The following is a 461373-nucleotide window of genomic DNA, read 5'->3' as shown; positions in this document are numbered from 1 at the left end:
TTAATAACTTGCACAGCGCTGAAAATTTGCCAGACTAGAGAGGTCATACCAGTTATGACCTCTCTACCCTAAAGTATGTTCTTATAAAAACAACGTAAGGTTTCTGCGCTATGCAAACACAAATCAAAGTCCGTGGTTTTCATCTTGATGTCTATCAGCACGTTAACAATGCCCGCTATCTGGAGTTTCTGGAAGAAGCCCGCTGGGATGGTCTGGAAAACAGCGACAGCTTTCAATGGATGACTGCACACCATATCGCGTTTGTGGTTGTTAACATCAATATCAACTACCGCCGTCCTGCCGTGCTGAGCGACCTGCTGACCATTACCAGCCAGGTGCAACAGCTAAATGGTAAAAGCGGGGTGTTAAACCAGACAATTACCCTGGAGCCGGAAGGGCAGGTGGTGGCCGACGCGTTGATTACCTTCGTCTGTATTGATTTGAAAACGCAAAAAGCGCTGCCGCTGGAAGGGGAGTTACGCGAAAAACTGGAGCAGATGGTGCAGTAGCTCAACGTTGCCTGATGGCGCTTCGCTTATCAGGCCTACGGGCGATATTGTGTACGATGAATGCTGTCGGTAGGCCGGATAAGGCGTTTACGCCGCCATCCGGCACTATTCGCACTATTATTTCAGGCCGGTTTTCTGCTTCATTGCCGCCATCACTGCCGGTTTATCCGCCAGATAATGGTTCAGGCCGTTGGCACGCAGATTACACGCCGCACAGTGACCGCAACCGTCACCTTTGATGCCGTTATAGCAGGTTAGTGTTTCTTCGCGTACAAGGTCCAGCTTGCCCCAGTAATCAGCCAGCGCCCAGGTTTCGGCTTTATCGATCCACATCAGTGGGGTTTCAAAGCGAATATCTTTCGCCATTCCCAGACTGACGGCATGGTTCAGGGCTTTGACAAACTCATCGCGACAGTCCGGGTATCCAGAGAAATCCGTTTCACAAACGCCGGTAATGACTGCCTCTGCCTGCACCTGGTACGCGTAAATTGCTGCCAGCGTTAAGAACAGAATATTGCGTCCTGGCACAAAGGTATTGGGAATGCCGTTCGCATCCGGTTCGTAATCGGGTACCGGAATGTTATCGCGGGTCAGGCTGCTGACAGCCAGTTCGCTGAGCAGCGTGACATCAAGCACTTTGTGCGCACGTGCGCCAAGTTTTAAGGCCAGGTCACGTGCGACATCAATCTCAGCGCGATGGCGCTGACCATAATCAAAGGTCACGCAGTGCACTTCATCATACTGATGCAGCGCTTGCGCCAGACAAGTCGTGGAGTCCTGACCTCCACTGAATACAACAACGGCACGTTTCATGGCTTTTCCTGACAAATAACGAAACCCATATGGTAGCGCCTGGGCCTGGTGTCGACCAGCTTCTTCACGCTGAAGGGGGCGGTAGCCAGGCTTCGGTGAACTCAAACCAGCCGCGAGGGTTCAGGCGTACGCCGTTCACCCCTGGTGGCGCGCTGATGCGATAGTGATAATTGAACAGCGGCGTCAGGGTTGCGTCATGCATTAACGTGGCGAAAACCTGCTGTAAAGCCGCATGACGATCGTCCTCATCGGCCTGAATTTGCAAGGCATCCAGCGTGGTCTGCAGATGAGTATATGCGGGTGCATTCAGAACGTGTGACCAGAGTTGATCGCAGCGCAACCACTGTTCGAGAGTATATTCAGGTGCTTCACCAATCAGTCTGTCGCCCATCATCAGGTCGGCCTGGGCCAGGGGATGATTGCCATCCCAGTTTTTAGCATTATGAAAAATAAGCGTTAATTCACAGCCGAGCTGCGCCAGCGCCTGGCGAAGCTGTTCCGCCATAGCATGCAGTTCTACCGGCAGGTGATAAGCCAGCGTCAATTTTTCCGGCAACGCTACTACGTCCAGTTCATCCCATTGTGGGATCGTCCATCCTGGCAGCAGCGCATTGCTTGGCGTGATCAGATTTTCATCCACCTCAAGCGTTTGTAGCAGGGAAGAACGGTGAATGATATTGACCAGCCGACGGGCTTGCTGCGTATTCAGGCGTGCGCTTTTTCTGAGCGTGAGATAACAAAAACCGAGGCTAATCCCGCTGCTCACCTGGCTTAGCATGGGAAGTTCCTCTGGTTTACCTATCGCAATTTGTACCGGATGGCGACAGCTGGTGCCCAAATCCTGGGAGAAAAGCTGCGGGGTTATCCAGTATTCAATGGCTTTCAATAGCGGGTGACTCAGGTGGTAGTGATCGTGACTCTCGATGCGCACCAGCTCAGGGGTAAACAGCGTCAACCGGAACGGGCCGGTACCCACAAACGGATGGTCTGGATGCGCCAGGTGACTGCTGTAGCTTGCCAGACGATGCGCCAGCCAGAAGTCGGGGCGATGCAGAATAAAGGTCAGGCACTGGGGATGCGTCACTTCAATGCGCTTTACGCTGATAAACAGCTTATTTAATGCGGGTAGCGCTAACAGCTTCAGCAACTGTTGATGTAGCTGCGTGCTGCTGACCGCATCGCCGTTATGCCAGTACAGGGTGGAACGAATATAGAAATCCCAGCGCAGACCGTCGGTGGAGATATTCCAGTGGTGGGCCAAATCACCACAAGGGTGTTGCGTGTGACTGTCAAAACGTGTCAGACCAGAGAAAATTTGTCCGGCGAGGTGTTGTTCCGCGCGACCGGGCAGGAATCCAGGATGCAAAGGGTCAAGCTGGCGATAATAGGGGATACGCAGGGTTGGCGTGTCGTTTTGCCATTGACCGCCCATAAACGGCTGTAGCAGGGTTCTTAATTCTCCCGGTGCCAGCTGAGCCAGCTCCAGCACGCTGAGCTGTTCACCCTTTTGTAGCGCCTGTTCCATCATGGTGTTGCGCAGGGAATCCGGCGTCACCAAAAAGCGTAACAGCCCGCGTTTCCCGCGCCCCGACCGGGCATGCCATTCCAGCCAGCCAGCATCCTGCGCTTGCTTTAGCAGGGTGCGCACGTGGCGCTCGCTGCAAAAACAGCGTTCAGCCAGTTCCCCGACGGTCACCGACTGCGGTTCGCCGTTCGAAGGCTGCCACAGGCGTTGGTACTGGTTCAGACGATTAAGCAGACGCATTGATACTTTATCCTTCTGGATGCCCGTTAACGGTTTTTGCGCAGATAAACCCGGAACAATTCATTTTATCTATTCACTATTACTTCCGTATATCTCAGGTGATACTGAATCACAAGTTAACCGCGTCACAGTGTGGAGAAAGAAATGGCTCGTCTGGCTGCATTTGATATGGATGGCACCCTTTTGATGCCGAATCACCACTTAGGTGATGAAACCCTTTCGACGCTGGCACGTCTGCGTGAACGTGATATCACCCTGACATTTGCCACCGGCCGCCATGTGCTGGAAATGCGCCATATTTTGGGTTCTATCTCGCTGGACGCCTTTTTAATCACCGGTAACGGGACGCGAATTCACTCGCTGGAAGGCGATGTATTGCATCGTCAGGATCTGGATCCCTCAGTCGCCGATATCGTATTGCACCAGCGGTGGGAAACGCAGGCCAGCATGCATGTCTTTAATGACAACGGCTGGTTCACCGGGCAAGAGATTCCGTCACTGTTGCAGGCGCATGTGTACAGCGGATTTCGTTACCAGATTGTGGATGTGAAGCGTATTCCTGCCCATCAGGTCACGAAAATCTGCTTCTGTGGCGATCATGACGATTTGGTTCGCCTGCGCATTCAGTTGAATGACGCGCTGGGCGAACAGGCGAATCTCTGTTTTTCTGCGATTGATTGCCTCGAAGTACTGCCGCTGGGCTGTAATAAAGGCTCTGCGCTGGCGGTACTGAGCGAGCACTTGGGTTATTCCATGGCTGACTGCATGGCGTTTGGCGATGCCATGAACGATCGCGAAATGTTAGGCAGCGTTGGGCGCGGCCTGATTATGGGTAACGCAATGCCGCAACTGATGGCTGAACTGCCGCATTTATCGGTGATTGGGCATTGCCGTAATCAGGCGGTGTCACACTTTTTGACGCATTGGCTGGACAATCCACATCTACCTTATTCCCCCGAATGAGAGATCCCTTCCAGCAAGCCAGACTTCACGTCTGGCTTTTTTTTGTCTGATCAGTGTGTATTCAGCAACAGGGATAGTTCCGCTTTCCACGGCGTTAAATCACCGATGTGCGCGTCAACCCACTGCGGGTTGTAGTAGGTTTCCAGGTAGCGTTCGCCGCTGTCGCACAGCAGCGTCACCAGCGACCCCGTTTCTCCGGCGTCGCGCATACGGGCGGCAAGTTGTAACGCTCCCCACATGTTGGTTCCGGTTGAGGCGCCCACTTTACGGCCTAGCTGCGTCTCCAGCCAGTGTGCGGTGGCAACGCTTGCGGCATCCGGAACGCGCAACATTTCATCGACCACATCAGGAATGAAAGAAGGCTCTACGCGTGGACGGCCAATGCCTTCAATTTTGCTGCCGACCGGACTGCGTAACGACGCATCGCGATCCTGCCAGTAAGGCAGAAAGACCGAGTTCTCTGGGTCTACCACCATCAGACGAGTGTCGTAGCCCTGACAGCGAATATAGCGACCAATGGTTGCGGAGGTACCACCGGTTCCTGCGCTCATCACGATATGGCGAGGCACGGGATTGGGCTCGCACTGCATCTGGCGGAAGATACTGTCGGCAATATTGTTGTTACCACGCCAGTCAGTAGCGCGTTCAGCATAGGTGAACTGGTCCATATAATGCCCGTTCAGTTCACGTGCCAGCTGTTCAGAAGCCGCATAGATTTCGCAGGCGCTTTCCACGAAGTGGCAGCGACCGCCATAAAATTCAATCTGTTCAACTTTACGTTTCGCCGTACAGGAAGGCATGACGGCAATAAACGGCAGTCCAAGCAGGCGGGCGAAATAGGCTTCAGAAACCGCTGTTGAACCCGATGACGATTCAATAATCGTGGTGCCTTCTTTGATCCAGCCATTACACAGTCCGTACAGAAACAGTGAGCGCGCCAGACGATGCTTCAGGCTACCGGTTGGATGCGTGCTCTCATCTTTCAAATAGAGCTGAATACCCGGAAACGCCGGAAGCGACAGGCGAATAAGATGCGTATCGGCAGAACGCTGGTAATCCGCATTAATTTCATTGATGGCGTTTTTAACCCAGGAGCTATTCATCATTAATAGATATCCGTTTGTCATTTTGTGCCCAGAATAGCGAAAAGCACGGAAAAAATTGTTGCCATTTAGCCTTTAAAATAGAATGTAAGGAGAAAATTCTTCTCTGTGGAGTGGATATGTTAGACAAAATTGACCGTAAGCTGCTTGGCCTACTGCAACAAGACTGCACCCTTTCTTTGCAGGCGTTAGCCGATGCCGTTAATCTGACGACCACCCCCTGCTGGAAACGGCTCAAGCGGCTTGAGGATGACGGCATTCTGCTGGGCAAGGTTGCTCTGCTGGATCCGGAAAAATTGGGGCTGGGTTTAACCGCGTTTGTGCTGATTAAAACCCAGCATCACAGCAGCGAGTGGTACTGCCGCTTTGTCACCGAAGTGACAGGGATGCCGGAGGTGTTGGGTTTCTGGCGAATGGCTGGGGAGTACGACTACCTGATGCGGGTACAGGTTGCTGATATGAAACGCTATGATGATTTCTATAAGCGTCTGGTGAATAGCGTACCGGGCCTGTCTGATGTTACCTCCAGTTTTGCGATGGAACAGATTAAATACACGACTGCTCTACCTATTGAATAACTCTCCCGGTGGTTATTGCCGGAAATCTTGTCAGGACATAACGCGTGCGATTATTTGCTCAATTAAGCTGGTACTTCCGCCGGGAGTGGCGTCGCTACCTCGGGGCGGTGGCCTTGCTTATCATCATCGCTATTCTTCAGCTTATCCCGCCAAAAGTGGTCGGTATCATCGTGGACGGTGTGACGACACAGAGTTTCACCACCGAGCGGCTGCTGATGTGGGTGGGAACCATTGCTCTGATCGCCGTGGTGGTTTATTTACTGCGCTATGTCTGGCGCGTGCTGCTGTTTGGCGCATCCTACCAACTGGCGGTTGAGCTGCGGGAAGATTATTACCGTCAGTTGAGTCGTCAGCATCCAGAGTTTTATCTGCGTCACCGCACGGGCGATCTGATGGCGCGTGCAACTAACGATGTTGACCGCGTGGTATTCGCCGCCGGGGAAGGCGTACTGACGCTGGTAGATTCGCTGGTCATGGGATGTGCGGTGTTGATCGTGATGTCTACGCAAATCAGTTGGGAGCTGACGCTGATCGCGCTACTGCCGATGCCGGTGATGGCGATAATGATCAAACGTTACGGCGATCGACTTCATAACCGCTTTAAGGTTGCGCAAGCAGCGTTCTCCAGCCTTAACGATCGTACTCAGGAAAGCCTGACCAGTATCCGTATGATTAAGGCTTTTGGTCTGGAAGACCGACAGTCGGCGCTATTTGCCGCAGATGCTAAAGATACCGGCAAGAAAAACTTGCGGGTCGCCCGCATTGACGCCCGTTTTGATCCCACGATTTATATCGCCATTGGTATGGCTAACCTGCTGGCTATCGCCGGGGGAAGCTGGATGGTGGTTCATGGTTCTCTGACCCTTGGTCAGTTAACCAGCTTTATGATGTATCTCGGGCTGATGATTTGGCCGATGCTGGCGCTGGCATGGATGTTTAACATCGTCGAGCGCGGCAGCGCCGCCTACAGCCGTATTCGCGCGATGCTGGCTGAAGCTCCCGTAGTGGATGATGGGACAGAACCCGTACCAGAAGGACGTGGTGAGTTAGCGGTGGCCATTCGCGAATTTCGCTACCCGCAAACGGCTCATCCGGTGCTGGAGAATGTGAATTTCCAGCTCAAACCCGGGCAAATGCTGGGCATTTGTGGCCCGACTGGGGCAGGGAAAAGTACCGTACTATCGCTGCTCCAGCGTCATTTTGATATCACCGAGGGCGATGTGCGCTTTCATGATATCCCGTTAACGCGCTTGCAGCTGGATAGCTGGCGTAGCCGTCTGGCAGTGGTCAGCCAGACACCTTTCTTGTTCTCGGATACGGTCGCCAACAACATAGCGCTTGGACGTCCACAGGCCACACAGGAAGAGATCGAACATGTGGCGCGCCTCGCCAGCGTGCATGAGGATATTTTACGTCTTCCTCAGGGCTATGACACCGAAGTGGGTGAACGCGGGGTGATGCTGTCCGGTGGACAAAAACAGCGTATTTCTATCGCTCGTGCGCTGCTGCTGAATGCTGAAATCCTGATTCTTGACGATGCGCTGTCGGCGGTAGATGGTCGTACCGAGCATCAGATTCTGCATAACCTGCGTCAGTGGGGCGAAGGCAGAACCGTGATTATCAGCGCCCACCGTTTATCGGCTCTGACGGAAGCCAATGAAATTATCGTGATGCAGCACGGACATATTGCTCAGCGTGGCGAACACGATGCGCTGGTGCAGCAACCTGGCTGGTATCGTGATATGTACCGCTATCAGCAACTGGAAGCGGCATTGTCTGATGCGCCAGAAATAAACGAGGAGGCGGCTAATGCGTAGTTTTGGGCAACTATGGCCGACCCTGAAAAGGCTGCTGGCGTACGGCTCGCCGTGGCGAAAACAGCTGTCTATTGCTGTTGTCATGCTGTGGGTGGCGGCAGCGGCGGAAGTCAGCGGTCCGCTGCTGATTAGCTATTTTATCGATAACATGGTGGCGAAGAACAATCTGCCGCTGGCAATGGTCGCCGGGCTGGTGGCGGCATATGTCGGTCTGCAACTGTTGGCGGCGGGCCTGCATTACGCGCAGTCATTACTCTTTAACCAGGCTGCGGTTGGCGTAGTACAACAGTTACGCACCGACGTAATGGATGCCGCGCTGCGTCAGCCGCTCAGTGCTTTTGATACGCAACCTGTCGGGCAGCTTATTTCCCGGGTGACCAATGACACTGAAGTGATCCGCGATCTGTACGTGACGGTGGTTGCGACGGTACTGCGCAGTGCAGCCTTAATCGGCGCCATGCTGGTGGCGATGTTCAGCCTTGAGTGGCGGATGGCGCTGGTGGCGATGGCCATTTTCCCGGCGGTGCTGGTGGTGATGGTCATTTATCAGCGCTACAGCACCCCGATTGTGCGCCGGGTTCGCGCCTATCTGGCGGATATTAATGATGGCTTTAACGAAGTTATCAACGGCATGAGCGTTATCCAACAGTTCCGCCAGCAGGCGCGCTTTGGTGAGCGAATGGGCGAAGCCAGCCGTTCTCACTATATGGCGCGTATGCAGACTCTGCGCCTGGATGGATTTCTGCTGCGTCCGCTGCTGAGCCTGTTCTCGGCGCTGATCCTCTGCGGTTTGCTGATGTTGTTTAGCTTTACTTCTGGCAGCGCCATCGAGGTTGGCGTGCTGTACGCGTTTATCAGCTATCTTGGCCGTTTGAACGAGCCGCTGATTGAGTTGACGACTCAGCAATCGATGTTGCAGCAGGCAGTTGTCGCCGGTGAGCGAGTGTTCGAGCTGATGGACGGACCCCGTCAGCGCTATGGTGACGATGATCGACCGCTGAAGAGCGGGGACATTGAGGTAGATTACGTTTCATTTGCCTATCGTGACGACAATCTGGTGCTGCAAAATATCAGCCTGTCCGTGCCATCGCGCAGTTTTGTGGCTTTGGTCGGACACACCGGTAGCGGCAAGAGTACGCTCGCCAGCCTGCTGATGGGGTACTACCCGCTGACGCAGGGTGAAATCCGTCTTGATGGACGGCCGTTGTCTTCACTGAGCCACGGTGCGTTGCGTCAGGGCATCGCGATGGTGCAGCAGGATCCGGTGGTGATGGCGGATACCTTCCTGGCAAACGTGACACTGGGTCGTGATATCTCCGAAGAACGGGTGTGGCGGGCGCTGGAGACGGTGCAACTGGCGGAACTGGCGCGCGGGCTGAGTGACGGTATTCATACCCGACTGGGCGAGCAGGGCAATAATTTATCCGTCGGGCAGAAACAGCTGCTGGCGCTGGCGCGTGTGCTGGTTGAAACGCCGCAGGTGCTGATTTTGGACGAAGCGACGGCCAGCATTGACTCCGGTACTGAACAAGCTATTCAGCAGGCGTTGGCAGCGGTGCGTGAGCACACCACGCTGGTGGTGATTGCGCATCGGTTATCCACTATTGTCGATGCTGACACCATTCTGGTACTGCACCGGGGGCAGGCTGTTGAACGCGGCACGCACCAGCAACTGCTTGCCGCACAGGGCCGCTACTGGCAAATGTATCAACTGCAGTTGGCGGGCGAAGAGCTGGCGGCTAGCGTAAACGAAGATTCGGCAATCGCCTGATGGCGCTGCGTTTCTCAGGCCTGCAGCCAGTGTGGTTTCGTAGGCCAGAGAAAGCGGTTTTGCCGCCATCCTGCAATCAACAATCTGGTGCAAAAATGTAACGCACTATGCACCGTTATAGTGCGTTTTTTCTTTTTCTATCCTCGCCGTACCCCGTGCGGCTAAATCATCCCGCGTTTTCCATTCCTGGCACACCCCTTGCATAGTTCAGCATGTGTATCTGCAGCCACTACTGAATTCTGACTGGAGGGGATCTATGAAGCTGGTTACCGTGGTAATCAAACCGTTCAAACTGGAAGACGTCCGTGAAGCATTGTCGTCTATTGGTATTCAGGGGCTGACCGTCACCGAAGTGAAGGGGTTTGGCCGACAAAAAGGTCATGCCGAGTTGTACCGGGGAGCTGAATACAGCGTCAACTTCCTACCCAAAGTGAAGATTGATGTGGCAATTGCTGATGACCAACTGGATGGCGTAATTGATGTCATCAGTAAGGCTGCCTACACCGGAAAAATTGGCGACGGCAAAATCTTCGTCGCCGAGCTACAACGCGTGATTCGTATTCGTACCGGCGAAGCCGACGAAGCCGCACTGTAACGTCTGGCACACAGTGATAGGAAACCAAAAAATGAAGATAGCAACGATGAAAACGGGTATTGCATCACTGGCGCTGCTGCCGGGACTGGCGATGGCGGCACCAGCGGTCGCGGATAAAGCCGATAACGCTTTTATGATGATCTGTACCGCGCTGGTGCTGTTTATGACCATCCCTGGCATTGCGCTGTTCTACGGCGGTTTAATTCGCGGTAAGAACGTGTTGTCGATGCTGACCCAGGTTACGGTGACATTTGCCCTGGTTTGTATTTTATGGGTGGTTTATGGCTACTCACTGGCCTTTGGCGAGGGGAATAATTTCTTCGGCAACTTCAACTGGGTATTGCTGAAGAATATCGCGCTGACGGCGGTCACGGGGAGCTTCTACCAGTACATTCACGTTGCTTTTCAGGGCTCGTTCGCCTGCATCACCGTGGGACTCATCGTCGGGGCACTGGCTGAACGTATTCGCTTCTCTGCGGTGCTGATTTTTGTGGTGGTGTGGTTAACGCTATCCTATATCCCTATTGCCCATATGGTCTGGGGCGGCGGCTTGCTGGCTTCCCATGGCGCACTGGATTTTGCAGGCGGCACGGTAGTACATATCAACGCCGCGATTGCCGGCCTGGTGGGTGCGTATCTGATTGGCAAACGCGTCGGTTTTGGTAAAGAAGCCTTTAAACCGCACAATCTGCCGATGGTCTTCACCGGTACCGCTATCCTTTACATTGGTTGGTTTGGCTTTAACGCTGGTTCTGCGGGTATGGCGAATGAAATCGCTGCACTGGCCTTCGTCAATACCGTGGTTGCTACTGCGGCCGCTATTCTCGGCTGGATCTTCGGCGAATGGGCGCTGCGTGGCAAACCGTCTCTGCTGGGCGCGTGTTCTGGCGCCATTGCCGGTCTGGTAGGCGTGACACCTGCCTGTGGCTATATCGGTGTCGGCGGTGCGCTGATTATCGGTGTCGTTGCGGGACTGGCTGGCCTGTGGGGCGTAACCATGCTGAAACGTTTTCTGCGCGTGGACGATCCGTGTGACGTGTTTGGCGTTCACGGCGTGTGCGGTATTGTCGGCTGTATCCTGACCGGCGTTTTCGCTGCCAGCTCTCTGGGTGGCGTGGGCTTTGCCGAGGGTGTGACCATGGGGCATCAGTTGCTGGTGCAACTGGAAAGCGTGGCGATCACCATTGTCTGGTCCGGTGTCGTGGCATTTATCGGCTATAAGCTGGCGGACATGACGGTAGGCCTGCGCGTACCGGAAGAGCAGGAGCGCGAAGGTCTGGATGTGAACAGCCACGGCGAGAACGCTTACAACGCCTGATGTTTCAATCCGCCGGATGGCGCTAAACGCTTATCCGGCCTACGATGATGTAGTCTGTAGGCCGGATAAGACATCAATTGCGATTACGCATGACTCCTTCCTGCACGGTAGAGGCGACCAGCACGCCGTCCTGGGTATAAAACTCCCCGCGAACAAAGCCCCGGGCACCGGAGGCCGAAGTACTCTCGACGTTATACAGCAGCCACTCATTGATATTGAACGGACGGTGGAACCACATGGAATGGTCAATGGTGGCGATCTGAATCCCTTTTTCCAGAAAACCAATGCCATACGGTTGTAAAGCAACAGGCAGGAAGTTCAGATCAGAGGCGTAACCAAGCAGATACTGATGAACACGCAGATCGTCCTGCAGCGTGCCGTTAGCGCGGATCCACACCTGGCGAGTCGGGTTGGCAACGTGACCTTTTAACGGATTATGAAATTCCACTGGACGGACTTCCAGCGGGCGGTCGTTGATAAATTTTTCTTTCAACAGCGGCGGCAGCAGGTGAGCGACCGAACGGGCAATTTCCGTTTCTGATTTTAGCTCTTCAGGACCAGGTGCTGCCGGCATCTCTTTTTGATGCTCAAACCCATCTTCTGGTGCCTGGAAAGAGGCGGTCATATAAAAAATGGGTTTGCCATTCTGGATCGCGGCAACGCGGCGGGCGCTGAAGCTGTTACCATCGCGCAGCACCTCGACATCATAGATGATGGGCTTTTGGCTATCGCCCGGACGTAAAAAATAGCTGTGGAAGGAGTGCACCAGACGCTCTTCCGGCACGGTCTCTTTCGCGGCGTACAACGCCTGACCGACAACCTGACCCCCAAAAACCTGACGTAACCCTAAGTCTTCACTTTGGCCCCGAAAGAGTCCTTCTTCAATTTTTTCCAGATTTAACAATGCCAGCAAATTTTTCAGTGCCAGACTCATACGTGCTCTCCAGGTAATAGCCTTCTCGCAGCGAGGTAGGCAGAGTATAACGCAATTTTGAAAGTGGTCCGATGGGTGCAATTGTCTGAATTACAGGCCTATTACAAGCAGAAATTGCTAATTTGTGCCACACTTAGTCATGTTATGTTTTTGTTAACCACTCTTCTGGCGAGGAAAGTTCTCGCTGGTGCATAGATGAGAAGGAGAATTTAATGAAACTCGTGCACATGGTAAGTGGTTTAGCGGTTGCGGTTGCTCTGGCGGCCTGTGCTGGTAAAAGTGCGGATATTCAAACACCTGCACCAAGCCCTAATACGTCAATTGCTGACACACAGTCAAAAATTCAACAGCCGAATGTGTCTGGTACGGTGTGGATCCGCCAGAAAGTTGCCTTACCGCCGGATGCCGTGCTGACCGTCACACTGTCAGATGCATCGCTTGCCGATGCACCGTCAAAAGTGCTGTCGCAAAAAGTTGTGCGTACCGAGGGTAAACAAGCGCCATTCAGCTTCGTGCTCCCGTTTAACCCGGCAGATATTCAGCCGAACGCCCGTATTCTGCTGAGTGCGGCGATTACGGTGAATGATAAACTGGTCTTTATTACTGATACCGTGCAGACGGTCATTAATCAGGGGGGGACAAAAGCTGACCTGACGCTGGTTCCTGTACAGCAAACGGCCGTTCCAGTACAGGCGAACGGTGGTGCCGCGACAACGGTACCGTCAACGTCACCCACGCAGGTGAATCCGTCTTCCGCAGTTCCTGCCCCGACACAGTACTAAGGGCATTCTAACCCTCTCCATCCGGAGGGGGTTAGTACACCCAGCGATAGCGCTGTAAATCGATTTGTCCACTCCCTGAAACCACAATACCTTCCGCCAGCAACGCCTGACGCTGTCGTTGCAGGTCTGGCCCCGTCAGCGAAATGGTACCATGGCGATTGACCACTCGATGCCAGGGTAGAGTGCTGCCTTCGGGTAGTCGCTTGAGTACACCGCCCACCTGACGTGCAGCGCGCGGTGAGCCAGCAAGCCTGGCGACATCGCCATAGGTGGTGACGAATCCTTCGGGGATTGAGGCAACGATTTGCCAGACGCGTTGAGGGAAAGAGTCTTGTATATCCATCGTTTATTCCTGCGCTAATCCTCCAGCATAATCCCGAATGACGAGGTAGTGAAGCTTCATTGCACAAGAAAACAGCATCCGATGCGTGATGGGTTGCAATTACAGGGTGCAGAAGTGATAATGCGCCTGCGCGTTGGTTAACAATGCTCTCAATGGGGGCTCTGTTGGTTCTCCCGCAACGCTACTCTGTTCACCAGGTCAGGTCCGGAAGGAAGCAGCCAGGGCAGATGACGTGTGTGCCGGGATGTAGCTGGCAGGGCCCCCACCCAATTCTGCCGTCCGGCAATCTCAGTTCTTCTCATCTTCTTTTCTTTGTCATCGTATTGTCATTTTATTGTCATCAAATGCTGTCAATGTGTTTCAGGGATGTTATTTGATGCTTTTGCCGCTGCCATCGCGCTGTAACGACATGGTCTTACATCCGGTGTGTTTTGGCTGACCACAAGGATTTTCTACGATGTCGACCGCAGTATTGAATGTCAAAATTGATGAGGCGCTAAAAGAAAAGCTGCGTCATTACGCTGAAGTGAATAATGAGAACCTAAGTATCTCGACGGAAAAATTGCTGCTTATCGCGTTTTCCGCCATTGAAGAGGCGGGAGTCTCCGCTGAGGATATTGATAGCCAGCATACGGAAGAATCCGTGGTTGAAGCACTGACTCCTAAAGAAATCAAAGCGCTGCGCAGATTACTGAAGAAGAAAAAATGAAACAACAACCGCTCTCAACCGCCTGTAATTATGGCGAAGCCTGTGAATTGCTACGTTCCGGTTATGTTAAACATGTTCGTTTGAGCTGGAATGTCGGCAGCGATGAGTTCTTTCGTATCGCTTCTGACTGGTGCGATGCCGGGGCGAAAATTAAGAAAGACGGCGAGAATTTTGTGATTTCCCTGAAGGGGTTCCCGGTTCCTCCTCAGCGGTAATATTGCCGGGACATCCTCGTCCATCACGCTATTCAAGGACGAGTCCTTTGACTCGTCGCTTAGATTATTTTGCGCATTTTCCCGTGACTTGCCTGTAAACGTAGGTTGTCCCAAATGGGTTGCAACGTCCGGAAAGCCGAGCGCATTGTGTCATCGGGCAGTGCGAAGGGCATACGCAAAAAGCGATCGAATGCGCCATCCAGGCCAAAACGCGTCCCGGTACCCATCTGAATACCTGCACTTTCGGCGCGGGTGGCAAACAACGTCGCCAGCGTATCGGGTAATTCAACCCAGAAAGAGAGCCCCCCCTGCGGTTGAGTAAACTGCCAATCCGGGAAATGTGTCTTCATCAGGTCATGGCACAGATCGCGCCGGGTGGTGAGCAATTGCCGTCTGTTGGGAAGAAAATCGGCCGCATTGTCCAGCAACCAACCCGTGGCAAGCTGTTCAAGTACTGGTGATCCTAAATCAAATGTGTCGCGAGTCTGTACCAGCGCAGCGATGGTACGCGACGAGGCCCGAATCCAGCCCAGACGTAACCCGCCCCAAAAACTTTTCCCCGCCGATCCCAGTAGGATTACCGGCGCATCGCGATTGAATGCAGCAAGTGGAGGCGGAGGCGGGGCGTCATACCACAGGTTTACCATGGTCTCATCGACCACCAGCGTGGTACGGGTTCTTTCCGCAATGTCCGCCACGACCTGGCGAGTTGCGGCGTCCATACAGCGCCCGGTCGGGTTGTGAAAGTCCGGCATCAGATAGGCCATTCTCGGGGCTGTTTGCGCGAGGGTGGCAACCAGACCCGCTGTATCCCAACCGTGCTCAGGCAGCGAAACGCCGACGGGGCGACATGACGCCCCTTGTATTGCTGCAATCGCCAGCGGATACGTGGGGTGATCGACCACTACGCGATCGCCGGGGCCGGTGAGTAAACGCAGGATCAGCGCCAGACCGCTGACTGCGCCGTTCACCACCATAATCTCATCGGGCTGCGTTGGGAGCCCGCGCTCGCAATAATGCCGGGCGATGGATTCACGCAAAACCGCCAGTCCCTGCGGCAGATACCCGGAGCTTAGCAAATGCTGCGGCATCGCAAACAGCGCTTGTTGGTAAGCCTGGTGAATTTCGGGACCGGCACTCAGCGCCGCCGTGGACAAATCCAGCGCTGTGCCGGTACTGGTTCGCGTCGGCACATGACGAATGTGTTCCGGCAGGATCACCCGTGAGCCGCTCCCATGACGGCTTTCCAGATATCCCTCCTCACGCAGTTGCGCCATGGCGCTGGCGATGGTAGTTCGGCTCACTTCCAGAACGGCAGCGAGCTCGCGTTCGCCGGGTAAGCGGGTATCCAGCGCCAATCGACCATCCAGGATCAGCAGGCGCAGTGCCTCTGCCAACTGTCGCCAGATAGGTGTACGCGAGGGGGTCTCCTGCCAGTGCCCAAGCAGGCGCTGCAGGGACTGGCTTCCATAACGGCGAGATGACATAGCAGTCCACTTTTTGAAAACTGGACATTAATCATAGTGCCAATTGCGGTGAAGATGAAAGCTATCTGAGAGGTGAGGAGAAAATTATGCTGCGTCGTTTACTTCAGCTGTTTATTGGGCTGACTCTGTACGGTGTGTCGACGGCGATGTTTGTACGTGCAGATTTAGGGGCTGACCCATGGAACGTATTTCACCTGGGCGTGGCAAATCTATTATCGATGAATATCGGCCTGGTGATCATCGCCGTGGGGGGACTGGTTCTGCTGGCATGGATACCACTGCGCCAGCGCCCCGGATTTGGCACTCTCAGCAATGTCATTATGATTGGTTTGGCGGCAGATGCCGCGCTGGCGGTGATCCCTGGATTTGAATCGCTACTGACGCGCAGTGGACTGCTGGTTGCGGCGGTGATCCTGAACGCGTTAGCCACCAGTCTGTACATTGGCGCCGGTTTTGGTGCGGGCCCACGTGACGGCTTGATGACCGGCATTCATGCGCGTACCGGCTGGCCAGTACGACGAATTCGCACCGCAATTGAAGTGTCAGTGCTGCTGATCGGCTGGCTGCTGGGGGGAACCGTCGGGGTTGGGACGGTGCTGTATGCGCTGGCTATCGGGCCGCTCATTCAGATTTGCCTGCCGTGGTTTCGCCATCAGCCACAGTCGCGTATCCGCCCCAGGAATGCGCCTGGGGCACGATCGTCTGCTGGCGACTAAACTTAACCTCGACTGACGCGGCCGGAATCGGCTTGCCGCGCAGTACACTTCGGAGGTTTATCTGATGAAGTATGTTGATGGTTTTGTTGTTGCCGTTCCTGCCGAAAACAAGGAGGCATATATCGCGATGGCGGCAAAGGCTGCGCCGCTTTTCAAGGAATTCGGTGCACTGCGCGTTGTGGAGTGTTGGGCTGATGATGTTCCCGACGGTAAGTTGACCGATTTTCGTCTGGCGGTAAAAGCGCAGGATCATGAAGAAGTGGTATTCAGCTGGATTGAATACCCTTCCAAAGAAGTCCGCGATGCGGCGAACCAGAAGATGATGTCCGATCCCCGTATGAAGGAGTTTGGTGAATCTATGCCATTTGATGGCAAGCGAATGATCTACGGTGGATTCTCGCCCATTATGGAAGAGTGACGTGACTGGCTGTGCGGCGTGCCGCCAGCCATCTCAATACATGCCAGCGTCAGGCTAAAGTCGTTTTTCCGCCCACAGAATAAATTCCGCCTTTGGCAGTGCTTTGCTGTACAGCCAGCCCTGACCATACTGTACGCCATGTTGACGTAGCCAGCTTTCCTGATTCTTGGTCTCGATGCCTTCTGCCACCATTTCCAGCTTCAGCGTTTTGGCTATCTCGATAATATGTGGCGTGACGTTATTGTATTCCAGCGCATCAACAAACGATTTGTCTATCTTCAGGACGTCGACATCCAGATCCTGCAAATAGCTCAGGCTGGAATAGCCTGTACCAAAATCATCAATATAAATAGGGTGGCCAGCCTGGCGGTATTTGGCGATAAACGGTGCACTGTTTTTCGGGTCAGCAAATTCACGCTCAGTCAGTTCCAGGGCAATTTGTGCGGGTTTTAGTTGCCAGTGGTTAACCATGCGACTTAGCAGCGCCGGAAGCGTTTCGGACTTCAAATCGGCCGACTCAAGGTTGAGTGATATATGCTGTTGAGGGTGTTGATGTAGCCATTTCCCTAGATCCTCGAAGACGTTTTCAATAATCAAACGTGTGAGTGGTTCTGTCAGGCCGGTTTCTTCGGCCAGGGGGATAAAAATATCGGGTGAGAGATAGCTACCGTCAGCTTGTCGCCAGCGGGCCAGTGCTTCTGCACCCACAACCTTTCCTGTTTTGAGCGAAATAATGGGCTGGTAATGGACCTTGATAGCCCGGTTTTGAATGGCGTCTTGCAATTGGTGATGGGGGGACTGCAAGCGGCGCAAAATACGCAGAATAAAGAGGGCGGTGAGCAGGCCAATAATGAGCCCTGCCGGGAGCCAGATCAACGCCTGTCGGTGCCAGAATTTTTGCAAAGGTAATGCCGACGCCCAGCTTACGATAGTGATGCCCAGCTCGGGGAAAGGGCGAGAATTATAAATACTGCCCTCTTTTTGAAAATGGCTGATAGAACGGTCTTTTTGCAGATGATGTAACACGTTTAAAGGGAGATCTGCACTACTGGCCACCACGACGTTGCTTACTGTACCCACAATGGCGACTTCGATTGGCCATGAACCAAATGGGATGACATCAATGAACGATCCCGGATCGATCATCACGACATAATGTTCGCTGCCGAGCGCCGCCATAAAACGCTGTATTCCGAGGTCGTTTTGCGAAGTTAGCCAGGCGCGATAGCCATCGGGCGTGACTTTCATTGCCGGAGGAAATGCGACTGCCTGGCTTCTTTTTTCCAGGGATGAGCATTGCGGAACGTTATCTTTAAGGTACAGCACTTCCTGAATATTACGGTAACTGTATGACAAACGGCGCATTTCCAGCAAATGTTCGTCGCTGCATGGCACGCCCTGAAAGGTCTCGATACTGCGTAAGGCTTTTTTAGCTTGTTCGCCAACGCGTTCTGTACGCAATGCGACGCGTGTGGAGAACATATCGAGTTCATCGATAAATTTCGTTTCAACCTGACGATGCGCCAGCCACAGGCTTAAACCTACGGGGGCGAGGATGGAAAGAAACAGTACCCCTGTCACCAGGCTTATCAGATGTCGTGTTGTCACAGTGATATCCTTATTTACACAGCATAGGGAAAGTATATCTGAAAGCCGAAAAAGCTATTCGATTGGCATCATATATTTACGGCCACTAATCATCCCGTTTAATAACCCACAACGTAAATCGGGTTGTGATTCGTACAAGAGTGGTGTATTTTGTTGAGTATGTTATAACGTAACAAATTGAGGTTACCATGAAACCGGATATCCACCCTTTTTATCGCCCGGTAGTGTTTCACGATACTAGCGCCAATGAATACTTTAAGGTCGGTTCGACGATCAAAACCGAACGCGAGATTGAGTTCGAGGGGCAAATGTACCCGTACGTAACGCTTGATATCTCGTCTAAGTCACATCCGTACTACACCGGTAAACAGAAAACCTTCGATAACGAAGGCAGCGCGGCTCGTTTCCAGAAACGTTTCGGCCACTTCATTGGCACTAAGCGAGGTTAAGATGCAGGTACTCAATTCACTTCGCAGCGCAAAGCAGCGGCACCCTGACTGCCAGATAGTCAAACGCAAAGGGCGTTTGTACGTTATCTGCAAAACGAATCCGCGTTTTAAAGCGGTACAGGGTCGTAAAAAAAGACGTTAGTCACTTTGCCAGCATTACAGGGACTGAAGTGCGTTCCCCTCGGGGGACGCACTTTTTTTGTGTGTGACAGGGCGTGATTACTGACTGGCCTGCGCGCGGGTTAGTGTGAAGACATCATAAAATGACAGTTCGCCTTTCCGCGTTATCATTTTTTGCAGTTGGGCCTTATGCTCACTGTCGACTTGGGGAGAGTGCAGGATAGTGTCGATGAGCGAAGGTGGCACAAAGCGCGTGTTGTACCATTCACCGTTATAGCAGACTCTGAAATCCAGTACGTCAATGTCTTCAAAGCGGTAACGTGGCGCAACGTCAAAAAAGAAAAAGGCGTTGAGTAAGGCGAACAGTACAACCAACAGCCATACCGAATCGACCAGCGTTTCTGATTGCAGCATAACCGCCAGCGTGGCAAAAAACGCAACATACATGCCGATAAATAGCCCAGGATGTTTACGAATAAAGCTGATGCTAAAGCGCGGTTTGTTGTCGCGCTTTTCACGAATATTTAAGTCGTCGATGGTTTCGGTAAGCAGGCGTTGTATTTCTGTCATCTCTTGCCTTCGTGAAGTCTGCAATAGTCAGGAGGGATCAGCTTATTTTAAAAGGGGATACCGTCTGAGAAAAGTAACAGATTAACCACAATTTAGCATAACAGTTACATATCAGATCACAGTGTTTTGATGATCCGTGCCGGATTGCCTCCGACGACGGTGTTTGCCGGAACGCTTTTAGTCACCACCGCCCCTGACGCCACAACCACGTTGTCGCCCAGTGTTACACCCGGATTTATTACTGCGCGACCACCGATCCAGACATTATTCCCGATGGTTACAGGTTTCCCTAGTTCAACCCCGCTGTTGCGTTCGTTAGCGTCCAGTGGATGAGTTGCCGTATAGATATGGACTCCCGGTGCCAACATACAGTTATCACCGATGTGGATTGGGCAGACATCAAGCATGACGCAGTCGAAGTTGGCGTAAAACGCTTTGCCGAGATAAATGTTATACCCGTAGTCGCAACGAAAAGAGGGCTCAATGTAAGCGCCTTCGCTTTGCCCCAACAGATCGCGCAAGATAGCCTGACGTTCACTCTGCGCATCGGGTGCGGTGGCATTGTATCGGTGGATGAGTTGGCGTGCGCGGAGACGGTCGTTGCGCAACGTTTCATCTGCCGGGCGATACAATTCGCCGGCGATCATCTTTTTCTTATCTTCACTCATTACGAACTTTCCCGTTTGCTGATAGGCCGTCACAGTACAGTAAAACGCAATGCAGGAAAGGGGAACGTTCCCGTTTTCTCACTGTGATTGTAATCACGTGATTTGAATTAAATAATGGTTGTTGGTACGGGAAATGGTCAGTCAGACAAACAAATGTTTCGCGATACCTGACTTAACCTCATGAGCAATTAACGAATAAATTTCCAAACAGATGTTGGGATCTTGTCGTAGAGCTTATTCATTGTCAATTCAGCAAGACGATGATCGGCGGCTGAGTAAAATACAGCCAGTTCATTGTCAGACAATTCATATTTATTTTTCTCAATAACACGTTCAAGCGTGTCAATTGTTTGACAGCGTCGCAGGCGCATCAAATAATCTGTTTTAGTTAATGGTTTATCGGACATAACTCTTACCTATGATTGTAATAATTTTTAACAAGACAAACTGACAGGATTAGCCCTGGTGGCATTGACAAAACAGCGAAACAGTCGATTACCTGACTTCCGCCATTTCTGCAGATCCTGCGTATTAATACCATAACTACTGAACAACATAAAAGTGTCATCCAGGTATTCATCAATCTGCGCGATCAGCTTATTGTCCTCATTGTACTTAATTTTATAATTAAGTGCGAAGGTTGCAATATGCTCTATCAGTTCATTGAGCTGCAAGCTGGTTGCGGAGGTAGGGTCATTTACCCAACCATGGTTGCTTTGTTCAAGGTTTGCAAGACAGTCATGATACAGGGTTTCGCAGAGAAATTTAAGCTGCGCGATATCATGTCTTTTCGGTGAGTATTCATCCATAACGCATCCCCTTCTTAGTGGTTTAGACTAACCGAACACCTTTCGGGATGGATACAACAAACGACCTGGAACTTGCCCGCGACTCCTGATGATTTAACTATAATCTACTCTAAAAAAGATTTCATCGTCATATCACGAAAAATTACAATTATGTAAAATTATGATGCAGTCCATTTTTACATTTTAACAGATAAATGCCGGTATTCGAAATGGAACAACTTCTTTATTCCCGGCCAATCATCACGTTATCTTGTTTAGGTTTAGCAACGAAAGGCGACAACCGACTCCGTGAACGAAAACTAGGAATAGTCTTAATATTTATTTAAGTAAATAATGGTTAGTGACGTTTTTTAAGAATGGCCTTTAAACTCACAAGGATTATATCGCTTATTTAAACAAGAGAAAATAAACGAAATCGCAATAAGCGTTTTTTATGATTTTTTTCCAGAAAAAAGGCCGCTTGCGCGGCCTTATCTTTAGGAATGTATCAATGATGCTCAACTGAGTGGCTATGTTCAACATCTTCGTTCTTGCGGCTAAAGCGGCGGCGGACCACCACAAAGAACACCGGAACAAAGAAGATAGCCAATACGGTTGCGGTGACCATCCCGCCCATTACGCCAGTACCGACGGCGTTCTGTGCGCCACTACCTGCGCCGGAGCTGATAACCAGCGGCATTACGCCGAGGATAAAGGCTAACGATGTCATCAGAATCGGACGTAAACGCATACGAACTGCATCCAACGTCGCTTCTACCAGGCCTTTACCTTCTTTATCCATCAAGTCTTTGGCGAATTCGACGATCAATATCGCGTTCTTCGCCGACAACCCAATGGTTGTGAGCAGGCCCACCTGGAAGTAAACGTCGTTGGTCAAACCACGGAACGTTGCCGCCAGCAGCGCACCGATAACCCCCAGCGGAACGACCAGCATAACGGAGAACGGAATTGACCAGCTCTCGTACAATGCCGCCAGACACAGGAAGACGACGATCAGTGAAATCGCATACAAGGCAGGTGCCTGGTTACCGGACAGCCGTTCCTGGTAGGACATGCCCGTCCAGTCATAGCCGATACCGGATGGCAGTTTGCTGGCCAGTTGCTCCATCATTGCCATCGCTTCACCGGTACTTTTACCCGGTGCGGCCTGGCCCAGGATTTCCATGGAAGGCAGACCGTTATAGCGTTCCAGACGCGGTGAACCATATTCCCAACGCGAGGAAGAGAATGCAGAGAACGGCACCATTTGTCCATCGCTACCACGGACATACCAGTTTCCAATATCTTCCGGCAACATACGGTATTTGGCTTCAGACATGACGTAAACTTTCTTCACACGACCACGGTCGATGAAGTCGTTCACGTAGCTTCCGCCCCATGCAGCGCCCAGCGTTGTATTAATGTCGCTAATGGAAACACCCAGAGCCTGCGCTTTTTCCTGATCGATATCGATCTTGAATTGCGGAGTATCTTCCAGACCGTTAGGACGTACGCCGACTAACAGGTCAGGATGCTTCGCGACTTCACCAAACAGCTGGTTACGCGCCTGGGTCAGCTTCTCATGACCTAAACCTGCCTGGTCAATCAGCTGGAAGTCGAAACCGGTAGCAGTACCCAATTCCACAATGGCCGGCAGGTTAAAGGCAAAGACCATGGCGTCTTTAATCTGCGAGAATGCACCCATCGCACGTTGAGTAATGGCCTCAACTTTGTTCTCTTCGCCCGGGCGTTCACTCCAGTCTTTCAGAGAGACGAATGCGATACCGGTGTTCTGACCACGACCCGCAAAACCGAAACCGTTAACGGCAAACACCGATTCAACGTTCGCTTTTTCTTTAGTCAGGTAGTAATCCGTCATTTCATCCAGCACCTTCTGGGTACGCTCTTGCGTTGCACCCGCTGGCAGCTGAGCCATTGACAGGAATACCCCCTGGTCTTCATCCGGCAGGAACGAACTTGGCAGACGAACGAACAGATAAGCCATGCCGACGACGATGATCAGATACAGCGCCAGGTAGCGACCGGTGCTGCGCAGAATACCGCCTACGCTATCGGTATAGTGATGCGTGCTCTTATCGAACATGCGGTTGAACCAACCGAAGAAGCCCGTTTTGCCTTCACCGTGATCGCCTTTAGCAATCGGTTTAAGCATTGTTGCACACAGGGCAGGGGTCAGAATCAACGCCACCAGTACAGACAACGCCATTGCGGAAACAATGGTGATGGAGAACTGACGGTAAATCGCACCGGTAGAACCCCCGAAGAAGGCCATTGGGATAAATACCGCTGACAGTACCATCGCGATACCCACCAATGCGCCCTGAATCTGGCCCATTGATTTACGCGTAGCTTCTTTCGGTGGTAGCCCTTCTTCGGCCATGACACGTTCAACGTTCTCGACCACCACGATGGCGTCATCCACCAACAGGCCGATGGCGAGCACCATCCCGAACATCGTTAGCGTGTTTATCGAGAAGCCGAAAATTGCCAGCACAGCAAAAGTACCCAACAAGACGACCGGGACGGCGATGGTCGGAATCAACGTCGCGCGGAAGTTCTGCAGGAACAGATACATAACCAGGAACACGAGGATGATTGCTTCTGCCAGTGTCTTCACAACTTCGTGAATAGAGATTTTCACGAACGGTGTTGTGTCATACGGATAAACAATTTTCAGGCCTGACGGGAAGAACGGTTCCATCTTCACCAGTTCGGCGCGGATAGCCGCTGCAGTATCCAGGGCGTTCGCACCGGTAGCCAATTTGATACCCAGACCAGACGCCGGTTTGCCGTTGAATTTCGCAATGATGTCGTAGTTTTCACCACCCAGTTCAATCTTCGCTACATCGCGCAGACGAACCTGGGAGCCATCCTGGTTCACTTTCAGCAGAATTTTGCCGAATTCGTCGGTGGAGGTCAGACGCGTCTGAGCAATGATAGAGGCGTTCAGTTGCTGGCCTTTCACGGGTGGCGTACCACCAAGCTGACCGGCTGCAACCTGGGCGTTCTGCGCTTTAATCGCGGAAATCACATCTACCGGCGTAAGCTGGTATTTGTTCAGTTCGGTTGGGTCCATCCAGATACGCATCGCGTACTGTGAACCGAACAGCTGAACGTCACCGACGCCTGAAGTACGGCTGATGCTGTCTTTCATGTTAGCGGCGACGTAATCCGAGATATCTTCCTGCGTCATGGTGCCATCGGTGTTGATAACACCAACAACCATCAGGAAGCTGCTGGATGACTTCTCAACGCTAACCCCTTGCTGCTGTACTTCCTGAGGCAGCAACGGCATGGCCAGCTGCAGTTTGTTCTGCACCTGTACCTGCGCGATATCCGCATCAGTACCGGACTGGAAGGTTAAGGTGATCTGCACGGTACCCGTGGAGTCACTGTTTGAGGACATGTACATCAGGTTATCGATACCGTTCATATTCTGTTCGATAACCTGCGTAACAGTATCCTGTACTGTTTTGGCATCAGCGCCAGGGTAGGTCGCGGAGATCGTCACTGCCGGAGGTGCAATAGTAGGATATTGCGCTACCGGCAATTTGAGGATCGCGAGCCCCCCTGCCAACATGATGATAATGGCGATCACCCACGCAAATATGGGGCGATCGATAAAGAAATTAGGCATGTCTTAACGGCTCCTGTTTAAGTTAAGACTTGGACTGTTCAGGCTGGCTACCGCTTGCGGCTGGCTGGTTATTATCCGCGGTGACTTCCTGCGCTTTAACCTGAGCGCCAGGACGAACTTTCTGCAGCCCACTTACAATCACGCGGTCGCCCGGCTTAAGTCCTTCAGTGACTAACCATTTGTCGCCAATTGCTTGTGCTGCCACAATTTGACGCGTTTCAACTTTGTCATCAGCACCGATAACTAATGCACTGGCATCGCCACGCGGTGTACGGGTAACGCCTTGCTGTGGAACCAGTATCGCCGTTGGGTTTGTCCCTTCTTCCAGACGCGCACGGACGAACATGCCCGGCAGTAGGGTGTGATCCGGATTCGGGAAGATTGCGCGTAACGTAATTGACCCAGTGGTTTGATCAACCGTCACATCCGAAAACTCCAGCGTACCGGACTGCGGGAATTTAATACCGTCGCTGGTGACCAGTTCGACTTTTGCTTTACCGTTCTCTTGCTTCAGCGTGCCATTGGCCAACTCTTGTTTCAGGCGCAGGAAATCGTTACTGGACTGCGTCACATCAACATAGATGGGATCCAACTGCTGAACGGTCGCCAGTGCGGTCGCCTGACCGTTTTGCACCAGTGCACCTTCAGTAACAGATGACTTACCAATGCGGCCGCTGATTGGTGACGTGACTTTGGTATAGGCCAGATTAATACGTGCGGTTTCTACCGCGGCTTTCGCAGCGACAACAGCAGCGTTCGCCTGTTGTGCATCTGCCTGCGCGCTATCGTAGTCCTGTTGACTGATGTACTTCGTACCTAACAGTTTCTGATAACGTTTAACCGTCAGTTGAGCGATATTTGCCGCTGCTTGTGCTTTGGCCAGATCGCCTTTCGCACTTTCGTACGCGGCCTGGTAAGTAGCAGGATCAATCTGATAGAGAGACACACCTGCTTCAATGTCGCCGCCTTCGGTAAAGTTACGTTTCAGGATAATACCGCTGACCTGAGGGCGAACTTCCGCAATGCGAAAAGCACTGGTGCGACCTGGGAGTTCAGTTGTGATCTGTAGAGGTTCAGTTTTGAGCGTCACAACTCCAACTTCTGGCATCTGCTGGCCCCCTTGTTGGGCCTGTTTGTCGTCACATCCTGTTAGCGCTAAGCTGCCTGAGAGCATCAGAACGACTGCCAGAGGCGTTAACCCTCTGTTTTTGTTCATATGTAAACCTCGAGTGTCCGATTTCAAATTGATCAATGGCTTAAAGCCCATAAACCCATTGCTGCGTTTATATTATCGTCGTGCTATGGTACATACATTCACAAATGTATGTAAATCTAACACCTGTAAATTCACTGACATATGGCACGAAAAACCAAACAACAAGCACAGGAAACACGGCAGCACATTCTGGATGTTGCTCTGCGTTTGTTTTCGCAGCAAGGGGTATCATCCACCTCGCTTGCGGAGATCGCAAAAGCCGCTGGTGTAACGCGCGGTGCAATCTATTGGCATTTCAAAAACAAATCGGATTTATTCAGTGAAATCTGGGAGCTAGCAAAACCTAACATTGATGAGTTAGAGACTGAGTATCAGGCAAAATTCCCTGACGATCCACTATCAGTATTAAGAGAAATTTTAATTTACGTTCTTGAAACTACCGTGACAGAAGAACGCCGACGTTTATTGATGGAGATTATATTCCACAAATGCGAATTTGTCGGGGAAATAGCATCAGTTCAGTTAGTCGAACGTAGCCTGTGTCTGGAAAACTATGACCGTATAGAAAAAACGTTACGCCACTGTATGGATGTCAACATGCTGCCGGAAAATCTGAACACACGTCGGGTAGCGGTGATAATGCGTAGCTATATTTCCGGAATCATGGAGAACTGGTTATTTGCCCCTGAATCATTTGATCTGAAGAATGAGGCTCGCCACTACGTGGCGGTGTTGCTGGAGATGTGCCTGCTTTGTCCAACCTTGCGCCTGCAGACAGGGGAAATACGCTAACCTACCATTTCTGCACCAGGAATTCTCCTGGTCATTTTGCCTCCTGCTATTCTGCCGGTCACAGCCGTGATATTCTTGCCGCTTGACTATTTCCGGTCACTTTCCCGGTTCAGAAACATTCATTCTCATGACTATGTTGCAGCTCTATAAACGTTCACAGCATGTAATTGCTATTAGCATTCTTTTCTTCATTCTATTGCTATCCTGCCAGTCATCTGCATTTGCGCGGGCGCAACAGGGTGGTGAACTGCCGACGAAAGCGGATATCCAGAGCCAGTTAGACACGCTGAGTAAACAAAAAGATCTCTCCGCGCAGGATAAGCTGGTCCAACAGGATCTCATCGATACCGTCGCCACGCTGGATAAAATCGATCGCGTAAAAGATGAGACCGTACAGCTTCGTCAGAAAGTGGCTCAGGCGCCGGAAAAAATGCGCCAGGCAACGGATGCGTTGAATTCACTCAGCGATGTCGATAATGACGATGAAACGCGGAAAACGCTGAGCACGCTCTCTCTGCGCCAGCTTGAATCTCGTGTCGCCCAGGTGTTGGACGATCTGCAAAGTGCGCAAAACGACCTTGCAGCCTACAACAGTCAGTTGGTCTCGCTGCAAACGCAGCCAGAGCGCGTGCAAAATGCGATGTACACCGCATCACAGCAAATGCAGCAAATCCGCAATCGCCTGGATGGGACTAATGTGGGTGAGGCGGCATTACGCCCCAGTCAACAGGTGTTGCTGCAGGCGCAGCAAGCGTTGCTGAGCGCGCAGATCGATCAACAGCGTAAGAGTCTGGAAGGCAACACTGTTTTGCAGGATACCTTGCAGAAACAGCGTGATTATGTGACGGCGAATACGAATCGTCTCGAACATCAGCTTCAGTTGCTGCAGGAAGCGGTGAACAGCAAACGTCTGACGCTAACCGAAAAGACGGCGCAGGAAGCAGTCACGCCTGACGAAGCGGCTCGTATCCAGACCAACCCGCTAGTTAAGCAAGAACTTGATATTAACCATCAGCTCAGCCAGCGTCTGATTGCCGCGACCGAAAACGGCAACAGCCTGATGCAGCAAAATATTAAAGTCAAAAACTGGCTTGACCGCGCGCTGCAATCCGAACGCAACATTAAAGAACAGATTGCCGTTCTGAAAGGCAGTCTGCTGCTGTCGCGTATTCTGTATCAGCAACAACAAACGCTGCCGTCGGCGGATGAACTTGCCGATATGACCAACCGGATCGCCGACTTGCGTCTGGAGCAGTTCGAGGTCAACCAACAACGCGACGCCCTGTTCCAGAATGATGCGTTTGTCGCCAAGCTGGAAGAAGGGCACAGCAGCGAAGTTAACGGCGAAGTCCATGATGCCTTACTGCAGGTCGTGGATATGCGTCGTGAACTGTTGGATCAGCTGAATAAGCAACTGGGTAACCAGCTGATGATGGCGATTAATCTGCAAATTAACCAGCAGCAGTTAATGAGCGTGTCGAAAAACCTGAAAGGGATCCTCACGCAGCAGATCTTCTGGGTTAACAGTAACCGTCCGATGGACTGGGACTGGATCAAAGCGTTCCCGCAAACGCTTAAAGACCAGTTTAAGTCGATGAAAATCACGGTGAACTGGGAAAAAGCGTGGCCCGCAGTGTTTATTGCGTTCCTGGCGGGATTACCGCTGCTGCTCATTGCCGGGTTAATCCGCTGGCGCCTGAAATGGTTGAAAGAGTATCAGGCGAAACTAGCCGCCGCGGTGGGTAACCTGCGTAATGACAGTCAGCTCAACACGCCAAAATCGATTCTGATCGATCTCATCAGAGCCTTGCCGGCGTGCCTGATTATCCTCGCGATAGGTCTGATTTTGTTGACTATGCAGTTGAATATCAGCGACCTGCTGTGGGCGTTCAGCAAGAAGATGACCGTCTTCTGGCTGGTGTTTGGTTTGTGCTGGAAGGTGCTGGAAAAAGATGGCGTGGCGATTCGTCATTTTGGCATGCCTGCGAAACAGACCAGCCACTGGCGTCGCCAGATTGTGCGTATTAGTCTTGCGCTGTTGCCGCTTAACTTCTGGTCGGTTATTGCTGAGCTGTCGCCGCTCAACCTGATGGACGATGTGCTGGGTCAGGTGGTCATTTTCCTCAACCTGCTGCTGATCGCCTTCCTGGTATGGCCAATGTGCCGCGAAAGCTGGCGTGATAAAGAGTCGCATGGTCTGCGTCTGGTGACGATTACCGTGCTGTCTATTATCCCGATAGCATTAATGGTGCTGACGGCGACCGGCTATTTCTACACCACGCTGCGCCTGGCGGGACGCTGGATTGAAACGGTTTATCTGGTCATTCTCTGGAACCTGCTGTACCAGACTGTGCTGCGTGGATTGAGCGTCGCGGCGCGTCGTATCGCCTGGCGTCGTGCGCTGGCGCGTCGTCAGAACCTGGTGAAAGAAGGGGCGGAGGGCGCAGAGCCGCAGGAAGAGCCGACCATCGCGCTGGAGCAGGTTAACCAGCAAACGCTGCGTATCACCATGCTGGTGATGATTGCCCTGTTTGGGGTCCTGTTCTGGGCCATTTGGTCTGATTTGATCACCGTGTTCAGCTATCTCGACAGCATTACGCTCTGGCATTACAACGGCACCGAAGCGGGTGCGGCGGTGGTGAAAGACGTCACCATGGGCAGCCTGTTGTTTGCCATTATTGCCTCAATGGTCGCGTGGGCGCTGATCCGTAACTTACCCGGCCTGTTGGAAGTGCTGGTGCTCTCGCGACTGAAGATGCGTCAGGGCGCTTCGTATGCGATCACCACGATCCTCAATTACGCGATCATCGCCATCGGCGCAATGACGGTCTTCGGATCGCTCGGCGTATCGTGGGACAAACTCCAGTGGCTGGCAGCGGCCCTGTCGGTTGGTCTGGGTTTTGGCTTACAGGAAATCTTCGGTAACTTTGTTTCCGGCCTGATTATTCTGTTTGAACGCCCGGTCCGCATCGGCGATACGGTTACTATCGGTACGTTCTCAGGAACGGTCAGCAAGATCCGAATTCGTGCTACCACCATTACCGACTTCGATCGCAAAGAGGTGATCATCCCGAACAAAGCATTCGTGACGGAACGTTTGATCAACTGGTCGCTCTCTGATACCACCACGCGTCTGGTGATCCGCATTGGCGTGGCCTATGGTTCTGATCTGGACAAAGTGAAGAAAGTGCTGCTGCAGGCGGCGATGGAGCACCCGAAAGTGATGCACGATCCGGAGCCGGCAGTGTTCTTTACGGCTTTCGGTGCCAGCACGCTGGATCATGAACTGCGTTTATACGTGCGTGAACTGCGCGATCGTAGCCACACGGTTGATGAACTTAACCGTGCGGTCGATCGTTTGTGCCGTGAAAACGACATTGATATTGCCTTTAACCAACTCGAAGTGCATCTGCATAATGCCAAAGGTGACACAGTGACAGAGGTTAAGCGTGACATCATCAAAGGCGACGACCCGACGCCTTCGGTAGGTTAATAGAAAAAATCATCAGGCCTGCGAGCTTCGATTCATTCGTAGGCCTGATAAGTGCAACGCCATCAGGCATTTCAGCTATCACGCTTTTGTAGAAGAAGAGAGCTGTTTCTTTTCGTAATCCCGTTTAACAATCTCCAGCGCCTTCAGTACGGTCTCAGGCGCAACCTGATTTTCTTCTAGTAAAACAATCAAATCGACGGCCAGTTTGACCTCGTCCGGGGCGTTCTCTAATGACATAAATTCTCCGGGATTAACGGGTTAAACGCGCCAGCACGTTTTCTATTCTCGCCAGTGCATGGCGACAGCGAGCCAGTCGCGCCTCGAATGCTTCTACTTCACGATGCAGTTTTTGCTGTTCTTCAAAACCCGTTGACTGAGCCAGACGCTCTTTGCGTTCACGCGTCATTTCCACCAGTCGGCGTTCAAACTCCTGGTGTTGAACCCGCTTGCGCTGCCAGCGCGCCAGGCCTGGAGATGCGTTGTCCCACTCGCGGAGCGACCAGCTGGCAGTTTCACGCGAAATCGCCTCTAACTGTGAGGCAAGGTGTTCCGCCAGCCAGCTAATTTGTGGCAGTTGTTGCTGTTCGACTGCACGGCGCAAGGCGACGAGATTATCTTCAGCTTCATCCAGACAGACCTGCAGCAACGTGCTGCGAGTGTGAAACAGATGCCTGTCAAAGCGGGCGCTCAGCGTGGCGTGATGTGCCAACGGGGCACAACGCTGCCGCAGGCGGTTAAGCTGGTTTTCAAGCGTCTGTAGCAGCATGACGGTTTTCACGACAACACTCCGATGAAAATGAGAACTGTTATGCTAAAGTAGCGATTCTCTGTGTTAAGTATTGATATTATGCAACGCATTATTCTAATCATCATTGGCTGGATAGCGGTAGTGTTAGGCACGCTGGGCGTTGTATTGCCGTTGCTGCCCACGACGCCATTTATCCTGCTGGCCGCCTGGTGTTTTGCCCGCTCATCGCCGCGCTTTCACGACTGGCTGCTGTACCGTTCGTGGTTCGGCGGGTATCTGCGTCACTGGCAAAAACACCGCGCGATGCCGCCTGGAGCGAAGCCGCGCGCGATTTTGTTGATCCTGGTGACATTTGCTATTTCACTCTGGCTGGTCAATATGATGTGGGTGCGCGGTCTGCTGCTGGTTATTCTCGCCTGTTTACTGATTTTTATGTGGCGGATCCCGGTGATTGATGAAAAACAACAAAAGCAGTAAAGCGCAATAATCGCTGTTGCAATTGTCTCTCGCAGCCAGTAAATTCGACCGTTTTCGAGCACAGGCGCAGATGGTCAAAGGTTAAGCAAGTGTAACCCTGACCCTTAATATAGACACAAAATCATTCAAGATACGTCGAGGATGAAGTGTATAGTGCGCCGTGAAGTAATACTGTATCAATCAGGCACAAACTTATGACCGCGACTGCACAGCAGCTTGAGTTTCTCAAAAATAGCATCAAAAGCATCCACGATTACCCAAAACCGGGCATTCTTTTCCGTGATGTCACCAGTTTACTGGAAGATCCGAAAGCCTACGCCCTCAGCATTGAATTGCTGGTTGAACGCTATAAAGATGCGGGTATCACTAAAGTGGTTGGCACCGAAGCGCGTGGCTTCCTGTTTGGCGCGCCGGTAGCGTTGGGTCTGGGCGTCGGATTTGTTCCGGTACGTAAACCCCGTAAGCTTCCGCGTGAAGTGATTGCTGAGAGCTATGAGCTGGAATACGGCACCGATCAGCTGGAAATTCACGTTGATGCCATCAAACCGGGCGATAAAGTCCTGGTTGTAGACGACCTGCTGGCAACTGGAGGCACGATTGAGGCGACCGTGAAGTTGATCCGCCGTCTGGGTGGCGAAGTGACCGATGCTGCCTTTATTATTAACCTGTTTGATCTGGGCGGCGAACAGCGTCTGGAAAAGCAGGGGCTGACTTGTTACAGCCTGGTTCCATTCCCGGGCCACTAATTTCGGGCTATCTTATCCCGGCTGAAGTAATACCGAGACACACAACCTCGCCGTTGCTGCGAGGTTGTGTTAGCATTACCCTCCTGTGAATCCACCCTCCAGCCTTTCAGAGCCTGCCAATGAGTTATCAGGTCTTAGCCCGAAAATGGCGCCCACAAACCTTTGCTGACGTCGTCGGCCAGGAACATGTGCTGACGGCACTGGCGAACGGCTTGTCGTTAGGGCGTATTCATCATGCTTATTTGTTTTCCGGCACCCGTGGCGTCGGAAAAACCTCTATCGCCCGCTTACTGGCGAAGGGATTAAACTGTGAAACCGGCATCACCGCTACGCCGTGCGGCGTATGCGATAACTGCCGGGAAATTGAGCAGGGGCGTTTTGTCGATTTGATTGAAATCGATGCCGCCTCACGCACCAAAGTCGAAGACACTCGCGATCTGCTGGATAACGTTCAGTATGCGCCTGCGCGCGGTCGCTTTAAGGTCTATTTGATCGACGAAGTGCACATGCTGTCGCGCCACAGTTTTAACGCCTTGCTGAAAACGCTCGAAGAGCCGCCCGCGCACGTCAAATTCCTGCTGGCGACCACCGATCCGCAGAAGCTGCCGGTGACCATCCTGTCGCGCTGTCTGCAATTCCATCTTAAAGCGCTGGATGTCGAACAGATTCGCCATCAGCTTGAGCATATTCTCAAAGAAGAGCATATCGCCCATGAACCGCGTGCGCTGCAACTGCTGGCTCGCGCCGCGGACGGCAGCCTGCGCGATGCGCTGAGTTTGACCGATCAGGCGATCGCCAGCGGTGATGGCCAGGTCTCGACCGACGCGGTCAGCACCATGCTCGGCACGCTGGACGACGACCAGGCGCTCTCACTTGTTGAAGCGGTTGTGGCCGCCGACGGCGAACGCGTGATGACGTTGGTGAACGACGCCGCCGCGCGCGGTATTGAATGGGAAGCGCTGCTGGTTGAGATGTCGGCTTTGCTGCATCGTATCGCCATGGTTCAGCTTTCACCTGCCGCGCTCGGCAGCGATATGGCCGCCATTGAACAGCGTATGCGTGAACTGGCGCGAATCGTCCCGCCAACCGATGTGCAGCTTTATTATCAGACCCTGTTAATTGGGCGCAAAGAACTGCCGTATGCACCGGACAGGCGAATGGGCGTCGAAATGACGCTGCTGCGTGCGCTGGCTTTTCATCCGCGCATGCCGCTCCCGGAACCTGAAGTCCCGCGCCAGTCGTTTGCCCCGGTCGCACCCACAGCGGTGATGACCCCGACGCAGGTGCCGCAGCAGCCACCTGCGCCAGCGCAACAGAATGTGCCGCTCTCCGATGCCACCAGCCAGGTGCTGGCGGCACGCAGCCAGCTGCAACGCGCTCAGGGAGCAACCAAACCAAAAAAGAGTGAACCGGCAGCCGCTTCCCGCGCGCGGCCGGTGAATAATGCTGCGCTGGAAAGACTGGCTTCGGTGTCGGAACGTGTTCAGGCGCGTCCGGCGGTCTCTGCGTTGGAAAAGGCGCCGGCGAAGAAAGAAGCGTATCGCTGGAAAGCGACCAATCCTGTTGCAGAAGTTAAAGAAGTCGTTGCCACGCCGAAAGCGCTGAAAAAAGCGCTTGAGCATGAAAAAACGCCGGAACTGGCGGCAAAGCTTGCGGCTGAAGCGATTGAACGCGACCCGTGGGCCGCCCAGGTGAGCCAGCTCTCGCTACCTAAACTGGTGGAGCAGGTGGCGCTTAATGCCTGGAAAGAAGAGAATGGCAACGTGGTGTGCCTGCACCTGCGTTCCACGCAGCGGCACCTTAATTCCAGCGGCGCGCAGCAAAAACTGGCCGAAGCATTGAGTACCTTAACGGGGTCAACGGTTGAATTGACCATCGTTGAAGATGATAATCCTGCGGTGCGCACGCCGCTGGAGTGGCGTCAGGCCATTTATGAAGAGAAGCTCGCGCAGGCGCGTGAGTCGATTATTGCGGATAATAACATCCAGACGCTGCGTCGTTTTTTCGATGCGGACCTGGACGAAGAGAGTATTCGCCCCATTTGATCGTCAGCCTAATGGTTTGATGGTCGTCATCCCTTAACGTGATTGAGAGAGAAGCCTATGTTTGGTAAAGGCGGTCTGGGTAACCTGATGAAACAGGCCCAGCAGATGCAAGAAAAAATGCAGCAGATGCAGGAAGAAGTCGCCAAGCTGGAAGTGACCGGCGAATCTGGCGCGGGTCTGGTAAAAGTGACCATCAACGGCGCGCATAACTGCCGTCGCGTGGAGATCGATCCAAGCCTGCTGGAAGACGACAAAGAGATGCTGGAAGACCTGGTTGCTGCGGCATTCAACGACGCGGCGCGTCGTATTGAAGAGACGCAGAAAGAGAAGATGGCTTCTGTTTCCTCCGGAATGCAGCTGCCGCCTGGCTTTAAGATGCCGTTCTGATGCAAACCAGCCCGCTGTTAACTCAGCTTATGGAAGCACTGCGCTGTCTGCCGGGCGTTGGCCCGAAGTCTGCGCAGCGCATGGCGTTCACGCTGCTTCAGCGCGATCGCAGCGGCGGGATGCGTCTGGCGCAGGCGTTAACGAAGGCGATGTCGGAAATCGGCCACTGTGCCGATTGCCGCACTTTCACCGAGCAGGACGTCTGCAACATCTGCTCGAACCCGCGTCGCCAGGAAAACGGTCAGATTTGCGTGGTGGAGAGTCCGGCGGACATCTACGCCATTGAGCAAACCGGGCAATTTTCCGGACGTTACTTCGTGCTGATGGGACACCTGTCGCCGCTGGACGGTATCGGGCCAGATGACATCGGGCTGGATCGTCTTGAACAGCGACTGGCGTCTGAGCAAATTAACGAACTGATCCTCGCGACCAATCCTACGGTCGAAGGAGAGGCGACCGCCAACTATATTGCTGAGCTTTGCATGCAATATGGCGTTGAAGCCAGCCGTATCGCCCATGGCGTTCCGGTAGGCGGCGAGCTGGAAATGGTCGATGGCACCACGCTGTCGCACTCTCTGGCAGGACGACACAAGATTAAATTCTGAACAAACGGAGGCCGCGACGGCGGCTTCCGCTTGAAATCCTTCCCGCTTGTCCCCATTTCACCCTCAACGTGTTTTTACCATTGAATATGGCATTGTTGAGGTAGATCTACATGAAAGGACAAGAAACTCGTGGTTTTCAGTCAGAAGTAAAACAGCTTCTGCACCTGATGATCCATTCTCTGTATTCCAATAAAGAAATCTTCCTGCGTGAGCTTATCTCTAACGCCTCGGATGCAGCAGACAAGCTGCGTTTCCGCGCACTGTCTAACCCGGACCTGTATGAAGGTGACGGTGAGCTGCGTGTGCGTGTTTCCTTCGATAAAGATAAGCGTACGTTGACCATTGCCGATAATGGCGTGGGGATGAACCGTGATGACGTTATCGATCATTTGGGGACCATTGCGAAATCCGGCACCAAATCTTTCCTCGAATCCATGGGCTCCGATCAGGCGAAAGACAGCCAGTTGATTGGTCAGTTCGGGGTTGGTTTCTACTCTGCCTTCATCGTGGCGGACAAAGTCACCGTGCGTACCCGTGCTGCGGGTGATAAACCGGAAAACGGCGTGTTCTGGGAGTCTGCGGGCGAGGGTGAGTACACCGTTGCTGATATTACCAAAGAAGACCGCGGTACCGAAATTACTCTGCATCTGCGCGAAGGCGAAGACGAGTTCCTCGATGACTGGCGCGTACGTTCCATCATCAGCAAATATTCCGACCATATCGCGCTGCCGGTAGAGATCGAAAAATCCGAAGAGAAAGACGGCGAGACCGTGGTTTCCTGGGAAAAGATCAACAAGGCGCAGGCGCTGTGGACGCGTAACAAGTCGGAAATCAAAGACGACGAGTACAACGAATTCTATAAGCATATCGCCCACGATTTCACCGATCCGCTGACCTGGAGCCACAACCGTGTGGAAGGTAAGCAGGAATACACCAGCCTGCTGTATATCCCGTCGCAGGCGCCGTGGGATATGTGGAATCGCGATCACAAGCATGGTCTGAAACTGTACGTCCAGCGTGTATTCATCATGGACGATGCCGAGCAGTTCATGCCGAACTACCTGCGCTTTGTGCGTGGTCTGATAGATTCCAACGATCTGCCGCTGAACGTTTCTCGCGAGATCCTGCAGGACAGCACCGTCACCCGTAACCTGCGCAGCGCGCTGACCAAACGCGTACTGCAGATGCTGGAAAAACTGGCGAAAGACGACGCGGAAAAATACCAGACCTTCTGGAAACAGTTCGGTCTGGTGCTGAAAGAAGGCCCGGCGGAAGATCATGCCAACCAGGAAACTATCGCTAAACTGATGCGCTTCGCGTCTACGCACACTGACTCCTCCGCGCAAACCGTGTCGCTGGAAGACTATATCTCCCGTATGAAAGAAGGGCAGGAGAAGATCTACTACATCACCGCAGACAGCTACGCGGCGGCGAAGAGCAGCCCGCATCTGGAACTGCTGCGTAAGAAAGGCATCGAAGTCCTGCTGCTTTCTGACCGCATCGATGAGTGGATGATGAACTACCTGACCGAGTTCGATGGCAAACCGTTCCAGTCCGTGGCGAAAGCCGACGAGTCTATCGACAAACTGGCGGATGAAGTTGACGAGTCGGCAAAAGAAGCGGAAAAAGCGCTGACGCCGTTTGTTGAGCGCGTGAAAACCCTGCTGGGCGATCGCGTAAAAGAAGTGCGTCTGACTCACCGTCTGACCGACACCCCGGCTATCGTCACCACCGATGCGGACGAAATGAGTACCCAGATGGCGAAACTGTTCGCCGCTGCGGGCCAGGCTGTGCCGGAAGTGAAATATATCTTTGAACTGAACCCGGACCACGTGCTGGTTAAACGCACGGCGGATACCCAGGACGAAGCGCAGTTCAAAGAGTGGGTTGAACTGCTGCTGGATCAGGCGCTGTTCGCCGAGCGCGGCACGCTGGAAGATCCGAACCAGTTCATCCGTCGTATGAACCAGTTGCTGGTGTCCTGATAACCATCATCTAATGCCGGATGGCGCTAACGCTTATCCGGCCTACAACATCTTTTTGATCGTAGGCCGGATAAGGTGTTTACACCGCCATCCGGCAATTTCTTTCCTTATTTTCAATTTTCCCTCCGTTAACCGTTTCAGCGTCGGGCGTCTTCCTTGAGCCAATTGCGTGATGGTGGTATCGTTTAGCGCTTTTTAAAAAATATCGACAACCTTTAAGGGGATTTTCGTAATGCGTATCATTCTGCTTGGCGCTCCGGGCGCGGGTAAAGGAACTCAGGCTCAGTTCATCATGGAGAAGTATGGTATTCCGCAAATCTCCACCGGTGATATGCTGCGTGCCGCCGTGAAATTTGGCTCCGAGCTGGGCAAACAAGCGAAAGACATCATGGACGCCGGTAAGCTGGTGACTGATGAGCTGGTGATCGCGCTGGTAAAAGAGCGTATTGCTCAGGAAGACTGCCGTAATGGTTTCCTGCTCGATGGCTTCCCGCGTACTATTCCGCAGGCAGATGCCATGAAAGAAGCGGGTATCAACGTGGACTACGTTCTGGAATTCGACGTACCTGACGAGCTGATCGTTGACCGTATTGTAGGTCGCCGCGTACACGCAGCTTCTGGCCGCGTTTACCACATCAAATTCAACCCGCCTAAGGTTGAAGGTAAAGACGACGTGACCGGCGAAGAGCTGACCACCCGTAAAGACGATCAGGAAGAGACCGTACGCAAGCGCCTGGTGGAATACCATCAGATGACCGCACCGCTGATCGGCTACTACTCTAAAGAAGCGCAGGCGGGTAACACCAAATACGCGAAAGTTGACGGCACTCAGGCCGTGGCTGACGTTCGCGCAGCGCTGGAAAAAATCCTCGGTTAATTTTTAACGCGGTTAATGCCGGATGGCGGTGTATACACCTTATCCGGCCTACGATGTTTTGTAGGCTTGATAAGCGCCATCAGGCAAATTCTCGTCTTACCTCTCACAGCAATTAGTTCTTCTTAACCGCTTTTCCGCTACAATTATCAACAATTTGAATCGATAAGAGGCGGTAATGCGTCAGACGAAAACCGGTATCCTGCTGGCAAACCTCGGCACTCCCGATGCCCCAACCCCCGAAGCCGTTAAGCGCTACCTGCGCCAGTTTTTAAGCGATCAACGCGTAGTCGATACGTCCCCTGCACTGTGGTGGCCGTTGCTGCGTGGTGTGATTTTGCCGCTGCGAGCGCCGCGTGTGGCAAAACTGTACCAGTCAATCTGGATGGAAGACGGTTCTCCGCTGATGGTCTACAGCAAGGCGCAACAGCAGGCGCTGGCACAACGTCTGCCGGATACGCCTGTCGCACTGGGGATGAGCTACGGTTCGCCGTCGCTCGAAAGCGCGGTCGATGAACTGCTGGCAAGCGGGGTTGAACACATGGTGGTGTTACCGCTGTACCCGCAATATTCCTGTTCGACAGTGGCGGCAGTCTGGGACGAGCTGGCGCGCATCTTAGCGCGTAAACGCGGTATTCCAGGCGTCTCATTTATTCGTGATTACGCCGATGACAGCAGCTACATTGATGCGCTGGCCAGGAGTGCCCGGGATTCATTTGCTCAACATGGCGAACCTGATTTACTGCTGCTCTCCTATCACGGCATTCCGCAGCGCTACGCCGATGAAGGCGATGACTACCCGCAGCGCTGTCGCGATACGACGCGTGAGTTGGTTTCAGCGCTGGGTCTGCCGCCGGAAAAAGTCATGATGACCTTCCAGTCTCGCTTTGGCCGCGAACCCTGGCTGACGCCGTATACCGACGAAACGTTAAAAATGCTGGCGGAGAAAGGGACCCGACATATCCAGGTTATGTGTCCGGGCTTCGCAGCTGATTGTCTCGAAACGCTGGAAGAGATAGCGGTGCAGAACCGGGAGATTTTCCTTGAGGCTGGCGGTAAGCAATATGAATATATTCCGGCGTTGAATGCCACACCGGAACATATCGAAATGATGGTTAAACTGACCGCCGCCTATCGTTAAAGCTGCGCCCTGAAGTAACGCGCGCCGTCCTGCAGGGCATCGTCGGCGGTTTTCATCATCCGGGAATAGTGCAGGAAGGCGTGCAGCGTGCCGGGATACATTTTGTACTGGCAGGGCTGCTGATGCGCCTGTAACGTCTGGAATAATAAGCGGCTATCGTCAATCAGCGGATCGAACTCCGCACCGGCGATAAAACACGGCGGTACGTCGCGCGTCAGATCGTTGTTAAACAGGCAATAGTACGGTGACTCGCGATCGTCAGCGCTACGTAGGTACGCGTTTTCGTACATCTGCAAGTCCTCGCGGGTTAAACCATCCCACGCGCCGCCCATCAGCCGTCGGCTCAGTGAATCCTGCAGCCCGTAAAGCCCATACCACAACAGCACGCCAGCCACCTTGCCGCAGGTAATGTTGTTGTCTCGCAGCCACAGAGTGCTGGCTAGCGCCAGCATCGCGCCGGCGGAATCGCCCGCAAAACCAATCGTATTGATATTGAGGGGATAGTCGCCAGCATGTTGATGATAGTACTGGCAAACGGCGACGATCTCTTCGATAGCTTGTGGGTAACGGGCTTCTGGCGCCAGCGAATAGTCGATGCCGATCACCGTGCACTGGGTGTAGTGCGCCAGTAAGCGCATAATACGGTCGTGGGTATCCAGATTACCGAGAATAAAACCGCCGCCGTGCAGGTAATACAGCGTCGCCTGGCTTTGGGGCTGCGGAGCGTAGATGCGTGTGGCAACGGGGCCGCAGGCGGTAGAAATCACGCATTCGCGGGTAGGTATCTGCGGGGCATCGGCATTCCACAGTCGCCGTTCATGAATGTAGTGTTGGCGCTGGGCCACGAAGTCATCGGCAGCGGGCCACGGCGGCAAATCGTCGCGATGAAAATTCACCACGCTTTTCATTTCATCCGAAATTTTGTCGAGTACGGGGATTTTGTTTTCCGGCTTCATAAAACGCTCCTTGTGGACGATGATTTATTGTAGAAACTGAGAGCGGATAAACTGCGATCCCGCCGTCCGATATTGAAACTTAGCGCCGCATCGCATGCATATCAGGTAATGTGCTACCATGCATCGCTCAGTTAACCACCCATATAATCGACCATGAAATTTCCCGGTAAACGTAAATCCAAACACTATTTTCCCGTCAGCGCGCGCGATCCGTTGCTGCAACAAATTCAGCCAGAAAATGAAACCAGCGCGGCCTGGGTTGTCGGTATCGACCAAACGCTGGTCGATATTGAAGCCAAAGTGGATGATGATTTTGTAAAACGTTATGGATTAAGCGCCGGGCACTCTCTGGTGATTGAAGATGATGTTGCGGAAGCGCTCTACCAGGAACTGGTACGCGAAAACCTGATCACCCATCAGTTTGCAGGCGGCACCATCGGTAACACTATGCACAACTACTCCGTGCTGGCGGATGATCGCTCGGTGCTGCTGGGCGTGATGTGCAGCAATATCGAGATTGGCAGCTATGCGTACCGCTATTTATGCAATACCTCCAGCCGTACCGATCTGAACTACCTGCAAGGCGTTAATGGACCGATTGGCCGCTGCTTTACGCTGATTGGCGAATCCGGAGAGCGTACCTTCGCCATCAGCCCCGGACATATGAACAAACTGCGGGCGGATAGCATCCCTGAATCGGTCATTGCCGGTGCATCCGCGCTGGTGCTGACGTCCTATCTGGTGCGCTGCGAGCCGGGCGAGCCGATGCCGGAAGCGACCATGAAGGCGATTGAATATGCCAAAAAACACAATGTGCCGGTGGTACTGACGCTGGGAACTAAATTCGTTATTGCGGATAACCCACAGTGGTGGCAGGAATTTCTGAAAGAGAATGTCTCTATTCTGGCGATGAACGAAGAAGAAGCTGAAGCGCTGACCGGTGAAAACGATCCGCTGCTGGCGTCTGACAAGGCGCTGGACTGGGTGGATCTGGTGCTATGCACTGCGGGCCCGGCAGGTCTGTATATGGCGGGCTTTACGGAAGAAGAAGTCAAACGTAAAACCCAGCATCCACTGCTGCCTGGAGCGATTGCCGAATTCAACCAGTACGAGTTTAGCCGCGCCATGCGTCATAAAGACTGTACTCATCCGCTGCGTGTATATTCGCACATCGCGCCGTATATGGGCGGGCCAGAAAAGATCATGAATACCAACGGTGCTGGCGACGGCGCACTGGCGGCATTGCTGCATGATATTACCGCTAACAGCTATCACCGCAGCAACGTGCCTAACTCCAGCAAGCACAAGTTCACCTGGCTGACCTATTCGTCATTAGCGCAGGTGTGTAAATATGCTAACCGCGTGAGTTATCAGGTGCTGAACCAGCATTCCCCACGTCTGACGCGCGGTTTGCCGGAACGTGAAGACAGTCTCGAAGAGTCGTACTGGGATCGCTGAGTTCTTGCCTGATGGCGCTACGCTTATCGGGCCTACGCGTAGCAATATGTAGGCCGGATAAGGCGTTTTACGCCGCCATCCGGCACGTAACATTAACTGGCAGTAGCAACTTCACCGGCAGGCGGCGTTTCAATCATCTCCAGCATGGTGCGGGCGATTTCACGCTCCCCCATGACCACCTGATTGGCGCCACGCTCGGTAATGTATTCCACCTCATCGTCATAATGCGCGCGGGCGATAATCTCAATCGACGGGCACTTCTCACGAGCTGAAGCAACAATCTCACCTGCTTCGTAACCATTTGGAATGGTCAGCAGCAGCCAGCGTGCGCAATCCAGGTGCGCCAGATTCATAATTTCCTCGTTGGCGGCGTTGCCCAGCACCGCCCGGATCCCACGCTCGCGCAGTTCATCCACCCGGGTTCGTGAGGTTTCGATAACCACCAACGGGATCCCTGCTGCCATCAGTTTCTCACCCAGCAGGCTGCCGACACGACCAAAACCGACCAGCAGTGCATGATTACAAATATCAACCGGGATCTGCTTCTCTTCTTCGATAGCCTCTTCCAGCGTCTGCTCTTCCAGCGTTTCGGTTTTGGCGAGATATTTCTCTAATACAGCAAACAGTACCGGGTTGAGCATAATGGACAGGATAGCCCCCGCCAGCACCAGATTCTGTCCTGCCTGTGGCAGCAGGTTTAACGCCATTCCCAGACCCGCCAGGATAAAGGCAAACTCACCAATTTGCGCCAGGCTGGTGGCAATGGTGAGCGCTGTGCGTTGGGAGTGGCCAAACAGGCGCACCAGGAAATAGGCGGCAAGGGATTTACCAAAGATGATAATCGCCAGCGTGCCCAGCACTGCCAGCGGCTGTTGGATCAGGACTAACGGATCGAACAGCATCCCGACGGAAACGAAGAACAGTACGGCGAACGCATCGCGCAGCGGTAGGGTATCGTGCGCCGCGCGGTGACTCAGTTCTGATTCATTCAGCACCATACCGGCGAAGAATGCGCCCAGCGCAAAGGAGACATCGAACAGTTCCACTGCGCCAAAGGCGATACCTAAGGCGAGGGCGAGAACTGACAGGGTAAACAGCTCGCGTGACCCGGTAGCGGCGCTGCGTGCCATAATCCACGGTACCAGGCGACGACCCACCAGCATCATAATGGCGATAAATGCCACTACCTTGCCGATGGTAATGCCCATATCGACGGCCAGCGAAGTAAAGCCGACGTTTCCTTTTTCCAGCATTCCGGCGACAGCAGGCAGGAGAACCAGCGTCAGCACCATCATCAGGTCTTCGACAATCAGCCAGCCAATGGCAATTTGCCCGCGCTGGCTGTCAATGAGCTGCCGTTCTTCAAGCGCACGTAACAGTACCACGGTACTGGCGGTTGAAAGACACAGCCCAAAGACGATACCGACCATCAGCGACCAGCCCATCACCGCTGAAAGCGCCATGCCCAGCAGCGTTGCTACCGCTATCTGGGCAATCGCGCCGGGAATGGCGATAGCCTTTACCGCCATCAAATCCTTCAGGGAAAAGTGCAGCCCGACGCCGAACATTAACAGGATCACGCCAAGCTCAGCCAGTTCAGGTGCGAGTTTGGTATCAGCAACAAAACCAGGAGTAAATGGACCGGCCAGAACGCCCGCTAACAGATATCCCACCAGAGGAGAAATACGTAGTTTATTGGCAATCATGCCTAATATAAAAGCGAGCACAAGGCCGCCGACAATGGTGGTGATAAGCGGGGTGGCGTGATGCATTCCGTCTCCTTTGGTTGCTGTGTTGATCCTGAAAACCCAAATTCCGAGTAATAGTTTATGACAATTTTGAAGTTTATGTTTATGAATAATTATTGAATTTTGATGAAAACAGGATTTTAAAGGAAAAAAAGCACGGATCGGAAAACTACGGGGGGATGTTTGAGGCAAACGCTGATGGTCACTGTAAGTGATGACGACCAAAGTTTACCTTTGGCCGTCAGAAAATCAGGCTTTATGTCGGTTATCAGGTAAGAATATGGTCAGTATCCCCAGAAGTGGCAGGAAAGCACATATTTTGTAGACCAAATCGATACTGGTATGGTCGGCAATCAGCCCTAACACCGCGGCTCCCAAGCCACCCATGCCGAAGGCAAAACCGAAAAATAGCCCAGAAACCATGCCGATACGCCCAGGAAGCAGCTCCTGTGCATAGACCAGAATGGCAGAAAACGCTGATGCGAGGATAAAACCAATGATCACGATTAAAATCCCGGTCCATTCCAGCGTTGCGTAGGGTAAAACGAGGGTAAATGGTGCTACACCGAGGATAGAGCCCCAAATAACATATTTTCTACCAATTTTATCACCCAATGGTCCACCAATTACCGTTCCGGCTGCGACGGCAAACAGGAAGGCAAACAGATGAAACTGGGCATTTTGTACCGATAATCCGAATTTTTGCATCAGATAAAAGGTGTAGTAGCTGCTAATGCTCGCCATATAGAAGTATTTGGAGAAAATCAGCACCAGCAGAATGCTTACCGCCAGAACCACTTTATTACGCGGCAACGGATTAACGATGGCGACCTTCGGCTTTCCTTTACTCATCCGATGCTGCGCGGCATACCAACGGCTGATTTGCGCCAGGACGACAATCGCTAATAATGCTGCCAGTACGAACCAGGCCACATTACCCTTACCATATGGCGCGATGATGACAGCCGCCAGCAACGGTCCCAAAGAGCTACCGAAGTTACCACCAACCTGGAAAATCGACTGGGCAAGGCCGTGGCGACCGCCGGAGGCCATACGCGCCACGCGGGACGATTCCGGGTGAAATACCGATGAACCAGTACCGACCAGCGCCGCAGCGAGCAGTACCATATGGAAGCTGCCGGCCATGGCCAGCAAAACAAGCCCGCTCAGTGTGAAGCACATCCCAATGGGCAGCGACCACGGCATCGGATATTTGTCCGTCCAGTAACCCACGACCGGTTGTAGCAGCGAGGAAGCAAGCTGGAAGGTCAGGGTAATCATCCCTATCTGCATAAACGTCAGCGAGAACTCTGACTGCAAAAGCGGATAAATCGCCAGAATCAGCGACTGGATCATATCGTTTAGCAGATGGGAGAGGCTGATTGCCCCTAAAATGCCAAATGAGGTGCGTGCTTTAGCAACCGACGCTGACGCGCCAGCCGCTGGCTGGGTTGGTTCACTTATTGCCATAGAAAGTCACTTCTGTTTGGTTGCGATTATGAGGGTAATCTAATTTGTTATTATTACCTGACTAACATACCTGCGGAAGGTGTTTGAAGGAAGTCTCATTTCTGAAAACATTTTCGACTATTATTTCATATCATTGTAATTTCAGTCGTTGATTTTGGCTCAGGGAGAGAAATATGAAGTTTTTAAAACGGGGCGTGGCGCTGGCGCTATTAGCCGCATTTGCGCTGGCAGGTCAGCCTGCTCAGGCGTACGAAAAAGATAAAACCTATAAAATCACCATTCTGCATACCAACGATCATCACGGTCACTTCTGGCGTAGCGAATATGGGGAATACGGGCTGGCGGCGCAAAAAACGCTGGTGGACGGTATTCGTAAAGAGGTGGCTGAGGACGGAGGCAGCGTACTGCTGCTTTCCGGCGGTGACATTAATACCGGCGTACCGGAGTCCGATCTGCAGGATGCGGAACCTGATTTTCGCGGCATGAACCTGATTGGCTATGACGCGATGGCGGTCGGTAACCACGAGTTTGATAATCCGCTGACCGTATTGCGCCAGCAGGAAAAATGGTCCAAATTTCCGTTTCTCTCAGCCAATATTTATCAGAAAAGCACCGGCGAGCGTTTATTTAAGCCGTGGGCCATCTTTAAGCGCCAGGATTTAAAAATTGCCGTACTCGGTTTAACCACTGACGATACGGCGAAAATTGGCAACCCCGAGTTCTTTACCGATATCGAATTCCGTAAACCTGCCGATGAAGCCAAACTGGTTATTCAGGAACTGAATATGGGGGAAAAGCCTGACATCATTATTGCCACCACCCATATGGGACATTATGACAATGGCAATCACGGCTCGAACGCCCCTGGCGATGTGGAAATGGCGCGCAGCCTGCCAGCAGGTTCGCTGGCAATGATTGTGGGTGGTCACTCACAGGATCCGGTGTGTATGGCTGCGGAAAACAAAAAGCAGGTGGATTACGTCCCGGGGACACCGTGTGCGCCGGATAAGCAAAACGGTATCTGGATTGTGCAGGCGCATGAGTGGGGTAAATATGTCGGCCGGGCGGACTTTGAGTTCCGCAATGGCGAAATGAAAATGGTCAACTATCAACTCATTCCGGTAAACCTGAAGAAAAAAGTGACCTGGGATAACGGTAAAAGTGAGCGCGTACTCTACACCCCGGAGATTGCTGAAAATCAGCAAATGCTTTCGCTGCTGACGCCGTTCCAGAATAAAGGTAAAGCGCAGTTGGATGTCAAAATTGGCAGCGTCAATGCGCGCCTCGAAGGCGACCGTAGCAAAGTGCGTTTCGTGCAGACTAACATGGGGCACTTGCTGCTCGCTGCGCAAATGGCACGCACTGGCGCTGATTTTGGCGTGATGAGCGGTGGGGGGATTCGTGATTCCATTGAAGGCGGTGATATCACCTACAAGAGTGTGCTGAAGGTACAACCGTTTGGCAACATTGTGGTGTATGCCGATATGAGCGGGAAAGAAGTGATTGACTATCTGACCGCGGTGGCGCAAATGAAGCCGGACTCCGGGGCCTATCCGCAGTTTGCCAACGTCAGCTTTGTAGCGAAAGACGGCAAGTTTAACGATTTGAAAATCAAAGGCGAACCTGTTGACCCAGCCAAAACCTATCGTATGGCAACGCTGAGCTTCAACGCCACCGGCGGTGATGGCTATCCGCGTATTGATAACAAACCAGGCTATGTGAATACCGGGTTTATCGATGCGGAAGTGCTGAAGGAGTACGTGCAGAAGAACTCACCGCTGGATGCCAGTGCGTATGAGCCTAAGGGTGAGGTGAGCTGGCAGTAACAGGGCGGAGTGCCGGATGGCGGTGCTGGCACCTTATCCGGCCTACAGGTCAGTGCGATTTGTAGGCCTTAAAGCTGCGCGCCATCAGGCATTCATTCTATAACCGCTTAATCCCGGCGGGCGATATCGGCGAATTTCGCATCCAGAATTTTCGCCAGATCGCTCGCTGCCAGTTCGATATCCAGCCCGCGTTTGCCGCCGGAAACATAAATGGTGTCAAACGTTTGGGCAGGCGCATCGATAAGCGTCGGCAATCTTTTTTTCTGCCCCAGCGGGCTAATACCGCCTACCAGATAGCCGGTAGTGCGTTGCGCGACCATGGGATCGGCCATATCGACCTTTTTGGCGCCCAATGCTTTGGCGACCTTTTTGAGATCCAGTTGACCGGCTACCGGTGTGACGGCGACTGCCAGATGTTTCATATCGCCATTCACGGCAACCAGCAGCGTTTTGTAGACCTGATCCGCATTCAGCCCTAATTTACGAACCACTTCGTCGCCAAAGTTGGTCTCGGATGGATCGTGATCGTAGGTGTGGATCTGAAAAGAAATTTTGTTTTTTTCGAGTAGTTTAACGGCGGGTGTCATAGCAATTTTTCCTGGCCCAGACAAAATACGTCATAAGCATACGCCTGATGGCGGTGGAAAAAATAGTACCATCTTGCGCAATAGTATTGGCAGGATGATGACTTTGAGCGACAATCGACCTACACCGATGCTTTAAGCGTCGGCATAATAATAATGATGAAATTCCTCTTTGACGGGCCAATAGAAATATTGGCCATTTTTTTATCGCATCATCTCCGGTAAGTTTCCCTCTCCATACAGATGCAGTGCGCCCACTGCGACCACATAGTGGCCTGCCGGCATTGCCTTGAGTTTGTCCCGCCAGGCCTCATTACGCTGGTGCATTAATACGTCATATAATGACTGGCTGAATGTGTTGGGTAACGTGAGTGCGCCATTTTGTGGTGGTGATTCAAGCCACCAGCCCATCATTTGTTGCAGCAGCCTGGCGTTGGTGTGCCAGTGCGTCAGGGTATCGTCGAGCAAAGCCAAACCGTTATCAGGCAATTGGCATAACAGGTCGATTTGGCTGGAGGCGCCTTCCAGTTCAATAATGGGTTTTTGCGCCTGTTTAGCCGCTTTGAGCAGTTGGTAGTCAATGCCATATTCCGCCCGTAATCCCAGCTGTTGCGCCTGCGTGGCTTGTAAGATCATGGCTATTTGCCACAGGGGTTGAGTCGAAAACAGGGAAGGGGAAATACCAAGATCGGCAGAAACTTTTTGCAGATTGCGCAACTGCTCTTCGCTGATGCGTTCTTCCAGCGCGGCAAAAACCGGAAGATTGGCAAACGGAGCATCGTCGCCGGAAACATCGGCTTCGACAATTAGCGCATCGGCATGCTTGAGCTTTTTGAGTAATTTGGCAGGCAGAGGCGCCATACCCCGGCTACCCATATGAATACTGCCAATCAGATGGAAATGGCGGTTGCCAGGCAAAGAGATATCGATGGCCGGCCAGGTATAATGGTTACCGCGCAGTGCAGACCATAATGCTTTTACCCGGTATAACAAATCCATACGACCTCCCTAAGTGGACTTCCATGCTAGCGCGTGGTCCAGGAAGGTGCAATGCGTGATTGCCGGATAGCGCAGTTGACAGCGCCATCCGGCAAAGGGTTACTCTTTAGGTTTGAAGCGCAGCAGTCGGTTGGCGTTGCTCACCACGGTAATAGAAGAGAGCGCCATCGCCGCTCCGGCAACGACCGGGTTGAGCAGCGTGCCGGTGAACGGCCACAAGATCCCGGCGGCAACGGGGATACCGATGCTGTTATAGATAAACGCGCCGAGCAGGTTCTGCTTCATATTGCGCAGCGTTGCCCGCGAGATAGACAGGGCATCGGCAACGCCCATCAGGCTATGACGCATCAGCGTAATCGCAGCGGTTTCAATCGCCACATCGCTGCCGCCACCCATGGCAATACCCACATCGGCCTGGGCCAGGGCTGGGGCATCGTTAATGCCATCACCGACCATGGCGACCTGACGTCCCTGGCTCTGCAGACGTTTAATCGCTTCCGCTTTACCGTCCGGCAGTACGCCCGCTATCACCTCGTCAATACCCACCTCTTTGGCAATGGCGTTGGCGGTCGTTGGGTTGTCGCCTGTGAGCATCACCAGACGATACCCGGCGCGGTGCAGGCGCTGGAGCGCTGCCACGCTGTCGCTGCGCAGTGGATCACGCACCGCTAACAGAGCCGCGGCTTTACCGTCAATGGCTAACAGCACCGGGGTTGAGCCCTGGGAAGCCTGAGCGGTGATTTCAGCCTCCATTTCTGTGGTGTCGACCTGCTGCTCATTGAGCAGCGCCTGGTTGCCTAACAGAAGCGTATGACCTTCGGTCTCGCCGCTGACGCCTAACCCGCGCAGCGTACGGAAACCGTTGACCTGCGGCAGCGTAACATCGCCCGCTTTGTCCAGAATCGCCCGGGCCAGCGGATGGCTGGAACCCTGTTCAAGGGCGGCTGCCAGGCGAACAGCCATCGCTTCGTCGGTATTGCCAAACGTTTTGATGGCGACAACCTGCGGTTTGCCTTCAGTCAGCGTCCCTGTCTTATCAAAGACGAGAGTATCGAGCGTGCTGGCGCGTTGCAGCGCATCGGCATCGCGTACCAGTACCCCAAACTCAGCGGCACGACCAACCCCGGAGATAATCGACATGGGGGTGGCCAGACCCAGCGCACAAGGACAGGCAATAATCAGGACGGTGGTGGCAATCACCAGCGTATAAACAATTTGTGGCGCCGGGCCAAAGAAGTACCAAATTGCTGCACTCACCAGCGCAATCACCACCACCACCGGAACGAACACCGAGGAGATACGGTCGGCCAGTTTGCCAATCTCGGGCTTACTGCTTTGCGCCTGACGCACCATGCGAATAATGCGCGACAGCGTGGTGTGGCTACCAACAGCGCTGGCGCGAAACAGTACGCTGCCATCCTGGACGACCGTACCGGCGTGGACGCTATCGCCTTCACCTTTTTGCTGCGGGATAGGCTCACCGGTCAGCATTGCTTCATCCAGCCAGGCCTCGCCCTGGGTGATTTCGCCATCTACCGGAACGCGATCGCCGGTAGTCAGACGTAGCAACATGCCTGCCTGCACATCGGCCAGCGGCACGTTTTTTTCACCGTCATCGGTCACGACACGTGCGGTTGGCGGTGTTAAATCGAGTAGTTTTTCCAGCGCTTTGGAAGAGCGTTGGCGGGCGCGCGCTTCCAGCATATGGCCAAGGTTAATCAGACCGATAATCATGGCACTGGCTTCATAATAGAGATGCCGTGCTTCCATTGGGAACCATTGCGGCCAGAGGTTTACGCTCATGGAATAGAGCCAGGCGACTCCCGTGCCCAGCGCGACCAGTGTATCCATGGTTGCGGTGCCGTTCATCAGGCTTTTCCACGCGCTGCGGTAGAAGTGACCGCCTGCGAAGACCATCACGGCGAGTGTTGCCAGACCAATTGCCAGCCACAGGCTACGGTTGTCGGCACTCACCATCATGTTATCGCCAATCATTCCCCATACCATGACCGGGACACCCAGCAACAGCGCAACCGCCGCCTGCCAGCGAAAACGTTTCATGGTCGCAACGGCGGTTTCCTGCTGGCGTTCGCGACGCTTAGCGTCGTCTTCGATCGCTTCCGCACCGTAGCCGGCTTTTTCCACCGCCTGCACTAAATCTGCAGCGGATGCACTGCCCATTACCAGCGCAGTGCGCTCCGCCAGGTTTACCCGTGCCTGCGTGACACCCGGTACGCTTTGCAATGCATTTTGTACACGGGTCACACAACTGGCGCAGCTCATGCCGTTTAACAGCAACTGTTGGCTGTCATCATCAGCCGTAGCTGCCGGAAGCTCGGAAGGGACCGCTGCCAGTGCTTCCGACGGGATTGTTGACTCCGTCAGCGGTTTAGCCTTTGGGTGGCTTAACTCCGCCCCGTAACCGGCTTGTTTGATGGTTTCAATCAGCGCTTCTGCGCTGGCGCTCCCGGTAACATGCGCCTCTGTCACGGTGACATCCGCTTGCTCAACATCCGGACGTTGTTCGAGACTTTCTTTAACGCGTTTTACGCAGTGACCACAGGACAAACCGTCCAGGGTTAGATCGATTGTTTGAGACATAACCAACTCCTTCATTGCAGGATTAACTGACTGTGATAAAGGTTAAACCTTCCAGCAAGGGGAAGGTCAAGGGCGTTTTTAGAAAAGATGAAAAAAGGGGGCGAAGGGGGAAAAAACGGGAACGTCAGAGCGTTCCCGGTCTGTTATTGATTGAGGACGATAAGCGGCGTTCGATGCTCCGGTTCATTTATGACCGTGAGATCGGCACCATACAGCGCGTTCAGCGCCCGTTGCTTCAGGACATCCTGTGGATACCCGTTATCAACTATCCTGCCGCGTTCCATCAGTACCACGCGGTCGGCATAACGCGCCGCGAGGTTGAGATCGTGCAGGACGCAGCAGACGCTAAACTGCCGTTCGCGCACCAGACGACGCAGCAGACGAAAAAGGTGCTGCTGGTGGTGAATATCCAGGGCGGAGGTGGGTTCATCGAGAAACAACCATTTGGGTCGAGGCTCGGGTTCCCAAAGCTGAACCAGCAGACGTGCCAACTGTACCCGCTGTTGCTCTCCTCCCGACAGGTGCCGATAATCGCGCGCGGCCAACGCCTGGCAATCACACAACGCCATGATGTGTTCCGTTTCATCGCCGGTGTTGCACGTACGATACGGATGCCTGCCCATGCGAATGACCTCCTGCACGCTAAACGGGAAAGCCATATGACTGTTCTGGCGCATCACCGCACGGGTTTTTGCCAGCTCGGTGATTGACCACTCGTCCAGCGGCTTGCCGAATAAGCTACAGCGCCCACTGTGAGGTTGCAGATAACCCGTGAGCTGGCGTAGCAGCGTCGATTTCCCGGCGCCATTCGGGCCCAGAATCGCGATAATCTCTCCTTCAGGTAGCGTCAGGGAAACATCATCGGTCAATCGTCTGCCCTGAATGTGGTAAACCAGATTTTCAGCAACGATCATGACACCCTCCGGCTACGCAGTATTAACCACAGAAAATACGGTCCTCCGATCAGGCTGGTTAACAGGCCAACGGGCATTTCGGCAGGCTGCACCAGAGTACGGGCCAGCGTATCGGCAATCAGGAGTAGACAGGCGCCCGCCAGCGTAGAACAGGGAATCAACCAGCGATGATCGGCGCCGGTAGTCATTCTGATCAGATGCGGGATCACCAGGCCAATAAAGCCAATTACGCCGCTGACGGCAACGGCAGCGCCAACCAGTAGCGAGCTGAGTAACAGTAATTTCTGACGCTTACGTTTGACGTTTACGCCGAGGTAATGCGCCTCTTCATCGCCCAGTTGCAGCAAATTAAGGGTTCCCGCCATACAAACGGTGACAGCAATGGCTGGAAGAACAAACGTGCTGGCGACCAGCAGCGTTGGCCACTGGGCCTGGCCGAGATTGCCCATCATCCACAGCGTAAGTTGACGTAGTTGCTGCTCGTCGCCCACATAGCTCAGTACGCCAATAGCCGAACCGCACAGAGCATTGATAGCGATACCGGCTAACAGCAGTTGCATCATTCCGCCGTGGCTATGACGCTGGCTTATCAGGAAAATAATCGTGCAGACCACCATGCTGCCCGCGACGGCAAAAATCATCTGCTCATACAGCACTAGCACCACGGGAAACGAAAAGGGGATAACGATCGCGATGCCGACCATCAGCGCGGAGCCGCTACTGACGCCAAGCAGGCCAGGATCGGCCATCGGATTGCGAAAAAGCCCCTGCATGATAACCCCTGCCGTCGCCAGCGCCGCGCCTACCAGCACGGCCAGCAACACGCGGGGCAAGCGGATGTTCAACCAAATGTCACGGTATTCGTCGTTGAACAGCGCGCTGAAGCTAATGTTCAGCGCCCCCTGGCTGGCTCCGAAGAGCATCAGAGCGACCAACAACAGAGAAAGACCCGTCAGAATGCTGACGGAAGAAAGCGAGTCCTTAAGCACGCAACGCTCCATAACGTCTTTGCGGCGCGAAGTTCCCGCGCCGCGAGGGGTTTACGCGGGTTTGAGTCCTGGCTCAACCAAACTGTAAATCTGGTTATTGAGTGACGGGGCTGTAGCCAGCTCGTGAATGTGCTTTGCAACATCTGCACGCATCACAAAACCATGGCACTCCTCGGCCTGTATCCGTTGCGCCTGACCTGTGGCTGCACCGTTCAGCAAACCGCCGGGGCGGAGAATGGCGTAGTCCAGTTGACTGGTTTGTAGCCAGCTTTCAGCCAACGATTTTTCCCGTACCGCCTGACCAAATGCGGCCCTGGCGCGTGGGGACAAAAAGGGCCAACTGTCGCCACAGCCAAGCGAAGTCACCAGAATCATGCGTTTGATCTCCGCTTTTTCTGCTTCATCAATGACGGTTCTGTGCGCCAGATAATCCTGGGCACCGCCCATGGAGGAGATCACCGTGGCATGTTGACCCGCTGCGCGACAGGCACAGGCGGTGACCTGGCTGTCGCAGGCGTCGCCAATGAAGACCTGCACACCTTTTTCCTGCAACCCGGCAGCGATCTGCGCGTTGCGAACGACGGCAATCACCGGACGTTGTTCCGCCAGTGCGAGTGCCAGCGTTTTCGCGCCGACGCCGCTACCACCCGCACCAAAAATGAGCCATGGAGCCATCAGGCATGTTCCTTTAAGGATGAAGACAGCGCGTGAAAGGCGCTGACCTGCTCGGCCAGTAGCTGGCGATGCTCATCCCGACCGAGGAAAATTTTGAACATAGCGCTACCCGCCTGGTTAAAGAAGAGAATGGACGCGGTGTCCATGCCCATAAATTTGCGTTCAATCAGGGCGATATGCGTGCAGTTTTCTGCCTTGATATGACCGGTCATGCCTTTTTTGCCGCGCAGGTTGAAGTAACCGTGGCGGTGGAATCCTGAAGGTAATTCACCCGTGAATTCCAGAATGACATCAGCAGTATGGACCAGGGTGGTGACTTTGCCCCATTCGCTGACGGTTTCCCAGACGGTATCAAATTGACTGCCGGAAACCAGCGTCGGGGAGGGGAGATTTTTCACCACCTCCAGCAGCGTGGTGTTGTACTGGGCTGCGATAGCTTCCAGCGTACCGTCCGGCTCAGTTTTCAAAAAATCCTGTAAAGAGACATGGCTCATACTTCACTCCTTTTATGGTTGCTCTACCGCAATACGCGGCGCGTTAAGTGCCTGAATCAGTTCATCAAGAGACTGCAAAATATTGCTCGCCCAAAAACGCCCTTCATTGGTCAGGCGCAAACAGGTGCTGGCATCTCGCGTCAGTCCTGCGTGATGCCACTGGGTCAGTAGCGGGATCAGTTTTTGTGCATGAGGCGTCAGTTCATCCAGCGGGACGCGGGCCGTTTCAATGCCGGCCTGGAGGGTGTGTCGCCACTGGAAACCCCGCTCGGCGGTTCGCATCATCATCATGAGCGGTTTTTTTCCGGCGGCGATGGATTCATGCCATGTGGTCAGATTGCGCTCGACCATCCAGGAATAGCCATTGACCGACCCCCCTGCGCCAGAGCCGAATGCCAGACAGTCTGCTCCCTGTTTAATCAGCAGGTTGTACAGATTGCGTTCCCGCGTGGTGCGCGCCCAGTGGCTGTTGCTGATGCAGCGCCAGCCCGCGCTGTCCATAAAATCGCAGCCCTGAAGATAGAGATCGCGACGTTCGGCAGGGGAGGGAACCGTTGTGCGCCCGGTTTCAACCGCTTTGCCAAGCGGCGTATTGGGGATCAGGTTCAACGCATAAAGATCTACGCCGTCGAGGCCGATGTCGCGGGCAATCGCCAGATCGTCGCCCCACAGTTTGGCGTCCTGTCCTGGCAGACCAAACAGCAGATCGCAGACCACGGCGGCTCGATCCCGTTTTACCAGCCCCTGCATAAAGGCAATTGCGGTCGGGCCGTCCGAGGTGCGCGCCATTTTCTTGCGGATCCGGCTGTTGAAAGACTGAATACCGATCGAAAACCGATTGGCGCCCGCGTCAAGGCAGGCATCGATTCGGGCGTCGTCAAAATTGAGCACCCGTCCCTCAATGGTGATTTCGCAGTCCGGTGCCAGCGGTAACTTTTCTCGTAGCGCAGTGATGATTCTGGCCAGATCCCGTGCCGACAGCGCAGACGGTGTACCGCCGCCAAAATAGACGGCGTGAATCGGGGCCGACTGATGTAATGCGCTATCGGCTTCCATCTCAATTTCGCGTAATAGCGCGTTGGTGTAGCGGGCGCAGTGATCCTCTTCAAAGCGGTTTTGATAAAACCCACAGAAAGTACAATGGGTTGCACAAAAAGGGATATGCAAATACACCAACCGTTTACGCGGCGGGGTGGGCTGGCTGATGACATCCTGCCAGGTTTGTGACAATAGCTCTTTGGCAACCGGGATCGCGCCGCGCCAGGGCATGGTGGCGCGCCTGTCCTTAAAGGGCTGACTTCCCTCGAGCGCAAAATGCGCGGTGAGATCCAGCGAGTGTTCAGTTTTCATTGTTCTTTATAAATCCAGTTAGTGAGGCCAGAATTGCTGGTGCAGGGCTTCAACCGCATCGGCGACGCGCGGCCCCATTCCCAGAATCAGCGCCTGGTCTACCGCCACAATGCGCTGATTTTTCCAGGCTGCAGTGTGGGTAATACCGGCGATTGCGCTCAGACGATTCAGATCGCCATCCACCATTTGCGACGTCACCACGATGACCTCCGGGTTGGCCGCGATCAGCGATTCCGCGCTGTAGCTTTTGTACTGCGCGTGAGTGGCGACATTTTGTGCGCCCGCGAGGGTCATAATGGCATCGGCAACGCTACCCTTGCCGGCGACCTGTGGCGCGCTGCCGCCAGCGGAGAGAATGAACATGGCTTTGACCGGCGCGTTTTTCGCTGCCACGCTGTGCTGAACGCGATCCAGACGTTGACGTATGCGATCGATCAACGTCTCACCTTGTTCAGGAATGCGCAGGGTTTGAGCCAGTTCCCGAATGTTGGCGTACATCTGCTCAACGGTGGCCGGGACGCGCGGCAACGTCACGACGTTAACTTTTTGCGCCCTAAGTTGATCCAAAACGATTTGAGGGCCTGCATCCTGCCAGGTGATAAAGCTGTCCGGATGCAGTGATAAAATGCCCTCGCTGCTTAACTGCTTCCAGTAGCCGATATGCGGGAGTGCGGCAGTTTCGGGCGGGTACGAGGTGGTTTCATCGACGCCGACCACCCGGTTGCCGACGCCCATGGCGTAAATCAGTTCGCTAAGCGATCCGCCCGCTACTACCAGGCGGTCGGCGGAGTGGGCGCTGAAAACACAGGCGAGGCTCAGTAAGCCAATCATGAGTTTTTTCATCGTCAGAAATTCCACGCAAAGCCAACGGCGGCGTTGAAACCCGCGGCTGGAATAGATTCATGCGCGGTTCTGTAACGCTTGTCGGTCAGGTTGTTAAGCGCGAGGTTGACCTGATACTGGTCTTGCGGACCAAACTCGGTGTTGAATGCGAGGTTAAGCGTGGCCCAGCCCGGGTAATTAATTTCCGTAGTACCTGTATTATCTTTGGCGCTGGACGCCGCGCGGATAAAGACATCGGACGTTACGTTAGCGACATTCATCAACCAGGTATGTTTCAGACCCACGCGCCCGGTCAGCGTAGGTTCGCCGGTATCCCAGGTTTTAATCGTGTCGCCCTCGTACTGACGGCGAATGAGATTACCGCTCAGGTAAGGTGAAACCGCCCAGCCGTTGTATTCTGCGGTGAGTTCCATGCCCCAGGTTTTGGCCCGATCGATGTTGTCGTAGTAGTTGTAGCCGCCACGTGAAGAGGTGCTGTTACCGTAGCAAACGGGTTGGCCTGCACAGGCCAGACTGGCGATATAGTCTTTAGCTTCGGAGTAATAAATGGCGCCGTCTATCAGCCACATATTCCCTTTATACCGCGCGCCTAACTCATAGTTATTCGAGTGTTCCGCCTTCAGATTTGGGTTGCCGTAGGTCACGCTGCCGCCTGCGGACGTCTGCGTGAACAGCTGAGTCAGCGTAGGGAAGACATAGCCCTGGGCGTATGCTGCCCGGAGTTCAAGATCTTCAAAACCGGAATAACGCAGGCTGGTTGAGGTCACCAGTTCATCATCGTGAACGGAATTTCCCCCGGTAGATTGCCAGGTCGTACCGCTGCTTTGGATAGTTTGCGTATCGTTGCGATTGAGTTTCGAGGACAGCCAGTACTGGCGTGCGCCGACGGTCCACGTCCAGTCATCGGCAAAGCGCCAGTCGTTTTGCGCGAATAACGAGGTGTTGCTTTGCTCCGCTTCGTTGTATGACAGCGTGCGGGTTTGCGTATCGAAGAAGCCGGTAGCCGCGGTCTGGCGCGTGTTGCCGTCCGTGTCCTGTTTTATTTTGTCATGCTGGTACTGAGTGCCAATCACCAGTTCGTTGTTAGCAGGCAGGGAGAAGTTGCTTTGTAGCGTTACCCCTTGGGTATACTGTTTGTCGTTGGTATTGGTCTGATTGCTGACTGTCAGCGCTTTAATCATCGGGCTGGGGATAACCTGGGTCGTTTTGACCCGGTTTTCAAATTTGCGCTCTATTGTCTGGGTGTATGCGTCAACATGGATGTTCTTCAGGTAATCCCCATCGGCCGCGTAGTCGTAGAAAAGACCGATTTTCTCGCGTTCCAGCTTAGGAATTTTGACGCTAAAGTCGTCGAACTGACCTTCCGGGTCGTCAAACCAGGTTTGAGTGGACAGCTTATAACGGTCAAGGGAGAGCCCAATTTTGTGGCGATCGAAGTTGTAGCCAAGCCACACGCCCTGGCCGTTATTACGGAAGTTGGTGTCGGGTAATCTTCCGTCAGGTGTGTCGCGGTCGCCCTGGTCGGAATAGCTGCCATTGATGCGGTAGTCAAAGTTACCGATGCTGCCCCAGGCCGCTGCCGACTCTTCCCATCCTGCCGTTGCGGAGTTATAAACAGCCTTAACGCTACCGCCGAGGGGCTTATCGCCGCCTTTTTTGGTAATAAAGTTCACGACGCCGCCAATCGCCTGCGAACCGTAGAGGACAGAATAGGGGCCTTTGACCACTTCAATACGTTCCAGCGCGGATTCATCAATCAGCAAACCGGCTCCGTAGTTTTGTCCGGCACGTTGGTAACTGACGACCTGGCCGTCGATCAAAATCAGCACCCGCGAAGACGCTTCGCCACGGATACGAATTTGTTTCCGCCCTGCGAGGGCGTTATCGGTGACTTCGACGCCGGGAATATCTTGTAAATCATCAGCAATAGAAACGCTGGTGGAATTTTGCAGCGTCTGGCGATCGATAACCTGGATGGTTGCCGGGCTATCCCAAAGACTACTTTCTGTGCGGTTAGCCGTGACGATAACCGTGTCTTCTTCGGACGTAGAAGCGTGAGTTGGAGAGGTGGCTGCAAAAGCGGCGCCGGACATGCATAATGTCAGGGCTGAAAGAATAAATGGCCTTTGGTTATTCCGTGGCAACATAAGAGAACCTTTATTGAATGTAAATGATCATCATTATCATTCGCATTTATATATAAAATTGTTTCCCTCTGTTCAAGATGAAAGATGTAGAACCAATATATCTTTTGATTTGAGTCAATTTCGTACAGTCATTAAATGTAGAAATGTGATCTGAATCGAATATAACAATGTGAATTAAAAGGATTTATGCATCGCGGTGATGGTGGGAAATGTGCAGGGTTCTCGGGTAAATCATTAGGACAATCTGGGCTATAATGGGGCTCAGTACCAACAAGATCCGCGGGGGAAATGTGAATATTAGCGATGTTGCGAAAAGAACCGGTTTAACCAGCAAAGCGATACGCTTTTATGAAGAAAAAGGCTTAGTGACGCCGCCGCTGCGTAGCGAAAATGGCTATCGCACATACAACCAACAGCATCTGAATGAACTTACGCTGCTGCGCCAGGCGCGGCAGGTTGGCTTTAACCTGGAAGAGTGCGGTGAGCTGGTAAATTTGTTTAACGATCCGGCGCGTCACAGCGCGGATGTCAAAAAGCGCACGTTAGAAAAAGTGGCGGACATCGAGCGGCATATCAGCGAGCTGCAGGCCATGCGCTTGCATTTGCTGGCATTGGCGGAGAGTTGCCCTGGCGATGACAGCGCCGAATGCCCGATCATGGATAACCTCTCCGGCTGCTGCCACCATAAAGCGAAGGCCTAGCCGCGAGGTGGTTGCAGCATAAAGACCACCGTACCGCGATACCACGCTGACTTTTCCAGTTGCGCTTCAGCCTGCACATCCCGGCTCCCGTGTTGTACCAGCCCGAGCTTAAACGGAATGCGTAACCGGGTGAGTGCGGGCAGATACGCCTGATAGTTGGCTACCGTGTGACGTCCCTGATAGCTCTGCACCACCAGTTCATCAACCGGTAACGCGTTCAGCGTGGCGACATCGCCGGTCTTGGCCCAGTCCAGCAGTCCGGTCACCCCAAGAGCGAACTCCGACGGCAGCTGCTGGCGCAGCTGTTGCAGAAAATGGGCGTAATCGGCAAGCTGATGGGTCGCCGCGTCAAAATCAACCTGCAGGCCAGCGACATGATTGCCAGCACTCTGCCAGCGTTGCATCAATCTGATGATGCGAGCCGGGATCTCCTCCGGTACGTCGAGCGTGGTAAAGCGCACGGTCAGCCAGATAGAGGGAAAGGACAGGCGGCTGACCGGCAGTCCGAGACGCTGGAAAACCACGTTACCTGAACGAATCAGCACCTCACCCTGATGCAGATAGACCGTTTGCGCGTCTTTAAGCTCATCACTGGCCTTCACGCCGGACCACAGCCAGAAGGCCGGATGTTCACGGGCGGCGACGATATCCGCCGCCTGCGGCTGGCCTGTCAGCAGCGCGGTTACCAGTAGTATTTGAGTTTTTGCGCCCACGGAGTTCCCGGATACTGCGTTTTCAGTTGGGTGAACCAGCCTTTACGCTGCAGTTTATCCACTTCCTCACCGCCGCACTCGTTAGAGCCTGACGGCGCATAGCACATGATGGCGCGATACAGCGCGAAGCTCTTGTCTTCAACCTCTGCTTTCGGCGAAGTGATTACCTGCTGATAGTAGCTTTGCCTGTCGAACTGGCCGAACGGCTCCTTGCGCGATATTGCTGATTCAAGCACATCGTTGCCGGCACTGTTTTTCCACAAATCAACGTGGGTTTGCGTGGTGCGGAAGAATTCGCCTAAGCAGTTCAGCGCGTGGGCATCATCCGCTTTTTTGTTTAATACCGTTACCGTTTCATTGAGGCTGCGACAGGTGTAACCGGCTTGAGCTGCATCGCCATTCCAGTCGAAAATACTCAGATTAACGTCATCAAACACGTCGCCAATAACCGGTGGAGTAATGGCGCTGGCCAGTTTTCTGTCATTCAACCAGTCGCCAAAGCGGTTTTCGGTAAGATCGCGTACCAGCAGCGTATGCAGGGCGATGGTACGCTCTTCATTGTTAGGTCCATGGACGGCCTGTTGGCGCAGCAGCTCAGGCGAGGCCTGTGTTTTCAGTATCTGCGAGCGAAAACGCAGGTTGGTTACTGCGCTTTCTGGGGCAAAAACCGCCGCCACGTCGCCGCTATAAACCAGCGTTGCGGCGAGCTTAGCCTGTACATACTGCTGCTGTTCGTTGTCCTGGCTGAGTTTTAGCAATTGCTGCCAGAAATCACGCGCCGCGCTCCAGTTCTTCTGGCCCATCAGCGCTTCGCCGTACAGCACTTGTTCGCTGAAGGCGAGGGTATCGTGAGCGGCAAGTTTCTGCGCTGGCGTAACTGCCTGAATAATTGCCGCATAGTCCCCTGTCGCCAGCCACAGATTCAGTTGCAGATCGCGCCATAGCGGCAATTTTTGGCTCTGCTCAAACACCGGTTTGCTGGCATCGAGCTGCGACTGCGTCAGCGTGGGGTTACTGTTGTTATCCAGACGCAGCGCCCGCAGCAGTTCGATATAGCTGACAAGCGGCGCATCGGGGAAGGCTTCTACCACAGACTGTTCGTAGAACGCCATACCGTAGACATTATCGTATTCGATGACAATTTCACGCAGTTGCCGAGCGTCAGCAGACTGCTGGAGCGTCTTCTCATACAACCCGGCCAGCTGCGGCCACGCCTGTAAATACCAGTTAATGCGACGCAGCATGCCGCGCGCGGAGTCGGCGTAAAGCCCCTGCGGGAAGCGTTGCAGATAGGCTTGCGCCTGCGTCTGAGCCTGAGTCGCGTCCTCGCGGTTAATTTTTGCAATATCAAAATCGCCGTACTCGCCCACGCTGTTCTGGCTGCTCTTGTTCAGGGCCGCACGCATCAGCATGTATTGCGCGGTCTCTGCCAGCCACGGACGCTCACTGTTGGCAAGCTGAGTGAAATCCCGTTCGGCACTGGCATAATCCCCGGCATAAAAACTGGCGGCCGCGGCCAGATAATTTTTATAGGACTGAGCCGACGAATCAGCCGGGAGGGGGACAAGCGAAGACTCAATTTGCTCGCGGGTTGCCCCGGATAGCAGCCCTGTACGTGCCTGGGCTAAGGCCTGGCGCTGTTCCGCCGTTAACGTCGAGTCGGCCAACAGTGCGGCAAAAAACGCGCTGACGCTCCCGGTGTTATTTGAAACATGACGGTTCTCAAGCTCAGCGTCGTTGACGTTTATTTCGTCTGCGCTAATGTTCAGTTCGGCCATCTGTCGGGAGAGTGGGCTGCCTTCGCCGGATACTGGAGCCGTGGCTGGCGGCGGGGCAACGTCATCCCACTGCGGATGATACGCAAAATAGAAATCGCGGGAGCGGGTGATGTCCGCTGGCATTGATTGCACCGGCAGAGCAAATGATTTTTCCTGGCTCAGCAGTCGCAGCAGGTTATCGCGGCTGTCGTTTTCCGGATTAAAGGTCGGCGTGCCTTTCAGCAGGCAGCTGTCGTCGCTCCATTTACAGTCTTCCATATCGAAAGAGGCGAATGCCTGCGGGGCGGCGGTCAGCAATGTGCAAAGGGCAAAGGCAAGGGGTGTCTTCCTGACCATAGTCTTATTTCCTGTCTTTTTATTGTGATACCGCTTTAATAATCAGGGTTATCCCTTCAACGGCAATGACTTCAACCTGAGTTCCGGCGCTCAAATCGTCGCGGGCGCTGACGGGCCATGAGCTATCGCCGACGCGCATATGTCCACGGCCATTGACCAGGCCAGTTTCCAGAATAAATCGACGGCCAACCAGCTGCTGCCCGCGCTGGTTAAGATGGCTGTCGGCCGGTTTCTGCTCTTGCACGCGCCTTGCCAGCCATTTCCACCACAGCCAGGCCGCCAGCAGGGTGAGGGCGGCGAACATCGCCCCCTGCCACGCCCAGTCAAGCGGAACGAGCCAGACGACCAGACCGGTAATCACCGCTGCCACGCCGCTCCACAGCAGATAGCCGTTGCCACCCAGCATCTCGGCGGCGAGTAGCAAACCGCCGAGGCTGAGCCAGAAGATGTGCGGGTGCACCAGAATCATCGCTATCATGATTTTTTCCGCTCGCTGGCGCTGTCTTTCACCAGTTCGGCGATCCCGGCAATGGAGCCCATCAGGCTGCTGGCATCCAGCGGCATCATCACCACTTTGCTGTTATTCGACGAGCCGATGTGTTGCAGCGCTTCGGTGTATTTCTGCGCCACGAAGTAGTTCACGGCCTGAATATCCCCAGCGGCAATAGCCTCAGAAACCATCTGCGTTGCGCGAGCTTCGGCTTCTGCGGAACGTTCACGCGCTTCAGCCTGTAAAAACGCGGACTGGCGTTCACCTTCTGCTTTCAGGATTTTCGACTGCTTCTCACCTTCGGCCTTGACGATTTCTGCCTGACGGATCCCTTCGGCTTCAAGAATGTAGGCACGCTTGGTACGTTCGGCTTTCATCTGCGCGTTCATCGCGTCGATAAGTTCGGCTGGTGGGCGCACATCGCGGATCTCGATACGGGTGATTTTGATGCCCCAGGGATTCGTGGCTTCATCAACAATATGCAGCAGGCGCGTGTTGATGTTGTCGCGTTGGGAGAGCATTTCGTCGAGTTCCATCGAGCCGAGAACGGTACGAATGTTGGTCATGGTCAGGTTGATGATCGCCAGTTCCAGGTTGCTGACTTCATAGGCCGCCTTCGGCGCGTCGATTACCTGAATAAAGCAGACGGCATCAATGGCGACGTTGGCGTTATCTTTGGAGATGACTTCCTGAGAAGGGATATCAAGCACCTGTTCCATCATGTTGATCTTACGACCGATGCGGTCCATGAACGGCACCACAAGGCTTAAACCTGGTTGCAGGGTCTTGGTGTAACGGCCGAAACGTTCCACCGTCCATTGGTATCCCTGCGGGACGATTTTGACGCCCGCACCGACGATGACCAGCGCGACAAAAATAAGAATAGGAATAAAAATGAGCATTGATGAAACCTCCTGTTGTGCTGTCCTTTACTGCCTCATTAATCAAATTATACCCGATTTATCAAGGGGGGCTCCCTTATAATAAATTACAGGCATAGACTGTCTGCACGAAAGATGTAAAAAAGGGATGGGTAATGGAAGAAAGCAGCATTCTGCTTCAGTTAAAAAATGTCGCATGGCAGGCAGGGGCGACGCAGGTTCTCAATAACATCTGTTTTGATCTCCGCGCCGGAGAATTTAAGCTGATCACCGGCCAGTCCGGCTGTGGGAAAAGTACGTTACTCAAGATTGTGGCGTCATTAATGAGTCCGACTGCCGGTGAAATTCTCTTTGAAGGCAAGGAGATCAATACCCTCAAGCCGGAAACGTATCGCCAGCAGGTCTCCTATTGTGCGCAAACGCCCGCTTTGTTTGGTGACACCGTTTACGACAACCTCATTTTCCCCTGGCAAATCCGTAACAAACGTCCGGATTCGGATGTGTTTCTGGCCGATCTGGCTCGTTTTGAGCTCCCCGAGACGATCCTCAAAAAAAGCATAAATGAGCTGTCCGGTGGCGAGAAGCAGCGCGTCTCGCTAATTCGTAATTTACAGTTTCTGCCGAAAATCCTGCTGCTCGATGAAATCACCAGCGCGCTGGATGAAGCTAATAAACGTAATGTGAACGAGCTAATTCACCACTATGTGCGCGATAAGAATATTGCTGTGCTGTGGGTGACGCACGACAAAGATGAAATTAATCATGCGGATAATGTCATTATCCTTCAGCCGCATGCCGGAGAAATGCAGGAAGCACGCAATGAACGAGCATAATATTACCAATGAGTCCCTGGCATTAGCGATGATGCTGGTGGTGGTGGCGATCCTGATTAGCCACAAAGAAAAACTGGCGCTGGAGAAAGATATTCTCTGGAGCGTTTGCCGGGCGGTGGTTCAGCTGATTATCGTCGGCTATGTGCTGAAATATATTTTTGGCGTTAACCACAGCATTCTGACCTTACTGATGGTGCTGTTTATCTGCTTTAACGCGGCTTATAACGCGCAAAAGCGCAGTAAATATATTGATAAAGCTTTCCTCTCGTCGTTTATCGCTATCACGGTGGGGGCGGGTTTAACGCTGGCGGTGCTGGTTTTGTCTGGCTCTATCGAGTTCACGCCGATGCAGGTCATCCCGATCTCCGGCATGATTGCAGGCAATGCGATGGTGGCAGTGGGGCTGTGTTACAACAATCTGGGGCAGCGGTTTAACAGCGAACAGCAGCAAATTCAGGAAAAACTCAGCCTCGGCGCGACGCCGAAAGTGGCCTCCGCGCCGCTGATTCGCGACAGCATTCGCGCCTCGCTGATCCCAACGATCGACTCTGCGAAAACGGTAGGGCTGGTGAGTTTACCAGGGATGATGTCCGGGTTGATCTTCGCGGGTATTGATCCGGTAAAAGCGATTAAGTATCAGATTATGGTGACGTTTATGCTGCTTTCTACCGCCAGCCTGTCAACCATTATCGCCTGCTATTTAACCTATCGGAAGTTCTATAATTCGCGCCACCAATTAGTCGTAACGCATTTGAAGAAGACGTGATGTGATGCCGGAGGGATCGGTATTGGCAGAATTTCCAGGCCCGATAAGCGCAAGCGCCATCGGGCAAAATCAAACGGATTAGTACAACAGCGCGTACAGCTGGCGGCGGTATTTTGAGGCCAGCGCATCGCCGGTTCCGAGTGCGGCAAGGATCTCCTGGAAGGTCTTACGTGCCTGACCGTCGGCGGCAGTGAGATCTTTCTTCAGGTGGCTGAACAGCAGTTCCAGCGCTTCTTCGTTACGTCCAACCTGGTGCAATTGAATAGCCAGCTGCGTTGCCAGTGCTGCATCCTGCGGGTTATTCGTAACCTGTTGCTGTAACTGCTGAATTTCTGGCGTATCTGCCGCCTGCTTCAGCAGTTCAATTTGCGCGACCAGCCCCTGATAACGGGTATCCTGATCCTGCAAAGGGATAGTTTTGAGTACAGCTTCGGCATCTTCAGAACGATTCAGCGCGATTTGCGTTTCCGCCAGCAGCAGGCCAATTTCGCTGCTCTGGTTGGAGATCTGCCAGGCTTCTTTCAGCAGCGGCAGCGCGTCGGCGTGATTACCTGCTTCGATGAACTCAATCGCCTGGCGTGCTTTCAGCTCTTCTTCGCTCGGCAACACTTTCTCCAGCAGCGCGCGGATAACTTCTTCCGGCTGCGGGCCCTGGAATCCGTCCACTGGCTGACCGTTCTGGAACAGATAAACCGTAGGGATGGCGCGCAGGCCAAACTGAGAGGCGATCATCTGCTCGGCATCGCAGTCCAGCTTGGCAAGAATAAACTGGCCGTTGTACTGGGCGGCAAGGCTCTCCAGTACCGGCGTCAATTGCAGGCAGTGCTGGCTGCGTTCAGACCAGAAATAGAACAGGACCGGCGTGGTCATCGACTGTTCAAGGGTCTGCTGCAGGTTTGATTCGTTAATGTTAACAATATTCTGTGTGGACATGGAGTTACTCTCTTTTGTCGATTTCTTGTTACATGGGGGCTGACGCGCGTGCTTCAACTCAACCCTGTAAAATTTTGTCCATTATGCGGCCTGGCAACAGGCGTTTAAGTAGCATCACTGCCCAGGTCACCAATGTAACCGGATAACGTAGCTTCGGTTTGTCGTTCTCAAACGCATGACGCACTTTGGCGACGACTGCTTCTGGTCCTAGCGTAAAACGTGCGGCAATTCCGGGGTTTTCCACGGGAGCATCACGTTGAGTCTGGTTGACGTTTTCAGTAAAGCGGGTGCGAATGGGGCCGGGTTCAATCAGGCTGACCTTAATTCCGCTATGGCGCAGTTCCATGCGCAGCGCGTCGGACCAGGCTTCCAGCGCATATTTGCTGGCGGCATAGGCGCCGCGTCCTGGCGTTGAGATTAATCCCATCACCGACGAGGTCATCACGATACGTCCTTCGCCGTGAGGGAGCATAGCGGGCAACAGGCGCATGGTCAGTTGATGCGCGCCAAAGAAGTTGGCGGAAAACTGCTGCTCCATTTGCTCGCGGCTAATGGTGGGCAGCGGGCCATAGACGCCGTATCCGGCGTTGTTAAAGATCCCATACAAACGATTATCGGTCAGGGCGATCACTTCATCGGCGGCGCGATCCACGCTTTCGGGTGAGTCCAGATCCAGCAATACGCCGGTGAATCCCATGCCGTTCATGCGTGCGACATCGTCAGATTTGCGACAACCAGCCAGAATTCGAAAACCCTGGCGTTTAAGCTCAAGCGCACTTTCCAGGCCAATACCACTGGAACATCCTGTTATTAAGACCGATTTTTGCATAACTTTACCTGTCAGGATCTCCGTTGATTTACGAGTCGTGATTTACTAAAGGGGTCAATTGTTTCGCCATCCAGTCGGCAATAAACGGCTGGGCGTCACGATTAGGATGGATACCATCATCCTGCATCCACTGGGGTTTCAGATAAACCTCTTCCATAAAAAAGGGCAGCAGAGGAATATCAAACTCTTTGGCAAGCTTGGGATAAATCGCGCTAAAGGTTTCATTATAACGGCGACCGTAGTTAGCTGGCAGACGAATTTGCATCAGCAGCGGTTCGGCATTTGCCGCTTTCACATCCTGCAGGATTGTGCGCAGGGTTTGTTCGGTTTGCGCAGGCGCGAAGCCGCGCAGACCATCGTTACCGCCCAGTTCGACCAGCACCCAGCGCGGTTGATGTTGTTTCAGTAATGCGGGCAGACGGGCCAGACCCTGTTGCGAGGTATCGCCGCTAATACTGGCATTTACCACCGGTGTTTTGCTGTGCCATTTATCATTAAGCAGTGCAGGCCACGCCGCACTGGCGGACATACGGTATCCGGCGCTCAGGCTGTCGCCCAGAATAAGTAACGTGTCCGCCGCGGCGGCGCGGAAAGTTAACAGAACCAGGAACAGGAAAGGCCAATGCCAGCGGAAAACATTGTTGAAGTTCATCATCTTAAGAAATCCGTCGGTCAGGGTGATCACGAGCTATCCATCCTTACCGGAGTTGAACTGGTTGTCAAACGCGCCGAGACCATTGCGCTGATTGGCGAATCAGGATCGGGGAAATCCACGCTGCTGGCGATCCTCGCCGGGCTTGACGATGGCTCCAGCGGTGAAGTGAGTCTGGTGGGGCAGGCGCTGCATACCATGGACGAAGAAGCAAGGGCGCAACTGCGGGCGGGACACGTAGGTTTTGTCTTCCAGTCATTCATGTTAATTCCAACCCTGAACGCACTGGAAAACGTTGAGCTGCCCGCGTTGTTGCGCGGCGAAAACAGCGGGAAAAGCCGCGACGGGGCGAAAACGCTGCTTGAACAATTGGGGCTGGGAAAACGTCTCAACCATCTCCCGGCCCAGCTTTCCGGCGGGGAGCAGCAGCGCGTAGCGCTGGCACGGGCGTTTAACGGACGCCCTGACGTGCTGTTTGCCGATGAACCAACGGGCAATCTGGACAGGCAGACCGGAGACAAAATCGCCGACCTGCTGTTTTCTCTGAACCGGGAACATGGCACCACCCTGATTCTGGTGACCCATGACCCGCAACTGGCGGCGCGCTGCGATCGTCGTTTACGTCTGGTGAACGGACTGTTGCAGGAGGAGGCATGATAGCACGCTGGTTCTGGCGCGAATGGCGCTCGCCTTCATTACTGATAGTCTGGCTGGCGCTGAGCCTGGCGGTGGCCTGCGTGTTGGCGCTGGGTAACATCAGTGACCGGATGGAAAAAGGTCTGAGCCAGCAAAGCCGCGAATTTATGGCGGGTGACCGATCGCTGCAAAGTTCGCGCGCCGTGCCGAAAGCGTGGATTGACGCGGCGCGACAGCGTGGCCTGAAAGTCGGCGAGCAACTGACCTTTGCCACCATGACCTTTGCCCAGGATACGCCGCAACTGGCGAACGTCAAAGCGGTGGATGATGTGTATCCGATGTACGGCACGTTGCAAACCAATCCGCCGGGGCTGAAACCGCAGCCGGGCTCAGTGCTGCTGGCCCCGCGTCTGATGGCGCTGCTCAACTTAAAAATCGGTGATTCCATTGATGTTGGCGATGCCACCCTGCGCATCGCCGGGGAGGTGGTGCAGGAACCGGATTCCGGTTTTAATCCGTTCCAGATAGCGCCGCGCCTGATGATGAACATGGCGGATGTTGAAAAAACGGCGGCGGTCCAGCCGGGAAGCCGTGTGACCTGGCGCTATAAATTTGGCGGTACGCCACAGCAACTGGAAGCCTATGAAAAATGGCTGCTGCCGCAGCTAAAGCCGGAACAGCGTTGGTATGGGCTGGAGCAGGATGAAGGGGCGTTGGGGAAATCACTGGAGCGTTCGCAACAGTTCCTGCTGCTGTCGGCACTGTTAACGCTACTGCTGGCGGTTGCTGCCGTTGCCGTGGCGATGAATCATTACTGCCGCAGCCGTTACGATTTGGTGGCGATATTAAAAACGCTCGGCGCGGGCAGGGCGCAGCTGCGCAAGCTGATTATCGGCCAGTGGCTGATGGTGCTGGCGCTGTCTGGCGTGACCGGCGGGCTGTTCGGGCTGTTATTTGAGCGGGTGCTGGTGGTATTACTGAAGCCAGTTCTGCCAGGTGAGCTGCCGCCCGCCAGCCTGTGGCCGTGGCTGTGGGCACTCGGTACGATGACCGTTATTTCTCTGCTGGTGGGGCTACGCCCTTATCGCTTGCTGCTGGCGACGCAGCCGCTGCGGGTACTGCGTCGCGACGTGGTGGCAAACGTCTGGCCGCTTAAGGTCTATCTGCCCGTAGCAACGATAGTTGTGGTTGCGCTGCTGGCCGGATTGATGGGCGGAAGTATGCTGCTGTGGGCGGTACTGGCCGGGGCTGTGGTGCTGGCGCTGCTGTGCGGTGTGCTCGGCTGGATGCTGCTTAACCTGCTGCGTGGTCTGACGCTGACCTCGCTGCCGCTGCGTTTGGCGGTCAGCCGGCTGTTGCGCCAGCCGTGGTCAACGCTGAGCCAACTGTCGGCATTTTCGCTGTCCTTTATGCTGCTGGCGTTGTTACTGGTGCTGCGCGGCGATCTTCTCGACCGCTGGCAGCAGCAAATGCCGCCAGAAAGCCCCAACTACTTCCTTATTAACATCGCCAGCGAGCAGGTGGTGCCGCTGAAAGCGTTCCTTGCTGAGCATCAGGTGATCCCGGAGTCGTTCTACCCGATCGTGCGGGCGCGTCTGACGGCAATCAATGACAAAGCGACCGAAGGTAATCAGGACGAGGCGCTTAATCGTGAATTGAATCTGACCTGGCAGGATACCCGCCCGGATCATAACCCGATCGTTGCCGGGAGCTGGCCGCCAAAAGCGGGTGAAGTGTCGATGGAAGAGGGGCTGGCGAAGCGGTTAAACGTAAAGCTTGGCGATCGGGTCACCTTTATGGGCGATACCCAGGATTTCAGCGCCACGGTCAGCAGCCTGCGCAAAGTGGACTGGGAAAGCCTGCGACCAAACTTTTTCTTTATCTTCCCTTCCGGTGCGCTCGACGGGCAGCCGCAAAGTTGGCTGACCAGCTTTCGCTGGGAGAACGGCAACGGCATGCTGACGCAGCTTAACCGCGAATTCCCGACTATCAGCCTGCTGGATATTGGCGCTATTCTTAAACAGGTAAGCCAGGTACTGGAGCAGGTGAGTCGCGCGCTGGAGGTGATGGTGGTACTGGTCACCGCCTGCGGTATGTTGCTGCTATTGGCGCAGGTGCAGGTGGGGATGCGTCAGCGTCATCAGGAACTGGTGGTCTGGCGCACGCTGGGCGCGGGCAAGAAGCTGCTGCGTACCACGCTGTGGTGCGAGTTCGCGATGCTCGGGATGGTCGCCGGACTGGTGGCGGCCATCGGGGCGGAAACTGCGCTGGCGGTGCTGCAAACCCGCGTGTTTGATTTCCCCTGGGAGCCAGACTGGCGGCTGTGGGTTGTGTTGCCGCTTTGTGGGGCATTGCTGCTCTCTCTCTGCGGCGGATGGCTCGGTTCACGTCTTCTTAAAGGCAAAGCGCTGTTCCGTCAGTTCAGCAGTTAATTCATATTCGTGATGATTACGCACCGGTTTTTTTAAATCGGTGCGTTTTTTTATCTATGTAGCACAAATTGATAACTCCTTGATATTTAACAGCACAGAACAATAAAAACCCGACAACACGAGTGTATTAATAAACGTTAATATTTGTATGCTGAATAATTGGCAGGCTATCTATCAAGGTACAAATAATGACTATAAAAAAAACGGCGCTGGCGGTATCGATCGGCGCAGCAGTGGCATTAACGACTTTCGCCTCCCAGGCGGAAATCACGGTCCTGAAACAAGATCCGCAGGCGGGCAACCCGCTGAGCCGTCTTAACTTCACCGTCGGCGGGAGTATTCGTCCGCAGTTCCAGAATATGGCCGGTGACGATGGTAAGAATGGCTACAAACGTAATGGTTTCGACGGCGGAACGCGTTTCCGCTTCGCCGCTGACTACTATCTGTTTGATGACATCAGTTGGGTGAGCTATTACGAGCTGGGCGTTAACTTCCCGGCGATGTTCAACTGGGACAATCACTATGCTAACGGCGCCAACGATACTACGCGTCGTATGCTGTACACCGGTCTGAAGAGCGCGACCTGGGGTACGCTGACCTTCGGTCAACAGAACAGCATTTACTATGATGTGGTGGGTGCGAAAACGGATATCTGGGACTACGACATGATCGGCCAGGCACCGGGTAACGGTATCAATGGCGACTACGACGGTTCCTATCGTACACGTAAGTCACTGAAGTATAAAAATACGGTAGGCGATGTTGATCTTTACGCGTCTTATCTGTTTAGCGATGACTACAACCCGAACAACGGTTTGCGCTACAAACGTAAAGGCGGCGGCTCGCTGGGTGTGGATTATCACATCACCGATGACCTGACCTGGGGTACGGCGTGGAACTACACCCGCGCGGAAATGCGTGGCAACACCAGCAAAACCTACGATCAAAACATCGTCGGTACTGCGCTGAGCTGGAAACCGGACAACTGGACTTTCTCGCTGGGCGGTGGTTGGTATCAAAACTTCATGACTACCAAAAAAGTCTCTGTTAATGACTATTTTGCCGGTGACGCCTGGGGTCTGGAATACTTTGCGGGATACACCTTCCCGGTTGGCCAGTATGCGCTGAAATCCGTGCAGCCATACTTTATGGGTGACCGTATTGAATACGTGAATGGTCGTAACTACCTGCGTACCGACAACGGTGTGGGGATCAGCTTCCAGCTGGATTACGGTTTCCGTGTGGATTACGAACACGTCTTCACCTCCAGCACCGACAATCTGGGCGACATGAACCTGGTGCGTCTGCGTTACGACTTCTAATCGAACGCCTGCCGCCCGATGCGCTTATCGGGCCTACGAGAGCAGGGGGATCGCGTTATTTGTAGGCCGGATAAAGCACTTGTGCCGACATCCGGCTTTTTCATGCCTTCTCACATTTAAAAACACACTCTGCAACATCATGAAATAATTTCAAGGACAGCAGGTTGTGATCTGTGTCATGTTAACAATCAGCCTGTTAACAGGCCAACAAGAACAACGCCGCAAGAACGGCGTGAGACATGACACCACAACGTTAAAATGGAGAGATTATGGGATTGCGTCAGAGTTTACGCGTCGCGACCGGAGCGCTGTTACTGGCCTGCGGATTACAATTTGCTCATGCGAACAGTGACCCGCATACCATCGTATTTGGCGTCGCGCCCGGGCCGTACGGCGATATGGTAAAACAAGCCATTGCTCCTACGTTAAAAGAGAAAGGCTATAAGGTGGTGGTGCGCGAATTCAGCGACTACGTGCAGCCGAACATGGCGCTCTCCAACGGCAGCATTGATGCCAACCTGTTCCAGCACTCGCTCTACTTTGACAAATTCACCGCCGATAAAGGCCTGAAGCTGAGCAAGCTGATCGTGGTCCCAACGGCCGGGATGGGTTTTTACTCACATAAAATCAAAAGCCTGGATGAGTTGAAAAAAGGGGATGTGATCACGCTTTCCAACGATCCCACCAACCTGGCTCGCGGTCTGCGTTTCCTGCAGTCTATTGGCCTTATCACCATCAAAGATAATATCGATCCAACTAAAGCCTCCGAGCGCGATATTGCCAGCAACCCGAAAGGGCTGGTGTTTAAACCGCTGGAAGCCGCACAGCTGCCGCGCACGCTGGACGGCGTGACCGGCGCGCTGGTCAACGGTAACTTTGCCGTGGCGGCAAAACTGGATCTCGCCAGCGCCATCAAGCAGGAACACCTGGATGAAAATCTGAAAAATATCATCGCGGTACGCAGTGAAGATGCGGATAAACCGTTCGCTAAAGATATTGTTGAGGCGGTGAAATCTCCGGCATATCGCGCGGTGATAGACGATCCGAAAAATATCTACAGCGCCTTCCAAAAACCGGAATGGATGTCGGCAGCCCAATAATCGCTGCGCTAACGGTTTAACAGGGCAGCGATGACTGCCCTTTTCGCATTTCTGAGGTGGCTATGATTGAGATAGAAAAGGTTTGCGTGGACTTCGCCGCAGGCCGTGGACCATCAACCCGGGCGGTTGATGATGTCAGCTTGCGCATTGGCGCAGGTGAAATATTTGGTATTGTTGGGACCAGCGGCGCGGGGAAAAGTACGCTTCTACGTACCCTGAATGCCTTAACGCGTCCGAGCCAGGGAAGCGTAAAAGTGAACGGCGTGGAGATCTCTGCGCTCGAGGGGAGTCATTTACGCAAAGCGCGTCAGCGTATCGGGATGATTTTTCAACATTTTAATCTGATGCATACCCGTACCGTGGCGCAAAACGTTGCGTTCAGCCTGAAGGCTGCGGGTTGGGAGCGTAGTAAAATTGGCCCGCGCGTCAGCGAAATCCTGGCGCTGGTGGGACTGTCTGATAAGGCGAGTCGCTTTCCTGTCCAGCTCAGCGGCGGGCAAAAGCAGCGCGTGGGTATTGCCCGTGCGATTGCCAATCACCCGGATGTGTTGCTGTGTGATGAACCGACTTCCGCGTTAGATCTGGAAACATCGGCCACCATTCTGGCTCTGCTCAAACAGATCAACCAACAACTGGGGATCACGATCGTGCTGATCACTCACGAGATGAATGTGATCAAATCCATTTGCGATCGCGTGGCGGTAATGTCCGGCGGCAAGGTGGTGGAGTCAGGTGAGGTGTTTGATGTCTTTGCCCACCCGCAGCACGCTTTTACTCAGCAACTGGTGTCGCATACCCTCAATCTGACGCTACCCGAGCGCCTGCGCCAGCATCTGCCCGGCCAGTTGCTAAAAATTCTGTTCATCGGTGATTCGGCGGAACAGCCGGTGCTGTCAGAAGTGGCGGTTAAATTTGGCGTGGCGGTGAACATTCTGCACGGCAAAATTGAATATATCGGCGAACGTGCGCTGGGGATTCTGGTGGTGCAACTGACCGCGCCGCATAACCCTTCTGCGGTGGATGTCGCCGTGGAACATATTCGTCAACGTACTGCACAGGTGGAGGTGATTCGTGGATGATTTATTGCCGGATTTGACGCTGGCGTTTAATGAAACCTTCCAGATGCTGAGCATCTCTACGCTGTTGGCGATTGTTGGCGGCCTACCGTTAGGGTTTCTTATTTTCGTCACCGACCGCCATTTATTCTGGCAGAACCGTTTTGTGTATCTGCTCAGTTCCGTACTGGTGAATATTATTCGTTCGGTACCGTTTGTGATCCTGCTGGTGCTGTTGCTGCCGCTCACCCAGTTTTTGCTCGGCAATACCATTGGACCGATTGCGGCGTCTGTTCCTCTGTCGGTAGCGGCGATTGCGTTTTATGCCCGACTGGTCGACAGCGCGCTGCGCGAAGTCGATAAAGGCATTATTGAAGCGGCGGAAGCCTTTGGCGCCAGCCCGATGCGTATCATCTGCACCGTGCTGTTACCGGAAGCCAGTGCGGGTCTGCTGCGTGGGCTGACGATAACGCTGGTGAGTCTGATCGGTTACTCCGCAATGGCCGGGATCGTTGGCGGTGGCGGGGTAGGCGACCTGGCGATTCGCTTTGGCTATTACCGCTACGAAACCCAGGTCATGATCGTCACCGTGGTAGCGCTGATTATTCTGGTGCAGGTCGTGCAGGTGCTGGGCGACTGGCTGGCGAAACGCGCGGATAAGCGCGATCGGCATTAATGCGCCTGGACCCAGTCAGCCACGTCCTGCCATGAGCCGCGGAAGACAATTTTCGCGGCTTTCTTTTCCAGTTGATAGCGATACATCGGGTCGTAATATTCATTGAGCAACGGCACCAGCCAGCCCATATGCGCGTCAGTACTGCCGTTGGCTTGTTGCTCTTGCAGGGCGACGTCGAGCAGTGCTGTCAGCTCTGCGAAGCGCTGTAATCCCAGACGGCGGCGGATGGCGAACAGACCGTGATGCAGATAGTCACAGTATTCCTGCCAGCCCTGAGTTTCCCCGTAAACGTGGGTGAAATCGTGGTGCATACGGACGAAATACTCTTCGCGCAGTCGCTCCAGGCGTAGCTCAAAAGGATCGTCCACCACCGCAATAGATGCCTGGGTCATGCGCTCGCGCAGGCATTCGGGCAGATGGTTAGCGCCGATCATGCGGCCTTCGTCCTCAAGTACCCACAGACGCAGATCCTGCCGGCTGTCGGTTTTCAGCATTTCGACCGCCAGCAGGTTTTCGAAGCTCGCCTGGCTGAGCTGTGGTTCAACGGTTCGACCAAAAGAAGAGCCGCGATGGTGCGCCAGGCCTTCGAGATCCACACCGTTCGGCTGCTGTTGCACCAACTGCGTTTTACCGTTCCCGGTACAGCCGCCAATTAAGACGATCGGTTTTTGCACCAGTTCTTCAGTGAGTTGAATCGCCGCCTGACGCAATGCTTTATAACCGCCGTGTATTAGCGGGTAGTCAGTACCGGACTCGTGCAGCCACTGCTGCACGATGTGCGAGCGCTGGCCGCCGCGGGCACAGCACAAGTATCCCTCAGGATGCTGGCGACAGGCTTCCAGCCAGGCATTCATCCGCTGCTGGCGAGTCTCGCCACAGACCAGTTGATGGCCAAGCGCGAGGGCGGCCTCAGACCCCTGACGTTTATAGCAGGTCCCGACTGCGGCGCGTTCGTCATCGTTCATCAGGGGACGGTTGATTGCGCCCGGCATTGCGCCTTGTTGAAATTCAATGGGGGCGCGTACATCGATTAAAGGCGTACCGGCGAGCAGAATTGCGCGATAGTCCGTTCCATCGTTCATGTTCAGTCCTGAAAGTACAAAACAGCAATGGAGGGGATTTTACGCGCCAGAAGAGGGGCCGGGGAAGGATAAAATCAACTCCCCGACATTAATGGCTTATTTCAGCTTTGACTGCGCCCAGATAATACCGCTGGCATATTCCGGCGGCAGCAGGGGGATAAGCGCTTCCAGTGTCGCGCTAAGGCGCGCGGTATCGCTGTCGCTCAGGTTCAGGTGGCCGACCTTTCGTCCTTCACGCACTTCTTTGTCGTACCAGTGCAGATGGACCAGCGGCAGTTTCAGCCAGTCGTAGTTCAGGTCGCTACCAATCAGGTTCACCATCACCGAAGGTGTGTTCACCACCGGTGTTGGTAGCGGTAGCTGGGTAATGGCTCGCAGGTGCAACTCGAACTGGCTGATGCTGGCACCGTTTTGTGTCCAGTGCCCGCTGTTGTGCACGCGAGGTGCCAGTTCGTTAATCAGCAGACCTTCCGGGGTAATGAAACATTCCATCGCCATCACGCCGACATAACCCAGCTCCTGCATGATGGCGGAAAGCATCGCTTCGGCCTGTGCCTGCTGTCTGGCGTTAGCCTGTGGGAAGACCACGCTGGTACGCAGAATGCCGTCCTGATGCAGGTTGTGGGTCAGCGGATAGAAAACCGTGCTGCCGTCGTGTGCGCGAGCGCCTACCAGCGACACTTCACCCGAGAAGTTAATGCCCTGCTCGACGATGCACTCGCCGTAGCAATCATCCGGCAATTGTTCAGTTTCATTCGCGCGCAAACGCCACTGACCGCGACCGTCATAGCCGCCGACGCGACGTTTAACAATCGCCAGTTCACCCAGTTTGTCAAATACTGCAGACCATTCGCTTTTATCCGCCAACAGTTGCCACGGCGCGGTTGCCAGGCCGAGCTTGTCAAAAAGCTGCTTTTGCGTCAGGCGGTCGGCAATAATCGGGAAGACATCACGATTCACGAATGCCGGATGGCGCGCCAGCTCGCGGGTTAACGCGGTTTCCGGCCAGCGCTCGATCTCAGCGGTAATGACGCTTTGCTGAAAGGGGACTGCGGCGGGTTCGGCATCCAGCCCGACTGGCCAGACCGCAATGCCCAGCGGCTCGCCAGCCTGACGCAGCATGCGCCCTAACTGACCGTTACCGAGTACGCAGACCTGCTTCATGCCGCACCTCGCGGGTCCGGGTTCTCCAGTACCTCATCGGTCTGTGCTTTGCGCCAGTCGCTCAGACGCTGATGTAATGCTTTGTCGTGTGTTGCCAGAATTTGTGCTGCCAGCAGGGCCGCATTTGCCGCACCCGCTTTCCCAATCGCCAGCGTACCCACGGGGATGCCGCGTGGCATCTGCACGATTGAGTAGAGGCTATCTACGCCGCTCAACGCTGCGCTTTGTACCGGAACGCCTAACACGGGGACCAGCGTTTTCGCTGCAATCATGCCCGGCAGATGCGCTGCACCGCCAGCACCCGCAATAATAACCTGATAACCGTTTTCTTCAGCGCTTTCGGCGAAGCTGAACAGTTTATCAGGGGTACGGTGGGCTGAGACGACTTCAACATGGTGCGGAACGTCCAGCATTTCGAAGATTTCGGCGGCGAACTGCATGGTAGCCCAGTCGCTTTTGGACCCCATCACGATGGCGACACGCGCCGGATTATTGCGGGAAGACATGCGTCTAAAAACTCCTGTGGGTGTGCTTCACACTGCTTTAGAGGCGAGAGAGAATAGCACGTTTTAAAAACAAGGAAAACGATTGCGTTGCTTGTGTGCAGACGTTTTCAGCTGTGATTAAAACGGAAAAGCGATCAGTTCAACGTCGTCAGGTGTGACTTTAATCATCGAACCTTCAGTGTGCCAGGCACCTAACACCACGCGGAAAGCGGGTTGTGCATTGGCCGTGAGTTCGTGGACTGCCGGGCGATGGGTATGACCGTGAATTAACCACTGGACCTGATGTTTTTCCATCTCGTTAATCACGGCCTGCGGATTCACATCCATGATCTCCAGCGATTTACTGCTATTGGCGGCTTTGCTTCCGGCGCGCATCTTTGCGGCGATGCGTTGGCGAATGAATAACGGCAGGGAGAGAAACAGTTTTTGTAGCCAGGGCTGATGAACCTTAGCGCGAAACGCCTGATAGCCTGTATCGTCGGTGCACAATGTGTCGCCATGCATGATCAGTACGTTGCGGCCATACAGGTTGAGCACTTTTTCCTGAGGTAACAGGGTCATGCCGCTCTCACGGGCAAAACGCTTGCCGATCAGAAAATCACGATTGCCATGAATGAAAAAGCAGGGAACACCGGAATCCGTCAGCGCTTTTATCGCTGCGGCCATTTCACGATGTAGGGGATTGGGATCGTCATCGCCTATCCAGGCCTCAAACAGATCGCCAAGAATGTACAACGCATCGGCCTTTCGTGCATCGTCGGCTAAAAAGCGCAGAAAACCGGCGGTGATTGCCGGTTCTTCCGTGCAGAGATGAAGATCTGCAATAAACAGTGTCGTCACGATTACTCGCTGACGGTCACGTTTTCGATGATAACGTCTTCTTTTGGTACGTCCTGATGCATGCCGCTGCGACCGGTGGAAACGCCTTTGATTTTATCAACGACATCCATACCTTCGACAACTTCAGCGAACACACAGTAACCCCAGCCCTGCATGCTTTCGCCGGAGAAGTTCAGGAAGTCGTTGTCAGCAACGTTGATGAAGAACTGAGCTGTCGCGGAGTGCGGAGCCTGAGTACGCGCCATTGCCAGCGTGCCACGGGTGTTTTTCAGACCATTGTTGGCTTCGTTTTTGATCGCCTCTTTCGTGGCTTTTTGCTTCATGCCCGGCTCAAAACCGCCGCCCTGGATCATGAAACCGTTAATAACACGGTGGAAAATGGTGTTGTTGTAAAAACCTTCGCGGCAGTAGTCCAGGAAGTTTTTAACTGTTTCAGGCGCTTTATCATCAAACGTTTTGATTACGATATCGCCGTGATTAGTGTGGAAAGTAACCATTTTTGCATCCTGTTCCGATAGATTGGTGCTTCGACCCCGTCAAGGGTCAGAGTTAGGGGTGTGTTATAGCATAACCGCAAGGTTCGATCACCTTGCAAAGTGTGCTGCTTCGGGGCCAATTTATAGGTATTATAGGGCTTTGTTATCCACACACGTCTACACGGAATCTTCGATGTTAAAAATCTTTAATACACTGACGCGCCAAAAAGAGGAATTCAAACCAATTCATGCAGGGGAAGTCGGCATGTACGTGTGTGGCATCACCGTTTACGATCTCTGTCATATTGGACACGGGCGTACCTTTGTTTCTTTCGACGTTGTTGCCCGTTATCTGCGCTTCCTCGGCTATAAGCTGAAGTATGTGCGCAACATTACCGATATCGACGACAAAATCATTAAGCGCGCGAATGAAAATGGCGAGAGCTTTGTAGCGCTGGTTGATCGCATGATTGCGGAAATGCACAACGATTTCGATGCGCTGAATATTCTGCGCCCGGATCTTGAACCGCGTGCTACGCATCATATCCCTGAGATTATTGAAATCACCGAACAGCTGATTGCCAAAGGTCACGCTTACGTTGCCGATAACGGCGATGTCATGTTCGATGTACCGACCGACCCGAATTACGGTCAGTTGTCACGTCAGGACCTGGATCAGCTGCAGGCGGGGGCGCGTGTTGATGTGGTTGATGTGAAGCGTAACCCGATGGACTTCGTGCTGTGGAAGATGTCCAAAGAGGGGGAGCCGAGCTGGCCATCTCCGTGGGGCGCAGGTCGTCCGGGCTGGCACATTGAGTGTTCGGCGATGAACTGCAAACAGTTGGGTAACCATTTCGATATTCACGGCGGCGGCTCCGACCTGATGTTCCCGCACCATGAAAACGAAATCGCGCAGTCCACCTGTGCGCATGACGGAGAATACGTCAATTACTGGATGCACTCCGGAATGGTGATGGTTGACCGTGAGAAAATGTCCAAATCGCTGGGCAACTTCTTCACCGTGCGCGACGTGCTGAAATACTACGATGCCGAAACCATTCGCTACTTCCTGATGTCCGGTCACTATCGTAGCCAACTGAACTACAGCGAAGAGAACCTGAAACAGGCGCGTTCTGCACTGGAGCGTCTGTATACTGCGCTGCGCGGCACCGACAAGTCCGTGGCACCAGCCGGTGGCGAAGCCTTTGAAGCGCGCTTCATTGAAGCGATGGATGACGACTTCAACACGCCGGAAGCCTACTCCGTGCTGTTTGATATGGCGCGTGAAGTTAACCGTCTGAAGGGCGAAGATATGGCGGCAGCTAACGCTATGGCTGCCCATCTGCGTAAGCTGTCCGGCGTGCTGGGTCTGCTCGAGCAGGAGCCAGAAACGTTCCTGCAAAGCGGTGCGCAGGCGGATGACGGTGAAGTTGCGGAGATTGAAGCGCTTATCCAGCAGCGTCTGGATGCCCGTAAAGCGAAAGACTGGGCGGCGGCGGATGCGGCACGTGACCGTCTCAACGAGATGGGCATCGTGCTGGAAGATGGTCCGCAGGGCACCACCTGGCGTCGTAAGTAAGGGTAATGATTGCGGGATGGTGGCTCACGCCTTATCCGGCCTACGATGGAATGATCGGTAGGCCTGATAAGCGTAGCGCCATCAGGCACTATTAATAACGTCTATACCACCACAACATCCCCATCATGACGGCTCCCGGCAGCCATACCCACATTAGTTCCGAAAGAATAACCTGATGCCCATACGGTGTGGCGTAGCGTGATAGCGCAAATGGGGCGACTTTAATCACCTGCCACGGTGCAAAGAAGCGTTCATCCGACCATGGCCACAGCCAGCCGACGCCTTTGCCGCCGGTCGTCACCGAATCCAGCAGGCTGTGCGACAGCAGTGAAACCGTCAGGAATAACCAGCAGCGAACCAGCCCGGCTTTAAACCATCGTCGGCCAATGATTACGCACAGCAGCGGCACCACAAAGGCGAACAGCAGCGAGTGGGTAAAACCACGGTGGCCAAACACATTACCGTAGGCGACGCCAAACTTAAACGACAGCACGTCGGCGTCAGGCAGCATTGCCAGCACAACCCCTGCAAACAACAAGCGTGATGGAATGGCTTTGAGTCCCAGACCCAATCCTAAGCAAAGAGGTACGGCTGCGTGGGTAACGATGGTTGGCATGATAGTCGCTTCGAATGAGAAAACAGCATGCTAACAGCCTGAATTGCGATCATACAGGGAACACATTCTGAAAACTGGCAGCGAGTGCTGCCAGATTCAGTTCTCGTATCACTTAAAAGTCAGAAAGCTTGCTTCTCGCATACTGAATACAGCGAATGATTTCTGGCAGCAAATCGATCAGATATTCATCGTAGTCATCAGATTCAGCAAGGGGATACTGTATTTTATAGGTATAGGTAAAAGCGTTGTTTTCTACGGACAGGCCGATGATCCCGCCTTCTGTGGCATCCCACAGATGATTCATTTTCAGCAGGGCGATAAGCGCCTCCGTGGTTTCCGTGGCGGTGTATTCCGCTACGTCAGCCTGGATATAAAGCTCTGATTGCTCCGGCTCGTCAAAGAAATAGAACAAGATATTATCAGTTTCCAGAATATACTGGTTCTCTGCGGATTCGGTAAATCCAGGGGAACCGTAGGCGCTGAACAGGCGTTCAAGTAAAAGAGTTGAGTGAGTACTTGAGTCCATGGTATTTCCTTTAATAATGTGTGACAGCAGTGCTATTTTCTACGGCTAATCTTGATTTGTACTCAGATGCTATTTGATAGAGACGAGCAATCTTCGCGGAAAAAATCTCTGTAGTCTGTTGTAAAGGATTCAGGCGTAGGCTTAAACAGATAAAACCGGTCTGATCATCAAACCCTAAAATACCGCCTCCGGTATTAGACCAGGCATGATTACCCTGGAGTAACTGAATGAGTAGATTACGCGATATCTCATCATTTCGCTTAGGTAAAGGAGCGATGTGAATGATACAAATGAGTTCACGTTGATAATTTTCATCTTCATCACTAAGGATAAAAGAAAATAACATATCTGACAAAAATACAAAAGTACTGCCATTGTTGTTGAGGGTGAGGTCTTTGCAATCAATATATTTGCCGAGATCGCTTAGTAACATATTGATGCTATTTATATATTTCATATACTATATCTCTTAGTCCGGCATTGAGAATCTTAAATCATCTTCAAATGTATATTGAGCACCAACAGATGCAGTAATTTCTCCATTTTTATTGTTCATTGCAAACCGGATTGTCAATTTTATTGAGACGTTATTTGGGCCAGTCTTTTCAAAGGCAAATTTCGAATCACTACGATATAAAGCTAATGCATTAAGGTTAAATGAACCTGTAAGATCAACTACAGTCGTTCCTTTCTCTGATGATATGGGTGTAATTGTATAACCCCAATCCCCTTCGTTATTATTAGTCAAACCCATAAAAGTCCCAACTTTTGACATTTCTATATCACCGTTTGCAGCAAGAATACTTTCTCCACCGAATGCCAATGACCCCAGACTACCTCCTACGCTGTTCGCGATTGATTGCTCGCAGAAAGAAGTAATTACTTTAGAGAGTTTAGTTGTGTGCTCAGTAGCAATGTTTGTTGCTCCTGGAAGTTGAGATGTTATAGTTTCCGATATGAACTTTATGATTTTTTCGTTAACAAATTGTATTGCTTTATCTTCTTGATCTTCTTGTTTTGCTTTAGTTTTAGATATAATTTTTAATTCTTCTTCATCTTCTTTCGTTAACGCCGCTCCCTTTCCCTGAGAGTTTTTAATAAACATACTTCTTCGAAAGTCAAGAGCCATACAACTTTCTGACATGAGTAAATCAGCATTATTCACTAATGATGTATTGAGACGACTCATTAATTGTTTTTCCATATACGCATTGAATAATGCTTTGAGTTTGGGATTGTTATTTAATGCGTCTTTTGGAAGTGTGTTGTTTGAATAATCAATAACTGGTTCATCATTTGTAATAATTATTTCGTTGCCAATTCTAAGGTCGCTATAATTGCGTGATTGCAATTTTTGTTGCATCTTCCATGTGACATTTTTCAGCCTTTGTATTTCCGGAACATCTATTGTTTCGTTTCCGGTGTTTGTACTATGCGCCATCTCTATCTTTTTATCAAGGCTGTTGCACATTGTTCTTAAATCTTCGAGCATTGTCTTGACGCCACCGGTGGTGGTGAGTGCATTGGAAGAAGGTAATGCTTCTCCTGTTGCTTGTTCATATTTGTTGCGGATGTTGGTATATTCTTCTTTTAATTCAGAAGGGACTCTTTCTCTATTATCGATACCACCGTCACTTTTAGTTACCCCGAATTTCTGCTCTAAGAAGGTAGGGATATAATTAAAAGCATGACGTATGATATCTTTGACTCTATGACATCCATGTTCTTCCATTTTAATGAACAACATGTCTTTATCTGGGATACCGGTAGGGTTGTCCTCGCTTTTTTTGGGCATCCTGGCAAAGAGAACGGTTTTACGATTATTAGGTAAGAATGCATTTTTGCTATCAATATCTAAACCTCGTGATTGATAGTCTGCTCCGGCATTTTTATATTCTTGGAGATGGCTTGATTTCCTTGAATAACTGCCAGCTTGATTCAAGAAACTCTCTATATTATGGCCTTTATCTTCAATGCTGAAAGCGCCCATTTTGAAATTTTGTGGCCCACGTTCTGTTAACCCTGCAGAAACGGAAATTTTGTTTGAGGCCCGAGCCTGTAAATACCACATCAATTGAGCAACATTATCTTTCGTCCCCTCCACACGATTTCCTTTGATCAGGTTTTCATAAATCTTCTCACCGTTTTCACACATCAAAATGATATTTTTAGCCTCTATTTTGGCATGTTCAGGTAATTTAACATTTCTGCCATGCAGGTTGAAATCAACGGTTTTGGGGGCATCTTTCTTGTTAGCTATCTGATGAGTATCCAGAGCTTCTGGCTGAACCGCGTTGGGTAAGATGTTTGGATCAGCGATGACAGGCCCCTGTTGTTCCGGAAGGCGAATATAACCAGCAAAAGGGGCACGATGTTCAGCATGAATGGGATGCTGTATACGCTGAAGGGCGTTGTGGGCAAGACGGGAAACAGTCATATAATGTCCTTATCAAGGTTATTGTTGAAAAACGGTACTGATAAGGAAATGCTAAAATGGATGCTGAATAAAAACTTTCAAAAAGTGCTCTACTTTAGTGAAAATAACGGGCAGGGGCAGGTTGTGGGCTGAGAGAGCGGCAAGGGGGATAAAATGATCCCGGCAGCTTGCGCTGCCGGTGAAGTTATTAAGCGATGACGTTAATGCTGTGGCCTTCAAAGCTGACGGTCTGTCCGGCAGCAATTTTGCAGCGCTTGCGCGTTTCAACAACGCCGTCGACCTTCACTAACCCTTCGCCAATAGCAATTTTTGCCTGGGCGCCGCTTTCGCTCCAGCCTTCCAGCTTCAGCAAATCGCAGAGTTCAACGTGAGGGTGTTTACCCAGTGAAAATGTGGCCATCTTAAACGTCCTTTACATCATGATATTCAACACACGCCTGCAACGTGTTTTCGATAAGCGTGGCGACAGTCATTGGGCCAACGCCACCCGGCACCGGCGTAATATATGACGCACGTGCGGCAGCATCCTCAAATACCACATCGCCAACAACCTTACCATTCTCCAGACGGTTGATGCCGACATCAATCACAATTGCACCTTCTTTGATCCACTCACCCGGAATAAAACCCGGTTTGCCAACGGCAACAATAAGTAAGTCGGCGTGCTCAACGTGGCGACGCAGATCCTTCGTGAATCGGTGGGTGACCGTGGTGGTGCAACCCGCCAGCAGCAACTCCATGCTCATCGGGCGACCGACAATATTGGAGGCGCCAATCACCACGGCGTTCAAACCATAGGTGTCGATGTTGTAGCGTTCAAGCAGGGTTACTATACCGCGTGGGGTACATGGACGCAGGCGCGGTGCGCGTTGACACAGACGGCCAACGTTATACGGATGGAAACCGTCAACGTCTTTGTCCGGGGCAATGCGCTCCAGAACTTTGACGTTGTCGATACCCGCCGGCAACGGCAGTTGTACCAGGATACCATCGATGGTGGCATCTGCATTGAGCGTATCGATCAGCTCAAGAAGCTCCGCCTCGCTGGTGGTTTCAGGCAGGTCCCAGGAGCGGGAGACAAACCCCACTTCGTCGCAGGCTTTGCGTTTACTTGCCACGTAAATTTGCGAAGCCGGGTTGCTACCTACCAGCACAACAGCCAGTCCTGGGGCGCGTAATCCAGCCGCTAAACGCGCCTGAACTTTTTGAGCAACCTCAGAGCGCACCTGCTGCGCAATCGTTTTACCGTCAATAATCTTTGCTGCCATCAGAGAGAGGATTCCGTCTGTTACGTTAAGTCGAAGGGGATGTCACTATTTTGTCAGAAGCGGGGCGTGCTGTCAGTTTTCGTTTGCGTTTTTACGTGCGGTGGAGTGTTTCGCGTAGCCCGTGAGCGCGGCCACAGGTGTTGGACGTTGGTACGTAATTCATAAGCATGCTAACGAAACTTAACCTAAATGAAACAACTCATCACCCTGGTATTTTCATGGGTAATATCTCAGAAACCAGACTGTTACGTCTTGTTATGGCCGTTTTTGCCTCATTTTCACCTGGAATTTTCTTAGAGTCCAATAAGAATAAGCCAGGGGCATTAAAAGGAATTACAGGTATTTTTCATTAATTGAAATGTTTAATTTATCCCGGTGACGAATTGTCATATTCGTGAAGATTAATTAGTGAATCAAATACTCAGGAGAGTGGGGGTACACGTTTCGCTAATTCTCTCTCGATATATATCTTTACAGGATGCAGAGATAATTTGCCTGACATTTAATGTCGATAATGATTCAAACGGATCCCGCAGGACGCTGGAGCCGGATGTGTGTAATTCAAGGGAAATCCATGAAACGTAAATTAATGACCTCTTCTGTTTTTGCCAGCATGATGTTAATGGCGGGCGCAGCGGTGGCGGCAGATCCGGTAAGCGTGAGCGGCGGTACGGTTCACTTTGAAGGTGAACTGGTCAATGCAGCCTGTGCCGTGAGCACTCAGTCAGCCGACCAGGTTGTCACATTAGGCCAATATCGTACCGCCAGCTTCACCGCAGTCGGTGACACCACTGCGCAAATTCCGTTTTCCATCGTGCTGAACGACTGTGACCCGAAAGTTGCTGCGACTGCTGCTGTTGCTTTCTCGGGCCAGACGGACCTCACCAACAACAGCCTGTTGGCTCTCTCCTCCTCGGATAACAGCACCACAGCGGGCGGCGTAGGGATCGAAATTCTGGACAACACCTCCACCGCACTGAAGCCAGATGGCGCGACCTTCTCAACCGCTCAGGCGCTGGTGGAAGGCACCAACACCCTGCGTTTCTCCGCGCGTTATAAAGCCACAGCAACCAGCGCCACGCCGGGTCAGGCAAATGCGGATGCGACCTTCATCATGAAGTACGAATAAACCGTTTGATTCTTGCAGGGAAGACTACCGCCTCATGGGATGAGGCGCTATCCGGGGATGATGAAGGATGTGGCAGATGATAGGGAAAGGTGTAGCGCTGGCGGGAATGGTCTGCGTAATGCCGGCGTTTGCCCACACCGTGATACTGGAAAGTGGCCATCTTCATTTACGTGGGCAGCTGGTTAATGGTGCCTGTACGGTTGCCACAGACAGCCAGAGCTTACGGGTGCAGATGGGGCAGTACCGCACTAACGCGTTTTCCGGGACGGGAAGTTTTGCTTCTACCAGCATACCGTTTTCGCTGCGGCTAACGTCGTGCAGTGCTGATGTTTATGACCATGTGGGGATTGCCTTTGCGGGCGTTACGCCAGCCGAAGATCCACAGGTCTTTCTTGCCAGCGGCGATGCGTCTGCGGTTTCGGGTATTGGTCTGGCGTTGTTTGATGAGCGACAGCGACAAATAATTCCGAATGCGCTGCCGCTTCATTATGCCCCGATTTTAACGCAAGAGATGACGTTTCATTTCACTGCTCGCTATCGGGCTGTCTCGGAATATATAACGCCGGGAACGCTTCGTTCAGATGTGTGGTTTACGTTGGTGTATCCCTGATTTATTTCCTAACGATAATCACGCCAAAGGTATTTGTAGCTATGTTTAATTATCTAAAATCAGGCTTTATCATTTTACTGGCCTTATTTTCTGCCACCAGTGTGCAGGCATCTGGTGGAATTGCATTAGGTGCAACTCGCGTTATTTATCCTGCCGAGGCTAAACAAACGTCCCTCGCCATTAGTAATAGTGATACCAAAGAACGTTTCCTGATTAATTCATGGATAGAGAACAGCGCAGGCGTCAAAGATAAATCGTTTGTGGTCACACCGCCGCTGTTTGTCAGTGAACCTAAAAGCGAAAACACGCTGCGTATCATCTACGCGGGCGAGCCTCTGCCCAAAGACCGTGAATCGCTGTTCTGGATGAATGTGAAGGCTATTCCGTCGGTCAATAAAAACAGCCTTGAGGGGAAAAACGTTCTGCAACTGGCGATTTTGTCGCGCATCAAACTCTTTGTCCGCCCAAATAATCTGCCACAAATCGCGGAAGATGCGCCAGGCATGCTGCAGTTTTCCCGTACCGGCAACCACCTGAAAATTACCAACCCGTCAGCGTATTACGTCACGCTGGTCAATCTCAATGTCGGAAATACGAAGATTGATAACGTTATGGTTGCGCCGAAAAATGACACGCAGGTCCTGTTGCCGACTGGCGTTCAGGGAAACGTTACGTTCCAGACGGTGAACGATTATGGCGCAGTCACCACCGCTAAAACGGTTAGCGTGCGTTGAGAAAACGATGAATAAGACAACGTATTTTCCTGGCCTGTTACCGGGGGTTACGCCACCGCTGGCGGGGGTGGCGTTGTCCACGCTGGCCGCGCTCTTTCCCTCCTTCAGCCAGGGTGAAAGCTATTTCAATCCGGCGTTTTTATCTGCCGATACCGCTACTGTGGCGGATTTGTCTCGTTTCGAAAAAGGGAATCACCAGCCTGAAGGCGTTTATCGTGTGGATATTTGGCGCAATGATGAGTTTGTGGCTACCCAGGATATTCGTTTCGCCACCAGTGCGGGGAAAGCCGGAGAAAAATCCGGCGGGCTGATGCCGTGCTTTGATCTCGACTGGGTTAAACGCCTTGGCGTCAATATCACTGCGTTTCCGGCACTCAGTCAGGATGCGAACAATACCTGTATTAATTTGCCAGAGGCGATTCCTGGTAGCGAAATTGCCTTCGATTTTTCTACACTGCGTTTAAATGTCAGCCTGCCGCAAGCCTCAATGTTGAACAGTGCGCGTGGCTATATTCCGCCAGAGGAGTGGGATGAAGGTATTCCGGCGGCGCTGGTTAACTACAGCTTTACCGGCAGTCGCGGCAGCGATACCGACAGCTATTTCTTAAGCATGTTAAGCGGCCTGAACTATGGCCCATGGCGGCTGAGGAATAACGGTGCATGGAACTACTCGAAAGGTGAGGGCTACCATTCGCAAAGCTGGAAAAATATTGGCACATGGCTTCAGCGTGCGGTTATTCCGCTGAAGGGTGAGCTGGTGATGGGGGACAGCAACACCGGCAACGACGTTTTTGACAGCATCGGTTTTCGTGGTGCTCGTCTCTATTCGTCCGACAGCATGTATCCTGACAGCTTACAGGGCTACGCGCCAACCGTCCGTGGGATTGCGCGTACCGCAGCGAAACTGACTATTCGCCAGAATGGCTACGTGATTTATCAAAGCTATGTTTCGCCAGGCGCTTTTTCGATAACCGATCTCAACCCCACTTCGTCGAGTGGTGACCTGGACGTAATGGTTGATGAGAAGGACGGCAGTCAACAGCGCTATACGGTGCCGTATTCCACGGTACCTCTGCTCCAGCGTGAAGGACGTTTCAAATATGACGTTGTCGCCGGGGATTTTCGTAGCGGTAATAGCCAGCAGTCTTCGCCATTCTTTTTCCAGGGAACGTTAATCGCCGGGCTACCAGAAGGTTACACCGCGTATGGCGGCACGCAGTTAGCTTCACGCTACACCGCACTGGTGTTAGGTACCGGGCGCAACCTGGGTGACTGGGGAGCCGTCTCTGTCGATTTAACGCATGCCCGCAGCCAACTGGCGGATGACAGTACGCATCAGGGGCAATCGCTGCGTTTTCTGTATGCAAAATCACTGAACAACTTCGGTACCAACTTCCAGTTGTTGGGGTATCGCTATTCGACGCGTGGGTTTTATACCCTCGATGATGTGGCGTATCGCAGTATGGAAGGTTACGAGTACGAATATGACAGCGAAGGGAATCGCCACGATGTTCCACAGGTGAAGAGCTACCACAATCTGAGCTACAGCAAAAAGGGCCGTTTTCAGATCAACATTTCGCAGAACCTTGGCGATTACGGGTCACTGTATGTTTCGGGTAGCCAGCAAACGTACTGGAACACCTCAGATACCAATACCTGGTACCAGCTGGGGTATGCCAGCGGTTGGCAGGGGATTAGCTATTCACTCTCCTGGTCATGGAATGAATCGGTCGGGATCTCTGATACCGACCGCATCCTGGCCTTCAATGTGTCCGTACCGTTCAGTCTGCTGACCGGGCGGCGCTACTCGCGTGATAACGCACTCGATCGCACCTACGCCACTTTCAATGCGAACCGTAACAGCAATGGACAAAACAGCTGGCAAAGCGGTATTGGCGGCACGCTGTTAGATGGACGCAATCTCAGCTACAGCGTTAATCAGGGACACAGCAGCTCCAACGGGTATAGCGGGAGCGCCAACGCGAACTGGCAGGCGGCCTATGGCACGCTGGGCGTGGGTTACAACTATGACCGTGACCAGCATGACTATAACTGGCAACTCTCCGGTGGCGTCATCGGACATGCGGACGGCATTACGCTCAGCCAACCACTGGGCGACACCAACGTACTGATAAAAGCACCAGGAGCCCAGGGGGTGCGGATAGAAAACCAGACCGGCGTGCAGACCGACTGGCGTGGCTACGCGGTCATGCCGTATGCCACCGTTTATCGCTACAACCGCGTCGCGCTGGATACCAATTCAATGAATAACAACACCGATGTGGAAAATAACGTTAGCAGCGTCGTGCCCACGCAGGGGGCACTGGTACGTGCGGCGTTTGATACACGCATTGGCGTGCGGGCGCTTATCACGGTTAACCGGGATGGAAAACCAGTGCCATTTGGGTCGGTGGTTCGCGAAACCACGAGCGGCGTCACCAGCATGGTCGGTGAGGATGGACAAATTTATCTGAGTGGTCTGCCGCTCAAAGGCAACTTGTTGATCCAATGGGGTGAAGGCGCAAACGCACGCTGTGAAGCGCACTACACCTTGCCTGAAGAGAGCCTGAAACAGGCTGTAACGCTCACCAACGTGACGTGCCAACGACCGTCGGCACGACAGGGATAATATGATGAAACGACAAACAGGTTTGCTACTGGGAAGCGCTTTACTGCTTATAGCTAATACGTCATGGGCGACGGTCTGCCATAACTCGAACGGAACGCCAACGGATGTTTATTACGATCTGTCGAATGTTTTTAACAGCAGCAATAACCAACCGGGCCAGGTAGTGACATTGCCTGAAAAGTCAGGCTGGGTTGGGGTGAATGCAACCTGCCCGGCAGGGACGACGGTGAATTACACCTACCGAAGTTATGTGACCGAACTCCCCGTGCAAAGTACGGAAAATAACTTTCAGTATCTGAAACTCAATGATTACCTGTTGGGGGCCATGAGTATTACCGATAGCTACGCGGGGTTGTTTTATCCTCCACGTAATTATATCCGCATGGGGAATCACCCAAACGTTTCCAAACAGCAGCCTTTTGGCGTGATGGATTCGAAGCTGGTGTTTAAATTAAAAGTGATTCGTTCATTTATCAACATGGTGCCGATCCCGCGACAGACGATGTTCAGCGTCTATGTCACTACCAGCACGGGAGATGCGCTGAGTACGCCGGTTTACACCATAAGCTACAGCGGCAAGGTGGAAGTTCCACAAAACTGCGAGGTGAATGCCGGGCAAATCGTGGAGTTTGATTTTGGCGATATTGGTGCCTCGCTGTTCAGCAAGGCGGGAGCCGGTAACCGGCCCGAAGGTATCAATACGCAAACGAAAACGGTCGCCATAAAATGTACAAATGTTGCCGCGCAAGCTTATCTGACCATGCGGGTCGAGGCCGAAAAAGCGTCCGGGCAAATGATGATATCGGACAACCCGGATTTAGGTTTTATCGTGGCCGACAGCAGCGGTAAACCGCTGACACCCAACAATCTGTCCAGCACCATTCCCTTTCAGTTGGATGATAACGCTGCCGCGCGGGTTGGCATTAGAGCATGGCCAGTCAGCGTGACGGGCAATAAACCAGCGGAAGGGCCTTTCACCGCCCGTGGCTATCTGCGAGTTGATTATGAATAAGCAGAGAACAATGAGACGTCGTGCACTTTTCGTATTGATATCCGCAGTGTCAGCCAGTTCACTATGCCAGGCGGATAGCTCGCTGGGTGAGATTAATATTGAACTGCACGGTAATATCGTGGACTTCACCTGTGCGGTTATTGCCAGTGACAATAATAAGTTGGTTGAACTAGGCACCTGGCCGACAAAACAATTAAAGACCACCGGGGATACGACCCAACCGGTTCCCTTTACGTTGAAACTTGAAGGCTGCCCGCCGGGGTCGGCCTCGATAACCTTTTCCGGCACGCTGGCAGCGGGTACCACGTTGTTGGCGCTGGACGATGCCGTGATGGCACAAAAGGTCGCGATTGAATTGCACGATAGCGACCGTACGCGATTACCGCTTGAACAAGCCAGCCAGGCAGTAAACATTGATGAAAATGGCAATGCTATGCTGACTTTTTTTGCCAACTATATTGCGCTGGCAGATGGCGTTCAACCGGGGATCGCGAAAGCAGATGCTACGTTTATGATTAACTACAATTGACATCATGCGCTGATAACGCACTCCCGAACGACGCCTCGCCGGGAGTGCGATCACATTAATTCATGCATCTTTGCATAATCGATTAGCTCAACAATGGTATGTAGTCCGAGCTTGGAATAGATGTTAGCTTTGTGAGCACTGATTGTTTTATTACTCAATAAAAGTTGCTCAGCAATTTCTTTATTAGATAACCCATTCGCCAGATAACGTAAAACTGTAACCTCGCGATTCGATAACGGCATGTCATTCAGCACACCTTTACGTATATTAATATTATTAATAAAGTTAAGCGTGTCTGAAGGGAAAAATGAATATCCTGATAAAATCATTTTCACCGCGTTATAGATATCATTGAGATCCTTTCGTTTGCTGACGAAGCCATTGGCACCGGCACGGATCGCCCGTCCGGCATAAAATGATTCAGACTTTGAGGATAGAAACAGCACCCGGGTTTTTTCCTGCAGAGATTTTATTCTCTTGAGTAATGTAAACCCATCGGAGCCAGGTAGTTCAATATCCAGAATGACCAGATCGACTGGATAGGTACGTAGATGATCTATTGCTGCGCGGCTGTCATCGGTTTCCAGAACAACCTGAATATTACTATTCTTTTCGAGCAGTACTTCGATCGACATTCTGACAATAGGGTGTTCGTCCATAATGATAACGGATGCTGGTTTCATTGTTGTATGCCTCAAACTGTTTGTGTATCTTGCGATTTTGATAAAACATCAGGCGTTATAATATTGTCAAATAGCCAAGGATTGCTCTGGAAGAAGAACCGAATAAATATTATGTCATCCTTGTTTATTCGGTTGTTCTACGTCAGAACAATGAGTTTGTGGAATATCCATTTCACACCAGGGAAAACTTACAATTAATCAGAAAACAGTGAGGATTATACCTGCTCTGCACTTTCGGAAAAGGCTTACAGCACGTAAGTTCATAATGTCTGTTAGGATATCCTGAAAGATCAGGGCATGGTAATGGCTATTGATATTAATCTCCTGCTGTTTGAATTATGGCAGATTGAAAAATTTTTTTAAATAGTAAAAACGACACAATGGGCTAATTGTTTAGGTTTTGTTAAGGCGGCGAGGCAATTCTTTTTTGTCGAGATGTACTGAATCTGTCAGCTAAAGCAGGATACCTGCGCGACATATAATACCAGGAATAGTTGTAAATATTAAATGTTTGTAAAAATCACATTCGTTTTCTCAGTTGAAAATAAGTAATTTCCTATAAATTCTTATATCACAGAGGGTTAGTGTGTTAAATTAAATGGGGATAGGTAACGCTGAGGCGATGTATCAGATGCAAAAAACGCTGACGATGTGGCAACCCCAGCTGCGTGATCAGCTGGTTCAGGCGATAGATAACGCGGTGATAGGGTTGAGCCTGCAGCAGAGCAATCTTCTTTAATGATTTACCTTGTGACAGTAATGAGATCATCTCCCAGTCAGCCTGATTTATGTGCCCGGAGTGAATATGATCCGGCACCATAGATAATAAAGCATGGCGCATCTCCGGGAGGCGCTGACGGCGCGGCAGGATATAGAATGGCCCAGCCATCGCAATAAAGCGCCTGAGCGCTTCGTGGCGACTGGGAAGTAATATGAAAATTTGAATATTATCCTGTTCTTTAATGAGTCGGCGAAGATATTCCAGAACATCGAAATATGAGCTTGATGCGCCATCCATATCAACCACTAACTGACTCGCTTCAGACTCTTTCAACAGTGGCAGAGCCGATTCAATCGTCTGGAAGATGGCCGTGTGTGTACCAGAAAATAAATAGCGATTTAACGTATAGCCGAGATAGTTGTCTGTTGTGATAATCGCTTGAGATATTGTGTCGCCCGGTAATGTGTAATCAAGTTTTTGAGCCAGATACTCAATTCTGTCAAATTCCTGGGGGGCACAGTGATCATATTGCCAGGTACAGTGGGCGTTTCGTAAACGGCGATGCCGTTCCCGGCGTTTTACACTGCGCATCCTTTCTTTTTCCCTGTTCGTATCTATTGCGCCTGCCCTGGATAAATGGCTGGCCACAAATACCCCTGACCCAAATTTGCGCCAGCGCGCAGGGCAATTTCCTGCTGTTTTTGCGTTTCAATTCCTTCAACTACCACCAGGCTGGCGATTGCGCGCCCCATCTGAATAACCTGGCGGAGTTTTTCTGGCACATGGCTGAGAGTCCAGAACGTATTTTTATCTAACTTTACCCCTGACAAATGCCAGTTGGCTGCGGTAAATGTGCCAAGCAGTTCCTCATTGACGTCATCCAGCCATATTGGGATACCATGGTCTTCAAGGTGTTGAATTACGTCGTAGACGATCGCCCGCTGGGGGGTACTTAAAGAATAAAACGTATTTGGATCTTGTATTTCGATAATCAAGCTGGACGGAGAGGGCGTAATCAGGGAATGGAATAGCGGCCAACTCAGAAAGGCTTGCATCGGTAAATTCAGTGAGTAGCGCAGCCCCTGTTGGTAGCACTTAATTTTGTCAATTTGCTGATAAAACAGATGCTGTCGATGCTGAACCGACAGTTGGTGAAAATATTTTTCACTGTTTATATTTGCGGGAAGATGTGTGAGGACCTCACAACCGTATCTCAACGCGGTAGACAAATCGACAATCGGCTCGAATTTAAGTGCGAATTGCAGGGGTTCTGCATCGCTGTTTTTGACGGTAAAGGCAGAGTACTCAGATTTATCATTCCATAATAACAGGCTCGGTGCCACGATATCCCCCCTGGCGTCAGAGCAAATATTACCGAGTGTGTCTATTTGTTTCCCCGGAAATAATATACATAGGGTATTCTGGCAGTATGCGGTTAGGTACAGTAGGTGCCGATACTTAATTGATGATGAGACATTTCTCAATAAAATGCCCGACAGCAAGACTCACTCTACTGTTGCAGAAAACTCAGGTGTGCCCTGATATACCTTAAAAATTGCTGATCATTTTTCACACCCAGCTTTTTCATAATACGGCGGCGAGTTGCTCTGGCCTGGGTATCGCTGATGGAGAGAAGATGTGCTGTTTCAGCGAGCGTGTTACCGCTGGCAAGTAGCATTAAGAACTGGCGTTCCTCCACCGAAAAGTTGCGGGTGGTACAGTAATGGCAGATGGTTGCAGGCACACTGTGGCGGAGCGCGCGTTTTTGCAGAATCAGGATTAATTTTTGGGTTATCGCTTCAACATTATCTTCGCGATAGATCAGCGGCAGCATATACAGGCACGGGCGAAACATCAGCTTATCTTTATCGTCTCCGTTGCAGATGATAACCCGATGCTGGCGTCTGGTGTGGACGGGAACCTGATAACATCCTGCACTGAGCCAATCGTCATCCAGTGAAATAAAGGCGATGTCTGCGCGATCGATATCTTCGGTAGGTAAAAAGCAGATGTCCTGATGCCACTGATTTGCCAGGCGGGAGATGATGATTTTCAACCCATGTTCGAAATGACTATTTTCTTCCTTGATAGCGATACTTAACATTGACGAGGTCCTGAACAGCAGGGGAGTGGTTGGGGAATGTTAAGCAAAATCATTAATTTTCTAAATACTTGTAACCTTAAATCCCGCATTATGCTGGCTGAGTTGTTACCAGGTGATTTCCTGGAACCCCATGAACGACCAGAAAAAAACAACATTCGTACACTTCGTCAGCAACCGGAACAAAAGGCATTGACTCAGCAGGCGCTGACCGTATAATTCACGCGTTTCATCTGCATGAAGTCATCACTTCTCTATGCGCCCTTAGCTCAGTTGGATAGAGCAACGGCCTTCTAAGCCGTAGGTCGTAGGTTCGAATCCTACAGGGCGTACCATCTCGATAAAATATCCTCCCGGCACAGTTTTATTCCAGTAGGCATAACGCCTACATCAGCGGCTCTGAATTTCACTTTTTCTGCAGCGTTTTGGGGATATAAAAACGGGCGCCTGATCGCTCCCGTTTTCCTGCTTTTCTAACCAATATCACCGCACAACAAGTACGGGGCATTTGGCATGACGTACTACGGCAGCGGCGGTTGACCCCAACAGATAGGTGCTGAAACCCGGTTTATGGGATGCAATGACGATCAATTCGGCGTCCACGGCATCTGCCAGTTTAAGGATCTGATCTTTCGGTGGGCCATAAACCACATGGGTCTGAGTTCTGCCGGCGGGGATATTGAATTGCTTAACAATGTTGTCGAGCTTTTCGGTGGCTTTCGCCTGTATACCACTTCTGTCCGGGAACTCGTTGGAGTAGGCAAGCCCGAGTGATGCGTAGAACGGAACGGTAGGAATGACCGCTAAAAAATGGACCTTAGCGGTTTTTGCATGCGCTTCAACCTGCGGAATAACATGGCGAGTTAAATCGGCTTCAGAGATATCAATGGGCACCAGAATAGAGCGATACATATTCACTACCTCCTGTTTGTTTACCTCTGTCCTGAGTGTAGCGAACTTTATTTTGTATAATAAGCGACCAGATCAAGGTTGTGCGCGCATTTTGATATTCATGAATGTTATGTGATGAAGATACAATAAGCACAATGGTGATTATTATTCGGCCAGCACAATAACATCTCCTGTCGCGGGGGCTTCTTGTCCTGGCAACCACAAACGTCCCCACGCGCCGGTGCAGTGGCAGCCGAGAAGTTTTTCTGGCTGCTGTTGTTTAATAAATCGTCGGGTTTGCCATAACGTATAGGGCGATGCGCAGCGTAAATGGAAGCCACCGACCAGGGCATGAATTTTGCTGATGCCCGTTATTTGCTGGCAGTGAGCGACGATATTGGCAATACCCCGGTGTCCGCAGCCGGTAATGATGACTAATCCACGGTCTGACTTGTAGATCAATACCCCTTCGTCAGTGATGTAGTCCCGTTGGGGAGGATTCTCATTGATGACACCGTAGGCCTGCGGTGCGGATACGGATATTTCTCCTGACCACAGAAAGCGTTCGCTAAGGGGCAAAGGTTCACGGGAGTACGCCATCTGCAGACGAGAGTAATCATTATCGCGCGATAATTTCTTGATTTTACGGGTATATCCTGCAAGCGTGAACGCTGCGTAACGTTCGCAGGCAATGTGTGGATGACAGATGATGCGGCTGTTATCGGGAAGCCACGGGACGCCGCCACAGTGATCATAGTGACCATGTGAGAGCACGACAGCGGTTAACTGAGACAAGTCTACGCCCATCAGTGCGGCATTATGCCTAAAACTGTCATCAGGCCCGGTATCGAATAATATCGTGGTGGTTTCATCCTGAACTAACAGACTTAATCCAGGTTTTGCCCGTAGGGCTTTTTCTGCACCGCTGGCGCGCCTGTTTTCAAGCAACACCGTAAGGGTTAAAGCCATGCCTGACTCCAGCGTTAAAGCGACATACTGTAACGCACGGAATGTAAGAGCGCTGTGATCTCAGCGCTCTTTGGGATGGCTCAATGTTCCCTTTGCTCGCGCTCCTGGCGTTCATGCTCTTTATCACGGTTCTACTGATAAGAATTATTGACATTAACCACGGGAAAGCGCGCAGGCTGTGTTGCTATCCAGGCCCGCGCGCATGTCCGGGTGAAGACGATGGACTATCCTTGCGTTGCTGCCTGTTCGCGATGTTTTTTCGCCTGCAGCTCATGTGAATATGAATGACTGTTATTCATTGACTGATGAACGACCATCGCTTTTTCATGTTCATTCATTTGCGAAAAAGACAGTGCACTAGCCCGCGTGGATTGGCTATTCTGCACCTGTACTTCATGTGTTTGTGCCATTTTCTGATGAGCATGTGCATCGCTATTATTCATCATCTCGTGAGCCACAGTTGCCTGCTGATGCGTTGTGGATGTTTCTGCCGCATTAACGCCAGCTGAGATAAAAAAAGCGATAGCTAAAAAGGAAGATATCTTATTCATCATATTTCTCCTGTGCCGGTTTACAGGAAAATTATAATAATCAGGGGCTGTCAGTGAGGTGACAGGATTATGACGATGATGTCAGAGAATAATAATATTAATATGAGGTTTAATCGATGGCGCATTAGCGCCACCAATAATAATTAAGCGGCATACTTGGGTAATGTCAGAATAAAGCGGGTAGCGCGAGCGTCGGATGTCACGGAGACCTTGCCCTGGTGGGCAGTCACAATCGATTTCACTATCGCCAGGCCAATGCCGCTACCTTCGCCTTTACGCTGTCGTGAGGGGTCGACGCGATAAAACCGGTCAAAGAGTCGTGGCAGATGTTCCGCGGCTATTGGCGTACCGGGATTTTCCACAATAATATGCACGAGATCATCAGCCTCTTTCACTTGCACGGTGACAGACTCGCCTTTTGGCGTATAGCGCATCGCGTTAGAGAGCAGGTTGCTCATTGCCCGGCGTAACATTAACGGGTCGCCAGAAACCCAGCATGCCCGACCTTCAAAGCGCAGGCTGATTTCGCGTTCTTCCGCCCAGGCTTCGAAAAAGTCGAACACTTTACTGACCTCATCCGCAAGATTCAGCGCTGTTTTTTCCGGGATCAACTGATTATTGTCTGCCTGTGCCAGAAACAACATATCACTCACCATCTTCGACATGCGGCCAAACTCCTCGAGATTTGAGTAGAGCACATCTTCCAGCTCTTTCGTGCTGCGGGGATGGCTGAGGGCAATTTCTGTTTGCGTGACCAGGTTGGTGATTGGCGTGCGGATCTCGTGAGCAATATCTGCAGAGAAATTGGACTGACGTTTAAACACATCTTCGATTCGTTCGATCATGTGATTAAATGACTCAACCAGTTGTTCAAGCTCAATCGGCACGGCCTGCGGGTCCAGGCGAACATCGAGATCTTTAGAGGTGATATTTTGGATGCGCCGACTGACATTACGGATCGGTTCATGACCTTTATAGACGGCGAACAGCACGATAAAAACAATCATCATGCTAATTAACGATGCTGTCATGATCAGCTTGTTTTTCAGATCGTTAATGTAGTGCAGATGAAAATCGATCGATAACGCCATAAACAACGTATAGGCCGGTTTTCCGTCTGGCAACTGTCCAATGGGTAAACGAATCATTCGCCAGTTGGAGGACGCGTTTTTCCCGTGCGCATGTTCTGATGTTTGCAGCGTTGGGCCGGAAATTAAAAAGACATTACGGGTATGGGCATTTTTATCCGGCGTTGCCGTGGCGATAAACTGACGAAGATCCGGCGCATTAGGCGAATGAAAAATGGCCCTCTGATTGGCATCTTCCAGAGAAATAATGACGTTAGAATAACCCGAAACTACGTTTTTTAGTGTTTCCAGCCGACGCGATTCCGGTTCGTTCGGGTGGTTAATAATACGCTCCAGCGTCGCGCTGATCTCTTTTAAATCATTGATATCCTGCTCTGCGAAATGGACTTTCACCGAGTGGATCATTATCCATGCGAAAGCGAAAAATGAGGCGATAGTCGCCAGACTGATAAAAAAGGTTAACCGTGTTGCCAGCGAAAAAGGGCGCTGTAATCGTTTAGTGGCCATCCGGCACCTCAAGCATGTACCCCACGCCACGCACGGTCTGAATCAATTTCGGCTCAAAGTCATTATCGATTTTGGCCCGCAGACGCTTCACGGCGACGTCAATCGCATTGGTGTCGCTGTCAAAATTCATATCCCAGACCTGAGAGGCAATCAGCGAACGCGGTAACACTTCTCCCTGATGACGCAGGAAAAATTCAAGCAGCGTAAACTCTTTACTGGTCAGGGTGATGCGTGTGCCGTTGCGGGTGACCTTTCTGCTGACCAGATCGACCATTAAATCCGCGACCTGAAACTGACTTTCGACAATGACCGCGGCTCCCCGTCGCAGCAGCGTTCTGACCCGCGCCAGCAATTCCGCAAAGGCAAACGGTTTAACCAAATAATCATCAGCCCCCAGCTCCAGACCTTTGACCCGATGCTCAATGGTACCCAGTGCGGTGAGCAGCAGAATGGGCATGCCTTTGTTGGCGGTGCGCAGCATCCGCACGATATCCCAGCCGTTTACATCGGGCAGCATGATGTCGAGAATGAGCAGGTCATAATCACCGGTCATTGCCAGGTGATATCCGTTCAGACCGTTGTCCGCCAAATCCACAACAAAACCCGCTTCCGTCAGGCCTTTCGTCAGGTATTCGCCGGTTTTTTTTTCATCTTCGACAATCAAAATCTTCATGACATTCTCCATCACGCACTGGCTGTGCGGATTTTCAATTCTAGAGAAGGCGGATCGGATAGCAATCGGTTATTGGCAAAATGACAGTTTTGTCATTTTCCTGTCACCGGTTAAACAGAGTCATTCAGGTATAAATTCACACATCTTTTATGGTTATCAGTCCGGTCTGGACGAGAAGAACTATGTACAAATTTAAGCTTCTTACCCTCAGCGCTATTTTTGTTCTGGCTGGCTGCTCGTTGGCTCCGGACTATCAGCGTCCGGCATTGCCGGTTCCGCAGCAATTCTCCTTAAGTCAGAACACGCTGGTTTCGGCCCCGATGGGATATCAGGATACGGGCTGGTGTACCTTTTTTGTTGACTCCCAGGTGAAGGCGTTGATTGGTGAGGCGCTGGTCAATAACCGGGATTTACGCATGGCGGTGCTGAAGGTTCAGGAAGCGAAAGCGCAATATGGTGTGACGGATGCCGATCGTTACCCGCAGCTTAACGCCGGTTCCAGCGGTACCTATAGCGGGAAATTAAAAGGTGATAGCAGCACCAATCGGGAATTTGAAGCGGGACTGAATCTCAGTTTCGATCTGGATTTCTTTGGGCGACTGAAAAATATGAGTGAAGCCGATCGGCAGAATTTTTTCGCCAGTGAAGAAGCGCGTCGAATGGTGCATATCTCATTAATTTCTAACGTGGCGCAAAGTTATTTCAACCAACGTCTGGCTTATGCGCAACTGCAAATTGCCGAAGAAACGTTGCAAAACTACCAGCGCTCTTATGCGTTTGTCGAGAAACAGTTGATGACCGGCAGTACGAACGTGCTGGCACTGGAACAGGCTCGCGGCGTGATTGAAAGCACACGCAGCGATATTGCCAAACGTCAAGGCGAACTGGCTCAGGCGAACAATGCACTGCAACTATTGCTGGGGACGTACGGGAAATTACCGGACGACCGCGTGCGCAGTCGCGGTGATATAAAACCCGTGACACTGCCCCCCGCACTCCCATCGCAAATATTATTGCAGCGCCCGGATATTATGGAAGCCGAACATGGATTGCTGGCGGCGAACGCCAATATTGGCGCTGCGCGTGCCGCATTTTTTCCATCGATTACGTTGACCAGCTCAGTATCCAGCAGCAGTGGCGATCTTTCCAGCCTCTTTAATGCGGCCAGCGGCATGTGGAATTTTGTCCCGAAAATAGACATTCCGATCTTTAACGCTGGACGTAATCAGTCAAATCTCGATTTAGCAGAAATCCGCCAGCAGCAATCGGTGGTGAATTACGAGCAGAAAATTCAGAACGCATTTAAAGAAGTTGCGGATGCGCTGGTGTTGCGTCAAAGCCTTGCCGATCAAATTACCGGACAACAGCGTTATCTGGACTCATTACACATCACGCTGCAACGCGCTCGTGCACTCTATCAACATGGTGCGGTTAGTTATATCGAAGTACTGGACGCCGAGCGTTCTTTATTCACTACACAGCAATCGTTGCTTGACCTTAATTATGCCCAACAGGTTAATGAAATTAAGCTGTTTGCTGCCTTAGGCGGTGGCTGGGTTGAATGATCTTTAATCTTAAATTCTCAGGAGTATATTGCATGAAAACTACCGCTAAAGCTGCTTTGTTTACTGTGTTATCTGTAGCCATGTTTAACGCTCAGGCCAATGAACATCAGCATGGCGAGATGATGAATATGGCGCCTGCGGCCCAGCAGGAGCAAGTGATTAGTGCGACAGGCGTGATTGAATCTATTGATATGGATAGCAAAAAAGTCACGATTAAACATGAACCTATTCCCGCAGTGAACTGGCCGGCAATGACGATGCGTTTCACGCTGGTATCTGATACCAGGGCCGATGATATCCAGCCTGGTGATAAAGTTGCATTTACGTTTGTTCAGCAGGGAAATCTCTCTGTCTTACGCGATATTCACATCAGTAAATAACGGATCTCGCTGCTCTCTTTTATTCTTGCCCGGGTTTTCCTGGACACGGGCGAGACTATCGCGCAATGGAAATCACTATGGCGTCTTTAAATATTAAAAATACCGCGCTTATTCTCGGCAGCATGATTGTCGGCGGAATTATTTCTGTCGGTGTGTACACCTATTATTCATCCGCAAAAGTATCGGCCGATACCGGCGCTGCTCCACAAAAAGAAGAGCGTAAAGTTTTATTCTGGTACGACCCCATGTATCCCAACACGCGGTTTGATAAACCGGGTAAATCTCCGTTTATGGATATGGATTTGATCCCGAAATATGCCGATGAAGAGACGGCGAATACATCCGCACCGGGTGTGCGTATTGACCCGACACAGACCCAGAATCTGGGGCTAAAAACCGAACCCGTGCGCCGTGGGCCATTGCAATATGCACAAACTTTCCCGGCGAACGTCAGTTATAACGAATATCAATTTGTCATTGTTCAGGCGCGTTCGGCAGGCTTTATCGAGAAAGTCTATCCGCTGACCGTGGGCGACAAAATTAAGCAGGGCTCGCCGCTTATCGATCTGACAATTCCTGACTGGGTAGAAGCGCAAAGTGAATATTTACTGCTGCGGGAAACGGGCGGCAGCGCGACGCAGGTTGAAGGCATTCTGGAGAGATTACGCCTGGCGGGAATGCCGGAGGCGGACATTCAACGCTTGAAAGCGACGCGGAAAATTCAGACCCGCTTTACCCTCAAGGCTCCTATTGATGGGGTGATTACCGCGTTTGATTTACGTACTGGTATGAACATCTCAAAAGATAATGTGGTCGCGAAAATTCAGGGAATGGATCCGGTATGGGTCAGTGCTTCAGTCCCGGAATCTATCGCCTGGCTGATTAAAGACGCCTCACAATTCACCATTACCGTACCTGCCTGGCCGGGAAAACCCTTCACCATTAGCAAATGGAGTATTTTGCCGAGTGTGGATGCCACGACGCGCACGCTCCAGCTTCGTCTACAGGTTGATAACCCGGATGAGGCCCTTAAGCCGGGAATGAATGCCTATCTGCAACTAAAAACGCAAAGCGAACCGATGCTGCTGATCCCGTCTAAAGCGCTGATTAATACTGGTACCGAACAGCGGGTTATCACCGTCGATAATGAAGGACGATTTGTACCTAAGCAGGTTGCCGTATTTCATGAGTCTCAGGGGTTAACGGCCATCCGCTCTGGTCTGAGCGAAGGTGAAAACGTGGTGTCCAGCGGTCTGTTTCTGATCGATTCCGAAGCGAATATTTCTGGCGCTCTGGATCGTATGCGCACCCAGGAAAATGGGACACACGCTGTACCCGCGATGCCTGCCCAGGCGACCCATTCACACTGAGGACATGATAAATGATTGAATGGATTATTCGCCGCTCGGTGGCAAACCGTTTCCTGGTGATGATGGGGGCGCTGTTTCTCAGCATCTGGGGCACCTGGACCATTGTGAATACGCCGGTTGATGCGCTGCCCGATCTTTCTGATGTGCAGGTGATCATCAAAACCAGTTATCCGGGGCAAGCGCCGCAAATTGTTGAAAATCAGGTGACCTATCCGCTGACCACCACCATGCTGTCGGTGCCGGGAGCGAAAACGGTGCGTGGTTTCTCGCAATTTGGCGACTCTTACGTGTATGTCATTTTTGAAGACGGTACCGATCCTTATTGGGCGCGCTCCCGTGTCCTGGAATATCTCAACCAGGTGCAGGGGAAATTACCCGCAGGCGTCAGTGCTGAAATGGGACCGGATGCGACAGGGGTCGGCTGGATATTTGAATATGCGCTGGTGGATCGCCGCGGCAAACATGATCTTGCCCAATTACGTTCGCTGCAGGACTGGTTCTTAAAATATGAATTGAAAACCATCCCTAACGTAGCGGAAGTTGCCTCGGTGGGCGGGGTGGTCAAAGAGTACCAGGTTGTCATCGATCCGATGAAGCTGACGCAATATAGCATCAGCCTGGGTGAGGTGAAATCGGCGCTGGATGCCTCAAACCAGGAAGCCGGTGGTTCATCTGTCGAAATGGCAGAAGCGGAATATATGGTCCGTGCCAGTGGGTATCTGCAGTCCCTTGATGACTTCAATAATATCGTGCTGAAAACCGGCGCTGATGGTGTTCCGGTCTATCTACGTGATGTTGCCCGCGTACAAATTGGGCCAGAAATGCGCCGCGGGATCGCCGAGCTGAATGGCGAAGGCGAAGTGGCAGGCGGCGTAGTGATCCTGCGTTCCGGTAAAAATGCGCGCGAGGTGATCTCCGCGGTTAAGGCTAAACTTGAAACGCTGAAGAGCAGTCTGCCGGAAGGCGTTGAAGTAGTTACAACATACGATCGCAGTCAACTGATCGATCGCGCGATTGATAACCTGAGCTACAAGCTGCTGGAAGAGTTTATCGTTGTGGCGCTGGTGTGTGCGCTGTTCCTGTGGCATATCCGCTCGGCGCTGGTGGCCATTATTTCTCTGCCGCTGGGACTGTGTATCGCGTTTATCGTGATGCATTTCCAGGGACTGAACGCCAACATTATGTCGCTTGGGGGGATAGCCATCGCGGTCGGCGCGATGGTTGACGCCGCAATCGTTATGATTGAGAACGCGCATAAGCGGCTGGAAGAGTGGGGGCATCAGCATCCGGGTGAAAAGCTGGATAACGATACGCGCTGGAAAGTCATCACCAACGCCTCGGTGGAAGTCGGCCCGGCGCTGTTCATTAGCTTACTGATTATCACGCTATCGTTTATCCCTATCTTCACCCTTGAAGGGCAGGAAGGGCGGTTGTTTGGTCCGCTGGCGTTTACCAAAACCTACGCGATGGCAGGTGCTGCGTTTCTGGCCATTGTGGTGATCCCGATCCTGATGGGATTTTGGATCCGTGGCAAGATCCCGGCGGAAAGCAGCAACCCGCTTAACCGTTTCCTGATTCGTATTTATCATCCGTTATTGTTGAAAGTGCTGCACTGGCCGAAAACGACCTTGCTGGTGGCGGTTCTGTCGATCCTGACCGTCATCTTCCCGCTGAATAAGGTTGGGGGCGAATTTTTACCACAGATTAACGAAGGCGATCTGTTGTATATGCCTTCAACCTTGCCGGGGATTTCCGCAGCGCAGGCGGCAGATATGCTGCAAAAAACCGATAAGCTCATCATGACGGTTCCTGAAGTGGCGCGCGTGTTTGGTAAAACCGGTAAAGCTGAAACGGCGACCGACTCCGCGCCGTTAGAAATGGTGGAAACCACCATCCAATTGAAGCCGCAGGATCAGTGGCGCCCGGGAATGACGATGGACAAAATCATTGAGGAACTGGACAAAACCGTTCGTTTACCGGGGCTGGCGAATCTGTGGGTCCCGCCAATTCGTAACCGTATCGATATGCTCTCTACGGGGATTAAAAGTCCTATCGGCATTAAGGTATCGGGTACCGTGTTGTCGGATATTGACGCCACGGCAGAGCAAATCGAAGAAGTCGCAAGAACGGTGCCTGGCGTGGCGTCCGCACTGGCTGAACGTCTGGTCGGCGGACGTTATCTTAGCGTAGATATTCATCGTGAAAAGGCCGCCCGTTATGGGATGACCGTCGGCGATGTGCAACTGTTTATCACCTCAGCGGTAGGCGGCGCCATGGTAAGTGAAACGGTTGAAGGTATCGCCCGCTACCCGATCAATCTGCGTTATCCACAAAGCTATCGCGATAGCCCGGAAACGCTACGGCATCTGCCGATACTGACGCCAATGAAACAGCAAATCACGCTCGCGGATGTGGCGGATGTGCAGGTGGTTTCGGGGCCGTCGATGTTGAAAACCGAGAATGCGCGGCCAACCAGTTGGATCTACATTGATGCCCGCGATCGTGACATGGTGTCGGTGGTGAACGATCTGAAAAAAGCGATTGCTGAAAACGTCCAGCTAAAACCGGGGACCAGCGTGGCATTCTCCGGGCAGTTTGAGCTGCTTGAGCGCGCCAGCCACAAGCTTAAACTGATGGTGCCGATGACGCTGATGATTATCTTCGTACTACTGTATCTGGCATTCCGTCGTTTTGGCGAAGCACTGTTGATTATCACCAGTGTGCCCTTTGCGCTGGTAGGCGGAATTTGGTTTCTCTACTGGATGGGATTCCATATGTCGGTCGCGACCGGGACCGGATTCATCGCACTGGCAGGCGTGGCTGCCGAATTTGGTGTGGTGATGCTGATGTACCTGCGCCACGCCATTGAAGCTGAGCCTGCGCTGGAAAATCCGCAAACCTTTACCGTGGATAAACTGGATGAGGCGTTGTACCACGGAGCGGTACTGCGTGTGCGTCCTAAAGCAATGACTGTCGCGGTCATCATTGCGGGTCTGCTGCCGATTTTATGGGGAACGGGAGCCGGGTCTGAAGTCATGAGCCGTATCGCTGCACCGATGATTGGCGGCATGATCACGGCACCTTTGCTGTCACTGTTTATCATTCCGGCAGCGTATAAGCTGATGTGGCTGCACAGGCATCGCACCCAGAAATAGCCCCCGATAGCGCTCGCCTTCAATCCTTTGACGGTGGGCGCTATGATTCCAGCGCTTTCACCCGTTTACGGTACTCGCCAGGCGTGCAGCCGAATTCACGCAGAAAAACTTTGTGAAAAGATGACTCGCTGGCATATCCCACCGATTCGGCAATCACGACCAATGGCTGGGCGCCGCGCGACAGCATCTGGGCGGCGAATTGCAGACGCAATGTGGTGAGTACGGCGAGCGGCGTGGAGTTTGAAACCTCGCGAAACAGTTGGGCAAAACTGGCCCGGGACATATGCGCGCGCTGCGCCAGTTCTTCAACACTCCAGGGATGTGCGGGTGATTCCAGCATCTGGAACACCACCGCTCCCAGTCGGGGATGTAATAGCAGATTCAGCACATTTTTGGCAGGGGGGGCCTGAGATAACCATTCGCGAACGGCAAGCGTGAACAGCGTGGCGCATTGCTGGCTGCACACAACGTTGGAACCGGGCAGCATGCTTAATGATTCCTGCTGCATCAGCCCAATCATCGCCTTAAGCCAGTGGTAAACGGGGCTATTTTCGCCAGGTGCCAGCAGCAAAACTTCCGGCAACGCGGTTAAAAAATAGCGGGAGGATGTCTGTAGTTGCAGACTTCCGCAGACAATATGCGTTTGCTCTTCACCTGACTGGCACAACCGATGCGCGGAGTTTTGCGGCAAGATGACTACCGTACCAGGACGCAGTGTATAAGTGTTGCCGTCAGGCATCTCCAGTAAAGCGCTACCTAGGGTTACCGTATGCCAGCGGATCACGGATAACTTACCAGCTGCATGAGGGAGTTGCCAGTCTCTGCTCAATAAGCAGTTTTGATCAATAGAACCCTGCGGATCGTTAAGCATTAGCAAGCGGCTAAGTGCATCCATAAAGACTCCTGAACAATTTTTGTTGTTGTTGATAGCACCGTAATTATCATCATATTTTTGCATTAAATTAATACCATCAAATAGTTAATTTGCATTTCGTTTTGCATATCTTTAGTTTTTATTATTTGGGATTAGACGATTGAACAGAAAATTGCGCGTTATGGATATGCTGACCTGACAGGGCACTGCCTATAATCCAGAGTAACAAATGAACAATGACTTTGCGGAGAGGCAGCATGAAACAATATCAGGCGATCATTATTGGATTTGGCAAAGCAGGTAAGACGCTGGCGGCTACGCTGGCAAAGACGGGCTGGCGGGTAGCGATTATTGAGCAATCCAACACCATGTATGGCGGAACATGCATTAATATCGGCTGTATTCCAACCAAAACCCTGGTACATGATGCTGAGCTGCAGCATGACTTTGCGGCTGCGATGCAACGTAAGACTTCCGTGGTCAGCTTTCTGCGCGATAAAAACTTCCATAATCTGGCCGATCTGGAAAATGTGGATGTGATTGAAGGGCGTGCTGAATTTGTCGACAACTATACCGTGCGGGTAATGCAGTCGACAGGGACGCTTGAGCTAAGCGGTGAGAAGATTTTTATTAATACCGGTGCACAGTCGACGATTCCGGATATTGCGGGATTATCCAGTACGCCAGGCGTCTTTGACAGCACCGGGTTGCTGAATTTGACCCAACGCCCACAGCGCCTGGGTATCCTGGGGGGGGGCTATATCGGCGTTGAGTTCGCGTCGATGTTTGCCAACTTCGGCAGTCAGGTCACTATTTTTGAGGCTGCACCGCTGTTTTTGCCCCGTGAGGACCGGGATATCGCCGATGCGATCGCTGATATTTTACGCGATAAAGGCGTCAAACTGATCCTCAATGCTAAGGTGCAGTCGGTTTCGTCTCATGATGGCGCGGTGCAGCTACAGATGCCGGAAGGGGAACCGGTGGTTGATGCACTGCTGGTGGCATCAGGCCGCAAGCCGGCGACGGAACAGCTGCAACTGAAAAAAGCCGGTGTCGATGTGAACGATCGTGGCGGCATTATTGTGAATAAATATTTGCGGACGTCGGCGGATAACATCTGGGCTATGGGAGATGTAACAGGGGGGCTGCAATTTACCTATATCTCACTGGACGACTTCCGTATTGTGCGTGATGGCCTGTTAGGCGAAGGGCTAAGAAACACCGGCGATCGGCAAAATGTGCCATATTCCGTCTTTATGACACCGCCACTTTCCCGCGTGGGGATGACTGAAGAGCAGGCTCGTGCCAGCGGTGCGGCGGTACAGGTGGTGACGCTTCCCGTCGCTGCGATTCCACGGGCGCGAGTCATGGATGATACGCGTGGTGTACTTAAAGCTGTGGTGGACACGGATACGCAGCAGATATTAGGTGTCTCACTGCTGTGTGTGGATTCGCATGAGATGATTAATATCATTAAAACTGTGATGGATGCCGGGTTACCTTATACCGTGTTGCGTGACCAAATATTTACCCATCCAAGTATGAGTGAGTCATTAAACGATCTTTTTTCTCTCGTTCAATAATAAATATAGAGTCTGCATCTTTGCCCCACCTGTGTGGGGGTTTTTTGGCCCACGTCAGTGTATCTGCTGTTTCAGCAGCACCTTCTGTTGTCGAAGAGGCCATTGCTAAACTGGCGCAAGAAAAGCAGGCATCATCATGGAAAATTACCTCGATGAGAATTGATAGCAGTACTTATGCCACTGTAATTTTGTACAAGTAGGATTGCCGTCATGGAAAAATATCTTCGTTTACTGGGGCAGTGATGATAATTGCCGATTCTGCCCGAGCAATCGTTAAACAACGGTATTGAATTTTTAACGCTGTACCCTCTGTAAGAGAGTTTGCCACTCTAATTTAATTCGGTATTTACCGGGGCCAACATCATGCTGGTCTTTTTATTACTTAAGTTAAATTACGATTAATATACCTGAATGATACATTCATCCCTGTGAAATGAGGCGTCATTGTATTGGTATTAGTTGGCTAATGACCACCTGCTGGATATCGTGCCTATAGGTTCAGCAACCCCCTGTCCACGCTCTGTATTGTCAACCTATTATTTTTACAGCATTTTTTCTATTTTATTTCTATGCGATTATTGCTATTTATTATCTCAAAATCGAATTTTTAAAAGTGTTGTTATTCACTTTTGTTATAATCATTGCGTAGGTTTGCATGGTTTTAGGCATGGCTTAAGCTAAAATTAATTCTGATTAAATGTTTTTACGTATCAATAAATGATGAAAGATAGTTAAAAACTTAAGTTTTAATCAACTGTTCGACATGGAATCCACTATGGTAATTAGGCGCCAGGGGTGGATGCTGATCTCGCGTTTTTGTCTGTCATCAGACCGGGGCCGAGACATATCTTAAATATGGAAATAAGGGTTTTAGAATGAACTTTGGATTAGCAAAGGACAACAAGTTTGAGATCATCGCTATCCTTCGTGAAGAACTGCATAAGAAGACGAAGCTGGAAGTTTTATGTGAAAACACCAGCGTCATCACGCAGTTAGAAAGGATCGATTTTGAACGCTTTGTAGTCACCGGTCATGAAGACATCATTCCTGAAAAGATCCAATACTTTATCCTGCATAGTGACAGCGGGATTATAAAATTTAGCGCCAGATTTGAAGCAACCTCATCAACAGGTGCTGAGGCAGGATTATCCTACCTCATCCCGGATATGATTTTCTTTGCCCAACAGCGACAGAATCAGCGGTTTTCTTTTCTGAAGGGGTTCGATTTTTTCTGTTTTGGTCGTTACAAAAACGGAGAGAACTACTCACTTAAGATTAAAAACATCTCTCAAGGTGGCTGTGCGTTAATCGCTAAAGATGTTAATGCCCGTTTTCTTTACAAGGATGCAGTGATTAAAAATGCTGCTCTGGATTTTGATACGTTCGGCAGTTTTCAGCTTGATCTAAAAGTCATTGATGTCGTCGCGATCAACGAATTTGATGAGGATAATCAATTGTATGCCTGTCATCAGGTTTCTTGCGAGTTCGATTTTAAGAACCGTCGTGAAGAGGCTGAAGTTGAGAAAACCATTATTAAATTTTTAATGAGTAATAAAATTAGAAGCTTATAAGGAGCGGTGAACAGGATGTTGATGTGTGGCAGTGATAATTTTGTAGGCAACGGTATGTTTGCCTACCTGACAAGCAAACATGTGCCGATAAAAACATTCCAGTTTGAGGATATGTTGCAGCAGCCGTCATTATGCCAGCATCAGACAATGGTTTTTAATATCATTAACAATGAACAGCCTTGTTCCGCCATTGTGCAGTTTTTGAATAAAAACCGGTTCAAGTTTTATAATAGCGTCGTCGTTATCGTTGCTGATAGTTTGGTGGCGAAATTATGTGTTGAATTATTATACGTTGAAAAAACCATAGTATTGACTGAGAAATCCTCATTGCGTGATTTTGCTCAGTTGGCTACGTTGTCAGTCGGGAAATGGAATCCCCGACTGTATCGTTCGCAGAAAAGATTGACGGAAAGAGAGCAACAAATCCTCAATCTATTGGTAAGTGGTTATTCTGCCAAGGAAATCTCTGAATTGGTTAGCCTGAACTATAAGACTATTCAGGCGCATAAGATGAGAGTTGTCGCCAAGCTGGGACTGACCAATACCTCTGATCTGAATAAACTGATTGTCAGATTTACCCACAGCATGTCTTTTTTACCCTAACCTGGCTATTCTTTTCTGATGTAACGCACTTAACAGCACGTACAACTCGGGAGTGATTTTGACTGGTTTTTAATTTATATGATTTGTAGAGGGAGAGGGGGAATGTTTAATTCCGATGAGGTGCTCACCGCGCTTGAAAAGGCATTGAATACCAGTCAGCTTTATATGGTTTATCAGCCTATTTTTAATTTACATACCGAGTGTATTAGCGGGTTTGAAGCATTAATGCGGTGGAACAGCCCTCAGATGGGTATGATTTCTCCTGATGTATTTATTACGTTACTGGAAGACAGAGGCAATATATTTTCAATTGAAGATATGGTTGCCAGTCCGCCGTGGAATGTTGCGAGTACCTGGTCCGAACCTCTTGTATTATCAGTAAATATTTCTGCGCTTGAATTCTGCGATCCTCTTTTACCTCAACGAATCAGACAAAACCTGGCCGCTTCCGGCCTTCCGGTTCATCGATGCCAGATTGAAATAACGGAAACATCGCCGCTGTGTGACAGCCAAATAGCGGCGAAAAATATGACGGAACTGAAGGCAATAGGAGTCAAGTTAGCGCTTGATGATTTTGGTACCGGGCACGCTAATCTTAATTATCTGTTGAAATACCCTTTTGATACCTTAAAAATTGATAAAGAGTTTGTCACCGAAATAGAGCCCGACACTAAATCGACAAGGATTATTGAGGGCATCATTTCTTTAGCGCACAATTTTGGCATTGAAGTCCTGGCCGAAGGGGTCGAAACCCAGTCTCAACTTGATCGCCTGACGCAGATTGGCTGTGACAAAATTCAAGGCTTCTTCATTTCTCCCCCGGTGTTGGCAGAACAGATTCCTTCACTCTTAGCGCAATATAACCGTTAATCTCATCCCTCTTTGTTGTTCCCCTGATCGTTGATTCTTCCGCGTTACCGGGTGGTGTCGCCTGTGCCTTATCCGGCCTACAGGAACGAACACAAGTCCGTAGGCGTGATAAGCGCGGCATATCAGGCAGTGCTGTATTCTGGACCGACAAAAAAAAGCCCCCTGTGAACAGGGGGCTTGCGAGTTTATACCTGCTTAAAACGATTTCTTAAAGCCAATAGACGCATTGACCGGGGCTTCAACCTGCGATTTATTGCTGCCGTTGCTGAACTGTGTCCCCAGTTCGCCGTAGACCTGCAGATTTCGGTCGATAGACCACGACAGACCCGCTGCAACCTCGGTGCTGGAGTACTGCTGTGAAGATTCCAGCGTGGTGGTGGCGACCGCATTGCTGAAGTGCGTTTTATCTTTGGAACCCAGACCCTGCCAGACGTTTACCCGGCCGTACGGCTGGAATTTACCATGGTTGGTGTCGTAGTCCGCGACCAGACGCACGCCCAGACGCGCGGTAAAGGAATCGGCGGTGTCCATATTCACTCTCGTTTGGGTTACACCATCCAGCGTGCTGTTATCAAAGTCGCTGTACTGATAGATCAACTGGGCCTGCGGTTCCAGGCTCCAGGCGCTGGCACCTAAACGGAATGCTTTACCCACTTCAGTTGAGGCCGTCAACGTATTGCCTTTGACGGTGTAAGAGCCGTTGTTACCCGATGCCGACAGGCGGGATTTATGGTTCCCGTATTGCAGCACGTTATCGACATACATACCGTCACCAGAGAACCAGGTGGCATAACCGCCAACGTAAAATGCGTTGTCGTCGATGTTGCCGCCTTTGCCGTTGCTGCCCGTTTTACTGCCTTTCACATTGCTGTCGATATCAAGGATGCTGGTATACATCCCGGCTTTCCAGCTTTCATTGGCGTACATATCGACGCCGACCTGAATACCCATGGTATGGGAGTTGGTTTGCGTCCCGGCCGCATCATCCAGTTTGGTTTTACCGGAATAACCAATCATTCTTGCCCAGGCGCGATTGTCTTCATCAAGTCCCGGTTTAACCTCGTCACCCATACGCTGGTGCATGTTGCCTAACAGGCTGATGTCACCCTGGCGAACCACGCTGGCGAGACCAGAATACAGCATGGTTTCTGGACGGTATTCACTCCTCAGGTACCAGTTTTCGCCCTGACCCTGCGCATTCCCGGCATGCAGTTGGTACTCAAATGCGCCCGCAGCCATACGCTCGGCGGCAAGATGGAAGGCATCCCGTGAGGTTTGCGCCGTGGTGGTTGCACCGTTGAGCGCCGTAACCACTTCGATGCCGTCACCCACGGTCGGTGCGCCAAGGCCGGAGCCATCGACATCCAGCAGCGTACTGCCGCTGGCTTTACCGCCATCAATAATCAGACGGTCAGCAATACCTGCGCCGCTACCGTTCTGGATAGCCGCCATGTTGATAGTGCCTTTTTCGCCGGCGTAATCCCCTTTGACGGTTAAGGTTGTGCCAGGTTGCTGGCCGATGAGCGACACATCGCCACCGTTGCTCAGCCCTGCGACTGTCTGGTTATAACCCTGGGTATTCAGGGTGGTGCCCGCGACAACATAGTGGTGCGAGGCGGCGCTCAGGGTATTGGTATCACCGGCTTGCAATACCCCGCTGGTGATGAGCGTTGCACCGCTGTAGCTGTTTTGGCCTTGCAGCTCCGTCGTACCGCTACCGGTCTGATGCAACTGACCTTCTCCGCTGATATTACCGCTTAACGCCAGAGTATCGGCGCGATTAACGTTGAGCACGCCGTTATCAACGATATCCCCTTCAATACTACCTATCGTACCGCCAGTGCCGAGCTGCAATACACCTTGTTCGATGGTGGTGCCGCCGGTATAGGTGTTATCCAGCGTCAACGTCAGTGAACCTTTACCGGTTTTGGTCAGTTGACCGTTACCTTCGACTTCCGTCAGCAGGGACACATCATGTCCGTTGGTGTCGAATGTCCCACCACCAGATTCCAGCGTAACCTGACGTGCGGTATCAAACGCTTCACCATATTTCAGCGTACCGCCGTTAAAGGTGATTCCGGTCTCTGCCGCGCCGAGGTTGGTATCGCCTGCAACCTGAAGCGTCCCTGACGTGATAGTCGTACCGCCGCTGTAGGTGTTGTTGCCCGTCAGGATCAACGTACCGAGATCGCCTTTATTCAGACCACCGGTACCGCGGATCACGCTGTCAATGGTTGCGGTGTAGTTGACGCCATCGATCGTACCATCACCGACGCGAATCAACGTATTGGCGGTATCGGTAGTAATGGCTTCACCGCCTACACGATAACCGTCGGTGGCGAATTGTGCGCCACTGATGATGACATCGCCTTTACTGTTATCGACGGTCACATTACCGGCTTCCCCCTGGAAGACGGCAAATGCGGCATCGGTAAACGGAGCATTCAGCGCGCCCTCTGGCGTCGATTCATCCGTGGTCCAGTTGTCGTTACCCTGGCTGGATTGCCAGATACCGTCGCCGCCGTTGATGACGCCGTTGTTTTTCAGCTCGCCATTTTCACCGCCGGTGCCGTCCCAGAAGCGCAGCGTTAGTCCGGCATGGTTAACCAGGTTAACCTGATTTTTCACCGAAGTTTGTACGTATAAACTGTCTGCGGCTTCCGGTGCGTTAGCAATGTCCATCACATTGTTGGTTAATGTGCCGGTATAGTTGATGACGCGATAAACGCCAACGTCAAAGCTTCCGCCCGGAGAAGTCTCGATATTGAGCTTACCGTCGAGCGTCAGGGAGCCATTCACGTCGATCAGGTCGTTGAATGCGCCGCCTGGGGTATAAGCCTGGCCAAACTGGTAATCCAACTGGGCGTTATCGCTTAGCGTCAGTGAACCGGTAGTCAGTTTACCCACGCTATTGATGGCGGCACCGGCGGTAATATGGCCGTTATCCTGCACATCAACCGCACCGCCGATAATGCCGTTACCGCCGAGGGTGGCACCCGATTTCACTGTGACCTGACCGGTAGAAGCAGACTGATTGCCGTTGACCAGCAGCACACCTTCGTTGACGTCCGTGGTGCCGGTGTAGGTGTTGTCGCCGGTCAGGATCAGTGTACCGTTACCGATTTTCACCAGGCTGCCGTCGTTGCCGCTGATAATGCCGCTGATGGTGTCAGGCTCCGGAAGCACCAGATTCCCCAGCGACAATTCTTTATTGCCCAGTTCGACATTACCCGCACCGGACAATGAACCGATGGAAGTCGCGCTGTTGACTGCGCTGACATCTACCAGACCGCCTGCAAGGTTTTTGACGACGGTATTCTCTGCCATTGCCTGGTCAGCAAAGGTCATCAGCCCGCTGTTAGTTACATCGGCATTGCCGCCGTTGGCGTTTTCTTCCAGCGCCAGTGTGCTGTCTTTTGCCACGCTGACCGTCGCGTTGCCCGCAGTGGCGTTATTGGTTAACAGCGCTTTCGCTGTGCCCGTCAGGTTCAGTTTGGCGCGGGCGGCTGTGACGGTATCCGCCAGCGTTAACAGGCTGTCGGCAATGTTCATGGTCAGTGATTGTAGACGGGTGTCTGCGCCGCTGATGTTGAGCGTTGCCCCATTATTAACGGTGATGGTGCTGCTCTCGTTGCTGCCGAACGCGCCGGTTTTGCTGGCATTGACCGTCACATTGTTGGCATTGCCGGTGCCGGCAATTTCGGTGTCGCCTTTGTAGCTGTTCGCGCGGTCGAGCGTTAAGGTACTGCCCGCATCGCTTGAGCTGCTGGTGACTTTCAGTTTACCGTCGCCGGTAATCTCGCCGGTCGGCGTGAAGTGGTGAGAATTGAGATCGAATACGGCCGCATTAGCATTGGCGCCCAGCTCGATGGTGCGATTGCTGGTCAAATCCGCACCTAATTGCAATGTCGAGGCGTTGTTAATCGCCAAATCGGTTCCGCTCTGTCCGAGGTTATTATCGGAGGAGATCTGCAACGTGCCGCTATCAATGCGCGTACCGCCACGATACTCGTTATTGCCACTGAGGATCAGGCGACCGAGGTCGGTTTTCACCAGTGTCAGTTTGTCGTTGGTGCTGGCTTCACGGATGACGGACTCAATGGTCGCGGTATAGTTTTGCCCCGCGCCACCGGCTCCGACGCGCAGCATCAGCTCACCGGTTCCCGGCGTCTGGCCTGCGTGGGTCGCGCTTTCCGTGGTGGCATATGCGTTAAGTGCATTACCTTTTACGACATAGCCATCGGCATCAAACTGTGCCCCGGAGAAGTTAACCTCACCTGCAGCGTTATCCACGGTAACGGTACCGCCCTTGGTGGTGAAGACAGCAAAGGATTTCTGCGCCCACGGGGCGTTGCCCTCGCCGGTAGCTGTCGTCCAGTTGTTGTCACCCTGAGCACCGATCGCCATCCATTTACCATCGCCACCGTCAATCTTGCTGTTGCCTTCGATGCCGGATGCACCATGGCTCTGATTGACAGTTGCACCGTCCCAGAACTGCAGGGTAACGCCGTTGGCGTTCACCAGGTTGACCTGTTTGTCGATAGAGGTCTGGACAAAGATGTTGCTCTTATTCTGAGTGTCCGGTACAGCACCTAACTCCAGCGTCTGGTTATTCAGCGTACCGCCGTAGTTATAAATACGGTACACCCCAGGACCGAAATTCCCGCCCGATGACGTGGTGACATCCAGAGTCCCGTCCAGTTGCAGATCGCCTGTGACGTTGATCAGGTCATTCAGCTTACCGCCCGGTGTATAGGCCTGGCCCAGTTCGAAGGCGGAAGTCGTTTTGCTGCCAAGCTGCAGATTACCGTTAATGGATAACGTACCCGCACCGCCGTCACCAGCGCTAATTGTTGTGGCATCGTTCATCAACACGTTGCCGCCGATAATGCCATTACCACCCAGTGTGGATGTGCCGCTGACGGTGGTTGCGCCACGTGCCGCGCTTTGATCGCCATTCACCAACAGCGTGCCGTTGGTGACGGTGGTATCACCGGTATAGGTATTGTTGCCGGTCAGACGGGTAATGCCGCCACCTATTTGCTGCAGTGCACCGATACCGGATATAACGCCATTCAGCAGGACGTCGTTGGCGCGATTAATCGCCAGTATGCCGTTATCGATGATGTCAGATTCGGTGCTGACTTCGCCCGTGTTTCCGCCGGAACCTAACTGCAACGTACCTGTTTGCGCAATGGTGGTAGAGCCGGTGTAGCTGTTGTTGGCGGTAAAGACCGTGGTGCCGCCTGCCGCACGTTCAAACTTCCCGTCGCCGCTGATAGTACCGTTATAGATTTGCGCCGCGGTGTTATCACCCCGGGTATCAAAGACGACCCGGCTGTCTGGGCCATCGGTTGTGACATTGTAGTCGCCAATACTGGCGGCAGTACTGGTTGGCTCGACGTGGTCACCGGTGCGCAGTGTTGCACCATTGTTTACAGCAATAGTTTTGCTTGCCAGACTCAGGTTTTCAACGATGCGGACATCCGCGTTTGACCCGCTGAGGGTCAGCGAATCCCAGCCGGTGCCAATATTCGTGCCGGTAGTCAGGTTGTCGCTGACCAGCGTTCCAATCTTCGCATCTTTTGTATCGGTGAAGGTGAGGGCGTTGCCCGTACCTGCAGCGGTAGTGATGTGCCGCGTTTTCTCCAGCGTCACATTGCCGATGTTGGCTTTATTGTTACCGCCAGTACCGGCGAAATTCACTTCACCGGCATAGGTGCCGCTACGCCAGTTGAAGGTGTCCGTACCTTCACCGGTATTGATTACGCCGCTGGTGACACCGCCGCTGATATCAATGGTGTCATTGCCTTTACCAGACTGAATGGCCACCGCAGTGTCGGTGATGGCCTGCAGGGTGCCGGTGTTGGTAATGGCTTTACTGCTGTCACCGCTGGCGTCGATTACCGGGGAGGTGGTGCTGGCAGAGATAATCTTGCCACGGTTGGTTAACGCGCTGACGTTTTTCGCGATGATGGCAGAGCCACCGGCGGCGTTGTGCACATTGATATCGGCACTGGTAGTGACTTTACCGTTTGTGTTGGCGCGGATACCGCTGCCTTCGCTGTTCAGTACCTCAATGGTATAGCCTTTGTCGATGGTCAGATTGCCCGTCACCGCGTCACCATTGCGCTGTTCAAAGGCGAATCCGGTACCTTTGCCGTTAACGTTGAGAATGTTGTTTAGTCCATCTTTCATGTTCAGCGCGACGCTGGTACGGATCCCCGCGCCGTCGTTGGCATTGATGGTGACGTCGTTGAGCGTGATATCGGTATTGTTGGCATCGTTTTGAATGCCCGCGCCAGTCCCTTTAGCGCTAATCGTTACCCCTTTTGCAGCCAGCTTACCGGCTCCGGTATCGAGACGAATACCATCCGCCGAACCATTGGTCGTGATTGCATCACCGGCATTACCGGTAATACTCAGGCTGGCACCATTGGTCAGCAGCACGCCTGCGGTTCCGTCGTCAACGGTTACCTGACCCAGTTTTTTAATCTGTGCGCTGGCGCCCGAAGCGCGAACGCCAATACCGTTGCTGACATGCAAGGCGCTGGAGGAGTTGTTGGTTAAGCTCCCGTCTTTTTGAATATCAACGCCGATACTGTTGATGCTGGCCAGATTGATACTTGATTCGCTATCGAGGATCAGGTTACCCAGATTTCTCGCTATATAGGCGATCACTTCATTGCCACTGGCTTCAGAGGTGATCTTCGCGTTTGAAGTAAGCGTAGTGCTGGTGGCATTACCCTCTGCGCTGCCATTCAACCGATGCGCCTGGCCATCAACCACCCCGGCAACGGTACGTTCACCGGTTAAATTAATGGTGGTTTTGTCGCTGATATTACCGCTGGCGCCGCCTTCGATGACCAGTGCTGCGGAATCGCTACCCTGCACGGTAAATGTGGCTTCACCAGTATCGACTTGACTGCCTGCACCGGTAGCGAGAACGCCAACAGAGTTCTTACCGCTGAGGGTAAGGTCAAGGTTGGAGCTGGCCTGGCTGCCAGGAGGGGTGGTGTTACCGGCCAGTAATGCGCCATTGGCGATACGGAAAATGGTGGTGCGATCCTGACCGTTGTCATTCATCACCGCCTGACCAATATTGGCGGCCGCGTCTTTCCCATACAGATAATAGCCAATCTGATCGGTGTTGTTGAACACCGGGCTACTCAGGCTATCAACGTTAGCAATGGCGTTATCACGCACGTGTACGCCGATATTCCCGGCCTTGTCCAGCGTAATGTTGGAGTAGACGTTGACCACGGCCTGACCTTTGGCGCCTCCTTCAGCCCAGATGGCGTAGTTACGATCGTTGATGCCACCCGTACCGCCCACGATAATAGAGCCTGTGGCACTGGTGGTTACTTCGGCATTTTTGTTATTGGCGCTGACGTGGATCCCCACGTTATTCGTGCCGTTGACGTTAATCTTGCCGTCGTTGCGGATTTCCTGATTATTTTCCGTGCCGCTGTCACGCACGGAGATACCGTAGTTCTTGTTGTTTCCCGCATCCCCATTACCATTGATGACGATGTTGCCCGTATTCAGTACGTTGCCGGTTGCGTTGCCGATCAAAATTCCTGCCGCGTTACGGACACCGGTACCCAACGTGATGAGACCGTTGTTAATAACCTCTTTGGCGCTTTTGGTCATAATTCCGGCGCTCAGGCTGGCACCACCTGGCATGATGACATCCTGGGTCAGGTTACTTGCGTCACGACCAAGGTAAATAGCGGCATCAGCACTGTTGGTAAAGGTCGCATTTCCCGCGACTTCCACGCCAAAGGCGGTGCCTTCACCGTAAGACTCACCGTTTTTACGTCCGTCGACGACGTTAATATTGCCGTTATTGACACCTTTTGCCTCGCCGGACAACTGCATACCAATGGCCAGCGTCAGCGACGTATCAGGTTTATCCTTGCTCCAGGGATCGGCGGCAGATGCGGTGCCGAAGTTATCGGTAGTGATCGCCTGGTTGATGGTGCCTTCGTTGGTGATAACGCTGGTACCTTGCCCCTGCATACCGAATGCGCCGTAGCTGTTAACGTTCTGATTACCATCTTTATCAATGAACAGACCTGAGTTGATAGTTCCGCGGTTGGTTGCCTCGGCGTTTTGCGCCAACATGCCAATCGCCAGGCTTTGCCCGCCAGAACTGCGTAGCGCGTTCAGCTCGCCGAGGTTGTTGATAACCCCACCATCAATGGCTTTCATGACGCCATTGATACTGCCGTCAACGGCGATTATCGCCTCTTTGTTCAGGGTACCGGTGGTGCCAGCGCCGTTGGCATAAATGGCATGCAACTCACCGCGGGCGGCAGTGGCGTTGTTGATATGTGACTCTCCATCGGTCCAGACTTTGTAGTCCCATGTGAGTTCATCAGACGACTTACTGGAATTAATTAAGCTATCGATATACCCGGCATACTTTGCTTGTGCTGCTGTGACGGTTGTGACCTCTTCAGCCTCCAGCCACAATTGGATTTGGCTGACCTTATCGCCATTGGCATTTTCTGCGGCGTCGGCACTTCTGCCTAACAGGAAGTCGTTAAAATCAGCCAACTCCTGCGTACTGGTAATGGTGAATGTGCGCACCCCGGTTTCGATAACCTTGCCATCTGCATCATAGCCATAAGTCATCAGCGTCACATCATCGCCAAAGACAGAGGTTTGCGCTGAGCCGGCGAATGTTTTTTCAGGGATAACCGGAGCGGCGTTAAATTTTATATAGTTATCGGACTGCCAGTTCACCTGGCTGTTGGCGCCTTGCGCTTCCAGTAAGGAGGAGTCTTTGGCCAGTAACTCGATGGTATTGGCTTTGTCGCGTACATTGAGCGTGTCATTACCTATGTTCAGGTTGGCCGTAGCACCATCGGTTGCCAGCGCGATACCAAACTGCTTATAGATTTCAGACCTGGTTGCATCATAAGTATTTAATACGGAATCGCCGATTTGCGATTTAGTAAGAAAGCGACTTAACACATCGGTATCATAGACCTTAATGGTTTCTGTGCCGTCCGGGAATGCCGGGTCAACCACCTTGAAGTTTTCGCTTTGAGAAGGCGTAGCCGATTGGTTATACGTCACGTATTCCGCCAGCTCTTCAGCTGTGGTGATTTTTTTTGCATCCTGGCCTGGGCTGGTGGCCTGCAGGGTGATTTTTCCTGTTCGCAGTAACTCACTGATGGTGGTTGATTCTACAACGCCGCTTTGACCCGGATTAATCGTCGGGATTGCGCCGCTGATATTGAGTGTCTGACTGGCAGTATTATTTTCATATAAGAAGCCGTAGTCGTGGGGAGCCTGATAAACGCCCGCAGAAATACCGTTCTGGAAATCGTCAGAAATATTTCGCTCGCCCGTAGCGGTAATCTGCGCAGCTGAGGCCATCATCGTAGCGCCACTTAATGCACTGGCGGCCAGTACCGCAACAGTTTTACGTGAACTGCTTTTTTTCTTACCTCTGGTTAATTCAGAGACGACAACCCAGATGCCGAGTGCCGCGTTCCAAATAATGCTGTAAACCTTATTCATATATAACCCTCGTTTACATTCCTGTTATGTATGTGTTAATACGTTGAGTTGTTGGCGATGGTTGGCACGCGGATGTGCTACCCGGTATGTCGATTTTCGAAAATAGTGATCCCTTCCGGGCCAGGCGGAATTAAAAATGAGCCGAAAGGAAATCTGTTAATAATTAACTGTGATTACTATCCTTAAATAAGTCAGTTACGGCTGGCTATAGTGAGAAATGGTGTACTTGAGCCGGGTATTACTTTTACCCAGCTTTCTGGCAATGTTGCTTTTGTACGCCCCGATTGTTTTTTCACTTTTTTGTGATACTCCGGCGATTTGTGCCAGTGACCACCCGCGGGCCAGCATCATCATCACATTGAATTCGTTGGTCGTTATTTTTGTTTGTATTTCTTTGATATTGCGTTGATTTTTGTTTTCGGTGATACGAGTGATTGTTTGCAATAGCTGATCAAGACAGGTGTCCTGATCGAGGAACTGCAGAGCCATTCCGCACACTGTTTGAAAAATAGAAAAAGTGGCTTCATCGGCTAATACGATGATCGTTGTGGATGGTCGTATAGCCATGTTGCGGATAATCCTGGCATATTTTAAAAAATCTGACTTGTCAGGATTAATAATGATGCAATCCGTTTCATAAGATAGCGTTTGGACGGCAGAAAGCGTCTGGGAGGAATGGTACGCGATATCAATATATAATGATGAGCCACGTAGGATTTCTCGCATGCCAAGCCAGGGGTAAATTGAGTCACCCAAAAAAATAGCTTTAGACATAACGATCTCCTTGAAATTTTGGTGCAAGCAGTCGCCTCTTTTTTTGGTTAAAAAAGAGTTTCTCGCGATGCATGAAATGTTAATTAATTCTCGTATGCCCTAAATAATTCAAGTTACAGGAAGTCCGGGGGAAAATTCCCAGGCGTACAGATACTATGTGGCTGAGGTGAACTAACGCAGCCAACGCATATGTAACTTGAATTATGACGGGTATATTCGCTCTTTGCTTTGAACGTATCCTTTTTTATTCGGATATCAACAGATAATATCTGTCTTTATTTAAATCATTAACTATTCTTAAAGTGGATATTACACTTTGTTAAAATTTAAGATAAATCGTTTATATCACCTCTGTGAAGATGATTGATAGATTTCGCTTATTGATCGGCGAGGTTTTGTGTCCCTCGATTCGACAATGACAGGGAATTCCTATAGGTTTAGAAGGGAAATATTGTTAATTGTTATTAATTTCAAACAGATATGTGATTTTCTTAACGGGGAAGGAAACTACCAGGAGAATTCTTAATCAAAGGCCGGGCAGTGAAGGAGCTAAATGTTTGGAAGGAGAAAATAGTGTTTGATTTGAATTAATGCGCTGTAAATGAATATAATTTAGATTTATATTCTTTATTTATTAATATTTTAAGATGTTTAATCTAAAGTAAGCTTTTCGTGCTTAATCTAAAAATCAGGCTTGCAGCCGCTTTTTTGTCTGCTTTTTGTACGCACGTTTTCTCAGCCAGCCAATAGCTCTTGTTCCACTTGTTGTACCTGCATTTCCAGCGTAGTGCGGATTTCTGTCAGTGCCCGTTGCTGATCGGAAAAGTAGGCTTCTTTGTCTGTTACTGAAGTGGCAAGACGCCAGGCGTTTTCCGCTTCCAGATCGCTAATCTCTTTGAGCAGCGCATTAATTTGCTCCCTGAGCTGCTGAATCTTGCTACGTAAATGTTGTAGATCGTTTAATCGGTCACTTGCCATCATCGGTTCGAGCCCGGTTTGTAACTGGGTCAGTAATGCCCTAACCGCGGCCAGATCGGCATTTTGTCGTGCCTGATTAAGCTGCACCATCATCTGATGGGCTTTCTCTTTCAGGTCATCCGCTACCACGTCCGGGTGGCAAAGGCGGCTGGCCTGACGCCACAGGCGTTTTAACTCATTACGTTCATCTGCTGAAAGCCGCTGGTCGCGGGTGTAACGGTGCTGAGCATCCTGCTGTTGTTCCTGATATTCATCATATTCGTGGCTGGCTTCCTCCTGTGCCTGACGGGTCGCGCTGTCGTCCTGGCGAGAAAAGTCGTTTTCCAGTTCACGAATTTCCGCCAGCAGGGCGGTGATAAGCTCAGTCTGTTGCTGAATGCGCTGGCGAGTTTCCACGGATTCGCGGGAGTCCGAACTCAGATTTACCCAGTGCTGCTTGAGTTTCGCCAGTTGATCAACGGCCTGTGAAATATAGTGCAGGCAGGACTGATAATCTTTTTCGCGACGTTTTCGTTCTGCTTCCTGCTTACGTTGTGCGCTGGCGGCCAGTTGTTTACGCAGTTCGAGAATTCGGCTCATCAACGGTCCGAGGCGAAGATGGTACAGGTCATTGAAATCATCGAGGATTTGAATACGCGTGTTGCGCTTATCAATCAGATCACGCAGTTGGGTTTCAAGCGCTTTCAGTTCGAGCTTACTGGCGGCAATGCCGGGGTCCTGCCACGTTGATACTGCGCGCTGGGATTGTAGCCAGTGTGTAATTTCACGCAGGGCATCGCCGAAACGCCGTTCTTCAATCGCCTGCACGATGACGCCGGGAATGACTGGCAAAGGTTCATTTTTCAGATGCGCCAACTGCTGGAAAATAATCTCTTCATCTTCCAGTTCGATGGCGCTTTTGACGATCTCAAGTCGTTTAATGATCTTATTCATGACAGTCGTTGCCTGGCGTAGTTCAAAAACGAGTGACTGAACCACGCCAGGTTCACCCGTTTGAAAATGTTGGAAAAACAGTAAAGTGCATTCTGTGGCCTGCGATGCCTTCTCGTCCAGAATAATTCACTGTAATGATGAAAAAGCGGTATTAGCGCGCACTTCTTCGCGTCTTTAAACCCTCGTTTCATCTTTTTTATTCACCGGCTAATTATTCTTGATATGATAAAGATAATGCGTATAGTTCTCATTCACTTTTTTGTTATTAGCAATCTGCATGAATTCTGGTAAGGATCCCGACAATGAAAAAAACAACATCCGCTCTGGCATTGTTGGCTGCCATTGCATTAAGCGGCTGTACAGCTGACGCTACGCCAGCCAGTAACCCGCTGGCACAGGAAAAAGCAATCGCACCGGCAGCAACGGATATTCAGCAGCGCGCACTGGCTGACGGCTTGTATGAAATGGCGCTGAGTCCAGCAGGTGATGCGCTGTACGTCGCCAGTGCGGAAGGGTTCAAAGATGTTCAGGGTGGGGTGATTTACAAGCTGGATCCGCAAACGCTGAAGACCATCGGTCTGAGCCACACCGATCTGAAAAACTTTGGTATGGCTATCTCGCCAGACGGTAAAACGGTGTATGTCACCAACTCCCTGGATGGTGGCCTAAGCGCGCTGAATGCCGCAGACGGCAAAGTGAAGAATCGCGTGCTGTTCCCGGAACGTAACCCGCAGGGTTTCCCATACGGTGCGCGCCAGGTACTGCTGCATAACGGTCTGCTCTATATTGGCGCCGTTGCCGATCCGGCGGTGATCTGGGTGGTTGATGCCGAAACGCTGAAACTAAAAACCCGGATTAAAAATACCGGTAAATGGATGACCGGACTGCATTACTCAGAAATGACGCAGCGTATTTATGCGGCAAATGGCGGCGGTGAAATCCTGGTTATCAACCCGCGTACTCAGCGCATTGAAAAACGCTGGCAGCCGCTGGGCGATAAACCCGCGTTGCTGTTGAATATGGCGGAAGACCCGCAAACTGGTCGCCTGTTTGTCACCGACAATTCCAAAGCGAAAACGACATTGGTGTTGGATATTCATACGGGCAAGCTGCTCAAACAGCTGGATATCGGGGATTCGCTGGCGGTGAAATTCAATGCGAAGCGTAATGAAATCTATATTACTCAGCGTGATTCCGGAAAATTGCTTAGCCTGAATGCAACGGATTACAGCGTGAAGAAAAGCTGGGATCTCCTCCCCAATCCAAACAGCCTGTTGCTCTCTGCTGATGGTCAAACCTTGTTTGTCACCGTGAAACAGAAATTCAATAAAGACCACTCCACCTCCGCGCCAGATAACGTGGTGCGTATTGATCTGAATAAATAATAACAACATGTTGCCGGGGCGCTCTCCGGCAACGTCGTCAGACTTTTAATGGCATGGCTATGGACAACACTAAAACATACGCACACTTAATGAGAAAAACTGTGCTGGCCGCTACTGTTGGCGCGCTTTCCGGCACGGTGAATGCAACTGAGGCCCCCACAGAAGCGGAAGAGACCATTGTGGTACAGGCTGCAGAGGGACGTGATTTTAAGCCCGGTGGCGATACGTTACTGCCTGCTTTTCTCGACGGTCAGGTCGCCAATGGCGGCAGGCTGGGGATGCTTGGTCAGCAAAATGCCATGGATGTGCCATTTAACGTTATAAGCTACACCTCAAAACTGGTCGAAGATCAGCAAGCTAAGACCGTAGCCGATGTTGTCGCCAATGACGCGAGCGTGCAGGCGGTACAAGGCTATGGTAACTACGCAGAGACATACCGTATTCGCGGTCTGAAACTTGACGGCGATGATATGACCTTTGGTGGATTATCCGGTGTGCTGCCGCGCCAGGTGGTGGATACGCAGATGATCGATCGCATTGAAATCTTTAAAGGCGCGAATGGATTGCTCAATGGCGCGGCCGGTAGCGGCGTTGGCGGGATGATTAATCTTGAACCCAAGCATGCAGACGATACGCCGATCACACGCCTTGGTATGGATTACACCAGTGACTCACAGGTGGGAACGTCGCTCGATGCCGGACGCCGTTTTGGTGACAATAACCAGGTTGGCGCCCGTGTGAATCTGTTGCATCGTGAAGGGGAGGGGGCGGTTGACGATGATAAACGTCGTACCACGCTGGCAGCGCTGGGACTGGATTACCGTGGCGACCGTTTCCGCAGTTCATTAGACGTCGGGTATCAAAAAAAGACGTTTCACGGCGGCAACATGGGGATCAATGTCTACTATGTGCCATTTGTCCCCGATCTGCCGAAAAATACGCACAACTATAGCCAGAGATGGGGTTATAGCGATATTGAAAATGAGTTCGGAATGGCGCGCACGGAATATGATCTGACCGATAACTGGATCGCTTATGCCGGTTTAGGTGCGCAGCACGCGCATGAAATTGGTTTGTACAGTGCCCCGGAAATATACAACCAGGCCGGTGACGCCAAAGCCGGACGCCTTGATACCAATCGTATTATTGATGCGTTCAGCGGGATGGCAGGGCTGCGCGGGAATTTTGATACGGGTTTTGTGTCGCATAAGGTTAATGTAGGTTATTCCGCCGTCACTAAAGAAGACAAAATCGCCTGGCGTATGGGATCACGTGCCGCACGTCCGGACGTCAATATCTACGATACGCAAGATGTAGCAAAACCAGCGGTGACGGCGACGGGAGGCAACTATAGCGATCCGTTAACCAGTGGACGTACGCGTAGTCAGGGGTGGTTACTCAGCGATACGTTGGGCGTGCTTGATGATCAGCTTCTGTTTACCGTCGGCGCCCGTCACCAAAAGGTTGTGGTTCGTGATTACAACAAAGAAACAGGCGCTGAAAACGTTAAGAACAGTTTTGATGACAGCCGCTGGATGCCGACGTACGGTGTCGTATATAAGCCGTGGCAGGAACTTTCTCTTTATGCGAATCATACCGAATCGCTACAGCCAGGCAGCACCGCGCCAAGCAGTGCGGTGAACTACGGTCAAAGCACCGGAATCATCCATGCAAAACAGAATGAGGTTGGGGTCAAAACAGACTTTGGCCGTGTAGGCGGTTCACTGGCGTTGTTTGAAATCAAAATGCCGGTTGCGCAGTTGGATAGCCAGACCCGGTATTACGCCATCAACGGTGAGCAGCGTAATCGTGGCGTGGAGCTGAATGTTTTTGGTGAGCCGGTGTTAGGACTGCGGCTGAACGCCAGTGCAACGTGGCTGGATGCGACGCTCAGTAAAAATCAAAACGGTGTCAACAACGGTAAGACGGCAATCGGCGTACCGGACTTCTATGCGGTGCTGGGGGCTGAATATGATATTAAACCTGTTGAAGGACTCACCGCGACGGCACGGCTGAACCATTCTGGCGCTCAGTATGCCAACGCGGCAAATACCAAGAAACTCGACAGTTTTACCACACTGGATTTAGGTGTGCGTTACCGTATGTCACTCAATCAAAACCAGAACCAGATGATTTTGCGTGCAGGGGTCGATAACGTCACCAACGAGAATTACTGGTCAGGTATTGATGATACCGGGACTTATCTGTTCCAGGGCGAGCCACGCACGCTGAAGGTTTCCGTCAGTTACGACTTCTGATTTTTTTCCTGGGCCTCGGTGCGTTGGGCAAGGATGCCCGGCGTATCCAAACGATTGCGCCTTGCGACAACCAGGTTGAAATGTTAAAAGAAGCCCCTTCAATAAAAACCACACAGGGGTAGGGCGTGAAAAACGCGTCAACTGCATCTGACACCAGCGTGTCTGATGCCGCGTCGACGAATGAACCGACGCTTCAGCGGGGGTTGCAAAACCGCCATATTCAGTTAATTGCGCTGGGCGGCGCAATTGGTACAGGCTTGTTTCTGGGAATCGGCCCCGCTATTCAGATGGCGGGACCTGCTGTATTACTCGGTTACGGTGTTGCCGGGATCATCGCGTTTCTGATCATGCGTCAGTTGGGCGAAATGGTGGTTGAAGAACCCGTTTCAGGATCGTTTGCCCACTTTGCCTATAAATACTGGGGTCCGTTCGCGGGTTTCTTGTCTGGCTGGAACTACTGGGTAATGTTTGTGCTGGTTGGCATGGCAGAACTCACCGCAGCCGGAATTTATATGCAGTACTGGCTGCCTGATGTCCCAACCTGGATTTGGGCAGCGGCTTTCTTCGTGATTATCAATGCGGTCAACCTGGTCAACGTGCGTCTGTATGGCGAAACGGAGTTTTGGTTTGCGCTGATCAAAGTCCTGGCGATTATCGGCATGATTGGCTTTGGTATCTGGATGCTGGTTTCCGGCAACGGCGGCGAACATGCAAGCATTGATAACCTCTGGCGCTATAACGGCTTTTTAGCGACTGGCTGGAACGGACTGATCCTGTCGTTGGCGGTGATTATGTTCTCGTTTGGTGGTCTGGAACTGATCGGAATTACCGCTGCCGAAGCGCAGGATCCGCAAAAAAGTATCCCGAAAGCGGTAAACCAGGTGGTGTATCGTATTTTGCTGTTTTACATCGGCTCATTGGTGGTGCTGTTGGCGCTGTATCCGTGGGTGGAAGTGAAATCCAACAGCAGCCCGTTTGTGATGATTTTCCATAATCTTGACAGTAACGTGGTGGCTTCTGCGCTGAATTTTGTCATTCTGGTTGCTTCGCTGTCGGTGTATAACAGTGGCGTCTACTCTAACAGCCGTATGCTGTTTGGTCTGTCGGTACAGGGAAATGCACCGAAGTTCTTAACCCGAGTCAGCCGTCGTGGCGTACCGGTAAACTCATTGATTCTCTCCGGCGCGATTACGTCGCTGGTGGTGCTGATCAACTATGTGTTGCCGCAAAAAGCCTTCAGCCTGTTGATGGCGCTGGTGGTTGCGACGCTGCTATTGAACTGGATTATGATCTGTCTGGCGCACCTGCGTTTCCGGGCGGCAATGCGTCGTAAGGGGCGTGATACTCAGTTTAAAGCGTTGCTGTATCCGGCGGGTAACTACGTGTGTATCGCCTTCCTCGGCATGATTCTGGTGCTGATGTGCACCATGGATGATATGCGCCTGTCCGCTATCCTGCTGCCCGTGTGGATCCTGTTCCTGTTCGTGGCATTCAAACTGCTGCGTCGCAAGTCCCGTTAATATCTAACCGATCTCATCCTGGTGATGAGATCGGTGATTTATCTATTCTGCAGATTAACGCTGAAATACGCCTGACAGCGCACGAATATCATTTCCGGTAGGGGATTGATGAATGCGTAAACCAAATTCTTCGACGACGGCAAAAATATGGTCGAAGATATCAGCCTGAATACTTTCATATTCCAGCCACACCACCGTATTGGTAAACGCATAAATTTCAATCGGTAAACCGTGGTCATCTGGTGCAAGTTGGCGCACCATTAATGTCATATCTTTGCGAATACGCGGGTGGTGACGCAAATACTCGTTCAGATAAGCGCGGAAGGTGCCGATATTGGTCATCTGGCGATGATTCAATACAGACTCAGGCGCATCTAATTGCTGGTTCCACTCGCTGATTTCCTGGTGACGCGTGGTTAAATAGGGTTTCAGCAGATGCGCTTTATGCAATCGCTGGCGTTCATCCTCATCAAGAAAATGGATGCTGGTGGCATCAATGCTGATGCTGCGTTTAATTCTCCGACCACCGGAAGCCGACATCCCGCTCCAGTTTTTAAACGAGTCTGATACCAATGACCAGGTGGGGATAGTGGTGATGGTATTATCCCAGTTGCGTACTTTTACCGTGGTTAATCCAATATCAATAACCGCGCCATCGGCACCGTATTTCGGCATTTCCAGCCAGTCGCCCAGCTTGAGCATATCGTTGGCTGAAAGCTGAATACCGGCGACCAGTCCGAGGATCGGATCTTTAAATACCAGCATTAAGACGGCGGCCATCGCGCCCAGACCGCTAATCAGTATTGCCGGGGACTGGCCAATCAGCAGAGAGATCATCAGGATCCCGACGATAATTGCGCCGATTAACTTAATGCCCTGAAATATTCCTTTCAACGGCAGTTGTGATGCGGCAGGGAGCTTTTGTGACAGATTGAGAATCACGTCCAGCAGGGAGAATAAAGACAGCAGGGCGTACATCATGATCCACAGCTGTGCGCAGGTTACTAATATTTCTGCGGCTTCACTGCCTTTCTGTAGCCAGAGTGCGGCCTGTATATTGACAATGATACCTTGCAGCGTGAATGCCAGTCGGTGAAATAATTTGTTCTGCGTGATGATTTGTAGCCACAGACGGGAGCTGGCGTTGGCGCGCTTTTCAAATGCGCGTAATACCACCCAGTGCAAAATAACGTGAACAATAATGGCGGTGATAAAAATAATGCCAAAAATCATCACCAGCGAGGTGGTGTGATTTATTTCAATGCCGAGTTCTTCTACCTGAGATATCAATTCCTGCATAATGTCTCCTTAATAAACAGCGGTCTATGATGACCGCTGTGTGGAGCTTATGCAAATGTGGGGATCAGACTTCTGTCAGCGTCGTTTCTTGCGGCAGACGTGATTTTGGCAGGGCGGCGTTGAAGTCTTCTACGCTGTGATGACCCACCGGGACCACAACAACGCTGGTGTAACCTTTTTCTTTCAGACCAAACTCTGCATCCATGATGGCCGCATCAAAGCCTTCAATCGGTACAGCATCCAGACCCATTGCCGCCACACCCAGCAGGAAGTTACCGACGTTCAGGTACACCTGTTTCGCCATCCAGTGGTTGTCGTCTTTAAGTTCCTTGCGGTGCAGGTCGGCAAAGAATGTACGACCTTTGTGGTTTGCGGCTTTGGCTTCCGGGGTAGCAAAGCGTCCATCGCGCTCTTCTTGATCCACCACGCGTTCCAGCCACGCATCGTCCATCGTCGTTTTGGCGCAGAACACCACGACGTGGGAAGCATCCAGCATTTTACGTTCGTTGAACACAAAGCCGCCGGCTGCGGATTTAGCCACCCGCGCTTTTCCTTCGTCAGTGCTGGCAACGATAAAGTGCCACGGCTGAGAGTTGGTACTGGACGGACTAAACTGCAGCAGTGTTTTTAATTTTTCTGCTTGCTCAGCGGTCAGTTTTTTATTCGGATCGAATGCCTTAGTGGAGTAACGTTTTAAGGCGACAGAAACAATATCCATAACTACTCCTGGTGGTTTTTCGTACCCTGCGGGTGCGTTTTGTTTCAGCAGGGTACAGGGTTAGCGGGAAAAAGATAAGACAGAAAAAAGCAAAAACACTTATTGGAGTTAACGATAAATCAGTCTGGACGCAGGCGTTTTTGATCCCGCTTAGGCAGGCCGTCTACCACCCGGTGCCATGAGTCGTTCACCAGGTCAGTCAGTAATGACTCGCTAATATCATCGCCGGGGTAGACGGATATCCAGTGCTTTTTATTCATGTGATAGCCCGGTTCGATACTGCGGTAAATCTGCTGATTCAGCAGTGATTTTTGTGGATCAGACTTCAAATTAACCAACGGACGACCGCGCTGCTCTGAGACAATCATAAAAATCTTACCGCCGACTTTGAAGACATCGTATTCCGGGCCGAACGGCCAGCATTGCTCAGTAAAAGGCAGTTCGAGCGCAATACGTTTAGCACAAGCATGCAGCGTTTGGCCGTCCATTATTTTTCCTCGCGGGTCAGTGCGCGCCACATGGCCTCAAACCCCATCGAAATATATTCATTCGCGCGGGCAGGATCGCGGGCGGCAAATTCCATGGTTGTTTCTGCCAGTGAAAGAAAAAGCCCATCACCGAAGGCACGATATTCGTCAGACATAAATTCAGGGCGAACGGAACGATGACATAAATCGCGCAGTTCCGGGAACATATCGTCAGCCTGCTGTTCGGTTTCTTTGCTGATTTTCTCGCTGACGGCCAGTTGGCGGATAGTGCGATGTCCACAAGTATGGTCCAGACCCCAACTGATGTAGCTGTTCCAGATGGAGTGAGTCATGGTTTTGGCATCGGTCACTGAGCGATCCAGATTTGCCATCATTGACTGGCAGAGGTCTTGTTTTAAATGGAGGTAAAGCTCGTTGATCAGATCATCTTTTGTGGCGAAATAGCGAAACAACGTTCCCTCTGCGACACCTGCATTGCGGGCAATAACGGCGGTAGAGGCCGCAATGCCTGATTGTGCAAATGCTGCGGTTGCAGCTTCCAGTAATGCCTGTTTTTTGTCTTCACTCTTCGGACGAGCCACTACACTTTACCCCTAAGTCTGTAAAAAAATAGGATTGAATCACGGCCTTTGCCGCACCGCAACGGCGAATGTCAAAGATTGAAAATCATCTTGACGACAAACTTTCGATTTCTATAATGAGTGCTTACTCACTCATAATCAAGAGTCAGTCGCGCAACCCAGCGGAAAGGGGGCGCGTTTAAGGTCAGGATATGAAGCGTCTCACAGTTTGTGTGGTTGTTATTATGCTCATTGCCGCAGCAGCAAGTTTACCGTTTGTACTCAATGCCGGATTTGGTCAGGCGCCGCAAGGAGCACAACTGAGTCAGGTTGAACAGTCGCCACACTATCGTGATGGACAGTTTCATAATCAGGTCCCGACCCCGGGCTATACCGGCAACAAAGGTATGCTGGCGGCCTGGTGGGAGTTTCTGATCGCGAAGCGAGAAAACGCGCGACCCGCGCAGCCGTTGCCACTGGTTGCGACCGATCTCGCCAGTTTATCGCCACAGCAGGATACCCTTGTCTGGCTGGGACATTCCTCGTGGTATTTACAGTTGGCGGGCCAGCGTATTCTTATTGATCCGGTGTTGAGCAATTATGCCGCACCGTTTTCATTCCTGAATAAAGCTTTTGCTGGTGAGTATCCGTGGACTGCGCAGACGATGCCGGAGATCGAGCTTCTTATTATCTCGCATGATCATTATGACCATCTGGATCTCGCCACCATCAAGGCCCTGATGCCGAAGATTAAGCGCGTGATTACGCCACTTGGCGTGGGATCGCACCTGCGTTACTGGGGAATGAACAGCGAGATTATTGAGGAATGTGACTGGAATCAATCCGTCAAAGTGACAGATTCGCTGATCGTCCATGTCCTGCCTGCCCGCCATTTTTCTGGCCGGGGGATTAAACGTAACCAAACGCTGTGGGCCAGTTTCATGTTTGAAACGCCGGAACAGAACGTTTACTACAGCGGCGACTCCGGCTACGGGCCGCATTTTAAAGCGATTGGCGAGCAGTTTGGCAAGGTCGATTTGGCAATCATGGAAAATGGTCAGTATGACCAGGACTGGAAGTTCATTCATATGATGCCGGAAGAAACCGCCCAGGCCGCGGCCGATCTGCACGCGAAAGCGGTATTACCCGGACATGCGGGTCGCTTCGTTCTGGCAAAACACACCTGGGATGATCCCTACAAAAGACTGGCACTTGCCAGTCGCCGCCAACATTACCGATTGCTGACGCCGATGCTGGGTGAGCCGGTAGCACTGTCCGAACCGGACCAACAGTTTACGGCCTGGTGGCAGCAGGCAACGCAATGAACAGAGGGGAGAGCATGATGACGATTTCTGCTCAGGTAATTGATACGATTGTTGAATGGATTGATGATAATTTGAACCAACCCTTGCGCATTGATGATATTGCGCGCCATGCGGGGTATTCAAAATGGCATCTGCAGCGCCTTTTTCTGCAGTACAAAGGCGAGAGCCTCGGGCGTTATATCCGTGAACGTAAGCTATTATTAGCGGCACGCGATCTGCGTGATACCGACCAAAAAGTTTACGATATCTGCCTGAAGTATGGCTTCGATTCGCAGCAGACTTTCACGCGTATTTTTACCCGTACGTTTAGCCAGCCGCCTGGGGCGTATCGTAAAGAAAATCACAGCCGCACACATTAACGGTATACGGGTTCTCGCGGGTCTATTCTGCCAGCGAGAACCAACGCCGCCAGATGAAGCGCAGTACAAAATACTCAATCACCCCGAGAAGCAAGAACCACAGACAAAACAACAAAGTATAAAACTGATTAAGATCCATTAAATGAAAGGTTGTGACTAACTTTTGCGCCAACACCAGGCCAAGCGAAGGGGCGGGCAGCAGCAGGCAGGAAAGCAGAGCCAACAGCAGTATCCCGGCGGCGGTCATCAGTGATTCAAGCGGGTGTTTCATGGCATTGTTAAACTTGAGTTAAAAAGCCATTGTCCGGGATATCGTTGGTTAACGCAAACGTCGCGCTTAATGCCCCGCCCAGATCTCACAGTGTTTTTTCACCAGTCCACTCAGCGAGCCACCGTTTGCCACAAAATCACGCATGTGCCGCACCTCATTGTGACCCTTTTTCACCTGCTGATGTAAGGTGTGAACGGCACTCGCTGCCCCCACTTTTTCCGCCGACGCTGCGACAGTGTCCAGTAAGCGTAGCGTGTCATCAGCCAGGCGATGGTGATCCCCGGTATTCACGTCGGTGAGTATTCCTTCCATCCCAAAACGACAGGCCTGAAAACGGTTGAACTTGTACAACAGATAATCATTTTCCTGATGCCTGAATGGCCGTTCGGTGAGTAACCAGTGGGCGGTAGCCTGAATAAGCCCGGCTATGTTGAGTGCGTGCTCAAGGGTCAGCGGGGTGTCCATCACCCGTACCTCTACTGTGCCAAAATGCGGACTGGGGCGGATGTCCCAGTGCAAATCTTTAATGCTGTCAATCATGCTGGTATACGCCAGTTGGCGAAAGAGCCTGGTAAATTCCTGCCAGTTGCTCACCCACGGCATCGGGCCATTATCGGGAAATCCGGAGAAAATGTTCAGCCGTGCACAGGCAAAGCGTGTATCAGCAGCCTGCATATAGGGCGAGGCCGCAGAGAGCGCAATAAAGTGGGGGACAAATCGCGACAGGCCGTGCAGCAGGTAAATCGCATCGTCACCGTTGGCACAGCCGATATGAACATGCTGACCGAAAACCGTGGCCTGCTGAATAAGGTAGCCGAAGTTCTCCAGATTCCGCCGATAGCGTTCGTCATCACACACTTCCTGACGCTGCCATGTTTGAAACGGGTGCGTACCACCGCCGCAGATGTCGAGGTGAAGCGTTTGGGCTGCGCGCAAAACAAGGTGCTGCATGGTGGAAAACTGCGCGGCCGCCTGGTCAACATCGCGACACACCCCGGTCGCCATTTCCAGCATACTTTCGGTGATATCGTGCTTCACCTCGCCGACGGTGAGTTCTGACTTCACGGCGTCAATCAACCTGGACGCGTCTTGGCTCAGATCGTAGCCCGGAGGATTGATTACCTGCATTTCCAGTTCAATGCCTAACGTAAAGGGGTCAGAGACATGAAAATCGGGTAGTGACATCGTGTTCTCCTGAGCGTTGATTTCTAATCAGTATAGAAGGGGCGGCGATTTTCTGTTCTGCGTGAAAAATCCCTGACCAGCGCTTTGAAGGTGAAATGGCGGGTGCTATAACGTGGTTTTTACTTGCATAACAGGGGGTGAACAGTGCCAGAGATAAATCTGTATGGGCAGACGGTGGGTGATGCCCTGCCGGACTGGAATGGCGCAACCGCGCTGCCACGGAGTGTGCTTATTGGTCAATATTGCCGTCTGGAGCCCCTGGACGCTGACAGCCATGCCGCCGATCTGTTTGACGCCTACGCGCAGGCACCTGACGAACGTGACTGGACCTGGCTTGCCAGCACGCGTCCTGCGAGCGTAGAGGAGGCCGTGCGTTGGGTCACGGGCAAATCAACGGATGCCTCTTTGGTTCCCTATGCGGTGATTGATTTACAATCCGGGCGCGCCGTAGGGTTAGTCTCATTTATGGCGATCGACCTTGTAAATGGCTCGGTCGAGATAGGCCATGTGACCTGGTCGCCACGAATGAAGAATACGGTACTGGGTACAGAAACCGTCTGGCTGTTGCTACGCCAGGCGTTTGCGCTGGGCTATCGTCGCGTGGAGTGGAAATGCGATTCCCTGAACATCGCATCCCGACGTGCGGCGGAGCGTTTAGGGTTTATCCATGAAGGTCGCTTTCGCCAAAAGATGGTGCGTAAGGGGCGCAACCGCGACAGCGACTGGCTATCAATGATTGACGATGAGTGGCCACAGCGTGACGCTGTTTTGCAGCGTTGGCTGGCTGTCGACAACTTTGATGAAAACGGGCGACAACGCCGATCGCTGGCGGCGTTTCAACCGGCATAGTACGTTTGCCTTGATCACTCAGACTGAAAAGGCCGGGGCCGGGCATAGGGTAATGATGTTTTCTTCACGCCGAAACCAGCTAACGTTAACGCTCAGCCCGGCGAGGCTTTGCGAAAATGACGGCGTAATTTGCAAGGTGATCTGCGTCGTGGTGAGAGCGATAACGTTGGCGCTGGAGAAGCCCGGAAGGTGCGTCAAATGCGCTGAAAACGCCTTATACAGACTCTCTTTGGCGCTGAAGACCAGGGTTAAGGCAAGTGGAAAGGGGAGTGATGCGTGAAGCAAAACCTGTCGCTCAGTGTTGTCGATAATGCTGTCAGTCAGCTCAACTGCGACCTGCGGCGAAAAAATAGCTTCAATATCCAGTCCGACGGGGTGGCATGAGACGACAGCCAGTGCCGTTGTTGCGCTATGGCTGATACTGCCAAAGAGGCCATGTGGCCACAGCGGTTGTCGCTGTTCGCCGATGCCGGGCACCGTTTTGATACCGTATTCACGTAAAGCATGTATTGCGGCGATACGTCCTGCCAGATGTTCTGCTTTACGTTTACGTGCGCCAGCGGTTAGCTGGGCATGGTGAGGGAGCCAGAGCAGATCGTGTTCGTGAAAGCTGTTGGGATCGAACTCGACAATGTGCAGCGTCTGGTCTGCGAAAGTGAGTGGTGTGTGCGTTGTGTGCATCATAGTTATGATTTCCCTCTCCCCGCAGCGAGGAGAGGGAAAGCGTTATCAGAAGTGCGTGTTAACGCTCATGAACCACGTACGACCCGGTTCGTTATAGGTGTACGCGCCAGCGCCCGCCATATAATTACCGGTAACGATATCACCAGTGGTCTGGGCATTGCCTTCACGCCACAGACGTTTGTCAAAGACGTTATCCACGCCGCCGGTCAGGCTGACGTTTTTGGTCACGTCCCAGGTCGCGCTCAGGCCGACTATGCTGTACGGACTCACTTCTTGTGCCGAGCTGCCGGTCACCGGTTTACCCTGGTAATCGTATTTCTTCGGCTGCTGTTTGCCGTACCAGGTAAAGGTGGATTGCAGTGACAGATCTTCACGCGCCTGCCAGCTCAATGTTGAGTTCAGCGTGTACTCAGGAATAATCGACAGACGTTCGCCAGTCTCTTTATTCTTGCTTTGCAGCATGTAGGTGATGTTGTTGGTCCAGGTAACGGTTTCGCTAACCGGCACGTTCAACGTTCCTTCCAGGCCTTCTACCACCGCTTTAGGAATGTTTCCCCACTGATAGATATCGGTGTAGGTTGTTGTGGTCTTGCCCGTTGTTGCGTTTTTCTTGCTGATCGAGGTTCTGTCAAACGGTACCGTACCTGCTTCAATCTTGTTACGGTAATCGTTGCGGAACCAGGTGATGCCGGCCAGCCAGCCGTCACGTTTGAACTCGAGACCAATCTCTTTGTTGATGCTGGTTTCAGCTTTCAGGTCATCGTTACCCATCATGTAGCAGCCAATACCGCTGGCAGAACCGGTGGCATAACAGCCCTGGCCTTTACTGTACAGAATGTAATTTGGGTTGAGTTGGTACAGGCTTGGTGCTTTATAGGCGCGCGCGATGCCCATTTTCAGCGTAAAGTCGTCGCCCAAACCTTGAGACAGGTTCAGCGACGGGCTCCAGTTGTCGCCCACAATGCTGTGGTGATCGAAACGCAGACCCGGTGTCAGCATGGTGCTGTCGGTCAGCTCCATGTTGTTTTCGGCAAACAGAGAGAAGATCTCGGCTTTCGAATATGGGCTGCGATCGGTGCTGCTGTAGCCTGGAATATTACCGCCCATAAAGGACTGCGAGTTAGACAGCATGTCCTTCATGCGCTGCTGGTTCCATTCAGTACCCAGCGTCAGGTTTTGATTGACCAGCAGATCCAACGGAATGCTGATCTCACTGTGCAGCATGACGTCATTCAGGTCGGCATCGACATATTTTTGTGAAGCCGTCGGGTCGAAGATCCCCTCGGTTCCACCGGCCAGACCTTCCGGGGTGCGAGAGTTCCGCGTGTGTTCGTACTGCACCCAGTTGCTGGTGGTGACACCATTATCCCAGCCGCCGTTCCAGGTCAGCGAGTAGTTCTGACGGTACAGACGGTTAGTTTCTTTACCGTAGTTATCTTTCACCAACTGGTTAGTGTTGGTATTTTGCGTGTCACCCGCGTACAGGTTGCCCTGGCGGCTGTAACCCGCTTCCAGTTCCAGTGACTGAAGTGGGGCGAAATCCCAACGCACAATACCGTTGATGTCTTTGTTGATCACCCCTTCGCGACCGGCCGGTAAGGTATTGGAATACGTACCTGTACGTTCTGACTGATGGCCCTGGTTGATATCCCAGGCATCGGCCTGTGTTTTATCGAGGTTACCGTACAGACGGAAGCTGAAATCTCCGCCCATTGGACCATTCAGGCTAAAGTTGGTGCGTTTGGTCGAACCTTCGTCTTTGTGCTCCGGCGCGTTGAAATAGGTATCCCATGAACCGTGCCATTCACTGCTGCCTTTTTTGGTGATGATATTCACCACACCACCTGCCGCGCCGTTGCCGTAGCGTGCTGCTGCCGGGCCGCGCAGGACTTCAATGCGTTCTATCATTTCAGGTGGTACCCAGGCGGTATCACCGCGGGTATCACGCTCACCACGCCACCCCTGACGCACAGAGTTGCGGCTGGTGACCGGTTTGCCGTCGATCAGAATCAGGGTGTTTTCTGGGCCCATACCGCGAATATCAATCTGACGGTTGTTACCGCGCTGGCCGCTGGTTGAGTTACCGGTCAGGTTAACGCCTGGCATGGTACGGATGATTTCCGAGACGTCGCGAGCCGGAGGGTTCTTGCGGATTTCATCTGCGGTGATGGTTGAAACGCCCGGCGCCTGCAGGTTCTGCTGAGCGGCGGTGACGACGATGGTGTCTTCATGAGAGACGGCGGCGCTATCGGTTTTATCTTCTGCCATCGCAGGCAGTGCTACCCCGTAAATCCCTAAATTGACCAATAAGGCCAGTGAATGAATCTTGTTGTTCATTGTATGTCCTGCTTTCTTTTAGCCACGAGTACCCGTGTGCCGTTTTGGGCACCAGGCCTGATGTCGCCCGCATCTGCGTAAACCCTCCGTTCCAGAAAAAAGTACGCAGCGCCAGGTCGGTTTATAAGTGGTGAAAAACTGTGCGCGCTTCCCACAGCGCGTCAATACGCTATTGCAAATGCAAATAGTTATCAATAATATTATCAATATATTTCACGCTCATATATAAAATTTCAAAATAAACATGGGGTTATGACAGTGACGGCGTTAATGATGGGAAGCGAGGCGTGGTGGCAGTCAAAAAATGGCCCGGAATGGGAGCGAGAAGACAACGGTGATTACCGCGTAACGTTCTGGTGGCGCGACCCACAGGGAAGCGAAAAAGAGTCAGCCATTCGCCGGGTGTGGGTCTACATCACGGGTGTTACCGATCATCATCAAAATGCCGTACCCCAGTCGATGCAACGTATTGATGGTACGAATGTTTGGTGCTGGAATATTTCCCTGAGCGCTAACTGGCGCGGCAGTTACTGTTTTATCCCCTCCGATCGAAACGATATTTTTGCCTCACTGGCACCGGGTGAAACGCCCGATCGCACTGTGCTACGCGAAGGCTGGCGACAACTGCTGCCACAGGCTATTGCGGATCCTCTCAATACTCAAAGCTGGAAAGGGGGTCGGGGGCATGCGGTGTCCGCGCTGGAGATGCCAGATGCTCCCGTACAGCCGGGATGGGATCGCCCTGAAAATCCCGACTCGCCCGCAGTATGCCTGCAATGGCACAGTGACCGGTTGGGTAATACGCGCCGGGTGTGGGTTTTCACCACCGGTGAAGCCAACCCGCAAGAACGTCCCCTGGCTATTCTGCTGGACGGACAATTTTGGGCACACAGTATGCCGGTCTGGCCGGCACTGACCTCACTCACTCATCGTGGCCAGCTTCCTCCCGCGGTATATCTCCTGATTGATGCCATTGATACGCCGCATCGCAGCCATGAGTTGCCGTGTAACGCTGATTTTTGGCTGGCAGTTCAGCAGGAATTATTGCCGCTGGTGAAAACCACGACGCCATTCAGCGACGACCCGCAGCGCACGGTGGTTGCCGGGCAAAGTTTTGGCGGTTTGGCTTCGCTGTATGCCGGACTGAACTGGCCAGATCGGTTTGGCTGCGTACTCAGTCAGTCCGGATCTTATTGGTGGCCGCATCGCGATGGTCATCAGGATGGCGTGATTATTGAACAACTGAAGGCCGGAACGGTAAGCGTTCAGGGTCTACGTATTGTGCTGGAAGCCGGGACCCGCGAGCCGATTATTTTTCGTGCTAATCAGGCGCTATTCACCCAATTTCCCTCTGCACCACAGTCTATTTTCTGGCGTCAGGTTGAGGGTGGACATGATGCGCTTTGCTGGCGCGGCGGCTTAATGCAAGGGCTGATGACGCTCTGGCAACCGCTCACCGACACGCTTTAACCGGATGATGTTCCACGACAGGAGTTGAGTATGGAATTCAGTAACCCCTTCGATAACCCGCAGGGACAGTTTTACATTCTGCAAAACCCACAACGTCAATTCAGCCTCTGGCCTCAGCAGTGCTCACTTCCTGCTGGCTGGACGGTTGCGTGCGAACCGCAGTCGCAGGACGCCTGCCAGCAATGGCTGGATGCGAACTGGACCACGCTGACGCCAGCAAACTATGTCGATGTACAGGAGGCGCAATGACTCAGCGCTTACCCTTAGTTGCGGCCCAGCCAGGGATCTGGATGGCAGAAAAGCTCTCCACATTGCCCTCGGCGTGGAGCGTTGCACACTATGTCGAATTAACCGGTGAACTGAATGCACCACTGCTGGCAAAGGCGGTCGTGGCCGGTCTGGAGCATGCGGATACCCTGCGGATGCAGTTCACTGAGGATAACGGTGACATCTGGCAATGGGTTGATCCTACGCTCACCTTTGCTGAACCTGACATTCTCGATTTACGCAATGAATCCAGTCCGCACGAGGCGGCACGCGCGTTGATGCGGGCGGATCTGCAACAGGATCTTCGCGCTGACGGCGGCAAGCCGCTGGTCTTCCATCTGCTCATTCAGGTGGGAGATAAACGCTGGTACTGGTATCAGCGCTATCATCACTTACTGGTTGATGGCTTTAGTTTCCCGGCTATTACCCGCCAGATTGCTGCAATTTACACAGCGTGGCTGCGCGGTGAATCCACGCCAGCCTCGCCATTTACGCCGTTTGCCGAGGTCGTGGAAGAGTATCAACAGTATCGTCAAAGCGATGCCTGGCAACGTGATAGCGCATTCTGGGCTGAACAACGCCAACAACTGCCGCCGCCGGCTTCATTGTCGAGCAAACCGCTGCCAGGTCGCTCAGCCAGCGCGGATATTATTCGTATGAAGTTAACTGCGCCTGAAGGTTCATTCCGCCAGCTTGCGTCACGCATGCCAGATGTTCAGCGTGCGGATCTGGCGCTGGCGCTGGTTGCATTGTGGCTCGGTCGTTTATGCAGCCGAATGGATTATGCCGCCGGGTTTATCTTTATGCGCCGCATGGGGTCAGCGGCGCTTACCGCTACCGGGCCGGTGTTAAATGTCCTGCCCTTTGGCGTGAGACTTGATGCAGCAGAAAGTCTCCCTGCGCTTGCGCAACGGCTGGCTGGACAGCTGAAGAAAATGCGCCGACACCAGCGCTATGATGCCGAACAAATTGTCCGTGACAGCGGGCGTGCGGCCGGGGCTGAACCACTTTTTGGCCCGGTGCTGAACGTGAAGATCTTTGACTATCAGTTGAATATTCCTGGCGTGCAGGCACAAACCCATACGCTGGCGACGGGGCCGGTGAACGATCTGGAACTGGCGCTGTTCCCGGATGAAAACGGTGGGCTGAGCATTGAAATTCTGGCGAATAAGCAGCGATATGACGCCGCTACGTTGGCACAGCATGCTTCGCGTTTAACGGCGCTTATCGCGCAATTTGCCGCAAATCCGTCGCTACGCTGCGGGGATGTGGAGATGCTGCTGGCGTCTGAGCACGAACAGTTGGCGACAATTAACAATACGGCAGTGACGATCCCTTCCACCACATTGAGTGCGCTGGTGGCCGGGCAAGCCAGCAAAACACCGGATGCGCCGGCGCTGGCCGATGCTCGCTATCAGTTTAGCTATCGCGAAATGCGTCAGCAGGTGGTGGCACTGGCAAAACTGCTGCGCGAACGCGGTGTGCGCCCAGGGGACAGCGTGGCGGTTGCCTTACCGCGCTCCGTGTTCCTGACGCTGGCGCTGCACGGTATCGTCGAAGCGGGAGCCGCCTGGTTACCGCTGGATACCGGATATCCGGACGATCGCCTGCGGATGATGCTGGAAGATGCTAAACCTACGTTGCTTATCACCACTGATGAACAACGGGTTCGTTTTAGCGGTATCCCTGGGCTGGAAAGCCTGTGCTACACCGCGCCGTTGCCAGAGCAAGATGACACACCATTCGCTTTATCACGACCAAATCATACGGCCTATATCATCTTCACCTCCGGATCGACGGGCAGACCAAAAGGGGTGATGGTGGGACAAACCGCCATCGTTAACCGTCTGCTATGGATGCAGAATCACTATCCGCTGACGGCCGACGATGTGGTGGCGCAAAAAACGCCATGCAGTTTTGATGTTTCGGTCTGGGAGTTTTTCTGGCCCTTCATTGCCGGCGCAAAACTGGTGATGGCTGAACCAGAGGCACATCGTGACCCGCTGGCGATGCAACAGTTCTTCGCGACGTTTGGGGTGACGACAACGCACTTTGTACCGTCGATGCTGGCGGCGTTTGTGGCCTCACTGACGCCAGAAACGGCGCGGGAAAGCTGCTCCACGTTGAAACAGGTGTTTTGTAGCGGTGAAGCGCTGCCGGCAGCGTTGTGCCGCGAATGGGAGCAACTGACTCACGCGCCGCTGCACAATCTGTATGGGCCAACCGAGGCGGCGGTAGATGTAAGCTGGTATCCAGCCTGGGGTGAGGAGCTTGCTGCCGTAGCCGGGAACAGCGTACCAATCGGCTATCCGGTCTGGAATACCGGTTTGCGGATCCTTGATGCCATGATGCGTCCAGTGCCCATTGGTGTCGCCGGTGACCTGTACCTGACGGGGATCCAACTGGCGCAGGGATATCTCGGCCGACCAGATCTGACGGCGAGCCGTTTTATTGCCGATCCCTTTAACCCTGGCGAACGTATGTACCGTACCGGAGACGTGGCGTGCTGGCTGGAAAATGGCGCGGTGGAATATCTTGGGCGCAGTGATGACCAGTTAAAAATCCGTGGGCAGCGTATTGAACTGGGTGAGATTGATCGGGTGATGCAGCAGCTGCCAGATGTTGAGCATGCTGTTGCCCATGCCTGCGTATTCAATCAGGCGGTAGCGACAGGCGGCGATGCGCGCCAGTTAGTGGGCTATCTGGTGTCACAATCGGGTTTACCGCTGGATATTCCGGCATTGCGCGAGAGTCTGCGCGCAACCCTGCCTGCACATATGGTACCGACAGTGCTGCTGCAACTGGCGGAGCTCCCGCTCAGCGCCAACGGCAAGCTGGATCGTAAAGCGTTACCAATGCCACAACTGACGTCACGTCAGGAAGGGCGGGCGCCGCGAGCAGGGACTGAAACTACGATTGCTCAGGCGTTCACGGCCTTGCTGGGCTGCGAGGTCAATGATGTTGAAGCGGATTTCTTTGCGCTTGGCGGGCATTCTCTGCTGGCGATGAAGCTGGCGGCGCAATTGAGCCGCATTTTTGAGCGCCAGGTAACGCCTGGGCAGATTATGGTGGCCTCGACCGTCGAACAGCTCAGCGCATTGCTGGATGGCAATGATGACGAGCAGTCGCAACGGTTGGGATTTGAAACGCTGCTGCCGCTGCGTGAAAGCGATGGTCCTGTGCTGTTCTGCTTCCATCCGGCATCGGGTTTCGCCTGGCAGTTTAGCGTGTTGTCACGCTACCTTCCTCCACAGTGGTCGATTATGGGTATCCAGTCACCGCGACCGGATGGCCCGATGCAGACAGCAGAAAACCTGGATGCGGTGTGCGAACAGCACCTGGCAACGTTACTTCGTCAGCAACCTCATGGACCTTATTATCTGATTGGGTACTCGTTGGGCGGTACACTGGCGCAGGGCATTGCTGCCCGATTACACGCGCGCGGAGAAACGGTCGCATTTCTTGGCCTGCTGGATACCTGGCCGCCGGAAACGCAAAATTGGTCGGAAAAAGAGGCCAATGGACTCGACCCGGAAGTGTTAGCGGAAATTGATCGTGAGCGGGAGGCGTTTCTGACTGCTCAGCAGGGCAAGGCATCCGACGCATTGTTTAGCGCCATCGAAGGTAACTACGCCGATGCGGTTCGCCTGCTGAGTACGGCACATAGCGTACCTTTTGCGGGACACGCGACGCTGTTTGTTGCTGAACGCACGTTACCGCCGGGAGTCAGCCCGGAACGCAGTTGGTCGCCGTGGATTTCCAGTCTGGATGTTTATCGCCAGGACTGCGCGCACGTTGATATCATTACGCCAATGGCTTTCGAGAAGATTGGGCCAGTCATGCGTGACTTGCTCAACGATATCCAATAAATGGACTCGCCACCTCTGCGGAGGTGGCGCGATTTACCTGTTTGCTGTGCGTCCTAACGGGACCACTAACGGCGTTCCGGCTACCGGATCGTCGATAATCATACACCGCAGCCCATAGATTTTTTCAATGAGCTCTGCCGTGACAATCTCTTTCGGCGCACCCTCGGCAACGATCTTTCCATCACGAAGTGCAATCAGATGGGTGGCATAGCGGCATGCCTGATTCAGGTCGTGCAGAACGGCGGCCAGCGTGTAACCTTTCTCCCGGTTTAGCTCACTCAGCAGCTCCAGCAGATCAATCTGATGGCTGATATCCAGCCAGGTGGTGGGTTCGTCGAGCAGCATAATCGACGTTTCTTGTGCCAGCACCATCGCTATCCACGCGCGTTGGCGTTGACCGCCGGAGAGAGTATCCACACTTTGCGCCGCCAGATGCGTGATCCCCGTGGCCTGCATCGCGTGGGTTACCGCGATTTCATCTTCTTTACGCCAGCGGGTAAATAAAGGCTGATGTGGATAACGCCCACGAGCAACCAGCTCCTGCACGGTAATATCGCCCGGCGTGGTGGCATTTTGCGCCAGCAGACCAATTCTGCGTGCGACCTCTTTACTGGGGTAATGTTGAATATGTTCGCCATCGAGCCAGACTTTGCCGTGCGCGGGCGTCATCAGACGACTCAATGTACGCAGCAGCGTGGACTTTCCACAACCGTTGGGGCCAATAATGGCAGTGAAGTGACCATCGGGGATCGAGACATTAAGGTTTTCCGCCACGGTAAATTTGCCATAACCCAGCGTTAACTGGTCGCCACGCAAACGGGCTACTGATTCGGTCATTTTTTGCGGGACTCCTGAATTAACAAGACGATAAGGTAAATACCGCCGAGGCTTACGGTGACAACGCCAACCGGAAGCTGATAAGGCATAAATAGCTGCTGAGCGCATAAATCGGCCATCAGCAGCAACAGGGCGCCGCACAGCGCCGACTGCGTTAATCCCCAACGTGCCGTGCCGCTAAGCCGACGCGCGATGTGTGGGGCAACCAGGGCAATAAACGAGATAGGGCCTGCCAGCGCGGTGGCCGCAGCGGTCAACACCACGGCGACCAGCATCATCATCAGACGTGAGCGTTCAACGCTGACACCGAGCGCACAGGCGCTGTCATCACCCATTTCCAGTAAACGCAGGCGGCGTACCAACAGCGCGGCGCACCCCAGCATCACGATAATCAGCGGCGCAGAAGGCCAGGTCTTCGCCCAGGTCAAACCGTTGAGCGATCCGGCGTTCCACAGCCCGGCGGTCAGCGCGGTTTCTAAGGACGCCTTCAGCAGCAGCCAGGTGTTGAAGGCCACCAGCATAGCGCGAATGCCGATCCCGATGATGATCAGTCGGAAGGTGTCGATGCCGTTGCGCCAGGCCAGCGCCCAGACCACCAGCGAAGTCAGGATCCCGCCGAGCATTGCCGCCAGCGCGATGGCGGTAAGATGCTGACCAAACAGCACCATTGCCACCAGTACGCCGCTCCAGGCACCGGTATTGAAGCCCATCACGTCCGGGCTACCCAGCGGGTTGCGCATCAATGACTGGAATATCGCGCCGCTAACGCCCAGCGCCGCGCCAATCAGCAGCGCCATCAACACGCGTGGTAATCGCCACTCGGTCACCACCAGCGTAATGCTACGCGGTGCATCACCGAGCAGGGCGGCAATAATTTGCGGGGTCTCGAGCATAACGGCACCGCTGCGCAGGCTCCACAATCCAACGGCCAGGCAACCAACGACCAGCAGCAGACAACTGACAATCAGGCGACGGGAGAGATGCATCATGCACCACCTCCGCGCTGTTTGCGGCGTACCAGGAAGATGAGAACCGGCGCACCGATAAACGCGCTGACGACCGAGACGCGCAACTCGCCAGGCACAATCAGACGACCGATGATATCGGCAATCAGCAGCAGAGAAGGGGTGGCCAGCAGAGTGACGGGCAGCGACCAGCGATGATCTGCACCCACCAGCCAGCGTGCCATATGCGGCATCATCAGGCCGATAAAGGCGATAGGGCCGACGATGGCGGTCGCACTTCCGCACAGTACGGTAATCACCAACAGGCCGATAAACTGGGTACGCGCAACTTTGCTGCCCAGCGCCGTTGCGGTGTCGCTTCCCAGACTGAGGCTATTCAGAGCACGGCTAAGAAACAGCGCGACAGCACCGGCAATCAGGACCGGGATCAGCACGACTTTCAGCGTCTGCAGGCTGCGGATATCCAGTGAACCGGCTTGCCAGAAACGCAACTGGTCGTAGACGTCCGGGTTGAGAAGGGCGATGCCAGTAGATAATCCTTCCAGAACAGCACCCAGCGCAACACCGGCCAATGTCAGGCGTACCGGGCTGAGCTGTCCACCGCCCTGACTACCGGTAAAAGCCACAATCAGTGAGGCTGCGAGAGCCCCGGAAAAAGCCATTAGCAGCTGTTCTTGCGGGGAGGAAAAGCCAAACAGCGACGCGCCTAAAACAATCGCGAAGCTGGCCCCGGAATTGACGCCAAGAATCCCCGGATCGGCCAGCGGGTTACGGGTGAGCGTCTGCATCAGCGCACCCGCCAGGCCCAGCGCACCACCTGCGAGGAGCCCTGCCAGCGTACGCGGAAGTCGCGCGTCCAGCACGATGGTGCAATCGGCGCTTTGACAACTGCCGGTGAGCGCATCAAATACCACGGAGGCGGGCAGCGACTTTGCGCCAATAACCAGACTTAATGCCGTGGTGAGAACAAGTAGTAACAACAGTCCGGGCACGGCAAAGGCGCGTGTCGCGGAAACAGAGCATGACATATCAACTTCCCTGATAATGATAGTAATTATCGTTATCGATCTTATTTGGATATGTTAGCATGTGCAGCCATTGAATGGATATTGAAAAAGTACCTGGTAAGGCTCTGTAATGAATCGACAATCCTGGCTGCTTAATCTCAGCCTGTTAAAGACCCATCCTGCATTTCGCGCCGTCTTCCTCGCCCGTTTTATTTCCATTGTCTCTCTGGGGCTATTGGGGGTTGCGGTTCCGGTACAGATCCAGATGATGACCCAGTCGACCTGGCAGGTGGGTTTGTCGGTGACGCTGACCGGGAGCGCAATGTTTATTGGTCTGATGGTGGGTGGCGTACTGGCCGATCGCTATGAACGCAAAAAGGTGATCCTGCTGGCCCGCGGAACCTGTGGTATCGGTTTTATTGGCCTGTGCCTGAACGCGCTGCTGCCCGAGCCGTCGTTGCTGGCTATTTATGTTCTTGGTTTATGGGATGGCTTTTTTGCCTCGCTGGGTGTCACTGCGCTGCTGGCGGCGACGCCTGCGCTGGTCGGGCGTGAAAATCTGATGCAGGCCGGGGCGATTACCATGCTGACGGTACGTCTGGGCTCGGTTATTTCGCCAATGCTTGGCGGGGTGCTGCTGGCGACCGGGGGCGTGGTCTGGAACTACGGCCTGGCGGCCGCGGGTACATTTATTACCTTGCTGCCGTTGCTGAGTCTTCCCGCGTTGCCGCCTCCGCCGCAACCGCGTGAACATCCGTTGACATCGCTGGTGGCGGCGTTCCGTTTTCTGTTCGCCAGCCCGCTGATTGGCGGTATTGCACTGCTCGGCGGCCTGTTGACCATGGCGAGCGCCGTGCGCGTGCTGTATCCGGCACTGGCGATTAACTGGCAGATGTCGAGCGCTCAGATTGGCTTACTGTATGCGGCTATTCCCCTGGGCGCGGCCATCGGGGCTTTAACCAGCGGGCAACTGGCACACAGCGTGCGTCCGGGTCTGGTTATGCTGGCATCAACCGTGGCCTCTTTCCTGGCTATCGGCCTGTTTGGTTTGATGCCGGTCTGGGAGCTGGGGGTTGTTTGTCTGGCGCTGTTCGGTTGGCTGAGTGCGGTCAGTTCTTTGTTGCAGTACACCCTGTTACAGACGCAGACGCCGGAAGCGATGCTCGGGCGAATTAACGGTTTGTGGACCGCGCAGAACGTAACCGGCGATGCGATTGGTGCGGCGCTGTTAGGGGGGCTGGGGGCGATGATGACGCCTGCGGCCTCGGCAAGCGTCAGTGGGTTTGGGTTGGTGATTGTCGGTCTTTTACTGCTGCTGTTGTTGGGAGAAGTGCGCCGATTCCGGCAGGTTCCCGTGAATGTCTGATCGCGTTATGCTCTACGGATTGTAGGCCGGATAAGGCGTTAGCCGCATCCGGCACTGACCATTAAAACAGAGCCGACAGACGTTGCAGCAGTAGCGTCGCGCTGTAGTAATCCAGACGGAAGGTTTCCGTGCCCAGCGCATAAACGCGTTTGTTTTGCACAGCAGTCAGATGCGCCAGCAGTGGATTAGCATAAATCGCGTCGGCATCTTTGCTGTCGCCTGCAAACAGGAACAGCGCTTCACCGTTCAGGCCGGCCGCCAGATTCTCACCACCAAGCTGGATAATGTCGTGACGTTTACCCTGGCTCTGGCTGGTATGTAGCCCGGCAGGTAGCGGTGCCAGCGTGAAACCGAGCTGTTCCATCAGCTTGCCTTGCGCGGACTCCGGCGTCCACAGGTTGGCGCTGTGCGCGGCTGCGGTATACACCAGCGCACTGACCGGCTGTGGCGGCAGGGTGATACGTTGCTTTACCGCGAGCAGTTGCTTATCAAACTCAGCAATACGCGCCGCTGCCTGTTGCTCCTGCCCGGTGATTTCACCTAATTGTGTCAGCAGTGACTGCCAGCTTTTGTCGTCGTAATTAATGATAAGCGTAGGGGCTATGGTGGACAGTTGGTCGTACAGCGCAAGCGCGGAATCTCCCCCGGTGGCGCTGACCAGAATCAGGTCCGGCATTTGTGCTGCAACGGCTTCGGCGCTCGGCTCGCCAATATACAGGCGGCTCAGTTTGCGTTCTTTGGCGACGTCGCTCCACTGGCGTAAAAAGCCCTGAGCATCACCAATACGGTTATTCGGTGTCGTGGCACCGCTGGCGACGACCGGGGCATCAATCGCCAGCAGAGAACCGGTGAGGGTCACGCTGGTGGAGACAATTCGCTGCGGTTTATGCTCCAGCGTATGCGTGCCGCGGCTGTCAGTAACCTGGCGTGGCCAGTCAGCGGCATGACTTAAAGAAACTCCTGAAATAGCGAGTCCAACCAGTAACAGCGCAGTGCGGTAAAACGCGGGAAATCTCACAAATAAGCTTCCTGTTATCAATGTAGTTAATGCTTCTCATTTTCATTGTTACGCGTCAGGGATGCAAGCCTAAGTCGCACATTGTGTTACCACAAGAGTTGACATACCGACGCTTTGCTTTTAGGTTAGCGACCGAAAATATAAATGATAATCATTATTAAAGCCTTTATCATTTTATGGAGGATGATATGGACATGTCACTGGCCGAGGAAAAAACGCAGACTATGGCAACTCTCGCTCCCGACAGTTTTTTCTTTATGTCGCCGTATCGTAGTTTTACGACGTCAGGATGCTTCGCCCGCTATGCGGAACCGGCAATTGATGGTGATTCACCAGACAGCCCTTTCCAACTGAAAATGCACACACTGTTTGCGCAGGCCAAATCGCAGGGCATCGCAAACCCCATTATGGTAGGAGCCATTCCCTTTGACACCCGCCAGCCTTCGTCGCTGTTTATTCCCCAATCATGGCAAAGCTTCTCACGTACGGCAAAGCAGCAATCAGCGCGTTACTTTACTGCCCATCAGTCGCTGAATGTTGTTGAGCGTAAATCGATTCCTGAGCAGGATTTTTTCGAAGATATGGTCGCCAGAGCAGCGGCGCTGACGGCAACCCCGGAAGTCGACAAAGTGGTGCTGTCTCGCCTGATTGATGTGACAGCCGACGCCAATATCGACAGTGGTGCGCTACTGGAGCGACTGGTAGCGCAAAACCCGGCAAGCTACAACTTCCATGTACCTATCGACGATGGTGGTGTACTGATCGGCGCCAGCCCGGAATTGCTGCTACGCAAAGAAGGCGACCATTTCAGTTCGCTGCCGCTGGCGGGATCTGCGCGTCGCCAACCGGACGATGTTCTGGACCGGGAGGCTGGGATCCGTCTGTTAGCTTCCGAGAAAGATCGCCATGAACACGAGCTGGTCACCCAGGCGATGAAAGCGGTTCTGCGCGATCGCAGCAGTGAGTTGCAACTTCCGTCGTCTCCGCAACTGGTCACCACGCCCACGCTCTGGCATCTCGGTACCCCGTTTGAAGGTAAAGCCAATGCCCAGGAAAACGCACTGACGCTGGCTTGTCTGCTGCATCCAACACCGGCGCTAAGTGGCTTCCCGCATCAGGTTGCTCAGAAACTGATTGCCGAACTGGAGCCGTTTGATCGCGAACTTTTCGGCGGCATTGTTGGCTGGTGTGATTCGCAGGGCAACGGCGAATGGGTCGTGACGATCCGCTGTGCGAAATTGCTGCGTAATCAGGTACGTTTTTTCGCCGGAGCCGGCATTGTGCCAGCCTCGTCACCGATTGCGGAGTGGCGTGAAACAGGTGCCAAGTTATCCACCATGTTGAATGTTTTTGGACTGCATTAAGCGCCTGGTCTACCAGGCTATTCAGGCCTTATCGACAGGCTCTAAGGAGCAATAATGAGTATTCCTTTCACCCGTTGGCCGGAAGAGTTTGCCCGCCGCTACCGTGAAAAAGGCTACTGGCAGGATTTGCCGCTGACCGACATTCTGACCCGCCATGCTGATAGCGACCAGACGGCGGTGATTGACGGGGAACGCCATCTTAGCTACCGCCAGTTAAACCAGGCGACGGATAATCTTGCCTGTAGCCTGCGCCGTCAGGGGATCAAATCCGGCGAGACTGCACTGGTGCAGTTAGGCAACGTGGCTGAGCTTTATATCACTTTCTTCGCACTGCTCAAACTGGGCGTGGCGCCCGTATTGGCACTGTTTAGCCATCAGCGTAACGAACTCAACGCCTACGCAGCGCAAATTAAACCGGTGTTACTGATTGCCGATCGCCAGCATGCGTTATTCAGTGGCGACGATTTTCTGAATACCTTTGTTGCCGAACACAATTCAGTGCGCGTGGTTCAGTTGCTCAATGATGACGGCGAACACAATCTGCAAACGGCTATAAGCCAACCCGCAACGGCGTTTACCGCGACACCATCACCAGCTGATGAAGTGGCGTATTTCCAGCTTTCCGGCGGCACGACCGGGACGCCAAAGCTGATCCCGCGTACCCACAATGATTACTACTACAGCGTGCGCCGTAGTAACGAGATTTGCCATTTCACCGCTGAGACCCGCTATTTATGCGCGATCCCGGCAGCGCACAACTACGCCATGAGTTCGCCAGGTGCGCTGGGTGTTTTCCTCGCGGGTGGAACTGTGGTGCTGGCGGCAGACCCGAGCGCGACGTTGTGCTTTCCGTTAATTGAACAGCATCAGGTAAACGTTACGGCGTTGGTACCGCCAGCGGTGAGTCTGTGGCTGCAGGCAATTCAGGAGTGGGGCAGTAACGCACAACTGGCTTCGCTGAAACTGTTGCAGGTGGGAGGCGCGCGGCTTTCGGCTTCGCTTGCCGCTCGCATTCCGGCAGAGATTGGCTGCCAGCTGCAGCAGGTCTTCGGTATGGCGGAAGGGCTGGTGAACTATACCCGTCTGGATGACAGCCCGGAGCGCATTATCAATACCCAGGGCCGTCCGATGTGCCCTGACGATGAGGTCTGGGTGGCAGACGCTGACGGTAATCCTTTGCCACAGGGCGAGACTGGACGCCTGATGACGCGTGGCCCGTACACCTTCCGGGGTTACTTCAATAGCCCTGAGCATAATGCCAGCGCGTTTGATGCTAACGGATTCTATTGCTCTGGTGATCTGATCGCCATCGATCGGGATGGTTACATCACGGTGCAGGGACGAGAGAAAGATCAGATCAACCGTGGCGGGGAGAAGATCGCTGCAGAAGAGATTGAAAACCTGCTGTTGCGGCATCCGGCGGTGATCCATGCCGCATTGGTCAGTATGGACGATGAGCTGATGGGCGAGAAAAGTTGCGCCTGCCTGGTGGTTAAAGCGCCGCTGCGTGCAGTACAGATCCGTCGTTTTCTGCGCGAACAGGGCGTGGCGGAATTCAAATTGCCGGACCGTGTCGAGTGCGTTGAGTCATTGCCGCTGACCCCGGTCGGCAAAGTGGATAAAAAACAATTACGTCAGTGGCTGGCATCACGTTCACCGGCCTGAAGGAGAAGAAGAAATGGCAATTCCTAAACTGCAGGCTTATGCGCTGCCAACGGCGCTTGATGTCCCGGCAAATAAAGTTGACTGGGCATTTGAACCAGAACGCGCCGCGCTGCTAATCCACGACATGCAGGACTATTTTATCGGTTTTTGGGGCGAGAACTGCCCGATGATGGAACAGGTGGTGGCCAACATCGCCGCGCTGCGTCAGTACTGTAAAGCACATAATATTCCGGTCTATTACACTGCGCAGCCGAAAGAACAAAGTGATGAAGACCGCGCGTTGTTGAACGATATGTGGGGACCCGGCCTGACGCGCTCGCCTGAACAGCAAAAAATCGTCGATGCGCTGGCGCCGGACGAAGCGGATACCATTCTGGTTAAATGGCGTTACAGCGCGTTTCATCGTTCACCGCTGGAGCAGATGCTAAGAGACACTGGACGTAACCAACTGATCATCACCGGCGTGTACGCGCATATTGGCTGCATGACCACTGCGACTGATGCCTTCATGCGTGATATTAAGCCGTTTATGGTCGCAGATGCGTTGGCAGATTTTAGCCGTGATGAACACCTGATGTCGCTGAAATACGTGGCGGGGCGTTCCGGTCGCGTGGTGATGACCCAGGAGTTACTGCCGACGCCTGTTCCGGACAGTAAAGATGCGCTGCGCGGCGTGATTCTGCCGCTGCTCGATGAGTCTGAAGAGCCAATGGATGACGAGAACTTAATCGATTACGGTCTGGACTCAGTACGTATGATGGCGCTGGCGGCTCGTTGGCGGAAAGTGCATGGCGATATCGACTTTGTGATGCTGGCGAAGAACCCAACGATTGAGGCCTGGTGGAAACTGCTCTCCCGTGAGGTGAAGTCATGACCGGCTTTGATTTCACCGGTAAAACGGTCTGGGTTACTGGGGCGGGAAAAGGGATTGGTTACACCACGGCACTGGCGTTTGTTGATGCCGGGGCGAAGGTCACCGGATTCGATCGCGAATTTTCTCAGCAGGTGTATCCGTTTACCACCGAAGTGCTGGACGTGGCGGACGGTGGGCAGGTGGCTGAGGTATGCCAGCGCGTGCTGTCGCAGAGCGAGCGGTTAGACGTACTCGTCAATGCTGCCGGGATCCTGCGCATGGGGGCTACCGATGCGTTAAGCGCTGAGGAGTGGCATCAGACGTTTGCCGTCAACGTTGGCGGGGCGTTTAATGTGTTTCAGCAGACGATGGCGCAGTTTCGTCGTCAGCAGGGGGGGGCGATTGTCACTGTCGCCTCCGATGCTGCGCACACGCCGCGAATCGGCATGAGTGCATATGGGGCATCAAAAGCCGCATTGAAAAGTCTTGCTCTGACGGTCGGACTGGAGCTGGCGGGTAGCGGAGTACGCTGTAATGTGGTTTCGCCGGGATCGACCGACACTGACATGCAACGCACGCTGTGGGTGAGTGATGACGCGGAACAACAGCGTATTCGCGGGTTTGGCGAGCAGTATAAGCTCGGTATACCGCTGGGGAAAATCGCGCGTCCCCAGGAAATTGCCAACACCATCTTATTCCTTGCCTCCGATCTGGCCAGCCATATTACGTTGCAGGACATTGTGGTCGATGGCGGTTCGACACTGGGAGCATGACGGTGATCTGGAAACGACATTTAACGCTTGATGAACTGAATGCCACCAGCCAGAACACGCTGGTGGCGCATTTAGACATTGTCTATACCCGACTGGGAGACGATGTGCTGGAAGCCGAAATGCCGGTGGATGAGCGTACGCATCAGCCGTTTGGTCTGTTGCACGGTGGGGCGTCAGCGGCGCTGGCGGAAACGTTGGGGTCAATGGCGGGTTATCTGATGACTCGCGACGGGCAGTGTGTGGTGGGAACTGAGTTGAACGCCACGCATCACCGCGCGGTATCGCAGGGGAAAGTGCGCGGTGTGTGCCAGCCGTTGCATCTTGGGCGACAGAATCAAAGCTGGGAAATCGTCATCTTCGATGAGCAGGGGCGGCGCTGCTGCACCTGTCGTTTAGGCACGGCGGTGATGGGGTGAAGTCACCCGGCAAAGTAAAATGAAATTGCAGGGTTAACAGGTAAATGAAGTGATCTAGTTAACAATGCAATGTAAATACTCAGTGATACTTCGGGTTTGCATGGTTGTCAGGTTGTTAAATCCAGAAAAGATGTTATAGAAACAAAATGTAACATCTCTCTGGATCGGACAACGGATAACAACTATGAACAAATCAGGGAAGTACCTCGTCTGGACAGTGCTCTCCGTAATGGGAGCATTTGCCCTCGGCTATATCGCATTAAACCGTGGTGAACAGATCAACGCCTTGTGGATAGTTGTGGCGTCGGTCTGTGTCTACCTTATCGCTTACCGTTTCTACGGCTTGTACATTGCGAAAAATGTACTGGCGCTGGACCCGACGCGTATGACGCCAGCCGTGCGCCATAACGACGGGCTCGATTATGTTCCTACCGATAAAAAAGTACTGTTTGGCCACCATTTTGCGGCAATTGCCGGAGCGGGTCCGTTAGTTGGACCGGTGCTGGCGGCGCAAATGGGCTATCTGCCAGGGATGATCTGGCTGCTCGCCGGGGTAGTGTTGGCCGGCGCGGTGCAGGACTTTATGGTGCTGTTTGTTTCTACCCGTCGCGATGGTCGTTCCCTTGGCGAACTGGTGAAAGAAGAGATGGGTCCTACAGCCGGTGTAATTGCGCTGGTGGCCTGTTTTATGATCATGGTGATTATCCTTGCCGTGTTGGCAATGATCGTCGTGAAAGCACTGACGCACAGCCCGTGGGGAACCTATACCGTCGCATTCACCATCCCGCTGGCGATCTTTATGGGGATTTACCTACGCTATCTGCGTCCGGGGCGTATTGGCGAAGTGTCAGTCATCGGTCTGGTGTTCCTGGTATTTGCCATTATTTCCGGCGGCTGGGTTGCGGAAAGCCCGACCTGGGCACCGTATTTTGACTTTACCGGTGTACAGCTGACGTGGATGCTGGTGGGCTACGGTTTCGTGGCTGCCGTGTTGCCGGTATGGTTGCTGCTGGCACCGCGAGATTACCTCTCGACCTTCCTGAAGATTGGTACCATTGTGGGTCTGGCCGTGGGTATTCTGATCATGCGTCCCACGCTGACGATGCCTGCATTGACCAAGTTTGTTGATGGTACCGGCCCGGTCTGGAGCGGTAACCTGTTCCCGTTCCTGTTTATTACCATCGCCTGCGGTGCGGTCTCTGGTTTCCACGCGCTGATTGCCTCCGGCACTACGCCGAAGATGCTGGCGAATGAAGGTCAGGCCTGTTTTATCGGCTACGGCGGGATGCTGATGGAATCCTTTGTCGCCATTATGGCGCTGGTGGCGGCATGCGTTATCGACCCGGGCGTCTACTTTGCGATGAACAGCCCGATGGCAGTATTGGCACCTGCCGGAACCACCGATGTGGTTGCGTCAGCGGCACAGGTCGTGAGCAGTTGGGGCTTTGTTATCACGCCTGATACGCTGCATCAGATTGCGAACGATGTCGGCGAACAATCCATTATTTCCCGCGCAGGCGGAGCGCCGACGCTGGCCGTGGGGATGGCTTACATTCTGCACGGCGCGCTGGGCGGCATGATGGATGTGGCGTTCTGGTATCACTTCGCCATTCTGTTTGAAGCCCTGTTCATCCTGACGGCGGTTGATGCGGGTACCCGTGCCGCGCGCTTTATGCTGCAGGATCTGCTGGGTGTCGTTTCACCAGGGCTGAAACGGACCGACTCGCTACCGGCGAACCTGCTGGCAACCGCGTTGTGTGTACTGGCCTGGGGTTACTTCCTGCACCAGGGCGTGGTCGATCCGTTAGGCGGTATTAATACCCTGTGGCCGCTGTTCGGTATCGCCAACCAGATGCTGGCTGGTATGGCGTTGATGCTGTGTGCGGTCGTCCTGTTCAAGATGAAACGCCAGCGCTACGCATGGGTCGCGCTGGTGCCAACCGCCTGGCTGCTGATTTGTACGCTGACCGCGGGCTGGCAGAAAGCGTTTAGCCCGGATGCGAAAATCGGCTTCCTGGCTATCGCTAACAAGTTCCAGGCGATGATCGACAGCGGTAATATTCCGGCACAGTACACTCAGTCGCAGCTGACGCAACTGGTATTTAACAACCGTCTTGATGCTGGCTTGACCATCTTCTTCATGGTGGTCGTGGTGGTACTGGGTCTGTTCTCCATTAAAACTGCGCTGGCCGCGTTGAAAGAGGACAAACCAACGTCGAAAGAAACACCGTACGAACCGATGCCCGAGAATGTTGAAGAGATTGTGGCGCAGGCGAAAGGCGCGCACTAATATTCTCTTAACGAAAAAGCCCTCTCCTTAACGGGGAGGGCGTTTGTACGACAGGAAACTACTATGTTTGAAACGCTCTCTAAAGCCGGGAAATATTTAGGGCAAACCGCCCGATTGATGATTGGTGTGCCGGATTATGACAACTATGTCGAGCATATGCGTGTTACGCATCCGGACCAGGTGCCAATGACTTATGAAGAATTTTTCCGCGAGCGCCAGGATGCGCGCTATGGGGGGAAAGGTGGCGCGAAGTGCTGTTGATTTTTTGCCGGATGGCGCTGACGCTTATCCGGCCTACAACATTGCATTGGCTGTAGGCCTGATAAGGCGACGCCGCCATCAGGCAACCTGCACCATAGTCACACCGTAAACGTCTCTACCTTCTCAAATGCCGCACGCAGTGTTTCCGGTGTTAACTTCACCGGCAGCGCATGAATGGACTCCACCGGGCGCAGGGTATGCGCAATCATCTTATCGATTTCGGTGTGGTTATTGATGTCCACTTCCAGTTGAGCCAACCGTGTTGGTAAATTGAAGCGCTGATAAGCGGTAATTAACTGCGTTAGCACATCATCTTGTCCCAACAGCGCGCTCTGTACCAGTATGCCGTAAGCTACTTTGGTGCCATGTAAAAACTTCTCTGTTTGCGGGAGGACGGTCAGGCCATTATGCACCGAGTGTGCCGCCGCCACGCGGGTGTAGCGCTCACCCAGACCGCCGACCATACCACCGCCAGCAATGATCGCATCCACCACGTCGCAAAATGCACGGGTCAGTTCACCACGCTGCTTATCTGCCAGCGCCTGCTCGCTGCTCTGAAGGAGAACGTCGCGGATCGCCAGTGCGCCGTTGATGCCCAGACGTACAGTCAGCGGCAAGGTTTCAGGCTGTGGGGCGAGCACAACCGCTTCGTACCATTTCGCCAACGTGTCCCCGATACCGGCCAGCAAATATGCGTCTGGCGCATTAAGCACGATCTCTGGCTCCACCAGCACCAAAAAATTAGCATCATCGAAAATTTCGAAATGCAGTGCCTGACCTGCATCGTTGTACCACACGGAGAGCGGCGTCCAGGCAGCACAGGTGGCGGCAATGGTTGGGATTGCCACAAAGGGTAAACCAAGGCGGCGCGCCAGCGCTTTGGCGGCGTCGAGCAATGTCCCGCCGCCCACGCCAATCACCACGCTGCGATTCTCTCCTGACTCTGTTGCCAGTTGCCCAACATCTTTTTCGCTGCAATGACCCGTAAACAGCAGGCGTTTAGCATCGGCAAGATGAAAGGCCTCAGGCAGATAAGGTCGGGCTGCATCGATGGCGCGCTCACCATATACCCAGACGGCGCGTGAGAGTTGATCCTTTGTGAAAAAATCGTTGAGTCTCGACAGGCTGCCGGGATGGGAAAAATAGTTGGCCGGGCCGGTGACGACGCGAATCTCGGTATTACTCATGTTGTGTTGTCCTTTTGGCTGTCCTGTCCAGGCAGGTTATTTTTATATAGACGTCTGAACGTCTTGATTGCCAAATACTAGCATCGTGCTATAGTGGCTTCAACCACAACATCACACGCTGGGATAACAATAATGAGTAATAACCCGCTGATTCCGCAAAGCAAACTGCCTAATCTGGGCACCACTATTTTCACGCAAATGAGCGCGCTGGCGCAGCAGCACCAGGCCATTAACCTCTCGCAGGGATTTCCTGATTTTGATGGTCCACTCTTCTTACAAGAACGTCTGGCGTATCACGTCGCGCATGGCGCAAACCAGTATGCGCCGATGACGGGCGTACAGCCGCTGCGCGACGCCATTGCCGATAAAACCGCCGAACTGTATGGCTACAAGCCGGATGCAAACAGTGACGTGACGGTAACGGCAGGGGCGACAGAAGCGCTGTATGCCGCCATTACGGCACTGGTACGGCCTGGCGATGAGGTGATATGTTTTGACCCGAGCTACGACAGCTATGCGCCCGCGATCGAATTATCCGGCGGCGTGGTTAAACGCATCGCGCTGCAACCGCCGTCTTTTCGCGTCGACTGGCAGGAATTTGCTGCGCTAATCAGTGACCGCACCCGGCTGGTGATCCTAAATACGCCGCACAACCCTTCGGCTACAGTATGGCAGAAGGCGGACTTTGAGGCGTTATGGCAGGCCATTAACGGGCATGAGATTTATGTTGTCAGTGACGAAGTCTACGAGCATATCTGTTTTGCCACGCATGGACATGCCAGCGTGCTGGCGCATCCGCAACTAAGGGAGCGCGCAGTTGCCGTTTCATCATTTGGCAAAACCTATCATATGACGGGCTGGAAAGTGGGGTACTGCGTTGCGCCACCGGCTATCAGCGCGGAGTTACGTAAGGTCCATCAGTATTTAACCTTCTCGGTCAACACGCCGGCACAACTGGCGCTGGCGGATATGCTGCGCGAAGATCCGACGCACTACCGTGAGCTGCCCGCGTTTTATCAGAGAAAACGTGATGTGCTGGTGAATGCGCTGCGTGACAGTCGGCTGGAAATACTACCCTGCGAAGGGACGTACTTTTTGCTGATTGATTACAGTGCTGTTTCTGATCTCAACGATGTGGAATTTTGCCAATGGCTGACTAAAGAGGTCGGCGTGGCGGCGATCCCACTGTCGGTTTTCTGCGCCGATCCTTTCCCACATAAGCTGATTCGCCTGTGTTTTGCTAAGCAAGAATCGACGCTGCTGGCAGCGGCAGAACGCCTGGTTGCGCTGTAGTAACGTGATTTCGCTACTTCACCGTCCAGGCTTTGGAGAATCGACGGTCGGCAAATAACTCTTGCAGACCGTTGATTTGCTTCAGACGTAAGACTTCGTCGCTATCCATTCCCAGCTCTTGACCGATTTTCTCTTCGCTCCAGCCTAATTGTGATAATTCACGAACGATTTCCGACATGGCATGGATTTGATGCCGCCCACGGGCACGATTGTGGCGGATTGTCGCCGCCATGCGCTCATGACGCCCGCGTTGCAGGCAGGTAACGGGCAGATAACCTTTCAGGCGTGATTTTAGCGATGATTTGTTTTTGCCTATTTCATGTCGATGGAATCCGTCGACGATTTCATATTCTTCCGGGGTTGATTGAACCACGACGATCGGCTGTGTGAAGCCATCGGCTTCAATGGATTTCAGCAGTAGCTTTTTCTCCGGCGGCGCAACGTTATTTGGGTTGTAATCATTTGGCGAAATAGCGTTGTTTTTGATCCACAGAACGCAGTCTACCGGTTCTTCACGGAAAGGACTGACGCTATGGATTGCGATCCTGAATTCATTGATTGCTTCAATTCGTTCTTCTTCTGAAAGGCCAGAAAGAAAACCAGTGAGTTCCTGAGTTAGTCGTCGTTGCATAAGATCCCCCATTCCTGGCGTTTGGTTTTCATACGTTCGTTATAACGCTGATAGTTTTTCATTTTTGTGGGACTGAATGAGAGTGCCCGACACCAGTAGTCATTATTCAGCAGTACTTTGCAGATCCGTCTCCATGAGGGGATATCTTTAGAACCAATATCGTTTTCCTGGGTTTGAGGAATATCATCGATCCCCTTTTTCTTGTACCACTGTAAATAGACGGCGATTTTGTTGCGGTAGTGCTCTGCGGTTTGTTGCGGCATGCTGTCTAATAGCAGCATAGCGTACGCTTGCCAGCTTAAATGCTCCGGTTTTAATATTTTCCGGTGGCCGTAAAAATGGTTGTCATGACCGGCGTATATTCCGCCGCTTTTAACGCCGCTAACCCGGGTGCACATGGCTGCCCATCGCTGTGGCTCAATAACATGATACAGCCACAGTCCCTGGCGTTGTTCCGGACCAAAGGGTTCGCAAATGCGCATATATCGTGTTGGTACGCCGGCCTGGTACATCAGGTTATACAGGGGGTTGCATGGCATTTTTGTTTTTGCAAACCATGTCCAGATATCGGCTGTTTTCCAGTCATACATCGGATAGATATACCAGGCGTGTCCTCCCGGTGCGGCGGTAGTCCACGGTTTGTCATCGGCAAAACGTTGCTTACGCGAATGGGCAATGGCGACAAAACGGTTATATGACTCGTCGGCACGGATGCCCACCATCATTGCCGCAGGACGTTTTTCTGAAAACCAGTCAGCGAACTCACGAACGAAGTGTTCAAAGGTCATGCCAGGTTGGTAGAAATGAAAGAAACTGGGATCGGTAATCGCATCTGCTGGTGGTTGCCGCACCCATTGTGTATTGGGTTCCCAACACTGCCATTCCGGTTGAAATTGTGAGAGAGAATTTTGGGTGGTGAGCGGTATTGCTACCCAATAAAAATGTTCTATAACGTCAGAATAGCGTTCTCGTAGCGCTTCAACGTAGTCGATAGTGCAAGAGAACTGGGCTTCCCAGTCAATAAACAATACGCTTATTTTTTTATGTAACTGGCGCGCAAGAGTGGCGGTGAGATGCATCATGAGCCCGGAGTCTTTCCCTCCAGACAGTGAAACGCACACGCGGGGCAGTGTTTCCAAAGTCCAGGTAATGCGTTCCTGAGCGGCTGCCAGTACGCTCTGACTCAGAGGAATTTTGTAAACAGACATAGCAAGTCCATACTGAAAGAATAAAAGAATAACATCTCTAATGTATACTCTGAATAAGATATGCCAATTTACGAAGCGTGCAACCTTTAAATACATTCACCTAATGTATTTAAAATTTTTTTTATTTAATATATTTATGATTCTTTAATGTGTCACTTTCCTTATTTTTTTTGTCTATTTTTGTTATGAAATTCTCAAAATTTTTGTTGTTAAGTGATGCCCGATTGTACATTAAAAATAGATTCATTGATGGCGGCTTAATATCTGTTTTGATTTTCTTTAAATTGAGTGATGACGAATATGATTCAAAGGTTGATTGAGGGATGAAACCAATAATATCTGTAATAGATATAACGTTGATAATTGACATTAGTGAATCACTAGAGAACCCGGATTTACGATTGGCGAGAAAATAATTTGTTTCCGACTGGTACTCTTTTATACCAGCATCGTCAGAGAGATACCGCGTAAACTGTTCTTCCAGTATTTCATTTAACGTTGTTTTTTCATTTATTCTGGGGTGGTTTTTGCAACAGACCAATACGGTCTCAATTGTCCTGAATGGGGTACATATAATCGAGCGGTTAACGATCGGTGATGTCGTAATGACAACATCCGCTTTACGGTAGGCGAGTAAGTCTTCAGCGGTTTCCGATGTTATCAGAATATCACGATGTTCAATTTCAACATATTTGTCTTCTCTGATAAATTTAATTAACTCACTTATGTAGGCATTATTGATAATTTGCGGGCTGTAAATGACAAATTTTTTCTTCAGACTGGAGCTGTGCATAATATTTATTGTTTCTTCCAGACTGTTAAGATTGTTCTCAAGGTGATGGTGTAGATTGACCGCTGTTATGGTAGGCGTAATGCCTTTCCCTGCCCGAGTAAACAAAGGATCATTGAATTGGGTGCGAAGCCTTTGTAGCGACTGGCTAACGGCTGAGGGGGTAATAAAAAGCGTTTCGGCGGCTTTGCTTATGCTCAGATTTTGATAGATACACTCGAAAATAACCAGCAGGTTGAGATCGAATTTTTTGAGGTCGTAAAGGTTAGCCATACGCTAATTCCTGTTTTAGTTTTGTTATTAAACATTCTGTTTTGTTATGTGTAAGTTGCAACGCATTTCCATCTCATATGCATGTTAAACTTAATGAATAGTTTACTACTACTTAAAATAGCACAGGCAGGGTTATTTTTTCGGTAAAAAGTGCTAACGGGTTGATTGATGTGAAAAAGAAGAATGATTGATATGAAAATAATATCAATCATTCGTTGCGTATATTTATTTGGCTCCCATGATAATATCCAGCTTCTCTTTATCGGGCAAACCTATTGCCTGTTGCAGGGTATTATCTTTGCTCATGTAATAAATGGCTGGCGTGACATTGGCGCCTAAATCGTCCATTAGTTTTTGGTTGATATTCAACGCCTTCATTTGCCTGGCAGGCGGGGTTGCTGGCAGTGTCAGCGTCATTTTGCCGCCGGAGGCTTCATAGTCGTGCCAGGTTTTAGCGGGGTTCTTGCTTGCCAGAATGGCCGCAGCGGTTGCGGGACTTTCGGGCTTAATCACGCCGACCAACAACGTGCGTAATTGAACGTTGCCGGACTCAACCCACGGGCGCGCCTGTTGCCAGAATTGTTTGCAATACGGGCAGAATGGATCGGCAAACACATACACAATAACCGGCGCGTCTTTTTTGCCGTCCAGAATCCACGACGCTTTTTCCATTCGTTGCCACATCTCGCGCCCGGCAGGTGCATAGATTTCTTTTTCTATCAGCGCATTACTCAGGTTTTCACCTTTCTCGTTATACATATAGCCGGAGATCGCCTGTTTTCCATCAGGCGTCACATAGATAGTGACCCCCATGTCCTGATATTTTCCCAGATAACCTTTCATGCCTCCCGGAGCGTCGAACGACTTCAAAATCGTAATGCCCTGTTTCTCAATCGCTTTAACGGGGGCAGGAAGCTCTTCAGCGTGGACGACAGCAGGGAGCAGAGCTAAGAGTAATGTACGTTTAAACATTGATTTTCCTTATAAAATTAGAAGGAAAGGGAGTTAAGTTGCAAAACCTATCGCAGCCATAGGTAAGATCGACAGTCTGTCGATTGCCCTTTCGGTAGTTGGGTGATGTAATCCCAATCGCTGTTACGACCTTGGTTAAGGTAATGTAGAGCGCAACACATAGCCAGTTCTGCTGGCACTGAAGTTACTTGCGGGTAACTCGGGTAATGAGGCTCCCTGCAAAGGGAGCCTTTTTTACTTTTAGAATAGGGTTTACAACATGCGGTTGAGTCGGTTGTTAGTTAACGCTTATTGATTTGATAAAGGAAACGCATTAGCCCTTATCAATGATTTTCGTTAACTTATCCCTCAACGAAAACACGGAGGAAGTACAGATGTCTTTGATTAATACCAAAATTAAACCTTTCAAAAACCAGGCGTTCAAAAACGGTGAGTTCATCGAAGTAACCGAGAAAGATACCGAAGGTCGTTGGAGTGTCTTCTTCTTCTACCCGGCTGATTTTACGTTCGTATGTCCGACCGAGCTGGGCGACGTTGCTGACCATTACGAAGAACTGCAGAAACTGGGTGTGGACGTTTACTCTGTTTCTACCGACACTCACTTTACTCACAAAGCATGGCACAGCAGCTCTGAAACCATCGCGAAAATCAAATATGCGATGATCGGCGACCCGACTGGCGCCCTGACCCGTAACTTCGACAACATGCGTGAAGATGAAGGTCTGGCTGACCGCGCAACCTTCGTTGTTGACCCGCAGGGCATCATCCAGGCAATCGAAGTTACCGCTGAAGGTATCGGCCGTGATGCGTCTGACCTGCTGCGCAAAATTAAAGCTGCACAGTATGTCGCTTCCCACCCTGGCGAAGTTTGCCCGGCTAAGTGGAAAGAAGGTGAAGCCACTCTGGCTCCGTCCCTGGACCTGGTTGGTAAAATCTAAATTTCCGTCGTCTTTCACGTCATAGCCGTGTTGGCGTCGCCTGCTCACCCCGGTCACTTACTTCTGTAAGCTCCCGGGGATTCTCAGGCTAGCCGCCTTGCTCTGACGCGAAATACTTAGGAAATTACGTCAGATTACGTCAGTCATGGGCGCAGGCGCGCCCATTTTATTCCAGCACCATGACGCAAGTTGCATTGATGCGGCTCCGCGAATCCGGCTTGCATGATGATGTTTTCAGAGAGGGAAGAATAATGCTCGACACAAATATGAAAACCCAGCTCAAGGCTTATCTTGAGAAACTGACCAAACCTGTTGAGCTGATTGCTACGCTGGATGACAGCGCTAAATCGGCAGAAATTAAGGAACTGCTGACTGAAATTGCTGAACTGTCAGAGAAAGTCACCTTTAAAGAAGATAATACTCTGGCTGTACGTAAGCCATCGTTCCTGATAACCAACCCGGGTTCTCACCAGGGGCCACGTTTTGCCGGCTCTCCATTGGGTCATGAGTTTACCTCTCTGGTTCTGGCGCTATTGTGGACAGGCGGTCATCCGTCGAAAGAGGCACAGTCACTGCTGGAGCAGATCCGCGACCTCGACGGGGATTTTGAGTTTGAAACCTATTATTCACTGTCCTGCCATAATTGTCCGGATGTGGTGCAAGCGCTGAACCTGATGTCCGTGCTGAATCCGCGTATCAAGCATACGGCGATTGATGGCGGTACATTCCAGAACGAAATTACTGACCGTAACGTCATGGGCGTTCCGGCGGTCTATATGAACGGTAAAGAGTTTGGTCAGGGCCGCATGACGCTGACTGAAATCGTAGCGAAAGTTGATACGGGCGCAGAAAAACGCGCAGCGGAAGAGTTGAACAAGCGTGATGCTTACGATGTGCTGATCGTCGGTTCGGGTCCAGCCGGGGCAGCGGCTGCGGTGTACTCTGCACGTAAAGGTATTCGCACCGGTCTGATGGGCGAACGCTTTGGCGGTCAGGTTCTTGATACTGTTGATATCGAAAACTACATCTCCGTACCGAAAACCGAAGGCCAGAAGCTGGCCGGCGCGCTGAAAGCGCACGTTGATGATTACGATGTTGATGTGATCGACAGTCAGAGCGCGAGCAAACTGGTTCCGGCAGCTCAGGAAGGTGGTTTGCATCAGATTGAAACGGCTTCCGGTGCGGTGCTGAAAGCACGCAGCATCATCATTGCTACTGGCGCAAAATGGCGCAACATGAATGTTCCGGGTGAAGATCAGTATCGCACCAAGGGCGTAACCTACTGCCCGCACTGTGATGGCCCGCTGTTTAAAGGTAAGCGTGTCGCGGTGATAGGTGGCGGTAACTCGGGTGTTGAAGCGGCTATCGATCTGGCGGGTATCGTCGAGCACGTGACGTTGCTGGAATTTGCCCCGGAAATGAAGGCCGATCAGGTTCTGCAGAATAAAGTACGCAGTCTGAAAAACGTCGACATTATTCTGAATGCGCAAACCACAGAAGTGAAAGGCGACGGCAGTAAAGTCACCGGTCTGGAGTATCGTGACCGCGTCAGCGGTGATATCCACAATGTGGAACTGGCGGGTATTTTTGTGCAGATTGGCCTGTTACCGAATACGAACTGGCTGGAAGGCGCCGTTGAGCGTAATCGCATGGGTGAAATCATCATTGATGCCAAGTGCGAAACCAGCGTGAAGGGTGTTTTTGCTGCGGGGGATTGTACAACCGTACCGTACAAGCAGATCATCATCGCCACTGGCGAGGGCGCGAAAGCATCGCTGAGTTCCTTTGATTATTTGATCCGCACGACGACAGCATAAAAAAGTAAGACTCACCTGCAATACTCAAACCGCTAGCTATCTGCTGGCGGTTTTTTTATTTCCGCCTCTCGCAAATTGTCAATTCTTGAAACAATAAACCGCATAAATCATTATTTTAGTTAGCCTGATCATTTCTTTGGTCAAAGAAAGTGTTAGCGTTTTCTTTATTATATTAACCTGCATTATTTTTTATTTGTTGTATGAATAAATGGTTGGTTAATTCATGGGTGAAATTTATGAAACCCTGACGAGCTTTGAATCGACAGGGTTATTGTTGCGTGATTTTTTTATCTCTTATGATGGCTCTACGTTGAAAGAGGCTTATTCAGCCCTGGATAAAAATGCCTCAACGTTAACAGAGCAGGAGTGGCGGGAAGCGGAGTATGACTTCAATGCGCTATTTGTCGGGCCGCAGACGCTAAAGGCCGCACCGTTCGCGTCAGTTTATCTCGAAGAAGATGCCCTTGTGATGGGTAAATCAACCCTGAACATTCGGGAGTTTATGGTAAGCATAGGCCTATCCATAAATAACGCGAATAATATTCCTGATGATCATATTTCTTATGTATTGGAATTGACGGTTTTATTATCGGCTAACGCCAGGGTGTCTTCTGAGTATCAAGTCGCACTTAATTGCTATACAAAAGAGTATATAGCGAGTTGGGTTCCCGAGTATATCGAAAAAATAAATAGAAATGCACAAACCGCCACATTGAAAAGCGTAGCGGAAAAATTGTCTTTTTGGCTTGATGAATTAAACACGAGAGTATCACTATGAGCAATGATCCGGGACTTCTGAACAGACGTTCTTTTTTAAAGGGATTGGTTGTACTGGGCACGGTAGCGGCTTTACCGGGCGGGCTGTTGTCATCCCGCTGTGCTTATGCGCAGCCGCCGGTTCCGTTTAACCCTAAGACGTATAAAATTTTCCGCAATGCGTGTCCGCGTAACTGCTATGACACCTGTAGCATGAAAACCTGGGTGAAGGATGACGTTATCACCTTTGTAGAAGGTGCGTCGGAGTCTACCTTCACGCACGGAACGCCTTGCGTTAAAGGACTGACGTATCCGCGTCGGGTATACAGCCCCGACCGCATTAAGTATCCGATGGTTCAGGATGGCCGTGGCAGCGGTAAATGGCGTCGGGTTTCCTGGGATGAGGCGATGCAGCGCATTGCCAGCAAGATGCTGGAGATCAAAAAGAAAGACGGCTCAATGTTGGGGCTGGCACTATCAAAATACTCAGGCAATCTTGGCGTGATGGGGTATGCCGTTGAAGGGATGATGTCTTCTCTGGGTTACACCACCCGTTTTGCCGGTACGCCATGTTGGCCTGCGGGTATTGATGCGCAGAACTACGACATGGGCGATATGTGGTGCAACGACCCGGAAGATTTTGTTAAAGCCAAATACATTATTATTTGGGGAGCAAACCCGGCGTGGTGCTCGATGCACACCATGAAGTACATCTATCAGGCTCGTGAGAAAGGGGCGAAGGTCGTGGTGATTGACCCACTGCTGACGCAAACCGCAGCCAAAGCCGATCTGTACCTGCGCGTTCGTCCGGGTTCTGATGGTGCGCTGGCGCTCGGTATGGCGCGTCACCTGGTAGACAAAGACCTGGTTGATCAGGATTTCGTCAACAACTATTCCCATGGCTATGCCGAATTTGAAGCCTATCTGCGCAACAGTGTTACCGTAGAGTGGGCATCTGAAATTTGTGGCCTGCCGGCTGATGTCATCCGCCAGTTAGCGGAAGAGTTTACGGCGGTAAATCCCGCCACGGTGTGGATTGGCTACGGGATGCAGCGCCATGTCAACGGCGGGGCTAACGTCCGAGCGATCGACGCATTTGTCGCGATGACCGGCAACATCGGCATTGAGGGCGGTGGTGCTCGCTACGGTCATCTGCAGACCTGGGGTTACAACTACCATGGCATGATGCAGAAACCTCCGGTGGGATCTGTCGGGATGAAAGGCGCTGGTGGCCCGGTGGGTGAGTTTGTCAGCGATAGCGGTGAAAAGAGCGAATACTCCGACCGTGCGTTGAACATCAACCAGACGGCGCAGGGGATCCTCGACGCCAGCGAACCGCCAGTAAGAATGCTGTGGGTCGCGTCTAAAAACCCGTTTGCTCAGGATTTCGACCGCAACAAGATGGTGAAAGCGTTCGATAAACTGGAGATGGTGGTTTGTGTCGATCAATTCTTCAACGAAACCGTGCAGCACGCCGATATCGTCTTGCCTGTTACCACCACGTTTGAGCAGTGGGATGTTTCCTCGTCTTATTGGCACTACTGGTTGTCCGTCAACGAACCAGCCATTAAACCGCTGTATGAGTGCAAAAGCGATCCGGAAATCGCCGCGTTGTTATCTAAGACCATCAATAAGCTGGAGCCGGGTTCGTGTACTTTCCCGCAGGAGTTTAATGCCAAACGCTGGTTGGATCAGGAGTTCAACGAGGCGATGGGTAAACAGTTTGGTATTGCGGGCTGGGACGATCTGCTTGAAGGGCCGCGCAAAGCGAAAATGGTCAGCACAGCGGCCTGGTACGATCGCAAATTTAAAACACCATCGGGCAAGTACGAATTCAAATCAGAACGCTGTGCGGAAAATGGTCACACAGCCTTGCCGGAATATAAGGCCGGTGCTAAAGGCGCACTACCGTTCCATTTATTTACGCCTCATCTCCAGTACGGACTGCACTCGCAGTTTGTGAATCTGGACTGGATGCAGGTTTTCTGGCCTGAACCGTTTGTGTATATCCATCCGTTTGCCGCACAGAAAAAAGGCATCACCGAGGGCGCTCGCGTTAAAGTTTTCAACGAAGCGGGTCATGTTGAATTGCGCGCCAAAATCACCACCAACGTGCCGGAAGATTTCCTTGTGATGTATGAGTCCTGGTTCAACAAGCTTAGTTACAACGTACAAAACGTGGTTAAGGACACGCCGGCCGATATGGGCAAAATGGCGACCGGCGCACCCGGCGCGGCCATTCATAGTCAATTTGTTGATATTACCCTGTTAGGAAGTGAAGGAGCTGCGGCATGAGACGCGCGTTTTTAGTCAATAGCGATAAGTGCATCGGCTGCCGTGGCTGCGCGATGGCGTGTAAGAGTTTTAACCAACTGGAGCCTGAACGCTACTGGCGCTATGTTTACCCGCTGGATAAAGAAATTTATCCGCATGAAGAGCGGGCATTCTACTCGCTGGCCTGTAACCATTGCGAAAATCCGGCCTGCCTGGCGGCTTGTCCGGTTGAGGCTTACACCAAACGTGAGGACGGTGTGGTGGTGCATAACCCGGAGCGCTGTATTGGATGCAAAAACTGTATCCGCAACTGCCCATACGGTGCGCCGCGCTTTAATGAGGAGACGAAGAAAGCGGAAAAATGCAGCATGTGCTACGAGCGCCTTGATGTTGGTATGCAGCCGGCGTGCGTGAATGCCTGTCCGGTAGGTGCACTTACACTTATTGATCTGGATGCTGATTCCATCCCGAACAATGCCGTGCAGTATCCGCCGGGATTCCCGCGCATGCCGCAGCTTAATCCGGGCACGCGTTTTATCCTCGCGCGTCAACCCAAGCAACCGGAGGGCAAGTAATGGAAAAGTATGAACTTCCTCTGGTGATTTTTACGGTTTTAAGCCAGATGTCGGTCGGGATCACCCTCATTCTGACGCTGCGCACGTTGCGCGGAAAACTGGAAAGCAAACGTCTTTACTGGCTGGTTAGCGGACTGATCCTGGCGGCGGCGTCCGTGGCGGCGGTATTACATCTCGCACACCCGGATCGCGCCTACAACGCCCTGATTAACCTGCAGCATGCCTGGTTGAGCCGCGAAATTCTTGGCGCAACCTTGTACGGAGCGGCAGTCGGTGTGGTGTTCCTGGCGAAAGGGCACAAAGTTCCGGCTGTTCTGGCATCTTTTCTCGGGATCGCGCTGGTAGCGGTACAAGGCATGACCTATGCCGCACCGGCAATGGTCGCTATCGCCAACGGTCTGACGATGCTGCTGTTCTTTGCTACGGTATGGGTCATGGGCTGTGCGGCGATTCCACTGCTTAACCTTGCACCTGCCGTTGCCGCATTGCGCCAGGGGATTGTTGTATGTATGGCGGTCATGATCGCCGCGCCGATTATCTGGTTAAGCGGCGGCACCATCATGCAGATGACGGCACATGCCTGGCTTTCGTCACCGCTTTATCTGACGAGTCTGGTGTGCCTGGCGCTGGCATTCGTGCTGAGCCGTCACGGTGAGCGTAGAGCTAAGGTGCTCTTTATCCTGCTGTTTGTTGGCGTCTTTCTGAGTCGTCTGACATTCTTTGGCGATACGGTCAGCACCATCGTCAATATCGGTCACTTGTATTGATTGTGAGGTAATAAAAACCCCTGTCAGGGCTTCACCTGGCAGGGGTTTTCTATAGCAAATCAGTTGCTGTTAACGTACAACCAGCACCGGCAGGGTCGCGTGACGAACAACGCTGGAGGCGTTAGATCCGAGCAGATGGGTGCTGATTGATGGGTTACGTGATCCGATGACCACCACATCTGCATTCAACTCTTCACCCAATTCGTTGACCACATCACGCACGCTACCAAAGCGAACGTGCTGCTTAATGCGGGAAGGATCGATACTGAAGTGACCGACCATCGTTTGCAGACGGGTTTCCGCTTCGTGTTGCAGATGCTCTTCAAAACGGCGAACGTCAGCGGCAAAACGGTGCAAACTCAGACTGGCAGAACCTGGGAGCACATGCAGCAGATGGATCACCCCTTTGTCTTGTGCCAGAAATTCTGCATGGCGAACAGCCTTGTCGCTCAGCTCCATTTCGAATACATCAACAGGCATTATGATTGTGTTGTACATAAACATTCTCCTTGTCATTACATGAACACATAACAGCATAGTATTAAAAATGATTCTGTCAGTCACGACACAGATTTATGTTTTGCGAACAGGAGAAAAGGAAGTGCAGTAAATGAAAGAAAGCAGGGGGTGAAGCGGAAAGAGGATGCGGATGCATCCCCTGTAAGATAAAGCGAGTCGCTTTGATAAGACAGAGTTAGCGCAGGTAGTCGCCTGCAGCTTCAGGCTGGTACTCAAGCTCGATGACTTCGAGGTGGGTCGATGTACCGCCCGGTAATTCCCAATGGATCGTATCGCCAACGCGCAGACCCAGAAGCGCTGCACCGACTGGCGCCATTACCGAAAGCTGTGTACTGCTGTCAGTCATATTGGCCGGATATACCAGGGTACGTACACGTACTTCGCCATCGCTCAGATTGCGGAATTTCACGCGGCTGTTCATGGTCACCACGTCGTGCGGCATGGTTTCCGGGGAACACATTTGGGCGCGATCCAGTTCAGCGTTTAATGCGTCCGCTATCGGTAAACCAGCAAACGCAGGTTGCTCCAACAGGCGGTCAATGCGTTCCGCATCGAGGTCGTTAATGATAATAGTTGGTCTGGACATTTATTACTCCATGTCGTCGATACTGCGGATGCGCAGGTAAATAATCCCAAAAGAAAACCCTCACCGTCAGGCGGCAAGGGTTTAGCTTTTATGATGATACTGAGACTTACCCCTGGTTTGAAGTGATTTAGTTCACATTCAGGCAAATCATCAATATTGCTGCAGATGAAGGGGGAGGTAAAAAACGTGATCGTTCTCAAATTTGCATTATGCTTTTTAAGCGCTCGCTGCGGGCGCGCCACGACAACTCAGTGTTCCTCGACAGGAGATCTCATGAGCCAGTACGACAAACTTACCTTAAAAGATGGCAGCTATTTGCATTTCAAAGACTGGGGAAGTGGACAGCCCATTGTCTTCAGTCATGGTTGGCCGCTGACGGCAGATGCGTTTGAGGATCAGATGTTGTTCCTCGGGTCGAAAGGATTTCGTGTGATCGCCCATGACAGGCGTGGACATGGGCGTTCGGCCCAACCCTGGGATGATCACAATATGGATCAGTATGCTGACGATCTGGCTGAACTTACCGCGCATCTCAATCTTAAAGATGCCGTCCATGTCGGGCACTCTACCGGCGGTGGCGAAGTTGCCCGGTATATTGGCCGCCATGGGACGCAGAGGGTAGCAAAAGCGGTACTCATTGGTGCGGTAACCCCCATCATGATTAAAACCGACTTTAACCCGAATGGTGTACCAAGGGAGGTGTTCGATAGCATTCGTGAAGGCGTTGTGAACGATCGTGCCGCCTTTTTCTATGAGTTGACGGCTGCATTTTATGGCTACAATCGACCTGGCGCAAAGGAGTCGAAGGCGATCCGCGAAAGTTTTGTCGAACAGGGCTTACAAGGATCAATCAAAGCACTGTACGACTGTATCCATGCTTTCTCGGAAACAGACTTGCGTGAAGATCTCAAAAAAATGACCATCCCGACGCTGGTGATTCATGGTGACGACGATCAGATTGTCCCGTTTGAAACCTGCGGCAAGGTTGCAGCAGAAATCCTACCAGATGCACAGTTGAAGGTGTATGCCGGAGGGTCTCACGGTATTTGCACCACCCATAAACAGCAGATCAACGCCGATCTACTCGACTTTATTCAGTCGTAATCTTTTGAGAAGTACTACGCTGTTCCGCCCGACAGGGGAGCAGCGTAGCGTTCGGTCGGGCTGTTCAGTATCCTGTTTTGTCGATAATAAACTGTTTACCGCAGTTACCTGGATGCGGTTGCGGCAGGAATGAACGGGATGATAAAGGTTGGTTGATGGCATCGGCTTTTAATGAAAACTGGATCTCCGTCAGATAAGCGGGGTTGCCGTGACAACTTAGCTTCACTGCTTTGATATTCTCTTTGCCCCAGTTTTTAGCGAATGCGGCGTCAAATGCGCTACGGCTGACGGTTTTACCGTAGTTATCCGCCAGAAACTTGCCCGTCTCGCTACTCTTAATCTCATTGTTCAACCGCACCATGGTGCCGAAGTACGCGTCGGGATCAAAACCGAAACAGGCGCCATGTTTGGCATACTCGTAACGTTCCAGACAGGATCTCCCACCGGCGCCGGGCATGACGGCGCTGAGTTTTGCCGCGCTTTCCAGCGACAGCCCGGTTTCGGGAGCGGCGCATTTCCGGCTGGCGCGAGCTTCAGGCAGGTTGGGTATGGGGCGAGTCGCGCAGCCAAAACGCATCCAACGACGATTATCGACACCGCGGGCGGCAATGGATTTTGGCAGGCTGGGCCACAGGCCATGAACCGTCAGAAAATCTGCTTTATTGTCGGTCTCCTTTTGCAAACGGCATTCGTCAGGCTCCTGACGATTACGCTCATGCTGACTCTGACAAAAACCGGTTTGCCAGGAGAGGGCCAGCACGTAGCGGTCAAAATCACCGTACTGTCTGGCCTGAAGTTCATCGGCCTGAGCCGCAGAAACCGGCAGCAGAAGCGCTGCCAGTAAAGAAAAAGAACGCCATGTTGATGTCATGATGAATTCGGACACTTATATAAATTCTGAATATCATCTATTTAATCATAAAAAATGCCAGTCAGGTTTAGCTGACTGGCATCATTTTAGCTATGCGTTTTGACTATGTGTAAAGTGCGCGGATTAACTCCACATTGCCAGAATCGGCCAGCCAACCAGCAGAAGCATTGAGATGTAGATGACACCGAAGATAGCACCCAAACGCCAATAGTCTTTGGATTTCACATATCCACAGCCATAGATGATAACACCAGGGCCCGTGGCATACGGAGTCAGACAGCCCATGATACCGATGGACAACACCAGCAGGATACACAGATGTTCCATCGGAACGCCCGGGATACCTTTACCTACCGCCAGAATAACTGGCAGCATGGTGGCGGTGTGTGCAGAAAGGCTGGCAAACAGGTAGTGAGCAAAGTAGAACACCAGTACCAGAACGATTACTGTCGCATTAGGCGAGAACCCTTCCAGGTGCGTGCTCATGGTGTTGGCAAACCAGTCGATGAAACCGGAACGGGTCAAACCGTTGGCCATTACCACCAGAGTGGCAAGGTTGACCAGGGTGTTCCATGCGCTGTTATAGCGAGTAATGTCTTTCCACGGTACAACATGCAGAGCCAGCATCAGGGAGACTGCCAGCAGACCCACTGCGGTAGCGTCAATCAGCTTGCCGCCAAATACCCACAGGCCCAGGCTGAGCAGTACCAGGCCGATCAGCGTTATCTCTTTACGGGTCAGTTTACCCATAGTTTTCAGTTCATCGCCGGCCCATGCTGCAACTTCAGCACTGTGGGTGACTTCCGGTTTGTACAGTACGTAAGACAGCCACGGGGCAACGATCAGCAAAAGAATACCGACCGGCAGGAAGCTGAGGAACCACTGCAACCAGCTGATTTGAATGCCAGCGATTTTGTTAACGAATTCCAGACCCAGTACGTTTGGCGCAGCGCCGGTAACGAACATAGAGGAACTCAGGCTGGTACTGATAACCATCATCCACATCAGATATCCGCCGATACGGCGTGCGGAAGGATCGTTAGGGAAGGATTTGAACAGTGGCGGCAGGTTTTTGATAACCGGGAACACTGTACCACCGGTACGCGCGGTGTTGGACGGCGTAAACGGCGCCAGCAGGATGTCGATAATAACAATCGCATAGCCCAGCGTCAGGGTACGTTTACCCATGAATTTCACCAGAAACAGCGCGATACGACGACCCAGACCGGTGACTTCATAACCCAGCGCGAATATAAACGCACCGAACACCAACCACACGGTGGTGCTGGAGAAGCCTGCCAGACCCCACTTCAGCGCTTGTTTACCTGCTTTAAACGCCGGGTCGGCCAGTTCGGAAGCATCAAACAGCAGGTAGTTGCTGCCAATAACGCAGATCGTGACGGCGATAAAGCTGATCGCTGTTGCCGGGATCGGCTCGAGGATCATACCGACGATCATTGCCACAAATACGGCAAAGTAGTGCCAGGCCTGTGGAGGCATTCCATCAGGGACGGGGATAAGAAACATGACACCCATCACGACCAATGGGGCCAGTAACTTCCAAATTTTATCTTTTGCTAAAGACATGTGTGTGATTCTCCGGAAAGGATCTTTAATTGTGATAATGATGAACTTGCGAAATCTGAGCTAAGAACCAGGTAACGATCAGCAGATCGGCGCAGCCTCCAGGACTGAGGTTGCGTTCGATGCACTGTTGGTCGAACTGGTGTAGGTAATGGAGATCGGCAGGGGTACGAATTCCCCCTTGCTGCAATAATGTGGTGGCCTGCTGTTGTATCCACCGCAGACCCTCCGCGCCACCACGTGAAGCCACGTTGGTGTCGCCATTGATAGACATCAGCAGCAATAATGTGTCGAGTAACGCCAGTTCAGGGTCGCGGCCCTGAGTCAGCAGTGCGCGGTAGTGCGGCAGGGCATGCTGGATGACGAGCGGATATCCCGCTTCGGCTTCGCCCCGTGCGCCGGTTAATCCCAGTTGCTGATAAAGACGTTGGCCAGCCGTGAGTTGTTGATTGTTCTGGCGCAGTTCGCGCTCGGTCAGGCCACGGCAAAATGTTGCTGCCGTAGAGCAAATGGTTTCAGCGGTAACAGTCAGTTGGAGTTGGTGCAGGCGGCCAATGGCGGCACACAGCAGTCCCAGAGAAAAGACGCTGCCTTTATGGGTATTCACCCCGGCGGTGGCGCGAAACATATCGGCTTCGCAGGCCATACCCAGCGGACGCAGTCCTTTCAGTACCTCTTCAGGTGCCAACTGCGCGCTGAATGCGCCGTATTCGATAAAACGTGGCAGCCAGGCCTGGATAGCCTCTGCGCTGCGATAAAAATCTTCCAGCGCCATATCTTTATGTGCGCCGTTATTAATGCGATCCACCAGGCCCGGTTTGGGCGATAAGTTGACTTCAGTCAGCATGGCGCGCCAGGCAAGCGTTGCGTAGGCGTCGGGCAGATCCAGTGGAAGGACTGCGTTATTCGTCGATGTTGCGGGAATCGGCATCATGCAGCAGTGCCTCCATTTGAATGAGTAAGTCGGAAAGCGCGTGGGTTTTACCCCGCGCACAGTCGGCAGCGCTTTGCTCGCACAACAGACAGCGGCGGGCAGGAAGCGCGAAATGACGGCGGGACAGGATTTCTCCTTCAGGGGTCAGGACATCGATGTCCCATAACCGTCCCAGCGGATGTGAATGTTCAAGCTCGATGGTGGCGAGCTTGAGGTCGTGGGCTGGCGCCTCAATGGACAACAGTCCTTCCGGACCGCTGGCAGAGACCAGCGCAGTTTGCTCCCTGACAATCCAGGATGATTGTTTCGCCAGCGTAAGCAGGGCGATGACGCCGTGATTAAAGATGCGACGGGTTAATTCGCTGTCTTTGATCGGACCTGGCGCTACCACGGTAAAAGAGACCAATGGCGCGTGATGACGCGTGAGCCAGGCATGTTGCCTCGCTTGTCTCTCATCACGGCTGGCAAGCAGCTCGGGAATGGAAACCGCGTGGCAGGTGGCGTGTTCAGGGAGCAGGTGCATGGCTTATTCCTTCACCTGATGCACAACGTCAATTACTGAGCCATCGCGATAACGCACAACGGCAATCACGCGGTCAGTAAATTCGATAGCGCGGGGCTGACCGGTAAGCTGCTGGGCACGTTCGCGCAACCATTCAATGGACACGACTTTCATGCCCGCTTCTTGCAGACGTTCTGCCAGCTCAGGGCGTGCAGGGTTGACGGCGATACCGTGGTCAGTGACCAGGATATCAACGCTGGAACCCGGGGTTACGCAGGTCAGGACGTTATCAACCAGCGTCGGGATGCGCCCGCGAACCAGCGGTGCGACGATGATGGAAAGCGCTGCGGCAACAGCTGTATCACAGTGGCCACCGGATGCGCCGCGCAGTACGCCGTCAGAACCGGTCAGTACGTTAACGTTGAAGTTGGTATCCACTTCAAGCGCGCTCAGCACCACGACATCCAGACGATCGACAGAGGCGCCTTTCGAGCCCCAGTTGGCATACTGATTGGCACTGATCTCAATGTGGTTTGGGTTGCGGGCCAGCGACTCAGCCGCATTACGGTCGAAGCTCTGTACATCCAGCAGTTTGCGGATTAAGCCTTTCTCATGCAGGTCAACGATGGTGGCAGTGATGCCGCCCAGCGCAAAGTCAGCACGGATGTCGCGGCTGCGCATTTTGTCTTCCAGGAAACGGGTAACGGCCAGAGACGCGCCGCCGGTACCGGTCTGCAATGAGAAACCTTCTTTGAAGTAGCCGGAGTTAGCAATAACATCTGCTGCGCTGCGGGCGATCAGCAATTCGCGCGGGTTGGTGGTCATGCGAGTGGCATCAGCACCAATTTTGTCAGCATCACCGACCTGGTCGATTTGTACAATTAGATCCACCTGATCCTGGGTAATGCTGGCTGGATTATGCGGGTAGGTCAGCAGCTGTTCGGTCAGCAGAACAACCTGTTTTGCGTTTTCAGCATCGACACGAGCGTAGCCCAGCGAGCCACAGCAGGCTTTACCGGTGTAACCGTTGGCGTTACCAAACGGGTCACAGGACGGCACGCCGAGGAAGGCGACATCAATGTTGAGCTCGCCGCTTTGTACCAGATGTACACGACCACCGTGAGAGTGGACCTGAACAGGTTCAGCCAGCAGACCGCGAGAGATCTCTTCTGCCAGCGGGCCACGCAGACCAGAAGTATAAATACGGCTGACGACACCCTGGCGAATGTGTTCAACCAGCGGCGCATGGCAGTCGCTCAGGGAGCTGGAAGCCAGCGTCAGGTTTTTAAAGCCCATTGCAGCGATGGTATCCATCACCAGGTTGATCGTCAGATCGCCACCACGGAAAGCGTGGTGGAAGGAGATGGTCATACCATCCTGTAAGCCTGAACGGCGAATGGCCTCTTCCAGGTTAGCGCACAGCTTTTTGTTGCGCGGTTTTTGCGCCTGTAATTCAACTTTTGCGGTGCTCTGATAAGCGGAAAGCTCGCTTTCTGCATGACGGCTCCAGGTCGCCACGCGATCCTGTCGTTGAGACTGTTCGATTTTCTGCGTCATTTTTTTGCCTTATTCTTCGCGAATGCCGGAAAGTTCTGCACGGGAGATAACCAGAAGGGCGCGCTCGATAACCGGGCTGTCGACCATCTTGCCGTTCAGGGAAACTACGCCACGGCCTTCACGGGCGGCGGCTTCAGCGGCTTCTACCACCAGACGTGCGTGAGCCAGCTCTTTACGCGTCGGGGCATACAGGTTGTGCAGGAGTTCAATCTGACGCGGGTTGATGAGCGACTTACCATCAAAACCCAGTTGCTTGATGTGTGCGGCTTCGTGCAGGAAACCCGCTTCGTTATTGGCATCGGAATAGACGGTATCGAACGCCTGAATGCCGGCGGAACGCGCAGCCTGCAGAATTGAGCAACGTGCAAACAGCAGTTCGGTACCTTCCGGCGAGCGTTCGGTGCGCAGGTTACGCACGTAGTCTTCTGCGCCGAGAGCAATACCGATCAGACGCTCGGAAGCGTGGGCAATTTCTACCGCGCGGGTAATACCTAATGGTGATTCGATAGCGGCCAACAGACCGGTGCTACCGGGTTCACGACCACAGGCGTTTTCAATACGCAGGATTTCGCTTTCGATATCGGTGACATCCTGGGCGGTATCCGTTTTGGGTAAACGCACGATGTCAGCACCACCACGTACGACGGCTTCGAGGTCATTGATGCCCCATTCGGAGTCGAGGGCATTAACGCGCACGATAGTTTCAATGTCGTGATACAGCGGATGCTGTAGCGCGTGATAAACCATGCGGCGCGCGGTATCTTTCTCACGCAGTGCGACGGAGTCTTCCAGGTCGAACATCAGCGCATCTGCCGGGTAGATGAATGAGTTGCTGACCATCGCGGCGTTAGCGCCTGGTACGAACAACATGCTGCGGCGTGTGCGGGATTTACGTTGTTGTAAAGAATCGGAAATCATTGGCAATCCTCCCATGGCAGTGCCGGAATGCCGCTGGCGCGGGCCAGTAATGCTTCCAGTCGCGCACGTAAAATGCAGTCCAGTGCGCCTTTATCATCAACATTTAATTGCACGCCGCGGACGTTATAGCGGGACAGAACGTCCAGAATGGTGGCCCTGATGGCATCACCGAACTGCTTTTCGACGCTACTGTTAACCTGCAGGTCAATATCCTGCGTATCGAGCGGGGCGATGCGGATCATCACATCACCGGACTCGAGAGTGCCTGCGACGGCTGCCTGGTTTATTTTCATTTTTCACCTGTTGCTAATGCGGGGGTATTTTGGCGGACTGCCGCAGCCGATGAGGTTCGCTCAACCATGCTTTGCAAGTAGTGCAGCGTGGCTTCGGGAACCAGGGATGCGATAGCCGTGAGATCTTTTTTAACCAGCAGCTTGCGCACCCAGGAGGCGGAAATCGGCATCTCCTGGAAACACAGCCGCTCAATTTCCACCAGTTCAATCGGCGGGGCGGGAAGTGTTGGGGTCTCCAGCCAGTAGCGCATATCGTTGTTGTACTGGGAGGTGACGGTGCAATACGGCTCAGTCCCGACGAAGCGGTGCGTAACGCCGAGTGCTGGGGCCAGGTACTGACGGAAAATTTTCAGGTCTATTTCGGTGTAGCAGTGGTTAATAACGCTCTGCTCTTTAATGAAGTAGCACGGGAACGTGGCGCGAGAGATGATGTATTCCGAACCGCGGTGTACGGTTAAACGTGGAATATCTTTTGTCCCTTTGAGAACCAGGTTCAGTCGGTCTTCATACGGGAAACGCGAAGTATCTTCTTTCACCAAAAACAGATGCAGCCAGTCGCACTGTGCGGCGGCTTGTTGGATCAGAAAACGGTGCCCGTTGGTGAAGGGGTTGGCGTTCATCACGATACAGCCAATTTTTTTCCCTTCACGACGCTGTTTTGCCAATGATTCAGCGTAACGTTTGAGGCGAGTGGTGCTGTTTTCCATTAATACCATAATGCCGGGCACGCTGGTCAGCGTCGAAAAGCCGCACTGCTTAAACAGTGACTCATACTCGGTTTTGGTATAGATGAAGAGATGGGTGCAATGCCGCTCGTAGGCGAGGTTGATTAACTCAGTCGCCAGCGTCAGTGCTAAGCCTTCACCGCGTACGGATTCACAGATCGCGACGCATTTAATGATATTGCCGGCGATGCCGCCACAAGCGATCAGGCGGTCGTTACGGGTGACGGTGATAAATACTTCGACGGTGGTATCAACGCTCAAATCGTTTTCTTTCAGAAATTGAGCGATAACCGCCATCTTTTTATTTTCTGAGCGTTTAACTTGCGTGAATATATTATTACCGAACATAGTAAATAGAGCCCCGATGGTATATTTGTTACTGGGTTTCTGTTTTTGTTGCTCTGTTTAGCAACTTGATAACGTTTTGTTTGCAATTGAAGGGAATGTTTTTTTATTACGGAGTATTTCTTTTTTTCCCTGTTGCATACATCGTAAGGAGTATTTTGGCGGCAAATTTTGATTTATTTCACAATAAGTTAGATGGTTTTAATGTGTTTTATGGTTTTAAGTTTTTTAATTAATTTAACCCGGAAATAGCGTGTGGTTTTTATTTGTTTAATTGATTTAAGGTGGGGAATCTGTAACGATCCTATTTTAGTCCGTGACTTGTAAATAAAACATTTTTATTACATATACAACGAAAAATAAGTTTCGGTTAACGTCGGTGAGGAAAACATATGTCGAAAAAGAAAAATAAAACACGGTTTCCTTTTTTTCGCAGTCTGGCGTTTCCGTTGCGTATCTTTCTACTCATTCTGGTCGTTTCTGTTTTTATCATCGCGGCGTTAGCACAATACTTTACCGCCAGCTTTGAAGATTATCTGGCAACGCATGTCCGCGATATGGCAATGAATCAGGCGAAAATTATCGCCTCGAACGACAGCATTATTGCTGCCGTAAAGCACCGTGATTACGAGCGTCTGGCAACGATAGCGGATAAGTTGCAGAGCGGGACTGATTTTGACTATGTGGTTATCGGTGATACCCACTCGATCCGTCTTTATCACCCTAATCCGGATAAAATCGGCTACCCCATGCAGTTCACCAAACCCGGTGCGCTGGAGAAAGGGGAAAGCTACTTTATTACCGGTAAAGGGTCTATCGGGATGGCGATGCGCGCCAAAACCCCTATCTTTGATGATGATGGTAAAATCATCGGTGTTGTCTCAATTGGCTACCTGATCAGTAAAATCGACAGCTGGCGCTCGGATTTCTTACTTCCGATGGCTGGGGTGTTCATTCTGTTGTTGCTGGTGCTTATGTTACTTTCCTGGTTTTTTGCCGCCCATATTCGGCGTCAGATGTTGGGTATGGAGCCTAAACAAATCGCGCGGGTGGTACGTCAGCAGGAGGCGCTGTTTAGCTCAGTCTACGAAGGCTTAATTGCTGTTGATCCTGACGGGTGCATTACGGCGATAAACCGCAGTGCGAGAAAAATGCTGGGGCTCTCGTCGCCCGGACGTAAGTGGTTGGGTAAGCCGATTGCGGACGTCGTTCAGCCAGCAGACTTTTTTACCCAGCAGATTGCGGAAAAGCGTCAGGATGTGATGGTTAACTTTAATGGATTGAGTGTTATTGCCAACCGTGAGGCGATTCGCTCTGGCGATGAACTGCTCGGAGCTATCATCAGCTTTCGTAGCAAAGATGAAATTGCGACCCTGAATGCCCAGCTAACACAAATCAAACAGTATGTAGAAAGTCTGAGAACGCTACGTCATGAACACCTGAACTGGATGTCCACTATCAATGGTCTGCTACAAATGAAAGAGTATGACCGGGTGCTGGCCATGGTTCAGGGAGAGTCGCAGGCGCAGCAGCAACTCATTGATAGTCTGCGCGGCGCTTTCGCCGATCGTCAGGTTGCAGGCCTGCTGTTTGGCAAGGTACAGCGTGCGCGGGAACTGGGCCTCACTATGATCATTGTGCCTGGCAGTCAACTGCATAAACTTCCTGAGGGGTTGGATAGCACAGAGTTTGCAGCAATTGTTGGCAATCTGCTTGATAATGCTTTTGAAGCCAGTTTGCGTACCCAGCAGGGTAACAAGGTCGTTGAACTCTATCTGAGCGATGAGGGCGATGAGGTGATCATCGAAGTCGCCGATCAAGGTTGTGGCGTACCGGAAGCATTGCGCGAAAAAATATTTGAACAGGGTGTGAGCACTCGTACCGATGAACCAGGCGAGCATGGCATCGGTTTGTATCTGATTGCAAGTTATGTGAGGCGCTGTAATGGGGTTATTACGCTCGAAGATAACTCCCCCTGCGGTACCTTATTTTCTTTATTTCTTCCGAAAGTGAAAAAAAACAATGACGGAACCATTAACGCTGTTGATCGTTGAGGATGAAACGCTACTGGCGGAAATGCATGCTGAATATATCCGCCATATACCCGGTTTCAGCCAGATATGGCTGGCGGGTAATCTTGCGCAGGCAAGAATGATGATTGAGCGTTTTAAGCCCGGTTTGATTCTTCTTGATAACTACTTGCCGGATGGTAAGGGCATCACTTTGTTACACGAGCTGACTCAGGCGCGTTATCCGGGCGGCGTGGTGTTTACCACGGCAGCCAGTGATATGGATACGGTCTCTGAAGCCGTACGCAGCGGGGCGTTTGATTATCTGGTTAAACCTATAGCCTACGAGCGACTGGGGCAGACGCTTACCCGCTATCAGCAACGCAGAAGAATGCTGGCCGGTAATGACAGTGCCAGCCAAAAACAGATTGATGAAATGTTTAATGCCTATGCGCGCGGTGAGCCGAAAGGGGATTTGCCGACGGGGATCGACGCGCTAACGCTGAATGCGGTACTTAAGTTATTTGCTGACCCGACGGTGCATCATACTGCGGAAACGATCGCCCAGGCGCTTACTATCAGCCGTACCACCTCCAGACGCTACCTGGAGTACTGTGCCAGCCGCCATTTGATCATTGCGGAGATTATTCACGGTAAGGTAGGCAGGCCGCAGCGTATTTATCATGGCGGCTAAATGCTGATTTCTGACGTAGGCCGGATAAGATGCTTTAGCATCGACATCCGGCAACGGTGCGGTTTAAATGCCGGATGCGGCGTAGATGCTTTATCCGGCCTACATTTCACTGAGTATCAGCCGCCAACCACGGCTGAAGAAGAACCAGGTACCATCACTTCAGTAGCAATAATCACAATCAGCAGTCCGACCAGAACCGGAACAGAAGTCCGTTTTACGACTTCAAACGGTGAAATCTTCGCCATCCCCGCGACAGCCACAACCACACCGGATACCGGGGAGATTGTGCGTCCGAGGTTTGATGCCTGCAGCATTGGGATCGAAAGGTAGGCAGGGTTGATACCGGAAGAGTGCGCCAGTTTTGGGATCATCTCAACGAAGGCGTAGAAAGGCGCGTTACCGGAGCCCGTGGTCATTGCGGCCAGCATGGTCAGGATAACCAGCACCAGCATCAGAATAATGCTCGCAGAACCAAATGAGGTGGCGATAGAGATCAGACTCTGAATAAAGCCAATGGTGCTCAGACCCTGAGCAAATACACCGGCTGCAACTAACAGCATGACGACGTTAGCAAAGGCATCTGCCATTCCGCGGTAGGCGACTTCCAGACCTGAGAAAACCTTCTGGGTGTTGAATCCGCGGATGAACTCCAGCACTGCGGCAATAAGCATGCACAGCACCAGAATCGTGATAATGTGCAGTTGCGGGCCCCATTTACCATCAAAAATCAGTACACCGACGATCGGGGTAAACGGCAGAATGGCGTAAAACGAGGGAGCTGTAGTGGTGATTTCTGCCACATCTAACATTTCGTGAGAGATGTTCTCTTTTTTATCCAGATAGCGCTGCCAGAAGTAATGAGCAATCGCCATACCAATAATGGCCGCAATGGAAATCGGCAGCGTGGTTTTAAACGCGAAGTCAATCAGTGGCATTTCCGCTGCTTTTGCAGCCAACACGACATCCCCGGAAGTTGGAGAAAGAATGATTGCGGCAGGGGAGGCGCAAATGGCCGCCGCAGCACCACGACTGATCCCAACGTTAACCATGACCGGAAAGAGTGTCGCCATCAACAGCACGCCCAGCCCGGTTGCCGAAGAGACTGCCAGTGACATCAGACAGGCAACAAAATAGGCGGCAATCATTAGCATGTAAGGCGAGTTGATATATTGCAGGGGTTTGGAGGCCAGCTTAACGACCATATCGTTCGCGCCGATATGCGTCATGTAGGCGGCAAAACCACACAGCATCATAATCATCATGCCGAGATCGCCGCCGCGGCTCATTAGCAAAATCTTAATATATTCAACAATATCTGTCGCGGTGTAGCCAGTACTTTCGGCACTGCCGGGCAGAATTTTATGTCCCATCAGGGCGCTGATAATCAATAAAGCCAGGCCCCCGACAAACAATACGCCGGTCGCGGAATAACCTTTAATGATGTAGCGAGCTACACCCACAATAACAACGACTCCAATAAGGAGTTCTATAAATGTCAACATTGTTTCCCCTGTCATATTGACGCCCAGAAAGTTAAAAAACTAAAAAAAGCATAAAGCGGTGTGAGAATGTGCCTAATAAACACCTGCCTCTTGCTGATTAAAATCAATAAAAATACGGATTCAACCGATGGCGCAGGCGTTTTTTCAACATAGCGGATGAGAAGGGAGTACTGCAATCAAAAGTTGTAAAGCGCTCTGGTTTTATGTGTTATTTTGCTTTGTAATGATGCATTTATGTTAATTTATTGTAATATATTTTGGCGTTTTTGCATAAAAAAGCTGGTTAATAAAAATAAGAGAGCGTGTCATAAATAAAAACCACAATAAACATAATGATAATAATCTAAAATTTATATGTGGAGAATATTCTGATTTTTTATTAGCGCATCTTTGTTAAGTTAACGTTAAGGTTCCGTTTGCTACAATTAATACTAACTCCCAGGATGGTAATTAAGTCGTGATTGTCGCTAAACGTTATTTTCTCATTTTTTTCATTTCTTTTTATTCAGTTAGCCTTTATTCCCCAGGGGATTGCTGAGGATAAAGGGTGGTTTGATACTTTTAAAGATAATGTCAGTGAAACCTGGCAGCAGCCCGAACATTATGATCTGTATGTGCCGGCCATTACCTGGCATGCGCGTTTTGCCTACGATAAAGAGAAAACCGATCGCTACAACGAACGTCCCTGGGGGGCAGGATTTGGCCAGTCCCGTTGGGATGATAAGGGTAATTGGCACGGGCTCTATATTATGGCCTTCAAGGATTCCTTCAATAAATGGGAGCCGATTGGCGGCTATGGCTGGGAAAAAACCTGGCGACCGCTGGCCGATGATAATTTCCGTCTGGGGCTGGGCTATACAGCTGGTTTCACCGCGCGCGATAACTGGAACTATATTCCCGTGCCATTGATCCTGCCGTTGGCATCGATAGGCTATGGCCCGGCAACGTTCCAGATGACCTACATTCCGGGTACGTATAACAACGGAAATGTCTACTTTGCCTGGATGCGTTTCCAGTTTTGACAGACTACCTGTATTGTCAGGTGGATTATTATAAACTTGTTTAAAAACAAATGGATATATTGTTTGTCTGAAAAATAACGCGACATTTATCACTTTTTGACAAAGTTCGACTGGACAAAGTGCATCACAATTGTTGTACTGATACCCGACACAGCATTTGTGTCTATTTTTCATGTAAAGGTAATTTTGATGTCTAAGATTAAAGGTAACGTTAAGTGGTTTAATGAGTCCAAAGGATTCGGTTTCATTACTCCGGAAGATGGCAGCAAAGACGTGTTCGTACACTTCTCTGCAATCCAGACCAATGGTTTTAAAACTCTGGCTGAAGGTCAGCGCGTAGAGTTCGAAATCACTAACGGTGCCAAAGGCCCTTCAGCTGCAAACGTAATCGCTCTGTAAGCATACGACAGCAAGCATTCAAAACCCGCTTAATTGCGGGTTTTTTTCGCCTAGTGTGCAGGAGAAGCTGAAACCAGCCAGAATGCCAGGGCGGTCATCGCAAATGAACCCAACAGATTAACCAGCACATTCACCATTGCCCAACCAAAGCGTCCTTCCTGCAGCAAAAACACCACTTCTGCCGAGAAGGTTGAAAACGTCGTCAGTCCCCCGCAGAAACCGGTGGTAATGAACACTTTCCACATTGGATCAATGTTTGTCATGCGGTTAAACCACGCCAGCCCCATGCCAATAATAAACGCGCCAATCAGATTTGCTGCCAGCGTACCGAATGGGATGGCCTGATGCAGCGGATTGAAGCGCATGCTTAACATCCATCTTGCTACGCTTCCTGTACCGCCACCGATAAAAACTGCTAAAAGGAGTTGTAACACTGCGTAATCCTGCTATTTGATTGTATATAGCGTGAGTGTAACGCTGAATAATCGTTGTTGGCGAGCTTAACCCATTTTTCTGGAGGGAATATGTTTGTTGCAGCAGGGCAATTTGCCGTGAGCCCCTCGTGGGAAAAAAATGCGGAAACGTGTGTCCAGTTGATGTCTCAGGCCGCAGGAGAGGGAGCATCTCTGTTGGTGTTGCCGGAAGCGCTGTTAGCCCGTGACGATCTCGACCCCGATTTATCGGTGAAGTCAGCTCAGCTACTGGAGGGCGGTTTTTTGACGCGGCTACAGCAAGAGAGCGCGCAAAACGAGATGACGACGATTCTGACGATTCATGTTCCCTCTGTGCCTGGCCGGGCGTTGAATATGCTGGTGGCACTTCGGGCAGGTCGAGTCGTGGCCCATTACGCGAAATTACATCTCTACGATGCTTTTTCGATTCAGGAGTCGCGGAATGTCGATGCAGGTGAGGCTGTAGCGCCGCTGCTGGACGTTGGCGGATTAAAAGTAGGGTTAATGACCTGCTATGACCTGCGCTTCCCTGAGCTGGCATTGGCGCTCGCGTTACAGGGGGCTGAAATCCTGGTCTTACCGGCTGCCTGGGTGCGAGGATCGCTGAAAGAGTATCACTGGGCTACGCTTTTGGCGGCAAGAGCCCTGGATGCAACCTGTTATGTGATTGCTGCAGGGGAGTGCGGTAACAAGAATATTGGCCAAAGCCGGGTTATCGATCCGTTTGGTGTGACCATTGCCGCTGCGGCGGAAACGCCCGCGCTGATAATGACGGAGGTTTCTGCCGAGCGGGTGAGGCAGGTCAGGGCGCAACTTCCTGTGTTACGTAACCGCCGCTTTGCGCCACCGCAATTATTATGACGTTTTTTTAAACAAGGCTTGATTCACCTTGTTACAGATTGCTATTGTGTGCGCGCGTCGAAAGGCCGTTAATATTCTCAGGTTAATATGGCGCTTTATGCAGCCTGGTTTAAGTTAAGAAGGTATCTATGGGTGAGATTAGTATTACCAAACTGCTGGTGGTTGCCGCACTGGTCGTTCTGCTGTTTGGTACCAAGAAGTTACGTACACTGGGTGGAGACCTGGGAACGGCAATTAAAGGCTTCAAGAAGGCGATGAACGATGATAATGCCGATGCCAGGAAAGAGGCTGACGGTAGCGTTCAGACTGAGAAGCTTTCCCATAAAGAGTAATGTCAGGAGCACGATGCTCATACTGCATACTCTGCATGAAAAAAAACCGGCAATTGCCGGTTTTTTTATTGCTGAAATGTAAGTGAGTATTACACGATTACTTCACTTCCAGCCCTTTGGCCTGCATGTCAGCATGGTATGAAGAACGAACAAATGGGCCGCAGGCTGCATGGGTAAAGCCCATGGACATCGCTTCAGCCTTCATCTCATCAAACTCGTCCGGGCTTACATAGCGCTGAACCGGCAGGTGGTGACGGCTTGGCTGTAAATACTGCCCCAGCGTCAGCATTGTCACGCCGTGACTGCGCAGATCGCGCATAACCTCAATGATTTCAGCATTGGTTTCACCCAGACCCACCATCAGACCGGATTTGGTTGGGATCTCAGGGTGTGCTTCCTTGAAACGTTCCAGAAGCTTCAGTGACCAGTTGTAATCAGCCCCAGGGCGTACGTTGCGGTAAATACGCGGAACGTTCTCGAGGTTGTGGTTAAACACGTCCGGCGGCGTGGCTGTGAGGATATCCAGCGCGCGATCCATACGACCACGGAAGTCAGGCACCAGCGTTTCGATTTTAATCGACGGGCTCTTCTCACGAATAGCGGTGATACAATCCGCGAAATGCTGAGCGCCACCATCGCGTAGATCGTCGCGGTCAACGGAGGTAATGACGACATAGCGCAGCGCCATGTCAGCAATCGTCTGAGCCAGTTTTAACGGTTCGTTAGCATCAGGGGCAACCGGGCGACCATGGGCAACGTCACAGAATGGGCAACGGCGGGTACAGATTGCGCCGAGGATCATAAAGGTCGCGGTCCCGTGGTTGAAACATTCTGCCAGGTTAGGGCAGGACGCTTCTTCGCATACAGAGTGCAGGCCATTTTTGCGCATCGCTGCTTTGATACCCTGGATGCGAGTGGAGTCCGCTGGCAGTTTTATTTTCATCCATTCCGGCTTACGCAGCAGGGCTTCGCGCTCTGTTGCTACATTTTTTACCGGGATAAGAGCCATCTTATCGGCATCGCGGTATTTAACACCGCGTTCCATCACAATGGGTTTACTCATAGCTTGCGTGTTCCAGTTGCGAATTACGAAGGAAAGCGTTTCAATTCAAGGGAATGTTGCATTTATCAACTATTTTTGAATTAGTGATACGCAGTATATCATTGAAACGGGCCAGAAAGCAGCCTGACAGGCTGGCAAAATGTAAAATAGTTGTTGTTTTGTGCCATTTGCCACAACATTTGCTGCGGCAAACGATAACCTGTTTTTCAGTCTGCGATGTACTCGTGGGGGGGATTGCCCAACAGCGCTAAGATGTTCGCCAGCAGGCGTGGGCGAATGTTCTCGGTCGTGGCTGAGCTATCCCACTGCGATACTTTCGCCATCTCCATTCCGGCGTAACCACAAGGATTGATACGCAGGAAAGGCGACAAATCCATATCCACGTTGAGCGCTAAGCCGTGAAACGAGCAGCCTCTACGGATACGTAACCCTAACGAGCAGATTTTCTTCTCCCCGACGTATACGCCAGGCGCATCGGCTCGCGGGTGGGCATCAATACCGATTTCCGCAAGCGTATTCACAACGGTTTGCTCCAGCAGCGTAACCAGTTCGCGAACGCCAAGTTTACGACGCTTCAGGTTCAACAGCACATACATGACCTGCTGGCCTGGCCCGTGGTAGGTCACCTGACCGCCACGATCGCTCTGGATAACAGGAATATCACCGGGCATCAGTACGTGCTCTGCTTTACCGGCCTGACCCTGGGTGAAGACAGGATAATGCTCTACCAGCCAGATTTCGTCATGACTGTTTTCATCGCGGGTATCGGTGAATTCGTGCATGGCCAGAGAGACTGGCTCGTAGGATTGCAGACCGAGCTGGCGGACAAGAATTTTATCCTGATACAAAACGGCATCTCCGTAGATACTCACATAGAGTAGAGAATGTTAAAGAGGGGAAAAGTATATCACAGAGGGGAGAGGTTACCCGAGCGGGGATGCCGCGGGTAACCGACAGGTTTTTACAGCACCATACGTACGATATCGATATTACCTAATTCTTCGTACAGTGTTTCAACCTGCTCAATGTGTGTAGCGGTAATAGTGATTGAGACCGAGTGGTAATTGCCTTTGCTGCTCGGTTTTACCGTTGGGGAGTAATCACCTGGCGCATGGCGCTGTACCACTTCAACCACCTGATCAACCAGCTCAGGCAACGCCTGCCCCATTACTTTGTAAGTAAATGGAGTAGGGAATTCAAGCAGTTCGTTAAGTTTGGTTTTCATGTCAGCTCCGGCGTTACATCAAAAAATAATAACTCCCACGGCGCGTGGGAGTTATCTGGATACCTAGTATATGGGGACGTAAATCACACTTTCAAGTGTTCGATTTTTAGCCAAACCAGTGATGGAACATTAATTTAATGTAATCAATGATTTTACCAAAGAAGTTGCCTTCCGGGATTTCCTGCAGAACCACCAGCGGACGCTGTTCAATGGTTTTGCCATCAAGCTGGAAGTTGATGGTGCCGACAACCTGGTTTTTCTGCAGCGGTGCATGCAGTTCCGTGGTGTTCAGAACATAGCTGGCTTTCAGATCTTTCATGCGGCCGCGTGGAATAGTCAGGTACACGTCTTTATCGACACCTAATGACGCACGATCGGTATTACCAAACCAGGCCGGTTCTGAAGCAAACTCTTTGCCGACTTTCAGCGGGTTCACGGTTTCAAAGAAACGGAAGCCCCAGGTCAGCAGTTTTTTACTTTCAGTTTCGCGGCCTTTATAGGTGCGACCACCCATCACGGCGGAGATCAAACGCATCTGGCCTTCGGTTGCGGATGCAACGAGGTTGTAGCCAGCTTTGTCAGTGTGGCCGGTTTTGATACCGTCAACATTCAGGCTGTTATCCCACAGCAGACCGTTACGGTTGAGCTGGCGGATACCGTTAAAGGTGAACTCTTTTTCTTTATAGATAGAGTATTCGTTAGGCACGTCGCGGATCAGCGCCTGACCAATCATCGCCATGTCGCGGGCCGAGCTGTACTGACCCTCTGCATCGAGACCATGTACGGTCTGGAAGTGGGTGTTTTTCAGCCCCAGCGCATTAACATAGCTGTTCATCAGACCGACGAAAGCATCCTGACTACCGGCCGCGAAGTCCGCCATCGCCACGCAAGCATCGTTACCGGATTGCAGGTTGATGCCACGGATCAGCTGAGAAACAGGAACCTGCATGCCAGGTTTGAGGAACATCAGCGATGAACCTTTAAAGACAGGGTTGCCTGTTGCCCAAGCGTCATTGCCGACGGTGACCAGATCGGTTTCTTTAAATTTCCCGGCTTTCATCGCCTGGCCGATGACGTAGCTGGTCATCATTTTGGTCAGGCTGGCGGGGTCACGGCGAGAGTCCGCATTCTGTTCAGCGAGAACTTTACCTGAATTGTAATCAATCAGGATATACGACTCCGCATCGATCTGCGGAACACCCGGGATCATGGTTTTAATATTCAGGTCATCTGCATGGGCAGCAGAAAGAGAGGCTGCGCAGAGAGCCGCGGTGAGCGCCATGCGCTGCACGAAACGAGCGGAAAAAGTGGTCTTCATGGTCTGAACTACGACGTCCGTGGTGAAATTAAAAAAAGTGCCCTACTATAGCAAATGCATAACTGGCAGGCATCTGACTTTCCGCGTGACTTTGTTAATGTCATTTACAGAAATTGACAACTCAGATGCCTGGCTTACGTTATTACACGCCGGTGATGAAGGACTGTAATTGCGCCTCGGATTGGAGACGCTGCTGCAGTGTGGAGGCTTCAGCCTTGCTGGCGAATGGCCCCATCTGAATACGCCAAACGGCGCCGTTTTGCACAACCCGGCCCGGAACGCCAAACTGCTGACTTAAACGCTTTTGATACTGCTGTGCACGCGCCTGCTCGCTTACCGCGCCAACCTGAACGACGTAACGACCGTTGGCTGCGGCTGCCGGAGTGGCAACGGCGGCGGCTGGTGCTGCTGCGACAGTCGGTGTTGTGGCTGGCGCAGTCACAGGGGCGGCAGGTTGTGGCGCTGGCGTCGGTTCGCTACCTTCAAGCACACCGGAAGCGAGCGTGGTCGGTGCGCCGAGGAAACCACCGCTGTTTACTGGTGCTCCGGTAGGGTCATCGCTTTTCAGGGTGGAATTGCTGATCGGGCGGATATCACCTTGCGGCTGACCCGCATCCGGTGTAGCAGGCATGCTGCCGCCGCCGCTTAAATCAGGGCGAGAGGGCAGGGCATACGTTTGTTTAGCGACTGTGGTACAGGCCATACCTGGGCCGGACAGAGAACCATCCTGTGCGACAATGATAGGATCGATACGCACTTTCGTGTTGTTAGATGTGTTCAGACGATCGGCGGCGGCACGTGAAAGTGAGATTACGCGATCGTTGCCATAAGGACCGCGATCGTTAATGCGCACGACGATCATCCTGCCGTTTGCCAGGTTGGTAATTCTGGCATAGCTTGGAACAGGCAGCGTCGGGTGCGCAGCGGTCAGCTGCATCGGGTCAAACGCTTCACCTGAGGCGGTTAAATTACTTCCTGGCTCCGCATCGTAAATGGCGGCCAGTCCAGCCTGGCTAAAGCGAGAGGGATCCTGGACTATCTTGTAGCTCTTACCGTCACGCTGATAGTCCTGATTCGCCGTTGGGTTCAGGGGTTCAAAGCGCGGATCGGCTCCGCTGATTTCAACAATCGGACCATTACACACCGCAGGCTGCGGCGCGACGGCAGCCTGTTGCTGACCATCATCACTTGAACACGCCGCGAGCATTCCTGCTGCGATGCAGATTCCAATCCACTGCTTACGCATTGCGTACCCCTTACACGCTTTTTGACAACATTTTTCTATGGGTGTGGATCGACATGACAATCCCGAACCCGGCCATCAGCACGATCAGTGCAGAGCCTCCGTAACTGACCAGTGGGAGTGGAACCCCAACTACAGGCAGAATACCGCTCACCATACCAATATTTACGAAGACATAAACGAATAATATCAACATTAAACCACCGGCCATGACGCGACCAAAGGTCGTTTGTGCGTGGGCGGCGATCCACAATCCGCGCATAATCAGCAAAATGTACAGGGCAAGCAGGATTAAAATCCCTACCAGACCCAGCTCTTCCGCCAGTACTGCAAAGATAAAGTCAGTATGACGTTCGGGCAAAAACTCCAACTGCGACTGCGTACCATGCAACCAGCCTTTGCCGCGTAGCCCACCTGAACCAATAGCAATTTTAGACTGAATAATGTGATAGCCCGCGCCCAGCGGATCGGTTTCCGGGTCGAGAAGCATCATCACGCGTTGTCGCTGGTAATCATGCATCAGGAAGAACCACAGTATTGGAATAAATGCGGCCACCAGAACCACGGCAACGCCGATTAAACGCCAGCTCAACCCGGAGAGGAACAAGACAAACAGGCCGGAAAGCGCAACCAGGATTGAGGTTCCAAGGTCAGGCTGCGCGGCAACCAGCAGCGTTGGCATAAAAATGAGCACCAGCGCAATAGCCGTATTCTTCAGCGAAGGTGGGCAGACATCGCGGTTGATAAAGCGCGCCACCATCAGCGGGACGGCTATCTTGGCGATTTCCGAGGGCTGAAAACGCACGATTCCCAAATCCAGCCAACGTTGTGCGCCTTTGGAAATGGCGCCGAAGGCATCGACAGCAACCAACAGGATGATACAGAAGATATAGAGGTACGGCGCCCAACCTTCATAGACTCTGGGCGGAATTTGCGCCATCACCACCATGATGACCAGCCCCATAGCGATCTGGCCGACCTTACGTTCCATCATGCCAATATCCTGGCCGCTGGCGCTCCAGATGACCAGCGAGCTGTATACCAGCAGGGCCAGCAAGATAAGCAACATTGTGGGATCGATATGAATTTTGTCCCAGAATGTTTTTTTGTTCGGATTATCCGTCACGATTATTGGTCCTCACCTGCTGCAACCGCCGGGTTTTCAGCAGGCAGATTGGTGTTGTTGTCGCCCAACATAATGTGGTCAAGGATCTGGCGCATGAGTGTACCTACCGCCGGACCGGCCCCACCGTTTTCGAGGATCATCGCGACAGCGACCTCGGGTTTGTCATAGGGCGCGAATGCAGTCATCAGTTTGTGGTCGCGTAAACGTTCGGCGATCTTATGTGCGTTATAGGTTTCATTGGCTTTCAGGCCAAATACCTGCGCGGTACCGGATTTCGCCGCAATTTTGTAGGGTGCGCCAGCAAAATACTTGTGCGCAGTCCCATTAGGGCGATTCGCTACACCGTACATACCGTCTTTGGCGATTTCCCAGTAGCCAGAATGAATGTCACCGACAGGAGGCTCATGTGGCTGTACCCACGGCACTTGCTTGCCATTTTCTGCCGTGCTCATCAGCAGATGCGGGACTTTCACCATGCCGTCGTTGATGAGGATCATCAGCGCCTTACTCATCTGGATAGGCGTTGCTGTCCAGTAGCCCTGACCGATACCGACGGGGATTGTATCACCCTGGTACCAGGGCTTTTTAAACCGTTTTTGCTTCCACTCACGGGTTGGCATGTTTCCTGCTCGCTCTTCAGCGAGATCGATGCCCGTATAATGACCGTAACCAAACTTGCTCATCCACTCAGAAAGACGGTCAATCCCCATATCATAGGCGATTTGATAGAAAAACGTATCAGCGGACTCTTCCAGAGAACGGGTGATGTTCAGATGACCGTGCCCCCATTTTTTCCAGTCACGGTAACGTTTCTCTGAGCCGGGTAATTGCCACCAGCCGGGATCGAATAGCCCGGTATTGCGGGTAATAACGCCTGCGCTTAACGCAGAGACCGCAACATAAGGTTTAACCGTGGATGCCGGAGGGTAAACGCCTTGCGTGGCGCGGTTAACCAGTGGGGTATTGGGGTCATTGAGTAACCCAGAATAATCTTTGCTGGAGATGCCGTCCACGAACAGGTTCGGATCGTAACTCGGCATAGAGACCAGTGCCAGGACACCGCCGGTACGCGGGTCTGTGACCACGACGGCGGCACGGCTTCCCGCCAGCAGCGTTTCAATGTATTGCTGGAGTTTTAAATCAAGCGTCAGATAGATATCGTGCCCGGCCTGCGGCGCCACTTCTTTCAACTGACGAATGACGCGGCCACGGTTATTGACTTCAACCTCTTCATAACCGGTTTGGCCATGAAGTACGTCTTCGTAATAGCGCTCGATACCCAGCTTGCCGATGTCATGCGTGGCTGCGTAGTTGGCCAACTTGCCGTCTTTATCCAGGCGTTCAACGTCTTTATCGTTGATCTTCGATACGTAGCCAATCACGTGGGTCAGTGCAGAGCCGTACGGATAATAGCGGCGTTTATAGCCTTTGACCTCGACGCCGGGGAAACGGTACTGATTCACGGCAAAGCGAGCGACCTGAACTTCAGTCAGGTTGGTTTTTACCGGGATCGAGGTGAATCGGTGCGAGCGGGCTCGCTCTTTTTTAAAGGCTGCGATATCGTCATCGGTCAGATCCACGACGTTGCGTAGCGCCTCGAGGGTATCCTGAATATTGTCGACCTTCTCCGGCATCATCTCTATCTGATAAATGGTGCGGTTAAGGGCGAGGGGAATTCCGTTGCGGTCATAAATGATGCCGCGGCTGGGGGCAATAGGCACCAGTTTGATGCGGTTCTCGTTCGAACGGGTCTGATAATCAGTAAAGCGAACGATTTGCAGATTATAAAGATTGGCGATTAGCACGCCAGTGAGCAGCAAAATCCCCAAAAAAGCGACCAGCGCCCTGCGCACAAACAGCGCGGACTCAGCCGTATAGTCGCGAAAAGAATTCTGTAGTTTCATCCGCTGCTTAATCTACTCAAGAATCAATGATCACTCACGGTGATAAGGATGGTTGGTGGTAATGCTCCACGCCCTGTACAGACTCTCTGCGACCAGCACCCGAACAAGAGGGTGGGGAAGAGTTAACGCAGAGAGTGACCAGCTTTGCTCCGCTGCCGCTTTACAGGCAGGGGACAGTCCTTCCGGCCCGCCAATCAACAGACTGACGTCACGACCATCCAGTTTCCAGCGTTCCAGCTCGGTCGCCAGCTGTGGCGTGTCCCAGGGTTTTCCTGGGATATCAAGGGTGACGATGCGGTTTTTGCCTGCGGCGGCCAGCATCTGTTCACCCTCTTTGTCGAGAATGCGCTTAATGTCCGCGTTCTTGCCGCGTTTTCCTGCCGGGATTTCAATCAGCTCAAAGGGCATGTCTTTTGGAAACCGCCGCAGGTACTCCGTAAAACCGGTTTGCACCCAGTCAGGCATTTTCGTACCCACAGCGACAAGTTGCAGCTTCACGCATTAACTCCAGAGTTTTTCCAGTTCATACAGGCGACGACTCTCTTCCTGCATAACGTGGACAATCACATCGCCAAGATCGACGACGATCCAGTCAGCTACGTTTTCACCTTCTACGCCAAGCGGCAGCAGACCGGCAGTGCGAGATTCCTGAACAACGTGATCGGCGATAGACATGACATGGCGGCTGGACGTGCCAGTGCAGATAATCATGCAATCGGTGATACTGGATTTGCCCTGAACATCTAAGGCGATGATGTCTTGACCTTTCAGGTCATCAATTTTGTCGATTACAAAATCCTGGAGTGCTTTACCCTGCAAGTGTTCCCCCTGGGTGAAAAAGAGTTAAAAACGTCTGTTAGTATACCTGAACCAGAGGCGATATCGGGACAAATGTCTCCGAAAGCGCTTTTGAGGTGCGCTATCATCCCACCCCACGCAACAGAATGCATCGCCATTTTTGTAAAACAATTTCTGCAAAGCTCTGAAAGGCGGGAAAAGTCAGGTTGCGGAGAATAGCAGCCTGTCATAGGGTGTCAATGGGAGAGAGGCCCTTCGGCAGAAAAAACAGTGCATTCACTCCCCCTCGTGCCATACGGCGCGACTATTGAGAACTTTCAGAACTGCAAAATCGTCACAAAAATCAATGGCACTCCAGCATCCCTGTTCGATGCGAAAGTGCCACATGGCGGCCGCGGGCATGGACAGCAGCCGGGCCACCAGCACGCTCAGCACGCCCTGATGACTTACCACCAACAGATTTTGACTGTCTTTGTAATCAGCAAGCTGAGCAATGAAACGTTCAACACGCTGTGAAAATGCCTGGAATCCTTCACCGTTGGTTGGGGTCGCATTCTGCCAGTCGTTACACCATATGGCATAATTTTCAGCGTCTTCACGCGCAAGATCGCGATGATGGCGCATTTCCCAGTCGCCAAAGCACATCTCATTAAGTTCAGGCATGATACGCACAGGAATCTCGCGATCGCCTAAGATCAACTGCGTTGTATGGCGGGCACGCTCCAGCTCGCTGCACAGAACGTTGTCGAAAGAGACATTGTGTAGCAGTCCACTCAGTGATTGCGCCTGAGCAATCCCCCGTTCCGTTAGCGGTGTTGGGGCATGACCGCTGTATAACCCAGCGACATTGGCTTCGGTTTCTCCGTGACGTACTAACCAGAGTCTCATTTTTTCCTCTTGGGCCTATTCGCACAAAATATGATGCTTGCCCTGATTGCGCAGAGATTTTTTCAATAAAATACCCTTTTTTGACTGGAGCGGCACGATGTCTTTATTGAAGAGCGCGCACGGCGGTAATACCCGAGAAGCCGCCGCATTGTTGGGCATCCCGCCTGAGCAATTGCTGGATTTTAGCGCGAATATTAACCCGCTGGGTATGCCCGCAACCTTAAAATGCGCGCTTATCGACAATCTGGACAGGGCTGAATGCTACCCGGACGTTGACTACACCCAGTTGCATGCGGCGCTGGCGCAGCATCATCAGGTACCTGTTTCGTGGATTGTCGCGGGGAATGGCGAAACAGAATCTATTTTCACTCTGGTTAATGGGCTCAAGCCGCGTCATGCGATGATTGTTGCCCCCGGGTTTGCTGAATACCGCCGGGCGCTGGAATGGGGCGAATGTGCAATCCATGAGTTTGCGCTGCGCGAGGAGGATGGTTGGCAGCTCACCTCCACGATCCTTGAAGCGTTAACGCCGCAGCTGGACTGCCTTTTTCTCTGTACGCCCAACAACCCTACAGGGCTATTGCCCGATGGTAATCTGCTTGCTGCGATAGCAACGCGCTGCGCCGAATTGGGGATTACCTTGATTCTGGATGAAGCCTTTATCGATTTTATTGCCGGGGAGGAGGGTTTTATTCCGCGGCTACAAGAGAATCCGCACATTTGGGTTCTTCGCTCGCTGACCAAGTTCTATGCGATACCGGGATTGCGACTGGGTTATCTGGTCAATAGTGACGAACAGGCCGTGGCACGGATGCGCAGCCGACAAATGCCGTGGTCAATTAACGCATTTGCCGCGCTGGCGGGAGAGATGATTCTTAGCGATAGCGCCTACCAGCAGGCGACGTGGAAATGGCTGGCGCAGGAAGGACAGCGATTTGATCAACAATTGCAAACACTGCCCGGCCTGACAGTCTATCCCGGTCGGGCTAACTATCGGCTGTTACGCTGCGATCGACCGGATATCGATTTGCAAAAATCACTGCTGGAACAACATGTTTTGATCCGCAGTTGTGCCAATTACCCTGGCCTGGACGCGCGTTATTACCGGGTTGCTGTTCGCAGTCAGGAAGAAAACGACCGCCTGCTGGCGGCATTAAACAACACGCTTAGCGGTACAAACCCTGCTGGTTGATATAGTCGAGCACGGCGCGTGGCAGTAAGTCGTCGCACGGCTCGCCTTTTTCCAGGCGTTCGCGGATAAGCGTGGCGGAGATATTGAACCACGGCGTTTCGGCCAGGTAAATTTTCCCGCAAGGCAGGTTGTGCAGGTCATCCGGCGAATGCGTCAGATGATTTTCCAGCCATTGCTGGTGCTGTTCCTGTGCCATCTCAAGCGGATAACCCGGTCGTCGACACACGATAAGATGGGTGTTGTCCAGAATTGTGTGGTAGTCGTGCCAGGAAGGGAAGGTCAGCAGCGAATCCTGACCAATGATAAATGCTAACGGCACGTTCGGGCCTTGCTCCTCGCGCCACTCTTTTAGCGTTTGCGCGGTGTACGAGGCGGTATCGCGTTTTAGCTCGCGTTCATCCAGTGAAAACAAAGGCTTGTCGGCAATGGCCAGTTCAAGCATATGTTTACGCTGGGCGCTGGAGGCTTCCGGTTGCGCACGATGTGGTGGCACGTTATTGGGCATGACAATGACCCGAGACAGGCCAATCAGATTAGCCAGAATTTCAACGGGTTTCAGATGACCATAATGCACCGGATCAAAGGTGCCACCGAACAGAGCCTGCAATGATTTCATATCAACCATCAATAAAAACATCTGCCAGTGATTTATGGCAAAGCAACAGGGAAAGTCCCTCAAGCTCCGCCCACACTGACTGACCATAGTCTTGTTTAAGCGTAATTTCCGTACGTGTTAACAGCGTGACCGCCTGACGTAACTGCGTGGGGGTCAGTCGGTTTAACGCCTCTCCCATCATGCCACGGCGATTTTGCCATACCCGATGTTTGTCAAACAATGCCCGTAATGGGGTATGAACCGACTGCCGTTTCAGGTTTGCCAGCAGCAATAATTCCCGCTGCAGAGTACGTAACAAAATAACAGGTTCACTGCCTTCAAGACGGAGCTGTTGCAGAATATGCAGCGCGCGCTTGCTTTTGCCCATCAGTAGCGCATCCACCCAGTGGAAGGGGGTAAAGTGCGCGGCATCGTTAACGGCTTGCTCCACACGAGGCAATGTTAATTTACCGTCAGGCCAAAGTAGCGACAACCGCTCCAGCGCCTGCGCTAACGCTAACAGATTGCCTTCGTAGCAATAGCATAAGAGCTGGTTGGCGGCGTCATCCAGCTGCAGATTATGGTGCTTCGCCCTTGCGGCTACCCAACGCGGAAGCTGTGCCTGTTCAGGTGTCTGGCAACTGACCAGCACCGCGTTATTCGCCAGCCCGGTATACCATGCCGCGTTTTCCTGGGCTTTGGTCAGCTTGTTACCACGGACAATAAGCAGCAGATCGTCATGTAGCAGCGTGACGAGCGAGGCAAGTTGTTCGTTAATGGCGGCATTGGGGCCATTTTCTGGCAGTTGCAGGAGTAACGTTTGACGGCTGGCAAACAGGCTCATCGCCTGGCAAAGGGAAAAGATTGCGCCCCAGTCGGTGCTGGTATCGAGGGTGAACGTATGGTGTTCTTCGAACCCTTGCGCGGCGGCAGCCATACGGACGATGTCCTGGCTCTCCTGCAACAACAGGGGGTCATTGCCCAGTAGTAAATACGCCGCGCGCAGCCCTTCATTGAGCTGTGCGCGGAGTTGTTCAGGGTACAACTTGAGCATCAGTTACCCAGCGTGGTGGAAACACGCGCCGGAGAGGAGGACGCTGGCGCTGCAGTTTTCACTGCAGGCTCGACGTCATCACTGGATGACTGAACATCAGCGATATGTACGCTTGGCAGTTTACGAATCAACTGCTCGGCCGCCTTGTCGTACATCTCTTTAACGATCATCTCCTGCTCGTTATCCTTCGCCAGTGCCGCTTGTGGGTTGTCGAAGAATGAACGATAGACTTTAGCGCTGATCGGGTAAATATCATGGCCCGGGATCAGGACTGAAGCACTCACGGACATCACCATCTGGTATTCAGCGGTTTGACCGTTCTGGAACACGGACGCGGTATCCTGCGAAATGCTGACTGCACCAAGGCGTAAGGACGGAACGTCTTTGCGCGTTGAGCTGTCTTCCAGCAGTGTAACGTCATTCAAACGCAACTGATTACGTACCGCCCGGCTTAACGGGCCGTTCGGATCACCCGTGACCAGAATCATGGTTTTCATCGTGGGGGGAACCTGCGTAGTACTACGCAGATGCCAGCCACACCCGGCGGTGACCAGCACCACCAGGGATAACAACAATGTTGTCAGATGTCGCACGCTTCCTCCCGCGCTTAGCCAACGACCAGATTGAGGAGTTTACCCGGTACATAAATCACTTTACGTACGGTAACGCCATCAAGATATTTTGCCACCAGAGGCTCCTGGCCAGCACGTTCACGAACCTGCTCTTCAGTGGCGTTTACCGGGACGGTAATTTTACCACGGACTTTGCCGTTGACCTGAACCACGACCAGCGTAGAGTCTTCGACCATGGCGCTTTCGTCAGCAACTGGCCACGGTGCATTGTCGATATCGCCTTCGCCTTTCAGCGCTTGCCACAAGGTGAAGCAAACGTGTGGGGTGAACGGGTTAAGCATACGCACAACGGCCAGCAGCGCTTCCTGCATCAGGGCTCTGTCCTGTTCGTCTTCCTGCGGTGCTTTTGCCAGCTTGTTCATCAGTTCCATAATCGCCGCAATCGCGGTGTTAAAGGTCTGACGGCGACCGATATCATCAGTCACTTTCGCGATGGTTTTGTGTACGTCACGACGCAGCGCTTTTTGATCTTCCGTCAGTGCAGCAACGTTCAGCGCCGGTGCATCACCCTGTGAGGTGTGTTCGTAAACCAGTTTCCAGACACGCTTCAGGAAGCGGTTTGCCCCTTCTACGCCGGATTCTTGCCATTCCAGCGTCATATCAGCCGGAGAGGCGAACATCATGAACAGACGCACGGTATCCGCACCGTAGCGTTCAACCATAACCTGCGGGTCGATACCGTTGTTTTTCGACTTAGACATTTTGCTCATGCCGGTATACACCAGTTCATGGCCTTCTGCGTCCTTCGCCTTAACGATACGGCCTTTTTCGTCACGCTCAACGATGGCATCAACCGGGGAAACCCAATTACGCTCGCCGTTTGCGCCAACGTAGTAGAAGGCATCTGCCAGCACCATACCCTGGCACAGCAGTTGTTTAGCCGGTTCGTCGGAGTTCACCATGCCTGCGTCGCGCATCAGTTTGTGGAAGAAGCGGAAGTAGAGCAGGTGCATGATGGCGTGTTCAATGCCGCCAATGTAGATATCAACCGGCAGCCAGTAGTTAGCCGCTTCTGGGTCCAGCATCCCTTCGTTGTACTGCGGGCAGGTATAGCGCGCGTAGTACCAGGAAGATTCCATAAAGGTATCGAAGGTGTCGGTTTCACGCAGGGCAGGCATACCGTTAACGGTGGTTTTCGCCCACTCCGGATCGGCTTTGATCGGGCTGGTGATACCGTCCATGACGACATCCTCTGGCAGAATTACCGGCAATTGATCTTCTGGTGTCGGCAGTACGGTACCGTCTTCCAGCGTGACCATCGGGATTGGTGCACCCCAGTAACGCTGACGGGAAACACCCCAGTCGCGCAGACGGTAGTTAACTTTACGCTCACCGACACCAAGAGCTACCAGCTTGTCAGCAATGGCGTTGAAAGCGTCTTCGAAGGCCAGGCCGTCAAACTCACCGGAGTTAAACAGCACGCCTTTTTCGGTCAGCGCCTGTTCAGACAGATCCGGCTCTGCGCCTTCAGAAGTCAGAATTACCGGCTTGATGGTCAGGCCGTATTTGGTGGCAAATTCGTAGTCGCGCTGATCGTGACCCGGAACAGCCATCACCGCACCGGTGCCGTATTCCATCAGCACGAAGTTTGCCGCCCAAACCGGGATCTCTTCGCCGGTCAGCGGATGAACGGCTTTAAAACCAGTGTCGACGCCTTTTTTCTCCATGGTCGCCATTTCGGCTTCAGCAACCTTGGTGTTGCGGCATTCGTCAATGAAGGCAGCCAGTTCCGGGTTATTTGCCGCCGCTTTCTGCGCCAGTGGATGACCTGCCGCAACAGCCAGGTAGGTCGCACCCATAAAGGTATCCGGGCGGGTAGTGTAGACGGTCAGCGTGTTGTCATAACCGTTAACGTCGAAGGTGATTTCCACGCCTTCAGAACGGCCAATCCAGTTGCGCTGCATGGTTTTAACGGTGTCAGGCCAGTGATCCAGGTTATCCAGATCGCGCAGCAGTTCGTCAGCGTAAGCGGTAATTTTGATGAACCACTGTGGGATCTCTTTACGCTCAACTTTGGTATCGCAGCGCCAGCAGCAGCCGTCAATAACCTGTTCGTTTGCCAGTACGGTCTGGTCGTTAGGGCACCAGTTCACCGCAGAGGTTTTCTTGTATACCAGACCTTTTTTGTACAGTTCGGTGAAGAACTTCTGTTCCCAGCGGTAATATTCCGGGGTGCAGGTCGCCAGCTCACGGCTCCAGTCGTAACCGAATCCCAGCATTTTGAGCTGGTTTTTCATGTACGCGATGTTGTCGTATGTCCACGGTGCTGGCGCGGTATTATTTTTTACCGCCGCACCTTCCGCAGGCAGGCCGAACGCATCCCAGCCAATTGGCTGCAGGACGTTTTTGCCCAGCATGCGCTGGTAGCGGGCGATCACATCACCGATGGTGTAGTTACGTACGTGGCCCATGTGTAGTCGACCAGAAGGATAGGGAAGCATAGACAGGCAGTAATACTTCTCTTTGCTCTCGTCTTCGGTAACTTCAAATGTGCGCTTCTCATCCCAGTGAAGCTGTACTTTGGATTCTATCTCTTCCGGGCGGTATTGCTCTTGCATGGCAGCCAGTGGTCCTGTTTTCAATACAGCTACAAACGTAGCTTTAGATGTGGTGTTTCAGATCCGCATAGCATAGCCCAAACGTCCGCGTCAAAACAGCCTTTCGCGCATTCAGCATTGAATTCCCGCAAGGATAAATATTGCACGAATTTACATACTCTGTGGACAGTCTTGCAAAGCGTAGCGTAAATAACGTCTATTATTATAGACAGTTAACGACCCAGGAGGCGAAGCGATGAACAAGGTTGCTCAATATTACCGTGAACTGGTGACGTCACTTAGTGAACGTCTGCGCAATGGTGAACGCGATATCGATGCGCTGGTGGAGCAGGCACGTCAGCGAGTTATGCAGACCGGGGAGTTAACGCGAACCGAGGTGGAAGAACTCACAAGGGCCGTCAGACGCGACCTCGAAGAGTTTGCGCTCAGTTATGAAGAGAGCCTTGATGAGGAGACTGACAGCGTCTTTATGCGGGTCATCAAGGAGAGTATCTGGCAGGAACTGGCCGATATTACCGATAAAACGCAGCTCGAATGGCGCGAAGTGTTCCAGGATCTCAGCCATCACGGGGTTTATCACAGCGGTGAAGTGGTTGGGCTGGGCAATCTGGTTTGCGAGAAATGTCACTTCCACTTAGCTGTTTACACACCGGATGTGCTGCCGCTGTGCCCGAAATGCGGTCACGATCAGTTCCAAAGACGGCCGTTTGAGCCGTAATCGCTTATTGCCGGATGGCGACGCGAAGCGTCTTATCCGGCCTACAAATTGCACGATTTTGTAGGCCGGATCAGCGTTAGCGCCGTCCGGCGTGTATCAGGCGTAAAACTTCAGACGTTCTGCCAGCAGATCGACAAACCCCTGGCGATTAACGTCCACCATCACGGTGGCGTTTGGCTTATTGCCGCTCAGGAAGTAGTAATCCACCACGGTCATACCCTGCGTGTATTTACCCTGGGTTTCCACACCAACCCAACGATCAACGGTGGTAAACAGTTCCGGTTTCAGCAGCCAGGCAATGGTACAGGGGTCGTGCAGCGGCGCGCCGATGAATCCCCATTTTTCGTCTTTGTGATATTCAAAGAAGAAGTCGAGTAGTTCAGCTACGATCGTTGAAACAGGATTGCCGATAGCGCGGAACCGCTCGGTATCTTCGCGGTGTATTTGCGCTTTATGCGTCACGTCCAGTCCCGCCATCACCACCGGAATGCCCGACTGGAAGACGATTTCAGCGGCTTCAGGATCAACGAAAATGTTGAACTCGGCGGCGGGCGTCCAGTTTCCGAGCCCCATTGCTCCACCCATTATCACGATACGGGCGATGTTGGCGTGCAGTTCAGGATGGCTATTCAGTAGCAATGCCACGTTGGTTTGCGGCCCGGTGGAGACAATGGTTACTGGTTCCGGGCTGTCTCGCAGGGTTTTCGCCATCAGTTCCACAGCGGTACAGGCCTGCGGTGCAAAGGCTGGTTCCGGGAGCGACGGGCCATCTAACCCACTCTCGCCGTGGACGTTATCGGCAATAATCAGATCGCGCATCAGCGGTTTCACAGCGCCACCGGCGACGGGAATATCACTACGATTGAGCAGCGTTAGCATGCGTAATACGTTACGCAGCGTTTTGTCGGGCGTCTGGTTACCGGCTGACGAGGTTATCGCTTTCACATCCAGTTCAGGTGAGGCGAGGGCGAGAACAATTGCGATAGCGTCGTCATGGCCAGGATCGCAATCAAACAGGATAGGAAGTGCCATTGTTGCTCCTTGTAAGTGGGACTCTGTGACAAGGTTAACGCTGGGCTGTATCGGTTTCGAGAAATGAAGAGGTAAATCGTGAGGTGGCGCGCACATGGCAGTGCGCGCCAGCCAGATTAGTGCAGGATTTTCGCGAGGAAGTCTTTGGCTCGGTCTGATTTCGGATTAGCGAAGAACTCTTCTTTCGGCGAGTCTTCAACAATTTTTCCTTCGTCCATAAAGATCACCCGGTTCGCCACTTTACGCGCAAAGCCCATTTCGTGGGTTACCACCATCATGGTCATCCCTTCATTGGCCAGTTCAACCATGACGTCCAGTACTTCGTTGATCATTTCAGGATCGAGCGCCGACGTTGGTTCGTCAAACAGCATAGCGATAGGATCCATACACAGCGCCCGGGCAATGGCGACACGCTGTTGCTGACCCCCGGATAGCTGGGCCGGGAACTTCTCGGCATGCGCCGACAGGCCAACGCGTTCCAGTAACTTTTGCGCTTTGTCGCGGGCCGGCTTTTTATCGCGCTTAAGCACTTTTACCTGCGCCAGAGTCAGGTTCTCAATGATCGACAGATGCGGGAACAGTTCGAAGTGCTGGAACACCATGCCAACGCGGGAGCGCAGTTTGGCCAGATCGGTTTTTTTATCATTTACCACGGTGCCATCAACGGTGATGACGCCCTGTTGCACCGGCTCCAGGCCGTTCACCGTTTTGATAAGAGTGGACTTACCGGAGCCTGACGGGCCACAGACCACCACCACTTCTCCTTTTTTCACTTCCGTGGAGCAGTCGGTCAGCACCTGAAAGTGACCATACCATTTAGAAACATTTTTCAGGGTAATCATTAAACTGTCCTTTTCTTCAAATAGCTGACCAACAACGATGCGCTCAGACTGAATACAAAATAAACGGCGCCAGCGAACAGGATCATTTCGACCTGTGTACCGTCACGCTCGCCAATAGTGGAGGCGGTGCGGAAGAAATCTGCCAGACTCAATACGTAGACCAGCGAGGTATCCTGGAACAGTACGATGCCCTGGGTAAGCAGCAGCGGAACCATGGCGCGGAATGCCTGCGGCAGAATGATCAGCTTCATTGATTGCCAGTGCGTCATCCCCAGCGCCAGCGCAGCGCTGGACTGTCCGCGAGAGATACTCTGGATCCCTGCACGGATAATTTCCGAGTAGTAGGCGGCTTCGAACATCGAAAACGCGACCATTGCTGAGATCAGGCGAATATCGGTTTTTGGCGACAGTCCCAGCACGTTTTGCAGGAAGCCGGGCACAATCAGGTAGAACCACAGCAGTACCATCACCAGTGGAATGGAGCGGAATACGTTGACGTAGCCCTTCGCAAACCAGGCAATCGGCGCGAAGCTGGACAGACGCATGACGGCAAGGATGGTCCCCCAGACGATACCAATGATTATCGCTGTAACGGTGATTTTCAGGGTGATGACCAACCCGTCCAGCAGATACGGCAGGGAAGGGACGATAGAACTCCAGTCAAATTCGTACATTATTTGCCTCCCAAATTGCCAGGCAGGCGGATTTTGCGTTCGACGAGATTCATCACCAGCATGATGACGGCGTTAATCAGGACGTAGGCCAGCGTGATGGCGGTAAATGATTCCCATGCGTGGGCGGAGTAATCCAGTAGTTTTCCCGCCTGCGCCGCCATATCCACCAGACCGATGGTGGAGGCGATCGCGGAGTTCTTTACCAGGTTCATCATCTCTGAGGTCATTGGCGGCACAATCACGCGGTAAGCGTTTGGCAACAGCACATAGCGGTAGGCTTGCGGCAGCGTTAGGCCCATCGCCAGCGCGGCGTTTTTCTGCCCGCGAGGCAGGGACTGAATCGCGGCGCGAACTTGCTCACAGACGCGCGCGGCGGTAAACAGCCCCAGACAAAGCATGGATGAGAGGAAGAACTGAATGTTGGGATCCAGCTCTGACTTGAACCACATGCCAATGTTTTCCGGCAGCAGTTCAGGAATGACCAGATACCAGGTAAAGAACTGGACGATGAGTGGAACGTTACGAAACAACTCAACGTACAGCGTGCCGATCCCGGAAAGGAAACGATTTGGTACGGTACGTAAGATGCCAAATAGAGAGCCTATGAGGAAAGCGATAATCCAGGCGGTGATAGATAACGCGACCGTGACCTGGAAACCACTCCAGAGCCAGCCGAGATAGGTGGTGTTGCCGAACGGGGCCTGTTGTAAAAAAATACCCCAGTTCCAGTCTATAGACATAAATCTACTCCAGAAAAAAAAGGGTAGCAGCGCTACCCTCGAAGATTGCTATTCGGCGTTTTGCGGTTTTCAGGCCTGATGGGGAACGACCATCAGGCTTATAGTCTGTCCGTGCCGAGTAACAATCGAGAGGGAGGGGAAGCCTCCCATTTATTTTAGTTAGTTAAGCGCTTTATCATTCGGTTCTTTGAACAGGGCTTTCATCTCGTCTGACAGTTCGAAATTCATGTTCAGGTTCTTCGGTGGAATTGGATTTTTAAACCACTTATCAAACCATTTCTCAGCTTCGCCTGAGGTCTGCGCCTTGGCGATAGTGTCGTCCATCAGCTTTTTGAACTCAGGGTCATCTTTGCGCAACATACAGCCGTAGGCTTCCTGAGACTGCGGCTTGCCGACGATCTCCCAGTTGTCCGGTTTCTTCGCCTTCGCGCGCTCGCCAGCCAGCAGGGCGTCATCCATCATAAAGGCAACGGCGCGGCCACTTTCCAGAGTACGGAAAGAGTCACCGTGGTCTTTCGCGCTGATGATGCGCATATCCATTTTTTGTTCTTCGTTCAGTTTGTGCAGCAGGACTTCTGAGGTCGTACCCGACGTCACGACCACGGCTTTGCCTTTCAGGTCAGAGAAATCTTTGACGTCGCCGCCTTTTTTCGCCAGCAGACGGGTACCGACAACGAAAATAGTGTCTGAGAAAGCCGCTTGTTTTTGACGTTCGACGTTGTTGGTGGTGGAACCACATTCAAAGTCGAAGGTGCCGTTTTGCAGCAGCGGAATACGGTTCTGTGATGTAATCGGGATCAGTTTCACCTGTAGATCGGGCTTGTTCAGCTTTTTCTTCACCGCTTCAACGATCGCGTTGGAGTAATCCTGTGAATAACCGACCACTTTTTGCTGATTATCGTAGTAAGAAAACGGCACTGATGATTCACGGTGTCCGACGACGATTACGCCATTTTTAGCGATTTTATCCAGCGTGCTGCCTGCCGCTGGTGCTGCGTCTTCTGCGTGCGCCAGACCGGCGGACATTCCCATGACCAGCATGGCAGTGGCGAGCTTACGTAATTGCATATCCAACTCCTTTATCGTCTGCGCCAGGGACGCATTGATACCCATTGTGATGTTGTTATTGTTTGCTACTAAAACGTGCAGTCTTGTATGTGTTTGTTAACATTTAGTTTGGATGAATGTAAAGAATTTGCTGTGTTATTGTTTATTTTTGCGAAGTGCGCCGCACCATTTGGGGGCAAAAATATCTTGTTGCACTTTTCAGGTGCTACCGGTGCTCAACTTTGGTGCGACCAGGTTGCACATTCAGCCAAAACAGCGTTTGCCTTGTAGAACAAAGCAATAGACGTGCCAGAATGGGATGTGGGAAATGTTTTTGAGCCGGATAAGCGAGATGTTATCCGGCCAGGGGAAGGAGGGTTACTTACGACGTTGACGCAGGCTCATGACCACCGCACCAAAGCCAAACAGTGCGGTCAGCAGCCACAGCGGCCAGTTACCGGTACGGGCATAAGGGGTTAAGCCCGTCGTTGGCGTCACGCTGGTGGTCAGTACCTGACGGGTAAACTGCGGGATCATCGCCTGAATTTCACCCTGCGGGCCAATCACCGCGGTAATACCGTTATTGGTGCTACGCAGCAGCGGGCGTGCCAGCTCCAGGGAACGCATCCGCGCCATCTGGAAGTGCTGCCACGGGCCAATGGATTTACCAAACCAGGCATCGTTGGAGATAGTCAGCAGGTAGTCCGTATCCGGACGGAAGTTATCCCGAACCTGTTCGCCAAGAATGATTTCGTAGCAGATGGCAGCCGTCAGCTTAAAGCCGTGCGCACGCAGCTGTGGCTGTACATAAGGCCCACGGCTGAACGAAGACATTGGCAGGTCAAAGAACGGCGCTAACGGGCGTAGGATCGATTCCAGCGGGACAAATTCGCCAAACGGGACCAAATGGTTTTTATTGTAGCGGTTGCTGGAATCGTAGCTGTACGGACTGTCTTTACCCAACGTGATGATGGTGTTGTAGGTGTCGTAACGATTCTGTTTGTTCAGACGCGCGTCTACGATCCCGGTAATTAGCGTGCTGTTTTTCGATTTCAACAGGTCATCCATCATGCTCAGAAAGCGCTGTTGGTTAATTTCCAGGTCCGGAATAGCCGATTCTGGCCAGATGATGAGCTGTGATTTACCCATCTCGGGCTGGGTGGCGTCGAGATAAATCTTCAGGGTGTTGAGTAACTGACTTTCATCCCATTTAAGCGACTGTGGAATGTCACCCTGCACCATCGACACCTGCGTGTTTTTTTCCGGCACAAGCGTGTACCACTGGATATAGCGCAGTGGAAAAGGCAGAGCAAAGAGCACGAATGCGGCAACCAGCGGCTTCCAGTTACGCGTCACCAGCGCCAGCGCCAACAGACCGCTAACCATCATCAGCAGGAAGTTAATCGCCTCAACGCCCATCACCGGTGCCAGCCCCTTCAACGGGCCGTCGATCTGGCTATAACCGAACTGCAGCCACGGGAAGCCGGTCAGTACCCAGCCTCGCAGGAATTCCGTGATTTGCCAGGCTACCGGCGCGGCAATCGCCACCCGCAGCCAGGTGGTTTTCGGCCACAAGCGCGCCAACACGCCGGCAAACAGACCGGTATAGAGGGAAAGGTATGCGGCTAGCAGAACCACGAGGAAAACGTTAACCGGGCCGGGCATACCGCCAAACTGCGCGATGCTAACGTAAACCCAGTTGATACCTGAGCCAAACAGCCCCAGTCCCCAGAAGTAGCCGATAGCGGCAGACTGGAGCGGGCGACGGTTGAAGGTAAGAGCCTGCAGGCCCATCAGCGAAACAATCGCGGCGGGCCAGATATCATACGGAGAGAAAGCCAGCGTCCCGCAGGCACCGAATAATAACGCCAGCAGCAGGCGAATGCGCTGGCGTTCAATTAATGGGGCAAATGCCATGTAGTCTTAGATCCAGTTTCGGGTTTATTCGTCCAGTTTGGGCTGGGGTGAGTCGTCCGGAATTCTGACATGAACCTGAATAATACGGCGGCTGTCGGCCATTGCCACTTTAAACTGGTAACCATCAATGTCGATAGTTTCCCCGCGCGCGGGCAGATGACCAAAGGCCTGCATGACCAGCCCGCCAATGGTATCGACTTCTTCGTCGCTAAAGTGGGTTCCGAAAGCGTCGTTGAAGTCTTCAATCGGCGCCAGCGCGCGAATGGTCCAGGTGTGGCGGCTGAGCTGACGGAAGTCAATATCGTCTTCTTCGTCGTACTCATCTTCAATTTCACCAACGATCAGTTCAAGGATGTCCTCAATGGTCACCAGACCTGAGACACCGCCAAATTCGTCGATGACGATAGCCATATGATAACGCTGGGAGCGGAACTCTTTCAGCATGCGGTCAACCCGCTTGCTTTCAGGTACGACAACCGCCTGGCGTAACACTTTCTCCATGCTGAAGGCCTCGGCATCGCTGCGCATAAACGGCAGCAAATCTTTGGCCATCAGAATCCCTTCGATGTGATCTTTGTCTTCGCTAATCACCGGGAAACGCGAGTGGGCAGACTCGATAATGACATCGAGACATTCGTCCAGGGTCTGGTTGCGTTTCAGGGTAATCATCTGAGAGCGGGGGATCATGATGTCGCGCACGCGTTGGTCCGCAATATCCATCACCCCTTCGAGCATATCGCGCGTATCTTCATCGATAAGGTCGTTTTGCCCGGAATCACGGATCAGCTCCAACAGTTCGTCGCGGTTTTTGGGTTCACCGTGGAAAAGTTGGCTCAGTAACAGGGAAAAAAATCCCTTTTTGCTGTTTAAGGTGTCACTACTGTGTGAATTGTCGTCGCTCATGGCGTCGTATGGGTTCTCATGTTAGTTAATACAAAGCGCGTCATGCGTATACTCAGCTGTTGACGGCATGTTTTGCCTGATGGCGCTACGCTTATCAGGCCTACGAAAGGCATGAATGTAGGCCGGATAAGGCGCAAGCGCCGCCATCCGGCAAGCTACTATTCTGCAATCTTCTCGGCAATGTACGGATCCTCATAGCCCAGAGCAAGCATAATCTCTGTTTCGAGGGATTCCATCTCTTCCGCGTCATCGTCTTCAATATGGTCGTAGCCGAGTAAATGCAGGCTACCGTGCACCACCATGTGCGCCCAGTGGGCCTCAAGCGGTTTACCTTGTTCCTGCGCTTCTTTCTCGACAACCTGACGACAGATGATCAAATCGCCCAGCAGCGGCATCTCAATGCCCGGTGGAGCTTCAAACGGGAAAGAGAGCACGTTGGTGGATTTATCTTTCCCGCGATAGGTCAGGTTGAGCTCATGGCTTTCCGCGTCATCGACCAGACGAATGGTTACTTCAGACTCTTCCTGAAACTGCGGGATCACCGCATCCAGCCACCCCTGAAACTGACTTTCTGTGGGTAAACCGGATTCGTCTTCACATGCCAGCTGTAAATCGAGAATAACCTGACTCATTTTTGTTCCTGCTCCTGAGCTTCGCGCTTGCGTTCTGCAGCCTGCTCGGCTTTGCGTTTCTGTTCTGCTTCTTCCCAGGCTTCATACGCCGTGACGATACGGGCAACCACCGGATGGCGAACCACGTCTTCGCTATGGAAGAAATTAAAACTAATTTCGTCGACTTCAGCCAGCACTTCAATGGCATGACGCAGACCGGACTTGGTGCTGCGCGGCAGGTCAATCTGGGTGATATCGCCAGTGATAACCGCTTTGGAGTTAAAGCCGATACGGGTCAGGAACATTTTCATCTGTTCGATGGTAGTGTTCTGGCTCTCATCAAGAATGATGAACGCATCGTTTAACGTACGACCGCGCATATAGGCCAGCGGCGCAACTTCAATGACGTTACGTTCAATCAGCTTTTCAACCTTCTCAAAACCGAGCATTTCGAACAGCGCGTCATACAGCGGTCGTAAATAGGGATCGACTTTCTGGCTCAGGTCGCCCGGCAGGAAACCGAGTTTTTCACCCGCTTCTACTGCCGGACGGGTCAGCAGAATACGGCGGATCTCCTGACGCTCTAGCGCATCGACCGCAGCGGCAACCGCCAGATACGTTTTACCGGTACCTGCCGGGCCAACGCCGAAGGTGATGTCATGGTCAAGAATATTAGCGATATACTGCGCCTGGTTCGGCGTTCGCGGCTTAATGACCCCGCGCTTGGTTTTGATATTCACCGCTTTGCCAAATTCCGGCACGCTGTCTGCGCTCTGTTCAAGCACACGCGCTTCTTTAATCGCAAGGTGAATTTGTTCTGGCTCGATGTCCTGTGTCTGACCGCGCATTGGGGCCGTATCGACATACAGGCTGCGTAAAATATCTGCCGCCGCGGTGACACAAATTGGACGACCAGTCAGTTTGAAGTGGTTATCGCGGCGGTTAATTTCGATGCCGAGACGACGCTCCAGTTGTTTTATGTTGTCATCAAATGGACCGCAAAGGCTCAACAGACGGGCATTGTCTGCGGGTTCAAGGGTGATTTCGCGAGTGTCTATGTTCAAACTGTTCCTCTTATGCATGTCTCGCCGGACGCTGAACATTTACCGGCATCTAAGGAAATTATTCACGCCATGGGGGAAAGGCGCAAGCATTGCAATGAATATGGGGGTGATAGGGAAGATTACAAGGCCCGCCGGAGCAGTGAGCCTGGAAGTGTAGGCCCGATAAGCGTAGCGCCATCGGGCATTGTTTGCGTTTTTCAGCAGGATTAAGGCTGATAAATACCCACGCCCAGATCGTTTTCTTTGCGGGTACGCGCAATAACCGACTCAGGGGATTCTGCGATGCGCAGGCCCATTTCGTCTTCGGTACGCACCACTTTACCGCGCAGGGAGTTGGTCCAGACGTCGGTAATCTCAACATCAACAAACTTACCGACCATATCCGGGGTACCTTCAAAGTTCACCACGCGGTTATTTTCGGTACGACCAGACAGTTCCATCACGCTTTTACGTGACGTACCTTCGACCAGAATGCGTTGGGTCGTGCCGACCATACGACGGCTCCAGGCCATGGCTTGCTGGTTAATACGCTCCTGCAGAATATACAGGCGCTGTTTTTTCTCTTCTTCCGGTACGTCATCAACCATATCGGCGGCAGGAGTGCCAGGCCGCGCAGAGAAGATAAAGCTGTAACTCATGTCGAAATTGACATCAGCGATCAGCTTCATGGTCTGCTCGAAGTCCTGGGTGGTTTCACCCGGGAAGCCGACGATGAAGTCGGAGCTAATCTGGATATCCGGACGCGCTGCGCGCAGTTTACGGATGATTGCTTTGTATTCCAGCGCGGTATGAGTACGCCCCATCAGGTTCAGTACACGATCCGAACCGCTCTGTACCGGCAGGTGCAGGAAGCTCACCAGCTCCGGCGTATCGCGGTAAACTTCAACGATATCATCGGTGAACTCAATCGGATGACTGGTGGTGAAGCGGATACGGTCGATGCCGTCGATCGCCGCCACCAGACGCAGCAAGTCTGCGAATGAGCCGGTTGTGCCGTCGTAATTTTCACCGCGCCAGGCGTTAACGTTTTGTCCCAACAGATTGACTTCACGTACACCCTGCGCTGCAAGTTGGGCGATTTCAAACAGGATGTCGTCAGCCGGACGGCTGACTTCTTCACCACGGGTGTAGGGCACCACACAGTAAGTACAGTATTTATTACAGCCTTCCATGATGGATACAAACGCACTTGGCCCTTCAGCACGCGGCTCCGGCAGACGGTCGAATTTTTCGATTTCCGGGAAACTGATATCAACCACCGCGCTACGCTTAACGCTTCCGCGAACCTTGTTGATCATCTCCGGCAGACGGTGCAGGGTTTGCGGCCCAAAAATAATATCGACGTAATGTGCGCGTTGACGAATGTGATCGCCTTCCTGAGAGGCAACACAGCCACCCACGCCGATAATCAGATCCGGATTCTTCTCTTTTAACAGCTTCCAGCGACCTAATTGATGGAAGACTTTTTCCTGAGCCTTCTCGCGGATTGAGCAGGTATTCAGCAGCAGCACATCCGCTTCTTCCGCCACGTCGGTCAGTTGATACCCGTGAGTGGCATCCAGCAGATCGGCCATCTTCGATGAATCGTATTCGTTCATCTGACAGCCCCAGGTTTTAATATGGAGTTTTTTGGTCATCGACTTGCTCTTGCGAAATTGTGGCTGAAATGCAGGGCGCATAGTGTACTGCTTTGGCGCGGTTGTGACCAGTATGACGGATGTCAGCCTCAAGGGGTAAAAAATCCTGTAAACTTACACAATACATGTAACAGGATGATTGACCATGACAAATCAACCAACGGAAATTGCCATTGTCGGCGGGGGGATGGTCGGCGGCGCGCTGGCGCTGGGACTGGCGCAGCACGGATTTACGGTAACGGTTATCGAGCATGCCGTGCCCGCGCCGTTTGTGGCTGACGGACAGCCGGATGTCAGAATTTCGGCCATCAGTTCCGCCTCGGTATCGCTGCTTAAAGGGCTGGGCGTCTGGGATACGGTGCAGGGGATGCGCAGCCATCCTTATCGTCGGCTGGAGACGTGGGAATGGGAAAATGCCCATGTGGTGTTTGATGCTGCGGAGCTTAAGCTGCCGTTGTTGGGTTACATGGTGGAGAATACCGTCCTGCAACAAGCGCTCTGGCAGGCGCTGGAAGCTCATCCTAAAGTGACGTTGCGCGTGCCCACCTCGCTGATTTCTTTACATCGACATAATGACCGGCATGAGCTTGAGCTGGCTGGTGGTGAAAAAATCAATGCGAAGCTGGTGATCGGTGCTGATGGTGCCAACTCTCAGGTACGCAAAATGGCCGGGATTGGCATCCATGCCTGGCAATACGCGCAATCTTGTATGTTGATAACTGTCCAGTGTGAAAACGCACCTGGAGACAGCACCTGGCAGCAGTTTACCCCTGACGGTCCGCGCGCGTTTTTACCGCTGTTCGATAACTGGGCCTCGCTGGTGTGGTACGACTCACCGGCACGCATCCGCCAGCTGCAAGGTCTGAACATGCCCCAACTACAGATGGAGATCGCCAAACATTTCCCATCGCGACTGGGTAACGTGCTGCCTGTGGCTGCAGGCGCATTTCCGCTTACACGTCGTCATGCGTTGCAGTATGTCCAGCCGGGGCTGGCGCTGGTCGGTGATGCCGCACATACCATTCATCCATTGGCGGGGCAGGGCGTAAATCTGGGATTTCGCGATGTGGATGCGCTGATTGACGTGCTGGTGAATGCCCGCAGCTACGGTGAGTCCTGGACCAGTCAACCAGTGCTGAAACGTTATCAGAATCGTCGTATGACTGACAATTTCATCATGCAGAGTGGCATGGATTTGTTCTACGCCGGGTTCAGTAATAATCTGCAACCGCTGCGCATCATACGTAACTTAGGACTTATGGCCGCGGAGCGCGCCGGTGTGCTGAAGCGTCAGGCGCTGAAGTATGCGTTAGGGTTGTAGCCCGGGTGGGGCCTGATGGCGTGACGCTTATCAGGCCTGCAAGTCATGTAGGCCGGGTAAAGCTTGCCGTCTCCCGGTGTTAGAAAAGCAAAAAGCTCGCCGAAGCGAGCTTTTTTAATATGGCTGGGGTACGAGGATTCGAACCTCGGAATGCTGGTATCAGAAACCAGAGCCTTACCGCTTGGCGATACCCCAACGGGTGCACCCACAGAGTGGACGACTTTTTGAAATTGGCTGGGGTACGAGGATTCGAACCTCGGAATGCTGGTATCAGAAACCAGAGCCTTACCGCTTGGCGATACCCCAACAATTTTTTGGATTTACCGAACGAGTCGATACGTCCTTAATATGGTGGCTACGACGGGATTCGAACCTGTGACCCCATCATTATGAGTGATGTGCTCTAACCAACTGAGCTACGTAGCCTGATACTATCATATTCTTCGATGGCTGGGGTACCTGGATTCGAACCAGGGAATGCCGGTATCAAAAACCGGTGCCTTACCGCTTGGCGATACCCCAATGACCGTCGCGGTGAACCGCTATATCGAAGAAAAGTGGCTGGGGTACCTGGATTCGAACCAGGGAATGCCGGTATCAAAAACCGGTGCCTTACCGCTTGGCGATACCCCATCCGTGCAACGCTTACGGGTGAATGGTGCGGGAGGCGAGACTTGAACTCGCACACCTTGCGGCGCCAGAACCTAAATCTGGTGCGTCTACCAATTTCGCCACTCCCGCAAAAAAGATGGTGGCTACGACGGGATTCGAACCTGTGACCCCATCATTATGAGTGATGTGCTCTAACCAGCTGAGCTACGTAGCCATCTTTTTTTCGCGTAACCTTATCGGCGTTGCGGGGCGCATTATGCGTATTGAGCCTTGAAGCGTCAACCCCTTTTTCATTGAAAATAGCTGGAATGTGACTGTTTGGTTAGGTTGCGAACAGCATGACGCAATATTCGGCAATTATTAGTTATTAATTGTTTTTTTGCACAGAAAACGGACATAAAAAAAGAGCCCCGCAGGGCCCTTTTCTAAGGATTAACTTATTTATAAGCGGACTGGTGTACGCCAACCGCACGACCAGATGGATCGTTCATGGTTTTGAACGCTTCATCCCATTCAATGGCTTTTGCTGAAGAACAGGCAACAGAAGGGCCACCTGGAACACATTCCGCCGCGCTGGCAACCGGGAACAACTCTTCGAAAATTTCGCGATACAAATACGCTTCTTTAGATGATGGCGTGTTGTACGGGAAACGGAAGCTGGCGGTTTCCAGTTGTTGGTCAGAAACTTGTTCAGCAGCGACTTCTTTCAGCGTGTCAATCCAGCTGTAACCGACACCGTCAGAGAACTGCTCTTTCTGACGCCATGCGACGCTCGCTGGCAGGTAGGATTCAAAACATTCGCGCAGAACATGTTTTTCCATTTTGCCGTTGCCACACATTTTATCCTGCGGGTTGATGCGCATTGCCACATCAAGGAATTTCTTATCCAGGAAGGGCACGCGAGCCTCCACGCCCCAGGCTGACATGGCTTTGTTGGCGCGAGCGCAGTCGAACATATGCAGCGCCTGTAGCTTGCGCACGGTCTCTTCATGCAGCTCTTTTGCATCTGGCGCTTTGTGGAAATAAAGATAGCCGCCAAACACTTCGTCCGAACCTTCGCCCGACAGCACCATTTTAATGCCCATCGCTTTAATTTTGCGCGACATTAAGTACATTGGCGTCGAGGCGCGAATGGTTGTGACATCGTAAGTTTCGATGTGATAAATCACGTCGCGGATAGCATCCAGACCTTCCTGAACGGTGAAGTGGATCTCGTGGTGCACGGTACCCAAATGGTTTGCCACTTCTTGTGCGGCTTTCAGATCCGGTGCGCCTTCGAGGCCAACCGCGAAAGAGTGCAGTTGCGGCCACCAGGCTTCGCTACGTTCCTGATCTTCAACACGACGCGCGGCGTATTTTTTGGTGATTGCGGAAATGACCGAAGAATCCAGACCGCCGGACAGCAATACACCGTAAGGAACATCTGACATCAGGTGGCTTTTCACCGCATCTTCCAGCGCCTGACGCAGCTCGTTTTTATCGGTAACGTTGTCTTTTACCGCATCGTATTCAAACCAGTCGCGCTGGTAGTACTGACGAATTTCGCCGTCTTTACTCCACAAATAGCTACCGGCCGGGAATTCTTTGATCGTGCGGCATACAGGAACCAGCGCTTTCATTTCAGACGCGACGTAGAAGTTACCGTGCTCGTCGTAACCCATATACAGCGGGATGATCCCGATATGGTCGCGGCCGATCAGATAAGCGTCCTGCTCGCTGTCGTACAGGGCAAAAGCGAACATGCCTTGCAGGTCATCCAGGAACTCTGGGCCTTTTTCCTGATACAGCGCGAGGATAACTTCACAGTCGGAACCGGTCTGGAACTGATAGCGATCGCCGTATTCAGCGCGCAGCGCCTGGTGGTTATAAATTTCACCGTTAACCGCCAGGATATGCGTTTTCTTCACGTTGTACAGCGGCTGAGCACCGGCGTTGACGTCGACGATGGACAGACGTTCGTGTGCCAGAATGGCGTTATCACTGGCGTAAATACCCGACCAGTCCGGGCCGCGATGGCGCATCAGACGGGACAATTCCAGAGCCTTTTTACGCAGTTCAACTGCGTCTGTTTTAATATCGAATACGCCAAAAATAGAACACATAACCTTCTCCGTTAACCTGTTGCGTGATGCTTTTTATGTTTGCTTGATAAAGAAAATGCCGCAAAGCGGGAGAGGGCGCAAGCGAATTACGGGGCAGAAAATAAAAAACGCAATGGTCATTGTGGATTGGTGAAAAAAGATTATGTAATGAACGTTGTTATTGATGAATCAGCAATGAAATGGTGATTTTATTGAATGGATAAGATTCTGTAGGCTGGATAAGGCGTTTAGGCCGCCATCCGGCAATAACGCTGTAGAATTGCCGGATGGTGACGCGAGTGCGTCTTATCCGGCCTGGGGATTAAATCACATCAATCTCTGCAACGGAGGGGTAGATCCAGCTTGGTCTGAATGGCATGTTGTCAATATCGTCAAGCTTGGATACGCCAGACAGTACCAGGATAGTTTCCAGACCCGCCTGGAAGCCCGCCAGAATATCGGTGCGCAGGTTGTCGCCAACGATAACCGTCTCTTCCGAGTGTGCCTGCATTTTGTTGAGCGCTGCGCGAATAATCCACGGGCTGGGTTTCCCCACATAAAACGGCTTACGGCCAGAGATTTTTTCGATACCGGCGCACAGCGCGCCGCAGGCAGGATAAAAGCCGCGACCGTGCGTATCCGGATTTGTGGCGATGAAACGCGCGCCGTTAGCCACAAAATAGGCTGCTTTATGCATCATGTCCCAGTTATAGGAACGCGTTTCGCCAACAATCACAAAATCCGGGTTCACGTCGGTAATGGTAAATCCGGCTTTATACAGTTCGTGAATTAACGCCCCTTCACCTACCACATAGGCCTTTTTTCCTTCCTGGCGACGAAGAAAATCAGCGGTAGCCATCGCAGAAGTATAAAAGACGCTATCAGGGACATTCACTCCCGCGGTGGCGAAGCGGTTGGCCAGATCTTGCCCGGTCTGTGAAGGGTAGTTAGTCAGCAAAACGAGCGGCAGACCTTTTTCCAGGATCCCAGTCAGAAATTCTGCCGCACCCGGAACGGCAACATTGTCGTGCATCAGCACGCCGTCGATATCACAAATTACATTCTTAATGGCCATGGACAATCCGACATTAAAAAAAGAAGGCATTACTATACACAAAATACACTACATCATTCGAGTTGCATCAAGGCGGCAAGTCTGCGAACCCCTGGCGCTTACTGAAGTAAGTGACCGGGGGGAGCAGATGCAGCTAACGCAGAGGCAGCCTGAAGGATGACGTGTATTAGCTTTCCAGCAAACGTTGCAGCAAAGTCCCGTTGAGCATCGCGCGCTTCACCAGCGCAAAGGCGCCAATGGCGGAACGATGATCCAGCGTGGAACGAACCACAGGTAAATTGTGGCGAAACGCCTTCAACGCCTGGGTGTTGATACAGCTTTCTATGGCAGGCAGCAGCACTTTATCCGCCTCGGTAATTTCGCCCGCAATGACGATTTTTTGCGGATTAAACAGGTTGATGGCGATAGCAATGGTTTTACCCAGATGGCGACCAACGTGCTCGATGACTTCTGCTGCCAGATTATCGCCCTTATTCGCTGCCCTGCAGATGGCTTTGATACTGCAGTCATCCAGCGTGAGCCGGCTTGGATAGCCCTGTTTTAGCAAGTTTTGTACGCGGTGTTCGATAGAGGCATTGGCCGCAATGGTTTCCAGACAGCCGAAATTACCGCAGTGACAGCGCTCACCCAGCGGTTCTACCTGAATATGACCAATCTCACCCACGTTGCCATTGCGGCCGATAAAAATGCGGCCATTGGAAATAATTCCCGCGCCGGTTCCGCGGTGAACACGCACCAAAATGGAGTCTTCGCAATCCTGACTTGCCCCGAAATAGTGCTCGGCAAGCGCCAGGCTGCGAATATCATGACCGACAAAGCAGGTGACCTTAAAGCGTTTTTCAAGTGCTTCGACCAGACCCCAGTTTTCAACCTGAATGTGTGGCATATAGCGGATAACGCCGCTTTCAGGATCGACCAGGCCAGGCAGGATGACGGAAATCGCAATCAGCTCGCGGATTTTCCGCTGGCAGCTCTCAATAAAGGTGGCAATCGTGTTGAGCAGCGCATATTCCAGCGTTTCCTGGGTGCGCTCCGGGAGAGGGTAATGCTCTTCGGCGACCACTTTACTGCTCATATCATAGAGCGTCAGCGTCGTGTCGTGGCGACCCAGGCGTACGCCAATGGCGTGGAAATTACGGGTTTCGGTGACGATAGAGATGGCGCGGCGGCCCCCGGTGGAGGCCTGCTGATCGACTTCTTTGATCAGCCCGCGTTCAATCAACTGACGCGTAATTTTGGTTACGCTGGCGGGGGCAAGCTGGCTTTGTTCGGCAATTTGAATTCGCGAGATTGGCCCATGCTGGTCAATCAGGCGATAAACTGCCGCGCTGTTAAGCTGTTTTACGAGATCAACATTACCTATTTGAGCTTGTCCGCCTGGTGTCATTCTTTCTCTTACTCAGTAACGACCTCGTTGCCATTAACGATGGTCTTGATAATTTTAAAGTCGTGCGTGAACGCGGTCAGGTTGGCTACTTTGCCTGGCGCGATACTGCCGAGTTGTTTGTCGACGCCAATGGCGCGAGCAGGGTAGAGCGTTGCCATACGCAGGACTTCGTCCAGTGCGATACCGCAATGTTCAACCAGATTACGTACACCTTCGATCATGGTTAATGATGAACCGCTCAGCGTGCCGTTCTCATCAACACACAGTCCATTGCGGTAGTATATTGTTTTACCAGCGAAAATGAACTGCTCAATGTTTGCCCCCGCCGGCGCGGTTGCGTCGGTGACCAGGCACAGCTTGTCGCCTTTCAGGCGTTTGGCATTGCGGATGTTGGCATAGTCAACATGCATGCCATCGGCGATGATACCGCAATAAATATCGGCCTCATCCAGAATCGCGCCTGCCAGACCTGGTTCGCGACCGGTAATATAAGGCATCGCGTTGAACAGATGTGTTGCAAAGGAAATGCCTGCACGGAAACCGATTTTTGCTTCCTTCAGCGTCGCGTTAGAGTGGCCCGCAGACACCACGATACCTGCATTCACCAGTTGGGTGATCACTTCGACAGGAACCATTTCAGGCGCCAGCGTCACTTTGGTGATTACATCCGCATTATCGCACAGGAAATTGACCAGCGCAGCGTCTGGCTGGCGGACAAAGCCTGGATTATGCGTACCTTTTTTCACCAGATTCAGCCACGGACCTTCAAGATGTAGTCCTAATGCCTGATTTGGATGCTTAGCGAGGTATTCACGCATAACGCGAATGCCCTGCTTCATCAGGTCATCGCTGGTGGTGATTAGCGTTGGCAGATAGTTGGTGCAGCCCGATTTTTCATTGGCTTTCTGCATGATTTCCAGCGTCTCAACGGTAACGGCCTCAGCCGTATCGTTAAACTGTACACCGCCACAGCCGTTTAACTGCACATCAATAAAACCGGGGGAGACAATGGCCCCATTCAGCGAGCGCTGTTCAATCCCTGACGGCAATTCAGACAGTGGGCAAACGCTATCGATTAGGCCATTGGCGACAACAATCGCATGGTCATCAAGAATTTCGTGACCGGTAAAAATCCGGCCCTGGGTTAAAGCATACATTCCGACCCCCGATTTCAAAAAAATGCCGCCCTGCACGTTTTCGGCTGGGCGGAGACATCATTACAGACCTTTAATATTTTCCGCTTCTAACTCGTTAAAGTATTTCAGCGTCTTCACTTTCAGTTCCATAGTGGAAGGCTCATCGCAGACCACAACCGCTTTCGGATGCAGTTGCAGACAGCTGATAGTCCACATGTGGTTAACGTTACCTTCAACAGCCGCCTGCAGCGCCTGGGCTTTCTGGTGACCCAGCACCAGGATCATTACTTCTTCAGCATCCAACAGGGTGCCCACGCCTACGGTCAGTGCATATTTAGGCACCTGGCTTACGTCGCCGTCAAAGAAGCGTGAGTTTGCTACGCGGGTGTCGTGGGTCAGCGTTTTGATACGAGTACGGGAAGCTAAAGAAGAAGCGGGTTCGTTGAACGCAATGTGTCCATCGTTACCAACGCCGCCCATAAACAGATGGATTTTACCGTAAGAACGGATTTTCTCTTCATACTGACGGCATTCTGCATCAATATCCGGCGCGTTACCATTGAGCAGGTTGATGTTTTCTGCTGGAATATCAACATGATCAAAGAAGTTACGGTGCATAAAGCTGTGATAGCTTTCCGGATGCTCTTTCGGCAGACCAACATATTCGTCCATGTTGAAAGTGACAACATGTTTGAAGCTCACCTGGCCCGCTTTGTGCATTTCGACTAATGCTTTATAGGCAGTCAGCGGAGTGCCGCCAGTCGGCAGGCCCAGAACGAACGGACGATCTGCCGTTGGTTTGAACGCGTTAATACGGTTAACGATATGGCGAGCAGCCCATTTGCCGACTTGTTCAGCGGTATTCAGGGGGATCAGTCTCATTCTTCACCTCAAAAGTAAATGTAAGCAGTTGGCGGATTGAGTCTCTGTGCAGTATTAAGCGTAACCTGGTTTTGCATCGGTAAGGATCAATCCGTTTCGATTTTTTGAATGATAAAATAAGTTTTCGTAGTTAGCCAGTGCAAGGGAGGGTTAATAACGATATTTGGTGATTGTAATCACAAAAAACACGCTTTTAATTTGCGATACGAATTAATTTTTCACACACTCTGAATGTAGATGAATGGTTAATGTTGTTGTTCCAAAATCTCTTGCTGTTGCAGTCAGGAATGGTCGCACAATAAAAATATGGCTTCAAAGGAGCCTAATCGGGGTCTCGTAGGGGGAATAAAATGAATATTTTAGGTTTTTTCCAGCGGCTGGGTAGGGCGTTACAGCTCCCCATCGCGGTGCTGCCAGTCGCGGCACTGTTGCTGCGATTTGGCCAACCAGATTTACTGAATGTACCCTTCATCGCGCAAGCGGGTGGGGCTATCTTTGATAACCTCGCGTTAATATTTGCGATCGGTGTTGCTTCCAGCTGGTCAAAAGACAGCGCAGGTGCAGCAGCGCTGGCAGGTGCGGTCGGTTATTTCATATTGACCAAAGCAATGGTTACCATTAACCCTGCAATCAATATGGGCGTGCTGGCTGGTATCATCACCGGTCTGGTCGGCGGTGCCGTGTATAACCGCTGGTCTGGCATCAAACTGCCTGATTTCCTGAGCTTCTTCGGCGGCAAACGTTTTGTACCCATCGCCACGGGCTTCTTCTGTTTGATACTGGCTGCTATCTTCGGCTACGTGTGGCCGCCGGTGCAGAACGCCATCCATGCGGGTGGTGAGTGGATCGTGGGCGCTGGCGCGCTGGGCTCTGGTATTTTTGGCTTCATCAACCGTCTGCTGATCCCAACCGGCCTGCATCAGGTGCTGAACACTATCGCCTGGTTCCAGATTGGCGAATTCACTAACGCTGCAGGTACCGTATTCCACGGTGATATTAACCGCTTCTACGCGGGTGACGGCACTGCGGGTATGTTCATGTCTGGCTTCTTCCCGATCATGATGTTTGGTCTGCCGGGTGCGGCACTGGCGATGTACTTCGCCGCGCCGAAAGCGCGTCGTCCGATGGTCGGCGGCATGCTGCTGTCCGTTGCTATCACCGCATTCCTGACCGGTGTTACCGAGCCGCTGGAATTCCTGTTTATGTTCCTGGCTCCGTTGCTGTACCTCCTGCACGCCGTTCTGACGGGTATCAGTCTGTTCGTTGCGACGCTGTTGGGGATCCATGCGGGCTTCTCCTTCTCCGCAGGTGCTATCGACTACGTGTTGATGTACAACCTGCCGGCTGCAAGTAAGAACGTCTGGATGCTGGTCGCCATGGGTCTGGTGTTCTTCGTTATCTACTTCATCCTGTTCAGCGCGGTTATTCGTATGTTTAACCTGAAAACGCCGGGCCGCGAAGATAAAGAAGACGAGATTGTTACTGACGAAGCGAACAGCAATACCGAAGAAGGTTTAGCTCAACTGGCAACCAACTACATTGCAGCGGTTGGCGGTACGGATAACCTGAAAGCGATTGATGCCTGTATCACCCGTCTGCGTTTGACCGTTGGCGATTCTGCCCGCGTCAATGATGCGATGTGCAAACGCTTAGGCGCGTCGGGTGTGGTTAAGCTGAACAAACAAACTATTCAGGTCATCGTGGGTGCGAAAGCTGAATCTATCGGCGACGAAATGAAGAAAGTTGTCGCACGCGGCCCGGTTGCGGCAGCGTCTACTGACAAAGCCCCGACAGCGGCTGCCCCGGTTGCAAAACCGCAGGCGGTAGCGAATGCAGCCACCATTGAAGCGCTGGTTTCTCCGATTACCGGTGATGTGGTTGCACTGGAGCAGGTGCCTGATGAAGCATTCGCCAGCAAAGCTGTAGGTGACGGCGTGGCGGTAAAACCAACGGATAAAATCGTGGTTTCTCCGGCAGCGGGTACTATTGTGAAAATCTTCAACACCAACCATGCGTTCTGTCTGGAAACGGAAAAAGGCGCGGAAATCGTGGTCCATATGGGTATCGATACCGTGGCGCTGGAAGGTAAAGGCTTTAAACGTCTGGTTGAAGAAGGTGCGGTTGTTGCAGCAGGTCAGCCGATTCTGGAAATGGATCTGGAATACCTGAACGCCAACGCACGTTCCATGATTAGTCCGGTTGTTTGCAGCAATAGCGATGATTTCGGTGGTCTGGTTGTTAAAGCCGAAGGTCATGTGGTTGCCGGTCAAACACCACTGTACGAGATTAAAGGTAAATAACTGCTCCTGAGTAAAGTGAGTTAAGTGCCTTAAGCGGCGGGGGATAGTCCTCCGCCGCTTTTTTTTGCAGCAAATGCCCTCATATATCCTGTTGAAACACCTTTTTTGTGCAACTAATAGTTGTCTCCTGACGTCGCTTATAAGATCATGTTCCGTTATACGTTGTTTACGCTTTGAGGAATCCACGATGAGTGAGGCTGAAGCCCGCCCGAGTAACTTTATTCGTCAGATCATCGATGAAGATCTGGCCAGTGGTAAGCACACCACTATCCATACACGTTTTCCGCCGGAGCCAAATGGCTATCTGCACATTGGCCACGCGAAATCCATTTGTCTGAACTTTGGCATTGCGCAAGATTACCAGGGCCAGTGCAACCTGCGTTTTGATGACACCAACCCGGTAAAAGAAGATATCGAGTACGTTGAGTCGATTAAAAACGACGTTGAATGGTTAGGTTTCCACTGGACTGGCGACATTCGCTACTCTTCGGATTACTTCGATCAGCTTCACGCCTATGCGGTAGAGCTTATTAATAAAGGCCTGGCGTACGTTGACGAACTGTCAGCGGAAGAAATTCGCGAATACCGTGGCACGTTGACTCAGCCGGGTAAAAACAGCCCGTTCCGCGATCGCAGCGTTGAAGAAAACCTCGTGCTGTTTGAAAAAATGCGTACCGGTGGTTTTGAAGAAGGTAAAGCCTGCCTGCGTGCGAAAATCGATATGGCTTCGCCGTTTATCGTGATGCGCGATCCGGTGCTGTACCGTATTAAGTTCGCTGAACACCACCAGACAGGCAACAAGTGGTGCATCTACCCGATGTACGACTTTACCCACTGCATCAGCGATGCGCTGGAAGGCATCACGCATTCCCTGTGTACGCTGGAGTTCCAGGATAACCGTCGTCTGTATGACTGGGTGCTGGACAACATCACCATTCCGGTTCACCCGCGCCAGTACGAGTTCTCGCGCCTGAATCTGGAATACACCGTGATGTCCAAGCGTAAGCTGAACCTGCTGGTAACCGACAAGCACGTTGAAGGCTGGGACGATCCGCGCATGCCGACTATCTCGGGTCTGCGCCGTCGCGGTTACACGGCTGCTGCAATTCGTGAGTTCTGCAAACGTATTGGCGTGACCAAGCAGGACAACACCATTGAGATCGCTTCTCTGGAATCCTGCATCCGTGAAGATCTGAACGAAAACGCCCCGCGCGCGATGGCAGTTATCGATCCGGTGAAACTGATTATCGAAAACTACCCGCAGGGCGAAAGCGAACTGGTCACCATGCCTAACCATCCGAACAAACCGGAAATGGGCAGCCGTGAAGTGCCGTTTAGCGGTGAAATCTGGATCGACAGGGCAGACTTCCGCGAAGAAGCGAACAAGCAGTACAAGCGTCTGGTGATGGGCAAAGAAGTGCGTCTGCGTAATGCTTACGTGATCAAAGCTGAACGTGTCGAGAAAGATGCACAAGGGAATATCACCACCATTTTCTGCACCTATGATGCCGATACCCTGAGCAAAGATCCGGCCGATGGTCGTAAAGTTAAAGGCGTTATTCACTGGGTGAGCGCGTCCCATGCGCTGCCGATTGAAATCCGTCTTTACGATCGCCTGTTTAGCGTACCAAACCCTGGCGCGGCGGAAGACTTCCTGTCCGTCATTAACCCAGAGTCGCTGGTGATTAAGCACGGTTACGGTGAGCCGTCGCTGCAGGCTGCGGTTGCAGGCAAAGCGTTCCAGTTCGAGCGTGAAGGGTACTTCTGCCTCGACAGCCGCTATGCAACAGCAGACAAGCTGGTGTTTAACCGCACCGTTGGTCTGCGCGACACGTGGGCTAAAGTCGGCGAATAAGTCGCTACGCATCCAGTCTAAACGCCGCATTCATGCGGCGTTTTTTTCGCAAAAAAACCGTACGCCAGGCTCCGTTTGCGGAGCGAATTAATTACATGTCTGTAATAATGGAATGGCTGAATATTTTTACGTTTAAATAACCTACCTCAATATGAAATAGGCTGAAACCGATTTCATCCTCATGGAAAACAAGCAATTTTTTCAATTTTTCAACGCTTTTTTATCTGTCGATGAAAATGTAACAGAAAGCAATCAAATATGTGCGGTTGCTCATACTATTACATACTCGTTACAGAAAGAGATTGATAATTCGCGTCGCGAAAAATAGTCTATTCATTGTAGTCAATGAGGTTTTCTCAGTGCTACTTTTTTTAATTTTTGCTTTTTCGCTGTCCGCTTTTATCGGCAGCATTTTATACGTCAAAGAGGATTAACATATGCGTACGTTTAGTGGCAAACGTAGTACGCTGGCGCTGGCTATCGCCGGTATCACAGCAATGTCGGGTTTTGTTGTCGCTCCCCAGGTTCACGCCGAAGGTTTTATTGATGACTCGACCTTAACCGGCGGCATCTATTACTGGCAGCGTGAGCGTGACCGTAAAGATGTGACCGATCACGACAAATACAAAACCAACCTTTCTCACTCCACCTGGAACGCTAACCTCGACTTCCAGTCCGGTTATGCGGCCGATATGTTTGGTATTGATATCGCAGCATTCACTGCTATTGAAATGAACGAAAGTAGCGAAAGCGGCCATCCAAACGAAATCGCATTCTCTTCAAAAAATAAAGGCTATGACGAAGATTACTCCGGCGATAAGAGCGGGATTAGCCTGTATAAAGCGGCAGCCAAATTCAAATTTGGCCCAACCTGGGCACGCGCGGGTTATATTCAGCCGACCGGACAAACTCTGCTGGCACCACACTGGAGCTTTATGCCTGGTACCTATCAGGGTGCTGAAGCCGGTGCCAACTTCGATTATGGCGATGCGGGTGCGCTGAGCTTCTCCTATATGTGGGCTAACGAATATAAAGCGCCGTGGCACACCGAAGTCGATAAATTCTATCAGGCTGATAAAAAGACCAGCGTTGATTACCTGCATTCAATCGGCGCGAAATATGACTTCAAAAATAACCTGTTGCTGGAAGCGGCATTTGGTCAGTCTGAAGGCTACGTCGATCAGTACTTCGCCAAAGCCAGCTACAAATTCGATTTAGGCGGTAACCCGTTTACTACCAGCTATCAATTCTACGGCGCACGTGACAAAGTTGACGATCGCACCGTGAACGATATTTATGACGGCACGGCCTGGCTGCAGGCGCTGACCTTCGGTTATAAAGTAGCGGAAGTGGTTGATCTGCGACTGGAAGGGACCTGGGTTAAAGCTGACGGGCAGCAGGGCTACTTCCTGCAGCGTATGACCCCGACCTATGCGTCTTCAAACGGTCGTCTGGACGTTTGGTGGGATAACCGCTCTGACTTCAACGCCAACGGCGAAAAGGCCGTGTTCTTCGGCGCGATGTATGACCTGAAGAACTGGAACCTGCCTGGCTGGGCTGTGGGGGCATCATACGTTTACGCGTGGGATGCTAAACCGGCTACCTGGCAGCTCAACCCGGATGCGTACTACGACAAAAATCGTACTATCGAAGAGTCGTCTTACAGCCTGGATGCGGTCTATACCCTGCAGGACGGCCGTGCGAAGGGCACTATGTTTAAACTGCACTTCACCCAGTACGACAACCATTCAGATATTCCGAGCTGGGGCGGTGGTTACGGCAACATCTTCCAGGATGAGCGCGACGTGAAATTCATCGTTATTGCGCCGTTCACCATCTTCTAATGCCGACAGCGGCAGGCCGCAAGCCTGCCGTTTTGTTGAGGAGCGTGTTATGAAAAAGCTGATACTCATCGCCGTCATGGCATCAGGGCTGGTTGCTTGCGCGCAATCACCCGCGCCGAAAGAAGATAGCCGTCTTAAAGAAGCCTATAGCGCGTGTATCAATACCGCGCAGGGCTCGCCGGAGAAAATCGAAGCCTGCCAAAGCGTGTTGAATGTGCTGAAGAAAGAAAAACAGCACCAGCAGTTTGCGAATGAAGAAAGCGTGCGCGTACTGGATTACCAACAGTGTATCCAGGCAACGCGTACGGGTAACGATCAATCCGTTAAGGCCGATTGTGATAAGGTCTGGCAGGAAATTCGCAGTAATAATACGGCGAAATAAAACGTGGTATGAACAACAACGGGCGGAGAGATTTCTTCGCCCGTTTGCATTTTAGCGTCGTTTTTCAATTGCCCACTTGAGTAATGCCGCACAACGGTAAAATCCATGGGCAAATTTTCCGTAAGGAATGGTCAGAAAGAGCGCCATGACCACGCCGAGGTGAATGGCGAGCAAAATAGCCATCCATGACGTGTCTCTTCCCGCCAGCAGCGCTAAACCGGTCAGACTGGTCAGCAGCAGCAGTAAAATAAAACCGCGATCCATTGGCTTTTGCCGTGCGTCGCCATGTAGCGGTGAGCGCTTAATGTTCAGCCATAACAAACCAGCCGGGCCGACAACCAGGCCAATGCCACCCAACGTGCCCAGCATGACCGGAGCGCTGAAGAACGGATAGGGTGCTTCTATACCTGCGAAATAGTGATAGCCCGTCGCCACCACGGTGGCGGCAAAGCAGAGCATAAAACCGTAGAAGGTGAAGTGATGGAAGCGGCGGCGCATCAGGGTGAAGGCATCATCCGCTTCGTTACACCCTTTACCGTGCCCACCATCGAGATACTTTAGTGTCAGCGCATTGTGTGAGGCTTCAGCAATTTCGACGGAACGCGGCATCCCCGGAGAAATCTCGCGCCAGAAGCGGATAACGCCCGCCATCAGCAGACCTATCGCCAGAATAAATACCGAACCAAACATCCAGGCCAGCAGGTTATGCGGGAAAATTTGGTAGAAATCTCCGGCCAGCGGAGGATGGAGTAACGAGCCTTTTAACCCCATGGCGAGCAGTAAAAACAGGAGCAGACCGAAAACCAGCGACAGCGTTACGGTCATGCCAGCCCGGCGATAAAGCGCGCCAAAGGCGGCGGGTTGCGTATAGTGTTGATAGGTTTCCAGCCGGACTTCCGCCATCGCCTTCGGCACGTTGATGGCAAACTCATGGGGCGGTGCGTATTGACACGCGTGCAGGCAGGCGCCGCAGTTATGGCACAGGTTCGCCAGATAGTTGATATCCGCTTTACCGAATTCCAGACGCTGAGTCATCGCCGGGAACACGGCGCAAAAACCCTCGCAATAGCGACAGGCGTTGCAGACTTGCATCACACGCTCAACTTCTGCTTCCGGCTCGGTAAGCATTTTCGCTTCAATAATTAATTGCTCAAGCTGTTTCATGATGAGCCTCCTCACGCGCTGCCAGTGCGGCTTCTTTTCCGGCAATGCGGCCAAAAGTGGTGCCGATCGACATGCCTACGCCTGCGGTGTAGCCTTTTCCCAGCACGTTGCCCGCCATCATCTCTCCGGCGACGAACAGATTGCGACTTGGAAGCCCGGCAAAATGCACCGCGGCGTGTTCATTCACCTTTAACCCCAGGTAGGTGAAGGTGATCCCCGGACGTAAGGCATAGCCATAGTAAGGTGGCGTATCCAGCGGTCGCGCCCAATGTGTTTTTGCCGGTGTCAGATTTTGTGTTGCACAGTTATCCAGAGTGGTGTGGTCAAAGCGGCCTGGCCGGCAGGCGCTGTTGTACTGCATGACAGTATGGGTAAAGCGCTCAGTATCCAGCCCCAACTGGCGTGCCAGCTCTGCTAACGTCTTGGCCTGTGCACCAGGAAAAACCGGGGGCATGAAGTGACCGATCGCTTTACTGTCGATAATGGAGTAACCAATTTGTCCGGGCTGGTGGGCGACCAGACGTCCCCAGATGGCGTAGCGTTTGGGCCAGAAATCCTCTCCTTCATCATAAAATCGTTCTGCATCGCGGTTCACTACGATGCCCAGAGAGACACAGTCCACGCGGGTGCAAATTCCGCCGTCATATAATGGTGCTCTGGCGTCAATGGCTACACAGTGTGACTGGGAGGGGGCGCCGATGATGTCTGCCCCTGCGTCGATCATAAATTTGAGCAATACCCCCTGATTAAAGCGCGTGCCGCGAATCAGGAAGTTATCCGCAGGCCACTCGCCGCGGTCATTTTCCCCCCAGGCTTCACGCAGCCATTCGCGGTTTGATTCAAACCCGCCAGCGGCAAGCACGCAGGATTTCGCTGTAATACGCTCTTTGCCCGCCAGCGCCGCCACGAACTCGCCGTTATGCAGTTCAAGTGCCTGTACCGGGGTGTTATAGCGGATTTGCACGCCTAACTTTTCTGCGCTGCGATAATAGGCATTCACGAGGGCTTTCCCGCCGCCCATAAAAAAGGCGTTGGTTCGCGCGACATGCAAAGCGCCAGAGAGAGGAGGTTGAAAATTCACGCCGTGCTGGCGCATCCAGTCGCGGCATTGGGAAGAGGTACGGATCACCAGCCGTGCCAGTGCTTCGTTGGTATTACCTTCTGTTACACGCCAGAGATCCTGCCAATACTCCTCTTCAGGATAGCTTTCCACCAGGACATCCTGTGGCGCATCATGCATACAGCGTAAATTACGCGTGTGTTGGGAATTTCCTCCGCGCCATTCACGCGGAGCCGCCTCAAGCAGCAGTACCGAAGCGCCTTGCTCCCGGGCGGTTAAGGCGGCACATAGTGCAGCATTGCCGCCGCCAATCACCAGAACATCAACCATCGCATACTCCATTACCACTATTACCACTTAACCAATTGTTAAGTTTGTAATTAAAATGTATACGAGTAAGTTGTGGGGACGCTATGACGTGATGCTAAACAGCCCTTTAATTATTGTAAAGAATCGCACCTGGCCAGTGTCCAGATTCCACCAGTTGATGCATTACTTTGGTTAGTACCACACGGGCAGCGAGACCTGCTGGGGTGAGTTCATCGTCAGAAAGGCTGACCAAAAAGTTGGGGCGACTCAGTATTGGATTATGGATGCCGATCACTCTTAGCGTCTCTTTATCGAGATGGGAAATTGCCGCACCGGGCTGAAGTGTTGCTCCAATTCCGCTGCGAACGGCGTGCATCAGTAGCGTCAGGCCGTCAATTTCTGTGGCGATCTCAATGCGTAGCGCGTGTTCCTGACAAATCGCTTCCAGCCTGCCGCGCAGACCGTGGCCAGGGCTGGGCATGATCAATGGCATACGTGCCAATTGGGCTGGGGCAATATTGTCATCGGTAATATCAGCCAGTAGGGCATGAGTACCAATTAAAAATAGCCGTTCTTCGAGAATCGGTCTGGCGCTCCAGCGTAGGATCTTTTCTTTTTGAAATACCACCGCCAGATCAATCTGGCGGGTATTAATCATTCGCTCCAGGTTGCCAGAGAGGCTTTCCACTACATGCAGGCGGACATCACTATAGGTTTCTCGCATGGCGTTGATGAAAGGCATGCCGAGAACGGAAGCGGTACTGGGGGCCATGCCAACGCTGACGTGCCCGGAAAGTCTGGCCTCCCGTGCGGCGAGGATCGCATCGTCTGCGTGACGGAGCGCCAGCTGCGCCTGGGCGTAAAATGCCAGCCCGGCGCTGGTGGGCGTCACGCCGCGCGAGGTGCGTTGCAGCAGGCGAATAGCAAGTTCGTTTTCCAGACGCGACATCTGCTGGCTGAGTGCCGAAACCCCAATATTGAGATCGAGCGCCGCGCTACCCATGCTGCCGGTTTCGACAATGCGCACAAAATAACGTAGCTGGCGAAGTTCCATTTCGACTCTCCGGAAGGGACAATTGATTTTTACATTAAAGCAACACAAGAGTGGAGGGAAGGGGAAACGTACTGATAACGCGCATAAAAAAGCCAACCGGATGGTTGGCTTTTCAGAAAGCATTACATTACTTGCCGTCGTGCGCGTGCTCATCTTCGCGGCAATCACCTTCGGCGCAGTGACCGTAAAGATACAGGCTATGGTTGGTTAAACGAATACCATGTTTAGCCGCAATCTCACGCTGGCGCGCTTCGATGGAATCATCGCTGAACTCGACCACTTTGCCGCAGTCGAGGCAAATGAGGTGATCGTGATGATGCTGTTGAGTCAGTTCGAAGACGGATTTACCACCTTCAAAATTATGGCGGGTCACGATACCGGCATCATCAAACTGGTTCAGCACGCGATACACGGTCGCCAGACCAATTTCTTCACCCATATCGATCAGGCGTTTGTATAAGTCTTCCGCACTGACGTGATGGTTATCCGGTTCCTGAAGAACTTCCAGAATTTTTAAACGAGGAAGCGTTACTTTCAGGCCAGCTTTCTTTAATGCGGTATTGTTGTCAGTCATGCGGAATCTGTCCTGTAGCTAAACGATTCACTTCATTAACAGAAGTGACAGAAATTGCACTTGAGATAATGCGATTCATTATAGAACTGCCATGGCTAAATGAAAACTGCAAGTCTCTGGCATAAATTGTTAATCAAAACGTGGTATCGCCGACAAACACACTGTGCAACACCCGATTGGCATCCAGCCATTGTACAGGGTCAGACGAAAAAGTTACAAATTTGTAGCAATTATTTTGATTGGTTTTATCTATTGATGCGGCGCAGATGAATATCTACGCCGCACGAAATCAGGCATTGATGATTTCGTCGAGGTGCAGCTCTTCAGCGATCTGCTTAACCCATTTTTCTACGCGTTCAGCGGTCAGTTCCGGCTGGCGATCTTCATCGATAGCCAGACCGACAAAGTGGTCGTCATCTGCCAGACCTTTGGACGCTTCGAAATGGTAACCCGCCGTTGGCCAGTGGCCGACGATGGTGGCGCCGCGCGGCTCGATGATGTCGCGGATGGTGCCTAACGCATCACAGAAATATTCTGCGTAATCTTCCTGGTCGCCACAGCCGAACAATGCCACCAGTTTACCGTTAAAATCAATGTCTTCGAGAGTAGGGAAGAAGTCGTCCCAGTCGCACTGCGCTTCACCGTAGTACCAGGTTGGGATGCCGAGCAACAGAATGTCATACCCTTCCAGGTCTTCTTTGCTGCTTTTTGCAATGTCATGAACATCGGCTACGTCTTTACCAAGCTGTTTTTGAATCATTTTTGCGATATTTTCGGTATTACCGGTGTCGCTGCCGAAAAAGATGCCAGTGATTGCCATGAGTAAAATAACCTCTTGAAACTTATTGAAATGGTGGTGGCGCATTGCCCACGGATAAGGGCAATCATAGCAGAACAGTCCGGCATGCGGAAACAGCAAACACGCAGGACTGCACTCTGTGCTACACGATTTATGATTTATACCCGTCATACTTCAAGTTTCAGGTGCGTTGGCTTTCCTCGCTCACCCCAGTCACGTACTTATGTACGCTCCTGGAGATTCGCTGCGTCACCGCCTTCCTGCAACTCGAATTATTTAGGGTATGGAGCAGAAATTCAGACTAAGCCTGACCGCGCAACGCGGTGAGTTGGTTCATCAGCATCTCTTCGATGAGTTCACTGCGACTCATGTTGCGCGCCTCGGCCAGCTCGTTCAGAGCGTCAACGGCATCGGCGTTCAGTTTCAGTTCGACACGCTTAAGCCCGCGAACTTTGTCGCGTTTAAGCTGATTACGTTTATTAATACGTAACTGTTCATCACGCGAAAGCGGATTGGTTTTGGGTCGTCCCGGGCGACGCTCCTGCGCGAACAGATCTAATGTCGTACGGTCCGTTTGTTCTTTGGCCATGATCTTGGTGACTTCGGGGAAACAATCAGCCAGGCGTCCGCCCGGATGGATAGCGCGCCATAATACATCAGCAGGAGAGGCGCGCCAACGCCCACGCGCGTAATCACGCGCGGACGCTGAGTTTTTAATCAGTTAACCTGCTCGCTCAGATAACGACGGATGGCGCGCAGCACCGCCTCCGGTTTTTCTGCATGCACCCAATGCCCCGCGCCGGCTATAACGTGCGCCCGGGCCTGCGGGAATTGCGCCAGCAGTTGGTCACGATACGCTTCGGTAACATAGGGTGAATTGCCACCCGGGATAAACAGCGCCGGGTGTTCCCACGCCGGAATGGTCTCCCAACCGACGATATGAGGATATTGATCCCACAGCACGGGAACATTAAAGCGCCACTCGCCGTCAACAAAGGATTTCAGCAGAAACTGGATCACGCCTTCTTCTTGCAGGTGCTGACGCATAACGCTCGCCGCCTGCTGGCGCGAAGAGGATTGCGCGTCGGTGACTGCGTTAATGGCAGCAAAAATCTCATCGTGGCGGCGAACATGGTAGTCAACGGGAGCAATGTCGATGGCGACCAGCCGTGCGACACGTTCAGGAGCCAGCGCAGTCAGCGCCATAACGGCTTTACCGCCCATCGAGTGTCCAATAAAGATCGCTTTTTCAATCTGCCGATCGTCCAGCGTATCCAGCAGATCTTGCGCCATGGCCGGATAATTCATCTCCGGTGAACGAGGGGAGAGGCCATGATTTCGCATATCAACCTGGATGATGTCGTGATCGGCCACCAGATCGCGTGCCAGGATCCCGAGGTTATCCAGACTGCCAAACAGGCCGTGAACCAGGACGATGGGAGAATTATTGTGCGGGTTTTGCGCAGATTGCGCTCGGATATTCAATTTCATGGCAAAGTTCTTTTTTTCACACTGACGGGTTAGGGTATCATGTTGACCATTCTGCCACATGGCTGCAATAACTACGGTTACTCCGAGTTTTGCTGGTCACCAGGCTTGACGCTATCCGCTGTTAGGATTTGCCTTTACACTACAGCGTGTAAAGTCCTGACAACTTGTATTCAGCCAAACATTGCACTGGATTAAGATGAAAACGATTGAAGTTGATGATGAACTCTATAGCTATATTGCCAGCCACACCAAGCATATTGGCGAGAGCGCATCCGACATTTTACGGCGTATGTTGAAGTTTTCCGCCGCATCACAGCCTGTCTCTCCGGTAGTAAAAGAGGTCCGCGCCGTGCAACCTGTCGTGGAAGCCAAGCCGGTCAACCCCGCGAAAGACAAAGTGCGCGCCATGCGTGAACTGCTGCTTTCCGATGAATATGCGGAACAGAAAAAAGCAGTGAATCGCTTTATGCTGGTGCTGTCTACACTCTATTCACTGGATCACAACGCGTTCGCCGAAGCAACGGAATCGTTGCACGGACGTACGCGCGTTTATTTTGCAGCGGATGAACAGACGCTGTTGAAAAATGGTAATCAAACCAAACCGAAGCACGTGCCAGGCACGCCATATTGGGTGATCACCAATACCAATACCGGCCGTAAATGCAGCATGGTTGAACACATCATGCAGTCAATGCAATTCCCCGCGGAGTTGATTGAAAAGGTTTGCGGAACAATTTAATCCTTGCATTAGAGGGACCAGGCAATGGCAATCCACAACCGTGCAGGTCAACCTGCACAACAGAGTGATTTGATTAATGTCGCCCAGTTAACGGCGCAATACTATGTACTAAAACCGACGGCAGGGAATGCGGAGCACGCGGTGAAGTTCGGTACATCCGGGCATCGCGGTAGTGCGGGTCGTCATAGTTTTAATGAGCCGCATATTCTGGCTATCGCTCAGGCGATTGCCGAAGAACGTGCGAAAAACGGGATTACTGGCCCGTGCTATGTGGGCAAGGATACCCACGCGTTGTCTGAACCGGCATTTATCTCTGTGTTGGAAGTGCTGGCAGCGAACGGTGTTGATGTCATCGTGCAGGAAAATAACGGCTTTACACCAACCCCTGCCGTGTCGAATGCTATCCTGGTCCACAATAAAAAAGGCGGTTCGCTGGCTGATGGCATTGTGATCACGCCGTCCCACAACCCGCCGGAAGACGGCGGCATTAAATACAATCCGCCAAACGGTGGCCCGGCAGATACCAACGTCACCAAAGTCGTAGAAGACAGGGCTAATGCACTGTTGGCTGACGGTCTGCAAGGCGTGAAGCGTATTCCGCTGGATGCCGCGCTGGCGTCCGGTCATGTTAAAGAACAAGACCTGGTTCAACCCTTCGTGGAAGGGCTGGCAGATATCGTTGATATGGCGGCAATCCAGAAAGCGGGTCTGACGCTGGGCGTTGATCCACTGGGTGGTTCTGGTATTGAATACTGGAAACGTATCGCTCAGCACTACAACCTGAATCTGACCCTCGTTAACGATCAGGTCGATCAGACTTTCCGCTTTATGCATCTTGATAAAGACGGCGCCATTCGTATGGACTGCTCCTCCGAGTGCGCGATGGCCGGTCTGCTGGCGCTGCGTGACAAGTTTGATTTGGCATTTGCCAATGACCCGGACTATGACCGTCACGGTATCGTAACGCCGGCTGGACTGATGAATCCGAACCACTATCTGGCGGTCGCGATCAACTACCTGTTCCAGCATCGCCCACAGTGGGGCAAAGATGTCGCTGTGGGTAAAACACTGGTGTCCTCCGCGATGATCGATCGTGTGGTGAACGACCTGGGACGTAAACTGGTCGAAGTGCCGGTGGGTTTCAAATGGTTCGTTGACGGTCTGTTTGACGGCAGCTTTGGCTTCGGCGGCGAAGAGAGCGCGGGCGCGTCCTTCCTGCGTTTCGACGGTACACCGTGGTCAACTGACAAAGATGGTATCATCATGTGTCTGCTGGCGGCTGAAATTACCGCAGTGACCGGTAAAAACCCGCAAGAGCACTACAACGAGCTGGCTGCTCGCTTTGGCGCACCGAGCTATAACCGAATTCAGGCTGGAGCCACTTCCGCGCAGAAAGCGGCGTTGTCTAAGCTCTCTCCGGAAATGGTGAGCGCCAGCACGCTGGCGGGCGACCCGATCACTGCGCGTCTGACGGCAGCGCCAGGCAACGGCGCATCGATTGGCGGCCTGAAGGTCATGACTGATAACGGTTGGTTTGCCGCACGTCCGTCCGGCACCGAAGACGCTTACAAGATCTACTGCGAAAGCTTCCTCGGTGAAGAACATCGCAAGCAGATTGAGAAAGAAGCGGTTGAGATTGTCAGCGAAGTATTGAAAAACGCATAAATCACCCGCCGGATAAGACGCTAGCGTCGTCATCCGGTATGAATGATGAAAAAGCCGGATAGCGTATCAGCTGATCCGGCTTTTTTATTCAGTGCATATTCACGGCATAAACCGATAACCAATCCCGGTTTCGGTGAGAAAATGACGCGGACGGGCCGGGTCCAGTTCCAGCTTCTGGCGCAGGTGCCCCATATAAATACGCAGATAGTGACTGTGTTCGACGGCGTTTGGTCCCCAAACCTGATTCAATAACTGACGTTGCGTCAGCACCTTCCCGGCATTATTCAGCAGTACCGCTAACAAGCGAAACTCAATCGGCGTCAAATGAATCTCTTCGTCACCTCGGTGTACGAGGCGGGCGGCGATATCCACTTTAACATTAGAAAAATGCACCACCGGTTCGGGAGAAGTCCCGCTGGCGTGGCGACGTAATGCCACACGCAATCGCGCCTGTAGCTCGCCAATACCAAAAGGTTTACTGAGATAGTCATCGGCTCCGGCATCCAGCGCGGCGATTTTATCGCTTTCCTCACTGCGGGCTGAAAGCACAATCACCGGAATCGCGCTCCATTGACGCAGGTCGCGAATAAAATCAATGCCGTCGCCATCCGGCAGGCCAAGATCGAGAATGATGAGATCGGGTTTTCGCGTGGCGGCTTCCAGCAGACCACGTTGCAGCGTTTCCGCTTCAAATACACGTAGCCCATCGGCCTCCAGCGCGGTGCGCAGAAAACGGCGGATGGCCTGTTCATCTTCAACAATCAGTACGTTCGTCACATATCCTCATGAAAATCTTCAAGTTCAGGGGGAATTTCCTGGGGCAGTGTAACACGAAAACATGCCCCTCCCTGCGCGCGATTGTGGACAGAAATAGTCCCGCCATGCACGTCCACAATGGCCTGACAAATTGCCAGCCCCAGCCCAACGCCCGGCACCGATGACTCTTTATTTCCCCGAGAAAATTTGTCAAAAACGCGCTGTTCCATACCCGATGGAACACCCGGCCCATTATCCCAGACGTCCAGTTGCAGGTGTTCGCCATCGACGCTGGCATTAATACCGATCTGCGCCTGTGGACCCGCGTATTTGACGGCGTTCTCCAGCAGGTTAATCAACACCCGTTCAAAGAGCGGGCCATCGACGTGAATCAATGTCAACGGTTCTGGTAACGACAGATTTATCGGGGCAGAGAGACCTGGCTCCAGCATCTGCAGAGCGCTGCCGACCACCTCTTCCAGCGTTAACCACTCCTTCTTAAGATTAAAGCCGCCAGACTGAATTCGCGCCATATCCAGCAGGTTATTCACCAGTCGGGTCGTGTTCAGGACGTGCTGGCGAATTTCGCTGGCCTGGCGCGCGTGCGGCGATCCTTCGCTTGCCAGATCCAGCGTTAAGATTTCTGCCTGGCCGAACAACACCGTCAATGGCGTGCGCAAATCGTGGGACAGGGCAGCGAGCAGGGCGTTGCGAATACTTTCGCGCTCGCTGGCAAAGCGGGCCTGCTCTTCGCTGGCGGTTAGCGTCAGGCGCTCCAGCGCACTGGCGACCAGTAAAGTGAAGGTTTCCAGCAGGCGTTGCTGTTCGGGGATCATCAACTGGCGTAAATTTCCCGGTTCCACTACCAGCAGCCCATGCGTTTTGTCGGCGCTTTTTAATGGTAAAATTTGATACGGCACGCCCGGTAATGTGTCGGTGCCGGCACCTGCCATCTGCCCCTTGTCAAAACTCCACTGGGCAATGGCATCATCCCACGGTGTCATACCCTGCTGATGCGTCAGGGGAACCAACTTACCGTTTTCGTCAGGCAATAACACCCGGCTGCGTGCCTGAAACGTCGAGGCAATAAACTGTTCGCTGGTGGCGGCGATATCCGTCTGACTGCGTCCGACGGCCAGCGCTTTCGACATCTCATACAAATGACGCGTACGCTGTTCACGATAACGCGCGACCCGCGCCTGATACCGCACCCCGGCGGTCAGATTACCGATAACCAGACCGACCGTTAGCATCACGGCGAAGGTAAGCAGGTACTGGACGTCAGACACGGCCAGCGTGCCGCGTGGCGCAATAAAAAAGAGATCAAAGCTGGCGACGTTGATAAACGTTGCCAGAACGGACGGCCAGCGTCCGTAAAAGAGGGCGATAACCACCACGCCCAGTAGATAGAGCATCACCAGGTTGGCGGCGTCAAATGCAACCAACCACTGCATGGCAATCACTGTAATGATGGCGCACAGCGCGACGGCAACCACGCAACCCTGAATTTGTACCCGCCATTTATCCTTAAAAGTGCGGCTATCTGCAGTTTGCGGCACAGGGCGAACAGGGGGCTCATCGAGCGCAACAATCATCAGGTCGAGATCCGGTGCGCGATGGGCGAGTTTGTCGGCAAAGGAATCGCTGCGCCACCAGCGACGCGTCGTTGGACGCCCGAGGACAATTTTTCCCAGATTATGCTCACGGGCATAGCGGATCACCGCTTTGTCTTCGGCGGGATCGGAAAGAGTGGCGGTTTCTGCGCCTAACTCCTGGGCCAGCCGCAGAGCGCTTAAAATAGCGCGGCGCTGTTTTTCGGGCAGTCGGTGTAGCGCAGGTGTTTCAACATACACTGCATGCCAGACGCTGCCGAGACGCGCCGCCAGGCGTGCAGCAGCTCGCACCAGTTTTTCGCTGCCGGTGTTGTGTCCAATACACAGTAAAATGGCATCGCGGGTATGCCAGACTTTTTCTTCTCCCGGACGCCCCCGCCAGGCACGCATCTGATCGTCTACCCGATCGGCGGTGCGTCGCAGAGCCAGTTCGCGCAGCGCTATCAAATTACCTTTGCGAAAGAAATGCTCGATTGCACGCTCTGCCTGACCGGCGATATAGACCTTGCCTTCGTTCAGGCGCTGACGCAAATCGTCAGGTGGGAGATCGACCAGTACCACATCGTCAGCGGCATCGAAAAATGGGTCAGGAACGGTTTCGCGCACCTGAATACCGGTGACGCCGCTGACCACATCATTCAGGCTTTCCAGATGTTGGACGTTAACGGTAGTAAAAACGTCAATGCCAGCTTCCAGCAGCTCTTCAATGTCCTGCCAGCGCTTAGGATGCCGTGAGCCTGGCGCATTACTGTGCGCCAGTTCATCCATCAAAATGAGCGCTGGACGGCGGGCCAGCGCAGCGTCGAGATCGAACTCGCTGATATGACGACCATGGCGCGCCTGTCGCTTTAGCGGCAGGAAGCTGAGACCGTCCAGCAGCGCGGCGGTCTCTTTGCGTCCGTGGGTTTCCACCACGCCAATCAGCACATCTAACCCTTGCGCCCGTAGCCGCTGGGCTTCCGTCAGCATGGCCCAGGTTTTGCCGACGCCCGCACAGGCACCGAAGAAAATTTTCAGTTTTCCCCGGTGCGGCGCTGTGGTCTGCTCCAGCAGGCGATCGGGGTTGGGACGTAGGGGTTCGCTATGCATGTCCTTTTTCTCAGTGCTTATCCAGCGCTAAATTAAGTTCCACCAGGTTCACCACCGGCTGGCCGATAAAACTGACCAGCGGCTTTTGCGTGTATTGTGCAACCAGGCGCGTAACCTCTTCAACGCTGAGGTTGCGAGCCTGCGCCACGCGGGGAATTTGCCATGCGACCGCATCGGGTGTCAGATTATTGTCCAGACCGCTGGCGGACGCTGTGACCAGTTCCACGGGCACAGCAGGGTTAGCTTGTGGATTAGCAGCTCGCAGCGCGGCAATCCGGCTTTGTAGCTGTTTATCCAGTTCCGGGTTGCTGGCTGCCAGATTACTGCCGCCTGAAGCCATTGGATTATAGGGCATTTCCGCTGTGGCTGAGGGGCGTCCCTGAAAATAACCGGCAGCGGTAAAGTGTTGCCCAATAAGCTCAGAGCCGCGAACGATCTGACCTTCGCGCAGAAGCGAACCGTTAGCCTGGTGGGGGAACCACCACTGCCCCAGCGCAGTGGTCAGCAGCGGATAAACACCGCCGGTGATAAGCATCAGGAAAAGCAATGTTGATAATGCAGGACGTAATCCACTCATCAGAAACCTCACACCAGACCCAGCAGAGTCAGCAGTAAATCAATTACTTTGATACCGATAAACGGCACAACCAAACCGCCCAGACCATAGATCCACAGATTGCGGCGCAGCATCGCGGAAGCGGATAATGGCTTATAGCTCACCCCCTTCAGCGCCAGTGGGATCAGGAAGACAATCACCAACGCATTGAAGATGACGGCGCTGAGGATCGCCGAATCCGGCGAATGCAGTCGCATGACGTTCAGCGCATTGAGCTGCGGGTAGGTGGCGGCGAATGCCGCCGGGATAATGGCAAAATACTTCGCTACGTCGTTGGCGATACTAAAGGTGGTCAGCGACCCGCGCGTCATCAGCATCTGTTTACCAATGTGCACCACTTCAATCAGCTTAGTGGGGTTAGAGTCGAGATCCACCATGTTGCCCGCTTCCTTCGCGGCCTGAGTCCCGGAGTTCATGGCGACCGCAACGTCGGCCTGCGCAAGGGCAGGAGCGTCGTTAGTTCCGTCTCCGGTCATCGCCACCAGACGGCCTTCCGCTTGATACTGACGAATCAGCGCCAGCTTGGCTTCCGGTGTCGCTTCGGCTAAAAAGTCATCCACTCCGGCTTCCGCGGCGATTGCGGCGGCGGTCAAACGGTTGTCGCCGGTGATCATCACCGTTTTGATCCCCATTTTACGCAGTTGGGCAAAACGTTCTTTAATCCCGCCTTTGACGATATCTTTCAGGGCAATCACGCCCAGTACGTGCGAGCCTTCGGCCACCACCAGCGGCGTTGCGCCAAGGCGAGCGATGTTTTCGACCTTCTGCTCCACATCGGCAGGAAAGTGGCCGCCGTTGGCTTCGACGTGACGACGAATAGCATCAACCGAACCTTTGCGGATCATCCGATTGTCGATGTTGATACCGCTCATCCGACTCTGCGCGGTAAACGGTACAAAGGTGGCATGCAGCGATTGCACATCGCGAATACGCAGGTTAAAGCGCTGTTTGGCCAGGATTACAATGCTGCGGCCTTCCGGTGTTTCATCGGCCAGGGATGAAAGCTGTGCAGCGTCGGCCAGCGTTTTTTCGTCCACGCCCTGGGCGGGCAGAAAATCAGAAGCCTGACGGTTACCCAGCGTGATGGTGCCGGTTTTATCCAGCAGCAGTACGTCCACATCACCTGCCGCCTCTACGGCACGTCCGCTGGTGGCGATAACGTTCGCACCCAACATGCGGCTCATCCCGGCGACGCCAATCGCGGAGAGCAGCCCGCCTATCGTCGTAGGGATTAAACACACCAGCAGCGCAACCAATACCGTGACGCTGACAGCGCTACCGCCCCAGGCGGAAAACGGCCACAGCGTGGCGGTTGCCAGCAGAAAGACGATAGTCAGGGCAATCAGCAGGATCGTCAGGGCGATTTCATTTGGCGTTTTACGTCGCTGTGCGCCTTCGACCATGGCAATCATTCGGTCGAGGAATGTTTCTCCGGGGTTGACGCTACACGCGATCACCAGCCAGTCCGAGAGAATGCGTGTCCCGCCAGTGACGGAGGCAAAATCGCCGCCGGATTCACGAATTACAGGCGCGGATTCACCGGTAATGGCGCTTTCATCCACCGAGGCACCGCCTTCGATCACCTCGCCGTCACAAGGGATAATATCGCCCGCTTCCACCAGCACGATATCCCCTTTGCGTAACTCTTCGGCTGGCACGTGATCCATTTGCGCGCCATATTTCGGTTCACGAAGTTTGCGGGCAAAGGCGGTTTTTTTGACCCTTTTCAGGCTGTTGGCCTGCGCTTTACTACGCCCTTCAGCCAGCGCTTCCGCAAAGTTAGCGAACAGAACGGTCACCCACAGCCAGAGGCTTATCGCGCCGGTAAACAGTGGATTACCTGACATATGGCCGGTCGCCATCGCTACCGTTAACAGGGTGGTCAGCAGGCTGCCCAGCCAGACGATAAACATCACCGGGTTACGCCACTGAGTATGTGGACTTAATTTTTTCACTGCGTCCATTAGCGCTTGTGCGACCAGAGAAGGTTCGAACAGCGCCAGTTGCTTGCGACTCATAGTCATGTGCTCCGCATCACTCAACGTAAAGAGAGGTATTCTGCTACCGGGCCAAGCGCCAGCGCAGGAACAAAGGTGAGGGCGCCAACCAGCAACACCGTACCGATCAACAATCCAACAAATAGCGCGCCGTGGGTAGGTAGCGTGCCGGGACTTGCTGGTTGACTCTTTTTACCGACCAGTGAACCGGCAATCGCCATCACCGGGATAATGACGCCGAAGCGGCCGAAGAACATGCACGCGGCCAGCAGACTGTTCCAGAATGGGCTGTTGGCACTTAATCCGGCAAAAGCGCTCCCGTTGTTATTGGCGGCAGACGAGACCGCGTATAGTACCTCGCTAAAACCATGCGGCCCGGGATTGAGTATGGCGCTACGCCCGGCATCGCTCATCATGGCGATCGCTGTCCCAAGCAGAACCAGCGCAGGGGTAACCAGAATCGCCAGCGCGGTCATTTTCATTTCGCGGACATCGATTTTTTTACCCAGATATTCCGGCGTGCGGCCAATCATCAGCCCGGCGATAAAGACCGCCAGCAGCACGAACAGCAGCATGCCGTACAACCCTGACCCCACACCGCCGAACACCACTTCGCCAATCTGCATCAACCACATCGGTACCATGCCGCCCAGCGCAGTGAAGGAGTCGTGCATAGCAATGACTGCGCCACAGGATGCGGCTGTCGTGACGACCGCAAACAGACTACTGACCAGCACGCCAAAGCGGCTCTCTTTACCTTCCATATTGATATTGCTGTCTGCGCCAAACGCCATCAGATGCGGATTACCCTGCACTTCGGCCCACATTACAACCGCCACGCAAACGACAAAAATAAGCGACATAGCCCACAGCAGGGTGCGCCCCTGTCGGCGATCGCCCACGACGTCACCGAAGGCGAAACACAGCGCCGTGGGAATTAAGAAGATTGCCAGCATCTGGACCATGTTGGTCAGCGCGGTTGGGTTTTCAAACGGATGTGAGGAGTTGGCATTAAAAAAGCCGCCGCCGTTGGTACCGAGCATCTTAATGGCCTCTTGTGAGGCGACAGGTCCCATCGGCAGCAGTTGTTTTGTCCCTTCAAGCGTGGTGATCGCCTGATAAGGCAGCAGGTTTTGCAACGCACCTTGTTGGATGAAAAACAGCGCGATGAGCAGAGAAATCGGCAGCAATATCCACAGCGTAATGCGGACCAGATCCACCCAGGCGTTGCCCAGCGTGTTCATACTCTGGCGCGTGAAGGCGCGAGCCAGGGCAAAGATCACCGCAATACCAGTCGCCGCAGACAGAAAATTCTGCACGGTCAGGCCGGCCATCTGGCTGAAGTAGCTTAAAGTGGTTTCACCCGCATAGGACTGCCAGTTGGTGTTGGTCACAAAACTCACCGCGGTATTGAGCGCGAGATCCCACGATAGCCCTGGTAACTGTTGTGGATTCAGCGGCAGCAGGTTTTGCGCCATTAACATCGCAAACAGTATCAGCAGGCCGAGGATATTAAGTGCGAGGATCGCCAGCAAATAGTGCAGCCAGGTCATTTCCTGCTGCGAAATACCCAGCCCACGCCACAGCACACGCTCAACGCCTGCAAGGCCGGGTAAGGATGTGTTGTTGATAAGACGCGCCAGCCCAAAGCCCAACTGCCTGGCGAGAACAAACAGCACCAGCAGGAAACTGGCGATGAGTAAAAATCCTTGCGCTGCCATCAGAACGCCTCCGCATTAATCAAGGCATACACCAGATAACCCAGTAACAAAAAGACCAGCACAATGCCGGTTATCACGCCTGCACTCACAGTGCACCTCCAGTGGCATAAATGTGATAACCAGAGCGTAGGTTTTTGGTTGCAAAGATTTCGCAAAAATCTGCGGGCGGGGTGTAAAAAAAGTATAAAAATGGCAAAGACCATCATTTAACTAATGATTAGTATTAATTTAACCTTTGTGTAACTTAATTACGGGTTTACGTTAAACGGAGCATCAATAGATAAAAATAAGTGGTCGGATGAGTAGCAAAATTACACACAAGGCGGTATTATTTTCATCAGTTAACCAAGTTTATTTTCCGGTGCGATTCACCGAACAGATATATGGGAGAGGATTATGGACTTTTATAAAGAGTATCCAGCACACATTGTTTTCTTGCGCCGTACCTTTGCCGTACTGGCTGGTGTGCTGGCGCTGCCGGTCATGCTGTTCTGGAAAGACCGTGCCCGTTTTTACAGCTACCTACATCGCGTCTGGTCGAAAACCAGTGATAAGCCGGTGTGGATGGAGCAGGCTGAAAAAGCCACCTGCGATTTCTACTAAGTTACCGTTCAGGCTCAAAAAACCGCCAACAGCAATGTGGCGGTTTTTTTATACGTCGCAGTCTACACTTACCTGTGTAACGGATAAGGAGTAGCAATGAGCAAGAGAATTTCTGTTGGTATCCGCGCCTGTCTGACCACAGAAGCGAACGATAAATTTCTGTTTGACGAGAATACGCTGGTACGTATTTATGCCTTGCATGAATTGCACCGACTGCGCCAGAGCGGATTATCACGTGGTGCATTGATTGATTTTCACACCCGTTACAAGCTGGTGTTACTGGCACACTCCCAACCGGAGTATCGTGAGCTCGGCCCTTTTGTTGCCGCAATCCACGAATGGGCAAGCCTCGATGCTTTTTATACGGAGTACCGTTTGCGGTTGATTCATCTGCTGTTTAATAACGCGACCCGACGCAACCATACTAATGTCCTGATGCATGTGCAGGGCTATTTCCGTAACCAGCTCAATCTTCGTCAACGTCAGGAACTGACCTCAATAATCGATAACTATCGACGTGAGATGCAGCCGCTGCTTGCGCCATTGATGCTCCTCCAACACTATATGACGGAGCACCCGAACAGCTGGTTGTCCGGGCAACGTTACTTTGAACTCTGGCCTGCGATTCTGCGTTTACACGGCAAAGCTTAATTTTTATTCGGGAGTTTTATGACCACTCATCTGGTCTGGTTTCGGCGAGATTTACGTCTGCATGACAATCTTGCGCTGGCAGCGGCATGTCGGGATCGTGCGGCACGGGTATTGGCGCTATATATTGCCACGCCCGCACAGTGGAAAGCGCATGATATGTCACCGCGTCAGGCGGCGTTTGTCGACAAGCAGTTGAATGCGCTGCAAACGGCGCTGGCAGAAAAAGGCATCCCGCTGCTGGTTTATGACGGCGGGGATTTCACAGCCAGCGTAGAGATAGTCAAAAATGTCTGCGCACAGCATGACGTTAACCGACTGTTTTATAACTATCAGTACGAAATCAACGAACGCCAGCGCGATGCTCAGGTTGAAAAATCATTATCGCAGGTGGTGTGTGAGGGTTTTGACGATAGCGTAATCCTGGCGCCGGGCACGGTAATGACCGGGAATCATGAGATGTATAAAGTCTTTACACCGTTTAAAAATGCCTGGCTGAAGCGGTTAAAAGACAGTATCCCGGAGTGTGTTGCGGCACCAAAAGCCCGCGAAAGCGGCGCAATTTCCCCCCCATCAACGCCAATTACGCTCAATTATCCACAGCAGGATTTTGATGTGGCGCTTTTCCCGGTAGAAGAAAAATCGGTTATCGCGCAATTACGTCAGTTTTGTCAGCACGGCGCGGCAGAATACGAGCAACAACGCGATTTCCCGGTAAATGAAGGTACCAGTCGGTTGTCGGCAAGCCTTGCCACCGGCGGGTTATCACCGCGTCAGTGTCTGCACCGTTTGTTAGTCGAGCAACCGCAGGCGCTAGAGGGAGGCGCCGGGAGTGTTTGGCTAAACGAGCTCATCTGGCGCGAATTTTATCGCCATCTACTGACGTACTATCCCGCACTGTGTCGGCATCAGCCCTTTATTCGCTGGACCGATCGTGTGCAATGGCAAAATAACGTGACGCATTTTCAGGCATGGCAGACGGGAAATACAGGGTATCCAATCGTAGATGCGGCGATGCGCCAGCTTAACGGCACAGGGTGGATGCATAATCGTTTACGCATGATCGCGGCGAGCTTTTTGGTGAAAGACCTGCTGATCGACTGGCGAAAAGGTGAGCAGTATTTCATGTCACAACTGATCGACGGTGATCTGGCGGCGAATAATGGTGGCTGGCAGTGGGCTGCTTCTACCGGAACGGATGCTGCGCCGTATTTCCGTATTTTTAATCCCACCACACAGGGGGAGAAATTTGACCGTGACGGTGATTTTATCCGCCAATGGGTACCGGAATTACGCGATGTACCGGGAAAAGCCATTCACGAACCGTGGACGTGGGCGGAAAAAATGCAGGTGACACTCAATTATCCTCGTCCGATTGTCGATCATAAGCAGGCAAGGTTAGCCACGCTGGCAGCATATGAAGCAGCGCGTCATTCGTAATCGCCGGATCAAAACAGGCCCGAGGCATATGACATCGTCGGGCCCGTAAACTCAGGACTCTATCGCGAGCGGACGGTTTTTGAATTTGAGCGATTGATATAACCAAATCATCAGCACCAACGCCACACAGGCCAGCGCGCCCCAGGTAATTTCGCTAAAGACATCAATATAGGCGTTGATGGAGTAGTTGATGGCACCAGAAGCATCAAATGCGCCCTGTGATGTCTGGTCAGCAATCACACCCGCCAGGTAGTTGGCAATGGCCCCGGAAAGCAACATATAGATGCCGGTTAATACGCCGGTTACCCCTGGGATCTCAATGCGTGTAATTTGTGACATGGCGACAGGGTCGATAAACAGCTCGGCGAATCCCATAACTGCCAGCCCTAAAACCATCAACGGCATGGAGGAGTGCTCATATGTGGCGGACCAACGGGCGCTTAAGGTCAGAATACAGAAACCAGCACTCATTAAGCCGAGGCCGAGAGCAAACTTACCCCAGATACGAACAGTACGATTGCCACTCACGCTTTCTTTGACCACCCAGGCCAGCACGATGCCGCACAACATAACGGCGAAGGCGTTTACCGACTGGAACATGGCAGTAGGGACTGAATATCCCATCACGTCGCGATTGACAAAGCGGTCGATATACAGGCTGATGGAGCTACCACCCTGCTGTGCAAAGGCCCAGAACAACAAGCTGAAGAAGGTCAGCGTGACGATAAGCCCCAGTTCTTTACGCTGTTTCTGCGTTTGCGCCTGACGGTAAATTTTTGCCAGAACAGCCAAACCAATGACGGTGGCGACAATCAGCGCGTACACGGACCACTCTTTCCAGAACAGGACGGTAATTAAAAGCGGTGCGGCGACCAGCAGAACCAGCAGCCAGGCCCAGTTCGGCAGAATGAACGATTTGGCACACAGCACGGCTTTGTTGACGCCGGTAGTGTGAGCGAAATGACGATTCCCGCATAAGAAAATGACCAGTCCGGCCAGCATACCGATAGCGGCCAGCGCAAAGCCCATTGCCCAACTGTACTCTTCCTGCACATAGCCGCAGGCGATAGGGGCAATAATTGAACCAATGTTACCGGCGGCATAGAGCAGAGAAAATCCGCCGTCACGGCGCGGATCTTCTGGTTTATACAATTCACCCAGCAGACAACTGATGTTGGATTTAAACAAACCGTAACCACAGACAATAATGGCCAGAGATAAATAGAGAAACGCCGGAGCCATTTCACTGGCGCCCAGCACCAGATGTCCCACTGCCATCAAAAATGCGCCAATCATTACCGCCATGCGGTTACCGAGCACTTTATCCGCCAGGTATCCCCCGAGAATAGGCGTGACATACACCAACGAACAGTAAGCGCTGAACAGTTCATACGCGTGATTATCGTTGTACTTAAGCTGGTTAGTGAGATACAGGATCAGCAGTGCACGCATGCCATAAAAACTGAAGTATTCCCAAATTTGCAGCGCGACGACGTAATAAATCGCGCGCGGCTGAGATGCTTGTTTATTCATTATTTTCTCGAAGTAAATGCCTCACGATGGGAGGAACGTGCCGTGTGAGGGTGTTTCCTTAAAGTTGTAACTTTGATACAGATCTGATTGTTTTTGCAATATGCTGTCTGATTGCATAAATATACATGAATACAATCTCATGGTGGTAAGCAATTTACGTTTACAGGCCGCGTGATTGTTTCTTGATGTGTCAGCGAAATGGCTATCGACGAACGGAGGTGAGGACGCTATTTTAACTGAAGCTGTGTTGCTGATTGAGCGGGCAGAATTTATGACAACGAGGACGATGATGAAAAACACCGAGCTGGAACAACTGATTAATGACAAGCTGAACAGCGCAGCCATAAGCGACTATGCACCGAATGGTTTGCAGGTTGAGGGCAAAGAAACGGTGCAAAAAATCGTGACCGGCGTAACCGCAAGCCAGGCATTACTGGATGAGGCTGTTCGCCTTGGGGCCGATACGGTCATCGTTCATCATGGTTATTTCTGGAAGGGAGAATCTCCGGTTATTCGTGGCATGAAGCGCCGGCGTCTGAAAACGCTGCTGGAAAATGACATCAACCTGTATGGCTGGCATCTGCCGTTGGATGCCCACCCCGAACTGGGGAATAACGCACAGCTGGCCGCGCTGTTGGGTATTACCGTGATGGGTGAAATCGAGCCTCTGGTACCGTGGGGGGAACTCTCCATGCCGGTTCCTGGGCTGGAACTGGCATCCTGGATTGAAGCGCGTCTGGGACGTAAACCGTTATGGTGCGGTGATACCGGGCCGGAAACCGTTCAGCGTGTTGCCTGGTGTACGGGGGGCGGTCAAAGTTTCATTGATAGCGCAGCCCGCTTTGGTGTTGATGCCTTTATTACCGGGGAAGTTTCTGAACAAACCATTCACTCTGCCCGCGAGCAGGGACTGCATTTCTATGCTGCCGGCCACCATGCTACCGAACGCGGCGGTATTCGTGCATTGAGCGAATGGCTGAATGAAAATACCGATCTGGATGTGACGTTCGTCGACATCCCTAACCCAGCCTAATTAAAGAGGGACGAAAGTGCAGCGAGCGCGTTGTTATCTGTTAGGTGAAACCGCGGTGGTTCTGGAGCTGGAACCGCCGATTACGCTGGCAACTCAGAAACGCATCTGGCGTCTGGCCCAGCGTCTGGTTGATGCTCCGAATGTACTTGAAGCCATTCCGGGAATGAACAATATCACGGTGATTCTGAATTCCCCGCAAACGCTGGCGCTGGATGCGATTGAACGACTGCAGCGCTGGTGGGAAGAGAGCGAGGCGCTGGAGCCGGATTCGCGCTTTGTCGAAATCCCCGTTATCTATGGCGGCGAATATGGGCCCGATCTGGCCGAAGTCGCCCGGCACAGTGGTTTGAGCAACAAGCAGGTCGTTGAATTGCATGCGTCAGTTGATTATGTCGTCTGGTTTTTAGGGTTTCAGCCTGGGTTTCCCTATCTTGGGAGCTTACCGGAACCATTGCATACGCCAAGACGAGCCGAACCGCGCTTACTTGTTCCGGCAGGGGCGGTGGGGATCGGCGGCTCACAAACCGGTATCTACCCGATTGCAACGCCCGGCGGGTGGCAACTGATAGGACGTACCACCGTTAAGCTTTTTGATCCGCAGCGCGAGGAGCCGATCCTGTTACGGGCTGGAGATACTGTACGTTTTGTCCCGCAGAAGGAGGGCGTATGTTAAACATCATTCGTGCTGGCATGTACACCTCTGTACAGGATGGGGGTCGTCATGGCTTTCGTCAGTCAGGGATAAGTCACTGCGGCGCGTTGGACAAACCGGCATTGAACGTCGCTAATCTGCTGGTAGGAAATGATGCGAATGCTGCCGCGCTGGAAGTCACGTTGGGTCAGCTGGTGGTGGAGTTTGACGCGGATGGTTGGTTTGCCTTGACCGGCGCGGGATGCGAAGCGCATTTGGATCGTACTCCGGTATGGAGCGGTTGGCGGTTGCCGGTTAAAGCCGGACAACGCCTGTCATTAAAACACCCGCATCATGGTATGCGCAGTTACCTGGCGGTGGCGGGCGGTATTGATGTTCCCGACGTTATGGGATCGCGCAGTACCGATTTGAAAGTCGGTATTGGCGGGTTTGAAGGCCGTTTGTTACGCGATGGCGATAAGTTGGCGATTGGCGTTTCAACACGACAATTCAATGGCCCACAAGGGGTAAAACAGTTGATGTGGGGCAACCACATTCGTGCGTTACCTGGACCTGAATATCAGGAATTTGACGAGGCATCGCAGGCATCGTTCTGGCGCTCGCCGTGGCGACTGAGTCCACAGAGTAACCGTATGGGGTATCGCTTGCAGGGGCAGCCACTGACACGCGCGACAGACCGCGAGATGTTGTCACACGGTTTGCTCCCCGGCGTGGTACAGGTTCCGCATAACGGGCAGCCAATTGTACTGATGAACGATGCCCAGACCACGGGCGGATATCCGCGTATCGCCTGTATCATCGAGGCGGATATGTATCACCTTGCGCAGATCCCTCTTGGACAACCGATTCACTTTGTTCAGTGCTCGCTGGAAGAGGCGTTGAAGGCGCGTCACGATCAGCAGCGCTATCTGGAACAGCTAACATGGCGACTTAACGATGAAAATTGATTTGAATGCAGACCTCGGAGAAGGCTGTGCGAACGACGCGACGTTGCTCCAGTTGGTGTCATCGGCCAATATCGCCTGTGGATTTCATGCCGGAGACGCACAAACCATGCTGGCAAGTGTACGGGAAGCATTGAAAAACGGCGTGGCTGTGGGGGCACACCCTGGCTTTCCGGACCGGGAAAATTTTGGTCGTAGTGCTATGAATCTGCCTGCCGAAACGGTTTATGCTCAGACGCTGTATCAAATTGGTGCACTGTCAGTCATCACCCGGGCTGAAGGGGGCGTGATGCGTCATGTGAAACCGCACGGCATGCTCTATAACCAGGCGGCGAAAGATCCTCAACTGGCCGATGCGATTGCGAAAGCGGTTCATGCCTGCGATCCGTCATTGATCCTGGTAGGGCTGGCGGGAAGTGAGCTGATCCGTGCCGGAGAACATTATGGCCTGGTGACGCGTCAGGAGGTGTTTGCCGATCGGGGTTATCAGGCTGATGGCAGTCTGGTTCCGCGCAGCCAGCCAGGCGCACTGATTGAGGATGAAGAGCAGGCGCTGGCGCAAACGTTAGAAATGGTGCAATCCGGCAGAGTAAAAAGCCAAAGTGGAACATGGGCGAGCGTGACAGCCCAGACGGTATGCATTCACGGGGATGGCGAGCACGCACTCGCTTTTGCCCGTCGTTTGCGCAGCGCCTTTAATGCATGCAATATTCAAATTAGCGCGTAAGTTTATTCATACAAAACAATAATATATTACACAACAACATAAGGGATTTAATTATGGGAGAGGCTATTTCTCTCTGGCCATTGACGGGGATCGCCGTCATCGTGGTCGGATTTCTTTTACGTTTTAACCCGGTATTGGTGGTTATCGTTGCCGGGATCGTCACCGGGCTGGCGGCGCATATGCCAATCGCCACTATTCTCGAAAAGCTGGGTGAAGGCTTTCTCAACACCCGCAACCTGCCGTTTATCCTGCTGATTCCGCTGGCAGTCATTGGTCTGCTGGAACGTCACGGGCTGAAAGAGCGTGCCCAGGCGTGGATCGCGAAAATCCGCAGCGCCACCAGCGGTCGTCTGCTCATTGTCTATCTGTTTATTCGTGAAGCGACCGCCGCGCTGGGCTTGACCAGCCTGGGTGGGCATCCTCAGATGGTACGTCCGTTATTAGCCCCGATGGCTGAAGGGGCAGCGGAGAAAAATCATGGCGAATTGCCGGGGGCCGTGCGTTATCGCCTGCGTGCAATGTCTGCGGCGACTGACAACGTTGGTCTGTTTTTCGGTGAAGACATCTTCGTTGCCTTTGGGGCGATCATTTTCATGCACAACTTTATGCTGGAGTCCGGTGGGATCCAGACTGAGCCACTGCATATTGCTTTATGGGGGATCCCAACGGCAATTTGCGCCTTCTTGATCCACGGTACGCGCTTGTGGCGTCTGGACAACTATCTGCAGCGTGAGGTGGCGAAAGCCAATGCGGCAGCGAAAGGAGCAGCGCAATGAATTTTCAGCAAAGCTATCTCTACTGGCTGGCGGGGGCGGTACTGTTGATTGTGGCGGTGATGTCCTGGCAGGACAAAGCGAACCCACGCCGTCTGAGCACGGGGCTGTTTTGGGGACTGTATGGGGTGCTGTTCCTGCTTGGCGACTGGACGTACTCACTGTTTGGCGACAAACGTACGGTACATATCGCGGTCGGCATTGCGGTGGTCATACTGGCGCTGATTGCCGGGTTTGGCGGTGTGAAACTGGGAAGTTACCATCAACGCACCCAGCAGCAGCGTGAAGAGAGCGCCAGCCGCCTGGGTAATCGTCTGTTTTTCCCGGCGCTGGCTATTCCGGTGGTGACCGTTATCGGTGTACTGATGTTTAACCATATTCCGGGCTTGCAGGATGCGCTGTTTGGGCCAGGGAATCACGCCACGCTGGTGACGCTCTTTTCTATGACTGCGGGTTCGCTGATTGGTCTGGCCATGGCGGTTAAAATGACCCATGAGCGCGTCCATCAGCCCATTCAGGAAGCCCGTCGTCTGCTGGATTCCATCGGCTGGGCGTTCATCCTGCCGCAGATTCTGGCGACGCTCGGGCTGCTGTTTACGGCAGCGGGCGTAGGCAGCGGCATTTCATATCTGACCCAGGAATACCTCGCGGTAGATAGCCGCTTCATCGCCGTGGCGGTGTACACCATCGGCATGGCATTGCTGACCATGGTGATGGGCAATGCGTTTGCTGCTTTCCCGATTGTGACCGCCGGGATCGGTATTCCAATTCTTGTGTTGCAGCATGGTGGTAACCCCGCGGTGATGGCGGCTATTGGCATGTTCTCCGGTTATTGCGGAACCTTAATGACGCCGATGGCAGCGAACTTTAACATCGTGCCTGCAGCCCTGCTGGAGTTACCGGATAAAAATGCCGTGATTAAAGCGCAGGTGCCAACCGGCATACTGCTGTTGCTGGTTAACGTGTTCCTGATGTATTTCCTGATGTTCCTGTAAGGAGGAAGGATGAAAACGGTCTTAATCACCGGATTTGAACCCTTTGGCGGAGAGTCAGTTAACCCTTCCTGGGAAGTGGTCTCCGGGCTCGACAATGCTATCATCGCTGGATGCCGCGTCGTTGCGCGTCAGCTACCGTGTGTGTTTGGCGAGTCTCTGGCCGTACTTAATGCCGCGATTGACGCGCTGTCACCGTCGTTGGTGCTGGCGGTGGGGCAGGCAGGGGGGCGCACGGATATCACCGTGGAGCGCGTGGCAATCAACGTTGACGATGCGCGTATCGCGGATAACCACGATCAGCAGCCTGTTGATGTGCCGATTGTCGCCGAGGGACCGGCAGCATGGTTTAGCACGCTGCCAATCAAAGCGATGGTGATGGCCATGCGTAATGCGGGTATTCCAGCCTCGGTTTCCCAAACCGCGGGTACCTTTGTTTGCAATCATGTGATGTATGGCCTGCTGCATACGTTACGCGACACACCGGCAGTGAAGGGCGGTTTTATCCATATTCCTTATCTGCCACAACAGGCCGCCGCGCACCCCGGAGCGCCAAGTATGGCGAGCGAAACGGTGCGCCGGGCGCTGGAAATTGCCATTGACACCGCATTGCAGGTGGACAGCGATATTGCGGTGACGGGCGGTGCAACACACTAACAAAGGACAGTATTATGCCTGAAGGCCCGGAGATCCGCCGCGCGGCGGATAACCTGGAGGCGGCAGTCAAAGGCAAACCCCTGACGGATGTCTGGTTTGCCTTTGAGCAGTTAAAACCGTATCAATCCCAACTCATCGGGCAGCGTGTTACCCGGCTTGAAACGCGGGGTAAAGCCTTGCTGACCCATTTTTCCAATGGTCTGACGCTGTATAGTCACAATCAGCTTTACGGCGTGTGGCGTGTGGTCGATACCGGCAACATTCCGCAAACCACGCGGGTGCTACGCGTCAGGCTGCAAACAGAAGATAAAACTATCCTGCTGTATAGCGCGTCTGACATCGAAATGCTGACGCCAGAGCAGCTTACCACCCATCCGTTCCTGCAGCGGGTTGGGCCGGACGTACTGGATGTACGTTTAACGCCCGATGACGTTAAAGCGCGTCTGTTATCCCCGCGTTTTCGCAACCGCCAGTTTTCTGGTCTGCTGCTCGATCAGGCATTTCTCGCGGGATTAGGTAACTATCTGCGGGTAGAGATTCTCTGGCAGGTAGGGTTGACCGGGCAGCATAAAGCGTCGCAGCTTAGCGATGAACAGCTGGATGTGCTGGCGCATGCGCTGCTTGATATTCCTCGTCTGTCCTACAACACCCGTGGGCTGGCGGATGAGAACAAACATCACGGGGCGCTGTTTCGCTTTAAGGTTTTTCACCGGGACGGCGAAACCTGTGAGCGCTGTGGTGGAATCATCGAGAAAACGACACTTTCCTCGCGACCGTTTTACTGGTGTCCGGGCTGCCAGCATTAGGTGGGCTGTTTTGGCGCATGCGCGGAGATAAACCGCGCCACCGCCGGACCGGTCAATAAGATACTGAACAGCCGCAGGGTTTGCATCGCCATGATGAGCGCCATATCGGTGTGGCTGCCTGCGGCAATTACCGCGACGGAATCCACGCCACCTGGACTGGTCGCCAGATAGGCGGTGAGAAAATCGATTTGCATGTAATGCGCCAGACCCCAGGCCATAGCGGCACAAATCGTCATCAGTGAAAAAATGGACAACAGGATCTGCGGCAAGGGGCGCAACGCCATTAAAAAGATCTGCTTGTCAAAACCCAGGCCGATTTGCCAGCCGATGGCCATATACGCTATCGCCAGTAGCCATTCCGGCAGTTCAATTACCATGACACCACCGGCATTCAGCAATGCGCCCGCCAGCATCGGCAGCAACATGACACCAGAGGGGATGCGCAGTAAGCGCCCGACCGTTCCGGCAACGGCGGCCAGCAGTATGGTGCTCAATAGATTGCTGCTCAGCGGCGGAAACCAGACGATTTGCTCACTTACAGTTTGCGCCTGGTCGCCCATTACCAGTCGGGTTACCAGCGCGGCAGCGCCAACCACCAACAGTACCCGCAGATACTGCATAAACGCCACCAGGCGGATGTCGGCGCCATAATCCTGCGCCATCGCCACCATCGCGGCTGCCCCGCCCGGTGATGAACCCCACGCGCCGGTGTTCCCCGGTAGAGTACTGTAGCGAACCAGCAGCCAGCCGATTACCGCGCTGCTAATAAGGGTTACCAGCAGGATAACCATCACCATCTGCCAGTGTGCCGCAAGTGTCGTTAAAATAGATCCTGTCAGGTTTTGCGCAATCATACAGCCGAGAACGGCCTGCGCGGCAAGAAATGTGCAGCGGGGAGGGTGCAGGGAGATCCCGCGCAGACTGAAAATGATACCGACGATCATCGAACCGAGCAGCAATGCGCCTGGAAGATGTATCAACAGAAAGAACAGGGAGAGAAGGAGCGATAGCAGAAACAACAGGCTCCACTGTAAAACAGGCATCCCATGCTCCTGAGTTAAATGACGGAATTCTCAGTAAATCATAGAGAAAGCGTGATGAGAATAAAATAATGTGGATCAATAAAAACAGGCCGGACTCTGGCTTCAACGCCTTGTCCGGCCTGGGAGAGTTGATTGCTGTAAGCCGGACAGGCGCTAATGCTATCCGGCAGACAATTAACGCTTAATATCAGACTTAAAACCGCGTTTGTCGTAGCCGGTGTACAGTTGACGCGGACGGGCGATTTTCATGCCGTCGGTGTGCATTTCGTTCCAGTGTGCAATCCAGCCAACGGTACGCGCCATGGCGAAGATAACGGTGAACATAGAAGACGGAATGCCCATTGCTTTCAGAATGATGCCGGAGTAGAAGTCTACGTTCGGGTAGAGTTTCTTCTCGATGAAGTACGGGTCGTTGAGCGCAATGTGCTCAAGTTCCATCGCCACTTCCAGCAGATCATCTTTGGTACCCAGCTCTTTCAGCACTTCGTGACAGGTTTCACGCATCACGGTGGCGCGTGGGTCATAGTTTTTATAAACACGGTGACCAAAGCCCATCAGGCGGAAGGAGTCATTCTTGTCTTTCGCGCGGCGAACAAATTCCGGAATGTGTTTAACTGAGCTGATTTCTTCCAGCATTTTTAGCGCAGCTTCGTTTGCGCCGCCGTGTGCCGGTCCCCACAGGGAAGCAATACCGGCCGCGATGCAGGCAAACGGGTTAGCGCCAGAAGAGCCCGCGGTACGTACGGTAGACGTTGAGGCGTTCTGTTCGTGGTCAGCGTGCAGGATCAAGATACGGTCCATGGCGCGTTCCAGAATCGGATTCACCTCGTATTTTTCGCACGGCGTAGAGAACATCATGTTCAGGAAGTTACCAGCGTAGGAGAGGTCGTTACGCGGGTACACGAACGGCTGGCCGATGGAGTATTTGTAGCACATTGCGGCCATGGTCGGCATTTTGGACAGCAGACGGAAAGCGGCGATTTCGCGGTGACGCGGATTATTCACATCCAGCGAATCGTGGTAGAACGCAGCCAGCGCCCCGGTTACACCGCACATAACGGCCATCGGGTGAGAGTCGCGGCGGAAACCGTGGAACAGACGGGTGATCTGCTCGTGGATCATGGTATGGCGAGTGACCGTGGTTTTGAACTCGTCGTACTCTTCCTGCGTCGGTTTTTCGCCGTACAGCAGGATATAACACACTTCCAGATAGTTGGACTCGGTCGCCAACTGGTCAATCGGGAAGCCGCGATGCAGCAAAATACCTTCGTCACCATCGATGAACGTAATTTTGGATTCGCAGGATGCGGTAGAGGTGAAACCTGGGTCAAAAGTGAATATCCCTTTTGAACCGAGACTACGAATATCAATAACATCTTGACCGAGCGTACCTTTCAGCACATCCAGTTCAATAGCAGCGTCACCATTTAGAGTGATTTTTGCTTTAGTATCAGCCATTTACGGTCTCCTTAGCGCCTTATTGCTTAAGACTGCCGGAACTCACATTTGCCTTCGTACATCAATGAACCGTTACCAGTTTGTTATTTGGCTCGCCGCTCTGCGAAAGAGGGGATGACCTGGGTACAGAGCTATGGGCGCTTGCAGGTAAAACGGTCTTTTCATGGCGAATAAACTGCAAATCAAGAACTTAGCAATCCGAATTATTAAACCTGTCTATCACTAATAACTGTCCTGACGGTATTGGTCAATACTTCCACACTGTTGCATAACTAAATCTCCGGTGAAAGAGTGACCCCATAACTTTTACGCATTATATGCTTTTTCTGGTGTCGTTTGTAACAACTTTGTTTAATGATTGTCAAATCAGATGATTAAAAATTAAAATAATGTTGTTATCGTGACCTATGTCACTGTTCGGGATAAAACCCGACAAACTATATGTAGGTTAATTGTAATGATTTTGTGAACGTCCTATACTGCCGCCAGGTCTCCGGAATACCCTGCAATCCCGAGCCAACCAGCGTTGTAACGTGTCGTTTTAGCATCTGGAAGCGGTGTTTTATATGACGCGTAGTTATAGTAAGGACGCTGTCTGACCCGCACGCAGACCGGAGGAAGGAAATCCCGTCGTCTTTCAGGCTACAGGTGTCTTCATCTTCTGTACCCGAAGTCCAAAGGGAATAATAAGAACAGCATGTGGGCGTTATTCATGATAAGAAATGTGAAAAAACAAAGACCTGTCAATCTGGATCTACAAACGATCCGGTTCCCAATCACGGCGATAGCGTCCATTCTCCATCGCGTATCCGGAGTGATCACCTTCGTGGCGGTCGGGATTCTGTTGTGGTTATTGGGTACCAGCCTTTCCTCCCCTGAAGGTTTCCTCACCGCGTCATCCATTATGAATAACTTCTTTGTGGAGTTAATTCTGTGGGGGATCCTGATTGCGCTGGCCTATCACGCCGTAATGGGCATTCGCCATCTGTTGATGGATTTTGGCTATATCGAAGAAACCCTCGAAGCAGGGACACGCTCCGCCAAAATTTGTTTCGTTATCATTGTCGTGCTTTCACTTCTCGCAGGAGTCCTCGTATGGTAAGCAACGCCTCCGCATTAGGACGCAACGGCGTACATGACTTCATTCTGGTCCGTGCTACCGCTATCGTTCTGACGTTATACATCATCTATATGGTCGGCTTCTTCGCCACCAGCGGCGAGCTGACGTTTGAAGTCTGGACCGGTTTCTTCTCATCGGCATTCACCAAAGTCTTCACCCTGCTGGCACTTTTCTCCATCTTGATTCATGCCTGGATCGGCATGTGGCAGGTGTTGACCGACTACGTTAAACCTCTGGCTGTGCGCCTGATTCTGCAACTGGCTATCGTCGTTGCGCTGGTGGTTTACGTCATTTATGGATTTGTTGTGGTGTGGGGTGTGTAATGAAACTGCCAGTCAGAGAATTTGATGCTGTTGTGATTGGTGCCGGCGGCGCAGGTATGCGCGCGGCGCTGCAAATTTCCCAGAGCGGTCAGACCTGTGCGCTGCTCTCCAAAGTGTTCCCAACCCGTTCCCATACCGTATCTGCGCAAGGTGGTATCACCGTTGCGCTCGGTAATACCCATGAAGATAACTGGGAATGGCACATGTACGACACTGTCAAAGGGTCGGACTACATTGGTGACCAGGACGCTATTGAATATATGTGTAAGACCGGCCCGGAAGCGATTCTGGAGCTGGATCACATGGGGCTGCCGTTCTCTCGCCTCGATAATGGCACAATTTATCAACGTCCGTTTGGCGGCCAGTCGAAGAACTTCGGCGGTGAGCAAGCGGCACGTACTGCGGCAGCGGCAGACCGTACCGGTCATGCGCTGTTGCACACGCTGTATCAGCAGAACCTGAAAAACCATACCACCATCTTCTCAGAATGGTATGCCCTGGATCTGGTAAAAAATGCCGATGGCGCGATTGTCGGCTGTACCGCGCTGTGTATTGAAACCGGTGAGGTAGTTTACTTCAAAGCCCGTGCGACCGTGCTGGCGACCGGCGGTGCTGGCCGTATTTATCAGTCCACCACCAATGCCCACATCAACACCGGTGACGGTGTTGGTATGGCTATCCGCGCGGGTGTTCCGGTGCAGGATATGGAAATGTGGCAGTTCCACCCAACCGGTATCGCCGGTGCGGGCGTTCTGGTGACAGAAGGCTGCCGTGGTGAAGGTGGCTACCTGCTGAACAAACACGGCGAGCGCTTCATGGAGCGTTATGCCCCGAACGCGAAAGACCTGGCGGGTCGTGACGTGGTGGCGCGTTCCATCATGATCGAAATCCGTGAAGGTCGCGGCTGTGACGGCCCGTGGGGTCCGCACGCTAAGCTGAAACTCGACCACCTGGGTAAAGAAGTGCTGGAATCCCGTCTGCCGGGCATTCTCGAACTGTCTCGCACCTTCGCTCACGTTGACCCAGTGAAAGAGCCCATCCCGGTTATCCCTACCTGCCACTATATGATGGGCGGTATTCCGACCAAAGTCACCGGCCAGGCGCTGACTGTGAATGAGCAGGGCGAAGATGTGGTGATCCCAGGGCTGTTTGCCGTCGGCGAAATCGCCTGCGTGTCGGTTCACGGCGCCAACCGTCTGGGCGGCAACTCGCTGCTGGACCTGGTGGTGTTTGGGCGTGCGGTGGGCTTGCATCTGCAGGAATCTATCGCCGAGCAGGGTGACCTGCTGGATGCGACCGAAGATGAAATCGATGCTTCTCTGGCGCGTCTGAACCGCTGGAACGGTAATCGCAACGGTGAAGACCCGGTGTCCATTCGCAAAGCGCTGCAGGAATGTATGCAGCACAACTTCTCGGTATTCCGCGAAGGCGATGCGATGGCGAAAGGTCTGGAAGAGCTGAAAGCGATTCGCGAGCGGCTGAAAAATGCCCGTCTGGATGATACCTCCAGCGAGTTCAACACCCAGCGCGTTGAGTGCCTGGAGCTGGATAACCTGATGGAGACCGCGTACGCCACCGCCGTATCTGCAAACTTCCGTACCGAAAGCCGTGGCGCGCATAGCCGCTTCGACTTCCCGGAACGTGATGATGAAAACTGGCTGTGCCATTCCCTGTACCTGCCAGAATCGGAATCCATGACACGACGTCAGGTCAATATGGAACCGAAACTGCGCCCGGCATTCCCGCCGAAGATTCGTACTTATTAATGCGGAGACAGGACAATGAAACTCGAGTTTTCAGTTTATCGCTATAACCCGGATGTTGACGACGCTCCGCACATGCAGGATTACACCCTGGAGGCGGAAGAAGGGCGCGACATGATGCTGCTGGATGCGTTGATGCAGCTGAAAGAAAAAGACCCTACGCTGTCGTTTCGTCGTTCCTGCCGGGAAGGGGTCTGCGGCTCCGACGGTCTGAACATGAACGGCAAAAATGGACTGGCCTGTATCACACCTATTTCTGCGCTGAATCAGCCGGGCAAGAAAATTGTCATTCGCCCGCTGCCGGGCTTACCGGTTGTGCGCGATTTGGTGGTAGACATGGGGCAATTCTACGCACAGTATGAGAAGATTAAACCTTACTTGTTGAATAATGGGAAAAATCCTCCGGCTCGTGAGCATTTACAAATGCCTGAGCAGCGTGAGAAGCTCGATGGGCTGTATGAATGTATTTTGTGTGCATGCTGCTCAACGTCCTGCCCATCATTCTGGTGGAACCCGGACAAGTTTATTGGCCCGGCAGGCCTGCTGGCCGCGTATCGCTTCTTAATTGATAGCCGCGATACCGAGACCGACAGCCGCCTGGAAGGTTTGAGTGACGCTTTCAGCGTATTCCGCTGCCATAGCATCATGAACTGCGTCAGCGTATGTCCGAAAGGGCTGAACCCGACGCGCGCCATCGGCCATATTAAGTCGATGTTGCTCAAACGTAGTGCATAAGTTGTAGTGATTGCCGGATGGCGACGTAAACGTCTTATCCGGCCTACAAGGGACATAACCCGTAGGCCTGATAAGCTACGCGCCATCAGGCAATATAAGTGCAGGAAACCTCTAAAAACTGCCACATTGATAGCAATAATCGCAGCCTGAACAGCGACGATTATTAGACAGTTTTTAAAGGTTCCTTAGCGGACGCAGAAAACACGACAGTCCGCAACAAGTGAACCCCGGCACGCACATCGGTGTGCGTGGTAGTATCCACGGCGAAATACTCGTCATAGATCACGTTGCATGTGCGTTGGCTGCACTTGCTCACCCCGGTCACTTACTGGATGTAAGCTCCCAGGGATTCGCAAGCTTGCCGCCTTCCTGATACGTGATCTATTTAGAGTATTAAATAAGCAGAAAAGATGCTTAAGGGATCACGATGCAGAACAGCGCTTTGAAAGCCTGGTTGGACTCTTCTTACCTCTCTGGTTCTAACCAGAGCTGGATAGAACAGCTCTATGAAGACTTCTTAACCGACCCTGACTCGGTAGATGCTAACTGGCGTTCGACGTTCCAGCAGTTACCTGGTACCGGAGTCAAACCGGATCAACTCCACTCAAAAACACGTGATTATTTCCGTCGGCAGGCGTTGATTACCCCACGTTACTCTTCTTCTATTTCCGACCCTGATGCCAATGTGAAGCAGGTTAAAGTCCTGCAGCTCATTAACGCCTACCGTTTCCGCGGTCATCAGCATGCGAATCTCGATCCGCTGGGACTGTGGCAGCAAGAAAATGTGGCCGATCTGGATCCGTCCTTCCACGATCTGACCGATGCGGACTTCCAGGAAAGCTTTAACGTAGGTTCTTTTGCCGGCGGCAAAGACACGATGAAGCTGAGCGACCTGGTTGTCGCGCTGAAACAAACCTACTGCGGCCCGATTGGCGCCGAGTATATGCACATCACCAGCACCGAAGAAAAACGCTGGCTTCAACAGCGTATTGAGTCTGGCCGCGCCGCCTTCAGTAGTGAAGAGAAGAAACGCTTCCTCAGCGAACTGACCGCAGCGGAAGGTCTGGAACGCTACCTGGGTGCGAAGTTCCCGGGCGCGAAACGCTTCTCGCTGGAAGGCGGGGATGCGTTAATCCCAATGCTCAAAGAGATGATCCGCCACGCCGGTAACAGCGGTACCCGTGAAGTGGTGCTGGGTATGGCGCACCGTGGTCGTTTGAACGTTTTGGTTAACGTACTGGGCAAACGCCCGCAGGAACTGTTCGACGAATTTGCGGGCAAACATAAAGAACACCTCGGCACCGGTGACGTGAAGTACCACATGGGCTTCTCGTCTGATATCGAAACCGAAGGCGGTCTGGTGCACCTGGCGCTGGCGTTTAACCCGTCGCACCTGGAAATCGTTAGCCCGGTGGTTATCGGTTCCGTACGCGCACGTTTGGATCGTCTGGATGAGCCGAGCAGCAATAAAGTGCTGCCAATTACCATTCATGGTGATGCGGCAGTAACCGGGCAGGGCGTGGTTCAGGAAACCCTGAACATGTCGAAAGCGCGTGGTTATGAAGTGGGCGGTACCGTGCGTATCGTCATCAACAACCAGGTGGGCTTCACCACCTCTAACCCGCTGGATGCGCGTTCTACACCGTACTGCACCGACATCGGTAAGATGGTTCAGGCGCCGATTTTCCACGTTAACGCGGATGACCCGGAAGCGGTCGCTTTCGTGACGCGTCTGGCGCTGGATTTCCGTAACACCTTCAAACGCGATGTCTTCATCGATCTGGTGTGCTACCGCCGTCACGGTCACAACGAAGCCGACGAGCCGAGCGCAACTCAGCCGTTGATGTATCAGAAAATCAAAAAGCATCCGACCCCGCGTAAAATCTACGCTGACAAGCTGGAAGCGGACAAAGTCGCCACGCTGGAAGATGCGACCGAAATGGTCAATCTGTATCGTGACGCACTGGATGCTGGCGAATGCGTGGTGAAAGAGTGGCGTCCAATGAACATGCACTCCTTCACCTGGTCGCCGTACCTCAACCACGAGTGGGACGAAAACTACCCGAACAAGGTTGAGATGAAGCGTTTGCAGGAACTGGCAAAACGCATCAGCACCGTGCCTGAAGCCGTTGAAATGCAGTCGCGCGTCGCCAAAATTTACGGTGACCGTCAGGCCATGGCCGCAGGCGATAAGCTGTTCGACTGGGGTGGGGCAGAGAATCTGGCTTACGCCACGCTGGTTGATGAAGGCATTCCGGTTCGTCTGTCGGGTGAAGACTCTGGCCGCGGAACCTTCTTCCACCGTCACGCAGTGATTCATAACCAGGCGAACGGTTCAACCTACACGCCGTTGCAGCATGTGCATAACGGCCAGGGCACGTTCCGCGTATGGGACTCCGTGCTGTCTGAAGAAGCCGTGCTGGCGTTCGAGTATGGTTATGCCACGGCAGAACCACGCACGCTGACCATCTGGGAAGCGCAGTTCGGCGACTTTGCCAACGGTGCGCAGGTGGTGATTGACCAGTTCATCTCTTCCGGCGAGCAGAAATGGGGCCGTATGTGCGGTCTGGTGATGCTGCTGCCGCACGGCTATGAAGGTCAGGGGCCGGAGCACTCCTCCGCACGTCTGGAACGTTATCTGCAACTTTGCGCTGAGCAAAACATGCAGGTTTGCGTCCCGTCCACCCCGGCACAGGTTTACCACATGCTGCGTCGTCAGGCGCTGCGCGGGATGCGTCGTCCGCTGGTGGTGATGTCACCGAAGTCGCTGCTGCGTCATCCGCTGGCGGTGTCTACGCTGGACGAACTGGCAAATGGCACCTTCCTGCCAGCCATTGGCGAAGTCGATGAACTTGATCCGAAAGGCGTGAAGCGCGTCGTGATGTGTTCTGGTAAGGTTTATTACGACCTGCTGGAGCAACGCCGCAAGAATGGCCAAAAAGATGTTGCCATTGTGCGCATCGAACAGCTCTATCCGTTCCCGCATAAAGCGGTGCAGGAAGCGCTGAAACCGTTTGCTCATGTACATGATTTTGTCTGGTGCCAGGAAGAGCCGCTCAACCAGGGCGCATGGTACTGCAGCCAGCATCATTTCCGTGAAGTCATTCCATTTGGGTCAGCTCTGCGTTATGCAGGTCGCCCGGCCTCTGCCTCTCCGGCAGTAGGATATATGTCCGTTCACCAGAAGCAGCAACAAGATCTGGTTAATGACGCGCTGAACGTCGATTAAATAAAGGATAAATAATGAGTAGCGTAGATATTCTTGTTCCCGACCTGCCTGAATCCGTAGCGGATGCAACGGTTGCAACCTGGCACAAAAAACCGGGCGATGCAGTACGTCGTGATGAAGTACTGGTAGAAATCGAAACTGACAAAGTGGTACTGGAAGTACCGGCATCAGCGGACGGTATTCTTGATGCGGTTCTGGAAGATGAAGGGACAACCGTCACTTCTCGCCAGATCCTTGGTCGCCTGCGTGAAGGCAACAGCGCCGGTAAAGAAACCAGCGCTAAGTCTGAAGAGAAAGATTCTACTCCGGCACAGCGCCAGCAGGCGTCTCTTGCTGAGCAGAACAACGATGCCCTGAGCCCGGCGATCCGTCGCCTGCTGGGTGAGCATAACCTCGAAGCCAGCGCCATTAACGGTACCGGCGTCGGCGGTCGTATTACGCGTGAAGATGTTGAAAAGCATCTGGCGAAAGCCCCGGCGGCGAAAGCTGAAGCCAAAGCACTGGCCGCTGCGCCTGCGCCACAGGCTCAACTGGGCGCACGTGGCGAAAAACGTGTTCCGATGACCCGTCTGCGCAAACGCGTAGCCGAGCGTCTGCTGGAAGCGAAAAATTCCACTGCGATGCTGACCACGTTTAACGAAGTCAACATGAAGCCAATCATGGATCTGCGTAAGCAGTACGGTGACGCGTTCGAGAAACGCCACGGTATCCGTCTGGGCTTTATGTCTTTCTACGTGAAAGCGGTGGTTGAAGCGCTGAAACGCTATCCGGAAGTGAACGCGTCTATCGACGGCGACGATGTGGTTTATCACAACTACTTTGATGTCAGCATGGCGGTCTCCACGCCGCGTGGTCTGGTAACGCCGGTTCTGCGTGATGTGGATCTGCTGGGTATGGCTGACATCGAGAAGAACATTAAAGAACTGGCAGTTAAAGGTCGCGACGGCAAGTTGACGGTTGAAGATCTGACGGGCGGTAACTTCACCATCACTAACGGTGGTGTGTTCGGTTCCCTGATGTCTACGCCGATCATCAACCCACCGCAGAGCGCCATCCTGGGTATGCATGCCATCAAAGACAGGCCGATGGCGGTAGACGGTAAGGTTGAAATCCTGCCGATGATGTATCTGGCGCTGTCTTATGACCACCGTCTGATCGATGGTCGTGAGTCAGTGGGCTTCCTGGTAACCATTAAAGAGTTGCTGGAAGATCCAACGCGTCTGCTGCTGGACGTGTAGTCAATAAAAGTATCACCTGCCCCGTAGGCCGGATAAGGCATTTATGCCGCCATCCGGCGAGGCTGTAATGCCTGATGGCGCTTCGCTTATCAGGCCTACGGGTTATAAGATAATGATTACCTGAAGGATGGATAGAACACATGAACTTACATGAATATCAGGCAAAACAACTTTTTGCCCGCTATGGCTTACCGGCACCGGTGGGTTATGCCTGTACTACTCCGCGTGAAGCAGAAGAAGCCGCATCTAAAATCGGCGCTGGCCCGTGGGTAGTAAAATGTCAGGTTCACGCTGGTGGCCGTGGTAAAGCGGGCGGTGTGAAGGTTGTTAACAGCAAAGAAGACATTCGCGCTTTTGCTGAACACTGGCTGGGTAAACGTCTGGTCACTTACCAGACAGACGCTCATGGCCAACCGGTAAATCAGATTCTGGTTGAAGCCGCGACCGACATTGGTAAAGAACTTTACCTCGGCGCAGTGGTTGACCGTAGCTCCCGTCGCGTGGTCTTCATGGCCTCTACCGAAGGCGGCGTGGAAATCGAAAAAGTAGCGGAAGAAACCCCGCACCTGATCCACAAAGTGGCGCTCGATCCGCTGGCAGGCCCGATGCCTTACCAGGGACGCGAGCTGGCGTTCAAACTGGGTCTGGAAGGTAAACAGGTTCAGCAGTTCACCAAGATCTTCATGGGTCTGGCGACTATCTTCCTGGAGCGCGACCTGGCGCTGATCGAAATCAACCCGCTGGTCGTGACCAAGCAGGGTGACCTGATCTGCCTCGACGGCAAACTGGGCGCTGACGGCAACGCGCTGTTCCGCCAGGCTGACCTGCGCGAAATGCGCGACCAGTCTCAGGAAGATCCGCGTGAAGCACAGGCTGCGCAGTGGGAACTGAACTACGTTGCACTGGACGGTAACATCGGTTGTATGGTTAACGGTGCGGGCCTGGCAATGGGCACCATGGACATCGTTAAGCTGCACGGCGGCGAACCGGCTAACTTCCTTGACGTTGGCGGCGGTGCGACCAAAGAGCGTGTAACCGAAGCGTTCAAAATTATCCTCTCTGATGACAATGTTAAAGCCGTACTGGTTAACATCTTCGGCGGTATTGTACGTTGCGACCTGATCGCTGACGGTATCATCGGCGCGGTAGCAGAAGTAGGTGTAAACGTTCCGGTCGTGGTACGTCTGGAAGGTAACAACGCTGAACTCGGCGCGAAAAAACTGGCTGATAGCGGCCTGAATATTATTGCAGCGAAAAGTCTGACGGATGCAGCTCAGCAGGTTGTTGCCGCAGTGGAGGGGAAATAATGTCAGTTTTAATTAATAAAGATACCAAGGTTATCTGCCAGGGCTTCACCGGTAGCCAGGGGACATTCCACTCCGAACAAGCGATTGCTTACGGTACTCAGATGGTTGGCGGTGTAACGCCAGGTAAAGGCGGCACCACGCACCTGGGCCTGCCGGTGTTCAACACCGTACGTGAAGCTGTAGAAGCGACTGGCGCGACCGCTACCGTGATCTACGTTCCGGCGCCGTTCTGCAAAGACTCCATCCTGGAAGCAATCGATGCAGGCATCAAGCTTATCATCACCATCACCGAAGGTATCCCAACCCTGGATATGCTGACCGTGAAAGTGAAGCTGGATGAAGCTGGTGTACGCATGATCGGCCCGAACTGCCCAGGCGTTATCACTCCGGGTGAGTGTAAAATCGGTATCATGCCGGGCCACATTCACAAGCCGGGTAAAGTGGGGATCGTTTCCCGTTCAGGTACCCTGACCTATGAAGCGGTTAAGCAGACCACCGACTACGGTTTCGGCCAGTCTACCTGTGTGGGCATCGGTGGCGACCCGATCCCAGGCTCTAACTTCATCGACATCCTGAAGCTGTTCCAGGAAGATCCGCAGACTGAAGCGATCGTGATGATCGGTGAGATTGGCGGTAGCGCGGAAGAAGAAGCGGCTGCGTACATTAAAGATCATGTGACCAAGCCGGTTGTCGGCTACATTGCTGGCGTCACCGCGCCGAAAGGTAAGCGTATGGGGCACGCAGGCGCCATCATCGCCGGCGGTAAAGGGACAGCGGATGAGAAATTCGCGGCTCTTGAAGCAGCAGGCGTGAAAACTGTGCGCAGCCTGGCCGATATCGGCGAAGCGCTGAAAGCGGTAATTAAGTAATTCTCAAAAAGCAGTATAAAGTCCGACCTCTTCGCGTAGCAGAAAACAGCTGTTACGCGAAGGAAGCAAGACTGATTCGTTTTCGACATGGTTGGCCATCTATTGATGGCCTTTTTTATTTTCTGTCATCCCGCATCATGCAATTTGATCACAATCATCTTCACAAATGAGATTATTTTTTGCGGCGAGCATCATTCTTTCTTGTGCCTAGATTTTGCATATTACCGCCTTTAGTCATAATAAAGTTGGAGGATGGCGTGTCGCTGAAAATTCAGGATGATTACTTACTATGTTTTTTCTCTATAGCAGAAGTTTTCTCCAATGCGACGGGGTTAGCAACGGTAGTCGTTGATGTTACAGGCAGAGCACTCTCTGATTGCTATAATTTTAATTCATTCTGTAAGCTGATGAGAGCGAATAAACGCTACAGTGTTGGTTGCCAAACGTGCGATAAACAGTGCTTTTTTGAGGCTCTGAAACAATGTAAGCCCAGAATATTCAGCTGCCATGCAGGGCTAAGTCTGTTCTCCATACCATTAATTTATGAGGAGAATCTGCATGGTTTTATTATCTGTGGTCAGGTTCGGGCTAAGTACCCGGAATATAAAACTATCATTGTTGACGATGAATTACGATGGATGAGCGATCCTCAAATAAAAGCCGAGTGGGATCAGCTTGTTGCAGTTGATAATAATACGTTGGTGGCATCGGCTAATTTATTGCATTTTATTGTCAACAATTTTGATGTACAAGAAAAACAATCTGAAGTGGTGTTCGATAAACCGGCAAGTAACGTCCGGCACTATTTAACGGAGCTGTCTCGTCATGAGAAAAAACTACTGGCGGCACTGCGTTATATTGATGATAACCTGTATAGTGACTTATCCCTGGAGTCTGTGGCAGCACATGTCTGTTTAAGTGCGAATTATTTCAGCCGATTTTTTAAGAAACGCCAGGGCGTTAATTTTAAAACCTGGGTAAATCAGAAAAAAATGCAAAAGGCGGGGGAACTATTACATGATCCTGTTCATTCTATAGACAGTATTGCCCGGAAACTTCAGTACGCACAAACCAGCTATTTTTGTCGCGTTTTCCGGGCGGCGCATCAAACATCACCCCAGTCTTTTCGTCACGCAAGACTCTCGCAGTAAAGATGTTCAGGGAGGTTGATAGCGGCAGGAATGAAAGACAGACGATCGCTCAGCGTGACGACATCGCCAATGACGATCAGTGCAGGCGGCGTAATGTTGGCTTCCTGCGCTTTGCCCAGTAATGAACCGAGCGTACAGGTCAGGCGGCGTTGATTCTCCCGGGTCGCGGACATAATTAGCGCGGCGGGTGTGTCTGCTGCTTTCCCGCCCATCAACAGTTCTTCACAAATAAACGCCAGATTAGCGATACCCATGACGATAACCAATGTACCGTTCAGTTTGGCCAGCTGGCGCCAGTTCTGTTGCTGGTTACCTTCGCGTGTATGACCGGTCACCACGTGAAAACCAGAGGCGTAATCGCGATGTGTTACCGGGATCCCGGCACAGGTTAATCCCCCAATGGTTGAACTGATACCGGGGACGACTTCAAAAGGGATCCCCGGCTCAATAAGCCCTTCAGCTTCTTCGGCTCCACGGCCAAATACGTAGGGATCGCCACCTTTCAAGCGCACGATATTGTGATGCGTCTGAGCATACTGAACGAGAAGCGCATTGATTTCATCCTGTGGCACGCAATGAAATCCCGGATTCTTACCGACATTGATAAGCTCACAGTCAGCGGATGCCCATTCCAGAATCTTAGGATTGACCAACCTGTCGTAAATAATGACATCTGCTTGTTTAATGCACATCACTGCTTTGAGGGTGAGTAATGAAATATCACCGGGACCTGCGCCAACGAGCCAGACCTTTCCGAAAGTTTTCACATTGTGTCCTTTATCACGTCTAACAAAAAAAGGCAGAACCACTCCGGAGAATGATTAAAAGCAGTCGTTTGCCTGTAAGTTATAACGCTGAATTTTCCTAAATTATCACAATGATAATATTGATTAATCTCGCAAAGTTTTTTCCACAATAAACAAGATGACTTGAAAAATTATTAAGAACTTATTGGCGCTATGTGTCTGAATTCAACCTTAATTAAATTGTGTTTATTGTTGTGCTTGAGTATTATTGGTTAATATTTATCCGCCATCAGTATGAACAAATCATGGATTGGATCAATGACATCAATGCCTGAAATAAAATATAACACTCGATGTTTGTTCGGGTGATATGAATTATTTTTTATAAATTAAACTATTTTTGTACGCTGCATATGGAAGAGGTTATGAGAGGAAAAATACCCAAAACGGAGTTGCTGGTAACTTTTGAAGTGGTTGCGCGTCACGAAAGTTATACCCGGGCAGCTGAAGAGCTGGCTTTAACACAAAGTGCTGTTTTCCGCCAGGTGAATGCGCTAGAGGATTTTCTTAATACAGCGCTATTTAATCATGCCAAAAAGCGCATTTTTTTAAATGCGGCAGGCAAACACTATTTAGCTATCGTTAAAGAAACACTGAACAAGCTTGAACGAGATACAACGACGATCATGACATGGCAGCCGACCGTACAAGTGATCGAACTGGCGGTTAACCCAACGTTCAGTACGCACTGGCTGATCCCAAACCTGCGTGAGTTCAATAAACTCAATCCTGATATTATCGTTAATATTCATTCTCTGGCGAATATTGGTGATTTTCTTAACCGGGAATATGACGCAGCGATCATGCGGGAAGATTTTTACTCGCCGTGGTCGGGGGTCGAGTACCTGTTCGAAGAGGAAATTCTGCCAGTGTGCAGCCGTTGCCTGCTTGCCGAACCGGACCGGAAGCTGTCCGTCGATGAACTGCTGAACGAATACCCGCTGTTGCATCAAAGTACCCGCATCAAAGGCTGGCAGGAATGGTTTGCGCTGTCCGATGTCAGCAGTCCGCTGGTGAATAAAGGTCCGAGATTTGATCTCTTGTCGATGCTGATTGCGGCGGTACGTTCCAACCTTGGCGTCGCATTGCTCCCCCGTTTTGCCATTCAACACGATCTGGATAGTGGGGATATGGTGATTCCTTGCGATGTTCCAATGCGCACCGGGAATCGATTTATCATGACGTGGCGGGAGGAGAAATCAGAATCCCTGCATTTGGAGATCTTCCGCAACTGGTTGCTAAATAAATCCGTGATGTCGGCTGCCTGATGGCGGCTTGCGCCTTATCAGGCCTACAGGTTTCGGTGTTCACCATAGGCCCGATAAGCGTATCGGTTTCGGGCAAAACGCCGGATGCGGCGTAAACGTCTTATCCGGCAAAAGAACGATTACCAGTCGATTCCTGGCTGTGCCTGAATGCCGCTATCAAAAGCGTGTTTAACCGGGCGAAGCTCGCTGACCGTATCGGCAAGTTCAAGTAACAGCGCATGGCAACCGCGCCCGGTGACAATCACACTTTGGTCGGCAGGGCGATTTTCGATGGCGCTGATAACCTCCTGCGTATCCAGATAGTGATAAGCCAACATATAGGTGAGTTCGTCCAGCACGACCAGATCGTAATGCGCATCGGCCAGCATGCGCTTACTTTCCTGCCACACTGCGGTGGCCGCCTCGATATCGGCTTCCCGGTTCTGGGTTTCCCAGGTAAAACCGGTACCCATAATATGAAACTCCACGCCGAGAGGGTGCAGTGTGTTGTACTCGCCATTATCCCACTGGCCTTTAATAAACTGCGCGACGCCAACGGTTTTTCCGTGACCAACCGCGCGCGTCGCTGTGCCGAAGGCTGCGGTAGATTTTCCTTTACCGTTGCCGGTAAAGACCATCAGAATCCCTTTCTTCTCCGTTGCCGCCGCCACGCGGGTATCAACCTGCGCTTTCAGTTTCTGCTGACGCTGGCGATGTCGGTCATTATTGGCTCGCGCTTCCATGGTGACTCCTTAATGTCCTGCCGGACAGGTTGCGCAGCGATGTTGCTGCTCAAACTGGCTAAAGAAGTTATTGCCTTTGTCATCGACTAATACGAACGCAGGCATATTTTTAACTTCCATCATCCACACCGCTTCCATTCCCAGCTCAGGATATTCAAGGCACTGCAGGCTCTTCACATACTGCTGGGCCAGCAGAGCCGCCGCGCCGCCAATGCTGCCGAGGCTAAATCCACCGTGTTTGTGACAGGCATCAGTGACCTGCTGACTGCGATTACCCTTGGTGAGCATAATGAGACTTCCGCCTTGTGCCTGGAAAGCATCGACATACCCATCCATGCGTCCGCCGGTTGTTGGACCCATTGAGCCGCAGGCCTGGTTTTCGGGGGTTTTGGCGGGGCCGGCGTAATAAACGATATGTTTTTTCATGTATTCCGGCATCGGTTCGCCGTTATCCAGGCGCGCTTTGATGTTTGCGTGGGCGATATCTCGGGCAACAACAATTGGGCCGCTTAACGACAAACGAGTCCCGATGGGCAGGGCGGAAAGGTCATGCAGGATTTCGCGCAGCGGGCGATTCAGATCCAGTTGAACGGTCTGGGCGCCGTTTTCCACTCGCTGTGAATCAGGGATAAATTTGCCCGGGTTATGCTCAAGTTTCTCCAGCCAGATACCGTGTTTGTTAATTTTAGCCTTGATATTGCGGTCGGCAGAACAGGAGAGGGCCATGGCGATAGGGCAGGAGCCGCCGTGGCGTGGCAGGCGGATCACCCGGATATCGTGGGCAAAGTATTTCCCGCCAAACTGCGCGCCGATGCCAAACTCGCGGCTGGCATTGAGCAGCTCGGCTTCCAGCGCCGTATCGCGGAACGCCTGACCTAGCTCGTTCCCGCTGGTGGGCAGGTTATCGTAATATTTGGTTGATGCCAGTTTGGCTGTCTTCAGCGCCTGATCGGCAGATAATCCGCCAACCACGAAAGCGATGTGGTACGGCGGGCAAGCGGCGGTACCCAGCGATTTCATTTTTTCGATCAGGAAAGCCGTCAATTTCTCCGGCTGCAGAATAGATTTGGTTTCCTGAAATAGCGCCGCCTTATTAGCAGAACCGCCGCCTTTGTTGACGAACAGGAATTTATACTCATTACCCGGCGTGGCGCTGATGTCGATTTGCGCCGGCAGGTTAGTCTGGGTATTGACCTCGGTATACATGTCCAGCGGGGCATTTTGCGAGTAACGCAGATTGTTTTCGGTGAAGGTGGTATACACGCCTTTGCTTAAGGCTTCGGCGTCATCGCCGCCTGTCCAGACATGCTGTCCTTTGCAGGCCACAATAGTTGCCGTCCCGGTGTCCTGACAGTTAGGCAGGACGCCTTTGGCCGAAACCTCAGCGTTGCGCAGCAGTTGTAAAGCGACGTACTTATCGTTACCGCTGGCCTGCGAGTCGTGCAAAATGCTGGCTATCTGTTTCAAATGTCCGGCGCGCAGAAAAAATGAAGCCTCATAAAATGCCTGCTGTGCTAATAAGGTTAACGCTTCTGGCGCTACCTTAATCACTTCCTCTCCGTCTAACTCCGTTACCGTTACGTGCTGGTTACTCAGTAATTCATACTCGGTACTATCTTTACTCTGAACAAAGAGTTCCTGCCAGACAAATGGTTTAGACATGTTTACTTCTCACCTCTTCGTGTAGTTTGCCGGATGGCGCTTCGCTTATCCGACCTACATTGATGCGTTAGTCGTAGGCCGGATAAGCGAAGCGCCATCCGGCGTAAAGTTATTTGGTTAAAAAGACATTGGCTTTTGTCGCTTCGGCGACATATTCGATAGTTTGCTGGGCGCGAACGCTGTTACCGGCTTCGTCCAACGGCGGAGAATAGACGGCAATCGCATATTTGCCGGGTACCACCGCAACCATTCCGCCGCCAACACCGCTTTTCGCCGGAATGCCAACGGTATACAGCCATTTACCGCTGCCGTCGTACAGTCCGGCAATTGCCATTTCCGCCAACACCTGCGGAACATATTTTTCATTCAGCAACTGCTTACCGTTGAACGGTGATTTGCCTTTGTTCGCCAATACGGCACCCATTTTGGCCAGTTGCTCAACGGTGATATCCACCGAGCACTGACGGGTATAAATTTCGACGGCGTCGTCGGTATTGCCATAGAAGCTGTTATAGGATTCCATCAGTTTCGCCAGCGCCTGATTGTGCTGGTTGGTCTCCATCTCAGATTTGTAAACCGGCTCATTAACCGTGAGCGTGGCATCGGCCCAGACGTTCAGGTTGTCGAGGATTTTATTCCAGCGATCGGTTTTGTCTTTGGCTTCAATCAGACTAACGGTGCTCATGGCTCCGGCGTTTACCAGCGGGTTTTCCGGCGCGCCTTTGGTCAGTTCAACCGCTAAACCGGAGTTAAAAGGCATGCCAGTGGCATTGGCCCCGAGTTTATCCAGCACCACCTGAGGACCGTGCTGTTCCATGGCGAGCGCCATGGTGAAGACTTTACTCAGGGATTCCATGGGAAAGGGTTTGTTAACATCGCCAACCTGGTAGATCTTGCCGTCCACCGTAGCAATAGTGATGGCAAAATTATTTGGGCTGTAGGTCGCCAGGGCAGGGATGTAGTCGGCGACTTTTCCATCGTTATTACTTTTGTACTTTTGATGCGCCTGTTCTATCAGTCTGGCGTAGTCCGGCGCGGTTTGCGCGAATGAGGTAGCGCTAAACAAGACGCTGAAAGAAAAGAGACTCACGCCGAGCAGAGTTTTAGTCATGGTGCTTTCCTGTTGGGGTACTTATCATGCGCCGGATGGCGGCGTACCGCCTGATCCGGCCTACGGATAATTAAACGTTATGTAGGCCGGATAAGCGCAAGCGCCATCCGGCAATAACGAGGTATCAGGACATCGCAACTTCTGACGGTTCGGTAACCGGACGTTCCTGTTCCGGTGACTTCACTGGCGCAGTTCCACGGCAACCCTGGCCGAAGTGTTCGCCTTCCCAACGGCCCACAATGGCAGCGCCCATGGCGTTACTCATGACGTTGGTGGCTGAACGACCCATATCGAGGAACGGATCGACGCCCATCAGCAGGATCAAACCGGCTTCCGGAATGTTGAATTGGTTCAGGGTAGCGGCGATAACGACCATCGAGGCACGCGGTACACCCGCCATCCCTTTAGAGGTCAGCATCAGAATTAACAACATGGTAATTTGCTCGCCCATGCTCAGTTCGATATTGCACGCCTGAGCAATAAAGACGGTGGCAAAGGAGCAATAGGCCATGGAACCTACGAGGTTAAAGGAGTAACCGATCGGCAGAACGAAGCTGGCAATTTTTGACGATACGCCGAATTTTTCCAGCTTATCCAGCGTGCCCGGGAAGGCGGCTTCAGAACTGGACGTGGTAAAGGCCAGCAGCGCCGGTTCGAAGATTGATTTAGTGAGACGGCTGATGCAAGGACCAACAATGAGTGTCGACAGGCCAATCAGAATTGCCCACAGCATGCCCAGTGTCAGGTAAAACTCGCCCATAAAGATACCGGCGCTGACCATGACACCCAGACCACGTTCGGCAATCAAACCTGAAATAGCGGCAAAAACGGTCAGTGGCGCAAACAGCATGACGTAGCCTGTCAGCTTCAGCATCACGTGCACCAGGGAATCCAGAACCTTCACGATAGGCTCGGCTTTTTCACCGATTGCGGCCAGGCTGCAACCAAGGAAAATGGAGAACACCACGATCTGCAGGATTTCGTTCCGCGCCATCGCGTCAACGATACTGGTTGGTACGGCATGTGAGATAAAGACTTTCAGCGTGAAGGGTTCAGACTTAACGGCGGCAACAGCGCCTGCGTCATGAGCAACAAAGTTGATGCCTGCGCCCGGTTGGAAGATATTAACGATAACCAGACCCAATGCGATCGACAGCAGTGAGGCACAAATAAACAGGAAAAAGGTTTTAGAAAATATACGACCCAGCGTTTTGGCATCACCCATCTTGGCAATACCGACAACCAGCGTTGAAATAACCAATGGCGCAATAATCATCTTCACCATACGTAAGAATATAGTGGTGAAAATGGAAATATCCTGTGCATATGATTTTGCTGTTTCAGCCGCGGCCATATTATTAATGGCCACCCCGGCAATCATGCCGAGTATCAGGCCTAATATGATCATCTTCGTTAAACTAATTTTCTTCATGTGTACTCCATCGGATAAAGGTTGGTAATTGGAATTGTGTAGGGTGGCGTGCGCCTGAGCCTGGACAGCAGCTCAGACGCACGCCTGTTGTGACCAACCGCATGAATATTCGAAGCACTGTGATACAGCTGAACTCTGTGCTCCAATGGCTGTTATTGTGTTTTTTTGTTACAGATCGAATTCAATACTTAATAATGGTGCGTGTTGCTGCGCGCCATAAACATCATTGTCACCGACATTGCCGGAAATAATATCGCGCGGCATGACAATTTTTACTGCATTAGCGGGATCAAACCACACAATATTGTGAATAAAGTCAGGTTCGACATTATATAACCCAGCAATAAGTTGCGGAGTTAATTGCTCCGAACGCTTTACTCGCTGATAGTCTTCCCGGGTTTTAAATAAAATATCTAAAACCAGTTCGTACGGTCCGGCGTTTTTCGAGCGAATAACTTGCGCCAGTGAACAAATTGACTGTTTCATGCCTGAACTCCTTCTGGCGTCACCTGTTCAATGTGGAAATCAAAACGCAGCGCATCGCTTGCTTCAATCAGGTGATAGATCGAGAACTCATACACCGGTCCACTTTGAATATCAGATGGCGAGAACGGGAAGGCGAGGTTGCCCGCCGTCGCAATGCGATTCTCATAGCCGTAGTGCAGCAGGGTAGAGCGCACCAGCGAGCAAACGCTGTTGGCGATATCCTGCGTCGGTGCGACGACATCCAGTAAAATCCCCAGTTCGTGACCGGCGGTTTTCATCGGTTCATGGTTGCCCATCACGCCGTTCTTCCCGTACAGGTGGAACGTCATGCGGATGCTGTCGTCATTCAGGGAGAGGTTACGTGCTACGCTTGCCTGGACCTCTTCGAGAATGGTGTCAATTCCGGCAATCATAATCGGGTCGCGCGTTCCGGCGATGGTCAGGCAGCGGAAGCCAACCTGACGCGCACCTTCCAGTTTCAACGCATACGGTGTTTCTTCATGACGTGAACCGCTGACATACACTTCGCCCTCGTTAACCTGGGTAAAGGTGCACGCTTTCAGGTTCAGCACACCGCCGGGTCCCGGCAGGAAGTACGGATCGGACTTCTCATACAGGGTGTGCGCCGCAGCAGAAGTTTCAGTGAACTTACGCTTGGGATTGAACGCCTTCAGCGTAAAGCCGTTGTCGTCGATAATGCCCATCGCACAATCGGAGCCGGAGCCGGGGGTGGCAGCAATGGCAGCACACTCAAGGATCTTACCGCAATGCAGCGCCAGACCTTCATCAAAGCCCTGCATAATCGGCAGCGCGGCGAAGCAGGCCGGATCGTAGGCACGTCCGCCCAGCACCACTTGCGCACCGGCTTTCAGTGCGCGCTGGAAAGGCTCGATACCCATCTGCGCGACGATGTAGGTACTCTCTTCAATCGCCTCGTGAGTCAGTTCAGGCACAAAATCGAGCGCGGTGATTTTGCCGTTATCCAGCGCCTGATGAACGATTTCTTTGTCGACATCAGACGGGATCAGCGCCATTGAGAAGGACAGTTTTTCTTCCTGTGCGATCTCATGGATAATCTGGCGACACCACTCCAGATGCGGAGCTGCGCCAGAACCACCGGCGGTGCCGATCACGACCGGGATGTTATTCTTAACGCCCGCCACGATCATATAGCGCAGATCGCGTTTTACCCCAGCCCTGTCGGTAAAGGGTTTACCTGCCCCCAGGTAGTGGGGGCCAGGATCGGAGGAACCTGCGTCAACAGCAATAAGATCCGGTGACTCTTCCATGGCTTTACGAAAACTCTCTTCCGGGAAGCCATAACCCAGGATAGCCGTCGGCGATAAGATCTTAAATGTGCGAGCCATCTCTTAATCCTTAGTTTGCAACAACGCGATGGTGCGATTCATCTCGTTAAACACGATGTTGAGACCTTCATCGAATCCCATGCCAGGTTTGACCAGCATACGCATCGGACGCGCGGCAAGCGCCACGTGTACGCAGGTGCGGGCGCTGATCTCGGTTTCGTTACAGGTACCGCCCTGGTAGGCTTCCATGGCATGTTTGTTGCAGTACAACACTGCATCAACAATGTTATGAATGCCGCCAAGATCAGGGGTTTTGATCTGTACCATGTGGCAGCTGCCCGCATCGGTAAAGTCCACGATATCCTGATAGGTGTTACACCATTCGTCGGCGACAATTTTCACGCCGGAACCCAGACGGGTCAGCTCTTTGGTGATAGCGGTCAACATGCGGATCTGATCCGGCTTGTTACCGGCATCTATCGGCCCTTCGATATACAGCGGCAGGCCCTGAGCTTCGGCTTCCAGGCTGGCGATGTATTCGGCGCAGCGCACGGGATCCATATCGAAGATCAGACCGATCGTGCCGTACACATCAATATGCAGCGTTGGGTGATAACGTTCGCTGGTGCGCAGGCTTAAGATGCGGTCGGACAACCAACGTACATACTCACGCAGTTTTTCGCCTTTAAAGCCCAGCTTCTCTTCCACGTTGTTGATCAGCGCATGCGGCAGAACGTCCACACCTTTGAGGATCATCTTGTCAACGGCGATATAACGGTCATCGCCGCTCTGGCCAAATAATGGAATGGCTTCCGGCACGCACGGCAGTTGCCATTCATCGCAAACCACTTCAGTTTTCAGACGACCGGTGGCCAGCGCCGCCGCGTCAAGCAGTGCCTGAGACAGACCATAACGAACGGCGGTATGCAGCAGATGGCCGTCAATACGCAGTTGGTCAAAGAAACGGGCGTTCGGCAGGAACGCATCAACGTCACGGCCTTCCAGCAGCGGTTTGATGTGATCGTTGAGGAACGGAATGAAATTTTCTGCCAGGAATAGCGGATCACGGCCACCTGCACCTGAGTATTGCACTGCTGCACAATCGCCCACCGCTACCGCGCCATTTTCCAGAATCAGTTGCACGGAAACGCATTCACCCGCTTGACGAACAGAGGTAAATCCAGGTGTTACCGGATCGCCGGTATAGATAAACCCGTCATGACCGGCGCCATTTTTGATGGCCTGCTGATCGTCAAAATAAAATGAGGAGTAGCCAGCGGTGAAAAGGGCCTTTTTGATTTTCATTATGGTCTTCCTATTAATTTACTGTGGGATACGGCGTTGATGTCATCAATGACCATCTGGAAAGAAGGCTTGCGGCCTTCAAAATGTGCGCGCTCTGCGACATAGTCGTGGTGCAGGGCGAGAATATCTTTCGGCAGCGGAACCGCACCGGCTTCGAGAATACGGATAGCACCTGTGTTATCGCGCACCGGCAGAATTTTGCCTGCGTTGCAAGCGGCAGGTGCGAACGGTACATCCAGTACGCCAGCTTCAAAGGCCAGCACCGTGCCGCGCGCAATGTCGCCATTGCCCAGTTCGAAGACTTTTTTCAGCACTGCGCGGACTTCGCTCTTAATCAGATCAACTTCCTGTTCGACGGCAGCGCATTGCGGGAATTTCTGGTCGCTGACCATGTTGAGCATCTGGCGTGACGCTTTCAGTCCCTGGGCGTTGGCTGCAGCCGTTGGGATACCGAACGCTTCGTGCGGGCTTTTGGTGATCACTTTTGTGGCACCGGACATACCGGCAACCGCCGCACCCCAGGCGATAACGGAGAAGGCTTTCGCTTCATCTTCCGGGAATCCGCCCATCCACTGGTGGAAAACGGTACTCAGTTCGTAATCGTCGAAGCCATGGTTATGGAAGTATTCGTGGGACAGTTCACGCAGCGCCTGAATGGCGGCGATATCCTGAGTCAAACTACCGACCTGGCCGTAGCCGACGGTAATGGACTTCACGCCTTGTTCCAGTGCCAGCAGACCTTCGATAATCGCTACCGAGTGGGACATAAACGGGGGGATCAGGGTGCCAGTCAATGGGCCAAACGGTTCACGGTTGATGCGAATACCATTTTCTTCGTACAGTCCCATCAGGCGATCACAGTACTGCCAGTCACGAATGGATTTTTCCAGGGTGACGCGTTTGGCGTAAGGGATGTTGTAGGAGATACCGCCGCCTTCGTAGCTGGTGAAGCCACTGGCCATGGCGATTTCTGCCAGCAGACGTGCATCTGGCGTACCGTGGCGGACCTGGATTGGTTTTTCCAGCGACTCAGTCATACGGCGGCAGGCAGCAACCCCATGATTGACGACGGGTAAACCATTCAGTTTGGAGGTGCCCGCCTCGATAGATTTTTGGATCCCGACAGCTGCTTCTTCATAGCGGTTCAGACGGGTGTAGGCATCGATGGTACTTGGCAGGAGGTCACATTCTTCCTGCAATGTTTTAAGCAGCTCGATATGCTCATCCATGAGTGCGACGCCTGCACGCGGCTGGCTCAGTGTTTTACCTTCTTGATCGGCCTTCAACAGCGCGAGGGAGAAGCGTTTTGAATCTGGAATTGATTGCTGGTACTTCACGCCATCTTCGAAGTTCTCAACGTCTTTGCCGGTTTCCCAGGTTTGCAATACCTGGTGCCTTTCGGTCATGAATTCGTCGTGGGTCAATTTTTTATTTCGAAGTTCCATTCGTAGCTGCCTTTAGTTTTGTAGGGTTAAACACTGAATGCTGGTGCGAGCAGCGGCTTGCGGGTACAGCCTGGCGACATTTGCCAGTAGCGGGAGCAGGCCATATGAATCGCGGTAATACTCAAACTGATTCGGTAACAGAATTCTTTTACCCTGGTCGTCCAGCTCCCGGTATTTAAGCCAGTTATGGATATCGAACTGGCTGGCACGAGAGAGCCATCCACCTGAACCGACGACTTTGCGTACGGTGGTGAGATCGCGACCCATCTGTAAATCCACGTTACCGACGCAGGTGCAAACCTGCTTCTTAGTGCCCGCGTGGCGCTCAGTGGCATAGCCCACGCACAAACCGGCTAACAGAGTGTCGAAATATTTCTCTTCCGCGTTGACCGGCAGGTAGTCCGGCTGCCCAACCAGATGACGCAGGTAGCGATAAAACGCCTCCTCACGTTGTGGCTGTTGGGCGAAAACAACTTTCACCATATCCTGCGTGCTTTCTCCCACCACGACGGCGGAAACGCGCATGCCCAGGTCACCTTCAACGGTACGTTTGACGAACGGTTCAGGAACACCATGCAGGACAGTGTCGGGGGAGAGGGTATTCGCGCTGGCCGAATAGACATCCGTGGTGGCTCCGCCCATATCAATCAGCATGAACTCCTTCCATGCGTTGTCGTAATCGCTAATGGCTTTGACTAACTCATAGACCGTCCATGGCGTCGGCATTGGCTCTTCGCCTGTTTCGCCGACAATGACGTCCAGACCTTTACCTTTGACAATGCGTGACAAGAACACATCGCAAATCGCCTGGCGCGCGGCAAACGGATTCGGGTGATCGAGGTCAGGAAGAATGTTGTCTACCGTGGTCAGATCTTTGTGTCCCAGAATCGTTTGTATTTCGTCCTGAATGTCCCGGTTTCCGGCGTAGATAATGGCGCAATCAAGCTTTGAACCTGCCAGCGCGTGCGCATTCGCCAGGCCGTAGCTTTCTTCACCGCCGTCTGTACCGCCGGTAAACAACAGAATATCTGGTGGTGATGATTCCAGCTCCTGGATGTCATGACGGTTCAGCTTGTACGAATAATATTGCGCGATTTTCGCTCCCGCCGAATGGGCGGTAACTTTTGCCGATTCCAGCGTAATGGAAGGCACCAGCCCCATTGCTGCTACGGCAAGTCCACCTTTGGCCGAGGAGGAGTATTTCAACTGCACTTCACCACTTTTCAGTAACGGGCGAGCATCGGCAACGTTCAGCACCTGATTCAGGCTGGCAAAAAAACCGTCTGCCAGATGATGTGTGGTGGTTGGGGTCAGGACATGGTTTACCAGGGTTAATTCCTCACCTTCATGGGCGAAGAGGGCTGCCTTGGTCCATGTCGAGCCGATATCGACAGAAACTGTTTGCATCAGATGGCCTCTTCCAGGCAACGCTGCTCGAGGCCTTTGTGTTGGTGAATATCATTAGTGATAAGCGCGCAGACATCTTCCAGGTCGTGGCTCGGTGCGAAGACGCGGTTAAATCCCATCTCTTTAAACTTCACTTCCACATCGGCGAAGTCATGTTTACCTACGACCAGGTTGCCGCCGACGTACAACAGGATGTCGCCGAGGCCACGTTCGATGCAGCGCTCACGCAGTCCGAGGCAGTCAATGTCGCCGTGGCCGTAGATGGAGGACACCACGATGGCATCGGCGCCTGTTTCAATTGCGGCATCAATATATTCATCCTGGCTCACCATCACCCCGAGGTTGATTACGTGAAAATCATGAGCAGTAAAAACGCGATCCAGAACTTTATTGCCTACTGCATGGCAGTCAGCACCGATGACGCCAATAACAAGTGTAGATTTCTTCATGGGTAATCCTCTGTAGGGCTGATGGTCAATAAGTAAAAAATATTTCTAATATTTAGAACATGGATTGTGACAACCTCTTAATAGGTTTGGAGTTTCAGTGGAAGCGGAAAAGGAAGCAATTGATCTATTTTCAAAATATCCTGCATAAAACGATTGTTATATTTTATTTTCATAAAAATTCATTTAAATCAGTATGTTATAAATTTATTTGCATTGGTTATTTTATTTATTAGCGAATTACCTAATAAACCACTTGCGATGTTTGTGATCGAAATCTTATTTTGTGGTGCAGGCTTTATCAGGGGCGTTTTTAATAATTTTCGAAAATGATATTCGCTAAATAACTTGTGAACGACATAACGGTTTTTTATTTATTAATCTTATATGTCGTAAATATTTTTTGTTAAATTTAAGATAAAAATGATAATGAATTGTTTGGAATATATTCATTCTTTGTCGTAGAAGCGATGTTGTGGTTGGAGTGATAACTTACAGTGATGATTTAAGCGAAACGGCGGGTCTCTGCAGGGAGATCGCCAAACCTCAGGGCGTCGGTCAATGCTTGCCGCTTCGCTTCCAGTTGAGATAGTTACATTGTGGTGTTAATTATAAGTGAAATTAAAATTAATGATTTGTATTAAATAATGGCTACGGAGCTTGCTAAACAAAAAACTGTGAGCTACCCAGCAATAGTGACTCTTTATCTGTCCATAATTTTGTCCCCCCACTGGTTAAAAGATCGTGTAGATTTAAATAAATATTCTATCATTTGTAGTAACGGCAATTACTCATTGAAAAACATATTGTTAACATGATGTTCACTAGTTGCACTAGTGATAAACACTATTAACATTAAAATTGAAAATTGATTTAAATCAATGTTTAAAACTTGGTAAACATCATCAAATGAGGTTAAATTGCTGCAGATCAAATTGGTCTGAAGGTGATAAATTAGCTATAAATTGATCACTATCGAAAAATGCAAATTTACCTCGATAAAAACCTGTTTATTGTAAGGATTTTACGGCGTAATATAATTGCGGGATCAATTTGAGTGTTTTATTAACATGTTTGTAACTTTTCCATCATTGTCCTTTCTTCAAATGAGAAGAAAGAGCAGCGGCGGAAGGAAGCAAATAAATTTGTATTGGGGCATGCGTGTGACCCTTTCTAACGGGGTTCACTCTCGGAGTCTTCATGCGATGAGCAAGGAGTCATGATGTTAGATATAGTCGAACTGTCGCGCTTACAGTTTGCCTTGACCGCGATGTACCACTTCCTGTTTGTGCCACTGACGCTCGGTATGGCGTTCTTGTTGGCCATCATGGAAACGGTCTACGTCCTTTCCGGCAAACAGATTTATAAAGATATGACCAAGTTCTGGGGCAAGTTGTTTGGTATCAACTTCGCTCTGGGTGTGGCAACCGGTCTGACCATGGAGTTCCAGTTCGGGACTAACTGGTCTTACTATTCCCACTATGTAGGGGATATTTTCGGTGCGCCGCTGGCGATTGAAGGTTTGATGGCCTTCTTCCTCGAATCCACCTTTGTAGGTCTGTTCTTCTTCGGCTGGGACCGTTTGGGTAAAGTCCAGCATATGTGCGTCACCTGGCTGGTGGCCTTAGGTTCAAACCTGTCCGCACTGTGGATTCTGGTTGCGAACGGCTGGATGCAAAACCCAATCGCTGCGGATTTCAACTTTGAAACCATGCGTATGGAGATGCTGAGCTTCTCTGAACTGGTGCTCAACCCGGTTGCTCAGGTGAAATTTGTTCACACTGTGGCTTCTGGTTATGTTTGTGGCGCGATGTTCGTTCTGGGTATCAGCTCCTACTATATGCTGCGCGGCCGTGACTTCGCGTTTGCTAAACGTTCTTTTGCTATCGCCGCCAGCTTTGGTATGGCTGCCATTTTGTCTGTTATCGTTCTCGGTGATGAATCTGGTTACGAAATGGGCGACGTGCAGAAAACCAAACTTGCTGCTATTGAAGCCGAGTGGGAAACCCAACCTGCACCGGCATCCTTTACGCTGTTCGGTATTCCGGACCAGGATGCGCAGGAAAACCATTTTGCGATTCAAATTCCTTATGCGCTGGGCATCATTGCCACCCGCTCTGTTGATACACCGGTCATTGGTCTGAAAGATCTGATGGTGCAGCACGAAGAGCGCATCCGTAACGGGATGAAAGCGTATCAACTGCTGGAAGAACTGCGTGCTGGTAGTACCGATCAGGCCGTTCGTGACCAGTTCAACAGCATGAAGAAAGATCTGGGTTATGGTCTGCTGCTGAAACGCTACACGGACAACGTCACCGACGCGACCGAAGCGCAAATTCAGCAAGCCACGAAAGACTCTATCCCTCGTGTTGCACCGCTGTACTTCGCATTCCGTATTATGGTGGCGTGCGGCATCCTGATGCTGGCTATCATTGCTGTGTCCTTCTGGACCGTGATTCGTAATCGTATCGGCGAGAAAAAATGGCTGCTGCGCACCGCGCTGTATGCGATTCCGCTGCCGTGGATTGCCATTGAATCCGGTTGGTTTGTCGCAGAGTACGGTCGTCAACCGTGGGCGATTGGTGAAGTGTTACCAACAGCCGTAGCGAACTCTTCGCTGACCGCTGGCGACCTCATCTTCTCGATGCTGTTGATTTGCGGCCTGTATACCCTGTTCCTGGTGGCTGAACTGTATCTGATGTTCAAGTTCGCACGCCTTGGGCCGAGTAGCCTGAAAACCGGTCGTTATCACTACGAGCAGTCCACTGTGACTTCTCAGCCGGCACGCTAAGACAGGAGTCGTCAAATGATCGATTATGAAGTATTGCGTTTTATCTGGTGGCTGCTGGTTGGCATTCTGCTGATTGGTTTTGCGGTCACTGATGGCTTCGACATGGGGGTGGGCATGCTCACCCGTTTCCTCGGTCGTAATGATACCGAGCGTCGAATTATGATTAACTCCATCGCCCCGCACTGGGACGGTAACCAGGTTTGGCTCATCACCGCGGGTGGCGCACTGTTCGCTGCCTGGCCGATGGTGTATGCCGCTGCGTTCTCCGGTTTCTATGTGGCGATGATCCTGGTACTGGCGTCTTTGTTCTTCCGTCCGGTCGGTTTCGATTACCGCTCCAAGATTGAAGATATGCGCTGGCGCAACATGTGGGACTGGGGCATCTTCATTGGTAGCTTCGTTCCGCCGCTGGTTATCGGTGTTGCGTTTGGCAACCTGCTGCAAGGTGTTCCGTTCCACATGGATGAGTACATGCGCTTGTACTACACCGGTAACTTCTTCCAGTTGCTGAATCCGTTTGGTCTGCTGGCAGGGGTTGTGAGCGTAGGGATGATCATCACTCAGGGCGCCACCTATCTTCAGATGCGTACCGTGGGCGAGCTACACCTGCGTGCACGTACCACCTCACAGGTTGCGGCGCTGGTGACTCTGGTTTGCTTCGCACTGGCCGGCGTTTGGGTTATTTACGGTATTGATGGTTATGTTGTGACTTCCGCTCTGGATCACCACGCCGCCTCTAACCCGATGACCAAAGAAGTGGCACGTGAAGCGGGCGCATGGATGGTGAACTTTAACAATGCACCTATTCTGTGGCTGGTTCCTGCTCTGGGCGTGGTTCTGCCGCTGCTGACCATTCTGACTTCTCGTATGGAGAAAGGGGCCTGGGCGTTCATCTTCTCCTCACTGACGTTAGCCTGCATCATCCTGACTGCCGGTATCGCAATGTTCCCGTTTGTGATGCCATCCAGCACCATGATGAATGCGAGTCTGACCATGTGGGATGCAACGTCCAGCCAGCTGACGCTGAATCTGATGACGTATGTAGCTTGTGTGTTCGTACCGATCATTCTGCTGTACACCGGCTGGTGTTACTGGAAGATGTTTGGTCGCATCACCAAAGAAGATATTGAAAGCAACACCCACTCTCTGTACTAAGTAAGGAGCTTAAAATGTGGTATTTCGCATGGATTTTGGGAACGCTTCTTGCCTGTGCATTTGGGATAATCACAGCGCTGGCGCTTGAGCACGTTGAATCAGGCAAGGCCGGACAAGAAGATAGTTGATGATCAACATTATCGCGATGGTATACAACGCGATGGACAAGCGCCCCTTGCGGGCGCTTTCCTTTGTGCTGGCAATCGTGTTGGCCGGCTGCATATTCTGGGATCCGTCACGCTTCGCAGCCAAAACCAGTGAGCTTGAAATCTGGCATGGTTTCATGCTGATGTGGGCGGTCTGCGCAGGCATCATTCACGGCGTTGGCTTCCGTCCTCGCGCCGTACATTGGCAGGGCATCTTCTGCCCGCTGATCGCAGATATCGTCCTCGTTGTTGGTCTGATTTTCTTCTTCTTTTGAATAAGAAACATCCTTAAATATTTATGGGCTTGCATAAGCCCATAATTTTTTACTCTCCGTTTACTTTCCCCCATTCCAAAGCACCATTCCCGCGCGTATAGTAGCGAAGTTTGAAAGCACTAACCTAATTGCATTACCGGGATGTAAAGTGAAGACAGCGCGATATACAACGACATTCTTGATGCATCGCGGCGGCAAGAACGCGAGTCACCAGGAGCTTACAAAGTTAAGCGACCGGTGTGAGTGGGCAAAGCCAACAAAGAGGCAGTAAGAATGAATAAGTATATTTTTCGATGGCCGGTTCGTGTCTATTATGAAGACACTGATGCCGGTGGGGTGGTTTATCACGCCAGCTACGTCGCTTTTTATGAAAGAGCACGCACAGAGATGCTGCGTCATCATCACTTCAGTCAGCAGGTTCTGTTGGCCGAACGTGTAGCCTTTGTGGTGCGCAAGATGACCCTGGAGTATTTTGCGCCTGCCCGGCTTGACGATATGCTCGAAGTCCAAACCGAAATTACGTCAATGCGTGGCACCTCATTGGTTTTCACGCAACGCATTGTCAACGCAGAGAACGTCGTGCTGAATGAAGCCGAAGTTCTGATTGTTTGCGTTGATCCACTCAAAATGAAGCCTCGTGCGCTTCCCAAGTCTATTGTCGCGGAGTTTAAGCAGTGACTGACATGAATATCCTTGATTTGTTCCTGAAGGCAAGCCTTCTGGTTAAACTTATCATGTTGATTTTGATTGGCTTCTCAATCGCATCCTGGGCCATTATTATCCAGCGGACCCGTATTCTTAATGCTGCTTCACGTGAAGCCGAAGCGTTTGAAGACAAGTTCTGGTCCGGCATTGAATTGTCGCGTCTGTATCAGGAAAGCCAGGGGCGTCGTGATAACCTGGCGGGTTCAGAGCAAATTTTCTACAGCGGGTTCAAAGAGTTTGCTCGTTTGCATCGGGCAAATAGCCACGCGCCGGAAGCGGTCGTTGAGGGGGCTTCCCGTGCGATGCGTATCTCGATGAACCGTGAGCTGGAAACGCTGGAAACGCATATTCCATTCCTCGGCACTGTCGGCTCCATCAGCCCGTATATCGGTCTGTTCGGTACCGTTTGGGGGATCATGCACGCATTTATCGCGCTGGGCGCGGTAAAACAGGCAACCCTGCAAATGGTTGCACCGGGTATCGCGGAAGCGTTGATTGCAACGGCCATCGGTCTGTTTGCGGCAATCCCGGCGGTTATGGCTTACAACCGACTGAATCAGCGCGTGAACAAGCTGGAACTGAATTACGACAACTTTATGGAAGAGTTCACCGCGATTCTGCACCGCCAGGCGTTTACCGTTAGCGAGAGCAACAAGGGGTAAACCATGGCCAGAACGCGTGGACGAGGTCGTCGCGAACTTAAGTCCGAAATCAATATTGTACCGTTGCTCGACGTACTGCTGGTGCTGCTGCTGATCTTTATGGCAACCGCGCCGATCATTACGCAGAGTGTGGAAGTCGACCTGCCGGATGCGACCGAATCGCAAGCCGTCAGCAGTAACGATGAACCGCCGGTCATTATTGAAGTTTCCGGTGTTGGGCAATACAGCGTGGTGGTTGAGAAAGACAGGATGGATCAACTGCCGCCGGAGCAGGTTATCGCGGAAGCGAAAAGCCGCCTGCAGACCAATCCGAAAACGGTATTTTTAATCGGTGGTGCGAAAGACGTGCCTTATGATGAAATAATTAAAGCGCTGAACTTGTTACACAGTGCAGGCGTAAAATCGGTTGGCTTGATGACGCAGCCAATCTGATGACGGCGTTTTGCTGGCTTGAAAGATAGCGCGTAACAGGCGAACAGTTTTTTGGGAACCGAGAGTGTCAAAGGCAACCGAACAAAACGACAAGCTCAAAAGGGCGATAATTATTTCAGCGGTGCTGCATGTTATTTTATTTGCAGCGCTGATCTGGAGTTCGTTCGATGAGCACATTGATGCTTCAGCCGGCGGCGGTGGCGGTTCGTCCATCGACGCCGTTATGGTCGATCCTGGTGCTGTTGTTCAACAGTACGACAGGCAGCAGCAACAGCAGGCAAGTGCGAAACGTGCAGAAGAACAGCGTGAGAAACAGGCGCAGCAGCAGGCCGAGGAGCTTCGTGAGAAGCAGGCGGCAGAGCAAGAGCGTCTGAAACAGCTGGAGAAAGAACGTTTAGCGGCGCAGGAAAAAGTGCGCGAGCAGGCGGAACAGCAGAAACAGGCTGAAGCCGCTGCGGCGAAAGCGCAGGAGCAACAAAAGCAGGCTGAAGAGGCTGCGGCGAAGGCTGCTGCAGACGCGAAAGCCAAAGCAGATGCTCAGGCGAAACAAGCGGCAGATGCCGCGAAGAAAGCCGCTGCTGATGCCCAGAAGAAAGCTGAAGCTGAAGCTGAAGCTGCAAAAGCGGCTGCCGATGCTAAGAAGGTAGCTGAGGCGCAGGCTGCCAAGGCCGCCGCAGACGCAGCGAAGAAAGCGCAGGCTGAAGCCGCTAAACAAGCTGCGGCTGAAAAAGCTGCCGCTGAGAAAGCAGAAAAAGCCGCCGCCGCGAAAGCCGCTGCGGCTGAAAAAGCCGCCGCTGACAAGAAAGCTGCTGCTGAAAAAGCTGCGGCAGATAAAAAGGCTGCAGCCGAGAAAGCCGCTGCCGATAAGAAAGCTGCGGCAGATAAAGCCGCTGCTGCGAAAAAGGCTGCGGCCGAAAAAGCTGCAGCAGCCTCTGGCGTTGACGACTTGTTGGGCGACCTAAGCTCCGGTAAGAATGCACCGAAATCGGGTGGTGGAGCGAAAGGAAACGGCCAACCGGCGAAAGATAGTGGTACAAGTGGTGCAAATGGCGGTGCATCTGGTGCTGATATCAGTGCTTACGCATCTCAAATTCGTAATGCGATTCAGAACCGTCTGTATGGCGCCGATTTGTATGCAGGGAAATCCTGCGTATTACATATCAAGTTAGCGCCTGATGGTCTGCTACTGGATGTGACTGAAGAGGGCGGGGATCCGGCATTGTGCCAGGCTGCGCTAACGGCTGCGAAAACAGCCAGAATTCCTAAACCGCCTAGCCAGGCTGTTTATGAAAAAGTAAAAGATGCCAAACTGGACTTTAAACTGTAATAACGGCCCCTGAGAAATCGGGGGAAACGGTCTAAGGTTGAGACAGAGTTCTGGTAGTTTTGTGTATTTGAGTTTGTTAACATTCTGCTAAATTATCGTGGGCGTTCCGTCCAGATAAGGGAGATATGATGAAGCAGGCATTACGAGTAGCATTTGGTTTTCTGATGCTGTGGGCAGCGGTGCTGCATGCAGAAGTACGTATCGAGATCACCCAAGGGGTGGACTCGGCACGCCCGATTGGTGTTGTCCCCTTCCAGTGGGCAGGGCCGGGTGCTGCACCTGAAGATATCGGTGGTATCGTGGGCGCTGACCTGCGTAACAGCGGTAAATTTAACCCATTAGACCGTTCTCGCCTGCCGCAGCAGCCGGGTACCGCGCAGGAAGTTCAACCTGCCGCATGGTCTGCCCTGGGTATTGATGCCGTGGTGGTAGGCCAGGTCACACCGAATCCAGATGGCTCCTACAGTGTTGCTTATCAACTGGTTGATACCGGTGGTGCACCGGGTACCGTACTGGCACAGAACACGTATAAAGTGAACAAGCAGTGGCTGCGTTATGCGGGCCATACCGCAAGTGACGAAGTGTTTGAAAAACTGACTGGTATTAAAGGTGCATTCCGTACCCGTATCGCTTATGTTGTTCAGACAAACGGTGGTCAGTTCCCGTACGAATTACGTGTGTCGGACTACGATGGTTACAACCAGTTTGTCGTTCACCGCTCTCCGCAGCCGTTGATGTCTCCGGCGTGGTCTCCGGACGGTTCAAAACTGGCCTACGTTACCTTCGAAAGTGGTCGTTCGGCGCTGGTTATTCAGACGTTGTCCAACGGCGCAGTGCGTCAGGTTGCTTCGTTCCCGCGTCACAACGGTGCACCTGCGTTTTCTCCGGATGGCAGCAAACTGGCGTTTGCCCTGTCTAAAACCGGTAGCCTGAACCTGTACGTTATGGACATCGGTTCCGGTCAGATCCGTCAGGTCACTGATGGTCGCAGCAACAACACGGAACCAACCTGGTTCCCGGACAGCCAAAACCTGGCCTTTACGTCTGACCAGGCCGGTCGTCCGCAGGTGTATAAAGTTAACGTCAACGGCGGTGCTCCGCAGCGTATTACCTGGGAAGGTTCGCAAAACCAGGATGCTGATGTCAGCAGCGACGGTAAGTTTATGGTAATGGTAAGCTCGGCTAATGGTCAGCAGCACATTGCCAAACAAGATCTGGTAGCGGGTGGCGTACAAGTTCTGTCGTCAACGTTCCTGGACGAAACGCCAAGTCTGGCACCTAACGGCACTATGGTAATCTACAGCTCTTCTCAGGGGATGGGATCCGTGCTGAATTTGGTTTCTACAGATGGGCGTTTCAAAGCGCGTCTTCCGGCAACTGATGGACAGGTTAAATTCCCTGCCTGGTCGCCGTATCTGTGATAATAAATAATTGATTAATAAAGGAATCATTGAAATGCAACTGAACAAAGTGCTGAAAGGGCTGATGATTGCTCTGCCTGTTATGGCTATTGCGGCATGTTCTTCTAACAAGAACGCCAGCAATGACGGCAGCGAAGGCATGCTGGGTGCCGGCACTGGTATGGATGCAAACGGTAGCGGCAACATGTCTTCCGAAGAGCAAGCGCGTCTGCAGATGCAACAGCTGCAGCAGAACAACATCGTTTACTTCGATCTGGATAAGTACGATATCCGTTCTGACTTCGCCGCAATGCTGGATGCGCACGCTAACTTCCTGCGTAGCAACCCGTCTTACAAAGTCACCGTAGAAGGTCATGCGGACGAACGTGGTACTCCTGAGTACAACATCTCCCTGGGTGAGCGTCGTGCAAACGCCGTTAAGATGTACCTGCAGGGTAAAGGCGTTTCTGCGGACCAGATCTCCATCGTTTCTTACGGTAAAGAAAAACCTGCAGTACTGGGTCATGACGAAGCGGCTTACGCCAAAAACCGTCGCGCCGTACTGGTTTACTAAGAGAATTGCATGAGCAGTAACTTCAGACATCACCTGTTGAGTCTGTCGTTACTGGTTGGCATAGCGGCCCCCTGGGCCGCTTTTGCTCAGGCGCCAATCAGTAGTGTCGGCTCAGGCTCGGTCGAAGACCGTGTCACTCAACTCGAGCGTATTTCTAACGCTCACAGTCAGCTTTTAACCCAACTCCAGCAACAACTCTCCGATAATCAGTCCGATATTGATTCCCTGCGTGGTCAAATTCAGGAAAATCAGTACCAGCTGAATCAGGTTGTTGAACGCCAAAAACAGATATTGCTGCAGATGAATAATCTTGGCAGCGGTAGTGCGCCTGCGGCGCAGTCTGCGGCTGGCGATCAGAGTGGGGCGGCAACCCCGGCACCCGATGCCGGTGCTGCAGCTTCGTCAGGCACTCCGGCGCAAACTGGCGATGCGAATACCGATTACAATGCGGCAATTGCCCTGGTGCAGGATAAATCTCGCCAGGATGACGCGATTGAAGCATTTCAGAACTTCATCAAAAAGTACCCGGATTCGACTTACCTGCCAAATGCGAATTACTGGCTCGGTCAGTTGAATTACAACAAGGGTAAAAAAGATGATGCAGCGTTCTATTTTGCATCCGTAGTTAAAAACTTCCCAAAATCACCAAAGGCTGCAGACGCGATGTATAAAGTCGGCGTCATCATGCAGGACAAAGGTGACGCAGCAAAAGCGAAAGCCGTTTATCAGCAGGTTATCACTAAATACCCTGGTACTGATGGCGCGAAACAAGCGCAAAAACGTCTTGGCGCGATGTAATGACCACCATGCGACCAGAAATCGTGTTATTTCTGGTCGTGTCGTGTGATTCCTAAGCAGTTGAGTAATTTACATCGAAATTTTTGTTGCGCTAAAATCTGAAATCAGTAATATATGCCGCCGTTGCCAAGGGATATCAAACAAACCAAAAGCAGCGCAAAAGTGGGTCGTTAGCTCAGTTGGTAGAGCAGTTGACTTTTAATCAATTGGTCGCAGGTTCGAATCCTGCACGACCCACCACTAACTCAGTTAGTAAGTAGTATCCAGCGTAGTATCGGGTGATTAGCTCAGCTGGGAGAGCACCTCCCTTACAAGGAGGGGGTCGGCGGTTCGATCCCGTCATCACCCACCACTCGGGGCGTTAGCTCAGTTGGTAGAGCAGTTGACTTTTAATCAATTGGTCGCAGGTTCGAATCCTGCACGCCCCACCACTATTTTGGTGGTTCCGAGTAAAAATTTTCAGGTGACATCCGAGCGGGTCGTTAGCTCAGTTGGTAGAGCAGTTGACTTTTAATCAATTGGTCGCAGGTTCGAATCCTGCACGACCCACCATCTCTGAAAGAATAAAGAAGTAAACCCCATATGGGGGCGTTAGCTCAGTTGGTAGAGCAGTTGACTTTTAATCAATTGGTCGCAGGTTCGAATCCTGCACGCCCCACCAGTGTAAAAAAGCGCCCTAAAGGCGCTTTTTTGCTATCTGCGATTTATAAGATTCGAACCTGCTTGCCTGATGCGCTTCGCTTATCAGTCCTACAGACGACACTATTCACGTAGGCCGGATAAGACGTCAGTCGCCATCCGGCATTCATCACACGCAATTATTGTGACTTTCTTACGCCAATCCGCTATCTTGTTTAGCATATAAAACAAATCTAACCGAATACGGCGTGAGTCACGCTTTTAATCGGTTATTTCGTTAAGCCAGTAAAACGAGAAAGCAAGATGAGCGTGATGTTTGATCCAGAAGCAGCAATTTATCCGTTTCCGCCGAAGCCAGCGCCGCTGAGTGCGGATGAAAAGCAATTTTATCGTGAAAAAATCAAGCGCCTGCTGAAAGAGCGTGATGCCGTTATGGTCGCGCACTATTACACCGATCCTGAAATTCAGCAGTTGGCTGAAGAGACCGGTGGCTGCATCTCTGATTCTCTGGAGATGGCTCGGTTTGGCTCAAAGCATTCAGCCTCTACGCTGCTGGTGGCGGGGGTCAGATTTATGGGCGAAACGGCCAAAATCCTGAGCCCGGAAAAAACCATCCTGATGCCGACGCTGCAGGCGGAATGTTCATTAGATCTGGGCTGCCCAATCGACGCGTTCAGCGCATTTTGCGACGCGCATCCGGATCGCACCGTGGTGGTTTACGCCAATACCTCAGCCGCAGTTAAAGCCCGTGCTGACTGGGTGGTGACGTCCAGCATTGCGGTTGAACTTATTGAGCATCTTGATAGTTTAGGTGAAAAAATAATCTGGGCCCCGGACAGACATCTGGGCAACTACGTGCAAAAACAGACCGGCGCAGACGTGCTCTGTTGGCAGGGAGCCTGTATTGTCCATGACGAATTTAAAACCCAGGCTTTAACACGCATGAAAGCGCTGTACCCTGATGCAGCGGTGCTGGTGCACCCTGAATCACCTCAATCAATAGTCGATATGGCCGATGCCGTTGGCTCAACCAGCCAGCTTATCAACGCGGCAAAAACGTTACCGCATAAGCAGCTCATCGTGGCGACAGACCGGGGCATTTTTTACAAAATGCAGCAGGCTGTGCCGGACAAAGAGTTGCTTGAAGCGCCGACGGCCGGCGAGGGGGCAACCTGCCGCAGCTGCGCGCATTGCCCGTGGATGGCGATGAACGGCCTCAAGGCGATTGCTGAGGGGCTGGAACATGGCGGCATGACGCATGAGATACATGTTGATCACGCGCTGCGAGAAAGAGCGTTGTTGCCGTTAAACCGCATGTTGGAATTTGCGGCTACACTACGAGCGTAATGAATTTTTTTGCTCTGGGGGAAAAGATGGACTTTTTTAGCACGCAGAACATTCTGGTACATATTCCGATTGGCACGGGTGGTTACGATCTGTCGTGGATCGAAGCCGTGGGGACGATTGCCGGGTTGTTGTGTATTGGCCTGGCGAGTCTTGAGAAAATCAGCAATTACGTCTTCGGTCTGATAAACGTCACGCTGTTTGCGATTATCTTCTTTCAGATCCAGCTTTATGCCAGCCTGTTGCTGCAAGTTTTTTTCTTTGCCGCCAACATCTACGGCTGGTATGCCTGGTCCCGGCAAACCAACCAGCATGAAGCGGAACTGAAAATTCGCTGGCTGCCGTTGCCAAAAGCGATCGGCTGGCTGGCGGCCTGCGTGGTAGCGATCGGCCTGATGTCGGTCTATATCGATCCGGTTTTTGCGTTCCTGACCCGCATTGCGGTCAACATAATGCAGGCATTGGGATTACAGGTTGCTGTGCCTGAACTGCAACCCGATGCCTTCCCGTTCTGGGACTCCTGCATGATGGTGTTGTCGATTGTGGCGATGATCCTGATGACACGTAAATACGTTGAAAACTGGCTGCTGTGGGTAATCATCAACGTCATCAGCGTGGTGATCTTTGCTCTGCAAGGCGTATATGCCATGTCGCTGGAATATATGATCCTGACGGTTATCGCCCTCAACGGGAGCAGGATGTGGATCAACAGCGCGCGTGAGCGAGGTTCCCACGCGCTGTCTCATTAATGGTGATGATGTGAGTGGCCGGACACGCCCTGATACAGGTGGCAGTCCGGTCCATTGCACGGCTGATATTCCATCTGGATCGTTGCGTGTTCAATCTGGTAGTGATGGATAAGGAAATGCTGAATACGCTCCAGCAACGCATCGTGATCGTGCGGTGGGATCACCTGCACATGCAGTGTCATTACCGGCTTTTCACCCACCATCCAGACGTGGACATGGTGCACATTGCGAACTTCGGGAATGTCCCGGCTGAGATGGCGCTGCAGTGCGGCGATATCCAGCGCCAGCGGAGCGCCTTCCAGCAATTCATTGACGCTATCTTTTAACAATCTCCAGGCACTGCGCAGCACCAGTACGGAAACCAAAATTGAGAGGATCGGATCCGCAGGTGTCCAGCCCGTCCAGATAATAATCAGCGCAGCGATGATCGCCCCGACCGAGCCGAGTAAATCCCCCATCACATGCAGCGCTGCAGCGCGGACGTTCAGGTTTTTCTCTTCACTACCGCGATGTAAAACCCAGAAAGCAAGCACATTGGCCAGTAAACCCGAAACAGCAATAACCATCATCATGCCGCCCGCCACGGGACGAGGTGTCTGGAAGCGCTCAATCGCCTCCCAGACGATTAAAATGGTGATAACGACCAATGCGATGGCATTAACGAATGCAGCCAGCGTCGTGAGCCTCAGCCAGCCGAAGGTGTGGCGTATTGTGGGCGGGCGACGGGAAAACTGGACGGCCAGCAGCGCGAAAAGCAGCGCTGCCGCATCCGTAAGCATATGCCCGGCGTCGGCCAGCAGCGCCAGTGAGCCTGAAAGTATTCCGCCCACCACTTCGACCAACATAAATCCCGCTGTAATGCAGAAGGCGAACATCAGTCGGCGGGCGTTATTGTCTTTGGGTTGCTCAGAGGAAGTATGAGTATGTGTGTGCGCCATTGTGCCATCCCTTTGTTATTCTCACCTTTACTGTATGACATCATACCGTTTTTGGGGGGATAAAATTAAAAAGGAGAGCTTCTATTCTCTCGTTATCAGCCACGTAAATATTGGGCGTTGCCTTACAGTACAGTGGGTAAAAATCCACGATATGTATCGATAGCCAGCACAGAATTTTGAAAATAATAATGAAATAAGCAATTACAGTTGTGATTTGCTGTTTTGATCTCATTATTCGCTATATTCTTGCGTTTTTTTGCATAACCCTGGGATAACACGGTTCGTACTGTAAAACCCCGTTTACACTTTATGACTGAAGATATAGATTGGAGGGATTGCATTCATTTATATAAGTATGGCAACGCTGGAATAATCATGAATTATCAGAACGACGATTTACGCATCAAAGAGATCAACGAGTTATTACCGCCAGTCGCACTGCTGGAAAAATTCCCCGCTACTGAAAATGCCGCAAACACGGTGGCTCATGCCCGTAAGGCGATTCATAAAATTCTGAAAGGGAGCGACGATCGCCTGTTAGTGGTGATTGGGCCGTGCTCTATTCATGATCCGGCAGCCGCTAAAGAGTACGCCGCTCGCCTGCTGGCGCTGCGCGAAGAGTTAAAAGGCGAACTTGAAATCGTCATGCGCGTCTATTTTGAAAAACCGCGTACCACCGTCGGCTGGAAGGGGCTGATCAACGATCCGCACATGGACAACAGCTTCCAGATCAACGATGGCCTGCGCATTGCACGTAAATTGCTACTGGATATCAACGACAGCGGATTGCCGGCTGCGGGCGAATTCCTCGACATGATCACGCCGCAATACCTCGCCGACCTGATGAGTTGGGGAGCGATTGGTGCGCGTACCACTGAGTCCCAGGTACACCGCGAGCTGGCATCGGGTCTGTCTTGCCCGGTTGGTTTTAAAAACGGTACCGATGGCACGATCAAAGTCGCGATTGATGCGATCAACGCCGCAGGAGCGCCACACTGCTTCCTGTCCGTGACCAAATGGGGTCATTCGGCGATCGTGAATACCAGCGGTAATGGCGATTGCCATATTATTCTGCGCGGCGGCAAAGAGCCGAACTACAGCGCTCAGCACGTTGCCGACGTGAAAGAAGGTCTGATTAAAGCAGGGCTCTCTGCGCAAGTGATGATCGACTTTAGCCATGCCAACTCCAGCAAGCAGTTCAAAAAGCAGATGGATGTTGCGAAAGACGTTTGCGGACAAGTCGCTGGCGGCGAAAAAGCGATTATTGGCGTGATGATCGAAAGCCATCTGGTCGAGGGTAATCAGAACCCGGATAGCGGTGAGCCGCTGACCTACGGCAAAAGCATCACTGATGCCTGCATTGGCTGGGAAGATACCGATGCGGTGCTGCGCCAGCTGGCGGATGCGGTCAACGCGCGTCGCGGTTAAAGTTACTTTCCTCCCTTATTAAAACCGGCGAATCAGGCCGGTTTTTTAATTAATATTAATAAATTTATTTATATCGCCAATATATTGTTAGGGTGAATATAAATATATTCTTAATTTTGTCATTCCTGTAATAAATATATTAAATCCAGGGTTATCATTCCATGAGGAATTTAATATTAATTAAAGGGATGACTATGAATAAAAATTTTAACATCGTCTGGAATACCGCGCGTAATATGTATGTCGTGGCTTCTGAACATGCACAGGGTGACAGTCAGATAAAAAACCAGGCCAGGGCGGCAGGCATCGCCACGCTGCTGGGGTTACTCTCTGGTCCGGCGATGGCGGATTATACCCCGACTGTTGCGGCCGGTGAGTCCGTTAGTGGAGAGACAATAGATGCCGGGGATCAGTTTGTTTACGGCAGCGCCTTCAATACGACGATAGAAGGCGGGTGGCAGTATGTCATGGACGGTGGTCTGTCCCAGGATGCGCAGGTAACGGGAGGCTATCTTGAGGTTGAAGAGAATGGCACCTCCGTGAATGCCGTGCTGAGCGAAAAAGGCCTACAGGTTGTCTATGGTACAGCAGAACACACTACCATCAATTCGGGAGCAAAAAACGATGTGTTCGGAACCGCAACGGATTCCGTCATCAATGCTGGTGGAACGGAAACCGTTTTTGGGTTGTCCACCGGCGCGACCATCAACAACAAGGGTATTCAGTCCGTTTATGGTCGCGCTAAAGAATCGACTGTAAATCAGGGGGGGACGCTGGTACTTAGAACAGAGGAGGACGGCAAAAAAATAGCCAGTTTCGCCAGCAACACCACCGTCAACAGCGGCGGCTCACTCTGGCTGGAATCAGATTATGCCATCCTTGAAGGCACCACTCTGATTAAAACCGGCGCCACCGTTAATGCCTTAACCGGTGTTATCACCAACAGTGGGATCCTGGATTATGACCTCGACGCGGGAGCCTCCCGTACCGAGAGCAACAGTATTCAGGGCATTGGGTCCCTGCAAAAAACCGGGCAGGGTACGTTGCTGCTTACCGGTAACAGCACCTACGCCGGTGACACGCTTGTCGATGAAGGCACCCTCTGGCTCGCTGATTCTGCCGTTATTGGCACACCCGGTGTCTCCGGCTCATCTTCGCAGTTAATGGTCACTACGTCTAACGGCTCCGTCAGCGTCGCAGCCGGGGCAACCCTCGGCGGTACCGGCGTTATCAATGATGATGTCTCGAATGCCGGCAACATTGCCATCAGCCAGAGCAATGAGACTGGTCACACCCTCACCATTAACGGCAATTACACCGGTAATAATGGCACGCTCTCCCTTAATACACAGCTGGGGGATGATGCCTCCCCGACGGATAAGCTCCTGATTTCCGGCGATACTGCAGGCACGACCACCGTCTTTGTTACTAATACTGGTGGGGACGGAGCCCTCACCACGCAAGGGATCGAGGTGATAGATGTCGGCGGTCAGTCTGACGGCGTCTTCACCCAGGGCAACCAGGTTCAGGTCGGAGTGTATGAGTACCGCTTGTATCAGGACGGTGGTGACTGGTATTTGCGCTCGCAGACCGTTACCCCGGTTAATCCAGATGACGGTGGTAATGTCACCCCTGTGGACCCTCAGTATCGCGCCGATATCGGCGCCTATCTCGGCAACCAGTGGATGGCGCGTAGTCTGCAAATGCAGACCCTTTATGACCGCGAAGGCAGCCAGTTACGCACCGATGACGGCAGTATGTGGATGCGTTTTAAAGCGGGTGATGCGTCGTCAACAGCAGCAAACGATCATGTGGATATTGACAACAACTATTCTCAGTTCCAGATCGGCGGCGATATACTGAGCTGGGATGATAGCGTGCAGAGCCTGAAAGCAGGGCTGATGGTGAGTTATATCAATGCCGATACGGATAGCACCGGTAACCGAGGGGCGGATGGGAGCCAGTTCTCTGCCAGTGGTAACGTAGCCGGTTACAATCTTGGGGCTTATGCCACCTGGTTTGCGGATGCGAAGGACCATAGCGGACTGTATGTGGATAGCTGGTACCAGTATGGTCTCTACAATAACAGCGTAAATAACGGTGACGTGGGGTCAAAGGATTATGATTCGACAGCCAGCGCTGTTTCTCTGGAAACGGGCTATCGGTACGACATCGGGCTTGAGAACCTGAATACTGTTAGCCTGACGCCACAGGCTCAGGTGACATGGCAGCAATATAAAGCGGACGCGGTTGTGCAGAATGGAACGCGTATTGACGGACAAAACGGTGACAGTTGGACCACGCGTCTCGGACTGCGGGTAGATGGCAAGTTGCACAAGAATACCACGTCGGTGATCCAGCCGTTTGCGGAGGTGAACTGGTTACACACCAGCGATGATGTTGCCGTTTCGTTTGATGGCGCGCAGGTGAAGCAGGATCTTCCGGCAGATCGCGCCGAGGTGAAAGTAGGTATTCAGGCGAATCTGAATAGCCAGTGGAGCATCACTGGTCAGGTTGCAGGGCAAAAGGGACGTAATGATTATGGCGATCTCAACGGTAGCCTGGATGTCCGTTACAGCTGGTAAAGTGGAATAAGAAATAGAGTAATCAGGCCTACAAGCAATCTTGTAGGCCTGATGAAATTACTTCGCTTTACCCTGGTTGGCTACCGCTGCAGCTTTTGCTGCGATCTCGTCAGCGTTACCCAGATAGTAATGTTTGATCGGCTTGAAGTTTTCGTCGAACTCATACACCAGCGGGACACCCGTCGGGATGTTCAGTTCCAGGATCTCATCTTCGCCCATGTTATCCAGGTATTTCACCAGCGCACGCAGGGAGTTACCGTGAGCGGCGATAATCACACGCTCACCGCTTTTCATGCGCGGCAGAATGGTTTCATTCCAGTAAGGAATAACGCGATCGATGGTCAGCGCCAGGCTTTCGGTAACCGGTAACTCTTTGTCGGTCAGCTTCGCATAGCGTGGATCGTGACCCGGATAGCGCTCGTCATCTTTAGTCAGTTCCGGTGGGGTTACCGCAAAGCCACGACGCCATTGCTTAACCTGCTCGTCACCGTATTTCTCAGCGGTTTCGGCTTTGTTCAACCCCTGCAGTGCGCCGTAATGACGTTCGTTCAGTTTCCAGGATTTCTCAACCGGCAGCCAGGCCTGATCCAGTTCGTCCAGGACATTCCACAGGGTGTGGATGGCACGTTTCAGCACAGAGGTATAAGCAAAATCGAAGCTGTAGCCTTCCTCTTTCAGCAGTTTACCTGCCGCTTTTGCTTCGCCCACACCTTTTTCAGACAGGTCAACATCATACCAACCGGTAAAGCGGTTTTCGTTGTTCCACTGACTTTCACCGTGACGTACCAGAACCAGCTTAGTTACAGCCATACACTCACTCCTATAAATCATGTTGAATGATAATAATTATCATTATATTGCCGTAATGCACCAGCGGCAATGCTTACGCATAACCATAGCGAAAATAGCGGCGCAGTGTAAGGTTCTTGTGAATTCAAGGTTGCGATTTTGTCTTTGAGTGGTGGGGTTTTGAACGGATCTGGCGTGGGAATAAATGACGAGCCGGGTATCGGCTCGTCACGGTTAACTATCAGGCAGGAATAAACCGGTATTCGGTCAGGCTGGAATACTCTTCACCCGGTCGCAGGAAGCAGTCTGGCTGCGGCCATTCCGGATGATTTGGGCTGTCAGGCAGAAACTCACTTTCCAGCGCCAGTCCTTGCCAGTCGGCGTAGGCTTCAGGTCCACGGGATGGTGTGCCGCCGAGGAAATTCCCGGAATAAAACTGCAATGCCGGGGCAGAGGTGTAGACCTCCATTTGCAGTTTTTCATCCTGGGACCAGACCATGGCGACCGGTTTGCGGGCATCGCCTTGCGTCTGCAACAAGAAAGCGTGATCGTAACCTTTCACCTTGCGCTGATCGTCATCGGCCAGAAATTCGCTGTCGATGCGTTTAGGTGCCCGGAAATCGAACGAGGTGCCCGCCACGGGTTTCAGTCCGTCATGCGGGATACCCATTTCATCAACCGGCAGGTACGTATCGGCCAGAATCTGCAGCTTGTGCTGGCGCACATCCGTTTTGTCGCCGTCGAGGTTGAAATAAACGTGATTCGTCAGATTCACCGGGCAGGGCATATCCACTGTCGCACGGTAGGTAATCGAAATACGGTTATCATCGGTCAGGCGATATTGCGCGGTGGCGCAGAGGTGACCCGGAAAGCCCTGGTCGCCATCGTCAGAGGTTAAGGCAAACAGCACCTGACGGTCATTCTGATTGACTATCTGCCAGCGACGTTTGTCGAAACCGTCCGGCCCACCGTGCAGCTGGTTGTCGCCCTGACTGGGTATTAATTCGACGGTTTCGCCGGCAAAGGTATAACGGCTGTTGGCGATACGGTTAGCGTAGCGACCAATCGAGGCTCCCAAAAATGCAGCTTGTTGTGGGTATTGCTCCGGGCTTGCGCAGCCGAGTAATGCTTCGCGCACGCTACCATCGCTGAGCGGAATACGCGCAGACAGCAGCGTCGCGCCCCAGTCCATCAGCGTGACTACCATCCCCGCGTCATTACGCAGGGTGAGCAGGCGAAACGGTTGGCCGTCGGGCGCCATTACGGGAATTTCGTTTAGCACTGTCCGGCTCCTTGTGAAGGTTTGCAGACATAAAAGGTTTCCTTGATACCGGTTTTCGCTTCGTACTGTTCAGCGACAGCCTGCTGTACGGCAGGCACCAAATCTTGTGGGATCAGCGCCACGATGCAGCCGCCGAAGCCGCCGCCGGTCATACGTACACCGCCTTTATCGCCGATGGTCGCTTTGACAATCTCTACCAGCGTATCAATTTGCGGCACGGTGATTTCAAAGTCATCGCGCATTGAGGCGTGAGATTCTGCCATCAATTGGCCCATACGCAGCAGATCGCCTTTCTCCAGCGCCTGCGCGGCTTCAACGGTACGCGTATTTTCTGTGATGACGTGGCGGACGCGTTTGGCGACAATCGGATCCAGTTCGAGGGCGACAGCGTTAAACGCTTCAAGGCTGACATCACGCAGCGCTGGCTGCTGGAAGAAACGCGCGCCGGTTTCACATTGTTCGCGGCGGGTGTTGTACTCGCTGCCAACCAGCGTGCGTTTAAAGTTGCTGTTGATGATCACCACCGCCACGCCCTCAGGCATAGAAACGGCTTTGGTGCCCAGCGTACGGCAGTCGATCAGCAGCGCATGATCTTTCTTGCCGAGCGCAGAGATGAGCTGATCCATAATGCCGCAGTTACAGCCGACAAACTGGTTTTCCGCTTCCTGGCCGTTCAGGGCAATCTGCGCGCCGTCGAGCGGCAGGTGATAGAGCTGCTGGAATACTGTACCCACAGCGACTTCCAGTGAGGCGGAAGAGCTTAGACCCGCGCCCTGCGGGACGTTACCGCTGATCACCAGATCCGCACCGCCAAAGGCGTTATTGCGCTTTTGCAGGTGCTTCACCACGCCGCGCACGTAGTTTGACCACTGCTGGGTTTCGTGGGCGATAATCGGCGCATCAAGAGAGAACTCATCAATCTGATTGTCGTAATCAGCGGCGATCACACGAACTTTTCGATCGTCGCGGGGGGCACAGCTAATGACGGTTTGATAGTCGATGGCGCAGGGCAGAACGAAGCCGTCGTTATAATCGGTGTGTTCGCCGATCAGGTTTACGCGACCCGGTGCCTGAATAGTATGGGGGGCAGGGTAGCCAAACGTTTCTGCAAACAGAGATTGTGTTTTTTCTTTCAGACTCATTATTTAAACTCCGGATTCGCGAAAATGGATGTCGCTGACCGCACGCAGTCGCTCAGCCGCTTGTTCTGCCGTCAGGTCACGCTGGGTTTCCGCCAGCATTTCATAACCGACCATAAATTTACGCACGGTCGCGGAACGCAGCAGCGGCGGGTAAAAGTGCGCGTGCAACTGCCAGTGTTCGTTTTCTTCACCGTTGAACGGCGCGCCGTGCCAGCCCATAGAGTAGGGGAATGAGCACTGGAACAGGTTGTCGTAGCGACTGGTCAGTTTTTTCAACGCCAGCGCCAGGTCGGCACGCTGTTCGTCAGTCAAATCGGTAATACGCAGCACATGCGTTTTCGGCAGCAGTAGCGTTTCGAACGGCCATGCGGCCCAGTAAGGCACAACCGCCAGCCAGTGCTCGGTTTCTACGACCGTACGGCTGCCGTCCGCCAGTTCGCGCTGGACGTAATCAACGAGCATTGGCGTGCCCTGCTCGGCAAAGTACGCTTTTTGCAGACGGTCTTCACGTTCGGCTTCGTTAGGCAGGAAACTGTTGGCCCAAATTTGTCCGTGTGGGTGCGGGTTTGAACATCCCATCGCCGCACCTTTATTCTCAAATACCTGCACCCAGGGATAGGTTTTTCCTAACTCTGCGGTCTGTTCCTGCCACGTCTGTACAATTTCTGTCAGCGCAGGGACGCTGAGTTCTGGCAGCGTTTTACTGTGATCGGGCGAGAAGCAGATCACGCGGCTGGTACCGCGTGCGCTCTGGCAACGCATTAGTGGGTCGTGGCTGTCGGGAGCATCCGGGGTATCAGACATCAGTGCGGCAAAGTCATTGGTGAAGACATAGGTCCCGGTGTAATCCGGGTTTTTGTCGCCGGTAACGCGCGTATTGCCAGCGCAGAGGAAGCAGTCCGGATCATGCGCGGGCAGTACCTGTTTAGATGGCGTTTCCTGCGCCCCCTGCCAGGGGCGTTTGGCACGATGTGGCGAAACGAGGATCCACTGTCCGGTGAGCGGATTAAAACGGCGGTGTGGATGATCGACAGGGTTGAATTGCGTCATAACGTGTCCTTAATCCGAATATCCCTGTGGATGGCGTGATTGCCAGTGCCAGGTATCTTGTGCCATTTCATCCAGTGTACGCGTCACGCGCCAGTTGAGCTCGCGATCGGCTTTGCTGGCATCAGCCCAGTAGGCAGGCAGATCGCCGTCGCGGCGCGGAGCAAAATGGTAGTTCACTGGCTTACCGCAGGCTTTGCTGAAGGCGTTGACCACATCCAGTACGCTGCTACCAACGCCAGCGCCAAGGTTGTAAATATGTACCCCTTGCTTGCCTGCCAGTTTTTCCATAGCGACAACGTGGCCGTCGGCAAGATCCATCACGTGGATGTAATCGCGAACGCCGGTACCGTCTTCGGTCGGGTAGTCATTACCAAATATGGCCAGAGACTCACGGCGGCCCACGGCAACCTGCGCGATGTATGGCATCAGATTGTTAGGGATGCCTTGCGGATCTTCGCCCATGTCTCCTGACGGATGTGCGCCAACCGGATTGAAATAGCGTAGCAACGCGATGCTCCACTCAGGTTGTGCTTTTTGCAGATCGGTCAGGATCTGCTCGACCATCAGCTTACTTTTGCCGTACGGACTTTGTGGGGTGCCGGTCGGGAAGCTTTCAACGTAAGGAATTTGTGGCTGATCGCCATAGACGGTGGCGGAGGAGCTGAATATGAAGTTTTTCACGTTGGCGGCGCGCATCGCATTGACCAGACGCAGAGTGCCGTTGACGTTGTTGTCATAGTACTCCAGCGGTTTAGCAACGGATTCGCCGACGGCCTTCAGACCGGCGAAGTGGATGACCGTATCGATGGCGTGATCGTGCAGGATTTCGGTGATCAGCGCTTCGTTACGGATATCACCTTCGACGAAGGTCGGATGTTTTCCACCTAAACGCTCAATAACAGGCAGTACGCTGCGCTTACTGTTGCAGAGGTTATCAAGGATCACGACGTCGTGGCCATTCTTAAGCAACTGCACACAAGTGTGGCTTCCAATGTAACCGCTACCACCTGTAACCAATACTCTCATAATTCGCTCCGTTATGCCTATATCATGTAATGAAGATAGCATAACAAAGTTGTGAAAAGTGTGACATGGAATAAATTAGTGGAATCGTTTACACATACTGATTCTCAACGCCTGAATTGTATTTTTTGATTTTAAATCATTATGTTATTTAATGATTGCAGCTTTTGTCTGAAAAATCAGGTTTAAAAAAGGGCGCATTAGCGCGCCCCGGTATGAAAACTAACGCAGGGATGATTGCCGATAGGTGTAGATATCGCCTTCGGGCACAAACTCCAGTCGGTGGGTAATGCAGGCGGGTGCATCTTCAGCATGGTGAGAAACAAACAGCAGCTGGGTTTCACCTTCACCGATCAGAACATCCACAAAACGGCGGATCAACTGGCGGTTTAGCGGGTCCAGACCCTGCAAAGGTTCATCAAGGATCAATAGCGTAGGGTGTTTCACTAACGCGCGGACGATCAGCGCCAGGCGCTGCTGTCCCCAGGAAAGGCTGTGGAAAGGGGCGTCTGCAGTGCGTTTATCCATTCCCAGAATATCCAGCCACTGTTGTACCAGCTTGTGTTGTCTGTCTGATACGGCCTGATAAATACCGATGGAATCGAAGTAGCCTGAGAGAATGACGTTACGCACCGTGGTGCTTACCCGGTAATCCAGATGCAGGCTGCTGCTGACGTAGCCAATGTGCTTTTTAATATCCCAGATAGTTTCGCCGCTACCCCGACGACGGCCAAACAGCGTCAAATCATTGCTATAGCCCTGCGGATGATCGCCGGTGATTAAACTGAGCAGCGTTGATTTTCCCGCCCCGTTTGGACCGACAATCTGCCAGTGTTCACCTGGATTTACCCGCCAGCTCAGATGATGAAGAATCGGGCGATCGTTATAGGAAACGACCCCGTCGTTGAGCATAATCCGCGGTTCGTTCTCAGACAACATGCGGCGTACGGAAGGTTCATCCGGTTCAGGGAGGGTAATACCATCAAGCCGTTCACTGTGGGCAAGTTGGGCGATTAACGCTTGTTGCAGAAGAGCTGTTTTTTCACCGGTTTCTGTCAATGTGCAATCGGCGAGTACGCCAGCAAATTGCACAAAATCGGGGATCTCATCAAAGCGGTTTAACACCAGCACTAACGTAAAACCGGCCTGATGTAACGCCGCGAGCACCTCTGCCAACTGGCAACGTGAAGCCACATCCAGTCCGTCAAACGGTTCATCAAGGATCAGCAAATCGGGTTCAGACATCAGTGCCTGACAGAGCAGAGTTTTCCGCGTTTCGCCGGTGGAAAGGTATTTGAAACGCCTGCTAAGCAGGGCGGAGATACCAAACTGCTGTGCCAGCGCAGCGCAGCGGGCGGGGTCGTGAACCTCATCCTGAATGATTTCTGCGGTGGTGCGCCCGGTGTCGTCCTCACCGGGACTGAGAAGATCGGTGTTGTTTCGCTGCCACTCGTCGCTGACCAGTTTTTGGAGCTGCTCAAAGGAGAGTCGGGTTATACGCGCGAACTGACAGCGGCGCTCGCCTTTCAGGAGCGGTAATTCTCCCGCCAGCGCACGAGCCAGCGCGGATTTCCCGCTACCGTTCGAGCCAACAAACGCCCAGCAGTCACCCGCGTTTAACGTCAACGCATCTAACTGGAGCGTTTTTGTGTCGCTAAGACGAAACGTGCCTTGCGAAATTTGCAACGATGACATTTTGTATCCCATTATTTGCAGCGATTAATAATAGGGATACGTGTTCTTCAGGCCGATGTCAATCACTCAGCATAGTGTGGCGATAATCACTCTGTCCGCGTTGAAATAGGCAGTGACATTCGCGCCTTCTTGCAGCGATAGGGCATCGTCAGTCGGAACGGTGGCGCACAGCGTCTGTCCATCCGGCAAGGTCATTAACACTTCACACTGCTCGCTACTGCGTTCAATATGACTGATGGTGCCTTGCAATTGGTTGTCGGCGGCCTGAGCGATAGCATCATCCTGGGTGATCCCCACCCACGGCGCTTTCAACAGGATCAAGACTTCTTTGCCTTCATCAAGCCCCAGACGTTCACCGCTCTGCGCGGTAATCGCGACTTTCAGCCGGGTTGCGCCATCAGCCAGCAGGACGTCGACATGCTGCTGAACCTGGTCGTGGTCGCGCGCGGTGATAGTGCCAAACCATTGGTTACGCGCACTGGTTTGCAGTGAAAAACGAGAGATAGCCGCCAGCAGGCTATTAAGTGGAACCGCATCGTCATCGCTGAGAACATCGAAGGCTTTTTGCTGAATTTGCGCCAGCAGGTCGTACAGCTGAATCAGGCGCTGGCCGTAGCGGGTTAACACTGCACCGCCGCCGCCTTTGCCACCGGTGGCGCGCTCTACCAGCGTCTGCTCACTAAGCTGGTTCATTTCGTTAATCGCGTCCCAGGCGCTTTTATAACTGATACCTGCATCCTTCGCGCCCTGACTGATGGAGCCGGAAAGCGCAATGTGCTTAAGCAGAGAAATGCGGCGGGGATCGGCAAACAGTTTTTGCTGAAGTTTCAGTGTAAGTAGGATTTCGGCCTGCATAACAAGCTCCTGGCAAAAAAGGGTATTGTGACGGAAAACCGCGCCTGAGCAAAGCCGACCGCACAAAAGGGGAGTGCTTTTCTGTGTTATGTGGTTAGAATATAACTAAGGACTATATCTGGAGTTGACCATGTTAGAGTTATTGAAAAGTCTGGTATTCGCCGTAATCATGGTACCTGTGGTAATGGCCATCATTCTGGGACTGATTTACGGACTGGGTGAAGTGTTCAACATTTTTTCCGGTATCGGTCAGAAAGACCAATCCAGACAGAACCATTGATTCCCCGAACGCCCGCTTAGCCGGGCGTTTTTTATTGCTCATTATCCAACTGCGTTAGTTCCTCAAGATCCTGCTTTCCCTGCCGATATTTTCTTTGTGTAACCTCTAATTGGTAGTAATAACCACTGGGAAAATCCTGATTTAATCGTTATATTTGCGCCTACATAACGAAACGCAAAGGAGTTACAGATGGCACGTACATGGTTACGCTTGTTTGCAGGGGCAACACTTTCTCTTACCGTTGCCGGACATGCACTGGCGGATGAAGGTAAAATCACAGTGTTTGCAGCGGCGTCGTTAACGAACGCGATGCAGGACATTGCCGCAGAATATAAAAAAGAGAAGAACGTTGATGTCGTCTCTTCTTTTGCTTCTTCTTCCACGCTGGCGCGCCAGATTGAAGCAGGCGCACCCGCCGATCTGTTTATTTCAGCCGATCAGAAATGGATGGATTACGCGGTAGACAAAAAGTCTATCGATACCGCAACGCGCAAAACGCTGCTCGGTAACAGCCTGGTCGTTGTCGCGCCGAAAGCCAGTGCACAGAAAGACTTCACCATCGACAGCAAAACCAACTGGACCAGCCTGTTGAACGGCGGGCGTCTGGCCGTGGGCGATCCGGAGCATGTTCCGGCGGGCATTTACGCGAAAGAAGCGCTGCAAAAACTGGGAGCATGGGATACCCTGGCGCCGAAACTGGCTCCGGCTGAAGATGTTCGTGGCGCATTGGCGCTGGTTGAACGTAACGAAGCCCCGCTGGGCATTGTCTATGGTTCTGATGCCGTCGCCAGCAAAGGCGTAAAAGTTGTGGCGACCTTCCCGGAAGATTCGCACAAAAAAGTGGAATACCCGATCGCGGTTGTTGATGGGCACTCCAACGCAACGGTCAGCGCGTTCTATGATTACCTGAAAGGACCGCAGGCTTCTGAAATCTTCAAACGTTATGGATTTACGACCAAGTAATGATACTGACCGATCCTGAATGGCAGGCCGTCTTACTGAGCCTGAAAGTTTCTTCCCTGGCCGTGTTGTTTAGCCTGCCGTTTGGGATCTTCTTTGCCTGGCTACTGGTACGCTGTAAGTTCCCGGGCAAAGCGTTGCTCGACAGCGTACTGCACTTGCCGCTGGTACTGCCGCCGGTGGTGGTGGGGTACCTGCTGCTGGTGGCTATGGGGCGGCGCGGATTTATTGGCGAGTGGTTGTACGACTGGTTTGGCATCACCTTTGCCTTTAGCTGGCGTGGGGCGGTGCTGGCCGCGGCGGTGATGTCCTTCCCTCTGATGGTAAGGGCTATTCGTCTGGCGCTGGAAGGCGTTGACGTCAAGCTGGAGCAGGCGGCCCGCACGCTGGGAGCCGGGCGCTGGCGCGTATTCATGACCATTACCTTACCGCTGATGCTGCCCGGTATTATTGTCGGTACGGTGCTGGCGTTTGCGCGTTCACTCGGTGAATTCGGCGCAACCATTACTTTTGTTTCTAATATCCCTGGCGAAACGCGCACCATTCCTTCGGCAATGTACACCCTCATCCAGACGCCTGGCGGCGAAAGCGCGGCGGCAAGGTTATGCATTATTTCTATTGTGCTGGCGCTGATTTCGCTGCTCATTTCTGAATGGCTGGCGCGCATTAGCCGTGAGCGGACGGGGCGATAATCATGCTGGAACTTAATTTCTCCCAGACGCTGGGAACCCACTGTCTGACGCTCAACGAAACGCTGCCCGCCAGCGGCATCACCGCGATTTTTGGTGTTTCCGGCGCGGGCAAAACGTCGCTGATTAATGCTATCAGTGGTCTGACCCAACCACAGTCCGGGCGCATTGTGCTCAACGGTCGGGTACTGAATGACGTTGAAAACGGTATCTGCTTAACTCCTGAAAAACGCCGGGTGGGCTATGTTTTTCAGGATGCGCGTCTGTTCCCGCATTATAAAGTGCGCGGCAATCTGCGTTACGGTATGGCGAAAAGCATGGCCGGACAGTTTGATAAGCTGGTGGCGCTGTTGGGTATTGAACCGCTGCTTGACCGTCTGCCCGGCGGTCTTTCCGGCGGCGAAAAACAGCGTGTCGCCATCGGTCGGGCGCTGCTTACCGCGCCGGAACTGTTGTTGCTTGATGAGCCGCTCGCCTCGCTGGATATTCCGCGTAAGCGCGAACTGCTGCCTTACCTGCAACGCCTGGCGCGTGAAATTAATATTCCGATGCTGTATGTCAGTCACTCGCTGGATGAGATTTTGCACCTGGCGGACAAAGTGATGGTGCTGGAAAACGGGCAGGTGAAAGCGTTTGGTTCGCTGGAGGACGTCTGGGGCAGCAGCGTGATGCACCCTTGGCTGCCGAAGGAACAGCAAAGCAGCATTCTGAAAGTCAGCGTACTGGAACATCATCCACACTACGCGATGACCGCGCTGGCGCTTGGCGATCAGCATCTGTGGGTCAATAAGCTGGATCAACCGCTGCAAACCGCGCTGCGTATTCGTATTCAGGCATCAGATGTTTCACTGGTGCTGCAACCACCGCAGCAGACCAGTATTCGTAACGTGCTGCGGGCGAAAGTCGCGCAGTGCTATGACGATAACGGTCAGGTGGAAGTTCAGCTTGAGGTCGGCGGGAAAACGCTGTGGGCGAGAATTAGCCCATGGGCCAGGGATGAACTTGGGATCAAACCTGGCCTGTGGCTGTACGCACAAATTAAGAGTGTGTCGATTACTGCCTGATTACAGTAGGTGGGAATAGATAAATTTCGCGATGCTGTCGGTGGTGTTATCACCAATCACGATATTGGCGCGGGCTTTGACCGCGTCGTCCGCATTGCCCATCGCTACGCCGGTGCCTGCGGCTTCCAGCATGCTGATATCGTTAAAGTTATCGCCAAAGGCAATCACGTTTTTCATTGACCCGCCCTGGGCTTCAATCCACTGGGTCAGGCGTCGTCCTTTACTGTTGCCTTTACGGGCGATGTCGACCTGATCGTGCCACGACCATTCACACTCCAGCCCCAGCTGCTGTTCAACATGCTTACCAAACTGCTGCAGTTTCGGAATATCTTCATCGGTCAGGGCAAATTTCCACACGGCGTTGACGTCATGCGCCGCCTGCGCCAGCGAAGGTACCTGAGTGAAAGTAGGACGCTGTTCCGGCGGCAGAGTTTGCGCCCAGTTAGCGGTACGCACCACATGCCCGGTCGGGCGTTCATACAGCATGGCCTCATCCACATACATCAGTCCGTGGATCTGATGTTCATTCAGCATATCGATCAGCTGCAACGCCTGGTTAACCGGAAGGGGATCGGATTCCAGCACCTTTTTCGCCTGATAATCATACAAGTAGGTGCCATTGCAGCAAATTGCAGGTGTATCCAGCGCCAGTGCCTGATAAAAAGGATGGATGGCAACGTGATGGCGACCTGTGACAATGATAAGTTGGTAGCCTGCTTCTCTGGCGCGCGCGAGCGCCTCGAGAGAGGATGGCAGCAAGGTTTTTTTCGGGGTCAACAGGGTACCGTCTAAATCCAGGGCAATCACGCGTGCGGTCATAGTTTTTTCCAGATGAAGGTTGAGAATTTTGTCTGCTGGAATGGTACACCGAGACGGGAGCCGGACAAAATTCTGAGCCTTAATTAAGCATTCACCGTTAAAAGCGTCTACCTTAGGCGTGTGTCAGGCAATTGCAGCCACCTGCCAAAAAGCAAAGGAGTATTCATGAAGCAAACCGTTTATACCGCCAGTCCTGAGAGTCAGCAAATTCACGTCTGGAGCCTGAATCACGAGGGTTCTCTGACGCTGACGCAGGTGGTTGATGTGCCGGGTCAGGTACAGCCGATGGTCGTCAGCCCGGATAAGCGCTATCTCTATGTTGGCGTGCGTCCGGAGTTTCGCGTACTGGCTTATCGTATTGCGCCTGATGACGGTGCGCTGACCTTCGCGGCAGAGTCTGCGCTGCCGGGTAGCCCAACCCATATTTCTACCGATCATCAAGGGCGTTTCGTGTTCGTTGGCTCTTATAACGCGGGCAGCGTGAGCGTTACCCGTCTGGATGATGGCCTGCCGGTAGAGCTGGTTGACGTGGTTGAAGGTCTGGACGGCTGCCACTCGGCCAACATCTCACCGGATAACCGTACCCTGTGGGTTCCGGCGTTGAAACAGGATCGTATCTGCCTGTTCACCGTCAGCGATGATGGTCATCTGGTCGCCCAGGAACCCGCGGAAGTGACCACCGTTGAAGGTGCAGGTCCGCGTCATATGGTGTTCCATCCGAATCAGCAATATACCTACTGCGTGAATGAGCTGAACAGTTCAGTCGATGTTTGGGAACTGAAAGATCCGTACGGCAAGATTGAGTGCGTACAGACGCTGGATATGATGCCTGCTGATTTCTCCGACACCCGCTGGGCGGCAGATATCCATATTACGCCAGATGGTCGTCATCTGTACGCCTGTGACCGTACCGCCAGCCTGATTACGGTATTCAGCGTCTCAGAAGACGGAAGTGTGCTGACGAAAGAAGGCTTCCAGCCGACCGAAACCCAGCCGCGCGGTTTTAATATCGACCACAGTGGGAAATACCTGATCGCCGCCGGGCAAAAATCGCACCATATCGCGGTGTATGAGATTGCAGACGAACAAGGGCTGCTGATGGAGAAAGGCCGTTACGCGGTAGGGCAGGGTCCGATGTGGGTGGTGATTAACGCGTACTAACAACAGCGACGCCCGTCAACGGGCGTCGCTATCTGTAAGATTGATTGCGAATACTTTTGCTGTTTCTGCCTGTTTAATTCCCTTCTACAGTTAGCCGTACTCGCGTTTCTGCTGACGGTTTACGTTTCTTCCTTTTTCTGCATTAAACATCACTGAATTTTTGTGTAAAAAAATTTCCGGAAAATGGAGCATTTTTTGAAATTTCCCATTCAAAACATATTGTATCTTACAGAGTGATAAGAATCAATGCTGCATATATATGCTGTGATTCATTCAAAGTAGTGATAATTAAATGGATTATATTCTGGAGTAATAATATGAGTACAATTGATGTATTGAATACCGGAAGTCAATGGAGCACTGCGCCTGAAGTACAAAACTCAATTCCGAAGCAATTATGCAGAAACAAAACGGTAGGCAACTTTAGGGATAACATTAAATCTGTATCTAATTCTTCAGACAAAAAACTTTCCAGAGCTGCAACATTTCACACCATTCAACGTATTTCTGATTGTCGACCTAATAGTGAAACTACGGCCACTGTTAACGTGCCTCTAAAAGCGCAGGTTAGTGTCATGGGAACCCTGACCCTTGTTTCTGGCAGCGGTGATGACGAGAAGACCCTTAACTTACATGTGCCTGCTAAACATGTTGGTAACCCTCTGGTTAAATATCTGTTGGTAGAGAAGGATGGGGGGACTACATTTGCCAGAACGTTGGACAGAAAAGAAAGGATGACACTCATCGCTGATAGTGCCATCGATGATAGTACAGGAAAGGAATCAATCAATATTGACGGGGTTAAACATGGCGATAATATTATTCCATGGGATAATATAATTGCCTGGCAGGAACCTGAAGCAGAATATAGCACCTTTGACAAACCCAATGATGTTGTGAAGTTAAAATTATTTATCCGTGAAAAAGACCAGGACCAGGGAATCATTCTTAACGAAAATAATGCACTCCCTCCTGGCGTATTATGTGGTAAAGAATCGTTAGAGACACACTTCCCCACACTTCTGGATACATCAAAATTATTTCAAGAGAATAAAGTCAGTGTAGAATATGTAAATTCTCTTGTTCATGAATTTGGTAGTGGTGTTCCTGCCAGGGTTATAGATATAGGAATAGATGCTGATATCAAGGAGTCTTTTGGAAAGGATAAATTGTATCATTTGCAGAAAAATATCTATTTAATGTTCCGTAACTCTAATGGAAAGAATTGGGAAGCGCTACAACAAAGTAAACGCAGTGCAGGTTCAACGCGGTCTATAGCTAAAAAACACTACGCGAAAGGGATAGATGCACTGTGTGCGGACTGGCCTGCAAAATCCATGGAAGGCTGGACAGACAAAGATAAACTGCGTTGTGCAGTTATTGAGAATCTTGTTAAAGAGGGTCATCTTAAATTTATATCTAAAGCTGATGCGGAGAAATATCTTCCTACGATTTATCATGGTAAGAAATTCAATCAGTATATTAATACTGTTTACGCTGCTGACTCTGGCTATCGAACAGCTCTGAGTCGCATGGTGAACGATAATAATTTTAGCGGAATACAAGATGTTAAAACGGTATCTTCGAGAGCGGATAATATCAGGGGTGCTATTTCCAGTCTGGAGAAGTTGGGAGATCTAACCCCTAAACAAATCAAGCGCGAACTGAAACAAAAGGAAAAAGAACAGTCCGATTATCAAGTGAATCATATCATTCCGGATCGTGATGCCAAATCGGCAGAGTACGGACAAGAGATTGGTGAACTAAAAAGACAGTTGGCATTGTTAAAAAATAAAGCATATCGTAAAGAAATTACCTCACTTAAAATGGAGTTAAAAAAAATCATCGAAGCAGAACCCGGTAGTAAAGCAGAACCTGGTAGTGTGGAGCGTATGGTTGCAGATTGCCTTCAAGAGAAACATGTAGAAAATGCGTTTTCTCAGAAAGGTATTGATGCGCTCAGGGAATTGAGAGATAGCAAGATATCTGGGCTTCACAATCTTGAAGACAAGCATAAGCGAGAAATTTCAAGGCATGAAATCGCATGGCTGGACAACCATATTGAGACCTTGACAGTTAAGGAAGCTGCAAAAGCCTCTTCGGTAGTGAAGTCCTATTACAATCAATTATCTCTGAAAGATAAAGTCCTGTTTTTACAGCAAGAATCCACTCATGCATGGGATAAGTATGCCTCGTATTCAGGTAAAGAGCATACATCGGGCAACAGGGAATTGGCCAGAAAATATCATCATCTGGCAATCACCAGAGAAAGCCAGTTGAAGTATTTGCTTTCTTCAATAGAAAAAATGGTCGATATAAAAGGTGCCGATTTTACATTTTCATCTCATGCGCTTGAAGAGATCCGCTCGCTTAATGACGAAAAATTAAAATCTGTAAACGGAACGGATCATCAGAATAAAGAACAATGTCGCGCAACTGAGAAACAGGCAAAAAGGATTAATGAGTTTCTAAAATGGGCTAGTGATTTACCGCAAAATGCAAAAACTAACGCTACAGTAGGGCAACCCAGTCAGCCTGAAGCGAGTGAGCATATTGTTGATACGCAGGCAACTGAAGCTGCAGTGAGTCAATCCAGTGAGCCAGACCCGTTTATCGATATGTTGTCAAGCGAAGAGGAACTGGTAAATGAAGCTGCAGTGAGTCAATCCAGTGAGCCAGACCCGTTTATCGATATGTTGTCAAGCGAAGAGGAACTGGTAAACGAAGCTGCAGTGAATCAATCCAGTGAGCAAGAGCAGTTTATCGATATGTCGCCAAGCGAAGAGGAACTGGTAAACGAAGCTGCAGTGAATCAATCCAGTGAGCAAGAGCAGTTTATCGATATGTCGCCAAGCGAAGAGGAACTGGCAACTGAAGCTGCAGTGAATCAATCCAGTGAGCAAGAGCAGTTTATCGATATGTCGCCAAGCGAAGAGGAACTGGCAACTGAAGCTGCAGTGAATCAATCCAGTGAGCAAGAGCAGTTTATCGATATGTCGTCAAGCGAAGAGGAACTGGCAACTGAAGCTGCAGTGAATCAATCCAGTGAGCAAGAGCAGTTTATCGATATGTCGTCAAGCGAAGAGAAACTGGTAAATGAAGCTGCGGTGAGTCAGGATAAACCGATTGTTGGGGGTAATGAAACCCTTGCATCAAATGTATCGACTGATTCAACTGTTCCTGTGGGGGGGAGTTCTCCTGCGTTTACAATCAAATCTAATAATAATAAATATAAGTTAAAAGATATAAATGCTCTTGAGGAAAAGGCCAGGAAAACCTCTGATAGAGCAGAAAAAAAACGGTTGCTTGAAGAAATTAAAGAGCAAAAGTCAATATTAAGAAAAATGAATGTCTCATTTGAAAATATTGAGTTTACTGAAAACGGTATGGTCGTCACGGAATTGCAGATGCAGAAGCATTTGCTTGTGCAGATTAAATATTTTTATGATTCAAATGGTAAGTATGATGAAGATTCGACAGAATATAAACCAATATCGGGAAAGGGGAATCTTAAAATACCAGGGGTTGAGGGGACAATTGATACCATTCTAGGTTGTAGTTATAAAAGATCGCCTATTTTACTGGGTTTACCTGAGATTTTTCCAGATGGATATAGTAAAGAGGATATTATCGCTGTAAAGAAATTGGTTCCTAAAGATAAAAAATATGAAATCATCAGGACGATGAATAAATCAGAAAAAAAACATTTTCTTACTGCCGTTAAAAACAAGGAAGCAGATCATGCTGCTTTCATAAAGCGTGTTGTTGGTGATTTCAATAATTGTTTTCAGCAATCTGGTGTTAGATTAAGCATTGATACTAAAAATGCCATAGCTGAGTTGGAAGAAAAGTACGGCAAACAGTACATTCAGCGAATTATAAAACTCGCATCAAGTTGGGAAAAAAAGGTACAAGAGAAATCCACCGAAATAAAAAAATTGGAGCCCTTTGAACTTTCTAAGCCTGAATATTATAAACGTGAGTATCTAAAAAAAAATGAAGAGATGGCAAAAATAAAAAAAGAACGTGATGTCCTGTTTGATAAAATTCTTTTAGAAAAAGGATTGAAATTAACAGCTGGAAAGTATGATACTTTTGTTATGTTAATGCGTCCAGGTTCTATGCCGCATTCACTTTTGCATCTAATGAATGATACCACAGTGGGTCTTAACTACATTAGAAGTCGTTATGGTAAGGATAACAAAGTTGATTTTTTTTCTTTGACTTTTGATACTCCACTTGAGATCCCAATAGACTCTATTTTTTTACGAGCTGATAATCCGGGTGAGGAGATTACAGACGTTAAAGGTGTAGTTAAAAAATCTAGCCGCGCTAATGAAACTGAGATGCTGCTCCCCTCTGAGTACTTGATAAAGAAATTTGAAAATGTAAGGAATGGCAATGACACAATGCGGTATATGACCGACGGCAATGGTTCCATCACTATCGGGAGTGACAATAAAGAGTCTATGGACTTTGTTTTTGAACAGATAGAGTTATCGAAATTTAGAACTAAGCTCCTGACATCAGGACGAAAAGCATTTCCGTCTGGATATCCAGTATTTAACGATTGTCACCCATATACTATAAAACCGTTAGATAACGGAGGTTACTATTGCTTTGATGATGAGAAATATGATCTACTACTAGCAGCTGAAGCTGCTAAATCAGCGTCGTCATCAGTAAACGAAAACGTGGCGCAGGCGTTACCGCTGCAAACCCAGACGCCATCTCAATCATTGCAAGAAAATAATGTAATTGGCAAAACGATGAGTAGCCGGGAAATCCGCCGTCTACAGGAGTCCTCTCGTTTGCCTGTCAGCAACAGCAATGAAACTTCTATTCAAAAAAATGAACAGCTAGTGGAAAATAGTCAGAATACCGGCAACATTAAACGCCAGGAGCCCTCCACTGAGGATAAGGGCACGCTTAAGGCGTTCATACGTAATACTGTGCAAAATTCATCAATGGATGTGAAAGCTGAATTTGAGATTTCTGCACTTACTGAATTTGTAAAATTTGTATATAAAAAAGAAATAAACATCATTGAAGTCCCAGAAAGTTACTCGGAGAAAGAACGAGAAAAAATGTTTCACGATATTAAAGTAAGTAATAAAGACCATAAGAAGATTTCCATACTGGATTACGGCAATGGCTCATTCCAGCTAGTGGCCAAGAATTCTGAAAAAGAAAGTATTTTTGAGGCAGTGAGTCGAGCATTACCTAAAGAAAAAAATAGCCCTCCGCTGAAACATCAGTCTTATGCGCGCCTCGCAACAAAAAGAGCTGGAGATTTAGCTTCTTATTCTACCCGTGATCATATTCCACTGGACGACCTCCTGAACGAAAATTACGATTTGAATACAGTTCTCAATATGAGAACTCCAACACTAACAAATGGTGGGAAAAATGATACAAAGATAAAAGAAATAAAAGAAATGAAGGCTATTTTTTCAACTATAAAATCTGGAGATGTCATGAGTGTAATAAAGCCTCTCGGGGATACGTATCTTCCAGGCGGGCTATCTGAATGGCCGAGTGAACCTAAATGGCCGCAAACTGTCAAAATTTCTAATCCTGAAGAGCCGCAAACTGTCAAAATTTCTAATCCTGAAGAGCCGCAAACTGCCAAAATTTCTAATCCTGAAGTGCCACAAACTGGCAGAATTTCTAATTCTGAAGTGCCGCAAACTGGCAGAGTTTCTAATTCTGAAGTTGCGTTAACTAAACAAGAAGAATTGCGGAATAAAATTCTCAGTAAAATTGATTTTAAGAAGTTTCATTCGCAAATTGATGGCGAAATAGCTGTTTTAGCTCTTTACTCATATTTGGCAAGTGAAGGCATTCGTCTTAATGTTCTTAACTCAGTTGGTAATAACCTTGTAAATCGAGTTAATTTTAACTCGGCATCAGTATCTAGACAATTAGATATAGGGACGAAGTGGAAAACTGAAAAGGATATTTACGTTGTTTTAAAAAACGGACATTATAATGGCTTTAACCTATCTGTTCCGGTACCCCGTGATGGTAACTGTCTTTTTCATTCTGCGGCGGCGATGTTAAATGCAACTGCAAAGGAGCATGAGTCTGTAATGGATGGTGTCACGCTCAATTCCATGACAAAAGCATATCTGAAAGACAATTTCAATAAGTTTATTACGGCATTCTTTAATCCTGATGATGAATCCGAAATTGAATCGGAGATAGATGAAGAACTTAAAACGCATTCTGAAGAACTGTTCAGTCTTGTGAAAGAATATAAACAATTCATAACTAAAACAACAGAACCTGCCGCTCTACAGCCTGCAGTTAGCAAGACTCTGAAACACAGTCTCAGCAAAAGAGACATCGCCCGCAAGAGCCTTTCTTCCGGGCAATCAGTCTAAGTTGATAGACATGTTCAGGGATGGCGGTAAGCCATCCCTTTTTGCTATTACTGCTTCGGCTCAGCAACCACTTTGCTACCAATACCGCGGTTGTTGTATTCCCACATGCGGTTGAAGTTGGTGTCGTTCAGGTTGCGCTGAATTTCACCTTTGTCATCTTCCGCACCGGTGTTCCCGGCAAACGGACGTTTTGCGATAACGCTGTCAGCCCAGGGTTTCGCCATGTTAAAGCCTTCGTTAATCACGCTGTCGCGAATAACCACCTGACCGTTAGTGTTAGCATCGACATCCAGCGAGCGGCCTAGTTGCGCGACGCCATCGCCTGCTGCAGTAAAGCGGCTGTTGGTGGCGAGGAAACCGTAGTAAATGTTTGACAGGGTAGCCGGTGCAAACACGTAGGCTTCCTGCTGGGTGCGGGAGTTCACTACGCGGAAATCGGTGTTATCGAACACCACTGCGCCGCGACCAGAAACAATATCCACATCGCCTTCAATGTAGCTGTTAGTCACCAGCGTACGCGGTTGACGATCGTTCTCCAGACGGTTTTGTACGCCGCTGTTAGTCACGAAGAAGGTGTTCTGACGACCCAGAATATTGACGTTGTTGATCTGCACTTTATCGCCATCGGTACGCAGGGCAACGGCCGGGTGATTACCCGCATCCACGCTGTCACCGAGGTTATTTTCGATGGTCAGGTTCTGTAATTGCAGGCCGTTGTTTTGCGACCAGACGACCGCAGAACACAGCACGCCAATGTTGGTACCGCGTTTGTTCTGGCAATTATCAAACATGTACCACGCAGGTTTGCCCGGCATGTATTTACCGCCAGGGTTTACCGTGCGACGCCAGTCCGCGGTGCTCATTTCACCGTCAATAGCCTGGCCAATCTTCACATCAAGCGGTTTTTCGCCCATACCGTACAGCGTCAGGCTTCCCGTTGCTGCCGGAATGTAGACCGTGCCCTGATACTCGCCTGGCATAATCGCGATGTACTGACGTTTGTTGGTACGTTTAATGATTGCCGCATCAACCGCGGCCTGAATGCTGGTATGCGTCACACCCTGGGTGCCTGCCGGGCCAACGACAAAGTCAGGCTGCGCGGGCAAAGTAATAGAAGAGGGGCTCCACGGCGCAGAGTTTGGCGTCAGCGCGGAAAAATAGTGCGCAGCGACGAAATTTTTCGCTTCATTGGCCGACAGAATCGGGCGCATAGACGTTCCTGGCGCGGTCTGATCGGAAGGAATTTGATCGGGCGGTGTAGAGCTACAGGCGGTCAGCGTCACGCCAAAAGCCATAGCCAGCGCCAGACGGGAAACTGATGAAATGTTCACAGGTTGCTCCGGGCTTTGAAAGTTATCCATTGAAGCCTGCTTTTTTATACTAAGTTGAGCGAAACGGGAAGGTGAAAAGGTAAAAAGTTGTTTTTTATAGCAGCAATCTCGGGTGTAGAGAGTCTTTATATCACAATTAGATAACAATTTTGGTTCTTCAGGTTGACAACATCCACAGGATGCAAAATAAATGTCTATACAACCTATGACAAGTGGTGAGTCGAATGCAGCAATTTTTCCCTGATGATGCTATCTGGCGTAATGTCCGCCTGGCGACCATGGATCCTGAACGTGATACCCCGTATGGGCTGGTGGATGGTCATGCGCTGATCGTCCGCCAGGGTAAGATTCGCGATATCGTCCCAGAGTCATCGTTATACCTCACGCATGACAATACCCTGGATATGCAAGGACGATTGATTACGCCGGGTCTGATTGACTGCCATACGCACCTGGTGTTTGGCGGCAATCGCGCAGGTGAATGGGAACAGCGGTTAAACGGTGTTTCATACCAACAGATCAGTGCTCAGGGGGGAGGGATCAATGCCACCGTGTCGGCGACGCGCAGCGCCTCCGATGAGCAGCTCTTACAGCTCGCACAGGGGCGAATGGAACGGTTGATCAAAGAAGGCGTTACGTTGCTGGAAATCAAATCGGGCTACGGCCTGGATTTGCAGACAGAAGAGAAGATTCTACGCGTGGCGGCGGCACTGGCTGCGGAGAATATCGTAGAAATAAGTCCGACGCTGTTGGCTGCGCACGCGACTCCAGCGGAATTCAGGGATGATCCTGACGGCTATATTACGCTGGTGTGCGAGACCATTTTGCCGCAGCTGTGGGAACAGGGTCTGTTCGAGACCGTCGATCTGTTCTGTGAAAGCGTCGGATTTAACCTCGCGCAGAGCGAACGGGTATTTAAGGCCGCCCAGACGTTGGGCATTCCGGTTAAGGGTCACGTTGAACAGTTGTCGCTGCTGGGGGGGGCGCAGTTGGTAAGCCGCTATCACGGATTATCCGCCGACCATATTGAATACCTCGATGAAGAGGGCGTGGCGGCGATGAGTCAAAGCGGTACGGTCGGCGTGCTGCTGCCCGGCGCGTTTTATTTCCTCAAAGAGCAGCAGCGCCCCCCGGTAGAGCTGCTGCGTCAATATCAGGTCCCGATGGCAGTGGCGACGGATTTCAACCCCGGCACCAGTCCGTTTATCAGCCTGCACTGGGCGATGAATATGGTCTGCGTTCAGTTTGGCTTAACGCCGGAAGAGGCATGGGCAGGGGTAACGCGTCATGCTGCCCGTGCGCTGGGGCGTCATGCCACTCACGGTCAACTGAAAGCCGGATTTGTGGCCGACTTTGTGGTGTGGGACGCACAATTACCGGTCGAAATTCTCTATGAGCCCGGTCGTAACCCGATCTACCAGCGCGTATTCCGAGGACAACCATCATGACCAACTGGCAACCCGCTTCTTCTGCGCTCTGGCAAGGTCGCGATGACCGCGCTGAATCGCCAACTGCGCTGCGCCTGTTTCAGACCATCACGCTCAGTACAGCGTTTAGCCCTGAAAACTATCGCGAGCAGATAGCGCTACTGGGATTCGCCTGCGATGAAGGCGTGAAGCGAAATCAGGGACGCACGGGTGCCGCCGGAGCACCCGATGCGCTACGCAAAGCGCTTGCAAATTTAGCCAGTCACCACGGTCATGATCGGCTGGTGGATCTGGGTAATATTGTGGCGCAGGCTCCCGATCTCGAAGGCGCGCAGCAGGCGTTACGCCATGCGGTGCAACGCTGCCAGCAGGCTGAAATGCGTACCTTCGTGCTGGGTGGGGGGCACGAAACCGCCTTCGCGCACGGTGCAGGCGTACTGGATGCGTTCCCGCGTTCAACCGTAGGTATCGTCAACCTCGATGCTCACCTGGATTTACGCCATGCTGACCAGGCGACCTCTGGTACGCCTTTTCGCCAGTTGGCGCAGCTCTGCGATGCGCAACAGCGAGAATTTCGTTACGCCTGCTTTGGCGTTAACCGGGCGGCCAACACCCAGGCATTGTGGGATGAAGCGCAGCGACTCGGTGTGACCGTAGTGGAGGATCTGCACTGTCATAATGCGCAGGCGCAGATGGCGCAGTTCATATCAAGCGTCGACGTTATCTATCTGACTATCGATCTCGATGTTTTGCCGGTATGGGAAATGCCCGCCGTATCCGCGCCTGCTGCGTTGGGTGTCCCGCTGGCGACATTGCTGGGGCTGATTGAACCCCTTTGTCGCAGCGGTAAACTCCAGGCGGTGGATATGGTTGAATTTAATCCCCGTTTTGACGATGATGGCAACGCGGCGCGCGTTGCGGCGCGGCTTGGCTGGCAAATCGCACACTGGTGGCACTGACGTGCCTGATAACGTTACGCCGCCATTTGGCAACTCTTATTCTCAGCTTAAGGAAGGCTAACGCATGCACCCATCCCGTTCTGCTCCGGCTCCTTTTTACGAAAAGGTCAAAATGGAGATCAGTGAGAAGATTTCCAGCGGTATCTGGCAACCTCACGATCGTATCCCATCTGAGGCGGAACTGGTGGCGCAGTATGGTTTTAGCCGCATGACCATCAACCGGGCGCTGCGTGAGCTAACGGATGAAGGATTACTGGTGCGTTTGCAAGGGGTGGGGACGTTTGTCGCTGAGCCAAAAGGCCAATCCGCGCTGTTCGAAATTCGCAGCATCGCGGATGAAATTAATGCGCGCCAGCATCAGCACCGATGCGAGGTGCTGACCCTGGAAAGAACTCAGGCAAACGCGCAGCAGGCTTTGGAGTTAAACGTCAAAGAAGGCACCTCCATTTTTCACTCTGTCATGGTGCACTACGAGAACGCCCTACCCGTGCAGATTGAAGATCGCTGTGTGAATGCCGAAATTGTGCCCGAGTATCTGTTGCAGGATTACAGCCAGACCACGCCGCATGCTTACCTGTCACTCATCGCCCCTTTGACGGAAGGGGAACATATTGTCGAAGCGGTACGCGCCAGCGCGGAAGAGTGTGCGCTGTTGCATATCAAAGAGCACGATCCCTGCCTGTTGATCCGCCGTAAGACCTGGTCGGCGTCTTCTATTGTCTCTCATGCCCGTTTGCTCTTCCCGGGTTCCCGCTATCGCCTGCAAGGACGGTTTATGTCCTGATACAGGAGATGAAAACCGTGATTGCTGACGCAATATAATAAAAATGTATCTTAATTGTTAAAATCGACCTTGCGATAGCTTGTATAGACAAGTATATACTCCAGATGTGCGTAACCATTCAACGTAGGCCTGATAAGACGCGTTAGCGTCGCCATCAGGCACTTGCCGGATGGCGGCGTAAACGCCTGATCCGGCCTACATTCTGTCCGAGGAGTGCTCTACCATGTCTCATAGCAAGTATCGTCAGCAGGATATTCGTGCCCCACGCGGCACTACCTTAACGGCCAAAAGCTGGCTGACCGAAGCGCCGCTGCGCATGTTAATGAACAATCTGGATCCTGATGTGGCGGAAAATCCGCATGAGCTGGTGGTTTACGGCGGGATTGGCCGTGCAGCGCGGGACTGGGAGTGCTATGACGCCATCGTCAAGGCGCTGACCGAACTTGAATCCGATGAAACCCTGCTGGTTCAGTCCGGCAAACCGGTCGGCGTGTTCAAAACCCATGACAATGCGCCGCGCGTGCTGATTGCCAACTCCAACCTGGTGCCGCATTGGGCTACCTGGGAACACTTTAATGAACTGGACGCCAAAGGGCTGGCGATGTACGGCCAGATGACCGCCGGGAGCTGGATCTACATCGGCAGTCAGGGCATCGTGCAGGGGACTTATGAAACCTTCGTTGAGGCCGGGCGTCAGCATTATCAGGGTAACCTGAGCGGACGCTGGGTTCTGACCGCCGGGCTGGGCGGCATGGGCGGCGCGCAACCGCTCGCTGCAACGCTGGCGGGTGCGTGTTCGCTGAATATTGAATGCCAGCAAAGCCGGATCGATTTCCGTCTGCGTACCCGCTACGTGGACGAGCAGGCGACATCGCTTGACGATGCGCTGGCGCGTATTGATAAGTACACCCGCGAGGGTAAAGCGGTCTCTATTGCGCTGTGCGCGAACGCCGCCGACGTTGTGCCGGAACTGGTGAAGCGCGGCGTGCGCCCGGATATGGTCACCGACCAGACCAGCGCCCACGATCCGCTGCATGGCTATCTGCCGTCCGGCTGGAGTTGGGAAGAATACCAGGCGAAAGCGGTGTCCGATCCGCAGGGCACGGTGCAGGCGGCGAAACGCTCCATGGCAACGCACGTCGAGGCGATGCTGGCGTTTAGCAAAATGGGCGTGCCGACGTTTGATTACGGTAATAATATTCGCCAGATGGCCAAAGAGATGGGGGTGGAAAACGCCTTTGATTTCCCAGGATTTGTGCCTGCTTATATTCGTCCGTTGTTCTGCCGCGGCATTGGCCCGTTCCGCTGGGTGGCGCTTTCCGGCGATCCGCAGGATATTTATAAAACCGATGCCAAAGTGAAAGAGATCGTGGCTGACGATAAACATCTACACCACTGGCTGGATATGGCGCGTGAGCGGATTAATTTCCAGGGTTTACCGGCGCGTATCTGCTGGGTCGGGCTGGAATGGCGGCAAAAGCTGGGGCTGGCGTTTAACGAGATGGTACGTAGCGGTGAAGTGTCCGCGCCGATTGTTATTGGCCGTGACCATCTGGATTCAGGCTCTGTTGCCAGCCCGAACCGCGAAACCGAGGCCATGCGCGACGGTTCTGACGCCGTATCCGACTGGCCGCTGTTGAATGCGCTGCTTAACACTGCCAGCGGCGCGACCTGGGTGTCACTGCACCACGGTGGCGGGGTAGGAATGGGCTTCTCCCAGCATGCCGGGATGGTGATTGTGTGTGATGGCACCGATGAAGCCGCTGCGCGTATTGCCAGGGTTTTACACAACGATCCGGCGACCGGGGTGATGCGTCACGCCGACGCCGGGTATGACATTGCGGTGGAATGCGCCGTCGAAGAAGGGCTGAATTTGCCGATGATTGCTGCGACGCAGGAGAAACGCTGATATGAACACCATGACATTAACACCCGGCCATCTGAGCTTTGCGCAACTACGCGACATCTGGCAGCAGCCGGTCAAATTGAGTCTGGATGCCGCCGCGATTGATGCTATCAACGCCAGCGTCGCCTGCGTCAATAATATTGTCACTGAAGGCCGCACGGCATATGGCATTAATACGGGGTTTGGCTTGCTGGCCCAGACCCGTATCGCCACGGAAGACTTGCAGAATTTGCAGCGCTCGTTGGTGCTTTCCCATGCGGCAGGCGTCGGCGAGGCGCTCGATGACGACATGGTTCGCCTGATTATGGTGCTGAAAATTAACAGCCTGGCGCGTGGTTTTTCCGGTATTCGCCTGAGTGTCATTGAAGCGCTGATTGCGCTGGTGAATGCCGAAGTGTATCCGCTGATCCCGGCGAAAGGCTCGGTGGGCGCATCGGGCGATCTGGCTCCGCTGGCGCATATGTCCCTGACGCTGTTGGGAGAAGGCAAGGCGCGCTGGCAGGGAGAATGGCTCCCGGCGACAGACGCGCTGAAGAAGGCCGGACTGGAGCCGATTACTCTGGAGGCGAAAGAAGGGCTGGCACTGCTGAACGGCACCCAGGCTTCCACCGCCTTTGCATTACGTGGGTTGATTGAGGCGCAGGAGCTGTTTGCTTCCGCGACGGTGTGCGGGGCGCTGACCACCGAAGCGGTTTTAGGCTCGCGTCGTCCGTTTGATGCCCGTATTCATGCGGCGCGAGGACAGCGTGGACAAATTGATGCCGCGACGTTGTATCGCCATGTGTTGACTGATTCCAGCGCACTTTCACAGTCGCATCATAACTGTGAAAAAGTGCAGGATCCCTATTCTCTGCGCTGTCAGCCGCAGGTGATGGGGGCGTGTCTGACGCAAATGCGCCAGGCAATGGATGTTCTGCTGGTGGAAGCCAACGCGGTTTCCGACAACCCGCTGGTGTTTGCCGAAGAAGGTGATGTGATTTCTGGTGGTAACTTCCATGCTGAACCGGTGGCGATGGCGGCAGATAATCTGGCGCTGGCGATCGCGGAAATCGGCTCGTTATCAGAACGACGTATTGCGCTGATGATGGACAAACATATGTCGCAGTTGCCGCCGTTCCTGGTGAAAAATGGCGGGGTTAACTCCGGTTTTATGATTGCCCAGGTGACCGCCGCTGCGCTGGCGAGCGAGAATAAAGCCCTCGCGCATCCGCACAGCGTAGACAGCCTGCCAACCTCCGCCAACCAGGAAGATCATGTGTCGATGGCGCCCGCGGCGGGACGCAGACTGTGGGAGATGGCGGCGAATACGCGCGGCGTGATTGCCGTGGAGTGGCTGGCGGCGTGTCAGGGAATTGACCTGCGTGAAGGGTTAACCTCAAGCCCGCTGCTGGAGCAGGCGCGTCAGACGCTACGTGAGCAGGTTGCCCACTATACGCAGGATCGCTTTTTCGCCCCGGATATCGAGTGCGCGACCGAACTGTTAGCGCAGGGCGCGCTGCTGCATTTAGTTCCGGAGTTTCTGTAAAAATGCCGGATGGCGCTGACGCTTATCCGGCCTACAAACCAGCTCGTAGGCCGGATAAAACGCGTCAGCGTTGCCATCCGGCACAGAGATTAACTAAACATCGCTGTAATCGAGGCGCTGGCGAGCGAGTGGAAATGGACATTAAATCCGACCATCGCGCCGCTGGCACCTTCATCGACATCAAGACGCTCCACATCCAGCGCATGGACCGTAAAGATATAGCGATGGGTTTCCCCTTTCGGCGGCGCTGCGCCGCCATAGCCCGCTTTACCAAAATCCGTACGGGTTTGAATCACCCCATCCGGCAGTGCAACCAGTCCGGAGCCAGACCCTTGTGGTAAAACCCGGGTATCTGCAGGCAGGTTAACCACCACCCAGTGCCACCAGCCGGAGCCGGTTGGCGCATCAGGATCGTAGCAGGTCACGACAAAGCTTTTGGTCCCAGCGGGTACGTCATCCCATGCCAGATGTGGCGAAAGATTATCCCCGTCATACCCCATGCCGTTAAAGACGTGGCGATGTGGTAGCTTTTCCCCATCGCGCAGATCGTTGCTGATTAGTTTCATACTGACTCCTCTCGTTAGCCAAAAAGTGTAGCCAGAAACCGTAGAGCTTACCGCTGATTAATCGCTAAAAAATGTTGCATGGCGCACAGCCTCATTGACGGCCTGCGTCAGGCGGCGCAACTGCTCAGGCTGAATAATGTACGGCGGCATCAGATAGATGAGCTTACCAAACGGTCTTATCCACACGCCCTGATCGACAAAGAACTTCTGTAGTGCTGCCATATTTACCGGCTGGGTGGTTTCGATTACGCCGATGGCGCCAAGCACGCGGACATCGGCGACCCAACGGGAGTCCGCCGCTGGGGCGAGCTCTGCCCACAGCTGCGCTTCAATGGCCGCGACCTGCGAGCGCCATTCATTGGTTTCGAGCAGCGACAGGCTGGCGGAGGCGACGGCGCAGGCCAGTGGATTACCCATGAAAGTTGGGCCGTGCATAAAGCAGCCAGCATCACCGTTGCTGATGGTTTCTGCGACCAGGCGGGTGGTCAGGGTCGCGGAAAGGGTCATTGTCCCGCCGGTTAACGCTTTGCCGAGGCACAAAATATCTGGCGTAATATCGGCGTGTTCACAGGCAAACAGCTTGCCGGTGCGACCAAACCCGGTGGCGATTTCATCGGCAATCAACAGGATACCTTCACGGTCACACATCTTACGAATACGTTTCAGCCATTCGGGGTGATACATACGCATACCGCCAGCGCCTTGTACGATTGGCTCAAGGATCACCGCCGCTATCTCGTGGCGATGCGCGGCCATCAGGCGGGCGAACGGTACCATATCCAGTTCATCCCACTCACCGTTCATACGGCTCTGTGGGGCTGGGGCGAACAGGTTTTCTGGCAGGTAACCCTTCCACAGGCTATGCATTGAGTTGTCGGGATCGCAGACCGACATTGCGCCGAAGGTGTCACCGTGATAGCCGTTACGAAACGTCAGGAAACGCTGACGCGCTTCGCCTTTGGCCTGCCAGTATTGCAGCGCCATTTTCATTGCCACTTCGACGGCAACCGAACCTGAATCCGCGAGAAAAACGCACTCCAGCGCCTCGGGCGTCATCGCCACCAACTGGCGACACAATGTAATGGCCGGGGCATGGGTAATACCACCAAACATCACGTGTGACATGGCATCAATCTGCGTTTTCATCGCGGCGTTCAGTTGCGGGTGATTGTAACCGTGGATTGCCGCCCACCAGGATGACATGCCGTCAATCAGTCTTTCACCGTTGGCTAAAATCAGTTCGCAACCTTCGGCGCGTGCTACCGGATAAACCGGCAAAGGGGAGGTCATGGAGGTATATGGATGCCAGATATGGCGTTGGTCAAAAGCAATATCGTCCGTTGTCATAATCGACTTGTAAACCAAATTAAAAAGATTTAGGTTTACGAGTCTACACAAAACTCACAACGAAACGTATATCAATATGGCTCACACTTCTCGCTGGACAATGTCGCAAGTCACCAAATTATTTGAAAAACCCCTGCTGGATCTGCTGTTTGAAGCGCAACAAGTGCACCGTCAGCATTTTGATCCGCGGCAGGTACAGGTGAGTACGCTGCTGTCGATTAAAACCGGTGCCTGTCCGGAAGACTGCAAATACTGCCCGCAAAGTTCCCGCTATAAAACCGGTCTGGAAACCGAGCGTCTGATGGAAGTTGAGCAGGTTCTGGATTCCGCGCGTAAGGCGAAGCAGGCAGGTTCAACGCGGTTTTGCATGGGCGCGGCGTGGAAGAATCCTCACGAACGCGATATGCCTTACCTGGAACAGATGGTTCAGGGCGTAAAAGCGCTGGGGCTGGAAGCGTGTATGACGCTGGGCACGTTGGACGAAACCCAGGCTCAGCGTCTGGCCAATGCGGGTCTGGACTACTACAACCACAACCTCGACACCTCGCCGGAATTTTACGGCAATATCATCACCACCCGTTCGTATCAGGAGCGCCTGGATACGCTGGATAAAGTGCGTGAGGCGGGCATTAAAGTGTGCTCCGGCGGGATTGTGGGGCTGGGGGAAACGGTCACCGATCGCGCGGGTCTGCTGCTGCAACTGGCGAATCTGCCAACCCCGCCGGAAAGCGTCCCCATCAACATGCTGGTGAAAGTAAAAGGCACGCCGCTGGCTGATAACGACGATGTCGATGCGTTTGATTTTATTCGCACTATCGCCGTCGCGCGCATCATGATGCCGACCTCGTATGTGCGTCTTTCCGCCGGGCGCGAGCAGATGAACGAACAAACCCAGGCAATGTGTTTTATGGCTGGGGCCAACTCGATTTTCTATGGTTGCAAACTGCTCACTACACCCAACCCGAACGAAGACAAAGATCTGCTTTTATTCCGCAAACTCGGTCTGAATCCGCAACAAACGGCGGTACTGGCGGGCGATAACGAACAGCAGCAACGCCTGGAGCAGGCGCTGCGTACTCCGGATACCGACGATTACTACAACGCGGCAACCGTATGACCTGGCAACAAAAAATCGACGATGCGCTGGCAGCGCGTTGTGCTGCCGATGCCCTGCGTCGTCGCTATGCAGTGACGCAGGGCGCCGGTCGTTGGCTGCAGGCTGATGGTCGCCAGTATCTGAATTTCTCCAGCAACGACTACCTTGGCTTAAGCCACCACCCGCATATTGTGTGTGCGTGGCAGCAGGGGGCAGAACGGTTTGGCGTCGGCAGCGGCGGCTCGGGTCATGTCAGCGGTTATTCGGTTGCGCATCAGGCGCTGGAAGAAGAACTGGCCCACTGGCTGGGCTATTCCCGGGCACTGTTGTTCATCTCCGGTTTTGCCGCTAATCAGGCGGTGATCACCGCGCTGATGGGCAAAGAGGATCGGATTGTTGCCGACCGACTCAGCCATGCGTCGTTGCTGGAAGCGGCCAGTCTGAGTCCCGCCGTGTTACGCCGTTTTACCCATAACGACCCGCAACATTTGGCTCGTCTGCTGTCAGCCCCTTGTCCGGGGCAGCAGCTCGTGGTGACTGAAGGCGTATTCAGCATGGATGGCGATAGCGCACCGCTGGCGGATATCCATGCCGCAGCGCAACGCCAGGGGGCCTGGTTGCTGGTGGATGATGCGCACGGTATCGGTGTCACTGGTGAAGAAGGTCGCGGATCATGCTGGCACTCGCAGGTCAAACCTGAACTGCTGGTGGTGACATTTGGTAAGGGATTTGGCGTCAGCGGCGCGGCAATCCTGTGTTCAGACAGCGTGGCTGATTATCTGCTGCAATTTGCCCGTCATCTGATTTACAGCACCAGCATGCCGCCTGCTCAGGCGCAGGCATTGCGTGCCGCGCTGGCAGTGATCCGCAGTCGTGAGGGCGATGAACGCCGGGAAAAACTGGCTATGTTAATCCAACGTTTTCGTGCTGGCCTGGATATTGCGGATTTCACGCTGGCAAACTCAGACAGTGCCATCCAGCCATTGATCGTGGGCGATAACCATAAAGCGCTGCAACTGGCGGAGGCTTTACGCGCTCAAGGTTGTTGGGTGACCGCCATCCGGCCTCCTACGGTACCGGTCGGCACAGCCAGATTGCGGCTGACGCTGACGCAGGCGCATGAATGCCAAGATATCGACTGTTTACTGGAGGTGCTGCATGGCGCAGGTTAATAAACAGGCCATTGCTGCCGCATTTGGACGCGCTGCTTCCCGCTATGAGCAACATGCCGGGCTACAGTGTCAAAGCGCCGACGCCTTGCTGGCGCTACTTGGTGAACGGGATTATGCACGGGTACTGGATGCGGGGTGCGGCCCTGGGCGCATGAGTCGCTACTGGCGTGAGCAGGGAAGCGAAGTCAGCGCACTGGATCTTTCTGAACAAATGCTGGCAGAGGCACAGCGGAAAAATGCTGCCCACCACTATCTGCTGGCGGATATTGAAGCCATCCCACAAAACGCCGCCACCTTTGACCTGGCCTGGAGCAATCTGGCGGTTCAGTGGTGCGATAATTTACGCGGGGCGCTAAACGAGCTTTGCCGGGTTGTGCGCCCCGGAGGCACGGTGGCGTTTAGTACGTTGGCACATGGTTCGATGCCTGAATTACGCCGGGCGTGGCAAGCGGTAGATGACCGGGAGCACACCAACCGTTTCTTGCCCGTGGAGCAACTTGAAAAGGCTCTGCATGGCTGGGACGTTGAGTATCAGCTTCATACGGTGACACTGTGGTTTGATGACGCGTTGAGCGCCATGCGCTCGCTCAAAGGGATCGGTGCGACGCATCTCCATGATGGACGCGAACAGCGCGTACTGACCCGTTCACAACTGCAGCAGTTACAGTTAGCCTGGCCCTCTGTGCAGGGAAAATACCCGCTGACGTATCAACTTTTTTTAGGAGTAATTCAACGTGACCAGAACGTATTTTGTCACCGGGACGGACACTGAGGTTGGTAAAACAATTGCCAGCTGTGCGCTCCTGCAGGCAGCGGGGCAATTGGGTTATCGAACGGTCGGCTATAAGCCTGTAGCCTCTGGGAGTGAAATGACGGCAGATGGTCTGCGAAACTCTGACGCCCTTGCCCTGCAGCGCAACAGCGCTGTGGCAGTGAATTATACGGCAATCAATCCCTATACCTTTGCCGAACCCACGTCACCGCATATCATCAGCGCTGATGAAGGGCGACCGATTCTGGCCTCAGTGATGTCTGCTGGTTTACAGGCGCTGCGAATGCAGGCTGACTGGGTGCTGGTGGAGGGCGCTGGCGGTTGGTTTACGCCGCTTTCACCCACGCTGAGTTTTTCTGACTGGGTACAAACAGAACAACTGCCGGTGATTCTGGTGGTTGGCGTCAAGCTTGGCTGCATCAACCATGCCATTCTGACTGCGCAAGCGGTACAACAGGTTGGGTTGACGCTGGCGGGGTGGGTCGCCAATGATGTGGCTCCGCCAGGGAAACGCCATTCTGAATATATGGCAACGCTGAAACGCGCGATTCCGGCCCCGCTGCTGGGGGAGATCCCATGGCTGGAAGACGAGCCAGAACGCGCAACGACAGGGCATTACCTCGACCTTAGCGTTTTGCCTCTGGCGCCATCCAGCCGTTAAGAAACGGGTCGTTGAGCTGCCCCAGTTGTCCCTGGGCCACATTGCGTCCGCGATGTAACAGGCAATAGCAATCAGCGACCCGACGAATAAACGGCAGGCTTTGCTCTGCGAGCATAATGGCGATGCCCAACTCCTGGCTTAGCCTCACAATCAGGTTCCCCAGCTTGTGGATATACGCCTGACCCGTTCCTCGCGTAGGCTCATCGAGGATCAGCAGGCGTGGGCGTGTAACCAGCGCGCTGGCGAGCGCGAGCTGGTGCTGATTATCCTCTGATAAGGCAACCCCTTTGGTCTGACGCAGACTGTATAACTGTGGGAAGAGGCGGTATATATCGCTGCTGTTCATCGTTTCGCTTTCCTCAACCGCCTGGCGCGCAATATGCAGATTTTCCTCGACCGTCAGCTGCGAAAAAATCCGTCTCTGTTGTGAAACGGAGTTAATACCCAGCGCAATGCGATTTGCCGCTGGGATCGGGCTCAGATCGCACGGTGGTGCGCCTGCCTGATGCCAGACCATCGTACCGCTTTCAATAGGCAAATTGCCGATGATGCAATTGGCCAGCGTCGTTTTCCCCATCCCCGGAAGTCCCAGCACACCGGTACACTTGCCGGGCTGCAGGTCGAGATCCACATCCCATAGCGTGTGCTGGTTACCGTAATAGTGATTCACTGCGCGAAGACTCAACATAGATTTTCTCCATCATGAAGTTATCCGCCCGACAGGCCGGGGAGCAGAAGAAAATTGCAAATCTCTTGCCACAAATGGGAAATGCGCGAAAAACAGCGGGATAGCGTGATCCACCGGCAGCGATATCTGGTTTTTAACGATACGGGTTAATTTTGCGCACATTGCCAGTGCCTGGTCGCGTCGGGATGGTGCAGGCAGGTAAATGGTGAAAATGCGAGCAAGATCTCGACCACCTCCAGGGCTTCGTTAGCTGATAAATATAAAAAAATGGCGATAATTTTTTTTTATCCCACTCGAAAAGAGCAAGTCGGTGTTTTTGCCAGGCGGCAGTCAGCACGGGCTGGAGGCAGTTATCCACTATTCCTGTGGATAACCTTGTGTATTAGAGTTAGAAAACACAATGTAAGCGAGAGAAGACGCGGCCTGCGACTAAATTGATGCGAAAGACGGCTCGAGAGAATAGTTATTGAAATACAGAATGTTAGATAAAAGCAATGGCTGTCGCGGAAGTGTCATGCGTTGCCATAAAACTTTCATCTGCCGTCTTGACAAATGTTAAAAAAGTCATTGGTTTGGGGATAACACATTTTTACTGGTGTTTTATCCCGCCAGTGCCAAAATTTTAGCCTGCTCTGACGGGCATTCTGATGGCGTAACAGAAATATTCTGGTGTGTTACTGTTTTTTCATCCAGTATATTTTACTGGCAAAATATACTGCTGCGGGTAAAATTACACACCTGCCCGCCCATTGCTTCAGGTAGCTGCTCATGAGTAAACCGTTCAAACTGAATTCCGCTTTTAAACCCTCTGGCGATCAGCCTGAGGCGATTCGTCGCCTGGAAGAAGGGCTGGAGGATGGTCTGGCGCATCAGACGCTGCTCGGGGTGACGGGGTCGGGGAAGACATTCACTATCGCCAACGTGATTGCGGACTTGCAGCGTCCTACCATGGTGCTGGCTCCCAATAAGACGCTTGCTGCTCAGCTGTACGGTGAGATGAAAGAGTTCTTCCCGGATAACGCAGTGGAATATTTCGTCTCCTACTACGACTATTATCAGCCGGAAGCTTATGTCCCGAGCTCGGATACTTTTATCGAGAAAGATGCGTCGGTAAACGAACACATTGAACAGATGCGCCTGTCGGCGACCAAAGCCCTGCTTGAACGGCGGGATGTGGTGGTGGTGGCCTCGGTTTCCGCGATCTATGGTCTGGGCGATCCGGATCTGTATCTGAAGATGATGTTGCACCTGACGGTGGGGATGATTATCGATCAGCGTGCGATCCTGCGCCGGCTTGCTGAACTGCAATACACGCGTAACGATCAGGCATTCCAGCGCGGGACGTTCCGCGTGCGTGGTGAGGTGATCGATATCTTTCCGGCCGAATCTGACGATATCGCGCTACGCGTCGAGTTGTTTGATGAAGAAGTTGAGCGCTTGTCGCTGTTTGACCCGCTGACCGGGCAGGTTGAATCCGCTATTTCGCGCTTCACCATTTACCCGAAAACCCATTACGTGACGCCGCGCGAACGTATTGTGCAGGCAATGGAAGAAATTAAAGTCGAGCTGGCGGAGCGCCGCAAAATCCTGCTGGCGAACAACAAGCTGGTGGAAGAACAGCGTTTAAGCCAGCGTACGCAGTTCGATCTGGAAATGATGAACGAGCTGGGTTACTGCTCGGGGATTGAAAACTATTCACGCTATCTGTCCGGACGCGGTCCGGGCGAGCCGCCGCCGACGCTGTTTGATTACCTGCCCGCCGATGGCCTGTTGGTGGTGGATGAATCCCACGTTACGATTCCGCAAATTGGTGGGATGTACCGTGGCGACCGGGCACGAAAAGAGACGCTGGTTGAGTATGGATTCCGTCTGCCGTCGGCGCTGGATAACCGTCCGCTGAAGTTTGAAGAGTTTGAGGCGCTGGCACCGCAAACCATTTATGTCTCAGCGACACCGGGCAATTATGAGCTGGAGAAATCCGGTGAGGATGTGGTCGATCAGGTGGTGCGGCCGACCGGGCTGCTGGACCCGGTCATTGAAGTTCGTCCGGTGGCGACACAGGTTGATGACCTGCTGTCTGAGATCCGCACCCGTGCGGCGATTAACGAACGCGTGCTGGTGACGACACTTACCAAACGCATGGCGGAAGACCTCACCGAATACCTTGAAGAGCACGGCGAGCGGGTGCGCTATCTGCACTCCGACATTGATACCGTGGAACGCATGGAAATCATTCGTGATTTGCGCCTGGGCGAGTTTGACGTGCTGGTGGGTATCAACCTGTTGCGAGAAGGCCTGGACATGCCTGAGGTCTCTCTGGTGGCGATTCTGGATGCAGACAAAGAAGGGTTCCTGCGTTCGGAACGATCGCTTATCCAGACCATCGGTCGAGCGGCGCGTAACATCAACGGTAAAGCGATTCTCTACGGCGATAAAATTACCGCCTCAATGGCCAAAGCGATTGGTGAAACCGAACGCCGTCGTGAGAAACAGCAGCTCTACAACGAAGAGCACGGTATTACGCCACAGGGGCTGAACAAGAAAGTCGTTGATATTCTGGCGTTGGGTCAGAATATTGCGAAGACCAAAGCGAAAGGTAAAGGGAAGTCGCGTGCCGGGGCGAAATCCGAGGTTGTTGAGCTGGACATGACGCCGAAAGCGCTGCAGCAGAAGATTCACGAGTTAGAAGGTCAGATGATGCTGCATGCGCAGAACCTTGAGTTCGAAGAGGCCGCGCAGATCCGTGACCAGTTGCATCAGTTGCGCGAGCTGTTTATCGCGGCATCGTAGGTGGGTGCCGGATGCGGGGTAAACCCCTTATCCGGCCTACAAGCGCACCTGTAGGCCTGATAAGCGCAGCGCACCAGGCCGTGTTTGGTGCCGGATGGCGGCGCAGCGCGTTTTTGTAGGCTTGATAAGCGCAGCGCATCAGGCAAATACGTTCAACCTAACGCCTGCACCGCTTTCTCCAGCGCGCTATGCAGCAGTTGACGGTCATGACGGTAGGGAATATCGCTGGCCTCCAGTTCATCCTGAATCACAATGCGGTCGGTCACGGCGGAAACATCGACTTTTGGTCCGACAATCACCGCATCAATCACCTTCTTACCAACATATTGCTCAATGATGGCCAGCTTATCGGCAAGCGTCAGGCTGGCGGCAGGCAGGCTGAGTTCGCGTCCCAGATTGCCGATATAAACCATTGGAGCCGGTGTGCGACGTAACGCCTGCGCCAGCTCGTCTAGCAGCAGGATCGGCATCAGGCTGGTGTAAAAACTGCCTGGTCCTATCAGAATCAAATCCGCTTCGGCGATGGTTTCAATCGCCTCTCGCGTGGCGGGAACTTTAGGTGAGAGCATTAATTCTTGCGGCAGGGTAGTGAGCTGGTCGATATTTACTTCGCCATACACTTCATGTCCCTGATCGTCGAGCGCCATCAGGTCCACCGGTAGTTCTGACATGGGAATTAAATGTGCGTCCACTTTCAGTAGGCTACGAATTAAATTTATCGCCTCCAAAGGCCTCACGCTCAGGTGATCCAACGCCTTTAACATCAGATTTCCGAGGTTATGGCCGGAAAGTTCGCCATTACCGCCAAAACGATACTCAAACATCGCCGATGCGACGCTTGGTTGGGTAATTAACTGGTTGAGGCAGTTCCGCATGTCTCCCCAGGCAATGCCGCCTTCTGAACGGCGAATTCGCCCCGTGGAACCGCCGTTATCGGTGGTCGTGACGATGCCCGTCAGGCGTGAACCTAAAGAGGAAAGTGATGACAGAACGCGTCCTAATCCATGCCCTCCGCCGAGAGCGACAACGCGATCCAGATCTGCCAGCGTACGAGTGCGCATAGTTATTCCTGATATCAATTGATCGGCGTTACAGTAACGTAAATAGCGTGTTTTCAGCAATTATCCAGTCGTCATCTGCAGAAAATAATTTTCTGCGATCTACCCCTTTCTGACGATATCGACCTGACAGCAAGATGATGTATATCAATGCAAAACTGTGGTTTTTGCTTATTCTGTAGCGAAAATGCACGATCATGCCGCTATATACATATTTATACAGCGAAAGTGTACATGGCAAAAGCGTCATTTACACGCTAGTATCGGCATAACCACAATGTACTCGAAGTATGACGAGTATAAACACTCTAGCCTCTGCACCTGGGTCAAATGATACGGTGCTTTGGCCGTGACGATACGTGAATACGATTGTCACCAGGGCGCAGGAAGAAATGACTTCGCCTCCCGTATTTGGAAAGGTGTACATGGGCTCTCAACTTACCGATGCATTCGCGCGTAAGTTTTACTACTTACGTTTGTCGATTACCGATGTGTGTAACTTCCGTTGCACCTACTGCCTGCTGGATGGCTATAAGCCCGGCGGGGTCACCAATAACGGCTTTTTAACCGTTGATGAAATTCGTCGCGTCACGCGCGCGTTCGCCAGTCTGGGAACGGAGAAAGTGCGCCTGACGGGGGGCGAACCGTCACTGCGTCGCGATTTTACCGACATTATCGCCGCCGTACGTGAAAACGACGCCATCCGTCAGATTGCGGTGACCACCAATGGTTATCGTCTGGCGCGCGATGCCGCCGCCTGGCGCGATGCCGGGCTGACCGCGCTCAACGTGAGCGTCGACAGCCTGGATGCTCGTCAGTTTCACGCCATTACCGGACAGGACAAGTTTCAACAGGTGATGGCAGGCATTGACGCCGCCTTCGATGCCGGTTTTGAAAAAGTGAAAGTCAACACCGTGCTGATGCGCGACGTAAACCATCATCAACTGGACACCTTCCTCGCCTGGGTTCAACCACGGCCGATTCAGCTACGTTTTATTGAACTGATGGAAACGGGTGAGGGCAGCTCGCTCTTCCGCAAACACCATATCTCCGGGCAGGTACTGCGCGATGAACTGCTTAAACGCGGCTGGATCCACCAGTTACGCCAGCGCAGCGACGGCCCGGCTCAGGTTTTCTGTCATCCTGACTATGCCGGCGAAATTGGTCTGATCATGCCTTATGAGAAAGACTTCTGCGCCACCTGCAATCGCCTGCGTATTTCATCCGTCGGCAAACTTCATCTGTGTTTATTTGGTGAAGGCGGGGTGAACTTGCGTGATTTGCTGACCGACGACGCCCAGCAGGCTGCGCTTGAAGAACGTATCTCTGCCGCGTTGCTGGAGAAAAAGCAGACCCATTTCTTACATCAGAACAATACCGGTATTACGCAAAACTTATCTTACATTGGCGGCTGATCGCTAAAAGGAGTTTCTCATGAGTCAGGTAAGCGCTGAATTTATCCCGACACGCATTGCTATTCTTACTGTTTCCAACCGTCGTGGCGAAGAAGATGACACCTCCGGCCATTATCTGCGTGACTCGGCGCAAGAAGCGGGTCATCAGATTGTTGATAAGGCGATTGTCAAAGAGAACCGCTATGCGATTCGCGCTCAGGTTTCAGCCTGGATTGCCAGTGACGATGTGCAGGTGGTGCTCATCACCGGCGGCACTGGGTTAACCGAAGGCGATCAGGCGCCGGAAGCGCTGCTGCCGCTGTTTGACAGAGAAGTCGAAGGCTTCGGCGAAGTGTTCCGTATGCTCTCCTTTGAGGAGATTGGTACCGCGACGCTGCAATCCCGGGCGATTGCCGGAGTCGCCAATAAAACGCTGATTTTCGCCATGCCGGGGTCGACCAAAGCGTGTCGTACCGCCTGGGAAAATATCATTGCGCCGCAGCTTGATGCCCGTACGCGTCCGTGTAATTTCCACCCACATTTGAAGAAATAAGTATGTCGCAACTGACTCATATTAACGCCGCTGGCGAAGCGCATATGGTGGATGTCTCCGCCAAGGCGGAAACCGTACGCGAGGCGCGTGCAGAAGCATTCGTGACCATGCGTAGCGAAACGCTGGCGATGATTATCGACGGCAGCCACCATAAGGGCGACGTTTTCGCCACGGCGCGTATTGCGGGTATTCAGGCCGCCAAACGTACCTGGGATCTTATCCCGCTGTGTCATCCGCTGATGCTGAGCAAGGTGGAAGTCAATCTGCACGCCGAGCCGGAGCATAGCCGCGTACGCATTGAAACGCTGTGTCGCCTGACCGGGAAAACCGGCGTTGAAATGGAAGCGTTAACGGCGGCCTCCGTTGCGGCGTTGACCATCTACGATATGTGTAAAGCGGTGCAAAAGGATATGGTGATTGGTCCGGTGCGCCTGCTGGCAAAAAGCGGCGGCAAGTCGGGAGATTTTAAGGTGGATGCGCATGATTAAGGTTCTTTTCTTTGCTCAGGTGCGAGAACTGGTCAACACCGATATGCTAGAGGTGACGGCTGAATTTCCAACGGTAGAAGCACTGCGCCAGCATCTTGCGGCAAAAAGCGATCGTTGGGCGTTGGCGCTGGAAGACGGCAAGCTGCTGGCGGCGGTAAACCAGACGCTGGTCGATTTTGACCATCCCCTTAACGCCGGGGACGAAGTGGCCTTCTTCCCACCGGTAACCGGAGGCTAAGATGGCTGAAACGCGAATTGTTGTTGGCCCTGCGCCGTTTCGCGTCGGGGATGAGTATCCCTGGCTTGCCGAGCGTGATGAAGACGGCGCGGTGGTCACTTTCACCGGTAAAGTCCGCAACCACAATCTCGGTGACAGCGTGCAGGCGTTAACGCTGGAACACTATCCAGGGATGACCGAAAAAGCGCTGGCGGAGATTGTCGACGAAGCGCGTTCGCGCTGGCCGTTGGGTCGTGTGACGGTGATTCATCGCATTGGCGAACTGTGGCCGGGTGACGAAATTGTTTTTGTTGGCGTGACCAGCGCGCATCGCAGCAGCGCGTTTGATGCCGGGCAGTTCATTATGGATTACCTGAAAACTCGCGCGCCATTCTGGAAGCGCGAGGCTACGCCGGAAGGTGAGCGCTGGGTTGATGCCCGCGACAGTGATAAGCTAGCAGCAAAACGCTGGTAGAGTAGTACACTTGTGTTAGGCTCAAACTGATTCAGGAGATTGTCATGGACCGATTCCCACGATCCGATTCTATTGTGCAGGCCCGTTCCGGCCTGCAAACCTACATGGCGCAGGTCTATGGCTGGATGACCTGCGGGCTGTTGCTGACGGCGTTTATCGCCTGGTATGCGGCGAATACGCCTGCGGTGATGATGTTTGTTTTCTCCAGCAAGATCACCTTCTTTGGGCTGATCATTGCGCAACTGGCGCTGGTATTTGTCCTGTCGGGAATGGTGCAAAAGCTCAGTGCTGGAATGGCAACGACGCTGTTCATGCTCTATTCGGCGTTAACCGGGTTGACGCTATCGAGTATTTTTATCGTTTATACCTACTCGTCTATCGCCAGCACCTTCGTGGTTACCGGCGGGATGTTCGGTATCATGAGCCTGTACGGATACACCACTAAACGCGATCTCAGCGGCTTTGGCAACATGCTGTTTATGGCGCTGATCGGTATTGTGCTGGCCTCGTTGGTTAACTTCTGGCTGAAGAGCGAAGCGCTGATGTGGGCGGTGACCTACATTGGGGTGATCGTATTTGTCGGTCTGACCGCCTATGACACGCAAAAGCTGAAAAATATCGGTGAGCAAATTGACCTGCGCGACAGTTCCAACCTGAGGAAATACGCCATTCTTGGGGCGTTAACGCTGTATCTGGATTTCATCAACCTGTTCCTGATGCTACTGCGTATCTTCGGCAATCGTCGTTAATTGTCTGTTGCCGGATGGCGCTGCGCTTATCCGACCTACCGCTTGGTATCGAAAGTAGGCCGGATAAGGCGTTACGCCGCATCCGGCACTATATACACCATCATTTCGCCATCGCCTTCTCGTTTTTACCCGCAGCTTTTTCGTCCGACTTCGCCATCAGGTTTTTCCTCCTGCATCTTCGGTTTGAATGCGATCTTGTGTTTCGATCGCAGGTTGTGCTGGCGGCTCCACTTCAGTCAGGCGCGGAGTGTGTGCCGGTAGCCAGCCGACCAGCGCCGGGAAGTGGCGTAAAAAGTGGAAGGCCAGCACGCTTTTGGTCAGGTTCCACCAGGTGCGTCTGGGTAACATTGATTCATCAACCCGCTGGCAGTCATCTGCAATAATTGGATTCAGGTTGTCGCGCAGGATCTGATTGAAAGCACGGTCATGAATAATGAGATTGGCTTCCAGATTCAGCGACAGGCTCAGTGGGTCGAGATTGCTGGAACCGACCGTTGCCCAGTGGTCATCCATCAGCGCCACTTTGCCGTGCAGAGGCCTACGGCGGTATTCATAAACATGGACGCCGCCTTTAACCAGATAGTTGTACAGCAGGCGGGCACCCACTTTTACAATCGGCATATCCGGTTCACCCTGGACGATGAGTTTTACCCGCACGCCGCGTCGTGCCGCTTTACGCAGGGCATGCAGCAGGCGATAGCCAGGAAAGAAATAGGCATTGGCGATGATCACTTCCCGCCGTGCCTGGGTCAGCATTTTCAGATAGTGGCGTTCAATATCATTACGATGTTCTTCGTTATCGCGCCAGACAAACAGTGCCTGTGCTTCGCCGGGGCGATGATTGTCGATGGCCCGATGATGACGTCGCCACCAGCGTCGTACCGCGCTTTGCCCCGGTAGATTCTCCAGCACGAATGTCAGGATATCGGTCACGACAGGGCCCTCAACGCGGACGGCGTAATCCTGCTTGGCCTCCGGGCCGTAATCAGACATATGTTCAGCGGAATAATTGATGCCGCCGACAAAAGCAACGCGATCGTCAATGACCACTATTTTGCGATGCATCCGGCGAAAGAGATTGGTGCGCATACCGAACAGGCGCGGACGTGGATCGTAGTAGCGGAAGACAACGCCGGCTGCGGTCAGCTCCTCAACAAAACGGTCGCTAAGATCCGGTGAACCGTAGCCATCCAGCAGTACCTCAGCTTTTATTCCCCGCCGGGCGGCACCGAGCAACGCGGTATGCAGCTGTTTTCCGACCGCATCTTCAAACCAGATAAAGGTCTCGAGGATAATTTTTTGTTGTGCCTGTTCAATGGCGTCAAAAACGGCGGGATAGTATTGATCGCCGTTTTCCAGCAGTTGAATTTGATTGCCTTCACGCCAGCCATTTTTCATAACTGAATCTCCGCACTCAGGGGAGCATGATCGGACAAATGTCGCCAGTGATGCAGCGCCAGCGTTGTTGGGGTACTGGCATTCGCGTTTTTCACATAGATCCTGTCCAGACGCAGCAGGGGAAACTGCACCGGAAACGTGCGCGCCGGGCTACCGTGGGCGCGGGTAAAAATCTCGTCAAGTCCGGCTCTGGTTTTCAACGGGTGATTGGCCGTTTGCCGCCAGTCGTTGAAATCTCCAGCGATCACCACCGGCTCCGCGTCGGGCAGGGCATTGACCCAGTCAGCCAGCATCGCGAGCTGGGCCTGGCGGTGAGCTTCGCGTAAACCGAGATGTACGCACATGACATGAATGGGGTGAGAGAGCATTGGCGGCGCGATACGGCAGTAAAGCACCCCGCGCTTTTCACTCGCGTCGATCGACACATCGCGATTCTCATCATGCTCAATGGGATACCGCGACAGCACCGCATTACCGTGATGCCCCTGCGGGTACACAGCGTTACGCCCGTAGGCGAAGTCGCTCCACATTGTGTCCGCCAGAAATTCGTAATGGGGAGTATCCGGCCAGTTCTCAATGCGCAATGAGTGAGCTTCGTGCGCACCCATCACTTCTTGCAGGCACACAATATCTGCGCCAACTGCCCTGACGGCATCCCGCAGCTCGGGCAAAATAAAGCGTCTGTTAAAGGCGGTGAACCCTTTGTGAGTATTAATGGTGAGCACATTGAATGAAAATTGAACTCCCGATCCGCTCATGAGCCTCCCATTGGCGTCACTTCCTAAATAAAATAGTGTAGTCATCGTCACAAAAAGATGCAGTGTTGCGGAATTTTCCGTAAAGTCCGGTACTCTGAACAATTAGTTGAAAATCCTTCAGGAGAAAAGCCATGAGGTGGCAACAACGTGTTCGTGTCGCAACGGGTCTAAGTTGCTGGCAGATTGTGTTGCATTTACTGGTAGTGGCGTTGCTGGTAATGGGCTGGATGAGCGGCACGTTGGTGCGCGTCGGCCTGGGATTATGCGTCGTTTACGGCGTAACGGTTATCTTAATGCTGGCCTTGCAACGTCACCATGAACAACGCTGGCGCGACGTAGCGGATGTGCTGGAAGAACTCACCACCACGTGGTATTTCGGTGCTGCGATGATCGTGCTGTGGTTACTGTCGCGCGTGCTGCAAAACAACGTCTTGCTGGCACTGGCGGGGCTGGTGATCCTGGCCGGACCCGCCGTGGTCTCGCTGCTGGCGAAAGATAAAAAGCTACATCACCTTACGTCTAAACATCGCATACGCCGCTGAGCCGGTTGTGGCCGCTATCACCAACAGCGGCCACAAACTTTCCCAGACAATCTGCAGACTCGCATCCTTCAGGTAAATCTGTTTCGTAATGTCCGTAAAATGGCGGATTGGGTTTATCCACGTCAGATTCTGCAACCACACCGGCATATTTTCGACCGGCGAGACGTAACCTGAGAGCAAAATCGCCGGCATCATAAACACAAACACGCCGATAAACGCTTGCTGCTGAGTGGCGCACAGCGATGAAATCAGCAGACCAAACCCGACCAACGACAGTCCGTAAATCACCATCGTGAAATAGAACAGCCCCAGTGAACCGGCAAATGGAATGTCATAAGCCCAGATGCCGATCGCCAGCACAATGGTGGCCTGAAAGGTGGCTACAATCAGCGCGGGAACTGCTTTGCCGATGAAAATCTGCCAGGTGGTAAGCGGGGAGACCAGTAGCTGATCCAGCGTGCCTTGTTCGCGCTCACGGGCAACCGACAGCGAGGTGACGATCATTACGCCGATAGTGGTGATCATGGCGATCAGCGACGGCACCACGAACCATTTATAATCCAGATTCGGGTTATACCAGTTACGCACGACCAGCTCGCTGTTGTTCGGTTTCGGCTTGCCGTCCATCAGCTCCAACTGATACGTCTTAACGATCTGCTGCAGGTAATTGGCGGCAATTTGCGCGCTGTTGGAGTTACGCCCGTCGAGGATAATCTGCATGGGAGCCTGCTGGAAGGTGTCCAGGTTGCGCGAAAAATTGGCCGGGAAGCGCACCAGCAGCAAGGCTTTTTGTGTGTCGATAGTCGGCTTAATCTCCTCTGGGCTTTTCAGCAGCAGAACATGCGTAAAGGCACTGGCGCGGGCGAAGCGTTGGGTTAACTCCACCGAATGTTTACCGTTGTCTTCGTTATAGATAGCGATCGTGGCGTTGGTCACTTCCAGCGTCGCCGCGAACGGGAACAGGATCACCTGAATCAGCACCGGTAAAATCAGAATGGCTCGCGTCTGCGGTTCGCGTAACAGCGATTGCAGCTCTTTGCGAATTAACGTCCATAAGCGATGAAACATGCCCGTCCTCTCAGTCCAGTTTGTAGGCCTGATAAGCCAAGCGCATCAGGCATAATGCCGGATGGCGGCGCGAACGCCTTATCCGGCCTACGGCTACAATTATCCATACACATATTTAATCCAGCCGACGTTTGGTTTTAAGCCACGTCAGGCCAATAAACATTACCGCCGAAGCGATTAAAAACAGCACGTTGACAATTAGCACCACAGGAATATTTCCCGCCAGAAACAGGCTTTGCAGGGTGCTGACAAAATAACGCGCCGGAATAATGTAGGTTACCGCCCGGATAATCGCGGGCATGCTGTCTATCTGGAAGATAAAACCTGACAGCATAATCGAGGGCAGGAAAGCGGCGTTCAGCGCGACCTGCGCGGCGTTAAACTGGTTGCGGGTGATAGTCGAAATCAACAGACCCATGCCGAGCGTACTCAGCAGAAACAGACTGGTAATGAAAAACAGGATCAGCAACGAACCGCGATAGGGCACGCCAAGAATAAACACCGACACCAGCATACACAGCAGCATCGCCAGCATGCCCAGAAAGTAATACGGGATCAGTTTGCATAGCAGCAGTTCGACGCGGGTGACTTCCGTAGACAGCAGCGCTTCCATGGTTCCGCGTTCCCATTCACGCGCCACCACTAATGAGGTGAGGATCGCGCCAATGACCGTCATTATGATGGTTACCGCTCCGGGAATAATAAAATGCTGGCTGATGGCCGCCGGGTTAAACCAGTAACGGGTCTGTACGTCGATCAAGGGCTCGAACGATTCCCCACGATCTTCCGCCCGCTGTTGCTGCCAAATCTGCCAGATGCCTTCGACATAACCCTGCACAAAGTTGGCGGTATTGGGTTCACTACCGTCGGTGATCACCTGGAACGGTGCCACGTCGTTTGGTCGCGCCATCTGCTGGGCAAAATCCACCGGGATCACCACTAGCCCGCGAATGCGCCCGGCCTGCATTTTCTCAATCAATTCCTGACGGTTATCGCTGATGGTGGCGTCAATATACGGCGAGCCGGTCATTGTATGGGTAAAATCCAGTGCCTCTTCGCTTTGCTGTTCGAGCAAAATCCCTACCCGTAACTTGCTGGAGTCGAGGTTGATCCCGTAGCCGAAGATAAACAGCAGCAGCAGCGGGATCACCACTGCAATCAGCCAACTGCTGGGATCGCGGACGATCTGGCGGGTCTCTTTCACGCACAGCGCGCGTACGCGACGCCAGGAGAGAGCGGAATTACTCATGTGCGTGCTCCTTATCCCAGTCATTGATTAGCGTGATAAACGCCTGTTCCATCGTCGGATCCGGCGTGTCGTTGTCGGCAGCCTGAGCTTTCAGGTCGTCCGGCGTACCGCTGGCAATTAGTTTGCCGCGATACACCAGCCCGATGCGATCGCAGTACTCCGCCTCATCCATAAAGTGGGTGGTCACCATCACCGTGACGCCTTTTTCCACCATGCTGTTGATATGCAGCCAGAACTCCCGACGGGTGAGGGGATCGACCCCGGAAGTGGGTTCATCGAGGAACAGGATATCGGGTTCATGCATCAGCGAGCAGGCCAGCGCGAGGCGCTGCTTAAAGCCCAGCGGCAGTTCGTCGGTGGCGTGAGACGCGATGCTCTTCAGACCGAATGCCTCGCTCATACGATCGATTTTCTCCTTCTGTGCCCGACCGCGCAGGCCATAGACGCCGGAGAAAAAGCGCAGATTCTGTTCAACGGTCAGGTTGCCGTACAGCGAGAATTTCTGCGCCATATAGCCCAGATGCTGGCGCGCTTTGCCGGAGCTGACTTTCAGATCCATATCCAGCACCAGCGCTTTGCCGGAGGTGGGAACCAGCAGGCCGCACATCATTTTAAAGGTCGTAGATTTACCCGCGCCGTTAGGCCCTAGCAGGCCAAAAATCTCGCCGCGCTGAACGGCAAAGTCTACGTGGTCAGTCGCGGCAAAATCGCCAAATTTCTTGGTTAGTGCTTTGGCTTCGATCACCGTTTCACCTGGCGTTCCTTCCACGGTATGCAGGATCGCGCCCAGCGGGGACTCCGATGTTCCGGCACCACCCAGTAAATCAATGAAGGCATCCTCGAAGCGGGGAGTCGTTTCGCTGATGTTAATCTCTGGCATGCCGTCTGCCCGACGAATATCGTCCGCAGTGGCTGCTTTTTTCAGGATTAAACGGACAGATTTCCCCTGAATCATCCCATCGCTCACCTGCGGCAGTTTTAAGGCGCGTTGCAGCAGCCGGCGGTTATTTTCCTGCGGACTGCTCATCAGGAAGCTGCGACCCGCCATGGTTTGCGTCAGTTGAGTGGGATCGCCCTGGTACAACAGTTCCCCTTCGTTCATCAGCAACACATCGCGGCACTGCTCTGCCTCATCCAGATACGAAGTGCTCCAGAGGATCAACATGCCATCCCCCGCCAGTTCGTGCACCATTTGCCACAGTTCGCGACGGGAGATGGGGTCGACACCGACACCCGGTTCATCCAGCAGCAACACTTTGGGTTCGCCGACCAGCGTACAGGCCAGCCCGAGCTTCTGTTTCATGCCGCCGGAAAGTTTGCCGGCCAGTCGTCCGGTAAATGGCCCCAGCGAGGTAAACTCCAGTAACCGGGCAAAGGTTTTTTCTCGCGCTTCACCGGTGACGCTGCGTAAATCAGCATAGAGATTGAGGTTCTCCATGACGGTCAAATCTTCATACAGACCAAATTTCTGCGGCATATAGCCCAGCACCGCATGCAGCGCGCTGTCGTCCTTGATGGGATCGAAGCCAATTACTGCAGCACTTCCGGCATCGGGTTTTAACAATCCCGCCAGCATGCGCATCAACGTGGTTTTCCCCGCGCCGTCCGGCCCGACAAGTCCGGTCACGTAGCCTGCATGTACGGTGCAGTCGAGCGGGGCAACGGCCGGTTTTTCCATTCCGGTAAAGTTTTTTGTCAGCCCTTTGAGCGTAATGACGGCATCATTCATGCCGTGCCTCGTCACTGAATTTGATCGTTACCGGCATTCCCTGGCGCAGCGCATCGTCCGCGTCGGTCACCACAATACGCAGGCGATACACCAGATCGGTGCGCAGGTCAGGAGTCTCAACCGTTTTCGGCGTAAACTCGGCAGTAGGCGACACGAAGCCGATTTTGCCGTGATACGGTTTGTCCGGACGGCCATCGGTGTAGAGCAGGATTTCACGTCCCGGCTGCGCCTGGCTCAGATTCCGCTCATCTACGTAGGCGCGAACCCAAACCGGACGCGTAAGCGACAGCGTCAACACCGTGCCGCCTTCGTTCAGCATGCTGCCTGGCTCTACCGCACGGGTGAGTAGCGTGCCGTCAGACGGGGAGATTAGCGTGGTGTCATGTAAATTGAGTTCTGCCTGCGCAAGCTGGGCCTGAGCTTGTTCGAGCGTGGCTTTCGCCTGTTCGATGTCCTGCACACGATTACCGCTGCGATATTGGGTGAGTTTGTCCTGTGCGGATTTCAACGAGGCTTGCGCCTGATCGCGTGATGAACGGGCGTTTTCCAGGTCGTTAGCGGAGATAGTGCGGCTTTTCCACAATCCTACCTGTCGATTATAAAAGTTCTGTGCGTAATCATAGGCGGCCTGCGCCTGTTTGACGGCCGCTGCCGCCTGGGCGATCTCTTCAGCGCGATACCCGGCCAGCATCAGATCGTATTGCGCCTGCGCGGCGGCAACATTGGCTTTCGCCTGCATTAACGCGTTTTCATACGGGGCGTGATCCAGTTCACCCAGCACCTGACCGGCTGTAATAGCATCGCCTTCGTCAACCGCCAGTGAGGCCAGCCTGCCGCCAACGCGAAAACTCAGGTTGACGCTACGGATATCGACATTGCCGTACAACGTCAGGCCGTTATCTTGTCGACTTTGGTACCACCACGTTCCACCGGCAATCACGGCAACGAGGGCCGCGATAACCAGCCCGAGCACGACAGGTTTTTTCATGACTCCAGACTCCTTTGCGTTAAGCCTTGTAGGATAAGATCGATGTGACAGGTGATCGTTTGGTCAATCAGCGCGGTTTTATCTTCATCAAATTGTGACCAACCCGTACGCAACAGAATGGTTTCTTTCCCCAGACGAAAGGCCAGCACCTCGCCGAGTATGGCGTGGGTATGCAGAATCATTTGGGTATCATTGGCATCGCCGCCGGTATAAGCAGCAATCAGGCGCGTTAAGTGTGTATGCAGCGGATTGATAACCTGGTCGTGCACCAGTTGATAAGCCGCGGTGGGTGAAAGCTGTTCACGCGAGATAAATTTGCTCAGGTTTACGGTGTCGTCCTGGGTGAGCAACATGATCATATTTTTGCAGGCGCGCAGGATTAATTCGCGCATCGCGCCACGATCCGGCTCTGGCTGGGCAAACAGACGCTCGGCTTCTTCAGCGTGTGGGCGAAACTTTGAGCCGATAAAATCCGCAATCCACTGGGCGCAGGCGAGATATAAATCCTCTTTTGAGCCAAAATAGTAGGTGATAGCCGCGATATTTTGCCCGGCCTGTGCGGCGATATCGCGCGTTGTGGCGTGCAGACCATACTCGCCAAACTGCGCCAGCGCGGCGGCAATGAGCTGATTTTTCGCCTGTTCACCTTTGGTTGTCATGGTGGGTGTATTCATGGCACGACTCTGATCTTAATCAATCGATTGATTAAGATTATGACTGATGTGCAACCTTGTCCAGTCCGGACCGTTATTTTCCTTCGCAGGGATAATTTATGCGGCACATCACAAAAACTGCTACACTCCGCCCCTTCATGACATTGTGGTTTTTGTCATCTCTATTGTATGTATCTCCCTGAAAACGACACCGGTAACGGTCAGGGCGGTTCGGAGTTGTTATGTCTTTTGATTCCCTTGGTTTAAACCCTGATATTTTACGTGCCGTTGCCGAACAGGGTTACCGTGAACCTACCCCTATTCAGCAGCAGGCGATCCCTGCCGTGCTGGAAGGCCGCGATCTGATGGCCAGCGCCCAGACCGGTACGGGGAAAACGGCAGGTTTTACCCTGCCGCTGTTGCAGCACCTGATTACCCATCAGCCGCATGGTAAAAGCCGTCGCCCGGTGCGTGCGCTGATCCTCACGCCAACCCGCGAACTGGCGGCTCAGATTGGCGAAAACGTACGCGATTACAGTAAGTATCTGAACATCCGCTCGCTGGTGGTCTTCGGCGGCGTCAGTATCAACCCGCAGATGATGAAACTGCGCGGCGGCGTGGATGTGCTGATTGCCACGCCTGGTCGTTTGCTCGATCTGGAACACCAGAATGCGGTGAAACTGGATCAGGTTGAGATCCTGGTACTGGATGAAGCTGACCGCATGCTGGATATGGGTTTTATTCACGACATTCGTCGCGTTCTGGCGAAGCTGCCGGCAAAACGCCAGAACCTGTTGTTCTCAGCAACGTTCTCTGACGATATTAAGTCGCTGGCCGAAAAGCTGCTGCACAATCCGCTGGAAATCGAAGTGGCGCGTCGTAATACCGCGTCAGAGCAGGTGACTCAGCACGTTCATTTCGTGGATAAAAAACGTAAACGTGAGCTGTTGTCGCAGATGATAGGTCAAGGCAACTGGCAGCAGGTGCTGGTGTTTACCCGTACCAAACACGGTGCGAATCATCTGGCTGAACAGCTGAATAAAGACGGTATCCGCAGCGCGGCGATCCACGGTAACAAATCTCAGGGAGCGCGTACCCGCGCGCTGGCCGATTTTAAATCCGGTGATATTCGCGTGCTGGTGGCGACGGATATTGCCGCGCGTGGCCTGGACATTGAAGAGTTGCCGCACGTGGTGAACTACGAGCTGCCAAACGTCCCGGAAGATTATGTGCACCGTATTGGTCGTACCGGGCGTGCCGCCGCTACCGGCGAAGCGTTGTCTCTGGTGTGCGTCGATGAACACAAGTTGTTGCGTGACATCGAGAAGCTGCTGAAAAAAGAGATCCCGCGTATTACAACGCCAGGCTACGAGCCGGACCCCTCCATCAAAGCTGAGCCGATCCAGAACGGTCGCCAGCAGCGTGGTGGTGGCGGTCGCGGTCAGGGTGGCGCAGGGCGTGGTCAGCAGCCGCGTCGTCAGGATGGCGGTGCGCCAAAAGCGAAACCGCGTAGCGGCGAAGGCAAACCGGCAGGCGATAAGCCTCGTCCACCGCGCCGTCCGCGCAAACCGTCTTCCGCCCAGTAATTCACCTTGCTGTCTGGCAGTATAAACACGCTATCCGGTCTACACAGGGTGTGGGCCGGATAGCTCAATCACTCCCCCGAACTTTGCGATTTCAGCACGATCGAGCAGGTATATCGTCCTGCCGGGTGAATCGAAATCGTTGTCTCAAATACTTTCCCGTCCCTGTCCAGATAACGACGCACAATTCTCATTGCTGGCGAATCAGGCGCTACGTTAAGGATCTTTGCCACCTTTTTGGGCACACCGACAGCCGTAATAGTCTGATGCACCTCATGGCTTTTGATGCCGTAATGCGTTTCGATCAAATCGCTGATTAATGAGTGTGGATCGTCACGGATGTAGGTGCGCAGCTTGGCGTAATCCGTGCTGGCATAGCTGTCCGTCCAGCAGATTGGCGCGTCGGGGTTTTGCGCATCTTCGCGAGTGCTGGCAATGTGCAGCCAGCGGGAACCTGGCGGGCAGCCAATCATCTGGGACAACTCGATGTCTGCCACAATCTCATCGATTTTCTTGATGACGCGCAGATTGTTTTTGGCCAGCAGCAACAGATCCTCAAGATGCGATAGCGGGTGATTGACACCGTTAGTCTTAGGTTCGCAAACGCGAGTTCCCGCGCCTTTACGCCGTGAAATCAGCCCCTGTTCTGTTAATTCCCTTAACGCCTCACGCATGGTGTGGCGGCTGACCTGCCATGTTTCGCACAGTTCCATTTCCGTTGGAAACAGCGAGCCGGGGGCAAAGGTCCCCACCGAAATTTGCTGCGCCAGTTCACGTGCTATTCGCTTGTACAGAGATTCTTTCATCGCGGTTTCATCAAAATATTAGTGATCTTTATCACGAAAATTTGTACGGACTATTCCCTACATTTCTTATGAATACTATAAATGTCCGTACATTCAAATGTACGGACATTTTATTATGTCTGGACATTGTGGCGGCGTTTGAATATCTAACAAACCACCGTAAACACGCATCTTATCACTATCAGATTTTCCAGGGGGATTTATGGCTTCGAATGTACTTGATTCTGTTCTGTTCAGGGATTCTTTCGGCACACCAGCAATGCGCGCGGTGTTTGACGATCGCGAGCTGGTACGCAAATACGTGGAAGTGGAAGTGGCATTAGCCAAAGCCCAGGCACGCTGCGGTGTGATACCCGAGGCTGCGGCGCAGGAAATTGCTGAAAAATGTAATGCCGATACGCTCGATTTTGATTTATTACGCCATGAAACCGAAATCGTGGGTTATCCGATCCTACCGCTGGTGCACCAGATTTCTAAACAGGCTGGCGAGTCCGGCGGCTATGTGCACTGGGGCGCAACCACGCAGGACATCATGGACACCGCGGTAGTTCTGCAAATTCGTGATGCATTCGCGTTAATTGAAACCGATATGGACAAGCTTCGTGCGACGCTGGCCGATCTCTCACGCCGTTACCGTGATACGCCGATGGCCGGGAGAACCCATTTGCAGCAGGCTCTGCCCGTAACCTTTGGTTATAAAACAGCCATCTGGCTGGATATGTTTGAACGTCACGCGGAACGTCTGACTCAGGCGCGTCCTCGTGTATTGGTCGGCGAATTTGCGGGTGCAGCCGGTACGCTGGCATCGCTGGGGGATAAAGGGCTGGCGGTACAAAAAGCGATGATGGAAGAACTTGGGCTGAATGTCCCTACGTCCACATGGCATGTTGCGCGTGATGGTTTTGCCGAAGCGGTGAATCTGTTAGCGGTGATTACCGGGTCGCTGGGCAAGATTGCCTACGACGTAATGCTGCTGGCAGCAAACGAGTTTGGTGAGTTGTATGAGCCGTTTGTTAAAGGGCGCGGCGCCAGCAGTACTATGCCGCAGAAACGCAACCCTATTTCCAGCGAGTTAATGCTGGCCTGTGCCAAAGGCGTTCGCCAACAGGCAGGGCTGATGCTTGATGCAATGGTGCAGGATCTGGAGCGTGCAACCGGGCCGTGGCATGCCGAATGGATTGCTATCCCGGAAAGTTTCGTCCTCAGCGCCGGGGCATTGCATCAGGCTAACTTTATGCTGGCGGGGCTGGTGGTTGATGAAGCGGCGATGAAACGTAACCTCGGCATGACCAACGGACTGATTGTGGCTGAAGCGGTCATGATGGGACTGGCGCCGTATATCGGTCGTCAGGATGCGCATGACGTCGTGTACGACGCCTGTCGTATCGTCAATGAACAAGGGGGACGACTGGCGGATGTGCTGAATGCGATGCCATCTGTCTCGGAACGACTTGACCCGCAGTTGATTGAAGAACTGACCGACCCGGCAAATTACCTTGGAATGGCGCCAGCAATGGTGGATCAGGTATTAGCGAGATATATGTCGCGGAAATGAACGCTCTTGGGCTAACGGAATAAGGATATTTTTATGTCAACAAATTCTGTCGCGGGAAAATCCATTCTGTCGTTCCTGATACCGCTGGCGATAGGCGCGATCGTTTGGTTTTATCCCGTACCTGATGGTCTGACGCCTCAGGCCTGGCATATGTTCGCGATATTTGCCGCGACCATTGCCGCGATCCTTACCCAGCCGCTCCCTTCGGGGGCGGTGATGTTGATTGCACTTTGCGTGGTCATTTTTACCAAAACCTTGCCAGAGGCAAAAGCATTGTCAGGTTTTGCATCCGGTACGGTATGGCTCATTTTCTGTGCCTACGTCTTGTCTCTTGGTTTTGTAACCTCGGGATTGGGGAAACGTATTGCGTATAAAATGTTATCGCTCTTTGGTGGCAGTAGCCTGGGTATCGCTTACTCACTGGGGGTTTCCGATCTGATTATGGCCCCGGCGATGCCATCCGTAACCGCGCGTTCCGGGGGGATTATTTTCCCTATCACTCGTTCCATCAATGATGTATTGGGTTCCGCACCAGGGGCAACGGGCAAGCGTATCGGCGATTTCTTAACCATGGTGTGCTTCCAGTTTACGCCGATTACCGGGGCAATATTTCTCACCGGGATGGCGGCGAATCCGCTGGTAGCGAGTCTGGCGAAATCGTCATTAGGAATAGAGATAACCTGGGGTGGATGGTTTATTTCCGCAGTGGTCCCTGCGATGGTCTGTTTCTGCCTGATGCCGCTACTGGTCTATAAATTATTGGATCCCGAGCTTAAGCGTACGCCGGAGGCGAAAGCGATGGGCAAACAGGCCCTCGGTGAGCTCGGTTCGATGAGCAGCAACGAGAAAAAGGTCGCGTTTGGTTTTGTGCTGGCGCTGGTTGGCTGGGGTACCAGCTTGATTACGGGATTGTCTGCCACATCTGTCGGGCTGGGATTAGCTGCGTATCTGTTTGCCTCGGGCGCTGTTAGCTGGAAAAGTTTGCTTAATGACCATGCGGCCTGGGATACGGTGATCTGGTTTAGCGTCATTATTAGTCTGGCGACAGGGCTTGCCGATCTGGGCTTTATTAAATGGATGACCATAAAATTAGGCAGCGGTATTCAGGGTTTTGGCGCGATCGAATCGTTTATTGTGTTGGGGATCCTTTACATTTACGTCCATTATCTCTTCGCTACGGCGACCGGGCATGTCGCTGCACTGTATGCCCCTTTCGCGGCCACGGCGATCGCAGCAGGCGCGCCGCCGATGATGGTGGCTATTTGCTTCGGTATCTTTAGTAACCTGATGTGGGGGAATACCGAGTACGGTGGTGGACCTGGCCCCATTTATTTTGCCCAGGGTTATTTTGAACGTCCGCGCTTTTACAAAATCAACCTCTGCGTGGTGACGGCGAATGTGATTATCATTTTTGTCGTGGGCATGCTGTGGTGGAAGCTGTTGGGATACTATTAAGCGTTAGCGAATTATTGGCCGGACAGGACCCGAACAGCCGTCCGGCCAGGAAAAATGAATTGCGAAGCGCTTTCCAGAATGGGGGAAAAAGGTACATCCAGGGACTGAAATGTGCCACAATAGTGGCTGTTTATACAGTATTTCAGGTTTTCTCATGGCACTAACGGCCGCGTTAAAAGCGCAAATCGCCGCCTGGTATAAGGCGCTTCAGGAACAGATCCCCGACTTTATCCCCCGTGCGCCGCAGCGGCAGATGATTGCTGACGTTGCGAAAACGCTGGCAGGTGAAGAAGGGCGGCATCTGGCGATTGAAGCGCCGACCGGGGTGGGGAAAACCCTGTCGTACCTGATCCCCGGTATTGCCATTGCGCGTGAAGAACAAAAAACGCTGGTGGTCAGTACCGCCAACGTTGCTTTGCAGGATCAGATCTACAGCAAAGACCTGCCGTTGCTGCGTAAAATTATCCCCGATCTGCGTTTTACCGCCGCGTTTGGTCGTGGTCGCTATGTCTGCCCGCGTAATTTAGCGGCGCTGGCCAGTACCGAACCCAATCAGCAGGATCTGCTGGCCTTTCTCGACGATGACCTGACGCCCAACAACCAGGAAGAACAAAAGCGCTGCGCCAGGCTAAAAGGCGATCTCGATAGCTACAAGTGGGACGGGCTGCGCGATCACACGGGTATCGCCATTGATGACGGACTCTGGCAGCGTCTGAGCACCGATAAAGCGAGCTGTCTGAACCGCAACTGCCACTACTATCGTGAATGTCCTTTTTTTGTCGCCCGCCGCGAGATTCAGGAAGCCGAAGTGGTGGTAGCCAATCACGCGTTGGTGATGGCGGCTATGGAAAGCGAAGCCGTTTTGCCAGAGCCGAAAAACCTGCTGCTGGTCCTTGATGAAGGCCATCATTTGCCGGATGTTGCCCGCGATGCGCTGGAGATGAGTGCAGAAATCAGCGCCCCCTGGTATCGGCTCCAACTGGATCTGTTTTGCAAATTAGTCGCGACCTGCATGGAGCAGTTCCGCCCGAAAACCACGCCGCCACTGGCGAACGCCGAGCGGTTGAACGGTCACTGTGAAGAGCTATATGAGCTGATTGCCTCACTTAATAACATCCTCAATCTCTATATGCCCGCTACCCAGGAAGCGGAACACCGCTTTGCAATGGGAGAACTGCCTGGTGAAGTGATGGAGATCTGCCAGCGACTGGCGAAACTGACGGAAATGCTGCGCGGTCTGGCTGAATTGTTTCTCAACGATCTCAGCGAAAAAACCGGCACCCACGATATTGTGCGTCTGCATCGGGTTATTTTACAGATGAACCGGGCGCTGGGCATGTTTGAGGCGCAAAGCAAATTGTGGCGTTTGGCATCGCTCGCGCAGTCATCAGGCGCGCCGGTGAGTAAATGGGCGACGCGTGAGGTGCGTGACGGACAGATCCACGTCTGGTTTCACTGCGTGGGGATCCGCGTGAGCGATCAGCTCGAACGCCTGCTGTGGCGCAGCGTGCCGCATATTATTGTCACTTCTGCCACGCTGCGTTCTCTCAATAGCTTCTCGCGTCTTCAGGAAATGAGCGGGCTGAAAGAAAAGGCCGGAGACCGCTTTGTCGCGCTGGATTCACCGTTTAACCACGTTGAGCAGGGCAAAATCGTTATTCCGCAGATGCGCTACGAACCGTTAATTGAGCACGAAGAGCAGCATATCGCGGAAATGGCCGCCTATTTCCGCGAACAACTGGAAAGTAAAAAGCATCAGGGCATGCTGGTACTGTTTGCCAGCGGTCGGGCGATGCAGCGTTTTCTTGAGCACGTTACCGATCTGCGCCTGCTGTTGCTGGTACAGGGCGACCAGCCGCGCTATCGTCTGGTGGAGTTACACCGAAAACGGGTAGAAAACGGCGAACGCAGCGTGCTGGTTGGGCTGCAGTCTTTTGCTGAAGGTCTGGATTTGAAAGGCGAGCTGCTGAGCCAGGTGCATATTCACAAAATTGCGTTTCCGCCTATCGACAGTCCGGTAGTGGTCACTGAGGGGGAGTGGCTGAAAAGCCTGAACCGCTACCCTTTTGAGGTGCAAAGCTTACCGGCAGCATCGTTCAATTTGATCCAGCAGGTTGGGCGACTCATTCGTAGCCATGGCTGCTGGGGTGAAGTCGTGATCTACGATAAGCGGTTGTTGACCAAAAACTATGGCAAGCGTTTACTGAATGCGTTACCCATTTTTCCGATAGAGCAACCTGCTGTGCCAGACGTTATAGTAAAACCAAAAGAAAAAACGAAACCTACGCGCCGCCGTCGGCGTTAACGATGCGAGCAACAGGAAAGGAGTTATCGATGGATTACCGCAAAATCATCAAAGAGATTGGGCGAGGTAAAAATCACGCGCGTGACCTGGACCAGGATACTGCTCGCGGACTGTATACCCATATGCTGAATGGCGATGTCCCTGACCTTGAGATGGGCGGCGTGCTGATTGCGTTGCGCATTAAAGGAGAGGGAGAAGCGGAGATGCTGGGCTTTTATGAAGCGATGCAAAACCACACCATTCGCCTGACGCCGCCAGTTGCCAAACCCATGCCCATTGTTATCCCCAGTTACAATGGCGCGCGCAAGCAGGCGAATTTGACGCCGCTATTGGCGATTTTACTGCATAAGCTGGGATTCCCGGTGGTGGTGCATGGCGTCAGCGAGGATCCTACCCGCGTGCTGACAGAAACCATTTTTGAACTGATGGGGATTGCGCCGACGCTGCATGCCGGGCAGGCACAGGCAAAACTGGATGGTCATCAGCCGGTGTTTATCCCGGTAAGCGCGCTGTGCCCTCCGCTGGAAAAACAGTTGGCGATGCGCTGGAGAATGGGGGTGCGCAACAGTGCGCACACGCTGGCTAAATTAGCCACGCCGTTTGCCGAAGACGCCGCGCTGCGTCTTTCCAGCGTGTCACACCCGGAATACGTCTCACGTGTGGCAAAATTCTTCGGCGATATCGGTGGACGTGGCCTGTTGATGCACGGTACCGAAGGCGAGGTGTACGCCAACCCGCAGCGCTGTCCGCAGATAAGCCTGATAGATTCGTCCGGCGTGCGAGTGCTACAGGACCGACAGAGCGAGATGCCTGACGAGCCGGTACCGCTGCCGGTGGCAAAAGACCCGGAAACCACCGCACGCTGGATTGAGCGTTGTCTGGCTGGCAGTGAGCCGGTTCCGGCATCGCTGAAAATCCAGATGGCCTGCTGCCTGGTGGCAACCGGTGAATCCGCGATGCTGGATGAAGGACTTGCTCGCGTCGAGCAAAGTTTCTAATCCATTTGTTGTTCCGGCGGGCCATTTACCAGGCCTGTCGGTTCTCTCTTTTCATCAACGTGAAATTTCTGCACGTTTATTGACCTCCTGAGCGCCGTGGCGCAGCATAGTTTGTTGAATAATAAGAAACACAATCAACACGCGACACAACAGGAGATAACAATGAACAGTGGACATCGCTTCCATGTGCCAACGCTGCACGCCTTTATCCAGGCCGTGTTTCACCAGATGGGAAGCAATAAACAGGAAGCGCAGTTGGTGGCCGATCATCTGATTGCCTCTAACCTCGCCGGTCATGACTCCCACGGCATCGGCATGATCCCAAGCTATATTCGCTCATTCTCGCAGGGACATCTGCAGATCAATCGTCATGCCAAAGTGGTTAAAGATGCGGGGGCGGTGATTACGCTTGATGGCGATAGTGCCTTTGGCCAAGTGGCGGCGCACGAAGCAATCACGCTGGGGATTGAAAAAGCGCGCCAGCACGGTATCGCCGCCGTGGCATTACATAATTCGCATCATATCGGACGTATTGGCTACTGGGCGGAGCAATGTGCGGCGGCAGGTTTTGTCTCAGTGCATTTTGTGAGTGTGGTCGGGATCCCGATGGTCGCACCGTTTCTTGGCCGCGATAGTCGTTTTGGCACCAACCCCTTCTGCGTTGTTTTTCCGCGTAAAAATACCTTCCCGCTATTGCTCGACTATGCAACCAGTGCCATCGCGTTTGGCAAAACCCGGGTGGCATGGCACAAGGGGGAGCCGGTGGCTCCGGGATGCCTGATTGATACAAACGGGATGCCCACAACCGATCCTGCCGTGATGCAGGTCTCTCCGCTGGGGTCGTTGCTCACGTTTGCCCAACACAAAGGTTATGCGCTGGCCGCGATGTGCGAAATTATGGGTGGTGCGCTTTCAGGGGGTAAAACCACGCATGAAGAGAGCCTGCAGACCAGCCCGGACGCCATCATTAACTGTATGACCACAATTATTATGAATCCGGAACTGTTTGGCGCGCCGGACTGTGACAACCAGGTTGCGGCATTTGCTGAATGGGTGAAAGCGTCCCCGCATGCTGAAGATGCCCCGATCCTGTTGCCAGGGGAGTGGGAAGTGAATACTCGCGAGGAACGGCTGGAAAAAGGTATTCCGCTGGATACCGGAAGCTGGCAGGCGATTTGCGAGGCGGCCCTGCAAATAGGCATGCCGGACGCCGTGTTGCAGGAATTCCGTCAACGGCTGGAATACTAAGCAAAAAAAGCCCGTCCAGTGGCGGACGGGCAAACAAAGGGTAACAAACAGGGTCAATGAGGGTTGGAGCATTGGGTCGTACAGGTAATCTTTCGGTTATTTATAGATAACCGCGGTGCCGCTCATTTTGTCTTTACCGACAGCGGAAGTGATGCTGTAACCAGATGCACCAGCAGCAGCCGCTTTCTCAGCCAGTTTGGCTTCCAGGCCATCCAGCGTGGTGGCGCCATCAGCAGAAACTACACCAATCTTATTCATGCTTTGTGCCTGAGTGGAGGAAACCGGCTCGGCAGCGAAAACGCCAAATGACAGGGTAGACAGGGCGATAGCAGCAACAGCAAATTTAATGTTTTTCATGATTTTTCTCTCGCAGGTTTATTCGGTTAGTCGATGTTCTGTTAAGAAGACGTTGTTCCGTCGATGTGATAAGTATCACGTTTTTTTGGGTGAGAGAAAATCGAATAGAATTGACGACATCAATCAAAAAAATTGAATGACAAATAACTTATTGAATATTAATAAATTCAGACGAGGGATTTACAGTTCTTGTCACTACGCTTTACAGAGAAACCAACAACGGCACATTTTGCCACACAGAGTGCGAAAAAGCGTGCTCGTAAAGGAAATCGTATGCGCTGAAACTTTTGGTAAAGATGAGTCAACGTAGCTGGCTATCTTTCGAACCTCTGCGATTATATCCTGAAAATGTAGCACTATGTGAATCTTTATCCTGCTGGCATGCGACACACAAGCGTACGCCAGGTACTGCCTCACGCCTGGCCTGTGGGATAGGATTGCCGCATTCTTCACATTCATACAGACTTTCCCCCGTCGGTAACTCACCGCGGGCGCGGGCAACAGCATCTTCAATAGTATTGTTGATCTGTTCGTTAACTGCGTCGTCATTTGCCCATCCGGATGCCATATGTACCTCCTGCTGATGTCTACAGAATAAGTATAGCGAATGTGATGGGCGAAAAACGACCACGCATCAGCGGTATCAGATTTCAGACCATTCGCGCAGCAGGTTATGGTAGAGATTGAGTAATGACAGGATCTCGCTACTTTCCCCATGACGTGCCTTCAGGGACTGAATGTTTTTATCCAGTTCAAAAAGCATGGCGCGATTTTTATCGTCACGGATCATCGACTGGATCCACATAAAGGATGCCACACGAACCCCACCGGTTACCGGCGTAACGCAGTGCAAGCTGCTGGAAGGGTAAAGCACCAGATCGCCTGCCGGAAGTTTCACCGCATGCTGGCCGTAGGTGTCATTGACCAGCAGCTCTCCTCCCGCATAATCGTCGGGATTACTGAGGAATAAGGTGGCGGAAAGGTCTGTGCGCATCCAGCCGTTTTCCGGATGACTACGTACCGCGCCGTCAACGTGAAAACCGTAGGTTTCGTGGTCCTGGTAGCGATTAAACAGCGGTGTGGAGAGCGTTTTCGGTAATGCTGCGGCGAAGAAAAGCGGGCTGTTATTCACCGCGGTTTGTACCGCCTGTTGCAAAATGCCGTAACGCTCACTTTGCGTATCCACCTGCTGGTTGTTTTTTACCTGTGCGCCCTGAGCGCCGGTGGTTGCGCGGCCATCAACCCAGTCGGCAGCGTCCAGTTGTTCGCGAAACCAGGCAACATCCTGCGCCGACAGAACGCCGGGAATGTGGTACATCATCAGTGTTTCTCCTGAAAGTGGGGCTTACGCCCCACGAGATGGATCAGAAATGCATATTGGCGGTGAGCAGGAAGGTTCTTGGCTCGCCCGGATGGTAACGGTATCCGCTCTTGTTAATGGAGGATACATAATCGGTGTCGAACAGGTTATAGACGTTCAGCTGGAAATCGAGATTGCGATTCACACGATAACCCAGCTTGGCGTCGGCGACCCAGTAACCTTCAGTATAAGATGGCGTACCCACGGCGCCGTCCGAACCGCGATGCATACTGCCCACGTAGCGTGCGCCCGCACCAACGGAAATATCATCGGTAGCCTGATACTGGCTCCACAGCGTGAACGCATGTTCCGGCGTATAGGGCAGGGAAGAAGAACCATCCTGAGCAACGTTTTTGCCGCTGTGGATCGTGGCGCGTTGCTGGGTGTATCCCCCAATAACCTGCCATGCGGGGGTAATGTTGCCTGCTACAGAGAGTTCGTAGCCTTCAACGCGTTTCTCCCCGTACTGAGAATATGTTCCGTCGTCGTTCTGCTCTACTTCATTTTCAATATCCGTACGGAAAATCGCGGCGGTTAACAGCAGGCGCTTATCCAGCACCTCCCATTTGGTGCCGATCTCGCTGGTTTTCGCTTTTTGCGGTTTGAAGTCGGTACGGTTTGCGCTGTTACCGGTTCCGCCCTGCGCAAGGGCAAAGTTACTGCCGCCCGGCGGTTGCTGAGAAACGGCATAGTTAATGTAGACATTGCCGTTATCGGTCAGGTGATACAGCGCGCCTGCTTTCCAGTTCACCAGATTGCCTGATTTGGCAGTATCCACGGTCGTAACCGGAGAACCTTTGGCGACGCCTGTCGGACATGCAACTGCACCACGGCCAGAAGCGCCGCAAGCGGTGGCGCTGTCATATTCAGTGCGGTAATTGTCGAGGCGAATACCACCGTTCAGCTCAAACTCACGGGTAATTTGTAACGTATCAAAAGCGTATACGCCAAACGTGTCGGTTTGCCCGTTAGCGTTGGCGCCGTTACGCGATAATCCGCCGATATTCACGTCGCTGTTGGGGTGATAAATATTAACCGGCGGCGGGGTGATCGGGGCTACGCCATAGTTGGTTTGTGTTTCGCGCGTCAGCTCCACACCGGTACTGATGTCGTGACCGATGGACCCGGTATAAAATTTTGAGGTCAGGTTGGTCTGGTTGGTCAGGATTTTGTTACTGACGTCTTTGGTATTTGCCAGGCGTGACCATGTCCAGGTGTCGACGCTGCTGGTGGGTTGCGTAATGTTAGACGCACCGCCCATCACCGCCGTCATCAGATAATCCTGTTTAATACGAGACCAGCGGGTGGTGTTGCGAATCGTGGTGCTGTCGTTCAGATCATGTTCAAAACGCATTGTCGCGGTATCGGTCGTCGAATCGTCGTAATCCGAGTTGGTGCCGTAGAAGTTATGCGTATCCACTTTTCCTGAATGATTCAGTGCAGACGTCCCTGCGGAAGGCGCGGAATATCCCGGCAGGCCGATGGTGGGAATGCCCCCGTCCGGTGTGTTGTGTTGAGTCACGTGCAGATAGTTCAGATACAGTCGGTTCTCAGTGCCTAAGCCAAAAGCGAGAGAGGGGGCCACGCCGTAACGTTCATTCTTCACGTTGTCGCGACCGGCATCATGTGTTTTTTCGCCCATCAGATTTAAGCGTGCGGCGGCGGTGTCGCCGATAGCCTGGTTAATGTCCAGCGTGCCGCGGCGGAACCAGGCGCTGCCGACGCTGGCCGACGCATCGATCCCGGAGTCGGTGCGCGGCTGTTTACTGATCATATTGATGGAACCCGTCGGTGCGCTACGCCCATAATCTGTGCCGGAAGGTCCTTTGATCACTTCGACCTGTTCGGTATTAAAGGTATCGCGCGTGACGCTGCCGATATCACGAACACCGTCTATATAAATACTGTTCGAGGTATCCGCTCCACGCATATAAACCGCATCACCGGTGGTGGAGTTGCCGTTTTCCCCGGCGAAAAACGCGCCAACGCCCGGTACGTTTTTCAGCGCATCGGTCAGATTTGTTGCGCCTTGATCCTTAATCACCTGCTCAGATATCACCGTCATGGTGCGGGTGGTATCCGCCACCGGGCGAGAGAATTTAGGATCGGCAGACTGTGTTGGGGCGTACAACGAAGGTTTGGCCGCTTCAACGACCAACGTATCTTCTTGTTTTTTATCCTGATCGCCTGCGGCGACAGCCTGGGCTACCGGAGACAGGCCAATGCACAGACCGGCAAAAAAAGTCAGTGAATGAAAACTACTGGACGGCAAGTTGCGATTTTTATCCATGTTAATGAGTGGCTTATTATTTTTTAGTAGACGGTTTCACTCACGCGAAGGGACATCTCTGTGGATGTTGTACCCTGCAGGTCTCGCGAAAATGAATGTGTAATTGATAATGATTTTGATAATCATTGCTAATCAGTGAGACGTTTTAGCATTCATTACTTCAAAAATAAATACATTTATTTACATTGGATTCAAAATTCCAACATGGCGGTTACAGTTCACGCAGGGGATATCAGAAAGAAAGGACAGCAAACTGCATTCAGGGCGAATGCAGTTGAGCTGAGGGAGAGTTACTTATAGATAGTTGCTGTACCGTACATCTGATTTTTACCGCCAGCGGAATTAACCACAAAACCTTTCGCGCCTTGCTCTTTTGCTTTTTCTGCCAGCTTACCTTCGAGGTCATCCAGGCTTGATGCTCCGCCCACGGAAATCGTACCGGAGGCTTGTAGTGGACCGGTGGCAGGACTGGTATTGGGCTGTGCAGCAAAAGTCGCAAATGTCATGCCGGTAAGTACGGTAGCGGCAAGGAATGTGAGGCATTTCTTCATGATGATATCCTCTGAGAAACAACAGATCGTGCCTGATAAGTTTAGGTCGTCATTGCAGGGCATTTGCCGCAAAAAATCGACCAACAACAGGCTGTTTTTTGAACGATAGAATTCGCATAAAAAATGAAATTTCCCTGCTGTGTATGTTTACCCCGTGGCGTTATGCGGGTATCTTACGCCGCTGTTAAAAGGAGAATGCTATGCCCCCCCAGAAACCGGGATTACATCCACGCAACCGCCACAATGGCCGTTATGATCTTGCGACGTTATGCCAGGTTACCCCAGAGCTGACGCAATTTCTCACCCTCACGCCAGGCGGCGAGCAGAGTGTTGATTTCGCGAATCCGCAGGCAGTTAAGGCGCTCAATAAAGCACTGCTGGCGCATTATTATGCGGTGGCAAACTGGGATATCCCGGAAGGTTTCCTGTGTCCGCCGGTTCCGGGTCGTGCGGACTACATTCACCATCTGGCCGACCTGTTGGGTGAAACTACCGGAACCATTCCGGCAAATGCGAGCATCCTGGACATAGGCGTAGGGGCAAACTGTATTTACCCGCTGATTGGCGTGCATGAATATGGCTGGCGTTTTACCGGCAGCGAAACCAGTAGCGAAGCGTTTAGCAGCGCTCAGGCAATTATCAATGGCAACCCTGGCTTAACCCGGGCGATTCGTTTGCGTCGTCAGAAAGATGCTTCGGCTATCTTCAATGGCATCATTCACAAAAATGAGCAGTATGAAGCTACATTGTGTAATCCGCCATTCCATGATTCTGCTGCCTCTGCCCGTGCCGGAAGCGAGCGCAAACGCCGCAATCTGGGGCAAGACAAAGATGATGCGCTGAACTTTGGCGGCCAGCAGCAGGAGCTGTGGTGTGAAGGTGGTGAAGTGGCGTTCATCAAAAAAATGATCGCCGAAAGCCAGGCCTTTGGTCGCCAGGTAATGTGGTTCACCACGCTGGTTTCGCGTGGCGAGAATTTGCCTCCGCTGTATCACGCGTTAACGGACGCGGGCGCGGTGAAAGTGGTGAAGAAAGAGATGGCCCAGGGACAAAAGCAGAGCCGCTTTATTGCCTGGACCTTTATGGATAACGATCAGCGTCGCCGTTTTATGGCGCGTCAACGCTAAAGCGTGGGCTCGGTTGGCGGCAGCGGTTCGCTTGCCGCAGGCGTTGGGCCATTCACCGGTGCAGGCAAGACCTGATATGTCTGTACCGGCGCGCGTATGTTCGCCAGATCGAAATATTTCTTCACCTGACTGTCGAGCGCAAAACGTACCGTCCACTGCTTCAGCGGCAGGGTGGTAAATGAGACCCGCAAGGTGAATGCCGTATTGGTTAATCCCACAATCCCGGCGAATGACGGCTCGCCAATGATAAGCCCACGAATATCATCCTTTTCCATCACCGCAGCGACTGCATCCTTCAGCGCCTGATTGGCTTTATCCGCATCTTCATGACGGTCTACATCGTAATTGGCGACGACCGATCCAATTCCACGCACAAAGTTGGCGAAGGTCGTTATCGAGGACCACGGGATGATGTGGTATGCCCCGGTGTCCTGACGCACGCCCACAGAGCGGATGGACATGCGTTCTACCGTGCCGGTTAACGGACCGATAGTGACCAGATCCCCGGTGTTCATCCCATTTTCGAACTGAATAAAGATCCCGGTAATAATATCTTTTACCAGCGTTTGCGAGCCGAAAGAGATCGCCAGCCCCAGCGCCCCGGCACCAGCCAGTAAAGGGGCGATATTGACGCCAATCTCTGACAGCACAATCATAATGGTGATCGTGCTGATGATCACCGCCAGCGCGTTGCGAAATAGCGTCAACAGCGTACGAGTCCGTGCACTGGGCAGCGGGCGACCATGAATATCGGAAGCCAGACGATTTTCAATCAGGCTGGCGAGAATCGTCCAGCCGATGGCGGAGAAGAATAAAATTAGCGCAATACGGATCAGGATATCGACCGTTTTTTCGCCTGCGCCGTAATGCAGCCAGTTCCAGAAGTCGAACAGCCCCCAGGCGTTGAGTAGCAACATAACGGCGACACACACGGTCAGGATCCTGGCCACGCTTAACGCCGTCGACAGCCAGCCATTCAACCTCTTTTGTAGTTCCGGATAGTTGCGCTGGGTATGCGGTGAAAGGGTGATGGTTTTGGCTATCCAGCGGGAAAGCATGCCCGAAACAAAGGCGGCGATCCCGACGATCACCAGGCTGCGCAGCGTAGCGCCCATCATGAATTTCAGGCTGTTGCCGGGATCAAACAGCGAGAAGAAAAACAGCACAATGAAGTAGGCGCTGGCCAGCCAATGCCATACCAACGCAAAAGCGCGAATAAACAGACTGAAAAAAGCGTGGGACCTTTCCGCCAGATTCAGCAAATGCTGCGTTATCTCTTTCTTGTTTCTGAAAATCAGGTACAGCGCCCATAGCGTGATACACAGCATGATGATGACGTTTGCCATCGCGCCGACCTGCACATTGACCTGATTCGAAATAATCGGCACGGCAACGATAAGCCCGTAGCCAATCAGGCTGCTCAATGAACTCAAACGCCGGTTCCAGTAGCGCGCGCCAGCATCCTGAATATTAAATGGCCGCAGCTCTGTCACTGCCGGGCAAAAAATCAGGCGCAAAATGGCCTTAAAAAATTCAATCAGTGCGAAGGCATTGAGAAACAAGCTTTGCTGAAAGGCAATCGTGCGGCTGCCGGCATTCATTTTATCGCTCAGTATTTGCCCGACAAACAATGTCAGCGCCAGCAGCAGTAAATCGATAACGAATGCGCCAACGATCATCGCCGGAAGCTGGAGCCAGTTGCTGCGCTCGCGGTTTTTGCGTCGTGCCCATTGTCCCATTTTGCGATACAGCGGCAGTGCGCACAGGCGAACCAGCCAGAAAAAACCGAACACTGATACCGCCAGCATTAAAAAATGCGCCAGGGCATTGGTGAACGTTTGCGAGTTAAAGGTCTTGTGCGGGGCATCGGTAATATTGCGATAAAGCTGGGCAAAACGGCTGGAGAGGGCTTCACCGTAGTGGCGGGTGACATCCGTGACGTTTTCCAGTACCGTTTTTTCTTCCATTAACGTGGGCGGGACAATGGTCGGCACCGGCTCGGCAGGAGGGGCAGTGGCCACTTTGCGTAACTGACCGATTAGCTCCTGACGCGAGGCGTCATTTTCCAGCACATCAGCCAATGCGCCGTAAGCCGCTTTTTTCTGTTCAATATCCGGTTCTTTCGCCGGTGTGGTTTGCGCATTGGTAGACGTTGGCGTGGTGACGCCAGGAATCGTCACCGCCTGGGTCGGAAGACTCAACAGACAAACAATGATGAACAGGATCCCGCGCATGACTCCTCCCATGAGAAAATAAATTCAAAAGGATAAGTATAGATGTCAGGGCGGGAGAGAATTGAAATGAGAGGATTCTGGTGAAAAACCTCCCTTCGGGAGAAGGGAGGCAGAGCTATCAGGAAACGTGCTGCAAGAATTCCTGTAAGCGTTGGCTGGGCGGATTTTCAATCAGGGCCTGCGGATTACCGTCCTCGGCAATACGACCCTTATCAATGAAAATCAGGCGTGAAGCCACTTTTTCGGCAAAACCGATTTCGTGGGTCACAATCACCATGGTCATCCCTTCTTCCGCCAGATCCTGCATAACTTTCAGCACTTCGTGGCGCAGTTCCGGATCCAGCGCAGAGGTTGGCTCGTCAAACAGCATCATTTTCGGCTTCACCGCCAGCGCACGGGCGATAGCCACACGCTGTTGTTGACCGCCGGACAGCTCAGAAGGGTAGTGATGGGCGCGCTCGGCCAGACCCACTTTCGCCAGCAGTTCTTTGGCCAGTTTTTCCGCCTGTTCTTTATTCGCCCCGCGTACGCGTAGCGGGCCAAACATGACGTTTTCCAGCGCAGTCAGATGCGGGAACAGGTAGAACTGCTGAAACACCATTCCGGCTTCCTGGCGGATTAACCGTTCGTCTACCTTCGGATCGTTCACTTTCAGACCGTCGACGATCAGATCGCCAGAGGTTATCTCTTCCAGTTTGTTAATGCAGCGCAGCAGGGTAGATTTACCGGAGCCAGATGGCCCGATAATGACCACCACTTCACCTTGCTCAATGTTCAGATCAATATTGTGCAGCACCTGGGTTGGACCAAAGTGCTTAGAAACGTTTTTAAATTCAATCACAGGATTTTCATCCTTCTTTCCAGACGACGCAGAATGAAGCTCAGCACCAGCGTAATGATCAGATAGAACACCGCAACGGCGCTCCAGATTTCCAGTGCGCGGAAGTTACCGGCAATGATTTCCTGGCCCTGACGGGTCAGTTCGGCGACGCCAATGACAATAAACAGCGAGGTATCTTTAATGCTGATGATCCACTGGTTGCCCAGCGGCGGCAGCATACGACGCAGCGCGAGAGGTAAAATTACGTGACGGATAGTCTCCGTGCGTGAAAGCCCAAGCGCCAGCCCAGCCTCGCTGAATCCTTTATGGATTGAGAGCACCGCGCCGCGGGTGATTTCCGCAATATAGGCTCCGGAGTTAATCATGATGGTGACAACAGCGGCGCTGAAGGGGTCAATACGCAAATCGTTAAACGCCATTGGCAGGGCGAAGTAAATAAACATCACCTGTACAACAATTGGCGTACCGCGGATGACTTCGATAAAGACCAGCGCTACGTGGTTGGCTATCCAACCGCCGAAGGTACGCGCAAAACCTGCTGCAAGCCCGATAATCAGACCGCCAGCCAGACCGAGGATTGAAATCCACAAGGTCATTTTGGCGCCTTCTATCAAAAGCGGGATGGCGGGCCAGATGGCACTCCAGTCAAACTGCATATGTCGTTCCTGTTACCGTGGTGTAAATATTCAATTGCCCATTTCGCCGGATGCGCTGTGCTTATCCGGCCTACAGGTCTCAAAAATCCAGGCGTAGGCCCGGTAAGCATCGCGCCACCGGGCAACGTTACCGGTTATTATTTAGGTTCAGTACCGAACCATTTTTTGTAGATTTCGTTGTAAGTACCGTTCTCTTTCAGCGTTTTCAGCGCGCCGTTCACTTTCTCACGCAGTGCATCGCTGCCTTTCGGGAAGGCGATACCGTATTGCTGGGCTTCCAGGGAATCACCTACAGCTTTGAACTGACCGTTGCCCGCAGTCTTGATGAAATACAGAATGTTTGGTGTATCGTGCAGTACCGCGTCTGCGCGGTTGGTACCCAGTTCCATATACGCGTTATCAATGTTCGGGAACTGACGCAGGTCTTTGGTTTTGATGTTCGCTTTTGCGTAATCCACTGAGCCGGTACCGCCCTTCACAGCGACGACTTTACCGTCCAGATCTTTTACGCTTTTCACATCGTTATTGTTCGCTTTGACCATCACTAACAGGCCGCTTTTGTAGTAGCCGTCAGAGAAGTCGATGGCTTTTTTACGCTCTTCGGTAATAGTGATACCTGCCAGCGCCAAATCGACGTTTTTAGTTTGCAGAGCCGGGATGATGCCGCTGAAATCCATTGGTTTCAGTTCATAATCCAGCTTTAGTTCTTTGGCGACGGCAGCCCACAGATCCACATCAAAACCAACGTATTTGTCGCCCTGTTTGAATTCAAAGGGAACAAAGGCGGTGTCGGTTGCGACAACGAGTTTCTTATCTGCGGCATGGGAGGACACCGCAAAAGCCAGGGTAAGTGCAGCCAGTGAAACTTTTAATACAGACTTCATAGGATTTCCTTTTATATCCACGGGGCGATCCCCTGCGAGAACATATGGCTTAATGAAAAAATCGTGCCAATTTTGCAACTCATTGTTTTAAAAAGAGGGTGTCTCATTTTGTTGCACAATAAGTAGGGCAAAGCGGGCTGTTTGCACCGTTTCAGGGCACTAATTTGGTGCATGACGGGCGCGGTGCAAACGGTATGACTATTTAGCGTAAAAATTGTTGATAAAACAATCTTTCGTTAACGATTGTGTGAGGTGATTATTACAAATAATTTACTTTGGAGTGACGAATGATCAATGTTATGCACCATAGAGGTGCAAAACCCCCGCAAATGCGAGGGTAATATAGGTATTTCTTATATGTCTGTTATTCGATGTTCGCTTCGATAAACCACAAGAATTTGTCGAGGTCACGGGAAGCCGCAGTGAAGATATCTGCTGTATCCTCATCTTTTGCTTCACTTATCGCTTTACGTACGCTGTTAGCAACCACGGCATAACGTTCGGCCAGCTCTTTTAAGTGGTCCTGTACGTTATGGATATCCAGCGGGTAACTTTTCAGTGGCGTTTTGCTGTTAATAACCTGCGTTGTCCCCAGTGCCACACCGCCTAACTGTACGGCACGCTCAGCCATGGTATCGAGGTGATCGGTCAGTGCAGTCCGGAAACCATCCAGCATTTCATGTACGGCAATGAAGTTTGCGCCGCGCATATTCCAGTGTGCCTGTTTGGTGATCAGTGACAGGTCGATGAATTGGATCACCTGCTGATTCAACAGTTCAACGGTCGCTTTTTTATCGCTGTCTGTTACATCGTTACGGGTATAAAGGAGGGCAGATGCTTTTGTTTTTACCAGTTTTGCGGTACTCATAATCTCATATCCTCTTGATGTTTATGTCCCAAATCTTCAACGAGAATAAGTATAGCGCTAATTTCAGTTTTATTTTTCCGGTGTTACCTATCAGTTTAATAGCGAGGCGAATAAAAATATAAAATACCGATATAAATCAATCTTCTAAGTTATTTTAGTGCGGTGTATTGTTATTATTATGTTAATGCTATGCCTCAGCATAAATAGCGTGCTTCAACGGGAGGTAAAGGGCAATAATAATAGTGGGGATAGATAACAAGATATTCTGCATGATTATGCAAACCATGCAGAATATTGGCAGGTTAATTCACGTCAACTTGCTTAATTTGCGGGTCTTTACGGATGGTGAGCGTAGAGCCCATTGACGCAGCAATAATCGCGCCCAGAGCCAGCGTCTGAATAAACGTCAGCGTTTCCCCGAGGAAAATCATCCCAGACACCGCCGCCAGTGCAGGCTCCATACTCATCAGTGTCCCAAAGGTACGTGTAGGCAGTCGCGTTAATGCGATCATTTCCAGCGAATAGGGGAGCGCAGTAGAGAGGACTGCTACCGCTAAGCCCAACGGGAGAATAGACCAGTGCCACAGCGCATCGCCTGCCTGAATGACGCCAATCGGCACGAAAATTAGCGCTGCGATTAATGAGCCAACTGCGACCGTTGCCGGGCCATGCTCTTCCCCTGCGCGTTGCCCGGTAAGAATATAGATAGCCCAACAGGCGCCAGCACCCAATGCCAGCGCGGCACCGGTTAAATCAACGTGAGAAACGTCCTGACCTAACGGCAGCAGGAACCACAGTCCGAGCACGGCCAGCGCAACCCAAATGAAATCCACCGGACGTCGGGATGAAAACAGCGCTACCGCGAGTGGCCCGGTGAACTCCAGCGCCACGGCAATGCCCAGCGGGACGGTCTGAATTGACAGGTAAAAGAGGTAGTTCATTCCACCCAGAGACAAACCGTAAAACAGCAGGGGAAGACGTTGCTCTTTGGCAAAACGTAAACGCCAGGGTTTAAAGAATGCGATAAGGATGAGCGTTCCCAGCGCGAGGCGCAGGGCGGTAACGCCTGGCGCGCCGACGAGAGGGAACAGCGATTTCGCCAGCGATGCGCCGCTTTGAATAGAGGACATAGCTATCAGCAAAACCAAAATAGGCAACCAGACTGGCGCTTTACGTGACGACCCCGGCATCCTTTCTCCTGTCAAATGATGGTTACACACCTTTCCCCGCGGGACGCCGCAGATTTGCTGCGATGCGCGTGAGTTTGTGTATAGAAAAGTAAAACAGCGAGTGTAATGGAAATACGCTCGGCTGGTTGAGTATTCGTTGAAAAAAAAATTACTGAGATCCGTACAATGGCATGAAAACGATGGATTAATAATCTGCGCGATTAGGAATCATCTGGATGAATATGCCGTGTTGTGCGCGCAATAATGGCATAAATCATTAGAAAAGTGATGTTAATTGAAAGAGATAGCGGGTTTCTGAAACGTTCTGTTACATGAAAAGTTTCGTTAGACATCGCGAATCGCAAAGAGTTTCCCATCAGTTTTTGGTATATTTAAAACTTAAGATTTACTTGAAGCACATTTGAGGTGGTTATGAAAAAAATTGCATGTCTTTCAGCACTGGCCGCTGTTCTGGCTTTCTCCGCAGGTACCGCTGTAGCTGCTACTTCTACCGTTACTGGTGGTTACGCTCAGAGCGATGCTCAGGGCGCAGCGAACAAAATGAACGGTTTCAACCTGAAGTATCGTTACGAGCAGGACAACAGCCCGCTGGGTGTGATCGGTTCCTTCACTTACACTGAAAAAGATCGTACCGACTCGTTTGGCGATTACAACAAAACCCAATACTACGGCATCACTGCAGGTCCAGCTTACCGTCTGAATGACTGGGCAAGCGTCTACGGTGTTGTAGGTGTTGGCTACGGTAAATTCCAGGATGCAGCCTCTCCGGCTGACAAACACGACACCAGTGATTACGGTTTCTCTTATGGTGCCGGTGTGCAGTTCAACCCGATCGAAAACGTTGCTCTGGACTTCTCTTACGAGCAGAGCCGTATTCGTAGCGTTGATGTAGGTACCTGGATCGCGGGTGTTGGTTACCGCTTCTAATCACTTCGGTGATATAAAAAATCCGCCTCCTGAGGCGGATTTTTTTTGCCTGCAATTTGAGCTGTTAACGAGATTTGGTCTCAAAGATGTCGGTACCAAGGTGGTTGTAGTCCACCTTCTGCAGCTTAAAGTTAGTGATATACACAGGTCCGGCTTTTTTCTCAGAGATAAAGCGGTAGCTGTTGGTAATTTCCTCCGCGCTGATCCCCGTCCACTGTGAGAAAAAACTCAGGAAATCATTCGCCGAGCGGCGGGCTTTAATCACCCGATGCGCTTTGTCATCGCTGGACAGTACCATAAAGGGCACCTGGAAGTTCTGCTGGAACTGATCGTCATGCGCCAGGTACTGTACCTCTTTTCCGCGCTCTTTAAAGGCGAGGCCATGATCGGAGAAATAGACCATCGAGAAGCTACTGCCGCTGTTACGTAACTGTTCGTAAAGCTGGCGCAGCAGGTCATCCGTCTGCGTCATGGTGTACAGATAACAGGAGGTCTCTTTCGACTGGACGAATGTGTCGTATTTTCCTTGCGTACGATCGCAGGCCTGCGGATGCGAGCCCATTAAATGCAGTACGATGAGCTGCGGCTGAGTGCGTTCGGTGGCCAGTACCTGGGCGGTCATCTTCAACAGCGCCTCGTCACGGGTGTTTTTGTCCGCTTCGAAATCACCGTTTTTGAGGAACTGAACTTCATCTGCTCGCTTCGCAATGCTGGCGATTGCCGTATCGTATTCACCAATCTGTCCCTGATTGGAAAACCACCACGTCTGGAATCCTGCGCGGTTGGCCAGCGTGACAAAGTTATCCTGGAACTGAGGCTTATTATCGACGACCCGGTTTAGCGTTAAGCCGAGCGATTTTTGCGTAGAACCGCTGGCGGCAATGTAATCCGCGAAGATATAGCCGTTAACCGAGCTGGCAAACGGGGTGTTATCCCAGTGGCCGCCAAATGCCCCTAACGCATCGCGGCGGGCGCTTTCGCCGATCACCACCATGTAGGTGTGATACTTCGGCTTCACGGCGGTTACCGTCCAGCTGTCTTTCACGCTCGACAGCTTAGCCATGCGCTCTTGCTCGTCTAGCACTTCGTTATTGTTGACGATAACGTCCTTGGCAAAGCGGAAAACCGGGTAACCGGTATCTTTTAACTTGAAAACGCCGCCCCATGCCAGGTTTTGTACCGGAGTAACAAAGAATGCAACGATGCTGAACAGCAAGCACAGGCTGTCGTACTTGTTCCAGCGACGTTTCTGCTCGTCTTTTTTACGCCGTACGGCGATAACGCCGAGCGCAAAAATAAACACGCCAACCAGATAATTGTACCAGGGGAAGATAGTCAGGATTTCGGTCGACTCTTCCATGTTGGTCGAATGCAGCGCCAACAACGTATTAAAGTTTGGCGAGCCGTAAGCCTGGCCGAACGGAAAGTACATTGCCGCAATCAGCGAGCAAATGCCAATCAGCACTTTCTGCGCGCGCGGCGCACTGCGCCACATCAGCATTAATATACAGGTGAAAGCAATGCTATAGAGCAGGCTAAGCGGATAGCCCAGCGCAAGGTTGATCAGCAGAGACTGTAAGAAATAGAGGCCAGTCCACGGACTAATCGCCCGGCTACGAGCAATGATTGAATCTTTGAGGGTTAAATTCATATGCCACTGTTACAAAAACGCCATGTGCTTACCCTGGCGCTAAGGGTCATTGCCTGCCTGAGAGAGCGAGAAGAGGGAATGGGTCCGCATCCGCGAGCCGCAATATATGCAGGGCTGCGAAAAGATAGAGTGTGTACAAGAGAAGGTCAACTACTACAAAGAAATTGTTTTGCGAGGGACGTGGCAAAACTGACAAAAAGAAGGGTTATTGGTACGAAAACGATCGCCCTATTCGGGTGACGGCAGGAAAAAGCAGCGGCGTACCGCGACGCCGCATTATTTTGCTGAGGATTTATCCTGCTCTGGTTTGCTGTTAATCATGTCACACAGCATAGAGATCAGCATCAACCGTACTTTAAAGGGAGAGTGGCTAAACACGCGTATACACCTCTTAAATTCATTCATATAAACCTCCTGACTTCACGATCCCATCAGTCCTTGAGGGATGTCTTTATTATATACAGATATAGCACAGGCTATATTATATAGCTATTGCTAAAACGTTAATTTTTTGTGCCCGCGCAACTCTGGTTTACAATGAACGCTCTCTAATCAGATGCCGTTAACGCGTCACAGTAACGAGGAAGCAGAATGAGTCGTCGCGCAGGTACGCCAACAACAAAAAAAGTGACGCAATTGGTGAATGTCGAAGAACACGTTGAAGGATTTCGTCAGGTTCGGGAGGCGCATCGCCGCGAGCTGATTGATGACTACGTAGAGCTGATTTCCGATCTCATTATTGAGGTGGGGGAGGCGCGCCAGGTTGATATGGCCGCGCGGCTTGGGGTTTCCCAGCCGACGGTTGCCAAAATGCTTAAGCGCCTTGCTTCAGTCGGGTTGATTGAAATGATTCCCTGGCGGGGTGTGTTTTTAACCGCTGAAGGTGAACGACTGGCTCAGGAGAGTCGGGAGCGTCATCAGATCGTGGAAAATTTCCTGTTGATGTTAGGTATCAGCCCGGAAATTGCCCGTCGCGACGCGGAGGGAATGGAGCATCACGTCAGTAAGGAAACGCTGGAGGCTTTTAGCCGGTTTACGCAACAGCAAGGAACAGGCTCTGAATGAGTTTCCCTTTACTACGCGCTTTGCAGCGCGATCGCTTTTTCCAGCTGTTAATCATCGTCGGGGTTGCACTGAGTCTGTTCACGCCATTTGCGCCCCGTCTGTGGCCGGGGGCCATTGACTGGCACACGATTATTACGCTTAGCGGCCTGATGTTACTGACCAAAGGCGTGGAGCTCAGCGGCTATTTTGATGTGTTAGGGCGCAAGATGACCCGCAGCTTCAATACTGAACGCCAGTTGGCGATATTTATGGTGCTGGCGGCGGCGCTGCTGTCGACGTTTCTGACCAATGATGTGGCGCTATTTATTGTTGTTCCGCTGACGATCACCCTGAAAAAATTGTGCGCTATTCCGGTGAATCGCCTGATTATCTTTGAGGCGCTGGCGGTTAACGCCGGATCGTTGCTGACGCCAATAGGTAACCCGCAAAACATTCTGATGTGGGGGCGTTCTGGCTTGTCATTTGCCGCGTTTACCTGGCAAATGGCGCCGCTTGCGGGAGCCATGATGCTAACGCTGGTGGTGCTGTGCTGGTTCAGTTTCCCGAATAAAGCATTGCATTATCACACCGGTACGTCCGCGCCTGACTGGCAACCGCGTCTGGTGTGGAGCTGTCTGGCGCTGTATATCATCTTCCTGGCGGCACTGGAGTTAAAACAAGAGCTGTGGGGTCTGGCGATCGTCGCCGCAGGGTTCATGGTGCTGGCTCGCCGCGTGATCCTCAGCGTTGACTGGACGTTGCTATTAGTGTTTATGGCGATGTTTATTGATGTGCACTTACTGACGCAACTCCCGGCCTTGCAGGGGATTACCCACCAGATTGACACGCTTTCAGCGCCGGGGCTGTGGTTGACGGCCATTGGCCTGTCGCAGTTTATCAGTAATGTTCCCAGTACGATTTTGCTGCTGAACTACGTCCCGCCGACGCTGCTGCTGGCCTGGGCGGTCAATGTGGGTGGCTTTGGGCTGTTGCCGGGATCGCTGGCGAATCTTATTGCTTTACGCATGGCAAACGACCGCCGGATCTGGTGGCGTTTCCATTGGTATTCGGTGCCGATGCTGATATGGGCGGCGCTGGTGGGGTATGGTTTGTTACTGATGATGTAATTGATGTGGTGTGCCGGATGGCGGCTGGCGCCTAATCGGGCCTACAGTGTTGGTAGGCCCGATAAGCGTAGCGCCATCGGGCATGTATAGCAGATTAGTTCAGACGAACCGGCATACCAGAACGGTTCTGTACCGCCTGCTCAACGACGGCCTGATCGACGTCAGACTGACCGGTGATGCTGGTAATGCTCTTATTCAGCGTAATTGGTACGATTTCCCCGCCTTCAAACTGTGCTTCAGTAGTAGACAGTGGGTTATGTACCTCGATGTAACGGCTGCCGTCTGGTTCGGTAGTGGCTTTTACCGGCTCATCGATAAACTGTACGCGGGTGCCGACCGGCACATTTTCAAACAGGAACTTGATGTCGTCGTTACGCAGACGCACGCAACCGTGGCTGACGCGTAAGCCGACGCCGAAGTTAGCATTGGTACCGTGGATGGCGTACAGACGACCGATATACAGTGCGTACAGACCCATCGGGTTATCCGGACCTGCCGGAACAACGGCTGGCAGTGGTTCACCCGCAGCGCGGTATTCCGCATGCATTTTCGCCGTAGGCGTCCAGGTTGGGCCCGCTTTTTTACGTTCTACTTTGGTGGTCCAGTTGATTGGCGTGTCTTTGCCCAACTGGCCGATACCGATCGGCAGAACAATGACGGTGTTAGTGCCTTTCGGGTAGTAGTACAGACGCATTTCGGCGCTGTTAATCACAATACCTTCATGCACGGTATCCGGCAGGATCAACTGCTGAGGAATGTTCAGCACGGTGCCGCCTTTCGGCAGGAAGGTATCCACGCCTGGGTTAGCTTCCAGCATGTTAGACAGACCCATCTGATACTCTGCCGCAAAATATTCCAGCGGTTGGGTGTTGCCTTCAGGAATCGTGATGACCTGGTTTTGGCCAATCAAACGGCTGCCATCGGTAGGCAGCGGGTACGTGACGGCAGAAGCGGTGTTACAAAAACCAACTATTGCGAGTGCCGCCGCGAAAAGCGTTGTTAATTTCATATTCATGTTCATGTATGCGAGATTCAGTGCCAGGCAGGCTAGTGGGTTGAGATTTATGTAGTGTTGGGCACGCATTATATGTGCATTCTGAGCAACAAGGAATTCGGATGTGTACTAAATCACATTTTTTTCCTTTTGCTTTCACTTTATCTGTGCAGCATGAACGGCGCGATCTTATTGCAGAATTATGGCATAATAAGCGGTTTGTCACATATTTCTTTCTCTTTCAGGATACGCCAGTGTTAGTTTCCAGCAACGTCACCATGCAGTTCGGCAGTAAGCCGCTGTTTGAAAATATTTCCGTCAAATTTGGCGGCGGCAACCGTTACGGCCTGATTGGCGCGAACGGTAGCGGTAAATCCACTTTTATGAAAATTCTCGGCGGCGACCTCGAACCGACGCTGGGCAACGTTTCCCTCGATCCGAATGAGCGCATCGGTAAGTTGCGTCAGGATCAATTCGCCTTTGAAGAATTCACCGTGCTTGACACTGTCATCATGGGTCACGGTGAACTGTGGGAAGTGAAGCAGGAGCGCGATCGCATTTATGCGCTGGCCGAGATGAGCGAAGAAGACGGCTATAAAGTGGCTGACCTCGAAGTTCAGTATGGCGAAATGGACGGCTATTCTGCGGAAGCGCGTGCGGGTGAACTGCTGCTGGGCGTCGGTATTCCGGTAGAGCAGCATTACGGCCCGATGAGTGAAGTCGCCCCCGGCTGGAAACTGCGTGTGCTTCTGGCACAGGCGCTGTTCTCTAACCCGGACATTCTGCTGCTCGACGAACCAACCAACAACCTGGATATCGACACCATCCGCTGGCTCGAGCAGACGCTCAATGAGCGTGACAGCACCATGATCATCATTTCGCACGACCGTCACTTCCTGAACATGGTCTGTACGCACATGGCGGATCTGGACTACGGCGAACTGCGTGTTTATCCGGGCAACTACGACGAATACATGACGGCGGCAACTCAGGCGCGTGAACGTCTGCTGGCCGATAACGCCAAGAAGAAAGCACAGATTGCCGATCTGCAATCCTTCGTCAGCCGCTTTAGCGCCAACGCGTCTAAATCTCGTCAGGCGACCTCTCGTGCGCGCCAGATTGATAAGATCAAGCTCGACGAAGTGAAAGCGTCCAGCCGTCAGAACCCGTTCATCCGCTTCGAACAGGATAAGAAACTGTTCCGTAACGCGCTGGAAGTGGAAGCGCTGGCGAAAGGTTTTGATGAAGGCCCGCTGTTTAAAAACTTCAACCTGCTGCTGGAAGTGGGGGAGAAGGTTGCCATCATTGGTGCCAACGGTGTGGGTAAATCCACTATGCTGAAAACGTTGGTTGGCGATTTGCGGCCGGACAACGGTACCGTGAAGTGGTCTGAAAACGCCCAGGTCGGTTACTACGCGCAGGATCATGAATACGAGTTTGAAAACGATCTGACCGTTTTCGAATGGATGAGCCAGTGGAAACAAGAAGGCGATGATGAGCAGGTTGTGCGCAGTTTCCTTGGCCGTCTGCTGTTCAGCCAGGACGATATCAAGAAACCTGCAAAAGTGCTCTCCGGTGGTGAAAAAGGACGCATGCTGTTCGGTAAGCTGATGATGCAGAAACCGAATATCCTGGTGATGGATGAACCGACCAACCACCTGGATATGGAATCTATCGAGTCGCTGAACATGGCGCTGGAAATGTATCAGGGCACGCTGATCTTTGTTTCTCACGACCGTGAGTTCGTTAGTTCCCTGGCGACCCGCGTGATTGAGATTACGCCGGAACGCGTGATCGACTTCACCGGCAACTACGAAGATTACCTGCGTAGTAAAGGTATTGACGGTTAATTTACCCGTCGTCTTTCGTGTTACAGGTGTGTTGGCTGCACCTGTTCACCCCGGTCACTTACTTATGTAAGCTCCCGGGGATTTACAGGCTGGCCGCCTTCCTGTAACGCGAAATACTTTGGGAAAATTGTGTAAGCTACATATTAAATAATCCCCAGTGCGCGTTTACCGTGGATATTCAAATCCTCCAGCGTAAAGCGTCCTTCCCAGTTACTTTCATAATCTTCACGCGGGAAATCACCCGGCGAGGCGCCTTTTTCCAGCGCAGCTTTCACTTTGTGAGCGTAGGCCAGATTCTTTTCGCACATCGGTGCGGCAGGGATATACATCACGTTGCCCCAACCCTGTTGATTCTCAACCGGCGCAACGGAATGGATCACATCACAATGCCACCACACTGAGTCTCCGGCTTCCAGTTGTGGAATGCTGGTTAGCGCTTCAATCAGCAGCGGATGCCATTGCGCGGAAATCGGCAGCACTCTGCCGGGCGCTACGCCGCAAAGCTCATCTTCCGGCACATCGTCAAGCAATGGGCGTAACAACACATACGCCATCGCTTCAGGAATAGGAACCACGTGCAACAATCCCTGACCTGGCAGCATATCGGACAGCGCAGTCCAGCCCTGGAAGGTACGGAAGACTGAACATTTGGTGGTGTTATCCACCGTGTACTCTTCTACTTCGGTGCGATGCGCAGCCTGCCATGGATCGTAATCGTCCAGCTTACCATTGAAAACATGAGCAAAGACCTGCTGATACGCAGGCAGCAGCCAGCGTTCCAGCGCGCCGGAATCCGTATGCGCCCCGAGACCTTTGGACGTCGTTCCCGGCGGGCGACGGCGGATACGGTCAGGATAGATTACGCTGACATCCGGGTTAAACCACTGTTTACCTTGACTTTCAAAGGTCCACAGGCGATTGAGGAACGACTGCGCGTTAGCCATCTCTTCACTCTGGCGGGCCTGCATTTGCGCCTGTGACCAGTAGATTGGGTAAATTTCAGGCCGTGATGCGCTCAGGGTGCCGAAGAAGTTATCGCCGGGCCCTTTGTAGACGTCATCAAAATGGTTGCGATCCAGGTAATCGAGCATCGACTGATCCCATGCCAGCGCCTGTTCGCGGGGGAAATGCCCTTTAATGACCACGCATCCGCGACGCTTAATTTCTTCACGCTGCTCTGCGCTCACGCGACCCGCTTTGATATCTGCATAGGACAACACAGGCCATACCGGGGAGCCTTGTGCTTTGAGGGCGTTGATTTCCGCCACGCGGGTGGCAATGGCATCGCTCAGTTGATTGAAGATCAACTGAACATCTCCAAGCTGTGCCCGCAGTTGCTGCTTCATCTGACGGATTGCCGCTTTGTGATCGGCGGGCAACGTGTCGCTGGTAAAAGTAAAAGCCATAACCACCTCGCATTAACTTTCATTCGAAACTAAATTTGATTTCAAATGACAATATAAGTTAAAAATAAGTTAATGCAAGTTTAAAAACCTGCTGGTGTGCGCAAAATGGAAAAAGAGTGAAAACCGGGATAAGGGATACCCCGGCTGGCAGGATTAGACGTTAAAAGGCGAAGTGTTATCCAGTACCGCCTGAATCACGTTCAGCGCGCCCTGATGGTTATTATCGTCGGTCTGATAGCGGGCAATAAATTTGATGTTCTCGGCTGCATTAGCCATGGCGAAAGAGTAGTGCGCCATCTTCAGCATTTCCGCGTCGTTGCCGCTATCGCCGATGGCGACGACGTTTTGTGGCGACAGGTTCCAGCGTTTTAGCAGGCGGCTGATCCCGTTGGCCTTATGTAAGCCGGGAATAATCAGGTCGATAAATCCAAAGCCGCTGGTGACGGGCTTCATAATGCCGTCGAGAGCAGTATGCAGATGATCGATAACCAGCGGGATTTGCTGATCAGGCAGATTCAGCGAGAACTTGAACAGCACATCATCAATGTCCTGATAATCCTTTACGGGTTTCAGGCGATGATAATGTTTTGCCATCAACGCGACAAAGGACTCTGGGGCATTTTCGCTGACATAGGCGCTTTGCAGTCCACAGGCCACAAAGTTGAGCTGCTTATCTTTGAGCAATTCGCCAATGACAATGCGTGATTCGTGGCGCGTAAGCTCACCGTGAAACAGTTGTTTGCCATGTTCAAACACCAGCGCCCCGTTCTCGGCGACAAAAGAGATCTCATCTTTGAGTTGCGGGAAAAAGGAGATTAGCTGGTAATACTGGTTGCCGCTGGCCACGACAAATTCAATATCTCGTTTTTTCAGTTCCTGATACTGCGCCATAAAGCGTGCACGATCGTATTGCTTGGCGTCGTCGAGAAAAGTTCCGTCCATATCAGTGACGATAACTTTGATGGTCATACTTGCTCCTGGCTCATAACTGCGACCAGAAACATTCTAATAACAATGTGACCTGTAGCACAAATTTAATTTCGAATGAAAGTAAAAAGCCGGGTGGCAGCTTCGCCTTACCCGGCTAAAGGGAGAGTATGTAGGCCCGGTAAGCGCAGCGTCACCGGGCGGGGGTTACAGCATATGTTCAGTGCGCGCGATGATATCGTCCTGCGCATCCGGAGACAGAGCGGTGAAGAAGGCGGAATAACCTGCGACACGCACCACCAGGTCACGGTACTGATCCGGGTGTTTTTTGGCTTCCAGCAGCGTTTCACGAGAAACGATGTTGTACTGAATATGCCAACCTTTGTGCTCTTCAAAGAAGGTACGCAGCAGAATCATCAGCTTTTGTTTATCAGACTCATTTTCCAGCGTGGCCGGGTTCAGCTTCTGGTTTAACAGCACGCCGCCGAGGATCGAACCGGTAGGCAGTTTACCCACCGAGCCAATGACCGCCGTTGGGCCGAGATGGTCCGTACCGGAGGCCGGGCTGGCGCCTTCTGCCAGTGGAGTATGCGCTTTACGGCCGTCCGGCGTTGCCATGGTTGCCGCGCCGAATGGTACGTTTGCGGAGATAGACGAGGTCCCGGCGTAGTAGTTGCCGCCAACCGGACCACGGCCGTAACGCGGGTTGTGATACTGTTTCAGCTCGTTGATATAGGTCTGATAAGCGCGAGCCAGCAGCGCATCAACGCTATCGTCATCGTTGCCGTATTTTGGCGCGCCGTTGATCAGGCGTTGACGCAACTGCTCGTGGGTCAGACCATCAAAATCATCAGCCAGCGCGGCGGCCAGCTGTTGTTGGCCGATAACCCCCTGCTCGAAGACCAGTTTTTTCACTGCTGCCAGGCTGTTGCCGAGGTTGGCGATACCCACCTGCAGACCAGATACCCAGTCATACTTCGCACCGCCTTGTTTAATGCTTTTCGCTCGTTCAATACAGTCATCTACCAGCGCGGAGCACAGAATATCGTGTACGTTTTCTTCCAGCATGGTGTCGACGACATACTCTATTTCGATAGATTTGCGCGTGTAGTAGCGGATCTGTGTATCCCAGGCGTCCATCACTTCATCGAAATTATTGAAGTTGCCGGCTGAGAGCGCTTTCTCCTGCGGCAGGAATACCTTGCCGCTGGTGGCATCGCGTCCGCCTTCCAGCGCCGCCAGCATCACGCGGGCAAAGTTAATAAAGCTCATGCCGGTGCAGCGGTAGCCCCATTTGCCGCCGACGGCGGTTTCGATGCAACCAATAGCCGCGTAGTCATAGGCGTCCTGCGGTTCAATGCCCAGCTTAATGAATTCAGGTATGACGATTTCGTCGTTGTTAAAGGCTGGCATCCCGAAGCCGCAGCGGATCACCTGCACGCAGGCATCCAGGAAGTCATTACTCATCCCCGCGTGATAACGCACGCTGAGGTTTGGTTGGGTAGAGCGCAGTCGGCCACAGGACTCCAGAATGGCGTAGGAAAGTGGATTGACGGCATCCATCGCCTGACCGTTGACCAGATTCTGACCACCAATGGTGACGTTCTGATACAGCGGGCTGCCCGCCGAGGCTTTCGAGTGGGAGCCGGAGCGAATTTTGTTCACTTCCAGCAATTTCAGCCAGCAGCTATGCAACAGCTCAATGGCGTGCTCGCGGTCGAGACTCTGGTTCAGTTCTACGTCACGACGGTAGAAAGGATAGAGGTACTGATCCATACGGCCAAACGATACTGAGTGACCGTTCGATTCAATTTGCAGGATCAACTGAATGAAATAGCACAGCTGCAACGCCTGCCAGAAGGTTTTTGGCGGCTCATGGGCAATCACATCGCAGTTTTCCGCCATGGTCAGCAGTTCATCACGGCGGCTGGCGCGCGTTTCTGCGGATGCCATTGTACGCGCCAGCGCGGCAAAGCGCTCAATGTGCAGACTGACGGCCTCCAGCACAATATCAATCGCTTTCAGGAACTGATCGCCATGGAGGTCTTCCAGACAAGTCAGATCGATGCGGGAACGACGTTCATCGACTTTGTGGCGCAGGCCGTCGAGACCTTTTTCCAGCAACAGCGGGAAGTTCACCGCCAGGTGTGCGTCGCCGGAGGTCATATTACCTTCAGCTTTGATAATGCCGGTTTCCAGTAGGCCTTTTTGTTCGTCGGTAAACATACCGTAACAGCGATCCTGTACGGTCTGACCGCGCCACCATGGGCATACTTCGTGCAATACGCGCTTGTTCTCTTCGCTAACCGCGAAACCTGCGCCAGGCCTGTCGGCGAGATCGTCGATCTCTTTTTCAATCCAGGAGACGGTGTATTCCGGGAAGATTGGCGCGGCGCGTACTTCGCTTGCCTGGTTACCGATGATCAGCTCGTCATGTTTGATCCAGATAGTGCGTTCCGCCAGGTGATGAGCCAGCGCCAGCGCACGGCGTACCGGGATGGGTTTATCCAGATGCTGCTGGTACATCTCGGTATAGTGCTGGGCGCGCTCGGTACAAACCGGCGGTTTCACGATGTGGATCAGGGCCGTTTTATGCGCGTTGATACGGTCGCTGAGTGTGTCCAGTTTCAGAGTGGTCATGGCGATTATCCTCGTAGGGTCGCGGTTAAACCTTTAAGGCTGGCGTACTGCTGGGCAAATTCGAGCAGCGCAGGAGCTTCAAGCGGTTTATCCGGGGCGTTGTAGGGTTGATTGAGTAAGTGGTATTTGTTGATGCCCAGCGTGTGGTAGGGCAAAAAATGGATCTCTCCGACGTGGAGTTCGTCGGCGGCAAAATCGGTAATGGCCTGAATAGCCGCTTCGTCAGCGTTGAATCCCTGAATCAGCGGGACGCGGATAATTATTTTTTTACCGGCGGCGGCCAGTTTTTTCAGGTTTTCCAGCACGCGAGAGGCGCTGCCATCGGTCCATTGTTTAAACGGCGCGTCGGCGACATGTTTTAAATCGGCCAGGAACAGATCAACGTAGGGTAATGACGGCTCAATATACTTCCACGGAACATGCAGACAGGTCTCTACTGCCGTATGAATGCCCGCCTCGTGGCTGGCCTGGAACAATTCAGCCGCCAGCTCTGGCTGCATAAACGGTTCGCCGCCGGAAAGAGTGAGGCCCCCTCCGCTGCGGTCGTAAAACGGTTTGTCACGCAGGACGGTCGCCATGATGTCATCCACGCTTTTTATCTCCCCACAGACGGTCAGTGCCTGGGTCGGACAGCAGTGGGTCAGCGCCGTAATGGCCTCATCCGTCAGTTTTTCACGGTGAATAAGCAGACCATTCAACGCACGTTCAACCACTGCCGGTGCAGCCTGCGCGCACAGTTCGCAACCATCAAGGCACAGACGTGCGTCATAGAGCAGATCCTGCGTCCGGGCGCGGCTCTCCGGATTCTGGCACCACCGACAGCCCAGGGAACATCCCTTAAGGAACACCACGGTGCGGATACCGGGACCATCATGAGTGGAATAGCGCTGGATATTGAAAATCATAAGCGGCCTCATTTCTTTCGTATAAAGATTAAATTACTTTCGAATGAAAGTTATATTGACGTGTGTCAACTAACCGCGAGGTTTTGCCGTGCTACCTTTTATTCATGCTAATTATTCGTTTGAGGAAAGGTTATGGAACTCTATTTAGATACGTCTGATGTTGCCGCGGTAAAAGCGTTGGCGCGTGTTTTTCCGTTGGCAGGGGTGACCACTAACCCAAGCATTGTGGCGGCAGGTAAGCAGACGCTGGACGTATTACTGCCGCAACTGCAGGACGCAATGGGCGGGCAAGGGCGTCTGTTTGCTCAGGTAATGGCGACCACCGCCGAAGGGATGGTCAGCGATGCGCGTAAACTGCGGGCAATCATCACGGATATCGTGGTCAAAGTGCCGGTGACGGCAGAAGGTCTGGCGGCGATTAAATTGCTGAAAGAAGAGGGTATCCCGACGCTGGGGACTGCGGTTTACGGTGCTGCTCAGGGGCTTTTAGCTGCGCTGGCGGGGGCTGAATACGTAGCGCCATACGTTAACCGCGTGGATGCTCAGGGGGGAGACGGCATTCAGACGGTGACCGATCTACAGGCCTTATTGAAAATGCATGCCCCGCACGCCAAAGTGCTGGCAGCCAGTTTCAAAACGCCGCGTCAGGCGCTGGATTGCCTGCTGGTCGGCTGTGAGTCCATCACGCTGCCGCTGGATGTCGCTCAGCAGATGATTAGCTCTCCAGCTGTTGATGCTGCCGTGGCGAAGTTCGAGCACGACTGGCAGAGCGCATTTGGTCGTACGTCGATCTGATGTTGTTGCCGGGTGGCGCTAACGCTTACCCGGCCTACGTTCGAGCCGTTGTAGGTCGGGTAAGGCAAAGCCGTCACCCGACTTTTTTACCGACTACAGACCTCACACCCCGGATTACGCATCAGCTTCATTTCGCGAAACTGGCAGGTCATGGCATCGTACATGACGATTTTTCCAGACGCCGGTTTACCGTAGTTTGCCAGCAGCTTAATGGCTTCCATCGCCTGTAACGATCCGATCACACCGATCAGCGGAGCCATCACGCCAGCCTCTACGCAGGTCAGGGCGTTTTCACCGAACAGACGGCTCAGGCAACTGTAGCAGGGCTCGCCTTCCTGATACGTAAAGACGGTAATTTGTCCTTCCATGCGAATTGCCGCACCGGAAACCAGCGGAATCCTGGCGGCAAAGCATCCTGCATTCAGCTGATTGCGGATGCTGACGTTATCCGTACAGTCCAGCACCAAATCGTGTTCGGCGATAAGTGAGTGAATCTCACTATCGCCCAGCAGCGCATTCACTGGCGTAATGGCGATATAGGGGTTAATCCGCGCCAGGGCGTCGCGGGCGGAGAGCACTTTCGGCTGTCCAACGGTCGCATCGCTGTGCAGCGTCTGGCGCTGGAGATTCGACACGGAGACCGTGTCAAAGTCGAGCAGGGTTAAATGTCCGATGCCCGCGCCCGCCAGATACTGAGTTGCCGCGCATCCCAGCCCTCCCAGACCAACGATCAGTACCCGCGCCTCCTTGAGCGCTTCCTGACCTTCGAAATCGAAGCCGCGCAGAATGATTTGCCGGTTATAGCGCATCATCTCCTGGTCGCTGAGTTCTGCCATTACAGGCCTCCAAACAGGGCGTTAAACGGCTCGACCTCAACCCATTCTCCGGCTTCGACGTTACCACGGTCGCGTTCCAGCACGATAAAACAGTTGCCCAGGCTAAAGGAGCTAAAAATATGCGAGCCCTGATGTCCGGTAGTGGTGACTTCCAGTTCGCCTTCTGCGGTACGCTGTAATACACCGCGCTGAAAATCCAGACGGCCAGGCGTTTTCTTCAGGCGTGATGCGGTGCGCACGCGCTGGCGTGGCGGCAGTCCGCAGGCGGTGTTACCGCTGAGTTTCGCCAATAGCGGTTGGACCAGTTGATAAAAGGTGAGAGCCGCAGACACCGGATTACCCGGCAGGCCGCAAAACCAGCTGTTGCTCAGTTTGCCAAAGGCGAACGGTTTGCCCGGTTTGATGGCCAACTTCCAGAAGGCGATTTCTCCCAGCTCTTCCAGAATGGTTTTGGTGTAATCCGCTTCACCAACGGAAACACCACCAGAGCTGATAACGACGTCAGCCTGGCTGTCGGCTTCGATAAACGCGGCGCGCAGCGCGTTGGGATCGTCACGAATAATCCCTAAGTTGATCACCTCGCAGCCCAACTGCTGCAGCATCAGATGAACGGTCAGACGGTTAGTGTCATAAATCTGTCCGTCCCCCAGCGGCTGACCAGGTAATTGCAGTTCATCACCGGTAGAAAACAGCGCCACGCGGACTTTGCGCACAACGGGGACATCGGCAATACCGAGCGAAGCCAGCACGGGAAGCTCTGCGGTTGTCAGGCGAGTCCCGGCGGGAAATACCACCGCACCGTTTGCAATATCTTCACCGCGCAGACGAATATTTTGCCCGCTGCGGACGTCGGCGGTAAAACGCACACCATCGTCAGTTTGTTCCGTTTGTTCCTGCATCACTACCGCTTCGCAACCGGCAGGAACCGGGGCGCCGGTCATAATGCGGATGCAGGTCCCCGCAGGCCATTCACCATGGAAAGGCTGACCGGCAAAGGCTTTACCTGCAACGGAGAGCGGCTGGCCGGATTGCAGATCTGCTAATCGCACCGCATAGCCATCCATTGCCGAGTTATCGAATCCAGGGACATCAATGGGAGAGACGATATCGGTGGCCAGAATGCGGCCAAAGCATTGAACCAGCGGTAGCGTTTCGACGGCGGTGAGCGGGGTGATACGCGAAAGCATCTGAGAGAGAGCCGTTTCAAGCGGCATCAGTCCGGCGGTAAATTCCATGAGAAGACTCCTGCGAGGCAAAATCGAATCCGGTCATTATGTCAGAAAATGGACGCAGACAGTATGCCACCTCAGACTTAGGCGCGGGCCTTTACCTTTACATGACGTCTGCATCTTTCTATATTCAAAAATCGAATCAATAACTCACAGAAATTCTGATATTTATAACCCCGTTACCTGCCACCTTAATGGATGAAAAAAATGGGTAAAGCAGTCATTGCAATTCACGGCGGCGCTGGGGCAATAACCCGCGCAGAGCTAAGCCAGGAGCAGGAGTTGCGTTATATACAGGCGCTGTCAGATATTGTTGAAACCGGTCAACGAATGCTGGAAGCAGGCCGAAGCGCGCTGGATGTTGTCACTGAGGCCGTGCGCCTACTGGAAGAGTGCCCTCTGTTTAACGCCGGAATTGGCGCGGTGTATACCCGTGATGAAACCCATGAGCTGGACGCCTGCGTGATGGACGGTAATACGCTGAACGCAGGCGCCGTCGCCGGGGTAAGCCATCTGCGAAACCCGATTCTTGCGGCGCGCCTGGTGATGGAACACAGTCCCCACGTCATGATGATTGGCGAAGGGGCAGAAAATTTTGCCATTGCGCAGGGTATGGCGCGCGTTTCGGCGGATATTTTCTCGACGCCAGAACGCTATGCACAACTGCTGGCGGCGCAAGCGGTGGGTGAAACGGTGCTGGATCACAGCGCGACTCCGCTGGATGAAAACAACAAAATGGGTACCGTGGGTGCGGTTGCGCTGGATATGTTTGGCAATCTGGCGGCGGCAACATCGACCGGCGGAATGACCAACAAATTACCGGGGCGGGTGGGCGACAGTCCTTTGGTTGGCGCGGGTTGCTATGCCAACAATGCCAACGTTGCGGTTTCATGTACCGGAACCGGAGAAGTATTCATTCGCGCGCTGGCGGCCTATGACATTGCGGCGCTGATGGATTATGGCGGCCTGAGTCTGTCAGAGGCGTGCGAGCGCGTGGTGATGGAAAAGTTGCCGGCGCTGGGCGGCAGCGGTGGATTAATTGCTATCGATCATGAAGGGAATGTGGCTTTGCCGTTTAACAGCGAAGGTATGTACCGCGCATGGGGATACGCTGGTGATACGCCCACCACCGGTATTTATCGGGAAAAAGGAGATAGCGTTGCCACACAGTGATGAGCTTGATGTTAGTGACGTACTGGCCGTCAGCAACCTGAATATCGCCTTCGAACAAGAGCAGCAGCGTATCAGCGCCGTACGGAATCTGTCTTTTCGTCTGAAACGTGGAGAAACGCTGGCGATTGTTGGCGAATCCGGTTCCGGAAAATCGGTAACGGCCTTGTCGCTGATGCGTCTGATTGAACAGGCGGGCGGCGAGGTGAGCTGCGATGAAATGCTCCTTCGACGCCGCAATCGACAGGTTATTGAACTGGGTGAACAGAGCGCATCGCAGATGCGTCACGTACGCGGCGCGGATATCGCGATGATCTTCCAGGAGCCTATGACATCGCTTAATCCGGTGTTTACCGTGGGCGAGCAAATTGCCGAGTCTATCCGCTTGCACCAGGGGGCCAGTCACGAAGAGGCGATGGTAGAAGCGAAGCGAATGCTCGATCAGGTGCGCATCCCCGAGGCGAAGGCGATTTTATCGCGTTATCCACACCAGCTTTCCGGCGGTATGCGCCAGCGGGTGATGATCGCCATGGCACTGTCGTGTCGCCCTGCGGTTTTAATTGCTGATGAGCCGACAACCGCGCTGGATGTCACCATTCAGGCGCAGATCCTGCAACTGATAAAAGTGCTGCAGCAAGAGATGTCGATGGGCGTCATTTTTATCACCCACGATATGGGCGTGGTGGCAGATATCGCTGACCGGGTGCTGGTGATGTACCAGGGCGAAGCGGTCGAGACGGGCAGCGTTGAGCACATTTTTCATGCTCCGCAGCACCCTTACACTCAAGCGCTGTTGGCAGCCGTGCCGCAACTTGGGGAGATGCGCGGGCATGACCTTCCGCGACGCTTCCCGCTTATTTCTCTGCACGATCCTCATCATGTTGAACCTCAAACCGAGCAGGACACGGTGGTTGAGGGAGAGCCGATTCTGCGGGTTCGCAACCTGGTGACACGTTTCCCCCTGCGTAGCGGCATCCTTAATCGCGTGACCCGCGAGGTGCATGCGGTGGAAAACGTCAGTTTTGATCTCTGGCCTGGCGAAACGCTTTCACTGGTAGGCGAGTCGGGGTGCGGTAAATCAACGACCGGGCGGGCATTGTTGCGCCTGGTGGAGTCCCAGCGTGGGGAGATTTTCTTCAAGGGACAACGCATTGATACTCTGTCAGCCAGCAAGTTGCAGCCGCTGCGTCGGGATATCCAGTTTATCTTCCAGGACCCTTATGCGTCGCTCGATCCGCGCCAGACGGTGGGATATTCCATCTTAGAGCCACTGCGGGTGCACGGTTTGTTGCAAGGCGATGCAGCGACAAAACGGGTTGCATGGCTGCTGGAACGCGTAGGATTGCTCCCTGAGCATGCCTGGCGCTATCCGCATGAGTTTTCCGGTGGTCAGCGCCAGCGTATCTGCATTGCCCGGGCGTTGGCGCTCAATCCAAAAGTAATCATTGCCGATGAGTCCGTCTCGGCGCTGGATGTCTCGATTCGCGGGCAAATTATTAATCTGTTGCTCGACCTGCAGCGGGAAATGGGTATTGCGTACCTGTTTATTTCCCACGATATGGCGGTGGTGGAGCGGATCAGTCACCGTGTGGCGGTGATGTATCTTGGGCAAATCGTTGAGATTGGCACCCGACGGGCGGTGTTTGAAAATCCACAGCATCCCTACACCCGCAAACTGATGGCGGCAGTCCCGGTCGCTGATCCATCGCATCAAAGGCCACAGCGCGTGCTGTTGTCGGATGATATCCCCAGCAATATCCGCAAACGCGGTGAAGAAATTTCCCCCGTTTCACTACAGTTAGTTGGCCCGGGGCATTATGTTGCGCGTGGGCAACCAGAAAATGCGCTTTCGCGTTTATGACAGGCAGGCAGGGTTTAAGGAGAATAATATGACAAAAATTGTTGCTCGGAAATGGCTGGTTGCTCTGGGGGTCGCCTCTGCGCTGGCTGCATCCCCGTCCTGGGCTGCCAAAGATGTGGTGGTTGCGGTAGGGTCTAATTTCACCACGCTCGACCCTTATGATGCCAACGACACGTTGTCGCAGGCGGTAGCCAAGTCGTTTTACCAAGGGCTGTTCGGCCTTGATAAAGAGATGAAGCTGAAAAATGTGTTGGCGGAAAGCTATACCGTTTCTGATGATGGCCTGACGTACACCGTTAAACTACGACAGGGCGTGAAGTTTCAGGATGGGACTGATTTCAATGCGGCTGCGGTAAAAGCCAACCTTGATCGCGCCAGCAATCCGGAAAATCACCTTAAACGCTATAACCTGTATAAGAATATCGATAAAACCGAGGTTGTTGATCCCGCTACGGTGAAGATTACGCTGAAGCAGCCATTCTCTGCTTTTATCAATATTCTGGCGCATCCGGCTACGGCGATGATATCCCCGGCTGCGCTGGAGAAATACGGGAAAGAGATAGGTTTCCATCCGGTAGGGACGGGGCCGTATCAGCTTGAAACCTGGAATCAGACCGACTTTGTCAAAGTTAAGAAGTTCGCGGGCTACTGGCAGCAAGGGTTGCCAAAGCTTGATACGATTACCTGGCGTCCGGTAACGGACAACAACACGCGTGCGGCCATGCTACAGACCGGGGAAGCCCAGTTTGCCTTCCCGATCCCTTACGAGCAGGCGGCGTTACTGGCGAAGAACAAAAACCTGGAACTGGTCGCCAGCCCGTCTATTATGCAGCGTTATATCAGCATGAACGTCACGCAAAAACCGTTCGATAATCCGAAGGTGCGCGAGGCGTTAAATTATGCCATCAACCGTCAGGCGCTGGTGAAAGTGGCTTTTGCCGGTTACGCGACGCCGGCAACGGGCGTTCTTCCGCCATCGATAGCCTATGCGCAAAGCTACACGCCGTGGCCTTACGATCCGGCAAAGGCTCGCGAATTGCTGAAAGAAGCGGGTTATCCCAACGGCTTTACCACCACGCTGTGGTCATCCCATAACCACAGCACCGCGCAGAAAGTGCTGCAATTTACCCAGCAGCAGCTGGCGCAGGTGGGCGTGAAGGCTCAGGTTACGGCGATGGATGCCGGGCAGCGAGCCGCAGAAGTCGAGGGCAAGGCGCAGAAAGATAGCGGGGTACGGATGTTCTACACCGGCTGGTCGGCGTCTACGGGAGAAGCGGACTGGGCGCTGTCGCCGCTGTTTGCGTCACAGAACTGGCCGCCAACCTTGTTTAATACCGCGTTCTACAGTAACAAGCAGGTGGACAATGATTTAACGGCGGCATTGCAAACCAACGATCCGGCGCAAAAAGCGCAGTTGTACAAAGACGCGCAGGATATTATCTGGAAAGAGTCGCCGTGGATCCCGCTGGTGGTGGAGAAACTGATCTCGGCGCACAGTACGAATTTGACCGGATTCTGGATCATGCCCGACACCGGGTTTAGTTTTGATGACGCGGATTTGAAATAAGCTATTCATTCGGCCCTGCGTGGGTGGGGCCGGCGAAGGGAGTCTGATGCTCAACTATGTTTTTAAGCGCCTGCTGGGGTTGATTCCAACGCTGTTAATTGTGGCGGTGCTGGTGTTTTTATTTGTTCACTTGCTACCCGGCGATCCGGCGCGGCTTATTGCCGGGCCGGAGGCCGATGCAGAGGTGATTGAACTGGTGCGTACGCAGTTGGGCCTGGATCAGCCGCTGCACGTTCAGTTCTGGCATTACATGACCAACGTGTTGCAAGGCGACTTCGGGACCTCGATGGTTTCTCGTCGTCCGGTTGCCGACGAGATTGCCAGCCGTTTTATGCCGTCGCTGTGGCTGACCATTGCCAGCATGGCGTGGGCGGTGTTATTTGGCATGACGGCAGGGATCATTGCCGCCGTTTGGCGCAATCGCTGGCCGGACAGATTGAGTATGACGCTGGCAGTCACCGGGATCTCTTTCCCGGCCTTTGCGCTTGGCATGCTGTTAATGCAGATCTTTTCCGTTGAGTTGGGTTGGCTACCGACCGTAGGTGCAGATACCTGGTTACACTACATTCTCCCTTCAATTACGCTAGGGGCGGCGGTGGCCGCGGTACTCGCCCGTTTTACCCGAGCCTCGTTTGTCGATGTGCTTAGCGAGGACTATATGCGTACCGCGCGGGCCAAAGGAGTGAGTGAAACCTGGGTGGTATTAAAACATGGTTTGCGTAACGCGATGATCCCGGTGGTCACCATGATGGGGCTGCAGTTTGGCTTTTTGCTGGGTGGCTCGATTGTGGTTGAGAAGGTGTTCAACTGGCCTGGACTTGGGCGATTGTTGGTCGACTCAGTTGAAATGCGCGACTACCCGGTGATTCAGGCCGAAGTGCTGCTGTTTTCCCTGGAATTTATTCTTATCAACTTAGTGGTGGATGTGCTCTATGCCGCCATTAATCCGGCTATCAGGTACAAGTAAGGATGCGATTTTTTAACTGGCGCCGACAGGCGATTTTAAATGCGATGCCCCTCGTTAAGCCAGAGCAAATACGTACGCCGTGGCATGAGTTCTGGCGTCGTTTTCGTCGTCAACATGTTGCGATGATCGCGGGGTTATTTGTGCTGGCCCTGATCCTGGTGGCCATCTTTGCCCGTTGGCTGACGCCGTTTGATGCTGAAAATTACTTCGATTACGACCGGCTGAATGACGGGCCGTCGATGCTGCACTGGTTTGGCGTTGACTCGCTTGGGCGGGATATTTTTAGCCGCGTGCTGGTTGGTGCACAAATTTCGCTGGCGGCCGGAGTCTTTGCCGTCTTTATAGGCGCGGCGATTGGCACGGTACTGGGTCTGCTGGCTGGATATTACGAAGGCTGGTGGGATCGGCTGATTATGCGTATCTGTGACGTACTGTTCGCCTTTCCCGGCATTCTGCTGGCAATAGCCGTGGTCGCCGTGTTGGGCAGTGGGATTGCGAATGTGATTATTGCGGTTGCGGTGTTTTCCATTCCGGCTTTTGCGCGACTGGTTCGTGGCAATACGTTGGTTCTCAAGCAACAAACATTTATTGAGTCAGCACGCAGCATTGGTGCCAGTGACGCGACCATTATCTTTAACCATATTTTGCCGGGTACGGTCTCTTCAATCGTGGTTTTTTTCACCATGCGTATCGGGACGTCAATCATTTCTGCCGCCAGTCTGTCCTTCCTCGGTTTAGGCGCGCAGCCGCCGACGCCGGAATGGGGGGCCATGCTCAATGAAGCGCGGGCTGATATGGTGATCGCGCCGCACGTGGCGATTTTCCCGGCGGTGGCGATATTCCTGACGGTGCTGGCGTTTAACCTGCTGGGGGATGGGTTGCGCGACGCGCTGGATCCAAAAATTAAAGGGTGAACCGTAGGCCTGATAAGACGCTTCAGCGTCGCCATCAGGCATTGCCGGATGCGGCGTAAAGCCTTATCCGGCCTACGGTTGAGTTACGCTTATTAAACGCGCGTGCCCCACAGATCGTATTCATCTGCGTTTTCGACTTTCACGCGGAGGATATCGCCAGGCTTCACGTTGGTTTCGCCATTGAGGTACACCGCACCGTCGATTTCAGGGGCATCAGCCATACTGCGACCAATCGCGCCTTCTTCGTCAACTTCATCAACAATGACCAGAATCTCGCGGCCGACTTTCTCCTGCAAACGTTCAGCAGAGATCTGCTGCTGCAGCTGCATAAAGCGGTTCCAGCGTTCTTCTTTTACCTCTTCCGGGATTTGATCCGGCAGCTCATTGGCTCCCGCACCTTCTACCGGGCTGTATTTAAAGCAGCCGACGCGGTCCAGACGTGCTTCTTTCAGGAAGTCGAGCAGCATCTGGAAGTCTTCTTCGGTTTCGCCCGGGAAGCCAACAATAAACGTTGAACGCAGGGTCAGTTCAGGACAGATTTCACGCCACTGTTTAATACGTGCCAGCTGTCGGTCCACAGAACCCGGGCGTTTCATTAGTTTCAGAATACGTGGGCTGGCATGCTGCAGTGGGATATCCAGATACGGCAGGATTTTCCCTTCCGCCATCAGCGGGATCACATCATCTACGTGCGGATACGGGTAGACGTAGTGCAGGCGGGTCCAGATCCCCAGTTTTGACAACTGTTCGCACAGATCAACCATGCTGGTTTTGACCGGCTCACCGTTATGGAAACCGGTACGATGCTTCACATCCACACCGTAAGCAGAAGTATCCTGGGAGATCACCAGAATCTCTTTCACGCCCGCATCGACCAGACGTTTAGCCTCGCTGAGAACATCGCCAATCGGACGGCTCACCAGATCGCCACGCATCGACGGAATAATACAGAACGTGCAGCGGTGGTTACAGCCTTCAGATATCTTCAGATAGGCATAATGGCGCGGCGTCAGTTTGACGCCCTGCTCAGGAACCAGACTCAGGAACGGGTTGTGCTTTGGTTTGGGAACGTAGTGGTGAACGTGTTCCAGAACCTGCTCATAGCTATGCGGCCCGGTGATTTCCAGCACTTTCGGGTGGACTTCACGGATCTGATCGACTTTCGCGCCCAGACAACCGGTGACGATCACTTTGCCGTTTTCGTTCAGCGCTTCGCCAATTGCTTCCAGAGACTCCTGGACCGCGCTGTCGATAAAACCGCAGGTGTTAACGATGACCATATCCGCGTCGTCGTAGCTTGGCACGACATCATAGCCTTCGGTACGAAGTTCGGTCAGGATGCGTTCAGAATCGACAAGGTTTTTCGGGCAGCCGAGGGAGACAAAGCCGATTTTCGGCTGGTGGGTTACATTGCTCATAGCGTAAAAAGTGTTCAGTTATTGGAATATTCAGGGCAGGGATTCTACAGAGTTCTGAACAAAAATTGTATCGCAATCTCATACCATCAGCGGCCTGCCCGGCGCGGAATTAAAGATTATTTGTAAATTATGTTAATTTTAGGTGATGGATTGATCCTGAACACGACTTTGTTCAAAAATTAACCATACTATTAAGTTGCACCATAGTTGGAAAGAGGAGGAACAAAGTATGGTTGTTGACAGACTGAGAACCGATCTTCTCAACAAATTGATAAACGCCCGTATCGAACTTGCCGCTTATCTGCTGTTGAGAAAGGCGAAAGGCTACATGTCAGTCAGCGAGAGCGATCGTCTGCGTGATAATTTTTTTGCACTGAATCGCGAATTGCACGAGCAATCACAGCTTCACGGTATGCATCTTGATCAGGAAGAGTGGAATGCCTTTCATCGTGCTGAAGGGGCGTTAGCCGCCGCCGCTGTTTGTCTTATGAGTGGACACCATGATTGTCCAACGTTTATCGCCGTTAACGCAGAGAAACTGGAAAACTGCCTGACAACGCTGACGCTGAGTATCCAGAGCCTGGAATCTTACCCAACGCTGGAACACGTCTGAATCAGGGGGAGGGCGCTCCCCCTTTTCGTTAAGATTATGTAAATATGACGAGATAATTCCCCTTGCTGGCTACGCTTTATGCAGAGCCATTAAGGAGGTGTTATGCGTCGACTCTTGCTCTGTGCTATCCCCCTTGCGCTATTTTCCACTTATGCCGCCGCGGTAAAGGTGGAAGTGCTGCAAACCAAACTCGATCACCCGTGGTCACTGGCTTTTTTACCCGATAATCGCGGTATGCTCATTACGCTTAAAGGCGGCCAGCTTCGACTCTGGCAGCCTGGGAAGGGGCTTTCCGACCCGCTGACCGGCGTACCCAAAGTCTGGGCGAATGGTCAGGGGGGACTGCTTGATGTGGCGTTGGCACCGGATTTTGCTCAATCCCGCCGGGTGTGGCTAAGCTTCGCGGAAGCCGACCGCGAAGGCAAAGCGGGCACCGCGGTAGGCTACGGGCGATTGAGTGACGATCTCAAACACCTGCAAGGATTTCAGACCGTTTTTCGCCAACAGCCGAAGCTCTCTACCGGAAACCATTTTGGTGGACGTATGGTGTTTGATGGCAACGGCTATCTGTTTATTGGCCTTGGTGAGAATAACCAACGTTCAACAGCTCAGGATCTGGATAAGTTGCAGGGGAAGGTCGTACGGCTGACCGACGAGGGAAAAATTCCGCCGGATAATCCGTTTGTGAGTAAGACGGGAGCGCGGGCAGAGATTTGGTCGTATGGCATCCGCAACCCGCAGGGGATGGCGATGAACCCCTGGAGCGATACGCTGTGGCTCAATGAGCATGGCCCACGCGGTGGCGATGAAATCAATATCCCGGAGAAAGGGAAAAACTACGGCTGGCCGCTCGCGACCTGGGGCGTTAACTACAGTGGGCTTAAAATTCCTGAAGCAAAAGGCCAAATTGTTGCGGGTACGGAGCAGCCTGTCTTTTACTGGGAAAAATCACCTGCTGTCAGTGGGATGGCCTTTTATAACCACGATACGTTCCCACAGTGGCGACACAAGCTGTTTATTGGAGCGCTGAAAGAACAGGGGGTGATTGTGTTAAGCGTGAAAGGTAATACAGTGACGGAAGACGGGCGTATTTTGCATGACAGAGGGCAGCGAATCCGCGATGTGCGCGTCGGACCAGACGGTTATTTGTATGTATTAACCGACGAGTCCGACGGGGAATTGCTGAAAGTGAGTCCCTGACAGGATTAGCTGACCGGGATCATCACGACTTTCTGGAATGCCGGGCGCTCGGTGAGCTGTTGGTACCAACGTTCCAGGTGAGGGCGCGGCGTCCAGCTCAGGCCGACATTAAACAGGTTATAGATGAACGGTGCGACGGCGATATCGGCAGTGCCAAATTCAGCTCCGGAGAACCATGGCTGATCCGCCAGCGCGTTGTCCAGTATGGCAAACAGGTTATCGCAGACCTTAGCACCGGCCTCAATGGCCGCCATGTCGCGTTTCTCCGCCGGGGTTCTGACCAGACCAAATAAGATAACCCGATGTGCAGGGCTCAGCGTCTGGTTAGCCCAGTCCATCCATTTTTCGCCCTCGGCGCGTTTCGCCGGGGCGTCAACCCACAGTCGTTTTTGCCCGTACTGGGCCGCGAGGTAGCGGACAATGGTATTGGATTCCCACAGCAATACGTCTGTTTCGTCATCGCGTAGCAGTGGAACCAGCCCGTTAGGATTCATCGCCAGATAGTCTGCATCATGATTTACGCCATGCTGTCCGCCAGCCAGAATTTGGCTGTATGGCAGTTCCAGTTCTTCGAGTGTCCACAATACTTTTTTTACGTTGGTCGAATTATTGCGACCCCATAGTGTAATCATAGTAACCCCGCAAATTAATTGAGCAGCTTTATGGCTGCATTCTCTATTTGACTCGCTCACATGGTGGGGTAAACCTAATATTTACGCAACAAGGCGCAAAAAAATCGTGATGAGAGCAGCGCAGCGCTGCGTTATTGCATAAACTTTAAAAACTTTACCAACTTACGGTTTCTTTAAGCTCGTTAGTGCGTTATTACTCACCGCACTTATTTTACACGTCATCCATCAGAACTTTCTGTATGGTTGGCTGAGGCAACTTAGCCGGTTTTGTGTAAACACGGTGTGGTATGACGTGGTTTTTGGAATGGATACTCGGGTGGCATTTATGACGCAATACTTCTCTTCCCTACGCAGCCTTGCTGCAGGTTCAGCACTCTTAATCCTTTTTGCGCCGACCGTACAGGCGGCGGAACAACCAACGGCTCCGCCGAGCGTTGACGCACGTGCGTGGATCTTAATGGATTACGCCAGCGGCAAAGTGCTGGCGGAAGGTAATGCCGATGAGAAACTGGATCCCGCCAGTCTGACCAAGATTATGACCAGCTATGTGGTCGGTCAGGCGCTAAAAGCCGGGAAAATTAATCTGAATGACATGGTTACCGTCGGGAAAGATGCCTGGGCGACCGGGAATCCGGCTCTGCGCGGCTCTTCGGTCATGTTCCTCAAACCTGGCGATCAGGTTGCGGTGTCCGATCTAAACAAAGGCGTTATCATTCAGTCTGGTAACGATGCCTGTATCGCGCTGGCTGATTATGTTGCTGGCAGCCAGGAATCCTTTATCGGTCTGATGAACGGCTACGCGAAAAAACTGGGGCTGACCAACACCACTTTCCAGACGGTGCATGGCCTGGATGCGGCAGGACAGTTCAGTACCGCGCGTGATATGGCGCTGCTCGGGAAGGCATTAATCCACGATGTACCGGAAGAGTATGCTATCCACAAAGAGAAAGAATTCACCTTTAATAAAATCCGTCAGCCGAACCGTAACCGTCTGTTGTGGAGTACCAATCTGAACGTGGACGGTATGAAAACGGGTACTACCGCCGGTGCGGGGTACAACCTGGTGGCTTCCGCGACCCAGGGCGATATGCGCCTGATCTCCGTGGTGTTGGGGGCGAAAACTGACCGCATCCGTTTTAATGAGTCAGAAAAGCTGCTGACCTGGGGCTTCCGTTTCTTTGAAACCGTCACGCCAATCAAGCCGGATGCCACTTTCGTGACCCAGCGCGTCTGGTTTGGTGATAAGAGCGAAGTGAATTTGGGCGCAGGGGAAGGCGGCTCAGTGACCATCCCGCGTGGTCAGCTCAAAAACCTGAAGGCCAGCTTTACCCTGACCGAACCCCAGTTAACTGCGCCGCTGAAGAAAGGCCAGGTTGTGGGGACTATCGACTTCCAGTTGAACGGGAAATCCATCGAGCAGCGCCCGTTGATGGTGATGGAAGATGTGGAAGAGGGCGGTTTCTTTAGCCGCATGTGGGATTTTGTGATGATGAAATTCCACCAGTGGTTTGGCGGCTGGTTCTCTTAATCACACCGATTGCCGGATGACGCTATCGCCATCCGGCATTATCTCTTAATACATCAGCTTTATACGTTGCGCTTTAGCGTACTCAACAAACTCATCATCAGGGCGGCTGTCGCTGATGATGGTATCAAAGCGTTTTACTTCCCCCATCCTCGCCGGACGCACCTTACCAAATTTGCTGTGATCGACCACCAGAACGTGATGCTGCGCCATCGACATCGCCCAATGTTTCACCGGCAGCTCTTCCAGGTTAAAACAAGTCGCGCCTTTCTCAATATGAACGCCTGCCGCGGAATAAAAAGCGATATCCGGGCACAGGTTGTTTAGCGTTTCCTGGAAATCAAGCGGTTTAAAAATGGCGTTGCTGGCATGGAATTCGCCACCACACAGAATGACGCGGCACTGCGGTTTTTCCTGCAGCACCAGAAATGTATTTAGTGAGTAGCAGATTGCGGTAAAAGGCAATTCATTGTCGATAGCTTCAATGATCCACGGCGTTGTTGTTCCGCAGTCGAAGAAAACGGTCTGATGCGCCTGGACGAGGCTGGCTGCCTGCTGCGCTGCCCGGCGTTTTTCATCAACCAGGCGGGATTTTTGATCGCTGATTAAATAGTGGCTGGCGCTACGGGGTTCCAGAACAATATAGCCCCCAAGCAATACGACCGGGGCCGTGTTATTATTCAGATCGCGACGAATGGTCATTTCTGATACACCCAGCAGTGTCGCGGCTTCTTTAAGGTGTAATTTATCGCAGCGTTTTAGCGCCTGCAGTAATTGACCAATACGCTCGTCGCGTCGAGTTTCCATAGTTCCCCTGGAGAGTAGAATACGTGCTCAGTTTCGCGCTTAATACTACTCTCTTTACCGTGGGTTAGTCACGTACCCAGCCTTTACGAATAGGCAGGGCGAAGCAAGTGCGATAGCAGGTCTGCAAACCGTGGTACAGGGTTGTGCCGAATCGTTGCCAGATCATCTGGGCGCTTAGGCAGCCGATCAGACCTGCCAGTAACCCCCCCAGCATATCCAGCGGCCAGTGTACGCCAAGGTAAACCCGCGACCAGGCAATCGCCACGGCAACGACCATCAGCAGCGCTCCGGACCACAGGCGGTGCCAGAACAGGAAGGCCAACGCAAAGGTAAAGATAACCGTACCGTGGTCGCTCGGGAAAGAGTCATCTGCAGCATGGTGCAGGAAGTTGTAGCCGATATGATTGACGAATGGCCGGTCGTGAGGGAATAAATGTCCCATGAGCCATGAAATGGTCAGGCCGACTGCCAGCGCAATCGCCATTTTTATGACCAACTGGCGCTGGATGGTCACATGGTTTTTCGGCCCCCAAAGCCAGAGAATGATCGCCAGTAGCGGTACGATGCTAATCAGATCTTTGGCAATAAAAATGGCGAGCGAGATCGTCCATTGCGCAGAGTCCGGCGTGGCGTTGATCAGGTAAAAAAGCGAGTTGTTCAGATTTTCCAGCATAACATCCAGACTCAATGTAATCGTTAAAAAGGCCCATATTGGGGATCATAAAATTGCTTTCAGGCGATAAAAAGCGGTCTTGTCCTATTTGTCTGTTAACTGACTCTTTTTAAGACAATTAATGAGGCTTATTGAGCATGATAGCGGTCTCAACTTAAATTAACCTTAAAACAAAAAGCTATCGTGCAATTGAGTGTAAAAATGTGCGCATTTTGCTTTCAAATCACATAATTCACTATCACCACTACCGCGCATTTATTACACTTTGCGCGTTTTTTCATTTGTTAAGAGATTGCATGCAGAACCGTTTATCTTCAGGCGCCCGCTTGGGGCGTCAGGCATTACTTTTCCCTCTCTGTCTGGTGCTTTACGAATTCTCTACATATATCGGTAACGATATGATCCAACCCGGAATGTTGGCGGTGGTGGAGCAATATCAGGCCGGTTTAGATTGGGTTCCAACCTCCATGACCGCCTATTTGGCTGGCGGCATGTTTTTACAGTGGTTGTTAGGGCCGCTGTCGGACCGTGTTGGTCGTCGTCCGGTGATGTTAACCGGCGTGCTCTGGTTCATTGTGACCTGTCTTGCGACCCTGCTTGCGCAGAATATTGAGCAGTTTACATTCTTGCGTTTTTTACAGGGGATTAGCCTGTGCTTTATTGGTGCGGTAGGTTACGCCGCAATTCAGGAGTCCTTTGAAGAAGCGGTGTGCATTAAAATCACTGCGCTAATGGCAAACGTAGCATTGATTGCACCGCTTTTGGGGCCGTTGGTTGGGGCCGCCTGGGTACATGTTCTGCCGTGGGAAGGCATGTTTGTTCTGTTTGCCGCGCTGGCTGCAATCGCCTTTTTTGGCCTGCAGCGCGCGATGCCGGAAACGGCTACCCGACTGGGCGAGAAGCTTTCCATCAAAGAGTTGGGCAAAGATTATAAGCTGGTGCTAAAGAATGTGCGTTTTGTCGCAGGCGCACTGGCATTGGGCTTTGTCAGTCTGCCATTGCTGGCGTGGATTGCGCAGTCCCCGATCATTATTATCAGTGGCGAACATCTCAGCAGCTACGAATATGGCCTGCTGCAGGTGCCGATTTTTGGCGCACTGATTGCCGGTAACCTGGTGCTGGCGCGTCTGACATCACGTCGCACGGTGCGCTCGCTGATTATCATGGGGGGCTGGCCAATCTCTGTGGGATTGATCATTGCCGCCGCAGCCACGGTTTTTTCTTCTCATGCGTATCTGTGGATGACGGCAGGTTTAAGTCTTTATGCGTTTGGCATTGGTGTGGCGAATGCCGGGTTGGTGCGCCTGACGCTGTTTGCCAGTGAAATGAGCAAAGGGACAGTTTCAGCAGCAATGGGTATGCTGCAAATGTTGATATTTACCGTCGGTATTGAGCTGAGCAAACATGCTTATCTGCTGGGTGGCAACGGCTTGTTCAGTCTGTTTAATCTGGCCAGCGGTGTGCTGTGGCTGATTCTGATGGTTATCTTCCTGAAAGATAAACGGGTTGGGGATTCCCGGGAAGGCTAAAGCCCGGTTGCCCGGGCCTGGTAGAAACTTAGTGGTGATCGTCAATCTGATGTTCGATGATCATGCCTTCACCGACGCTGGCAACATGACGCGCATACGGATGTGCGCGGTAAACAGGGGCTGGAGTGGCTGCCGGAGCAACATACACCGTTTGTGGCGCGGTAGTCACACTGACAGCCTGCGGAACGCTGACGGAAGAGGGCACGATCACCACTTTATAACCGCTTGGTACATCAACGGTAACGCTTTGTGCAAATACTGACCCTGCAAACCCCAGCAACACTGTTGCCATCAGTACACTTTTTTTCATAATTTGCTCACCTGAAATATTCACTGGAAGTAATAATCCAGCGGGTTAATTTGAGGCGGATTATGAATATATCATGCTGTCCTTTTGTTGCCGTCTGTGCTGATGCGTTAACGGGTAAAGGGCGCCTCATTTTTTAGTACGCGATCTATAACATTCAGCACGCCTTCTTCGTTATTCGAACCCGCACGATATTTTGCTGCCAGAACAACAGGTTCGTGAGCGTTGGCCATTGCGAAGCTAAATCCAGCCTGGCGTAGCATCTCAATATCATTTCCGCCATCGCCAAACACGACAACCTCATCGTCGGTAATATTCCAGCGTTGTTGCAGCAGGCGTAGACCGTTGGCTTTATGAACACCAGGAATAATTAAATCGATACTGCCGTATCCGGTATGCACCGGTACCATAATGCCGCCAATCGCCTCATGAAGATCTGCCTGTACCTGGGGAATGCGATCGTCGGAGATATTCAGGCCAAATTTGAAGAATACATCGTTGATGTTGTCGAAGTTATCGACAAACTCAAGACGGTGATAATACATGGCAGAGATGGATTTATGCTCATCGCTGTACTGCTTCAGGGTGTAGGCGCTGCTTTTACCGCAGGCGATAATATCAATGTCCGTGCGGGTCAGCAGATGCTCCACGATGGTCTGGAAATCGTCTTTTGCCAGTTCACCGTTAAAAATATCTTCCCCTTCGCTGACCACCCAGCCACCGTTTTCCGCCACAAATGAGATTTCGTCGGCCAGTTCGGGGAAAAAAGAGATCAACTGGTAATACTGATTGCCGCTGGCGACCACAAAACGGATCCCTTGTGCTTTCATTTGACGGTACTGCGCCATAAACCGCTCACGATTATAGGTTTTTTGGTCGCTTAAAAATGTGCCGTCCATGTCGACCGCAATTAACTTAATAGCCATTAGCCGTTCTCCATCACAGTGGTATTTTTGACATCCGGTTTAGCCACAGCCTTCGCTACGGTGGCTGCGACAAGCACCAGCGCCAGCACAACCAACATGGCGCTGCGTAGGCCGTAGTGTTCACCAAGGTACCCCAGCAGCGGCGGTCCAACCAGGAACGCCAGATAGCCGGTGGTTGCGACAACGCTGACGCGCGTTGGCGCATCGGGGCCGGTGTCGCTGGCAGCCGAAATGGTCAGTGGGAAGCCGAGCGACGCGCCGAGTCCCCACAGAATAACGGAAACTCCGGCTACCCATGTGCTGTCGACAAAAATGATCAGGCTGATACCGAGTGCGCCCATCAGCGCACTGGCGCGTACCACTGTCACACGGCTGTAGCGGTCGATGAACCAGCCGCCGGTGAAGCGCCCGACGGTCATACCGAGCGTAAAGCCGGCATAAATCAGCGATCCAGATGTCGGGCTAAATCCATGCCCATCAACCATCAGTAATGGAAGCCAGTCGTTGGCAGAACCTTCAGCAAATGCCATTGCGAGCACCACGACGCCAATCAGCAATAACTGGATATCGCGATAGAATGGCAAGCCTTTTTCGCTGGAGTGAGAGCCGTCAGCGGCATTTTTACCCGTGCCGTCAGGAATCGCCTTGATGGCGATGAAGATAGGGGTGAGAGCTACCAGCGCCGCCAGCAGAATATGCGCGGTTGCCGGGACGCTGAAGGCGGTAAGCATCATCCCGACGCCTGCGCCCGCCAGCGTTCCCAGGCTGTAAAAACCATGCATCATCGGCAGCACGGTTTTATTCATTTCGCGCTCAACCGCTGCGCCTTCGACGTTGATGGCCACTTCAGCCGCGCCAAAACTGGCGCCAAACACGCACAGACCAAACGCAAACAGCCAGGCGGAATGCAGCCATAATGCGAGGCTGAGAATTGTCATTCCCAGAACCGCGCATGACATGGTGGCGCGGATGACGTTTCGCGTGCCAAATCGTTTCACCAGCCAGGCCGAACAAAGAATGCCACTCATCGAGCCAATTGAGAGTCCAAACAGCACCGCGCCCATTTCAGCGGTGGAAATAGAGAGGATATCTCGGATGGCAGGGGTACGCGTCGCCCAGGAAGCCATTAATAATCCTGGTAAAAAGAAGAACGTGAAAAGCGCCCACATACGGCGTCTTAAGGCTTTGCGTGATGAGATGCCAGTCATGAATTCGAGCCAAAGAAAAGAGGGAAGAAGACAACATTAGCAAGGTTGTGTACATTTGTACACAAATGCAAGAAGAGGTAATGCAGTGCGACGCGCGAACGACCCACAACGACGGGATAAAATAGTCCAGGCCACGCTGGATGCGGTTAAAATCCATGGTATTCATGGGGTTACACACCGGAAAATCGCCATGATTGCCGAGGTGCCGCTGGGCTCAATGACCTATTACTTTTCGGGAATAGATGAGCTTTTAATGGAGGCATTCGAGCGTTTTACTGACACCATGTCTGTGCAATATCAGGCATTTTTTGCCGGTGTTGAAAATGCGCCACAGGCCTGCCATGCCATTACCGATATGATCTATAGCTCCCAGGTCACGACGCCTGGCAATATGGAACTCATGTACCAATTGTATGCGTTTGCCAGTCGTAAACCGGCGTTAAAGACGGTTATGCAAAACTGGATGTTACGCAGTCAGCAGACGCTGGAGCAGTGGTTCGAACCGATTACCGCGCGGGCGCTGGATGCGTTTATCGAGGGGATGACGCTGCATTTTGTCACGGACAAAAAACCGCTGCAGCGAGAAGATATCTTGCTGATGGTGGCGCGTATTGCCGGGCTGCCACGTTCTTGAGCTGTATCAATAAGGTTTGTCGAGGCGGGTAATCACCTGACGTAAAAAATCGATGACTTTTCCAGCCTCGGTGGTCAGCGGTTGGTGTGTTGCTTTAACGGTGCCGACATCCATGTAAGTAATAAAATCATCAATCGTTCTGCGCATAACGCGCAGTCCGTCCAGTGACCACGGGCGATATACCAGATCGGATAAAATGGTGATCCCTCGGCCTTTGGCAACCAGGCTGCGTACCGCCTCAAAAGAGTTGCTGCGAAAGCAGATGTTGGGTACGTAGCCACGCTGTTGCCAGTACTCTGTGATGACGTCAGGATACTTGTCGGTTTCCAGCAGTAAAAACGGCAACTTGCCAACATCTTTCAACCGGATAGCGGACTGGCTCTGTAGCGGATGTCCGATCGACGTCCACAGACGTCGCTGGGAGCGAATAAAGGTTTCGATATCCAGATCGGCGTCGTGGCTGATGTTTGAGGTAAGCAGCAGACAAAAATCGACCTGTTTGTCCCGCAGTGCCTGTATTAATTCTGGCGCTGTGGCTTCATGAAAAACGATCTCAAGAAGAGGAAAACGGCGTTCAATGTCGCCAAGAATATCAGGTATCAGATAAGCGGAGAGCGTTTCTGCGACGCCGATACGCACCATTCCGGTAAGGATATCACTTGTATCTTGCAGGGAATCAATCGCAACGCGACTGCTGTTGATAATGTTACAGGCATGATTCAGAAAGCGCTCACCCTCGACGGTAAGCTTGACCCCTTTGGGATAGCGCACAAAAAGCTGTACGTTTAGCGCTTCTTCCAGGTTGCGCATGGCAATGGTCATTGATGACTGGGAGATATGACAACGCGCTGCAGCTTTGGAAATTTGTAACGTTTCTGTAAGTGCAATGTAAAATTCCAGTTGCCTGAGCGTAAATTTCATAGTTTTAATCTATCCACCTGGATAAAAAGGTTATATTAGCATTCATTCTGACGCCGCCGTAGCCTTGTTGTAATACAGAGAATGTGACAACAAGGCGGATAACATGCCCTATATTTTACTCAGTCTGGCAGCCTGTTTTTGGGGCGGGAACTATGTGGTTGGCCATATATTGGTCGCTGATGTTAATCCTATCGTTTTATCAGCAGCACGCTGGATTTTTACTGCTCTGGTGTTAATGACGCTTTATTTTCGCCAGGTCGCAGAACAGTGGCCAATGATGAAAAAATCCTTTGGCACTATCGCATTCCTGGCGCTTTGTGGTCAGGTTCTTTTTCCGTTGACCTTGTACATTGGCCTGCAATACACGTCATCATTGAATGCCGCAATTTATATGTCGACGACGCCCGCGATAGTATTACTTATTAATAAGCTCTTTTTTAAAGAGCTTATTTCCACGCGCAATATTGCCGGAGTGATCCTCAGTACCCTTGGTGTTATCTGGCTGGTGTCACAGGGAGATCTGAAACATGCGCAGGTGCTTAATCATCTGAATCAGGGCGATCTCTGGACTATGGGTTCAGCGCTCAGTTGGGCGGTCTATTGTGCTTTTCTGCGGATTAAACCGCGAGCGGTGAAGGGAAACGCATTTGTTGCCGTCAGTGCACTATTGGGTGCTATCGCGCTTATTCCTGTTCTGGGCTTTGAACTGATGCGCAATGGCATGCCTGACTGGCATCATTATGCAAATTATGAGGTCATAACCGGATTAGCCTATCTGATTATTTTCCCTTCCTGGTTTTCATACTTACTGTGGAACAAAGGCATTAGCGCCATTGGTGCCACGCGCGGTGAAATCTATTCGCATTTGATTCCACTGAGTGGAGGGTTCTTCAGCGTAGTATTTTTAAACGTCACGCTGCATTCATATCATTTGGTAAGCGCGCTGGTTATCGTCTGCGGTATTACGCTGTGTTCTCGCTCGACAAAATACAATGCGGCGCAGCAGCCTTCGGTGTGAAAAGGTCGAAATCAGCCGACGATGTGTCCGAGGTGTTCTGGTATTGCCATAGGCGCTGCGGGAGCGACAACGGTAAGAATAAAGCCCGCACGATTGCCGCTCATGTGTGGCGTTACGGCTTTTGCGATATTGAACTGTGTCGAGAGGAAAGGGGTGATACCGCTCATAAAACCGGAGAGGGATAATGCCTCGATGCGCTTGCCCTGCTCATGCATAAAACCGGTCGCGTTGACCACCACATCTATTCCACCGGTTTGCTGGATAAGGCGAGTAACTTGTTTTGATGCGTCGTGTTCGTCGAGAACATCGGTAATAAAAGTTTCGACTGCGCCACCCGCCGTTCTGATGCTGCTGGCGGTCCAATCCAGCTTTTCCTGACGGCGCGCGCCCAGATACACATGGGCACCTTCGCGCGCCATAGTATGCGCAACTGCACTACCAATAGCGCCGCTGCCACCGAAGATCACCGTGACTTTGCCTGCGAGTAACATAGCAACCCCCCATCACCATTTAGCACCGAGTAAAAGTATGTGCCATAACCGGCATGCTGCAAATTTGGGGAGGAATTTCGGGGGGGGAGCTAAAATCCAGGCAACAAAAAACCCATTTATGTAAATGGGTTAATTAAAACAACGAGTTACATAATAATCAATAAGTTAGTTTAGTGGTGAGAAGTGACGACTACGGGGCATTGCCAACTGCTGCCGCCACTTTGTCGCCACTTGGCAGCGTAGCCAACGGGTTGAAACGCAGGGCAGTTTCAAGATGATCTGGTGCCAGATGAGCATAGCGCATAGTCATTTTAATGTCGTGATGACCTAGGATTTTCTGCAAGGCGAGGATGTTTCCACCTGACATCATAAAGTGAGCAGCGAACGTGTGGCGCAGAACGTGTGTCAGCTGACCGCGTGGAAGCACGATAGAAGTCTTATCCATCACAGATAAAAACTGGAAGTAGCAGTCAGTAAAGAACTTGAAACCGTCGAGGGCAATGATCTCCTCGTACAGCTCTGTGCTGATCGGGATACTGCGGTTCTTTTTGCCTTTAGTCCTGACGAATGTGATCCGGTATTTCGTAACCTGAGAACGGGTTAGGTTCACAGCTTCGCGCCAGCGTGCTCCGGTGCTCAGACAGATTTTAACGACCAGACCGAGCAGGGGGGTTTGGCGGTTGCAGTCGTACAAAAGCTCTGTAATTTGTTCATGCGTCAGCCATGCCATCTCCTTTTCTGCGATGGTGAATTTGCGTATGTTCTCCAGCGGGTTCGGCGCTGTCCACTCACCTAGACGGGCCAGTTCGCTAAAAACGCCGCTAAGGTAACTTTGCTCAAGGTTGATAGTTACCGGGCTGGCACCTTTCTTCCACTTGTCGCTGAAGTAAATTTCACCCGTTAGGCGTTTATCACGGTAATGCGCGAACAATTTGGAACTGAGATCTGTAGCGAGGGGGTTTTCGAGTGCATCGACCATCAAGAGCAGCTTGTCGTAAACATGCTCGCCAGCGGTAAGGGACTTGCCGTGAAGTTTGAACCAGAGTTCAACGACATCTTTCAACGTCCGACGGTCTACCGTTTCACCCAGCCAGGGTTTCGCCTCCGTTTCATCCATAGTGTGGCGTTCAAAAGCCAATGCTTCACCTTTGGTGGTGAACTGCTTACGTACACGCCGCCCGCTGCGCCCAGCAGGGTAGCATTCGCAAATCCATTTTCCTGTGTCGAGTTTTCGTACTGCCATAAAAAAGCCCTCATGTCTGAGGGTTAAATTTAACTGTATGCTTGAACAGTGGTCAATGTTTGTTAAACACAAAACCAACATGTCTTGGGTAGCAACATTCTAAAATTTGGGATCTTTTAGATGATTTTGATGATTAACATATAATTATTTTTGTCAGCTCTAGCTTTCAAAGTGTAGAATCCATAGCAAGAGAAAGTCTTGAACATCGCCTTCTCTAAAATCCAAATTATATATAAAGTTAAGTTTAATAATACCTGTTTATAATTGTTAATGATTAATTACCTGAGAGTTATAAATGAAATATGAACAAAGAGTTGTTGCATTTATTGATATTTTAGGTTTTAAAACATTGCTTGATGGCACTCTTGGAAAAGATGGTAATGATAATGAAGATGCTATAGATGCGGTAGTCTCAGCATATGAAGAAATATATGATATATGGAATTTAGATGAAAGTTTAAATATTTATAATTCTAAACCATCTCAAGGTAAAAAGGTTTCAATATTTTCAGATTGTGTTGTGGTCTCTTTTGAAATAGACCGACCAAGTGAAGTGTTTTATACGTTGCTTGAAATAAAATGGTTAATAATGCGACTTATAGATAGAGGGATGCTTTGTAGGGGCGCTGTCTCAATGGGAAAATTTATTCATACAGATAGATATCTCTTTGGCCCAGCTCTTGTTGAGGCATATATGCTTGAATCAAAGGCCGCAATGTACCCTAGAGTTATATTAGATCATGCAGTTATAGAGGCAGGTATTAATAATCGAGGCTCAGAGCACACTATAAGCCAAGAAGAAGCCTATGTGCATTCTCTTCTTGAACAGGACTCTGATGGTATGTATTACATTGATTATTTCTTTAAGGCTCAGTCTGAGTTAGATGATCCTGAGAATGATTTTCCACGTTACATTGATAATTTAGCAAATATAATACGTAAAGGTCTAATGGGTTCAAGCCATCACAGTAAAGCAGATCTTAGAGTGAAATTTTCTTGGATGAGAGAGCGCTATAATAGAATGGTGGAAATTGTCACGAGTAAAGAAGCTTTAAACCAAATTAGTAAGTCAGGCAGTAGTGATGTTACTGAATTTTATACGAATCTTAGAAAAATAAGCCCTAAAAAATATAAAAGTCAAATGAGTAGAAAGTGATGGGTGTTTTTTTATTATAATTAAATAATGCGTTATAGTAGTTGTATTATTAAAATTATTTTTATTGTGCCCAGTATTGGGCACAATTTAATTGATATGTCTTATTAAATATTAAGCAACTACCAATTCTTTGTTTTTCACCACATTAGCTAAGCGTTCATTCTCAATGGCTAAAGATTCTCTGTACTCTTTAGCTTCTGCAAACATCGTCCAGTGCGCATCAATACTCATTTCTTGAATAGTAGATTTGATGTCTTTTATTCCAACATTGAAGAACTCTTTGCGTGAGTTAACTTTGTTCACTTGCTTATCGTTAAACACTTTGTGGAGATGATTTTCGAGTGATGGGGCATCATCACTGTAGATCATTGCATGCACATCGAATGAGAAAGGCACGCTGGCATCACCCAACTCGCGAACACGATCAAGCGGTTCAAGTCTTCGCGTCATCCCAATCTTATAAACGTTTTCTCCAAAGGAGCCGATGTTACTGATCACATATACGTGACCTGAGCGTGTTTGCTGCGCCATCGAAATTGCTCGTTGGTTTTTAGCTTCAGCTTCTTCGTATTTAATTTGCAGCTCAGCCAGTTTCTGTTCGAGGGCTATACGTTGCTCTTCGCCTGCGAGCATTAGTTCTTTAGTTGCTTTATCAATGGCCTGTTGAATTGCTTTTTCTTCTTTTTCAGCTTCTTTTATCGCTTTTTCATACTCGCGACGCGCTTTTTCTTCTTCACGTAACTGCTCTTTAATTCGTCTTTGTTCCTCTTTTTCTTCGAGCATAATTTCATTTACAGCTACTCCCCATTTAAGCTCGTTGAGACGGGCCTGTAAGTAGATATCAGTGATCTTTGCGGACCTAAAGGCAGAACCGTTAAAATTCACAAGTTCAAAAGCATCTTTTATTTCTTGGGATAGTTTACCGTAATTGTTATGTTTAATTTTCGAAAGGGTGCTATCAACCTTCCCATTAAAAGCATCTAGTACAAAATTGATTGCGGTGTTTCGTCTGTTCGGTTCGACATACTCACAGCTTGCAGCTTTGCTTGTTTTGATAAGAGACTTGGTTAACTCCCTGGCTTTTTGCAGTTCTTTCCCGGCATCCGTAAATTCATAATTATCTGCCAGTTCGTCCAAAACACTTCGGTTTGGAACTATCCATTCATCACCGTACCCTTCAATTTTATTTTTCATTGACTTAGCTACAGCCTGGTAGGTCTCTGCGAACTCTTTTGCTTCATATGCGGACCCCGCAATTTCTTTTGCACGTGTCTCAGCATCTGCGATTATTTTCATCGCATTATCATTTGCATTAGAGATCAGTTCATCCGCTTTACTATTCGCGTTATCGAGTCGTTCTTTGGCTTTCAAGCGGGCATCACGAGCATCTTGGGTGATAGCGACAGCTTCGCTATTGGCGTTGCTTATTGTTAATTCAGCCTGGTGGTGGGCTTCGTTCACTGCTCTTGCAGCCTTTTTTTGGGCTTCTTCTATCTTTTCTTTGGCTATGGCGTCAGCGGTTTTTATCTTCTTTTCAGCATTTAGGACTGCATCATGTAATTCTTGATACTGCCATAAGGGGGCCGCTTTCCCTTCAAGTTCTGCGTGTTCACGTATAGCCTGGGCTAATTTTTCCTGTGTTTCACCTAATTCACCTCCAAGAGTTTTATTACTGGAGGCTAAAATATTCATTTCCTCTCGATATTTTTTACTTTTCTTGAAAAGTACGACGGATAAAATGGGAGAGAGCAATGCTAATAAGAGTACTACTATAATAAATAAATCCATTTCAAAATCCTTTTACCATATCAATTTGAAACAGTTGTGCTTCTTACATATGCGATCACTTCTATATCTGCAAAAGCACATTCAAAACTATTTTCTGTAGTGGAAATTTTAATCATGCCCTTAGGCAACCTGGTGATGAGTCTAATAGAATAAGTTCCATCAATGTTGATCAACCAGTGCCCATCAAGCACTTCTGTAAATTTTTGCTCACAGATGTATGTAGTAGGTCCGTCGAGAACAACAATCGGGGCAGAAAGCTTCGCGGGAAGAAATGACGCGTCAAAAACATATGAGCCATCTTCAACCATTTTTCCCGCAACCAGACGAAACTTCACGAGCTCTTCGGTGGTTGCTGTTTGAGAACTTAGTTTAAGGCCTTGCCCGGTGGTTAACCAATTGAGTGAAGTGCCTGTTTCCAGGGCACACTGAATTATCCAATCTGCGGGGAAGGTATCTCGCATGTATCTATTAGCCAAAGTGCTTTTTGACACTTCTAAGTGGTCAGCAAGGGCCTGCCGTGTTGTAAACCCATATGCCTCGACCAATCGCTCAATCGCAGCCTTGCCACCCTGATTGGGATTTATTTTGATCTCATTTGGGTACTTTGATGTTGACATATCTCTTATGCGATCCTAGTATCAATTTCGTTCCCATTTGGGGACTTGTCACGATTACTACCGGCTCACCACAAGCCAATAGGAGATGTTGCATCATGACCCCTAACATTTCAATCACTCTGAATACACCGCACGTCACAATTGAACGCTACAGCGAGCTAACAGGACTGCCTGTAGACACCATTAACGACATGCTCGCTGATGGTCGTTTGCCTCGCCACCGTCTGCGTAAGGACAAGAAGCGCGAGAAAGTGATGATTAACATCGTCGCGCTGACAGTTGATGCGCTTTCTGATTGCAATGTCGCTATTAGTTAGTTCCATTTTGAGATACATCGGAGTCTCTTGCTATGTTTGACTATCGAGTTTCCAAACACCCGCATTTCGATGATGCCTGCCGTGCCTTTGCCTTACGTCATAACATGGCGAGGTTGGCAGAACGCGCTGGCATGAATGTCCAAACCCTGCGCAACAAGCTAAACCCGGAACAGCCGCATCAGCTCACCGCGCCGGAGATCTGGCTGCTGACTGATATCACAGAGGACTCAACGCTGGTTGACGGTTTTCTGGCTCAAATCCATTGCCTGCCGTGCGTGCCATTGAATGAAGTAGCAAAAGAGAACCTGCCGCATTACGTCATGAGTGCAACTGCGGAGATTGGGCGAGTAGCTGCTGGCGCAGTATCCGGCGATGTAAAAACCAGCGCAGGTCGCCGCGATGTTATCAACAGCATCAATTCTGTTACGCGCTTGATGGCACTCACTGCAGTTTCATTGCATGCGCGTTTGCAGGCGAATCCGGCGATGGCAAGCGCGGTAGATACCGTGACGGGCCTGGGCGCTTCGTTCGGTCTGATCTGAGGTGGTTATGCTGACTAAAGAACCATCTTTTGCATCACTGCTCGTTAAGCAAAGTCCTGCAATGCACTGCGGTCATGGCTGGATTATGGGGAAGGATGGCAAGCGCTGGCATCCATGCCGCTCTCAGGATGCGCTGCTGGATGAATTGTCCACTAAAAATCAGGGGAAACCATGGCTATTGAAGGCGATGCTGCGACTGTTCCGCTAAGCGCTGGCCTCCGCCTTAATGGGTTAAACCACATCGCGGAATTAAGGGCGAAAGTGTTTGGCTTAAATATTGATTCAGAACTGGAGCGCTTTATTAGCGATATGCGGGACCAACGGGATATTAACCATGAGCAGAATAAACGCGCATTAGCTGCAATATTCTTTATGGCAAAGATTCCGGCGGAACGTCATAGCGTCAATGTTAGTGAGCTGACGACTGACGAAAAGCGGGAGCTGATTAAAGCAATGAACCATTTCCGTACAGTGGTGAGTTTATTTCCAAATCGGCTAGCCATGCCGAATTAACCCATAACCGAAATTAAAGGCGTAAACCCGCCGGGCTTCTTATTGCCCAAATTCAGGAGAAACAACAATGCGAAATATTGAAACCCGTATCACCAAAACAGGACCAGATGATGCTGGCCTTAACCAGATGCTGACTGATGCAAGGATGGAAGAACGTCGGGCACGGACTGCGGCAATGGCAGCCCGTCTTGATAGCCTGGCTTGCCATATCACGTCACGCCAGCTTAACCACGTTGAAGCGGCGGAACTGCTTCGTATTGCGGCTGAAAACATTCAGAACGAAGCGCAGGAGATCCACTGATGGCTGATTCAATGGACCTTGTACAGCAGCGCGTTGAAGAAGAACGTCAGCGCCACATCCACACCGCCCGCAACAGAACGCCGGGCGTTTCTCGTGTTCTCTGCATTGATTGCGATGCGCCGATCCCGCCAGCACGCCGCCGCGCCATTCCAGGTGTGCAGTGCTGTGTCACTTGTCAGGAGATTGCGGAGCTGAAAGGCAAACATTACGTAGGCGGTGCTGTATGAGCGTCATTCATAACTTAAAAATTGCACCGGGACATTTTGCATCAGTTATTGCTGGAGAGAAAAAAGCAGAGTTGCGAATGAACGATCGCAATTTTAAATGTGGTGATTTTATTCTTTTGCGTGAATGGAGGGATGAGTTTACGGGCAATGTTTCGCTTGCCAAAGTGACTCACTTATTACCCGTGGGGGATTTCATTATCACGGGTGGTAATTGGGTAGTTATGTCTATTTCTTTGGTCGATGAGAAAGATGTTCTTCCAATCCTTGCGGAAATCATGGGGGAAGGGAAATCTGCAGACGAAATCATAGCTGTTTCTGAATTTGTACCTCCAGTGCCTTTGTATGGGCATGCAATAACTTTTTATCAACGCTTTAAAAGACATGGGATTCAGCCAAAAAGAAATAAAAATAATACTGGGGGTGAGTTGTGAATCATATCGATCCGCGTTGCTTTGCCGCCAACACAATAAACATCATTAGTATTTCAGGTGGCAAAGATAGTCTTGCGCAGTGGCTAAGGGCCATTGAAAACGATGTTCCACATATTTCTGTCTTTGCTGATACGGGCCATGAGCACCCGCAGACGATGGAGTATCTGGATTATCTGGAATCAAAACTGGGCAAGGTTATCCGCGTAAAAGCTGATTTCACGCGCCAGATAGAAGGGAAACGTAAATTCATTGCGGAAAAGTGGCCCGGTTCTCTGGTTCAGGAATGCGGTATGTCGCCAGGTGAGGCCGCAGAACGTATCCATCGGGCACTGGAAATCCTTAAACCAACCGGCAATCCGTTTCTTGATTTGTGCATGTGGAAAGGCCGTTTTCCTTCAACAAAGGTCCGTTTCTGCACGTTTGAGCTGAAACATGAGCCGGTGCGAACGCAGGTGATCGTCCCGGCTCTGGACGAATACGACGAAGTAATCAGCTGGCAGGGTGTCCGGGGACAAGAATCACCGGCGCGTGCTTTGCTGCCTGAGTGGGAGGAAGACGCTGACGATACACCGGGCCTTCATGTGTATCGTCCGATCCTCAACTGGCTGCATAAAGATGTGTTCGCCCTTGCCAGACGCCATGGCATCAAACCTAACCCACTTTATCTGCAGGGCTGCAGCCGTGTCGGTTGTATGCCATGTATTCATGCCCGTAAGTCCGAGCTTGCAGAGATTTTCCAGCGTTGGCCCGAAGAAATCCGTCGAGTGGCTGAATGGGAAAGGATGGTTGCGGAATGTTCGCGCCGTGGCAATTCAACATTCTTTCCGTCCACACATGACCCGCGCCGGGCTGAAAAACGTATTGAGGTCATCACCGTTGATGCTTATGGCATTGAGTCTTACCGCGACTGGGCTTTAACCACTCGCGGTGGTGCGCAGTTCGATCTGTTGGCTGGAATGAACGATAAGGCGGTGTGCAGCAGTGTTTATGCCGGAGTCTGCGAGTGACGGATATCAGTTCAGGCCGGCTCACCGCTTCATTTGTAACTGAACCTCCCGGTAGTGTTGAGAATACTACCGGGCTTTATTCGTGGAATACCCCAAAAAGAGCGGTTAACCCGTATCTGGAACCGGCGGAAGTTGCGCCGGAGTCTGCGCTTTCAAACCTCATCACTCTGTACGCTGCGGATAACGAGCAGGAGCATCTGCGGCGTGAGGCGCTGAGTGATAAGGTTTGGGAACGTTATTTCTTCAATGAATCCCGTGATCCTGTCCAGCGTGAAATAGAGCAGGATCGGCTGATTAGCCATGCAAAAATGGCCCGCGAACAGCAGCGCGTTAATCCCGATTTGGTGATTATTGCCGATGTAAGCGCCATGCCTGCCCATATCAGCAAGCCTCTGCTGGAGCGAATTAAATACTTCCATAGCCTGGGCAGGGCTAAAGCTTATTCCCGCTATCTGCGCGAAACAATCAGACCGTGTCTTGAGCGGCTGGAGCGCGTGCGTGACAGCCAGGTGTCTGCGTCTTTCCGGTTCATGGCGAGCCAGGACGGGCTGGAGGGGCTGCTGGTACTGCCTGAAATGAATCAGGATCAGGTCAAACGCCTTTCCACGCTGGTTGCGGCACATATGAGCATGTGTCTTGATGCGGCCTGCGGTGATCTGTTTGTCAGTGACGATGTTAAACCAGAAGAAATCCGCCAGGCATGGGAAAGGGTTGCTGCAGAAGCCATGCGCCTTGAGGTCATCCCGCCTGCCTTTGAGAAGTTGCGCCGCAAAAAGCGTCGCCGCAAGCCGGTGCCTTATGAATTGATCCCACCGTCGCTGGCGCGCATGCTGTGTGCGGACTGGTGGTATCGCAAATTGTGGCAGATGCGCTGCGAGTGGCGGGAGGAGCAGCTGCGTGCCGTCTGCCTGGTCAACAAGAAAGCGTCCCCGTATGTCAGCTATGAAGCGGTGATCCATAAACGCGAGCAGCGCCGCAAATCGCTGGAGTTCGTCCGCTCGCATGAGCTGGTCAACGAAGACGGCGACACGCTGGACATGGAAGACGTGGTGAACGCCAGCAACAGCAACCCGGCACACCGCCGTAATGAAATGATGGCCTGTGTTAAGGGGCTGGAGCTGATCGCGGAAATGCGCGGAGACTGCGCGGTGTTTTATACCATCACCTGCCCGTCACGCTTCCACGCAACCCTCAACAACGGCAGACCTAATCTGAAGTGGACCAGTGCCACTGTCCGGCAGAGCAGTGACTACCTGGTTGATACGTTCGCCGCTTTCCGCAAGGCCATGCACAAGGCCGGGCTGCGCTGGTATGGCGTTCGCGTTGCAGAGCCGCACCATGACGGCACTGTGCACTGGCATCTTCTGTGCTTCATGCGCAAAAAAGACCGCCGTTCCATCACCGCACTGCTGCGTAAGTTTGCCATCCGTGAAGACCGCGAGGAGCTGGGTACCAATACCGGGCCGCGCTTCAAGTCCGAGCTAATCAATCCGCGCAAGGGAACGCCGACCAGCTATATCGCCAAATACATCAGTAAGAACATCGACGGGCGTGGGCTGGCGAAAGAAATCAGCAAAGAAACCGGCAGATCACTGCGTGACAGCGCCGAGCATGTCAGCGCCTGGGCGTCACTGCACCGTGTTCAGCAATTTCGTTTCTTTGGTATTCCTGGGCGTCAGGCATACCGCGAGCTGCGCTTGCTTGCTGGTCAGGCGGCGAGAGTGCAGGGCGAACGCAAAGCGGGTGCGCCGGTACTGGATAACCCGCGTCTGGATGCGGTACTGGCAGCTGCAGATGCGGGTTGCTTTGCCACTTACATCATGAAGCAGGGCGGTGTACTGGTTCCCCGCAAACATCACCTTGTCCGCACGGCTTATGAGCTTAACGACGAACCGAGCGCCTACGGCGATCACGGTATCCGTATCTATGGCATCTGGTCCCCGATTGTTGAGGGCAAGATTTGCACGCACGCGATGAAGTGGAAAAAGATTCGTAAGGCCGTTGACGTTCAGGAGGCGGCAGCCGACAAGGGCGCTTGCGCCCCTTGGACTCGTGGCAATAACTGTCCCCCTGTTGAAAACTTGAACCAGACAGGGGGAGATCTGCCCGATATTACAACCATGAATGAGCAGGAACTGCAGGATTACCTACACAATATGGGGCAGAAGGAACGCCGGGAGCTGACAGCCAGGTTGAGACTGGTAAAACCGAAGCGGTGGAAAGGGTATAAACAGCAGATTAGCAATCATCAGCGCCAGCAGCTTGATGCTGAACTGAGGTCTAGGGGATTTGATGCGAGCGATACCGAGGTGGATCTGCTTCTGCGTGGCGGCAGTATTCCGTCCGGGGCCGGGCTGCGTTTGTTCTACCGAAATCAGCGCCTGCAGGAAGATGATAAATGGCGGCAGTGGTACTAAGAAGGCTGGAATCAGGATATCTATTAATCAAAGGGTTAGCTGAGTAAAAAACTATTTCAGCTTTAAATACATATGATGTACTGTATATATAAACAGTTATATTGGGAGGGGGTTGTGAACGATTTGTTCATGGAGTCACTTGCATTGCAACGGATAGAACTTATGGCCCGGCTGGTCGCCAGCTCAGATTGTAGCGATGACGACAAGGAGGTGGCGATCTCGTGGCTGTCGGAGCTGACGAGTGATCTGGTTACCAGGCTAAACGAGTACGGAGTAAGGAAAGATGAAAGCACGCATTAGCTAATTCCCTCAATAAATCTACCTAGAAAATGTGTGTTATAGCATGATTTTTATACATTTTGTTGAAGTTAACACAATTTAGCGTTATGCTTTATAAACTGAATTTAAGGTTTTGGGGAGTTAGAGGCGGCCCCCCGAAAGTTGATACCGCCTAGTTGGTAACTTCGTCCCTGACTGGAACTCCAACCGTGCCGGCTGTGAGGTCGGCTCTACTTTTTAGCTTTAGGCAATTCATACGTAAGATTTACATCGCGAGTGAGAATGTCTCTTGGGCCTTTTGACCTATCAAAGAAAAACCAAATATTAAATTTTCGTTCTGATGGCCATGTGTCATGCATAAGTGAATCCCATCCAAGATAAGATGCAACTTTGTTTGCGACCGCAAGTTTAGCCTCAGATGTAGCTTTACCTTGATAGGCACACATGACTGCACCCAACAAGAAATCAGCTATTTGAATATGTTCTGAGGATTTTGAATCCTTGGTGACAACGCTTTTGATGATGTTTTTGCGCCCGAACTTCCTTGCCAGAGTGTGGTTAGTAATTACTTCAAATGCCTCATCGGCTTTTTTGTACCGGGAGGGTAGTGGATCGACCTCTACACGGAACTCACATTCTCTGTTCGGATGCGCCTTTATGACATTTCCAATTTTTGTTTCAATCAACTTGCCAAAATGCTTCCGCATGGCAAGGTCGTAATCTCCACCATGGAACGATTTCTCCACTTTCGACTTCTCAACAACGATGCAATGGAACGCCAACCATTGATGTTTAAAGAACGTTTCGAGTAGTTCATGGTAAAAAGCTGCGTTTCGTTTTGAACTCGCTTTTTGCCATTTGATCTCATCACTACAACTATGCTTTTCCCTAAGCTCTCGAATGATGCGCACAAAATCGCCACGCCTTTGATACTTCATCCATAAGCTGCCAAATCCATAAAACCGCTGACCATCTATACCTGATTCATCACAGGCAACATGCCATATCAGCTTGCCAGGATCATTCGCTTCCATGTTTTTCCTTCATGAGTGAAGTTGAGATGTGAGTGTATGATTTAACCACATAGCTAAGTGGTTGATAAGGATCAGTTTTAAATTGAATGCGAGAAGGCAGTTCAACACTATATCTAGAGATTTTGGTTTTGCGGGATGGCTAGCGGACTTTAAAGAGGTTATATGCATCAGAAGTGCCGAATTGCGCATGGATTCGCATGATCTAAATAGGATCGCAACGGGACGGAACTGCCAATACTGGCGCGCCTTCCTGCCCTTCATGCACCTGCATGAAAACCACTACACAAAGCGGGCAGGCGTGGCGGGGATACGAGCGCGCGCTCGTTACTTTGATACTATCCAGGCTACAATATGGTGGCTAACTTTTTTCGGAGAATACAAATGTCATTAGAGTTTGTTAAGGAACAGTTATCAGATTTTATTTCATCGACAGAACCTGAGGTAATGGCTATACAGGGTGAGTGGGGTATAGGGAAAACGTACACATGGAATACCTTTCTGAAAGAGAATAAAGATAATATTTTATTGAACAGATATAGCTATGTCTCTCTCTTTGGTATCAACTCTCTTGATTCTTTAAAGTACTCTATTTTTGAAAATACAATTGCAAAAGAGTATATTGGAAATAAACCAGATTTAGAAACAGCTACAACCAATGCAACTGGAATTGTAGAAATGTTTTCTCGAAAAGCTGCTGGCTTGTTAAAAGAAATACCAGTTGTAAAAAATTTCGCTTCGACACTTGAATCAATGTCATTTATGACTGTTACTAAAATGATCGTAGTAATAGATGACTTAGAAAGGCGTGGTAAAAACTTAGAGATTAAAGATGTCTTAGGATTAGTCTCTCTTTTGAAAGAGCAAAAAGATTGTAAGGTGGTTCTTTTACTTAACAATGGTTCAAATAGTATGGGAGATTATTCCACTTATAAAGAAAAGGTCATTGATAGAGAGATGACTTATAATCCTACGGCAGAAGAATGTGCCTCCATAGCTTATGGTAATGATGTCAATCTTTATAGCTTATTAAGCAAGTATACCATTTTGCTGGGTATTAAAAATATTCGCATACTTAAAAAAATAGAACGTTTCATCTCAGCTTTGATTCCTAAATTTAATGGTGATGTTGAGAAAATTTCAAACGAAGTAGCGCATTCATTAACGTTGTATTGTTGGAGTCATTATGCATTTTCTCCAGATGGAGATGTACCCTCGTTGGAATATATTAGAAATATAAAAAATATCTATATGTATGATGATAAGGAGGAGGGGCAGGATAAAATATGGCGTAATACTTTGCTTAAGTACGGTTATCAAAGAACGAATGAGCTTGATGAAATCCTAATTGATATAGTTAAATATGGGTATATAGATACAAATCGTTTTCAAATACAAGTTGGCATAAGAAATGATGAAATAATCCGTGATAACAAGCGTGGCTCTCTGTCTGAAGCTTGGCAGTGCTTTCATAATTCATTTGATGATAATCAAACCGAGGTGGTTGAAAAGTTATACCAAGCTGTGCTCGATGGAATGAAGTATGTAACTCCAAATGAACTAGATAACGTAGTCGGATTGTTTAGAAATTTTGGTGAAAATATTAAAGCAACGGAGTTAATAGATGGCTTTATTAGCTACGCTAATGATGCCCTTAATGAATATGTACAATCTATTTACATGAATGTTCATCCTGTAACCGATGCTGAGTTGTTGTTAAGGATTAAAGAGTATTCCGCTAGTAGAAACATGGAGGATTCTATAGGAGATGTGCTCACAAAATTGTCAGCTCAGAATGGCTGGTCTGATAGGCACGAAATCACTTTGGATAGTGCATCAGAAGACGATTACTATAAATTATTCAAAGATGTTATTCTTGATGGCGGTGACTCAATAATAGCTACAGCTATTAAATTCGGAAATTATAGCAATGGTTCAGATAGAATGAATCGTATTGGTGAAAAGGCCAAAAACGCTTTAATAAGAATCGGGGATGAGTCGAGTATTAATAAAATGCGCGTTAAGCGTTATTTGTGATTTTTAGAGGGGTGATTTACCCCTCTTTTTTTAATTTAATGAGTAATCATTGAATGTTATTATTTTTTCATTTAGCCAAGTGTTAATTTCAACTAACCTTTTTTGTAGCGGAATAAGTTCGTTTCTAACAAAAACCTTGGCAGCCTTCTCCACATCCCCAAACCCCCCAACATTGCTGGGCATTATTCCCATCATCTGAGGCGGTACGCGGTGCGCTGCCATCATGTCATCGCGGCTGACGTTCTTGATGTTCAGAAACTCATCTTTCGCCGCAACCTCCGATAACGGGATGATCTGGATGCCGTCCTTTTTACCGTTGGGTGAATACATAAACAGGTTGCGGAAGTTACCCGGTCCTTTGGCGCTTTTCATTGCCTGGCGGATATTGTTCACATCCTCCTGGTTCTGTGCTGCGTCGGTCATGTACATGATAAAGCCCGCGTGGCTGCCGTTGATGTAGTACTTGCGGCGGAACAGCGTGGCGGACTCATTCAGAAGGGCGGAAGGGATAGCGGACAGGTATTCTGGTAGTCCATAAATCTCCTGGTTTAAGTCCGGCTCCATCAGGTGGAAGATGCTGCCTTTGGTGAACTCGTAGGGCTGCGTGGTCATGCCGTATTGCACAAACCAGTAAGTGTCGAGGTCGATCCCGCGGCGGGTGTATTTCGCCAGCGATGGCTCCAGTGACAGAATGCCGCCCAGCCGGTTCGTCCGTTTCTCCAGATAGGCATTACCAAACACAAGATAGTCCTGCACGAACCGGCTGAACGCCTGCTGGCTGAGCAACGGGTGTGGGATAAAGGTGCTGGTCAGAATGTTGCGTTTGACGGCAATCGGCGAGCTGTGATGCACAGCGGCGCGATAGGTCCGTGCCAGCCCGTCAAAACTCACCGGCGGTTCATACCATCTGTCCATCTGTACGCATTCCACATAGTCCAGCAGTTCGCGGCGGTCCAGTACCGGGATCGGATCGCCAAAGCTGAACGCTTCGGCGTGAGTTGTATTCTTCTGCTGTTCGGCCTCTTGCACTGGTGCGGTGCTGGCCAGGGCGTCGTGTTCACTCATCAAAAAATCTCCACAATATTGCTGGTATTGGCGGATTCGCCCTGCAGCGGTTCGTTAAACAGTGCGTGCATCGTTGCCCAGGCCAAATCTGCGTGGCTGGCTTCTTCGCTGCGGCTCGCTTCGTAGGTAGGGCGGTTGCCGCTGGCGGTGGTGGCGCGGCGGATTGCCATAAAGGACTGCGCTATGTCGGTGTGCCCGGCGTCAAACTCCAGACGGCGGTGGCTGATAATGTCGTATGCCTTGAGCACCAGAGCGTTTTTGACGTTGGGGTTGTAGACAAACTCCCGGACAGCGGGAAAGAACGCTTTTACGTTCTCATAAACACCGTGCCCGACGCCGGTCGAGTCGATGCCGATATAGGTCACGTTGTACTGCTGAGTTAGTTTTTTGATAGCGTCCGCCTGGGCACGGAAGTCCATCCCGCGCCACTGATGACGTTCCAGAATGCGGAACTTTCCGCCCGGTACAGTGGGCGGAGCCATAACTACGCAACCTGCGCTGTCACCGTTCTGCGTGCCTTTCGCCGGGTCGTATCCGATCCAGACTTCGCGCCAGCCAAACGGGCGCAGCGCCAGCGCCTGAAAATCGGTCCAGACTTCCCAGCTGTCCACCATGCACGCCTGCAGTTCGCTGAGCGGGAATACTGACGCCAGATCGTCAATAAATTCGCACATCAGCAGGTTCTGGTATTCGTCCGGGCTGTACTCCATGCACAGCTGGTCGAGGTCGAACAGGTTACAGCCGCCGCGTACAGCATCCTCCACGGTGACGATCTGGCGATACTGTCCGTCAGGGCAGAGCACGCCGCGCGCAAGGTTACTGTGGGTCAGGTCAATATCCACCTTGTCCGCTTTGGCGCGGCCCCGGTTAAACAGTGCGCCGGACCAGAACGGATAGGCGCTGTGGGTCAGGCTGGACGGCGTGGAAAAGTAGGTTTGTCGCCATTTCTTGTGAATGGCCATCCCGGAGGCAACCTTGCGCAGCTCCTGGAATTTCGGTATCCAGAAATATTCATCAAGGTACAGGTTGCCGTGGTAGCTCTGCGCCGTACGGGCATTGGTGCCGAGGAAGTACAATGCTGCTCCATTGGGTAGCACCATGGGATCGCCTTTCAGCTCCACCTCAACTTCTTTGGCAAAGTCGATGATGTACTGCTTAAAAACGTGCGCCTGCGCCTTACTGGCAGAAAGGAAAATCTGGTTGCGTCCGGTCAGCAGGGCATCAATAAGGGCTTCACGGGCAAAATAAAACGTGGCGCCAATCTGGCGCGACTTGAGCAGATTGCGGATGCGGTTTGTTTTCCCTGCTTCAAACCAGTGACGCTGATAGTCGAACATAGAGGCGTGGAAGACTTCTTCCAGCTTTTCAATCTGCTCGTCGGTGAAAACGTTCTTTTCAGGCTGACGGCGTGGGCCTTTGTTACGGTTGGCAACTTTCGGGTTTAAATCAGCTTCGTTCCCGCCATCGTTAAATTTGCCAATCCGGGCGTGGCGCTCTGACTGGCGCGCCAGCAGGTCAATTTCCTTGAAGTCTTTCCCTTCTTTTTGCTCCTTCATGATGAGCTGGCAGTAACGTGCGGCGGTGGTGAGCTGCATCTGATCCAGCGGCCCATAGTCGCCCCACTTGTCGCGCTTCTTCCAGCTGTGAACGGTTGCAACTTTTTCGCCCAGCATTTCAGCAATGCGGGCTACGCGGTATCCCTGAAAGTACAGCAGCATGGCCTGCCGACGGGGATCGAGGTCTGCGGGGGTCAGTGTCGTGTTCATGGCCCAAACATACGGCCTTGGATAGCAGCTTTCCCCGGCTGCGGTTTGTGTGGTTTACCGTACAAATACAGCGCGTTGTCTCACTCCCCCCATCACCGCAAACATAAGGCTCCAGTAAGTTATTTCTAACGGAGCACGGCTCATGACAGTGAAAGCAAAGCGTTTCCGTATCGGGGTGGAAGGTGCCACCACTGACGGGCGCGAGATCCAGCGTGAATGGCTGGTACAGATGGCAGCCAGCTATAACCCGACGGTCTATACCGCGCTGATTAACCTTGAGCACATCAAGTCTTATCTGCCGGAGAGCACTTTTAACCGCTATGGCAGGGTGACGGGGCTGGTTGCAGAAGAAATCCAGGACGGCCCGCTGGCGGGCAAGATGGCACTTTATGCCGATATCGAACCCACTGACGCCCTGGTGGAACTGGTGAAAAAAGGCCAGAAGCTTTTCACCTCCATGGAGGTCAGCACGAAGTTTGCCGACACCGGCAAAGCCTACCTTGTGGGGCTGGGTGCGACAGACGATCCTGCGAGCCTTGGCACCGAAATGCTGGCTTTCAGCGCCAGCGCCGCACATAACCCGCTGGCAAACCGTAAGCAGAACCCTGAAAACCTGTTTTCGGAAGCGGTTGAAACGCTGATCGAACTGGAAGAAGCCCAGGACGAAAAGCCGTCCCTCTTTGCCCGCGTCACCGCGCTGTTCACCAAAAAAGAGCAGACCGACGATGCGCGTTTCTCAGACGTGCATAAAGCCGTGGAACTGGTCGCCACCGAGCAGCAGAACCTGAGCGAGCGCACTGATAAATCCCTGGCTGAAAACGGTGAACGCCTTTCTGTGCTGGAGTCCTCCCTGCAGGAACAGCAGACCGCCTTTGCCGAGTTACAGCAGCAGCTGAGCCGTGAAGACAGCCGCAAGGATTACCGCCAGCGCGCGCCGGGCGGTGACGCACCGGCAGGCACCCTGACCAATTGCTGATGGAGCATAAAACCCGATGAAAAAGAAAACCCGCTTTGCCTTTAACGCTTACCTGCAGCAGCTGGCGCGCCTGAACGGTGTGGAGGTTGAAGAACTGTCCAGCAAATTCACCGTGGAGCCGTCCGTGCAGCAGACGCTGGAAGACCAGATCCAGCAGTCCGCCGCTTTCCTGACGCTGATTAACATCACGCCGGTCACTGAGCAGTCCGGGCAGTTGCTGGGGCTGGGCGTGGGCAGCACCATTGCCGGAACCACCGATACCACCACCAAAGAGCGCGAGCCTACCGATCCGACGCTGATGGAAGACGTGGAATACAAATGCGAGCAGACCAACTTTGATACGGTGCTGACCTACGCAAAACTGGACCTGTGGGCGAAATTCCAGGACTTCCAGGTGCGTATCCGCAACGCCATCGTCAAGCGTCAGGCGCTGGACCGCATCATGATCGGCTTTAACGGCGTGAAGCGCGCCAAAACCTCCAACCGTGATGAAAACCCGCTGCTGCAGGACGTCAATAAAGGCTGGCTGCAGAAAATCCGCGAAGACGCGCCGGATCACGTCATGGGCAGCAAAACCGCAGAAGACGGCACCACTACTGCAGAACCGGTAAAAGTCGGTCCGGGTGGTAAGTATGTAAATCTTGACGCGGTGGTGATGGATACCGTCAACGAGCTGATCGATGTGGAGTATCAGGATGATGACGAGCTGGTTGTTGTCTGCGGACGTGAACTGCTGTCTGACAAGTATTTCCCGCTGGTCAACAAAGAGCAGGACAACAGCGAGAAAATCGCCGCCGATCTGATCATCAGCCAGAAACGCATGGGCGGCCTGCAGGCTGTACGCGCGCCTTTCTTCCCGGCAAATGCCCTGCTGATCACCCGTCTGGATAACCTGTCCATCTACTGGCAGGAAGACACCCGCCGCCGTTCAGTTATCGACAACCCGAAACGCGACCGGATTGAAAACTTTGAATCCGTCAACGAGGCGTATGTGGTCGAGGACTACCGCTGCGCGGCACTGGTGGAAAACATCGAAATCGGTGATTTCACCCCGCCTGCAGCAGAAACAGGAAACGGAGAGTAACGCATGAGCCTGAGTCCCGCACGGCAGCACCGCCTGCGCATTCAGGCCGAACAGGCCGCCCGTGAGGGCGGCAGTGTTCGCCATGCGTCGGGTTATGACCTGATGCTGCTGCAACTGGCAGAAGATCGCCGCAGGCTTAAAGGCATCCAGTCCACGGTGAAAAAGGCGGAAATCAAGGTGGAGCTGCTGCCGAAATATTCTGCCTGGGCAGAGGGCGTGCTGGCTGCCGGAGGCGCGCAGCAGGATGACGTGCTGATGTACGTGATGTTGTGGCGTATCGACGCCGGTGATTATGCCGGTGCGCTGGAAATCGGGCGTCATGCGCTGCGCCATGGCTGGGTGATGCCGCTGGGCAACCGTAACGTGCAGACCGTGCTGGCAGAAGAAATGGCAGACGCGGCGCAAAGCGCTCTGCTTGCTGCTGCCGGTTTTGATGCCGATCTGCTTCTGCAGACGCTGGACCTGACAACCGATCTGGATATGCCGGACCAGTCGCGGGCGCGCCTGCATAAAGCCATCGGCGCTGTACTGAGCGAAAGCAACCCGGCGTCTGCCCTGAATCACCTTACCCATGCGCTGCAGCTTGATCCCCGCTGCGGTGTGAAAAAAGAAAAACAGCAGCTGGAGCGCAGACTGCGCAATGACAGCCGCTAAAGAACGTGCCCCGCGCACGGGCGGCACGGGATGGCGAAAGGCACTGCCACATCAAAATTCCGTCCACCGCCCACTTATTCAGGAGAAAGCCGCATGAAGTTTGTTGCGCCCGAACAGGCACCGGAACAGGCGGAGGTCATCAAAAATACGCCGTTCTGGCCTGATGTGGACCTGTCGGAATTTCGCAGTGTGATGCGAACTGACGGCACGGTGACGCAGCCGCGTTTAAAGCAGGTTGTGCTGACGGCTATTTCTGAGGTTAACGCTGAGCTGTACGACTTCCGCAACCGCCAGCAGATGCTGGGCTGGCGGACACTTGCTGAGGTTCCTGCAGAAATGCTGGACGGCAAAAGCGAGCGTATCCAGCACTACCACAACGCCGTTTTTTGCTGGGCGCGCGCTGTGCTCAATGAGCGTTATCAGGACTATGACGCCACGGCGTCAGGCGTGAAGCGAGGGGAGGAGCTGGCGGAGGCCAGCGGCGATCTGTGGCGTGATGCCCGCTGGGCTATCAGCCGGGTGCAGGATGCACCGCACTGTACGGTGGAGCTTATCTGATGAAAGTGCGTGCGCATCAGTATGACACGGTGGACGCGCTTTGCTGGCGTCATTACGGGCGCACGCAGGGTGTCACTGAGCAGGTTCTGAAGGCGAATCCGGGGCTGGCTGAGTACGGCCCATTTTTACCGCACGGGCTGCAGGTGGAGCTGCCGGACATTACGGTGTCAACCACAGCGCAGACCGTCCAGCTATGGGACTGAATTATGACGCTTGAACGAATCAGCGCCTTTATCACTTACTGCATCGCCGTGCTGCTGGCATGGCTGGGCGATCTGTCGCTCAAAGATGCGTCAACGGTTGGCGGCGTACTGATTGGTGTGCTGATGCTGGCTATCAACTGGTACTACAAACACCAGTCTTTCAAATTGTTACGTGGCGGCAAAATTTCGCTGGGGGAATATGAATCCTTCAATCGTTAAGCGCTGCCTTGTCGGGGCTGTGCTGGCTATCGCCGCCACGCTGCCCGGTTTCCAGTCGCTTCATACCTCTGTTGAGGGGCTGAAACTGATCGCCGATTACGAGGGATGCCGCCTGCAGCCGTATCAGTGCAGCGCAGGTGTCTGGACTGACGGGATCGGCAATACTTCCGGTGTGGTGCCGGGGAAAACCATCACGGAGCGGCAGGCAGCGCAGGGACTTATCACCAACGTGCTGCGCGTGGAGCGGGCGCTGGACAAATGTGTGGTGCAGCCGGTGCCGCAAAAGGTCTATGACGCGGTGGTGTCGTTTGCTTTCAACGTGGGCACCGGCAACGCCTGCAGCTCCACGCTGGTTAAGTTGCTGAACCAGCGGCGCTGGGCGGATGCCTGCCATCAACTGCCGCGCTGGGTATATGTCAAAGGTGTGTTTAATCAGGGGCTGGACAACCGCCGCGCGCGGGAAATGGCCTGGTGCTTAAAAGGAGCATAACGGAATGAAAAAGAAAGTCATGAGCGTTTTTTTCCAGCTGGCATGGGCTGCGCTGTTGGTTATCAGCCTGCTGTATCCGCGCAGCGGTGCGCCGGTTCTGGTTGGTGCGTCTGTCTGGGTGTCATGCTTCCTTGCCTGGCTGCTTGCTGCGCTGTGCGCTGTCGGGTGGTTCGCCGGAGATCGGGCGCGCGATGAGGTCAGGGCTGCATTGCTGAAATTCAGGGCGCACCCCGTAAAACCCGTGCGTACATGGGTAATCAGGCTGCTTATTGTTCTGTGCCTGGCGTTTTCTGGATGGGTGATCACCCTGGTGTTTTACCTGCTGACGTTGGTTTTGTATCAGATTGCCCGCGCGCAGCTTCATGAGCCGATGGCGGCCTGATGCGTGCGCTGGCGGTAGTGCTGGCGCTGGCACTTGCGGCGCTGGGCTGGCAGTCGTGGCGGCTTAACAATGCCAGTCACACCATTGAGACGCAGGGCAAGGCGCTGAAAAGCAAAACGCAGGAACTGACGAAGAAAAACAGTCAGTTGATTGGCCTGTCCATTCTGACCGAAACCAACAGCCGGGAGCAGACGCGGCTTTATGCGGCAGCGGAACAGACCACCGCGCTGCTGCGAAGCCGCCAGCGCCGGATCGAGGAACTGAAACGTGAAAACGAGGATTTACGCCGCTGGGCTGACGCTCCTTTGCCTGCTGACATTATCAGGCTGCGCGAACGTCCGGCCCTTGCCGGAGGTGCAGCTTACCGTGAATGGCTGTCCCAGAGTGACGCAGTGCCGTCTGGAAAGGTCAGCGCCGCGCAGTAACGGCGATCTGAACGCGGTGCTGGATGAAACCGAGGCTGCCTGGGCGGTCTGTGCTGACAAAGTGGACACGATTATTGCGTGTCAGGAGCGAGACAGTGAACAAACCGCGGTCCTTACGCAGCGCCCTGAATAAAGCGGTTGCTTATGTCCGCGACAACCCGGACAAGCTGCACCTTTTCGTTGATAACGGCTCACTGGTGGCAACCGGTGCCAGCTCCATGTCATGGGAATACCGCTACACCCTGAACGTGGTGATCGAGGATTTCAGCGGCGACCAGAATTTAGTGATTGCGCCCGTGCTGCTCTGGTTAATGACCAATCAACCGGACGCAATCAACAACCCGGAATTGCGCGAAAAACTTTTTACCTTTGACGTTGATATCCTGAGCAACGATCTGTGTGATATCAGCCTCAATCTGCAGATCACGGAGCGCGTGATTGTCAGCACAGACGGCACCGTATCGAGCGTTGAAGCTGTGTCGGAACCCGACGTACCCGAAGAAATGTGGACGGTGAAACGTGGATGACCTGCAGAGGGTGGATGACTGGCTGGCGGCGCTGCTGGCGAATCTGGAACCGGCAGCCCGCAAACGTTTGATGCGACAGCTGGCGCAGGAGCTGCGCCGGTCGCAACAGCAAAACATCAGGCTGCAGCGCAATCCAGACGGCACCGCCTTTGAGGCGCGCCGGGTGACGGCCAGAAGTAAAAAGGGGCGCATAAAGCGTCAGATGTTCGCCAAATTGCGTACCACTAAATACCTGAAAACCGCTGCCACTGCGGACTCTGCCAGCGTACAGTTTGATGGTAAAGTCCAGCGCATCGCCTGTGTTCACCATTATGGCCTGCGTGATCGAGTCAGACGCAATGGCCCGGAGGTCCGGTACCCAGCGCGTCGCTTGCTGGGTAAAAATGGACATATTGAAGATTTAATAAAAGAAACCTTTATCAAATGGCTAAGCATTTGATAAATCCAAACTGGTCGCAAATTCTTATAGTGAATACTTATTGTTAAGTGATTTAAGCTCTGAAATAAATAATTTTGGAGTCCAACCTTTTGTTAACTCTGATAGAAGATATTCATCGGCCATATCTAAGATATAACCTGTTGTATTATTAGCGACTAACCCACCGAACAAACCAAACATTGTGCCAATTTTAGTGTCAGCAAAAGAGCCAGCATAAGCACCAATCATCATCATTGTTACACTTTTAGTGGACTTACCCCAGAATGTTTCGAAAAAACCACGTGGAGAAGCATTGCTTTCTGAATAAAATCTTTGGGCATCTATAGGCGATGATATTTCGTTTAAATCTGACATCCATTTTCTGAATTTTTTTGTGCTCTTGTTTTTTCTGAGTTTAACAAGTTCGTCCATAGGCATGCCCATATCTCTGAATGATGTTTTAATATCAGGCATGTTTTCGAATTGAACAATCGCTGAAAAAATTTCATCTTTAGATAGGTTTGTGGCTTTTTGCATTGAGTCTTCAAGGAGAGTGCTTATATTGCTTGTTGGGCTAACCTGAGCGCGTTTTTGCATAAGATATTTGTAACCCAATAAATCAGAGGCACAGGAAATCAATTGCTGTTTTTCAGATTCATTAAGATTATTTTTATCTTTATTTTTAAGGCTTAGCCCCAGCCTCTCAAGTTTTCCACTTTCGAGAGCAGACATTGTTACACTAACGCTGTCATTCTCCATACCTTTAGGAACTGAAAAATAAAGGTCACGTACTTTTCGTGTTAAAGCTCTAACTTCCCCTTTTCTTAATGGAGTCCTCATGAAATTAAGTCCAGTATGAATTGACTCTTCTGGGTCGAAAAATACGGATTCATTTCGACGGCCCGCGCATAAAGGGTCTACACCATATTGGTTATCATTCATATATAGAACGAGAGGAGACCACACGGTAAAGCTAAGTGCTCCATCATCTATTAATTCTTCAACTCCCCTTAATCCTATTTCATTTATCAAAATGGTTAAAGGAATGTTCTCGCCATCAACTTTGAAATTAACTTCATCGTGGAGGGTAAAACTTTCAAATAGTGATAGTCTTATTTCTTCATAATATTGAGGGGCTTCGTTGATTTCCTTATTGCTCAGGGGGATGCTTCTTTTAAAAAAATACTTCCTACAAAAGCTATCTAACTCCGTATTAAATATAGCTCCCTTTAGATCTCGTTTGGATTGCATACGAACCCTCATCACCATTGTGTAGTTAATGACACAAATTACCACACTGCATATCAAATGTGTGCGATGGCAAGCTAAAGATATGAATGCACAACTGACCGAAATCATGCGCCTTATCACCAACCTGATCCGCACCGGCACCGTGACCGAAGTGGACCGGGAAAACTGGCTGTGCCGGGTGAAGGTGGGCGAGCTTGAAACCAACTGGATTAACTGGCTGACGCTGCGCGCCGGTGGTGCCCGTACATGGTGGTGTCCGTCGCCGGATGAGCAGGTGGTGGTGCTGAGTATGGGCGGCAATCTGGAAACCGCTTTTGTGCTGCCCGCTATCTACTCCAATCAGTTTCCGCCACCGTCGGATTCCGTGGACGGTTGCGTGACGGAGTACCCGGACGGGGGATGGTTTGAGTATGAACCCGCCACCGGACGATGGCATGTCAGGGGCATCAAATCCATGGTGATCGAGGCAGCAGACAGCGTCACCTACAAAACAGGTGAGTTTGTGGTGGAGGCTGACACCACGCGTATTAACAGCGAGGTGGTGATCAATGGCGGCGTCACCCAGGGCGGCGGCGCAATGAGTTCTAACGGGATCGTGGTTGATGACCATGAGCATACTGGCGTTCTGAAAGGCGGCGACAACACGGGGGGGGCCGGTATGACGTTGTATATCGGTATGAGCAGGAATGACGGGCAGACCATCACAGATACAGACCATCTGCGCCAGTCGGTGCGGGATATTCTGCTGACGCCGCAGGGCAGCCGTCTTGCCCGCCGGGAATATGGCTCCATGCTGTCTGCCCTGATTGACCAGCCGCAGAACCCGGCGCTGCGCCTGCAGATTATGTCTGCGGTCTATGTGGCGCTGAACCGCTGGGAACCGCGCCTTACGCTGGACTCCATCACCATCAACGGCAATTTTGACGGCTCTATGGTGGTTGAACTTACCGGACACGGCAATAACGGCGCACCGGTTTCCCTTTCCGTATCAACAGGAGCAGACAATGGCAGTCATTGATCTTTCCCAACTACCGCCGCCGCAGATTGTGGACGTGCCGGACTTTGAAGCATTGCTGGCAGAACGCAAGGCCGCCTTTGTGGCCCTCCATCCGGCTGATGAACAGGATGCCGTTATGCGCACGTTAGCGCTGGAGTCAGAACCTGTCACCAAACTGTTGCAGGAGAATACTTATCGAGAAATCCTGCTGCGCCAGCGTATTAATGAGGCTGCGCAGGCGGTCATGGTGGCCTATTCCATGGGAAATGACCTTGAGCAACTGGCAGGCAACTGCAACGTGAAGCGCCTGACGGTAGTCCCTGCAGATAATGACGCGGTGCCGCCGGTCGCCGCAGTGATGGAAAGTGATGAAGCATTACGCCAGCGCATTCCTGCAGCATTTGAGGGGCTGTCCGTTGCAGGGCCGACGGGAGCCTATGAGTTCCACGCCAGAAGTGCCGACGGGCGCGTGGCTGATGCCAGCGCAACCAGTCCTGCACCGGCAGAGGTGGTGCTTACCGTACTGAGCCGCGAGGGTGATGGGACGGCAGGGGCTGACCTGCTGGCAGTGGTTGAACAGGCGCTTAACAGTGAGAATGTGCGCCCGGTGGCAGACCGCCTGACGGTGCGCAGCGCTGAAATTATTCCGTACAGCGTGGACGCAACGATATTCCTTTATCCGGGGCCGGAGGCTGAGCCGGTGATGGCAGAAGCAAAAGCCAGTCTGCAGAAATATATCGCCAGTCAGACGCGGCTGGGACGTGATATCCGCCGCAGCGCCATTTATGCCGCGTTGCATGTGGAGGGGGTCCAGCGTGTGGAGCTGACGTCCCCGCTGGGTGATGTGGTGCTGGATAAGACGCAGGCGGCATCCTGTACTGAATGGAGCGTCACCAACGGGGGCACTGATGAATAGCCTGTTGCCGCCGGGTTCGTCGCCGCTTGAGCGCCGACTGGCGCAGACCTGCAGCGGGATTTCCGATCTGCAGGTATCACTGCGGGATTTGTGGAACCCGGCAACCTGCCCGATCAGATTCCTGCCTTATCTGGCCTGGGCGTTTTCTGTTGATCGCTGGGATGAGAGCTGGACAGAAAGCGTCAAGCGCCGCGTTGTGCAGGACGCGTTTTATATCCATCAGCACAAGGGAACAACCAGCGCTGTGCGGCGCGTGGTGGAGCCGTTCGGCTTCCTGATCCGCATCATTGAGTGGTGGCAGACCGGCGAAACGCCGGGGACGTTCCGTCTGGATATTGGCGTGCAGGACCAGGGCATAACAGAAGAAACCTATCTGGAGCTGGAGCGCCTGATCGGTGATGCCAAACCATGCAGCCGTCATCTGGTTGGTATGTCCATCAACCTGCAGACAGGCGGCCCGTATTTTGTGGGTGCTGCCACCTACACCGGCGAAGAAATCACGATCTACCCGTATATCAACGAAACCATTATTTCCTGCGGCACCGCTTATGAGGGCGGCGCGGTCCATGTTATTGACACGATGAGAGTGAACCCATGAGCGCAAAATTTTACACCCTGCTGACGGATATCGGCGCGGCGAAACTGGCTAGCGCCGCCGCGCTCGGTATCCCGCTTAAAATTACCCATATGGCGGTGGGTGACGGTGGTGGAGCACTGCCCACTCCCAGCGCACAACAGACCGCGTTAGTGGCTGAAAAGCGCCGCGCAGCACTGAATATGCTGTATATCGATCCCCAGAACAGCAGCCAGATTATTGCTGAGCAGGTGATCCCTGAAACTGAGGGCGGTTGGTGGATTCGTGAAGTCGGCCTGTTTGATGAAAACGGCGCACTGATTGCCGTCGGGAATTGCCCGGAAAGCTATAAGCCGCAGCTCGTTGAGGGCAGCGGACGCACGCAGACCGTACGCATGGTGCTGATTACCAGCAGCACAGATAACATCATCCTGAAAATTGACCCTGCTGTGGTTCTGGCAACCCGCAAATATGTGGATGACAAGGTGCTGGAGCTTAAGGTGTATGTGGATGATCTGATGGCAAAACATCTTGCTGCTGCAGATCCGCATACGCAATATGCGCCAAAAGCCAGTCCGACATTCATTGGTACGCCAAAAGCACCGACGGCAGCGGCAGGCAATAATTCCACGCAACTTGCTAACACGGCTTTTGTGCAGGCGGCAATTGCTGCACTGGTGGCATCTTCTCCAGCTGCACTCGATACGCTTAACGAACTGGCGGCGGCGCTGGGAAACGATCCTAATTTTGCCACCACCATGACAAATGCGCTTGCCGGAAAGATGGACAAGGCAGCCAATGGAAAAGACATTGCTGATGTTTCAGAGTTTCTCAAAAATCTTGGTTTGGGAGACGGGTCAGCTCTGCCTGTTGGTGTTCCGGTTCCGTGGCCCCTTCCGAATCCCCCACAGGGCTGGCTGAAATATAACGGTGCGCCGTTCGATAAAATTATGTTCCCCAAATTAGGTGCTATTTACCCATCCGGGATTTTGCCTGATTTACGAGGTGAATTTATTCGTGGCTGGGATGATGGTCGGGGTGTTGACAGTGGACGCACATTACTGAGTGAACAGGTAGCCTCATCCATTGGGCGATACGTGTCTGGAACCAGCACCACAGGGGTAGTTGGTGCGACTGTTTATGATCCTGATGGGACTGCCCCTGGAGACGCTAACTGGGCTGGCGTTGCTACTGGTATGACTACCAAAACTATACCGCAGCAAAAAGACGCTGTGCGTCCGCGCAACATTGCATTCAACTACATCGTGAGGGCAGCGTAATGGCAAAAGCGATACTGAACAAATACGGTATTGCCACAGAAGCTGGCAATATTACGGTTTATAACTATGACAGCAAAACCCGGGAATATCTGTCATCAGCAGTTGAGTTTCTTGCGGTCGGGGTAGGTATTCCGGCTCATTCATGCACTGATGCCCCGGTCGAGAAAAAAGAAGGATTTGCCGTCTGTCGTACAGCCAGCCTGGACGGGTGGGAATATATCACCGACCATCGGGGGGAGGCTGTATACGATAAACAAACAGGCCAACCTGTTGAGCTAACGGCTTTGGGTAATTATCCCGACAGCGTGACCACCATTGCACCATCAACACTCTATGACAAATGGAATGGCTCTACGTGGGTTACAGATACGGATGCTAAAAATGATGCAGCCAGAGATAATTTTGAGCAGAAAAAGAAAGCATTACGCGCAATTGCTGATGCAGAAATGGACTGGTTGCAGGATGCCGTTGATGCAGGGATAGCGACGGAAGAAGAAACCGCCACGCTGGCAGCCTGGAGAAAATACCGGGTTCTGCTGATGCGGGTGGATGTATCGCTGACCTAGGATATTAACTGGCCTGAACCTCCTGAAAAATAATCCCGTCCCTGCGTTCGCGGGGATTTTTTTACCCTTTCCATTGTGCCATTTCCCACACATAGCCCGGTGCGTGCGCCGCACGCATATCAACCAGAACATAGGCACACCCCCTGTAAACCGGAGAGACTGCCTTATGGCTCAGGATTACCACCACGGGGTGCGCGTTGTTGAAGTCAACGAGGGCACCCGATCCATAACCACGGTGAGCACAGCCATCGTGGGCATGGTCTGCACCGGCGATGATGCTGATGCGTCCATGTTTCCCCTCAATAAGCCGGTCCTGCTGACCGATGTGCTGACCGCCAGCGGTAAAGCGGGAGAGTCAGGTACGCTGGCCCGTTCGCTGGATGCGATAGCAGACCAGGCAAAACCTGTGACTGTCGTCGTGCGCGTGGCGCAGGGCGAAACCGAAGCGGAAACCACCTCCAATATCATCGGTGGTGTGACCGCTGACGGTAAAAAAACGGGCATGAAAGCGCTGCTGTCGGCGCAGTCTCAGTTGGGCGTGAAACCGCGCATCCTTGGTGTGCCGGGACATGATACGCAGGCCGTTGCTACGGAGCTGCTGAGTGTGGCGCAGAGCCTGCGTGGGTTTGCCTACCTGTCCGCCTACGGCTGCAAAACGGTAGCAGAAGCCATTGCCTACCGCGACAATTTCAGCCAGCGCGAGGGGATGCTGATCTGGCCTGACTTTATCAACTTTGACACTGTGCTGAATGCAGATGCGACGGCATACGCCTCCGCACGTGCGCTTGGTCTGCGTGCCAAAATCGACGAGCAGACCGGCTGGCACAAAACCCTGTCCAACGTGGGAGTGAACGGCGTCACCGGCATTTCCGCTGATGTGTTCTGGGATCTGCAGGACCCGGCAACCGATGCGGGGCTGCTGAACCAGAATGACGTCACGACGCTTATCCGCAAAGACGGCTTCCGCTTCTGGGGTTCCCGCTGCCTCAGTGACGATCCGCTGTTTGCTTTTGAGAACTACACCCGCACGGCGCAGGTGCTGGCTGACACCATCGCAGAAGCGCACATGTGGGCGGTGGATGGCGTGCTTAACCCGTCGCTGGCCCGTGACATTATCGAAGGTATCCGCGCCAAGCTGCGCAGCCTGAAAACGCAGGGCTACATCATCGGCGCAGACTGCTGGCTGGATGAGTCAGTGAACGATAAAGACTCCCTGAAAGCCGGGAAGCTCACCATCGACTACGACTACACGCCGGTGCCGCCGCTTGAAAACCTGATGCTGCGCCAGCGCATCACCGATCAGTACCTGCTGGATTTCTCCAGTCAGGTCAGCGCGTAAGGGGACACCATGGCTTTACCACGTAAGTTAAAACACCTGAATCTGTTCAACGACGGGAACAACTGGCAGGGGATCGTTGAGTCTCTGACCCTGCCGAAATTCACACGCAAGTTTGAGAAGTATCGCGGCGGCGGTATGCCGGGCGCGGTGGACGTGGACATGGGACTGGATGACGGCGCACTGGACACGGAATTTTCAATCGGCGGCACCGAACTGCTGTTATTCAAGCAGATGGGCAAGGCCACCGTTGGCGGCATCCAGCTGCGTTTCACCGGTTCCATTCAGCGTGACGATACCGGCGAAGTGCAGGCCATTGAGCTGGTTGTGCGCGGGCGTCATAAAGAAGTGGATTCCGGCGAGTGGAAAACCGGCGAGAGCAGCACCACCAAAGTCAGCAGCACCAACAGCTACGCGAAGCTGACCATTAACGGCGAAGTGCTCTATGAGGTTGATCTGGTCAACATGATTGAAATCGTTGACGGCGTGGACCTGATGGAAGCACACCGTAACGCCCTTGGCCTCTGATTTAACTTAACGGCGCGGTGATCCGCGCCAGTATCTGATTAACAGGAAACGAACATGAGCGACAAGCTGACTGAAAAAACCGTACAACTGGATACGCCAATCATGCGCGGTAAAACCCAAATCACCGAAATTGTGCTGCGTAAGCCGCAGTCCGGTGCGCTGCGCGGCACTCGCCTGCAGGCCATTATGGATATGGACGTGGGGGCCATGATGACAGTGATCCCGCGTATTTCCACCCCAACGCTGACCGCACAGGAAATGGCTGAACTGGACCCCGCCGATCTCACCGCGCTGTCGGTAGAGGTGGTAACTTTTTTGTTGAAGAAGTCGGTGCTTGCCGGTTTACCGACAGCCTGACGATTGATGACCTTGTGGCGGATATCGCCACCATTTTTCACTGGTCGCCGTCCATCACTGACGTTATGCCGCTGACTGAGGTGCTGGAGTGGCGGCACAAAGCGATTCAGAGAAGCGGGGCCAGCGATGAGTGACAATAACCTGCGTCTGCAGGTGATTCTGAATGCGGTTGACAAGCTCACCCGCCCATTCCGAACCGCGCAGGCCAGCTCTAAGGAGCTGGCAGCCGCAATCCAACAAAGCCGTGCCAGCCTTAAAGCGCTTGATTCACAGGCCGCCCGTATCGACGGATTCCGCAAGGTCCGCACCCAGCTTGAGGGAGCAAAAAACGATCTTACAGCTGCGCGTCAGAAAGTGTCTGAACTGGCGAATGCGTTTGCTGCAGCCAGCAATCCCACGAAAAAACAGGCGAAGGAGCTGGAGCAGGCAAAACGTCGGGCCAGCCAGCTAAAAGATACCTTCGACGGGCTGCGGCAGTCAGCCCAGCGGCAACGCGAAGAATTAAGTGCTGCAGGTATCAACACTAAAAACCTGAGTTCCGCCCAGCGCGTGCTGCGGCAGAATGCCGATGAAACCAGGCAGGCGCTAGACCGCCAGCAGAAATCCCTCAAACGCCTGGGTGAACAGCAGGCGCGGATCAATGCTGTCCGTGAGCAGTATTCCCGCCGTCTTGAGGTCCGTGATCGCATTGCGGGTGCCGGGGCGACTACGGCAGCCGCCGGTGCTGCGATGGGAGCGCCGGTTGTGGCTGCGGTCAGGAGTTACGCCAGCATGGAAGATGCCATGAAAGGTGTGGCGAAACAGGTTAACGGACTGCGTGACGACAACGGCAACCGCACAAAGCAATTTTATGAAATGCAGGACGCCATCAAAGCTGCCAGTGAGCAGCTGCCGATGGAGAACGGCGCGATTGACTACGCGGCATTGGTTGAGGGTGGCGCCCGCATGGGCGTGACCAATCAGGATGATCCCTTTGAGGACCAGAAGCGCGATTTACTGGCCTTTGCCTCAACTGCAGCGAAAGCAGCAACCGCTTTTGAACTGCCTGCAGATGAACTGGCGGAAGGGTTAGGGAAAATTGCGCAGCTGTATAATGTATAAAGTACCGACGCGCAATATTGAGCAACTGGGCGATGCGCTGAACTACCTGGACGATAATGCCATGTCAAAGGGCGGGGATATTATCAACGTCCTGCAGCGCATGGGCGGCGTGGCTGACCGCCTCGACTTCCGCAAAGCGGCGGCGCTGGGTTCAACCTTCCTTTCTCTGGGCGCAGCGCCTGAAATTGCCGCCAGTGCTTCAAATGCCATGGTGCGTGAACTTTCCATTGCCACCATGCAAAGCAAACGCTTTTTTGAAGGTATGGACCTGCTGAAACTTAATCCAGAAGAGATTGAAAAGCAGATGACCACGGATGCCATGGGCACTATTCAGCGCGTACTGGAGAAGGTCAACAAGCTGCCGCAGGATAAGCGCCTGTCTGCAATGACGATGATTTTTGGCAAAGAGTTTGGCGATGATGCCGCAAAACTGGCAAACAACCTGCCGGAGCTGCAGCGCCAGCTGAAACTCACTGCAGGCAGCGATGCTAATGGCTCCATGCAGAAAGAATCCGACATCAACAAGGATTCATTGTCTGCGCAGTGGTTGCTGGTTAAGACGGGCGCGCAAAACGCTTTCAGTAGCCTGGGGGAAACGCTGCGCCAGCCGCTGATGGATATCATGAGCATGGTTAAAGGCGTGACCAGGGCGCTGCGGCGCTGGGTTGAGCAGAATCCCGTGCTGGCTGGCACGCTGATGAAAGTGGCTGCGGCGACGGCGGCGATCACTGTCGGGCTGGGTACGCTGGCGGTGGCGGTGGCTGCAGTGCTGGGGCCGATTGCGGTGATCCGGTTCGCGCTGTCGATGCTGGCGGTTAAGGCGTTACCGTCCACCGCTGCTGCAGCGACCCGCACGGGCGGAGTGCTGCGTTTACTGGTTTCCGGCCCGCTGGCAGTGCTGCGCGTGGCGCTGTTTTCTGTGGGTAGTCTGCTTGGCGCGCTGTTGAGTCCGATCGGTCTGGTGGTGGCTGCGCTGGCTGGGGTGGCGATAGTGGTCTGGAAATACTGGCAGCCTATCAGCGCCTTTCTGGGTGGCGTGGTGGAAGGGTTCAAAGCGGCGGCAGCGCCTATCCTGTCAGCCTTCACTACGCTAATGCCTATTTTTCAGTGGGTAGGAGATAAGGTCCGGGAGTTGTGGGGCTGGTTTACTGACTTGCTGACGCCAGTTAAATCGACGGCGGCAGAGCTGCAGAGTGCGGCATCAATGGGGCGTTTGTTCGGGGAAATGGTGGCGGAAGGGCTGAACATGGCGCTGCATCCGCTGGAATCTCTGAAATCCGGTGTGATCTGGTTGCTGGATAAACTTGGTCTGGTTAACAAAGAGGCCGCCAGCGCCAGGCTGCCAAATCAGACGCCTGCCACAGTGGGCGGTAACGGCAGCGTGATATTGCCGCCAGGCGGGTTCCCGGCTTATGCGGGGATGTATGACACCGGCGGTAATATCCCGCGCGGGCAGTTTGGCATTGTGGGGGAGAACGGCCCGGAGATTATCAACGGCCCGGTAAACGTAACCAGCAGGCGACGCACAGCGGCGCTGGCCTCGGTGGTTGCCGGGATGATGGGGGTGGCTGCGGCGCCGGTCGATGCGGCACCGCTTCATCCGTTTAGCCTGCCGGTAAAAGCAGGCGCCGCAATGATGGGCCAGAGCGCCAGCGTACAGCCGGTTATCCGTGTGGACGCCCCCACGCAGATTATTATCCAGGCGCAGCCAGGACAGAATGCGCAGGACATTGCGCGAGAGGTGGCGCGACAGCTCGATGAGCGTGACCGCCGGATCAGGGCGAAGGCCCGGAGTAACTACAGCGATCAGGGGGGCTATGACTCATGATGATGGTGCTGGGATTATTTGTTTTCGAGCTGCGCACGGTCCCTTATCAGGAACTGCAGTATCAGCGCAGCTGGCGCCATGCGACAAACAGCCGCGTAAATCGCCGCGCCACCACGCAATTTCTGGGGCCGGATAATGACACGCTGACGCTATCCGGGGTGCTGTTGCCGGAAATTACCGGCGGCAGGCTGTCCATGCTGGCGCTGGAACAGATGGCGGAGCTGGGCAAGGCGTGGCCCCTGATCGAGGGCAGCGGCACGATTTATGGCATGTATGTGATCGAGGGGCTGAACCAGACGAAAGCAGAGTTTTTCCGGGACGGGATGCCGCGCCGCATTGAGTTCTCATTGTCACTGAAAAGGGTGGATGAGTCGCTGGCGGATATGTTCGGCAGCCTGAGTGACCAGCTCAGCAACCTGCAGGACTCTGCTGCCTCTGCGATTGAGGGGATTAAAAACACGGCTGGAGGATTGCTGCAGTGAACTTTAATTCTGATCTCCTGAATCTGAACAGCAAAAGCCCGGCTTTCAGTATCGTCATTGAAGGTAAGGACGTGACGACCGTGCTGGATACCCGCCTGATGAGTCTGACGCTGACGGATAACCGGGGCTTTGAAGCGGATCAGCTTGATCTGGAGCTGGACGACGCCGACGGTCTGATTGCTCTGCCGCGACGTGGGGCAGTGATTCAGCTGGCGCTGGGCTGGAAAGGCCAGCCGCTTTTCCCTAAAGGGGCTTTTACCGTGGATGAAATTGAACACAGCGGTGCCCCTGACCGATTGACCATCCGGGCGCGTAGCGCAGATTTCCGTGAAACCCTCAATACACGGCGCGAAAAATCATGGCATCAGACAACGGTGGGGGAGGTGGTAAAGGAAATCGCCGCCCGGCATAACCTCAAAATGGCGCTGGGTAAAGACCTGACGGATAAGGCGCTGGATCATCTGGACCAGACCAATGAAAGCGATGCAAGTTTTCTGATGAAACTGGCGAGACAGTATGGGGCGATTGCTTCCGTTAAGGATGCGAATCTGCTGTTTATCCGGCAGGGACAGGGAAGAACGGCGAGCGGCAAGCCGCTGCCTGTTATCACCATCACGCGCAAAGCCGGTGACGGTCATCGGTTCACCCTTGCTGATCGTGGTGCCTATACCGGCGTTATTGCCAGCTGGTTGCATACGCGTGAACCTAGGAAAAAAGAGACAACCAGTGTTAAGCGTCGTCGAAAGAAAACCACCACACCCAAAGAGCCGGAAGCAAAACAGGGCGATTATCTGGTGGGAACGGATGAAAACGTGCTGGTTCTTAATCGTACCTACGCCAACCGGAGCAATGCAGAGCGCGCAGCGAAAATGCAGTGGGAACGTCTGCAGCGTGGGGTTGCTTCATTTTCCCTGCAGCTCGCTGAGGGGCGGGCTGATCTCTATACGGAAATGCCGGTGAAGGTGACGGGGTTTAAGCAGCCGATCGATGACGCAGAATGGACCATTACCACCCTGACGCATTCTGTCAGCGCAGATAACGGCTTTACGACCAGCATGGAGCTTGAAGTAAAAATAGATGAGTTCGCAATCGAATGATTAGTTCCAAATTGCGAACAATGATGTATCATTATTGCGAACTGGTTAATAATGAGGGCTGATTATTATGATGAATTGTCCTATGTGCGGGCAGGCTGCACATACCCGAAGCAGCTTCCAGGTTTCCAATGAAACCAAAGAACGCTACAACCAGTGCACTAACATCGAATGTGGGCATACCTTCGTAACGCATGAAACGTTTGTTCGTTCAGTGTGCCGACCACAAAAAATCAGCTCTGCGCCACCTCATCCGCAAGGGATGCAGGAACAATTAGCTTACTGATACTGACCCGCCGCTGGCGGGTTTTTTACGTCTGGTGCCGCCATTACAAAAGCGCTGTCGCCACTTTGTCGCCACAGATGAAGACGTAGCTATCTAAGTAGTTGATTAGAAGGGAGGCGAATTTCAGGCAACAAAAAACCCATCAACCTTGAACCAAAACGGCGGGGTTGATGGGCTCCACAAATTGGGGACATCAAAGAAAAGCAGTGGCAATAGTTATGACTGACGCCTTTAAGAAAAGTTCTGCTTACCTGCAAAAATTTTCATTAAAAGCAAAAAAACAGTTCTAACCGATGCCAGGCCAGATGATGACGATGAGTGTCCCCGCCAGCGTCAACAGAACGTTAGCAATCGCGTATGTGCCCGCATAGCCTAAAGCAGGAATGTTGCTGCGCGCGGTATCACTGATGATTTCCATTGCTGGCGCACAGGTACGCGCCCCCATCATCGCCCCGAACAGCAGGGCCCGGTTCATGCGCAATACATAAGCCCCAAACAAGAAACAGATGATTACTGGAACCAGGCTGACAATCAGACCCGAAATCAGCATTTGGCCACCCACTGCGCCGAGGCCATTACCAATGCCGCTACCTGCGCTTAAGCCGACACCAGCCATAAAGACCATCAGGCCAAACTCTTTGACCATGTTCAGCGCACCTTGAGGGATGTAGCCAAACGTTGGATGGTTAGCACGCAGGAATCCCAGCATAATTCCGGCGAAGAGCAATCCGGCTGCGTTGCCGATACCGAAGCTGAAGTTACTGAACTGGAAGGTGATCATCCCGATCATCAGGCCAATAATAAAGAATGCGCAGAAAGCCAGCAGATCGGTCACCTGGCTGTGAATTGAAATAAAGCCGATACGATCGGCAATGGTTTTCACACGGCGCGCATCGCCACTGACCTGTAATACATCGCCTTTATTAAGTACGACGTTGTCGTCAATGGGCATCTCGATCTGGCTGCGGATCACGCGGTTCAGGAAGCAGCCATGGTCGGTCAGCTTCAACTGAGCCAGACGACGACCTACGGCATTGTGGTTTTTCACCACAATCTCTTCAGTGACGATACGCATATCGAGCAGATCGCGATCGAACACCTCTTTACCGTTACGGAAGCTGGGGTCGAGGCGAGCATGTGCATCCGGGTAGCCCACTAAGGCAATTTCATCGCCCATTTGCAGCACTGCGTCACCGTCCGGGTTGGCCAGAATACCGTTGCGGCGGATACGTTCAATATAACAACCGGTCTGGCGGTAGATGCCCAGCTCGCGCAGATTTTTCCCGTCAGCCCATGCAACCAGTTCCGGGCCGACACGGTAGGCGCGGATCACCGGTAGATAAACCTTACGGTTGGCGTCAGTGTCGAGCCCACGCTCACGCGCGATTTGTTGGGCGCTGGTTTGCAGATCCTGATGCTGCAGTTTTGGCAGATAGCGCGCGCCAACAATCAGACTGACCAACCCAATTAAATAGGTGAGGGCGTAACCGAGGCTCAGGTTATCAAGGGCGGTGGATAGCTGTGTACCTTCCATCCCTGAATGGCGCAACGTATCGCCCGCGCCGACCAGAACGGGCGTAGACGTCATTGAACCAGCCAACATGCCTGCCGTCAGGCCGATATCCCAGCCAAATAGCTTACCCAGTCCCAGGGCGATCAGCAGTGCACTACCGACCATCACCAGTGCTAGCATCAGGTAATTTTTCCCATCCCGAAAAAAAATCGAAAAAAAGTTGGGACCGGCTTCCACCCCGACACAAAAAATAAACAGCATAAAGCCAAGATTTAATGCGTCAGTGTTAATACTAAAGTGCTGCTGACCTAATAATAGGGAGACCACTAAAACGCCAATGGAATTACCGAGTTGGACTGAACCCAGGCGTAATTTACCCAGACACAGGCCCAGAGCCAGGACCACAAATAATAACAGGATGTAATTCCCATTTAACAAATCTGCGACGTTTATATTCACGGAGGCTAACTTCTTGTTTACTAGTAAGCTATTGAAAGAAATGGCAATTTACGCTAATGTTTTTGCCAGAAATTAAGGGGCGACAGCATCGTACACAGCCCCAAATAATGCAGCACGACAATATATGCGGCTAGTTTAATCTCATTACGTATCAACGGCTATAAGAATCGTGTGGGTGTGTTTTTGGCATGGAATGCCGAGTAACTTTATCTGACTGGACGCCTACGGGCGAAAAGAGTGTTCGATAGAGAGGATGTCAGGAGGAACGATTGAAACATAAGCAAAGTTGGGCGGGTGCGATCTGCTGCTTTGTGCTCTTTATTGTAGTGTGTCTTTCATTGACGCTGAATATGAAAGGCGCATTTAGAGCGGCTGGGCATCCTGAGGTCGGGTTGTTGTTTTTTATTCTGCCTGGCGCTGTGGCAAGCTTTTTCTCCCACCGTCGCGAGGTGCTCAAACCCCTTCTTGGTGCAATACTGGCAGCGCCGTGCTGTTTGTTACTGATGCGGTTCGTTTTTATGCCGACGCGTTCGCTGTGGCAAGAGCTGGCATGGTTGTTCAGTGCAGTGTTTTGGTGTGCGCTTGGGGCATTGTGTTTTTTATTTATCAGTAGCTTATTCAACCAGCGTCAGCGGCGGAAAAAAAACTGATGACGCCCTCCTGCGGAGGGCGTAGAAACAGTTATCAGGCGAACAGATTCATATTCTCTTTTGCCCACGCTTCAAAATCCGTGCAGCCGCCGATGTGTTGTTGATCAACGAAAATCTGCGGAACGGTTTCAACTGGCTTACCTACCGTTTTTTCCAGATCTGCTTTAGTAATACCTTCGGCATGGATATCAATGTAGCGGAAGTTAAAATCGTCATGCTCATTGCTTAATTTTTCTGCTAATTCTTTTGCGCGCACGCAATACGGGCACCCTGGGCGACCAAAAATAACGGCAAACATCTCTCTCTCCTCGAGCTTATCAGGCCGGATGGCAATACTTGTTATGATGCCGCGATTTGTGACGGATGGAAAGCAGGTTCAGCCTGTTGCTTTGATATCCTCAAGCTATAACTGTTAAACACGACAAGGCGGAACGTTTTATAATGAAAGCCATTTCGCCGGGAGGCCGCTTATGCGCACAATTGGTGTATTACCCAAAAGTGTATTGATGCTGGAAATAATAGGGATGGTTTTGTTATCGCTGGCGCTGCTATCGCTTAACGATTATCTCACCTTACCCGCACCGCTTAGCAGCCCGTTAGCCTGCGTGGTAATGATATTTCTGGGCGTGCTGCTGATGCTTCCCGCCGCGGTGGTATTGATGTTGCGCATTGCGCAGCTGTTGGCACCGCAGCTGATGCCGCGTGCTCCCGACGCTTCTTCCCATTCAGCCAGAGAAAAAAAAGATGACTCCAACCATTGATTTACTTCGCAGCCACCGTTCCATTCGCCATTTCACCGATGAAAGTATTTCGGACGCACAGCGTGAGGCGATTATTGCTGCCGCTCAAGGGACATCAAGCTCAAGTTTTTTGCAGTGCACGACGATAATTCGTATTACCGATCAAAGTCTGCGTGAGTCCCTGGTGACCTTATCTGGAGGACAAAAGCACGTCGCACAGGCCGCTGAATTCTGGGTTTTTTGCGCTGATTTTAATCGCCATTTGCAGATTTGCCCCGATGCGCAACTGGGGTTGGCGGAGCAACTGTTGCTTGGCGTGGTTGATACGGCGATGATGGCGCAAAATGCGCTGACAGCGGCTGAATCGCTGGGACTTGGCGGTGTGTTCATTGGCGGTCTGCGCAACAATATTGAGCCGGTAACGGAATTACTGACGCTGCCGAAGCATGTTTTGCCACTGTTTGGCCTGTGTCTCGGCTGGCCTGCGGATAACCCGGACATCAAGCCCCGGCTGCCAGCAACACTGGTGGTGCATGAAAACCATTACCAGCCGCTCGATCAGGATGTTTTGTCGCAATATGACGAACAGCTTGCGCAGTACTATCTGACCCGTGGTAGCAACACGCGTCGCGATACCTGGAGCGATCATATTCGCCGCACCATCATTAAAGAAAGCCGTCCCTTTATCCTGGAATATTTACATAAACAGGGATGGGCGACGCGCTAAAGCGTTTAACCCAGTGTATGATACGCCAGCTTTTACCAGGTCTTTTAGAGAGGTGCAGGGTGAAAATTGCCATTTTATCCCGGGATGGAACGCTCTATTCTTGCAAACGCCTGCGTGAAGCGGCGATGCAACGCGGTCACCTGGTTGAAGTTATCGATCCTCTTTCTTGTTATATGAACATTAGCCCGGCAGCGTCTTCTATCCATTATAAAGGCCGCCAGCTTCCCCATTTTGACGCGGTCATTCCAAGAATTGGCTCAGCCATTACCTTCTACGGTACGGCGGCATTACGCCAGTTTGAGATGCTGGGTAGCTATCCGCTGAATGAGTCAGTAGCGATTACCCGCGCACGCGATAAGCTGCGTTCGTTACAACTGTTGGCGCGACAGGGAATTGACCTGCCCATTACCGGAATAGCCCACTCGCCGGACGATACCAGCGATATGATTGATATGGTCGGCGGTGCACCGCTGGTGGTGAAACTGGTGGAGGGGACTCAAGGAATCGGTGTGGTATTGGCCGAAACGCGCCAGGCCGCAGAGAGCGTAGTGGATGCATTTCGTGGTCTGAATGCCCATATTCTGGTCCAGGAATATATCGAAGAGGCGAAGGGGCGAGATATTCGCTGTTTTGTGGTGGGAGACGAGGTGGTGGCCGCCATTGAGCGCCGGGCGAAAGAGGGCGATTTTCGTTCTAACTTGCATCGCGGCGGGGTCGCCACTATTGCCAATATCACGCTGCAGGAAAGGGACATTGCGCTTAAAGCTGCCCGCACGATGGGGCTTGATGTTGCTGGCGTCGATATCCTGCGTGCAGAACGCGGACCGCTGGTTATGGAGGTCAACGCTTCTCCAGGGCTGGAGGGCGTGGAAAAAACCACAGGGATAGATATTGCTGCGCGAATGATCCAGTGGATCGAGCGTCATGCTACTCCTGAATTTTGTCTTAAAATCGGCGGCTAAACGCAATATCGATAGCGATCGTGGTATGACACGGTCTTTTTGCGTAAGCTGTGCCGGTAATTTTTTCATCAATAGAGGTCGCACATTATTATGACATCACTGGTCGTTCCCACTCTGGATACGTTGCGTCAATGGCTCGACGACCTGGGCATGAGTTTTTTTGAATGTGATACCTGTCAGGCGCTGCATTTACCGCACATGCAGAACTTCGATGGCATTTTTGATGCAAAAATTGATCTGGTGGATAACGTCATTCTATTTTCCGCGATGGCGGAAGTCAGACCTTCAGCGCTGCTGCCGCTGGCCGCCGATCTGTCCGCAATCAATGCCAGCTCGCTGACGGTAAAGGCCTTTCTGGATATGCAGGATGATAATCTGCCAAAGCTGGTGGTTTGTCAGTCGTTATCCGTTATGCCGGGTGTGACGTTTGAACAGTTTGAATGTTTTGTGCGTCAGAGCGAAGAACAGATATCGATGGTGATCCTTGAAGCCGGGGCACATCAGTTGTTGTTTAATGCCGAAGAAGACGGGCAAAACGGCAATGCAGAGGTGCATTTCCTCCATTAATCGTTCCTGATTTTGGGTATCTATAGCGTAGCCGCTGCCAGAGCGGTTGCGTATTTCACGTTTTTATTCTGCATTTAACCTTTTCTTAAAGAATTATTCACTTCGATTCAGTCTCTATCGCTTTACGTCATAGACAAAACCTGCATAAAAAATTGATAAAAGACGTTTTTTTATCTGGGCTATATCCTCGAATCCTGGCTAAAGTTATTCTTGCAAGGCTTATAAACGTCACCGTTCAATGTGTCCACTATGAGCTATCTGTGGCTGTATGCATGTTGAATGAGTCAGCGGATATCAGCGAGCAATAGCGGCGGGGAGAGAGACCTCTCTTTCATTGGTGCCGAATGAAATAATATGCACGTTTCTTGCATATCATTAGAGTGTGACTTTTTTGTTCGTTTGTTAACGAACTTTCAGAAGGAAAGAGATTATGACCGCCTTAAATAAAAAATGGTTATCAGGCCTGGTTGCGGGTGCTCTGATGGCCATCTCTGCCGGCACGCTCGCTGCTGAACAAAAAACGCTGCATATTTATAACTGGTCTGATTATATTGCCCCGGATACAGTGGCTAATTTTGAAAAAGAGACCGGAATTAAAGTTATCTATGACGTATTTGATTCCAATGAAGTCCTGGAAGGTAAGCTCATGGCAGGCAGCACCGGTTTTGACCTTGTTGTCCCGTCAGCCAGTTTCCTCGAACGGCAACTGACCGCGGGCGTTTTTCAGCCCCTGGATAAGAGCAAACTGCCAGGCTGGAAAAACCTCGATCCTGAACTGCTGAAACTGGTGGGTAAACACGATCCAGACAATAAGTTTGCTATGCCGTATATGTGGGCAACCACCGGTATTGGCTACAACGTGGATAAAGTTAAAGCGGTGCTGGGTGCGGATGCCCCGGTTAACAGCTGGGATTTGATCCTCAAACCGGAGAATCTGGAAAAACTCAAAAGCTGCGGTGTCTCTTTCCTCGATGCGCCTGAAGAAGTGTTTGCCACTGTGCTGAACTATTTGGGTAAAGATCCAAACAGTACCAAAGCGGATGATTACACCGGGCCGGCAACCGATTTGCTGTTGAAACTGCGTCCGAATATCCGTTATTTCCACTCCTCGCAATACATTAACGATCTGGCAAATGGTGATACCTGTGTCGCGATTGGCTGGGCAGGGGATGTATGGCAGGCCGCAAACCGTGCGAAAGAAGCGAAAAATGGCGTCAATATCTCCTTCTCGATTCCCAAAGAGGGGGCGATGGCGTTCTTTGATGTGTTCGCGATGCCTGCAGATGCGAAAAACAAAGACGAAGCCTATCAGTTCCTCAATTACCTGCTGCGCCCTGATGTGATTGCGCATATTTCCGACCACGTGTTCTATGCCAATGCCAACAAAGAAGCGACAGCACTGGTCAGCCAGGAAGTTCGCGACAATCCTGGTATTTACCCGCCTGCGGATGTCCGCGCCAAGCTGTTCACGCTGAAAGTTCAGGATCCGAAGATTGATCGTGTCCGTACTCGCGCCTGGACGAAGGTAAAAAGCGGGAAATAACCTGATGTACGGGACGTGACCCGGCAGGATTTACGCCTGCCGGGCAGTGCCGATCCCGGACACACAAAACCCGGCAATACGCACCAGTAAGGTGCGTTATTTGCACTGTTTCTTTATTTATGCCGGAGAGCACTTGAGTGAATGATGCAACCCCACGCCCACAAGCGAAAATCCGCAAGGCGCTGACCCCGCTGCTTGAAATTCGCAACCTGACGAAGTCATTTGACGGTCAGCACGCCGTCGATGACGTCAATCTCACTATCTACAAAGGCGAAATATTTGCCCTGCTGGGTGCGTCCGGTTGTGGTAAATCAACCCTGTTGCGCATGCTGGCGGGGTTTGAGCTGCCGACTACCGGGCAAATCATGCTGGACGGTGTCGATCTGGCGCATGTCCCACCTTATCTGCGCCCAATTAATATGATGTTTCAGTCCTACGCTCTGTTTCCACATATGACGGTGGAACAGAATATTGCCTTTGGACTCAAGCAGGACAAGCTGCCGAAAGCAGAAATCGCTAGCCGGGTGAATGAGATGCTCGGGCTGGTGCACATGCAGGAGTTCGCCAAACGTAAGCCACATCAGCTTTCAGGCGGTCAGCGTCAACGCGTGGCACTGGCGCGTAGCCTGGCGAAACGCCCGAAGCTGCTGCTGCTGGATGAACCGATGGGCGCTTTGGATAAAAAACTGCGTGACCGCATGCAGCTGGAAGTGGTTGATATTCTTGAGCGTGTAGGGGTGACCTGCGTGATGGTGACGCACGACCAGGAAGAAGCCATGACCATGGCAGGGCGCATTGCAATCATGAACCGCGGCAAATTTGTGCAGATCGGCGAGCCGGAAGAGATCTACGAGCATCCGACCACGCGCTACAGCGCAGAGTTTATCGGTTCGGTAAACGTTTTTGAGGGGCTACTGAAAGAACGTCAGGAAGATGGTTTGATTATAGAGTCTCCAGGTCTGGTGCATCCGCTGAAAGTGGACGCAGATGCTTCTGTTGTCGATAACGTCCCGGTGTATGTCGCGCTTCGTCCGGAAAAAATCATGCTCTGTGATGCCCCTCCGCCGGATGGCTATAACTTTGCGGTGGGTGAGGTGGTGCACATTGCCTACCTGGGCGATTTGTCGGTGTACCACGTGCGTTTAAAAAGCGGCCAGATGTTGAGTGCCCAGCTGCAAAACGAACATCGCTATCGCAAGGGGCTACCGACCTGGGGTGACGAGGTACGTTTGTGTTGGGATGCGGACAGCTGTGTGGTGTTGACGGTTTAAGGAGCGAAGATGAGTACACTTGAACCTCCGGCAGGTGCCGAAAAAGCGAGCCGTTTCACGCTGTATATGTCGCAGTTGCAAATGAAACATGGTCGCAAGCTGGTGATCGCGTTGCCGTATGTGTGGCTGGTTCTCCTGTTTTTATTGCCGTTTCTGATTGTCTTCAAGATAAGCCTGTCAGAAATGGCACGGGCGATACCGCCGTACACTGACCTTGTGGCATGGGCCGATGGTCAGCTATCTATTACGCTCAATTTAGGTAACTTCCTGCAGTTGACGGACGACCCGCTCTATTTCGATGCTTACCTGCAGTCTTTGCAGGTAGCGGGGATTTCGACGATCTGCTGTCTGTTGTTGGGGTACCCACTGGCGTGGGCGGTGGCACACAGCAAGCCTTCTACACGCAATATTTTGCTGTTACTGGTGATCCTGCCTTCCTGGACCTCTTTCTTGATTCGCGTCTATGCCTGGATGGGGATCCTGAAAAATAACGGGGTGCTGAACAATTTCCTGATGTGGCTGGGGGTTATCGATCAGCCATTGACGATCCTGCATACCAACCTGGCGGTTTATATCGGTATTGTTTATGCCTATTTGCCCTTTATGGTGCTGCCGATTTATACCGCACTGACGCGCATTGACTATTCGCTGGTGGAAGCGGCGTTGGATTTAGGCGCACGGCCGTTGAAAACCTTTTTTAGCGTGATTGTGCCGTTGACCAAAGGCGGGATTATCGCTGGCTCAATGCTGGTGTTTATCCCGGCGGTAGGGGAATTTGTTATTCCGGAACTGCTTGGGGGGCCGGACAGCATTATGATCGGCCGTGTGCTATGGCAGGAGTTTTTCAATAACCGCGACTGGCCGGTAGCGTCTGCGGTTGCCATCATTATGTTGCTGTTACTGATTGTGCCAATCATGTGGTTCCATAAGTATCAGCAGAAAAGCGTGGGGGAACACGGATGAATAACTTGCCGGTCGTCCGCTCGCCGTGGCGGATCTTTATCCTGGTTGTGGGGTTTACTTTCCTGTACGCCCCCATGCTGATGTTAGTTATCTATTCGTTTAACAGCTCTAAGCTGGTGACGGTGTGGGCGGGTTGGTCAACACGCTGGTACGGTGAACTTTTCCACGATACTGCAATGATGAGTGCCGTCGGCATGAGTTTAACGATTGCTGCCTGTGCTGCGACGATGGCGGCGATCCTTGGCACCATCGCCGCTGTGGTGATGGTGCGCTTTGGTCGTTTTCGTGGTTCGAATGGTTTCGCCTTTATGATCACCGCGCCGCTGGTCATGCCGGATGTCATTACCGGTTTGTCGCTGCTGCTGCTGTTTGTGGCGTTGGCTCATGCCATCGGCTGGCCGGCGGATCGCGGTATGTTGACCATCTGGCTGGCGCACGTCACCTTCTGTACGGCGTACGTAGCGGTGGTGATTTCCTCGCGTTTGCGCGAACTGGATCACTCCATTGAGGAAGCGGCGATGGATCTCGGCGCGACGCCGCTGAAGGTCTTTTTCGTCATTACGCTGCCGATGATTATGCCGGCGGTCATTTCCGGTTGGTTACTGGCCTTTACGCTATCGCTGGATGATTTGGTTATCGCCAGCTTTGTCTCTGGTCCTGGAGCCACAACGTTACCGATGCTGGTGTTCTCCAGCGTACGTATGGGGGTTAACCCAGAGATCAACGCACTGGCGACGCTGATCCTTGGCGTGGTAGGAATTATCGGATTTATGGCGTGGTATCTGATGGCGCGAACAGAAAAACAACGGATACGCGATATCCAACGTGCAAGACGCGGCTGAAAAAACTAAAATCTGCCAATCTGTCTATACGGCGCAGCTGTGGTGGTTGCGCCGTTTTCATGGAAGACGACGCGTTGGGATTTTTTAAGAAATCATCCACATCACATGCTCGCTTAAACGTCCCTGCTTTTGTGCAGGTGGCGGCGCTGGCTATCATCATGATCCGCTGTCTCGATCTGTTGATGATTTTTAATACGCTTGGGTTTCGTGGAACCAGTGAGTTTATTCATCGCAGTGTGCAGACCTGGAATTTGACGCTGGTATTTCTTGGCAGTCTGGTGCTGCTATTTATCGAAATTTACTGCGCATTTTCGCTGGTCAAAGGACGGAACTGGGCCCGCTGGATCTATCTGCTGACCCAGATTATCGCCAGCGTCTATCTGTGGGCGGCTTCGCTGGGCTACGGATATCCGGAACTGTTCAGTATTGCGGGGGAGTCCAGACGTGAAATTCTGCATACGCTGGTGATGCAAAAATTGCCGGATATGCTGGTGTTGCTACTGCTGTTTATTCCTGCGTCCAGCAGGCGGTTCTTCCGCTTGCAATAACGTGTATAATTCTGGCCCCCGGTTAATTTGTAGGTTTTTGTATGCAGTGCGCACTTTATGACGCTGAACGCTGTCGCTCCTGTCAGTGGATAGCACAGCCTGTCGCCGATCAACTCTTCGCCAAAACAGCCGATCTGCAAAATCTGCTGGCCGATTATCCAGTCGGTGAATGGTGCGCGCCAGTCAGCGGCCCGGAAAGCGCTTTTCGTAATAAAGCTAAAATGGTGGTTAGCGGCAGCGTGGAGAAACCGCTATTGGGAATGCTGCATCGTGACGGTACGCCTGAGGATTTGTGCGACTGCCCGCTTTATCCTGAGTCTTTTGCGCCCGTATTTGCCGCACTCAAACCGTTTATCGCCCGCGCGGGGCTGACGCCCTATAACGTGGCGCGTAAACGTGGAGAACTGAAATATCTGCTGTTAACGGAAAGCCAATTTGATGGCGGTATGATGCTGCGTTTTGTCCTGCGTTCCGACGCGAAACTGGCACAGCTGCGTACGGCGCTACCGTGGCTGCAGGCACAGTTACCGCAGCTAAAAGTCATTAGCGTCAATATCCAGCCTGTGCATATGGCGATTATGGAAGGGGAGACAGAAATCTTCCTGACCGAACAGCAGGCACTGGCCGAACGTTTTAACGACGTACCGCTGTGGATCCGTCCGCAGAGCTTCTTCCAGACCAATCCGCTCGTGGCGGGGCAGCTATATGCCACGGCGCGCGACTGGGTGCGTCAGCTACCTGTTAATCACATGTGGGATCTGTTTTGCGGTGTTGGGGGGTTTGGGCTGCACTGCGCCACGCCGCAGATGAAACTGACGGGGATTGAAATCGCGCCAGAAGCGATTACCTGCGCGAAACAGTCGGCACAGGAGCTTGGGTTACAGAATCTGCATTTTCAGGCGCTGGACTCAACTCAGTTTGCTACCGCTCAGGGCGAAGTACCGGACCTGGTGCTGGTGAATCCACCGCGTCGGGGAATTGGCAAACCGCTGTGTGATTTTCTTTCTCACATGGCACCGCGTTTTATCGTTTATTCCAGCTGTAATGCGCAAACCATGGCGAAGGATATTCGTGAATTGCCAGGGTATCGCATTGAGCGCGTTCAGCTTTTCGATATGTTTCCGCACACTGCACACTACGAAGTGTTGACGCTGCTTAGTCGGCGATAAATGGCATGCCTGATGGCGCTTTGCTTATCAGGCCTACAGGTTATTCGTCATTCGTAGGCCGGATAAGGTGCTTGCACCGCATCCGGCAAATGCAATATGCGAAAAAAAAAGCCCGTACTTGCGTACGAGCTCTTCTTAAAATATGGCGGTGAGGCGGGTGTTAACGCTGCTCAGCCGACAATAACTGACTTGCCTGATGGCGCTTCGCTTATCAGGCCTACAGGTTGTTCGTCATTCGTAGGCCGGATAAGGTGCTTGCACCGCATCCGGCAAATGCAATATGCGAAAAAAAAGCCCGTACTTGCGTACGAGCTCTTCTTCAAATATGGCGGTGAGGCGGGGATTCGAACCCCGGATACGTTGCCGTATACACACTTTCCAGGCGTGCTCCTTCAGCCACTCGGACACCTCACCATATTGTATTGCTGCCTGACCGCTTGGGGGGCAACGGGGCGCTACTATAGGGAGTTGCGCTAAAACGGTCAAGCAGAATTTACGTGTTCACTCTCGTTTGGTTACGCAATGTACATATTCCTCCGCCCGGGCAGGCACGGAGGATAAGATCAGCGCTGAGAGTCCAGTTTTTCACCGTTGGTGACGACTTCCTGGGCTTTGCTGTAACTCTCAATCAGCAACTGATAAGCAGGGAAGACCTTGGTATACACTTCCGCCCATTCAGCGGCGTCTTCACGGTTCCATGTCCCCTGAATTTCAGACGCGACGGCGGCGGTATCCATCGGGACTACGCCTGCCTGAACGACACGAGCCAGGGTGATTTCCTGCGCCATTTTGCTGTAAGTACCGGAAGCGTCGATCACTGCGAAAACTTTGTAGCCTTCCGCAACCGCGCTGATGGCCGGGAAAGCCATGCATACGCTGGTGATGGTACCGGCGATGATCAGCGTCTTACGACCGGTCGCTTTCACGGCTTTCACGAAGTCTTCGTTATCCCAGGCGTTGATTTCACCTTTACGCGCCACGTATTGGGCATGTGGCGCATTAGCGTGGATCTCTGGGATCAACGGACCGTTAGGCCCCTGCGGTACAGATGCCGTAGTAATCACCGGCATCTTCGCCTGGGAGGCCATTTTAGCCAGCGCGGCAGCACGCGCACGCAGTTCTGGCATGGGCATATCGCCGACGGTCTGGAAAAGTCCGCTCTGGTGATCGATAAGCAGCATAACGGAATCATTTACATCGATGACCGGACGTGAACCATTAAAGTTTGCAGGGCTGGACATAGTATTCTCCTTTGATTCAGATTTGGCCAAAGCGGCCGGAGTTAAAATCGCGTACTGCTTCTGCGATTTCTTGTTTCGTGTTCATGACAAATGGACCGTAACCCACAACCGGCTCGTTCAACGGTTCGCCGGACAGCAGCAGCACGCAGGCGTCGCTGGTGGCTTCAATGTGTAGCGTTTTCCCCTGCTGGCCGAGCACCACCAGTTGCGCTTCGCTGGCAGGCGTGGTGCCGTTTACGGTGATATTCCCTTTCAGTACCACCAGTGCAGTGCTCCATCCTTCCGGCTGGGACAACGTGAACTGATGATTACGCTGCAGACGCATATCCCAGACATTCAGCGGCGAGAAGGTATGTGCCGGACCTTTTGTTTCCTGATAGCTGCCCGCAATGACACGGAGAGTGCCGGCGTCATCTGGCAGCGCGACAGTAGGGATAACATCACTACTAATGCCCTGATATCCTGGTACGGCCATTTTGTCTTTTGCCGGCAGATTGACCCACAGCTGCACCATTTCCAGCTCGCCGCCCTGACGGGTAAATTCAGGCGAATGGAACTCTTCGTGCAATATCCCTGCGCCCGCGGTCATCCACTGCACGTCGCCGGGGCCGATAATGCCGCCGCGACCGGTTGAATCACGATGCTCAACTTCACCGCTGTACACGATGGTCACCGTTTCGAAACCACGGTGAGGGTGTTCGCCCACGCCACGTTTTTCATTACCTGGGGTGAAGGTATGTGGCCCGGCGTAATCCAGCAGCAGGAACGGACTTAACTGTTCAGCATGAGACTGGTAAGAGAACATCGAGCGAACCGGGAATCCATCGCCAACCCAGTGTGGGCGAGGTGCGGTGTAGACGCCTGTTACTTGTTTCATATGTGTCTCCTCAGTGGCGTTATCTTGATGTGAATAAGCTTATATTCATGACAGAGAACTGAGTAGTAGCTAAAATAGCTTTCACAGTCTCATAAATAGGACAATAAGATGACTAAGCCGGATCTCAATGATTTCGCGTGGTTTGTTCACGTAGTTGAAGAAGGAGGATTCGCTGCGGCCGGTCGGGCGCTCGATGAACCGAAATCAAAACTGAGCCGCCGAATTGCACAACTGGAGGAGAGGCTGGGGGTGCGATTGATTCAGCGAACCACCCGGCAGTTTAATGTTACTGAAGTTGGACAAACGTTCTATGAACACTGTAAGGCTATGTTGGTGGAAGCGCAGGCAGCGCAGGATGCCATTGCGGCGTTGCAGGTAGAGCCGCGAGGTATTGTGAAGCTGACCTGTCCGGTCACTTTACTGCACGTACATGTCGGCTCCATGCTCGCCCGTTTTATGGCACGTTATCCCGATGTATCCGTACAGCTTGAGGCGACAAATCGTCGGGTTGACGTGGTCGGTGAAGGCC

General features: G+C 52.4%; 428 protein-coding genes, 14 tRNA genes, 1 other RNA gene, 5 pseudogenes, 1 riboswitch and 1 other annotated feature (2 of these 450 cut by a window edge). Of the genes and pseudogenes, 232 read left to right on the top strand and 216 right to left on the bottom strand.

The annotated features are described in order from the left end of the window. Together I6L54_RS19560 and I6L54_RS19555 are read left to right on the top strand one after the other, a co-directional pair. Positions 1–4: the end of a helix-hairpin-helix domain-containing protein gene (locus I6L54_RS19560; RefSeq protein WP_005125169.1), read on the top strand. 371 nt of this gene lie to the left of the window's left edge; only the last 4 of its 375 coding nucleotides appear in the window; its start codon lies off the left edge, out of view; it ends in the stop codon at positions 2–4. 106 nt (positions 5–110) lie between these two features. After that, positions 111–509, top strand: a complete 399-nt coding sequence (locus I6L54_RS19555) for a YbgC/FadM family acyl-CoA thioesterase (protein WP_005125170.1) — start codon at positions 111–113, stop codon at positions 507–509. A gap of 117 nt (positions 510–626) precedes the next feature. Here the strand turns inward: I6L54_RS19555 and queC are convergent, their stop codons facing one another. Both queC and I6L54_RS19545 read right to left on the bottom strand, forming a co-directional pair. Further along, a complete protein-coding gene (gene queC / locus I6L54_RS19550; protein WP_003021638.1) occupies positions 627–1322 on the bottom strand; it encodes a 7-cyano-7-deazaguanine synthase QueC in 696 nt (231 codons plus the stop codon). Positions 1323–1386: 64 nt separating this feature from the next. After that, positions 1387–3087, bottom strand: coding sequence for an SgrR family transcriptional regulator (locus tag I6L54_RS19545; RefSeq protein WP_040232702.1), 1701 nt, complete (start codon positions 3085–3087; stop codon positions 1387–1389). A 144-nt stretch (positions 3088–3231) separates the two neighbouring features. Here I6L54_RS19545 and cof point away from each other — a divergent pair, with 144 nt between their 5' ends. Then, the gene (cof, locus tag I6L54_RS19540) at positions 3232–4050 is read left to right on the top strand and encodes an HMP-PP phosphatase (RefSeq protein WP_005125173.1); all 819 of its coding nucleotides are present in this window, start codon (positions 3232–3234) and stop codon (positions 4048–4050) included. A 50-nt stretch (positions 4051–4100) separates the two neighbouring features. Here the strand turns inward: cof and I6L54_RS19535 are convergent, their stop codons facing one another. After that, the gene (locus I6L54_RS19535) at positions 4101–5156 is read right to left on the bottom strand and encodes a PLP-dependent cysteine synthase family protein (protein WP_233614615.1); all 1056 of its coding nucleotides are present in this window, start codon (positions 5154–5156) and stop codon (positions 4101–4103) included. 116 nt (positions 5157–5272) lie between these two features. Here I6L54_RS19535 and decR point away from each other — a divergent pair, with 116 nt between their 5' ends. The 5 genes from decR to amtB all read left to right on the top strand — a co-directional run bounded on the left by decR (position 5273) and on the right by amtB (position 11232). Then, positions 5273–5731, top strand: coding sequence for a DNA-binding transcriptional regulator DecR (gene decR / locus I6L54_RS19530; RefSeq protein WP_005125175.1), 459 nt, complete (start codon positions 5273–5275; stop codon positions 5729–5731). Positions 5732–5775: 44 nt separating this feature from the next. Continuing rightward, entirely contained in the window at positions 5776–7548 is a 1773-nt protein-coding gene (locus I6L54_RS19525; protein WP_040232701.1) for a SmdA family multidrug ABC transporter permease/ATP-binding protein, read from the top strand. Further along, positions 7541–9319, top strand: coding sequence for a SmdB family multidrug efflux ABC transporter permease/ATP-binding protein (locus tag I6L54_RS19520; protein WP_040232700.1), 1779 nt, complete (start codon positions 7541–7543; stop codon positions 9317–9319). The genes I6L54_RS19525 and I6L54_RS19520 overlap by 8 nt, the downstream gene beginning before the upstream one ends. A gap of 256 nt (positions 9320–9575) precedes the next feature. Beyond that, a complete protein-coding gene (glnK, locus tag I6L54_RS19515) occupies positions 9576–9914 on the top strand; it encodes a P-II family nitrogen regulator (RefSeq protein ID WP_003021657.1) in 339 nt (112 codons plus the stop codon). A 31-nt stretch (positions 9915–9945) separates the two neighbouring features. Beyond that, positions 9946–11232, top strand: coding sequence for an ammonium transporter AmtB (gene amtB, locus I6L54_RS19510; RefSeq protein ID WP_040232699.1), 1287 nt, complete (start codon positions 9946–9948; stop codon positions 11230–11232). A gap of 73 nt (positions 11233–11305) precedes the next feature. Here amtB and tesB read toward each other — a convergent pair whose 3' ends face one another. Further along, positions 11306–12166 carry an acyl-CoA thioesterase II gene (gene tesB, locus I6L54_RS19505; RefSeq protein WP_005125179.1) on the bottom strand — a complete coding sequence of 287 codons (861 nt, stop codon included), beginning with the start codon at positions 12164–12166 and terminating at the stop codon, positions 11306–11308. Between the two features lie 212 nt (positions 12167–12378). Here tesB and I6L54_RS19500 point away from each other — a divergent pair, with 212 nt between their 5' ends. Then, positions 12379–12948: a YbaY family lipoprotein gene (locus I6L54_RS19500; RefSeq protein WP_040232697.1), complete on the top strand. Its 570-nt coding sequence runs from the start codon at positions 12379–12381 to the stop codon at positions 12946–12948. A 31-nt stretch (positions 12949–12979) separates the two neighbouring features. Here the strand turns inward: I6L54_RS19500 and I6L54_RS19495 are convergent, their stop codons facing one another. Then, positions 12980–13291 (bottom strand): MGMT family protein, encoded by a 312-nt coding sequence (locus I6L54_RS19495; RefSeq protein WP_003831028.1) that lies wholly within the window; start codon positions 13289–13291, stop codon positions 12980–12982. Between the two features lie 162 nt (positions 13292–13453). Between I6L54_RS19495 and ffs the strand changes: the two genes are divergently transcribed. From ffs to I6L54_RS19480, 3 genes are all read left to right on the top strand, one after another. Next, an RNA gene (ffs, locus tag I6L54_RS19490) (signal recognition particle sRNA small type) lies at positions 13454–13550 on the top strand. Between the two features lie 198 nt (positions 13551–13748). After that, positions 13749–14000, top strand: coding sequence for a hypothetical protein (locus I6L54_RS19485; RefSeq protein WP_005125182.1), 252 nt, complete (start codon positions 13749–13751; stop codon positions 13998–14000). Further along, positions 13997–14215, top strand: coding sequence for a hypothetical protein (locus I6L54_RS19480; protein ID WP_005125184.1), 219 nt, complete (start codon positions 13997–13999; stop codon positions 14213–14215). The genes I6L54_RS19485 and I6L54_RS19480 overlap by 4 nt, the downstream gene beginning before the upstream one ends. A gap of 59 nt (positions 14216–14274) precedes the next feature. Here I6L54_RS19480 and yczR read toward each other — a convergent pair whose 3' ends face one another. Then, the gene (gene yczR / locus I6L54_RS19475) at positions 14275–15702 is read right to left on the bottom strand and encodes a MocR-like transcription factor YczR (RefSeq protein WP_005125185.1); all 1428 of its coding nucleotides are present in this window, start codon (positions 15700–15702) and stop codon (positions 14275–14277) included. Positions 15703–15788: 86 nt separating this feature from the next. On the opposite strand from yczR, the gene yczE reads away from it, so the two are divergent. After that, positions 15789–16418 (top strand): membrane protein YczE, encoded by a 630-nt coding sequence (gene yczE / locus I6L54_RS19470; protein ID WP_005125186.1) that lies wholly within the window; start codon positions 15789–15791, stop codon positions 16416–16418. Positions 16419–16482: 64 nt separating this feature from the next. Beyond that, on the top strand, positions 16483–16836 hold the full coding sequence (locus tag I6L54_RS19465; protein ID WP_005125187.1) for a DUF1428 domain-containing protein: 354 nt from the start codon (positions 16483–16485) through the stop codon (positions 16834–16836). 54 nt (positions 16837–16890) lie between these two features. On the opposite strand, the gene I6L54_RS19460 is transcribed toward I6L54_RS19465, so the two are convergent. Beyond that, entirely contained in the window at positions 16891–18444 is a 1554-nt protein-coding gene (locus I6L54_RS19460; RefSeq protein WP_040232693.1) for a cyclic di-3',5'-guanosine monophosphate phosphodiesterase PdeB, read from the bottom strand. Positions 18445–18632: 188 nt separating this feature from the next. On the opposite strand from I6L54_RS19460, the gene I6L54_RS19455 reads away from it, so the two are divergent. Together I6L54_RS19455 and ykgO are read left to right on the top strand one after the other, a co-directional pair. After that, a complete protein-coding gene (locus I6L54_RS19455; protein WP_005125189.1) occupies positions 18633–18893 on the top strand; it encodes a type B 50S ribosomal protein L31 in 261 nt (86 codons plus the stop codon). A 1-nt stretch (position 18894) separates the two neighbouring features. Further along, positions 18895–19035 carry a type B 50S ribosomal protein L36 gene (gene ykgO / locus I6L54_RS19450; protein ID WP_005125190.1) on the top strand — a complete coding sequence of 47 codons (141 nt, stop codon included), beginning with the start codon at positions 18895–18897 and terminating at the stop codon, positions 19033–19035. Between the two features lie 77 nt (positions 19036–19112). On the opposite strand, the gene I6L54_RS19445 is transcribed toward ykgO, so the two are convergent. The 6 genes from I6L54_RS19445 to acrA form a co-directional block, all read right to left on the bottom strand. Then, positions 19113–19583: a YlaC family protein gene (locus I6L54_RS19445; protein ID WP_040232692.1), complete on the bottom strand. Its 471-nt coding sequence runs from the start codon at positions 19581–19583 to the stop codon at positions 19113–19115. A gap of 116 nt (positions 19584–19699) precedes the next feature. Next, entirely contained in the window at positions 19700–20251 is a 552-nt protein-coding gene (gene maa / locus I6L54_RS19440) for a maltose O-acetyltransferase (RefSeq protein WP_005125192.1), read from the bottom strand. A 188-nt stretch (positions 20252–20439) separates the two neighbouring features. Continuing rightward, a complete protein-coding gene (locus I6L54_RS19435; protein WP_002892050.1) occupies positions 20440–20658 on the bottom strand; it encodes a hemolysin expression-modulating protein Hha in 219 nt (72 codons plus the stop codon). A gap of 27 nt (positions 20659–20685) precedes the next feature. Next, positions 20686–21060, bottom strand: a complete 375-nt coding sequence (gene tomB / locus I6L54_RS19430) for an Hha toxicity modulator TomB (protein WP_003021733.1) — start codon at positions 21058–21060, stop codon at positions 20686–20688. Positions 21061–21547: 487 nt separating this feature from the next. Further along, a complete protein-coding gene (gene acrB, locus I6L54_RS19425; RefSeq protein ID WP_005125193.1) occupies positions 21548–24697 on the bottom strand; it encodes an efflux RND transporter permease AcrB in 3150 nt (1049 codons plus the stop codon). Positions 24698–24719: 22 nt separating this feature from the next. Next, entirely contained in the window at positions 24720–25913 is a 1194-nt protein-coding gene (gene acrA / locus I6L54_RS19420) for a multidrug efflux RND transporter periplasmic adaptor subunit AcrA (protein ID WP_040232688.1), read from the bottom strand. 141 nt (positions 25914–26054) lie between these two features. Here acrA and acrR point away from each other — a divergent pair, with 141 nt between their 5' ends. Next, positions 26055–26705: a multidrug efflux transporter transcriptional repressor AcrR gene (gene acrR, locus I6L54_RS19415; protein ID WP_005125195.1), complete on the top strand. Its 651-nt coding sequence runs from the start codon at positions 26055–26057 to the stop codon at positions 26703–26705. Positions 26706–26832: 127 nt separating this feature from the next. Continuing rightward, positions 26833–30198 carry a mechanosensitive channel MscK gene (gene mscK / locus I6L54_RS19410; RefSeq protein WP_040232686.1) on the top strand — a complete coding sequence of 1122 codons (3366 nt, stop codon included), beginning with the start codon at positions 26833–26835 and terminating at the stop codon, positions 30196–30198. A 78-nt stretch (positions 30199–30276) separates the two neighbouring features. On the opposite strand, the gene rsmS is transcribed toward mscK, so the two are convergent. Both rsmS and priC read right to left on the bottom strand, forming a co-directional pair. Next, complete coding sequence (gene rsmS, locus I6L54_RS19405) at positions 30277–30435, bottom strand: pleiotropic regulatory protein RsmS (RefSeq protein ID WP_072041477.1); 159 nt, start codon at positions 30433–30435, stop codon at positions 30277–30279. A gap of 13 nt (positions 30436–30448) precedes the next feature. Then, positions 30449–30976 carry a primosomal replication protein N'' gene (gene priC / locus I6L54_RS19400; protein ID WP_040232685.1) on the bottom strand — a complete coding sequence of 176 codons (528 nt, stop codon included), beginning with the start codon at positions 30974–30976 and terminating at the stop codon, positions 30449–30451. A 69-nt stretch (positions 30977–31045) separates the two neighbouring features. Here priC and I6L54_RS19395 point away from each other — a divergent pair, with 69 nt between their 5' ends. The 8 genes from I6L54_RS19395 to hemH all read left to right on the top strand — a co-directional run bounded on the left by I6L54_RS19395 (position 31046) and on the right by hemH (position 39206). Beyond that, positions 31046–31423 carry a DUF454 family protein gene (locus I6L54_RS19395; RefSeq protein WP_003847534.1) on the top strand — a complete coding sequence of 126 codons (378 nt, stop codon included), beginning with the start codon at positions 31046–31048 and terminating at the stop codon, positions 31421–31423. Positions 31424–31617: 194 nt separating this feature from the next. Next, on the top strand, positions 31618–32169 hold the full coding sequence (apt, locus tag I6L54_RS19390) for an adenine phosphoribosyltransferase (protein WP_005125198.1): 552 nt from the start codon (positions 31618–31620) through the stop codon (positions 32167–32169). A gap of 119 nt (positions 32170–32288) precedes the next feature. Then, positions 32289–34214 (top strand): DNA polymerase III subunit gamma/tau, encoded by a 1926-nt coding sequence (gene dnaX / locus I6L54_RS19385; protein WP_040232684.1) that lies wholly within the window; start codon positions 32289–32291, stop codon positions 34212–34214. Next, positions 33547–33611 (top strand) — a sequence feature (DnaX frameshifting element). Its footprint overlaps the gene before it by 65 nt. Positions 34215–34271: 57 nt before the next feature. Beyond that, a complete protein-coding gene (locus I6L54_RS19380; RefSeq protein ID WP_003021764.1) occupies positions 34272–34601 on the top strand; it encodes a YbaB/EbfC family nucleoid-associated protein in 330 nt (109 codons plus the stop codon). Continuing rightward, positions 34601–35206 (top strand): recombination mediator RecR, encoded by a 606-nt coding sequence (recR, locus tag I6L54_RS19375; RefSeq protein ID WP_003021767.1) that lies wholly within the window; start codon positions 34601–34603, stop codon positions 35204–35206. The genes I6L54_RS19380 and recR overlap by 1 nt, the downstream gene beginning before the upstream one ends. 110 nt (positions 35207–35316) lie before the next feature. After that, positions 35317–37191, top strand: a complete 1875-nt coding sequence (gene htpG / locus I6L54_RS19370; protein WP_040232681.1) for a molecular chaperone HtpG — start codon at positions 35317–35319, stop codon at positions 37189–37191. 232 nt (positions 37192–37423) lie between these two features. Next, on the top strand, positions 37424–38068 hold the full coding sequence (gene adk, locus I6L54_RS19365) for an adenylate kinase (protein ID WP_040232680.1): 645 nt from the start codon (positions 37424–37426) through the stop codon (positions 38066–38068). A 175-nt stretch (positions 38069–38243) separates the two neighbouring features. After that, the gene (gene hemH, locus I6L54_RS19360) at positions 38244–39206 is read left to right on the top strand and encodes a ferrochelatase (RefSeq protein ID WP_040232679.1); all 963 of its coding nucleotides are present in this window, start codon (positions 38244–38246) and stop codon (positions 39204–39206) included. Here hemH and aes read toward each other — a convergent pair. Continuing rightward, on the bottom strand, positions 39203–40162 hold the full coding sequence (gene aes / locus I6L54_RS19355; protein ID WP_040232678.1) for an acetyl esterase: 960 nt from the start codon (positions 40160–40162) through the stop codon (positions 39203–39205). The two genes, hemH and aes, sit on opposite strands and share 4 nt — an antisense overlap. Positions 40163–40315: 153 nt before the next feature. On the opposite strand from aes, the gene gsk reads away from it, so the two are divergent. After that, complete coding sequence (gsk, locus tag I6L54_RS19350; RefSeq protein ID WP_040232677.1) at positions 40316–41620, top strand: inosine/guanosine kinase; 1305 nt, start codon at positions 40316–40318, stop codon at positions 41618–41620. Positions 41621–41712: 92 nt separating this feature from the next. Here the strand turns inward: gsk and ybaL are convergent, their stop codons facing one another. Continuing rightward, a complete protein-coding gene (gene ybaL / locus I6L54_RS19345) occupies positions 41713–43392 on the bottom strand; it encodes a YbaL family putative K(+) efflux transporter (RefSeq protein ID WP_005125207.1) in 1680 nt (559 codons plus the stop codon). Between the two features lie 225 nt (positions 43393–43617). Beyond that, positions 43618–44838, bottom strand: coding sequence for an MFS transporter (locus I6L54_RS19340; protein WP_040232675.1), 1221 nt, complete (start codon positions 44836–44838; stop codon positions 43618–43620). 173 nt (positions 44839–45011) lie between these two features. Between I6L54_RS19340 and ushA the strand changes: the two genes are divergently transcribed. Beyond that, entirely contained in the window at positions 45012–46664 is a 1653-nt protein-coding gene (ushA, locus tag I6L54_RS19335) for a bifunctional UDP-sugar hydrolase/5'-nucleotidase UshA (protein WP_040232674.1), read from the top strand. Between the two features lie 107 nt (positions 46665–46771). On the opposite strand, the gene ybaK is transcribed toward ushA, so the two are convergent. The 10 genes from ybaK to I6L54_RS19285 all read right to left on the bottom strand — a co-directional run bounded on the left by ybaK (position 46772) and on the right by I6L54_RS19285 (position 58260). Next, entirely contained in the window at positions 46772–47251 is a 480-nt protein-coding gene (ybaK, locus tag I6L54_RS19330; RefSeq protein ID WP_003021794.1) for a Cys-tRNA(Pro)/Cys-tRNA(Cys) deacylase YbaK, read from the bottom strand. A 201-nt stretch (positions 47252–47452) separates the two neighbouring features. Further along, on the bottom strand, positions 47453–48247 hold the full coding sequence (locus tag I6L54_RS19325) for a TraB/GumN family protein (RefSeq protein ID WP_005125211.1): 795 nt from the start codon (positions 48245–48247) through the stop codon (positions 47453–47455). 99 nt (positions 48248–48346) lie between these two features. Continuing rightward, positions 48347–50848, bottom strand: a complete 2502-nt coding sequence (gene copA / locus I6L54_RS19320; RefSeq protein WP_040232671.1) for a copper-exporting P-type ATPase CopA — start codon at positions 50846–50848, stop codon at positions 48347–48349. Positions 50849–50991: 143 nt separating this feature from the next. Beyond that, positions 50992–51762 (bottom strand): heme ABC transporter ATP-binding protein, encoded by a 771-nt coding sequence (locus I6L54_RS19315; RefSeq protein WP_005125214.1) that lies wholly within the window; start codon positions 51760–51762, stop codon positions 50992–50994. After that, a complete protein-coding gene (locus I6L54_RS19310) occupies positions 51759–52751 on the bottom strand; it encodes a FecCD family ABC transporter permease (protein WP_005125215.1) in 993 nt (330 codons plus the stop codon). Before I6L54_RS19310 ends, I6L54_RS19315 begins: the two co-directional genes overlap by 4 nt. A gap of 51 nt (positions 52752–52802) precedes the next feature. Beyond that, positions 52803–53426: an anaerobilin reductase gene (chuY, locus tag I6L54_RS19305; RefSeq protein WP_005125216.1), complete on the bottom strand. Its 624-nt coding sequence runs from the start codon at positions 53424–53426 to the stop codon at positions 52803–52805. Continuing rightward, positions 53426–53920 (bottom strand): heme utilization cystosolic carrier protein HutX, encoded by a 495-nt coding sequence (gene hutX, locus I6L54_RS19300; RefSeq protein ID WP_040232669.1) that lies wholly within the window; start codon positions 53918–53920, stop codon positions 53426–53428. Before hutX ends, chuY begins: the two co-directional genes overlap by 1 nt. Positions 53921–53932: 12 nt before the next feature. Then, positions 53933–55270, bottom strand: a complete 1338-nt coding sequence (gene hutW, locus I6L54_RS19295; protein ID WP_005125220.1) for a heme anaerobic degradation radical SAM methyltransferase ChuW/HutW — start codon at positions 55268–55270, stop codon at positions 53933–53935. An 18-nt stretch (positions 55271–55288) separates the two neighbouring features. Beyond that, entirely contained in the window at positions 55289–56113 is an 825-nt protein-coding gene (locus I6L54_RS19290) for a heme/hemin ABC transporter substrate-binding protein (protein ID WP_040232667.1), read from the bottom strand. A 2-nt stretch (positions 56114–56115) separates the two neighbouring features. Continuing rightward, entirely contained in the window at positions 56116–58260 is a 2145-nt protein-coding gene (locus tag I6L54_RS19285; protein WP_040232665.1) for a TonB-dependent receptor plug domain-containing protein, read from the bottom strand. A 290-nt stretch (positions 58261–58550) separates the two neighbouring features. Between I6L54_RS19285 and cueR the strand changes: the two genes are divergently transcribed. Then, positions 58551–58961, top strand: coding sequence for a Cu(I)-responsive transcriptional regulator (gene cueR, locus I6L54_RS19280; protein WP_005125223.1), 411 nt, complete (start codon positions 58551–58553; stop codon positions 58959–58961). Here the strand turns inward: cueR and I6L54_RS19275 are convergent. The 4 genes from I6L54_RS19275 to I6L54_RS19260 are packed head-to-tail and all read right to left on the bottom strand — an operon-like array spanning position 58958 to position 63180. Next, on the bottom strand, positions 58958–59674 hold the full coding sequence (locus I6L54_RS19275) for a DUF3142 domain-containing protein (protein WP_040232663.1): 717 nt from the start codon (positions 59672–59674) through the stop codon (positions 58958–58960). The two genes, cueR and I6L54_RS19275, sit on opposite strands and share 4 nt — an antisense overlap. Next, entirely contained in the window at positions 59644–61788 is a 2145-nt protein-coding gene (locus I6L54_RS19270; protein ID WP_040232662.1) for a PA5441 family protein, read from the bottom strand. Before I6L54_RS19270 ends, I6L54_RS19275 begins: the two co-directional genes overlap by 31 nt. 19 nt (positions 61789–61807) lie before the next feature. Further along, the gene (locus I6L54_RS19265) at positions 61808–62266 is read right to left on the bottom strand and encodes an NfeD family protein (protein ID WP_040232661.1); all 459 of its coding nucleotides are present in this window, start codon (positions 62264–62266) and stop codon (positions 61808–61810) included. Beyond that, positions 62263–63180 carry an SPFH domain-containing protein gene (locus tag I6L54_RS19260; RefSeq protein WP_003021835.1) on the bottom strand — a complete coding sequence of 306 codons (918 nt, stop codon included), beginning with the start codon at positions 63178–63180 and terminating at the stop codon, positions 62263–62265. Before I6L54_RS19260 ends, I6L54_RS19265 begins: the two co-directional genes overlap by 4 nt. A gap of 134 nt (positions 63181–63314) precedes the next feature. On the opposite strand from I6L54_RS19260, the gene fetA reads away from it, so the two are divergent. Further along, positions 63315–63992 carry an iron efflux ABC transporter ATP-binding subunit FetA gene (gene fetA, locus I6L54_RS19255; protein ID WP_040232658.1) on the top strand — a complete coding sequence of 226 codons (678 nt, stop codon included), beginning with the start codon at positions 63315–63317 and terminating at the stop codon, positions 63990–63992. Further along, positions 63979–64758: an iron efflux ABC transporter permease subunit FetB gene (gene fetB, locus I6L54_RS19250; protein ID WP_003835795.1), complete on the top strand. Its 780-nt coding sequence runs from the start codon at positions 63979–63981 to the stop codon at positions 64756–64758. The genes fetA and fetB overlap by 14 nt, the downstream gene beginning before the upstream one ends. A 78-nt stretch (positions 64759–64836) precedes the next feature. Here the strand turns inward: fetB and I6L54_RS19245 are convergent, their stop codons facing one another. Genes I6L54_RS19245 through tesA form a run of 3 tightly spaced genes read right to left on the bottom strand, consistent with a single transcriptional unit; the run spans position 64837 to position 67175 of the window. After that, a complete protein-coding gene (locus I6L54_RS19245; RefSeq protein WP_040232657.1) occupies positions 64837–65691 on the bottom strand; it encodes a co-chaperone YbbN in 855 nt (284 codons plus the stop codon). A gap of 58 nt (positions 65692–65749) precedes the next feature. After that, the gene (locus I6L54_RS19240) at positions 65750–66520 is read right to left on the bottom strand and encodes an SDR family oxidoreductase (protein ID WP_040232656.1); all 771 of its coding nucleotides are present in this window, start codon (positions 66518–66520) and stop codon (positions 65750–65752) included. A 28-nt stretch (positions 66521–66548) separates the two neighbouring features. After that, a complete protein-coding gene (tesA, locus tag I6L54_RS19235) occupies positions 66549–67175 on the bottom strand; it encodes a multifunctional acyl-CoA thioesterase I/protease I/lysophospholipase L1 (protein WP_115644354.1) in 627 nt (208 codons plus the stop codon). On the opposite strand from tesA, the gene ybbA reads away from it, so the two are divergent. The 6 genes from ybbA (at position 67143) to I6L54_RS19205 (ending at position 74393) form a co-directional block, all read left to right on the top strand. After that, positions 67143–67829 (top strand): putative ABC transporter ATP-binding protein YbbA, encoded by a 687-nt coding sequence (gene ybbA / locus I6L54_RS19230; protein ID WP_040232655.1) that lies wholly within the window; start codon positions 67143–67145, stop codon positions 67827–67829. The genes tesA and ybbA overlap by 33 nt on opposite strands. After that, positions 67826–70240, top strand: coding sequence for a putative ABC transporter permease subunit YbbP (gene ybbP / locus I6L54_RS19225; RefSeq protein ID WP_040232653.1), 2415 nt, complete (start codon positions 67826–67828; stop codon positions 70238–70240). Before ybbA ends, ybbP begins: the two co-directional genes overlap by 4 nt. Positions 70241–70428: 188 nt before the next feature. Continuing rightward, on the top strand, positions 70429–71562 hold the full coding sequence (locus I6L54_RS19220; RefSeq protein WP_003021860.1) for a porin: 1134 nt from the start codon (positions 70429–70431) through the stop codon (positions 71560–71562). Positions 71563–71831: 269 nt separating this feature from the next. Continuing rightward, positions 71832–72662 (top strand): MetQ/NlpA family ABC transporter substrate-binding protein, encoded by an 831-nt coding sequence (locus I6L54_RS19215; protein WP_040232652.1) that lies wholly within the window; start codon positions 71832–71834, stop codon positions 72660–72662. Between the two features lie 62 nt (positions 72663–72724). After that, positions 72725–73741: a virulence-associated ABC transporter ATP-binding protein SfbB gene (sfbB, locus tag I6L54_RS19210; protein ID WP_040232650.1), complete on the top strand. Its 1017-nt coding sequence runs from the start codon at positions 72725–72727 to the stop codon at positions 73739–73741. Further along, positions 73734–74393: a methionine ABC transporter permease gene (locus I6L54_RS19205; RefSeq protein WP_040232649.1), complete on the top strand. Its 660-nt coding sequence runs from the start codon at positions 73734–73736 to the stop codon at positions 74391–74393. Before sfbB ends, I6L54_RS19205 begins: the two co-directional genes overlap by 8 nt. On the opposite strand, the gene mnmH is transcribed toward I6L54_RS19205, so the two are convergent. The 5 genes from mnmH to ppiB form a co-directional block, all read right to left on the bottom strand. Next, on the bottom strand, positions 74390–75475 hold the full coding sequence (gene mnmH / locus I6L54_RS19200; RefSeq protein ID WP_040232646.1) for a tRNA 2-selenouridine(34) synthase MnmH: 1086 nt from the start codon (positions 75473–75475) through the stop codon (positions 74390–74392). The two genes, I6L54_RS19205 and mnmH, sit on opposite strands and share 4 nt — an antisense overlap. 96 nt (positions 75476–75571) lie before the next feature. Next, entirely contained in the window at positions 75572–76639 is a 1068-nt protein-coding gene (gene purK / locus I6L54_RS19195; RefSeq protein ID WP_040232645.1) for a 5-(carboxyamino)imidazole ribonucleotide synthase, read from the bottom strand. Continuing rightward, the gene (gene purE / locus I6L54_RS19190; RefSeq protein WP_005125240.1) at positions 76636–77145 is read right to left on the bottom strand and encodes a 5-(carboxyamino)imidazole ribonucleotide mutase; all 510 of its coding nucleotides are present in this window, start codon (positions 77143–77145) and stop codon (positions 76636–76638) included. Before purE ends, purK begins: the two co-directional genes overlap by 4 nt. A gap of 117 nt (positions 77146–77262) precedes the next feature. Next, positions 77263–77985, bottom strand: a complete 723-nt coding sequence (gene lpxH, locus I6L54_RS19185) for a UDP-2,3-diacylglucosamine diphosphatase (RefSeq protein WP_040232643.1) — start codon at positions 77983–77985, stop codon at positions 77263–77265. A 2-nt stretch (positions 77986–77987) separates the two neighbouring features. Then, positions 77988–78482, bottom strand: a complete 495-nt coding sequence (ppiB, locus tag I6L54_RS19180; protein ID WP_003021875.1) for a peptidylprolyl isomerase B — start codon at positions 78480–78482, stop codon at positions 77988–77990. 172 nt (positions 78483–78654) lie between these two features. Between ppiB and cysS the strand changes: the two genes are divergently transcribed. Next, complete coding sequence (gene cysS, locus I6L54_RS19175; RefSeq protein WP_005125243.1) at positions 78655–80040, top strand: cysteine--tRNA ligase; 1386 nt, start codon at positions 78655–78657, stop codon at positions 80038–80040. A 91-nt stretch (positions 80041–80131) separates the two neighbouring features. Here the strand turns inward: cysS and I6L54_RS19170 are convergent, their stop codons facing one another. From I6L54_RS19170 to folD, 6 genes are all read right to left on the bottom strand, one after another. Continuing rightward, positions 80132–80656, bottom strand: coding sequence for a metal-dependent hydrolase (locus I6L54_RS19170; protein WP_040232642.1), 525 nt, complete (start codon positions 80654–80656; stop codon positions 80132–80134). Between the two features lie 112 nt (positions 80657–80768). Next, entirely contained in the window at positions 80769–81182 is a 414-nt protein-coding gene (locus tag I6L54_RS19165; protein WP_040232641.1) for a type III secretion system chaperone, read from the bottom strand. A gap of 10 nt (positions 81183–81192) precedes the next feature. After that, positions 81193–81639, bottom strand: coding sequence for a CesT family type III secretion system chaperone (locus tag I6L54_RS19160; RefSeq protein ID WP_052463772.1), 447 nt, complete (start codon positions 81637–81639; stop codon positions 81193–81195). A 12-nt stretch (positions 81640–81651) separates the two neighbouring features. Continuing rightward, positions 81652–83619, bottom strand: a complete 1968-nt coding sequence (locus I6L54_RS19155; RefSeq protein WP_072041476.1) for a hypothetical protein — start codon at positions 83617–83619, stop codon at positions 81652–81654. Between the two features lie 187 nt (positions 83620–83806). Further along, positions 83807–84019, bottom strand: a complete 213-nt coding sequence (gene ybcJ / locus I6L54_RS19150) for a ribosome-associated protein YbcJ (protein WP_040232639.1) — start codon at positions 84017–84019, stop codon at positions 83807–83809. 1 nt (position 84020) lies between these two features. Beyond that, a complete protein-coding gene (gene folD, locus I6L54_RS19145; RefSeq protein WP_005122057.1) occupies positions 84021–84887 on the bottom strand; it encodes a bifunctional methylenetetrahydrofolate dehydrogenase/methenyltetrahydrofolate cyclohydrolase FolD in 867 nt (288 codons plus the stop codon). 574 nt (positions 84888–85461) lie between these two features. Here folD and fimA point away from each other — a divergent pair. The 6 genes from fimA (at position 85462) to sfmF (ending at position 91530) form a co-directional block, all read left to right on the top strand. Beyond that, on the top strand, positions 85462–86016 hold the full coding sequence (gene fimA / locus I6L54_RS19140) for a type 1 fimbrial major subunit FimA (protein ID WP_005122056.1): 555 nt from the start codon (positions 85462–85464) through the stop codon (positions 86014–86016). Positions 86017–86092: 76 nt separating this feature from the next. Beyond that, positions 86093–86626 carry a type 1 fimbrial protein subunit FimI gene (fimI, locus tag I6L54_RS19135; protein WP_040232637.1) on the top strand — a complete coding sequence of 178 codons (534 nt, stop codon included), beginning with the start codon at positions 86093–86095 and terminating at the stop codon, positions 86624–86626. 41 nt (positions 86627–86667) lie between these two features. Then, positions 86668–87360: a type 1 fimbria chaperone FimC gene (fimC, locus tag I6L54_RS19130; protein ID WP_005122054.1), complete on the top strand. Its 693-nt coding sequence runs from the start codon at positions 86668–86670 to the stop codon at positions 87358–87360. A 7-nt stretch (positions 87361–87367) separates the two neighbouring features. Continuing rightward, the gene (locus I6L54_RS19125; protein ID WP_040232636.1) at positions 87368–89989 is read left to right on the top strand and encodes a fimbrial biogenesis usher protein; all 2622 of its coding nucleotides are present in this window, start codon (positions 87368–87370) and stop codon (positions 89987–89989) included. Positions 89990–89993: 4 nt separating this feature from the next. Then, entirely contained in the window at positions 89994–91001 is a 1008-nt protein-coding gene (gene fimH, locus I6L54_RS19120) for a type 1 fimbria D-mannose specific adhesin FimH (protein WP_005122052.1), read from the top strand. 10 nt (positions 91002–91011) lie between these two features. Next, positions 91012–91530 (top strand): fimbria assembly protein, encoded by a 519-nt coding sequence (gene sfmF / locus I6L54_RS19115; protein ID WP_040232634.1) that lies wholly within the window; start codon positions 91012–91014, stop codon positions 91528–91530. Positions 91531–91580: 50 nt separating this feature from the next. On the opposite strand, the gene fimZ is transcribed toward sfmF, so the two are convergent. The 4 genes from fimZ to fimW form a co-directional block, all read right to left on the bottom strand. After that, complete coding sequence (gene fimZ, locus I6L54_RS19110) at positions 91581–92213, bottom strand: fimbria biosynthesis transcriptional regulator FimZ (RefSeq protein WP_005122050.1); 633 nt, start codon at positions 92211–92213, stop codon at positions 91581–91583. 589 nt (positions 92214–92802) lie between these two features. Then, entirely contained in the window at positions 92803–93525 is a 723-nt protein-coding gene (gene fimY / locus I6L54_RS19105; RefSeq protein ID WP_040232631.1) for a fimbria biosynthesis regulator FimY, read from the bottom strand. Positions 93526–93548: 23 nt separating this feature from the next. Continuing rightward, entirely contained in the window at positions 93549–94277 is a 729-nt protein-coding gene (locus I6L54_RS19100) for an EAL domain-containing protein (RefSeq protein WP_082031747.1), read from the bottom strand. Positions 94278–94444: 167 nt separating this feature from the next. Beyond that, positions 94445–95038: a fimbria biosynthesis transcriptional regulator FimW gene (fimW, locus tag I6L54_RS19095; RefSeq protein WP_040232629.1), complete on the bottom strand. Its 594-nt coding sequence runs from the start codon at positions 95036–95038 to the stop codon at positions 94445–94447. A 36-nt stretch (positions 95039–95074) separates the two neighbouring features. On the opposite strand from fimW, the gene I6L54_RS19090 reads away from it, so the two are divergent. Together I6L54_RS19090 and I6L54_RS19085 are read left to right on the top strand one after the other, a co-directional pair. Further along, positions 95075–95254, top strand: a complete 180-nt coding sequence (locus tag I6L54_RS19090) for a hypothetical protein (RefSeq protein WP_040232627.1) — start codon at positions 95075–95077, stop codon at positions 95252–95254. 39 nt (positions 95255–95293) lie between these two features. Continuing rightward, positions 95294–95370, top strand: a tRNA-Arg gene (locus I6L54_RS19085). A gap of 148 nt (positions 95371–95518) precedes the next feature. On the opposite strand, the gene uspF is transcribed toward I6L54_RS19085, so the two are convergent. From uspF to cusR, 5 genes are all read right to left on the bottom strand, one after another. Then, entirely contained in the window at positions 95519–95947 is a 429-nt protein-coding gene (gene uspF / locus I6L54_RS19080; RefSeq protein ID WP_005122045.1) for a universal stress protein UspF, read from the bottom strand. 144 nt (positions 95948–96091) lie between these two features. Further along, the gene (locus I6L54_RS19075) at positions 96092–96895 is read right to left on the bottom strand and encodes an MBL fold metallo-hydrolase (RefSeq protein WP_040232626.1); all 804 of its coding nucleotides are present in this window, start codon (positions 96893–96895) and stop codon (positions 96092–96094) included. 224 nt (positions 96896–97119) lie between these two features. Beyond that, positions 97120–97446: a PcoE/SilE family metal-binding protein gene (locus I6L54_RS19070; protein WP_040232625.1), complete on the bottom strand. Its 327-nt coding sequence runs from the start codon at positions 97444–97446 to the stop codon at positions 97120–97122. Between the two features lie 143 nt (positions 97447–97589). Then, positions 97590–99041 (bottom strand): Cu(+)/Ag(+) sensor histidine kinase, encoded by a 1452-nt coding sequence (locus I6L54_RS19065; protein WP_005122042.1) that lies wholly within the window; start codon positions 99039–99041, stop codon positions 97590–97592. Beyond that, positions 99031–99714: a copper response regulator transcription factor CusR gene (gene cusR, locus I6L54_RS19060; RefSeq protein WP_040232623.1), complete on the bottom strand. Its 684-nt coding sequence runs from the start codon at positions 99712–99714 to the stop codon at positions 99031–99033. Before cusR ends, I6L54_RS19065 begins: the two co-directional genes overlap by 11 nt. A 182-nt stretch (positions 99715–99896) precedes the next feature. Between cusR and I6L54_RS19055 the strand changes: the two genes are divergently transcribed. The 4 genes from I6L54_RS19055 (at position 99897) to I6L54_RS19040 (ending at position 106184) form a co-directional block, all read left to right on the top strand. After that, complete coding sequence (locus I6L54_RS19055) at positions 99897–101279, top strand: efflux transporter outer membrane subunit (protein WP_040232622.1); 1383 nt, start codon at positions 99897–99899, stop codon at positions 101277–101279. A gap of 32 nt (positions 101280–101311) precedes the next feature. Next, complete coding sequence (gene cusF / locus I6L54_RS19050; RefSeq protein ID WP_040232621.1) at positions 101312–101659, top strand: cation efflux system protein CusF; 348 nt, start codon at positions 101312–101314, stop codon at positions 101657–101659. Between the two features lie 77 nt (positions 101660–101736). After that, on the top strand, positions 101737–103029 hold the full coding sequence (locus I6L54_RS19045) for an efflux RND transporter periplasmic adaptor subunit (RefSeq protein WP_040232620.1): 1293 nt from the start codon (positions 101737–101739) through the stop codon (positions 103027–103029). 11 nt (positions 103030–103040) lie between these two features. After that, positions 103041–106184, top strand: a complete 3144-nt coding sequence (locus I6L54_RS19040) for a CusA/CzcA family heavy metal efflux RND transporter (protein ID WP_040232619.1) — start codon at positions 103041–103043, stop codon at positions 106182–106184. A 40-nt stretch (positions 106185–106224) separates the two neighbouring features. Here the strand turns inward: I6L54_RS19040 and rclR are convergent, their stop codons facing one another. Continuing rightward, the gene (gene rclR / locus I6L54_RS19035) at positions 106225–107079 is read right to left on the bottom strand and encodes a reactive chlorine-specific transcriptional regulator RclR (protein ID WP_040232617.1); all 855 of its coding nucleotides are present in this window, start codon (positions 107077–107079) and stop codon (positions 106225–106227) included. A gap of 236 nt (positions 107080–107315) precedes the next feature. Here rclR and rclA point away from each other — a divergent pair, with 236 nt between their 5' ends. From rclA to I6L54_RS19010, 5 genes and pseudogenes are all read left to right on the top strand, one after another. Further along, on the top strand, positions 107316–108641 hold the full coding sequence (gene rclA / locus I6L54_RS19030) for a reactive chlorine resistance oxidoreductase RclA (protein WP_040232615.1): 1326 nt from the start codon (positions 107316–107318) through the stop codon (positions 108639–108641). 50 nt (positions 108642–108691) lie between these two features. Further along, positions 108692–108841, top strand: a pseudogene (locus tag I6L54_RS19025) (YdgH/BhsA/McbA-like domain containing protein); the annotation flags it as partial. A 675-nt stretch (positions 108842–109516) separates the two neighbouring features. Next, complete coding sequence (locus I6L54_RS19020) at positions 109517–110212, top strand: flagellar brake protein (protein ID WP_005122030.1); 696 nt, start codon at positions 109517–109519, stop codon at positions 110210–110212. Between the two features lie 21 nt (positions 110213–110233). Then, a complete protein-coding gene (locus I6L54_RS19015) occupies positions 110234–110815 on the top strand; it encodes a helix-turn-helix transcriptional regulator (RefSeq protein WP_170974302.1) in 582 nt (193 codons plus the stop codon). Between the two features lie 102 nt (positions 110816–110917). Next, entirely contained in the window at positions 110918–111685 is a 768-nt protein-coding gene (locus tag I6L54_RS19010; RefSeq protein ID WP_040232611.1) for an EAL domain-containing protein, read from the top strand. Positions 111686–111880: 195 nt separating this feature from the next. Here the strand turns inward: I6L54_RS19010 and I6L54_RS19005 are convergent, their stop codons facing one another. From I6L54_RS19005 to I6L54_RS18995, 3 genes are all read right to left on the bottom strand, one after another. Beyond that, the gene (locus I6L54_RS19005) at positions 111881–121219 is read right to left on the bottom strand and encodes an autotransporter outer membrane beta-barrel domain-containing protein (protein ID WP_040232610.1); all 9339 of its coding nucleotides are present in this window, start codon (positions 121217–121219) and stop codon (positions 111881–111883) included. Positions 121220–121414: 195 nt separating this feature from the next. Further along, entirely contained in the window at positions 121415–121993 is a 579-nt protein-coding gene (locus I6L54_RS19000; RefSeq protein ID WP_040232609.1) for a LuxR C-terminal-related transcriptional regulator, read from the bottom strand. A 735-nt stretch (positions 121994–122728) separates the two neighbouring features. Further along, a complete protein-coding gene (locus I6L54_RS18995; protein WP_005122022.1) occupies positions 122729–123904 on the bottom strand; it encodes a coiled-coil domain-containing protein in 1176 nt (391 codons plus the stop codon). 302 nt (positions 123905–124206) lie between these two features. Between I6L54_RS18995 and I6L54_RS18990 the strand changes: the two genes are divergently transcribed. The 3 genes from I6L54_RS18990 (at position 124207) to pheP (ending at position 129067) form a co-directional block, all read left to right on the top strand. Further along, positions 124207–125289 carry a YncE family protein gene (locus tag I6L54_RS18990; RefSeq protein ID WP_040232606.1) on the top strand — a complete coding sequence of 361 codons (1083 nt, stop codon included), beginning with the start codon at positions 124207–124209 and terminating at the stop codon, positions 125287–125289. Between the two features lie 89 nt (positions 125290–125378). Beyond that, on the top strand, positions 125379–127547 hold the full coding sequence (locus I6L54_RS18985) for a TonB-dependent receptor (protein WP_005122018.1): 2169 nt from the start codon (positions 125379–125381) through the stop codon (positions 127545–127547). Between the two features lie 125 nt (positions 127548–127672). After that, positions 127673–129067, top strand: a complete 1395-nt coding sequence (gene pheP, locus I6L54_RS18980) for a phenylalanine transporter (protein ID WP_005122016.1) — start codon at positions 127673–127675, stop codon at positions 129065–129067. Between the two features lie 54 nt (positions 129068–129121). Here the strand turns inward: pheP and I6L54_RS18975 are convergent, their stop codons facing one another. The 4 genes from I6L54_RS18975 to I6L54_RS18960 form a co-directional block, all read right to left on the bottom strand. Further along, complete coding sequence (locus I6L54_RS18975) at positions 129122–130366, bottom strand: mechanosensitive ion channel family protein (protein WP_005122014.1); 1245 nt, start codon at positions 130364–130366, stop codon at positions 129122–129124. 64 nt (positions 130367–130430) lie between these two features. Beyond that, a complete protein-coding gene (gene nfsB / locus I6L54_RS18970; protein WP_005122012.1) occupies positions 130431–131084 on the bottom strand; it encodes an oxygen-insensitive NAD(P)H nitroreductase in 654 nt (217 codons plus the stop codon). A 119-nt stretch (positions 131085–131203) separates the two neighbouring features. After that, positions 131204–131572 (bottom strand): MmcQ/YjbR family DNA-binding protein, encoded by a 369-nt coding sequence (locus tag I6L54_RS18965; RefSeq protein ID WP_005122011.1) that lies wholly within the window; start codon positions 131570–131572, stop codon positions 131204–131206. Continuing rightward, on the bottom strand, positions 131572–132153 hold the full coding sequence (locus tag I6L54_RS18960) for a TetR/AcrR family transcriptional regulator (protein WP_005122009.1): 582 nt from the start codon (positions 132151–132153) through the stop codon (positions 131572–131574). The genes I6L54_RS18965 and I6L54_RS18960 overlap by 1 nt, the downstream gene beginning before the upstream one ends. Positions 132154–132344: 191 nt before the next feature. Here I6L54_RS18960 and I6L54_RS18955 point away from each other — a divergent pair, with 191 nt between their 5' ends. Together I6L54_RS18955 and I6L54_RS18950 are read left to right on the top strand one after the other, a co-directional pair. Then, positions 132345–133457 (top strand): MBL fold metallo-hydrolase, encoded by a 1113-nt coding sequence (locus I6L54_RS18955; RefSeq protein WP_040232603.1) that lies wholly within the window; start codon positions 132345–132347, stop codon positions 133455–133457. Between the two features lie 17 nt (positions 133458–133474). Next, positions 133475–133816 (top strand): RamA family antibiotic efflux transcriptional regulator, encoded by a 342-nt coding sequence (locus I6L54_RS18950; protein ID WP_005122005.1) that lies wholly within the window; start codon positions 133475–133477, stop codon positions 133814–133816. A 22-nt stretch (positions 133817–133838) separates the two neighbouring features. Here the strand turns inward: I6L54_RS18950 and I6L54_RS18945 are convergent, their stop codons facing one another. Both I6L54_RS18945 and I6L54_RS18940 read right to left on the bottom strand, forming a co-directional pair. Next, positions 133839–134087 (bottom strand): DUF1158 family protein, encoded by a 249-nt coding sequence (locus I6L54_RS18945; RefSeq protein WP_005122002.1) that lies wholly within the window; start codon positions 134085–134087, stop codon positions 133839–133841. A gap of 66 nt (positions 134088–134153) precedes the next feature. Further along, a complete protein-coding gene (locus tag I6L54_RS18940; protein WP_040232602.1) occupies positions 134154–135272 on the bottom strand; it encodes a YbdK family carboxylate-amine ligase in 1119 nt (372 codons plus the stop codon). A gap of 144 nt (positions 135273–135416) precedes the next feature. Here I6L54_RS18940 and I6L54_RS18935 point away from each other — a divergent pair, with 144 nt between their 5' ends. Beyond that, on the top strand, positions 135417–136121 hold the full coding sequence (locus I6L54_RS18935) for a GNAT family N-acetyltransferase (protein ID WP_005121998.1): 705 nt from the start codon (positions 135417–135419) through the stop codon (positions 136119–136121). A gap of 18 nt (positions 136122–136139) precedes the next feature. On the opposite strand, the gene entD is transcribed toward I6L54_RS18935, so the two are convergent. Together entD and I6L54_RS18925 are read right to left on the bottom strand one after the other, a co-directional pair. Further along, positions 136140–136802, bottom strand: coding sequence for an enterobactin synthase subunit EntD (gene entD / locus I6L54_RS18930; protein ID WP_040232886.1), 663 nt, complete (start codon positions 136800–136802; stop codon positions 136140–136142). Between the two features lie 48 nt (positions 136803–136850). Continuing rightward, positions 136851–139142, bottom strand: a complete 2292-nt coding sequence (locus I6L54_RS18925; protein WP_040232601.1) for a TonB-dependent siderophore receptor — start codon at positions 139140–139142, stop codon at positions 136851–136853. A 252-nt stretch (positions 139143–139394) separates the two neighbouring features. Between I6L54_RS18925 and fes the strand changes: the two genes are divergently transcribed. Genes fes through entF form a run of 3 tightly spaced genes read left to right on the top strand, consistent with a single transcriptional unit; the run spans position 139395 to position 144748 of the window. Beyond that, positions 139395–140612: an enterochelin esterase gene (fes, locus tag I6L54_RS18920; RefSeq protein ID WP_040232598.1), complete on the top strand. Its 1218-nt coding sequence runs from the start codon at positions 139395–139397 to the stop codon at positions 140610–140612. 30 nt (positions 140613–140642) lie between these two features. Then, positions 140643–140861 (top strand): MbtH family protein, encoded by a 219-nt coding sequence (locus tag I6L54_RS18915; RefSeq protein ID WP_005123454.1) that lies wholly within the window; start codon positions 140643–140645, stop codon positions 140859–140861. Beyond that, a complete protein-coding gene (gene entF, locus I6L54_RS18910) occupies positions 140858–144748 on the top strand; it encodes an enterobactin non-ribosomal peptide synthetase EntF (RefSeq protein ID WP_040232597.1) in 3891 nt (1296 codons plus the stop codon). Before I6L54_RS18915 ends, entF begins: the two co-directional genes overlap by 4 nt. 33 nt (positions 144749–144781) lie before the next feature. Here the strand turns inward: entF and fepC are convergent, their stop codons facing one another. Genes fepC through fepD form a run of 3 tightly spaced genes read right to left on the bottom strand, consistent with a single transcriptional unit; the run spans position 144782 to position 147578 of the window. Then, the gene (fepC, locus tag I6L54_RS18905) at positions 144782–145585 is read right to left on the bottom strand and encodes an iron-enterobactin ABC transporter ATP-binding protein (RefSeq protein WP_005123456.1); all 804 of its coding nucleotides are present in this window, start codon (positions 145583–145585) and stop codon (positions 144782–144784) included. Next, positions 145582–146574 carry an iron-enterobactin ABC transporter permease gene (gene fepG / locus I6L54_RS18900; RefSeq protein ID WP_040232595.1) on the bottom strand — a complete coding sequence of 331 codons (993 nt, stop codon included), beginning with the start codon at positions 146572–146574 and terminating at the stop codon, positions 145582–145584. The genes fepC and fepG overlap by 4 nt, the downstream gene beginning before the upstream one ends. Continuing rightward, entirely contained in the window at positions 146571–147578 is a 1008-nt protein-coding gene (gene fepD / locus I6L54_RS18895; protein ID WP_040232594.1) for a Fe(3+)-siderophore ABC transporter permease, read from the bottom strand. Before fepD ends, fepG begins: the two co-directional genes overlap by 4 nt. A gap of 109 nt (positions 147579–147687) precedes the next feature. On the opposite strand from fepD, the gene entS reads away from it, so the two are divergent. After that, a complete protein-coding gene (entS, locus tag I6L54_RS18890) occupies positions 147688–148923 on the top strand; it encodes an enterobactin transporter EntS (protein ID WP_040232592.1) in 1236 nt (411 codons plus the stop codon). Between the two features lie 61 nt (positions 148924–148984). On the opposite strand, the gene fepB is transcribed toward entS, so the two are convergent. Then, a complete protein-coding gene (gene fepB / locus I6L54_RS18885) occupies positions 148985–149941 on the bottom strand; it encodes a Fe2+-enterobactin ABC transporter substrate-binding protein (RefSeq protein WP_040232590.1) in 957 nt (318 codons plus the stop codon). Positions 149942–150129: 188 nt separating this feature from the next. Between fepB and entC the strand changes: the two genes are divergently transcribed. The 7 genes from entC to I6L54_RS18850 all read left to right on the top strand — a co-directional run bounded on the left by entC (position 150130) and on the right by I6L54_RS18850 (position 157563). Then, entirely contained in the window at positions 150130–151305 is a 1176-nt protein-coding gene (gene entC / locus I6L54_RS18880) for an isochorismate synthase EntC (protein ID WP_040232589.1), read from the top strand. A gap of 54 nt (positions 151306–151359) precedes the next feature. Further along, positions 151360–152970, top strand: coding sequence for a (2,3-dihydroxybenzoyl)adenylate synthase EntE (gene entE, locus I6L54_RS18875; RefSeq protein ID WP_040232584.1), 1611 nt, complete (start codon positions 151360–151362; stop codon positions 152968–152970). A gap of 13 nt (positions 152971–152983) precedes the next feature. Further along, on the top strand, positions 152984–153844 hold the full coding sequence (locus I6L54_RS18870) for an isochorismatase (protein WP_040232582.1): 861 nt from the start codon (positions 152984–152986) through the stop codon (positions 153842–153844). Further along, entirely contained in the window at positions 153841–154596 is a 756-nt protein-coding gene (gene entA, locus I6L54_RS18865) for a 2,3-dihydro-2,3-dihydroxybenzoate dehydrogenase EntA (RefSeq protein ID WP_005123464.1), read from the top strand. The genes I6L54_RS18870 and entA overlap by 4 nt, the downstream gene beginning before the upstream one ends. Positions 154597–154598: 2 nt before the next feature. Then, positions 154599–155012 carry a proofreading thioesterase EntH gene (entH, locus tag I6L54_RS18860; protein ID WP_040232884.1) on the top strand — a complete coding sequence of 138 codons (414 nt, stop codon included), beginning with the start codon at positions 154599–154601 and terminating at the stop codon, positions 155010–155012. 184 nt (positions 155013–155196) lie between these two features. Beyond that, positions 155197–157302, top strand: a complete 2106-nt coding sequence (gene cstA / locus I6L54_RS18855; RefSeq protein ID WP_016152202.1) for a pyruvate/proton symporter CstA — start codon at positions 155197–155199, stop codon at positions 157300–157302. Positions 157303–157365: 63 nt separating this feature from the next. Then, a complete protein-coding gene (locus I6L54_RS18850) occupies positions 157366–157563 on the top strand; it encodes a YbdD/YjiX family protein (RefSeq protein ID WP_005123469.1) in 198 nt (65 codons plus the stop codon). 98 nt (positions 157564–157661) lie between these two features. Here I6L54_RS18850 and I6L54_RS18845 read toward each other — a convergent pair whose 3' ends face one another. Further along, entirely contained in the window at positions 157662–158750 is a 1089-nt protein-coding gene (locus I6L54_RS18845; protein WP_040232580.1) for an oxidoreductase, read from the bottom strand. A 132-nt stretch (positions 158751–158882) separates the two neighbouring features. On the opposite strand from I6L54_RS18845, the gene I6L54_RS18840 reads away from it, so the two are divergent. Next, positions 158883–160043 (top strand): pyridoxal phosphate-dependent aminotransferase, encoded by a 1161-nt coding sequence (locus I6L54_RS18840; protein ID WP_005120865.1) that lies wholly within the window; start codon positions 158883–158885, stop codon positions 160041–160043. A 13-nt stretch (positions 160044–160056) separates the two neighbouring features. Here the strand turns inward: I6L54_RS18840 and I6L54_RS18835 are convergent, their stop codons facing one another. The 4 genes from I6L54_RS18835 to dsbG all read right to left on the bottom strand — a co-directional run bounded on the left by I6L54_RS18835 (position 160057) and on the right by dsbG (position 163917). Beyond that, positions 160057–160674, bottom strand: coding sequence for an IbrB-like domain-containing protein (locus I6L54_RS18835; protein WP_005120864.1), 618 nt, complete (start codon positions 160672–160674; stop codon positions 160057–160059). Continuing rightward, the gene (locus tag I6L54_RS18830) at positions 160659–161882 is read right to left on the bottom strand and encodes a phosphoadenosine phosphosulfate reductase (protein WP_040232578.1); all 1224 of its coding nucleotides are present in this window, start codon (positions 161880–161882) and stop codon (positions 160659–160661) included. Before I6L54_RS18830 ends, I6L54_RS18835 begins: the two co-directional genes overlap by 16 nt. Positions 161883–162003: 121 nt before the next feature. Continuing rightward, a complete protein-coding gene (gene citR / locus I6L54_RS18825; RefSeq protein ID WP_040232575.1) occupies positions 162004–162945 on the bottom strand; it encodes a DNA-binding transcriptional repressor CitR in 942 nt (313 codons plus the stop codon). A gap of 225 nt (positions 162946–163170) precedes the next feature. Continuing rightward, positions 163171–163917 carry a thiol:disulfide interchange protein DsbG gene (gene dsbG / locus I6L54_RS18820; RefSeq protein ID WP_005120860.1) on the bottom strand — a complete coding sequence of 249 codons (747 nt, stop codon included), beginning with the start codon at positions 163915–163917 and terminating at the stop codon, positions 163171–163173. Between the two features lie 374 nt (positions 163918–164291). Between dsbG and ahpC the strand changes: the two genes are divergently transcribed. The 6 genes from ahpC to I6L54_RS18790 all read left to right on the top strand — a co-directional run bounded on the left by ahpC (position 164292) and on the right by I6L54_RS18790 (position 171044). Next, the gene (gene ahpC, locus I6L54_RS18815; protein WP_002894394.1) at positions 164292–164855 is read left to right on the top strand and encodes an alkyl hydroperoxide reductase subunit C; all 564 of its coding nucleotides are present in this window, start codon (positions 164292–164294) and stop codon (positions 164853–164855) included. Positions 164856–165106: 251 nt separating this feature from the next. Then, positions 165107–166672, top strand: a complete 1566-nt coding sequence (ahpF, locus tag I6L54_RS18810) for an alkyl hydroperoxide reductase subunit F (protein ID WP_005120859.1) — start codon at positions 165107–165109, stop codon at positions 166670–166672. 223 nt (positions 166673–166895) lie between these two features. Beyond that, complete coding sequence (locus I6L54_RS18805; protein ID WP_005120858.1) at positions 166896–167450, top strand: TorD/DmsD family molecular chaperone; 555 nt, start codon at positions 166896–166898, stop codon at positions 167448–167450. Further along, entirely contained in the window at positions 167447–169723 is a 2277-nt protein-coding gene (locus tag I6L54_RS18800) for a molybdopterin-dependent oxidoreductase (RefSeq protein WP_040232573.1), read from the top strand. Before I6L54_RS18805 ends, I6L54_RS18800 begins: the two co-directional genes overlap by 4 nt. Further along, complete coding sequence (locus I6L54_RS18795; protein WP_005120856.1) at positions 169720–170277, top strand: 4Fe-4S dicluster domain-containing protein; 558 nt, start codon at positions 169720–169722, stop codon at positions 170275–170277. The genes I6L54_RS18800 and I6L54_RS18795 overlap by 4 nt, the downstream gene beginning before the upstream one ends. Next, positions 170277–171044 carry a dimethyl sulfoxide reductase anchor subunit family protein gene (locus tag I6L54_RS18790; protein WP_040232571.1) on the top strand — a complete coding sequence of 256 codons (768 nt, stop codon included), beginning with the start codon at positions 170277–170279 and terminating at the stop codon, positions 171042–171044. Before I6L54_RS18795 ends, I6L54_RS18790 begins: the two co-directional genes overlap by 1 nt. A 69-nt stretch (positions 171045–171113) precedes the next feature. Here I6L54_RS18790 and uspG read toward each other — a convergent pair whose 3' ends face one another. Further along, positions 171114–171542: a universal stress protein UspG gene (gene uspG, locus I6L54_RS18785; RefSeq protein WP_005120854.1), complete on the bottom strand. Its 429-nt coding sequence runs from the start codon at positions 171540–171542 to the stop codon at positions 171114–171116. 196 nt (positions 171543–171738) lie between these two features. Then, the gene (rnk, locus tag I6L54_RS18780) at positions 171739–172149 is read right to left on the bottom strand and encodes a nucleoside diphosphate kinase regulator (RefSeq protein ID WP_005120853.1); all 411 of its coding nucleotides are present in this window, start codon (positions 172147–172149) and stop codon (positions 171739–171741) included. Between the two features lie 273 nt (positions 172150–172422). Between rnk and I6L54_RS18775 the strand changes: the two genes are divergently transcribed. Continuing rightward, entirely contained in the window at positions 172423–173253 is an 831-nt protein-coding gene (locus I6L54_RS18775) for an alpha/beta fold hydrolase (protein ID WP_005120852.1), read from the top strand. Between the two features lie 64 nt (positions 173254–173317). Here the strand turns inward: I6L54_RS18775 and rna are convergent, their stop codons facing one another. The 8 genes from rna to citC all read right to left on the bottom strand — a co-directional run bounded on the left by rna (position 173318) and on the right by citC (position 180985). Continuing rightward, positions 173318–174124, bottom strand: a complete 807-nt coding sequence (gene rna / locus I6L54_RS18770; RefSeq protein ID WP_005120850.1) for a ribonuclease I — start codon at positions 174122–174124, stop codon at positions 173318–173320. A gap of 123 nt (positions 174125–174247) precedes the next feature. Further along, entirely contained in the window at positions 174248–175711 is a 1464-nt protein-coding gene (citT, locus tag I6L54_RS18765) for a citrate/succinate antiporter CitT (protein ID WP_005120849.1), read from the bottom strand. Between the two features lie 25 nt (positions 175712–175736). Further along, positions 175737–176642, bottom strand: coding sequence for a triphosphoribosyl-dephospho-CoA synthase CitG (gene citG / locus I6L54_RS18760; protein ID WP_040232568.1), 906 nt, complete (start codon positions 176640–176642; stop codon positions 175737–175739). Continuing rightward, complete coding sequence (citX, locus tag I6L54_RS18755; RefSeq protein ID WP_005120847.1) at positions 176611–177165, bottom strand: citrate lyase holo-[acyl-carrier protein] synthase; 555 nt, start codon at positions 177163–177165, stop codon at positions 176611–176613. Before citX ends, citG begins: the two co-directional genes overlap by 32 nt. A gap of 3 nt (positions 177166–177168) precedes the next feature. Then, the gene (citF, locus tag I6L54_RS18750) at positions 177169–178701 is read right to left on the bottom strand and encodes a citrate lyase subunit alpha (RefSeq protein ID WP_040232565.1); all 1533 of its coding nucleotides are present in this window, start codon (positions 178699–178701) and stop codon (positions 177169–177171) included. A gap of 9 nt (positions 178702–178710) precedes the next feature. Next, positions 178711–179619, bottom strand: coding sequence for an aldolase/citrate lyase family protein (locus I6L54_RS18745; protein WP_005120844.1), 909 nt, complete (start codon positions 179617–179619; stop codon positions 178711–178713). Beyond that, positions 179616–179912 carry a citrate lyase acyl carrier protein gene (gene citD / locus I6L54_RS18740; RefSeq protein ID WP_005120843.1) on the bottom strand — a complete coding sequence of 99 codons (297 nt, stop codon included), beginning with the start codon at positions 179910–179912 and terminating at the stop codon, positions 179616–179618. Before citD ends, I6L54_RS18745 begins: the two co-directional genes overlap by 4 nt. After that, a complete protein-coding gene (citC, locus tag I6L54_RS18735) occupies positions 179909–180985 on the bottom strand; it encodes a [citrate (pro-3S)-lyase] ligase (RefSeq protein ID WP_005120842.1) in 1077 nt (358 codons plus the stop codon). Before citC ends, citD begins: the two co-directional genes overlap by 4 nt. Positions 180986–181374: 389 nt before the next feature. Between citC and dpiB the strand changes: the two genes are divergently transcribed. Then, positions 181375–183036, top strand: a complete 1662-nt coding sequence (gene dpiB, locus I6L54_RS18730) for a sensor histidine kinase DpiB (protein WP_040232564.1) — start codon at positions 181375–181377, stop codon at positions 183034–183036. Beyond that, positions 183005–183685, top strand: a complete 681-nt coding sequence (gene dpiA, locus I6L54_RS18725) for a two-component response regulator DpiA (protein ID WP_005120841.1) — start codon at positions 183005–183007, stop codon at positions 183683–183685. The genes dpiB and dpiA overlap by 32 nt, the downstream gene beginning before the upstream one ends. A 116-nt stretch (positions 183686–183801) precedes the next feature. Here the strand turns inward: dpiA and dcuC are convergent, their stop codons facing one another. Then, positions 183802–185187: an anaerobic C4-dicarboxylate transporter DcuC gene (dcuC, locus tag I6L54_RS18720; RefSeq protein ID WP_040232563.1), complete on the bottom strand. Its 1386-nt coding sequence runs from the start codon at positions 185185–185187 to the stop codon at positions 183802–183804. Between the two features lie 457 nt (positions 185188–185644). Between dcuC and pagP the strand changes: the two are divergent. Continuing rightward, positions 185645–186209 (top strand): annotated as a pseudogene (gene pagP, locus I6L54_RS18715) (lipid IV(A) palmitoyltransferase PagP). A gap of 189 nt (positions 186210–186398) precedes the next feature. Continuing rightward, positions 186399–186608 carry a transcription antiterminator/RNA stability regulator CspE gene (gene cspE, locus I6L54_RS18710; RefSeq protein ID WP_000034825.1) on the top strand — a complete coding sequence of 70 codons (210 nt, stop codon included), beginning with the start codon at positions 186399–186401 and terminating at the stop codon, positions 186606–186608. A gap of 50 nt (positions 186609–186658) precedes the next feature. Here the strand turns inward: cspE and crcB are convergent, their stop codons facing one another. Beyond that, complete coding sequence (gene crcB / locus I6L54_RS18705) at positions 186659–187042, bottom strand: fluoride efflux transporter CrcB (protein WP_040232560.1); 384 nt, start codon at positions 187040–187042, stop codon at positions 186659–186661. Positions 187043–187132: 90 nt separating this feature from the next. Here crcB and I6L54_RS18700 point away from each other — a divergent pair, with 90 nt between their 5' ends. Both I6L54_RS18700 and tatE read left to right on the top strand, forming a co-directional pair. After that, positions 187133–187921, top strand: a complete 789-nt coding sequence (locus tag I6L54_RS18700) for a deaminated glutathione amidase (protein WP_040232559.1) — start codon at positions 187133–187135, stop codon at positions 187919–187921. 128 nt (positions 187922–188049) lie between these two features. Beyond that, positions 188050–188253: a twin-arginine translocase subunit TatE gene (gene tatE, locus I6L54_RS18695; protein WP_005120835.1), complete on the top strand. Its 204-nt coding sequence runs from the start codon at positions 188050–188052 to the stop codon at positions 188251–188253. Between the two features lie 97 nt (positions 188254–188350). On the opposite strand, the gene lipA is transcribed toward tatE, so the two are convergent. The 10 genes from lipA to I6L54_RS18645 form a co-directional block, all read right to left on the bottom strand. Further along, positions 188351–189316, bottom strand: a complete 966-nt coding sequence (gene lipA / locus I6L54_RS18690; RefSeq protein ID WP_040232557.1) for a lipoyl synthase — start codon at positions 189314–189316, stop codon at positions 188351–188353. Positions 189317–189522: 206 nt separating this feature from the next. After that, a complete protein-coding gene (gene lipB / locus I6L54_RS18685) occupies positions 189523–190164 on the bottom strand; it encodes a lipoyl(octanoyl) transferase LipB (RefSeq protein ID WP_040232555.1) in 642 nt (213 codons plus the stop codon). A gap of 113 nt (positions 190165–190277) precedes the next feature. Beyond that, on the bottom strand, positions 190278–190541 hold the full coding sequence (gene ybeD, locus I6L54_RS18680; RefSeq protein ID WP_003022706.1) for a DUF493 family protein YbeD: 264 nt from the start codon (positions 190539–190541) through the stop codon (positions 190278–190280). Positions 190542–190647: 106 nt separating this feature from the next. Next, a complete protein-coding gene (gene dacA, locus I6L54_RS18675; RefSeq protein WP_005121435.1) occupies positions 190648–191859 on the bottom strand; it encodes a D-alanyl-D-alanine carboxypeptidase DacA in 1212 nt (403 codons plus the stop codon). 142 nt (positions 191860–192001) lie between these two features. After that, positions 192002–193105, bottom strand: a complete 1104-nt coding sequence (rlpA, locus tag I6L54_RS18670) for an endolytic peptidoglycan transglycosylase RlpA (RefSeq protein WP_005121434.1) — start codon at positions 193103–193105, stop codon at positions 192002–192004. Between the two features lie 10 nt (positions 193106–193115). After that, positions 193116–194228: a peptidoglycan glycosyltransferase MrdB gene (gene mrdB / locus I6L54_RS18665; RefSeq protein ID WP_003022718.1), complete on the bottom strand. Its 1113-nt coding sequence runs from the start codon at positions 194226–194228 to the stop codon at positions 193116–193118. Positions 194229–194230: 2 nt separating this feature from the next. Beyond that, complete coding sequence (gene mrdA / locus I6L54_RS18660) at positions 194231–196132, bottom strand: peptidoglycan DD-transpeptidase MrdA (RefSeq protein WP_005121432.1); 1902 nt, start codon at positions 196130–196132, stop codon at positions 194231–194233. A 30-nt stretch (positions 196133–196162) separates the two neighbouring features. Further along, positions 196163–196630 carry a 23S rRNA (pseudouridine(1915)-N(3))-methyltransferase RlmH gene (rlmH, locus tag I6L54_RS18655; protein ID WP_003022725.1) on the bottom strand — a complete coding sequence of 156 codons (468 nt, stop codon included), beginning with the start codon at positions 196628–196630 and terminating at the stop codon, positions 196163–196165. 3 nt (positions 196631–196633) lie between these two features. Beyond that, complete coding sequence (rsfS, locus tag I6L54_RS18650) at positions 196634–196951, bottom strand: ribosome silencing factor (RefSeq protein ID WP_003022728.1); 318 nt, start codon at positions 196949–196951, stop codon at positions 196634–196636. A 255-nt stretch (positions 196952–197206) separates the two neighbouring features. Beyond that, entirely contained in the window at positions 197207–197818 is a 612-nt protein-coding gene (locus tag I6L54_RS18645) for an adenosylcobalamin/alpha-ribazole phosphatase (protein ID WP_040232553.1), read from the bottom strand. 97 nt (positions 197819–197915) lie between these two features. Here I6L54_RS18645 and cobD point away from each other — a divergent pair, with 97 nt between their 5' ends. Then, a complete protein-coding gene (cobD, locus tag I6L54_RS18640) occupies positions 197916–199010 on the top strand; it encodes a threonine-phosphate decarboxylase CobD (protein WP_040232552.1) in 1095 nt (364 codons plus the stop codon). On the opposite strand, the gene nadD is transcribed toward cobD, so the two are convergent. From nadD to leuS, 4 genes are read right to left on the bottom strand one after another with little or no spacing between them, the layout of a single operon-like run. After that, positions 198985–199626: a nicotinate-nucleotide adenylyltransferase gene (nadD, locus tag I6L54_RS18635; RefSeq protein WP_005121427.1), complete on the bottom strand. Its 642-nt coding sequence runs from the start codon at positions 199624–199626 to the stop codon at positions 198985–198987. The two genes, cobD and nadD, sit on opposite strands and share 26 nt — an antisense overlap. 1 nt (position 199627) lies before the next feature. Beyond that, on the bottom strand, positions 199628–200659 hold the full coding sequence (gene holA, locus I6L54_RS18630; RefSeq protein WP_005121426.1) for a DNA polymerase III subunit delta: 1032 nt from the start codon (positions 200657–200659) through the stop codon (positions 199628–199630). Next, the gene (lptE, locus tag I6L54_RS18625; protein WP_040232549.1) at positions 200659–201252 is read right to left on the bottom strand and encodes an LPS assembly lipoprotein LptE; all 594 of its coding nucleotides are present in this window, start codon (positions 201250–201252) and stop codon (positions 200659–200661) included. The genes holA and lptE overlap by 1 nt, the downstream gene beginning before the upstream one ends. Before the next feature lie 14 nt (positions 201253–201266). Next, positions 201267–203849: a leucine--tRNA ligase gene (gene leuS / locus I6L54_RS18620; RefSeq protein ID WP_137378448.1), complete on the bottom strand. Its 2583-nt coding sequence runs from the start codon at positions 203847–203849 to the stop codon at positions 201267–201269. Between the two features lie 235 nt (positions 203850–204084). Between leuS and I6L54_RS18615 the strand changes: the two genes are divergently transcribed. Then, positions 204085–204567, top strand: coding sequence for a zinc ribbon-containing protein (locus I6L54_RS18615; RefSeq protein WP_005121423.1), 483 nt, complete (start codon positions 204085–204087; stop codon positions 204565–204567). A gap of 96 nt (positions 204568–204663) precedes the next feature. Here I6L54_RS18615 and rihA read toward each other — a convergent pair whose 3' ends face one another. The 10 genes from rihA to miaB form a co-directional block, all read right to left on the bottom strand. Next, entirely contained in the window at positions 204664–205599 is a 936-nt protein-coding gene (gene rihA / locus I6L54_RS18610; protein ID WP_005121422.1) for a pyrimidine-specific ribonucleoside hydrolase RihA, read from the bottom strand. A 116-nt stretch (positions 205600–205715) separates the two neighbouring features. After that, entirely contained in the window at positions 205716–206441 is a 726-nt protein-coding gene (gene gltL, locus I6L54_RS18605) for a glutamate/aspartate ABC transporter ATP-binding protein GltL (RefSeq protein WP_003022754.1), read from the bottom strand. Beyond that, entirely contained in the window at positions 206441–207115 is a 675-nt protein-coding gene (gltK, locus tag I6L54_RS18600; protein ID WP_005121421.1) for a glutamate/aspartate ABC transporter permease GltK, read from the bottom strand. The genes gltL and gltK overlap by 1 nt, the downstream gene beginning before the upstream one ends. Then, on the bottom strand, positions 207115–207855 hold the full coding sequence (gene gltJ, locus I6L54_RS18595; protein WP_003022759.1) for a glutamate/aspartate ABC transporter permease GltJ: 741 nt from the start codon (positions 207853–207855) through the stop codon (positions 207115–207117). Before gltJ ends, gltK begins: the two co-directional genes overlap by 1 nt. A gap of 159 nt (positions 207856–208014) precedes the next feature. Beyond that, the gene (gene gltI, locus I6L54_RS18590; protein WP_005121420.1) at positions 208015–208923 is read right to left on the bottom strand and encodes a glutamate/aspartate ABC transporter substrate-binding protein GltI; all 909 of its coding nucleotides are present in this window, start codon (positions 208921–208923) and stop codon (positions 208015–208017) included. 357 nt (positions 208924–209280) lie between these two features. Further along, entirely contained in the window at positions 209281–210819 is a 1539-nt protein-coding gene (gene lnt, locus I6L54_RS18585) for an apolipoprotein N-acyltransferase (RefSeq protein WP_040232546.1), read from the bottom strand. 24 nt (positions 210820–210843) lie between these two features. Further along, positions 210844–211722 (bottom strand): CNNM family magnesium/cobalt transport protein CorC, encoded by an 879-nt coding sequence (gene corC / locus I6L54_RS18580; protein WP_005121418.1) that lies wholly within the window; start codon positions 211720–211722, stop codon positions 210844–210846. Between the two features lie 158 nt (positions 211723–211880). Continuing rightward, the gene (gene ybeY, locus I6L54_RS18575; protein WP_005121417.1) at positions 211881–212354 is read right to left on the bottom strand and encodes an rRNA maturation RNase YbeY; all 474 of its coding nucleotides are present in this window, start codon (positions 212352–212354) and stop codon (positions 211881–211883) included. Then, positions 212351–213397, bottom strand: coding sequence for a PhoH family protein (locus I6L54_RS18570; RefSeq protein WP_003022776.1), 1047 nt, complete (start codon positions 213395–213397; stop codon positions 212351–212353). Before I6L54_RS18570 ends, ybeY begins: the two co-directional genes overlap by 4 nt. Positions 213398–213603: 206 nt before the next feature. Continuing rightward, a complete protein-coding gene (gene miaB / locus I6L54_RS18565) occupies positions 213604–215034 on the bottom strand; it encodes a tRNA (N6-isopentenyl adenosine(37)-C2)-methylthiotransferase MiaB (protein ID WP_040232881.1) in 1431 nt (476 codons plus the stop codon). Between the two features lie 145 nt (positions 215035–215179). Here miaB and ubiF point away from each other — a divergent pair, with 145 nt between their 5' ends. Next, positions 215180–216355 carry a 3-demethoxyubiquinol 3-hydroxylase gene (gene ubiF, locus I6L54_RS18560; protein ID WP_040232543.1) on the top strand — a complete coding sequence of 392 codons (1176 nt, stop codon included), beginning with the start codon at positions 215180–215182 and terminating at the stop codon, positions 216353–216355. A 120-nt stretch (positions 216356–216475) separates the two neighbouring features. On the opposite strand, the gene I6L54_RS18555 is transcribed toward ubiF, so the two are convergent. From I6L54_RS18555 to asnB, 8 genes are all read right to left on the bottom strand, one after another. Then, positions 216476–216550 (bottom strand) — tRNA-Gln (locus tag I6L54_RS18555). Between the two features lie 36 nt (positions 216551–216586). Next, positions 216587–216661: transfer RNA gene (locus tag I6L54_RS18550), tRNA-Gln, on the bottom strand. A 43-nt stretch (positions 216662–216704) separates the two neighbouring features. After that, positions 216705–216781: transfer RNA gene (locus I6L54_RS18545), tRNA-Met, on the bottom strand. A gap of 21 nt (positions 216782–216802) precedes the next feature. After that, positions 216803–216877: transfer RNA gene (locus I6L54_RS18540), tRNA-Gln, on the bottom strand. A 36-nt stretch (positions 216878–216913) separates the two neighbouring features. Continuing rightward, positions 216914–216988 (bottom strand) — tRNA-Gln (locus I6L54_RS18535). 23 nt (positions 216989–217011) lie between these two features. Further along, positions 217012–217096: transfer RNA gene (locus I6L54_RS18530), tRNA-Leu, on the bottom strand. Positions 217097–217104: 8 nt separating this feature from the next. Further along, positions 217105–217181, bottom strand: a tRNA-Met gene (locus I6L54_RS18525). A 223-nt stretch (positions 217182–217404) separates the two neighbouring features. Beyond that, entirely contained in the window at positions 217405–219069 is a 1665-nt protein-coding gene (gene asnB, locus I6L54_RS18520) for an asparagine synthase B (RefSeq protein ID WP_003835552.1), read from the bottom strand. A 39-nt stretch (positions 219070–219108) separates the two neighbouring features. Between asnB and I6L54_RS18515 the strand changes: the two genes are divergently transcribed. After that, positions 219109–219255, top strand: a complete 147-nt coding sequence (locus tag I6L54_RS18515) for a hypothetical protein (RefSeq protein ID WP_005121414.1) — start codon at positions 219109–219111, stop codon at positions 219253–219255. Positions 219256–219370: 115 nt separating this feature from the next. Here I6L54_RS18515 and nagD read toward each other — a convergent pair whose 3' ends face one another. The 4 genes from nagD to nagB all read right to left on the bottom strand — a co-directional run bounded on the left by nagD (position 219371) and on the right by nagB (position 223528). Further along, positions 219371–220123 (bottom strand): ribonucleotide monophosphatase NagD, encoded by a 753-nt coding sequence (nagD, locus tag I6L54_RS18510; RefSeq protein ID WP_003022792.1) that lies wholly within the window; start codon positions 220121–220123, stop codon positions 219371–219373. Positions 220124–220289: 166 nt separating this feature from the next. After that, complete coding sequence (nagC, locus tag I6L54_RS18505) at positions 220290–221510, bottom strand: DNA-binding transcriptional regulator NagC (RefSeq protein WP_005121412.1); 1221 nt, start codon at positions 221508–221510, stop codon at positions 220290–220292. 8 nt (positions 221511–221518) lie between these two features. Further along, a complete protein-coding gene (nagA, locus tag I6L54_RS18500) occupies positions 221519–222667 on the bottom strand; it encodes an N-acetylglucosamine-6-phosphate deacetylase (RefSeq protein WP_005121411.1) in 1149 nt (382 codons plus the stop codon). A gap of 60 nt (positions 222668–222727) precedes the next feature. Continuing rightward, complete coding sequence (gene nagB, locus I6L54_RS18495; RefSeq protein ID WP_003022803.1) at positions 222728–223528, bottom strand: glucosamine-6-phosphate deaminase; 801 nt, start codon at positions 223526–223528, stop codon at positions 222728–222730. Between the two features lie 350 nt (positions 223529–223878). Here nagB and nagE point away from each other — a divergent pair, with 350 nt between their 5' ends. From nagE to I6L54_RS18475, 4 genes are all read left to right on the top strand, one after another. Continuing rightward, positions 223879–225828, top strand: a complete 1950-nt coding sequence (gene nagE, locus I6L54_RS18490; protein ID WP_040232541.1) for a PTS N-acetyl glucosamine transporter subunit IIABC — start codon at positions 223879–223881, stop codon at positions 225826–225828. 187 nt (positions 225829–226015) lie between these two features. Further along, a complete protein-coding gene (gene glnS / locus I6L54_RS18485) occupies positions 226016–227683 on the top strand; it encodes a glutamine--tRNA ligase (RefSeq protein ID WP_040232540.1) in 1668 nt (555 codons plus the stop codon). 437 nt (positions 227684–228120) lie between these two features. Continuing rightward, positions 228121–229527 carry a chitoporin ChiP gene (gene chiP, locus I6L54_RS18480; protein ID WP_005121406.1) on the top strand — a complete coding sequence of 469 codons (1407 nt, stop codon included), beginning with the start codon at positions 228121–228123 and terminating at the stop codon, positions 229525–229527. A gap of 49 nt (positions 229528–229576) precedes the next feature. Further along, entirely contained in the window at positions 229577–229909 is a 333-nt protein-coding gene (locus I6L54_RS18475) for a ChiQ/YbfN family lipoprotein (protein WP_005121405.1), read from the top strand. Between the two features lie 51 nt (positions 229910–229960). Here I6L54_RS18475 and tcuB read toward each other — a convergent pair whose 3' ends face one another. The 8 genes from tcuB to ybfF form a co-directional block, all read right to left on the bottom strand. After that, positions 229961–231073: a tricarballylate utilization 4Fe-4S protein TcuB gene (tcuB, locus tag I6L54_RS18470; RefSeq protein ID WP_040232537.1), complete on the bottom strand. Its 1113-nt coding sequence runs from the start codon at positions 231071–231073 to the stop codon at positions 229961–229963. Continuing rightward, a complete protein-coding gene (gene tcuA, locus I6L54_RS18465; RefSeq protein ID WP_005121403.1) occupies positions 231060–232463 on the bottom strand; it encodes an FAD-dependent tricarballylate dehydrogenase TcuA in 1404 nt (467 codons plus the stop codon). The genes tcuB and tcuA overlap by 14 nt, the downstream gene beginning before the upstream one ends. Positions 232464–232569: 106 nt before the next feature. Beyond that, a complete protein-coding gene (gene tcuR, locus I6L54_RS18460) occupies positions 232570–233496 on the bottom strand; it encodes a tricarballylate utilization LysR family transcriptional regulator TcuR (RefSeq protein ID WP_005121402.1) in 927 nt (308 codons plus the stop codon). Between the two features lie 127 nt (positions 233497–233623). Then, a complete protein-coding gene (gene fur / locus I6L54_RS18455) occupies positions 233624–234070 on the bottom strand; it encodes a ferric iron uptake transcriptional regulator (RefSeq protein ID WP_003022836.1) in 447 nt (148 codons plus the stop codon). Then, positions 234063–234149, bottom strand: a complete 87-nt coding sequence (locus I6L54_RS18450; protein WP_049259739.1) for a ryhB-regulated fur leader peptide — start codon at positions 234147–234149, stop codon at positions 234063–234065. Before I6L54_RS18450 ends, fur begins: the two co-directional genes overlap by 8 nt. Positions 234150–234359: 210 nt before the next feature. Continuing rightward, positions 234360–234890: a flavodoxin FldA gene (gene fldA, locus I6L54_RS18445; protein WP_005121401.1), complete on the bottom strand. Its 531-nt coding sequence runs from the start codon at positions 234888–234890 to the stop codon at positions 234360–234362. Positions 234891–235170: 280 nt separating this feature from the next. Beyond that, complete coding sequence (ybfE, locus tag I6L54_RS18440; protein ID WP_005121400.1) at positions 235171–235458, bottom strand: LexA regulated protein; 288 nt, start codon at positions 235456–235458, stop codon at positions 235171–235173. 128 nt (positions 235459–235586) lie between these two features. After that, positions 235587–236360: an esterase gene (gene ybfF, locus I6L54_RS18435; protein ID WP_005121399.1), complete on the bottom strand. Its 774-nt coding sequence runs from the start codon at positions 236358–236360 to the stop codon at positions 235587–235589. Positions 236361–236556: 196 nt separating this feature from the next. Between ybfF and seqA the strand changes: the two genes are divergently transcribed. Together seqA and pgm are read left to right on the top strand one after the other, a co-directional pair. Continuing rightward, positions 236557–237099 carry a replication initiation negative regulator SeqA gene (seqA, locus tag I6L54_RS18430; protein ID WP_005121398.1) on the top strand — a complete coding sequence of 181 codons (543 nt, stop codon included), beginning with the start codon at positions 236557–236559 and terminating at the stop codon, positions 237097–237099. A 24-nt stretch (positions 237100–237123) separates the two neighbouring features. Beyond that, complete coding sequence (gene pgm / locus I6L54_RS18425; protein WP_005121397.1) at positions 237124–238764, top strand: phosphoglucomutase (alpha-D-glucose-1,6-bisphosphate-dependent); 1641 nt, start codon at positions 237124–237126, stop codon at positions 238762–238764. 99 nt (positions 238765–238863) lie between these two features. Here pgm and kdpE read toward each other — a convergent pair whose 3' ends face one another. The 6 genes from kdpE to kdpF are packed head-to-tail and all read right to left on the bottom strand — an operon-like array spanning position 238864 to position 246645. After that, positions 238864–239541, bottom strand: coding sequence for a two-component system response regulator KdpE (kdpE, locus tag I6L54_RS18420; protein WP_005121396.1), 678 nt, complete (start codon positions 239539–239541; stop codon positions 238864–238866). Next, positions 239538–242222: a two-component system sensor histidine kinase KdpD gene (gene kdpD, locus I6L54_RS18415; RefSeq protein ID WP_040232533.1), complete on the bottom strand. Its 2685-nt coding sequence runs from the start codon at positions 242220–242222 to the stop codon at positions 239538–239540. The genes kdpE and kdpD overlap by 4 nt, the downstream gene beginning before the upstream one ends. A gap of 10 nt (positions 242223–242232) precedes the next feature. Beyond that, on the bottom strand, positions 242233–242799 hold the full coding sequence (gene kdpC / locus I6L54_RS18410; RefSeq protein WP_005122574.1) for a potassium-transporting ATPase subunit KdpC: 567 nt from the start codon (positions 242797–242799) through the stop codon (positions 242233–242235). 8 nt (positions 242800–242807) lie between these two features. Then, complete coding sequence (kdpB, locus tag I6L54_RS18405) at positions 242808–244856, bottom strand: potassium-transporting ATPase subunit KdpB (RefSeq protein ID WP_040232532.1); 2049 nt, start codon at positions 244854–244856, stop codon at positions 242808–242810. A gap of 20 nt (positions 244857–244876) precedes the next feature. Continuing rightward, entirely contained in the window at positions 244877–246556 is a 1680-nt protein-coding gene (kdpA, locus tag I6L54_RS18400; RefSeq protein ID WP_005122571.1) for a potassium-transporting ATPase subunit KdpA, read from the bottom strand. Continuing rightward, positions 246556–246645: a K(+)-transporting ATPase subunit F gene (kdpF, locus tag I6L54_RS18395; protein ID WP_001670793.1), complete on the bottom strand. Its 90-nt coding sequence runs from the start codon at positions 246643–246645 to the stop codon at positions 246556–246558. Before kdpF ends, kdpA begins: the two co-directional genes overlap by 1 nt. Positions 246646–246952: 307 nt before the next feature. Here kdpF and I6L54_RS18390 point away from each other — a divergent pair, with 307 nt between their 5' ends. The 3 genes from I6L54_RS18390 to phrB all read left to right on the top strand — a co-directional run bounded on the left by I6L54_RS18390 (position 246953) and on the right by phrB (position 249247). After that, positions 246953–247159, top strand: coding sequence for a YbfA family protein (locus I6L54_RS18390; protein WP_005122569.1), 207 nt, complete (start codon positions 246953–246955; stop codon positions 247157–247159). 96 nt (positions 247160–247255) lie between these two features. Then, a complete protein-coding gene (locus I6L54_RS18385; protein ID WP_005122568.1) occupies positions 247256–247810 on the top strand; it encodes a DUF1722 domain-containing protein in 555 nt (184 codons plus the stop codon). 18 nt (positions 247811–247828) lie between these two features. Beyond that, positions 247829–249247: a deoxyribodipyrimidine photo-lyase gene (gene phrB / locus I6L54_RS18380; protein ID WP_040232529.1), complete on the top strand. Its 1419-nt coding sequence runs from the start codon at positions 247829–247831 to the stop codon at positions 249245–249247. 51 nt (positions 249248–249298) lie between these two features. Here the strand turns inward: phrB and dtpD are convergent, their stop codons facing one another. Beyond that, positions 249299–250780 (bottom strand): dipeptide permease DtpD, encoded by a 1482-nt coding sequence (dtpD, locus tag I6L54_RS18375; RefSeq protein ID WP_040232527.1) that lies wholly within the window; start codon positions 250778–250780, stop codon positions 249299–249301. Positions 250781–251069: 289 nt separating this feature from the next. Between dtpD and ybgI the strand changes: the two genes are divergently transcribed. The 8 genes from ybgI to nei are packed head-to-tail and all read left to right on the top strand — an operon-like array spanning position 251070 to position 257364. Then, the gene (gene ybgI / locus I6L54_RS18370; RefSeq protein ID WP_005122565.1) at positions 251070–251813 is read left to right on the top strand and encodes a radiation resistance protein YbgI; all 744 of its coding nucleotides are present in this window, start codon (positions 251070–251072) and stop codon (positions 251811–251813) included. Positions 251814–251829: 16 nt separating this feature from the next. Beyond that, positions 251830–252486, top strand: a complete 657-nt coding sequence (pxpB, locus tag I6L54_RS18365; protein WP_005122564.1) for a 5-oxoprolinase subunit PxpB — start codon at positions 251830–251832, stop codon at positions 252484–252486. After that, positions 252480–253412: a 5-oxoprolinase subunit PxpC gene (gene pxpC / locus I6L54_RS18360; RefSeq protein WP_005122563.1), complete on the top strand. Its 933-nt coding sequence runs from the start codon at positions 252480–252482 to the stop codon at positions 253410–253412. The genes pxpB and pxpC overlap by 7 nt, the downstream gene beginning before the upstream one ends. After that, positions 253402–254136: a 5-oxoprolinase subunit PxpA gene (gene pxpA / locus I6L54_RS18355; protein WP_040232526.1), complete on the top strand. Its 735-nt coding sequence runs from the start codon at positions 253402–253404 to the stop codon at positions 254134–254136. Before pxpC ends, pxpA begins: the two co-directional genes overlap by 11 nt. A 53-nt stretch (positions 254137–254189) precedes the next feature. Next, entirely contained in the window at positions 254190–254912 is a 723-nt protein-coding gene (locus tag I6L54_RS18350) for a DUF969 domain-containing protein (protein ID WP_005122560.1), read from the top strand. After that, on the top strand, positions 254909–255904 hold the full coding sequence (locus I6L54_RS18345) for a DUF979 domain-containing protein (protein ID WP_005122559.1): 996 nt from the start codon (positions 254909–254911) through the stop codon (positions 255902–255904). Before I6L54_RS18350 ends, I6L54_RS18345 begins: the two co-directional genes overlap by 4 nt. A gap of 9 nt (positions 255905–255913) precedes the next feature. Next, positions 255914–256558 (top strand): pyroglutamyl-peptidase I, encoded by a 645-nt coding sequence (gene pcp, locus I6L54_RS18340; protein ID WP_005122558.1) that lies wholly within the window; start codon positions 255914–255916, stop codon positions 256556–256558. Positions 256559–256572: 14 nt separating this feature from the next. Beyond that, positions 256573–257364 carry an endonuclease VIII gene (gene nei / locus I6L54_RS18335; protein ID WP_040232524.1) on the top strand — a complete coding sequence of 264 codons (792 nt, stop codon included), beginning with the start codon at positions 256573–256575 and terminating at the stop codon, positions 257362–257364. Here nei and I6L54_RS18330 read toward each other — a convergent pair. The 3 genes from I6L54_RS18330 to I6L54_RS24640 all read right to left on the bottom strand — a co-directional run bounded on the left by I6L54_RS18330 (position 257361) and on the right by I6L54_RS24640 (position 260125). Then, positions 257361–258407: an AbrB family transcriptional regulator gene (locus I6L54_RS18330; protein ID WP_005122554.1), complete on the bottom strand. Its 1047-nt coding sequence runs from the start codon at positions 258405–258407 to the stop codon at positions 257361–257363. The two genes, nei and I6L54_RS18330, sit on opposite strands and share 4 nt — an antisense overlap. 174 nt (positions 258408–258581) lie before the next feature. Then, positions 258582–259865, bottom strand: a complete 1284-nt coding sequence (locus I6L54_RS18325; protein ID WP_005122553.1) for a citrate synthase — start codon at positions 259863–259865, stop codon at positions 258582–258584. A gap of 206 nt (positions 259866–260071) precedes the next feature. Continuing rightward, positions 260072–260125, bottom strand: coding sequence for a hypothetical protein (locus I6L54_RS24640; protein WP_418135082.1), 54 nt, complete (start codon positions 260123–260125; stop codon positions 260072–260074). A 437-nt stretch (positions 260126–260562) separates the two neighbouring features. Between I6L54_RS24640 and sdhC the strand changes: the two genes are divergently transcribed. The 9 genes from sdhC to I6L54_RS18280 all read left to right on the top strand — a co-directional run bounded on the left by sdhC (position 260563) and on the right by I6L54_RS18280 (position 271600). Next, positions 260563–260967 carry a succinate dehydrogenase cytochrome b556 subunit gene (gene sdhC / locus I6L54_RS18320; RefSeq protein ID WP_003831406.1) on the top strand — a complete coding sequence of 135 codons (405 nt, stop codon included), beginning with the start codon at positions 260563–260565 and terminating at the stop codon, positions 260965–260967. Beyond that, the gene (gene sdhD / locus I6L54_RS18315; protein ID WP_005122550.1) at positions 260961–261308 is read left to right on the top strand and encodes a succinate dehydrogenase membrane anchor subunit; all 348 of its coding nucleotides are present in this window, start codon (positions 260961–260963) and stop codon (positions 261306–261308) included. The genes sdhC and sdhD overlap by 7 nt, the downstream gene beginning before the upstream one ends. After that, entirely contained in the window at positions 261308–263074 is a 1767-nt protein-coding gene (gene sdhA, locus I6L54_RS18310) for a succinate dehydrogenase flavoprotein subunit (RefSeq protein ID WP_005122549.1), read from the top strand. Before sdhD ends, sdhA begins: the two co-directional genes overlap by 1 nt. A gap of 15 nt (positions 263075–263089) precedes the next feature. Further along, entirely contained in the window at positions 263090–263806 is a 717-nt protein-coding gene (sdhB, locus tag I6L54_RS18305; protein ID WP_005122548.1) for a succinate dehydrogenase iron-sulfur subunit SdhB, read from the top strand. A 427-nt stretch (positions 263807–264233) separates the two neighbouring features. Beyond that, complete coding sequence (gene sucA, locus I6L54_RS18300) at positions 264234–267035, top strand: 2-oxoglutarate dehydrogenase E1 component (RefSeq protein ID WP_005122547.1); 2802 nt, start codon at positions 264234–264236, stop codon at positions 267033–267035. Positions 267036–267049: 14 nt separating this feature from the next. Further along, complete coding sequence (gene odhB, locus I6L54_RS18295; protein WP_040232523.1) at positions 267050–268273, top strand: 2-oxoglutarate dehydrogenase complex dihydrolipoyllysine-residue succinyltransferase; 1224 nt, start codon at positions 267050–267052, stop codon at positions 268271–268273. 140 nt (positions 268274–268413) lie between these two features. Further along, positions 268414–269580 (top strand): ADP-forming succinate--CoA ligase subunit beta, encoded by a 1167-nt coding sequence (gene sucC, locus I6L54_RS18290; protein ID WP_003022927.1) that lies wholly within the window; start codon positions 268414–268416, stop codon positions 269578–269580. Continuing rightward, a complete protein-coding gene (gene sucD / locus I6L54_RS18285) occupies positions 269580–270449 on the top strand; it encodes a succinate--CoA ligase subunit alpha (RefSeq protein ID WP_005122544.1) in 870 nt (289 codons plus the stop codon). Before sucC ends, sucD begins: the two co-directional genes overlap by 1 nt. A gap of 257 nt (positions 270450–270706) precedes the next feature. Next, complete coding sequence (locus tag I6L54_RS18280; protein ID WP_040232522.1) at positions 270707–271600, top strand: PocR ligand-binding domain-containing protein; 894 nt, start codon at positions 270707–270709, stop codon at positions 271598–271600. Here the strand turns inward: I6L54_RS18280 and cobA are convergent. Then, complete coding sequence (gene cobA, locus I6L54_RS18275; RefSeq protein ID WP_005122542.1) at positions 271579–272367, bottom strand: uroporphyrinogen-III C-methyltransferase; 789 nt, start codon at positions 272365–272367, stop codon at positions 271579–271581. The genes I6L54_RS18280 and cobA overlap by 22 nt on opposite strands. Before the next feature lie 404 nt (positions 272368–272771). Between cobA and I6L54_RS18270 the strand changes: the two genes are divergently transcribed. Next, a complete protein-coding gene (locus I6L54_RS18270; protein WP_005122541.1) occupies positions 272772–273674 on the top strand; it encodes a LysR family transcriptional regulator in 903 nt (300 codons plus the stop codon). 119 nt (positions 273675–273793) lie between these two features. Here the strand turns inward: I6L54_RS18270 and cobO are convergent, their stop codons facing one another. From cobO to glmS, 10 genes are all read right to left on the bottom strand, one after another. Then, on the bottom strand, positions 273794–274396 hold the full coding sequence (gene cobO / locus I6L54_RS18265; protein ID WP_005122540.1) for a cob(I)yrinic acid a,c-diamide adenosyltransferase: 603 nt from the start codon (positions 274394–274396) through the stop codon (positions 273794–273796). A 9-nt stretch (positions 274397–274405) separates the two neighbouring features. Then, a complete protein-coding gene (locus tag I6L54_RS18260; RefSeq protein WP_040232521.1) occupies positions 274406–276058 on the bottom strand; it encodes a class I fumarate hydratase in 1653 nt (550 codons plus the stop codon). 109 nt (positions 276059–276167) lie between these two features. Then, positions 276168–277169, bottom strand: a complete 1002-nt coding sequence (gene glsA, locus I6L54_RS18255) for a glutaminase A (protein ID WP_040232520.1) — start codon at positions 277167–277169, stop codon at positions 276168–276170. A gap of 124 nt (positions 277170–277293) precedes the next feature. Beyond that, positions 277294–278601: a dicarboxylate/amino acid:cation symporter gene (locus I6L54_RS18250; protein WP_005122537.1), complete on the bottom strand. Its 1308-nt coding sequence runs from the start codon at positions 278599–278601 to the stop codon at positions 277294–277296. A 168-nt stretch (positions 278602–278769) separates the two neighbouring features. Further along, on the bottom strand, positions 278770–279087 hold the full coding sequence (locus tag I6L54_RS18245; RefSeq protein ID WP_005122536.1) for a DUF4387 domain-containing protein: 318 nt from the start codon (positions 279085–279087) through the stop codon (positions 278770–278772). After that, positions 279084–280454 carry an acyclic terpene utilization AtuA family protein gene (locus I6L54_RS18240; RefSeq protein ID WP_003831426.1) on the bottom strand — a complete coding sequence of 457 codons (1371 nt, stop codon included), beginning with the start codon at positions 280452–280454 and terminating at the stop codon, positions 279084–279086. Before I6L54_RS18240 ends, I6L54_RS18245 begins: the two co-directional genes overlap by 4 nt. A 3-nt stretch (positions 280455–280457) precedes the next feature. Continuing rightward, the gene (locus I6L54_RS18235) at positions 280458–281699 is read right to left on the bottom strand and encodes a methylaspartate ammonia-lyase (protein WP_040232519.1); all 1242 of its coding nucleotides are present in this window, start codon (positions 281697–281699) and stop codon (positions 280458–280460) included. After that, positions 281699–283144: a methylaspartate mutase subunit E gene (locus tag I6L54_RS18230; RefSeq protein WP_040232517.1), complete on the bottom strand. Its 1446-nt coding sequence runs from the start codon at positions 283142–283144 to the stop codon at positions 281699–281701. Before I6L54_RS18230 ends, I6L54_RS18235 begins: the two co-directional genes overlap by 1 nt. Positions 283145–283156: 12 nt before the next feature. Next, a complete protein-coding gene (glmL, locus tag I6L54_RS18225) occupies positions 283157–284551 on the bottom strand; it encodes a methylaspartate mutase accessory protein GlmL (protein WP_040232514.1) in 1395 nt (464 codons plus the stop codon). Then, the gene (gene glmS, locus I6L54_RS18220; protein WP_005122530.1) at positions 284551–285000 is read right to left on the bottom strand and encodes a methylaspartate mutase subunit S; all 450 of its coding nucleotides are present in this window, start codon (positions 284998–285000) and stop codon (positions 284551–284553) included. Before glmS ends, glmL begins: the two co-directional genes overlap by 1 nt. A gap of 1219 nt (positions 285001–286219) precedes the next feature. Between glmS and cydA the strand changes: the two genes are divergently transcribed. The 18 genes from cydA to pnuC all read left to right on the top strand — a co-directional run bounded on the left by cydA (position 286220) and on the right by pnuC (position 297994). After that, entirely contained in the window at positions 286220–287788 is a 1569-nt protein-coding gene (gene cydA, locus I6L54_RS18215; RefSeq protein ID WP_005125442.1) for a cytochrome ubiquinol oxidase subunit I, read from the top strand. Positions 287789–287803: 15 nt separating this feature from the next. After that, on the top strand, positions 287804–288943 hold the full coding sequence (gene cydB, locus I6L54_RS18210; protein WP_005125441.1) for a cytochrome d ubiquinol oxidase subunit II: 1140 nt from the start codon (positions 287804–287806) through the stop codon (positions 288941–288943). A 14-nt stretch (positions 288944–288957) separates the two neighbouring features. Beyond that, entirely contained in the window at positions 288958–289071 is a 114-nt protein-coding gene (cydX, locus tag I6L54_RS18205; RefSeq protein ID WP_003022970.1) for a cytochrome bd-I oxidase subunit CydX, read from the top strand. Next, positions 289071–289364, top strand: coding sequence for a cyd operon protein YbgE (gene ybgE, locus I6L54_RS18200; protein WP_005125440.1), 294 nt, complete (start codon positions 289071–289073; stop codon positions 289362–289364). The genes cydX and ybgE overlap by 1 nt, the downstream gene beginning before the upstream one ends. A 273-nt stretch (positions 289365–289637) precedes the next feature. Next, positions 289638–290042: a tol-pal system-associated acyl-CoA thioesterase gene (gene ybgC / locus I6L54_RS18195; protein ID WP_005125439.1), complete on the top strand. Its 405-nt coding sequence runs from the start codon at positions 289638–289640 to the stop codon at positions 290040–290042. Next, the gene (gene tolQ, locus I6L54_RS18190) at positions 290039–290731 is read left to right on the top strand and encodes a Tol-Pal system protein TolQ (RefSeq protein ID WP_003022976.1); all 693 of its coding nucleotides are present in this window, start codon (positions 290039–290041) and stop codon (positions 290729–290731) included. The genes ybgC and tolQ overlap by 4 nt, the downstream gene beginning before the upstream one ends. 3 nt (positions 290732–290734) lie before the next feature. Continuing rightward, complete coding sequence (gene tolR, locus I6L54_RS18185) at positions 290735–291163, top strand: colicin uptake protein TolR (RefSeq protein ID WP_005125437.1); 429 nt, start codon at positions 290735–290737, stop codon at positions 291161–291163. 64 nt (positions 291164–291227) lie between these two features. Further along, complete coding sequence (tolA, locus tag I6L54_RS18180; RefSeq protein WP_040232510.1) at positions 291228–292490, top strand: cell envelope integrity protein TolA; 1263 nt, start codon at positions 291228–291230, stop codon at positions 292488–292490. Between the two features lie 128 nt (positions 292491–292618). After that, on the top strand, positions 292619–293911 hold the full coding sequence (gene tolB, locus I6L54_RS18175) for a Tol-Pal system beta propeller repeat protein TolB (RefSeq protein WP_003022981.1): 1293 nt from the start codon (positions 292619–292621) through the stop codon (positions 293909–293911). Positions 293912–293945: 34 nt separating this feature from the next. Next, positions 293946–294464 (top strand): peptidoglycan-associated lipoprotein Pal, encoded by a 519-nt coding sequence (pal, locus tag I6L54_RS18170; protein ID WP_003022983.1) that lies wholly within the window; start codon positions 293946–293948, stop codon positions 294462–294464. A gap of 9 nt (positions 294465–294473) precedes the next feature. Beyond that, positions 294474–295262, top strand: coding sequence for a cell division protein CpoB (cpoB, locus tag I6L54_RS18165; protein ID WP_040232509.1), 789 nt, complete (start codon positions 294474–294476; stop codon positions 295260–295262). A gap of 164 nt (positions 295263–295426) precedes the next feature. Continuing rightward, a tRNA-Lys gene (locus tag I6L54_RS18160) sits at positions 295427–295502 on the top strand. A 36-nt stretch (positions 295503–295538) separates the two neighbouring features. Beyond that, positions 295539–295614: transfer RNA gene (locus I6L54_RS18155), tRNA-Val, on the top strand. Between the two features lie 3 nt (positions 295615–295617). Further along, positions 295618–295693 (top strand) — tRNA-Lys (locus tag I6L54_RS18150). Positions 295694–295738: 45 nt separating this feature from the next. Then, positions 295739–295814, top strand: a tRNA-Lys gene (locus I6L54_RS18145). 33 nt (positions 295815–295847) lie between these two features. Continuing rightward, positions 295848–295923, top strand: a tRNA-Lys gene (locus I6L54_RS18140). A 281-nt stretch (positions 295924–296204) separates the two neighbouring features. After that, entirely contained in the window at positions 296205–297248 is a 1044-nt protein-coding gene (gene nadA / locus I6L54_RS18135; RefSeq protein ID WP_040232507.1) for a quinolinate synthase NadA, read from the top strand. A 26-nt stretch (positions 297249–297274) separates the two neighbouring features. Then, on the top strand, positions 297275–297994 hold the full coding sequence (pnuC, locus tag I6L54_RS18130) for a nicotinamide riboside transporter PnuC (RefSeq protein ID WP_040232503.1): 720 nt from the start codon (positions 297275–297277) through the stop codon (positions 297992–297994). Here the strand turns inward: pnuC and zitB are convergent. Further along, positions 297991–298932, bottom strand: coding sequence for a CDF family zinc transporter ZitB (zitB, locus tag I6L54_RS18125; RefSeq protein WP_005125430.1), 942 nt, complete (start codon positions 298930–298932; stop codon positions 297991–297993). The genes pnuC and zitB overlap by 4 nt on opposite strands. 375 nt (positions 298933–299307) lie before the next feature. Here zitB and aroG point away from each other — a divergent pair, with 375 nt between their 5' ends. Both aroG and I6L54_RS18115 read left to right on the top strand, forming a co-directional pair. Continuing rightward, positions 299308–300360 carry a 3-deoxy-7-phosphoheptulonate synthase AroG gene (gene aroG / locus I6L54_RS18120; protein ID WP_005125429.1) on the top strand — a complete coding sequence of 351 codons (1053 nt, stop codon included), beginning with the start codon at positions 299308–299310 and terminating at the stop codon, positions 300358–300360. Positions 300361–300554: 194 nt separating this feature from the next. Continuing rightward, positions 300555–302945, top strand: coding sequence for an autotransporter outer membrane beta-barrel domain-containing protein (locus I6L54_RS18115; RefSeq protein WP_040232502.1), 2391 nt, complete (start codon positions 300555–300557; stop codon positions 302943–302945). A 57-nt stretch (positions 302946–303002) separates the two neighbouring features. On the opposite strand, the gene gpmA is transcribed toward I6L54_RS18115, so the two are convergent. The 7 genes from gpmA to modE form a co-directional block, all read right to left on the bottom strand. Beyond that, on the bottom strand, positions 303003–303755 hold the full coding sequence (gene gpmA / locus I6L54_RS18110; RefSeq protein ID WP_003022999.1) for a 2,3-diphosphoglycerate-dependent phosphoglycerate mutase: 753 nt from the start codon (positions 303753–303755) through the stop codon (positions 303003–303005). Positions 303756–303975: 220 nt separating this feature from the next. Then, a complete protein-coding gene (gene galM / locus I6L54_RS18105; protein WP_040232501.1) occupies positions 303976–305016 on the bottom strand; it encodes a galactose-1-epimerase in 1041 nt (346 codons plus the stop codon). Then, on the bottom strand, positions 305010–306158 hold the full coding sequence (gene galK / locus I6L54_RS18100) for a galactokinase (RefSeq protein WP_040232498.1): 1149 nt from the start codon (positions 306156–306158) through the stop codon (positions 305010–305012). The genes galM and galK overlap by 7 nt, the downstream gene beginning before the upstream one ends. A gap of 3 nt (positions 306159–306161) precedes the next feature. Then, entirely contained in the window at positions 306162–307208 is a 1047-nt protein-coding gene (galT, locus tag I6L54_RS18095) for a galactose-1-phosphate uridylyltransferase (RefSeq protein ID WP_005125424.1), read from the bottom strand. 9 nt (positions 307209–307217) lie between these two features. Next, entirely contained in the window at positions 307218–308234 is a 1017-nt protein-coding gene (gene galE, locus I6L54_RS18090) for a UDP-glucose 4-epimerase GalE (protein ID WP_040232497.1), read from the bottom strand. Between the two features lie 219 nt (positions 308235–308453). Beyond that, positions 308454–309926, bottom strand: a complete 1473-nt coding sequence (modF, locus tag I6L54_RS18085; protein ID WP_005125422.1) for a molybdate ABC transporter ATP-binding protein ModF — start codon at positions 309924–309926, stop codon at positions 308454–308456. A 66-nt stretch (positions 309927–309992) separates the two neighbouring features. Next, complete coding sequence (gene modE, locus I6L54_RS18080) at positions 309993–310781, bottom strand: molybdenum-dependent transcriptional regulator (protein ID WP_040232496.1); 789 nt, start codon at positions 310779–310781, stop codon at positions 309993–309995. Between the two features lie 130 nt (positions 310782–310911). Here modE and I6L54_RS18075 point away from each other — a divergent pair, with 130 nt between their 5' ends. The 4 genes from I6L54_RS18075 (at position 310912) to modC (ending at position 313774) form a co-directional block, all read left to right on the top strand. Further along, entirely contained in the window at positions 310912–311061 is a 150-nt protein-coding gene (locus I6L54_RS18075; RefSeq protein WP_003023026.1) for an AcrZ family multidrug efflux pump-associated protein, read from the top strand. 189 nt (positions 311062–311250) lie between these two features. Then, positions 311251–312024, top strand: coding sequence for a molybdate ABC transporter substrate-binding protein (modA, locus tag I6L54_RS18070; RefSeq protein WP_005125419.1), 774 nt, complete (start codon positions 311251–311253; stop codon positions 312022–312024). Continuing rightward, positions 312024–312713: a molybdate ABC transporter permease subunit gene (modB, locus tag I6L54_RS18065; RefSeq protein WP_005125418.1), complete on the top strand. Its 690-nt coding sequence runs from the start codon at positions 312024–312026 to the stop codon at positions 312711–312713. The genes modA and modB overlap by 1 nt, the downstream gene beginning before the upstream one ends. A gap of 2 nt (positions 312714–312715) precedes the next feature. Beyond that, positions 312716–313774 carry a molybdenum ABC transporter ATP-binding protein ModC gene (gene modC / locus I6L54_RS18060; protein WP_040232493.1) on the top strand — a complete coding sequence of 353 codons (1059 nt, stop codon included), beginning with the start codon at positions 312716–312718 and terminating at the stop codon, positions 313772–313774. Here modC and I6L54_RS18055 read toward each other — a convergent pair whose 3' ends face one another. Then, complete coding sequence (locus I6L54_RS18055) at positions 313775–314593, bottom strand: pyridoxal phosphatase (protein ID WP_040232492.1); 819 nt, start codon at positions 314591–314593, stop codon at positions 313775–313777. A 165-nt stretch (positions 314594–314758) separates the two neighbouring features. On the opposite strand from I6L54_RS18055, the gene pgl reads away from it, so the two are divergent. Further along, positions 314759–315754 carry a 6-phosphogluconolactonase gene (gene pgl, locus I6L54_RS18050; protein WP_040232491.1) on the top strand — a complete coding sequence of 332 codons (996 nt, stop codon included), beginning with the start codon at positions 314759–314761 and terminating at the stop codon, positions 315752–315754. A gap of 317 nt (positions 315755–316071) precedes the next feature. Continuing rightward, positions 316072–322140, top strand: a complete 6069-nt coding sequence (locus I6L54_RS24395; protein WP_246600987.1) for an OTU domain-containing protein — start codon at positions 316072–316074, stop codon at positions 322138–322140. A 47-nt stretch (positions 322141–322187) separates the two neighbouring features. Here the strand turns inward: I6L54_RS24395 and I6L54_RS18040 are convergent, their stop codons facing one another. Next, the gene (locus tag I6L54_RS18040) at positions 322188–323471 is read right to left on the bottom strand and encodes a putative acyl-CoA thioester hydrolase (RefSeq protein ID WP_005123771.1); all 1284 of its coding nucleotides are present in this window, start codon (positions 323469–323471) and stop codon (positions 322188–322190) included. A gap of 224 nt (positions 323472–323695) precedes the next feature. Between I6L54_RS18040 and hutI the strand changes: the two genes are divergently transcribed. The 5 genes from hutI (at position 323696) to hutH (ending at position 330072) form a co-directional block, all read left to right on the top strand. Continuing rightward, positions 323696–324919: an imidazolonepropionase gene (gene hutI, locus I6L54_RS18035; RefSeq protein WP_040231279.1), complete on the top strand. Its 1224-nt coding sequence runs from the start codon at positions 323696–323698 to the stop codon at positions 324917–324919. After that, on the top strand, positions 324916–325857 hold the full coding sequence (gene hutG / locus I6L54_RS18030; protein WP_040231277.1) for a formimidoylglutamase: 942 nt from the start codon (positions 324916–324918) through the stop codon (positions 325855–325857). The genes hutI and hutG overlap by 4 nt, the downstream gene beginning before the upstream one ends. 64 nt (positions 325858–325921) lie before the next feature. After that, positions 325922–326641: a histidine utilization repressor gene (locus I6L54_RS18025; RefSeq protein ID WP_005123762.1), complete on the top strand. Its 720-nt coding sequence runs from the start codon at positions 325922–325924 to the stop codon at positions 326639–326641. Positions 326642–326864: 223 nt separating this feature from the next. After that, positions 326865–328550 (top strand): urocanate hydratase, encoded by a 1686-nt coding sequence (hutU, locus tag I6L54_RS18020; RefSeq protein ID WP_137378390.1) that lies wholly within the window; start codon positions 326865–326867, stop codon positions 328548–328550. A gap of 1 nt (position 328551) precedes the next feature. Continuing rightward, complete coding sequence (gene hutH, locus I6L54_RS18015; RefSeq protein ID WP_005123760.1) at positions 328552–330072, top strand: histidine ammonia-lyase; 1521 nt, start codon at positions 328552–328554, stop codon at positions 330070–330072. An 89-nt stretch (positions 330073–330161) separates the two neighbouring features. On the opposite strand, the gene I6L54_RS18010 is transcribed toward hutH, so the two are convergent. Both I6L54_RS18010 and bioA read right to left on the bottom strand, forming a co-directional pair. Continuing rightward, positions 330162–330638, bottom strand: coding sequence for a kinase inhibitor (locus tag I6L54_RS18010; protein WP_005123759.1), 477 nt, complete (start codon positions 330636–330638; stop codon positions 330162–330164). Positions 330639–330695: 57 nt separating this feature from the next. After that, complete coding sequence (bioA, locus tag I6L54_RS18005) at positions 330696–331985, bottom strand: adenosylmethionine--8-amino-7-oxononanoate transaminase (RefSeq protein ID WP_005123758.1); 1290 nt, start codon at positions 331983–331985, stop codon at positions 330696–330698. Positions 331986–332061: 76 nt separating this feature from the next. Between bioA and bioB the strand changes: the two genes are divergently transcribed. The 4 genes from bioB to bioD are packed head-to-tail and all read left to right on the top strand — an operon-like array spanning position 332062 to position 335686. Beyond that, positions 332062–333102 (top strand): biotin synthase BioB, encoded by a 1041-nt coding sequence (gene bioB, locus I6L54_RS18000; protein ID WP_040230407.1) that lies wholly within the window; start codon positions 332062–332064, stop codon positions 333100–333102. Beyond that, positions 333099–334253, top strand: a complete 1155-nt coding sequence (gene bioF / locus I6L54_RS17995; RefSeq protein ID WP_040230409.1) for an 8-amino-7-oxononanoate synthase — start codon at positions 333099–333101, stop codon at positions 334251–334253. Before bioB ends, bioF begins: the two co-directional genes overlap by 4 nt. Beyond that, positions 334240–335025, top strand: a complete 786-nt coding sequence (gene bioC, locus I6L54_RS17990) for a malonyl-ACP O-methyltransferase BioC (RefSeq protein WP_005123754.1) — start codon at positions 334240–334242, stop codon at positions 335023–335025. Before bioF ends, bioC begins: the two co-directional genes overlap by 14 nt. Then, entirely contained in the window at positions 334988–335686 is a 699-nt protein-coding gene (gene bioD, locus I6L54_RS17985; RefSeq protein ID WP_040230412.1) for a dethiobiotin synthase, read from the top strand. The genes bioC and bioD overlap by 38 nt, the downstream gene beginning before the upstream one ends. Here the strand turns inward: bioD and I6L54_RS17980 are convergent. Further along, complete coding sequence (locus I6L54_RS17980) at positions 335652–336374, bottom strand: ABC transporter ATP-binding protein (protein WP_005123752.1); 723 nt, start codon at positions 336372–336374, stop codon at positions 335652–335654. The genes bioD and I6L54_RS17980 overlap by 35 nt on opposite strands. A 768-nt stretch (positions 336375–337142) precedes the next feature. Between I6L54_RS17980 and uvrB the strand changes: the two genes are divergently transcribed. Further along, entirely contained in the window at positions 337143–339164 is a 2022-nt protein-coding gene (gene uvrB / locus I6L54_RS17975; RefSeq protein ID WP_005123745.1) for an excinuclease ABC subunit UvrB, read from the top strand. A 152-nt stretch (positions 339165–339316) separates the two neighbouring features. Here uvrB and yvcK read toward each other — a convergent pair whose 3' ends face one another. Then, the gene (gene yvcK / locus I6L54_RS17970) at positions 339317–340225 is read right to left on the bottom strand and encodes a uridine diphosphate-N-acetylglucosamine-binding protein YvcK (RefSeq protein ID WP_005123744.1); all 909 of its coding nucleotides are present in this window, start codon (positions 340223–340225) and stop codon (positions 339317–339319) included. 289 nt (positions 340226–340514) lie between these two features. Further along, positions 340515–340660, top strand: a riboswitch (molybdenum cofactor riboswitch). On the opposite strand from yvcK, the gene moaA reads away from it, so the two are divergent. From moaA to I6L54_RS17940, 6 genes are all read left to right on the top strand, one after another. Next, positions 340648–341637, top strand: a complete 990-nt coding sequence (gene moaA / locus I6L54_RS17965) for a GTP 3',8-cyclase MoaA (RefSeq protein WP_040230413.1) — start codon at positions 340648–340650, stop codon at positions 341635–341637. (Overlaps the previous riboswitch by 13 nt.) A 19-nt stretch (positions 341638–341656) precedes the next feature. Beyond that, positions 341657–342169, top strand: coding sequence for a molybdenum cofactor biosynthesis protein B (moaB, locus tag I6L54_RS17960; RefSeq protein WP_040230416.1), 513 nt, complete (start codon positions 341657–341659; stop codon positions 342167–342169). 2 nt (positions 342170–342171) lie between these two features. Beyond that, on the top strand, positions 342172–342657 hold the full coding sequence (gene moaC / locus I6L54_RS17955; protein WP_040230419.1) for a cyclic pyranopterin monophosphate synthase MoaC: 486 nt from the start codon (positions 342172–342174) through the stop codon (positions 342655–342657). Continuing rightward, positions 342650–342895, top strand: a complete 246-nt coding sequence (moaD, locus tag I6L54_RS17950; RefSeq protein ID WP_005123735.1) for a molybdopterin synthase sulfur carrier subunit — start codon at positions 342650–342652, stop codon at positions 342893–342895. The genes moaC and moaD overlap by 8 nt, the downstream gene beginning before the upstream one ends. Before the next feature lies 1 nt (position 342896). Further along, positions 342897–343349, top strand: a complete 453-nt coding sequence (gene moaE / locus I6L54_RS17945) for a molybdopterin synthase catalytic subunit MoaE (RefSeq protein WP_005123732.1) — start codon at positions 342897–342899, stop codon at positions 343347–343349. Between the two features lie 44 nt (positions 343350–343393). Next, positions 343394–344098, top strand: a complete 705-nt coding sequence (locus I6L54_RS17940) for a Bax inhibitor-1/YccA family protein (protein WP_040230421.1) — start codon at positions 343394–343396, stop codon at positions 344096–344098. Positions 344099–344254: 156 nt separating this feature from the next. Here I6L54_RS17940 and clsB read toward each other — a convergent pair whose 3' ends face one another. Next, positions 344255–345496 (bottom strand): cardiolipin synthase ClsB, encoded by a 1242-nt coding sequence (clsB, locus tag I6L54_RS17935; RefSeq protein ID WP_040230423.1) that lies wholly within the window; start codon positions 345494–345496, stop codon positions 344255–344257. Further along, positions 345493–346254, bottom strand: a complete 762-nt coding sequence (locus I6L54_RS17930) for an endonuclease/exonuclease/phosphatase family protein (protein WP_040230424.1) — start codon at positions 346252–346254, stop codon at positions 345493–345495. Before I6L54_RS17930 ends, clsB begins: the two co-directional genes overlap by 4 nt. 131 nt (positions 346255–346385) lie before the next feature. On the opposite strand from I6L54_RS17930, the gene I6L54_RS17925 reads away from it, so the two are divergent. Then, entirely contained in the window at positions 346386–346796 is a 411-nt protein-coding gene (locus I6L54_RS17925; RefSeq protein WP_040230425.1) for a YbhQ family protein, read from the top strand. Here I6L54_RS17925 and I6L54_RS17920 read toward each other — a convergent pair. The 5 genes from I6L54_RS17920 to cecR all read right to left on the bottom strand — a co-directional run bounded on the left by I6L54_RS17920 (position 346758) and on the right by cecR (position 352504). Next, positions 346758–347864, bottom strand: coding sequence for an ABC transporter permease (locus tag I6L54_RS17920; protein ID WP_005123723.1), 1107 nt, complete (start codon positions 347862–347864; stop codon positions 346758–346760). The two genes, I6L54_RS17925 and I6L54_RS17920, sit on opposite strands and share 39 nt — an antisense overlap. Positions 347865–347979: 115 nt before the next feature. Beyond that, on the bottom strand, positions 347980–349113 hold the full coding sequence (locus I6L54_RS17915; RefSeq protein WP_040230426.1) for an ABC transporter permease: 1134 nt from the start codon (positions 349111–349113) through the stop codon (positions 347980–347982). Next, a complete protein-coding gene (locus I6L54_RS17910; protein ID WP_040230427.1) occupies positions 349106–350842 on the bottom strand; it encodes an ATP-binding cassette domain-containing protein in 1737 nt (578 codons plus the stop codon). Before I6L54_RS17910 ends, I6L54_RS17915 begins: the two co-directional genes overlap by 8 nt. Then, complete coding sequence (hlyD, locus tag I6L54_RS17905) at positions 350835–351830, bottom strand: secretion protein HlyD (RefSeq protein ID WP_005123716.1); 996 nt, start codon at positions 351828–351830, stop codon at positions 350835–350837. Before hlyD ends, I6L54_RS17910 begins: the two co-directional genes overlap by 8 nt. Then, complete coding sequence (cecR, locus tag I6L54_RS17900; RefSeq protein ID WP_040230429.1) at positions 351827–352504, bottom strand: transcriptional regulator CecR; 678 nt, start codon at positions 352502–352504, stop codon at positions 351827–351829. Before cecR ends, hlyD begins: the two co-directional genes overlap by 4 nt. A 221-nt stretch (positions 352505–352725) precedes the next feature. On the opposite strand from cecR, the gene rhlE reads away from it, so the two are divergent. After that, a complete protein-coding gene (rhlE, locus tag I6L54_RS17895; protein ID WP_005123713.1) occupies positions 352726–354069 on the top strand; it encodes an ATP-dependent RNA helicase RhlE in 1344 nt (447 codons plus the stop codon). 68 nt (positions 354070–354137) lie between these two features. On the opposite strand, the gene I6L54_RS17890 is transcribed toward rhlE, so the two are convergent. Next, positions 354138–354872, bottom strand: a complete 735-nt coding sequence (locus I6L54_RS17890) for a GntR family transcriptional regulator (protein WP_005123711.1) — start codon at positions 354870–354872, stop codon at positions 354138–354140. Positions 354873–355074: 202 nt separating this feature from the next. On the opposite strand from I6L54_RS17890, the gene I6L54_RS17885 reads away from it, so the two are divergent. From I6L54_RS17885 to I6L54_RS17865, 5 genes are all read left to right on the top strand, one after another. Beyond that, positions 355075–356427, top strand: a complete 1353-nt coding sequence (locus tag I6L54_RS17885) for a class-II fumarase/aspartase family protein (protein WP_005123710.1) — start codon at positions 355075–355077, stop codon at positions 356425–356427. A gap of 33 nt (positions 356428–356460) precedes the next feature. After that, positions 356461–357882, top strand: coding sequence for a DASS family sodium-coupled anion symporter (locus tag I6L54_RS17880; RefSeq protein WP_005123709.1), 1422 nt, complete (start codon positions 356461–356463; stop codon positions 357880–357882). 154 nt (positions 357883–358036) lie between these two features. Continuing rightward, a complete protein-coding gene (gene dinG, locus I6L54_RS17875) occupies positions 358037–360187 on the top strand; it encodes an ATP-dependent DNA helicase DinG (RefSeq protein WP_005123708.1) in 2151 nt (716 codons plus the stop codon). A 29-nt stretch (positions 360188–360216) separates the two neighbouring features. Then, a complete protein-coding gene (gene ybiB / locus I6L54_RS17870; protein WP_005123707.1) occupies positions 360217–361185 on the top strand; it encodes a DNA-binding protein YbiB in 969 nt (322 codons plus the stop codon). 162 nt (positions 361186–361347) lie between these two features. Further along, complete coding sequence (locus tag I6L54_RS17865) at positions 361348–362433, top strand: malate/lactate/ureidoglycolate dehydrogenase (protein ID WP_040230430.1); 1086 nt, start codon at positions 361348–361350, stop codon at positions 362431–362433. 96 nt (positions 362434–362529) lie between these two features. Here I6L54_RS17865 and ybiJ read toward each other — a convergent pair whose 3' ends face one another. The 5 genes from ybiJ to mcbA all read right to left on the bottom strand — a co-directional run bounded on the left by ybiJ (position 362530) and on the right by mcbA (position 366991). Then, positions 362530–362790 carry a DUF1471 family protein YbiJ gene (gene ybiJ, locus I6L54_RS17860; RefSeq protein ID WP_005123702.1) on the bottom strand — a complete coding sequence of 87 codons (261 nt, stop codon included), beginning with the start codon at positions 362788–362790 and terminating at the stop codon, positions 362530–362532. A gap of 301 nt (positions 362791–363091) precedes the next feature. Further along, positions 363092–363358, bottom strand: coding sequence for a DksA/TraR family C4-type zinc finger protein (locus I6L54_RS17855; protein ID WP_005123701.1), 267 nt, complete (start codon positions 363356–363358; stop codon positions 363092–363094). Positions 363359–363433: 75 nt separating this feature from the next. Continuing rightward, positions 363434–364111, bottom strand: coding sequence for a PKHD-type hydroxylase YbiX (gene ybiX, locus I6L54_RS17850; RefSeq protein WP_005123700.1), 678 nt, complete (start codon positions 364109–364111; stop codon positions 363434–363436). A 43-nt stretch (positions 364112–364154) separates the two neighbouring features. Continuing rightward, positions 364155–366440 carry a catecholate siderophore receptor Fiu gene (locus I6L54_RS17845; RefSeq protein WP_040230432.1) on the bottom strand — a complete coding sequence of 762 codons (2286 nt, stop codon included), beginning with the start codon at positions 366438–366440 and terminating at the stop codon, positions 364155–364157. 290 nt (positions 366441–366730) lie between these two features. Beyond that, positions 366731–366991, bottom strand: a complete 261-nt coding sequence (gene mcbA, locus I6L54_RS17840; RefSeq protein WP_040230433.1) for a DUF1471 family periplasmic protein McbA — start codon at positions 366989–366991, stop codon at positions 366731–366733. A 200-nt stretch (positions 366992–367191) separates the two neighbouring features. On the opposite strand from mcbA, the gene rlmF reads away from it, so the two are divergent. Further along, positions 367192–368118, top strand: a complete 927-nt coding sequence (gene rlmF, locus I6L54_RS17835) for a 23S rRNA (adenine(1618)-N(6))-methyltransferase RlmF (protein WP_005123691.1) — start codon at positions 367192–367194, stop codon at positions 368116–368118. Here rlmF and ybiO read toward each other — a convergent pair. The 6 genes from ybiO to rhtA all read right to left on the bottom strand — a co-directional run bounded on the left by ybiO (position 368115) and on the right by rhtA (position 374791). Beyond that, the gene (gene ybiO / locus I6L54_RS17830) at positions 368115–370352 is read right to left on the bottom strand and encodes a mechanosensitive channel protein (RefSeq protein ID WP_040230436.1); all 2238 of its coding nucleotides are present in this window, start codon (positions 370350–370352) and stop codon (positions 368115–368117) included. The two genes, rlmF and ybiO, sit on opposite strands and share 4 nt — an antisense overlap. Before the next feature lie 118 nt (positions 370353–370470). Beyond that, positions 370471–371193, bottom strand: coding sequence for a glutamine ABC transporter ATP-binding protein GlnQ (glnQ, locus tag I6L54_RS17825; protein ID WP_005123686.1), 723 nt, complete (start codon positions 371191–371193; stop codon positions 370471–370473). Continuing rightward, positions 371190–371849 carry a glutamine ABC transporter permease GlnP gene (gene glnP, locus I6L54_RS17820; RefSeq protein WP_005123684.1) on the bottom strand — a complete coding sequence of 220 codons (660 nt, stop codon included), beginning with the start codon at positions 371847–371849 and terminating at the stop codon, positions 371190–371192. Before glnP ends, glnQ begins: the two co-directional genes overlap by 4 nt. A gap of 137 nt (positions 371850–371986) precedes the next feature. Next, on the bottom strand, positions 371987–372733 hold the full coding sequence (glnH, locus tag I6L54_RS17815; protein WP_005123681.1) for a glutamine ABC transporter substrate-binding protein GlnH: 747 nt from the start codon (positions 372731–372733) through the stop codon (positions 371987–371989). A 364-nt stretch (positions 372734–373097) separates the two neighbouring features. Further along, on the bottom strand, positions 373098–373601 hold the full coding sequence (gene dps, locus I6L54_RS17810) for a DNA starvation/stationary phase protection protein Dps (RefSeq protein ID WP_005123679.1): 504 nt from the start codon (positions 373599–373601) through the stop codon (positions 373098–373100). Positions 373602–373903: 302 nt separating this feature from the next. After that, a complete protein-coding gene (rhtA, locus tag I6L54_RS17805) occupies positions 373904–374791 on the bottom strand; it encodes a threonine/homoserine exporter RhtA (protein WP_005123676.1) in 888 nt (295 codons plus the stop codon). A gap of 411 nt (positions 374792–375202) precedes the next feature. Between rhtA and ompX the strand changes: the two genes are divergently transcribed. Then, on the top strand, positions 375203–375718 hold the full coding sequence (gene ompX / locus I6L54_RS17800) for an outer membrane protein OmpX (RefSeq protein ID WP_005123672.1): 516 nt from the start codon (positions 375203–375205) through the stop codon (positions 375716–375718). A gap of 64 nt (positions 375719–375782) precedes the next feature. Here the strand turns inward: ompX and I6L54_RS17795 are convergent, their stop codons facing one another. Both I6L54_RS17795 and mntS read right to left on the bottom strand, forming a co-directional pair. Then, positions 375783–377369: a phosphoethanolamine transferase gene (locus I6L54_RS17795; RefSeq protein WP_040230439.1), complete on the bottom strand. Its 1587-nt coding sequence runs from the start codon at positions 377367–377369 to the stop codon at positions 375783–375785. Between the two features lie 276 nt (positions 377370–377645). Continuing rightward, complete coding sequence (gene mntS / locus I6L54_RS17790) at positions 377646–377774, bottom strand: manganase accumulation protein MntS (protein WP_005123669.1); 129 nt, start codon at positions 377772–377774, stop codon at positions 377646–377648. 186 nt (positions 377775–377960) lie between these two features. Here mntS and mntR point away from each other — a divergent pair, with 186 nt between their 5' ends. After that, positions 377961–378434 carry a manganese-binding transcriptional regulator MntR gene (gene mntR / locus I6L54_RS17785; protein WP_003035264.1) on the top strand — a complete coding sequence of 158 codons (474 nt, stop codon included), beginning with the start codon at positions 377961–377963 and terminating at the stop codon, positions 378432–378434. Next, positions 378431–379540, top strand: coding sequence for an anion transporter (locus I6L54_RS17780; protein WP_040230443.1), 1110 nt, complete (start codon positions 378431–378433; stop codon positions 379538–379540). Before mntR ends, I6L54_RS17780 begins: the two co-directional genes overlap by 4 nt. Positions 379541–379634: 94 nt before the next feature. Here the strand turns inward: I6L54_RS17780 and ldtB are convergent, their stop codons facing one another. Beyond that, a complete protein-coding gene (gene ldtB / locus I6L54_RS17775) occupies positions 379635–380555 on the bottom strand; it encodes a L,D-transpeptidase (protein ID WP_003035268.1) in 921 nt (306 codons plus the stop codon). A 233-nt stretch (positions 380556–380788) separates the two neighbouring features. Between ldtB and I6L54_RS17770 the strand changes: the two genes are divergently transcribed. Beyond that, a complete protein-coding gene (locus I6L54_RS17770; protein ID WP_040230520.1) occupies positions 380789–382384 on the top strand; it encodes an ABC-F family ATPase in 1596 nt (531 codons plus the stop codon). A 143-nt stretch (positions 382385–382527) separates the two neighbouring features. On the opposite strand, the gene I6L54_RS17765 is transcribed toward I6L54_RS17770, so the two are convergent. The 4 genes from I6L54_RS17765 to I6L54_RS17750 form a co-directional block, all read right to left on the bottom strand. Next, entirely contained in the window at positions 382528–383790 is a 1263-nt protein-coding gene (locus tag I6L54_RS17765; protein ID WP_040230444.1) for a DUF1479 domain-containing protein, read from the bottom strand. 153 nt (positions 383791–383943) lie between these two features. After that, positions 383944–384759, bottom strand: a complete 816-nt coding sequence (locus I6L54_RS17760; RefSeq protein ID WP_040230446.1) for a Cof-type HAD-IIB family hydrolase — start codon at positions 384757–384759, stop codon at positions 383944–383946. 165 nt (positions 384760–384924) lie between these two features. Beyond that, on the bottom strand, positions 384925–387357 hold the full coding sequence (locus tag I6L54_RS17755; protein WP_005123654.1) for a glycyl radical protein: 2433 nt from the start codon (positions 387355–387357) through the stop codon (positions 384925–384927). A gap of 5 nt (positions 387358–387362) precedes the next feature. Next, entirely contained in the window at positions 387363–388262 is a 900-nt protein-coding gene (locus tag I6L54_RS17750; RefSeq protein ID WP_040230447.1) for a glycyl-radical enzyme activating protein, read from the bottom strand. A gap of 132 nt (positions 388263–388394) precedes the next feature. Between I6L54_RS17750 and fsa the strand changes: the two genes are divergently transcribed. Further along, on the top strand, positions 388395–389057 hold the full coding sequence (fsa, locus tag I6L54_RS17745; protein ID WP_005123650.1) for a fructose-6-phosphate aldolase: 663 nt from the start codon (positions 388395–388397) through the stop codon (positions 389055–389057). Between the two features lie 86 nt (positions 389058–389143). Here fsa and moeB read toward each other — a convergent pair whose 3' ends face one another. Then, positions 389144–389893, bottom strand: a complete 750-nt coding sequence (gene moeB / locus I6L54_RS17740; RefSeq protein ID WP_040230448.1) for a molybdopterin-synthase adenylyltransferase MoeB — start codon at positions 389891–389893, stop codon at positions 389144–389146. Then, a complete protein-coding gene (gene moeA, locus I6L54_RS17735; RefSeq protein ID WP_005123648.1) occupies positions 389893–391128 on the bottom strand; it encodes a molybdopterin molybdotransferase MoeA in 1236 nt (411 codons plus the stop codon). Before moeA ends, moeB begins: the two co-directional genes overlap by 1 nt. A gap of 201 nt (positions 391129–391329) precedes the next feature. Here moeA and iaaA point away from each other — a divergent pair, with 201 nt between their 5' ends. The 5 genes from iaaA to gsiD are packed head-to-tail and all read left to right on the top strand — an operon-like array spanning position 391330 to position 397601. Then, positions 391330–392295: a beta-aspartyl-peptidase gene (gene iaaA / locus I6L54_RS17730; protein ID WP_005123646.1), complete on the top strand. Its 966-nt coding sequence runs from the start codon at positions 391330–391332 to the stop codon at positions 392293–392295. Beyond that, positions 392282–394153 (top strand): glutathione ABC transporter ATP-binding protein GsiA, encoded by a 1872-nt coding sequence (gene gsiA / locus I6L54_RS17725; protein ID WP_040230450.1) that lies wholly within the window; start codon positions 392282–392284, stop codon positions 394151–394153. Before iaaA ends, gsiA begins: the two co-directional genes overlap by 14 nt. A gap of 28 nt (positions 394154–394181) precedes the next feature. Beyond that, the gene (gene gsiB, locus I6L54_RS17720) at positions 394182–395720 is read left to right on the top strand and encodes a glutathione ABC transporter substrate-binding protein GsiB (RefSeq protein WP_005123644.1); all 1539 of its coding nucleotides are present in this window, start codon (positions 394182–394184) and stop codon (positions 395718–395720) included. A 46-nt stretch (positions 395721–395766) separates the two neighbouring features. Next, entirely contained in the window at positions 395767–396687 is a 921-nt protein-coding gene (gene gsiC, locus I6L54_RS17715; protein ID WP_005123643.1) for a glutathione ABC transporter permease GsiC, read from the top strand. 2 nt (positions 396688–396689) lie between these two features. Further along, positions 396690–397601 (top strand): glutathione ABC transporter permease GsiD, encoded by a 912-nt coding sequence (gsiD, locus tag I6L54_RS17710; protein ID WP_005123642.1) that lies wholly within the window; start codon positions 396690–396692, stop codon positions 397599–397601. Between the two features lie 92 nt (positions 397602–397693). Here gsiD and rimO read toward each other — a convergent pair whose 3' ends face one another. After that, a complete protein-coding gene (gene rimO, locus I6L54_RS17705; protein ID WP_040230451.1) occupies positions 397694–399019 on the bottom strand; it encodes a 30S ribosomal protein S12 methylthiotransferase RimO in 1326 nt (441 codons plus the stop codon). Positions 399020–399248: 229 nt separating this feature from the next. Here rimO and bssR point away from each other — a divergent pair, with 229 nt between their 5' ends. Both bssR and I6L54_RS17695 read left to right on the top strand, forming a co-directional pair. After that, positions 399249–399632, top strand: a complete 384-nt coding sequence (gene bssR / locus I6L54_RS17700; protein ID WP_040230452.1) for a biofilm formation regulator BssR — start codon at positions 399249–399251, stop codon at positions 399630–399632. Between the two features lie 102 nt (positions 399633–399734). Beyond that, the gene (locus tag I6L54_RS17695; protein WP_040230453.1) at positions 399735–400832 is read left to right on the top strand and encodes a PQQ-dependent sugar dehydrogenase; all 1098 of its coding nucleotides are present in this window, start codon (positions 399735–399737) and stop codon (positions 400830–400832) included. A gap of 5 nt (positions 400833–400837) precedes the next feature. Here the strand turns inward: I6L54_RS17695 and I6L54_RS17690 are convergent, their stop codons facing one another. Beyond that, positions 400838–401464 (bottom strand): glutathione S-transferase family protein, encoded by a 627-nt coding sequence (locus I6L54_RS17690; RefSeq protein WP_040230455.1) that lies wholly within the window; start codon positions 401462–401464, stop codon positions 400838–400840. 325 nt (positions 401465–401789) lie between these two features. On the opposite strand from I6L54_RS17690, the gene dacC reads away from it, so the two are divergent. Then, positions 401790–402992: a serine-type D-Ala-D-Ala carboxypeptidase gene (gene dacC, locus I6L54_RS17685; protein WP_005123632.1), complete on the top strand. Its 1203-nt coding sequence runs from the start codon at positions 401790–401792 to the stop codon at positions 402990–402992. 45 nt (positions 402993–403037) lie between these two features. On the opposite strand, the gene deoR is transcribed toward dacC, so the two are convergent. After that, complete coding sequence (gene deoR / locus I6L54_RS17680; RefSeq protein ID WP_005123630.1) at positions 403038–403796, bottom strand: DNA-binding transcriptional repressor DeoR; 759 nt, start codon at positions 403794–403796, stop codon at positions 403038–403040. Between the two features lie 64 nt (positions 403797–403860). Beyond that, entirely contained in the window at positions 403861–404469 is a 609-nt protein-coding gene (gene ybjG, locus I6L54_RS17675; protein WP_005123628.1) for an undecaprenyl-diphosphate phosphatase, read from the bottom strand. A 296-nt stretch (positions 404470–404765) separates the two neighbouring features. On the opposite strand from ybjG, the gene I6L54_RS17670 reads away from it, so the two are divergent. Continuing rightward, the gene (locus tag I6L54_RS17670) at positions 404766–405998 is read left to right on the top strand and encodes an MFS transporter (protein WP_040230458.1); all 1233 of its coding nucleotides are present in this window, start codon (positions 404766–404768) and stop codon (positions 405996–405998) included. Positions 405999–406026: 28 nt separating this feature from the next. Here the strand turns inward: I6L54_RS17670 and I6L54_RS17665 are convergent, their stop codons facing one another. From I6L54_RS17665 to I6L54_RS17655, 3 genes are all read right to left on the bottom strand, one after another. After that, positions 406027–406308: a hypothetical protein gene (locus I6L54_RS17665; RefSeq protein WP_040230459.1), complete on the bottom strand. Its 282-nt coding sequence runs from the start codon at positions 406306–406308 to the stop codon at positions 406027–406029. Between the two features lie 107 nt (positions 406309–406415). After that, positions 406416–407231, bottom strand: a complete 816-nt coding sequence (locus I6L54_RS17660) for a Cof-type HAD-IIB family hydrolase (RefSeq protein WP_040230460.1) — start codon at positions 407229–407231, stop codon at positions 406416–406418. Next, complete coding sequence (locus I6L54_RS17655; RefSeq protein WP_040230461.1) at positions 407231–408439, bottom strand: MFS transporter; 1209 nt, start codon at positions 408437–408439, stop codon at positions 407231–407233. Before I6L54_RS17655 ends, I6L54_RS17660 begins: the two co-directional genes overlap by 1 nt. Before the next feature lie 85 nt (positions 408440–408524). On the opposite strand from I6L54_RS17655, the gene I6L54_RS17650 reads away from it, so the two are divergent. Next, positions 408525–409073 carry a TetR/AcrR family transcriptional regulator gene (locus I6L54_RS17650; protein WP_040230462.1) on the top strand — a complete coding sequence of 183 codons (549 nt, stop codon included), beginning with the start codon at positions 408525–408527 and terminating at the stop codon, positions 409071–409073. Positions 409074–409079: 6 nt separating this feature from the next. Here I6L54_RS17650 and I6L54_RS17645 read toward each other — a convergent pair whose 3' ends face one another. Next, positions 409080–409994, bottom strand: a complete 915-nt coding sequence (locus tag I6L54_RS17645; protein ID WP_040230463.1) for a LysR family transcriptional regulator — start codon at positions 409992–409994, stop codon at positions 409080–409082. A 103-nt stretch (positions 409995–410097) separates the two neighbouring features. Between I6L54_RS17645 and I6L54_RS17640 the strand changes: the two genes are divergently transcribed. After that, positions 410098–411012: a DMT family transporter gene (locus I6L54_RS17640; RefSeq protein ID WP_040230464.1), complete on the top strand. Its 915-nt coding sequence runs from the start codon at positions 410098–410100 to the stop codon at positions 411010–411012. A gap of 14 nt (positions 411013–411026) precedes the next feature. On the opposite strand, the pseudogene I6L54_RS17635 reads toward I6L54_RS17640, so the two are convergent. After that, positions 411027–411503, bottom strand: a pseudogene (locus I6L54_RS17635) (SDR family NAD(P)-dependent oxidoreductase); the annotation flags it as partial. Between the two features lie 190 nt (positions 411504–411693). Next, the gene (locus I6L54_RS17630; protein WP_040230466.1) at positions 411694–412746 is read right to left on the bottom strand and encodes a phage integrase; all 1053 of its coding nucleotides are present in this window, start codon (positions 412744–412746) and stop codon (positions 411694–411696) included. A gap of 295 nt (positions 412747–413041) precedes the next feature. On the opposite strand from I6L54_RS17630, the gene I6L54_RS17625 reads away from it, so the two are divergent. Next, positions 413042–413902, top strand: a complete 861-nt coding sequence (locus I6L54_RS17625; RefSeq protein ID WP_040230467.1) for a hypothetical protein — start codon at positions 413042–413044, stop codon at positions 413900–413902. Positions 413903–414013: 111 nt separating this feature from the next. Here I6L54_RS17625 and I6L54_RS17620 read toward each other — a convergent pair whose 3' ends face one another. Together I6L54_RS17620 and I6L54_RS17615 are read right to left on the bottom strand one after the other, a co-directional pair. After that, positions 414014–415690 carry an SNIPE associated domain-containing protein gene (locus I6L54_RS17620; RefSeq protein ID WP_040230468.1) on the bottom strand — a complete coding sequence of 559 codons (1677 nt, stop codon included), beginning with the start codon at positions 415688–415690 and terminating at the stop codon, positions 414014–414016. 20 nt (positions 415691–415710) lie between these two features. Beyond that, positions 415711–416307 (bottom strand): phage repressor protein CI, encoded by a 597-nt coding sequence (locus I6L54_RS17615; protein WP_040230470.1) that lies wholly within the window; start codon positions 416305–416307, stop codon positions 415711–415713. Positions 416308–416402: 95 nt separating this feature from the next. Here I6L54_RS17615 and I6L54_RS17610 point away from each other — a divergent pair, with 95 nt between their 5' ends. The 9 genes from I6L54_RS17610 to I6L54_RS17570 all read left to right on the top strand — a co-directional run bounded on the left by I6L54_RS17610 (position 416403) and on the right by I6L54_RS17570 (position 422062). Then, positions 416403–416624, top strand: coding sequence for a regulator for prophage (locus I6L54_RS17610; RefSeq protein ID WP_004201303.1), 222 nt, complete (start codon positions 416403–416405; stop codon positions 416622–416624). A 32-nt stretch (positions 416625–416656) separates the two neighbouring features. Then, positions 416657–417166 carry a phage regulatory CII family protein gene (locus I6L54_RS17605; RefSeq protein ID WP_040230472.1) on the top strand — a complete coding sequence of 170 codons (510 nt, stop codon included), beginning with the start codon at positions 416657–416659 and terminating at the stop codon, positions 417164–417166. A 7-nt stretch (positions 417167–417173) separates the two neighbouring features. Continuing rightward, complete coding sequence (locus I6L54_RS17600) at positions 417174–417374, top strand: phage filamentation protein Fil family protein (protein WP_023184690.1); 201 nt, start codon at positions 417174–417176, stop codon at positions 417372–417374. Then, complete coding sequence (locus I6L54_RS17595) at positions 417338–417679, top strand: DUF5347 family protein (RefSeq protein WP_000963480.1); 342 nt, start codon at positions 417338–417340, stop codon at positions 417677–417679. The genes I6L54_RS17600 and I6L54_RS17595 overlap by 37 nt, the downstream gene beginning before the upstream one ends. A gap of 67 nt (positions 417680–417746) precedes the next feature. Next, entirely contained in the window at positions 417747–417980 is a 234-nt protein-coding gene (locus I6L54_RS17590; protein WP_040230474.1) for a DUF2732 family protein, read from the top strand. Continuing rightward, positions 417980–418207 (top strand): TraR/DksA family transcriptional regulator, encoded by a 228-nt coding sequence (locus tag I6L54_RS17585; protein WP_016150819.1) that lies wholly within the window; start codon positions 417980–417982, stop codon positions 418205–418207. The genes I6L54_RS17590 and I6L54_RS17585 overlap by 1 nt, the downstream gene beginning before the upstream one ends. After that, the gene (locus tag I6L54_RS17580) at positions 418204–418638 is read left to right on the top strand and encodes a DUF3850 domain-containing protein (RefSeq protein WP_072041416.1); all 435 of its coding nucleotides are present in this window, start codon (positions 418204–418206) and stop codon (positions 418636–418638) included. Before I6L54_RS17585 ends, I6L54_RS17580 begins: the two co-directional genes overlap by 4 nt. After that, complete coding sequence (locus I6L54_RS17575) at positions 418635–419645, top strand: phosphoadenosine phosphosulfate reductase domain-containing protein (protein ID WP_040230478.1); 1011 nt, start codon at positions 418635–418637, stop codon at positions 419643–419645. The genes I6L54_RS17580 and I6L54_RS17575 overlap by 4 nt, the downstream gene beginning before the upstream one ends. Before the next feature lie 116 nt (positions 419646–419761). After that, a complete protein-coding gene (locus I6L54_RS17570) occupies positions 419762–422062 on the top strand; it encodes a replication endonuclease (RefSeq protein WP_245163423.1) in 2301 nt (766 codons plus the stop codon). A gap of 509 nt (positions 422063–422571) precedes the next feature. Here the strand turns inward: I6L54_RS17570 and I6L54_RS17565 are convergent. Beyond that, positions 422572–423375, bottom strand: a complete 804-nt coding sequence (locus I6L54_RS17565) for a DUF3800 domain-containing protein (RefSeq protein ID WP_040230480.1) — start codon at positions 423373–423375, stop codon at positions 422572–422574. Between the two features lie 381 nt (positions 423376–423756). On the opposite strand from I6L54_RS17565, the gene I6L54_RS17560 reads away from it, so the two are divergent. Then, positions 423757–425409, top strand: coding sequence for a P-loop NTPase fold protein (locus I6L54_RS17560; RefSeq protein WP_040230526.1), 1653 nt, complete (start codon positions 423757–423759; stop codon positions 425407–425409). Between the two features lie 30 nt (positions 425410–425439). Here I6L54_RS17560 and I6L54_RS17555 read toward each other — a convergent pair whose 3' ends face one another. Beyond that, positions 425440–426474 (bottom strand): phage portal protein, encoded by a 1035-nt coding sequence (locus I6L54_RS17555; protein ID WP_040230481.1) that lies wholly within the window; start codon positions 426472–426474, stop codon positions 425440–425442. Continuing rightward, positions 426474–428240, bottom strand: coding sequence for a terminase ATPase subunit family protein (locus tag I6L54_RS17550; RefSeq protein ID WP_040230483.1), 1767 nt, complete (start codon positions 428238–428240; stop codon positions 426474–426476). Before I6L54_RS17550 ends, I6L54_RS17555 begins: the two co-directional genes overlap by 1 nt. A gap of 142 nt (positions 428241–428382) precedes the next feature. On the opposite strand from I6L54_RS17550, the gene I6L54_RS17545 reads away from it, so the two are divergent. From I6L54_RS17545 to I6L54_RS17495, 12 genes are all read left to right on the top strand, one after another. After that, positions 428383–429216 carry a GPO family capsid scaffolding protein gene (locus tag I6L54_RS17545; RefSeq protein WP_040230485.1) on the top strand — a complete coding sequence of 278 codons (834 nt, stop codon included), beginning with the start codon at positions 428383–428385 and terminating at the stop codon, positions 429214–429216. Between the two features lie 16 nt (positions 429217–429232). After that, positions 429233–430300, top strand: coding sequence for a phage major capsid protein, P2 family (locus I6L54_RS17540; protein ID WP_040230486.1), 1068 nt, complete (start codon positions 429233–429235; stop codon positions 430298–430300). A gap of 3 nt (positions 430301–430303) precedes the next feature. Then, complete coding sequence (gpM, locus tag I6L54_RS17535) at positions 430304–430954, top strand: phage terminase small subunit (RefSeq protein WP_040230488.1); 651 nt, start codon at positions 430304–430306, stop codon at positions 430952–430954. A gap of 93 nt (positions 430955–431047) precedes the next feature. Next, positions 431048–431512: a head completion/stabilization protein gene (locus tag I6L54_RS17530; RefSeq protein ID WP_025711939.1), complete on the top strand. Its 465-nt coding sequence runs from the start codon at positions 431048–431050 to the stop codon at positions 431510–431512. Continuing rightward, on the top strand, positions 431512–431715 hold the full coding sequence (locus tag I6L54_RS17525) for a tail protein X (RefSeq protein WP_040230496.1): 204 nt from the start codon (positions 431512–431514) through the stop codon (positions 431713–431715). Before I6L54_RS17530 ends, I6L54_RS17525 begins: the two co-directional genes overlap by 1 nt. Positions 431716–431718: 3 nt before the next feature. Further along, complete coding sequence (locus I6L54_RS17520; RefSeq protein WP_040230499.1) at positions 431719–431934, top strand: HP1 family phage holin; 216 nt, start codon at positions 431719–431721, stop codon at positions 431932–431934. Continuing rightward, the gene (locus I6L54_RS17515) at positions 431915–432424 is read left to right on the top strand and encodes a lysozyme (protein ID WP_040230503.1); all 510 of its coding nucleotides are present in this window, start codon (positions 431915–431917) and stop codon (positions 432422–432424) included. The genes I6L54_RS17520 and I6L54_RS17515 overlap by 20 nt, the downstream gene beginning before the upstream one ends. Positions 432425–432428: 4 nt before the next feature. After that, positions 432429–432806: a DNZ54_00345 family protein gene (locus I6L54_RS17510; RefSeq protein ID WP_010835207.1), complete on the top strand. Its 378-nt coding sequence runs from the start codon at positions 432429–432431 to the stop codon at positions 432804–432806. Then, on the top strand, positions 432803–433231 hold the full coding sequence (gene lysB / locus I6L54_RS24385; protein WP_167335586.1) for an Rz-like lysis system protein LysB: 429 nt from the start codon (positions 432803–432805) through the stop codon (positions 433229–433231). Before I6L54_RS17510 ends, lysB begins: the two co-directional genes overlap by 4 nt. Further along, the gene (gene lysC / locus I6L54_RS17505) at positions 433116–433364 is read left to right on the top strand and encodes an Rz1-like lysis system protein LysC (protein WP_225807948.1); all 249 of its coding nucleotides are present in this window, start codon (positions 433116–433118) and stop codon (positions 433362–433364) included. The genes lysB and lysC overlap by 116 nt, the downstream gene beginning before the upstream one ends. Next, positions 433327–433758, top strand: a complete 432-nt coding sequence (locus tag I6L54_RS17500) for a phage tail protein (protein WP_040230510.1) — start codon at positions 433327–433329, stop codon at positions 433756–433758. Before lysC ends, I6L54_RS17500 begins: the two co-directional genes overlap by 38 nt. After that, on the top strand, positions 433751–434197 hold the full coding sequence (locus I6L54_RS17495) for a phage virion morphogenesis protein (RefSeq protein ID WP_040230511.1): 447 nt from the start codon (positions 433751–433753) through the stop codon (positions 434195–434197). The genes I6L54_RS17500 and I6L54_RS17495 overlap by 8 nt, the downstream gene beginning before the upstream one ends. A gap of 24 nt (positions 434198–434221) precedes the next feature. Here I6L54_RS17495 and I6L54_RS17490 read toward each other — a convergent pair whose 3' ends face one another. After that, positions 434222–435427 carry a hypothetical protein gene (locus I6L54_RS17490; RefSeq protein ID WP_040230512.1) on the bottom strand — a complete coding sequence of 402 codons (1206 nt, stop codon included), beginning with the start codon at positions 435425–435427 and terminating at the stop codon, positions 434222–434224. Between the two features lie 82 nt (positions 435428–435509). On the opposite strand from I6L54_RS17490, the pseudogene I6L54_RS17485 reads away from it, so the two are divergent. From I6L54_RS17485 to I6L54_RS17420, 14 genes and pseudogenes are all read left to right on the top strand, one after another. Next, positions 435510–436079 (top strand): annotated as a pseudogene (locus I6L54_RS17485) (phage baseplate assembly protein V); the annotation flags it as partial. 6 nt (positions 436080–436085) lie between these two features. Continuing rightward, positions 436086–436445, top strand: a complete 360-nt coding sequence (locus I6L54_RS17480) for a GPW/gp25 family protein (protein WP_082031710.1) — start codon at positions 436086–436088, stop codon at positions 436443–436445. Next, entirely contained in the window at positions 436432–437340 is a 909-nt protein-coding gene (locus I6L54_RS17475; protein WP_040230515.1) for a baseplate assembly protein, read from the top strand. Before I6L54_RS17480 ends, I6L54_RS17475 begins: the two co-directional genes overlap by 14 nt. Next, positions 437333–437938 carry a phage tail protein I gene (locus I6L54_RS17470; RefSeq protein ID WP_040230517.1) on the top strand — a complete coding sequence of 202 codons (606 nt, stop codon included), beginning with the start codon at positions 437333–437335 and terminating at the stop codon, positions 437936–437938. Before I6L54_RS17475 ends, I6L54_RS17470 begins: the two co-directional genes overlap by 8 nt. Further along, positions 437935–439194 (top strand): phage tail protein, encoded by a 1260-nt coding sequence (locus tag I6L54_RS17465; protein ID WP_217124626.1) that lies wholly within the window; start codon positions 437935–437937, stop codon positions 439192–439194. Before I6L54_RS17470 ends, I6L54_RS17465 begins: the two co-directional genes overlap by 4 nt. Continuing rightward, positions 439194–439760 carry a tail fiber assembly protein gene (locus tag I6L54_RS17460; protein ID WP_040233914.1) on the top strand — a complete coding sequence of 189 codons (567 nt, stop codon included), beginning with the start codon at positions 439194–439196 and terminating at the stop codon, positions 439758–439760. Before I6L54_RS17465 ends, I6L54_RS17460 begins: the two co-directional genes overlap by 1 nt. Positions 439761–439926: 166 nt before the next feature. Further along, a complete protein-coding gene (locus tag I6L54_RS17455; RefSeq protein WP_040233915.1) occupies positions 439927–441099 on the top strand; it encodes a phage tail sheath protein in 1173 nt (390 codons plus the stop codon). Between the two features lie 9 nt (positions 441100–441108). Next, entirely contained in the window at positions 441109–441624 is a 516-nt protein-coding gene (locus I6L54_RS17450; RefSeq protein WP_040233917.1) for a phage major tail tube protein, read from the top strand. Between the two features lie 54 nt (positions 441625–441678). Continuing rightward, positions 441679–441981: a phage tail assembly protein gene (locus I6L54_RS17445; protein WP_001744189.1), complete on the top strand. Its 303-nt coding sequence runs from the start codon at positions 441679–441681 to the stop codon at positions 441979–441981. A gap of 14 nt (positions 441982–441995) precedes the next feature. Next, positions 441996–442115 carry a GpE family phage tail protein gene (locus tag I6L54_RS17440; protein WP_001397628.1) on the top strand — a complete coding sequence of 40 codons (120 nt, stop codon included), beginning with the start codon at positions 441996–441998 and terminating at the stop codon, positions 442113–442115. Further along, positions 442108–444910: pseudogene (locus I6L54_RS17435) on the top strand (phage tail tape measure protein). The gene I6L54_RS17440 and the pseudogene I6L54_RS17435 overlap by 8 nt, the downstream one beginning before the upstream one ends. After that, the gene (locus I6L54_RS17430; protein WP_040233918.1) at positions 444907–445392 is read left to right on the top strand and encodes a phage tail protein; all 486 of its coding nucleotides are present in this window, start codon (positions 444907–444909) and stop codon (positions 445390–445392) included. The pseudogene I6L54_RS17435 and the gene I6L54_RS17430 overlap by 4 nt, the downstream one beginning before the upstream one ends. Beyond that, positions 445389–446489 carry a phage late control D family protein gene (locus I6L54_RS17425; RefSeq protein WP_040233920.1) on the top strand — a complete coding sequence of 367 codons (1101 nt, stop codon included), beginning with the start codon at positions 445389–445391 and terminating at the stop codon, positions 446487–446489. Before I6L54_RS17430 ends, I6L54_RS17425 begins: the two co-directional genes overlap by 4 nt. A 67-nt stretch (positions 446490–446556) precedes the next feature. Then, complete coding sequence (locus I6L54_RS17420) at positions 446557–446772, top strand: ogr/Delta-like zinc finger family protein (protein WP_072041520.1); 216 nt, start codon at positions 446557–446559, stop codon at positions 446770–446772. Between the two features lie 286 nt (positions 446773–447058). On the opposite strand, the gene I6L54_RS17415 is transcribed toward I6L54_RS17420, so the two are convergent. Next, positions 447059–448744 carry an aspartate:alanine antiporter gene (locus I6L54_RS17415; RefSeq protein ID WP_040233921.1) on the bottom strand — a complete coding sequence of 562 codons (1686 nt, stop codon included), beginning with the start codon at positions 448742–448744 and terminating at the stop codon, positions 447059–447061. A 269-nt stretch (positions 448745–449013) separates the two neighbouring features. Between I6L54_RS17415 and I6L54_RS17410 the strand changes: the two genes are divergently transcribed. Then, the gene (locus tag I6L54_RS17410) at positions 449014–449394 is read left to right on the top strand and encodes an inner membrane protein YbjM (protein WP_040233923.1); all 381 of its coding nucleotides are present in this window, start codon (positions 449014–449016) and stop codon (positions 449392–449394) included. A 34-nt stretch (positions 449395–449428) separates the two neighbouring features. Here I6L54_RS17410 and I6L54_RS17405 read toward each other — a convergent pair whose 3' ends face one another. Then, positions 449429–449692, bottom strand: a complete 264-nt coding sequence (locus tag I6L54_RS17405; protein ID WP_005123606.1) for a GrxA family glutaredoxin — start codon at positions 449690–449692, stop codon at positions 449429–449431. 172 nt (positions 449693–449864) lie between these two features. On the opposite strand from I6L54_RS17405, the gene I6L54_RS17400 reads away from it, so the two are divergent. The 10 genes from I6L54_RS17400 to rlmC all read left to right on the top strand — a co-directional run bounded on the left by I6L54_RS17400 (position 449865) and on the right by rlmC (position 458726). After that, a complete protein-coding gene (locus I6L54_RS17400; RefSeq protein WP_040233924.1) occupies positions 449865–450155 on the top strand; it encodes a DUF1418 family protein in 291 nt (96 codons plus the stop codon). Next, on the top strand, positions 450139–450861 hold the full coding sequence (gene nfsA, locus I6L54_RS17395) for a nitroreductase NfsA (protein ID WP_005123605.1): 723 nt from the start codon (positions 450139–450141) through the stop codon (positions 450859–450861). Before I6L54_RS17400 ends, nfsA begins: the two co-directional genes overlap by 17 nt. 59 nt (positions 450862–450920) lie before the next feature. Further along, complete coding sequence (gene rimK, locus I6L54_RS17390; protein WP_005123604.1) at positions 450921–451823, top strand: 30S ribosomal protein S6--L-glutamate ligase; 903 nt, start codon at positions 450921–450923, stop codon at positions 451821–451823. 90 nt (positions 451824–451913) lie between these two features. Continuing rightward, positions 451914–452390 (top strand): type III secretion system chaperone family protein, encoded by a 477-nt coding sequence (locus I6L54_RS17385; protein WP_005123602.1) that lies wholly within the window; start codon positions 451914–451916, stop codon positions 452388–452390. Between the two features lie 430 nt (positions 452391–452820). Then, entirely contained in the window at positions 452821–453933 is a 1113-nt protein-coding gene (potF, locus tag I6L54_RS17380) for a spermidine/putrescine ABC transporter substrate-binding protein PotF (RefSeq protein WP_005123601.1), read from the top strand. Between the two features lie 137 nt (positions 453934–454070). Next, entirely contained in the window at positions 454071–455204 is a 1134-nt protein-coding gene (gene potG / locus I6L54_RS17375; RefSeq protein ID WP_005123599.1) for a putrescine ABC transporter ATP-binding subunit PotG, read from the top strand. Positions 455205–455213: 9 nt separating this feature from the next. After that, positions 455214–456167 (top strand): putrescine ABC transporter permease PotH, encoded by a 954-nt coding sequence (gene potH / locus I6L54_RS17370; RefSeq protein WP_040233926.1) that lies wholly within the window; start codon positions 455214–455216, stop codon positions 456165–456167. Beyond that, positions 456164–457009 (top strand): putrescine ABC transporter permease PotI, encoded by an 846-nt coding sequence (gene potI / locus I6L54_RS17365; protein WP_040233928.1) that lies wholly within the window; start codon positions 456164–456166, stop codon positions 457007–457009. Before potH ends, potI begins: the two co-directional genes overlap by 4 nt. Positions 457010–457068: 59 nt before the next feature. Continuing rightward, complete coding sequence (locus I6L54_RS17360; RefSeq protein ID WP_005123594.1) at positions 457069–457557, top strand: YbjO family protein; 489 nt, start codon at positions 457069–457071, stop codon at positions 457555–457557. 41 nt (positions 457558–457598) lie between these two features. Further along, positions 457599–458726 carry a 23S rRNA (uracil(747)-C(5))-methyltransferase RlmC gene (gene rlmC / locus I6L54_RS17355; protein WP_040233929.1) on the top strand — a complete coding sequence of 376 codons (1128 nt, stop codon included), beginning with the start codon at positions 457599–457601 and terminating at the stop codon, positions 458724–458726. A gap of 326 nt (positions 458727–459052) precedes the next feature. Here rlmC and I6L54_RS17350 read toward each other — a convergent pair. From I6L54_RS17350 to I6L54_RS17340, 3 genes are all read right to left on the bottom strand, one after another. Further along, positions 459053–459140 (bottom strand) — tRNA-Ser (locus tag I6L54_RS17350). Between the two features lie 149 nt (positions 459141–459289). After that, positions 459290–459967, bottom strand: coding sequence for an isochorismatase family protein (locus I6L54_RS17345; protein ID WP_040233930.1), 678 nt, complete (start codon positions 459965–459967; stop codon positions 459290–459292). A gap of 16 nt (positions 459968–459983) precedes the next feature. Further along, the gene (locus I6L54_RS17340; protein WP_005123588.1) at positions 459984–460844 is read right to left on the bottom strand and encodes a pirin family protein; all 861 of its coding nucleotides are present in this window, start codon (positions 460842–460844) and stop codon (positions 459984–459986) included. A gap of 108 nt (positions 460845–460952) precedes the next feature. Here I6L54_RS17340 and I6L54_RS17335 point away from each other — a divergent pair, with 108 nt between their 5' ends. Next, positions 460953–461373: the 5' end (the start) of a LysR family transcriptional regulator gene (locus I6L54_RS17335; RefSeq protein ID WP_005123587.1), read on the top strand. It continues 491 nt past the right edge of the window; only the first 421 of its 912 coding nucleotides appear in the window; its start codon is at positions 460953–460955; its stop codon lies beyond the right edge, outside the window.

It is taken from the genome of Citrobacter pasteurii (genome assembly GCF_019047765.1).
GTDB lineage: Bacteria > Pseudomonadota > Gammaproteobacteria > Enterobacterales > Enterobacteriaceae > Citrobacter > Citrobacter pasteurii.
The sequence above is the reverse complement of the archived record's forward strand: the minus strand, read 5'-3'. Positions and strand labels throughout refer to the sequence as shown.

What these genes read in the sequence shown, in the direction of transcription:
- uspG (WP_005120854.1), bottom strand. Translation starts at nt 171,542, where the DNA reads ATGTACAACACAATCATAATGCCTGTTGATGTATTCGAAATGGAGCTG.
- I6L54_RS18790 (WP_040232571.1), top strand. Translation starts at nt 170,277, where the DNA reads ATGGAAAAGTATGAACTTCCTCTGGTGATTTTTACGGTTTTAAGCCAG.
- decR (WP_005125175.1), top strand. Translation starts at nt 5,273, where the DNA reads ATGTTAGACAAAATTGACCGTAAGCTGCTTGGCCTACTGCAACAAGAC.
- citC (WP_005120842.1), bottom strand. Translation starts at nt 180,985, where the DNA reads ATGTTCGGTAATAATATATTCACGCAAGTTAAACGCTCAGAAAATAAA.
- fepG (WP_040232595.1), bottom strand. Translation starts at nt 146,574, where the DNA reads ATGATGCATCTCTCCCGTCGCCTGATTGTCAGTTGTCTGCTGCTGGTC.
- dpiB (WP_040232564.1), top strand. Translation starts at nt 181,375, where the DNA reads ATGTCGAAAAAGAAAAATAAAACACGGTTTCCTTTTTTTCGCAGTCTG.
- fur (WP_003022836.1), bottom strand. Translation starts at nt 234,070, where the DNA reads ATGACTGACAACAATACCGCATTAAAGAAAGCTGGCCTGAAAGTAACG.
- I6L54_RS17670 (WP_040230458.1), top strand. Translation starts at nt 404,766, where the DNA reads ATGCAGAACCGTTTATCTTCAGGCGCCCGCTTGGGGCGTCAGGCATTA.
- I6L54_RS18965 (WP_005122011.1), bottom strand. Translation starts at nt 131,572, where the DNA reads ATGGACGGCCAAACGCTGCATGCTTGTGCTAAACGTATTGCGCTCGAA.
- I6L54_RS17780 (WP_040230443.1), top strand. Translation starts at nt 378,431, where the DNA reads ATGAGTTTCCCTTTACTACGCGCTTTGCAGCGCGATCGCTTTTTCCAG.
- I6L54_RS19075 (WP_040232626.1), bottom strand. Translation starts at nt 96,895, where the DNA reads ATGGCTTTAACCCTTACGGTGTTGCTTGAAAACAGGCGCGCCAGCGGT.
- I6L54_RS18010 (WP_005123759.1), bottom strand. Translation starts at nt 330,638, where the DNA reads ATGAAACTAATCAGCAACGATCTGCGCGATGGGGAAAAGCTACCACAT.
- bioB (WP_040230407.1), top strand. Translation starts at nt 332,062, where the DNA reads ATGGCTCACACTTCTCGCTGGACAATGTCGCAAGTCACCAAATTATTT.
- tomB (WP_003021733.1), bottom strand. Translation starts at nt 21,060, where the DNA reads ATGGATGAATACTCACCGAAAAGACATGATATCGCGCAGCTTAAATTT.
- lnt (WP_040232546.1), bottom strand. Translation starts at nt 210,819, where the DNA reads ATGGCATTTGCCCCATTAATTGAACGCCAGCGCATTCGCCTGCTGCTG.
- kdpB (WP_040232532.1), bottom strand. Translation starts at nt 244,856, where the DNA reads ATGAGTCGCAAGCAACTGGCGCTGTTCGAACCTTCTCTGGTCGCACAA.
- galK (WP_040232498.1), bottom strand. Translation starts at nt 306,158, where the DNA reads ATGAGTCTGAAAGAAAAAACACAATCTCTGTTTGCAGAAACGTTTGGC.
- I6L54_RS17345 (WP_040233930.1), bottom strand. Translation starts at nt 459,967, where the DNA reads ATGTCCAGCCCTGCAAACTTTAATGGTTCACGTCCGGTCATCGATGTA.
- gltK (WP_005121421.1), bottom strand. Translation starts at nt 207,115, where the DNA reads ATGTACGAATTTGACTGGAGTTCTATCGTCCCTTCCCTGCCGTATCTG.
- pgl (WP_040232491.1), top strand. Translation starts at nt 314,759, where the DNA reads ATGAAGCAAACCGTTTATACCGCCAGTCCTGAGAGTCAGCAAATTCAC.
- iaaA (WP_005123646.1), top strand. Translation starts at nt 391,330, where the DNA reads ATGGGTAAAGCAGTCATTGCAATTCACGGCGGCGCTGGGGCAATAACC.
- pxpC (WP_005122563.1), top strand. Translation starts at nt 252,480, where the DNA reads ATGTTAAACATCATTCGTGCTGGCATGTACACCTCTGTACAGGATGGG.
- I6L54_RS17520 (WP_040230499.1), top strand. Translation starts at nt 431,719, where the DNA reads ATGACGCTTGAACGAATCAGCGCCTTTATCACTTACTGCATCGCCGTG.
- pcp (WP_005122558.1), top strand. Translation starts at nt 255,914, where the DNA reads ATGAAAACGGTCTTAATCACCGGATTTGAACCCTTTGGCGGAGAGTCA.
- I6L54_RS18800 (WP_040232573.1), top strand. Translation starts at nt 167,447, where the DNA reads ATGAGCAATGATCCGGGACTTCTGAACAGACGTTCTTTTTTAAAGGGA.
- kdpC (WP_005122574.1), bottom strand. Translation starts at nt 242,799, where the DNA reads ATGAGTGGATTACGTCCTGCATTATCAACATTGCTTTTCCTGATGCTT.
- entF (WP_040232597.1), top strand. Translation starts at nt 140,858, where the DNA reads ATGACTCAGCGCTTACCCTTAGTTGCGGCCCAGCCAGGGATCTGGATG.
- uvrB (WP_005123745.1), top strand. Translation starts at nt 337,143, where the DNA reads ATGAGTAAACCGTTCAAACTGAATTCCGCTTTTAAACCCTCTGGCGAT.
- cusR (WP_040232623.1), bottom strand. Translation starts at nt 99,714, where the DNA reads ATGAAGATTTTGATTGTCGAAGATGAAAAAAAAACCGGCGAATACCTG.
- lipA (WP_040232557.1), bottom strand. Translation starts at nt 189,316, where the DNA reads ATGAGTAAACCCATTGTGATGGAACGCGGTGTTAAATACCGCGATGCC.
- dtpD (WP_040232527.1), bottom strand. Translation starts at nt 250,780, where the DNA reads ATGAATAAACAAGCATCTCAGCCGCGCGCGATTTATTACGTCGTCGCG.
- ybgE (WP_005125440.1), top strand. Translation starts at nt 289,071, where the DNA reads ATGATCAACATTATCGCGATGGTATACAACGCGATGGACAAGCGCCCC.
- cydA (WP_005125442.1), top strand. Translation starts at nt 286,220, where the DNA reads ATGTTAGATATAGTCGAACTGTCGCGCTTACAGTTTGCCTTGACCGCG.
- glnH (WP_005123681.1), bottom strand. Translation starts at nt 372,733, where the DNA reads ATGAAGTCTGTATTAAAAGTTTCACTGGCTGCACTTACCCTGGCTTTT.
- I6L54_RS17470 (WP_040230517.1), top strand. Translation starts at nt 437,333, where the DNA reads ATGAATAGCCTGTTGCCGCCGGGTTCGTCGCCGCTTGAGCGCCGACTG.
- I6L54_RS19005 (WP_040232610.1), bottom strand. Translation starts at nt 121,219, where the DNA reads ATGAATAAGGTTTACAGCATTATTTGGAACGCGGCACTCGGCATCTGG.
- ubiF (WP_040232543.1), top strand. Translation starts at nt 215,180, where the DNA reads ATGACAAATCAACCAACGGAAATTGCCATTGTCGGCGGGGGGATGGTC.
- nfsB (WP_005122012.1), bottom strand. Translation starts at nt 131,084, where the DNA reads ATGGATATTGTTTCTGTCGCCTTAAAACGTTACTCCACTAAGGCATTC.
- nadA (WP_040232507.1), top strand. Translation starts at nt 296,205, where the DNA reads ATGAGCGTGATGTTTGATCCAGAAGCAGCAATTTATCCGTTTCCGCCG.
- rclR (WP_040232617.1), bottom strand. Translation starts at nt 107,079, where the DNA reads ATGGATGCACTTAGCCGCTTGCTAATGCTTAACGATCCGCAGGGTTCT.
- hutU (WP_137378390.1), top strand. Translation starts at nt 326,865, where the DNA reads ATGTCTCATAGCAAGTATCGTCAGCAGGATATTCGTGCCCCACGCGGC.
- I6L54_RS19325 (WP_005125211.1), bottom strand. Translation starts at nt 48,247, where the DNA reads ATGGATTTGTTATACCGGGTAAAAGCATTATGGTCTGCACTGCGCGGT.
- glnS (WP_040232540.1), top strand. Translation starts at nt 226,016, where the DNA reads ATGAGTGAGGCTGAAGCCCGCCCGAGTAACTTTATTCGTCAGATCATC.
- aroG (WP_005125429.1), top strand. Translation starts at nt 299,308, where the DNA reads ATGAATTATCAGAACGACGATTTACGCATCAAAGAGATCAACGAGTTA.
- I6L54_RS17555 (WP_040230481.1), bottom strand. Translation starts at nt 426,474, where the DNA reads ATGAGTGAACACGACGCCCTGGCCAGCACCGCACCAGTGCAAGAGGCC.
- I6L54_RS18330 (WP_005122554.1), bottom strand. Translation starts at nt 258,407, where the DNA reads ATGCCTGTTTTACAGTGGAGCCTGTTGTTTCTGCTATCGCTCCTTCTC.
- potI (WP_040233928.1), top strand. Translation starts at nt 456,164, where the DNA reads ATGAATAACTTGCCGGTCGTCCGCTCGCCGTGGCGGATCTTTATCCTG.
- I6L54_RS17690 (WP_040230455.1), bottom strand. Translation starts at nt 401,464, where the DNA reads ATGATTACACTATGGGGTCGCAATAATTCGACCAACGTAAAAAAAGTA.
- gsiB (WP_005123644.1), top strand. Translation starts at nt 394,182, where the DNA reads ATGACAAAAATTGTTGCTCGGAAATGGCTGGTTGCTCTGGGGGTCGCC.
- cydB (WP_005125441.1), top strand. Translation starts at nt 287,804, where the DNA reads ATGATCGATTATGAAGTATTGCGTTTTATCTGGTGGCTGCTGGTTGGC.
- I6L54_RS18745 (WP_005120844.1), bottom strand. Translation starts at nt 179,619, where the DNA reads ATGATTTCCGATTCTTTACAACAACGTAAATCCCGCACACGCCGCAGC.
- yvcK (WP_005123744.1), bottom strand. Translation starts at nt 340,225, where the DNA reads ATGCGCACTCGTACGCTGGCAGATCTGGATCGCGTTGTCGCTCTCGGC.
- I6L54_RS18475 (WP_005121405.1), top strand. Translation starts at nt 229,577, where the DNA reads ATGAAAAAGCTGATACTCATCGCCGTCATGGCATCAGGGCTGGTTGCT.
- ybbA (WP_040232655.1), top strand. Translation starts at nt 67,143, where the DNA reads ATGCCAGCGGAAAACATTGTTGAAGTTCATCATCTTAAGAAATCCGTC.
- I6L54_RS19090 (WP_040232627.1), top strand. Translation starts at nt 95,075, where the DNA reads ATGTTAAGCAAAATCATTAATTTTCTAAATACTTGTAACCTTAAATCC.
- I6L54_RS17580 (WP_072041416.1), top strand. Translation starts at nt 418,204, where the DNA reads ATGAGCGTCATTCATAACTTAAAAATTGCACCGGGACATTTTGCATCA.
- gsk (WP_040232677.1), top strand. Translation starts at nt 40,316, where the DNA reads ATGAAATTTCCCGGTAAACGTAAATCCAAACACTATTTTCCCGTCAGC.
- copA (WP_040232671.1), bottom strand. Translation starts at nt 50,848, where the DNA reads ATGTCTCAAACAATCGATCTAACCCTGGACGGTTTGTCCTGTGGTCAC.
- I6L54_RS17915 (WP_040230426.1), bottom strand. Translation starts at nt 349,113, where the DNA reads ATGAGTAATTCCGCTCTCTCCTGGCGTCGCGTACGCGCGCTGTGCGTG.
- I6L54_RS19070 (WP_040232625.1), bottom strand. Translation starts at nt 97,446, where the DNA reads ATGAATAAGATATCTTCCTTTTTAGCTATCGCTTTTTTTATCTCAGCT.
- I6L54_RS18645 (WP_040232553.1), bottom strand. Translation starts at nt 197,818, where the DNA reads ATGAGACTCTGGTTAGTACGTCACGGAGAAACCGAAGCCAATGTCGCT.
- I6L54_RS17930 (WP_040230424.1), bottom strand. Translation starts at nt 346,254, where the DNA reads ATGAGCGGATCGGGAGTTCAATTTTCATTCAATGTGCTCACCATTAAT.
- dacA (WP_005121435.1), bottom strand. Translation starts at nt 191,859, where the DNA reads ATGAAGACCACTTTTTCCGCTCGTTTCGTGCAGCGCATGGCGCTCACC.
- moaC (WP_040230419.1), top strand. Translation starts at nt 342,172, where the DNA reads ATGTCGCAACTGACTCATATTAACGCCGCTGGCGAAGCGCATATGGTG.
- entE (WP_040232584.1), top strand. Translation starts at nt 151,360, where the DNA reads ATGAGTATTCCTTTCACCCGTTGGCCGGAAGAGTTTGCCCGCCGCTAC.
- I6L54_RS18270 (WP_005122541.1), top strand. Translation starts at nt 272,772, where the DNA reads ATGAGAGGAAAAATACCCAAAACGGAGTTGCTGGTAACTTTTGAAGTG.
- I6L54_RS17610 (WP_004201303.1), top strand. Translation starts at nt 416,403, where the DNA reads ATGACCCCTAACATTTCAATCACTCTGAATACACCGCACGTCACAATT.
- holA (WP_005121426.1), bottom strand. Translation starts at nt 200,659, where the DNA reads ATGCTCAAGTTGTACCCTGAACAACTCCGCGCACAGCTCAATGAAGGG.
- I6L54_RS19545 (WP_040232702.1), bottom strand. Translation starts at nt 3,087, where the DNA reads ATGCGTCTGCTTAATCGTCTGAACCAGTACCAACGCCTGTGGCAGCCT.
- I6L54_RS18055 (WP_040232492.1), bottom strand. Translation starts at nt 314,593, where the DNA reads ATGACCGCACGCGTGATTGCCCTGGATTTAGACGGTACCCTGTTGACC.
- I6L54_RS17795 (WP_040230439.1), bottom strand. Translation starts at nt 377,369, where the DNA reads ATGAATTTAACCCTCAAAGATTCAATCATTGCTCGTAGCCGGGCGATT.
- I6L54_RS17620 (WP_040230468.1), bottom strand. Translation starts at nt 415,690, where the DNA reads ATGGATTTATTTATTATAGTAGTACTCTTATTAGCATTGCTCTCTCCC.
- moaB (WP_040230416.1), top strand. Translation starts at nt 341,657, where the DNA reads ATGAGTCAGGTAAGCGCTGAATTTATCCCGACACGCATTGCTATTCTT.
- I6L54_RS18830 (WP_040232578.1), bottom strand. Translation starts at nt 161,882, where the DNA reads ATGTCTGTTTACAAAATTCCTCTGAGTCAGAGCGTACTGGCAGCCGCT.
- I6L54_RS18925 (WP_040232601.1), bottom strand. Translation starts at nt 139,142, where the DNA reads ATGAACAACAAGATTCATTCACTGGCCTTATTGGTCAATTTAGGGATT.
- ybiO (WP_040230436.1), bottom strand. Translation starts at nt 370,352, where the DNA reads ATGCGCGGGATCCTGTTCATCATTGTTTGTCTGTTGAGTCTTCCGACC.
- I6L54_RS19045 (WP_040232620.1), top strand. Translation starts at nt 101,737, where the DNA reads ATGGCGTCTTTAAATATTAAAAATACCGCGCTTATTCTCGGCAGCATG.
- I6L54_RS17605 (WP_040230472.1), top strand. Translation starts at nt 416,657, where the DNA reads ATGTTTGACTATCGAGTTTCCAAACACCCGCATTTCGATGATGCCTGC.
- ybiJ (WP_005123702.1), bottom strand. Translation starts at nt 362,790, where the DNA reads ATGAAAAACATTAAATTTGCTGTTGCTGCTATCGCCCTGTCTACCCTG.
- apt (WP_005125198.1), top strand. Translation starts at nt 31,618, where the DNA reads ATGACCGCGACTGCACAGCAGCTTGAGTTTCTCAAAAATAGCATCAAA.
- yczE (WP_005125186.1), top strand. Translation starts at nt 15,789, where the DNA reads ATGCTGCGTCGTTTACTTCAGCTGTTTATTGGGCTGACTCTGTACGGT.
- I6L54_RS17615 (WP_040230470.1), bottom strand. Translation starts at nt 416,307, where the DNA reads ATGTCAACATCAAAGTACCCAAATGAGATCAAAATAAATCCCAATCAG.
- gsiC (WP_005123643.1), top strand. Translation starts at nt 395,767, where the DNA reads ATGCTCAACTATGTTTTTAAGCGCCTGCTGGGGTTGATTCCAACGCTG.
- I6L54_RS18845 (WP_040232580.1), bottom strand. Translation starts at nt 158,750, where the DNA reads ATGAGTAATACCGAGATTCGCGTCGTCACCGGCCCGGCCAACTATTTT.
- tolR (WP_005125437.1), top strand. Translation starts at nt 290,735, where the DNA reads ATGGCCAGAACGCGTGGACGAGGTCGTCGCGAACTTAAGTCCGAAATC.
- acrB (WP_005125193.1), bottom strand. Translation starts at nt 24,697, where the DNA reads ATGCCTAATTTCTTTATCGATCGCCCCATATTTGCGTGGGTGATCGCC.
- modF (WP_005125422.1), bottom strand. Translation starts at nt 309,926, where the DNA reads ATGTCATCGTTGCAAATTTCGCAAGGCACGTTTCGTCTTAGCGACACA.
- fetB (WP_003835795.1), top strand. Translation starts at nt 63,979, where the DNA reads ATGAACGAGCATAATATTACCAATGAGTCCCTGGCATTAGCGATGATG.
- I6L54_RS17530 (WP_025711939.1), top strand. Translation starts at nt 431,048, where the DNA reads ATGAAGTTTGTTGCGCCCGAACAGGCACCGGAACAGGCGGAGGTCATC.
- nfsA (WP_005123605.1), top strand. Translation starts at nt 450,139, where the DNA reads ATGACTCCAACCATTGATTTACTTCGCAGCCACCGTTCCATTCGCCAT.
- tesB (WP_005125179.1), bottom strand. Translation starts at nt 12,166, where the DNA reads ATGAGTCTGGCACTGAAAAATTTGCTGGCATTGTTAAATCTGGAAAAA.
- I6L54_RS18950 (WP_005122005.1), top strand. Translation starts at nt 133,475, where the DNA reads ATGACGATTTCTGCTCAGGTAATTGATACGATTGTTGAATGGATTGAT.
- I6L54_RS18835 (WP_005120864.1), bottom strand. Translation starts at nt 160,674, where the DNA reads ATGCAACGACGACTAACTCAGGAACTCACTGGTTTTCTTTCTGGCCTT.
- dinG (WP_005123708.1), top strand. Translation starts at nt 358,037, where the DNA reads ATGGCACTAACGGCCGCGTTAAAAGCGCAAATCGCCGCCTGGTATAAG.
- tatE (WP_005120835.1), top strand. Translation starts at nt 188,050, where the DNA reads ATGGGTGAGATTAGTATTACCAAACTGCTGGTGGTTGCCGCACTGGTC.
- I6L54_RS19265 (WP_040232661.1), bottom strand. Translation starts at nt 62,266, where the DNA reads ATGATAGCGATGATTCTGGTGCACCCGCACATCTTCTGGCTCAGCCTC.
- ybiX (WP_005123700.1), bottom strand. Translation starts at nt 364,111, where the DNA reads ATGATGTACCACATTCCCGGCGTTCTGTCGGCGCAGGATGTTGCCTGG.
- I6L54_RS19010 (WP_040232611.1), top strand. Translation starts at nt 110,918, where the DNA reads ATGTTTAATTCCGATGAGGTGCTCACCGCGCTTGAAAAGGCATTGAAT.
- I6L54_RS18385 (WP_005122568.1), top strand. Translation starts at nt 247,256, where the DNA reads ATGAGCAAGAGAATTTCTGTTGGTATCCGCGCCTGTCTGACCACAGAA.
- adk (WP_040232680.1), top strand. Translation starts at nt 37,424, where the DNA reads ATGCGTATCATTCTGCTTGGCGCTCCGGGCGCGGGTAAAGGAACTCAG.
- cecR (WP_040230429.1), bottom strand. Translation starts at nt 352,504, where the DNA reads ATGAATACACCCACCATGACAACCAAAGGTGAACAGGCGAAAAATCAG.
- I6L54_RS18260 (WP_040232521.1), bottom strand. Translation starts at nt 276,058, where the DNA reads ATGTCTAAACCATTTGTCTGGCAGGAACTCTTTGTTCAGAGTAAAGAT.
- dcuC (WP_040232563.1), bottom strand. Translation starts at nt 185,187, where the DNA reads ATGTTGACATTTATAGAACTCCTTATTGGAGTCGTTGTTATTGTGGGT.
- I6L54_RS17885 (WP_005123710.1), top strand. Translation starts at nt 355,075, where the DNA reads ATGGCTTCGAATGTACTTGATTCTGTTCTGTTCAGGGATTCTTTCGGC.
- I6L54_RS17765 (WP_040230444.1), bottom strand. Translation starts at nt 383,790, where the DNA reads ATGGCTTTTACTTTTACCAGCGACACGTTGCCCGCCGATCACAAAGCG.
- pxpA (WP_040232526.1), top strand. Translation starts at nt 253,402, where the DNA reads ATGAAAATTGATTTGAATGCAGACCTCGGAGAAGGCTGTGCGAACGAC.
- seqA (WP_005121398.1), top strand. Translation starts at nt 236,557, where the DNA reads ATGAAAACGATTGAAGTTGATGATGAACTCTATAGCTATATTGCCAGC.
- tcuB (WP_040232537.1), bottom strand. Translation starts at nt 231,073, where the DNA reads ATGAAACAGCTTGAGCAATTAATTATTGAAGCGAAAATGCTTACCGAG.
- rimO (WP_040230451.1), bottom strand. Translation starts at nt 399,019, where the DNA reads ATGAGCAATGTAACCCACCAGCCGAAAATCGGCTTTGTCTCCCTCGGC.
- chuY (WP_005125216.1), bottom strand. Translation starts at nt 53,426, where the DNA reads ATGGCTCCATGGCTCATTTTTGGTGCGGGTGGTAGCGGCGTCGGCGCG.
- zitB (WP_005125430.1), bottom strand. Translation starts at nt 298,932, where the DNA reads ATGGCGCACACACATACTCATACTTCCTCTGAGCAACCCAAAGACAAT.
- I6L54_RS19270 (WP_040232662.1), bottom strand. Translation starts at nt 61,788, where the DNA reads ATGGTCAGGAAGACACCCCTTGCCTTTGCCCTTTGCACATTGCTGACC.
- I6L54_RS19455 (WP_005125189.1), top strand. Translation starts at nt 18,633, where the DNA reads ATGAAACCGGATATCCACCCTTTTTATCGCCCGGTAGTGTTTCACGAT.
- I6L54_RS18450 (WP_049259739.1), bottom strand. Translation starts at nt 234,149, where the DNA reads ATGAATCGCATTATCTCAAGTGCAATTTCTGTCACTTCTGTTAATGAA.
- entD (WP_040232886.1), bottom strand. Translation starts at nt 136,802, where the DNA reads ATGCACACAACGCACACACCACTCACTTTCGCAGACCAGACGCTGCAC.
- ppiB (WP_003021875.1), bottom strand. Translation starts at nt 78,482, where the DNA reads ATGGTTACTTTCCACACTAATCACGGCGATATCGTAATCAAAACGTTT.
- I6L54_RS17940 (WP_040230421.1), top strand. Translation starts at nt 343,394, where the DNA reads ATGGACCGATTCCCACGATCCGATTCTATTGTGCAGGCCCGTTCCGGC.
- I6L54_RS19495 (WP_003831028.1), bottom strand. Translation starts at nt 13,291, where the DNA reads ATGGATATACAAGACTCTTTCCCTCAACGCGTCTGGCAAATCGTTGCC.
- pnuC (WP_040232503.1), top strand. Translation starts at nt 297,275, where the DNA reads ATGGACTTTTTTAGCACGCAGAACATTCTGGTACATATTCCGATTGGC.
- rlmF (WP_005123691.1), top strand. Translation starts at nt 367,192, where the DNA reads ATGCCCCCCCAGAAACCGGGATTACATCCACGCAACCGCCACAATGGC.
- I6L54_RS17515 (WP_040230503.1), top strand. Translation starts at nt 431,915, where the DNA reads ATGAATCCTTCAATCGTTAAGCGCTGCCTTGTCGGGGCTGTGCTGGCT.
- nagE (WP_040232541.1), top strand. Translation starts at nt 223,879, where the DNA reads ATGAATATTTTAGGTTTTTTCCAGCGGCTGGGTAGGGCGTTACAGCTC.
- dpiA (WP_005120841.1), top strand. Translation starts at nt 183,005, where the DNA reads ATGACGGAACCATTAACGCTGTTGATCGTTGAGGATGAAACGCTACTG.
- tolB (WP_003022981.1), top strand. Translation starts at nt 292,619, where the DNA reads ATGAAGCAGGCATTACGAGTAGCATTTGGTTTTCTGATGCTGTGGGCA.
- sdhB (WP_005122548.1), top strand. Translation starts at nt 263,090, where the DNA reads ATGAAACTCGAGTTTTCAGTTTATCGCTATAACCCGGATGTTGACGAC.
- ushA (WP_040232674.1), top strand. Translation starts at nt 45,012, where the DNA reads ATGAAGTTTTTAAAACGGGGCGTGGCGCTGGCGCTATTAGCCGCATTT.
- fetA (WP_040232658.1), top strand. Translation starts at nt 63,315, where the DNA reads ATGGAAGAAAGCAGCATTCTGCTTCAGTTAAAAAATGTCGCATGGCAG.
- asnB (WP_003835552.1), bottom strand. Translation starts at nt 219,069, where the DNA reads ATGTGTTCTATTTTTGGCGTATTCGATATTAAAACAGACGCAGTTGAA.
- I6L54_RS17585 (WP_016150819.1), top strand. Translation starts at nt 417,980, where the DNA reads ATGGCTGATTCAATGGACCTTGTACAGCAGCGCGTTGAAGAAGAACGT.
- I6L54_RS18990 (WP_040232606.1), top strand. Translation starts at nt 124,207, where the DNA reads ATGAAAAAAACAACATCCGCTCTGGCATTGTTGGCTGCCATTGCATTA.
- sdhC (WP_003831406.1), top strand. Translation starts at nt 260,563, where the DNA reads ATGTGGGCGTTATTCATGATAAGAAATGTGAAAAAACAAAGACCTGTC.
- I6L54_RS18615 (WP_005121423.1), top strand. Translation starts at nt 204,085, where the DNA reads ATGAACAAGGTTGCTCAATATTACCGTGAACTGGTGACGTCACTTAGT.
- I6L54_RS19445 (WP_040232692.1), bottom strand. Translation starts at nt 19,583, where the DNA reads ATGACAGAAATACAACGCCTGCTTACCGAAACCATCGACGACTTAAAT.
- I6L54_RS17405 (WP_005123606.1), bottom strand. Translation starts at nt 449,692, where the DNA reads ATGTTTGCCGTTATTTTTGGTCGCCCAGGGTGCCCGTATTGCGTGCGC.
- galT (WP_005125424.1), bottom strand. Translation starts at nt 307,208, where the DNA reads ATGACGCAATTCAACCCTGTCGATCATCCACACCGCCGTTTTAATCCG.
- moeA (WP_005123648.1), bottom strand. Translation starts at nt 391,128, where the DNA reads ATGGAATTTACCGCCGGACTGATGCCGCTTGAAACGGCTCTCTCTCAG.
- dps (WP_005123679.1), bottom strand. Translation starts at nt 373,601, where the DNA reads ATGAGTACCGCAAAACTGGTAAAAACAAAAGCATCTGCCCTCCTTTAT.
- rsmS (WP_072041477.1), bottom strand. Translation starts at nt 30,435, where the DNA reads ATGTCATTAGAGAACGCCCCGGACGAGGTCAAACTGGCCGTCGATTTG.
- chiP (WP_005121406.1), top strand. Translation starts at nt 228,121, where the DNA reads ATGCGTACGTTTAGTGGCAAACGTAGTACGCTGGCGCTGGCTATCGCC.
- mntR (WP_003035264.1), top strand. Translation starts at nt 377,961, where the DNA reads ATGAGTCGTCGCGCAGGTACGCCAACAACAAAAAAAGTGACGCAATTG.
- modC (WP_040232493.1), top strand. Translation starts at nt 312,716, where the DNA reads ATGCTGGAACTTAATTTCTCCCAGACGCTGGGAACCCACTGTCTGACG.
- moeB (WP_040230448.1), bottom strand. Translation starts at nt 389,893, where the DNA reads ATGGCAGAACTCAGCGACCAGGAGATGATGCGCTATAACCGGCAAATC.
- I6L54_RS18955 (WP_040232603.1), top strand. Translation starts at nt 132,345, where the DNA reads ATGAAGCGTCTCACAGTTTGTGTGGTTGTTATTATGCTCATTGCCGCA.
- I6L54_RS19285 (WP_040232665.1), bottom strand. Translation starts at nt 58,260, where the DNA reads ATGTTGCCACGGAATAACCAAAGGCCATTTATTCTTTCAGCCCTGACA.
- I6L54_RS18235 (WP_040232519.1), bottom strand. Translation starts at nt 281,699, where the DNA reads ATGAAAATCAAAAAGGCCCTTTTCACCGCTGGCTACTCCTCATTTTAT.
- I6L54_RS18975 (WP_005122014.1), bottom strand. Translation starts at nt 130,366, where the DNA reads ATGCAGGAATTGATATCTCAGGTAGAAGAACTCGGCATTGAAATAAAT.
- nagA (WP_005121411.1), bottom strand. Translation starts at nt 222,667, where the DNA reads ATGTATGCTTTAACCCAGGGCCGGATTTTTACCGGTCACGAAATTCTT.
- sucC (WP_003022927.1), top strand. Translation starts at nt 268,414, where the DNA reads ATGAACTTACATGAATATCAGGCAAAACAACTTTTTGCCCGCTATGGC.
- clsB (WP_040230423.1), bottom strand. Translation starts at nt 345,496, where the DNA reads ATGAAAAATGGCTGGCGTGAAGGCAATCAAATTCAACTGCTGGAAAAC.
- cpoB (WP_040232509.1), top strand. Translation starts at nt 294,474, where the DNA reads ATGAGCAGTAACTTCAGACATCACCTGTTGAGTCTGTCGTTACTGGTT.
- I6L54_RS17630 (WP_040230466.1), bottom strand. Translation starts at nt 412,746, where the DNA reads ATGGCAGTACGAAAACTCGACACAGGAAAATGGATTTGCGAATGCTAC.
- leuS (WP_137378448.1), bottom strand. Translation starts at nt 203,849, where the DNA reads ATGCAAGAGCAATACCGCCCGGAAGAGATAGAATCCAAAGTACAGCTT.
- purK (WP_040232645.1), bottom strand. Translation starts at nt 76,639, where the DNA reads ATGAAGCAGGTCTGCGTACTCGGTAACGGTCAGTTAGGGCGCATGCTG.
- I6L54_RS17420 (WP_072041520.1), top strand. Translation starts at nt 446,557, where the DNA reads ATGATGAATTGTCCTATGTGCGGGCAGGCTGCACATACCCGAAGCAGC.
- I6L54_RS19165 (WP_040232641.1), bottom strand. Translation starts at nt 81,182, where the DNA reads ATGGACTCAAGTACTCACTCAACTCTTTTACTTGAACGCCTGTTCAGC.
- hutW (WP_005125220.1), bottom strand. Translation starts at nt 55,270, where the DNA reads ATGAAAACTGAACACTCGCTGGATCTCACCGCGCATTTTGCGCTCGAG.
- I6L54_RS19535 (WP_233614615.1), bottom strand. Translation starts at nt 5,156, where the DNA reads ATGATGAATAGCTCCTGGGTTAAAAACGCCATCAATGAAATTAATGCG.
- fimA (WP_005122056.1), top strand. Translation starts at nt 85,462, where the DNA reads ATGAAACGTAAATTAATGACCTCTTCTGTTTTTGCCAGCATGATGTTA.
- I6L54_RS17430 (WP_040233918.1), top strand. Translation starts at nt 444,907, where the DNA reads ATGATGATGGTGCTGGGATTATTTGTTTTCGAGCTGCGCACGGTCCCT.
- deoR (WP_005123630.1), bottom strand. Translation starts at nt 403,796, where the DNA reads ATGGAAACTCGACGCGACGAGCGTATTGGTCAATTACTGCAGGCGCTA.
- fimI (WP_040232637.1), top strand. Translation starts at nt 86,093, where the DNA reads ATGATAGGGAAAGGTGTAGCGCTGGCGGGAATGGTCTGCGTAATGCCG.
- I6L54_RS17760 (WP_040230446.1), bottom strand. Translation starts at nt 384,759, where the DNA reads ATGACCATCAAAGTTATCGTCACTGATATGGACGGAACTTTTCTCGAC.
- I6L54_RS19160 (WP_052463772.1), bottom strand. Translation starts at nt 81,639, where the DNA reads ATGAAATATATAAATAGCATCAATATGTTACTAAGCGATCTCGGCAAA.
- I6L54_RS19555 (WP_005125170.1), top strand. Translation starts at nt 111, where the DNA reads ATGCAAACACAAATCAAAGTCCGTGGTTTTCATCTTGATGTCTATCAG.
- I6L54_RS17640 (WP_040230464.1), top strand. Translation starts at nt 410,098, where the DNA reads ATGCCCTATATTTTACTCAGTCTGGCAGCCTGTTTTTGGGGCGGGAAC.
- I6L54_RS19065 (WP_005122042.1), bottom strand. Translation starts at nt 99,041, where the DNA reads ATGGCCACTAAACGATTACAGCGCCCTTTTTCGCTGGCAACACGGTTA.
- I6L54_RS19340 (WP_040232675.1), bottom strand. Translation starts at nt 44,838, where the DNA reads ATGGCAATAAGTGAACCAACCCAGCCAGCGGCTGGCGCGTCAGCGTCG.
- rhlE (WP_005123713.1), top strand. Translation starts at nt 352,726, where the DNA reads ATGTCTTTTGATTCCCTTGGTTTAAACCCTGATATTTTACGTGCCGTT.
- I6L54_RS18390 (WP_005122569.1), top strand. Translation starts at nt 246,953, where the DNA reads ATGGACTTTTATAAAGAGTATCCAGCACACATTGTTTTCTTGCGCCGT.
- I6L54_RS17445 (WP_001744189.1), top strand. Translation starts at nt 441,679, where the DNA reads ATGAGCGACAAGCTGACTGAAAAAACCGTACAACTGGATACGCCAATC.
- citR (WP_040232575.1), bottom strand. Translation starts at nt 162,945, where the DNA reads ATGGCTAACCTTTACGACCTCAAAAAATTCGATCTCAACCTGCTGGTT.
- ybgC (WP_005125439.1), top strand. Translation starts at nt 289,638, where the DNA reads ATGAATAAGTATATTTTTCGATGGCCGGTTCGTGTCTATTATGAAGAC.
- bssR (WP_040230452.1), top strand. Translation starts at nt 399,249, where the DNA reads ATGGTTGTTGACAGACTGAGAACCGATCTTCTCAACAAATTGATAAAC.
- I6L54_RS19260 (WP_003021835.1), bottom strand. Translation starts at nt 63,180, where the DNA reads ATGCTCATTTTTATTCCTATTCTTATTTTTGTCGCGCTGGTCATCGTC.
- tcuA (WP_005121403.1), bottom strand. Translation starts at nt 232,463, where the DNA reads ATGGTTGATGTTCTGGTGATTGGCGGCGGCAATGCTGCACTATGTGCC.
- fimW (WP_040232629.1), bottom strand. Translation starts at nt 95,038, where the DNA reads ATGTTAAGTATCGCTATCAAGGAAGAAAATAGTCATTTCGAACATGGG.
- amtB (WP_040232699.1), top strand. Translation starts at nt 9,946, where the DNA reads ATGAAGATAGCAACGATGAAAACGGGTATTGCATCACTGGCGCTGCTG.
- I6L54_RS17510 (WP_010835207.1), top strand. Translation starts at nt 432,429, where the DNA reads ATGAAAAAGAAAGTCATGAGCGTTTTTTTCCAGCTGGCATGGGCTGCG.
- I6L54_RS19520 (WP_040232700.1), top strand. Translation starts at nt 7,541, where the DNA reads ATGCGTAGTTTTGGGCAACTATGGCCGACCCTGAAAAGGCTGCTGGCG.
- I6L54_RS17400 (WP_040233924.1), top strand. Translation starts at nt 449,865, where the DNA reads ATGCGCACAATTGGTGTATTACCCAAAAGTGTATTGATGCTGGAAATA.
- citX (WP_005120847.1), bottom strand. Translation starts at nt 177,165, where the DNA reads ATGCACCTGCTCCCTGAACACGCCACCTGCCACGCGGTTTCCATTCCC.
- cspE (WP_000034825.1), top strand. Translation starts at nt 186,399, where the DNA reads ATGTCTAAGATTAAAGGTAACGTTAAGTGGTTTAATGAGTCCAAAGGA.
- dacC (WP_005123632.1), top strand. Translation starts at nt 401,790, where the DNA reads ATGACGCAATACTTCTCTTCCCTACGCAGCCTTGCTGCAGGTTCAGCA.
- sdhD (WP_005122550.1), top strand. Translation starts at nt 260,961, where the DNA reads ATGGTAAGCAACGCCTCCGCATTAGGACGCAACGGCGTACATGACTTC.
- I6L54_RS17920 (WP_005123723.1), bottom strand. Translation starts at nt 347,864, where the DNA reads ATGTTTCATCGCTTATGGACGTTAATTCGCAAAGAGCTGCAATCGCTG.
- mntS (WP_005123669.1), bottom strand. Translation starts at nt 377,774, where the DNA reads ATGAATGAATTTAAGAGGTGTATACGCGTGTTTAGCCACTCTCCCTTT.
- moaE (WP_005123732.1), top strand. Translation starts at nt 342,897, where the DNA reads ATGGCTGAAACGCGAATTGTTGTTGGCCCTGCGCCGTTTCGCGTCGGG.
- bioA (WP_005123758.1), bottom strand. Translation starts at nt 331,985, where the DNA reads ATGACAACGGACGATATTGCTTTTGACCAACGCCATATCTGGCATCCA.
- I6L54_RS17360 (WP_005123594.1), top strand. Translation starts at nt 457,069, where the DNA reads ATGGAAGACGACGCGTTGGGATTTTTTAAGAAATCATCCACATCACAT.
- I6L54_RS17980 (WP_005123752.1), bottom strand. Translation starts at nt 336,374, where the DNA reads ATGTTGAGTCTTCGCGCAGTGAATCACTATTACGGTAACCAGCACACG.
- I6L54_RS19055 (WP_040232622.1), top strand. Translation starts at nt 99,897, where the DNA reads ATGTACAAATTTAAGCTTCTTACCCTCAGCGCTATTTTTGTTCTGGCT.
- hutX (WP_040232669.1), bottom strand. Translation starts at nt 53,920, where the DNA reads ATGAGCCATGTCTCTTTACAGGATTTTTTGAAAACTGAGCCGGACGGT.
- I6L54_RS17540 (WP_040230486.1), top strand. Translation starts at nt 429,233, where the DNA reads ATGAAAAAGAAAACCCGCTTTGCCTTTAACGCTTACCTGCAGCAGCTG.
- I6L54_RS18870 (WP_040232582.1), top strand. Translation starts at nt 152,984, where the DNA reads ATGGCAATTCCTAAACTGCAGGCTTATGCGCTGCCAACGGCGCTTGAT.
- I6L54_RS19155 (WP_072041476.1), bottom strand. Translation starts at nt 83,619, where the DNA reads ATGACTGTTTCCCGTCTTGCCCACAACGCCCTTCAGCGTATACAGCAT.
- I6L54_RS18025 (WP_005123762.1), top strand. Translation starts at nt 325,922, where the DNA reads ATGCACCCATCCCGTTCTGCTCCGGCTCCTTTTTACGAAAAGGTCAAA.
- nagB (WP_003022803.1), bottom strand. Translation starts at nt 223,528, where the DNA reads ATGAGACTGATCCCCCTGAATACCGCTGAACAAGTCGGCAAATGGGCT.
- glnK (WP_003021657.1), top strand. Translation starts at nt 9,576, where the DNA reads ATGAAGCTGGTTACCGTGGTAATCAAACCGTTCAAACTGGAAGACGTC.
- I6L54_RS17695 (WP_040230453.1), top strand. Translation starts at nt 399,735, where the DNA reads ATGCGTCGACTCTTGCTCTGTGCTATCCCCCTTGCGCTATTTTCCACT.
- fepC (WP_005123456.1), bottom strand. Translation starts at nt 145,585, where the DNA reads ATGACCGAATCAGTAGCCCGTTTGCGTGGCGACCAGTTAACGCTGGGT.
- I6L54_RS19290 (WP_040232667.1), bottom strand. Translation starts at nt 56,113, where the DNA reads ATGAAAAAACTCATGATTGGCTTACTGAGCCTCGCCTGTGTTTTCAGC.
- citT (WP_005120849.1), bottom strand. Translation starts at nt 175,711, where the DNA reads ATGTCTTTAGCAAAAGATAAAATTTGGAAGTTACTGGCCCCATTGGTC.
- I6L54_RS19015 (WP_170974302.1), top strand. Translation starts at nt 110,234, where the DNA reads ATGTGTGGCAGTGATAATTTTGTAGGCAACGGTATGTTTGCCTACCTG.
- I6L54_RS19040 (WP_040232619.1), top strand. Translation starts at nt 103,041, where the DNA reads ATGATTGAATGGATTATTCGCCGCTCGGTGGCAAACCGTTTCCTGGTG.
- moaA (WP_040230413.1), top strand. Translation starts at nt 340,648, where the DNA reads ATGGGCTCTCAACTTACCGATGCATTCGCGCGTAAGTTTTACTACTTA.
- sdhA (WP_005122549.1), top strand. Translation starts at nt 261,308, where the DNA reads ATGAAACTGCCAGTCAGAGAATTTGATGCTGTTGTGATTGGTGCCGGC.
- fimH (WP_005122052.1), top strand. Translation starts at nt 89,994, where the DNA reads ATGAAACGACAAACAGGTTTGCTACTGGGAAGCGCTTTACTGCTTATA.
- ldtB (WP_003035268.1), bottom strand. Translation starts at nt 380,555, where the DNA reads ATGAATATGAAATTAACAACGCTTTTCGCGGCGGCACTCGCAATAGTT.
- citG (WP_040232568.1), bottom strand. Translation starts at nt 176,642, where the DNA reads ATGATGCCGATTCCCGCAACATCGACGAATAACGCAGTCCTTCCACTG.
- cobO (WP_005122540.1), bottom strand. Translation starts at nt 274,396, where the DNA reads ATGGAAGCGCGAGCCAATAATGACCGACATCGCCAGCGTCAGCAGAAA.
- I6L54_RS17865 (WP_040230430.1), top strand. Translation starts at nt 361,348, where the DNA reads ATGAACAGTGGACATCGCTTCCATGTGCCAACGCTGCACGCCTTTATC.
- I6L54_RS17560 (WP_040230526.1), top strand. Translation starts at nt 423,757, where the DNA reads ATGTCATTAGAGTTTGTTAAGGAACAGTTATCAGATTTTATTTCATCG.
- I6L54_RS19465 (WP_005125187.1), top strand. Translation starts at nt 16,483, where the DNA reads ATGAAGTATGTTGATGGTTTTGTTGTTGCCGTTCCTGCCGAAAACAAG.
- entA (WP_005123464.1), top strand. Translation starts at nt 153,841, where the DNA reads ATGACCGGCTTTGATTTCACCGGTAAAACGGTCTGGGTTACTGGGGCG.
- I6L54_RS17655 (WP_040230461.1), bottom strand. Translation starts at nt 408,439, where the DNA reads ATGACTGGCATCTCATCACGCAAAGCCTTAAGACGCCGTATGTGGGCG.
- uspF (WP_005122045.1), bottom strand. Translation starts at nt 95,947, where the DNA reads ATGTATCGCTCTATTCTGGTGCCCATTGATATCTCTGAAGCCGATTTA.
- hutH (WP_005123760.1), top strand. Translation starts at nt 328,552, where the DNA reads ATGAACACCATGACATTAACACCCGGCCATCTGAGCTTTGCGCAACTA.
- I6L54_RS18350 (WP_005122560.1), top strand. Translation starts at nt 254,190, where the DNA reads ATGGGAGAGGCTATTTCTCTCTGGCCATTGACGGGGATCGCCGTCATC.
- I6L54_RS18805 (WP_005120858.1), top strand. Translation starts at nt 166,896, where the DNA reads ATGGGTGAAATTTATGAAACCCTGACGAGCTTTGAATCGACAGGGTTA.
- ykgO (WP_005125190.1), top strand. Translation starts at nt 18,895, where the DNA reads ATGCAGGTACTCAATTCACTTCGCAGCGCAAAGCAGCGGCACCCTGAC.
- I6L54_RS18775 (WP_005120852.1), top strand. Translation starts at nt 172,423, where the DNA reads ATGAGCCAGTACGACAAACTTACCTTAAAAGATGGCAGCTATTTGCAT.
- queC (WP_003021638.1), bottom strand. Translation starts at nt 1,322, where the DNA reads ATGAAACGTGCCGTTGTTGTATTCAGTGGAGGTCAGGACTCCACGACT.
- I6L54_RS17855 (WP_005123701.1), bottom strand. Translation starts at nt 363,358, where the DNA reads ATGGCATCCGGATGGGCAAATGACGACGCAGTTAACGAACAGATCAAC.
- I6L54_RS17590 (WP_040230474.1), top strand. Translation starts at nt 417,747, where the DNA reads ATGCGAAATATTGAAACCCGTATCACCAAAACAGGACCAGATGATGCT.
- ybeD (WP_003022706.1), bottom strand. Translation starts at nt 190,541, where the DNA reads ATGAAAACCAAACTTAACGAACTGCTTGAATTCCCTACTCCATTTACT.
- ybfE (WP_005121400.1), bottom strand. Translation starts at nt 235,458, where the DNA reads ATGGCCAAAGAACAAACGGACCGTACGACATTAGATCTGTTCGCGCAG.
- I6L54_RS18345 (WP_005122559.1), top strand. Translation starts at nt 254,909, where the DNA reads ATGAATTTTCAGCAAAGCTATCTCTACTGGCTGGCGGGGGCGGTACTG.
- I6L54_RS19215 (WP_040232652.1), top strand. Translation starts at nt 71,832, where the DNA reads ATGGGATTGCGTCAGAGTTTACGCGTCGCGACCGGAGCGCTGTTACTG.
- I6L54_RS17455 (WP_040233915.1), top strand. Translation starts at nt 439,927, where the DNA reads ATGGCTCAGGATTACCACCACGGGGTGCGCGTTGTTGAAGTCAACGAG.
- tesA (WP_115644354.1), bottom strand. Translation starts at nt 67,175, where the DNA reads ATGATGAACTTCAACAATGTTTTCCGCTGGCATTGGCCTTTCCTGTTC.
- recR (WP_003021767.1), top strand. Translation starts at nt 34,601, where the DNA reads ATGCAAACCAGCCCGCTGTTAACTCAGCTTATGGAAGCACTGCGCTGT.
- rlpA (WP_005121434.1), bottom strand. Translation starts at nt 193,105, where the DNA reads ATGCGTAAGCAGTGGATTGGAATCTGCATCGCAGCAGGAATGCTCGCG.
- yczR (WP_005125185.1), bottom strand. Translation starts at nt 15,702, where the DNA reads ATGTCATCTCGCCGTTATGGAAGCCAGTCCCTGCAGCGCCTGCTTGGG.
- rlmC (WP_040233929.1), top strand. Translation starts at nt 457,599, where the DNA reads ATGCAGTGCGCACTTTATGACGCTGAACGCTGTCGCTCCTGTCAGTGG.
- fldA (WP_005121401.1), bottom strand. Translation starts at nt 234,890, where the DNA reads ATGGCAATCACTGGCATCTTTTTCGGCAGCGACACCGGTAATACCGAA.
- glmS (WP_005122530.1), bottom strand. Translation starts at nt 285,000, where the DNA reads ATGAAGAAATCTACACTTGTTATTGGCGTCATCGGTGCTGACTGCCAT.
- I6L54_RS19220 (WP_003021860.1), top strand. Translation starts at nt 70,429, where the DNA reads ATGACTATAAAAAAAACGGCGCTGGCGGTATCGATCGGCGCAGCAGTG.
- glsA (WP_040232520.1), bottom strand. Translation starts at nt 277,169, where the DNA reads ATGACTAAAACTCTGCTCGGCGTGAGTCTCTTTTCTTTCAGCGTCTTG.
- gltL (WP_003022754.1), bottom strand. Translation starts at nt 206,441, where the DNA reads ATGATTACCCTGAAAAATGTTTCTAAATGGTATGGTCACTTTCAGGTG.
- I6L54_RS17475 (WP_040230515.1), top strand. Translation starts at nt 436,432, where the DNA reads ATGGCAGTCATTGATCTTTCCCAACTACCGCCGCCGCAGATTGTGGAC.
- I6L54_RS19245 (WP_040232657.1), bottom strand. Translation starts at nt 65,691, where the DNA reads ATGTCCACACAGAATATTGTTAACATTAACGAATCAAACCTGCAGCAG.
- folD (WP_005122057.1), bottom strand. Translation starts at nt 84,887, where the DNA reads ATGGCAGCAAAGATTATTGACGGTAAAACGATTGCGCAGCAGGTGCGC.
- ahpC (WP_002894394.1), top strand. Translation starts at nt 164,292, where the DNA reads ATGTCTTTGATTAATACCAAAATTAAACCTTTCAAAAACCAGGCGTTC.
- I6L54_RS19125 (WP_040232636.1), top strand. Translation starts at nt 87,368, where the DNA reads ATGAATAAGACAACGTATTTTCCTGGCCTGTTACCGGGGGTTACGCCA.
- modA (WP_005125419.1), top strand. Translation starts at nt 311,251, where the DNA reads ATGGCACGTACATGGTTACGCTTGTTTGCAGGGGCAACACTTTCTCTT.
- corC (WP_005121418.1), bottom strand. Translation starts at nt 211,722, where the DNA reads ATGAGCGACGACAATTCACACAGTAGTGACACCTTAAACAGCAAAAAG.
- entS (WP_040232592.1), top strand. Translation starts at nt 147,688, where the DNA reads ATGAATCGACAATCCTGGCTGCTTAATCTCAGCCTGTTAAAGACCCAT.
- I6L54_RS17910 (WP_040230427.1), bottom strand. Translation starts at nt 350,842, where the DNA reads ATGAATGATGCCGTCATTACGCTCAAAGGGCTGACAAAAAACTTTACC.
- I6L54_RS18250 (WP_005122537.1), bottom strand. Translation starts at nt 278,601, where the DNA reads ATGAAGAAAATTAGTTTAACGAAGATGATCATATTAGGCCTGATACTC.
- moaD (WP_005123735.1), top strand. Translation starts at nt 342,650, where the DNA reads ATGATTAAGGTTCTTTTCTTTGCTCAGGTGCGAGAACTGGTCAACACC.
- I6L54_RS17925 (WP_040230425.1), top strand. Translation starts at nt 346,386, where the DNA reads ATGAGGTGGCAACAACGTGTTCGTGTCGCAACGGGTCTAAGTTGCTGG.
- glnP (WP_005123684.1), bottom strand. Translation starts at nt 371,849, where the DNA reads ATGCAGTTTGACTGGAGTGCCATCTGGCCCGCCATCCCGCTTTTGATA.
- fimY (WP_040232631.1), bottom strand. Translation starts at nt 93,525, where the DNA reads ATGCGCAGTGTAAAACGCCGGGAACGGCATCGCCGTTTACGAAACGCC.
- rhtA (WP_005123676.1), bottom strand. Translation starts at nt 374,791, where the DNA reads ATGCCGGGGTCGTCACGTAAAGCGCCAGTCTGGTTGCCTATTTTGGTT.
- I6L54_RS17450 (WP_040233917.1), top strand. Translation starts at nt 441,109, where the DNA reads ATGGCTTTACCACGTAAGTTAAAACACCTGAATCTGTTCAACGACGGG.
- phrB (WP_040232529.1), top strand. Translation starts at nt 247,829, where the DNA reads ATGACCACTCATCTGGTCTGGTTTCGGCGAGATTTACGTCTGCATGAC.
- fsa (WP_005123650.1), top strand. Translation starts at nt 388,395, where the DNA reads ATGGAACTCTATTTAGATACGTCTGATGTTGCCGCGGTAAAAGCGTTG.
- acrR (WP_005125195.1), top strand. Translation starts at nt 26,055, where the DNA reads ATGGCACGAAAAACCAAACAACAAGCACAGGAAACACGGCAGCACATT.
- ybiB (WP_005123707.1), top strand. Translation starts at nt 360,217, where the DNA reads ATGGATTACCGCAAAATCATCAAAGAGATTGGGCGAGGTAAAAATCAC.
- I6L54_RS18240 (WP_003831426.1), bottom strand. Translation starts at nt 280,454, where the DNA reads ATGGCTCGCACATTTAAGATCTTATCGCCGACGGCTATCCTGGGTTAT.
- I6L54_RS18795 (WP_005120856.1), top strand. Translation starts at nt 169,720, where the DNA reads ATGAGACGCGCGTTTTTAGTCAATAGCGATAAGTGCATCGGCTGCCGT.
- miaB (WP_040232881.1), bottom strand. Translation starts at nt 215,034, where the DNA reads ATGACCAAAAAACTCCATATTAAAACCTGGGGCTGTCAGATGAACGAA.
- nagC (WP_005121412.1), bottom strand. Translation starts at nt 221,510, where the DNA reads ATGACACCAGGCGGACAAGCTCAAATAGGTAATGTTGATCTCGTAAAA.
- ybcJ (WP_040232639.1), bottom strand. Translation starts at nt 84,019, where the DNA reads ATGGCCACATTTTCACTGGGTAAACACCCTCACGTTGAACTCTGCGAT.
- I6L54_RS18840 (WP_005120865.1), top strand. Translation starts at nt 158,883, where the DNA reads ATGAGTAATAACCCGCTGATTCCGCAAAGCAAACTGCCTAATCTGGGC.
- nei (WP_040232524.1), top strand. Translation starts at nt 256,573, where the DNA reads ATGCCTGAAGGCCCGGAGATCCGCCGCGCGGCGGATAACCTGGAGGCG.
- hlyD (WP_005123716.1), bottom strand. Translation starts at nt 351,830, where the DNA reads ATGAAAAAACCTGTCGTGCTCGGGCTGGTTATCGCGGCCCTCGTTGCC.
- tcuR (WP_005121402.1), bottom strand. Translation starts at nt 233,496, where the DNA reads ATGGAACTTCGCCAGCTACGTTATTTTGTGCGCATTGTCGAAACCGGC.
- I6L54_RS17545 (WP_040230485.1), top strand. Translation starts at nt 428,383, where the DNA reads ATGACAGTGAAAGCAAAGCGTTTCCGTATCGGGGTGGAAGGTGCCACC.
- potF (WP_005123601.1), top strand. Translation starts at nt 452,821, where the DNA reads ATGACCGCCTTAAATAAAAAATGGTTATCAGGCCTGGTTGCGGGTGCT.
- I6L54_RS19000 (WP_040232609.1), bottom strand. Translation starts at nt 121,993, where the DNA reads ATGTCTAAAGCTATTTTTTTGGGTGACTCAATTTACCCCTGGCTTGGC.
- ybbP (WP_040232653.1), top strand. Translation starts at nt 67,826, where the DNA reads ATGATAGCACGCTGGTTCTGGCGCGAATGGCGCTCGCCTTCATTACTG.
- bioC (WP_005123754.1), top strand. Translation starts at nt 334,240, where the DNA reads ATGGCGCAGGTTAATAAACAGGCCATTGCTGCCGCATTTGGACGCGCT.
- ahpF (WP_005120859.1), top strand. Translation starts at nt 165,107, where the DNA reads ATGCTCGACACAAATATGAAAACCCAGCTCAAGGCTTATCTTGAGAAA.
- I6L54_RS17750 (WP_040230447.1), bottom strand. Translation starts at nt 388,262, where the DNA reads ATGATTTTCAATATCCAGCGCTATTCCACTCATGATGGTCCCGGTATC.
- I6L54_RS19020 (WP_005122030.1), top strand. Translation starts at nt 109,517, where the DNA reads ATGAACTTTGGATTAGCAAAGGACAACAAGTTTGAGATCATCGCTATC.
- I6L54_RS18075 (WP_003023026.1), top strand. Translation starts at nt 310,912, where the DNA reads ATGTTAGAGTTATTGAAAAGTCTGGTATTCGCCGTAATCATGGTACCT.
- I6L54_RS18915 (WP_005123454.1), top strand. Translation starts at nt 140,643, where the DNA reads ATGGAATTCAGTAACCCCTTCGATAACCCGCAGGGACAGTTTTACATT.
- I6L54_RS18245 (WP_005122536.1), bottom strand. Translation starts at nt 279,087, where the DNA reads ATGAAACAGTCAATTTGTTCACTGGCGCAAGTTATTCGCTCGAAAAAC.
- I6L54_RS17480 (WP_082031710.1), top strand. Translation starts at nt 436,086, where the DNA reads ATGACGTTGTATATCGGTATGAGCAGGAATGACGGGCAGACCATCACA.
- rnk (WP_005120853.1), bottom strand. Translation starts at nt 172,149, where the DNA reads ATGTCCAGACCAACTATTATCATTAACGACCTCGATGCGGAACGCATT.
- bioF (WP_040230409.1), top strand. Translation starts at nt 333,099, where the DNA reads ATGACCTGGCAACAAAAAATCGACGATGCGCTGGCAGCGCGTTGTGCT.
- I6L54_RS17525 (WP_040230496.1), top strand. Translation starts at nt 431,512, where the DNA reads ATGAAAGTGCGTGCGCATCAGTATGACACGGTGGACGCGCTTTGCTGG.
- sucD (WP_005122544.1), top strand. Translation starts at nt 269,580, where the DNA reads ATGTCAGTTTTAATTAATAAAGATACCAAGGTTATCTGCCAGGGCTTC.
- I6L54_RS19480 (WP_005125184.1), top strand. Translation starts at nt 13,997, where the DNA reads ATGAAACAACAACCGCTCTCAACCGCCTGTAATTATGGCGAAGCCTGT.
- cof (WP_005125173.1), top strand. Translation starts at nt 3,232, where the DNA reads ATGGCTCGTCTGGCTGCATTTGATATGGATGGCACCCTTTTGATGCCG.
- ompX (WP_005123672.1), top strand. Translation starts at nt 375,203, where the DNA reads ATGAAAAAAATTGCATGTCTTTCAGCACTGGCCGCTGTTCTGGCTTTC.
- nadD (WP_005121427.1), bottom strand. Translation starts at nt 199,626, where the DNA reads ATGAAATCATTGCAGGCTCTGTTCGGTGGCACCTTTGATCCGGTGCAT.
- I6L54_RS18850 (WP_005123469.1), top strand. Translation starts at nt 157,366, where the DNA reads ATGTTTGAAACGCTCTCTAAAGCCGGGAAATATTTAGGGCAAACCGCC.
- odhB (WP_040232523.1), top strand. Translation starts at nt 267,050, where the DNA reads ATGAGTAGCGTAGATATTCTTGTTCCCGACCTGCCTGAATCCGTAGCG.
- sucA (WP_005122547.1), top strand. Translation starts at nt 264,234, where the DNA reads ATGCAGAACAGCGCTTTGAAAGCCTGGTTGGACTCTTCTTACCTCTCT.
- rihA (WP_005121422.1), bottom strand. Translation starts at nt 205,599, where the DNA reads ATGGCACTTCCTATCCTGTTTGATTGCGATCCTGGCCATGACGACGCT.
- gpM (WP_040230488.1), top strand. Translation starts at nt 430,304, where the DNA reads ATGAGCCTGAGTCCCGCACGGCAGCACCGCCTGCGCATTCAGGCCGAA.
- rclA (WP_040232615.1), top strand. Translation starts at nt 107,316, where the DNA reads ATGAAACAATATCAGGCGATCATTATTGGATTTGGCAAAGCAGGTAAG.
- I6L54_RS18940 (WP_040232602.1), bottom strand. Translation starts at nt 135,272, where the DNA reads ATGTCACTACCCGATTTTCATGTCTCTGACCCCTTTACGTTAGGCATT.
- I6L54_RS17890 (WP_005123711.1), bottom strand. Translation starts at nt 354,872, where the DNA reads ATGAAAGAATCTCTGTACAAGCGAATAGCACGTGAACTGGCGCAGCAA.
- cobD (WP_040232552.1), top strand. Translation starts at nt 197,916, where the DNA reads ATGTCTTTATTGAAGAGCGCGCACGGCGGTAATACCCGAGAAGCCGCC.
- hutI (WP_040231279.1), top strand. Translation starts at nt 323,696, where the DNA reads ATGCAGCAATTTTTCCCTGATGATGCTATCTGGCGTAATGTCCGCCTG.
- cydX (WP_003022970.1), top strand. Translation starts at nt 288,958, where the DNA reads ATGTGGTATTTCGCATGGATTTTGGGAACGCTTCTTGCCTGTGCATTT.
- I6L54_RS17625 (WP_040230467.1), top strand. Translation starts at nt 413,042, where the DNA reads ATGAAATATGAACAAAGAGTTGTTGCATTTATTGATATTTTAGGTTTT.
- sfmF (WP_040232634.1), top strand. Translation starts at nt 91,012, where the DNA reads ATGAGACGTCGTGCACTTTTCGTATTGATATCCGCAGTGTCAGCCAGT.
- I6L54_RS19500 (WP_040232697.1), top strand. Translation starts at nt 12,379, where the DNA reads ATGAAACTCGTGCACATGGTAAGTGGTTTAGCGGTTGCGGTTGCTCTG.
- cstA (WP_016152202.1), top strand. Translation starts at nt 155,197, where the DNA reads ATGAACAAATCAGGGAAGTACCTCGTCTGGACAGTGCTCTCCGTAATG.
- gpmA (WP_003022999.1), bottom strand. Translation starts at nt 303,755, where the DNA reads ATGGCTGTAACTAAGCTGGTTCTGGTACGTCACGGTGAAAGTCAGTGG.
- mcbA (WP_040230433.1), bottom strand. Translation starts at nt 366,991, where the DNA reads ATGAAGAAATGCCTCACATTCCTTGCCGCTACCGTACTTACCGGCATG.
- I6L54_RS19380 (WP_003021764.1), top strand. Translation starts at nt 34,272, where the DNA reads ATGTTTGGTAAAGGCGGTCTGGGTAACCTGATGAAACAGGCCCAGCAG.
- I6L54_RS17600 (WP_023184690.1), top strand. Translation starts at nt 417,174, where the DNA reads ATGCTGACTAAAGAACCATCTTTTGCATCACTGCTCGTTAAGCAAAGT.
- I6L54_RS17465 (WP_217124626.1), top strand. Translation starts at nt 437,935, where the DNA reads ATGAGCGCAAAATTTTACACCCTGCTGACGGATATCGGCGCGGCGAAA.
- fimZ (WP_005122050.1), bottom strand. Translation starts at nt 92,213, where the DNA reads ATGAAACCAGCATCCGTTATCATTATGGACGAACACCCTATTGTCAGA.
- dsbG (WP_005120860.1), bottom strand. Translation starts at nt 163,917, where the DNA reads ATGTTTAAACGTACATTACTCTTAGCTCTGCTCCCTGCTGTCGTCCAC.
- ybfF (WP_005121399.1), bottom strand. Translation starts at nt 236,360, where the DNA reads ATGAAATTGAATATCCGAGCGCAATCTGCGCAAAACCCGCACAATAAT.
- I6L54_RS19170 (WP_040232642.1), bottom strand. Translation starts at nt 80,656, where the DNA reads ATGCCAACCATCGTTACCCACGCAGCCGTACCTCTTTGCTTAGGATTG.
- rna (WP_005120850.1), bottom strand. Translation starts at nt 174,124, where the DNA reads ATGACATCAACATGGCGTTCTTTTTCTTTACTGGCAGCGCTTCTGCTG.
- I6L54_RS17490 (WP_040230512.1), bottom strand. Translation starts at nt 435,427, where the DNA reads ATGCAATCCAAACGAGATCTAAAGGGAGCTATATTTAATACGGAGTTA.
- I6L54_RS17660 (WP_040230460.1), bottom strand. Translation starts at nt 407,231, where the DNA reads ATGGCTATTAAGTTAATTGCGGTCGACATGGACGGCACATTTTTAAGC.
- purE (WP_005125240.1), bottom strand. Translation starts at nt 77,145, where the DNA reads ATGTCTTCCCGCAATAATCCGGCGCGTGTCGCCATCGTGATGGGGTCC.
- htpG (WP_040232681.1), top strand. Translation starts at nt 35,317, where the DNA reads ATGAAAGGACAAGAAACTCGTGGTTTTCAGTCAGAAGTAAAACAGCTT.
- I6L54_RS24395 (WP_246600987.1), top strand. Translation starts at nt 316,072, where the DNA reads ATGAGTACAATTGATGTATTGAATACCGGAAGTCAATGGAGCACTGCG.
- gsiD (WP_005123642.1), top strand. Translation starts at nt 396,690, where the DNA reads ATGCGATTTTTTAACTGGCGCCGACAGGCGATTTTAAATGCGATGCCC.
- glmL (WP_040232514.1), bottom strand. Translation starts at nt 284,551, where the DNA reads ATGCAAACAGTTTCTGTCGATATCGGCTCGACATGGACCAAGGCAGCC.
- pal (WP_003022983.1), top strand. Translation starts at nt 293,946, where the DNA reads ATGCAACTGAACAAAGTGCTGAAAGGGCTGATGATTGCTCTGCCTGTT.
- I6L54_RS17755 (WP_005123654.1), bottom strand. Translation starts at nt 387,357, where the DNA reads ATGACCACTCTGAAACTGGACACACTCAGCGACCGTATCAACGCGCAT.
- mnmH (WP_040232646.1), bottom strand. Translation starts at nt 75,475, where the DNA reads ATGAACGATGGAACGGACTATCGCGCAATTCTGCTCGCCGGTACGCCT.
- acrA (WP_040232688.1), bottom strand. Translation starts at nt 25,913, where the DNA reads ATGAACAAAAACAGAGGGTTAACGCCTCTGGCAGTCGTTCTGATGCTC.
- I6L54_RS19315 (WP_005125214.1), bottom strand. Translation starts at nt 51,762, where the DNA reads ATGATCGTTGCTGAAAATCTGGTTTACCACATTCAGGGCAGACGATTG.
- galE (WP_040232497.1), bottom strand. Translation starts at nt 308,234, where the DNA reads ATGAGAGTATTGGTTACAGGTGGTAGCGGTTACATTGGAAGCCACACT.
- nagD (WP_003022792.1), bottom strand. Translation starts at nt 220,123, where the DNA reads ATGGCCATTAAGAATGTAATTTGTGATATCGACGGCGTGCTGATGCAC.
- ybgI (WP_005122565.1), top strand. Translation starts at nt 251,070, where the DNA reads ATGAAAAACACCGAGCTGGAACAACTGATTAATGACAAGCTGAACAGC.
- pgm (WP_005121397.1), top strand. Translation starts at nt 237,124, where the DNA reads ATGGCAATCCACAACCGTGCAGGTCAACCTGCACAACAGAGTGATTTG.
- I6L54_RS17595 (WP_000963480.1), top strand. Translation starts at nt 417,338, where the DNA reads ATGGCTATTGAAGGCGATGCTGCGACTGTTCCGCTAAGCGCTGGCCTC.
- I6L54_RS17845 (WP_040230432.1), bottom strand. Translation starts at nt 366,440, where the DNA reads ATGGATAAAAATCGCAACTTGCCGTCCAGTAGTTTTCATTCACTGACT.
- I6L54_RS17645 (WP_040230463.1), bottom strand. Translation starts at nt 409,994, where the DNA reads ATGAAATTTACGCTCAGGCAACTGGAATTTTACATTGCACTTACAGAA.
- I6L54_RS18700 (WP_040232559.1), top strand. Translation starts at nt 187,133, where the DNA reads ATGTTTGTTGCAGCAGGGCAATTTGCCGTGAGCCCCTCGTGGGAAAAA.
- cysS (WP_005125243.1), top strand. Translation starts at nt 78,655, where the DNA reads ATGTTAAAAATCTTTAATACACTGACGCGCCAAAAAGAGGAATTCAAA.
- modE (WP_040232496.1), bottom strand. Translation starts at nt 310,781, where the DNA reads ATGCAGGCCGAAATCCTACTTACACTGAAACTTCAGCAAAAACTGTTT.
- I6L54_RS17565 (WP_040230480.1), bottom strand. Translation starts at nt 423,375, where the DNA reads ATGGAAGCGAATGATCCTGGCAAGCTGATATGGCATGTTGCCTGTGAT.
- kdpD (WP_040232533.1), bottom strand. Translation starts at nt 242,222, where the DNA reads ATGCATAGCGAACCCCTACGTCCCAACCCCGATCGCCTGCTGGAGCAG.
- hemH (WP_040232679.1), top strand. Translation starts at nt 38,244, where the DNA reads ATGCGTCAGACGAAAACCGGTATCCTGCTGGCAAACCTCGGCACTCCC.
- I6L54_RS18995 (WP_005122022.1), bottom strand. Translation starts at nt 123,904, where the DNA reads ATGAATAAGATCATTAAACGACTTGAGATCGTCAAAAGCGCCATCGAA.
- I6L54_RS17880 (WP_005123709.1), top strand. Translation starts at nt 356,461, where the DNA reads ATGTCAACAAATTCTGTCGCGGGAAAATCCATTCTGTCGTTCCTGATA.
- fes (WP_040232598.1), top strand. Translation starts at nt 139,395, where the DNA reads ATGACAGTGACGGCGTTAATGATGGGAAGCGAGGCGTGGTGGCAGTCA.
- dnaX (WP_040232684.1), top strand. Translation starts at nt 32,289, where the DNA reads ATGAGTTATCAGGTCTTAGCCCGAAAATGGCGCCCACAAACCTTTGCT.
- I6L54_RS19435 (WP_002892050.1), bottom strand. Translation starts at nt 20,658, where the DNA reads ATGTCCGATAAACCATTAACTAAAACAGATTATTTGATGCGCCTGCGA.
- citD (WP_005120843.1), bottom strand. Translation starts at nt 179,912, where the DNA reads ATGAAAATAAACCAGGCAGCCGTCGCAGGCACTCTCGAGTCCGGTGAT.
- ybaK (WP_003021794.1), bottom strand. Translation starts at nt 47,251, where the DNA reads ATGACACCCGCCGTTAAACTACTCGAAAAAAACAAAATTTCTTTTCAG.
- citF (WP_040232565.1), bottom strand. Translation starts at nt 178,701, where the DNA reads ATGACGCAGAAAATCGAACAGTCTCAACGACAGGATCGCGTGGCGACC.
- I6L54_RS17550 (WP_040230483.1), bottom strand. Translation starts at nt 428,240, where the DNA reads ATGAACACGACACTGACCCCCGCAGACCTCGATCCCCGTCGGCAGGCC.
- I6L54_RS18945 (WP_005122002.1), bottom strand. Translation starts at nt 134,087, where the DNA reads ATGAAACACCCGCTTGAATCACTGATGACCGCCGCCGGGATACTGCTG.
- I6L54_RS18985 (WP_005122018.1), top strand. Translation starts at nt 125,379, where the DNA reads ATGAGAAAAACTGTGCTGGCCGCTACTGTTGGCGCGCTTTCCGGCACG.
- hutG (WP_040231277.1), top strand. Translation starts at nt 324,916, where the DNA reads ATGACCAACTGGCAACCCGCTTCTTCTGCGCTCTGGCAAGGTCGCGAT.
- fepD (WP_040232594.1), bottom strand. Translation starts at nt 147,578, where the DNA reads ATGTCATGCTCTGTTTCCGCGACACGCGCCTTTGCCGTGCCCGGACTG.
- gltJ (WP_003022759.1), bottom strand. Translation starts at nt 207,855, where the DNA reads ATGTCTATAGACTGGAACTGGGGTATTTTTTTACAACAGGCCCCGTTC.
- I6L54_RS17665 (WP_040230459.1), bottom strand. Translation starts at nt 406,308, where the DNA reads ATGAAAAAAAGTGTACTGATGGCAACAGTGTTGCTGGGGTTTGCAGGG.
- I6L54_RS18115 (WP_040232502.1), top strand. Translation starts at nt 300,555, where the DNA reads ATGAATAAAAATTTTAACATCGTCTGGAATACCGCGCGTAATATGTAT.
- potH (WP_040233926.1), top strand. Translation starts at nt 455,214, where the DNA reads ATGAGTACACTTGAACCTCCGGCAGGTGCCGAAAAAGCGAGCCGTTTC.
- I6L54_RS17340 (WP_005123588.1), bottom strand. Translation starts at nt 460,844, where the DNA reads ATGAAACAAGTAACAGGCGTCTACACCGCACCTCGCCCACACTGGGTT.
- gltI (WP_005121420.1), bottom strand. Translation starts at nt 208,923, where the DNA reads ATGCAATTACGTAAGCTCGCCACTGCCATGCTGGTCATGGGAATGTCC.
- mscK (WP_040232686.1), top strand. Translation starts at nt 26,833, where the DNA reads ATGACTATGTTGCAGCTCTATAAACGTTCACAGCATGTAATTGCTATT.
- I6L54_RS17460 (WP_040233914.1), top strand. Translation starts at nt 439,194, where the DNA reads ATGGCAAAAGCGATACTGAACAAATACGGTATTGCCACAGAAGCTGGC.
- I6L54_RS18230 (WP_040232517.1), bottom strand. Translation starts at nt 283,144, where the DNA reads ATGGAACTTCGAAATAAAAAATTGACCCACGACGAATTCATGACCGAA.
- aes (WP_040232678.1), bottom strand. Translation starts at nt 40,162, where the DNA reads ATGAAGCCGGAAAACAAAATCCCCGTACTCGACAAAATTTCGGATGAA.
- ybaL (WP_005125207.1), bottom strand. Translation starts at nt 43,392, where the DNA reads ATGCATCACGCCACCCCGCTTATCACCACCATTGTCGGCGGCCTTGTG.
- I6L54_RS17385 (WP_005123602.1), top strand. Translation starts at nt 451,914, where the DNA reads ATGACATCACTGGTCGTTCCCACTCTGGATACGTTGCGTCAATGGCTC.
- I6L54_RS18325 (WP_005122553.1), bottom strand. Translation starts at nt 259,865, where the DNA reads ATGGCTGATACTAAAGCAAAAATCACTCTAAATGGTGACGCTGCTATT.
- fimC (WP_005122054.1), top strand. Translation starts at nt 86,668, where the DNA reads ATGTTTAATTATCTAAAATCAGGCTTTATCATTTTACTGGCCTTATTT.
- ybeY (WP_005121417.1), bottom strand. Translation starts at nt 212,354, where the DNA reads ATGAGTCAGGTTATTCTCGATTTACAGCTGGCATGTGAAGACGAATCC.
- entC (WP_040232589.1), top strand. Translation starts at nt 150,130, where the DNA reads ATGGACATGTCACTGGCCGAGGAAAAAACGCAGACTATGGCAACTCTC.
- kdpA (WP_005122571.1), bottom strand. Translation starts at nt 246,556, where the DNA reads ATGGCAGCGCAAGGATTTTTACTCATCGCCAGTTTCCTGCTGGTGCTG.
- I6L54_RS19485 (WP_005125182.1), top strand. Translation starts at nt 13,749, where the DNA reads ATGTCGACCGCAGTATTGAATGTCAAAATTGATGAGGCGCTAAAAGAA.
- modB (WP_005125418.1), top strand. Translation starts at nt 312,024, where the DNA reads ATGATACTGACCGATCCTGAATGGCAGGCCGTCTTACTGAGCCTGAAA.
- I6L54_RS19240 (WP_040232656.1), bottom strand. Translation starts at nt 66,520, where the DNA reads ATGCAAAAATCGGTCTTAATAACAGGATGTTCCAGTGGTATTGGCCTG.
- ybjG (WP_005123628.1), bottom strand. Translation starts at nt 404,469, where the DNA reads ATGCTGGAAAATCTGAACAACTCGCTTTTTTACCTGATCAACGCCACG.
- I6L54_RS19395 (WP_003847534.1), top strand. Translation starts at nt 31,046, where the DNA reads ATGCAACGCATTATTCTAATCATCATTGGCTGGATAGCGGTAGTGTTA.
- maa (WP_005125192.1), bottom strand. Translation starts at nt 20,251, where the DNA reads ATGAGTGAAGATAAGAAAAAGATGATCGCCGGCGAATTGTATCGCCCG.
- sfbB (WP_040232650.1), top strand. Translation starts at nt 72,725, where the DNA reads ATGATTGAGATAGAAAAGGTTTGCGTGGACTTCGCCGCAGGCCGTGGA.
- mrdA (WP_005121432.1), bottom strand. Translation starts at nt 196,132, where the DNA reads ATGAAACTACAGAATTCTTTTCGCGACTATACGGCTGAGTCCGCGCTG.
- cusF (WP_040232621.1), top strand. Translation starts at nt 101,312, where the DNA reads ATGAAAACTACCGCTAAAGCTGCTTTGTTTACTGTGTTATCTGTAGCC.